This is a genomic window from Microbacterium sp. str. 'China' (assembly GCF_002993305.1).
Classification (GTDB): domain Bacteria; phylum Actinomycetota; class Actinomycetes; order Actinomycetales; family Microbacteriaceae; genus Microbacterium; species Microbacterium paraoxydans.
In genome coordinates, this window is the sequence record NZ_CP027434.1 from 2,195,282 (window position 1) to 2,641,296 (window position 446,015).

Annotated in this window: 429 protein-coding genes, 8 tRNA genes, 3 rRNA genes, 3 pseudogenes and 1 riboswitch (2 of these 444 running past the window's edge); of the genes and pseudogenes, 160 read left to right on the plus strand and 283 right to left on the minus strand. The window is 69.7% G+C overall.

Going from position 1 to position 446,015, the window contains the following annotated elements:
• The 4 genes from C6C15_RS10585 to C6C15_RS10600 all read right to left on the minus strand — a co-directional run.
• Positions 1 to 405: the 5' portion of a hypothetical protein gene (locus tag C6C15_RS10585; protein ID WP_105950048.1), read on the minus strand. 168 nt of this gene lie to the left of the window's left edge; the window shows 405 of its 573 coding nt (coding positions 1-405); the start codon lies at positions 403 to 405; its stop codon lies beyond the left edge, outside the window.
• Positions 402 to 1,340, minus strand: a complete 939-nt coding sequence (gene rsmH, locus C6C15_RS10590; protein ID WP_105950049.1) for a 16S rRNA (cytosine(1402)-N(4))-methyltransferase RsmH — start codon at positions 1,338 to 1,340, stop codon at positions 402 to 404. Before rsmH ends, C6C15_RS10585 begins: the two co-directional genes overlap by 4 nt.
• A gap of 103 nt (positions 1,341 to 1,443) precedes the next feature.
• Positions 1,444 to 1,875: a division/cell wall cluster transcriptional repressor MraZ gene (mraZ, locus tag C6C15_RS10595; protein ID WP_025105095.1), complete on the minus strand. Its 432-nt coding sequence runs from the start codon at positions 1,873 to 1,875 to the stop codon at positions 1,444 to 1,446.
• Positions 1,876 to 2,136: 261 nt separating this feature from the next.
• The gene (locus C6C15_RS10600; RefSeq protein WP_060922679.1) at positions 2,137 to 2,511 is read right to left on the minus strand and encodes a DUF3040 domain-containing protein; all 375 of its coding nucleotides are present in this window, start codon (positions 2,509 to 2,511) and stop codon (positions 2,137 to 2,139) included.
• An 84-nt stretch (positions 2,512 to 2,595) separates the two neighbouring features.
• On the opposite strand from C6C15_RS10600, the gene C6C15_RS10605 reads away from it, so the two are divergent.
• Positions 2,596 to 3,699 (plus strand): polyprenyl synthetase family protein, encoded by a 1,104-nt coding sequence (locus C6C15_RS10605; protein WP_060922680.1) that lies wholly within the window; start codon positions 2,596 to 2,598, stop codon positions 3,697 to 3,699.
• Positions 3,700 to 3,708: 9 nt separating this feature from the next.
• Here C6C15_RS10605 and C6C15_RS10610 read toward each other — a convergent pair whose 3' ends face one another.
• Positions 3,709 to 4,065 (minus strand): Rv2175c family DNA-binding protein, encoded by a 357-nt coding sequence (locus tag C6C15_RS10610; RefSeq protein ID WP_324970196.1) that lies wholly within the window; start codon positions 4,063 to 4,065, stop codon positions 3,709 to 3,711.
• Between the two features lie 130 nt (positions 4,066 to 4,195).
• On the opposite strand from C6C15_RS10610, the gene C6C15_RS10615 reads away from it, so the two are divergent.
• On the plus strand, positions 4,196 to 5,323 hold the full coding sequence (locus tag C6C15_RS10615) for a LysM peptidoglycan-binding domain-containing protein (RefSeq protein ID WP_234024124.1): 1,128 nt from the start codon (positions 4,196 to 4,198) through the stop codon (positions 5,321 to 5,323).
• A 76-nt stretch (positions 5,324 to 5,399) separates the two neighbouring features.
• Complete coding sequence (gene pknB / locus C6C15_RS10620; protein WP_105950051.1) at positions 5,400 to 7,355, plus strand: Stk1 family PASTA domain-containing Ser/Thr kinase; 1,956 nt, start codon at positions 5,400 to 5,402, stop codon at positions 7,353 to 7,355.
• A 61-nt stretch (positions 7,356 to 7,416) separates the two neighbouring features.
• Here the strand turns inward: pknB and C6C15_RS10625 are convergent, their stop codons facing one another.
• On the minus strand, positions 7,417 to 8,757 hold the full coding sequence (locus tag C6C15_RS10625; RefSeq protein ID WP_029989865.1) for a class II 3-deoxy-7-phosphoheptulonate synthase: 1,341 nt from the start codon (positions 8,755 to 8,757) through the stop codon (positions 7,417 to 7,419).
• Between the two features lie 47 nt (positions 8,758 to 8,804).
• Positions 8,805 to 9,494 carry a lysophospholipid acyltransferase family protein gene (locus C6C15_RS10630; RefSeq protein ID WP_060921165.1) on the minus strand — a complete coding sequence of 230 codons (690 nt, stop codon included), beginning with the start codon at positions 9,492 to 9,494 and terminating at the stop codon, positions 8,805 to 8,807.
• A gap of 150 nt (positions 9,495 to 9,644) precedes the next feature.
• On the opposite strand from C6C15_RS10630, the gene C6C15_RS10635 reads away from it, so the two are divergent.
• Positions 9,645 to 11,477 (plus strand): AMP-dependent synthetase/ligase, encoded by a 1,833-nt coding sequence (locus C6C15_RS10635; protein WP_105950052.1) that lies wholly within the window; start codon positions 9,645 to 9,647, stop codon positions 11,475 to 11,477.
• A gap of 90 nt (positions 11,478 to 11,567) precedes the next feature.
• Here the strand turns inward: C6C15_RS10635 and def are convergent, their stop codons facing one another.
• From def to C6C15_RS10650, 3 genes are all read right to left on the minus strand, one after another.
• Positions 11,568 to 12,059, minus strand: a complete 492-nt coding sequence (def, locus tag C6C15_RS10640; protein WP_060921158.1) for a peptide deformylase — start codon at positions 12,057 to 12,059, stop codon at positions 11,568 to 11,570.
• Positions 12,059 to 13,543, minus strand: a complete 1,485-nt coding sequence (locus tag C6C15_RS10645) for a MinD/ParA family ATP-binding protein (RefSeq protein WP_060921157.1) — start codon at positions 13,541 to 13,543, stop codon at positions 12,059 to 12,061. The genes def and C6C15_RS10645 overlap by 1 nt, the downstream gene beginning before the upstream one ends.
• 64 nt (positions 13,544 to 13,607) lie before the next feature.
• Positions 13,608 to 17,015, minus strand: a complete 3,408-nt coding sequence (locus tag C6C15_RS10650; protein WP_060921156.1) for a pyruvate carboxylase — start codon at positions 17,013 to 17,015, stop codon at positions 13,608 to 13,610.
• Between the two features lie 92 nt (positions 17,016 to 17,107).
• Between C6C15_RS10650 and C6C15_RS10655 the strand changes: the two genes are divergently transcribed.
• Positions 17,108 to 17,920 carry a ParA family protein gene (locus tag C6C15_RS10655; RefSeq protein WP_060921164.1) on the plus strand — a complete coding sequence of 271 codons (813 nt, stop codon included), beginning with the start codon at positions 17,108 to 17,110 and terminating at the stop codon, positions 17,918 to 17,920.
• Between the two features lie 64 nt (positions 17,921 to 17,984).
• Here C6C15_RS10655 and C6C15_RS10660 read toward each other — a convergent pair whose 3' ends face one another.
• From C6C15_RS10660 to C6C15_RS10670, 3 genes are all read right to left on the minus strand, one after another.
• A complete protein-coding gene (locus tag C6C15_RS10660; RefSeq protein WP_060921155.1) occupies positions 17,985 to 18,530 on the minus strand; it encodes a MerR family transcriptional regulator in 546 nt (181 codons plus the stop codon).
• A gap of 99 nt (positions 18,531 to 18,629) precedes the next feature.
• The gene (gene ftsR, locus C6C15_RS10665) at positions 18,630 to 19,316 is read right to left on the minus strand and encodes a transcriptional regulator FtsR (protein WP_060921154.1); all 687 of its coding nucleotides are present in this window, start codon (positions 19,314 to 19,316) and stop codon (positions 18,630 to 18,632) included.
• A complete protein-coding gene (locus C6C15_RS10670) occupies positions 19,316 to 19,798 on the minus strand; it encodes an FHA domain-containing protein (protein ID WP_060921153.1) in 483 nt (160 codons plus the stop codon). Before C6C15_RS10670 ends, ftsR begins: the two co-directional genes overlap by 1 nt.
• A gap of 100 nt (positions 19,799 to 19,898) precedes the next feature.
• Between C6C15_RS10670 and C6C15_RS10675 the strand changes: the two genes are divergently transcribed.
• Both C6C15_RS10675 and lpdA read left to right on the plus strand, forming a co-directional pair.
• Positions 19,899 to 20,552 (plus strand): copper resistance CopC family protein, encoded by a 654-nt coding sequence (locus tag C6C15_RS10675; protein ID WP_105950053.1) that lies wholly within the window; start codon positions 19,899 to 19,901, stop codon positions 20,550 to 20,552.
• Positions 20,553 to 20,561: 9 nt separating this feature from the next.
• Complete coding sequence (lpdA, locus tag C6C15_RS10680; protein ID WP_060921151.1) at positions 20,562 to 21,959, plus strand: dihydrolipoyl dehydrogenase; 1,398 nt, start codon at positions 20,562 to 20,564, stop codon at positions 21,957 to 21,959.
• Positions 21,960 to 22,013: 54 nt separating this feature from the next.
• Here lpdA and C6C15_RS10685 read toward each other — a convergent pair whose 3' ends face one another.
• The 6 genes from C6C15_RS10685 to C6C15_RS10710 form a co-directional block, all read right to left on the minus strand.
• The gene (locus tag C6C15_RS10685; protein WP_060921150.1) at positions 22,014 to 23,135 is read right to left on the minus strand and encodes an FAD-dependent oxidoreductase; all 1,122 of its coding nucleotides are present in this window, start codon (positions 23,133 to 23,135) and stop codon (positions 22,014 to 22,016) included.
• The gene (locus C6C15_RS10690; RefSeq protein WP_060921149.1) at positions 23,122 to 23,847 is read right to left on the minus strand and encodes a methyltransferase domain-containing protein; all 726 of its coding nucleotides are present in this window, start codon (positions 23,845 to 23,847) and stop codon (positions 23,122 to 23,124) included. The genes C6C15_RS10685 and C6C15_RS10690 overlap by 14 nt, the downstream gene beginning before the upstream one ends.
• The gene (locus C6C15_RS10695; protein WP_231919635.1) at positions 23,844 to 25,001 is read right to left on the minus strand and encodes a type III polyketide synthase; all 1,158 of its coding nucleotides are present in this window, start codon (positions 24,999 to 25,001) and stop codon (positions 23,844 to 23,846) included. The genes C6C15_RS10690 and C6C15_RS10695 overlap by 4 nt, the downstream gene beginning before the upstream one ends.
• Before the next feature lie 62 nt (positions 25,002 to 25,063).
• Entirely contained in the window at positions 25,064 to 25,675 is a 612-nt protein-coding gene (locus tag C6C15_RS10700; RefSeq protein WP_060921147.1) for a CYTH domain-containing protein, read from the minus strand.
• Entirely contained in the window at positions 25,668 to 25,883 is a 216-nt protein-coding gene (locus C6C15_RS10705; protein ID WP_025105115.1) for a hypothetical protein, read from the minus strand. Before C6C15_RS10705 ends, C6C15_RS10700 begins: the two co-directional genes overlap by 8 nt.
• Positions 25,884 to 25,930: 47 nt before the next feature.
• A complete protein-coding gene (locus tag C6C15_RS10710) occupies positions 25,931 to 26,401 on the minus strand; it encodes a prepilin peptidase (protein WP_060921146.1) in 471 nt (156 codons plus the stop codon).
• A 130-nt stretch (positions 26,402 to 26,531) separates the two neighbouring features.
• On the opposite strand from C6C15_RS10710, the gene C6C15_RS10715 reads away from it, so the two are divergent.
• Genes C6C15_RS10715 through C6C15_RS10725 form a run of 3 tightly spaced genes read left to right on the plus strand, consistent with a single transcriptional unit; the run spans position 26,532 to position 32,304 of the window.
• Entirely contained in the window at positions 26,532 to 27,317 is a 786-nt protein-coding gene (locus C6C15_RS10715; protein ID WP_060921145.1) for a hypothetical protein, read from the plus strand.
• The gene (locus C6C15_RS10720) at positions 27,314 to 28,849 is read left to right on the plus strand and encodes a DNA polymerase Y family protein (RefSeq protein WP_060921144.1); all 1,536 of its coding nucleotides are present in this window, start codon (positions 27,314 to 27,316) and stop codon (positions 28,847 to 28,849) included. The genes C6C15_RS10715 and C6C15_RS10720 overlap by 4 nt, the downstream gene beginning before the upstream one ends.
• On the plus strand, positions 28,849 to 32,304 hold the full coding sequence (locus tag C6C15_RS10725; protein WP_105950054.1) for an error-prone DNA polymerase: 3,456 nt from the start codon (positions 28,849 to 28,851) through the stop codon (positions 32,302 to 32,304). The genes C6C15_RS10720 and C6C15_RS10725 overlap by 1 nt, the downstream gene beginning before the upstream one ends.
• 47 nt (positions 32,305 to 32,351) lie before the next feature.
• Here C6C15_RS10725 and C6C15_RS10730 read toward each other — a convergent pair whose 3' ends face one another.
• Positions 32,352 to 32,732, minus strand: a complete 381-nt coding sequence (locus tag C6C15_RS10730; protein ID WP_105950055.1) for a hypothetical protein — start codon at positions 32,730 to 32,732, stop codon at positions 32,352 to 32,354.
• 389 nt (positions 32,733 to 33,121) lie between these two features.
• Positions 33,122 to 33,337, minus strand: coding sequence for a hypothetical protein (locus C6C15_RS10735; protein ID WP_060921141.1), 216 nt, complete (start codon positions 33,335 to 33,337; stop codon positions 33,122 to 33,124).
• Between the two features lie 84 nt (positions 33,338 to 33,421).
• Between C6C15_RS10735 and C6C15_RS10740 the strand changes: the two genes are divergently transcribed.
• Positions 33,422 to 34,285: a DUF72 domain-containing protein gene (locus C6C15_RS10740; RefSeq protein ID WP_234024125.1), complete on the plus strand. Its 864-nt coding sequence runs from the start codon at positions 33,422 to 33,424 to the stop codon at positions 34,283 to 34,285.
• 17 nt (positions 34,286 to 34,302) lie between these two features.
• On the opposite strand, the gene C6C15_RS10745 is transcribed toward C6C15_RS10740, so the two are convergent.
• Positions 34,303 to 34,884 (minus strand): NADPH-dependent FMN reductase, encoded by a 582-nt coding sequence (locus C6C15_RS10745; protein ID WP_105950056.1) that lies wholly within the window; start codon positions 34,882 to 34,884, stop codon positions 34,303 to 34,305.
• 128 nt (positions 34,885 to 35,012) lie between these two features.
• Here C6C15_RS10745 and helR point away from each other — a divergent pair, with 128 nt between their 5' ends.
• Positions 35,013 to 37,142 carry an RNA polymerase recycling motor ATPase HelR gene (gene helR, locus C6C15_RS10750; protein ID WP_234024126.1) on the plus strand — a complete coding sequence of 710 codons (2,130 nt, stop codon included), beginning with the start codon at positions 35,013 to 35,015 and terminating at the stop codon, positions 37,140 to 37,142.
• 14 nt (positions 37,143 to 37,156) lie between these two features.
• Here helR and C6C15_RS10755 read toward each other — a convergent pair whose 3' ends face one another.
• The 12 genes from C6C15_RS10755 to C6C15_RS10810 all read right to left on the minus strand — a co-directional run bounded on the left by C6C15_RS10755 (position 37,157) and on the right by C6C15_RS10810 (position 50,703).
• Complete coding sequence (locus C6C15_RS10755) at positions 37,157 to 37,369, minus strand: DUF2188 domain-containing protein (RefSeq protein ID WP_105950058.1); 213 nt, start codon at positions 37,367 to 37,369, stop codon at positions 37,157 to 37,159.
• On the minus strand, positions 37,369 to 37,686 hold the full coding sequence (locus tag C6C15_RS10760; protein WP_105950059.1) for a sugar ABC transporter ATPase: 318 nt from the start codon (positions 37,684 to 37,686) through the stop codon (positions 37,369 to 37,371). Before C6C15_RS10760 ends, C6C15_RS10755 begins: the two co-directional genes overlap by 1 nt.
• A 114-nt stretch (positions 37,687 to 37,800) precedes the next feature.
• On the minus strand, positions 37,801 to 38,586 hold the full coding sequence (locus C6C15_RS10765) for an SDR family NAD(P)-dependent oxidoreductase (RefSeq protein WP_060921135.1): 786 nt from the start codon (positions 38,584 to 38,586) through the stop codon (positions 37,801 to 37,803).
• Between the two features lie 108 nt (positions 38,587 to 38,694).
• Positions 38,695 to 39,600 (minus strand): LysR family transcriptional regulator, encoded by a 906-nt coding sequence (locus tag C6C15_RS10770; RefSeq protein ID WP_105950060.1) that lies wholly within the window; start codon positions 39,598 to 39,600, stop codon positions 38,695 to 38,697.
• Positions 39,601 to 39,659: 59 nt separating this feature from the next.
• Entirely contained in the window at positions 39,660 to 40,115 is a 456-nt protein-coding gene (locus C6C15_RS10775; protein WP_199787648.1) for a DUF6389 family protein, read from the minus strand.
• A complete protein-coding gene (locus tag C6C15_RS10780; RefSeq protein WP_158698545.1) occupies positions 40,112 to 43,174 on the minus strand; it encodes a hypothetical protein in 3,063 nt (1,020 codons plus the stop codon). The genes C6C15_RS10775 and C6C15_RS10780 overlap by 4 nt, the downstream gene beginning before the upstream one ends.
• Before the next feature lie 35 nt (positions 43,175 to 43,209).
• The gene (locus C6C15_RS10785) at positions 43,210 to 43,560 is read right to left on the minus strand and encodes a hypothetical protein (RefSeq protein WP_105950062.1); all 351 of its coding nucleotides are present in this window, start codon (positions 43,558 to 43,560) and stop codon (positions 43,210 to 43,212) included.
• Between the two features lie 85 nt (positions 43,561 to 43,645).
• The gene (locus tag C6C15_RS10790) at positions 43,646 to 45,109 is read right to left on the minus strand and encodes a purine-cytosine permease family protein (protein ID WP_105950063.1); all 1,464 of its coding nucleotides are present in this window, start codon (positions 45,107 to 45,109) and stop codon (positions 43,646 to 43,648) included.
• 69 nt (positions 45,110 to 45,178) lie between these two features.
• Entirely contained in the window at positions 45,179 to 46,822 is a 1,644-nt protein-coding gene (locus tag C6C15_RS10795) for an amidohydrolase (RefSeq protein WP_105950064.1), read from the minus strand.
• 19 nt (positions 46,823 to 46,841) lie between these two features.
• Entirely contained in the window at positions 46,842 to 47,945 is a 1,104-nt protein-coding gene (locus C6C15_RS10800; protein ID WP_105950065.1) for a C45 family autoproteolytic acyltransferase/hydolase, read from the minus strand.
• Positions 47,942 to 49,663 (minus strand): amidase, encoded by a 1,722-nt coding sequence (locus C6C15_RS10805; RefSeq protein WP_105950066.1) that lies wholly within the window; start codon positions 49,661 to 49,663, stop codon positions 47,942 to 47,944. Before C6C15_RS10805 ends, C6C15_RS10800 begins: the two co-directional genes overlap by 4 nt.
• On the minus strand, positions 49,660 to 50,703 hold the full coding sequence (locus tag C6C15_RS10810; RefSeq protein WP_105950067.1) for an agmatine deiminase family protein: 1,044 nt from the start codon (positions 50,701 to 50,703) through the stop codon (positions 49,660 to 49,662). Before C6C15_RS10810 ends, C6C15_RS10805 begins: the two co-directional genes overlap by 4 nt.
• 72 nt (positions 50,704 to 50,775) lie before the next feature.
• Between C6C15_RS10810 and C6C15_RS10815 the strand changes: the two genes are divergently transcribed.
• The gene (locus tag C6C15_RS10815; RefSeq protein ID WP_105950068.1) at positions 50,776 to 51,414 is read left to right on the plus strand and encodes a TetR/AcrR family transcriptional regulator; all 639 of its coding nucleotides are present in this window, start codon (positions 50,776 to 50,778) and stop codon (positions 51,412 to 51,414) included.
• Between the two features lie 212 nt (positions 51,415 to 51,626).
• Here C6C15_RS10815 and C6C15_RS10820 read toward each other — a convergent pair whose 3' ends face one another.
• Positions 51,627 to 51,902 carry a helix-turn-helix domain-containing protein gene (locus C6C15_RS10820; RefSeq protein ID WP_105950069.1) on the minus strand — a complete coding sequence of 92 codons (276 nt, stop codon included), beginning with the start codon at positions 51,900 to 51,902 and terminating at the stop codon, positions 51,627 to 51,629.
• A 173-nt stretch (positions 51,903 to 52,075) separates the two neighbouring features.
• Here C6C15_RS10820 and C6C15_RS10825 point away from each other — a divergent pair, with 173 nt between their 5' ends.
• Positions 52,076 to 52,465: a hypothetical protein gene (locus C6C15_RS10825; protein ID WP_105950070.1), complete on the plus strand. Its 390-nt coding sequence runs from the start codon at positions 52,076 to 52,078 to the stop codon at positions 52,463 to 52,465.
• Between the two features lie 1,249 nt (positions 52,466 to 53,714).
• Here C6C15_RS10825 and C6C15_RS17090 read toward each other — a convergent pair.
• From C6C15_RS17090 to C6C15_RS17095, 5 genes are all read right to left on the minus strand, one after another.
• The gene (locus C6C15_RS17090) at positions 53,715 to 54,011 is read right to left on the minus strand and encodes a hypothetical protein (RefSeq protein WP_158698546.1); all 297 of its coding nucleotides are present in this window, start codon (positions 54,009 to 54,011) and stop codon (positions 53,715 to 53,717) included.
• Between the two features lie 63 nt (positions 54,012 to 54,074).
• Complete coding sequence (locus C6C15_RS10835; RefSeq protein ID WP_105950071.1) at positions 54,075 to 55,223, minus strand: DUF262 domain-containing protein; 1,149 nt, start codon at positions 55,221 to 55,223, stop codon at positions 54,075 to 54,077.
• Positions 55,220 to 56,008 (minus strand): FRG domain-containing protein, encoded by a 789-nt coding sequence (locus C6C15_RS10840; protein WP_105950072.1) that lies wholly within the window; start codon positions 56,006 to 56,008, stop codon positions 55,220 to 55,222. Before C6C15_RS10840 ends, C6C15_RS10835 begins: the two co-directional genes overlap by 4 nt.
• 4 nt (positions 56,009 to 56,012) lie before the next feature.
• Positions 56,013 to 57,509, minus strand: a complete 1,497-nt coding sequence (locus C6C15_RS10845) for a DNA cytosine methyltransferase (RefSeq protein ID WP_105950073.1) — start codon at positions 57,507 to 57,509, stop codon at positions 56,013 to 56,015.
• Positions 57,510 to 57,680: 171 nt separating this feature from the next.
• Positions 57,681 to 57,866: a hypothetical protein gene (locus C6C15_RS17095; protein WP_158698548.1), complete on the minus strand. Its 186-nt coding sequence runs from the start codon at positions 57,864 to 57,866 to the stop codon at positions 57,681 to 57,683.
• A gap of 253 nt (positions 57,867 to 58,119) precedes the next feature.
• Here C6C15_RS17095 and C6C15_RS10850 point away from each other — a divergent pair.
• Positions 58,120 to 58,485, plus strand: a pseudogene (locus C6C15_RS10850) (hypothetical protein); the annotation flags it as partial.
• Between the two features lie 178 nt (positions 58,486 to 58,663).
• Here the strand turns inward: C6C15_RS10850 and C6C15_RS10855 are convergent.
• From C6C15_RS10855 to C6C15_RS10860, 3 genes are all read right to left on the minus strand, one after another.
• Entirely contained in the window at positions 58,664 to 59,308 is a 645-nt protein-coding gene (locus tag C6C15_RS10855) for a hypothetical protein (protein WP_149085713.1), read from the minus strand.
• Positions 59,309 to 59,310: 2 nt separating this feature from the next.
• Positions 59,311 to 60,312 carry a CFI-box-CTERM domain-containing protein gene (locus C6C15_RS17100; RefSeq protein WP_126892908.1) on the minus strand — a complete coding sequence of 334 codons (1,002 nt, stop codon included), beginning with the start codon at positions 60,310 to 60,312 and terminating at the stop codon, positions 59,311 to 59,313.
• Between the two features lie 86 nt (positions 60,313 to 60,398).
• Positions 60,399 to 65,786: a DUF3320 domain-containing protein gene (locus C6C15_RS10860; RefSeq protein WP_105950076.1), complete on the minus strand. Its 5,388-nt coding sequence runs from the start codon at positions 65,784 to 65,786 to the stop codon at positions 60,399 to 60,401.
• Positions 65,787 to 66,067: 281 nt separating this feature from the next.
• Here C6C15_RS10860 and C6C15_RS10865 point away from each other — a divergent pair, with 281 nt between their 5' ends.
• From C6C15_RS10865 to C6C15_RS10875, 3 genes are all read left to right on the plus strand, one after another.
• Entirely contained in the window at positions 66,068 to 66,577 is a 510-nt protein-coding gene (locus tag C6C15_RS10865) for a hypothetical protein (RefSeq protein WP_105950077.1), read from the plus strand.
• Entirely contained in the window at positions 66,577 to 67,059 is a 483-nt protein-coding gene (locus C6C15_RS10870; RefSeq protein WP_105950078.1) for a hypothetical protein, read from the plus strand. The genes C6C15_RS10865 and C6C15_RS10870 overlap by 1 nt, the downstream gene beginning before the upstream one ends.
• A 163-nt stretch (positions 67,060 to 67,222) precedes the next feature.
• The gene (locus C6C15_RS10875) at positions 67,223 to 67,792 is read left to right on the plus strand and encodes a hypothetical protein (protein ID WP_105950079.1); all 570 of its coding nucleotides are present in this window, start codon (positions 67,223 to 67,225) and stop codon (positions 67,790 to 67,792) included.
• A 267-nt stretch (positions 67,793 to 68,059) separates the two neighbouring features.
• Here C6C15_RS10875 and C6C15_RS10880 read toward each other — a convergent pair whose 3' ends face one another.
• Positions 68,060 to 69,238, minus strand: coding sequence for a protein kinase family protein (locus C6C15_RS10880; protein WP_158698549.1), 1,179 nt, complete (start codon positions 69,236 to 69,238; stop codon positions 68,060 to 68,062).
• 94 nt (positions 69,239 to 69,332) lie between these two features.
• On the opposite strand from C6C15_RS10880, the gene C6C15_RS10885 reads away from it, so the two are divergent.
• Positions 69,333 to 69,905, plus strand: coding sequence for a hypothetical protein (locus tag C6C15_RS10885; RefSeq protein WP_199787649.1), 573 nt, complete (start codon positions 69,333 to 69,335; stop codon positions 69,903 to 69,905).
• 79 nt (positions 69,906 to 69,984) lie between these two features.
• Entirely contained in the window at positions 69,985 to 71,133 is a 1,149-nt protein-coding gene (locus tag C6C15_RS10890; protein WP_105950081.1) for a TRAFAC clade GTPase domain-containing protein, read from the plus strand.
• A 354-nt stretch (positions 71,134 to 71,487) separates the two neighbouring features.
• Here C6C15_RS10890 and C6C15_RS17450 read toward each other — a convergent pair whose 3' ends face one another.
• The 6 genes from C6C15_RS17450 to C6C15_RS10930 form a co-directional block, all read right to left on the minus strand.
• Positions 71,488 to 72,003 carry a DUF2510 domain-containing protein gene (locus tag C6C15_RS17450; protein WP_316247132.1) on the minus strand — a complete coding sequence of 172 codons (516 nt, stop codon included), beginning with the start codon at positions 72,001 to 72,003 and terminating at the stop codon, positions 71,488 to 71,490.
• A 392-nt stretch (positions 72,004 to 72,395) separates the two neighbouring features.
• Positions 72,396 to 73,292: a hypothetical protein gene (locus tag C6C15_RS10905; protein WP_105950083.1), complete on the minus strand. Its 897-nt coding sequence runs from the start codon at positions 73,290 to 73,292 to the stop codon at positions 72,396 to 72,398.
• 565 nt (positions 73,293 to 73,857) lie between these two features.
• Positions 73,858 to 74,988 (minus strand): NAD(P)/FAD-dependent oxidoreductase, encoded by a 1,131-nt coding sequence (locus C6C15_RS10915; RefSeq protein ID WP_174235357.1) that lies wholly within the window; start codon positions 74,986 to 74,988, stop codon positions 73,858 to 73,860.
• Positions 74,989 to 75,131: 143 nt separating this feature from the next.
• Positions 75,132 to 75,434: a putative quinol monooxygenase gene (locus C6C15_RS10920; RefSeq protein WP_105950085.1), complete on the minus strand. Its 303-nt coding sequence runs from the start codon at positions 75,432 to 75,434 to the stop codon at positions 75,132 to 75,134.
• Positions 75,431 to 76,000 carry a type 1 glutamine amidotransferase domain-containing protein gene (locus tag C6C15_RS10925; RefSeq protein ID WP_105950086.1) on the minus strand — a complete coding sequence of 190 codons (570 nt, stop codon included), beginning with the start codon at positions 75,998 to 76,000 and terminating at the stop codon, positions 75,431 to 75,433. The genes C6C15_RS10920 and C6C15_RS10925 overlap by 4 nt, the downstream gene beginning before the upstream one ends.
• 1 nt (position 76,001) lies before the next feature.
• The gene (locus C6C15_RS10930) at positions 76,002 to 77,168 is read right to left on the minus strand and encodes a glutathione-independent formaldehyde dehydrogenase (RefSeq protein ID WP_105950087.1); all 1,167 of its coding nucleotides are present in this window, start codon (positions 77,166 to 77,168) and stop codon (positions 76,002 to 76,004) included.
• Between the two features lie 208 nt (positions 77,169 to 77,376).
• Here C6C15_RS10930 and C6C15_RS17105 point away from each other — a divergent pair, with 208 nt between their 5' ends.
• Both C6C15_RS17105 and C6C15_RS10935 read left to right on the plus strand, forming a co-directional pair.
• Positions 77,377 to 77,553, plus strand: coding sequence for a hypothetical protein (locus C6C15_RS17105; RefSeq protein WP_153244971.1), 177 nt, complete (start codon positions 77,377 to 77,379; stop codon positions 77,551 to 77,553).
• A 92-nt stretch (positions 77,554 to 77,645) separates the two neighbouring features.
• Positions 77,646 to 77,927: a hypothetical protein gene (locus C6C15_RS10935; RefSeq protein ID WP_199787650.1), complete on the plus strand. Its 282-nt coding sequence runs from the start codon at positions 77,646 to 77,648 to the stop codon at positions 77,925 to 77,927.
• A gap of 295 nt (positions 77,928 to 78,222) precedes the next feature.
• Here C6C15_RS10935 and C6C15_RS10940 read toward each other — a convergent pair whose 3' ends face one another.
• Positions 78,223 to 78,882: a TMEM175 family protein gene (locus C6C15_RS10940; protein ID WP_105950089.1), complete on the minus strand. Its 660-nt coding sequence runs from the start codon at positions 78,880 to 78,882 to the stop codon at positions 78,223 to 78,225.
• Positions 78,883 to 78,887: 5 nt separating this feature from the next.
• Positions 78,888 to 79,589, minus strand: coding sequence for an aldo/keto reductase (locus C6C15_RS10945; protein WP_234024129.1), 702 nt, complete (start codon positions 79,587 to 79,589; stop codon positions 78,888 to 78,890).
• Between C6C15_RS10945 and C6C15_RS17335 the strand changes: the two genes are divergently transcribed.
• From C6C15_RS17335 to C6C15_RS10970, 5 genes are all read left to right on the plus strand, one after another.
• A complete protein-coding gene (locus C6C15_RS17335) occupies positions 79,588 to 81,624 on the plus strand; it encodes a hypothetical protein (RefSeq protein WP_162604560.1) in 2,037 nt (678 codons plus the stop codon). The two genes, C6C15_RS10945 and C6C15_RS17335, sit on opposite strands and share 2 nt — an antisense overlap.
• 125 nt (positions 81,625 to 81,749) lie before the next feature.
• Positions 81,750 to 83,861 (plus strand): site-specific DNA-methyltransferase, encoded by a 2,112-nt coding sequence (locus tag C6C15_RS10955; RefSeq protein WP_105950092.1) that lies wholly within the window; start codon positions 81,750 to 81,752, stop codon positions 83,859 to 83,861.
• Positions 83,861 to 86,413, plus strand: a complete 2,553-nt coding sequence (locus tag C6C15_RS10960; protein WP_105950093.1) for a DEAD/DEAH box helicase — start codon at positions 83,861 to 83,863, stop codon at positions 86,411 to 86,413. Before C6C15_RS10955 ends, C6C15_RS10960 begins: the two co-directional genes overlap by 1 nt.
• Positions 86,414 to 86,516: 103 nt before the next feature.
• On the plus strand, positions 86,517 to 86,927 hold the full coding sequence (locus C6C15_RS10965) for a hypothetical protein (RefSeq protein ID WP_126892903.1): 411 nt from the start codon (positions 86,517 to 86,519) through the stop codon (positions 86,925 to 86,927).
• A gap of 4 nt (positions 86,928 to 86,931) precedes the next feature.
• Positions 86,932 to 87,132, plus strand: a complete 201-nt coding sequence (locus C6C15_RS10970; RefSeq protein ID WP_105950095.1) for a hypothetical protein — start codon at positions 86,932 to 86,934, stop codon at positions 87,130 to 87,132.
• An 809-nt stretch (positions 87,133 to 87,941) separates the two neighbouring features.
• On the opposite strand, the gene C6C15_RS10975 is transcribed toward C6C15_RS10970, so the two are convergent.
• The 7 genes and pseudogenes from C6C15_RS10975 to C6C15_RS11005 form a co-directional block, all read right to left on the minus strand.
• Positions 87,942 to 88,226 (minus strand): SDR family oxidoreductase, encoded by a 285-nt coding sequence (locus C6C15_RS10975; RefSeq protein ID WP_199787651.1) that lies wholly within the window; start codon positions 88,224 to 88,226, stop codon positions 87,942 to 87,944.
• Between the two features lie 49 nt (positions 88,227 to 88,275).
• Positions 88,276 to 88,824 carry a DUF488 domain-containing protein gene (locus tag C6C15_RS10980; RefSeq protein ID WP_105950096.1) on the minus strand — a complete coding sequence of 183 codons (549 nt, stop codon included), beginning with the start codon at positions 88,822 to 88,824 and terminating at the stop codon, positions 88,276 to 88,278.
• A 70-nt stretch (positions 88,825 to 88,894) separates the two neighbouring features.
• Positions 88,895 to 89,719 (minus strand): IS3 family transposase, encoded by an 825-nt coding sequence (locus C6C15_RS10985; protein WP_234024242.1) that lies wholly within the window; start codon positions 89,717 to 89,719, stop codon positions 88,895 to 88,897.
• Positions 89,720 to 89,766: 47 nt separating this feature from the next.
• A complete protein-coding gene (locus C6C15_RS10990; protein ID WP_158698552.1) occupies positions 89,767 to 90,051 on the minus strand; it encodes a transposase in 285 nt (94 codons plus the stop codon).
• 422 nt (positions 90,052 to 90,473) lie between these two features.
• Positions 90,474 to 90,551, minus strand: a pseudogene (locus C6C15_RS10995) (antibiotic biosynthesis monooxygenase); the annotation flags it as partial.
• A gap of 82 nt (positions 90,552 to 90,633) precedes the next feature.
• Positions 90,634 to 91,020, minus strand: a complete 387-nt coding sequence (locus tag C6C15_RS11000) for a GlcG/HbpS family heme-binding protein (RefSeq protein WP_234024130.1) — start codon at positions 91,018 to 91,020, stop codon at positions 90,634 to 90,636.
• A 154-nt stretch (positions 91,021 to 91,174) separates the two neighbouring features.
• A complete protein-coding gene (locus tag C6C15_RS11005; RefSeq protein ID WP_105950100.1) occupies positions 91,175 to 91,486 on the minus strand; it encodes a putative quinol monooxygenase in 312 nt (103 codons plus the stop codon).
• Positions 91,487 to 91,593: 107 nt separating this feature from the next.
• On the opposite strand from C6C15_RS11005, the gene C6C15_RS11010 reads away from it, so the two are divergent.
• On the plus strand, positions 91,594 to 92,535 hold the full coding sequence (locus C6C15_RS11010; RefSeq protein WP_105950101.1) for a GlxA family transcriptional regulator: 942 nt from the start codon (positions 91,594 to 91,596) through the stop codon (positions 92,533 to 92,535).
• Between the two features lie 557 nt (positions 92,536 to 93,092).
• Here the strand turns inward: C6C15_RS11010 and C6C15_RS17115 are convergent.
• Both C6C15_RS17115 and C6C15_RS11020 read right to left on the minus strand, forming a co-directional pair.
• Positions 93,093 to 93,353, minus strand: coding sequence for a transposase (locus C6C15_RS17115; RefSeq protein WP_126892901.1), 261 nt, complete (start codon positions 93,351 to 93,353; stop codon positions 93,093 to 93,095).
• 154 nt (positions 93,354 to 93,507) lie between these two features.
• On the minus strand, positions 93,508 to 96,174 hold the full coding sequence (locus tag C6C15_RS11020) for an excinuclease ABC subunit UvrA (RefSeq protein WP_105950103.1): 2,667 nt from the start codon (positions 96,172 to 96,174) through the stop codon (positions 93,508 to 93,510).
• A 25-nt stretch (positions 96,175 to 96,199) separates the two neighbouring features.
• On the opposite strand from C6C15_RS11020, the gene C6C15_RS17480 reads away from it, so the two are divergent.
• Complete coding sequence (locus tag C6C15_RS17480) at positions 96,200 to 96,439, plus strand: hypothetical protein (RefSeq protein ID WP_158698553.1); 240 nt, start codon at positions 96,200 to 96,202, stop codon at positions 96,437 to 96,439.
• Between the two features lie 130 nt (positions 96,440 to 96,569).
• Here C6C15_RS17480 and C6C15_RS11025 read toward each other — a convergent pair whose 3' ends face one another.
• Together C6C15_RS11025 and C6C15_RS11030 are read right to left on the minus strand one after the other, a co-directional pair.
• A complete protein-coding gene (locus C6C15_RS11025) occupies positions 96,570 to 96,869 on the minus strand; it encodes a hypothetical protein (protein ID WP_105950104.1) in 300 nt (99 codons plus the stop codon).
• Between the two features lie 246 nt (positions 96,870 to 97,115).
• The gene (locus C6C15_RS11030) at positions 97,116 to 97,715 is read right to left on the minus strand and encodes a hypothetical protein (RefSeq protein ID WP_105950105.1); all 600 of its coding nucleotides are present in this window, start codon (positions 97,713 to 97,715) and stop codon (positions 97,116 to 97,118) included.
• Between the two features lie 273 nt (positions 97,716 to 97,988).
• Here C6C15_RS11030 and C6C15_RS11035 point away from each other — a divergent pair, with 273 nt between their 5' ends.
• The 6 genes and pseudogenes from C6C15_RS11035 (at position 97,989) to C6C15_RS11055 (ending at position 103,572) form a co-directional block, all read left to right on the plus strand.
• On the plus strand, positions 97,989 to 98,960 hold the full coding sequence (locus tag C6C15_RS11035) for a metallophosphoesterase (protein ID WP_234024131.1): 972 nt from the start codon (positions 97,989 to 97,991) through the stop codon (positions 98,958 to 98,960).
• A 730-nt stretch (positions 98,961 to 99,690) separates the two neighbouring features.
• A pseudogene (locus tag C6C15_RS17340) lies at positions 99,691 to 99,842 on the plus strand (IS3 family transposase); the annotation flags it as partial.
• 249 nt (positions 99,843 to 100,091) lie between these two features.
• Positions 100,092 to 100,820, plus strand: a complete 729-nt coding sequence (locus tag C6C15_RS11040; RefSeq protein ID WP_105950107.1) for a VIT1/CCC1 transporter family protein — start codon at positions 100,092 to 100,094, stop codon at positions 100,818 to 100,820.
• A 73-nt stretch (positions 100,821 to 100,893) separates the two neighbouring features.
• A complete protein-coding gene (locus C6C15_RS11045; RefSeq protein ID WP_105950108.1) occupies positions 100,894 to 102,303 on the plus strand; it encodes a ferredoxin reductase family protein in 1,410 nt (469 codons plus the stop codon).
• Positions 102,304 to 102,322: 19 nt separating this feature from the next.
• A complete protein-coding gene (locus C6C15_RS11050; protein ID WP_105950109.1) occupies positions 102,323 to 102,778 on the plus strand; it encodes an FMN-binding protein in 456 nt (151 codons plus the stop codon).
• Positions 102,775 to 103,572 carry an FAD:protein FMN transferase gene (locus tag C6C15_RS11055; RefSeq protein ID WP_105950110.1) on the plus strand — a complete coding sequence of 266 codons (798 nt, stop codon included), beginning with the start codon at positions 102,775 to 102,777 and terminating at the stop codon, positions 103,570 to 103,572. Before C6C15_RS11050 ends, C6C15_RS11055 begins: the two co-directional genes overlap by 4 nt.
• Here C6C15_RS11055 and C6C15_RS11060 read toward each other — a convergent pair.
• The 3 genes from C6C15_RS11060 to C6C15_RS11070 form a co-directional block, all read right to left on the minus strand.
• Positions 103,544 to 104,527: a sensor histidine kinase gene (locus C6C15_RS11060; protein ID WP_105950111.1), complete on the minus strand. Its 984-nt coding sequence runs from the start codon at positions 104,525 to 104,527 to the stop codon at positions 103,544 to 103,546. The two genes, C6C15_RS11055 and C6C15_RS11060, sit on opposite strands and share 29 nt — an antisense overlap.
• On the minus strand, positions 104,524 to 105,198 hold the full coding sequence (locus tag C6C15_RS11065) for a response regulator transcription factor (RefSeq protein WP_105950112.1): 675 nt from the start codon (positions 105,196 to 105,198) through the stop codon (positions 104,524 to 104,526). The genes C6C15_RS11060 and C6C15_RS11065 overlap by 4 nt, the downstream gene beginning before the upstream one ends.
• Before the next feature lie 100 nt (positions 105,199 to 105,298).
• A complete protein-coding gene (locus tag C6C15_RS11070; protein ID WP_199787652.1) occupies positions 105,299 to 106,549 on the minus strand; it encodes a sodium:proton exchanger in 1,251 nt (416 codons plus the stop codon).
• Positions 106,550 to 107,849: 1,300 nt separating this feature from the next.
• Here C6C15_RS11070 and C6C15_RS11075 point away from each other — a divergent pair.
• From C6C15_RS11075 to C6C15_RS11090, 3 genes are all read left to right on the plus strand, one after another.
• Positions 107,850 to 108,167 carry a hypothetical protein gene (locus C6C15_RS11075; RefSeq protein ID WP_105950114.1) on the plus strand — a complete coding sequence of 106 codons (318 nt, stop codon included), beginning with the start codon at positions 107,850 to 107,852 and terminating at the stop codon, positions 108,165 to 108,167.
• Between the two features lie 1,008 nt (positions 108,168 to 109,175).
• Positions 109,176 to 110,168 carry a tyrosine-type recombinase/integrase gene (locus C6C15_RS11085; protein ID WP_105950116.1) on the plus strand — a complete coding sequence of 331 codons (993 nt, stop codon included), beginning with the start codon at positions 109,176 to 109,178 and terminating at the stop codon, positions 110,166 to 110,168.
• On the plus strand, positions 110,165 to 112,111 hold the full coding sequence (locus C6C15_RS11090) for a hypothetical protein (protein ID WP_105950117.1): 1,947 nt from the start codon (positions 110,165 to 110,167) through the stop codon (positions 112,109 to 112,111). The genes C6C15_RS11085 and C6C15_RS11090 overlap by 4 nt, the downstream gene beginning before the upstream one ends.
• A 247-nt stretch (positions 112,112 to 112,358) precedes the next feature.
• On the opposite strand, the gene C6C15_RS11095 is transcribed toward C6C15_RS11090, so the two are convergent.
• Positions 112,359 to 112,432, minus strand: a tRNA-Pro gene (locus tag C6C15_RS11095).
• Positions 112,433 to 112,540: 108 nt separating this feature from the next.
• Here C6C15_RS11095 and C6C15_RS11100 point away from each other — a divergent pair.
• From C6C15_RS11100 to C6C15_RS11120, 5 genes are all read left to right on the plus strand, one after another.
• Positions 112,541 to 113,149, plus strand: coding sequence for a GNAT family N-acetyltransferase (locus C6C15_RS11100; RefSeq protein WP_105950118.1), 609 nt, complete (start codon positions 112,541 to 112,543; stop codon positions 113,147 to 113,149).
• Positions 113,146 to 113,601 carry a hypothetical protein gene (locus C6C15_RS11105; RefSeq protein WP_105950119.1) on the plus strand — a complete coding sequence of 152 codons (456 nt, stop codon included), beginning with the start codon at positions 113,146 to 113,148 and terminating at the stop codon, positions 113,599 to 113,601. Before C6C15_RS11100 ends, C6C15_RS11105 begins: the two co-directional genes overlap by 4 nt.
• Before the next feature lie 62 nt (positions 113,602 to 113,663).
• The gene (locus tag C6C15_RS11110) at positions 113,664 to 114,332 is read left to right on the plus strand and encodes a lysoplasmalogenase family protein (RefSeq protein WP_105950120.1); all 669 of its coding nucleotides are present in this window, start codon (positions 113,664 to 113,666) and stop codon (positions 114,330 to 114,332) included.
• A complete protein-coding gene (locus tag C6C15_RS11115) occupies positions 114,332 to 114,706 on the plus strand; it encodes an RNA-binding S4 domain-containing protein (protein ID WP_105950121.1) in 375 nt (124 codons plus the stop codon). The genes C6C15_RS11110 and C6C15_RS11115 overlap by 1 nt, the downstream gene beginning before the upstream one ends.
• A 39-nt stretch (positions 114,707 to 114,745) precedes the next feature.
• Positions 114,746 to 116,227, plus strand: a complete 1,482-nt coding sequence (locus tag C6C15_RS11120; protein ID WP_105950122.1) for an HNH endonuclease signature motif containing protein — start codon at positions 114,746 to 114,748, stop codon at positions 116,225 to 116,227.
• Between the two features lie 46 nt (positions 116,228 to 116,273).
• Here C6C15_RS11120 and C6C15_RS11125 read toward each other — a convergent pair whose 3' ends face one another.
• From C6C15_RS11125 to C6C15_RS11225, 20 genes are all read right to left on the minus strand, one after another.
• Positions 116,274 to 117,221 carry an NUDIX domain-containing protein gene (locus C6C15_RS11125; protein WP_105950123.1) on the minus strand — a complete coding sequence of 316 codons (948 nt, stop codon included), beginning with the start codon at positions 117,219 to 117,221 and terminating at the stop codon, positions 116,274 to 116,276.
• A 62-nt stretch (positions 117,222 to 117,283) separates the two neighbouring features.
• Positions 117,284 to 118,804, minus strand: a complete 1,521-nt coding sequence (der, locus tag C6C15_RS11130) for a ribosome biogenesis GTPase Der (protein WP_105950124.1) — start codon at positions 118,802 to 118,804, stop codon at positions 117,284 to 117,286.
• A complete protein-coding gene (gene cmk / locus C6C15_RS11135; RefSeq protein WP_060921101.1) occupies positions 118,797 to 119,495 on the minus strand; it encodes a (d)CMP kinase in 699 nt (232 codons plus the stop codon). The genes der and cmk overlap by 8 nt, the downstream gene beginning before the upstream one ends.
• Positions 119,488 to 120,624, minus strand: coding sequence for a prephenate dehydrogenase (locus C6C15_RS11140; protein WP_105950125.1), 1,137 nt, complete (start codon positions 120,622 to 120,624; stop codon positions 119,488 to 119,490). The genes cmk and C6C15_RS11140 overlap by 8 nt, the downstream gene beginning before the upstream one ends.
• Positions 120,621 to 121,418 (minus strand): pseudouridine synthase, encoded by a 798-nt coding sequence (locus tag C6C15_RS11145; protein WP_060921099.1) that lies wholly within the window; start codon positions 121,416 to 121,418, stop codon positions 120,621 to 120,623. Before C6C15_RS11145 ends, C6C15_RS11140 begins: the two co-directional genes overlap by 4 nt.
• Entirely contained in the window at positions 121,415 to 122,038 is a 624-nt protein-coding gene (scpB, locus tag C6C15_RS11150; RefSeq protein WP_060921098.1) for an SMC-Scp complex subunit ScpB, read from the minus strand. Before scpB ends, C6C15_RS11145 begins: the two co-directional genes overlap by 4 nt.
• Positions 122,028 to 122,900 (minus strand): segregation and condensation protein A, encoded by an 873-nt coding sequence (locus C6C15_RS11155; protein ID WP_105950126.1) that lies wholly within the window; start codon positions 122,898 to 122,900, stop codon positions 122,028 to 122,030. The genes scpB and C6C15_RS11155 overlap by 11 nt, the downstream gene beginning before the upstream one ends.
• Positions 122,884 to 123,717 (minus strand): ParA family protein, encoded by an 834-nt coding sequence (locus tag C6C15_RS11160; RefSeq protein ID WP_164498181.1) that lies wholly within the window; start codon positions 123,715 to 123,717, stop codon positions 122,884 to 122,886. The genes C6C15_RS11155 and C6C15_RS11160 overlap by 17 nt, the downstream gene beginning before the upstream one ends.
• A gap of 157 nt (positions 123,718 to 123,874) precedes the next feature.
• Positions 123,875 to 124,777, minus strand: a complete 903-nt coding sequence (gene xerD / locus C6C15_RS11165) for a site-specific tyrosine recombinase XerD (protein WP_105950127.1) — start codon at positions 124,775 to 124,777, stop codon at positions 123,875 to 123,877.
• Between the two features lie 2 nt (positions 124,778 to 124,779).
• Entirely contained in the window at positions 124,780 to 125,373 is a 594-nt protein-coding gene (locus tag C6C15_RS11170) for an NUDIX domain-containing protein (protein ID WP_105950128.1), read from the minus strand.
• Complete coding sequence (locus tag C6C15_RS11175) at positions 125,366 to 127,060, minus strand: CTP synthase (RefSeq protein ID WP_105950129.1); 1,695 nt, start codon at positions 127,058 to 127,060, stop codon at positions 125,366 to 125,368. The genes C6C15_RS11170 and C6C15_RS11175 overlap by 8 nt, the downstream gene beginning before the upstream one ends.
• Positions 127,061 to 127,086: 26 nt before the next feature.
• The gene (gene recN / locus C6C15_RS11180) at positions 127,087 to 128,769 is read right to left on the minus strand and encodes a DNA repair protein RecN (protein ID WP_105950130.1); all 1,683 of its coding nucleotides are present in this window, start codon (positions 128,767 to 128,769) and stop codon (positions 127,087 to 127,089) included.
• Complete coding sequence (locus tag C6C15_RS11185; protein WP_060923487.1) at positions 128,766 to 129,683, minus strand: NAD kinase; 918 nt, start codon at positions 129,681 to 129,683, stop codon at positions 128,766 to 128,768. Before C6C15_RS11185 ends, recN begins: the two co-directional genes overlap by 4 nt.
• The gene (locus C6C15_RS11190) at positions 129,680 to 130,477 is read right to left on the minus strand and encodes a TlyA family RNA methyltransferase (RefSeq protein WP_105950131.1); all 798 of its coding nucleotides are present in this window, start codon (positions 130,475 to 130,477) and stop codon (positions 129,680 to 129,682) included. The genes C6C15_RS11185 and C6C15_RS11190 overlap by 4 nt, the downstream gene beginning before the upstream one ends.
• A complete protein-coding gene (locus C6C15_RS11195; RefSeq protein ID WP_025105152.1) occupies positions 130,474 to 130,653 on the minus strand; it encodes a hypothetical protein in 180 nt (59 codons plus the stop codon). Before C6C15_RS11195 ends, C6C15_RS11190 begins: the two co-directional genes overlap by 4 nt.
• A 49-nt stretch (positions 130,654 to 130,702) precedes the next feature.
• The gene (locus C6C15_RS11200; protein ID WP_105950132.1) at positions 130,703 to 131,752 is read right to left on the minus strand and encodes an HAD-IIA family hydrolase; all 1,050 of its coding nucleotides are present in this window, start codon (positions 131,750 to 131,752) and stop codon (positions 130,703 to 130,705) included.
• A complete protein-coding gene (locus tag C6C15_RS17345) occupies positions 131,753 to 133,732 on the minus strand; it encodes a primosomal protein (RefSeq protein ID WP_234024132.1) in 1,980 nt (659 codons plus the stop codon).
• 75 nt (positions 133,733 to 133,807) lie between these two features.
• Positions 133,808 to 133,924 (minus strand): 5S ribosomal RNA (gene rrf / locus C6C15_RS11215).
• A 112-nt stretch (positions 133,925 to 134,036) separates the two neighbouring features.
• A 23S ribosomal RNA gene (locus tag C6C15_RS11220) occupies positions 134,037 to 137,144 on the minus strand.
• Positions 137,145 to 137,557: 413 nt separating this feature from the next.
• Positions 137,558 to 139,082: ribosomal RNA gene (locus C6C15_RS11225) — 16S ribosomal RNA — on the minus strand.
• The 16S, 23S and 5S rRNA genes sit together here, the layout of an rRNA operon.
• Before the next feature lie 594 nt (positions 139,083 to 139,676).
• Here C6C15_RS11225 and C6C15_RS11230 point away from each other — a divergent pair.
• Positions 139,677 to 141,011 carry a CoA transferase gene (locus C6C15_RS11230; RefSeq protein ID WP_082750165.1) on the plus strand — a complete coding sequence of 445 codons (1,335 nt, stop codon included), beginning with the start codon at positions 139,677 to 139,679 and terminating at the stop codon, positions 141,009 to 141,011.
• Between the two features lie 39 nt (positions 141,012 to 141,050).
• Here C6C15_RS11230 and C6C15_RS11235 read toward each other — a convergent pair whose 3' ends face one another.
• From C6C15_RS11235 to C6C15_RS11250, 4 genes are read right to left on the minus strand one after another with little or no spacing between them, the layout of a single operon-like run.
• A complete protein-coding gene (locus C6C15_RS11235) occupies positions 141,051 to 141,863 on the minus strand; it encodes a DUF4184 family protein (RefSeq protein ID WP_105950135.1) in 813 nt (270 codons plus the stop codon).
• Between the two features lie 12 nt (positions 141,864 to 141,875).
• Positions 141,876 to 143,177 carry a tyrosine--tRNA ligase gene (gene tyrS, locus C6C15_RS11240; RefSeq protein ID WP_105950136.1) on the minus strand — a complete coding sequence of 434 codons (1,302 nt, stop codon included), beginning with the start codon at positions 143,175 to 143,177 and terminating at the stop codon, positions 141,876 to 141,878.
• A 52-nt stretch (positions 143,178 to 143,229) separates the two neighbouring features.
• Entirely contained in the window at positions 143,230 to 144,027 is a 798-nt protein-coding gene (locus C6C15_RS11245) for a hypothetical protein (RefSeq protein WP_105950137.1), read from the minus strand.
• Entirely contained in the window at positions 144,024 to 144,668 is a 645-nt protein-coding gene (locus tag C6C15_RS11250) for a SatD family protein (RefSeq protein WP_060923434.1), read from the minus strand. Before C6C15_RS11250 ends, C6C15_RS11245 begins: the two co-directional genes overlap by 4 nt.
• A gap of 59 nt (positions 144,669 to 144,727) precedes the next feature.
• Here C6C15_RS11250 and C6C15_RS11255 point away from each other — a divergent pair, with 59 nt between their 5' ends.
• A complete protein-coding gene (locus tag C6C15_RS11255; protein ID WP_105950138.1) occupies positions 144,728 to 145,312 on the plus strand; it encodes a DUF1349 domain-containing protein in 585 nt (194 codons plus the stop codon).
• 22 nt (positions 145,313 to 145,334) lie between these two features.
• Here the strand turns inward: C6C15_RS11255 and argH are convergent, their stop codons facing one another.
• The 22 genes from argH to infC form a co-directional block, all read right to left on the minus strand.
• Positions 145,335 to 146,762 carry an argininosuccinate lyase gene (gene argH, locus C6C15_RS11260; protein ID WP_083370882.1) on the minus strand — a complete coding sequence of 476 codons (1,428 nt, stop codon included), beginning with the start codon at positions 146,760 to 146,762 and terminating at the stop codon, positions 145,335 to 145,337.
• Complete coding sequence (argF, locus tag C6C15_RS11265; protein WP_105950139.1) at positions 146,762 to 147,691, minus strand: ornithine carbamoyltransferase; 930 nt, start codon at positions 147,689 to 147,691, stop codon at positions 146,762 to 146,764. The genes argH and argF overlap by 1 nt, the downstream gene beginning before the upstream one ends.
• Positions 147,688 to 148,893, minus strand: coding sequence for an acetylornithine transaminase (locus tag C6C15_RS11270; RefSeq protein ID WP_060923305.1), 1,206 nt, complete (start codon positions 148,891 to 148,893; stop codon positions 147,688 to 147,690). Before C6C15_RS11270 ends, argF begins: the two co-directional genes overlap by 4 nt.
• Complete coding sequence (argB, locus tag C6C15_RS11275) at positions 148,890 to 149,807, minus strand: acetylglutamate kinase (RefSeq protein ID WP_025105262.1); 918 nt, start codon at positions 149,805 to 149,807, stop codon at positions 148,890 to 148,892. The genes C6C15_RS11270 and argB overlap by 4 nt, the downstream gene beginning before the upstream one ends.
• Positions 149,804 to 150,961 (minus strand): bifunctional glutamate N-acetyltransferase/amino-acid acetyltransferase ArgJ, encoded by a 1,158-nt coding sequence (argJ, locus tag C6C15_RS11280; protein ID WP_105950140.1) that lies wholly within the window; start codon positions 150,959 to 150,961, stop codon positions 149,804 to 149,806. The genes argB and argJ overlap by 4 nt, the downstream gene beginning before the upstream one ends.
• Positions 150,958 to 152,079, minus strand: coding sequence for an N-acetyl-gamma-glutamyl-phosphate reductase (locus tag C6C15_RS11285; RefSeq protein WP_105950141.1), 1,122 nt, complete (start codon positions 152,077 to 152,079; stop codon positions 150,958 to 150,960). Before C6C15_RS11285 ends, argJ begins: the two co-directional genes overlap by 4 nt.
• A gap of 239 nt (positions 152,080 to 152,318) precedes the next feature.
• Entirely contained in the window at positions 152,319 to 154,466 is a 2,148-nt protein-coding gene (locus tag C6C15_RS11290) for a bifunctional hydroxymethylpyrimidine kinase/phosphomethylpyrimidine kinase (RefSeq protein WP_105950142.1), read from the minus strand.
• Positions 154,463 to 155,311, minus strand: a complete 849-nt coding sequence (gene thiM / locus C6C15_RS11295; protein WP_105950143.1) for a hydroxyethylthiazole kinase — start codon at positions 155,309 to 155,311, stop codon at positions 154,463 to 154,465. Before thiM ends, C6C15_RS11290 begins: the two co-directional genes overlap by 4 nt.
• A riboswitch (TPP riboswitch) is annotated at positions 155,302 to 155,395 on the minus strand. Its footprint overlaps the gene before it by 10 nt.
• Before the next feature lie 7 nt (positions 155,396 to 155,402).
• Complete coding sequence (locus tag C6C15_RS11300; RefSeq protein WP_105950144.1) at positions 155,403 to 156,374, minus strand: NAD-dependent epimerase/dehydratase family protein; 972 nt, start codon at positions 156,372 to 156,374, stop codon at positions 155,403 to 155,405.
• A 251-nt stretch (positions 156,375 to 156,625) separates the two neighbouring features.
• A complete protein-coding gene (gene pheT / locus C6C15_RS11305) occupies positions 156,626 to 159,172 on the minus strand; it encodes a phenylalanine--tRNA ligase subunit beta (protein WP_105950145.1) in 2,547 nt (848 codons plus the stop codon).
• Positions 159,172 to 160,212 carry a phenylalanine--tRNA ligase subunit alpha gene (pheS, locus tag C6C15_RS11310; protein ID WP_083370885.1) on the minus strand — a complete coding sequence of 347 codons (1,041 nt, stop codon included), beginning with the start codon at positions 160,210 to 160,212 and terminating at the stop codon, positions 159,172 to 159,174. The genes pheT and pheS overlap by 1 nt, the downstream gene beginning before the upstream one ends.
• A gap of 49 nt (positions 160,213 to 160,261) precedes the next feature.
• Complete coding sequence (locus C6C15_RS11315; RefSeq protein ID WP_105950812.1) at positions 160,262 to 161,188, minus strand: amino acid ABC transporter permease; 927 nt, start codon at positions 161,186 to 161,188, stop codon at positions 160,262 to 160,264.
• Positions 161,185 to 161,832, minus strand: a complete 648-nt coding sequence (locus tag C6C15_RS11320; protein WP_062636670.1) for an amino acid ABC transporter permease — start codon at positions 161,830 to 161,832, stop codon at positions 161,185 to 161,187. Before C6C15_RS11320 ends, C6C15_RS11315 begins: the two co-directional genes overlap by 4 nt.
• Before the next feature lie 85 nt (positions 161,833 to 161,917).
• Positions 161,918 to 162,832 (minus strand): glutamate ABC transporter substrate-binding protein, encoded by a 915-nt coding sequence (locus C6C15_RS11325; protein WP_105950146.1) that lies wholly within the window; start codon positions 162,830 to 162,832, stop codon positions 161,918 to 161,920.
• Positions 162,833 to 162,879: 47 nt separating this feature from the next.
• Positions 162,880 to 163,626 carry an amino acid ABC transporter ATP-binding protein gene (locus tag C6C15_RS11330; RefSeq protein WP_025105274.1) on the minus strand — a complete coding sequence of 249 codons (747 nt, stop codon included), beginning with the start codon at positions 163,624 to 163,626 and terminating at the stop codon, positions 162,880 to 162,882.
• 262 nt (positions 163,627 to 163,888) lie between these two features.
• Entirely contained in the window at positions 163,889 to 164,851 is a 963-nt protein-coding gene (locus C6C15_RS11335) for a TAXI family TRAP transporter solute-binding subunit (protein ID WP_234024133.1), read from the minus strand.
• Positions 164,848 to 166,221 carry a sensor histidine kinase gene (locus C6C15_RS11340; protein ID WP_105950147.1) on the minus strand — a complete coding sequence of 458 codons (1,374 nt, stop codon included), beginning with the start codon at positions 166,219 to 166,221 and terminating at the stop codon, positions 164,848 to 164,850. The genes C6C15_RS11335 and C6C15_RS11340 overlap by 4 nt, the downstream gene beginning before the upstream one ends.
• Before the next feature lie 3 nt (positions 166,222 to 166,224).
• Positions 166,225 to 166,896: a response regulator transcription factor gene (locus C6C15_RS11345; RefSeq protein WP_105950148.1), complete on the minus strand. Its 672-nt coding sequence runs from the start codon at positions 166,894 to 166,896 to the stop codon at positions 166,225 to 166,227.
• Between the two features lie 23 nt (positions 166,897 to 166,919).
• Positions 166,920 to 167,732 carry a TrmH family RNA methyltransferase gene (locus tag C6C15_RS11350; RefSeq protein ID WP_060922527.1) on the minus strand — a complete coding sequence of 271 codons (813 nt, stop codon included), beginning with the start codon at positions 167,730 to 167,732 and terminating at the stop codon, positions 166,920 to 166,922.
• A gap of 88 nt (positions 167,733 to 167,820) precedes the next feature.
• A complete protein-coding gene (gene rplT / locus C6C15_RS11355) occupies positions 167,821 to 168,207 on the minus strand; it encodes a 50S ribosomal protein L20 (protein WP_017202428.1) in 387 nt (128 codons plus the stop codon).
• Positions 168,208 to 168,239: 32 nt separating this feature from the next.
• Positions 168,240 to 168,434: a 50S ribosomal protein L35 gene (gene rpmI, locus C6C15_RS11360; protein ID WP_025105280.1), complete on the minus strand. Its 195-nt coding sequence runs from the start codon at positions 168,432 to 168,434 to the stop codon at positions 168,240 to 168,242.
• 72 nt (positions 168,435 to 168,506) lie between these two features.
• A complete protein-coding gene (gene infC / locus C6C15_RS11365) occupies positions 168,507 to 169,121 on the minus strand; it encodes a translation initiation factor IF-3 (RefSeq protein ID WP_105950149.1) in 615 nt (204 codons plus the stop codon).
• Between the two features lie 257 nt (positions 169,122 to 169,378).
• On the opposite strand from infC, the gene C6C15_RS11370 reads away from it, so the two are divergent.
• Entirely contained in the window at positions 169,379 to 169,777 is a 399-nt protein-coding gene (locus C6C15_RS11370) for a DUF1844 domain-containing protein (RefSeq protein WP_060922526.1), read from the plus strand.
• An 18-nt stretch (positions 169,778 to 169,795) separates the two neighbouring features.
• Here C6C15_RS11370 and C6C15_RS11375 read toward each other — a convergent pair whose 3' ends face one another.
• From C6C15_RS11375 to C6C15_RS11400, 6 genes are all read right to left on the minus strand, one after another.
• Complete coding sequence (locus tag C6C15_RS11375; protein ID WP_060922525.1) at positions 169,796 to 170,593, minus strand: SseB family protein; 798 nt, start codon at positions 170,591 to 170,593, stop codon at positions 169,796 to 169,798.
• Positions 170,577 to 171,323: a bifunctional 1-(5-phosphoribosyl)-5-((5-phosphoribosylamino)methylideneamino)imidazole-4-carboxamide isomerase/phosphoribosylanthranilate isomerase PriA gene (gene priA, locus C6C15_RS11380; protein ID WP_025105284.1), complete on the minus strand. Its 747-nt coding sequence runs from the start codon at positions 171,321 to 171,323 to the stop codon at positions 170,577 to 170,579. Before priA ends, C6C15_RS11375 begins: the two co-directional genes overlap by 17 nt.
• Positions 171,324 to 171,435: 112 nt before the next feature.
• The gene (gene hisH, locus C6C15_RS11385) at positions 171,436 to 172,071 is read right to left on the minus strand and encodes an imidazole glycerol phosphate synthase subunit HisH (RefSeq protein WP_060922524.1); all 636 of its coding nucleotides are present in this window, start codon (positions 172,069 to 172,071) and stop codon (positions 171,436 to 171,438) included.
• Positions 172,068 to 172,685, minus strand: coding sequence for an imidazoleglycerol-phosphate dehydratase HisB (hisB, locus tag C6C15_RS11390; protein ID WP_060922523.1), 618 nt, complete (start codon positions 172,683 to 172,685; stop codon positions 172,068 to 172,070). Before hisB ends, hisH begins: the two co-directional genes overlap by 4 nt.
• Positions 172,682 to 173,776: a histidinol-phosphate transaminase gene (locus tag C6C15_RS11395; protein ID WP_199787653.1), complete on the minus strand. Its 1,095-nt coding sequence runs from the start codon at positions 173,774 to 173,776 to the stop codon at positions 172,682 to 172,684. Before C6C15_RS11395 ends, hisB begins: the two co-directional genes overlap by 4 nt.
• 79 nt (positions 173,777 to 173,855) lie before the next feature.
• Positions 173,856 to 174,224, minus strand: coding sequence for a LysM peptidoglycan-binding domain-containing protein (locus C6C15_RS11400; protein ID WP_082750078.1), 369 nt, complete (start codon positions 174,222 to 174,224; stop codon positions 173,856 to 173,858).
• 283 nt (positions 174,225 to 174,507) lie between these two features.
• On the opposite strand from C6C15_RS11400, the gene lexA reads away from it, so the two are divergent.
• The gene (gene lexA / locus C6C15_RS11405; protein ID WP_060922521.1) at positions 174,508 to 175,194 is read left to right on the plus strand and encodes a transcriptional repressor LexA; all 687 of its coding nucleotides are present in this window, start codon (positions 174,508 to 174,510) and stop codon (positions 175,192 to 175,194) included.
• Between the two features lie 82 nt (positions 175,195 to 175,276).
• Here lexA and metE read toward each other — a convergent pair whose 3' ends face one another.
• Positions 175,277 to 177,586, minus strand: coding sequence for a 5-methyltetrahydropteroyltriglutamate--homocysteine S-methyltransferase (gene metE / locus C6C15_RS11410; RefSeq protein ID WP_105950151.1), 2,310 nt, complete (start codon positions 177,584 to 177,586; stop codon positions 175,277 to 175,279).
• A gap of 21 nt (positions 177,587 to 177,607) precedes the next feature.
• Positions 177,608 to 178,555 carry a methylenetetrahydrofolate reductase gene (locus C6C15_RS11415; RefSeq protein WP_105950152.1) on the minus strand — a complete coding sequence of 316 codons (948 nt, stop codon included), beginning with the start codon at positions 178,553 to 178,555 and terminating at the stop codon, positions 177,608 to 177,610.
• Positions 178,556 to 178,739: 184 nt separating this feature from the next.
• Between C6C15_RS11415 and C6C15_RS11420 the strand changes: the two genes are divergently transcribed.
• Positions 178,740 to 180,602 carry a S9 family peptidase gene (locus C6C15_RS11420; RefSeq protein ID WP_105950153.1) on the plus strand — a complete coding sequence of 621 codons (1,863 nt, stop codon included), beginning with the start codon at positions 178,740 to 178,742 and terminating at the stop codon, positions 180,600 to 180,602.
• 10 nt (positions 180,603 to 180,612) lie between these two features.
• On the opposite strand, the gene smpB is transcribed toward C6C15_RS11420, so the two are convergent.
• From smpB to ftsE, 3 genes are all read right to left on the minus strand, one after another.
• On the minus strand, positions 180,613 to 181,089 hold the full coding sequence (smpB, locus tag C6C15_RS11425) for an SsrA-binding protein SmpB (protein WP_050722832.1): 477 nt from the start codon (positions 181,087 to 181,089) through the stop codon (positions 180,613 to 180,615).
• 68 nt (positions 181,090 to 181,157) lie between these two features.
• Positions 181,158 to 182,072: a permease-like cell division protein FtsX gene (gene ftsX, locus C6C15_RS11430; RefSeq protein WP_105950154.1), complete on the minus strand. Its 915-nt coding sequence runs from the start codon at positions 182,070 to 182,072 to the stop codon at positions 181,158 to 181,160.
• On the minus strand, positions 182,069 to 183,163 hold the full coding sequence (ftsE, locus tag C6C15_RS11435; RefSeq protein WP_083370887.1) for a cell division ATP-binding protein FtsE: 1,095 nt from the start codon (positions 183,161 to 183,163) through the stop codon (positions 182,069 to 182,071). Before ftsE ends, ftsX begins: the two co-directional genes overlap by 4 nt.
• Positions 183,164 to 183,339: 176 nt before the next feature.
• On the opposite strand from ftsE, the gene C6C15_RS17350 reads away from it, so the two are divergent.
• The gene (locus C6C15_RS17350; RefSeq protein WP_234024134.1) at positions 183,340 to 184,641 is read left to right on the plus strand and encodes a DUF2510 domain-containing protein; all 1,302 of its coding nucleotides are present in this window, start codon (positions 183,340 to 183,342) and stop codon (positions 184,639 to 184,641) included.
• A 57-nt stretch (positions 184,642 to 184,698) separates the two neighbouring features.
• Here C6C15_RS17350 and prfB read toward each other — a convergent pair whose 3' ends face one another.
• The gene (gene prfB, locus C6C15_RS11445; RefSeq protein WP_025105296.1) at positions 184,699 to 185,808 is read right to left on the minus strand and encodes a peptide chain release factor 2; all 1,110 of its coding nucleotides are present in this window, start codon (positions 185,806 to 185,808) and stop codon (positions 184,699 to 184,701) included.
• A 122-nt stretch (positions 185,809 to 185,930) separates the two neighbouring features.
• Between prfB and C6C15_RS11450 the strand changes: the two genes are divergently transcribed.
• Positions 185,931 to 187,172, plus strand: a complete 1,242-nt coding sequence (locus tag C6C15_RS11450) for an MFS transporter (RefSeq protein ID WP_105950814.1) — start codon at positions 185,931 to 185,933, stop codon at positions 187,170 to 187,172.
• Between the two features lie 12 nt (positions 187,173 to 187,184).
• Here C6C15_RS11450 and C6C15_RS11455 read toward each other — a convergent pair whose 3' ends face one another.
• The 4 genes from C6C15_RS11455 to C6C15_RS11470 are packed head-to-tail and all read right to left on the minus strand — an operon-like array spanning position 187,185 to position 188,628.
• Entirely contained in the window at positions 187,185 to 187,604 is a 420-nt protein-coding gene (locus C6C15_RS11455; RefSeq protein WP_105950155.1) for a pilus assembly protein TadG-related protein, read from the minus strand.
• Positions 187,605 to 187,621: 17 nt separating this feature from the next.
• Positions 187,622 to 188,056, minus strand: a complete 435-nt coding sequence (locus C6C15_RS11460; RefSeq protein ID WP_234024135.1) for a TadE family protein — start codon at positions 188,054 to 188,056, stop codon at positions 187,622 to 187,624.
• Complete coding sequence (locus tag C6C15_RS11465; RefSeq protein ID WP_105950157.1) at positions 188,046 to 188,447, minus strand: TadE/TadG family type IV pilus assembly protein; 402 nt, start codon at positions 188,445 to 188,447, stop codon at positions 188,046 to 188,048. Before C6C15_RS11465 ends, C6C15_RS11460 begins: the two co-directional genes overlap by 11 nt.
• Before the next feature lies 1 nt (position 188,448).
• On the minus strand, positions 188,449 to 188,628 hold the full coding sequence (locus C6C15_RS11470; protein ID WP_060923094.1) for a hypothetical protein: 180 nt from the start codon (positions 188,626 to 188,628) through the stop codon (positions 188,449 to 188,451).
• Between the two features lie 174 nt (positions 188,629 to 188,802).
• Between C6C15_RS11470 and C6C15_RS11475 the strand changes: the two genes are divergently transcribed.
• The 3 genes from C6C15_RS11475 to C6C15_RS11485 are packed head-to-tail and all read left to right on the plus strand — an operon-like array spanning position 188,803 to position 190,239.
• Complete coding sequence (locus C6C15_RS11475; protein WP_105950158.1) at positions 188,803 to 189,765, plus strand: CPBP family intramembrane glutamic endopeptidase; 963 nt, start codon at positions 188,803 to 188,805, stop codon at positions 189,763 to 189,765.
• Between the two features lie 11 nt (positions 189,766 to 189,776).
• Complete coding sequence (locus tag C6C15_RS11480; RefSeq protein WP_060923090.1) at positions 189,777 to 189,956, plus strand: hypothetical protein; 180 nt, start codon at positions 189,777 to 189,779, stop codon at positions 189,954 to 189,956.
• Positions 189,957 to 189,966: 10 nt separating this feature from the next.
• A complete protein-coding gene (locus tag C6C15_RS11485; protein WP_144882538.1) occupies positions 189,967 to 190,239 on the plus strand; it encodes a hypothetical protein in 273 nt (90 codons plus the stop codon).
• A gap of 24 nt (positions 190,240 to 190,263) precedes the next feature.
• Here the strand turns inward: C6C15_RS11485 and C6C15_RS11490 are convergent, their stop codons facing one another.
• The 4 genes from C6C15_RS11490 to C6C15_RS11505 are packed head-to-tail and all read right to left on the minus strand — an operon-like array spanning position 190,264 to position 193,568.
• A complete protein-coding gene (locus tag C6C15_RS11490; protein WP_060923088.1) occupies positions 190,264 to 190,560 on the minus strand; it encodes a DUF7882 family protein in 297 nt (98 codons plus the stop codon).
• Positions 190,561 to 190,600: 40 nt separating this feature from the next.
• Entirely contained in the window at positions 190,601 to 191,539 is a 939-nt protein-coding gene (locus tag C6C15_RS11495) for a type II secretion system F family protein (protein ID WP_060923087.1), read from the minus strand.
• Entirely contained in the window at positions 191,536 to 192,393 is an 858-nt protein-coding gene (locus C6C15_RS11500; RefSeq protein WP_060923086.1) for a type II secretion system F family protein, read from the minus strand. The genes C6C15_RS11495 and C6C15_RS11500 overlap by 4 nt, the downstream gene beginning before the upstream one ends.
• Positions 192,390 to 193,568, minus strand: a complete 1,179-nt coding sequence (locus C6C15_RS11505; protein WP_105950159.1) for a CpaF family protein — start codon at positions 193,566 to 193,568, stop codon at positions 192,390 to 192,392. Before C6C15_RS11505 ends, C6C15_RS11500 begins: the two co-directional genes overlap by 4 nt.
• Before the next feature lie 101 nt (positions 193,569 to 193,669).
• Here C6C15_RS11505 and C6C15_RS11510 point away from each other — a divergent pair, with 101 nt between their 5' ends.
• From C6C15_RS11510 to C6C15_RS11535, 6 genes are all read left to right on the plus strand, one after another.
• On the plus strand, positions 193,670 to 194,062 hold the full coding sequence (locus C6C15_RS11510) for a hypothetical protein (RefSeq protein ID WP_060923084.1): 393 nt from the start codon (positions 193,670 to 193,672) through the stop codon (positions 194,060 to 194,062).
• A gap of 94 nt (positions 194,063 to 194,156) precedes the next feature.
• Entirely contained in the window at positions 194,157 to 194,954 is a 798-nt protein-coding gene (locus C6C15_RS11515) for a glycosyltransferase family A protein (protein ID WP_060923083.1), read from the plus strand.
• Positions 194,951 to 195,793: an endonuclease/exonuclease/phosphatase family protein gene (locus tag C6C15_RS11520; RefSeq protein WP_060923082.1), complete on the plus strand. Its 843-nt coding sequence runs from the start codon at positions 194,951 to 194,953 to the stop codon at positions 195,791 to 195,793. Before C6C15_RS11515 ends, C6C15_RS11520 begins: the two co-directional genes overlap by 4 nt.
• Positions 195,790 to 196,371 carry a hypothetical protein gene (locus tag C6C15_RS11525; protein ID WP_060923081.1) on the plus strand — a complete coding sequence of 194 codons (582 nt, stop codon included), beginning with the start codon at positions 195,790 to 195,792 and terminating at the stop codon, positions 196,369 to 196,371. Before C6C15_RS11520 ends, C6C15_RS11525 begins: the two co-directional genes overlap by 4 nt.
• A gap of 67 nt (positions 196,372 to 196,438) precedes the next feature.
• Positions 196,439 to 196,520, plus strand: a tRNA-Leu gene (locus C6C15_RS11530).
• Positions 196,521 to 196,598: 78 nt separating this feature from the next.
• Positions 196,599 to 197,363, plus strand: a complete 765-nt coding sequence (locus C6C15_RS11535; RefSeq protein ID WP_060923080.1) for a DedA family protein — start codon at positions 196,599 to 196,601, stop codon at positions 197,361 to 197,363.
• A gap of 12 nt (positions 197,364 to 197,375) precedes the next feature.
• Here the strand turns inward: C6C15_RS11535 and ku are convergent, their stop codons facing one another.
• Positions 197,376 to 198,188: a non-homologous end joining protein Ku gene (gene ku / locus C6C15_RS11540; RefSeq protein WP_060923079.1), complete on the minus strand. Its 813-nt coding sequence runs from the start codon at positions 198,186 to 198,188 to the stop codon at positions 197,376 to 197,378.
• Positions 198,189 to 198,245: 57 nt separating this feature from the next.
• Between ku and ligD the strand changes: the two genes are divergently transcribed.
• Positions 198,246 to 200,225, plus strand: coding sequence for a non-homologous end-joining DNA ligase (gene ligD, locus C6C15_RS11545; protein ID WP_105950160.1), 1,980 nt, complete (start codon positions 198,246 to 198,248; stop codon positions 200,223 to 200,225).
• Positions 200,226 to 200,237: 12 nt separating this feature from the next.
• Here the strand turns inward: ligD and C6C15_RS11550 are convergent, their stop codons facing one another.
• From C6C15_RS11550 to murI, 4 genes are all read right to left on the minus strand, one after another.
• Positions 200,238 to 201,158 (minus strand): cation diffusion facilitator family transporter, encoded by a 921-nt coding sequence (locus C6C15_RS11550; RefSeq protein WP_105950161.1) that lies wholly within the window; start codon positions 201,156 to 201,158, stop codon positions 200,238 to 200,240.
• Between the two features lie 100 nt (positions 201,159 to 201,258).
• Positions 201,259 to 201,852, minus strand: coding sequence for an RdgB/HAM1 family non-canonical purine NTP pyrophosphatase (gene rdgB / locus C6C15_RS11555; RefSeq protein ID WP_105950162.1), 594 nt, complete (start codon positions 201,850 to 201,852; stop codon positions 201,259 to 201,261).
• A 2-nt stretch (positions 201,853 to 201,854) separates the two neighbouring features.
• On the minus strand, positions 201,855 to 202,592 hold the full coding sequence (rph, locus tag C6C15_RS11560) for a ribonuclease PH (RefSeq protein WP_025105317.1): 738 nt from the start codon (positions 202,590 to 202,592) through the stop codon (positions 201,855 to 201,857).
• 33 nt (positions 202,593 to 202,625) lie between these two features.
• Positions 202,626 to 203,462: a glutamate racemase gene (gene murI / locus C6C15_RS11565; RefSeq protein ID WP_060923537.1), complete on the minus strand. Its 837-nt coding sequence runs from the start codon at positions 203,460 to 203,462 to the stop codon at positions 202,626 to 202,628.
• A gap of 62 nt (positions 203,463 to 203,524) precedes the next feature.
• Between murI and C6C15_RS11570 the strand changes: the two genes are divergently transcribed.
• Positions 203,525 to 204,850 (plus strand): nicotinate phosphoribosyltransferase, encoded by a 1,326-nt coding sequence (locus tag C6C15_RS11570; RefSeq protein ID WP_105950163.1) that lies wholly within the window; start codon positions 203,525 to 203,527, stop codon positions 204,848 to 204,850.
• Positions 204,851 to 204,864: 14 nt separating this feature from the next.
• Here C6C15_RS11570 and C6C15_RS11575 read toward each other — a convergent pair whose 3' ends face one another.
• From C6C15_RS11575 to C6C15_RS17355, 3 genes are read right to left on the minus strand one after another with little or no spacing between them, the layout of a single operon-like run.
• A complete protein-coding gene (locus C6C15_RS11575) occupies positions 204,865 to 205,131 on the minus strand; it encodes a DUF3039 domain-containing protein (protein ID WP_060923586.1) in 267 nt (88 codons plus the stop codon).
• 41 nt (positions 205,132 to 205,172) lie between these two features.
• On the minus strand, positions 205,173 to 206,738 hold the full coding sequence (locus C6C15_RS11580; protein WP_105950164.1) for a hypothetical protein: 1,566 nt from the start codon (positions 206,736 to 206,738) through the stop codon (positions 205,173 to 205,175).
• Positions 206,714 to 208,201, minus strand: a complete 1,488-nt coding sequence (locus C6C15_RS17355) for an ABC transporter ATP-binding protein (RefSeq protein WP_234024136.1) — start codon at positions 208,199 to 208,201, stop codon at positions 206,714 to 206,716. Before C6C15_RS17355 ends, C6C15_RS11580 begins: the two co-directional genes overlap by 25 nt.
• Positions 208,202 to 208,247: 46 nt before the next feature.
• On the opposite strand from C6C15_RS17355, the gene C6C15_RS17125 reads away from it, so the two are divergent.
• The 5 genes from C6C15_RS17125 (at position 208,248) to C6C15_RS11605 (ending at position 212,505) form a co-directional block, all read left to right on the plus strand.
• A complete protein-coding gene (locus C6C15_RS17125) occupies positions 208,248 to 208,757 on the plus strand; it encodes a hypothetical protein (RefSeq protein WP_158698554.1) in 510 nt (169 codons plus the stop codon).
• Positions 208,758 to 208,827: 70 nt separating this feature from the next.
• A complete protein-coding gene (locus tag C6C15_RS11590) occupies positions 208,828 to 209,520 on the plus strand; it encodes a phosphocholine cytidylyltransferase family protein (protein ID WP_060923420.1) in 693 nt (230 codons plus the stop codon).
• Positions 209,521 to 209,599: 79 nt separating this feature from the next.
• Complete coding sequence (locus tag C6C15_RS11595) at positions 209,600 to 210,589, plus strand: hypothetical protein (protein ID WP_060923419.1); 990 nt, start codon at positions 209,600 to 209,602, stop codon at positions 210,587 to 210,589.
• A gap of 87 nt (positions 210,590 to 210,676) precedes the next feature.
• A complete protein-coding gene (locus tag C6C15_RS11600) occupies positions 210,677 to 212,266 on the plus strand; it encodes an acyl-CoA carboxylase subunit beta (protein ID WP_370670667.1) in 1,590 nt (529 codons plus the stop codon).
• Positions 212,263 to 212,505, plus strand: a complete 243-nt coding sequence (locus tag C6C15_RS11605; RefSeq protein ID WP_306304915.1) for an acyl-CoA carboxylase subunit epsilon — start codon at positions 212,263 to 212,265, stop codon at positions 212,503 to 212,505. Before C6C15_RS11600 ends, C6C15_RS11605 begins: the two co-directional genes overlap by 4 nt.
• 196 nt (positions 212,506 to 212,701) lie before the next feature.
• Here the strand turns inward: C6C15_RS11605 and C6C15_RS17360 are convergent, their stop codons facing one another.
• Genes C6C15_RS17360 through C6C15_RS11625 form a run of 5 tightly spaced genes read right to left on the minus strand, consistent with a single transcriptional unit; the run spans position 212,702 to position 216,894 of the window.
• Positions 212,702 to 212,902, minus strand: a complete 201-nt coding sequence (locus C6C15_RS17360; RefSeq protein WP_234024137.1) for a hypothetical protein — start codon at positions 212,900 to 212,902, stop codon at positions 212,702 to 212,704.
• Positions 212,865 to 213,725 carry a hypothetical protein gene (locus C6C15_RS11610; protein WP_234024138.1) on the minus strand — a complete coding sequence of 287 codons (861 nt, stop codon included), beginning with the start codon at positions 213,723 to 213,725 and terminating at the stop codon, positions 212,865 to 212,867. The genes C6C15_RS17360 and C6C15_RS11610 overlap by 38 nt, the downstream gene beginning before the upstream one ends.
• A complete protein-coding gene (locus C6C15_RS11615) occupies positions 213,722 to 214,957 on the minus strand; it encodes a hypothetical protein (RefSeq protein WP_083370891.1) in 1,236 nt (411 codons plus the stop codon). The genes C6C15_RS11610 and C6C15_RS11615 overlap by 4 nt, the downstream gene beginning before the upstream one ends.
• Complete coding sequence (locus C6C15_RS11620; RefSeq protein WP_105950165.1) at positions 214,947 to 215,606, minus strand: response regulator transcription factor; 660 nt, start codon at positions 215,604 to 215,606, stop codon at positions 214,947 to 214,949. Before C6C15_RS11620 ends, C6C15_RS11615 begins: the two co-directional genes overlap by 11 nt.
• 43 nt (positions 215,607 to 215,649) lie before the next feature.
• On the minus strand, positions 215,650 to 216,894 hold the full coding sequence (locus tag C6C15_RS11625; protein ID WP_105950166.1) for a class I SAM-dependent RNA methyltransferase: 1,245 nt from the start codon (positions 216,892 to 216,894) through the stop codon (positions 215,650 to 215,652).
• A gap of 23 nt (positions 216,895 to 216,917) precedes the next feature.
• On the opposite strand from C6C15_RS11625, the gene C6C15_RS11630 reads away from it, so the two are divergent.
• Entirely contained in the window at positions 216,918 to 217,553 is a 636-nt protein-coding gene (locus C6C15_RS11630) for a Maf family protein (RefSeq protein ID WP_105950815.1), read from the plus strand.
• A gap of 78 nt (positions 217,554 to 217,631) precedes the next feature.
• Positions 217,632 to 219,398 carry an acetyl/propionyl/methylcrotonyl-CoA carboxylase subunit alpha gene (locus C6C15_RS11635; RefSeq protein ID WP_029989988.1) on the plus strand — a complete coding sequence of 589 codons (1,767 nt, stop codon included), beginning with the start codon at positions 217,632 to 217,634 and terminating at the stop codon, positions 219,396 to 219,398.
• 82 nt (positions 219,399 to 219,480) lie between these two features.
• Here C6C15_RS11635 and C6C15_RS11640 read toward each other — a convergent pair whose 3' ends face one another.
• On the minus strand, positions 219,481 to 220,929 hold the full coding sequence (locus C6C15_RS11640) for an NAD(P)H-quinone dehydrogenase (RefSeq protein WP_060923621.1): 1,449 nt from the start codon (positions 220,927 to 220,929) through the stop codon (positions 219,481 to 219,483).
• Positions 220,930 to 220,977: 48 nt separating this feature from the next.
• Here C6C15_RS11640 and C6C15_RS11645 point away from each other — a divergent pair, with 48 nt between their 5' ends.
• From C6C15_RS11645 to C6C15_RS11655, 3 genes are read left to right on the plus strand one after another with little or no spacing between them, the layout of a single operon-like run.
• Entirely contained in the window at positions 220,978 to 221,811 is an 834-nt protein-coding gene (locus C6C15_RS11645) for a purine-nucleoside phosphorylase (protein WP_060923622.1), read from the plus strand.
• On the plus strand, positions 221,808 to 223,478 hold the full coding sequence (locus C6C15_RS11650) for a phospho-sugar mutase (RefSeq protein WP_105950167.1): 1,671 nt from the start codon (positions 221,808 to 221,810) through the stop codon (positions 223,476 to 223,478). The genes C6C15_RS11645 and C6C15_RS11650 overlap by 4 nt, the downstream gene beginning before the upstream one ends.
• A gap of 2 nt (positions 223,479 to 223,480) precedes the next feature.
• Positions 223,481 to 223,744, plus strand: coding sequence for an HPr family phosphocarrier protein (locus C6C15_RS11655; protein WP_105950168.1), 264 nt, complete (start codon positions 223,481 to 223,483; stop codon positions 223,742 to 223,744).
• Between the two features lie 3 nt (positions 223,745 to 223,747).
• Here C6C15_RS11655 and C6C15_RS11660 read toward each other — a convergent pair whose 3' ends face one another.
• On the minus strand, positions 223,748 to 225,670 hold the full coding sequence (locus C6C15_RS11660; protein ID WP_105950169.1) for a BglG family transcription antiterminator: 1,923 nt from the start codon (positions 225,668 to 225,670) through the stop codon (positions 223,748 to 223,750).
• 163 nt (positions 225,671 to 225,833) lie between these two features.
• Between C6C15_RS11660 and C6C15_RS11665 the strand changes: the two genes are divergently transcribed.
• The 7 genes from C6C15_RS11665 to C6C15_RS11695 are packed head-to-tail and all read left to right on the plus strand — an operon-like array spanning position 225,834 to position 232,108.
• Positions 225,834 to 226,151: a PTS sugar transporter subunit IIB gene (locus tag C6C15_RS11665; protein ID WP_060923562.1), complete on the plus strand. Its 318-nt coding sequence runs from the start codon at positions 225,834 to 225,836 to the stop codon at positions 226,149 to 226,151.
• Positions 226,148 to 226,429, plus strand: a complete 282-nt coding sequence (locus C6C15_RS11670) for an HPr family phosphocarrier protein (RefSeq protein WP_071329668.1) — start codon at positions 226,148 to 226,150, stop codon at positions 226,427 to 226,429. The genes C6C15_RS11665 and C6C15_RS11670 overlap by 4 nt, the downstream gene beginning before the upstream one ends.
• Entirely contained in the window at positions 226,426 to 228,111 is a 1,686-nt protein-coding gene (ptsP, locus tag C6C15_RS11675) for a phosphoenolpyruvate--protein phosphotransferase (protein ID WP_105950170.1), read from the plus strand. Before C6C15_RS11670 ends, ptsP begins: the two co-directional genes overlap by 4 nt.
• Positions 228,108 to 229,742 carry a PTS mannitol transporter subunit IICB gene (locus C6C15_RS11680; RefSeq protein WP_105950171.1) on the plus strand — a complete coding sequence of 545 codons (1,635 nt, stop codon included), beginning with the start codon at positions 228,108 to 228,110 and terminating at the stop codon, positions 229,740 to 229,742. The genes ptsP and C6C15_RS11680 overlap by 4 nt, the downstream gene beginning before the upstream one ends.
• Positions 229,739 to 230,173 (plus strand): PTS sugar transporter subunit IIA, encoded by a 435-nt coding sequence (locus C6C15_RS11685; RefSeq protein ID WP_025105671.1) that lies wholly within the window; start codon positions 229,739 to 229,741, stop codon positions 230,171 to 230,173. Before C6C15_RS11680 ends, C6C15_RS11685 begins: the two co-directional genes overlap by 4 nt.
• On the plus strand, positions 230,170 to 231,324 hold the full coding sequence (locus tag C6C15_RS11690; protein WP_105950172.1) for a mannitol-1-phosphate 5-dehydrogenase: 1,155 nt from the start codon (positions 230,170 to 230,172) through the stop codon (positions 231,322 to 231,324). Before C6C15_RS11685 ends, C6C15_RS11690 begins: the two co-directional genes overlap by 4 nt.
• Before the next feature lie 37 nt (positions 231,325 to 231,361).
• Positions 231,362 to 232,108, plus strand: coding sequence for an alpha/beta hydrolase (locus tag C6C15_RS11695; protein WP_234024139.1), 747 nt, complete (start codon positions 231,362 to 231,364; stop codon positions 232,106 to 232,108).
• Here C6C15_RS11695 and C6C15_RS11700 read toward each other — a convergent pair.
• The 9 genes from C6C15_RS11700 to C6C15_RS11740 form a co-directional block, all read right to left on the minus strand.
• Positions 232,105 to 232,974, minus strand: coding sequence for a carbohydrate kinase family protein (locus C6C15_RS11700; RefSeq protein ID WP_105950174.1), 870 nt, complete (start codon positions 232,972 to 232,974; stop codon positions 232,105 to 232,107). The two genes, C6C15_RS11695 and C6C15_RS11700, sit on opposite strands and share 4 nt — an antisense overlap.
• Before the next feature lie 60 nt (positions 232,975 to 233,034).
• Positions 233,035 to 234,150, minus strand: coding sequence for an adenosine deaminase (locus tag C6C15_RS11705; protein WP_060921498.1), 1,116 nt, complete (start codon positions 234,148 to 234,150; stop codon positions 233,035 to 233,037).
• A gap of 48 nt (positions 234,151 to 234,198) precedes the next feature.
• The gene (locus tag C6C15_RS11710) at positions 234,199 to 235,512 is read right to left on the minus strand and encodes a thymidine phosphorylase (protein WP_060921497.1); all 1,314 of its coding nucleotides are present in this window, start codon (positions 235,510 to 235,512) and stop codon (positions 234,199 to 234,201) included.
• Positions 235,509 to 235,907 (minus strand): cytidine deaminase, encoded by a 399-nt coding sequence (locus C6C15_RS11715; protein ID WP_105950175.1) that lies wholly within the window; start codon positions 235,905 to 235,907, stop codon positions 235,509 to 235,511. The genes C6C15_RS11710 and C6C15_RS11715 overlap by 4 nt, the downstream gene beginning before the upstream one ends.
• 28 nt (positions 235,908 to 235,935) lie before the next feature.
• Positions 235,936 to 237,219 carry an ABC transporter permease gene (locus C6C15_RS11720; RefSeq protein ID WP_199787716.1) on the minus strand — a complete coding sequence of 428 codons (1,284 nt, stop codon included), beginning with the start codon at positions 237,217 to 237,219 and terminating at the stop codon, positions 235,936 to 235,938.
• Entirely contained in the window at positions 237,219 to 238,526 is a 1,308-nt protein-coding gene (locus tag C6C15_RS11725; protein ID WP_105950177.1) for an ABC transporter permease, read from the minus strand. The genes C6C15_RS11720 and C6C15_RS11725 overlap by 1 nt, the downstream gene beginning before the upstream one ends.
• On the minus strand, positions 238,523 to 240,037 hold the full coding sequence (locus C6C15_RS11730; protein ID WP_025105661.1) for an ABC transporter ATP-binding protein: 1,515 nt from the start codon (positions 240,035 to 240,037) through the stop codon (positions 238,523 to 238,525). The genes C6C15_RS11725 and C6C15_RS11730 overlap by 4 nt, the downstream gene beginning before the upstream one ends.
• A gap of 105 nt (positions 240,038 to 240,142) precedes the next feature.
• The gene (locus C6C15_RS11735; RefSeq protein ID WP_105950178.1) at positions 240,143 to 241,261 is read right to left on the minus strand and encodes a BMP family lipoprotein; all 1,119 of its coding nucleotides are present in this window, start codon (positions 241,259 to 241,261) and stop codon (positions 240,143 to 240,145) included.
• Positions 241,262 to 241,408: 147 nt separating this feature from the next.
• Positions 241,409 to 242,524 (minus strand): mannose-1-phosphate guanylyltransferase, encoded by a 1,116-nt coding sequence (locus tag C6C15_RS11740; protein WP_060921492.1) that lies wholly within the window; start codon positions 242,522 to 242,524, stop codon positions 241,409 to 241,411.
• A 165-nt stretch (positions 242,525 to 242,689) separates the two neighbouring features.
• Here C6C15_RS11740 and sdhC point away from each other — a divergent pair, with 165 nt between their 5' ends.
• The 6 genes from sdhC to C6C15_RS11770 all read left to right on the plus strand — a co-directional run bounded on the left by sdhC (position 242,690) and on the right by C6C15_RS11770 (position 248,365).
• Positions 242,690 to 243,124 carry a succinate dehydrogenase, cytochrome b556 subunit gene (gene sdhC, locus C6C15_RS11745; protein WP_082758508.1) on the plus strand — a complete coding sequence of 145 codons (435 nt, stop codon included), beginning with the start codon at positions 242,690 to 242,692 and terminating at the stop codon, positions 243,122 to 243,124.
• Complete coding sequence (locus tag C6C15_RS11750) at positions 243,124 to 243,564, plus strand: succinate dehydrogenase hydrophobic membrane anchor subunit (protein WP_060921490.1); 441 nt, start codon at positions 243,124 to 243,126, stop codon at positions 243,562 to 243,564. Before sdhC ends, C6C15_RS11750 begins: the two co-directional genes overlap by 1 nt.
• Positions 243,565 to 243,583: 19 nt before the next feature.
• Positions 243,584 to 245,410: a succinate dehydrogenase flavoprotein subunit gene (gene sdhA, locus C6C15_RS11755; RefSeq protein ID WP_060921489.1), complete on the plus strand. Its 1,827-nt coding sequence runs from the start codon at positions 243,584 to 243,586 to the stop codon at positions 245,408 to 245,410.
• A gap of 2 nt (positions 245,411 to 245,412) precedes the next feature.
• Positions 245,413 to 246,180 carry a succinate dehydrogenase iron-sulfur subunit gene (locus tag C6C15_RS11760; RefSeq protein WP_105950179.1) on the plus strand — a complete coding sequence of 256 codons (768 nt, stop codon included), beginning with the start codon at positions 245,413 to 245,415 and terminating at the stop codon, positions 246,178 to 246,180.
• Between the two features lie 130 nt (positions 246,181 to 246,310).
• A complete protein-coding gene (locus C6C15_RS11765; RefSeq protein WP_105950180.1) occupies positions 246,311 to 247,516 on the plus strand; it encodes a YihY/virulence factor BrkB family protein in 1,206 nt (401 codons plus the stop codon).
• 9 nt (positions 247,517 to 247,525) lie between these two features.
• Complete coding sequence (locus tag C6C15_RS11770; protein ID WP_105950181.1) at positions 247,526 to 248,365, plus strand: exodeoxyribonuclease III; 840 nt, start codon at positions 247,526 to 247,528, stop codon at positions 248,363 to 248,365.
• Here C6C15_RS11770 and C6C15_RS11775 read toward each other — a convergent pair.
• Complete coding sequence (locus C6C15_RS11775) at positions 248,359 to 249,024, minus strand: DUF4166 domain-containing protein (RefSeq protein ID WP_234024140.1); 666 nt, start codon at positions 249,022 to 249,024, stop codon at positions 248,359 to 248,361. The genes C6C15_RS11770 and C6C15_RS11775 overlap by 7 nt on opposite strands.
• A gap of 62 nt (positions 249,025 to 249,086) precedes the next feature.
• Between C6C15_RS11775 and trpS the strand changes: the two genes are divergently transcribed.
• Both trpS and C6C15_RS11785 read left to right on the plus strand, forming a co-directional pair.
• Positions 249,087 to 250,091 carry a tryptophan--tRNA ligase gene (gene trpS, locus C6C15_RS11780; RefSeq protein WP_105950183.1) on the plus strand — a complete coding sequence of 335 codons (1,005 nt, stop codon included), beginning with the start codon at positions 249,087 to 249,089 and terminating at the stop codon, positions 250,089 to 250,091.
• A gap of 26 nt (positions 250,092 to 250,117) precedes the next feature.
• Positions 250,118 to 250,759, plus strand: coding sequence for a hypothetical protein (locus C6C15_RS11785; protein WP_158698555.1), 642 nt, complete (start codon positions 250,118 to 250,120; stop codon positions 250,757 to 250,759).
• Positions 250,760 to 250,778: 19 nt separating this feature from the next.
• Here C6C15_RS11785 and pth read toward each other — a convergent pair whose 3' ends face one another.
• Together pth and C6C15_RS11795 are read right to left on the minus strand one after the other, a co-directional pair.
• The gene (gene pth / locus C6C15_RS11790) at positions 250,779 to 251,360 is read right to left on the minus strand and encodes an aminoacyl-tRNA hydrolase (protein WP_025105649.1); all 582 of its coding nucleotides are present in this window, start codon (positions 251,358 to 251,360) and stop codon (positions 250,779 to 250,781) included.
• 96 nt (positions 251,361 to 251,456) lie between these two features.
• Positions 251,457 to 252,074: a 50S ribosomal protein L25/general stress protein Ctc gene (locus C6C15_RS11795; protein WP_025105648.1), complete on the minus strand. Its 618-nt coding sequence runs from the start codon at positions 252,072 to 252,074 to the stop codon at positions 251,457 to 251,459.
• Between the two features lie 224 nt (positions 252,075 to 252,298).
• On the opposite strand from C6C15_RS11795, the gene C6C15_RS17405 reads away from it, so the two are divergent.
• On the plus strand, positions 252,299 to 252,424 hold the full coding sequence (locus C6C15_RS17405) for a hypothetical protein (RefSeq protein WP_255218687.1): 126 nt from the start codon (positions 252,299 to 252,301) through the stop codon (positions 252,422 to 252,424).
• Here the strand turns inward: C6C15_RS17405 and C6C15_RS11800 are convergent.
• On the minus strand, positions 252,409 to 252,933 hold the full coding sequence (locus tag C6C15_RS11800; RefSeq protein ID WP_105950185.1) for a gluconokinase: 525 nt from the start codon (positions 252,931 to 252,933) through the stop codon (positions 252,409 to 252,411). The genes C6C15_RS17405 and C6C15_RS11800 overlap by 16 nt on opposite strands.
• Positions 252,934 to 252,952: 19 nt before the next feature.
• Positions 252,953 to 254,011, minus strand: a complete 1,059-nt coding sequence (locus C6C15_RS11805) for a D-2-hydroxyacid dehydrogenase (RefSeq protein WP_105950186.1) — start codon at positions 254,009 to 254,011, stop codon at positions 252,953 to 252,955.
• 162 nt (positions 254,012 to 254,173) lie between these two features.
• On the opposite strand from C6C15_RS11805, the gene gndA reads away from it, so the two are divergent.
• Complete coding sequence (gene gndA / locus C6C15_RS11810) at positions 254,174 to 255,628, plus strand: NADP-dependent phosphogluconate dehydrogenase (RefSeq protein WP_105950187.1); 1,455 nt, start codon at positions 254,174 to 254,176, stop codon at positions 255,626 to 255,628.
• A 51-nt stretch (positions 255,629 to 255,679) separates the two neighbouring features.
• Here the strand turns inward: gndA and C6C15_RS11815 are convergent, their stop codons facing one another.
• From C6C15_RS11815 to C6C15_RS11825, 3 genes are all read right to left on the minus strand, one after another.
• Positions 255,680 to 256,930: an FAD-binding oxidoreductase gene (locus C6C15_RS11815; RefSeq protein WP_105950188.1), complete on the minus strand. Its 1,251-nt coding sequence runs from the start codon at positions 256,928 to 256,930 to the stop codon at positions 255,680 to 255,682.
• 76 nt (positions 256,931 to 257,006) lie between these two features.
• Positions 257,007 to 257,726, minus strand: coding sequence for an ABC transporter ATP-binding protein (locus C6C15_RS11820; protein WP_186326399.1), 720 nt, complete (start codon positions 257,724 to 257,726; stop codon positions 257,007 to 257,009).
• A gap of 47 nt (positions 257,727 to 257,773) precedes the next feature.
• A complete protein-coding gene (locus C6C15_RS11825) occupies positions 257,774 to 259,237 on the minus strand; it encodes an ABC transporter permease (RefSeq protein ID WP_105950189.1) in 1,464 nt (487 codons plus the stop codon).
• 164 nt (positions 259,238 to 259,401) lie between these two features.
• On the opposite strand from C6C15_RS11825, the gene C6C15_RS11830 reads away from it, so the two are divergent.
• Positions 259,402 to 260,130: a response regulator transcription factor gene (locus C6C15_RS11830; protein WP_025105641.1), complete on the plus strand. Its 729-nt coding sequence runs from the start codon at positions 259,402 to 259,404 to the stop codon at positions 260,128 to 260,130.
• 26 nt (positions 260,131 to 260,156) lie between these two features.
• Complete coding sequence (locus tag C6C15_RS11835) at positions 260,157 to 261,650, plus strand: sensor histidine kinase (protein ID WP_105950190.1); 1,494 nt, start codon at positions 260,157 to 260,159, stop codon at positions 261,648 to 261,650.
• Positions 261,651 to 261,683: 33 nt separating this feature from the next.
• Here C6C15_RS11835 and C6C15_RS11840 read toward each other — a convergent pair whose 3' ends face one another.
• The 6 genes from C6C15_RS11840 to C6C15_RS11865 form a co-directional block, all read right to left on the minus strand.
• Positions 261,684 to 263,258 carry an FAD-dependent oxidoreductase gene (locus C6C15_RS11840; protein WP_105950191.1) on the minus strand — a complete coding sequence of 525 codons (1,575 nt, stop codon included), beginning with the start codon at positions 263,256 to 263,258 and terminating at the stop codon, positions 261,684 to 261,686.
• Positions 263,255 to 264,148, minus strand: coding sequence for an FAD:protein FMN transferase (locus C6C15_RS11845; RefSeq protein ID WP_105950192.1), 894 nt, complete (start codon positions 264,146 to 264,148; stop codon positions 263,255 to 263,257). Before C6C15_RS11845 ends, C6C15_RS11840 begins: the two co-directional genes overlap by 4 nt.
• A gap of 15 nt (positions 264,149 to 264,163) precedes the next feature.
• Positions 264,164 to 264,640: an FMN-binding protein gene (locus C6C15_RS11850; RefSeq protein ID WP_060921478.1), complete on the minus strand. Its 477-nt coding sequence runs from the start codon at positions 264,638 to 264,640 to the stop codon at positions 264,164 to 264,166.
• A 92-nt stretch (positions 264,641 to 264,732) separates the two neighbouring features.
• Positions 264,733 to 265,767 carry a ribose-phosphate diphosphokinase gene (locus tag C6C15_RS11855; protein ID WP_025105636.1) on the minus strand — a complete coding sequence of 345 codons (1,035 nt, stop codon included), beginning with the start codon at positions 265,765 to 265,767 and terminating at the stop codon, positions 264,733 to 264,735.
• A gap of 7 nt (positions 265,768 to 265,774) precedes the next feature.
• The gene (glmU, locus tag C6C15_RS11860; RefSeq protein WP_105950193.1) at positions 265,775 to 267,205 is read right to left on the minus strand and encodes a bifunctional UDP-N-acetylglucosamine diphosphorylase/glucosamine-1-phosphate N-acetyltransferase GlmU; all 1,431 of its coding nucleotides are present in this window, start codon (positions 267,203 to 267,205) and stop codon (positions 265,775 to 265,777) included.
• 1 nt (position 267,206) lies between these two features.
• A tRNA-Gln gene (locus C6C15_RS11865) sits at positions 267,207 to 267,278 on the minus strand.
• A 123-nt stretch (positions 267,279 to 267,401) separates the two neighbouring features.
• On the opposite strand from C6C15_RS11865, the gene C6C15_RS11870 reads away from it, so the two are divergent.
• Positions 267,402 to 267,911, plus strand: a complete 510-nt coding sequence (locus tag C6C15_RS11870) for a GNAT family N-acetyltransferase (protein ID WP_105950194.1) — start codon at positions 267,402 to 267,404, stop codon at positions 267,909 to 267,911.
• Positions 267,908 to 268,402, plus strand: a complete 495-nt coding sequence (locus C6C15_RS11875; protein WP_025105633.1) for a MarR family winged helix-turn-helix transcriptional regulator — start codon at positions 267,908 to 267,910, stop codon at positions 268,400 to 268,402. The genes C6C15_RS11870 and C6C15_RS11875 overlap by 4 nt, the downstream gene beginning before the upstream one ends.
• 45 nt (positions 268,403 to 268,447) lie before the next feature.
• Here the strand turns inward: C6C15_RS11875 and C6C15_RS11880 are convergent, their stop codons facing one another.
• Positions 268,448 to 268,918: an RrF2 family transcriptional regulator gene (locus C6C15_RS11880; protein WP_105950195.1), complete on the minus strand. Its 471-nt coding sequence runs from the start codon at positions 268,916 to 268,918 to the stop codon at positions 268,448 to 268,450.
• Between the two features lie 63 nt (positions 268,919 to 268,981).
• Between C6C15_RS11880 and C6C15_RS11885 the strand changes: the two genes are divergently transcribed.
• Together C6C15_RS11885 and C6C15_RS11890 are read left to right on the plus strand one after the other, a co-directional pair.
• Complete coding sequence (locus C6C15_RS11885) at positions 268,982 to 269,731, plus strand: SDR family oxidoreductase (protein WP_105950196.1); 750 nt, start codon at positions 268,982 to 268,984, stop codon at positions 269,729 to 269,731.
• A gap of 106 nt (positions 269,732 to 269,837) precedes the next feature.
• Positions 269,838 to 270,761 (plus strand): pseudouridine synthase, encoded by a 924-nt coding sequence (locus C6C15_RS11890; protein ID WP_105950197.1) that lies wholly within the window; start codon positions 269,838 to 269,840, stop codon positions 270,759 to 270,761.
• 6 nt (positions 270,762 to 270,767) lie between these two features.
• On the opposite strand, the gene C6C15_RS11895 is transcribed toward C6C15_RS11890, so the two are convergent.
• The 6 genes from C6C15_RS11895 to C6C15_RS11925 all read right to left on the minus strand — a co-directional run bounded on the left by C6C15_RS11895 (position 270,768) and on the right by C6C15_RS11925 (position 278,162).
• Positions 270,768 to 271,427, minus strand: coding sequence for a methionine ABC transporter permease (locus tag C6C15_RS11895; protein ID WP_025105629.1), 660 nt, complete (start codon positions 271,425 to 271,427; stop codon positions 270,768 to 270,770).
• Entirely contained in the window at positions 271,427 to 272,470 is a 1,044-nt protein-coding gene (locus C6C15_RS11900; protein ID WP_105950198.1) for a methionine ABC transporter ATP-binding protein, read from the minus strand. The genes C6C15_RS11895 and C6C15_RS11900 overlap by 1 nt, the downstream gene beginning before the upstream one ends.
• Positions 272,471 to 272,576: 106 nt before the next feature.
• Positions 272,577 to 273,479 (minus strand): MetQ/NlpA family ABC transporter substrate-binding protein, encoded by a 903-nt coding sequence (locus tag C6C15_RS11905; protein WP_105950199.1) that lies wholly within the window; start codon positions 273,477 to 273,479, stop codon positions 272,577 to 272,579.
• Between the two features lie 102 nt (positions 273,480 to 273,581).
• On the minus strand, positions 273,582 to 275,357 hold the full coding sequence (locus C6C15_RS11910) for a Na+/H+ antiporter (RefSeq protein ID WP_060921470.1): 1,776 nt from the start codon (positions 275,355 to 275,357) through the stop codon (positions 273,582 to 273,584).
• A gap of 39 nt (positions 275,358 to 275,396) precedes the next feature.
• Complete coding sequence (locus tag C6C15_RS17365; protein ID WP_234024142.1) at positions 275,397 to 277,355, minus strand: ABC-F family ATP-binding cassette domain-containing protein; 1,959 nt, start codon at positions 277,353 to 277,355, stop codon at positions 275,397 to 275,399.
• 42 nt (positions 277,356 to 277,397) lie between these two features.
• A complete protein-coding gene (locus C6C15_RS11925) occupies positions 277,398 to 278,162 on the minus strand; it encodes an alpha/beta fold hydrolase (RefSeq protein ID WP_105950200.1) in 765 nt (254 codons plus the stop codon).
• A gap of 102 nt (positions 278,163 to 278,264) precedes the next feature.
• Between C6C15_RS11925 and C6C15_RS11930 the strand changes: the two genes are divergently transcribed.
• Both C6C15_RS11930 and C6C15_RS11935 read left to right on the plus strand, forming a co-directional pair.
• Positions 278,265 to 279,641, plus strand: a complete 1,377-nt coding sequence (locus tag C6C15_RS11930) for an HNH endonuclease signature motif containing protein (protein ID WP_105950201.1) — start codon at positions 278,265 to 278,267, stop codon at positions 279,639 to 279,641.
• A gap of 268 nt (positions 279,642 to 279,909) precedes the next feature.
• Entirely contained in the window at positions 279,910 to 281,091 is a 1,182-nt protein-coding gene (locus C6C15_RS11935; RefSeq protein WP_105950202.1) for a Cmx/CmrA family chloramphenicol efflux MFS transporter, read from the plus strand.
• Between the two features lie 107 nt (positions 281,092 to 281,198).
• Here C6C15_RS11935 and C6C15_RS11940 read toward each other — a convergent pair whose 3' ends face one another.
• From C6C15_RS11940 to rsmA, 7 genes are all read right to left on the minus strand, one after another.
• Complete coding sequence (locus C6C15_RS11940) at positions 281,199 to 282,317, minus strand: substrate-binding domain-containing protein (RefSeq protein WP_060922920.1); 1,119 nt, start codon at positions 282,315 to 282,317, stop codon at positions 281,199 to 281,201.
• Between the two features lie 59 nt (positions 282,318 to 282,376).
• Entirely contained in the window at positions 282,377 to 283,747 is a 1,371-nt protein-coding gene (mmsB, locus tag C6C15_RS11945; RefSeq protein ID WP_025105620.1) for a multiple monosaccharide ABC transporter permease, read from the minus strand.
• Positions 283,744 to 285,357: a multiple monosaccharide ABC transporter ATP-binding protein gene (mmsA, locus tag C6C15_RS11950; protein WP_442789448.1), complete on the minus strand. Its 1,614-nt coding sequence runs from the start codon at positions 285,355 to 285,357 to the stop codon at positions 283,744 to 283,746. Before mmsA ends, mmsB begins: the two co-directional genes overlap by 4 nt.
• A gap of 60 nt (positions 285,358 to 285,417) precedes the next feature.
• Positions 285,418 to 286,431: a LacI family DNA-binding transcriptional regulator gene (locus C6C15_RS11955; RefSeq protein WP_082750126.1), complete on the minus strand. Its 1,014-nt coding sequence runs from the start codon at positions 286,429 to 286,431 to the stop codon at positions 285,418 to 285,420.
• Positions 286,432 to 286,550: 119 nt separating this feature from the next.
• Positions 286,551 to 287,483 carry a 4-(cytidine 5'-diphospho)-2-C-methyl-D-erythritol kinase gene (locus C6C15_RS11960; protein ID WP_105950204.1) on the minus strand — a complete coding sequence of 311 codons (933 nt, stop codon included), beginning with the start codon at positions 287,481 to 287,483 and terminating at the stop codon, positions 286,551 to 286,553.
• A gap of 7 nt (positions 287,484 to 287,490) precedes the next feature.
• Positions 287,491 to 288,558: an L-glyceraldehyde 3-phosphate reductase gene (mgrA, locus tag C6C15_RS11965; protein ID WP_105950205.1), complete on the minus strand. Its 1,068-nt coding sequence runs from the start codon at positions 288,556 to 288,558 to the stop codon at positions 287,491 to 287,493.
• A gap of 9 nt (positions 288,559 to 288,567) precedes the next feature.
• Positions 288,568 to 289,437, minus strand: a complete 870-nt coding sequence (rsmA, locus tag C6C15_RS11970) for a 16S rRNA (adenine(1518)-N(6)/adenine(1519)-N(6))-dimethyltransferase RsmA (RefSeq protein WP_060922916.1) — start codon at positions 289,435 to 289,437, stop codon at positions 288,568 to 288,570.
• A 27-nt stretch (positions 289,438 to 289,464) separates the two neighbouring features.
• Between rsmA and C6C15_RS11975 the strand changes: the two genes are divergently transcribed.
• A complete protein-coding gene (locus C6C15_RS11975; protein ID WP_105950206.1) occupies positions 289,465 to 290,751 on the plus strand; it encodes an MFS transporter in 1,287 nt (428 codons plus the stop codon).
• On the opposite strand, the gene C6C15_RS11980 is transcribed toward C6C15_RS11975, so the two are convergent.
• The 10 genes from C6C15_RS11980 to rsmI form a co-directional block, all read right to left on the minus strand.
• Entirely contained in the window at positions 290,730 to 291,650 is a 921-nt protein-coding gene (locus C6C15_RS11980) for a TatD family hydrolase (RefSeq protein ID WP_105950207.1), read from the minus strand. The two genes, C6C15_RS11975 and C6C15_RS11980, sit on opposite strands and share 22 nt — an antisense overlap.
• Before the next feature lie 17 nt (positions 291,651 to 291,667).
• Complete coding sequence (gene metG, locus C6C15_RS11985; protein WP_105950208.1) at positions 291,668 to 293,245, minus strand: methionine--tRNA ligase; 1,578 nt, start codon at positions 293,243 to 293,245, stop codon at positions 291,668 to 291,670.
• Between the two features lie 49 nt (positions 293,246 to 293,294).
• Positions 293,295 to 294,464 (minus strand): glycoside hydrolase family 1 protein, encoded by a 1,170-nt coding sequence (locus tag C6C15_RS11990; RefSeq protein WP_102209046.1) that lies wholly within the window; start codon positions 294,462 to 294,464, stop codon positions 293,295 to 293,297.
• Positions 294,465 to 294,505: 41 nt separating this feature from the next.
• On the minus strand, positions 294,506 to 296,206 hold the full coding sequence (locus C6C15_RS11995; protein ID WP_105950209.1) for an ABC transporter ATP-binding protein: 1,701 nt from the start codon (positions 296,204 to 296,206) through the stop codon (positions 294,506 to 294,508).
• Positions 296,207 to 296,211: 5 nt separating this feature from the next.
• Positions 296,212 to 297,144, minus strand: coding sequence for an ABC transporter permease (locus tag C6C15_RS12000; protein WP_025105609.1), 933 nt, complete (start codon positions 297,142 to 297,144; stop codon positions 296,212 to 296,214).
• On the minus strand, positions 297,141 to 298,121 hold the full coding sequence (locus C6C15_RS12005; protein WP_025105608.1) for an ABC transporter permease: 981 nt from the start codon (positions 298,119 to 298,121) through the stop codon (positions 297,141 to 297,143). The genes C6C15_RS12000 and C6C15_RS12005 overlap by 4 nt, the downstream gene beginning before the upstream one ends.
• Positions 298,118 to 299,782: an ABC transporter substrate-binding protein gene (locus C6C15_RS12010; RefSeq protein WP_105950210.1), complete on the minus strand. Its 1,665-nt coding sequence runs from the start codon at positions 299,780 to 299,782 to the stop codon at positions 298,118 to 298,120. The genes C6C15_RS12005 and C6C15_RS12010 overlap by 4 nt, the downstream gene beginning before the upstream one ends.
• Positions 299,783 to 299,938: 156 nt before the next feature.
• A complete protein-coding gene (locus tag C6C15_RS12015; RefSeq protein ID WP_105950211.1) occupies positions 299,939 to 301,033 on the minus strand; it encodes a LacI family DNA-binding transcriptional regulator in 1,095 nt (364 codons plus the stop codon).
• Between the two features lie 238 nt (positions 301,034 to 301,271).
• On the minus strand, positions 301,272 to 301,928 hold the full coding sequence (locus C6C15_RS12020; protein WP_105950212.1) for a class I SAM-dependent methyltransferase: 657 nt from the start codon (positions 301,926 to 301,928) through the stop codon (positions 301,272 to 301,274).
• A gap of 140 nt (positions 301,929 to 302,068) precedes the next feature.
• A complete protein-coding gene (gene rsmI, locus C6C15_RS12025) occupies positions 302,069 to 302,890 on the minus strand; it encodes a 16S rRNA (cytidine(1402)-2'-O)-methyltransferase (protein WP_060922809.1) in 822 nt (273 codons plus the stop codon).
• Between the two features lie 96 nt (positions 302,891 to 302,986).
• On the opposite strand from rsmI, the gene C6C15_RS12030 reads away from it, so the two are divergent.
• A complete protein-coding gene (locus C6C15_RS12030) occupies positions 302,987 to 304,540 on the plus strand; it encodes a dolichyl-phosphate-mannose--protein mannosyltransferase (RefSeq protein ID WP_105950213.1) in 1,554 nt (517 codons plus the stop codon).
• A gap of 27 nt (positions 304,541 to 304,567) precedes the next feature.
• Here C6C15_RS12030 and C6C15_RS12035 read toward each other — a convergent pair whose 3' ends face one another.
• The 7 genes from C6C15_RS12035 to C6C15_RS12065 form a co-directional block, all read right to left on the minus strand.
• Positions 304,568 to 305,047, minus strand: a complete 480-nt coding sequence (locus C6C15_RS12035) for an Lrp/AsnC family transcriptional regulator (protein WP_105950214.1) — start codon at positions 305,045 to 305,047, stop codon at positions 304,568 to 304,570.
• Between the two features lies 1 nt (position 305,048).
• Positions 305,049 to 306,452, minus strand: coding sequence for an amino acid permease (locus C6C15_RS12040; protein WP_105950817.1), 1,404 nt, complete (start codon positions 306,450 to 306,452; stop codon positions 305,049 to 305,051).
• A gap of 11 nt (positions 306,453 to 306,463) precedes the next feature.
• A complete protein-coding gene (hisC, locus tag C6C15_RS12045) occupies positions 306,464 to 307,531 on the minus strand; it encodes a histidinol-phosphate transaminase (protein WP_105950215.1) in 1,068 nt (355 codons plus the stop codon).
• A 165-nt stretch (positions 307,532 to 307,696) separates the two neighbouring features.
• A complete protein-coding gene (locus C6C15_RS12050) occupies positions 307,697 to 309,499 on the minus strand; it encodes a thioredoxin domain-containing protein (RefSeq protein WP_105950216.1) in 1,803 nt (600 codons plus the stop codon).
• Between the two features lie 40 nt (positions 309,500 to 309,539).
• Positions 309,540 to 310,109: an FMN reductase gene (gene msuE / locus C6C15_RS12055; protein WP_105950217.1), complete on the minus strand. Its 570-nt coding sequence runs from the start codon at positions 310,107 to 310,109 to the stop codon at positions 309,540 to 309,542.
• Positions 310,110 to 310,274: 165 nt separating this feature from the next.
• On the minus strand, positions 310,275 to 311,111 hold the full coding sequence (locus C6C15_RS12060; protein WP_060923596.1) for an aldo/keto reductase: 837 nt from the start codon (positions 311,109 to 311,111) through the stop codon (positions 310,275 to 310,277).
• Positions 311,112 to 311,166: 55 nt separating this feature from the next.
• Positions 311,167 to 312,393 (minus strand): heparan-alpha-glucosaminide N-acetyltransferase domain-containing protein, encoded by a 1,227-nt coding sequence (locus C6C15_RS12065; RefSeq protein ID WP_217584163.1) that lies wholly within the window; start codon positions 312,391 to 312,393, stop codon positions 311,167 to 311,169.
• A gap of 66 nt (positions 312,394 to 312,459) precedes the next feature.
• Here C6C15_RS12065 and hrpA point away from each other — a divergent pair, with 66 nt between their 5' ends.
• Together hrpA and C6C15_RS12075 are read left to right on the plus strand one after the other, a co-directional pair.
• Positions 312,460 to 316,506: an ATP-dependent RNA helicase HrpA gene (gene hrpA / locus C6C15_RS12070; RefSeq protein ID WP_105950219.1), complete on the plus strand. Its 4,047-nt coding sequence runs from the start codon at positions 312,460 to 312,462 to the stop codon at positions 316,504 to 316,506.
• A gap of 23 nt (positions 316,507 to 316,529) precedes the next feature.
• Positions 316,530 to 317,474 (plus strand): quinone oxidoreductase family protein, encoded by a 945-nt coding sequence (locus C6C15_RS12075; protein WP_105950220.1) that lies wholly within the window; start codon positions 316,530 to 316,532, stop codon positions 317,472 to 317,474.
• Between the two features lie 81 nt (positions 317,475 to 317,555).
• Here C6C15_RS12075 and C6C15_RS12080 read toward each other — a convergent pair whose 3' ends face one another.
• The 9 genes from C6C15_RS12080 to C6C15_RS12120 form a co-directional block, all read right to left on the minus strand.
• Positions 317,556 to 318,125, minus strand: a complete 570-nt coding sequence (locus C6C15_RS12080) for a hypothetical protein (protein WP_105950221.1) — start codon at positions 318,123 to 318,125, stop codon at positions 317,556 to 317,558.
• A 58-nt stretch (positions 318,126 to 318,183) separates the two neighbouring features.
• Positions 318,184 to 318,792: an alkylhydroperoxidase domain protein gene (locus tag C6C15_RS12085; RefSeq protein WP_105950222.1), complete on the minus strand. Its 609-nt coding sequence runs from the start codon at positions 318,790 to 318,792 to the stop codon at positions 318,184 to 318,186.
• Positions 318,789 to 319,472 carry a CMD domain protein gene (locus C6C15_RS12090; RefSeq protein WP_105950223.1) on the minus strand — a complete coding sequence of 228 codons (684 nt, stop codon included), beginning with the start codon at positions 319,470 to 319,472 and terminating at the stop codon, positions 318,789 to 318,791. Before C6C15_RS12090 ends, C6C15_RS12085 begins: the two co-directional genes overlap by 4 nt.
• Positions 319,469 to 320,536, minus strand: a complete 1,068-nt coding sequence (locus C6C15_RS12095; protein WP_105950224.1) for a putative FMN-dependent luciferase-like monooxygenase — start codon at positions 320,534 to 320,536, stop codon at positions 319,469 to 319,471. Before C6C15_RS12095 ends, C6C15_RS12090 begins: the two co-directional genes overlap by 4 nt.
• Positions 320,533 to 322,161, minus strand: coding sequence for a dipeptide ABC transporter ATP-binding protein (locus tag C6C15_RS12100; RefSeq protein ID WP_105950225.1), 1,629 nt, complete (start codon positions 322,159 to 322,161; stop codon positions 320,533 to 320,535). The genes C6C15_RS12095 and C6C15_RS12100 overlap by 4 nt, the downstream gene beginning before the upstream one ends.
• Positions 322,158 to 323,051, minus strand: coding sequence for an ABC transporter permease (locus C6C15_RS12105; protein WP_105950226.1), 894 nt, complete (start codon positions 323,049 to 323,051; stop codon positions 322,158 to 322,160). The genes C6C15_RS12100 and C6C15_RS12105 overlap by 4 nt, the downstream gene beginning before the upstream one ends.
• Positions 323,048 to 324,028, minus strand: coding sequence for an ABC transporter permease (locus tag C6C15_RS12110; protein ID WP_105950227.1), 981 nt, complete (start codon positions 324,026 to 324,028; stop codon positions 323,048 to 323,050). The genes C6C15_RS12105 and C6C15_RS12110 overlap by 4 nt, the downstream gene beginning before the upstream one ends.
• Positions 324,029 to 324,044: 16 nt before the next feature.
• Positions 324,045 to 325,679 carry a TIGR04028 family ABC transporter substrate-binding protein gene (locus tag C6C15_RS12115; protein ID WP_105950228.1) on the minus strand — a complete coding sequence of 545 codons (1,635 nt, stop codon included), beginning with the start codon at positions 325,677 to 325,679 and terminating at the stop codon, positions 324,045 to 324,047.
• Positions 325,680 to 325,807: 128 nt separating this feature from the next.
• Complete coding sequence (locus C6C15_RS12120; protein WP_105950229.1) at positions 325,808 to 327,202, minus strand: NtaA/DmoA family FMN-dependent monooxygenase; 1,395 nt, start codon at positions 327,200 to 327,202, stop codon at positions 325,808 to 325,810.
• Positions 327,203 to 327,305: 103 nt separating this feature from the next.
• On the opposite strand from C6C15_RS12120, the gene C6C15_RS12125 reads away from it, so the two are divergent.
• Both C6C15_RS12125 and C6C15_RS12130 read left to right on the plus strand, forming a co-directional pair.
• Positions 327,306 to 328,301: a Gfo/Idh/MocA family protein gene (locus C6C15_RS12125; protein WP_060923158.1), complete on the plus strand. Its 996-nt coding sequence runs from the start codon at positions 327,306 to 327,308 to the stop codon at positions 328,299 to 328,301.
• A complete protein-coding gene (locus C6C15_RS12130) occupies positions 328,294 to 329,271 on the plus strand; it encodes an NYN domain-containing protein (protein WP_060923159.1) in 978 nt (325 codons plus the stop codon). Before C6C15_RS12125 ends, C6C15_RS12130 begins: the two co-directional genes overlap by 8 nt.
• A 25-nt stretch (positions 329,272 to 329,296) precedes the next feature.
• Here the strand turns inward: C6C15_RS12130 and C6C15_RS12135 are convergent, their stop codons facing one another.
• The 7 genes from C6C15_RS12135 to C6C15_RS12165 all read right to left on the minus strand — a co-directional run bounded on the left by C6C15_RS12135 (position 329,297) and on the right by C6C15_RS12165 (position 337,291).
• On the minus strand, positions 329,297 to 330,304 hold the full coding sequence (locus tag C6C15_RS12135) for a sugar phosphate isomerase/epimerase family protein (RefSeq protein WP_105950230.1): 1,008 nt from the start codon (positions 330,302 to 330,304) through the stop codon (positions 329,297 to 329,299).
• A gap of 43 nt (positions 330,305 to 330,347) precedes the next feature.
• Positions 330,348 to 331,199 (minus strand): sugar phosphate isomerase/epimerase family protein, encoded by an 852-nt coding sequence (locus tag C6C15_RS12140; RefSeq protein ID WP_060923161.1) that lies wholly within the window; start codon positions 331,197 to 331,199, stop codon positions 330,348 to 330,350.
• A 78-nt stretch (positions 331,200 to 331,277) separates the two neighbouring features.
• On the minus strand, positions 331,278 to 332,474 hold the full coding sequence (locus C6C15_RS12145; protein ID WP_370670664.1) for a substrate-binding domain-containing protein: 1,197 nt from the start codon (positions 332,472 to 332,474) through the stop codon (positions 331,278 to 331,280).
• Between the two features lie 14 nt (positions 332,475 to 332,488).
• Positions 332,489 to 333,538 carry an ABC transporter permease gene (locus C6C15_RS12150; RefSeq protein ID WP_060923163.1) on the minus strand — a complete coding sequence of 350 codons (1,050 nt, stop codon included), beginning with the start codon at positions 333,536 to 333,538 and terminating at the stop codon, positions 332,489 to 332,491.
• Complete coding sequence (locus C6C15_RS12155; RefSeq protein WP_105950231.1) at positions 333,535 to 334,671, minus strand: ABC transporter permease; 1,137 nt, start codon at positions 334,669 to 334,671, stop codon at positions 333,535 to 333,537. The genes C6C15_RS12150 and C6C15_RS12155 overlap by 4 nt, the downstream gene beginning before the upstream one ends.
• Positions 334,668 to 336,188 carry a sugar ABC transporter ATP-binding protein gene (locus tag C6C15_RS12160; RefSeq protein WP_105950232.1) on the minus strand — a complete coding sequence of 507 codons (1,521 nt, stop codon included), beginning with the start codon at positions 336,186 to 336,188 and terminating at the stop codon, positions 334,668 to 334,670. The genes C6C15_RS12155 and C6C15_RS12160 overlap by 4 nt, the downstream gene beginning before the upstream one ends.
• Positions 336,185 to 337,291, minus strand: coding sequence for a Gfo/Idh/MocA family protein (locus tag C6C15_RS12165; protein WP_105950233.1), 1,107 nt, complete (start codon positions 337,289 to 337,291; stop codon positions 336,185 to 336,187). The genes C6C15_RS12160 and C6C15_RS12165 overlap by 4 nt, the downstream gene beginning before the upstream one ends.
• Before the next feature lie 115 nt (positions 337,292 to 337,406).
• On the opposite strand from C6C15_RS12165, the gene C6C15_RS12170 reads away from it, so the two are divergent.
• Positions 337,407 to 338,624, plus strand: a complete 1,218-nt coding sequence (locus C6C15_RS12170; protein ID WP_060923559.1) for an ROK family transcriptional regulator — start codon at positions 337,407 to 337,409, stop codon at positions 338,622 to 338,624.
• On the opposite strand, the gene C6C15_RS12175 is transcribed toward C6C15_RS12170, so the two are convergent.
• Positions 338,576 to 339,712: a Gfo/Idh/MocA family protein gene (locus tag C6C15_RS12175; RefSeq protein WP_105950234.1), complete on the minus strand. Its 1,137-nt coding sequence runs from the start codon at positions 339,710 to 339,712 to the stop codon at positions 338,576 to 338,578. The two genes, C6C15_RS12170 and C6C15_RS12175, sit on opposite strands and share 49 nt — an antisense overlap.
• The gene (locus C6C15_RS12180) at positions 339,712 to 340,518 is read right to left on the minus strand and encodes a sugar phosphate isomerase/epimerase family protein (protein ID WP_105950235.1); all 807 of its coding nucleotides are present in this window, start codon (positions 340,516 to 340,518) and stop codon (positions 339,712 to 339,714) included. Before C6C15_RS12180 ends, C6C15_RS12175 begins: the two co-directional genes overlap by 1 nt.
• A 104-nt stretch (positions 340,519 to 340,622) precedes the next feature.
• Between C6C15_RS12180 and C6C15_RS12185 the strand changes: the two genes are divergently transcribed.
• Genes C6C15_RS12185 through C6C15_RS12195 form a run of 3 tightly spaced genes read left to right on the plus strand, consistent with a single transcriptional unit; the run spans position 340,623 to position 342,889 of the window.
• The gene (locus tag C6C15_RS12185) at positions 340,623 to 341,264 is read left to right on the plus strand and encodes a TetR/AcrR family transcriptional regulator (RefSeq protein WP_105950236.1); all 642 of its coding nucleotides are present in this window, start codon (positions 340,623 to 340,625) and stop codon (positions 341,262 to 341,264) included.
• A 9-nt stretch (positions 341,265 to 341,273) separates the two neighbouring features.
• Positions 341,274 to 341,906: a DUF4166 domain-containing protein gene (locus C6C15_RS12190; RefSeq protein WP_105950237.1), complete on the plus strand. Its 633-nt coding sequence runs from the start codon at positions 341,274 to 341,276 to the stop codon at positions 341,904 to 341,906.
• Positions 341,903 to 342,889, plus strand: a complete 987-nt coding sequence (locus C6C15_RS12195; RefSeq protein ID WP_105950238.1) for an epimerase — start codon at positions 341,903 to 341,905, stop codon at positions 342,887 to 342,889. The genes C6C15_RS12190 and C6C15_RS12195 overlap by 4 nt, the downstream gene beginning before the upstream one ends.
• 22 nt (positions 342,890 to 342,911) lie before the next feature.
• On the opposite strand, the gene C6C15_RS12200 is transcribed toward C6C15_RS12195, so the two are convergent.
• The 4 genes from C6C15_RS12200 to C6C15_RS12215 are packed head-to-tail and all read right to left on the minus strand — an operon-like array spanning position 342,912 to position 345,495.
• Entirely contained in the window at positions 342,912 to 343,856 is a 945-nt protein-coding gene (locus C6C15_RS12200) for a DUF1214 domain-containing protein (RefSeq protein WP_105950239.1), read from the minus strand.
• 33 nt (positions 343,857 to 343,889) lie between these two features.
• Positions 343,890 to 344,276, minus strand: coding sequence for a PLDc N-terminal domain-containing protein (locus tag C6C15_RS12205; RefSeq protein WP_105950240.1), 387 nt, complete (start codon positions 344,274 to 344,276; stop codon positions 343,890 to 343,892).
• 39 nt (positions 344,277 to 344,315) lie between these two features.
• A complete protein-coding gene (locus C6C15_RS12210) occupies positions 344,316 to 345,245 on the minus strand; it encodes an aldo/keto reductase (protein WP_105950241.1) in 930 nt (309 codons plus the stop codon).
• Between the two features lie 55 nt (positions 345,246 to 345,300).
• A complete protein-coding gene (locus C6C15_RS12215) occupies positions 345,301 to 345,495 on the minus strand; it encodes a helix-turn-helix domain-containing protein (protein WP_105950242.1) in 195 nt (64 codons plus the stop codon).
• Positions 345,496 to 345,613: 118 nt separating this feature from the next.
• On the opposite strand from C6C15_RS12215, the gene C6C15_RS12220 reads away from it, so the two are divergent.
• Genes C6C15_RS12220 through C6C15_RS12230 form a run of 3 tightly spaced genes read left to right on the plus strand, consistent with a single transcriptional unit; the run spans position 345,614 to position 347,046 of the window.
• Positions 345,614 to 345,985 carry a helix-turn-helix domain-containing protein gene (locus C6C15_RS12220; protein WP_234024145.1) on the plus strand — a complete coding sequence of 124 codons (372 nt, stop codon included), beginning with the start codon at positions 345,614 to 345,616 and terminating at the stop codon, positions 345,983 to 345,985.
• Between the two features lie 24 nt (positions 345,986 to 346,009).
• On the plus strand, positions 346,010 to 346,405 hold the full coding sequence (locus tag C6C15_RS12225; protein ID WP_105950244.1) for an ImmA/IrrE family metallo-endopeptidase: 396 nt from the start codon (positions 346,010 to 346,012) through the stop codon (positions 346,403 to 346,405).
• Between the two features lie 38 nt (positions 346,406 to 346,443).
• On the plus strand, positions 346,444 to 347,046 hold the full coding sequence (locus tag C6C15_RS12230; RefSeq protein ID WP_105950818.1) for a GNAT family N-acetyltransferase: 603 nt from the start codon (positions 346,444 to 346,446) through the stop codon (positions 347,044 to 347,046).
• 24 nt (positions 347,047 to 347,070) lie between these two features.
• Here C6C15_RS12230 and C6C15_RS12235 read toward each other — a convergent pair whose 3' ends face one another.
• Positions 347,071 to 347,277 (minus strand): hypothetical protein, encoded by a 207-nt coding sequence (locus C6C15_RS12235; RefSeq protein WP_025105563.1) that lies wholly within the window; start codon positions 347,275 to 347,277, stop codon positions 347,071 to 347,073.
• Between the two features lie 88 nt (positions 347,278 to 347,365).
• Between C6C15_RS12235 and C6C15_RS12240 the strand changes: the two genes are divergently transcribed.
• Entirely contained in the window at positions 347,366 to 347,977 is a 612-nt protein-coding gene (locus C6C15_RS12240; protein WP_105950245.1) for a flavodoxin family protein, read from the plus strand.
• Positions 347,978 to 347,986: 9 nt separating this feature from the next.
• On the opposite strand, the gene C6C15_RS12245 is transcribed toward C6C15_RS12240, so the two are convergent.
• The 4 genes from C6C15_RS12245 to galU form a co-directional block, all read right to left on the minus strand.
• Positions 347,987 to 348,298 (minus strand): DUF7882 family protein, encoded by a 312-nt coding sequence (locus C6C15_RS12245; RefSeq protein ID WP_025105561.1) that lies wholly within the window; start codon positions 348,296 to 348,298, stop codon positions 347,987 to 347,989.
• Positions 348,299 to 348,392: 94 nt separating this feature from the next.
• Complete coding sequence (locus tag C6C15_RS12250; RefSeq protein ID WP_105950246.1) at positions 348,393 to 349,256, minus strand: hypothetical protein; 864 nt, start codon at positions 349,254 to 349,256, stop codon at positions 348,393 to 348,395.
• A gap of 82 nt (positions 349,257 to 349,338) precedes the next feature.
• The gene (locus C6C15_RS12255; protein WP_060921801.1) at positions 349,339 to 349,950 is read right to left on the minus strand and encodes a GNAT family N-acetyltransferase; all 612 of its coding nucleotides are present in this window, start codon (positions 349,948 to 349,950) and stop codon (positions 349,339 to 349,341) included.
• 45 nt (positions 349,951 to 349,995) lie between these two features.
• Positions 349,996 to 350,883 carry a UTP--glucose-1-phosphate uridylyltransferase GalU gene (gene galU / locus C6C15_RS12260; RefSeq protein WP_060921777.1) on the minus strand — a complete coding sequence of 296 codons (888 nt, stop codon included), beginning with the start codon at positions 350,881 to 350,883 and terminating at the stop codon, positions 349,996 to 349,998.
• 40 nt (positions 350,884 to 350,923) lie between these two features.
• On the opposite strand from galU, the gene C6C15_RS12265 reads away from it, so the two are divergent.
• Genes C6C15_RS12265 through mscL form a run of 3 tightly spaced genes read left to right on the plus strand, consistent with a single transcriptional unit; the run spans position 350,924 to position 352,264 of the window.
• Positions 350,924 to 351,520 carry a 5-formyltetrahydrofolate cyclo-ligase gene (locus tag C6C15_RS12265; protein WP_060921778.1) on the plus strand — a complete coding sequence of 199 codons (597 nt, stop codon included), beginning with the start codon at positions 350,924 to 350,926 and terminating at the stop codon, positions 351,518 to 351,520.
• A 15-nt stretch (positions 351,521 to 351,535) separates the two neighbouring features.
• A complete protein-coding gene (locus C6C15_RS12270) occupies positions 351,536 to 351,808 on the plus strand; it encodes an FmdB family zinc ribbon protein (RefSeq protein ID WP_025105556.1) in 273 nt (90 codons plus the stop codon).
• A gap of 24 nt (positions 351,809 to 351,832) precedes the next feature.
• Positions 351,833 to 352,264: a large conductance mechanosensitive channel protein MscL gene (gene mscL / locus C6C15_RS12275; protein WP_060921779.1), complete on the plus strand. Its 432-nt coding sequence runs from the start codon at positions 351,833 to 351,835 to the stop codon at positions 352,262 to 352,264.
• Positions 352,265 to 352,335: 71 nt separating this feature from the next.
• On the opposite strand, the gene C6C15_RS12280 is transcribed toward mscL, so the two are convergent.
• Positions 352,336 to 352,533: a hypothetical protein gene (locus tag C6C15_RS12280; protein WP_060921780.1), complete on the minus strand. Its 198-nt coding sequence runs from the start codon at positions 352,531 to 352,533 to the stop codon at positions 352,336 to 352,338.
• A complete protein-coding gene (locus tag C6C15_RS12285; RefSeq protein WP_060921781.1) occupies positions 352,526 to 356,206 on the minus strand; it encodes an ATP-binding protein in 3,681 nt (1,226 codons plus the stop codon). The genes C6C15_RS12280 and C6C15_RS12285 overlap by 8 nt, the downstream gene beginning before the upstream one ends.
• Before the next feature lie 227 nt (positions 356,207 to 356,433).
• Here C6C15_RS12285 and C6C15_RS12290 point away from each other — a divergent pair, with 227 nt between their 5' ends.
• Complete coding sequence (locus C6C15_RS12290) at positions 356,434 to 356,946, plus strand: methylated-DNA--[protein]-cysteine S-methyltransferase (protein ID WP_105950248.1); 513 nt, start codon at positions 356,434 to 356,436, stop codon at positions 356,944 to 356,946.
• Between the two features lie 63 nt (positions 356,947 to 357,009).
• On the opposite strand, the gene C6C15_RS12295 is transcribed toward C6C15_RS12290, so the two are convergent.
• Together C6C15_RS12295 and C6C15_RS12300 are read right to left on the minus strand one after the other, a co-directional pair.
• Positions 357,010 to 358,647: a solute symporter family protein gene (locus tag C6C15_RS12295; protein WP_060921783.1), complete on the minus strand. Its 1,638-nt coding sequence runs from the start codon at positions 358,645 to 358,647 to the stop codon at positions 357,010 to 357,012.
• Positions 358,644 to 358,991, minus strand: a complete 348-nt coding sequence (locus C6C15_RS12300) for a DUF485 domain-containing protein (protein WP_060921784.1) — start codon at positions 358,989 to 358,991, stop codon at positions 358,644 to 358,646. Before C6C15_RS12300 ends, C6C15_RS12295 begins: the two co-directional genes overlap by 4 nt.
• Before the next feature lie 109 nt (positions 358,992 to 359,100).
• Here C6C15_RS12300 and C6C15_RS12305 point away from each other — a divergent pair, with 109 nt between their 5' ends.
• Positions 359,101 to 359,958, plus strand: coding sequence for a LuxR C-terminal-related transcriptional regulator (locus C6C15_RS12305; RefSeq protein WP_060921785.1), 858 nt, complete (start codon positions 359,101 to 359,103; stop codon positions 359,956 to 359,958).
• 89 nt (positions 359,959 to 360,047) lie between these two features.
• Positions 360,048 to 360,410 carry a histone-like nucleoid-structuring protein Lsr2 gene (locus tag C6C15_RS12310; protein ID WP_025105548.1) on the plus strand — a complete coding sequence of 121 codons (363 nt, stop codon included), beginning with the start codon at positions 360,048 to 360,050 and terminating at the stop codon, positions 360,408 to 360,410.
• Positions 360,411 to 360,427: 17 nt separating this feature from the next.
• Here the strand turns inward: C6C15_RS12310 and C6C15_RS12315 are convergent, their stop codons facing one another.
• Positions 360,428 to 361,060 (minus strand): MarR family winged helix-turn-helix transcriptional regulator, encoded by a 633-nt coding sequence (locus C6C15_RS12315; protein WP_105950249.1) that lies wholly within the window; start codon positions 361,058 to 361,060, stop codon positions 360,428 to 360,430.
• 75 nt (positions 361,061 to 361,135) lie between these two features.
• Between C6C15_RS12315 and idi the strand changes: the two genes are divergently transcribed.
• From idi to C6C15_RS12355, 8 genes are read left to right on the plus strand one after another with little or no spacing between them, the layout of a single operon-like run.
• Positions 361,136 to 361,657, plus strand: a complete 522-nt coding sequence (gene idi / locus C6C15_RS12320) for an isopentenyl-diphosphate Delta-isomerase (RefSeq protein ID WP_060921787.1) — start codon at positions 361,136 to 361,138, stop codon at positions 361,655 to 361,657.
• Positions 361,658 to 361,660: 3 nt separating this feature from the next.
• Positions 361,661 to 362,743, plus strand: coding sequence for a polyprenyl synthetase family protein (locus C6C15_RS12325; RefSeq protein WP_105950250.1), 1,083 nt, complete (start codon positions 361,661 to 361,663; stop codon positions 362,741 to 362,743).
• Positions 362,740 to 363,648 (plus strand): phytoene/squalene synthase family protein, encoded by a 909-nt coding sequence (locus C6C15_RS12330; RefSeq protein ID WP_105950251.1) that lies wholly within the window; start codon positions 362,740 to 362,742, stop codon positions 363,646 to 363,648. The genes C6C15_RS12325 and C6C15_RS12330 overlap by 4 nt, the downstream gene beginning before the upstream one ends.
• The gene (gene crtI, locus C6C15_RS12335) at positions 363,645 to 365,237 is read left to right on the plus strand and encodes a phytoene desaturase family protein (protein WP_060921790.1); all 1,593 of its coding nucleotides are present in this window, start codon (positions 363,645 to 363,647) and stop codon (positions 365,235 to 365,237) included. Before C6C15_RS12330 ends, crtI begins: the two co-directional genes overlap by 4 nt.
• Complete coding sequence (locus tag C6C15_RS12340) at positions 365,237 to 365,584, plus strand: lycopene cyclase domain-containing protein (RefSeq protein WP_060921791.1); 348 nt, start codon at positions 365,237 to 365,239, stop codon at positions 365,582 to 365,584. The genes crtI and C6C15_RS12340 overlap by 1 nt, the downstream gene beginning before the upstream one ends.
• Positions 365,581 to 365,919, plus strand: coding sequence for a lycopene cyclase domain-containing protein (locus C6C15_RS12345; RefSeq protein ID WP_060921792.1), 339 nt, complete (start codon positions 365,581 to 365,583; stop codon positions 365,917 to 365,919). Before C6C15_RS12340 ends, C6C15_RS12345 begins: the two co-directional genes overlap by 4 nt.
• Complete coding sequence (locus C6C15_RS12350) at positions 365,916 to 366,809, plus strand: prenyltransferase (RefSeq protein WP_060921793.1); 894 nt, start codon at positions 365,916 to 365,918, stop codon at positions 366,807 to 366,809. Before C6C15_RS12345 ends, C6C15_RS12350 begins: the two co-directional genes overlap by 4 nt.
• A gap of 41 nt (positions 366,810 to 366,850) precedes the next feature.
• The gene (locus C6C15_RS12355) at positions 366,851 to 369,037 is read left to right on the plus strand and encodes an MMPL family transporter (protein WP_105950252.1); all 2,187 of its coding nucleotides are present in this window, start codon (positions 366,851 to 366,853) and stop codon (positions 369,035 to 369,037) included.
• Positions 369,038 to 369,055: 18 nt separating this feature from the next.
• On the opposite strand, the gene C6C15_RS12360 is transcribed toward C6C15_RS12355, so the two are convergent.
• The 4 genes from C6C15_RS12360 to C6C15_RS12375 form a co-directional block, all read right to left on the minus strand.
• Positions 369,056 to 369,129 (minus strand) — tRNA-Arg (locus C6C15_RS12360).
• 48 nt (positions 369,130 to 369,177) lie between these two features.
• Positions 369,178 to 369,675, minus strand: coding sequence for an HNH endonuclease (locus C6C15_RS12365; RefSeq protein WP_060921795.1), 498 nt, complete (start codon positions 369,673 to 369,675; stop codon positions 369,178 to 369,180).
• 307 nt (positions 369,676 to 369,982) lie between these two features.
• On the minus strand, positions 369,983 to 370,708 hold the full coding sequence (locus C6C15_RS12370) for a M23 family metallopeptidase (RefSeq protein ID WP_231919647.1): 726 nt from the start codon (positions 370,706 to 370,708) through the stop codon (positions 369,983 to 369,985).
• 342 nt (positions 370,709 to 371,050) lie between these two features.
• Positions 371,051 to 371,752, minus strand: coding sequence for a metal-dependent transcriptional regulator (locus tag C6C15_RS12375; RefSeq protein ID WP_105950253.1), 702 nt, complete (start codon positions 371,750 to 371,752; stop codon positions 371,051 to 371,053).
• A 101-nt stretch (positions 371,753 to 371,853) separates the two neighbouring features.
• Here C6C15_RS12375 and serC point away from each other — a divergent pair, with 101 nt between their 5' ends.
• On the plus strand, positions 371,854 to 372,966 hold the full coding sequence (gene serC, locus C6C15_RS12380; protein WP_105950254.1) for a phosphoserine transaminase: 1,113 nt from the start codon (positions 371,854 to 371,856) through the stop codon (positions 372,964 to 372,966).
• 9 nt (positions 372,967 to 372,975) lie between these two features.
• Here serC and C6C15_RS12385 read toward each other — a convergent pair whose 3' ends face one another.
• Together C6C15_RS12385 and C6C15_RS12390 are read right to left on the minus strand one after the other, a co-directional pair.
• Complete coding sequence (locus C6C15_RS12385; protein ID WP_105950255.1) at positions 372,976 to 373,584, minus strand: DUF3027 domain-containing protein; 609 nt, start codon at positions 373,582 to 373,584, stop codon at positions 372,976 to 372,978.
• Entirely contained in the window at positions 373,568 to 373,948 is a 381-nt protein-coding gene (locus tag C6C15_RS12390) for a cold-shock protein (RefSeq protein ID WP_025105533.1), read from the minus strand. The genes C6C15_RS12385 and C6C15_RS12390 overlap by 17 nt, the downstream gene beginning before the upstream one ends.
• 113 nt (positions 373,949 to 374,061) lie before the next feature.
• On the opposite strand from C6C15_RS12390, the gene C6C15_RS12395 reads away from it, so the two are divergent.
• From C6C15_RS12395 to C6C15_RS12405, 3 genes are read left to right on the plus strand one after another with little or no spacing between them, the layout of a single operon-like run.
• Positions 374,062 to 374,337, plus strand: coding sequence for a hypothetical protein (locus tag C6C15_RS12395; RefSeq protein WP_060921798.1), 276 nt, complete (start codon positions 374,062 to 374,064; stop codon positions 374,335 to 374,337).
• 10 nt (positions 374,338 to 374,347) lie between these two features.
• Entirely contained in the window at positions 374,348 to 376,051 is a 1,704-nt protein-coding gene (locus C6C15_RS12400) for a helicase-associated domain-containing protein (protein ID WP_105950256.1), read from the plus strand.
• Positions 376,052 to 376,087: 36 nt separating this feature from the next.
• On the plus strand, positions 376,088 to 377,728 hold the full coding sequence (locus C6C15_RS12405; protein WP_083370903.1) for a DNA repair helicase XPB: 1,641 nt from the start codon (positions 376,088 to 376,090) through the stop codon (positions 377,726 to 377,728).
• A gap of 15 nt (positions 377,729 to 377,743) precedes the next feature.
• Here the strand turns inward: C6C15_RS12405 and C6C15_RS12410 are convergent, their stop codons facing one another.
• On the minus strand, positions 377,744 to 378,745 hold the full coding sequence (locus C6C15_RS12410; RefSeq protein ID WP_158698556.1) for a CPBP family intramembrane glutamic endopeptidase: 1,002 nt from the start codon (positions 378,743 to 378,745) through the stop codon (positions 377,744 to 377,746).
• 118 nt (positions 378,746 to 378,863) lie between these two features.
• Between C6C15_RS12410 and C6C15_RS12415 the strand changes: the two genes are divergently transcribed.
• From C6C15_RS12415 to C6C15_RS12425, 3 genes are all read left to right on the plus strand, one after another.
• Complete coding sequence (locus tag C6C15_RS12415; protein WP_025105529.1) at positions 378,864 to 379,556, plus strand: response regulator transcription factor; 693 nt, start codon at positions 378,864 to 378,866, stop codon at positions 379,554 to 379,556.
• Between the two features lie 61 nt (positions 379,557 to 379,617).
• Positions 379,618 to 381,309, plus strand: coding sequence for a sensor histidine kinase (locus C6C15_RS12420; protein ID WP_082750024.1), 1,692 nt, complete (start codon positions 379,618 to 379,620; stop codon positions 381,307 to 381,309).
• Between the two features lie 125 nt (positions 381,310 to 381,434).
• Positions 381,435 to 381,722: a WXG100 family type VII secretion target gene (locus C6C15_RS12425; protein ID WP_060921915.1), complete on the plus strand. Its 288-nt coding sequence runs from the start codon at positions 381,435 to 381,437 to the stop codon at positions 381,720 to 381,722.
• A gap of 72 nt (positions 381,723 to 381,794) precedes the next feature.
• Here C6C15_RS12425 and groL read toward each other — a convergent pair whose 3' ends face one another.
• The 4 genes from groL to C6C15_RS12445 all read right to left on the minus strand — a co-directional run bounded on the left by groL (position 381,795) and on the right by C6C15_RS12445 (position 385,434).
• The gene (gene groL, locus C6C15_RS12430; protein WP_025105526.1) at positions 381,795 to 383,414 is read right to left on the minus strand and encodes a chaperonin GroEL; all 1,620 of its coding nucleotides are present in this window, start codon (positions 383,412 to 383,414) and stop codon (positions 381,795 to 381,797) included.
• 124 nt (positions 383,415 to 383,538) lie between these two features.
• Complete coding sequence (locus tag C6C15_RS12435) at positions 383,539 to 384,105, minus strand: LytR C-terminal domain-containing protein (protein WP_231919648.1); 567 nt, start codon at positions 384,103 to 384,105, stop codon at positions 383,539 to 383,541.
• Positions 384,106 to 384,171: 66 nt separating this feature from the next.
• The gene (locus C6C15_RS12440) at positions 384,172 to 384,432 is read right to left on the minus strand and encodes a DUF3263 domain-containing protein (protein ID WP_060921917.1); all 261 of its coding nucleotides are present in this window, start codon (positions 384,430 to 384,432) and stop codon (positions 384,172 to 384,174) included.
• 9 nt (positions 384,433 to 384,441) lie between these two features.
• Complete coding sequence (locus C6C15_RS12445; RefSeq protein ID WP_105950258.1) at positions 384,442 to 385,434, minus strand: DUF2332 domain-containing protein; 993 nt, start codon at positions 385,432 to 385,434, stop codon at positions 384,442 to 384,444.
• A 72-nt stretch (positions 385,435 to 385,506) separates the two neighbouring features.
• On the opposite strand from C6C15_RS12445, the gene msrB reads away from it, so the two are divergent.
• Positions 385,507 to 385,911, plus strand: coding sequence for a peptide-methionine (R)-S-oxide reductase MsrB (msrB, locus tag C6C15_RS12450; protein ID WP_025105523.1), 405 nt, complete (start codon positions 385,507 to 385,509; stop codon positions 385,909 to 385,911).
• On the plus strand, positions 385,908 to 386,591 hold the full coding sequence (locus tag C6C15_RS12455; protein WP_082750025.1) for a nitroreductase family protein: 684 nt from the start codon (positions 385,908 to 385,910) through the stop codon (positions 386,589 to 386,591). Before msrB ends, C6C15_RS12455 begins: the two co-directional genes overlap by 4 nt.
• Here C6C15_RS12455 and C6C15_RS12460 read toward each other — a convergent pair.
• Complete coding sequence (locus C6C15_RS12460; RefSeq protein WP_060921936.1) at positions 386,588 to 387,502, minus strand: DMT family transporter; 915 nt, start codon at positions 387,500 to 387,502, stop codon at positions 386,588 to 386,590. The two genes, C6C15_RS12455 and C6C15_RS12460, sit on opposite strands and share 4 nt — an antisense overlap.
• A 164-nt stretch (positions 387,503 to 387,666) precedes the next feature.
• Between C6C15_RS12460 and C6C15_RS12465 the strand changes: the two genes are divergently transcribed.
• The 4 genes from C6C15_RS12465 to C6C15_RS12480 are packed head-to-tail and all read left to right on the plus strand — an operon-like array spanning position 387,667 to position 391,308.
• Positions 387,667 to 388,578 carry an ABC transporter ATP-binding protein gene (locus C6C15_RS12465; protein WP_025105520.1) on the plus strand — a complete coding sequence of 304 codons (912 nt, stop codon included), beginning with the start codon at positions 387,667 to 387,669 and terminating at the stop codon, positions 388,576 to 388,578.
• Positions 388,575 to 389,399, plus strand: coding sequence for an ABC transporter permease (locus C6C15_RS12470; RefSeq protein WP_105950259.1), 825 nt, complete (start codon positions 388,575 to 388,577; stop codon positions 389,397 to 389,399). The genes C6C15_RS12465 and C6C15_RS12470 overlap by 4 nt, the downstream gene beginning before the upstream one ends.
• 8 nt (positions 389,400 to 389,407) lie before the next feature.
• Positions 389,408 to 390,643: a sensor histidine kinase gene (locus tag C6C15_RS12475; protein WP_234024146.1), complete on the plus strand. Its 1,236-nt coding sequence runs from the start codon at positions 389,408 to 389,410 to the stop codon at positions 390,641 to 390,643.
• A complete protein-coding gene (locus tag C6C15_RS12480) occupies positions 390,640 to 391,308 on the plus strand; it encodes a response regulator (RefSeq protein ID WP_060921921.1) in 669 nt (222 codons plus the stop codon). Before C6C15_RS12475 ends, C6C15_RS12480 begins: the two co-directional genes overlap by 4 nt.
• 7 nt (positions 391,309 to 391,315) lie before the next feature.
• On the opposite strand, the gene C6C15_RS12485 is transcribed toward C6C15_RS12480, so the two are convergent.
• The 4 genes from C6C15_RS12485 to C6C15_RS12495 all read right to left on the minus strand — a co-directional run bounded on the left by C6C15_RS12485 (position 391,316) and on the right by C6C15_RS12495 (position 393,750).
• On the minus strand, positions 391,316 to 392,269 hold the full coding sequence (locus C6C15_RS12485) for an aldo/keto reductase (RefSeq protein ID WP_105950820.1): 954 nt from the start codon (positions 392,267 to 392,269) through the stop codon (positions 391,316 to 391,318).
• Between the two features lie 145 nt (positions 392,270 to 392,414).
• On the minus strand, positions 392,415 to 392,567 hold the full coding sequence (locus C6C15_RS17130; protein WP_158698557.1) for a hypothetical protein: 153 nt from the start codon (positions 392,565 to 392,567) through the stop codon (positions 392,415 to 392,417).
• 114 nt (positions 392,568 to 392,681) lie between these two features.
• Positions 392,682 to 392,757: transfer RNA gene (locus C6C15_RS12490), tRNA-Thr, on the minus strand.
• A gap of 42 nt (positions 392,758 to 392,799) precedes the next feature.
• Positions 392,800 to 393,750: a DsbA family protein gene (locus C6C15_RS12495; RefSeq protein WP_105950260.1), complete on the minus strand. Its 951-nt coding sequence runs from the start codon at positions 393,748 to 393,750 to the stop codon at positions 392,800 to 392,802.
• Between the two features lie 228 nt (positions 393,751 to 393,978).
• On the opposite strand from C6C15_RS12495, the gene C6C15_RS12500 reads away from it, so the two are divergent.
• On the plus strand, positions 393,979 to 395,082 hold the full coding sequence (locus C6C15_RS12500) for an ABC transporter ATP-binding protein (protein WP_060921924.1): 1,104 nt from the start codon (positions 393,979 to 393,981) through the stop codon (positions 395,080 to 395,082).
• A 77-nt stretch (positions 395,083 to 395,159) separates the two neighbouring features.
• Positions 395,160 to 396,461: a DUF4032 domain-containing protein gene (locus C6C15_RS12505; protein WP_060921925.1), complete on the plus strand. Its 1,302-nt coding sequence runs from the start codon at positions 395,160 to 395,162 to the stop codon at positions 396,459 to 396,461.
• A 36-nt stretch (positions 396,462 to 396,497) separates the two neighbouring features.
• Here the strand turns inward: C6C15_RS12505 and C6C15_RS12510 are convergent, their stop codons facing one another.
• From C6C15_RS12510 to C6C15_RS12530, 5 genes are all read right to left on the minus strand, one after another.
• On the minus strand, positions 396,498 to 397,139 hold the full coding sequence (locus C6C15_RS12510; RefSeq protein ID WP_060921926.1) for an NAD(P)-dependent oxidoreductase: 642 nt from the start codon (positions 397,137 to 397,139) through the stop codon (positions 396,498 to 396,500).
• A gap of 15 nt (positions 397,140 to 397,154) precedes the next feature.
• Complete coding sequence (gene rlmB, locus C6C15_RS12515; RefSeq protein ID WP_060921927.1) at positions 397,155 to 398,159, minus strand: 23S rRNA (guanosine(2251)-2'-O)-methyltransferase RlmB; 1,005 nt, start codon at positions 398,157 to 398,159, stop codon at positions 397,155 to 397,157.
• Entirely contained in the window at positions 398,152 to 399,558 is a 1,407-nt protein-coding gene (gene cysS, locus C6C15_RS12520) for a cysteine--tRNA ligase (RefSeq protein ID WP_105950261.1), read from the minus strand. The genes rlmB and cysS overlap by 8 nt, the downstream gene beginning before the upstream one ends.
• Positions 399,559 to 399,567: 9 nt before the next feature.
• Positions 399,568 to 400,812: a 2-C-methyl-D-erythritol 4-phosphate cytidylyltransferase gene (ispD, locus tag C6C15_RS12525; protein ID WP_105950262.1), complete on the minus strand. Its 1,245-nt coding sequence runs from the start codon at positions 400,810 to 400,812 to the stop codon at positions 399,568 to 399,570.
• 68 nt (positions 400,813 to 400,880) lie between these two features.
• Positions 400,881 to 401,363 (minus strand): CarD family transcriptional regulator, encoded by a 483-nt coding sequence (locus C6C15_RS12530; RefSeq protein ID WP_045255828.1) that lies wholly within the window; start codon positions 401,361 to 401,363, stop codon positions 400,881 to 400,883.
• Positions 401,364 to 401,496: 133 nt separating this feature from the next.
• Between C6C15_RS12530 and C6C15_RS12535 the strand changes: the two genes are divergently transcribed.
• The gene (locus tag C6C15_RS12535) at positions 401,497 to 401,967 is read left to right on the plus strand and encodes a hypothetical protein (protein ID WP_060921931.1); all 471 of its coding nucleotides are present in this window, start codon (positions 401,497 to 401,499) and stop codon (positions 401,965 to 401,967) included.
• Between the two features lie 57 nt (positions 401,968 to 402,024).
• On the opposite strand, the gene C6C15_RS12540 is transcribed toward C6C15_RS12535, so the two are convergent.
• Entirely contained in the window at positions 402,025 to 402,708 is a 684-nt protein-coding gene (locus C6C15_RS12540; protein ID WP_071328841.1) for a response regulator transcription factor, read from the minus strand.
• Positions 402,705 to 403,928: a sensor histidine kinase gene (locus tag C6C15_RS12545; protein ID WP_105950263.1), complete on the minus strand. Its 1,224-nt coding sequence runs from the start codon at positions 403,926 to 403,928 to the stop codon at positions 402,705 to 402,707. Before C6C15_RS12545 ends, C6C15_RS12540 begins: the two co-directional genes overlap by 4 nt.
• A 214-nt stretch (positions 403,929 to 404,142) precedes the next feature.
• On the opposite strand from C6C15_RS12545, the gene phoU reads away from it, so the two are divergent.
• On the plus strand, positions 404,143 to 404,841 hold the full coding sequence (gene phoU, locus C6C15_RS12550; RefSeq protein ID WP_025104304.1) for a phosphate signaling complex protein PhoU: 699 nt from the start codon (positions 404,143 to 404,145) through the stop codon (positions 404,839 to 404,841).
• Positions 404,842 to 404,921: 80 nt separating this feature from the next.
• On the opposite strand, the gene C6C15_RS12555 is transcribed toward phoU, so the two are convergent.
• Positions 404,922 to 405,671, minus strand: coding sequence for a phosphoglyceromutase (locus C6C15_RS12555; protein ID WP_105950264.1), 750 nt, complete (start codon positions 405,669 to 405,671; stop codon positions 404,922 to 404,924).
• Between the two features lie 59 nt (positions 405,672 to 405,730).
• Between C6C15_RS12555 and C6C15_RS12560 the strand changes: the two genes are divergently transcribed.
• Together C6C15_RS12560 and C6C15_RS12565 are read left to right on the plus strand one after the other, a co-directional pair.
• A complete protein-coding gene (locus C6C15_RS12560; protein WP_105950265.1) occupies positions 405,731 to 406,552 on the plus strand; it encodes a class I SAM-dependent methyltransferase in 822 nt (273 codons plus the stop codon).
• 142 nt (positions 406,553 to 406,694) lie between these two features.
• Positions 406,695 to 408,212 carry an amino acid permease gene (locus tag C6C15_RS12565; protein WP_199787654.1) on the plus strand — a complete coding sequence of 506 codons (1,518 nt, stop codon included), beginning with the start codon at positions 406,695 to 406,697 and terminating at the stop codon, positions 408,210 to 408,212.
• Between the two features lie 12 nt (positions 408,213 to 408,224).
• On the opposite strand, the gene ygfZ is transcribed toward C6C15_RS12565, so the two are convergent.
• The 3 genes from ygfZ to C6C15_RS12580 all read right to left on the minus strand — a co-directional run bounded on the left by ygfZ (position 408,225) and on the right by C6C15_RS12580 (position 410,393).
• Positions 408,225 to 409,340 (minus strand): CAF17-like 4Fe-4S cluster assembly/insertion protein YgfZ, encoded by a 1,116-nt coding sequence (gene ygfZ, locus C6C15_RS12570; protein WP_105950266.1) that lies wholly within the window; start codon positions 409,338 to 409,340, stop codon positions 408,225 to 408,227.
• 12 nt (positions 409,341 to 409,352) lie between these two features.
• The gene (locus C6C15_RS12575; protein WP_025104300.1) at positions 409,353 to 409,955 is read right to left on the minus strand and encodes an FABP family protein; all 603 of its coding nucleotides are present in this window, start codon (positions 409,953 to 409,955) and stop codon (positions 409,353 to 409,355) included.
• A gap of 147 nt (positions 409,956 to 410,102) precedes the next feature.
• Positions 410,103 to 410,393, minus strand: coding sequence for a hypothetical protein (locus tag C6C15_RS12580; RefSeq protein WP_062636289.1), 291 nt, complete (start codon positions 410,391 to 410,393; stop codon positions 410,103 to 410,105).
• A gap of 74 nt (positions 410,394 to 410,467) precedes the next feature.
• Here C6C15_RS12580 and C6C15_RS12585 point away from each other — a divergent pair, with 74 nt between their 5' ends.
• From C6C15_RS12585 to pstB, 7 genes are all read left to right on the plus strand, one after another.
• Positions 410,468 to 411,151, plus strand: coding sequence for a winged helix-turn-helix transcriptional regulator (locus tag C6C15_RS12585; RefSeq protein ID WP_060923071.1), 684 nt, complete (start codon positions 410,468 to 410,470; stop codon positions 411,149 to 411,151).
• 45 nt (positions 411,152 to 411,196) lie between these two features.
• Positions 411,197 to 413,365, plus strand: a complete 2,169-nt coding sequence (locus C6C15_RS12590) for an RNA degradosome polyphosphate kinase (RefSeq protein WP_025104296.1) — start codon at positions 411,197 to 411,199, stop codon at positions 413,363 to 413,365.
• Positions 413,362 to 414,348 (plus strand): NUDIX hydrolase, encoded by a 987-nt coding sequence (locus C6C15_RS12595; RefSeq protein WP_105950267.1) that lies wholly within the window; start codon positions 413,362 to 413,364, stop codon positions 414,346 to 414,348. The genes C6C15_RS12590 and C6C15_RS12595 overlap by 4 nt, the downstream gene beginning before the upstream one ends.
• 226 nt (positions 414,349 to 414,574) lie before the next feature.
• The gene (locus C6C15_RS12600) at positions 414,575 to 415,678 is read left to right on the plus strand and encodes a phosphate ABC transporter substrate-binding protein PstS (protein ID WP_060923074.1); all 1,104 of its coding nucleotides are present in this window, start codon (positions 414,575 to 414,577) and stop codon (positions 415,676 to 415,678) included.
• A gap of 106 nt (positions 415,679 to 415,784) precedes the next feature.
• Positions 415,785 to 416,768 (plus strand): phosphate ABC transporter permease subunit PstC, encoded by a 984-nt coding sequence (gene pstC / locus C6C15_RS12605; RefSeq protein ID WP_060923075.1) that lies wholly within the window; start codon positions 415,785 to 415,787, stop codon positions 416,766 to 416,768.
• 1 nt (position 416,769) lies between these two features.
• Complete coding sequence (gene pstA / locus C6C15_RS12610) at positions 416,770 to 417,867, plus strand: phosphate ABC transporter permease PstA (RefSeq protein ID WP_060923076.1); 1,098 nt, start codon at positions 416,770 to 416,772, stop codon at positions 417,865 to 417,867.
• 29 nt (positions 417,868 to 417,896) lie between these two features.
• The gene (gene pstB, locus C6C15_RS12615; RefSeq protein ID WP_025104291.1) at positions 417,897 to 418,676 is read left to right on the plus strand and encodes a phosphate ABC transporter ATP-binding protein PstB; all 780 of its coding nucleotides are present in this window, start codon (positions 417,897 to 417,899) and stop codon (positions 418,674 to 418,676) included.
• 78 nt (positions 418,677 to 418,754) lie between these two features.
• Here the strand turns inward: pstB and C6C15_RS12620 are convergent, their stop codons facing one another.
• The 5 genes from C6C15_RS12620 to C6C15_RS12640 form a co-directional block, all read right to left on the minus strand.
• A complete protein-coding gene (locus tag C6C15_RS12620) occupies positions 418,755 to 419,639 on the minus strand; it encodes an aminodeoxychorismate lyase (RefSeq protein WP_105950268.1) in 885 nt (294 codons plus the stop codon).
• A gap of 171 nt (positions 419,640 to 419,810) precedes the next feature.
• Positions 419,811 to 420,440, minus strand: a complete 630-nt coding sequence (locus tag C6C15_RS12625; protein WP_060923078.1) for a hypothetical protein — start codon at positions 420,438 to 420,440, stop codon at positions 419,811 to 419,813.
• A gap of 29 nt (positions 420,441 to 420,469) precedes the next feature.
• The gene (locus C6C15_RS12630) at positions 420,470 to 421,240 is read right to left on the minus strand and encodes an anti-sigma factor (protein WP_083370905.1); all 771 of its coding nucleotides are present in this window, start codon (positions 421,238 to 421,240) and stop codon (positions 420,470 to 420,472) included.
• A complete protein-coding gene (gene sigK / locus C6C15_RS12635; RefSeq protein WP_174521451.1) occupies positions 421,237 to 421,839 on the minus strand; it encodes an ECF RNA polymerase sigma factor SigK in 603 nt (200 codons plus the stop codon). Before sigK ends, C6C15_RS12630 begins: the two co-directional genes overlap by 4 nt.
• A 31-nt stretch (positions 421,840 to 421,870) precedes the next feature.
• Complete coding sequence (locus tag C6C15_RS12640; RefSeq protein ID WP_060922991.1) at positions 421,871 to 423,583, minus strand: cytochrome c biogenesis protein DipZ; 1,713 nt, start codon at positions 423,581 to 423,583, stop codon at positions 421,871 to 421,873.
• 167 nt (positions 423,584 to 423,750) lie between these two features.
• Between C6C15_RS12640 and C6C15_RS12645 the strand changes: the two genes are divergently transcribed.
• The gene (locus C6C15_RS12645; RefSeq protein WP_105950821.1) at positions 423,751 to 424,410 is read left to right on the plus strand and encodes a fasciclin domain-containing protein; all 660 of its coding nucleotides are present in this window, start codon (positions 423,751 to 423,753) and stop codon (positions 424,408 to 424,410) included.
• Positions 424,411 to 424,545: 135 nt separating this feature from the next.
• Positions 424,546 to 424,618: transfer RNA gene (locus tag C6C15_RS12650), tRNA-Lys, on the plus strand.
• Between the two features lie 8 nt (positions 424,619 to 424,626).
• On the opposite strand, the gene C6C15_RS12655 is transcribed toward C6C15_RS12650, so the two are convergent.
• A complete protein-coding gene (locus C6C15_RS12655; protein WP_105950269.1) occupies positions 424,627 to 425,091 on the minus strand; it encodes a hypothetical protein in 465 nt (154 codons plus the stop codon).
• Between the two features lie 157 nt (positions 425,092 to 425,248).
• On the opposite strand from C6C15_RS12655, the gene C6C15_RS12660 reads away from it, so the two are divergent.
• Complete coding sequence (locus tag C6C15_RS12660) at positions 425,249 to 425,794, plus strand: type 1 glutamine amidotransferase domain-containing protein (RefSeq protein ID WP_060922993.1); 546 nt, start codon at positions 425,249 to 425,251, stop codon at positions 425,792 to 425,794.
• 3 nt (positions 425,795 to 425,797) lie between these two features.
• Here the strand turns inward: C6C15_RS12660 and C6C15_RS12665 are convergent, their stop codons facing one another.
• Positions 425,798 to 426,316: a CGNR zinc finger domain-containing protein gene (locus C6C15_RS12665; protein WP_105950270.1), complete on the minus strand. Its 519-nt coding sequence runs from the start codon at positions 426,314 to 426,316 to the stop codon at positions 425,798 to 425,800.
• Between the two features lie 25 nt (positions 426,317 to 426,341).
• Here C6C15_RS12665 and C6C15_RS12670 point away from each other — a divergent pair, with 25 nt between their 5' ends.
• Positions 426,342 to 426,560, plus strand: coding sequence for a hypothetical protein (locus tag C6C15_RS12670; protein ID WP_105950271.1), 219 nt, complete (start codon positions 426,342 to 426,344; stop codon positions 426,558 to 426,560).
• Here the strand turns inward: C6C15_RS12670 and C6C15_RS12675 are convergent.
• From C6C15_RS12675 to C6C15_RS12730, 12 genes are all read right to left on the minus strand, one after another.
• Positions 426,541 to 427,074 carry a DUF1697 domain-containing protein gene (locus C6C15_RS12675; protein ID WP_105950272.1) on the minus strand — a complete coding sequence of 178 codons (534 nt, stop codon included), beginning with the start codon at positions 427,072 to 427,074 and terminating at the stop codon, positions 426,541 to 426,543. The genes C6C15_RS12670 and C6C15_RS12675 overlap by 20 nt on opposite strands.
• Positions 427,071 to 427,652: an isochorismatase family protein gene (locus tag C6C15_RS12680; protein WP_105950273.1), complete on the minus strand. Its 582-nt coding sequence runs from the start codon at positions 427,650 to 427,652 to the stop codon at positions 427,071 to 427,073. The genes C6C15_RS12675 and C6C15_RS12680 overlap by 4 nt, the downstream gene beginning before the upstream one ends.
• A 78-nt stretch (positions 427,653 to 427,730) precedes the next feature.
• Positions 427,731 to 427,803, minus strand: a tRNA-Thr gene (locus C6C15_RS12685).
• A gap of 69 nt (positions 427,804 to 427,872) precedes the next feature.
• Positions 427,873 to 429,426 carry an alpha/beta hydrolase gene (locus C6C15_RS12690; RefSeq protein ID WP_199787655.1) on the minus strand — a complete coding sequence of 518 codons (1,554 nt, stop codon included), beginning with the start codon at positions 429,424 to 429,426 and terminating at the stop codon, positions 427,873 to 427,875.
• Positions 429,423 to 430,580: a DNA polymerase III subunit delta' gene (locus C6C15_RS12695; RefSeq protein ID WP_105950274.1), complete on the minus strand. Its 1,158-nt coding sequence runs from the start codon at positions 430,578 to 430,580 to the stop codon at positions 429,423 to 429,425. Before C6C15_RS12695 ends, C6C15_RS12690 begins: the two co-directional genes overlap by 4 nt.
• A gap of 87 nt (positions 430,581 to 430,667) precedes the next feature.
• Positions 430,668 to 431,297, minus strand: a complete 630-nt coding sequence (tmk, locus tag C6C15_RS12700) for a dTMP kinase (protein WP_105950275.1) — start codon at positions 431,295 to 431,297, stop codon at positions 430,668 to 430,670.
• Positions 431,294 to 434,185 carry a type I DNA topoisomerase gene (gene topA, locus C6C15_RS12705; protein ID WP_105950276.1) on the minus strand — a complete coding sequence of 964 codons (2,892 nt, stop codon included), beginning with the start codon at positions 434,183 to 434,185 and terminating at the stop codon, positions 431,294 to 431,296. The genes tmk and topA overlap by 4 nt, the downstream gene beginning before the upstream one ends.
• A gap of 78 nt (positions 434,186 to 434,263) precedes the next feature.
• A complete protein-coding gene (locus C6C15_RS12710; protein WP_306663911.1) occupies positions 434,264 to 434,596 on the minus strand; it encodes an Rv3654c family TadE-like protein in 333 nt (110 codons plus the stop codon).
• Positions 434,593 to 434,973, minus strand: a complete 381-nt coding sequence (locus C6C15_RS12715; protein ID WP_234024147.1) for a TadE family type IV pilus minor pilin — start codon at positions 434,971 to 434,973, stop codon at positions 434,593 to 434,595. Before C6C15_RS12715 ends, C6C15_RS12710 begins: the two co-directional genes overlap by 4 nt.
• On the minus strand, positions 434,970 to 435,176 hold the full coding sequence (locus C6C15_RS12720) for a DUF4244 domain-containing protein (RefSeq protein WP_105950277.1): 207 nt from the start codon (positions 435,174 to 435,176) through the stop codon (positions 434,970 to 434,972). The genes C6C15_RS12715 and C6C15_RS12720 overlap by 4 nt, the downstream gene beginning before the upstream one ends.
• A gap of 30 nt (positions 435,177 to 435,206) precedes the next feature.
• Positions 435,207 to 436,106 (minus strand): type II secretion system F family protein, encoded by a 900-nt coding sequence (locus tag C6C15_RS12725; RefSeq protein WP_105950278.1) that lies wholly within the window; start codon positions 436,104 to 436,106, stop codon positions 435,207 to 435,209.
• Positions 436,100 to 437,104 carry a TadA family conjugal transfer-associated ATPase gene (locus C6C15_RS12730; protein WP_105950824.1) on the minus strand — a complete coding sequence of 335 codons (1,005 nt, stop codon included), beginning with the start codon at positions 437,102 to 437,104 and terminating at the stop codon, positions 436,100 to 436,102. Before C6C15_RS12730 ends, C6C15_RS12725 begins: the two co-directional genes overlap by 7 nt.
• A gap of 399 nt (positions 437,105 to 437,503) precedes the next feature.
• Here C6C15_RS12730 and acs point away from each other — a divergent pair, with 399 nt between their 5' ends.
• Positions 437,504 to 439,471 (plus strand): acetate--CoA ligase, encoded by a 1,968-nt coding sequence (acs, locus tag C6C15_RS12735; RefSeq protein WP_105950279.1) that lies wholly within the window; start codon positions 437,504 to 437,506, stop codon positions 439,469 to 439,471.
• A gap of 99 nt (positions 439,472 to 439,570) precedes the next feature.
• Here acs and C6C15_RS12740 read toward each other — a convergent pair whose 3' ends face one another.
• Both C6C15_RS12740 and C6C15_RS12745 read right to left on the minus strand, forming a co-directional pair.
• Positions 439,571 to 440,029, minus strand: a complete 459-nt coding sequence (locus C6C15_RS12740; RefSeq protein WP_105950280.1) for a RidA family protein — start codon at positions 440,027 to 440,029, stop codon at positions 439,571 to 439,573.
• Entirely contained in the window at positions 440,026 to 440,250 is a 225-nt protein-coding gene (locus C6C15_RS12745; protein ID WP_060921874.1) for a hypothetical protein, read from the minus strand. Before C6C15_RS12745 ends, C6C15_RS12740 begins: the two co-directional genes overlap by 4 nt.
• A gap of 89 nt (positions 440,251 to 440,339) precedes the next feature.
• Between C6C15_RS12745 and C6C15_RS12750 the strand changes: the two genes are divergently transcribed.
• The 5 genes from C6C15_RS12750 (at position 440,340) to C6C15_RS12770 (ending at position 445,302) form a co-directional block, all read left to right on the plus strand.
• A complete protein-coding gene (locus tag C6C15_RS12750) occupies positions 440,340 to 442,901 on the plus strand; it encodes a transglycosylase domain-containing protein (RefSeq protein WP_234024148.1) in 2,562 nt (853 codons plus the stop codon).
• Positions 442,892 to 443,833, plus strand: a complete 942-nt coding sequence (locus C6C15_RS12755) for a metallophosphoesterase (RefSeq protein WP_060921876.1) — start codon at positions 442,892 to 442,894, stop codon at positions 443,831 to 443,833. The genes C6C15_RS12750 and C6C15_RS12755 overlap by 10 nt, the downstream gene beginning before the upstream one ends.
• An 83-nt stretch (positions 443,834 to 443,916) precedes the next feature.
• Positions 443,917 to 443,993, plus strand: a tRNA-Pro gene (locus tag C6C15_RS12760).
• 68 nt (positions 443,994 to 444,061) lie between these two features.
• Entirely contained in the window at positions 444,062 to 444,535 is a 474-nt protein-coding gene (locus C6C15_RS12765; RefSeq protein WP_105950281.1) for a VanZ family protein, read from the plus strand.
• The gene (locus C6C15_RS12770; RefSeq protein WP_105950282.1) at positions 444,535 to 445,302 is read left to right on the plus strand and encodes an HAD-IIB family hydrolase; all 768 of its coding nucleotides are present in this window, start codon (positions 444,535 to 444,537) and stop codon (positions 445,300 to 445,302) included. The genes C6C15_RS12765 and C6C15_RS12770 overlap by 1 nt, the downstream gene beginning before the upstream one ends.
• An 85-nt stretch (positions 445,303 to 445,387) precedes the next feature.
• Here C6C15_RS12770 and C6C15_RS12775 read toward each other — a convergent pair whose 3' ends face one another.
• On the minus strand, positions 445,388 to 446,015 hold the final stretch of the coding sequence (locus tag C6C15_RS12775; protein WP_105950283.1) for an alpha-hydroxy acid oxidase. It continues 650 nt past the right edge of the window; the window shows 628 of its 1,278 coding nt (coding positions 651-1,278); its start codon lies beyond the right edge, outside the window; its stop codon occupies positions 445,388 to 445,390.

Below are 446,015 nucleotides of genomic sequence, written 5' to 3' on the forward strand. Positions count from 1 at the left end.
CCCCTCCGCCCCGGTACCCGCGCCGAAGACGGCACCGTCGCTGAGGCGGAGATAGGACGGGGCGCCCGCCACGACCATGCCGAGGTCGGCGGCGCTGCTGGCGAGCACCTGCGGGGAGCTCAGTCCCGTGAGCTCTTCCTGCAGCGCATCGGTCCGGAGGTCGAGTTCACGCTGCTGGGACGTGAGCCCCGCGAGGGTGAACGAGTCCTGGGTGATGGCGAGCGAGAGCCCGACCTGACCCGCGCCGATGGCCAGGGCGCCGCCCAGCGCGACGAGCGCGTAGGCGAGCTTCGGCTTGCGGCGTCGTGCCGGGGCCGTCACCGGCCGCAGGCGCCGCTCCGGCGCCGTCTCCGGGGCGGCAGGCTGCAGTGGCAGGGCTGGCTTGCGGACTGCGTTCATGCTCATGCGCTCTCCCGCACCTTCTCGGCGGCGCGCAGGCGCACCGGTATCGCACGCGGATTGCGTGCGCGCTCTTCGTCGTCGGCGAGTTCCGCCCCCTTGGTCAGGATGCGGAATCGGGGGGCGTGCTCGGGCAGTTCGACAGGCAACCCGGCGGGCGCCGTCGAGGAGGAGGCGGCGGCGAAGGCCTGCTTGACCAGCCGGTCCTCGAGGGACTGGTACGACATCACCACGATGCGTCCTCCGACCGCGAGGGCGTCCATCGCGGCGGGGATCGCGTCAGCGAGGACGTTCAGCTCGGCGTTGACCTCGATCCGGAGGGCCTGGAACACGCGCTTCGCCGGGTGCCCTGATCGCTGCGCTGCCGCGGGGGTTGCGGCCACGAGGATGTCGACGAGCTCACCCGATCGCGTGATCGGCTGCTTCTGACGGGCGTCGATGATGAAGCGCGCATACCGGCCGGCGAGCTTCTCCTCCCCGTACCGCTCGAAGATGCGCCGCAGGTTCCCCTCGCTGTAGCTGGCGATGACCTCGGCGGCGGTGATGCCCTTCGTCTGATCCATCCGCATGTCGAGCGGAGCGTCCTTGGAATACGCGAAGCCGCGTTCGGCCTCGTCCAGCTGCAGCGACGAGACACCCAGGTCGAACAGGATCCCGGCGGCGCCCTGAGCGTGCAGCCCGATCTCGTCGTAGACGGTGTGGACGAGCGTGACCCGATCCCGGAACCGGGCGAGCCGCTCCCCCGCGATCTTCAGCGCGTCGGTGTCCCGGTCCAGCCCGATGAGACGGATGCCGGGGAATCGCTCGAGCAGCGCCTCGGAATGGCCGCCCATGCCGAGGGTGGCATCGACGAGCACGGCGCCGTCCTCCTGGAGGGCGGGCGCGAGGAGCTCGACGCAGCGGTCGAGCAGGACAGGAGTGTGGATGTCGCGGAGGTTCATGATCTCTCTCGGGTCCGACCTTCGGCTCTGATCCCCCTCCGCATCTCGACCCGGCACCGGGGAAGTGTGTCGGGGCGGGAGCGGCGGGGCATCACAGCCGTGGTCAGAACAGTCCGGGAATCACCTCCTGCTCCAGCTCGGCGTAGGACTCCTCGCCGGCGGCGAGGTAGGCGTTCCAGCTCTCCGCGTCCCAGATCTCGGCGTGGGCGCCGACTCCGGTCACGATGAGCTCCTTCTGAAGACCTGCGTACTGACGCAGGTGGGCGGGGATGGTGATGCGGTTCTGGCTGTCGGGCATCTCCGCGCTGGCGCCGGAGAGGAACATGCGCATGAAGTCACGCGCCTGCTTGTTGGCGAGCGGCGCCTGACGGATCCGCTCGTGCATCGCCTCGAACTCGGCCGTGCTGAAGACGTAGAGGCAGCGCTCCTGGCCCCGGGTGACGACGATGCCGCCGCCCAGGTCCTCGCGGAACTTCGCGGGAAGGATGACCCGTCCCTTGTCGTCCAGCTTCGGTGAGTGCGTGCCCAGCAGCATCGGCCATCACCCCCTCTCCGTCCGGCCAACTCGAGGTGCGCCCCACTTTACTCCACTTTCCTCCACATTCCTACGACGAATCCAGGCTATCGCCGCCCATTCCCGGGAGGATGTTCGCTCATGCCCTGGAATTCCGCGGCACAGGGAGGTGGAGGGCCGGTGGAGGACAGTGGAGGGCTGGTGGAGGGTAGACGGCGCAGCACGCACGAAAAAGCCCGGATGCTCAGCATCCGGGCTTCGTGGTGGAGAGAAAGGGAGGGGTCAGTGGCCGTCCTGCCGCCGATCCCATCGGTCGTTCATGCGATCCATGAAGGAAGAGGAGTCCTGCCGCTTCGGGGCGGTGCGCGTGCGGGCCTCTGCCGGACCGCTGCGCCGGACCGGGGTGACGGCCAGCATCACTCCGCCGAGCATGGCCGCGAATCCGATCACCCCGACGACGATGCCCCAGACGTCCCCGAGGATGACGCCGACGACGAGTCCGCCGATGCCGGCGAGCAGGAGGAGGGCCCCGTAGACGAGGTTGCGATAGCTGAGCGTGCGATCACCCGACGGCGCGCTCACGACGTCGGCGTCATTGTGCAGGAGATGGCGTTCCATCTCGTCGAGCAGACGTTGCTCCTGTTCGGAGAGTGGCATCTCATCCCCCTCGGGTATCGTGCCCTCCAGTCTACGCGCGAGCGGCGTCCGGGGCTAGCAGTTCAGGCGTCTCATCCTTTACGTATGCTGGGAGTCGTGCCGTCCCCCTCCCCCTCAGTCCCCGACGCCGTGGCCGCGCGACTGGACCTCTTCCTCGACCGCATGCGAACGGAGTCGGCGGACTACGGCGACGACGCCGCCGCCTTCCTCGACGCGGCGTCCGACACCCTCTCCGGAGGCAAGAGGCTGCGCGCCCGCTTCTGCCACGCAGGATGGCGCGCCGTCTCCCGCTTCCGCGACCGTCTCGCCACCGAGGACGACGCCCTGTGGGACCTCTGCGCGGCGCTGGAGATCTTCCAGTCCGCCGCACTCGTGCACGACGACCTGATCGACAACTCCGATACACGCCGAGGCCGCCCCGCCGCTCACCGAGCTCTCGAGGCGTCCCACCGCTCCGCCGGCTGGTGGGGAGACGCCGCCGCCTTCGGCCGCGCCGGCTCCGTGCTGCTCGGCGATCTCCTCGTCGCGTGGAGCGATGACCTCCTCGAGTCTGCGCTCGATGGGCACGGAGAAGCACGGACCGTGCGCGCCGAGTACGCGCGCATGCGGCGCGACGTCACGATCGGACAGTTCCTCGACATCGCCGAGGAGTCGGCGTGGAGCGTCAGCGACGACCGCGAGCATGCAGAACGGGCGCTCCGTGTGGCCTCGCTGAAGTCCGCGCGGTACAGCATCGAGCAGCCCCTCATCCTGGGTGCGAGCCTCGCCGGCGCGGACGCGGAGCAGACCTCGGCGCTGCGGCGCTTCGGGCACCCGCTCGGCCTCGCCTTCCAGTTGCGTGACGACGTGCTCGGCGTCTTCGGCGATGCCGCCGTCACCGGCAAGCCCGCGGGCGATGACCTGCGCGAGGGCAAGCGCACCGTGCTCATCGCCCTCACCAGGGAGAAGCTGGACACCCCTGCGCGGCGGCTGCTCGACGAGATGCTCGGCGATCCCGATCTGACAGCAGCGCAGGTGTCGTTCCTGCAGGAGACGATCGCCGGAACCGGGGCCCTCGAACGGGTCGAGACGATGATCGCGGACTACGCCAGAGAGGCCGATCGCGCGCTTTCCGGAGCCCGGCTCGACGACGCCGCTGTCGGAGAGCTCCGCGACCTCGGCAGAGCGGCGACCGTGCGCTCCTCCTGAGCGGATCGCTCAGGCGAGCGTGCGCGCGAGCCGACGGACCTCGCTCTTGTGTCCGGCGAGCAGGGAGGCGATCGGGGAACGCCCGAGGGTCTCCTCCTCGGCGAGCAGCCAGTCGATCAGCTCGTCGTCCGAGAAGCCGGCGTCCTGCAGGACGATGATCGTCCCGCGCAGGGAGCTCAGCGGCTGCCCGTCCACGATGAACACCGACGGCACCGCGAAGACGCCGCTGCGCCGCGAGCCGACGAGGTAGTGCTCGTCGATCAGACGACGCACGCGCCCGAGCGGCTCGCCGAGAACCTCGACGAGGTCGGGCATGGTCAGCCAATCGAAGGCGGAATCACGGGTTGCAGCGACGTTCTCAGACACGTTGCCACTATCTCACCTCGGCAGCCGGAGCGCATGTTCAGCACTTCCGTCACATTCGTCACACCCGTCACTTCTGTTGACATCTCTATACATCCGTGTCAGCGTGAAGTGCTCGAAAAAGGGGGCTGACGTGATCTTCCAGACAGCCGTGGCCGGCGCTCTCGCCGCCACTCTGACGGCGGCGCCCGCCGCCGCCGCGCCTGCACCGCCGGTCGCGCCGCACGAACGGCATCGCATCGCTCCGGTGCGCGTCGCACCGACGCAGAACATCCCGCCCTCGCATGTCGTACAACCGGGCGACACGGTCGCCGGCATCGCCGGTCGCTACGGAATCCGAACGACCGACGTCCTCGGCTGGAACGGTCTGTCCTGGAGATCGGTGATCTATCCGGGGCAGAGTCTGCAGTTGCACGCCCCCGCCGGGGCTCCCGCGCCGGCCCCCGCGACGACGAAGACCCACACGGTCGTGGCGGGCGACACCGTCTTCGGCATCGCCCGGAGATACGCCACCTCGGTGAGCGCGATCCTCGCCGCCAACGGCCTTCCCGCCGGCGCCATCATCTACCCCGGGCAGAAGCTCGTCGTGTCCGGGGCTGCTGCGCCCGCAGCCGCGCCCGCCGCCGCGCCCGCGGCGGCACCGGCACCGCACGCGCAGCCGAGCGGCGCGACACACACCGTGGCGGCAGGCGAGACGCTGTTCTCGATCGCCCAGCGGTACGGGACCACCACGCAGTCCCTCTTCGCCTGGAACGGCCTCGGCGCGTCGTCGATCATCTACCCGGGTCAGCGCCTCGCCGTGCAGGCACCTGCTCCGAAGCCCGCCGCCGCACCCACCGGACAGCGCAGTGCCACCCTGACAGCCGAGCAGGCGGCCAACGCCGCGCTCATCATCCGCGTGGGCCGCGAGCTCGGAGTCTCCGACCGCGGGATCGCCATCGCCCTCGCCACCGGGATGGTGGAGTCGGATCTCCGCAACCTGGACTGGGGGGACCGCGACTCGCTCGGGATCTTCCAGCAGCGCCCGAGCACCGGCTGGGGCACCCCGGCGCAGATCATGGATGCGGAGCGGAGCACGCGCGTCTTCTACGGGGGCGCCGGCGACCCGAACGGGCATCTCACCCGCGGCCTGCTCGACATTCCCGGCTGGGAGTCGCTGGCCTTCACCGATGCGGCGCAGGCCGTGCAGATCTCCGCCTACCCGGATCGCTACGGGCAGTGGGAGGCCCAGGCATACGCATGGCTCGCCCAGCACGGGTGACGCCTGCGGAAATCCGGATGCCTCGAGGGGTGAGGCGTTCCCGGGGCTTTCAGCCAATCGTCCATAGACTTCTGTCGTGACGACCAATCATCAAGCCGACCCCCTCATCGGGCGGCTTGTCGACGGTCGGTACCGGGTGCGTGCGCGGATCGCCCGCGGCGGAATGGCCACGGTCTATGTCGCCACCGACCTCCGACTGGAGCGTCGCATCGCCCTGAAGGTCATGCACGCCCACCTCAGCGACGACTCCGCGTTCCAGAGCCGGTTCATCCAGGAGGCGCGCGCCGCGGCGCGGCTCGCCGACCCGCACGTCGTCAACGTCTTCGATCAGGGCCAGGACGGGGAGCTCGCCTACCTCGTCATGGAGTATCTGCCAGGCATCACCCTGCGGGAGCTGCTCCGCGAGCAGAAGCGCCTCACCGTCGCTCAGACGATCACCATCATGGACGCCGTTCTCGCCGGGCTCTCCGCCGCGCATCGGGCGGGCATCGTCCATCGCGACGTGAAGCCGGAGAACGTCCTGCTCGCGGAGGACGGACGCATCAAGATCGGCGACTTCGGACTCGCCAGAGCGACGACCGCGAACACCGCGACCGGGCAGCAGCTCCTCGGGACGATCGCGTACCTCGCGCCCGAGCTCGTCACCCGCGGCACCGCCGACGCCCGCAGCGACATCTACGCGCTCGGCATCATGCTCTACGAGATGCTCGTCGGCGAGCAGCCCTACAAGGGCGAGCAGCCGATGCAGATCGCGTTCCAGCACGCCACGGAGTCGGTTCCCCGGCCCAGCGTCCGCAATCCCGCAGTGCCGGAGCAGCTCGACGAGCTCGTGCTGTGGGCGACCGAGAAGTCTCCGGACGAGCGTCCGGACGATGCCCAGCAGATGCTCGAGCGCCTGCGCGAGATCGAGCGCGAGATCGGCGTCGCCCCCGCCGTGACCCGGACCACCGGCGCTTCCCGCGACCAGGCGGATTCCGGAGACCTCACCAAGGTCATGCCGGGCACCATGGTCCTCCCCGAACCGGCGACGGCCACGTCCCCGGGGATCGACAACGCCACGATCCTCCGCCGGCGCGCCGCCAAGCGCCGCGCCCGCGGTACCTTCCTCCTCTCCCTCGTGCTGCTGCTCGCCGTCCTCGCCGGCGGCGTCGGATGGTGGTTCGGCTCCGGTCCCGGTTCGCTGATCGCGGTGCCCGATGTGGCGGGCCAGACCTACGACGAGGCCGCCGCAGACCTCACCGAAGCCGGCTTCGAACCCGCCCAGCGCGACGAGTTCTCCGTCGATGTCGAGAAGGGGATCGTCATCGAGACGGACCCCGGCTCGGGCACCAGGATCGACAAGGGCACCACCATCGCCGTGGTCGTATCCGCCGGCCCGGCCTCGCACGACCTCGCCCCGGTCGCGGGGCAGTCGGCCGACGATGTGCGGGCCGCGCTGCAGGCGGCGAATCTGGAGATCACCGACGACGAGGAGTACTTCACCGACACCACGGACGGATCGGTCATCAATGTCCGCATCACCCCTCGGGACGGCGGAGATGCCTTCGCCTGCGACCAGGGATGCACGGTCCACGAGAAGGACACGGCGACCATCCAGGTGTCACGCGGCCCGGTGCCGGACGTCACGGACATGACGGTCAAGCAGGCCACCGAGACGCTCACCGGCAAGGGCCTGAAGGTGGCGGAGGAGAACATCTACCGCCCGAGCGACTCCATCGGCAAGGACCGCGTCATCGGCTACGCGGACCGCGCCGAGAGAGGATCGTGGCGCCCGGGCGAGACGATCCAGCTGATCGTCTCCCAGGGGCCGCCGCTGTTTGACGTGCCCGATGTCTCCGGGATGACGCGGGATGAGGCAACCGGCGCGCTGCGCGACGCCGGTTTCACCTGGAGCTACACGAGCAGCACCGGTCTGCCCGACTCGGTGTGGGATCTCCTCGCGAACGAGAACACGCGCGTGGAGTCGTACAGCCCGTCCGACCCGCAGCGGAAGGGCACGAGCATCACGCTCACCATGAGCTTCGCCGGCTGACGGCGATACGACGAAGGGGCCGGAACATCGTTCCGGCCCCTTCGTGCATTCCGCCCGCGGATCAGCGCTTCTCGAGCTCCTCGGCCACGAGGAAGGCCAGCTCCAGGGACTGCATGTGGTTCAAACGCGGGTCGCACAGGCTCTCGTAGCGAGTCGCGAGGGCCGCCTCGTCGATCTGCTCCGATCCGCCCAGGCACTCGGTGACGTCGTCGCCAGTCAGCTCGACGTGGATGCCGCCGGGGAACGTACCCACGGCGCGGTGGGCCTCGAAGAAGCCGCGGACCTCGTCGACGACGTCGTCGAAACGGCGCGTCTTGTATCCGGTGGGCGTGGTGATGCCGTTGCCGTGCATCGGGTCGGTGACCCACAGCGGCTGCGCACCCGACTCGCGGACCGCCTCCAGCAGAGGGGGCAGCGCGTCGCGGATGCGGCCGGCACCCATGCGCGTGATGAACGTCAGGCGGCCGGGCTCGCGCTCCGGGTCGAGCTTGTCAATGAGCGCCAGCGCCGTCTCCGGCGTCGTGGTGGGGCCCAGCTTCACGCCGATCGGGTTCCGGATCTTCGAGAAGTAGTCGACGTGCGCGCCGTCGAGCTCGCGCGTGCGCTCCCCGATCCACAGGAAGTGGGCCGAGGTGTTGTACGGCGTGTCCGTCCGGGAGTCGATTCGCGTCATCGGGCGCTCGTAGTCCATGAGCAGACCCTCGTGGCCGGTGAAGAACTCGACCCGCTTCAGCTCGTCGAAGTCCGCGCCGGCGGCCTCCATGAACTTGATCGCACGATCGATCTCGGCGGCCATGCGCTCGTAGCGCTGGTTGGCGGGGTTCTGGGCGAAGCCCTTGTTCCAGGAGTGCACCTCCCGGAGGTCGGCGAATCCACCCTGGGTGAAGGCCCGGATGAGGTTCAGCGTCGATGCCGCGGTGTGGTAGCCCTGCAGCAGACGACCGGGGTCGGCCTGACGCGAGCCCTCGGTGAAGTCGTAGCCGTTGACGATGTCGCCACGGTACGCGGGCAGCGTCACCTCGCCGCGGGTCTCGGTGTCACTGGAGCGCGGCTTGGCGAACTGCCCGGCCATGCGCCCCATCTTGACGACCGGCATGGAGGCGCCATACGTGAGCACCACGGCCATCTGCAGCACCGTCTTGATGCGGTTGCGGATCTGCTCGGCCGTCGCCCCGGCGAAGGTCTCGGCGCAGTCGCCGCCCTGGAGGAGGAAGGCCTGCCCGGAGGCCGCCCTGGCGAGACGGTCGCGAAGGTTGTCGACCTCACCCGCGAAGACCAGCGGCGGAAGGCTCGAGATCTGCCGGGAGACGTCGGCGACGCGGTCGGCGTCTGGCCACTGCGGCTGCTGCTTGATGGGAAGCGAGCGCCAGGCATCAAGGGCTTCGATGTGGTGCGGGAGCATGCGTCCAGCCTAGTGGGCGGCGACACCGCCGAGACGCGCTCCGGAGGCTATGTGACGCGCGCCGGGAGGCGGTCCTTGACGGTCGATGCGTAGACGTCCTCGTACTCCTGCTGACCGAGCCGCTGGAGCGCCACCATGATCTCATCCGTGACGGAGCGGAGGATGTAGCGGTCGTTCTCCATGCCGGCGTAGCGAGAGAAGTCGAGCGGCTCGCCGATGACGATCCCGACCCGCATGACGCGCGGGATCCGGCGGCCGATGGGCATCGCCGTGTCGGTGTCGACCATGATGACCGGGATGACGGGGACCTTCGCTTCGAGCGCCATACGGGCGATGCCGGTGCGGCCGCGGTAGAGCTTGCCGTCGGGGCTGCGGGTGCCCTCCGGATAGATGCCGAGCAGGTCGCCCCCGCCGAGGACCTGGAGGCCGGTGTTCAGGGAGGCCTCCGAGGCCTTGCCACCGGAGCGGTCGATGGGGATCTGGCCCGTCGCCTTCATGAAGAAGCGGGTGGACCACCCCTTGAGGCCGCGTCCGGTGAAGTAGTCGCTCTTCGCGAGGAACGACATCGACCGATCGATCACGAGGGGCAGGAAGATCGAGTCCGCGAAGGAGAGATGGTTGCTGGCGAGGATCGCCGCCCCGGTCGCGGGCACGTTCTTCCGCCCCACGATCCAGGGGCGGAACACGGCCTTGACCACGGGGCCGATCACGACGTACTTCATCAGCCAGTAGAACATCGAGGTGAAGTCTAGCGCCGCGATGCACATCGCCTCACGTTTCTCGTCTCTCGACCCGGGAAGCGACTGAGTTTCACCCTGACCGCGACCCGGTGCCATGCCCTAGACTCGGACCAACGCCCGTGCCCGACCGGTACCGAAGGAGCTGCCGTGGTCCAGTTTGAAGTCCCCGCGATCGTCCCCGCCGATCCCGACGCGAACGTCGCCGACCTGCTTGCGAAGCGCGTCGAGGCGACTCCCGACCGGGCGTTGTTCTCCGTCCCGCAGGGCGACGAGTGGCGCGACATCTCCGCCGCCGACTTCGAGACCGCCGTGATCGCGCTCGCGAAGGGCTTCGCCGCCGCGGGCATCCAGCCGGGCGAGAAGGTGGGCTTCCTCGCCCGCACCACCTACGAGTGGAGCCTCGTCGACTTCGCCCTCTTCTACGCCGGTGCGGTGATGGTGCCGATCTACGAGACGAGCTCGCCGTCGCAGATCCAGTGGATCCTCGAGGACTCCGGCGCGATCGCGCTCCTCGTCGAGTCACCGGAGCACTTCGCCCGCGTCGACGAGGTGCGCGGCGACCTGCCGCTGCTCCGGGAGGTCTGGCAGCTGCATCTGGGCGCCATCGACACGCTCACCGCGCAGGGAGCCTCGGTCTCCGATGACGAGATCCAGCGTCGCCGGAACCTCGCCGTCGGCTCGGACATCGCGACCCTCATCTACACCTCGGGCTCCACCGGACGACCCAAGGGCTGCGTGCTCACGCACAGCAACTTCGTCGAGCTGTCCCGCAACTCCGCGAAGGCCCTCGACGAGGTCGTGCAGACCCCCGGCTCCTCCACCCTGCTCTTCATCACGACGGCGCACGTCTTCGCGCGCTTCATCTCCATCCTCAACGTGCACGCCGGGGTGCGCACCGGCCACCAGCCCGACACGCGTCAGCTGCTGCCGGCCCTCGGCTCGTTCAAGCCCACCTTCCTCCTCGCGGTCCCCCGCGTGTTCGAGAAGGTCTACAACTCCGCCGAGCAGAAGGCCGAGGCGGGTGGCAAGGGCAAGATCTTCCGCGCCGCGGCCGACGTCGCGATCGAGCACTCCCGGCTGCTGGAGGAGGGCAAGAAGATCCCGTTCGGCACGAAGCTGAAGTTCGCGCTCTTCAACAAGCTCGTCTACTCCAAGCTCCGTGAGGCCATGGGCGGCAACGTCGTCTACGCGGTGTCGGGCTCCGCTCCCCTGGGCGCGCGCCTCGGCCACTTCTTCCACAGCCTCGGCGTGGTGATCCTCGAGGGTTACGGTCTGACCGAGACGACGGCGCCCGCGACGGTGAACCTCGCCTCGAAGTCGAAGATCGGCACGGTCGGCCCCGCCCTCCCCGGCGTCGGGGTGCGTCTCGCCGACGACGGCGAGATCGAGGTGCGGGGCATCAACGTGTTCAAGGAGTACTGGAACAACCCGGAGGCCACCGCCGAGGCGTTCAGCGACGGCGGCTGGTTCCACACCGGCGACATCGGCAGCTTCGACGCCGACGGATTCCTCACGATCACCGGGCGCAAGAAGGAGATCATCGTCACGGCGGGCGGCAAGAACGTCGCCCCGGCCGCCCTCGAGGACCCGATCCGCGCGAACCCGATCGTGGGGCAGGTCGTCGTCGTCGGCGACCAGCGTCCGTTCATCTCGGCACTCGTCACCCTCGACCCGGAGATGCTGCCGACCTGGCTCGCGAACAACGGTCTCGACGAGAAGATGACGTTGGCGGAGGCCTCGATAAACCCGCAGGTCCGCGCCGAGGTGCAGCGCGCGGTCGACGCGGCGAACGAGCGGGTGTCGCGCGCGGAGTCCATCCGCAAGTTCACGATCCTGGACTCGGAGTGGACGGAGGCCTCGGGCCACCTCACCCCGAAGCTGTCGATCAAGCGGAACATTATCATGAACGACTTCGCCGACGAGATCTCCGCGATCTACGACGAGCCGGTCGCCACGACCAACGTCGCGATCGGCGGCTGACCCACAGGTCGACCCACCCCCTTCTGACCGAACCGGCCCCTTGCGCTCGCGCGTAAGGGGCCGGTTCGTACGAGAAGGGGTGGGTCGGGGCTAGAACCAGGAGCTCTCTCGAACTTCGCGCATCGCGATCTTCCGGGTCTCGGGGTCGAGCCGGGAGAGGAAGAGCTTGCCGTCGAGGTGGTCGGTCTCGTGCTGGAGGGCCTGCGCGAGCAAGCCGTCCCCCTCGAGCACCACCGGCTGCCCGTCGAGGTCGATCCCCTCGACCCGGGCCCAGGGGTGGCGCTGCGCGTCGTGCCAGAGTCCCGGCACCGAGAGGCAGCCCTCCCCCGTCGGCTCGGGCTCGCCGCGCACCTCCGTGAGCACGGGGTTGAGGACGTACCCGATCTCGCCGTCGACGTTGTAGCTGAAGGCACGGAGCGCGACGCCGATCTGCGGGGCCGCAACGCCGGCGCGACCGGGGAGCTCGACGGTCTCCAGGAGATCGGTGACCAGGGCGCGCACGCCGTCGTCGATCTCCTCGATGGCCGCGCAGACGGTCCGCAGGACCGGGTCGCCGAAGATGCGGATCTCTCGGACCGTCATCAGGCGGCCTTCGCCCGGAGACCCTCGACGAGGAGCGCCGCGAGTTCGCGTGCCGCCTTCCGCGTCTCGGGGAGGAGGTTCGCGAAGACGATCGTCCCGCCCGCGGCGATCTGCGGGTCGTACGGCACACGCACGACGCTGCGGGCCCGCGACGCGAAGTGCGCCTGGAGCTCTCCGAGACGCACGAGCGGCGTGCCGGGCGTGGACTGGTTGAGCACCACGATCGCATCCCGCGCCTGCTGCGCGTACCCGTTGGTCTCCAGCCACGTGAGCGTCTCGGAGGCCAGTCGCGCCTCGTCGACGCTGAGGCCGGAGACGATGACGATCTGGTCGGCGAGGTCGAGGGTGGCCGACATCACGGAGTGGACGATTCCGGTGCCGGTGTCGGTGAGCACGAGCGAGTAGTAGTGCGCGGCCACATCGGCGACATCGCGGTAGTCGTCGTCGCTGAAGGCCTCGGCGACGCGGGGATCGGCGTCCGATGCGAGCACATCGAGGCGCGTCGCATCCCGAGCGACGATGGCGGAGACGTCGTGGTAGCCCCGCACGTCGTCGCGGATGCGCACCAGGTCTCGCACGGACTTGCCGTGCGCGGCGCGCTGCACCCGGTCGGCGAGAGTTCCCCGATCGGGGTTCGCGTCCACGGCGATGACACGGTCCTCCCGCGCGTCCGCGAGGGCCATGCCCAGGAGCGCCGTGACGGTGGTCTTGCCCACGCCGCCCTTGCGGGAGAGCACCGGCACGAAGCGGGCGCCGCCAGCGAGCGGGGCCGCGATGCGCGCGGTCAGCTCCTTGCGCTCGCGCGCACGGCGCCCGTCGCCGATGTTCAGCCGCCGACCGGACAGCGTGTAGAGCAGATGGCTCCACCCGCCCTCGGGTTCCGGCTTGGCCATACGATGCGGGTCGAGGAGGCGATCGGTGGTGAGGAGGTCCGCGGATTCGCGGGCGGACTCCCCCAACTCGTCGAGGCGCTTCGCGGTGAGCGTCACGTCGGTGCGCGGGCCCGGACGCGTGGGCGCGGAGGCGACGGGCTTGTCGTCGGATGCGGGCATCGTGGTCTCCTTCTGCACGGGTGGCTGCGGGGCGCGCGCCGGCTTAGCCGCCGGGCTCTCTGCACGGTCGGCACCGGCCTTCGCAAGGAAGAGAGCCGCAGCCTCCTCCTCGGCGACCCGAGCCGGGGCGGCATCTGCCATCGGCGCGGGCTCCTCCACCACGACCGCATCGATCACGTCGTCGGTGCGCGGCGGATCCAGGACGGGCTTCGGCGCGGCGGGCAGCGTGAGGTCGTCGACGACGAGGTCGATGCCGACCTCTCCCTCCACCACGCCGTCGTCGGCGAGGTCGTCGTCCTCCTCCGCCGGCAGGGTCACCCGCACCTGCGCGGTCCCGCCGAGGATGCCGATGCCGGCGGTGTCGACGGACGCAGCGTCGTCGAGCACCCCCAGCGGACTGTCCTCGGGATCGGCGTTGTTCTTCGCGGTCACGTGTCACTCCAACCTGTGCGGGCCTCGGGATGCGCCCAGGGTGCGCGGCCTCGCCCGGACAAGATTAGTGCGCCGGTCGGATCACGACCAAAAGATCACCCGCGTCCACCTGCTGCGTCTCGGCGATGGCGTGCCGCTCGACGACCCCGTCCACGGGGGCGGTGATGGCAGCCTCCATCTTCATCGCCTCGATCGACGCGACCGGCTCACCGGCCCGCACCGTCGCCCCCACCTCGGCCTTGAGGGTGACCACTCCGGAGAACGGCGCCGCCACCTGGCCGGGAACGGACGTGTCCGCCTTCTCCACCTCGTGTGCATCCACGGAGATGGAACGATCCCGCACGAACACGGGCCGGAGTTGACCGTTCAGGGTCGTCATGACGGTCCGCATGCCCTTGTCGTCCGCCTCGCCGATGGCTTCGAGACCCACGTAGAGCTGCACCCCACGGTCGATCTCGATGAGGTGCTCCTGGCCGGGGACCAGCCCGTAGAGGTAGTCGCTCGTGTCGAGCACGGACAGATCGCCGTACTGCTCGCGCCGCTCCGTGAACTCGGCCGTGGGCGCGGGGAACAGCAGCGTGTTCAGGCGGGAGCGCCGCTGCGCGCTCGTCCCCGCCAGCTCCGCCTCGTCCTGGTCCGTCAGCGCCGTGAGGCCGGTTCGCACGGAACGGCCGGCGAGCACCTTGGAGCGGAAGGGCTCGGGCCAGCCACCGGGGAGGTCGCCGAGCTCTCCGGCCATGAACCCGACCACGGAGTCCGGCACATCGTACTTCTCGGGGTTCGCCTCGAAGTCGGCGGGATCGGCCTTCACCGCGGCGAGGTGCAGGGCGAGGTCCCCCACGACCTTCGACGACGGGGTGACCTTCGGGACGCGTCCGAGGATGCGGTCGGCTGCGGCGTACATGTCCTCGATGAGTTCGAAGTCGTCCGCGAGGCCGAGAGCCTTCGCCTGCTGCCGGAGGTTCGACAGCTGTCCGCCGGGGATCTCGTGGTGGTACACACGTCCGGTGGGTCCCGGCAGCCCGGACTCGAACGGCGCGTACTGGCGACGCACCGCCTCCCAGTACGGTTCCAGGTCGGAGACCGCGGCGAGGGAGATCCCGCTGTCCCGCTCCGTGTGGGCGAGCGCGGCCACGAGCGAAGACAGCGACGGCTGACTGGTCGTGCCGGACAGCGGGGCCGACGCGGCATCCACCGCATCGACGCCGGCGGCGCTGGCCGCGAGCAGGGTCGCGAGCTGTCCGCCCGGAGTGTCGTGGGTGTGCAGGTGCACGGGCAGGTCGAAGCGCTCACGGAGCGCCGAAACGAGCTTCGCGGCGGCGGCGGGACGGAGCAGGCCCGCCATGTCCTTGATCGCGAGGATGTGCGCGCCCGCGGCGACGATCTGATCCGCGAGTCCGAGGTAGTAGTCGAGGGTGTAGAGCCCTTCCGCCGGATCCAGCAGGTCGCCGGTGTAGCAGAGCGCGACCTCCGCGACCGCGGTCCCCGTGGCGCGGACCGCCTCGATCGCCGGGCGCATCTGCTCCACGTCGTTGAGCGCGTCGAAGATGCGGAAGATGTCGACGCCGCTCGCTGCCGCCTCCGCGACGAAGGCCTCGGTCACCGCCGTCGGGTACGGCGTGTAGCCGACCGTGTTCCGGCCACGCAGCAGCATCTGGATCGCGACGTTCGGGAGGGCCGCCCGCAGCTTGTCCAGTCGCTCCCACGGGTCCTCGCCCAGGAAGCGGAGCGCGACGTCGTAGGTGGCGCCGCCCCAGGCCTCGACCGACAGCAGCTCCGGTGTCAGCCGGGCGAGGTACGGAGCGGCGGCGACGAGGTCCTTCGTGCGGACCCGGGTCGCGAGCAGCGACTGGTGCGCGTCGCGGAAGGTCGTGTCGGTGATCGCGAGGGCGCTCTGCGCACGCAGGCCGCGAGCGAACTCCTCGGGACCGACCTCGAGCAGCCGCTGCCGGGATCCGGGCACCGGTTCGACCGCCAGGTCGATCGGCGGCAGCTTGGTCGCGGGGTCGATGACGCCGGGGTGCGCGCCGTGCGGCTTGTTCACCGTCACGTCGACGAGCCAGTTGAGGATCTTCGTCCCGCGGTCCTTCGAGGCGCGTCCGCGGAGCAGCTCCGGGCGCTCGTCGATGAAGGACGTGCTGACGTCGCCCCGGATGAACGCCTCGTCGTCGAGCAGAGCCTGGAGGAAGGGGATGTTCGTGGAGACACCGCGGATGCGGAACTCGGCGAGGGCACGGCGCGCGCGGGCGACGGCGGCCGGGAAGTCGCGTCCTCGGCACGTGAGCTTCGCCAGCATCGAGTCGAAGTGCGGGCTGATCTGGGCGCCCTGGTGCACGGTGCCGCCATCGAGACGGATCCCCGCGCCGCCGGGCGAGCGGTAGGTCGTGATCTTCCCGGTGTCGGGACGGAAGCCCTGCGTCGGGTCCTCCGTGGTGATGCGGCACTGCAGTGCGGCACCGCGCAGGTGCAGATTCTCCTGCTGCAGTCCCAGCTCGGCGAGGGTCTGCCCCGCGGCGATGCGCATCTGGCTCTGCACGAGGTCGACGTCGGTCACCTCCTCGGTGACCGTGTGCTCGACCTGGATGCGCGGGTTCATCTCGATGAACACGACTTCGCCGGCACGCTCCCCCGCCGTCTCCAGCAGGAACTCGACGGTCCCCGCGTTCTCGTAGCCGATGGAGCGGGCGAAGGCCACGGCGTAGCCGTGCAGGGCCTGGCGCACGTCGTCGTCGAGGTTGGGGGCGGGAGCGATCTCGACGACCTTCTGATGCCGCCGCTGCACGGAGCAGTCCCGCTCGAACAGGTGCACCGTCTCGCCGGTCTTGTCCGCGAGGATCTGCACCTCGATGTGCCGCGGCCGGACGACGGCCTGCTCGAGGAACATCCGGGGGTCGCCGAAGGCGCTGCCGGCTTCCCGCATGGCCTCGGCGAGGGCCGGTCCGAGATCGCCGAGCGTCTCGACGCGCCGCATGCCACGGCCGCCTCCCCCGGCCACCGCCTTCGCGAAGAGGGGGAACCCGATCTCCTCCGCCTGGGCGACCAGGGCGTCGACGTCGTCCGAGGCCTCGGTGGACCGGAGCACGGGGACGCCCGCTTCGACGGCGTGGCGCTTCGCCTCCACCTTGTTGCCTGCCATCTCGAGGACCTTCGCCGGCGGCCCGATGAACACGATGCCGTTCGCCGCGGCCTTCTCCGCCAGCTCGGGGTTCTCCGAGAGGAAGCCGTAGCCGGGGTAGATGGCGTCGGCACCGGCCTCGGTGGCCACGCGGATGATCTCGTCGACATCCAGGTAGGCGCGGACCGGGTGCCCGCGCTCGCCGATCTCGTACGCCTCGTCGGCCTTGAGCCGATGGACCGAGCCGCGGTCCTCGTGCGGGAAGACGGCGACGGTGCGCGCCCCCACCTCGACCGCTGCCCGGAATGCCCGGATCGCGATCTCGCCACGATTCGCCACAAGGATCTTCTGGAACATGCACACCTCTGAGAGCTCGATGCACGGCCGAGGCACGCACATGGGGCGGGGCTGAGTGTTCCCCCAGCCTAGGGGAAGGTAACGTGGTCTCCGTGCACGTACTCAGCGTCAGCTCTCTCAAGGGGGGCGTCGGCAAGACGACCGTGACACTCGGGCTGGCCTCCGCGGCTTTCGCCCGGGGTGTCCGGACGCTCGTCGTCGACCTCGACCCGCAGTCCGACGTCTCCACCGGGATGGACATCCAGGTCGCGGGACGACTCAACATCGCCGATGTGCTGGCGAACCCGAAGGAGAAGACCGTCCGTCAGGCGATCACCTCCAGCGGCTGGGCCAAGGTCCACCCCGGCACGATCGACGTGCTGATCGGCAGTCCGTCCGCCATCAACTTCGACGGCCCGCACCCGAGCGTCCGCGATGTATGGAAGCTCGAGGAGGCGCTCGCAGCGGTCGAGGCGGACTACGACCTCGTGCTCATCGACTGCGCGCCCTCGCTGAACGCCCTCACCCGTACCGCGTGGGCGGCGAGCGACCGCGTCATGGTCGTCACCGAGCCCGGCCTCTTCTCCGTAGCGGCAGCAGACCGTGCCCTCCGTGCGATCGAGGAGATCCGCCGCGGCCTCTCCCCGCGCCTCCAGCCGCTGGGCATCGTGGTCAACCGCGTGCGCCCGCAGTCGATCGAGCACCAGTTCCGTATCAAGGAGCTGCGGGACATGTTCGGCCCTCTCGTCCTCTCGCCGCAACTGCCGGAGCGCACCTCTCTCCAGCAGGCGCAGGGCGCCGCGAAGCCGCTGCACATCTGGCCCGGCGACTCGGCGCAGGAACTCGCCGCAGACTTCGACCAGCTCCTCGACCGCATCATCCGCACGGGTCGGATCCCCGTCCCGGAGACCGGACCGCAGAGCTGAGACCCCGGAACGACGAAACGGCCATCCTCTTCGAGGGTGGCCGTTCTTCGTGGAGCGGGGGCCGTCAGGCGGAGCGCTTGGCGCGACGGGCGGAGAGCTCGTCGACGGGGTCGGGAGCGGAGGCGTCGAAGGCGACGAGCGTCGACTCCACCTCGCGCAGGACCTTGCCGACCGCGATACCGAAGACACCCTGACCGCGGCTGACCAGGTCGATGACCTCGTCGTTCGACGTGCAGAGGTAGACCGAAGCCCCGTCGCTCATGAGGGTCGTCCCCGCGAGGTCGCGGATACCGGCGCGGCGGAGCTCGTCCACCGCGGTGCGGATCTGCTGCAGGGAGATCCCGGTGTCGAGCAGGCTCTTCACGAGCTTCAGGACGAGGATGTCGCGGAACCCGTAGAGGCGCTGCGAACCGGAGCCGTTCGCGCCGCGCACCGTGGGCTCGACGAGCTCGGTGCGTGCCCAGTAGTCGAGCTGACGGTACGTGATGCCGGCCGCACGTGCCGCCACGGCGCCGCGGTAGCCGACCTCGTCGTCCATCGCGGGCAGACCGTCGGTGAAGAGGAGTTCGGTCACGAACCGCGGGTCGCCTGCGAGCTCATCCGCATTCATCTGAAATCCTCCCTGGAACGGTTATCTCCACGGTAGAGCAGGGTCCCGGCACCGGCAACGACATCCGCGCGACGCCGAAGGTGTGTCGCAATCAGTTCGTTACGAAAGGATCCGCGTGAGTGCGTCCTTCACGAACAAGGTCCGGACGTCGTCGATCCGTGTGGCCAGTTCCGGCGCGAGCTCGTTGGCGCGCGCCCGCGAGGCGGCATCGGTTCGGCGCAGCAGCGTGGAGAGCGCCGACTCGATGAGCGAGACCTCACGCTCCGCACCCTGTCGCAGGGAGCGGAGATGACGCGGCTCGATGCCGTGCCGGTCGAGGGCGACGAGCCCACGGAGCAGCGCGACGGTGGAATCCGAGTAGGTCTCCTGCGCGGTGATGACCCCGGTGCTGATGGCGTCGTTGAGCAGCTGCGGGCCCGCGCCTGCTGCAGCCAGCAGCTCGTCACGGCGATAACGACGCGGCGCCGGGGCGATCGAGGGCGGCGGCGCGAGCGCCGCCGTCTCCCCCGAGGCCTCCGCCTCGTCGAGCTGCTCGCGGATGACGCTGAGCGGAAGGTAGTGATCCCGCTGCAGCGTCAGTCCCAGACGGAGCCGTTCGATATCGGCGGAGGAGAACTTCCGGTAGCCGGACTCGGTGCGGGAGGGCCGGACGATGCCCTGCACCTCGAGGAACCGCAGCTTGCTGGAGGTCAGGTCGGGGAACTCCGGAGTGAGGCGTGCGAGCACCTGACCGATACTCAGCAGGCCCGCGGACGCCGAGCGTTCACGGGCGGGAGTTGCCGCCATCAGGCGTTCGCCGCGCGGTCGAGCGGGGACGCGAAGAAGTTCAGACGGAACTTGCCGACGCGCAGCTCGGAGCCGTCCGCCAGGGGGCTGCGGTCCACGCGCTCCCCGTTCACATAGGTGCCGTTGAGGGAGCGCTGGTCGATGATCTCGAACGTCGTCCCGGTCCGGGTGATCTCCGCGTGACGACGGGACACCGTGACGTCATCGAAGAAGATGTCGGCCTCCGGGTGGCGGCCGACGGTGGTCACGTCGGTGTCGAGGAGATACCGCGCACCGGCGAGCGCTCCGGAACGGACGAGCAGCAGAGCCGAGCCCGAGGGCAGCGCCGCGATGGCCGACTGCTCGACATCGGTCAACTCCACGCCGAACGGGACGAACGACAGATCGGAATCGTGTCCGAACGTCTGCGTCACATCGTGTCTCGGCTCGCCGGAGCGATGGATGGCGGCTTCACCGGCCGGTCGGCTGTCGCTGTCTGTCACTGTGCCCTCCTGGCTGTCCAGACTATCCGATCCAGAGGGGTGCGCGGGAGGCCGCTTTCGCACTCAGCGGTCCCATACCGGGGATTCATAGGCTGGACTCGTGAAGACCACAGCTCTGCGCCGCCCGGCGGCCCCGATCGCCCTCGCGGCCACCCTCCTCGCCGCGTTCCTCGTCCTCCTCTCCCCGCTGTCGGCTTCGGCCCACGACGCCCTCGTGTCGTCGTCGCCCGCGGCGGACAGCAGCGTGGAGACGCTGCCCGCGGAGCTGACCCTCACCTTCAGCGCCAAGCTCATCGACGGCGAAGGAGCGACGGAGCTCACCGTCACCGATCCGGCCGGCGAATCCGTGATCGACGGCGCCCCGACGGTCGACGGGGCGATCGTGACCCAGCCCCTGACCGGCTCGGGGCCCGCCGGCGAGTATCGCGTCGTCTGGAAGGTCGTCTCGAGCGACGGCCACCCCACGTCCGGCGAGTTCTCCTTCACCGTCACCGTCGGTGACGAGGGTGCCGCGACGGGCGAGCCCACCACCGCTCCCCCGACCGCGGCGCCGACGACGGAGCAGACCACCACGCCCGAGGCGACCGCGACGACGGCACCGGACGCGGGAGACGACGCCGGAGCCGCTTCGACATGGATCTGGGTCCTGGTGATCCTCGGCGTGCTCGCCGCGCTGAGTGTGGTCGTCTGGCTCATCGTGCGCCGTCCTCGGGGACCGGCTCCCACCGATTCCGACGCCCCCTCGGAGCGATAGGCTTAAGGCATGCCACATTACGACGTCGTCATCCTTGGTGCAGGTCCTGGCGGATACGTCGCTGCGGTTCGCAGCGCACAGCTCGGCCTGTCCACCGCGATCATCGAGGAGAAGTACTGGGGTGGTGTCTGCCTCAACGTCGGCTGCATCCCTTCCAAGGCGCTCCTGAAGAACGCGGAGATCGCGCACACCCTGAACCACAAGGCCGACTTCTTCGGGATCTCCGGAGAGTTCACGATCGACTACGGCAAGGCGTTCGACCGCAGCCGCGTCGTCGCGGACGGCCGGGTCAAGGGCATCCACTTCCTCATGAAGAAGAACAAGGTGACCGAGTACGACGGCCGCGGCACCTTCACCGGCCCGAAGGCCATCTCGGTCGCGAAGGCGGACGGCTCCACCGAGGAGGTCACGTTCGACAACGCGATCATCGCGACGGGATCGAAGGTCCGCCTGCTCCCCGGTGTGCAGCTCAGCGACAACGTCGTGACCTATGAGGAGCAGATCCTCTCCCGTGAGCTGCCGAAGTCCATCGTGATCGTCGGCGCCGGCGCCATCGGCATGGAGTTCGCCTACGTGATGACGAACTACGGCGTGAAGGTCACGATCATCGAGTTCCTCGACCGGGCCCTTCCCAACGAGGACGCCGACGTGTCGAAGGAGATCACGAAGCAGTACAAGAACTACGGCGTCGACATCCTCACCTCCACCAAGGTCGAGTCGGTCGTCGACAACGGTTCCTCCGTCACCGTCTCGTACACGGGCAAGGACGGCCAGCAGGCGTCGATCGAGGCCGACAAGGTGCTCATGTCGGTCGGGTTCGCCCCGAACGTCGAGGGTTTCGGACTCGACAAGACGGGTGTGAAGCTGACGGAGCGCGGTGCGATCGACATCGACGACCACATGCGCACGAACGTCGAGGGCATCTACGCCATCGGCGACGTCACCGCCAAGCTGCAGCTCGCGCACGTCGCCGAGGCGCAGGGTGTCGTCGCGGCCGAGACCATCGGCGGCGCCGAGACCATGACGCTGGGCGACTACCGCATGATGCCGCGCGCGACGTTCTGCTCGCCGCAGGTCGCCTCGTTCGGGCTCACCGAGCAGCAGGCCAAGGACGAGGGGCGTGAGATCAAGGTCGCGACCTTCCCGTTCATGGCCAACGGCAAGGCGCACGGCCTCGGCGAGCCGGTCGGCTTCGTCAAGCTCATCGCCGACGCCGAGCACCTCGAGCTCATCGGCGCGCACATGATCGGCCCCGACGTGTCGGAGCTGCTGCCCGAGCTGACCCTCGCGCAGAAGTGGGACCTCACGGCTCTCGAGCTGGCCCGCAACGTGCACACGCACCCGACGCTGTCTGAGGCGCTGCAGGAGGGCTTCCATGGCCTGGCCGGCCACATGATCAACTTCTGATCCGACGCCTCGACGAAGGCCCGGTCCGCGCAACGCGGACCGGGCCTTCTCGCGTCACAGGCCGCGCATCGTGATGAGGCCGGTCGTCCACCCGCGCAGTGCTGAGGAGCCGAGCACGCCGACCAGCCCCTCCCGGACGACGACGACCGGCGCGATAGCCGGAGCCCCCATCGCCATGAAGAACGCGGAACGACGATGCGCCTTCCGCGTGGTCCGCCATACCTCCCGGGCGAAGCCGTCCAGGACGGGGACGGCGCCCCGGTCGGTCCGGCGCAACGCGTCCCGCAGCCGGAGCGCATCCGCCCAGCCCAGGTTCATGCCCTGACCGCCGATCGGGCTCACCTCGTGCGCGGCGTCCCCGAGCAGGACGATCCGTCCGCGATGCAGCCGCCGCGCGGCGTGCTGGGCCGCGCGGAACGACGACACGGGCGCGGCGGGGTCCACGTCGAGAGCGTGCCCCGTCCGCTGCTCGACGAGGCCTGCCAGCTCAGCAGCCGATGCCACCGTCCTGCCACGGTCTTCGCGCACCACCCAGCGGTGCCGCCCGCCCGGCAAGGGGAAGGACTCGACGAGGCCGTCCGGCTCGAAGTACAGCACGGCGCGATCGTCGGCCTGCGGGGCATCGACGTCGAGCATCGCGTAGTCCGCGCTCCCCGACCGCGGGTCCCAGCCGGCACCGAACGCCGTCCGGAAAGGACTCCGCACGCCGTCGGCGACGATCACGATCGACGCCGTCTCTTGGCGGCACCCGTGCTCGTCGTCGATCCCGGCCCGCACGAAAGGCCCCTCGTCACGGAGAGACCTGACGGTGCGACCGGACTGCAGCGCATCCGGTTGCAGCGCCCGGAGGCGGCCTCGCAGCAGTTCCTCGGTGCGCGGCTGCGCGAGCGTGAGGATCGGACGTTCGGACGGGAAGGTCAGGGCGGCGAGCCGCCGCCCGCGACTGCGGACCTCACCGCCGAACAGCCGGAGCGCCTCGGAGCGCACCTCGGTGCCCACCCCGGCGGCATCGAGGGCATCGAGCCCCGGACGGTGGATCCCGATCGCGCGCGTCTGCGTACCCTGGTCCGTGCGACGCTCGTACACCCGCACCCGGCGGCCGTCCTGCGCCACGAGGCAGGCGAGGAGCAGCCCGACCGGACCGCCCCCGACCACGAGGACGTCATGGTCGACCATCTGCGCCCTCCCAGCGCAGCTCGAGTCGTGCGGGCAGGTGCGACCGCACCTCCCAGTCCGACGGGGCGACGGCCGCGAGTTCCTGGGGAGTGTACGAGCGGCGGATGCTCAGGAGACCGTCGACCCGGATGAAGGACCCGGCGAGGAGGTTCCGCGCGAACGGCCAGGTCCCGGCCGCGAACGCCCCATACGCCAGACGGCTGCGGGCGATGTCGTGGTGGGAGACGAGTCCGCGGTCGCCCACCAGCGCACGCGAGTCGGCGAGCACCGCGTGCAACGCTGCGGCGTCGAGGTGATGGAGGACGTGGTTGGAGAGGACGATGTCATAGGTCTCGCCCGCCGCCACGAGGTCGCTGGAGAATGCGTGACGATAGCGGATCCCCGCACCGTCGTCGTGTGCCGAGGCCCAGCGGATCGCGCGCTCGTCGGCGTCCAGAGCAGTGATGTCGGCCCGGAGGCCATCGCGTCGCAGTCTCCGGACGAGGTCGCGACACAGGTCTCCCCCGCCGGCGCCGATGTCGAGGATGCGCAGCGGACGCCCTGCCGCCGCCCGGGGGCGGATGTCGCGTCGATACAGCCGCCCGGGGCGTGAGACGACCGCGTTGACGGCGCTGAAGCGCCGGTACGTGCGGCCGAGCGCCTCCTCGTCCGCGTCGGGGTCGTCCATGAGCTCGACGAGGTCGGCGGCGCGCGCCGACAGATCCACGCTCACGGTGCGGGAGCGACGACTGTCAGCAGCGCGCTCTCGGCGGTGAGGCCAGGTCCGAAGGCCATCGCCGCCACGCGGTCGCCGGCCTCCGCGCCCTCCTGTTCGAGGATGCGCTTCAGCACGAACAGCACGGTCGCGCTCGACATGTTCCCGAACTCGCGGAGCGTCTCGCGCGCGGGTCGCAGCTGCCCGTCGCTCAGGGCCATCCGCTCCTGCACGCGGTCGAGGATGCTCCGCCCTCCCGGGTGGATCGCCCAGTGGCGCACCCGGTCGCCCACCCGCCCGGCGGCGAAGGCCTCCGCCAGCCCCTCCTCCCGCCCGTAGAGCGGCGCCAGTGCCCCGATGATCGACTCGCCGATGATCTGCGGGACGGCGGTCGACAGGATCATCTCGAAACCGGAGTCGCCGATCGTCCAGGCCATGTCGTCGACACCCTCCGGCACGATCGCGGTGTGGAAGCCGTCGAGCCGGAGCGCGGGGACGGCCGTGGGCAGGTCCCGTGCCGTCACGATCCCTGCGGCAGCCCCGTCGGCGAACAGGGAGGAGGCCACGATGGTGTCCGGATCCTCGGAGGAGCGCAGGTGCAGCGTGCACAGTTCGACACTGACGACGAGGACGACCGCGTTCTCATCGGCCGCGCAGAACTGTGCGGCCGCGCGGAGAGCCGGCATCGAGGCGTAGCAGCCCATGAAGCCCAGGTGGTACCGCTGGACGGCGTCGGACAGGCCGAGCCCGCGCACGATCTCGTATTCGGGTCCCGGGGCGTGGAAGCCCGTACAGGAGACCGTGATGACGTGCGTCACGTCCGCCGGGTCCAGGTCGGGGTCCGCCTCGAGGGCGCGGCGCGCTGCCTCGACGAAGAGACGGGACGCCTCGCGCGTGTAGACGTCATTGCGCGCCTTCGTGCCCGGCGCCAACAGCCGTCCCGAGCCGCGGTCATAGAACAGCGGCTCGTCCGGGGCGGCGTCTTCGGCCAGCTCCGCGATCACGGTGTGCCGTGTGTCGATGCCGGAGACGTTGAACGACGTCGCCACGATGCGCTGCGCCAGCCGTCCCAGCCCGGGCTGCGCGGCGAAGACGTCGCGCACCTGCTCCTGCACGAGGACGGTCTCGGGGACGATCGTCTGCAGCGATCGGAGCACGGGCGGTCGACTCATGTGGTCACTCAACCACCCCGCGACCGCACGCGGAAAGGGGTTGCATCCGAGGAGTCGGCGGCCTAGAAGCCGAGAGCCCGGGCGAGCTTCGAATCGGAGCCGGCCTCGCGACCGCCCGCCGCCCGCACGGCGCGCTCGATCGCCGCGAAGAACGCCGCGCGACCGGCGTCGTCGGACGGAGCCGCCGGTCCGAGTTCGACCTCCCATTCCCGCCACGCCCGACGTGTTCCGCCGCGCAGATCGGTCGCGCGCACACGGTCGTCGACGAACTCCGCCACGACGCCGTCCGGTCCGGTGAGGAGGTAGGCCGTCCGGTCGTTCTCGATGCGTGCGAGCGGCTCCAGCGGCGCGGTCGTCCAGGCGGCGATCGCTGCGCGCACCGCCGTCGGCACCTCCTCGCCACCGAGGGGCCAGCCCTGTTCGACCCGGCCGTCGCCCTGCCGCGGGCCCTTGATGTGCCAGCCCTCGTCCGGTCCGCCGGAGCGACGGCGCACCGCGACGCCGGCACGGGCCAGCGTTCCATCCGCGGTGTCCAGATAGCGGGCGTCGAGAGCGCGGTGCTCACCGGGCGAGACCGCATCGACTCCGGGGATCGCCGTCCAGTCGGGCAGGGGCGTCCCCTCGTCGACGTCGTACTTGCGCTCGACCTCGACGGTGCGAGAGGGCTCAGTCATCCTCGAGCGTGAGGTCCTCGAGGGCTTCCTCGAACCAGTAGTCGATCTCGGTGGGGCCGTCGCCCTCGCCCGTGTTCTGCGGCTCGCCGCGGCGGTTGTAGACCACCTGCGTCTCGCTGTAGGGGACGATCAGCTTGTCGTCCGCGTCGTCGTCGAGGGGGATGATCTGCCCGTCCAGCGGGCCGCCGTGAAGTCGTGCGAGTGCCATGTGCCCAGGGTAGCGCCGCCCTCCCTCATTCGGGGCGACCCGCCCGGTCAGCCGCCGAGGACGCCGAGGACCGCCCCCGCGATCATCCACGGGCCGAAGGCGATGCGGGTCCTCCGATCGGCCCGTCCCGCGGCGAGGAGCACGAGCGCGTAGACGGCTCCGAGCGCGAAGGCGGACGAGGCGCCGAGGAGGAACGCGCCCCAGCCGTGCCAGGCGAGGACGAGTCCGATCACGAGGGCGAGCTTCACATCGCCTCCGCCCATGCCCGCCCGGCTGAGCAGCCTCAGGGCCGCATAGAAGCCGCCGAGCACGAGGGCCCCGAGCAGGCCCCGCCCCAGCGCGGCCGTGTCGGCGGTGGCGACGGCGTCGGCGGCCGCCGCCAGGAGCAGCAGGAACAGGGTCGGCAGCACGATGCGGTTCGGGAGCCGGTGCGTGCGCGCATCGATCACAGCCAGCAGGATGCCGACCGCGAGGAGGCCGCCGTGCACGAGACCGACGAGGGCGAGACGGATGTCCATCCCGGCAGGTTAGGGAGATCCGGGAGGGCGCGGAGAGCCTTGTGGACAACCCGCCAGGCGATGTCGGATGTACGAACTAGCGTCAGTCGTGTCACTTGCTTTATTCGTACATATCTTCGAGGATGGACATATGGGGATCGGGCTCGATGCGATGACCGCGCTCTCTCCGACCAGCGACACCCGCGCCGGAGAGGTCCTGCGGCTGCGCCGCGAGATCAGCCGGATGCAGCGACGGCGCAGCGAGCACACGCTCCTCCCCCTCGATCCCGCCTTCGCCGCACTGCTGCCGGAGGAGGGGCTGCAGACGGGCACCTCGTACACCGTCTCCCCCTCGCCCGCCCTCGTGCTCGCGCTGCTCAGCGCCTCCTCCGACCGCGGGCACTGGTGCGCGGTGATCGGCATGCCCACCCTGGGGGTCGAAGCCGCTGCCGCCTACGGCATCGACCTGAGCCGACTGATCCTCGTCCCCGACCCGGGGGACCGCTGGCTCGCCGTCGCATCCGCGCTGGCCGAGGTGGTGCCCCTGATCGTCGTGCAGCCCACGACGAGGGCACGGGACGCCGATGTGTCCCGACTCAGCGCCCGTCTGCGCGACCGCGGGTCCACGCTGCTCGTGGCGGAGGAACCGGGCGCGGGGCGCTGGGCGCAGAGCGAGGGGACCATCCGGCTGCACGACCCGGACTGGCATGGGCTCGGCGAGGGGTGGGGGCTGCTCTCGGACTGCACGGTGACGGTCACGGCGCGGACCAGGCACAGCCCTCGCGCCTCGAGCGTGCGTGTCCGACTGCCCGGCGGGCACGGAGCCGTGGAGACCGTGGTCGCAGAGCTGACCGCCCTGCCGCCGCTCGCTCCCTCTGCGACGGACGGCGCTGAGGCCGGGTCATCCGACCTCCTCTTCTGGGCGGAGGCGGGATGAACGCCCCTCTCCGTGTCCTCGTCCTCTGGTTCCCCGACTGGCCGCTGCGAGCGGTGCTGGGCGGAGGGCCGCATCCGCCCACGGCCCTGGTGCAGGCCAACACGGTCGTCGCCTGCACCGCATCCGCTCGCGCGCACGGCGTCCGCATCGGGCAGCGTCGCCGCGTCGCCCAGGGACTCCTCTCCTCGCTGCAGGTCCTCCCCCACGACGCCGAGAAGGACGAGCGTGCCTTCGTCCCGGTGCTGCAGCTCATCGAGAAGCACGCCCCTGGCGTGACGCTGCTGCGCCCCGGCCTCGCGATCCTGCGCGCTCGCGGGATCGCCCGCTATCACGGCGGAGAGGCCGAGGCGGCGACAGCCCTGTCCGCGATCCTCGCCGCTGCCGGCTTCCCCGAAGTGCGTGTCGGCGTCGCCGACGGACCCTTCACCGCCGAGATCGCGGCCCGAGGAACGGCGTCCTGCACGGTCGTGCCCCCGGGCGGCTCCCGCGAGTTCCTGGCCCCCTACCCCGTGCAGGTGCTCCGCGACGAGCAGATCAGCGATCTCCTCCTCCGCCTCGGCGTGCGCACTCTCGGCGAGTTCACCGCGCTCGCCCCTCTCGACGTCCGCGACCGCTTCGGCGAGCACGGTGCCCGCCTGCAGGCCCTCGCCGCCGGCGCCGACTCCCGGCCACTGGCTCCCCGACCGCCCGACCCCGAACTGGCCAGGACCATCGAGTTCGAGTCCCCTCTCGGAGGCACCGACCAGGTGGCCTTCGCCGTGCGGCAGACCGCCGATGCCGTGATGCTCGCTCTGGCGGACGCGTCGCTCGTGTGCACCGAGGTGCGGATCGACCTGACCGACGACGACGGCGCCGTCCACTCCCGCACCTGGCTGCACCCGACGAGCTTCGACGCCGCCGACCTCGTGGACCGTGTGCGCTGGCAGCTGGAGGCGGTCGCCGCCCTGACCGCGAGCGCGCCCGTCGACGAGGCGAGGGCATTCGGGGGCATCGTGGCCGCCCGCCTCCTCCCCGTCGCAGTGGATGATGCGGCCCACCATCAACCTGGACTCTTCGGCTCGGGCACCGATGAGCGACTGCATCACGCGGTCTCACGGGTGCAGACCATGCTGGGGCATCAGGGCGTGGTCACCGCCGCCCTCTCCGGAGGGCGCTGGCTCGCCGATCGTCAGGTGCTCACGCCGTGGGGCGAGCGCCCGGTCCCGCCTCGTGATCCGCGGTCCCCCTGGCCGGGGAGCCTTCCCGACCCTCTCCCCTCCGAGGTGTTCCGCCCACCGCGCCCCATCGGCGTCGTCGCCGCGGACGGGAGCACGATCGACGTCGACGATCGTGGCGCCCTCACGCACGACCCCGCCCGCATCGACGGGGCGGCCGTGCAGGCCTGGGCCGGCCCGTGGCCCGTGCATGAACGGCGGTGGAGCACGGGCGGCGGCAAACGAGGACACCGGCTCCAGATCATCGACGACCGCGATCGCGCCTGGCTGGTCTTCCTGGCCGGCGAGCGCTGGTGGGCTGAGGGGAGGTACCGCTGATGGGCTGGCACAATCCGCCGTTGACCTGGGATCAGCTCGAACGCACCCTCAGCGGAGAGCCCACTCCCGAAGCGACCTCCGCACCGCGGGGGCTCCGCCCGGATCCCGGACCGGTGAGTCGTCCGCGGAAGCGCGTCCCCCCGGCCCTCCCGGAGCGTCCGGAGGAGGCGGTGCCCTATGCCGAGCTGCACGCGCACTCGTCCTACTCCTTCCTCGACGGGGCGTCCTCCCCCGAAGACCTGCTCGCGGAGGCCGAGCGTCTCGGCCTGAGCGCGCTCGCGCTCACCGACCACGACGGGTTCTACGGCGCCGCGCGCTTCGCCGAGCTGGCGGAGCTCATGGAGCTGCGGCTGCAGACCGTCTACGGCGCCGAGCTCTCCCTCGATCTGCCCTCCGCTCCGCAGGGGGCCGCCGACCCGCAGGGCACGCATCTGCTCGTGCTCGCCCGGGGCCTCGAGGGGTACCACCGCCTGTCGGGGGCGATCACCGCGGCCCAGCTCCGCGGCGGGGAGAAGGGACGCCCGGTCTACGATCTCGACGAGCTCGCGGCGACCGCCGACGGGCACTGGACGATCCTCACCGGCTGCCGCAAGGGGGCGGTACGGCAGGGGCTGGAGGCCGGGGACGCCGCCGCGCCGCTGCGCCACCTCGTCGACCTCTTCGGACGCGACAACATCGCCGTCGAGCTCTTCGACCACGGCGATCCGCTGGACACCCGGCGCAACGACGCCCTGGCCGACCTCGCCCGCCGGATGCGGCTGCCCGTCGTGGCGACCAACAACGTGCACTACGCCCGCCCGGATCAGGCCCCTCTCGCCGAGGCGGTGGCCGCGGTCCGCGCGGTCCGGAGCATGGACGAGCTCGACGGCTGGCTCCCGGCCCATGGCGGCGCGCACCTGCGCAGCGGCGCGGAGATGACGGCGCGCTTCCGGCGGTACCCCGGTGCGATCTCGCACGGCCTGGAGCTGGCCGCGGCCTCGGCCTTCCCACTCCGGATGGCGCGCCCGGCCCTCCCCCGCCAGGACGTGCCGACGCGACACACCCCGATGAGCTGGCTGCGGCACCTGGTCTGGGAGGCGGTCCCGTCGAAGTATCCGCGGCTGGACGAGGACGGCCGTCGGCGCATCGCCCGCGAGCTCGACGTGATCGAGGAGAAGGACTTCCCCGGATACTTCCTCATCGTGCACGGCATCGTGGCGGAAGCCCGGCGACGCGGCATCCTCTGCCAGGGCCGGGGTTCCGCGGCGGCGAGCGCGGTCTGCTACCTGCTGGGCATCACCGCGGTCGATCCGATCCTCTACCGTCTCCCCTTCGAGCGCTTCCTCGCCACCACCCGCACGGAGGAGCCGGACATCGACGTGGACTTCGACTCACGGCGCCGGGAGGAGATCATCCAGTGGGTCTATCGGGAGTACGGCAGGGAGCGGGCGGCCCAGGTGGCGAACGTCATCCAGTACCGTCCGAAGAACGCGGTCCGCGACATGGCCAGAGCCCTGGGGCACTCCCCGGGGCAGCAGGACTCCTGGTCGCGGCAGGTGGACGGCTGGGGATCGGGACTCGAACCCGTCGAGGGCCACGACATCCCCGAGACCGTGCTCGACTACGCAGCCGAGCTGCTGAAGGCTCCGCGGCACCTGGGGATCCACTCGGGCGGCATGGTCCTCACGGCCCGGCCGGTCGGCGAGGTGGTGCCGGTCGAGCACGCCCGCATGGAGGACCGCACCGTCATCCAGTGGGACAAGGACGACGCCGCCTTCATGGGGCTGGTGAAGTTCGACCTCCTCGGCCTGGGCATGCTCGCGGCGCTGCAGCACTGCTTCGACCTGGTCCGGGAGGCGACGGGCGAGGAGTGGACGCTGGAGACCCTGCCGAAGGAGGAGGCCGGCGTCTACGACATGCTCTGCCGGGCCGACTCGATCGGCGTCTTCCAGGTGGAGTCCCGCGCGCAGATCGGGCTGCTCCCCCGGCTGCAGCCGCGACGCTTCTACGACCTCGCCATCCAGATCGCCCTCATCCGCCCCGGCCCCATCCAGGGCGGCGCCGTGCACCCGTTCGTCCGTCGGAAGATGGCGAAGGACAAGGTGGACGAGGCGAACCGGGAACGGGAGGCCAGGGGCGAGCCCTCGGAGGAGTTCCCCATCCCCTACCCGCACAGCGACCTCGAGGACATCCTCGCGCGGACACTCGGCATCCCCATCTTCCAGGAGCAGCTCATCCAGATGGCCACGGCCGTCGGCGACTGCACGGCCGACGAGGCCGATCTGCTGCGCCGGGCGATGGGATCGAAGCGGGGTCTGGAGAAGATCGAGAAGGTCAGGGACAAGCTGTACGCCGGGATGGCCCGCCGCGGGCTCGTCGACGAGGCCGCCGACCGGATCTACGCGCAGATCCAGGCGTTCTCGAACTTCGGCTTCGCCGAGTCCCATTCCCTGTCCTTCGCCCTGCTCGTCTACGCGAGCTCGTGGTTGAAGCTGCACTATCCGGCCGCCTTCCTCGCGGGCCTGCTGCGGTCGCAGCCGATGGGCTTCTACTCCCCTGCGACCCTCACGGCGGATGCCCGTCGGCACGGCGTGGAGGTCCGTCGCCCGGATCTCCATCTCTCCTCCGCCACCGAGACCCTCGAACCCCTCACGCCGGACGCCGCAGGGACGACCGGGAGAGACGACTGCCTGGCCGACCCGCAGCCGCCCGTGCACCGCTTCGACCGGAGCGCACCGGACGAGTCCGCGGCGCACCGGCGGGACGGACGGTTCGCGGTGCGCCTGGGACTCAGCGGCATCCGCGGGATCGGCGTGCCGATGGCGGAGCGCATCGTCGCCGAGCGGGAGGCACACGGTCCCTACCGCGATCTGCACGACCTCGTGCGCCGGACCGACGCGACGGCCGCTCAGTTGGAGGCCCTCGCCACCGCCGGAGCCTTCGCGTGCCTCGGGTTGGAGCGTCGGGAGGCCATCTGGCTCGCCGGGGCCGCCGCGGAAGACCGCGCCCGTTTCCTCCCGGGGACCACGGTGGCGGTGCAGCCGCCGCTGTTCGCCGACCAGACCAGCTACGAGCGCCTCTCGGCCGACCTCTGGGCGACCGGCATCTCGACCGACGACCACCCGATGACGCACTTCCGCGACGACCTCCGGGCTCGCGGCGTCCTGACGGCCGCGGACCTGCAGCGGCATGAGACCGGACGACGCGTCGAGGTGGCCGGTCTCGTCACCCATCGACAACGACCCGCCACGGCCGCCGGCGTCACCTTCGTCAACCTCGAGGATGAGAGCGGGTTGGTGAACGTGATCTGCTCGACGGGGGTCTGGGGTCGGTTCGGTCGTATCGCCCGAGAGTCCCCCGCGCTCATCATCCGCGGCATCCTCGAGCGCTCACCGGAGGGGGTCGTCAATGTGCTCGCCGACGCCTTCGAAGACCTCCGCACGGGGGTCATGCACCGCTCGCGGGACTTCCGATGAGTCCGGTGCCCGAGGGGCCCGGTGCGCGAGGGCCCGGCTTCCGGCGGTCACCAGAAGCGTTCGGGCTCTTCCGGCGGGGGCCGGTCCGATCCACCCCAGCGATCCGCCTCCGCCTTGGCCGCGTTGACCGCCGCATCCGCGCCGCGCAGAGCGATGCCCGCGCCGCTGGCCGACGGCCCGATGGGGTCGATGAGCAGCGACGTCCGCGGAGCGACGCCCACGGCCACCGTGCAGTCGAGGACACGACCGATCCAGTGCGTCACCTCGGCTCGCGGCTCCTCGGCGCGGCGGTAGCGGATGCCGGTGTCCAGATCGAGCAGCGAGAGGACGACGGGTCCATCCGTCTGCGGGTCGACGAGTTCGGAGACCTCGACCCGGTGCCCGACCGGGAGGGCCACCTGACCGGCGAAGACGAGCATCCTGTCCATGTCCCCACCCTACGGAACGGCCCGTATCGGCGACAGAGCCGAGAGCCGCGCAGAATTTTTCGAAGAAACTTTTGTCCCCCAAATGGCGGACAAGAGGATTAAGGGATATTCTGCTCTTCGTAGCGGGGGCTACCGGCTGAATCTCTGGGGGATCGGCCGTAGAGACAGCGAGACTTCGCCGCCTCCCCAACCGTCCGGGTAGGACGGTGAGCCCTCTCGGCAGCACCGGGTTGGGGCGGTCCCGTCGAGAGGGCATACCCCGCGGCTAGCCATCGTCCTACTGGGCGTCAACCCCGGCGAGGGCACGCACCGCTCGGACTACGGTCGTTCGTCATGACGTCTCTCCCCTGTCTCGAACGCCGCGCCGGCTCACCTGCCGCCGAAGGACGTCAGTCGTCGGCGGGTTCGTCGACGCCGTCCTCATCCAGCGGCACTTCGATGCGCTGCTCCGCAGCGTCCGCCGGGTCCGCCTCGATGGGGTGCGGCTCCGGTGCCGAGGGGGTCGGCGCTTCCGGATCCTCGGGAACCTCCTCCGCAAGGCGCTCCTGCTCCTGCAGGTCGGCCTCGGGCTTCACATCGTCGATCGGATGGTCATTGAGAGACATGGCTTCTCCTCCTTCGGTGTGGGTATCTACAGCCTGCCGAGGCCGCACGACAGCGGCAAGGGGCTTGACCCGACGGAGCCGGCCGTGACGAGGAAGAGCGGGCAGGGCCGGGTACGCATCGGCGTCTCCGGGTGGCGGTACGCCCGGTGGCGCGGCGACTTCTACCCGCGCGGCCTGCCGCAGCGTCGAGAACTCGAGCACATCGGATCGCACTTCCCCACCGTCGAGCTCAACGGCTCGTTCTACTCGCTGCAGCGGCCCGAGAGCTACCGCCGGTGGGCGGCGAGCGTTCCCGACGACTTCGTGTTCGCGGTCAAGGGCTCCCGCTACGTCAGCCACATGCTGCGGCTGCGCAACGTCGAACAGGCGCTGGCCAACTTCTTCGCCTCGGGCGTCCTCGCCCTCGGTCCCCGGCTCGGCCCGATCCTCTGGCAGCTCCCCGCGCGGCAGCATTTCGACGCCGAGATCGTGGAGGCGTTCCTCGACACCCTCCCGCAGACGGCGGCGGAGGCTCTCTCCCTCGCCCGGCGGCATGACGAGCGGCTGCAGGACCGGACGTGGCTGGAGATCGATGCCGACCGCCCGCTCCGCTACGCCCTCGAACCGCGTTCCGATTCCTTCGCCGACCCGTCGAGCCTTGGCCTCCTGCAGGAGCACGGAACCTCCCTCGTCATCGCCGACACCGCCGGGAAGTGGCCGCGGTTCGACGCCCTCACCGCGGACTTCGTCTACATCCGTCTCCACGGCGCGCAGATGCTCTACCACAGCGCCTACACCGAGGAGGAGCTGCAGGAGTGGGCGAGGCTCATCCGCGGGTGGGCCGACGGGACCGGGGCCGACGACGGGAAGCCGCGCGACGTCTTCGTGTACTTCGACAACGACGCCCGCGGGCACGCACCCCACGACGCCCTGGCGTTGAGCGCGCTCGTGGCGGACGCGCCTTCCTGACGCGGCGAGCGCGGCGGCTACCGGTCGCCGACGTGACCCGGAGCGGTGAGCGACAGCACCCGCTCGACGAACGCTGCGTACTCCTCCATGTAGTGCGCGAGGAACTTCTCGGTGTCGGCGTCGTGCACCTGACCGTTGGCGCCGAAGACCTCGGGCCGGAACGTGATGTACGCCTCCGGGGCGTTCAGCTGCGGCGCGTTGAGGAAGCTCAGCACGCTCCGCATCGACGACTGCATGACCGCGGTGCCGATGGCTCCCGTCGAGGCGCCGATGATGCCGGTGGGCTTGCGTGCGAACGAGTTGTGACCCCAGGGTCGCGAGCCCCAGTCGATGGCGTTCTTCAGCGCCCCGGGGATCGAGCGGTTGTACTCCGGCGAGACGAGCAGCAGACCATCCGCCCCCTCGATCGCGCTTTTGAACGCGGTGACCGCAGCGACGGGTTCGAGCTCGTCGTCGCGGTTGTAGAGGGGGAGGTCGCGGATCGGGATCTCCACGAGTTCGAGGTCCGGCGGGGCGAGCCGTACGAGCGCCGTGGCCAGGACGCGATTGATCGAGTCCGATGCGAGGCTGCCGATGAGGTAGCCGATCCGATGGGTCATGGTGAGGTCCCCTCGTCTCCGTGCATCTCCAGGATATCGCCGGGGTGGGGGCTTGCCACAAGGTCCCCCTCGGGAGGCAGAATCGACGGCTCGCGTGCCCCCGCATGCCCTCGCGAAGGAGATGTCCCGTGCTCGACCCCTTTGATCTGTCCGACGACCACGCGGCGAAATCCGCAGACGACCTCATCGCCGCCGACCGCGCCCACCTCCGGCGCCTCGGCGCCGCTCTGTCCCGGGAACAGGACGCCCTGACCGCTCGTCTCGCCCTCGTGCGCCGGCAGGCCGCCGACGCGGGCGTCACGGCGGTCGATCGCGACCTGGAGATCCGCCGCCTCAGCGCGACGCTGCGCCTGCGGGAGCGGTACGGCATCGACATGTGCCTGGGCCGGATGACCCCGGCGGCCGGACCGCCGGTGTACATCGGTCGCGCCGGGGTGTCCGATGCGGACGGCACCCGCCTGCTGGTCGACTGGCGGGCTCCGGCAGCGGAACCGTATTTCGCCGCGACCTGGGAAGACCCCCGGGGCCTCCTCTCCCGGCGACGGTACCGGTGGAACCGAGGCAGGATCACGGACTACTGGGACGAGGCGCTATCCCCCGAGGGCCTCGACGGCGCCGCCTCCCTCGACGACCAGTCCGCTTTTCTCGCGAGCCTCGACGCACACCGGACCGGGCGCATGCGGGACGTGCTGGCGACGATCCAGGCGGATCAGGACGCCATCGTGCGCGCCCCTTCGCCCGGCGCTCTGGTCGTGGACGGCGGCCCCGGCACCGGGAAGACCGTCGTCGCGCTGCACCGGGCGGCGCACCTCCTGTACGCCGAGCCGCGGCTGACCACCGGCGCCGGGGGCATGCTGCTCGTGGGACCGAACCCGCAGTACCTCGGCTATGTGGAGGACGTGCTGCCGAGTCTCGGCGAGGACACGGTGAGGTTGTGCACCCTGCGCGACCTCGCTCCCGAGGGCGCGGGCGCGGTCGCGGAACCGGACCCCCGCGTGGCCGAGTTGAAGCAGAGTCTCGACCCGGACCAGGTGATCGGGGCGGCCGTCGCCGTCCTGACCCGGCCACCGCGGCATGCGCTCCGCATCGAGACGCCGTGGGCCGATCTCTGGATCAGCCGAGAGGACTGGGTCGAGCTGTTCGCCTCGGCGGATCCGGCTTCCCCGCACAACGAGGCCCGCGACGAGGTCTGGGAGGAGCTGCTGGAACTGCTCGTCAACCAGGTGCGCGACGAGGATGTCCCGGAGTCCTCGATCCGCCGGTGGCTGCGGCAGGACGACGAACTCACCGGGACCTTCGTACGGGCGTGGCCGCTGCTGACGCCGGACGCCGTGGTCGCCGCGCTCTGGGCGTCCCCGACGCTGCTCGCGCGGTGCGCCCCCGACCTCGCGCCCGAGGAGCTCGCCCTGCTGCACCGTGCCGAGGGGGCGCCCTGGACGGACCCGGACCTTCCCCTCCTCGATGCCGCGCACCGCCGGATCGGCGACCCCGAGGCCGTCCGCGAGCAGCACCGCCGGCAGGGCGCGGCGGCCGCGGCGCAGGAGCAGATGTCGGCGGTGGTCGACCACCTCGTCGCGAGCGACGACAGCGAGATGAAAGTGATGTCGATCCTGCGAGGTCAGGATGCGCAGAACGTTCTCGCCGGAGCGGACGTGCCTCCCCCGCTTCCGCCCGACGAGCTCGCCGGCCCCTTCGGTCACATCGTCGTCGACGAGGCGCAGGAGCTCACCGATGCGCAGTGGCGCATGCTGATCGCGCGGTGCCCCTCCCGCAGCTTCACGGTCGTGGGCGACAGGGCCCAAGCGCGGCGGGAGTTCACGGAGTCGTGGCCCGCCCGCCTCGAACGCCTCGGCCTGCGGAACGTGCGCGTCTCCTCGCTCCGGGTGAACTACCGCACTCCGGCCGAGGTCATGGCATTGGCCGCACCGACGATCCGCGAGGCATTCCCCGACGCCAACGTCCCGACGTCCGTGCGGGAGAGCGGCATCCCGATCCGGCACGGCGCGGTGCCCGAGCGAGACGCGGTGCTGGAGGCGTGGCTCGCGACGAACCCGGAGGGAGTCGCCGCCGTCATCGGCGACCCCACCTTCGTGCCGCGGCCCCGGGTCCGGGCACTGACGCCGGAGGAGGCCAAAGGACTGGAGTTCGACCTCGTGGTCCTCGTGCGCCCGGAGGCATTCGGCTCCGGGCGCACGGGGGCGGTCGACCGCTATGTGGCGATGACCCGCACGACGCGCGAACTCGTCATCTTGCGCTGAGCAGCCGCCGGGCTTCAGACGTCGTCCGGGTCGCCGCCGTCCGTGATGGTGCCGGTCGGCTCGCCCTCCTCGATCTCGTGGCGGGCACCGTGCTCGGAGGCGAGCGCTTCACCCTCCTCGATCGCCTCATCGCGGCTGGTGTAGCTGCGGGAGAGCTCCGGCGCGCCCTCCACCTCGTTGACCCACTGGCCGTTCTTCGAGCGGGTGACGATCGCCGTGATGGCCATCAGACGTCCCCCGGTCCCAGGTCGCCCTGGCCTTCTTCGCCGAGATCGGCGAGGACCGGATCCTCCCCTTGGCTCTCCGGCTGCGGCGCGGAACCCGGCAGGTCCGCCGCCGGCACCTCATCGTCGGGATCAGGGATCTCGTCGGGATCACGGCCGGTGGCGGTCGATGCCTCAAGATCCTCCGGTGCCGCACCGTCGTCGAGGGCTTCCGTGCGCTCCCATTCCGCCTGCGCGGGATCGCTGCTCGGGTCAGCCTCGGTGGTGGCGTCGCCGTCGCGCAGCGGCTGACCGCCGACGTCGTCGGGTGTCGATTCCATGTCTCCTCCTTCGATCGGGCTGGCCCCAGTCTCCCGGCTGGAACCGGAGTCGCCGAGGGGCTTGAGGAGACCTCGCCGAGCAGCTAGGTTCCGGAACTCCGCGAGGAGGCGGCGTCAGTTGCGACCGGCCATGACGCCGCCGTCGGCGTCCCAGACCGCACCGGTCACCCAGCTCGCGCGGTCGGAGAGCAGGAACGCGGCGACCTCGGCGATGTCCTCGGGGGTTCCCACACGGCCGAGCGGGTGGAAGGCGTCGAAGCTCGACACGACTCCGTCGACCTCGTCCTTCGGGATGAAGCCCTCGTAGATGGGCGTCCGTACGACGGCGGGGGCGATCGCGTTCACGCGGATGCCGTGCGACGCGAGCTCCATCCCCAGGTGCTGGGTGAGCGAGTGCAGGCCGGCCTTGGCCATCGAGTACGCCGAGGACGGCGTCGCAGCCACAGCCTGGTGCGCCCACATCGAGCCGAGGTTGACGACGGCTCCGCCCTGGCCCTTCGCGACCATGCCGGAGGCCACCGTCTGGGTGACGAAGAAGGTCGCCCGGTTGAGGTCGAGATACGCGTCGTAGTCCGCTTCGGTGTGCTCGAGGAACGGCTTCGGCGCGAACACGCCCGCGGCGTTCACGAGGAGGTCGGCATCGGCGTGCTCGGCGGCGAGCCGGGCACGGAGTGCTTCCACGCTCGCGGGGTCCGTCAGATCGGCCTGTAGGACGGTCACATCGATGCCCTGGCCGACGAGAGACGTCCGCGCAGCCCCCAGCTTCTCCTCGCGCCGTCCGACCACGACGACCGCGGCCCCCTCGCGTCCGATCCGCTCGGCGATGGCGAGGCCCATCCCGCTCGTGCCCCCGATCACGATCGCGGTGCGTCCGGTGAATTCCCTGTCGAGCTCGGCCATGGTGCGGCTCCTCTCCGTCCTGGACGGCGGGTGCCGTCTCGTCTCCACGCTACGAAGCGGCAGCCGTCGGGAGTAGACGAGCGCACGTGATCGAGTGATAACCCCTGTTTATGAGTCGGCAGTCGCCGCGTCCAGCGAGAGCGCGGCGGTGAGGTCGGCCAAGTCGTCGGCGAGCGGGGAGGAAGGGTCCCAGACCGCCTCGTAGAAGATCTCCACGTCCATGCCGCGTTCACGCAGCGGGCGATGCGGCGCGTCCGGGGAGGCGAGCTTCGAGCGTGGGATGACCGCCGCGCCGAGGCCCAGCTTCGCCCATTCCTCGAGCACCCGATAGGTCGCGGCCTCGCCGTCGTAGGCGCTCAACGGCACGTCGTTCGCGTCGAAGAGATCGGTGGTGAAGGTCGTCAGCCCGCACGTGTCCGGCATCAGGATGAGGGGCGTGTCGGTGAGGTCGCTGAGCTCGACCGCGCCGCCCTGTGACGGCTCGTGGTCCACGACGACCACCGGCTCCGCATCGACGATGCGGTGCCGGAAGCGGGGCATCGGTGCGACGGAGGGGACGAGGATGAGATCCAGCTCCCCGGCGGAGAGCTCACGCCGCAGGTCGGCGACGTTCGCCTCGCGGAGGACGAGCTGCCGCGGCGCCGGCGAGGCGGGAAGCGCGCACACGGCCGTGTAGGCGCGCGCGACGATGGCCGGATTCATGAGCGGCGAGACCCCGACCCGCACCCGCGCATCGGCCGACCGGTTCCAGCGCGCGGCCTCGGCAGCGACCTGGTCCACGGCGAGGAGCGCGCGGTCGATGACCGGGAGGAGATGCGCGCCGAAGGCTGTCGGGACGACCCCGCGGGGCGAGCGCTCGAACAGGCGCTCCCCCAGGCGGTCCTCCAGCTTGGAGATTCCGGTCGAGAGGGCCGGCTGCGTCACGCCGTAGGCACGCGCGGCGGCGCCGAAGGAGTGGGTCTCCGAGACGGCCTGGGCATAGCGGAGGGCTTCGAGGCTCACGCGGTCGCTCATAGCCCGACGTTATCACCGGACGACGGCTGGCCGGGCCGCTCGGGGCAGTCCGCGCTCCGTCAGGCGTAGCCGAGGTCGGGAGCGCCGACCCAAAAGAGGCCCTCCCTCGCGCCGGTCGGGAGCAGGCCCTCTATCCATTCGGCGACGACCACGAGGACGGCTTCCTCCAGGCGATCCCGCGTCCATCCGCGCGGGCGCGAGGGCACCGCGGGCTCCCAGCCGTCCGCGGTCCACTCCACACCGAACAGGTGGCGCTGGTCGTCGAACCGCCGGTCCAGGTCGAAGGCGTCGGCCCCGTCGAACCGCGCCCAGACGTCGAAGGGGCCCTCGCCGTCCTGGTCGACGAAGACGTCGATGAGGATCGCTTCCACACCGCTCTCCGCTTCGACGGCGGCCCGATGCAGGTCCCCCAGCGCGGCGGCGACGCGCTCGCACTCCCCGTCGAGCACGGCTCGCAGGGCGCGGGCGTAGGGCTCGGCGTCGTCCACGCGCGCTCCGGGCTCCGGAGCGCTCATCGCTCCGGCTCGGCGTCGGTGTCCACGGCGCCGCCCGCGACGAGCTCTCGGATCGCCGACGCGAGCGCATCTCGGGACCGCCCGTGCGGGAAGGCGCCGGATGCGAAGTCCAGCAAGCTGCGACCGTCGGGGAGAGCGGGCGTCGCGGGATCGACGTCACCGTGCACGAGGAGGGTCCGCACCAGCGGCGCCAGCGCGGTCTCCTCGATGTCGCGATGCAGCAGCTGCACGAACGGATGCCCCTCCGGGAGCGTCGCGACGGGTGTCGGGCCCGGGATCGCGCCCCGCTCGAGCAGGCGTCGCAGCACCGGCTCATCCTCCGCGCCCAGCGTGGGGTTGGCGAAGAGGACGTTGACCGGGCTCAGGAACGACAGGGAGGATGAGGCGTCGAGGCGCTGGTCCAAGAGCCAGAGCGCGAGCTCGCGGCGGCGCTGGGGGTGCGGGTTGCTGAGCGCGGCATCGAGGAGGAACCGGTACCCCGGAGCATCGACGACGACGTCGAGGAGGTCGTTGAGCGTGCCGGTGAGTGCGAGATCGGGGAACACCCCGAGGCCCGCGTAGACGTGCTCGATCTCCTCCCGCTCGGGCACCCGATCGAAGACGAAGCTCGCGTACGACGCATCGAGGAGAGTCGGCGGCCCCATGCGCTCCCCCATCCGCAGAGCCCACTGGAGCTGCGGCACCCCGAGGGCCTCGGAGTAGATGGTCTCCAGGGGGTTCGTCGTGTCCACATCGTCCGGGTCGAGGGCGTCACGGACCCGCTGCAGCATCCCCTCCGAGGCGCGCCAGTCGACGTCGTCCCGCCAGAACACCGCGTGCACGGCGGGCAGGGTCGCCGCGCCGGCGAGGAGGTTCTCGGTCCCAGCGGAGCCAGGAGCCGAAGGCCCGCGATGCACGACCGGGAAGAACCCTCCCGGGTCTCGGTCGACCACGAGCGACAGCAGGTCGTCGGGCACGCCGCAGAACAGGGCGACCTGTTCCTCGAAGGAGGGCTCGGGTCGGGCGGCGGCGTCGGGACCCGTCGGATGGGACAGGAGGAGGCCGCGCCCGTCGTGGGTGAAGTACCAGGTCCAGAAGTGGTCTCCGGTGCGGAAGCCGCCGCGCATCGCATCGGGGACGAGGGAGGAGCCGGCGAGCGGCGGGCCGTTCCACGGCAAGGGTCCGGGCGCGGGCGCGCCGCCCACGAGGACGGAGACGTCGGAGATGATCCGGGCGCGGATACGGAGCTCCCATGGGTTGCTCCCGCGCGCGAGGTCGAGCACGGCGTCCGGTCGCGCGATGACGATGATGACCTCGGGGTCGTCGCCGTACGAGGGGTCGGGCGTTCCGGCGACCACAGCGACCGCATGGCCGTTCACCCACCAGAGCGGCGCGGTGAGGAGTCCCGTGGCGCGCATGACGCGGGTGAGCGGGCTGCGGCGATCGATCCCGGTCTTCTCGTTGCGAGCATGGATCTCCCCGGCCGTTCCCCACCTTTCGCTCATGACGCCGATGAGGTCGTCCGCCCAGGCCTGCAGCGCATCGACCGTCCACACCTCCCCTGACGCGAGCACGACGCGGAGCGCCCGACCGTGGTCGTCGCGGAGCCCGCGTCCGCCGATCTCGAACGTCCGATCCGCCCAGTCGGCGTCCTCCGGCGAGCGCTCCCACCACGCTCTGGTGACGCGCTCGATGTCCGCCACGAGGTCGTGATAGTCGCCGCTCGTCGGCACCGCGTAGCCGAGGCGGTCCGTGTCGGACGGGCGGTCCTGCTCCGGGTACGGGCACGCGGCGAAGACCCGCTCGAACCAGGTGCGTCGTTCGTCCCCTTCCCGCGACATCTCGTCGACGGTGAGGGCGCCGCCGAGGCGATACGGCTGCCGCACCGCGGCGCCGAAGCCGAAGTCGTCCATGCCGAAGTCGTTGCGGCGGCCGATCTCCATGAGCGAGGGCGAGACGCACCAGTGCTCCCCGTCGAACCACACCGCGCCGGTGATGACCGGCACGGGTTCGTCGCCGAGCATGCGGAACTCCAGGTCGTGCTCCGCGACCTCGCCGCGGGCGTCCTCGCCTCGGGCGGCGATGAGGGCGCGGAGGTCGTCCGGAACCCTGTCGAGCATGCGCGCGGCCAGGATCAGCCAGGCCTCCGCCAGGTCCGCCTCCCGTTCGGACGGATCCGCGGTATCCGCCGCATCGCCACCGTGCTGCTGCGCCACCTCCGCGAGGAACTGCGCCGGCGCTTCGTCCGCGAACGTCGACGTCGGGTCCTGGATGAGGACGAGGATGCGGCCGTCGTCCGTGAACGTCCAGACCGTCGTCACCCCGCTGCGCGACTGCAGGCTGAAGCGGGACGCCGGGGTGTCGACGTCGCGCAGCCGCACCTCCCCGGCGCCGAACAGTGTGCTCAGCAGCCAGGCGCGGCGTCGGAGCTCGAGCGGATGCTCGCCGTTCATGAGGAGGTCGTTGTGCATGTCCTCCTCGGGAAGGAGCGCGCTGAGGCTGCCGACGGCGTACTCCCGCGGCAGCACGACCATCGCCTGGCGCAGCATGCTCTCCCGCGGTTCGGCGTCCCAGTTCGTGACCAGCACGCAGTACAAATCGCCGCGGTCCCACATCTCCGCCTCCGGGATGCCGACCGAGACGAGGACCACGTCGAGGATGCCCTCCGGATCCTGGTTCTCCCCCACGAGCGACGGCTTCCGGACCATCGGCGCACCCCACGCTTCGTGCAGCGTCCGGCGCACGCCCTCCGTCCACTCCTCCGCGTAGGCGGCGAATCCGCCCTCGGGGACCACGAGGTCCGCGGGCGGGTTCGGCTGCAGCGACTCGTCGGCGTCGGGGTCGTAGCCGCCGAGCGGGAGCAACCAGACGCCCTGCGACTCCTCGACCTCCACGCCCTCGAACGTGAAGGCCTCGCGCGTCTCTCCCGCGAGCAGGTGGGCGACGAGTCGGTCGAGGAACCCGGGGACCTCTTCCCTGCCGAACGGCGGTGTGTAGTACGGGAGGTCGTCCTCCGTCTCGCCGCTCGCGTCCGTGTCGTCCCTGCCGGTGTCATCGACCATGCCCCACCCCGTCGTCATCGAAACAGCCTTGGGACGAGCATACGGACGCGGCGTCAATCCTCGGAGTCGATGAGCTCGAGGAGCTTCCGCAACTCGTCGCGGATCTCCTCGTGGTCATACTGTCCGGCGCGGCTCTCCCCTGAGATCACTCCGGAGCGGCGCACCTTCCGGAAGTCGCCGAACGGAAAGCTGTACGCCTTCTTCGTCTCGGGGTTCTCGCTCTTGTCGATGCCGAGGTGCCAGTGGGCGAACTCCGTCCATCCGTGCTCGTCGATGAAGCGGTTCTCGTCCTCCGCGCTGGGCGCCGCCTCGGACCAGTCGTCGCGTTCGTCCCGCACGACCTTGCCGTCGCGGACGAGGGAGCGCGCGAGCTTCAGCGCCGGTCGGTTCAGTTCGATAGCCATGGGGGAACGGTACGACGCGGGACGGCGGCGCCGCGCCCCCCTTGACGCCCGAGCCCGAAGAGAGCAATCGCGGAGGCCGCCGGGCTCAGCCGCCGATCTGCGCGCGCACCGTCCGTCCTGCGAGCACGGCGTACAGGCCCACCGAGACCAGGAGTCCGACCGGCACCGAGAGGTCGAGCCCGCCCAGCGCCGCGCCGAGCGGGCCGGTCCATACCGTCGTCGACAGGAACATCGCGGTGGCGAAGCCACCGGTGACCACGGAGACGAGACCCGGGAGGCCGAAGCCGCCGGTGTACCAGAACCTGCCGCCGGGCCGTTCGTCGAACAGGTCGGTACCGGAGTAGCGGTTGCGGCGCAGGACGATGTCGGCGACGTAGACACCCATCGTGGGCACGGAGATGATCAGCAGGAACTGCAGCATCAGGTTGACGGCGCTGATCAGGTCGGATGCGACGACGAGCACGATCGTGAACGCGCAGCCGAGCGCACCGATGAGGATCGCGGAGGGGATGCGGCGGATCGGCACGCCGATCGACTGCAGCGCCATGCTCGCCGTGTACGTCGTCATGCCGTTGAGCGAGATGCAGTTCACCAGGACGCCGAGTACGAACAGCGGGGCGAGCCACACCGGCAGCTTCTCGAGCAGGGAGTACTCGATGCCGTTCGCGAGGCTGTCCGGCCCGATGGAGCCGCCCAGCACGACGCCGAAGGCGGTGATGAGCACCGCGGGGAAGAGCTGTCCCAGCGCCGTCGCGCCGATGATGCCGGACGCTTTGGTGTCGCGTGGCAGATAGCGGGCCATATCGGCGCTGTTGCTGAACGACAGCGGCGACGATGCCATCAGCGCGAACGCGATCGTGACGCTCACCCACAGCGGCAGCCCGCTGAGCGGCTCGGGCTGCGCGAACCCCCAATCCAGCGCGGGCGCGAGGAAGCCGATGACGAGTGCGAAGATCACGAACAGCCCGATCGAGATCGCCAGGTAGGCCTTCAGAATGAGGGCGTGACCGTACACGGCGACGATCACGGTGATCGTCGAGACCACGACCGCCACCAGGATCGATGCCGCGATCGGATCGGGGAAGCCCCACCGCACGAGCAGTTCGCCGCCGATGAACGACGCCGCCACCCAGTTCAGCGCGAGGAAGACGCCCGAGATGAACCAGCCGTAGAACGCGATGACGATCTTGTTGCCGTGGATACCGTAGATCGCTCGCTGGACCACGGAGCCGGAGGTGCCGGCTGCCGGTCCGGAGATGGCGACGATACCCGGCAGCAGAGCGAGCGCGCTCGATGCCAGGATCACGAGCAGCGCCTGCCAGATCTCCAGGCCGAGCACGAGCGTCATCGAGGCGCCGACCGTGATGTTCAGCACGCTGACGCCCGGAGCGCTCCAGACGAAGAACAGATCGCGCGCTCTCCCGTGCCGTTGGGCGTCGTCGATGAGTTCGATGCCCCGGGTCTCGGGGGTGCTGGCGGAGTCGACGAAATCGGACTCGGATCCGGGCGCGACGGCACCAGGAGCGGGGGTGGCGGATGTGTCGGACATGACGGTCCTTCCAGGACGGGCACCCTCCTGCGTCGGTGCAGGGGGCGTTCGGGATTCAGGAGCGGGAGCTCATGGCCGCCGGTAGGCGACCTCGCCGTGCACGAGGGTGAGCAGCACGGCACCGGTGAGCAGGTCGTCGGTCGGCGCGGACAGCGGGTCGATGTCCAGCACGGCGACGTTCGCGAAGAAGCCGGGCGCGATCCGGCCGTAGGCGTCGTCGATCGCGCCGACGTGGGCCGCGCCGGACGTCGCCGCAGCGAGTGCCTGCGCGGCGGTGAACGCACGCTCGGGGTGGTACGGCGGCAGCGCGCGGTCGATCGAGGATCGCCCGGTCATCGCGATGAACAGGTTGTGCAGAGCCTCGTGGGGTGCGGTGGGGGCGTCGGTACCCAGCGCGACGGGAACGTCGACGTCGCGGAACCAGTTCCACGGGAAGCCGTCCTCAGCGCGCTGATCGCCGAGCATCGCCATCCAGTTGTCCAGAATGGCGGGGTCGCAGTGCACCGGCTGCATGGATGCCGCGATGCCGTGCGCGCGCATCCGTGCGACCGTCTCGGGCGCGACCGACTCCAGATGCTCGATGCGCGGGCGGCGGGCGATGTCGGTGCCGTTCGCCCGCTCGCAGGCCTCGACGAGGTCGACGGCCAGTGCGCTCGCCGCGTCTCCGATCGCGTGCATCGCGAGCTGCAGGCCGGCGCGGTCGGCGGCGATCGCGACCGGCGTCGCGGCCTCGCGGCTCCAGATCGGGTCGGCGTTCGAGCCGTCGGCATACGGGCGCACCATCGCGGCGGTGCACGCGTCGATCACGCCGTCGAGGATGAACTTCACCCCGACGACCTTCAGCCACGGCGTGCCCGTGGCATCGAGCTCGTCACGCAGCTGCACCGCACGCTCGACCTGGGCGAGATCGGCTGCCGGGTCGCCGGTGGAGCTCAGCCACCAGTGCGCGGTGACCGGGAACGGCAGCCGACCGTCGCGGTCGAGCCGACGCCGCAGCGCCGCCATCGACTGCTCTGTCATGGCCATGTCGGCGGCACCGGTGACGCCGGCCGCCAGATACGCGCCGAAGGCGAGCTCGAGGTGGCCGTCGACCTCCTCCTCGGTCCGGATGCCGTCGAGATAGTCCGCGAGCAGATCCATCGCCGCGGTCTCGAGCAGGAACCCGGTCGCCTCTCCGTCGTCGTCCCGCACGACCTGGCCGCCGATCGGGTCGACGGTGTCGCGGTCTATGCCGGCGGCGCGCAGCGCGGCTGTGTTCACCCAGGTGCTGTGCAGGTCGTTCGCGTCGAGGAAGACCGGGATGTCGTCGATCACCTCGTCGATCATCGCCGCGGTCGGCTGGGTGACGCCGTCAGGCAGAGCGTCGAACAGCCAGCTGACCCCCTCGATGACCGTCGCGTCCGGGTTCATCGCCCGGGCCTCGAGCAGCCGCTGCTGGATCTGTGCCACCGAGGTGCAGTCGCGGAGTTGCACCTTGCCCTGCGCGTGGCCGAACATCGCCAGGTGCGCGTGCGCCTCGATGACACCGGGCATCACGAACGCCCCGCCGAGGTCCACGACCGCGGCACCCTCACCTGCCGCGGAGCGGACCTCCGTCTCCGTGCCGACAGCGAGGATGCGATCGCCGCACACGGCGAACGCGGACTGCACCGGAGCATCCGCGAGCCCGTCGAAGACGGTGGCGTTGCGATAGACGGTGGCGGTGTCGGTCATGGTGGTCCCTTCGATCGGGTCAGAGCGCGAGCGCCAGATGCGGGCGGGTGGCGTTTTCGGCCGGAGTGCCGTCGAGCACGTCGGCGCGACGACCGGCGGGGTCGAGCACGACGGTGGCCAGGCTGGCCCACCGCTGTCCCATCGGAAGCGCGAGGTCGGGTATGCAGGTCACCGGAGGCTCGCCGTCGCCGGTCACGAGCATCGCGCGCAGCTGCTCGGCATCCGTCGCTGCGCCCGCCGACAGCAGTCGACCCCGGAGGAAGTCCCAGCGCTGACCGGAGTCGGGCTGGTACAGCCAGGTCTTCTCGTGCGCCGCCGGTGCTTCGGTGAGGAAGTGATTCGTGCGCAGCCAGGTGCCCTCGGTGATCGCGGGCGCGGAGAACACGCCTTCGGGGCAGATGTCCAGCAGCACGGCGTCGCCCGCGGCGTCGAAGAGCGCGAACGAGCCGGAGCTCGTGACCGGCGCCTCGCGCACCAGTTCGACGGCGTGCGCGACGCTGGAGGCCTCCTCGAGCACGAGAGCGGCGAGCACGTGCATCGGGATGCCCTCTGGCCGGTCGGACCGGTGCCCCAGGATGTTGAAGTGCAGCGCGACGCCGGCGCTGTTCACGCCGATCTTGCCGAGGATGCCGCATTCGGTGAGCCCGGCGTAGTCGTGGACACCGCCGCGCGAGATGATCGTGTGCCAATACGGCGCGATCTCCATGTGCCAGTCCCACGTCTGCACGCCGAGGGTGTGCGCGCGGCCGTCCGCATCGCGGATCGAGCGCACGATGGTCGAGCACTCTCCCGGCGGTACGGCGATGCTGCGGGACAGGATCTCCGTGCGGCCGTTCAATGCGGCGACGCGCCAGATCTCGGCATCCGCACCGGCGGCGATGCCCTCGATCTGCGCGCGCAGCGCCGGACGGTGGGCATCGATCACGTCGAGCAGCCGCTCGGCGTCGTCGCGCACGGTCTTCTCGTCGACGGCGCCGAGGCGGAAGAGCCGGTCATACGCGTCGATCGCGCCGGGCAGAGTCTCACGCAGCTGCCTGCCGCGCTCGACGCCGCGCTGGAGCGGATCCGAGGCGTCGGCCGTGATCTGCAGGCGCCGCTCCGGGCGCGGAAAGGGCGACGTCACGAGAGTTCCTGTCCGGGAAGAGCGGGAGTGCGCGGCGGTGCAGTACGGCGCTCGCCGGTCGCCTCGAACGCGGCGGCGAGGCGCAGCAGGGCGGAGTCGTCCCAGCCGCGGCCCGCGATGGTCAGACCCACCGGCATCCCGATGTCTGCCGTCGTGCCCATCGGCACCGTGACGGTCGGGATGCCGAGATGTCGGATCGCGAGATTCCCGTTCGCGACCCACACACCGTTGCGCCAACCCGCGTCGGCGGATGCCGGGTTCACGTCCATGTCGGCGGGGCCGACGTCGGCGACGGCGGGGAAGATCACGGCGTCGAGGCCGAGCGCGTCCATCCACTCCTCGAGGTCGACGTGGCGGGTCTCCTCGAGCCCGCGCACGCCCTCCTCGAGATGCGGGATGTCGGTGAATGACGCGTACGGGCGCTCGCGGACGAGGGCCGGATACCCGGCGATCTCGTCATCGAAGCCGGTGTAGCGATCCGGGAGGGCACCTTCCGGATGCGGGAAGATGTGCGCGCCGTCGACGAGTTCGAGCCGATCGAGCGCGGGGTCGCCGTTCGCGCGCAGGAAGTCGTCCCACGCCCAGGCGGAGAGATCCTCGATCTCGGAGCGCAGGAACCGCTCGGACACCAGTCCCCTGGTGCGCACGGTCGGCGCCCCGGCGCGGTCACCCTCGTAGTTGGTGACGACCGGGAAGTCGACCTCGACCACGTGGGCGCCGGCGTCTTCGAGGTCTCGGCGCGCCTGCTCCCAGAGGTCGATGACGGACGCCCTGGTCACGATGCGCTGCCCGGTGGCGCCTCCGATGGTGGTGCCGGTGCCGGCATCCGGATCGGCATTGACGTACATGCGCGGCACGCCGAAGCGCCGGCCGGCGAGAGCGGAACGAGGGTCGGCCGCGGCGAGGTCGCGGTACGACGCCGGACGCACCTCGGATGCGGCAGGGATACGCACCCACGGCTGGGCGCGCCAGAAGTCGCCCCGGACGTCGGCGTCGTCGGCGACGATCACGTCGAGCACCTCGAAGAGATCGGCCATCGTGCGGGTATGCGGCACCACGACGTCCATCGTGGGCACCAGCGGCCAGTTGCCGCGCACCGAGATGACGCCGCGGCTGGGCGTGTATGCGCAGAGGGCGTTGTTCGACGCCGGTGCCCGACCGCTCGACCAGGTCTCCTCGCCGAGTCCGAAGGCAGCGAAGCTCGCGGCGGTCGCGGTGCCCGATCCGTTGGAGGAGCCGGATCCGAATGCACTCGTCAGCCAGTCGGCGCTGTACGGACTCTCCGCCCGTCCGTACACACCGCGCTGCATCCCGCCGTTCGCCATCGGCGGCATGTTGGTCAGGCCGAGGCAGATCGCCCCGCCGGCCCTGAGCCGTTCGATCGTGAACGCGTCCCGCTGCGCGATCAGATCCGCGAACGCCGGGGATCCGCATGCCGCGGTGAGCCCGGCGACGAGGTAGCTGTCCTTCGCCGTGTACGGGATGCCGTCCAGCGGGCCGAGCGAGTGCCGGGCCGCCCTGCGGGCATCGGACGCCGCGGCTTCGGCGAGGGCGTCGGGGTTGCGGACGACGACCGCGTTGAGCGCGGTCTCGGTGCCGGGTGCGTCGTAGGCGTCGATGCGGGCAAGATAGGCCTGCACCAGCGCGACGCTGGTAGCTGCACCGGTCTCGAGTGCTCGCCGCAGATCCGCGATGGACGCGTCGACCACATCGATCATGCGGGTGCCTCGCTCGTCGCCGGCTGCTGCTGGGTGATGCAGTGGATGCCGCCGCCGCGCGCGAAGATCGGGCGTGCGTCGACGGTCACGATCTGTCGCCCGGGGTACGCGGCTCCGAGGATATCCCGCGCACGGGCATCGGCAGCGTCCTCACCGAACCCGCACGCGATCACGGCGTCGTTCACGATGAGGTGGTTGATGTAGCTCCAGTCCACGAAGCCGTCGTCGTCGCGGAGGGTCTCGGGGGCCGGGACGTCGATGATCTCGAGCGGGCGGCCCGCGGCATCCGACTGGTCCTGCAGGAACGCCTTCAGCTCCCGCGTGACGACGTGGTCGGGGTGTCCCGCGTCGTTCTGGCGGTGCAGCAGCACCCGGCCCGGAGCGGCGAACGCGGCGACGATGTCGACGTGTCCGTTGGTGCCGAACTCGTCGTAGTCGCGCGTGAGGCCTCGGGGCAGCCAGATGGCTGTGGTCGCGCCGATCGTGCGTGCGAGTTCGGCTTCGACGCGGCCCCTGTCGGCGTAGGGGTTGCGGTTCGGGTCGAGCTGCACCGTCTCGGTGAGCAGCACCGTGCCCTCGCCGTCGACGTGGATACCGCCGCCCTCGTTCACGAGCACCGAACTGATGTGCTCGGCTCCGACGTGTGCGGCGACGATGCGCGCGACGCCGGCCGACACCTGCCACTCGGCCCACGCGGGCGCACCCCAGCCGTTGAAGATCCAGTCGACCGCGCCGAGGACGCCAGGCCGATCCTCGTCGAGGACGAAGGTGGGACCGAAATCGCGCATCCAGAACTCGTCCAACGGCGACTCGACGATCTCGACGGCCGAGCCGAGCATGTCCCGCGCCCGCGCCATCTCGGTCGGGTCCACGACCATCGTCACCGGTTCGAACTCGGCGATCGCCAGGGCGACGTCGGTCCACGCGCGGTACGCGGTGTCGCGCCAAGCAGCACCGTCGCCCAGGGTGACGCCCACGCGCGGAAACGCCATCCAGGTGCGTTCGTGCCGATCGCCCTCGTGCGGCATCCGCCAGCCCATGTCATCTCCTTTGCCGACAACGGCTTGTTGATCACGTGACCAATACAGGAATGTTCCTACACTGGAGGCACCATGTCAACATCCGATACGCGGCCACGGACCAGGAAGACGCCGGAGCAGCGCGCCGGCGAGATCTACGACGCCGCGATCGCGATCGCCAGGGAGAAGGGACTGTCCGCACTGACGCTGCGGGCGGTCGCCAGCAGGGCAGGGGTGGCGCCGGGGCTCGTCTCACACTACGCATCCAGCATGGATGAGTTGGTCGCGCGCACCTTCCGCGAGCTGACGGCATCCGAACTGGACGACGTCCGCACCCAGGCCGAGACCGAGAGCGAGCCGGCGGCACGGATGGCGCGGATGATCTCCACGGTTCTCAGCAGCGGTCACGACGACATCACGCTCGTGTGGGTAGACGCCTGGTCCCTCGGCCGCGGCAGCGCGGCGCTGTCGGCGGCCATCGACGAGCAGATGAGCGCCTGGCAGTCGTTCATCGCGCAGCTCATCGAGGAGGGCCGGCGCTCCGGGGCGTTCCGCACCGACGACACGGATGCCGTGGCCTGGCAGATCCTCGCCATGATCGACGGCATCGCAGCACATGCGCTGACCCGCCGCACCGACGCCGCGCTGTTCGCCGCTCGGTTGGCACAGGCCTGCGAGACGCTGGTCGGCGCGGCCCCGGGGAAGATCGCGGAGCTTCTTCCGACGCACTGACGGTCGCAGAGGGTTGCGGAGGGCGTGCCCTCTTCGTGCCTTCGGCGATCCCAGGAATGCAGAAGGGCCGGAACCTCTTACGAGATTCCGGCCCCAAAATGGTCGGGCTGACAGGATTTGAACCTGCGACCCCTTGTCGACAAGTGGCGCTCCGACAGCAGGAGACACTCAGAAAACTATGGCCCTATTTCGCTGAGCTGATCGGGCGATTCTCAATCGGGTACCGCCAGCGAAGGACCGCTGACGACACCTGCGAACTTCGCCATGTGAGTCAAATGTGAGACGTTGGGCGCCCAGTGGAAATCGCTGGCGGCCCACTTCCGAACGTCATCCGGGTAGTAGCGAACTAGAGCACCCCGTCGGGCGGATCGCGGTCCTTCGCCCTGACTCCGCCAGTTCCGAAGCGTCTGCTTCGCGATTCCGAGCATGCGCGCCGCCTCGGAGGATCTGAGCAAGACCGGCGGCACGGCCCTCCGACCTGGCGGCATCCGCGACGTCAATCCTCGCCGCGACCCTTTCCGCGATCGCTTGGACAAGGGGGCTCGATATCAATGCTGAGGTCCATAGACAAGGCTAACGACGCTCAACCACCGGCTTCAATCGCGGACGTCGACGCTTCGACGTACACTCGACTCCTCGGCCGGAGGAAGGACATCCGGCCATGCCAGCGCGAGGCCTCTCCCCTGCGGTGAAGCTCAGCGTCGCCCTCGACGCGATCTGCGCCCGCAATCGCTACGCGACCGACCCGGCGCCGGTACTCGCTGAACTGCGCGAAGTTGCTGGCGAGCAGCACGACGTTCTCGCTAAGGCGGTGGGCACCTGGGTAGGGTACTTCGAGGACAGCCGCACGGCGACGCTGTGCGCGGCCCTGCGCACGCTCCCGAACCTTGAGCCCTGGATCGAGCTTGGTCGGCACCGTCGGTCCGTCCCTGATCCGAGCACGCCCGCGCTGCTGGGCCACGGGCGGGCCGCCGCGCTCCCGCTGTACATCACCACGGACTCCACGATCCTGGACGCGGAAGGTGTGAGCGAGGCGCGAAAGGTCCGTTGACTCACGCGGAAACGAGGCGGCCCTCGATGTACGCGTTCTGACTGCGATGAAGTCGTTCTCGGCGGAGTCGCGGTAAATGGCCCGGAGGCCTTCCTGGTAGCGCACTTCCACACTCGCCATGTGGAGCCGAACACACTCCGCGGCGATGTCCCGATAGAGCATTCGCACGACGCCTTTGACTCCCGCCTTGCGGGGCTACCTGGTGTGACGCGACCTTGGTGAGCGGTAACTGTCCTCGAAGGTGAGCCAGAGTGCCTTGGCATGGAGCCGTGCGAGGTCGTCAAAGACCGGATCCGGGGACGGCAGGGGGAGGAGGTGGCCCCCGGGGGCCGTCAGCGGCGGCGGGTGCCACCTCGGGTCCACACACTGAGGACGAAGTCCCAGCGGGCGAGGCGTCGGCGGGCCTTCGTGGCATGCGCTCGGCACATCTCGGCGTGAGGATGATCGGAGTCATGCTGTCGAGCGAACCGGTCTCGGGCGAGCCATGTGGTCGCTGCGGCGTCTCAGCTACGGATCAGCCAGTCGGTGATGCGCATCAGGTCTCCTCCCCTCCCATGTGCCCTCACCAGGACACGAGGTTCGTGATGATCCGGTTCGCTGCGCTCTCGGCGGCCGCGTGCAGCTTCCTCCGGGCCTCGGCGAGAGTCATGGTGCCCTTCCACCGATCGCACTTGCGATGCATCAGGCGGGTGTTCGCGCGGCTGTACGGGGAGCCTCCCCGAGTACTGGCACGCCCTCATCGACCTCAGCTCGCATCGGGTGAGGGGCACAGCCAGCGCATCCCGCTCCCCCGCACCTCGGGCCATGAGCACCCGGAGTCGTCGTGAGCGACTTGTCTACGGCCCGGTCGCACAGTGCGCACACATGCCCGCTCGTTGGACACGGATCCGGACCTGGCGGCGACGATGGTCGTTCGCGTTCGCTGGGGCGCTTGCCGCTACCCACCCCCGAGAGTCTGGAAGCGGGCGATTCGAGCACCGAGAGCCATCCGAGGCACCCGCCTCGTCAACACCCGCAACTGATTCGCGAGTCTCCGAGCCGTCGAGGTCGCCTATCGCTCAACTGATGGGGCCGGGCTGCGGCTCGTGCATATTTGCAGACGACGTGGAGGGTTGTCCTCTGTCCGCATCGGCTGCTCCTGCAGCCGGTCACGCCCCCGGAGGACGCCATCCTTGCGGGGTCTCCCTCGCACCGCAGCCGATGGAGGACCACGACGGTCATGAACTCCCTGGAGGAGATCGCAAGTCAGCTACGGCGCCGTGGCCTCGTGCAGCGCACAATGGCGGCCGACGTTGAGGTAGTCCAGTGGCGGGACCGAGCCCAAGAAGCCGGGCGCAGCCTTGCTCGGCGGTATTCGACGCAAGGAGGCTGAGTTATCGTCGCCGTGCTGAAAAACTAGCCAGCGAACGAGCTCGAGCGGCAACTCCACACGATCCGGGTCGCCAACGCGATCAAGCGGATGCGCATAGCGATCGCGTTCGACTTTCCAGCGACTTCCGCCATGGAATGACGAAAGCCCCGCCAGATCGGCAAAGGCTTCGGTCATAGTTCAGGTGTAAGCACAGCTTAAGACGCTGCCAGGACCCATTTGACTCTTACTTTGAGTGACTCACTCCTCCGAGCCGTCTACATCAAGCGTGTCGTCGCTCATCCGCTCAAGCCCAAGCATCGGATCTTCCTCCGTCCCATCCAACACGAAGGCGCGCAAGATCTCCGCCCTTCGCGACAGCGCGGAACCGTCGTTCGTGGACTGTACGAGCAAGTTGTACTCACGCAGTCGCGCGTCTGCGCGCGTGGTGAAGAGCGTGCTGGAATCGTTGATCCGCGCGGCGCGGCGGCGTGCTTCCTCGAACGTCTGGAGCGCAGCAGGGCGAACTTCGCGGGCGAAGTCCACCTCTCGGAAGCACATGTAGTAGACCACGACAGTGCCTATCGAGCGAAGGAGAGGATCGTTCTCATCGAACGTATCGCACATCCTATTCAGCGTTTCGTTCGCCGCCTGCTCATAGCCGTCCATCGCGGCATCGCTGATCGATCGCCCCGGGTCGCGAGTGGCTCGAAAAAGGTCTAGTAGCGTCGCTGCCTTGGTATCCGACAGCCTGCCCTTAGTATCGAGCTGATGCTCGATGGCGAGGAATTTCGCAGCAAGCTCGCGATACTTATAGCGCGCGCTCCGAATCGGTGAGCGCTGGGTGAGTAGCTTGTGCTCCGCGAGGCGGTTGGCCGAATCTCGCGTAGGACTCTGGATAGAGTTGCGCTTCTCTGCGGCATTTAGCGCTGTCGCGGCGTTGAGCCGAGTGAACATTTCCTCCACGAGGTCGCCGCTGTTCGCATGGACGACTACAACTGGCAACACAAAACCCCAGAACCTCTCGGCCAGCTCCGGGTACCTCTCGTCGAGTTCTGAGAGAGTCATGCCACTCGCCTTGACGTCCTCGTCCTCGAAGAAGTAGAAGTCCTCGGCAAGTCTCAACGAGTCATCGGCGAACGCGAGAATGCTCTCTAGGCGCTGTTTGCCGTCGATCACCGCGTACTCGAAAGCAAGTCCGCTCGGAGAGACGCGCTTGTCCAGAACCTCTTCAAAATAGAGCTTAGGAAGGTCGAGTCCGTTGATGATGGAATCGATTAGGGTGGCCCGAGTGCCTGGCTTCCAGACCTCCCCCTCGCGCTGGTATGGAGGGTCGAGATCGACTACGGAGCGCATGCGGACGAACTTGGCTATCGTCAGCTCGCGCATCGGGATGGTGCGGATCCTCATGACGAGCTCCCGTAGTTCTTCTTGATTCGCTGCGAAATCCGGTCTAGGTCTCGGTAGATAGTCGATTCGTCGAAGCCGAGTGCGTCGAGTTGCGTCCGAATGTGAGGCTTAGCGTCGCCCGGGATATTGAAAGCTCGAACGGCTGCAGACTCCCGGAGTGGTTCAGGGTTCGCGCGACGAGGCTTTTGCTCGACGGTGAACGTGCCGGCCTGGAAACGGATGCGATCGAACAGCAGGGGCGCAACCACTGCCCTCGGGGTCTTCTGGATGCCACCGTCTTTGCCTGGAAGGTACTTGTCGAGGTCCTCATCAGAGCTAGACAGCAACCGCAAGTTCCCGTCGGCATCGCCGGCGTCGCGATTCAGCTTGGTGGGATTGAGGATGAACAGAGTGCCGTCGCGCGAGTCTTCGCTTCTGTGCTCCGCATCCGGTTCCTCGACGGCGAAAAACAGACCTACGAGCGGACTCTGAGACCAGTCGAGTAGGCGCGTGGGTAGCTCATGATGCTGCGCAAACGCGATCCAACCCCACTCGTCGAAGCCGTACTGTAGACCGGTCGCTGCCGCTTCGTGGCGGAAGCGCGCAAGCATGGTCTCTTCGTTCTCACGATGCGGGTCGTTGCGAAACGTCGAAGGCGACAGCTGCCAGTCCTGTCGCCGATGACCGCGGTACCAACGCTCTACACCATCGGCCGTTACCGTCGAGAGAATCGCAACGAGGTCCTCGACCGAACGTATCTCAGGTGGCTCGGATGTCGCCGTCGGCGTCGATTGTTCGTCGGTCACACGCTCAAGCTAGCAGAGCCTCCACTGCTGACCCGTCAACATCGACACCATCAGGAGCTCGCCGATCGGTTTCTCGCTCTTGGGTCATCGCAAGCGGCCGCGACTGTAGCGTTTCGATCAGCGCTTCTCCGATCGACGCAGCCACGTCAACGGCAACAGCGTTACCGATCACGCCCATCATTCGACTGCGCGATGTGGGGAACTCGTACTGGCGAGGGAATCCCTGAGCGAGCGCAGCCTCCCGAATCGTTAGGTAACGCACACTGCCGTCAAGCTGACGGATCATTGCCTCACCGCCCGCAACCCCGTGCACGCCTGCCTTGATCGTCTTGCTCGGAAGGTCGATGGGACTTCCGGTGTGGTTTGGGTACACGCGAGCGCCAGGGATGGCGATGTGATTTGGCCATCCCTTCGGCGAGGAAGCTTGGTTCGGTTCAGGAACCTGCGACAGAAGGTCGCGCAGCGTTCGCCAGGGCAACAGTTCAGGACCCTCGCTTCCCGCTGCGATTCGACGGAGCGATGCCAGGGCATGCTTCGGCTTTTCTGGTGGCGCTTTGATCCCGTGCCGCTCCCAGTACTCCCCCGTTATCCACTGATCGCGAAACAAAGCCGCGCGACTATGAGTACGTCCGATCCCGGGCCAGGCGGATCGATCTACGAGATCCGCTCGGATACCGATTAGGAAGACTCGCTTGCGGTTCTGGGCGACGCCGATGTCGGCTGCATCGATCTGATCTCGGAACACGTGGTAAAGATCGTCACCTCTGCTTCCGAGTATGCGTGAGTGGTGATCCGACCACAGCTCATCCGCGCTAGACGGCGCGATATCGGGTCGCCGCATCTGGTCTTGCACGTACTCGAGGTACGGCACGAAAGAAGCTCGTAGCAAGCCGGGAACGTTCTCGAAAACGACGAAAGGCGGCAGAAGGCGCCTGACCAGGTCCAGCGCGGCCGGGAACATGTTGCGTTCGTCAGCGTGTCCGGCGCTAGCACCCGCCAGGGAGAACGGCTGACATGGGGGGCCGCCGGCGATCAGTGTCACCGGTCCCAAGTCGGTCAGTTGCGGCAAGACCTCGCGAACATCCTGCTCGATGACTCGCGCTCGGTCCCACGTGGACTCAGATGCGTTATGCCGAAGAACAAGCGCCGCAGGCTTCCACCACTCAGCGAGCGCGAGATGACTGAACCCTGCTCGTTTCATCCCCAAAGCCATCCCGCCGCCACCAGCGAAAAGCTCGATAGAAGACAGGGCGAGAGTGCGGTCATCGCCAGACGGGGCGCCCCCAGCGGGAGCCATGTTGCGAGCCATCTGTCGCGGAACCTGCCCTCTCATGCTTGTCACGCCGGCACGGGAAATGCGCGTTCCGGCGACGCCCAGACTAATCGATCGCATGATCGGCCCGCTCAGATGTCCGACTCTGCTGTACCTTGCGAGGCCGTCCACGCCTCGGAAATGGCGAAATGGCCAGCGCGGGGCCTCAGGTCGCCAGACGCCACCCATCGACGGATGCGTCGCTCTGCGGATGCGAGCGCCGCCCCGCCCTGGATGCGCTGGGCCGCCTCGGTCAGCGTCAACCACGCTGTCATGCGGTCTCTCCCCTCTTGGGTGCCGCGACTGCGAGTACCTCGTCCTAGCGGTAGCGCCCGAGGATTCGCTCGAGGTCTCCTGCCTTCACCCAGCCGCGCACAGTGCCCGGTTCGCGTTGCACTCCACATTTTGTCCGCAGCCGCGGTCTCGATCACTCAGCGCCCGAGCGACGGCCTGCTCTTCGACATGCTCGCGCTCAGCGGCCATCGAATCGGGGAAGCGACCGCGCTCGAGATCAAGGACCTCGATCTCGACCACAAGCGCGCGCATCCACCGCACCTGGACGACCGATCGCGCCGGCCCGCGGAAGCCCGGCCCGGTGAAGGCATGGGAGAGGCGCTGACTCCCCCTCGCGGACTTCGTCGTCGAGGGGCTGCGCGCGATCGTCGTCGGATGCGACCCCGAGGACTTCCTCTTCGTGACCGTTCGCGGAGCCGCAGTGGACGGGAATACCTGGTACAACCGCGTCTGACTCAGGGCGCATCGAGTCGTCCATGCCGCTGTCGGCTACTCGGGGCACGACCGGCGACGTGTGGCGGCGACGAACGCGATCGCGGCAGGCGCGGACGTGAAGCTCGTTCAGCTCATGTTCGGGCATAAAGATGCGACGGAAACGCTGAACACCTACTCGCACCTCTGGCCGAATCGTGTCGACGAGGTGATCGGAGCTGTCGAGCGCCGCCGAGCCACAGCTCTCGCCCTCGGGCAGCTTCGCGCCATCTACCCCGCTCGCGGATTCCCATGTGAGACGCATGTGAGACGGGCGCTTCCCGGACGCAGGGCGGGCATAAAAAGCCCCGGAGGTCCGCGTGTTTCTGCGGTTCTCCGGGGCTTATCGGTGGGCTGTTGGCACAACCCGCTGTGGCAAGGCTACGTACGTCGAACGTGAGGCCACTTTCCCATGAACCCCTCACCATTTTCCTGTGGTGCCGCCAGCCTCCGCAGCATCGTCCGGGCACGGGGACCAGTCCCGCTCCTGGGCAGTCAGACTACGGCCTGGTCACAGCTCCCGCGCCGGTTGACCATAGGTCTGCCTACGCGGTCACGCAGACGACGGATGCCGCTGGCTAGGAATGCTTCGAGATCTCGTCCACACTGATGGGAGCCTCATAGCTTCGACGCTCCCAGCGCAGTCCTACGGAGTCAGTGAACCGGACAACACCTTTACTCTCGGCGGGAGCGAAGAAGTCGACGAAGGGAACCGTCGCCGCTAGCGAGAAAGTCTGGGACACGCTTCCGAGGTCCTGCATGCTCTTCACCTCTGTGACACGCTCACCGTTCTTGACAGCCCACACCTCGAGCTGGGAGATGAGCAGCCCGCTGGTGTTCTGAACTTCCACCGTCGCTCCGTGGGTCAAGCCACCGCTGAACTCACCCCGCCACGACACGACTACCGCGAGAGCCTGCCTCATGACATCTCGCTGGTGGGCTAGTTCGAAGGTCGCTCGCTCATACTCCGCGGTCTTCTGTGCTGCGTCGGCAGCGTTGGCCGCATGCTCGGCCGATTTCTCGCCGACCCGCGCTGCGTCTCGAGCGGCGGTAGCGGCACGCCACGCGGCGACAGCGGCGAAGAGGCCGACGACGGCGGCAATTACAGACACTGCCAGCCCCAGTATTGCGAGGAACTCGTCGCCCACCACCTCCACTTGAACGGGCGGCGCCGCCATCGCGAACGGAGCGCTAGTAGGAGAAGGAAAAGGGCCGAAGATCACGGTCACAGTCTGCCAACACCATTCTTCGCGAACGTCCGTTCGACGCCTGAGCGAATGCATGTTCTCCTCGGTGCTGCGAGTCCATCGGTAGCGCGGGTGACCTCATCATCCCTGCCTCCGTCATTGGAACGAAGACGGTCCACCACAAAGTCGAGCATTCCTCGAATCCGAGCACTCAGTCTCTTGTGCCTTGGCAGTCGTCTAGCTAGCGAGGGGCTAAGCGCGTAGTACGTTGCGATGAAAGTTCGGCCAAGCGCCGTGCGCCGAAGGCGTTCGTCTCGGAACTCACGAAGCACCATCACCTCAGGCGCGTCGTAGCTTCCGTAGACGGCCGTAGCGATGTAGCACCCGCCTGTCGACTTCGGGGTCGCTGCAGACGTATCAACTGTTTCTCGCACGTTGGTTGCGCGAAGGTCGGCAACGATTTGCCGATATGGCCTAGGAAGCACGTAGTTGGGGTTCCCTGAAAAGTCGCGAAGCCGCGATGCGCACGACTCCTCTGTCTGCAAAGCGCCGAGAACGTCTGCCAGATCGTCTTGCGGCGGGTATGGCAACTGCTCGTACAGCCTCGCTGCGTCGTAACGCTCGTAGACAGAAACGGCGGCCCTAATGAGGGCGACCGCCCCTCGGGCATCACCGCCGCAGAGAGTTGTTTTCCACAAGTTCCTGAGGTTGCCGAGGTCAAAGTGGCCTTCTAGCCGAAAGGACTCGATGAGCTTCTCTGCGGACGCGAGGTACTCACCTCTGCGCTTCATAGCTGTGGCTTCGAGCCGGAGAGCCGCAGGATCGGAGTAAGTGAAGAGCATGCTCGGCTCAGCGCCAGACGAAGCCGCAAGTCCCCACCCGAGCTTTCCCGATGCTCTGTCAGCATCGGACATCTGTGTGAGCGTGACCGTCTCAGTCAAGCCTTCGTTGATGTAGGGCATTGCGGCTGTATCCAGCTCAGTTGCGAATGCACTCACGAGGGCCTTGAGCTTCTCGACCTGTGTGCTGTCGTACACCATCGCCTATTCCTTTCCTACTCGCGCGAGAACTTTGCCTCGAGCTGCTGCCATCATCATCGAAGTCCGTAGGCCGATGGCCGACTGCGTCACTTAGCTGGTGGTGCCGACAAGGTATCGCCGGATTCGGCGAGAACCCCGCGGGCAACGGCGCGGTCGACAGCTGCATTCACGCGCTGGTCTACGATGGCGCCCGTCCGCGTCCAGCCGAACTGGCGCGCGATGGCGTTCACCACCTCTGAACGTGACGCTCCACCGACGTCTCGTACGAGCATCTCGGCGGCGAGCGCGAACTCGTCGAGGTGGACCTGGTCTGGCTTGCGGTTGTGGTCGCGTGACCGCACCTTGGTTACCGCGCGGTCTTTCACATCGACGAAATCGCCTTCTCGGGCGAGGCCCGCTTTGGTGATGGCTAGGTCGATGTTTTCCTTGAGTCGAGCGGTGACTCGCCCGACGGACCACCATTCTCGGATCCGCTCGCTGACGGTGTCGAGGTGCACAGGGCCTTCAACCAGGACGAGCGCCCTGAGGGGTTCAACCAGGTGGAGATGGTTGCCGGGCTCTGCTGGCTGAACCCAGTAGGGCAACGCGACCGGTTCCGCCTCGATGTAGTCGACAGCCCAGGTGAAGGGCACTTCGACTTCCGCCGCGGTCGTCTCAACCGTCGCGCGCGGAATTGTGAAGTTCCGCTTACGGGTCGCAGTTCCCGTGACCGCGGCTTCGATGGCCGCCCGGAGGCGTTCTTCTTCCTGATGACGGTCTCGGTACCATCCGGTGCCCCAGATCCGGTGGAGGGTCCACCCGAGGCCTGAGAGCACTTGGTCCCTGAGCCGATCCCGGTCACGTGCGGCGGGTGCCGAGTGGTACTGGTAGCCGTCGCACTCGACGCCGAGGGCGAAGGAGCCGGGCTTGGCGGGGTGTCGCACACCGATGTCGATGCGGAAGCCTGCGGCCCCCACTTGGGGCTCCACGACATAGCCCCAGGACTGTATCGCCCGGATTACGGATTCTTCGAACGGGGAGTCCGGCATGAGCCCCGTCACTGAGGCTTGCGTGCCGAGTACAGAGATGCCTCTGCGTGCGAAGTCTAGATACGAGCGCAGGGCTTCAACGTTCTCATTCGTGGATTGTGGGATATCGCCTGCGTCTATGGATGCGACGACCTCGATGCGTTGCCTTGCGCGTGTGACTCCCACGTTGAGGCGACGCCATCCCCTGTCTTTATTGAGGACACCGAAGTTGGTGGAGATCTTGCCCGCTTCGTCTGGGCCGTACCCGATGGAGAAGACGATGACGTCGCGTTCGTCACCTTGAACCGACTCGAGCGACCTGACGAAGAATCCATTGAGTCGGTCGCTCTTGTCGAAATGAGGATCGAGATCTCTGTGCTGCCCACGAAGCTCGTCGACCGCGGCCACGACGGCGTCGGCCTGCGCGACGGAGAAGGTGACGACGCCGAGGGAGAGCCCGGGTCTTGTCCGGTAGTGCTGAATGACTCTTTCGGCGACGGCTTTGGCTTCCTTCGGGTTGTCTGCTCCCCCGCCTCGGCGATACATCCCGTCTACGTGGAAGAACTCGACTCCGACGTCTGGTCCTTCGTCCTGCGCGGACGGGTAGGTGACGAGGTGCCCCTCGTAGAACCGGTAGTTCGAGAAGGCGATGAGGGCTTCGTGACGTGACCTGTAGTGCCATCTGAGGCCCAGGTTTCGGAAGGCACCGGAGGACTTGGCGAGTTCGAGGATCGAGGTGAAGTCTTTGACGTCCGAGTCCTCTTCGTCGGAGTCGTCGGATTCCACCGCCCGTTCGAAGAATTGCGACGGTGGAAGCTGCTTGTCGTCGCCGGCGAGGATGAAGGATCTGCCGCGGTAGATGCAGTTGATGGAGTCGCCCGGGGTGACCTGGGATGCCTCGTCGAAGATGACGACGTCGAACTTCAGGTCGTGCGGAAGGTACTGCGAGACCGCCAGTGGAGACATCATGAAAACGGGCTTGATGGCTTGAATCGCGGTGCGCGCCTGGGTGATGAGGTTGCGAACCGCCATGTGGCGTTTCTGCTTCATGCCCTCCCGCCGGATGAGGGCGGGCTCTCCCAGCGAGGTGTTCGCGGGCCGCCGCGTGTTCGCGGACTGGATGATGTCGCTGGTGGCTGCTGCGACGATCTCTCGGTCGAGCTTCTGGAACTCGGCGACGAGGGCTTCTCGGTCTGCGGCGAGTAGTGGATGCAAGCGGGTGTCAGTTCGAATGTGCTCGTCCGCCCACGCGCGCAGCAATGCACGCTCGATGACTTTCGGAACGTCCGCAGCCTGCAAGCGCTGCTCGATACAGAAGTTGACGGTCTCATCGAGGTCGAGTTCGCGAAGCTCGGCGCGGATTGCCTGATAGTCGAACCACTCCTGTTGACCGATGGTGTCGGACTGGAAGTCGATCAGAAGCTCGAAGGCAGTCACGAAGTCGCCGAAGTCCTCCCTCAGCTCGTCCGTCCGCGACGAGTCGAACGCGTTGAGGATCTCGTCGCGCGCGCTCTCCCACTTGCGGAGGACAGACTCAAGGCTGCCTACGGGAGAGGACTGGACCAGAGCAGAAACTTGGTGGGGCGATAGCGCAGCGCCCGCAAGCTCGCGAACTCTCCCCGCCCATCCCAGGGCCACGTCCACGACGGTGAGGTCGGTGCGGGCGCCTTGGTAAAGGTCTCCGAACTGGGCGCTCAGGTCGGTCGTCGCCAAGTCCAGCTCTCGCGTACAAGCGCGCACATCCTGGACTGCAGCGATGACCGCGTCAGCATCTTCAAGAGTGTGATCTCTGCCGGTGTGGGCTGACACCGACTCGATCCGCTCAGCGGCGCTCCTCATGGGGGCGACGTGCGTGGACAGCCACGCGACCGAAGTCGCCGGTTGCTCGACGAGCAGTTCCGGTCGCCCGGCCAGAGCAGGAGGCGATGCAACAGTTGCTCGCCAGTTGACGAGCTCGAGACGCACGGACTCCGCAACTGCCGCCTCAGCGGGGTCAACCGTCGCGGAAGCCAGGTAGGCGACCGTCGAGCGAGAGACCATGTCACCGCTGAGAGTTATGGCTTCCTCGGCCGCTCCGAGGTATCGGTCGACCGCTTCCCAGTCGGTGGACCGTCCCTGCCACCATCGCCCGAGCAGATGCCCGGAGGCGACGCCGGCGGCCTCGAACTTTCCGACGGCATCGGACCAGGCGATGGCATCCGAAAGGTGGGCGATGCCTGACTTCACCTCCTTCGCGTCGGCGAGGAGCGCTCCGAGCGCCTTCTTGTCGGTACGGTACGCGCCGGACAGTTTTCGGAGTCCGGTGTGGAGGTTGGCGAAGCGCTCCTGGAGATCCCGCAGCGGTGCCGTGAGAGCGCTCGGGGTGAAAAGTCCGCTCGCTTGTGATTCGCTTCGCTCGAGCGCGAGAGCTTCGAGACGAAGAGTGTTTGCGGCTTCGCGGGCTGCGTGGAGACCGGAGGCTGTGAGCCAAGCGGCTTCGATGCCGGGGAACTCGCGATGTATTTCAGTGATGCGCACGACACGGTCTGCGTCAGCGAAGGAAAGAGGGGTGCCCACCCCGACGAGGTGCGCGAGGTTGCCGACGGCGTTGATCGCGGCTGTGAGCGATACCGCCCTGGCTGCGAAGGAGTCTGCGGTGCCTCTCAGCGTCTGCGCGGTGAGCCCGGCGAGGTCAACTGCCCCGCGAACGGCGATGGCCTCCGAGTGCGCGGGGAAGTCGATGGGCAGCTGCTCGTGGCCGACACCCGCCAGTTCGAGAACGAGGTCAGCAGCGCGCTGGTACGTGGTGACCAGATCGCCTAGGCGTTGACGATCTGCGTGGATGGAAGTCTGGTCGACTGCGGTCAGCCATGCATCGTTGACGAAGCCGGGACGGTGAACGTGTTGGAGATCCAGCAACTCCATCAACGTCGTCGTTTGGCGAGGCGTGCGCAGTCCGAACGAATCGACGACATCGTCATTGAGGCGAATCGTGCCTTGGAGCTCTTCCAGGGCGCTGACTGCGGAATAGAGGCGAGATTCGAGCGAGGAGGGATCCGTGACAGCGCGCCAAAGGAAAGTCGAGCCTTGCGCAGCGGGGCGCCATGTTCGTTCAAGGCGACTGAGAGTGTCGCCGAGTGCTGCGCGCCCCTCTTCTGACAGTTGGAGAGGTGGGCGACCCGGAGCGGGAGCAACGGGCACGTGGACGAGCTCGGCGAGTTCACCAAGGACATCGTGAAGCGATGCCTGCAGTGGTGAGCGAAGCTCGTTCATCGCCAGCGCGTAGGAGTTGAGTCGGCGGCGACGGTCTTCAAGGGCTGAGCGAGATGGGGCGCTCATCGCGTGGGGCGGTTGGGCGACGTTGTCGAGGGTGCGAAGGAGTTCGGATGCGACGTCTTTGCGGTTTGTCTTGTGAGAGTGCAGCTCGAGCAGGTAACTCTCGAGACCGCTGTCTTTGAGGCGGTTCTTCACCACATCGAGTGCGGCGATTTTCTCCGAGACGAAGAGCACCGACTTGCCGGCGTGCATGAGCGCGCCGATCATGTTGGCGATGGTTTGAGACTTCCCCGTTCCTGGCGGTCCGTCCATCACGAAGCTGCGTCCGGCCAAGGCGGCTGCGACAGCGGCACGTTGAGAGGAGTCCGCGTCGAGCACGAGCGGTGTGCGCTCCGGCGGGGCGACCTCGTCGATGTCGGCGGGATCAACAGGGTCGAACTGGAACTCATCGCTCTGACTCGTGGGACCGCCGTTCGCCAGTGCACGGACCACCGGGTGTTCGAGGATGGTCGCTTCGTTGTCGAGGAGGTCCTTATACATGGCCTCCTTGGCGAAGGAGAATGTGGCGAGATGAACTTCCGGCTCCAAGCTCCAGTCCTTGAAATCCTTCGCCTTGCCGAGTTCTGCGGTGAAGCGGGACAGGATCTCCGAGACGGTCAGCCCCTCGACCTCTTCGTACGTCGGAAGAGTGATCCCGAACTCGTTGAGGCGCAGCGGAAGGGCAGGGTTGAGGACGGCGTCGTCCTCACCGCCCTTGATCCTCGGGGTAGCTCGAGGCCCTTCCGGGACCAACTCAACGGGGAGCAGGTAGAGCGGACTGGTCATGTCCGTCTTGTCTACGTCTTGCCACTTCAGCATGCCGAAAGCGACGTAGAGCACGGAGAGGCCGCGGTCGAGGAACTCTTCGTTCGCGCGGCGCATCAGAGTGCGGACCACAGGACCGATCTCCGCGTCTGCGCGAGGAACGTGAAGAAGCGGCCCGGAGCGTGCCGGGCGCGCTTCGCCGCTGTTCGCGTCGATGATGTCGCCGACGAAGCTCTGCAGCTTTCCGGAACGGAGCAGTTCGAGGATGGCGTCCGCGGAGGGAGCATCGAAGCTCAGCGAGGATGTCCTGGGAGCCTTGAACCGAAGGAGACGGCTTCGTCGATCCAGTCCGATGAGCCCCTCGCGCCATGTCTTCAACGCAGCACGAGTCTCGGTGGTAGTGCCCATGTCGCCCCTCCAGTGTGCCGTCGGCCGACGGTGAACCCTCACCCGACGCGATGCTTCCCCACATCGTATCGACGCGGCCGCCTCACCCGGAGAAGAAGCTTCTCCGCTCACCCCGTCGCCCGGCAGACGCACACTGTGTGATGCCAGATTCCACCTCCAGGCGCTGAGCTCACCCACGCACAACGCGCAACAAGCGTCGAAGCAGCGACCCCACGAAGGTTTCACACCGTATGGTGCACTGTATGTTGGTGGAGTACAGCACTTGAAGTAGGATCTGCAACATGAGCAACCTCATCACCATCGACGTACCGTCGGAAATCGCCGACGAAGTGCGAAGGTTCGCGGCTTTTCTCATCACCGACCAGCCGAACCGCCTCCCACGAACAGCCGTTCCGGACGACGGGATTCCCGACTATCCGCTATGGCCTGACGAACAAGTCGAGCGGTTCGCATCAGCCCCCACGACGACAGCGCGTGTTTACGTCAAGATCATGGATGCCGTCGTAGAGCACGGCGCGGCGGGCCAGTGGCTCAGCATCGCTGAACTGGCGGAGTGGACCGGACAGACGCCATCGGTGATCTCGACTTTCCGCACACACCTCTACCGCTACATCAACGCGCACCTGCCAGAGGGAACACTCGCGCCGTTCACGAGGGCAACCGGCCAAGACCTCCGCCCGGCCCGAGGACGCGAGGTCTACTACCGCATCAGCCCCGCATGCGCCGAGCAGTGGACGCGATTGCGCGGCGAAATCGAGAGAACGAGCCTCTTCGCTGGTAAGGAGTCCTAATGGTCCTCTTCAAAGACATGCTCATCGACACGCCCTACCCGATCCTCGACATCGAAGACCGCGGCGATGACAAGGATCCACTGACAAGCGAATGCACCTACTGTCGCCGCGAAGAGTGGGGACGGAACCACAGCACGCAGGACATCGTCGTGGTCCGTCGCTGGCGTGAACGCAGCGTCTGGGCCCCCGACCTCGACGGGCTCGCCAATGGCGGCTGGTTCGAATGGCGTTGCTCAAAGCACCCGTACAGATGGGAGAGTTCGCCGTACGCCGCGAATGCCCCCGACCGTCTCCGTCCAGCACCAAGTGCGCGGTGTGAGCACGTCAGCCTCGGGGACCGGTGTCGGACGCGGACGGGCGAGAACTTCGATGGCCAGTGGCTTTGCAGCGAGCACTCCACATCGGTCGTCGCGCGACTCCGGATCGAGGAGCGCATGCGCGAGATCGGCGAAGCAATCGCCGAGTCGGACCAGCACATGTGAAGCAGATGGTGGTGCCGCGTACGGCCCCACAGCACGCATGCATGCCCCCGGCAAATAGCGCAGCGCCGCGCTCGTCGTCGTCGTCGAACGTGGCCGTCACCTCACTGACGAGGGCGCTCCGACCCCAGTCCCGATGGAGCTCTACGACGGATAGGCTCACGGCATGACGATGGTCGAGCCGCCTCCTCTGGATCCGCTGACCGGAGACGAGAAGTTACTCGGACTTGACGCGTCGGTGTCTGACTTCTGGCGGTTCGCGTTGCCCGACGTGACGACGAACAATGTCCGTGGGTGGCTGGCCGAGTACCTTGTGTGGCGTGCCACCGGGGTCGAGCGGCCGGTGCGCGTCGAGTGGGACGCGTTCGACGTCCTGTGGGGCGACATCCGCATCGAGGTGAAGTCCAGCGCATTCGTGCAGCGGTGGGCGCAGCGCCAACCGTCCACGCTCGCATTCTCAGGTCTTCGTGGAAAGCTCCTCGACCCTGTGACGAACACATACGCCGCCGAGTCGACCTACAACGCCGACGTGTACGTTCTCGCCGCGAATCTCGCCGGGCGAGAGCAGTTCGATCAACTCGACATCGGGAATTGGCGATTCGCCGTGGTCTCGCGCGTTGCGCTAGAGGCAACTGGGCAGTCAACTCTCACCTGGGTGCGAGCGCAACAGCTCGCTACCGCGGTCGTCGGTTACGACGGCCTCGCGGCGGCGATCCAAGAGGCCGCCACGGGTTAGTGTTCGGGCCGGAGGCGTCGACGGGCGAGCTCCAACTCGTCACACCCGCTGATACCTCCAGGTTCGGGAGATCATCAAGGTTGTTCCGGGTGGCGGGCTTTCAGTCTGTTCGCCTGCCTGACGCGCGCCCTGAGCAACGCGTACTTACGTGCGCTTCTCCCGCCACTGCGCGAAGTCGAAGCGAACCCGAGATGCGATGTCACCGTTTTTCGCCGACCGGCAGAGATCATCCCTTCCGAAAGCCCACTGCACTGCGGACGGGCGATGCTAGACGCTGGCTTCGGCGGACGCAGAGAGAGGCGCCTCCAGAGCCTCAACGGCTGAGATCATGTCGGCGATGGAGCCAAACCGCGCGGACTCGTCGAGACTGGTCGCGCGGTTCACAATGTCACCGACCGGGCCGCTGGCGACACCCAGTCGGGTCTTGCCAGTGAAGATGAACGAGATGATTACCCCTGCGGCGTAGATGTCGTTTGTGGGCTTGAAGTCTCTGAAGGATTCCAGGAGCGGGTCGATGATCGATCCCTTCATCTCCGTCTCCGTCCGCGTGAACTCAGAGTCCCGATGCTTGTGCAGTCCGAAGTCTGACAGCTTCACGAGCACGGCGCCCATGTCGTACTTCTTGATGAGGATGTTGTTGCGGCTGATGTCCCGATGGAGCGTGCCGCGGAGGTGGAGGTAGTTGAGCCCGTACAGGAACTGGAGGGTCACACGCTTGCGTGTTGGCCAGGTGATAGTGGAATTCCCCTTACGTATGTACTCGCCCAAGGTCTCATCGCAGTACTCCATGGTGAATGAGTTGCGGTTCGGATCGTAGTCATAGGCCTCGACGATGTAGGGGAAACGGATTGACCGCAGCAGTTCGAATTCTGCTCGGAAGCGAGCGAGGTCTCGCTCGGAGATGTTGGCCTTGGCTCGCTTCACCGCGAACGTTTCGTTGTACAGTGCGTCGTCGTACTTGTGTACCAGCGCGAAGGAACCTTCCCCGACGAGTGTGAGGACCGGCGGGGCATCGCTCCTGCGTTGTGGAGCTGGCGCTGAGGTGAACATCACGGCCTCGTAGCGCTCGATCTCTATTCGTTCGACTGAGTCCGGGATCGGACTTCCTCCCGAGTAGACCAGGAACGATTTGCACTCTTCGATGAGCTTTCTGTAGTCCTCGCGCACCTCGAAGGTCACACCGGCACGCTTGAGCGATTTCCTCATGTCGCTGATCTGCTGGATCAGGTCCATGAGGTCACGACTGTCGCCCGCGTTGAAGTGACGCCCAATGGTCATCTTCGTGTTCATGAACCGGAAGTGGCCGTTGAGCCTCTCGTGTAGGACCGCGAAGATGCCATCGAGCGGTGGGGCCTCCGCTGAATACAACGCCAGGTATTCCGGCTCGGCATCATCGGGGTCGATATCTGTCGCCAGCCCGCGCGCGACATCGTCCAGCGTGACCATATGCTCATCCTGGCAGAACGGGAGCGGGCGCCTCGGTACCGCAGCGTTCGCTGAAGCAGCGTCAGCGCTGCCGCCGGTACGAGAGACTGGGCGGATGACCACCCTGCCTGACATCACTCTCCTGCCGGTTCGGCACCTGCTACAGCTAGAGGCGAGGGTCGTGCATGAACTTCGGCGGCGCGACCTGGTACGGACGAACAACAAGCCGTTGGGCGATATCGCAGAGCACGTTGTCTGGCTGGCCCGTGGCGGAGTACTGGAACCCAACTCGACCAAGTCGCACGACATCACCACCGCCGCTGGCTGGCGCATCCAGGTGAAGGCGATGGCCAACCGCGCAGCCGGGCCCGGCGCGCGCTTTAGCCCGTTCCGGAGCGCGGACTACGACACCGCAGTGTTCCTCGTTTTCGGTGCCGAGTTCGACATCGTTGAGGCCATTGAAGTCGAAGCGGCCCTGATCGAGGAGCGCGTGCGGTTCGTCGCGCACGTCGCGGGCCGCCAGCCCAGCCTCACCCAGGTGCGCGCGCTCGGCAACGACGTGACCGCAGAGATGCAGTCGGCGTATGAGCAAATCGATGATCAGCCGCTTGCGGGGCGCGACAGCGTCCGCTCTGGCCAGGCGGGCGACGGCGCCGGCCCTGGCGAAGTTCGTCGGCAGAGGCCTTAGGCGTCCGAGAGACAACGGATTCCCGCGCCGTTGCGGCACTGTCGGCCGGTTGTCATAGACGTGCTCTACGTTGGGACCCATGCAAGAGAAGAAATCTGCGCTTGAACAGCACATCGCCGTGTTCGGGGAAAGCGGAAGCGGCAAGACCGTGCTGGTGTCGTCCTTCTATGGCGCGGCGCAGGAAGCATCGTTCTTGAAGCAAAGCCTCTATCGCGTCGTGGCCGAGGACATCGGTCAAGGCGCCCGACTGAACCGCAACTATCTCGGTATGCGAGACGAAGCCAGAGCCCCCGACCTCACCCGCTTTGCGGCGACGTCATACGCCTTCTCGATCAAGTTGAAGGATCCGCCAAACCAGAAGACGTCCAAGGCGCAACCGTTCCACGCGTTGCGACTTGTCTGGCACGACTACCCCGGTGATTGGTTCGAGCAGGGTGCGAGTGGCGAAGAGGCACGGCGCCGCGTCGACACGTTTCGCTCACTCCTCGGGTCAGACGTTGCGTTGCTGCTCGTCGATGGTCAGCGCCTACTGGATCATGCAGGCGACGAAGAACGCTACTTGAAGTCACTCTTCAGCAACTACGCCAACGGACTCCTCGCGCTCAAGGACGATCTGCTCGAGGAGGGGACGCCACTTGCGCAGTTCCCGCGCATCTGGATCGTGGCGCTGTCGAAGGCGGACCTGCTTCCTCACATGGACGTTTTCAAGTTCCGAGACCTGCTCGACCTGAACGCCGCCGACGACCTCGACGAGCTGCGTAAGGTGCTCGCTGGCTTCGTTCAGAATCCAAGCGCGATGTCAGTCGCCGAAGACTTCCTCTTGTTGTCATCAGCGAAGTTCGAGCCGAACAAGATCGAAGTCGACAAGCGCGTCGGGATCGACCTCGTTCTGCCCGTGGCCGCATTGCTTCCGCTTGAGCGCCATGCGAAGTGGGCGAGGCTCGGGCAGCTTCCGACCAAGGTCGCTCAGAGCATCATCAGCGGCGGGTCAAAGCTTCTAGCCGCCGCGCTCCTCGGCAAGCAGAATAAGGGCAAGCTCGGTGCCGTCCTCGCGATGCTAAGCCCAGACGTCATTGATGAAGCAGCTCAGATGGCCGGCGACAAGCTCCGTGAGCTGAACGCGCAGGCGCTTGCCAAGCACAATTTCGTCACTGCGACGCTGACGCAGTTCCAGATGGACTTGGATAAGGGGGAGGAAGATGATGTTCTCCTTCGGAGCCTGACGTGATGCTTCAGCCGGGTTCATACATCTGGGCGACGCGAGGTCGAGAGTGGGGCTTCCGTTTCCTCCGCGATGGCGGGTACGACGATCCCCTCCCGGTCTACGAAGACGCGTTCGATGGGGTGGCTGAGCAACGCACGGTCATGAGACGAGTTGGTGATGTGCTGGCGATTCGCTTCTTGGATCCGGAAGGAAGGGAAGACCACGCGCGTCGGCCCATTTCTCACGACTTCGTTGTCCGCGCGACAGGCTCCTCCCGTCTGCCGGACATGACCATTGCAGCGCGAGTCGCCTGGGAGTCCGTGGCCGAGGAGTACGCCGGTATGTGGAATGCGGAGGCGCCGTAGCACTGGGCACCGCTCAGGGCATAGGTGCGACGTGACCCGTCCAGCCCGTTCCGTCCCACCACCGGATGGAACCGACCCTGTCGTCGTACCACCCTGCAGGAATCGTAGGCGCCGACTGACGGTGCTCCGTCCATGCGGCGCCGTTCCACCAACGTAGCCCGACACTTGCGCCGTCGGTGTACCAGCCTGCTGAGGGCATCATCGGCGTTGCGTCAACGACTGTCCCAGGGCTGTCTGCGTCGGCATTTTGGGAAGATTGATCCGCGGCTTCACCTTTGCCTTCGCGCCGCTTCTGGAATAGTCGTACAGTGCCGTACGCGAGGCCTCCAATGGCGGCGATAGCTGCCAGGTCTCTCAGCCTGAGGTCCGCTTCGCCCGCTCCGGACGAGTCATCGACGGCGCCTTCGACGCTCTCGCAGTCGCACTCATACTGTAGGCATTCCCACTCGTGCGAGTGCCAGCACCAATGCTCACATTCACCTTCGCACTCCCACGACCACTCGTGCGTGCAGAAGTCCGCCACCGTCATCGACACAGCGGTCTACTAGGACGAGCGCGTTCCTGAGGCACGGCCTGATCTTATCGGTCTGAGGATGTGCCGTTGGTATGTGAGCTCCTAACCCGCGAGCCTCAGCTAGCAGGGCCGACTCAGGCCTGCAGGACGTGCTCAGCGTCTTGCAGACCGGGGCGAACGACCCTTGGACCTGGGCGCAGTGGTAGAACGTGGCGCTGCCCGAAGCGGCTTCATCCCGCAACATCACGCAGCTCTGCGAAGGGCGTCTCGAGGAGTCGCTACTGGCTGCCCGACACGACGCCTGGTCGTGGAGCAGCTGAGCCCGTGGCGGACGTCACGCCTCCGCTGTCCCGAACGGTCAGCATGCATGCGCACTAACGTTGGAGCGGCAGAGAGGGCCCTCGCTGTCAGCGGAGCGTGCGGTTGCGGAACTCGTCGCCCACTTCGGTCAGCAGCAACAGACCTTCCTTGAACGGGAGGTTGAGGTTACGGATGACGCTCTCGATCTTCTTCTTCTCGACCGAAAGCTCACTCTTGTAGGTGGCGCGGTGCGCGGCGTTCAGAGCCTCTCGGATCTTCCGAGCCTTCCGGTCTTCCCCCGTAGGTGGAGCCTTCACGTACTCGAGTTCGGCGACGCCTTCGAACCAGAGTCGGGTAGCGATGCCGTCGGTGCGCTTCGGCAAGTCGCGACGCGCGACCTTCTCCTCCGGCGACATCCCGACACCTCGCCTTACTGCTTCTACGTCCTCGGCTCGGCGGTCACCCTCAAGGTCCACCGGAGCGCGAGCTGGTGCGGGAGCCGTCACGGCCTCGGGCTCCACCTCGGTCGTGGCGAGCCCGAGCTCAGATCGGAGCTTGGCTACTTCGGCGCGGAGCTTGACGACTTCAGTATCCACTCCGGCCGGGGCGGGAGTGGGAACTGGCGAAGCTAGCGTCGTGGGGGCCGCGGTGTGCCCCTTGAACGACGCGTTCAGCGCGCTCCTGTACTCGCGTGGAGACCCTGAGAAGTGCGCGATGTTCCCGTCGCGGAAGTTGATGCGGAACTGTACCGTGTCGTCTTTGAAGGCCTTGGGCACCAGTCCGCCAACCAGGGCTCCGACGGGCCCGGCGATGATGCTGCCAGCGACGATCCCGGCGCCTCCTGCGGCGTAGTTGTATTCCTTGCCGGTTCCGACGATGTCAACGGAGGAGACGGTGTTGGCGTTCAAGTCCCAGCTCCCCGAGGGGAGGCGGGTGAGCGAGCCGAACCCGATGGCGTAGACACCGATCTTCGGCAGCGTGCCACCAATGTACTTGAGGGTCATGGCATGAGCTTACTGACGATGACCCCGTCAATCAGGGCAGGGCGCATACACGTTCTCCACTGCCTTTCCCCACACCCAGCACCAGAACACCTGCTCCTCGGCCCCGAACTCGACGCCCGCGGCGAGCGGCGTGGACCTGGGTACCAACGAGGACGGCTACGCAATGGTGTTCGATGTCTTCAAGGCCGAGGATGGCTCCGAGCGAGCCTGTCTAGGCTCCGGCCTGGTGCACGAAGCGGTCTGCAGTGCCGGGGCGCGCGGCCGATAACGTCGCAAGATTCGACCTCGACTCGCTCTGACTCGCCTGCCGGGGGTCCTGACCCCTGATGAGTGGTGCCGACGCTGCGGCGCCGAGGGCGCTGCTCGGGACACGGTCATCCGTCGACTCGCGCACGAGCCGCTGGGGTGGCGACCCACCGTCCTTGAGGTCGCGGTGCGTCGTCGCGGACAAAGGTGTCGGTGCTTCCGCGGGCTACCTCACCGCCGCACTGCACGCAGCCACCAACGTGACCCCATCGCGACGAGTCCAGAGTTGCGGGCCACCCCCGCGATTGGGAGACATGCCCTAGCTCTGGGCCTCGCCGAGGCGCGCTTCGTGCGTGAGCTCGGCGCGGAGACCGCCGCCGGTCGCAGCCCGGGCAAGAGCGCGACCCAGCGCAGGTGCCTGCTTGAACAAATTGTGACCGGCCACAAAAAGGACAGAGCCTGCCTCCCACACGGCCACGCCGTCCTCACTCCACGGGAGATCGGTCACCCAGCAGTGAAGGAAGTCGCGCGGCTCCGGGTGGAGACCGGGCAGCGCCCGTGTCACGTACTCGCGTGCGCGTTCGTCCAGCGATCGAATCGCCGCCGGGTCGATGAAAGTTCCGTCGTCGCGGACGCGGACGGTGTCGCTGAGTCCGACCGAATAGCTGCTGTTGCCCGGTAGCGGCGTCGCGTAGACGCCGACTTCGCCGAAGACGCCGCTGCTGTCCTGCAGGCACGCGACTCGTTCCGGGGCGGCGGCTTTCACGTCGAAGGTCAGCCTGACGTGAGCGGCAAGGCGAACCGGCAGCGACAGGCCGACGCTGCGTGCCAGGCGGGCGGTTTCGCGGCCGGCGCACACGATCACCTTGGAGTAAACAGCCCGGTCGGTGACGCTGCGCACCTCGACCGTCCCGTCGGCGCGGGGATCGATGGAGATGACCTCACCGGTGGTGACCGCATCTGCGAGGGCACCCGTTAGTGCCGTGATCGCGGCGCGGGTGCGGATCGCGCCGCCCGACTCGTCGAGCACCGCTGGCCCCGAGTACCCAGCAAGCAGCGGCATCCGCTGGGCGACCTCGGCCGCATCGATCTCGTGCGCTACCACGCCGCCGACCTGGTCGAGCACCCGCAGCCGCGCCAGGGCGCTGTCTCCGATCGCCAGGACACCGTCTGATGAGACCAGCTCGACGTCGAAGTGTTCGGACCACTCATCCCATACGCCGCGGCTTTCGCGCGCGAAAGCGACGAGTCGCGGGTCGTCGTGGGCATGCCGGAAGATCCGCGACTCGCCTGCGGACTGACCCGTCCCGGGCACACCAGCCTCGTACAAGCGCACCGGCACGCCCTGCTCCCGCAGCGCGTACGCCGTCGAGAGACCGACGATCCCGCCCCCGATCACTGCTACCTCGGGTGAACGCGTCGTGGCAACGCCGTCGTCAGTTCCTGTCATCGCGGTTTCCCGATCTGTTGGTGATCAGCGGTAGGCCGAAAGGGAAGGGGCCGCTGCCACGATGTCAGCGGGCTGTGTAAGCCCGAAGTCACCGCGCGCCGCGACCCCCCCCCTTTCTGGGTCAGTACTCCCGGTCTGTGGTTTCAGGCGGGGAGTTTGGAGCCCAGGACGTCGAGCTTCTCGATCGTCGGCTCGCTGAACAGTTTGCCCGTCTGCTCGCCGAGAGCGGTCGCAACTGCGCCGGACAGGTGCGCGTCGCGGCCGGCGTCATCGGGGAACACGTCGAAGATCCCGAATGAGGACGGGCCGAGACGGATCGCGAACCACGCGGTGGTGGCCGGTTCCTCCTCGACGAGCCCTCGCCCGATGCCGAGAAACTCCTGGACCTCGTCTTCCTTGCCGGGCAGGGCCTCCAGCCTGACAAGCAGTCCCTTCGTGACGCTCATGACGTCACCTCTTCCTGGGTCGAACTGCTCGCAAATTTCGCCACGATCGTATCGCAGAACGCAGGCAGGTCGTCGGGTGAGCGGCTGGTGATCAGGTTCCCGTCGACCACGACATCCTGGTCAACGACCTCCGCTCCGGCGTTGCGCAGATCCGTGCGGATGCTCGGGAAGGACGTCAAGGTGCGACCTCCGACCACGCCAGCCTCGATCAACGTCCAAGGCCCGTGACAGATCGCGGCAATGGGCTTGCCAGTTTCGACGAAGTCGCGGACGAAGGAGACGGCGTCCTTGTCGACCCGGAGCCGGTCGGGGTTCACCGTGCCGCCGGGAAGCAGCAGGGCGTCGTAGTCGCCCACCGAGGCGTCGGCGACCAACCCGTCGACGGTGAACGTGCCCGCTTCATCCAGGTCGTTCTTACGGGCCTTGATCTCGCCGTCGTGGATCGAAAGGACCTCGGTCTGAGCGCCGGCCCGTTCCAGTGCTTCGCGGGGTTGCTCGAGCTCAACGCGTTCGACTCCGTCGGCGGCGAGGATCGCGACCCTCTTGCCCTGAAGTTCTGCTGCCATCTCAGTTTTCCTTCGTTCCGTTTGACATGCCGGGCTTGATGAGGACCTTAGTCCAACCCTTGGACCTGGCGTCGAAGTTCTTGTAGGCATCGGCAGCCTGGTCCAGCGAGATCTCGTGGGAGACGATCCACGAAGGGGTCGCCTTGCCGGCCGCGATCAAGTCCCGCAGCTGGCGGTTGTACCGCTTGACCGGGGCCTGACCGCTTCCCATGGTCTGCCCCTTGAACCAATGTGTGCCGAAGTCGATGGCCGCCTTGCCCTGCTTGGCCAATTCGCCCTCGGCCCCCGGGTCCTGGGGGACGAACACGCCGACGGTGCCGATCCCTCCGGTGAAGCGGACCGCGTTGATGAGCATGTTCAAGGTGGCGGCGGTGTCCTCGTTGCCCTGCGGATCGTGGGCCTGGTAGCCCACGCATTCGCAACCACGGTCAGCTCCGAGCCCCATAGTCTCGTCCAGCACAGCCTGCACGGGGTCGACCTTGGAGTCGTCGATGGCAATCGCACCGATCTGCTCGGCCAGCGCGAGCCGGTCAGGGTGGCGATCGACCACCATCACCTTTGCTGCGCCCTTGATCATCGCGGACAGGGCGGCCATCAATCCGACCGGACCCGCCCCAGCGATCACAACGCTGTCGCCGGGGATCACGCCGGCCATCTCGGTGGCGTGGTAGCCGGTGGGGAAGATGTCAGAGAGCATGACGTAGTCGTTCTCCCTATCCTCCGCATCCTCGCCCAGGCGCAGCGCGTTGTGGTCACCGAAAGGCACGCGGAGAAGCTCCGCTTGGCCACCGCCATAGGGACCCATGTCGGCGAACCCATAAGCCGCACCGGCGAGTGATGGGTCGGGCTGAGTGGTGAGGCAGTAGTTGGTCAGGCCGCGTTCGCAGTTCTTACAGAACCCGCACGAGATGTTGAACGGGAGCACAACCCGGTCTCCGACCCTGACCTTCTCCACGCCACTACCGACCTCGATGACCTCCCCCATGTTCTCGTGCCCGAACGTCCGGCCCACCTCGAAGGAGGTCCTCCCCTCGTACATGTGGAGGTCCGAGCCGCAGATGTTCGTCGTCGTCACCCTGACCAGGACATCGGTGGGCCGCTCGATCTTCGCGTCCGGGACCTCCTTCGTGCTGACCTGACGGGGTCCCTCGTACACCACTGCTTTCATGTCTACTCCGATCTGATGGTGTTGCTCGGTAGCCTTCTGGCCTTGATAGCCTCCTGGCAGAGCCTTGACAATGCAGCCCTTCGCGAGGTAGCGGACACCCTCGGGAACCACGTGTCAAGGGGCTCGCCTTGCGTTGATGTGTGTAGCGATCGAGCCGGGGTGGTGCCCGGGTCCCGCTGCGCGGAACCCTCTCCCCCAGTCTCAGGGCATGGGGTTCTCGGATCAAAAGAGCCACAGTCGACACCCGACCAGCGTCGTCGATGCCTGGGATACCGCACTCGCGGATCACAGCAAGGAGATATTGATCCGACTGCGGGCCGAGGTTGAGCAGATTCAAGCCGAGGCTGACGCCTCGGACGACCTGGCGGACGAGCACACGAAATAGAACATCTGTTCTAAAATCGATAACCTGGCGGTCCGCAAGGAGGATCGGCAGTGGGTACATCGAAGCGATACGCGTCGGCGGCCGATCGCAGGATGGATACGCGCATCCTCGAGCGGATCGCCGCGGAGGCCGGCCCCCTGCAGTCGCTCTCGAGCGCCGACCTGCGCTTAGACGTAGAACCGGTGACGATCGACCCGCGGCCGAAGCCTGCGAAAGCGTGGGTGCGCTTCGGCGCCACGCCGGCGCTCGTCGACGCGGAGGTCTGCCGGTCGACAGCGGATGCCTGCGCGATCAGGTTCCGCGTGGGCGAGACGGAGATGAAGGCATGGGTATGGGCCTCGGCTGTCACCCCGGCCTCTCCTGCAAGGCGCTGAACGTCCCCTGTGGACGGTTTCTGCAGCGCCGCCAGCATCCTGGTTGCCTGGCATCGTGGATGACGACGAATGGCCGGGCTTCTCCCCTACCTGTGAGCGCTGCCTGGTGCAGCTGCAACCGTCGTGGAACCCGCCGACTTCCCCGGTCTGGCGGTGCCCGAATTGCGGCCTGGTGCGCATGTTCTAGCCGATCTGGCGGACGGCGAGCAAAGCAAGCCCGAAAACGTCGGACGACGGTAGGTCGCTATTCACTCGCAAGGAGCGTGCAGCTCCGAGGTACTATCCGCTCCTTCAGTCAACGAGCCATCTGATCGTGTCCCGGTTCAATACCGGGTCTGAACACGGGCTTTGCGGGGGAAATGACGTAGCTCAACGTTACAATCCCCGCCGCGATCAATCCAACACGCCAATTCCAGAACGCCAAGCCGAATGCCGCCCAATAGGCAGCGGCGGTAAGACCATACTTGATGGTAAGGCGGCGAAGATAAGCCTCGGTTAGCCTTCGATCGGGAAAACCTCTGGCGGTGGCGTACACCCACCGAAGAAACCACCAGGTCGCCGGTGCCGCTGCTATGCCCAGGTACCAAAGGGCGGCGGTCGTGCTGTCCGCATCTCCACCGAAATGTTCGACCAACTGGCGCGCGGGAAATGGAGTGATACTGACCGCAGCCAAAAAGCCGATGGTCAGCAGGTTGTAGCCGTGGTCGGTCTTCTCCAGCAGCTTGCCGCTGAAATGACTGTGGGACCAATAGAGGCCGATGAGGATCACGCTGAGGACGTAGGCGGCGTAGTCCGGTGCCAGCTTCAGGTAGGCCGCGGCGAGGTCGCCATCCTCAGGCCTCGGTGCGCGCAGTTCCACCACAGGGACGGTGATCGCGATCGCAAACACCGCGTCGCTGAACACCTCGAGCCGATCCGTCTCATGTTCGGTTCCCTTGAGAGAGAAGACCGCCATTCGAGCTAGAGCATCTCGAGCGGGCGACGGTCGCGTGGCCGAGGAAATGCCGCGTCGAGTGTCGCAAGATCGGCGTCGGAAAGGACGATATCTGCGGCTGCCCGGTTCTCCCGCACATGTGCGATCGAACTCGCCTTCGGAATCGCAATGAGGCCATCGTGCCGCAACGTCCAGGAAAGTGCGACCTGCGCAGGGGTAGCACCAACCTTAGCTGCGATCTTCACAAGGGAGGGATGGCTCGAGAGTCGTCCCTGCTCGACGGGACTATAGGCCATGACAGGCATTTCATGAGCGACGAGCCACGGCAACAATTCCAACTCAGGGCCTCGACGGACGAGATTGTAGAGAACCTGATCGGTCACGCAGCCATCCCCGCCGGCAGCAACAAGCTCGTCCATGTCGTCAGTATCGAGGTTGCTGACACCCCAATACCGAATCTTCCCGGCCGATTTCAGCGCCTCCATCGCTTCTATCGTCTCAACGAGCGGCACCGATCCCCGCCAGTGGAGCAGGTAGAGGTCGAGCCGGTCGGTGCCGAGACGTCTCAAGCTCGCCTCGCATGCGCGTGAAAGGCGTGCGCGCGAGGCGTTCTGCGGATACGCCTTGCTGACGAGGAACAACCGGCCGCACCGGTCGCCTAGCGCTTCGCAGATCAGCGCTTCCGCCGCGCCGTCGCCGTACATCTCGGCAGTATCAACGAGTGTCATGCCCAGCTCGACACCGGCGATCAACGCGGCGATCGGCAAGGAGAGACGGCGCAAGGACCGAGCGCGCAACCGTCGGAACCTGGACCCAGGAACGACGATCCTCCTTGAGCAGGGCAGCCCTTGGAGCGACGCTCCGACTGCGAAGATCGAGCAACTCGTCATCGCCATCGCGCCGACGGTAATGGGAGCAGGACGCCTCGCTGCCTACCTCCGCAGCGCGCCCCCGCTCGCTTCGTCAAGGGATCAGGCCATGCCACGCGCGGCACAGCGGCTCCTCCGGAAAGCTCGCACCGCAGACCTGAAAGTCGCCCTGCCCGCCTGTGGACAGTGCGGCGAAGAGCGCTTCCTGGAACAGACAAGTCCGACCGGAGAACGGCTCGGCGGGCGCTGCACGAAACGCCGCTACGCTGCGCCCTGCTCTATATGCGACAGGCTTCTACCAATCACGCGCCGCATTGGTGAGTCACAATTCTGCGCCAACTGCTGGCGGCGCGACCCGAGGTCGCGAAGGGAATGCGCGGAGTGTGGGCGGCTACGCACGACCCACTCCATCGTCGGCGACAAGCCGTACTGCAACGACTGCGTGCCGAAACCGCGGATCGTATGTTTCATCTGTCACGAGGTCCGGCGGCTTTACTCCGCACGCATCGGTACTGGAGTCTGTGAGAGCTGCTACATCTCGACCGCCGGGTTTATGAAGCCGTGCCCTGAGTGCGGTGACAAACGTGTGATCGCCCACGACAAGGACGACAGACTGGTGTGTGCAGACTGTGCCGGGAACGCACCACTTTTCACCTGCAATGAATGCGGAGGCGAACGGGGGGCACGGCGGACGCTGTGCTCGGGCTGCGATCTGGTGAAACAAGTCGAGGAGCTATTCTCCGAAGCGTCGGATAGCGACGCGCGTGCTGCCCTCGAACCTCTACGCCACTATCTCCTTTCCTACAAGCACGACGCGGACCGGCTTCTGCGCTGGATGAGCCGCAGCACTAGCATCGCGATCCTGCGGCGGATTCTCGATGGCGAGATCCCCATCAGTCAACGCGCGTTGGAGATGCCCGAGCATCCGCATGCAGCATTGCGCGTTCGGGCTCTGCTTGAAGTCACGGGATGTCTGACAGAAGAACGCGACCCCTGGGCGTCATATGAACAATGGGCGGATCAACTCATCGCGATTTGCCCAAAGGCGAACCGAGAGCAATTTACGATCTTCACCCGTTGGATCGTTCCTGCCACCGCGCGCGTGCAGATTCGACGACGAGGCATCACCGATAGCACCCTCAGCCGGGCCAGAGAGATGAGCCGCGCGGCGCTCGAATTCCTCCAGATGCTCGAAGCGCGGAACCTGTCGTTGCAATCCGCCCCGCAGTCGATCTTCGACGAGTTCGCTGCCTCGCGCCGCAGCAGAGCAATCGCGATCCGTCCTTTCATCCGATGGGCGAAACAGACCGGCGCGATGCGCCGAATCTCCGCCCCGGTACGACCCAAGTCCGCCCCGTCGCTCGCCTACAGCGAGGCCACCCATCATTCTTGGGTGTCTCGCTTCCTCGAAGACGATCAGCTGAACGAGGGAACGAGGCTCGTCGGATTGATGGTCGGTCTCTACGCAGCGCCGATCACACGGCTCGTCAAACTCCAAGACAAGAACATCGTCTATCGAGGCGAAACGGCGACGCTTTCCCTCGGGAACGCTCCGCTCCACCTAGCGCCACGCGTCACCGAACTGCTCGGCATGCAACTGGCGCAGCGCGCTATATCCCCGGAAGGATGGTTATTCCCATCACCCGCCCTTCCTGGCCGACACATCGACCCCTCGACGCTTACCAAACGCCTGAGAGACCTCGGCTGCGAGACCATCCTGCTGCGCGGCGCTGCGATGATCAACCTGACCGCTACCGTCCCGCTCGGACCCTTGGCGGATCTCACAGGGCGATCACTATCGGCGACAGGCAGATGGATCAAGTCATCGGGTAGCACCTATCTGGTGTACCCGGCGATCCGGGATCCCTCCCGTCCTGGTGTGTCCAGCCAGTAGAACACTGCCGGGAACTCGCGGCCTTCGTGTCCTCAGATGCTGTTGAGTAGGCTGAGATCGAGTCCGTGCCACTCGCGCACACGCGAGAACGGACTCGTTCTTGTCCTGCCAGAAGGAGCCCGCCCATGTCGCGCTTGTCGGACCTGCTGCGCACCGTCAATCAACTCGATCCGCAGCTCGCTAAGGACCTCGACAGCGAGATCCAGCCACTCCAGAAGCGTCTACCGTTCGGGCTCAACTTCGAGCGTCATGCGCCGGAGGCGGTGGAGCTTCCCGCGCACAAGATTCGCAAGATGAGCAAGGTTCGAGTGCTCCCTCCGAGAGGGGTGACGGGGCACGGCGACCAGCGCATCTGGACTGTCGATGGAATCAACGGAGAGACCGCCGACATCTCGACGCCGAACGGCGCGAAGATCGAGGCCGCCTCGGTGGCATTGGATGACCTGGTTCTCGTGGCCGAATTCCGTGACCGCATCTACCCCGGCCTGCGCCCCGACGGGACCATCGAGCGCGGCGGCAATAAGCCGTTCCATACGGTCATCAATGGCGAGAACTTCCACGTCCTGGAGCAGCTCACGTTCACGCACGAGAAGTCCGTGGATGCGATCTACATCGACCCGCCCTACAACACAGGATCGCGCGACTGGAAGTACAACAACGATTACGTCGAGGGCGACGACCTGTACCGGCATTCGAAGTGGCTGGCGTTCATGGAGCGGAGGCTGAAGCTCGCCAAGCGGCTCCTGAAGCCCGCGAGCTCCGTGTTGATAGTCACGATCGACGAGAAGGAGTACTTGCGCCTTGGCCTGCTACTGGAGCAGACGTTTCCCGAAGCGCGTATCCAGATGGTGACGAGCGTCATCAGTAGTCAAGGCTCAGTGCGTGACGGAATGTTCAGTCGGTCTGACGAATACATCTTCTTCGTGTTCATGGGGCAGATGGCAGCCGCCCGCACGACTGACGACATGCTGAACGAAGGCCAATCCGAGAGCAAGTCTCAGGTGTGGTTTCAATACGTTCGGACTGGCAAGGGGAACTTGAGGGCAGACTCGCCCAACTTGTTCTTCCCGATTTTTGTAGAGGAAGCAACCGGACGCATTGTTCGGGTAGGGGCGCCGATTCCGCTTGGGACGAGTGTCGAGACGGTGCCAGTCCCAGCGGGTGAGGTCGCGGTATGGCCGAAGACCGCCACGGGCGCGGAAGCTCGCTGGCGCACAGGGGTCGAGGTCGCGCGACGGCGGGTCGAGAAAGGGCTGATCAGAGCCACCAAGTCCCAGCGACGGGGACGAGGCTACTCGATCATGACGGTGAACCAGGGCACCGAGGATCAGATCGAAAAGGGCGAACTCAGTGTGACCGGCCGCAACCCTTTGACTGGCGCAGCCATCATAGACACGTCGATGGTGTCTCGTGATCGTGCAGCAAAGACAACTTGGAACAGGGTCTCTCATAATGCGGGATGGCATGGCTCGAAGCTCGTTGCGGGCCTTCTGCCGGGTCGTTCATTCCCATACCCGAAGAGCCTCTACGCAGTGGAGGATGCCCTGAGGTTCTTTCTATCCGACAAACCAAACGCGGTCATTCTCGACTTCTTCGCTGGTTCCGGGACGACAGCTCACGCTGTCATGCGCTTGAACAAGCAGGACGGCGGCCGCCGTCAGTGCATCTCGGTGACGAACAACGAAGTCTCGGCCGACGAACAGGCCGCTCTGCGCAGGAAGGGCGTGCGGCCTGGCGATCCCGAGTGGGAGAAGCTGGGCATCTGCGACTACATCACGAAGCCGCGCATCCGCGCCGCGATCACGGGCGAGACGCCCGACGGCGCCCCGATCAAGGGCGACTACAAGTTCGTCGACGAGTTCCCGATGGCTGAGGGGTTCGAGGAGAACGCCGCCTTCTTCACTCTGACGTACGAGTCGAAGTGGCTCGTCGGCGTGGACCGCGCGTTCGCGGCGATTGCTCCGATGCTGTGGCTACGCGCCGGTGCGGTCGGCTCTCGCATCGACTGGATCGAAGGCGGATGGGCGATCGCTGACAGCTACGGCATCCTTCGCGACCTTGACCAGGCCGCCGAGTTTGTCGAGGCACTGCGCGGGAAAGGCGGCATTCGGATCGTGTACGTCGTCACGGACGACGAGGGGCGGTACCAGCAGGTCGCCGACGAGATCCGCGGCGTCGAAACCGTCCGCCTATATGAAGACTACCTCCGCAACTGCGAGATGACGGGGGACTTCTGATGCGCTTCACGCTGAAGGACTACCAAGCAGACGCGGTCGGTGACACGCTGCGCGAACTGACCTCTGCGCGGGACTTCTACCGCAGCGCGAGCAGGCGAGTCTCGTCGGTGGCGCTGACGGCTACGACGGGCGCCGGTAAGACGGTCATGGCTGCGGCCGTGATCGAGTCGCTGTTCTGGGGCAGCGACGACTTCAGCATCGCGCCGGACCCCGGCGCCGTCGTGCTGTGGTTCAGCGACGACCCGGCGCTGAACCAGCAGACCAAGCATCGGCTGGAACAAGCGTCGGACCGCCTGCGCAACCGTCTCGTCACGGTCGAGCACCCGTTCAGATACCAGAAACTCCAGTCGGGCAACGTCTACTTTCTGAACACCTCGAAGCTGTCGAAGAACAGCCTGCTCGTGCGGGGCCGCGACGACTCCAACACCCTGCCTGGCTTCGACTCGCATGCAGACACAGTGCCGTTCACGTTCTGGGACACCCTGCGGAACACGATCGAGGACAACGACCTCACGCTCTACATGGTGCTTGACGAAGCACATCGGGGCATGGGCAAACGCCCGTCGGAGACGCCGACCATCGTGAAGCGCCTCATCAACGGCCACAATGACGTGCCGCCGGTGCCGATCGTCTGGGGCATCTCGGCGACTGTGCAGCGGTTCGAGGCTGCAATGAGCGAAGCCGAGGTGCAATCGAATCGTGTGCACCTCGCGACGGTGCAGGTGGACCCTGTGCGTATCCAGGAGTCGGGTCTACTGAAGGACGACATCGTGCTCGACTTTCCCGCGGAGACGGGTGATTTCAATACAGTGCTGCTGCGCCGGGGCGTCCGGAAGGTGAAAGGAATTTCTGCGGCCTGGACGGCGTACGCGAACGATCAGAACGAGGAGCCCGTCAGGCCCCTCATGGTGCTTCAGGTGCCGAACAAGCCGTCGCCGACGGAGGTCGCCTCGGCTATCGACGTGATCCGTGACGAGTGGCCTGAACTGGAGGCGGACGCGATCGCCCACGTCTTTGGCGAGCACACTGCGCAGACGTTCGGCTCGCACAGCGTGCCTTACATCTCCCCGGAGCGCGTGCAGGACGCCTCCTACGTCCGTGTGCTGCTTGCCAAGGACGCCATCAGCACGGGCTGGGACTGCCCGCGCGCTGAGGTCATGGTCTCGTTCCGCCCAGCGAGGGACGAGACGCACATCACGCAGCTTCTCGGCCGGATGATCCGTACACCGCTCGCCAGGCGTATCGAGGGCGACGACCTGCTCAACAGCGTCGAGTGCATCCTGCCGAAATTCAACAAGGCGACGGCCAGCCTCGTGCTGGAGCGGATCATGGGCAACGACCTGACCACGGGCGGCGGGACGGGACAGCGTGTCCTCGTCGACCCACAGGTCATGACGCCGAACCAGGCCGTCCCGGACGAGGTCTGGGAATTGTTCCAAGCCTTGCCTGCCGAGACACTGCCTCGCAAGCATGCGAACCCGATCAAGCGACTCACTTCGCTGGCACACGCGCTCGCGGCTGACCGGCTGCTAGCTGACGCGGGGAAGCTCGCCCACGAGCGCCTCCACGGTGTTCTGAACGGACTCTCGGCTCAGTATGCAAACGACCTGACGAAGGCGCTCAAAGACGTTCAGACGGTTGCTGGCGGCACCGTTCGCGGACAAGCACGCCACGGGCTCCGCCAGGACGAGTCGTGGACGGAGTACGCGGACGACCGCGCCATCCAGGACGCATATCGCACAGGCGCGCGGTCGATCACGCCAGACATCGCCCGTACCTACGTCGAACATCTCGCCGCGGACGCTGAGGACGAGGACGCCTACCGCGACGCGAACGTCCGAGTCGCAGCCCTCGCTATGCTGCCGCAGACCCGTCCCGCGCTCGATACCGAGGCCGACCGCATCGCACACGAGTGGCTCGGCAAGTACCGTGTCGCGATCAAAGACCTCTCCGAGTCAAGGCAGAGCCTCTACGCAGAGATCACCGCCATGAGCACGGACCCTCAGCTCATCTCAATGGCGTTGCCGAAGAACCGCCAGGAGGAGACGAAACGCGTCACCGGCGACTCCGAACAGCTCCTTGAACGACGGGCACTGCACTTGTTGGCCGACGACGAGGGCATGTTCCCGGTCGGGAAGCTGAACCCCGACGAGATCGAGGTGCTGGACGCCGAGATGTCGAGGGGCGGGGCTCTGGCCTGGTATCGGAACCCAACAGGCGGCCGCGATTCGATGAGCATCGCCTACCAGGACCGTCACGGCGAATGGCGCACACTGCGCCCCGACTTCCTCTTCTTCGCCAACGGCGAAGACGGAGTGCGAGCGAGCATCGTGGATCCCCACGGCCACTGGCTCCCGGACGCGGCGTGGAAGCTACACGGCATGGCGAGGTTCGCCGAGGCCTACGGGGACCAGTTCCACAGGATTGAGGCAATCAGCCGGATAGACGGGAAGCTCAGAGTGCTCGACTTGAAGCTCGCCGACGTGCGCGCGAAGGTGCTGAACGAATCCGACGCGCGGTTCGCCTACGACCGCGCCGCCGTGGACTATTGAGCGCAGGATCGTCTGCCACTCGTAGTCGTTACTCACCGGCTGAGATCGCGAATCAATGTCGTTGGTAACCGAGAATCTCAACCACAGGGACGGGGCGTGAGCGATGACAGATCCTGAGGCAACGCAGATGCCGATCTACAGTCAGGCGGAGGCATTCGCGAAGCGGCCTGGAATGTACATTGGACGGCCAATCCGAATCGACCGAGTGATGATCTTTCTGCACGGCTACGAGGTCGCGATCTTCCACGTCCGCTTGGCGCGCTTCCCCGAGATCGCCAAGGTGCACCAGTCGGGCGGTCCACTGTCACAGTTCCGCGCTCAGATGCGGGATGAAGGACGGTTGCGATGGGACAGCGTGGAGCTCACTGCGGTGGCCGAAGCAATCGGCTGGACAGGTGAAGAACCGCCCGTGCTAGATGATCTGACCGAAGAACAGCACCACGCCGCGATCTGGCGTCTTGTACCCCTGCTGGAGCGAATGTTTACATTGCCTGCTGCCGTCGTTGAATCTTGATGCGATGAGCGAACCAAAAATTGAGAACGATCTCGCCCTAATCGAGAAGGCCCAGCAGCTCGCCGGACACTTCCCTGACGCCGACGCACTCGACCGCGCCCGCCGCATCCTCAACGGCAGCACCACCCCGGCCGAGGCATACGCCGAGCTGGACGAGAAGTACGGGTCGAACGTCGAGGACGGGCGAAAGAAGTACGTCCGATGACACGCCCTGCTCAGCGTCAGCGCCCTAACGCCTCCCGAGGTCGCGCGAGCACATTCTGACTGGCCCGAGCTGTTCGAGGGACTCAGCGCTGAGCAAGTAAACGCCGTGCGCACAGTGCTAAGCATCCGGCTGCGCAGCGGGCAGAACCTGGACTACGGCACAGTGCGAGAGCTTGCGGTCCACGCACAGACCTGCCCGTTAGTTCACGCGTAGCACGCCTGCCTCATCCCTTCGAAGGTGCGTCAGCCTCTTCCGGTGGAACGGAGAACTATGGGGTAACAGTTCTCGCCTGGGTATGTCACTTCCACCAGTAGACCACAATCCCCTGCTCGTTCGTCTCTTCATCCCCTTCCCTGATCAACCGTTTTTCTTCGCCTTCCGGCAGACAGAGATAAAACGGAGGCGGAGCGCGCAGCGCGCGCAATGTCGAGCGATATAAGCCCGTAGGGCGCGTTCGAGATTGTAGGAACGGAGTCGCGGGAGCCGACGTATTCTCGACAGCCGGAAAGGTCAAAGAAACAGAGCTTCTGCTGCGCCGTGTCAGCGGCTCCTTCGCGCGTTCGCGCGCTCGTCGTTTGGTTTTCCACGGGATCACCGGATGGGGAGTTCCGTGCCGTCGATCGGGGGGCGGTTGCAGGCGCCCGCGCCGCCGCACAACTCCATGCCGTAGAGGGCGTAGAACGCCTCCGGGTTGACGAAGTTCGCGTAGACGCCCGGGGCCCCTTCCGGCCTGCGAGAGAACCAGCGTGTCGAGCTGGGCGTTGGTGTTGTGCCTCCCGTCCGTCACCGGTCGCGCCGCGACCCGCGTGTCAGCCGTTCTTCGCGGCCAGTCGGTCCGTCTCGCTGTCGTTCCGCCACCCGGCGGTCGCGCCGCCGTCGACGCTGTAGTTCTGTCCGGTCACCCAAGAGGACTCGTCGGAGGCCAGGTAGAGCGCCATGTACGCGATGTCCTCGCCCGTGCCGGGGCGTTGAATGAGCGCGTTGCCGACCTGCCAGGCCTTGCCCTCCGCGTCCACCGCCTTGTCCGTCGCCGGGGTGCTGACGATCGGCGCTTCCGACCCGCCGTAGTGCAGTGTGCCCATGGTGGACGACATCCATTCTCGGAATGACAACTCGGTCACATCGGCGAGAGGCTCGCTATGCCTACGGTTGCCCTTCCAGGTTAGTGGGCGGGTACCAGACCCGCTGCCCGTCCACCGACGCGAACGACGTGAGTGTGTGGGGTTTGGTGGAGGTGGCGCTCATGATGTCCTTCACAGAAATGTGGCGAACGAGCAGCGCATCCGCGATGAGAGACCGGTGGCAGCGCCACGGGACCGCTTCCGCGCACATGATCGCCACAATCTTCTCTTTTGCTCGATCGATCAGACGGTCTATTCCACGCGCGAAGGGCTCGGTTTGCATGTAGTCGGCGTAGCTTCGGAAGCTTTTGTTGCGCCAGGCGCCGTTGATGCTCTCCACATTCACTGGGGTGTGGCGGAGACCGCCGAGTTCTTCCATCCGCGCATAGTGCAGGCCTGCGTGCGTCAGGCTTTCCTCAAGCGCCTGCGCGCCGAATTGCGGGTTATGTCGGGAGCCGGGAACCGTCCGCACATCGATGAGTTGTTGCACGCCGTTGTTTTCGAGCAGCGCTATGAACTCCTCGATCGGGTGTGTGGAGTGACCGATGGTGAACACTGTCGAGGGTTGCATCCTGCTCCTGAACGGTTGCGAGCGGTCGGTGGAGCCTGACCCGGTTTCCCGGACGGTTTCTCTGTGTTGATCATGCCGCGGTTGCGGCGGGGTTGTGAAGTCGTTCGAACTCCACGGGGCTGAGGTTGCCGAGCGCGGTGTGCGGGCGGGTGGGGTTGTAGAAGCCCTCGATCCACTCGAATATCGCCGACGACAGCTCGGTCCGGGATGTCCAGGTTGAGCGGTCGAGGAGCTCGCGTTGCATCGTGGACCAGAAGGACTCGATGAGCGCGTTATCGACCGATGAGGCGACTCGCCCCATCGAGCCGAGCAGTCCGGCTTGCCTGAGTCGGTGGCCGAAGAGCCACGACGTGTGTTGCGCTCCTCGGTCGGCGTGGACCACGGTGCCAGGCTCGGGTCGGCGGCGCCAGCGAGCCATTTCGAGCGCGTCAACGACGATCTCCGCGGTGATTCTGTCTGAGATCGACCAGCCGACGACGCGGCGGGAGAACGCGTCGATCACTGCGGCGCAGTAAACCCACCCGTCTTTCGCGCGATGCTGCGTGATGTCACAGAACCAGAGCCGGTTCGGCTCGTGCGCGCGGAACTGTCGCTTCACGAGGTCCTCGTGCGTCGCCGTGTCCGGCTTCCAGCCTCGTCGTTTGCGTCGATGAGACACCCCGGTCAGGCCATCCAGGCGCATCACCCGGGCGACGCGCTTCTTGCCCACGTGGACACCGAGCCCGAGCCGCAGCTCGGCCAGCACCCGCGGGGCACCATAGGTGCCGCGCGAATCGCGGTGAACCCGCCGGATCGTCGCCGGGGGCGCCCTATCAGCGATCGTCCGCGGCGATGGCGGACGCGACGCCCACTCGTAGTATCCCGAGGTCGACACCCTGAGGAACCGGCAGGCCACCGCGACGGGAACCCCATCCGCGGCAAGCTCCTGGACCAACCGGAACCCTATTTTGGGAGTACGTTCTCCCGAGCGAGATAGGCGCTGGCGCGCTTGAGGATCTCATTCTCCATCTCCAGCACGCGGTTGCGGCGACGCAGCTCGACCAGCTCCATATGCTCGTCGGTCGTGATCCCGGCCTTGCGGCCGGAGTCGATCGCGTCGCGGTTTATCCAGTTCCGAAGGCACGACTCGCTGATCCCCAGATCACGAGCGGTCTGACCGACAGGGTTTCCCTGGGCGACCAGATCCAGGGCTCGACGCCGGAACTCCGGCGAGTGGGCAGCAGGCATCTCACGGGCTCCTTCCGAGACGATCATCGCCTCAACTCAGGTGTCCGGGAAACCGTGTCAGGCTCCCCCCACGCTCGGCGTTTGCGCAGGTCAGCGGCTCGTTCGCCCAGTGGGCACATCAAGCGATAGACGCAAAGCCGACGTGATGAGGTCGTCGGTTCGATTCCCACAGGGGGCTCCGGCGAACAGCCCCTGACCTGCGGAAACGCAGGGCAGGGGCTGTTCGGGTCTGGTGGTCGCGCGATGCGCTGGCCTCACGGCTCTGCCCGACACCGACGTCGCTCTCCTCTGCGACGGACCCCTCGCGGCCGGCATCCTGTCCGTGTGTCGATAGGCCTCGCACCGCTCGGCAACGCAGCGTGACGTTGCGTCGCGACCTGGCTACGGCTCGGAGGGGCGCGGTTGTCTCGTGCGTTGGCGGACTACGGGAGCTTGGACGCGAGGAGGTCGGCCGCCATGATCTCGGGTGCTGCGCCGAGGAGGTGCTGGTTGGCCGTCAGGTCCGAGCCGTGACCGGCTACGTCGACGACGCACGCATCCAGCCTCGTGCCGGCCGGGGGCCGGGTTCGGTGCGGGTCGGTCTCAGAAGGCGCTGGCGGCGGCTTCGGCGACGGCCTGGTCTTGGACGCCGGTTCCTCCGCTGACGCCGACGGCGCCGACGACCTGGCCGTCGCGCTCGAGCGGGATGCCACCGGCGAAGATCATCACCCGACCGTTGTTGGAGGCGTTGATGCCGTAGAACTGCTCACCGGGTTGGGCGAGGTCGCCGAGGTCTTTGGTGGCTGTGTCGAACGCTCGGGCCGTGAAAGCTTTGTTGATCGAGATGTCGATGCTGCCCAGCCACGCTCCGTCCATCCGTACGTGAGCGACGAGATTGCCGCCGGCATCGACGACGGCGATGTTACTGGGCTGACCCTGCGTGCTGGATTCAGCTTCTGCTGCCGCGATGACACGTTTGGCGTCGTCCAACGACAATGTAGGAATAGATGGCATCAATTGCTCCTTCGAATGTGGCGTGCGCTTTGTGGCTCGAGCCGCTCCATAGCCGCCCGTTGGTTTGCCTGTTGAGTTTGTGACCGGCAGCGCTCGTGTTGTGTTCGCGTTGCGGACGTGCGTTGGCGGACTACGGGAGCTTGGACGCGAGGACGTCGGCCGCCAGGATCTCGGGTGCTGCGCCGAGGAGGTGCTGGTTGGCCATCAGGGCTGCGACGATGGCGCCGTCGGCGTGGGCGTCGCGAGCGGCCTCGTCGGGGAATGCATCGAAGATCCAGAAGGTGTCGGCGTGGGTCCTGACCGCGAACCAGACAATCGTTCCTACTTCTTCGTTGGCGAGTGCGACAGCGCCGGCGAGCAGATCGGCGACCGCGTCGTGCTGTCCATCGGCCGCGACGATCTTGGCGACGAAGGCATACGGAAGTGATGCGGGTGTGGACATGAGGGACTCTCCTTGAAATCGGGGTTCTTCGTGGGACGAGTTCAGCGTATGACGAGCGAGGGCCGGTGGGGAGTGGCGTATACGGCAGTATTGCTATTGTTTACGTCATGCGTATTGGACTGATCGCGATCGACGGCTGCTTCGGTTCGGCTATCGCGTCGATCATCGACATCGTGCGGGTGGCCGAGGGTGCCCGCGGCGATGTCGACCCGCGGATCGACCCGATCGAACTCGCCATCCTCGGACCGAAACGGCGAGTGACCACGACGGCATCGATGACCCTGTCGGTGGACCACCCGCTGTCGGAGTCCGGAGAGTTCGACGTGGTCGTTGTCCCTGCGCTTGGAACCCTTACGGCCGCCGCTACCAACGACGCCCTCCAGAGCCGAGATGCTCGTTCGGTCATCGCCTCGCTCGGGCGCCTCGACGAGGCGACCACCCGGATCGCCGCGGCGTGCACCGGCGTGTTCGCCGTCGCCGAGACCGGACGGATGCATCATCGGCGGGCGACGACCAGCTGGTTCCTGGGGCCGGAGTTCCTGAAGCGCTATCCGACCGTCGCCCTCGATCTCGACACCATGGTCGTGACCGACGGGAACCTCGTCACCGCCGGCGCCGCGTTCGCCCACATCGACCTCGCGCTCTCACTCGTGCGATCGATCAGCCCCGACCTGGCCCAACATGTCGCCAAGCTCCTCATCATCGACGAGCGCCCGTCGCAGGCGGCCTTCGTCGCTTACGAACATCTCCGGCACGAGGACTCGATCGTCGTCGAGTTCGAACGCTTCGTGCGCGCCCGCCTGGACGAACCGTTCAACGTCGCCTTCGTCGCGCAGTCACTTGGCACCAGCCGGCGCACCCTCGAAAGACGAGTCCGTGCGGCGCTCAACCTGACTCCGCTCGGCTTCGTCCAACGGCTTCGCATCGAACGAGCTCGGCACCTCTCAGCAACCACGGACCTCACCTCCGCCGAGATCGCGCTACGAGTCGGCTACGCGAACGCCGAGACTCTGCGCTCCCTCCTGCGTAGGGAGCGACACCGTTCCTGACCTATCGCCATGCCTGTAGCCGGTGTGCCAGTGCTCGACTGGAATCACCTCTCAGCACGTCGCGTCGACGCTCCTGCGTCGCCCCCTGAACGACCCACTCGACACGCCCGCAGCACAGGCCATGTGACGTGTCCCGGCTTCCCGGACGGTCGGAGTTGGGTGGCTGCGATGTCGCTGCGTTCTCGTCGAGAGCATCAGCAGACCCGATCAGAGTCGATTGGGATAGGACGCGAAGGCGGTCAGGTCAGGGCGGCCGAAGCCGGCCGGCGGGGTAGCGTCGGACACGTCGAGGTCTTTCGGATGGATGGCGTAGGAACCTCCATCGTCGGGAGACCTCGACGTCTATCCCGGGACCGCCACGCCAACGCCAACTACACCCTCATCTGGGAAGAGCCCGTTTACGGCACCTTCACCGGGCATTTTTGCGGGACAGTCTTACGGGAATCGAAGGCTTAGGTAGTTGCTGGGTTCTGGTCGTTCACCCGGATGGTCCGCACCTGTACCGGTGGACGACCGGCTATCGGGACAGCGGAAGCGGTGTGCGCGGGGCAGACCCGTCAGGAGCGGTCGAGTTCCTTCGCGAAGAACACGCTCGCGGCCTTGAAGACTTCGTTCGCCTTGCGCAGCTCAGCGTTCTCACCCCGCAGGCGCTTGTTTTCCTCGGCAACATCGGTGGGCACACCGGGACGCTGCCCGCCGTCGACTTCGCGACGGCGATGCCACACCCGCAACGTCTCCGCGCTCATACCAAGAAGCCCAGCGACATGGCGCACCGCGGTTATGAGATTCGGATGCGAGGGCTTCGCCTCGTCCAGCATCCGCAACGCCTTCTCCCGCATCTCGGGCGACTACTTCTGATTCATCAATTCCATCCTTGCTTGAAGAACGGAACGGAACGAAACCCAGAGCGATTCACCTTACCCGGCCAACGACGCACCCTCGACGTCTACACCCCCATCTGCAAAGAGCCGGTTATGCCCCTGACGTCAGCGTCGCGGCCTCGGCGAGGGCGGCGGCGAGATACGGTGCTGAAGCGCTGTTTCTCGACGCGGCGACCTCTGCTGGCGTTCCGGACGCGACCACTGTGCCGCCGTCGTCACCGGCTCCCGGCCCGAGATCGATGACGTAGTCGGCTGCGCCGACCACCCGCATGTCGAGTTCCACCATCACGACCGTGTTGCCCGCATCGACGAGAGTCTGAAGGTGGGTAACTAGACGGTCTGCGTCGGCACAGTGCAATCCGGAGGTCGGCTCATCGAGCACATACAGAGTGTCGCCGCGCTGCGCTCGTTGCAGTTCGGTGGCCAGCTTCACACGCTGCGCCTCCCCACCGGAGAGCTCTGTGGCCGGCTGTCCCAAGCGCAGATAACCGAGCCCGACATCAACCAGCGAGGTGAGTGAGCGCATCACGTCGTACTCGCCGGCGAAGAACTCGTGAGCCTCTTCGACGCTCATCGCGAGGATTTCCGCGATGTTGCGCCCTCGCCAGGTGATCTCCAGGGTGCTCGATTGATAGCGGGTGCCATGGCAGTCGGGACACACGGTGTAGACCGAGGGCAGGAAGAGCAGCTCGACCATCACGGAGCCTTCACCCTCACAGGTCGGGCAACGGCCGCCTGCGACATTGAAGGAGAACCGACCGGGCTTGTATCCGCGTGTCCGAGCTTCCGGCGTCTCGGCGAACCGGCGCCGCACATGATCGAAGAGTCCTGTGTAGGTCGCGACGTTGGAGCGGGGCGTGCGGCCGATGGGTTTCTGGTCGATGCTCACCACACGCCGGACCGTCGTGAGGTCGCCCTCGACCGACCCTCCGAGTTCATCGGACTCGTCAGTGAGGAGCAGGGTGTCGGCCTCTGCGTTGTCCTCCTCGATGCGACGGGTGTCTCCTTGCCTGGCGCCGATGAGGGCTGGCAGGACTTGACTGACAAGGCTGGACTTCCCCGACCCTGACACGCCAGTGACAGCCGTGAGCGTTCCGAGCGGTAGCGCCACAGATACGTCCCGCAGGTTGTTGCGGGTGACGTGCTCCAGCTGCAACCAGTCGTGGGCGGCACGGGGCTGGTGCGGTGGGAGGCCGCTGCCTCCGAAGATGTATCCGCGCGTCACCGACTCGTCGACCTCCGCGAGCCCGTCCGTGGGGCCGCTGTAGATCACGCGCCCGCCGCGTTCCCCGGCTCCGGGGCCGATGTCGACGAGCCAGTCCGCGTGCCGCATGACGTCGACGGAGTGTTCCACGACGAAGAGGCTGTTGCCGCGCTGCTTGAGGCCGTCGAGGATACCCAGCAGCGCGGTGACGTCGTGCGGATGGAGACCGGCTGACGGTTCGTCGAGGACGTAGACGACACCGAACAGTTCCGACGTGAGTTGCGTGGCGAGTCGAAGTCGTTGCAGTTCCCCCCCGGACAGTGTCGGCGTCGTACGGCTCAGCGAGAGGTAGCCGAGTCCGAGGTCGATGATGGGGCGCAGGCGGTCCAGCAGCTCGGCACCGAGGCGGGCTGCCGCGGCGCGCTTCTCGGCGGACCGATTCGGCGTGCGACGGACATCGGGTGCAGCGGAGTGCGCAGACCCGCCTGCAGCGACGCGTTGGGCGACGGCCTCGCGCCTGGTCTCGACGTCTATCGTTGCGCCGGAGGTCTCGTCCTCGAGGTCGGATTCGGCGACGACGGGCACGAGAAGTTCTGCCAATTCACGCAGTGGCAAGGCTGAGAAGTCGGCGATGTCCAGTCCTTCGAACGTGACCGTCAGCGCTTCGGGCTTGAGCTTCTTCCCCTGGCACACCGGGCACACCGCTGCGCTCATGAACTGGGCTACGCGGCGCTTCATCGACGCGCTCTTCGTGTTTGCGAAAGTGTCGAGCACGTATCGTCGCGCGCCGACGAACGTGCCTGAGTAGCTCGGTTCGATCCCCGCTTGGATCGCCCGTCGAGCCTCAGCGAGCGTGAGTCGCGAGTGAACCGGGACGAACGGAGTCTCGTCGGTGTAGAGGATCCAGTCCCGATCCTTCTTCGGCAGATCTTTCCACGGCACATCCACGTCATAGCCGAGCGCGACCAGCACATCGCGCAGCTGGTGGCCGTGCCAGGCGGTCGGCCACGATGCGATGGCGCGTTCCCGGATGGTGAGTGAAGGATCGGGGACCATCCGCTCCTCGGTCACCGCGTACACTCTGCCAATGCCGTGGCACTCGGGGCACGCGCCCTGCACGGTGTTCGCGGAGAAGTCCTCGGCGTAGAGCATCGGCTGACCATCTGGGTATGCACCTGCTCGCGAATAGAGCATCCGAACCACACTCGACAGCGTGGTGATGCTGCCTACAGAGGAGCGCGCGCTGCGCCCTCCGCGCTGCTGCTGCAAGGCGACTGCGGGCGGCATCCCAGTGATGGAGTCGACGTCGGGGACACCCGCCTGGTCGATCAGTCGCCGCGCGTACGGGGCAACTGACTCTAAGTAGCGCCGCTGCGACTCCGCGTACAACGTGCCGAAAGCCAAGGAGGACTTCCCGGATCCGGACACGCCCGTGAACACGACCATCGCGTCACGCGGAACCGTGAGATCGACGTCCTTGAGGTTGTGTTCCCGGGCACCACGCACCCGGACATCGGGCTGGACGTGGGGGGACGCTGAGGAAAGGTGATCCATTTCGGAACTGTACCAAGCGGCTCTCGTGGTAAGCAGGTTCATCGACCGTGGGAGGCAAGATGATGCGGCTGTCTACCGGCTCTTCAAGGTTCGTGGTGAAGGGCGCTTCGTCGGCATCGTCTTTACCAACACGTTCGAGGATTCCCTCCCCTCTACGGGAGCAGATGGGGCAACAGCGATACTCGCGCTGCTTCTTGGTCTCGGCATCCTTGGCGGGGGCGCCTGGCTGGTGACGACAAGTAGGAGGAGACGTCTCACGCGATGAAGAACCTCCCCACCGTCGCCGCCGGACGGAGATCACCGCGGTAGGTCCCTGTCGTCGATCTCACGCCAACCGCATCCGGCTCACTAGGTGGGCGTCTGTCCTGAATGCTCCTTGTAGAACCTCCGGGTTATCACTCAGTTACCGCAGCCCTACACCGAAAATCGACGACGATGGCGATCCTTGCTGGCGTCAAGAGCCACAAAACACATCGCGGATGTTCGACGTGCGGCGGACTCCTCCGCTCCTTGACTTTGTCGATGGCCACGGCACTGAGAATCAGTGCAGGCACGCCAAGCACGCTCCGCATGCTGCCCTGGAGCAGCACCACGTTCAGCTTGGGCGCGAGCTCCAGCAGCCGCAGGATTGTCTGGACACCGGCGTCCAGTTGGGCGATGTTCGGTGCCCGGTTGATGTACCAGGAACTCGGCACACTTGTGCATGCACGAGGAACCCGGGAAGTTCGTCGTCAGTCTTATGAATCTGGCGCTGCCGCACGCCGCACGCCGCACGGGCATGGTCATGGAGTTCACAGACGTACACGCTCCGAGCGTCACCCGCACACCACGAATCAACCTTTAGCAACACGCTCTAGTGGCGGTGGCTAATGGGCCCGAGATGGTCGACACGCCGGAGACGAGGCCGCGTAGAGCTGGGCGACAAGCAGCCGACTACCGGGTCAGAAGGCGACTTCGCCCGCCGGGGTAGCGCCGGCACCCTTTCCGCTCTCCTCCAGGTACCGTGCGTAATCCTCTTCGGGGTCGTACCGGTTCGGGTGGCCGTCGCCCCACAGTTCGTACTTCGTCTCGATCCTGCCGGGCGGGAATGAAGGCCAGCTCCAGTCTTCGCCGCGTGCGTGTGCCCACACCGCAGTTTCCAAGGCGGCGCGCGCGAAGTCGATGGCGGCGAGGACCGAGTCTACGAAGGCACTCCAGCGGTCTCGGTTCGAAGTGGGCCAGCCCCCGGATTCTTCGTCCCAGGAGCGATCTCGGTCTGTGTAGGAGATGCGCTGCGTCGAGAAGGTGGCGAGCTGCGACGCCCAGTCGGCCGGCAATCCCCGGGGAATGCGGAAGTGGATGGTTGCGTACTCGTCCGTCTCGTTGGTAAGTACGCGAACGCCGTAGCCGTCCCAGGTACCGATGACATAGCGAGTGCATGCGAGATGCGAGTAAAGAGGCGACGGGTCGATGTCTCGCACGTACTCGTCAGTGGTGGGGCGGGGGAAGTCCGGCAGTTCGATGTCTGACTGCGGCGTAGTCGAGGCGTGGATGTTAGTCATAAGCAGCTTTCTCTGAGTGGTTTGGACGCCTCCCTATGCGCGACAACATCGAGCCGGCAAGGCTCAGCTGTAGGTCGTCAAGCACGCGTGTTGAGACACCCGCGTTGGACAGAGCTCGCGTCGAGAATCGCCGAACGGAGGACAACACTCCATGCGAACAGACTCGACGCATGTTTGCTTGAGATGCTTGCAGGATCGCCCGGTGCACGGCCGTGGTGCTCGCCGCTGAACGGAGTCGGGATGAGATTGTCTGAACACACAGAAAGGATCTCTTTGCCCGATCGGCGCGTCGCGGTGTGCGGCGACTGGCACGGCAATGCAGATTGGGCTCGTGTGGTCGCCCGGGCACTCCCGTCGCTGGCACCCGATGTGACGACGCTGCTGCACCTAGGGGATTGGCAGATGTCGCCGCGCGAGGTCGACGCGATCTTCGCCGACACGAACATCGACCGCTTCTACGTGGTCCTCGGGAATCACGACGACTACGGTCAGATCACTCCGCTGCTCGATCGACATCCCGGGGAAGCCGTAAGGGTATCCGAGCTCACCTGGATCCTCCCACGGCCAGCCCGCCTCACCATCGGCGGACGCTCTGTTCTGGCGCTTGGCGGCGCCGCGTCCGTCGATCGCGAGTCCCGCCAAGAAGGGCGGACCTGGTGGCCAGATGAGACGATCACCGATGACCACGTCGCGACAGCTGTCGCCGGTGGGCGGGCGGATCTGATGCTTACCCACGAGTCGCCGGCCAACAACCCCGTCCGCGCCGTTCGCCAGGTCTTGCGCACAAACCCGCACCGGTTTCCGAGGATGGCACTCGAGGCTTCCGCAGCATCACGCGCGCGCGTGAGCGAAGTCTGGGACGCTGTGCACCCGGAGCTTCTCATTCACGGGCACATGCATATCGCAGGAGGCGGACAGACCGATGATGGACGGCGGGTCGCTAGCCTCGGACGCGACGGCCACGAGTGGAACCTCGGGATCCTCGACATGCAGAACCTTCGGATGGCAACGCCGAGTCTCGCCGTCCTCCGCGGACTGGCGAACGACCAAGCTCCCCGCCTCACTCGTGCGCAGCGAATCAACGGCGCCGCAGAAGCCCTGCACTCGGGTGTCTTGGACGGACTCAAGCCGACGCCTCGTGCCCTCCGTGACGCCCAGGACTACGTCGACGGTGTCCGCAGTCTCGAGGAGATACTCGAAGAGGTCCGCCGCCGCCATACTCGAACCCGCCACGATGAGCCTTGACCGAGGAGAAGCCCCTCGCTTCAGGTGCGACCCTGCGCGGGCTAGCTGCAAGCATTCAGCTAGTCGCAGTCGCCACGCGAACAGCATCGACGCTGTTTCCCTCGACGGACGGCCGCAAGTATGTCTGTCGCTGTGCCAACCGTTTTGGTCAGGCTTATACATCGCGACTGTATAAGCCTGCGCCACGGCTCCCGCCGCATCCACCCTCCCCGCTATACGGCACCGCTGGGTGAGAGGCCATCTCCTGTTGCTTCAGCGGGAGGGCGGGAGCGGCAAGGTTCGAGCAGCGTCGAGCACGCATTCGACGGACCAGCAATCCTCCCTGACGAGTCTCTCTGGAGACGAGTGAACGCCTGGGCGTGAAGGTCTGACGAAAGCTCCAGTGCACGAGCAGCCCATCGCGGGACGAAGGCTATGTTCGCCGTGCTTCAGGCGACGAGGAAGAGCGAGCCGACGCTCGCGGCCGTCGAGATGAGTAGTCCGCCCGCGGCGGTCAAAAAGTCGCGCCGAGTCGAGTTGAGCACTCGTACGCCGCAAGAAGGCTTTGTTGTCGTAGGTAGGACGTGTGAGCCCATGTTCGGCGCAAATCGCGTCCCACTTCTCGTCCCTACCGATGAAGAGAACCATTGACGAGGGGTCGCCGGGAGGTGCGAGTTGTCCTCGAACTCGGCCTTCGCGAGCTCTTCCATCTTGCCGATCCGCGCCTGGGCATGATCGAACTCCTTGCGCGCGCCGATGGGCCCCCGGCAACGACTTCCGCCTCGCCATCGTAACCTGAAGCGAACGGACCTACTACCGGCGCCGTCGACAGCGAGCCCTCGGCAAGTTGCGCCCGTCGAATTCGAAGCCATCATGACCACACAGGCCGCATCCGCGGCCTAACACGAAGAGTCACCAAGACCCTCGGCAGTCCCACGGAGCTTCGATCAGACCGGGAGCTCGTCGTACAGCACAATCCACCCGCGGCTCAACGCTTCGGGACAACGGGGGCTGGCACTGGACGCTCCCCATTGACCTGAAGCTTCAGATCACGCCAGCGTTCCAAAGCGAGCCCAGTTGCGGTTTTGTATTGGATCCGCGATCATCTTGAATCAGTCTGCGAAACCAGTCGAAGGATGCTTAGCTAACGCCATGGACGACAACGCGCCTGAGGGCGCCCACCGCAACGAGCCTCACTCTGGCGATCTCGGTGGGCGATTGAACTGGCTGCGGGCAGGCGTACTTGGCGCCAACGATGGCATCGTTTCGGTTGCGTCGCTCGTCGTGGGCGTCGCCGGGGCGACGACGGATTTCGCGCCTCTGGTGACGGCGGGTATCGCAGGGCTGGTCGGTGGGGCGGTCTCGATGGCGCTGGGCGAGTACGTCTCGGTCAGCAGTCAGAGCGATAGCCAGCGGGCGCTGATCGCGAAAGAACGCCAGGAGCTGGTCGATGATCCCGCTGCGGAGCTCGAAGAGCTCACCGGTATCTACCAGGCGAAGGGGCTCACTCCCGAGACAGCACGCAAGGTCGCGGAAGAACTGACCGCCCACGACGTCCTCACCGCGCACCTGGAAGCAGAGCTCGGAATGACCGAAGACCACGTGGTGAGCCCGTGGGCTGCCGCTGGAGCGTCGGCTCTTGCGTTCACTATCGGTGGGTTGCTCCCGTTGCTGGCGATCTTGCTGCCGCCCGTCGACCTGCGCGTCCCGATCACGTTCATCGTTGTCCTGCTCGCGCTGGCGCTGACGGGGTTCGTGAGCGCGAGGATCGGCGGGAACCCTGCGGTCCGGCCGACGGTTAGGGTCGTGGTCGGCGGGGCGCTCGCTCTCGCCGCGACGTTCGCACTCGGGTCGCTTCTCGGAACGACCGGCGTTGCCTGAGAATCACCTATGACAGCTTCAGGTGCACAGCTTTCTTAAAGCTCTCTCAGAGGGCCGCGTGGACGATGGCGTCATGAGCACCCTCCGCACCGCCTCAACGTTCACGCCGACCTTGCGTGTATCGAAGCCCCGGGTCGCCACTTCGTGGTGGCGGGTCGCCGCACTCTGCGTGATCTGGGCGACGAGCTTGTTCGTCGTCGCACTGTGGGTGGCCGGGGGCGGGGTGACCGCCGTACTCAGTTTCTCTGCGGAGAGCGTGACCACTCTGGGACGGCTCTCCGGGCTTGTCGCAGCGAACCTGTTGCTCTATCAGGTGTTGTTGATGGCGAAGGTTCCGCTGTTCGAGCGGGGGTTTGGGCGTGAGGGGATCACGCGGTTTCATCGACAGGTCGGCTTCTGGTCGTTCTGGTTGATGGGTCTGCACATCCTGCTGCTGGTCATCGGGTACGCTGCGGCGGCGGGTGTGGGACTGTGGGATCAGCTGTGGAGTTTCGTCTGGGATTACCCGGGGATGCTGCTGGCAACTGCGGGAACCGGTCTGCTCGTGATGGTCGTGGTCACCTCGATCCGCCGTGCCCGCCGTCGCCTGCGGTACGAGTCATGGCATCTGCTACACCTGTACGCGTACCTGGGCGTCTTCCTCGCTCTGCCGCACCAGTTATGGACGGGAGCCGACTTCCTCGCATCAACACCGGCCACGATCTACTGGTGGTCGCTGTGGGCTATCGCAGCGGCAGCCGTCATGGTGTTCCGCGTCGTCGCACCGCTTGTCCGTTCCCATCGACACGCTCTCCGCGTCGACACCGTCGCACTCGATGGGGCAGCCGGTGTCACCGTGCGCATGTCCGGTCGGGACCTCCGTGCGCTGAAGGCACGGGCGGGCCAGTTCTTCGTGTGGCGGTTCTTGGATGGGCCAGGATGGATGCGAGGGCACCCTTTCTCCCTCTCGGCCGCTCCGGGCGACACCTACGCGCTTACGGCGCGCCTCGTCGGCGACGGCACGACACGACTCGCGTCGCTGCGTCCGGGCACCCGAGTGTTGGTGGAGGGTCCGTTCGGGGAGATGACCGGAGATCGCCGCAGCGGCCGGAAGCTCCTCATGATCGGTGCGGGAGCCGGAGTGGCCCCGCTCGTCGCGCTTCTCGAGGCGGAGCGATACGAGCCAGGTGACGCGGCCCTGGTCGTCCGGGACAGTGCGGACTCTGACGCTCTACTGCGGGAGCCGATCTCGTCGCTGATCCGTGAGCGCGGAGTGCGCCACTTCCCGCTCACCGGCCCCCGCGCGGGCGGCAACTCCCCGTGGCTGCCGGCCACCCACACCGCCTGGAATGGCCCCGATCTGCTCCGCTACATCGCCCCTGACCCGGACGAGTACGACGTCTACCTGTGCGGCCCCGACGGGTGGATGCGCGCACTACGAGAAGACCTCCAAGGCGCCGGCTTCACCGTCGACCGCATCCACTCCGAATCCTTCACTTCCTGAGCACCGAGGGAGCAACGCCATGAAGAAGATCATCTACGCACTCCTCGCGACACTGAGCGGGATCGTCCTCCTGTTCAGCTACCGCACCTCCCTCGACGCTGTTCCCCCCTCCGACATCGCCAGCCCCGCCAGCAGCACCACCCAGGGCACCAGCGGGTCGGCATCGACCACCACCGCCGGGACTACGACGGGGCTCGCGGACGGGACGTTCACCGGCGACACCACCCACACGCGCTACGGGCCCATCCAGGTGCAGATCACCGTGTCGGGAGGGAAGATCACCGACGCGCAAGCGCTCCAGTATCCCGACAGCAACGGTCGAGACCAACAGATCAACGCACACGCGATCCCGCTGCTGGTCTCCGAGACCGTCCAGGGCCAGAGCGCACACATCCAGATGGTGTCCGGCGCGACCTACACCAGCGACGGATACACGAGCTCGCTGCAGAGCGCTATCGATCAGGCACAACAATGACCACGCCAGACATCCACGTGCACGTGGAGCACATCATGGGCACCGCCATCAGCATCCACATCGTCGACCCGCGTGACGACGCTGCGGTCCGGGATGCGGTGCGGGCGTGCGTCTCGGAGCTCCGCGACATCGACCGCGTGTTCTCGCCCTACCGGGCCGAATCCGACATCAGCCGCATCCGGGCCGGTGACCTCCGCATCCAGGACGCTGACCCGCGCGTGGCAGAGGTCGCTGCCGCGTGCGCCGACTACGAACACGAGACCGGCGGGCTCTTCTCCGCATCTTGGCGGGGCGGGTTCGACCCCACCGGGTACGTCAAGGGGTGGGCGGTGGAACACGCGAGCAGACGACACCTCGCCCCTCTCCTCGTATGGTCACGGGCCGTCGGCATCAACGCCGGAGGAGACCTGCAACTGTTCACCGCACAGGGCTCGGACTGGGTCTGGGACGTGGGAATCGCAGACCCGTGTCGCCCCGGGAGCGTTGTCGCGACGATGCAGGTGACGAATGGTGCTGTGGCCACGTCCGGTCCCGCCGAACGTGGCAGGCACATCATTGATCCACGCACCGGTCACCGCGCGCACGGCATCGCCTCCGTCACCGTCGTCGCCGACACTCTCGCTCACGCAGACGTCTGGGCTACGGCCGCCATCGCCGCAGGCTCCTCCGACACCACCTGGATCGCCGCCTCCCGCACGAGGACCGGGCTGCTCGTCACGGATACTGGAGCCACCACACGGTGGATCGGGTCGACGCCCGTCGAGGTCACCTCGGCGTCGTCGTGGGCAGCGTAAGAAGGAACACTGTCCTTCCCGGGGACGTCGATTCGACGACAACGCTCCCTCCGGCGCGCTGTGCGACATCCCGCACCAGCGAGAGCCCGATCCCGAATCCGCGTCCACGGCCGCTGTCGGGAGAGCGAGCGAACCTCTCGAACACCTGAGCGGGGTCGATACCGGAGATCCCAGCCCCGTGGTCGGTCACACGTATCTCCACCCCGCTCGCCGACCGCCGTGCTGAGAGCTCGACCGAGCCGCCTGCCGGTGAGTGCGCGACCGCGTTATCCAGGAGTGCGACCAGAGCCCGCACGAGGGTCACCGGCAGCACCGGCACGACAGCGTCCACGACGTCGACGTCGATCCTCACAGCCGTGTCGTCCGCCAGGGAGCGGATCGCGGCTGTGGCGCCGCGAGCGGCGTCGGCGAGGACCGCTGATTCTCCGGCGAACGACTGTCCTTCTGCGGCGAGGAGCATGTCGGAGAGGACGTCGCGCATGCGATCCGCGTCTTCTCGCAGCTCGCGCGCCGTCGCGGTCACGTCCTCGCCGCGGTCCAGACGGCGCTGCAGGATCTGGATACGGCTCGTCAACGCCGTCAACGGCGTACGGAGCTCATGGCTCGCATCCGCGACGAACTGTCGTTGCCGCCGCAGAGCATCGCTCAACGGGAGTGCTGCTCGCCGCGCGGCGATACTCGCAACCACGGCCAGCAACAGCACCCCCACCGCACCGAGCAGGACCACGGCGGGCACGAGAACACTGATGTCGACGACGAAATCGTCCCCACCCGCACCCGGGAACCACCCGCCCTCGTGCCTCTCGCCCTCACGGCGCGACGACGACAGCACCACCGCGAGAAGAATCAGCACACCTCCGAGGACGATCACCCCGGACGAGACGCCCACCCAGACCGCGACGACCCGAGCCGCCCGCCGCACCTTCTCCGCATCCGGGTCTCTCTGCGCACTCATGACGGGTTCCCCGCACGATACCCGCGCGCTCTGACCGTCTCGATCATCTCCGGAGTCGTCTTCTTCCGCACATAGTGCACATACGTGTCCACGGAGCTCGCGGAATCACCGGCAGGGAACACCGCCCGGAGGATCTCCTCTCGACTGAACACATGGTCCGGACTCCCGCTGAGCACCTCCAGCAACGCGCTCTCCGTCGCCGTGAGCGTGATCCGGTACCCCGACGGGTCAAAGACCGCCTGTGCTGTCGGGGCGAAACTCCACTCACCGAGCTCGCGCCGCGCCCCACCCGACTGGAAAGCCCGCTGCAATGCGCGCAACCGCGCCAGGAGTTCCTCGTAGTCGAACGGCTTGACGAGATAGTCGTTCGCCCCACCGTCGAGCCCCGTGACCTTGTCGTCCACCGCGCCCAGGGCAGTCAGCATGAGTACCGGGGTCGTGATGTGCGCCGTGCGCACCGCGCGAACAAGATCGACACCGTCCATCCCCGGCAGCCGCCGGTCCACCACCATCAGGTCATACCGGGTACCCAGCGCCAAACGCAGGGCGACCTCGCCGTCGGACGCATGATCGACCCGATACGTCTCCGACAACACCTCGACCGTCATCGCCGCGATCAGTGGATCGTCCTCGACATACAGCACAGACGCGAGCTTCGAGGATCCCACCATGAGGTGATACTGCCACGCGCCACGGGCATCACGCTATGACTCACGACAAGCGCACAACGGAATCGAGCATCTCACTCACACAGCAGATGCCGTGCTCACGTCACTGCCAGGCAGCCGTCGGAGTCTCGCTGAGACGTTCCCGAGTAGGGGTGCGGCGGAACGGTGCCGTGAGAGTGGGCAGGATGTGTGCGCGGTGCGCGATGAGCATCCCCACGGCGATCAGCACCTGGATTGCTGAGAGGATGTAGCGGCCGGTGGTGTCGGTGACGAAGAACTGCACAGCGAAGATCGCTGCGAGGGCGACGGCCGAGCGCCAGTGGAAGCGCAGCGCGATGATGATCGCGACGCCCATGAGGGTCTGTGTGCCGGTGAGGACAAACTCTTCGATCTGGCGGGAGTCGAGTGGCAGGTCGCCTCCTCCGCCTCCGAAGAAGTGCGCGATGGGGAGGGATCCGACGAGCAGGCTCCACTGGTTGACCTTCGAGGCGATGAGGGTGCCGATGGCGGCGGCGCCCATGCCGCGCAGCGCGAAGAGCACGGCGATGATGAACTCGGGAGCCTCGGAGGCGAGTGGGGCGAGCCACTGGACGAGGAAGTAGCTGTCGATGCCGAGCGACGTCCCCGAATCCACGAGCGCGGTAGCGAACGGTTCGGCGCAGGCGAGGATGATCGCGGCCGACACGACGAACATCGAGATGACGGTGACGCGGCGGGCACGCGTCGGCATTCCGGCGATGTCGGCTGCCGCTCCGACGAACTCCTCTTCGCCGTCGTCTTCGACCCGGCTCGCGCGCCATAGGTACAGCACGAATCCGGTGATCAGGACGAGGCCGAACCAGATCGGGATGTTGCCCAGCAGCGGGATCGCGAATGCCAGCACCGCGAGGATGCCGAGGAATCCGACGTCGAGGCGCGCAGTCACGGGAAGGCCCAGACTCGACACCCGGCGCGTGTCGCCACGGCCAAGACCTCGATTGGCGACGATGAGGGCGACGATCACGACCAGCGGCCAGCCGAAGCCGAGCAGCAGCCGGTTGGACCCGGTCATGTTCGCGGCGGCGTACTGGGCGTAGTCGGGGTCCGAACCCGAGCGGAACGCGTAGTACAGGTCGACGGCGTACTCGGGGAGCACGGCGATCAGGGCGAGGATCGCAATCGCGAGGGCGCCGGAGATGTCCTTCTGCGCGGCTTCGGCGGCCCAGGCGAGCAGGAAGCTCGCAGCGACCACCGCGGCACCGAACACGAACAGGTCGACTACGGGGTTCGGGTGGAATGCGAGGATGCGGAACACAACGGCCGGGGCGGCAATCGTCAGGCACAACAGGATGCGGGAGATGAGGGCGCGAGGCATCGCGCTCTCCTTTCGGTCGGGCGCGACCGAAGAGACGACACAGCGGAGCTTCGGCCACACAGAGAGGCCGAAGGTCTCGCTCATCCCGGATCGGGACGGGGCACCGGACGATCTCCGTGAACGTCAGTATGTCGATGCACCCTCAGGCGCTACGGCCCGGAGCTACTCCCCTTCGATACCCCCAGTCTTCCGGCCGGCGAGCTTCGAACATGGCCGAGAGAACGGATTCGGAGCTTTTCGGGAGACCTGAAGCGGAATCGTAAGGCCGAAGCTAAGACACTTCTTATCTTTTCGCTGCGCCGAAAGCATGAGCGAGCGTTTCTCAAGCGCCACAGCCGGCGGCGCAGCCACTCAGAGCAACGGATGGCAGCATGACATGGCCTCGCCCAGACTAGCGATTCGGGGTGCGGGGTCGCCCACGGCAATGACGCCGAGACCCGAATGATAATGCTGGCACTTGACGTTCTCGCGTCTGGTAGACAACCATCCTGCAGCCCGACCACTGCTGGATGCGATCAGGCCAGGATTGCGAAGCGTGCACGAAATTCAGCATGTGGGACCGCTCGGGTGCGGCCGGGGTTATGTTCGGCGCGCTTCTCGAATAAGTCGGAGCAACTTCTGAGTACGAGCACGTTCAAGTCGTCCGTTTCGGAGTCGCAGCAATTGACGGCCGAGCCATCGCGCGAGCACGAACTCTGCCCGATCTGCCGCGTGCAATCGAGGAAGGGTGCGATGCGCTGCGACGAATCGTTCGCATTCTTCGAACCTTTCGTTCCACGCGCGATCCAGGGGATCCCACTCGAAAGCGGGTGAGACGTCGAGTCGAGCGCGCTGGTACGCGTTCAGGCCGCCTTCGAAGCGACGCTGATACCGAGCCCACTCGCCGAGATGGCGTTCCTCGTCCATGAGGGTCGTCCTCGCGCGAGTGTTCTCGCGTGGCGCGCGACCGTGGTGTCGCCAGTGATCTTCGTAGGCATGGAGAGAACGGATCCAGGTCGCTGCGCGGCGCTGAGGTACGACTTGGTCGTCAAGAACCAACGTCACCGCCGCGGCGAACCGGTCGGCGACGGGATCGACGGGCCCCTCCGCCCGTCGTAGTTGTTCAGCTTCTTGGTGGAGTTCTGCAGGGGTCGACGCGCGCACAGGGTCCTTTCATGGGCGAGACGGCTCGCCCAATGGACCTATGCGCGGTGTGCACCCGTCGTCAGACCGCGCCGAGCACACGCGTCGCTGTCGCTGAGTCGGCGGAGTCGCCCTAGACGGCTTCGTAGGGTTGCTGACATTTAAAGGAGGCGTCATCGTGCAGATCGACGACGAGCCGCAGGTCCGGGTGCTCGACGAGATGGACGGCGTCTTCGTCGTGACCACAGATGATGGAGTCGAGTACTGCCTCGACATGAACAACCGACAGGTCACCCGCACGGTAGAAGTGCGCACAGGGGTCCGTACGGTGCTCGACCCAGAATCCGCCGCGCTGGTCGCTGTCGCGACGTGCCGAGTCGGCGTTCCGATGGTGCTCCTCATCGACCGAGACGTCCCCGGAGTGTTGTTCACTCGCCGCACGTCCGCCACGGTGTTGAGCATCAACCAGGTGTCACGAACACCACTCCCGCAGTAGGAACAGCTGGACCATGGCCGATACCAAGGTCGACGATGAGGCCGACGACGGAGCCTTCGCGCCGAAGAAGGCGGCACGGTACTGGACGACGCTGGGGCCGGTCGTGACGGCTGCGGTGAACAAGACGGCGAGTCGGACGGGTCGGGAGGCGCGTTCGCTGTATCCGGTCGCGACGGCGTTCGTGCTGTGGGCGTGGCAGACCAAAGGCCTGGAACTCGACGTCGCACAGATGTTCCGGCGTCGACTGGTCGAAGAGTACGTCCACCGAGGGATGGAATCGTTCACGCGCGGGAGCCGGGCCACGTATCGCTCCGTCCTCCTCACCATCGTCGACACCGTGACCCCACCCTCAGAGGCCCCCTTCCCTATTCCTCGGTCTGATCCCACTCCGCCATACAACTCAGCTGAGATCGCTGCCCTCCGGAGCTGGGCCGGCGCCCAGGGGTCGACTGTCCGCCGTCGTGACGCGGCCGCCCTCCTCGCGATGGGGTTCGGAGCAGGCCTCGCGACCCGTGAACTTCTGTCGGTGCGCACCGGGGACATCGACGTGCGCGGGGACGACGTTCATATCCTGGTATGGTCGGGGCGACCACGGCTCGTCCCGGTTCTCCCTGCATGGCAACCCGCACTCCGAGAAGCGATAGAAGAGCTGGGCGACGACCAGTGGGTATTCCGTATTGGACGCACGGGGGTGCGGTCGGCTCAGGTCACCGACTTTTTACATCGGGGGCACAAGACAGAGCTGGATGTTAGGCCGGCGCGGATGCGGACGACTTGGTTGCTCACCCATCTGCAGGCCCGGACACCTCCGGGGGAACTCCTTCGTATCGCAGGGCTCGAGCACCTTGCGGCGCTGGATAGGATTCGACGGTTCCTTCCGTCGCGGGCACCACTTCCGCCATCGAAGTCCGACTTCGAGCGCTCTCGGGACTAGGCCGGTGCGCTGTGCTGCGGGAAGTGCGACACGCCGTACGCACGCTTTGGCGACTGGCCGCGTACACGGTGGTCATGAACCCAAACCACCGACTCAGCGACAACCTCGACGAGACCGCAGCACTACTCGCATCCCACCCGCAGCTGCCCGAGCTGGCCGCGCCCATCATCGTCAAGTACCGGCCCAACAGCGCCGCCCTGGCTGGCGCCTGGACGGCCACACGCTCCTTCACCGTCGAGACCGCAGCCGCGATGCTGCCGCACTCGTTCGATGTGGCTCGCCGGCTGATGACGATGTCCGCGTCGTTCCACATGTGGGTGTGGGCGCGGACGGGTACAGAGCTGACGATCCGTCGGGTCTACACGCAGAGCAACATCGACCGGTTTCTCGAGACGGTCCATAAGAACCGATCCGCGGGTCACCGGTGGGGCGTATCCCGTCAGCTGGTGAAGATCGGTCGCGAGCTCGCCGACGCCGACCTCATCGCCATCACGGCACCGCACGGCAAGGTCCGCTCCCCGTTCACGACGAAGCAGATCGCGTCGATGCACAGCTGGGCGAACTCGCTCACCACCGTGAAGAAGCGCCAGAACGCTCAGGCGCTCCTCGGACTGGCCGGCGGCGCTGGACTGACCGCGGCCGAGATCGTCAACGTCCGCGTCGCCGACATCCACCGCGACGGCGACGTCGTCTTCGTCGATGTCGTCGGCAAGCGTGCCCGACGCGTACCTGTGCGACACGCCTGGGCTCGGGTGCTGCTTCGCAGCATCGACGGCCGGGCCGACGCCGACCAGCGTCTGTTTCGTGGACCGCGGATCGCCGAGTACCCGCCCCGCATCATCCAGTCCTTCCTCACTGACCACCCCGCGCCCGTCCGTCCCACCCCGGCAGCGCTTCGTGCGGCGTGGTTGCTGCACCACATCAACAACAACGTGCCGCTGCCCGTGCTCCGTGAAGTGGCCGGGTTCGAGCACTACTCGACCCTCGTTCGGTACTACGAGCACGCGAACGTGCTGGATGTCGCTGACTTCACTGCTCAGCTCGTCGGAGCGGAGGTCGCACGATGACCTCCGTCGACATCGACTACTACCGCGCCTTCGACGACAACGACGACTGCGGCATCACCGAGCGCGAGGTCCTCGGTCGCGGCCGCGACCTCCAGCAGTTCGACGACTCCACTGTGGCCTTGGCGGAAACCCGCGTCCGGCAGTCCGGCATCCTCGAGCAACTCGACCGTTGGGCCGCTGAAGATGCCAAACGCGACGGTATGGGCGGACGACCCGCGATGATCTCCTACCGCGCCCTGCTCACCGCCCTCCTTCTTCTTGCTCAGGAAGGGGCCCCGCTCCACATCCGGCGTGCCGCGTACGTTCTTCAGCACAGGCTCTCCACGAAGTCCAGCGACCTCCTCGACCTGCCCGAGACGCCCACGAGCTTTGCTACCCATGTCGCCACAACGAAGCGCTGGTACACGAACACGATTCGCGCGTTCCACCGAATGAAGACCCTGATGGACCCCTACCCGCAGGAGCTCTACACTGCCAAGACCCACACTCAGATCCAGGAGATCCTTCGCAATCACGACGCAGAGCGCGCGGAGAAGTACAAGGCGCGCCTGGACGAGTACACCCGCCTTTTTATCCGCATGACGTTCATGCTCCAGCCGCGAGAAGTGCGTCGGGCTTCGAAGCAGATGGATCTCTCCTTCGACCAGACCTACATCGGCACACCCACCACCAAGGGGTACAGCCGCAAGCATCTCGCGAGCAAGGTCAAGGCTGAAAAGGGAGCCGATTTCGGCGAGGTCTCCCCTGGCCCCGTGGACGCCTTCGCCGGGTGGCACGTCAAGAGCGGCAAAGCTGAGCGCGTCGACAACCAGAAGGGCGAGGTCGACCAGACCGCACCTGAACGCGGGAAGTCGGGAGACTACGACTGGGGATGGGTGGCGAACCTGGCCGTTCGCGTCGACGCCGAGCAGCCCAGCTCAAAGCGGTTCCCGAGTCTCGTGGTCGCCGCGTCCCTCAGCATCCCGAACATGGAGGTCGCCGAAGAAGCTGCGCACCTCCTCGAAGCCGCAGCGATGCTCGACCTCGCCCCTGGTGTCGCCGACGCTGACAAGCAGTACTGGGCCAACGCCAAGCCCTTCCGACTCCTGAAGCCGGCATTGAAAACCGGCTTCACTCCGTCCACGGACTACCGATCCGACCGCGTCGGCGTCAAGGGTGGCCAGCACGGCGCCTTGTTCGTCGAAGGCGACGCGTACTGCCCGAGCACGCCGAAGCCCCTCCTGAACGCCACTCCGGATCGTCTCGGCGACGTGATCGACGTCGCAACGCATCGAGCCCGAATCGAAGAGCGGAAGGCCTTCCAGCTGCACGTCAAAGACAAGGCGAAGACGCCTGACGGAAAAGTGATGCTGCGCTGCCCGGCCCTCGGCCCCAGTCCGACGGTCACCTGCCCACTCCGCGAGATGATGCTCAGCGCGGCTAAGAAGGCCCGCCCCGAGGTCGAGCCCGAGACCCTGGAAGAAGAGTTCCTCGACACCATCTGCAAGAAGCACTCGGCCGCGTTCGACCTCACTGAGATGCAGGCCCCGCAGCAGGCCTTCGCCTACGGCACCGAAGAGTGGGAGACCTTCCACGACCACGCCCGCAACACCGTCGAGTCCGGAAACCATCAGCTCAAGGCATCAGGCGACGCAGACATCGAAACCGCCGGTCGCCGCCGCGTCCGCGGAATCGCCGCCGCACAGATCCTCGTCACACTCCTCATCGCGGCCCACAACATCCGGAAGATCGCAGCCTTCTTCAGCGACCGAGAGATCGAACGAGCGCGCACGACTCCACGTGTCCACACCATCCGCCGCCGCGACCGCGTCTGGGCCAATCGCTACACGAAGACCACAGGCAACGGCGACCTCAGTATCCCCCGAGGCGGTCGAGCATCGTCGCTGACGAACACACCGCCCGGCCAACCGAGCGAGCTCGCGCTGACACCAATGCGCACCTGAACGGCTCCGTACACTGACGACGCCCGCCGGCGGCACGCCCGGCACGCTCCCCGCTACACCAGGACAATCGAACGCGCCCGAAAACCGGGCGCGTTCGTGTTTTCGTCCCCAGAATCGTGCGGACTCGACCATATGAACTCGAATCCGATCTCGCAGACGCAGAAAAGGGAAGGGCACCTGCTCGAAGCAGGTGCCCTTCCCTTTTCTCTAGCTGTTCTGCAATCAGTATTGCCAACAGCCCTATCGGTCGGGCTGACAGGATTTGAACCTGCGACCCCTTGACCCCCAGTCAAGTGCGCTACCAAGCTGCGCCACAGCCCGTTGTTCTGCACTCTCGCGCAGGCAACTCCCCTATCTTAGCCGCACCGGAGGCCCTCTCGCGAACCGAGGCGTTGCGGGGTGTCGGAAGCTGCTTGTACCGTCGCCTGCATGTCGACGATCACGACCGCGCTGGCGACGACCGCCCGCTGGGATGACGTGCAACACGCGCTCACCGGCGGCGGTGACGGGGCGAGCTGCCAGTGCATCTGGCCGGTGCTGCCGAACAAGGACTGGAATCAGACGACCACGCCTCAGCGCACCGAGATGTTCCGCGCCGAGATCGACGAGGGTCCCCCTCCGGGGCTGGTCGCGTGCGTCGACGGCGAGGCCGCAGGCTGGATCCGCATCGGCCCGCGCACCCGTCAGGCCCGGATCCCCCGCACCCGCATGATCGCCGCATCGAGCACCGAGCCGTTCGACGACGAATCCGTGTGGGCGGTCACCTGCTTCGTCGTCCGCAGGGAGCATCGGGGCACCGGGCTCAACGCCGAGCTGCTCGACGCCGCGATCGCCTTCGCGCGGGAGTCCGGCGCCCGCCTCATCGAGGGCTATCCGGTCGACACCCGTGGCGAGAAGCAGCGCGCGAACGATCTGTACCACGGCACGCTCGGGACGTTCCTGCGCGCGGGCTTCACGGAGAAGGCGGTGATGAAGCCGGGGCGCGTGCTCGTCGCCCTGGACATCGCACCGAACGGGACCGATAGCGTGAAGGGATGAGCGACGCGAACTCCTCCCTCGACGATCCCGACCTCGGACCGCTCCACCGGGCGACCTCCGAGCTCGACGACGGCTCCGTCCTCACCCACGACTGGTTCGTCGGCAGCGTCGAGGTCGACGGCAGCACCTACGAGCTGATGCTCGAGGGCGCATCGCCAGGCGATGTCGCTCCACTGCTCCCCCGGCTGCGTGCGGTCATCGCCTGCCTCCCGGGCCTCCGCCGCGTCGCCTCGGATGCCGTGGTGACAACGTTCAGCACCGGAGACCCCGACCCCAGCGACCTCGACGAGGCGGCGGACGACCTGGACCTCGAGACCATCGAGGCCTCCGGCGACGGCACCGTCGTCCTCCACTTCACAGACTCCTGCGGCGAGCACTTCCCGGAGGGCTACTGGCCGGCCGTGCACCTCGATGCCGAGGGCGCCGTGGCCACGGTCACCGTCGAGTCCTGAGTCGGCCCGGTCCGATCGAACACCTTCGGGACGACATGCCCCTCCGGTCATACGATGGAGGGATGCAGCGCCGCACCCGTCCTCCCGCGATCGTGTGGGCGTTCGTCCCCTACGCCGCGGTCTCCGCCCTGCACGTCGTGCTTCTCGCACTGGACCACGATCTCGCGGCTCCGACGAAGCTGCTGCTCATGCCGCTGCTCGCGGTACCGGTCCTCGTGGCGGCGCGGCGAATCCACCCACCCGTGACGGTGGCCCTGCTCCTCGTTGCCCTGCTCTTCTCCTGGCTCGGCGACGGCGCGGGCGCGCTGTTCCCCGCGGCACCCGAGCTTCCGCTCATGCTCGCCTTCTTCGGCCTCGCGCACATCGCCTACATCGTCCTCTTCGCCCGCCACCTGGCGCGCCGCCGCCTACCGTGGTGGACCGCGATCTACGCCGTCTGGTGGCTCGCGATGATCCTCGTCCTCGGCCCGCACACGGGCCCGCTCCTCATCGGCGTCGCCCTGTATGGCCTGCTCCTCGCGGGCACCGCAGCATTCGCCGCACGATGCCATCCTCTCGTCGCGACGGGCGGGGCGTTCTTCCTGGCGAGTGACACGATCCTCGCTTTCCGGCTCTTCCTGCCCGACGCGCTCCCGGCCTGGAGCAGCCCCGCCGTGATGCTCACCTACACGCTCGGCCAGGGCCTGATCATCGCCGGCGCCCTCGTCTCCCTGCAGCGGAGGGCCGCCTGATGGTCGACAGTGCGCGGGTGGATAGCTGGCTCTGGGCGGTGCGCGTCTACAAGACCCGGTCGGCGGCGACCACCGCATGCCGTGCGGGGCATGTGCGCGTCAACGACGACAAGGCGAAGGCTGCACAGGCGGTTCGCGTGGGCGATGAGCTCCGGATCCGCATCGCGGGTTTCGACCGGATCCTGATCGTGCGCCAGATCCTGGTCAAGCGCGTCGGAGCGCCGCTGGCCGCCCTCGCCTACGAAGATCGAACGCCGGAACGCGAGCCGCAGGCAGCCCTCGGCGTCCGAGACCGCGGCGCCGGACGACCGACGAAGCGGGAGCGTCGGGACATCGACCGCCTCCGCGGAAGAGGCGATATACAACACGACTGAGCCCTTCCTGGATTCGAACATACGTTCTAAAATCGAGGTATGACGAACTCGCCGACCGCACCCCTCGACCTCGAGGAGCGGAGGCGCGTGCGAGACGCCTGGACGGAGACCCGTCGACGCATCGCAGCACTGGAGGCAGAGGCTGCGGAGCTCCTGGTGGCGCAGATCGCTTTCCATGACGAAGACGTGGCCGCGGCCCCGCACCACCGTGATGCCATCCACCGCTCGATGGTCGCCGAGTTCGCGACAGCGGCGCATCTTTCCACCGGCACCATGGAGTTCGCGTTCGCCGACGCTCTCGCCCTGAGCACCGCTCTCCCCCGCGTGCGAGAGGCCTTCCGCACGGGGTCTCTGAGCTCCGGGCACGTGCGTGAGATCGCGCGGGCGAGCGCCGTCGTGGCCGAGGCCATCCGCAACCGCGTCGTCGCGCCCGAGACGATGGCGCTGTTCGAGACGGCGGTGCTCGTCGTCGCCGAAGCCGAGACCGCGGCGCGCACGCGGGTGCATGCCCGCCGCGTCGCCTCCGCGCTTGTCGGCGAGACGATCACGGAACGACACCGCCGCGCCGCGGACGAGCGCTGCGTCACGGTGCGATCGGTCGACGACGGCCTCGCGGTCCTGACGGCGGTCCTCCCGGAATGGGCGGCGGTGGCGATCGCCGACCGACTGAGCCAGCTCACCCGCACCGTCATCCGGGCCCGTGGTGCGGCTCCCACGCGTGATTCGGGGACTGCGCGTGATGCGGGGACTGCGCGTGATGCGGCGTCGGGGTCGGACGAAGCGACGCCGCGTCTGGCACCTGCGCATCACGAAGTGCTGACCGCCGACCGCTTCGCGACGGATCGCCCGTGCGGCGAGACTCGGTCGGACCCGACGATCTCCAGCGTCGACGGCGACACCTACGCACTCGACCCCGAGGCGGAATCGCTCCCTGCAGACACCCGCACCTGGAGCCAGGTGCAGGCCGACCTTCTGACCGACCTCCTCCTCACCGCCGATCCGAGCGCCGTCGAGGGCGAGGGCCTCACCGGCGTGCGCGGCCGCCTGCAGGTGACCGTGGCGGCGACGACCCTCGCGGGGCTCGACGACCGTCCAGCCGAACTGGACGGACACGGCGCTCTGCACCCGGACATCGCGCGAGCTCTGGCCGGTCGCGACGGGGGCTGGACGCGCTTGTTCCTCGATCCGCACGGGCAGGTCATCGAAACGGACGCCTACAGCCCGACCGAGAGCATGCGCCGGTTGCTCCGGGCCCGGGATCAGCACTGCCGGTTCCCCGGGTGCCGACAGCCGGTACACCGCTGCGACATCGACCACACCTGGGATCACGCGAAGGGCGGCCCGACCCGCGTCGACAACCTCGCGCATCTCTGCCGCGGACACCACGTGCTGAAACACCCCGATATCCCGGAGCCTCAGCGCTGGACGGTACGACAGCGACCCGGTGGGGTTCTCGAATGGCGAAGTCCCCTCGGCGCCGTCCATACCGATCACGCCCCACGTCGGGTCGCCTTCGTCTGAAACACGTGCCCCCTGGGGCCTGCGAGCGAAGCGCCCGCGTCTCGCGCTAGGCGTCGAGAAGACGGAGGAGCCAGCCACTCGAGCGCACCTGCGCCCCGGCGGCCTCGACGCGGGACTGCAGCTCGCGGTCACTGGTCACCGCGAGAACCGGCGACGCGCTCGCGACCCGGCGTTCGACCTCGGCGACGATCGCATCGTCACCGGCGCCTTCGGCGCGCACGACGTCCAGGGCCGAGCTCGCGACTCCGGCTTCTGCGGCCGCGGCGTCCGCGGGTGATCCCGCCGCAGCGGCCTCCGCGATGTCCCGCGCGCGACCTTCCACGACGAGCGAGACCTCCGGGAACCAGGCGTCCCCCGCGAGCCCGAGGTCGTCCGCGGGCACCGACAGCCCGGTCAGACGGTCGCGCAGTCGTGCGGCGGCTCCGGCGCGATCCTTCCACCAGCCGTCCGGGACCGAGCCCACGACGTTGGCGGCGTCCACCACGACCACTGGGTGCGCCGAGAGCTGAGCCCGCAGCATCGGCCACGCCGCACCGAAGCCGGGATGCAGGGGCAGCGCGTCCACGTCCTCGACGGGTACCCACGACAGCGCGACGCTCTCCGGATCGCTGATCACGGGGTCGAACGGCGTGCGCACATCGGCGACGACGGTGGTGTACGACCAGATGCCGAGGTCGAGCACGCTCGTGAAGCGCGGCCGCACCGCACCATCCGGCACTCCCGCCTCCTCCTGCGCCTCCCGCACGGCGCCCACGATGGCCGCTTCTCCCTCGTGCAGCGCGCCGCCGGGAAGGCCCCAGGTGCCGCCGAAGTGGCTCCACGCGACCCGATGCTGCAGCAGGATGCCGCGCTCCGGGTCGACGGCGAGGAGGCCGGCTGCACCGAAGCGCCCCCAGTACCGCTCACCGGTGTCGGCGACCACCCAGGCATCGCCGGGATCGCGAGGCCCCTCGGGGCGACGCGGTTCACCGGCGGCGGGAGGTACGACAGTCACCCCCTCAGCTTTTCACAGCATCGGGGCTCCGGCGCGACCGCCGCGACATGCGCGGCAACGAGTCAGCGCTGGCGACGCTCCCGCACGCGCATGTTGATGACGATCGGCGTGCCCTCGAACGGGTAGAGCTCGCGCAGGCGGCGCTGGATGAACCGGCGGTAGCCCGGGTCGAGGAAGCCGGTCGTGAACAGCACGAACGTCGGCGGACGGGTCGAGGCCTGCGTCCCGAAGAGGATGCGCGGCTGCTTCCCGCCGCGCACCGGATGCGGGTGCTCGGCGACGAGTTCGGCGAGGAACGCGTTGAACTTGCCTGTCGGGATGCGGCGGTCCCAGTTCTCCAGCGCCATCTCGAGCGCGGGGACGAGCTTGTCGAGGTGACGACCGGTCTTCGCCGAGATGTTCACCCGCGGGGCCCAGGCCACGTGGGCGAGGTCCTGCTCGATCTCGCGCTCCAGGTAACGGCGGCGGTCGGCGTTCTCCAGGTCGTCGTCGTTGAGGCGATCCCACTTGTTGAACGCCAGGACGAGCGCGCGACCCGACTCGAGCACGAGGTCGATGATCCGTACGTCCTGCTCGCTGATCGACTCCGACACGTCGAGGACGACGATCGCGACCTCTGCCTTCTCCAGCGCGGCGGACGTGCGCAGCGACGCGTAGAAGTCGGCGCCCTGCGCCATATGCACACGGCGACGGATACCGGCCGTGTCGACGAGGCGCCACATCTTGCCGCCCAGCTCCACGACCTCGTCCACGGGGTCGCGAGTGGTGCCGGCGAGGTCGTTGACGACGACGCGCTCCTCGCCCGCGGCCTTGTTCAGCAGCGAGGACTTGCCGACGTTCGGGCGCCCCAGGATCGCGACGCGGCGCGGACCGCCGATCTCCTGCTTCGCCACCGCGGAGATCTCCGGCAGCTTCTTCAGCACAGCGTCGAGGAGGTCGGCGACACCACGACCGTGGATCGCGGAGACCGGGTGCGGCTCCCCGAGACCCAGGTTCCACAGGGCGGCGGCCTCCGGCTCCTGACGAGCGTCGTCGATCTTGTTGGCGACGAGGAATACCGGCTTGCCGCTCTTGCGCAGCAGCTTCACGACGTGCTCGTCGGTCGACGTGGCGCCCACCATGGCGTCCACGACGAACAGCACGACATCGGAGAGGTCGATCGCGACCTCGGCCTGAGCCGCGACCGAACGGTCGATGCCGCGGGCGTCGGGCTCCCAGCCGCCGGTGTCGACGACCGTGAAGCGGCGGTCGTTCCACTCGGCCTTGTACGTGACGCGGTCGCGGGTGACGCCGGGGGTGTCCTCCACGACGGCCTCGCGACGGCCCAGGATCCGGTTCACGAGCGCGGACTTGCCCACGTTCGGCCGCCCGACGATCGCCACCACGGGCAGCGCAGGAAGGAACTCGATGCCGTCCTCGCCCAGCGCCACGCCGGCGAGGAGCGCGGCGTCCTCGTCGTCGAGCTCGTAGTCGGCCAGGCCGGCGCGCAGGGTCTCCGCGCGCTGCTCGGCCAGCTGGTCATCGATCTGCTCGAGCTTCTCGGCGAGCTGGTCGGGACCGCCTTCGTATTCGTCGTCAGCCACGGTCTGCTCCTCGGAGTCGTTCGATCACCGAGAGGACGGCGTCGATGGTCTGGGGGAAATCGAGTGCGGTCGAGTCGACGACCTCCACGCCTTCCGCGGCGTTGAGGAAGTCGACGACGGCACTGTCGGAGGCGTCGCGCTTGTGCAGCGCGTCCGCGACGGCGGCGGCGTTCTCGCCGGCGAGCTCGCCCGCGCGGCGTGCGGCCCGCACCTCGGGCGCCGCGGTCAGCAGGATGCGCACGGGCGCATCCGGTGCCACGACGGTCGTGATGTCGCGTCCTTCGACGACGACGGCCGGGTACGGCGCCTCGGCGACCAGCGCCCGGAAGAGCTCGTTGACCTGGGTGCGCACCTCCGGCACGCGGGCGACGCCGCTCACGGCACCGGACACACGCGGTTCGCGGATCGCCTCCGTCACGTCGACGTCGCCGACGCGCACCGTGCGGTCGTCGGGGTCGAGACCGAGACGGACGGGGAAGTCGGCGGCCGCGGCGCGCACGGCCTCGGCGTCGTCGGTGTCTGCACCGCGATCGAGCACATGCCAGGCGAGAGCCCGGTAGGCCGACCCGGTGTCGAGGTAGCCGAAGCCCTCGCGACGCGCGATCGCCTTGGAGACGCTCGACTTGCCGGACCCGGCGGGGCCGTCGATGGCGATGAACTTCGTGGCGGAGATGGTGGAGGTGTCAGTCATTGGTGTTCCCTGCGATGCGCCAGCCGCGTTCCTGGAGCCCGGTGATCGCGCCGTGCAGCGCCGCGGGGTCGACACTGATCTCGGCGAGGCCGAACTGCGCGCCCGGAGAGTGCTCCAGGCGCAGGTCCTCGACGTTGACGCCCAGCTCTCCGAGCTCGCCGAACAGGCGCCCCAGCTGACCGGCGGTGTCGTCGACCATGACGACCAGTGTCTCGAAGCGTCGGTTCTGTCCGTGCTTGCCGGGGAGGCGCTCGACGCCGTCGTTGCCCTGGCGGATGGTCTCCGCGAGCACGCGTCGGGCACCGGGGGCCGCGGGAGCGCGCAGCGCATCGGCGACCTCGCTCAGGTCGGTCGCGAGCGCGTCGAGGATCTCGACGACGGGACCGGCGTTGGCGCCGAGGATCTGCACCCACAGTTCGGGAGCGGACGCGGCGATGCGCGTGGTGTCCCGCACGCCCTGCCCGGCCAGACGGAGGGCGCCCTCCTCGGCCCCGGCCAGCCGACCGGCGAGGAGACTCGCGACGACCTGCGGCACATGCGACGTGAGGGCGACGGAGCGGTCGTGCTCCTCCGGGGTCATCTCCAGCGGCATCGCGCCGACGTCGAGGGCCAGTGCCTCGACCAGCGCGAGGTCCGGCGCGGTGGTGTCCTCGTCGCGGCACACGACCCACGGCCGCCCGATGAAGAGATCGGCTCTCGCCGAGATCGCCCCGCCGCGCTCCCGACCGGCGAGCGGGTGCGAGCCGATGTAGCGGGCGAGGTTGACGCCGCGCTCCCGCAGCGTGCGGAACGGCTCCAGCTTGACACTCGCGACATCGGTCACGACGGCGTCGGGGTACCGCTCGAGCTCGGCCTGGATCACGTCGGCGGTCACGTCCGGCGGCACGGCCACGACGATGAGCACCGGCGCGTCGTCGTCCTGCGGAAGCCGCCCGGCACCGTAGTCGACGGCGAGGCGCAGCTGCGCAGGGGACGCGTCGGTGAGGACGACGTCGATGCCCTTCGCTCGGAGGGCGTGGCCGACGCTGGCACCGAGCAGCCCGGCGCCGACGATGCGCACGGTGCCGGACAGACGCGGCGCCACGGCACCGGTCTTCCGCGCCGCGGGCGCACTCGTCGTCTGGGTCATTCGCTCTCCTGCTCGCCTGGCGCCTCGGCGACACCGGATTCCCGGCGCGCGAGAGTCAGCAGCGCGCCGAGTTCGATTTTACTCAGTTCCCGCGTCCGACCGGCCGGGAGGGTTCCCAGGTGCAGCGGACCGAACTGCCTCCGCACGAGTTCCGTGACCGGATGGCCGACCGCGGCCATCATCCGGCGCACGATCCGATTGCGGCCGGAGTGCAGCGTGAGCTCCACGAGGCTCGAGCCGCGCGACGTGTCCAGCAGCCGGGCCTTGTCGGCGGCGATGGGGCCGTCCTCCAGCTCGATGCCCTTCGTGAGCTTCGAGATGGTCTGCGCCGTGACCGCCCCCTCGACCTTCGCGATGTAGACCTTGGTGACACCGAAGGAAGGGTGCGCGAGCACGTGCGCGAGCTCGCCGTCGTTGGTGAGCAGTAGCAGTCCGCTGGTCTCGGCGTCCAGACGCCCGACGTTGTACAGCCGCTCCTCGTAGTCCTTCGTGAAGCGCCGGAGATCAGGGCGTCCGCTCTCGTCACGCATGCTGCTGACCACACCCGTCGGCTTGTTCAGCATCACGTAGCGCTTGGACACGTCGAGCTGCACTGCGGTGCCGTCCACGTCCACGAGGTCCCGCTCCGGGTCGATGCGGCGGCCGAGCTCGGTGACCACCTGGCCGTTCACGCGGATGCGCCCCTCGACGATGTACTGCTCGACGACCCGACGGGACGCCACACCGGCGGCCGCCAGCACCTTCTGCAGTCGCACGCCTTCGGGAGCGGCGGAATCGTGGGCGTCGGTGGTCATCGGACCGTCCCTTCGTCGAAGCCGTCGGCGCCGTCGTCGAGGAGCGGCGAGATCGGCGGAAGCTCATCCAGAGAGTTGATGCCGAGATGCTGGAGGAGCGCATCGGTCGTGCCGTAGTTGATCGCGCCGGTCTCGGAATCGGCGAACAGTTCCGTGATCAGCCCCCGCGCGAGCAGGGTGCGGACCACGGAGTCGACGTTGACCGCGCGGATCGAGGCCACCTGGCTCCGGGTCACCGGCTGTTTGTACGCGATCACCGCGAGTGTCTCCAGCGCCGCCTGGGAGAGCCGGGCCGGCGCCTGACCACCGACGAACTCCGCCACGACCGGATCGAGGTCTTCGCGGACGTAGAGCCGCCATCCACCGCCGACCTCCCGCAGCTCGAAGCCGCGCCGCGGACCCGCGCCTCGACCGTCGTAGTCCTCGACCAGCGACTCGACCGTCTGCCGGACGGCGGGCACCGGCGCGCCGACCGCTGCGGCGAGAGCCACCAGGCCGATCGGCTCGTCGACGATGAAGAGGATCGCCTCCACACGCTCGCTGAGCGGGAGCTCGGACCCCGTCACGGCGTCGGGCTCGTCCCGGAGCCCGGTCTCTGCCTCGGTCACGTCATCGGTCATAGTCGGCCCCCAGGGTCGCGAGTGTCTCGTCCGACCAGGAGTCGGCGGCCCAGCGGAGCGTGAGCTCCCCGAGCGGTTCCAATTGTTCGAAGGAGAGCGCAGCGTGCCGGTACAGCTCCAGCACCGAGATGAAGCGGGCCACGACGATACCCGGCTCGGTGACGCCGGCGACGAGCTCGCGGAAGCTCAGCGATTCGGTGCCGCGCAGCAGCGTGACGACGATGGCGGCCTGCTCGCGGATGCTGACCAGGGGTGCATGCAGATGGTCGAGGCCGACGTGCGGGATCTCCTTCGGCGCGAAGGCCAGAAGCGCCAGCGCCGCGAAGTCGTCGGGGGTGAGCGACCAGACGAGCTCGGGCGTCTGCTTCCGGTGCTTCTCCTCCAGAGGCACCGCACGCACATGACGGCGGTCCTCCCGCTGCAGGCACCGCGAGAACCAGGCGGAGACCTCTTTGAACGCGCGGTATTGCAGGAGGCGGGCGAAGAGCAGGTCGCGCGCTTCGAGCAGGGCGACGGCCTCGGCGTCGACGAGCTCGCCCTGCGGCAGCAGTCCCGCGACCTTCATATCCAGCAGGGTCGCGGCGACGACGAGGAACTCCGAGGCCTGATCCAGCTCCTCCTCGTCCTCCAGGTCGGCGAGGTACGCGATGAACTCGTTGGTGACGGCGCTCAGCGACACCTCGGTGATGTCCATCTCGTGCTTCGAGATGAGGTTCAGCAGGAGGTCGAAGGGGCCGTCGAAGTTCGACAGCGAGACGCGGAACCCCGCGGCGTCGTCGGCTGACGAAGACTCCGCCGCGTCGACGGCGTCGGCGGATGCCGTGACCTCAGCCGTTCCGAGCTCGTCAGGCGACGGCGCCACGGGCGACCAGCTCCCTGGCCAGCCGCAGGTATGCCTGTGCGGCCGCGTGCTCCGGAGCGAACTCGGTGATCGGGACCCCCGAGACCGACGCATCCGGGAACTTCACGGTGCGGCCGATCACGGTCTCCAGCACGTCGTCGCCGAACGCCTCCACGACCCGCTCGAGCACCTCGCGCGAGTGCAGCGTGCGAGGGTCGTACATGGTCGCCAGCAGCCCGTCCATCTCGATGGAGGGGTTCAGCCGGTCGCGGACCTTGTCGATGGTCTCGATGAGGAGCGCGACACCGCGGAGCGCGAAGAACTCGCACTCGAGCGGGATGATGACGCCGTGCGCCGCCGTCAGCGCGTTCACGGTCAGCAGACCGAGCGACGGCTGGCAGTCGATGAGGATGACGTCGTACTCCCCCGCCACCTGGCGCAGCACGCGGGCGAGGATCGTCTCGCGGGCGACCTCGTTGACGAGGTGCACCTCCGCGGCGGAGAGGTCGATGTTCGCGGGAAGGACGTCGAGACCGGGCACGTTCGAGTGCACGATCGCGTCGTGCGCATCGCGCTTCGTGTCGAGCAGGAGGTCGTAGACCGTCGGGACGTCGTGCGTCTGGATGCCGAGACCGGCGGACAGCGCGCCCTGCGGGTCGAAGTCCACGGCGAGCACCTTGCGGCCGTACTCCGCGAGCGCGGCGGCGAGGTTGATGGAGGTGGTCGTCTTGCCGACGCCGCCCTTCTGGTTGCAGAGCGCGATGATGCGGGCCGGGCCGTGCGACTTCAGAGGCGCCGGGATCGGGAAGCCCTGGTACGGACGGCCGGTGGGTCCCATGGGGGTGTCGTCGGCCTTCTGCGCCTTCGCCCTGGACTTCGCCACTTTCTCAGCCACCGGTTCTCCTGCTCCTTCGTGCTTGCTCGATTGTAGCCGCCCAGCGTTCCTCAGCCGGCTCGGCGCGCGGCGGTCCCGGTACCGGCCGCGGCCTGCGCGGTCAGCGCGCCCGGGGATGAGAGGTCGCGTAGATGTCACGGAGAGCATCCACCGACACATGCGTGTAGATCTGCGTCGTCGCGACCGAGGAGTGCCCCAGCAGCTCCTGCACCACCCGCACGTCGGCGCCGCCCTGCAGGAGGTGCGTCGCGAACGAGTGGCGCAGCGTGTGCGGGGAGACCTCGGTCGTGAGCTGTGCGCGCTCCGCGGCGGAACGGATCACCAGCCACGCGCTCTGTCGCGAGAGCGGGGCACCGCGTGCGCCGAGGAAGAGCCGGGCCGATGCGCGGCCCTTCGCGGCGAGCTCCGGGCGGACCCGGGTGAGGTAGGCGTCGACGGCGGCACGGGCGTACGACCCCACCGGGACGATGCGCTCCTTCGAGCCCTTGCCCCGCAGGCGCAGCACCTCGCCGTGCGCCATGTCGTCGACGTCGAGACCGACCGCCTCCGACACCCGGGCGCCCGTGGCGTAGAGGAGCTCCAGCAGCGCCCGGTCGCGGATGCCGAGCGGCTCCTCGGCCGACGGCGCGGCGAGCAGCCGCTCCACCTGGTCGATCGTGAGGGCTTTCGGCAGCCGGCGCGGGGTCTTCGGCGGGCGGAGCCGTCCGGTCGGATCGTCCGCCTCGATGCCCTCACGGGCGAGGAACCGGTGCCAGCCGCGCACCGAGGACTGCAGGCGCGCCAGACTCGTCGCGGCCGGGGGCGGCTCCGCCGAGGCGCGGTCGGCGATGAAGCGGTCGATGACGGCAGGCGTGATGTCCGCGGTGTCCTCGATCCCTTCCGCCGTGATCCAGTCCCGGTAGCCCTCGAGGTCCCGCCGGTAGGCGCCGACGGTGTGGCTGCTGAGCCCGCGCTCGATCGTCACATGACGCAGGTACGCGTCGAGGGCGCGATCGAGCAGCATGCTCAGCTCCGGTCGCGCAGCCTCTGCGCGGCGGCCAGGACGCCGATGGAGAGGATGCCGTTGTGCAGGCGTCCCTCCAGGACTCCGGCGACGGCCTCGTGCAGCGGCACCCACGCGACGCGGATGTCGGCCTCCTCGTCCTCGCGGTCATGCGCGGTCTCGGCGGTTGAGAGTCCGGTCGCGAGGAACACCCGGATGAGCTCGTCGTTACCGCCGGGCGTCGTCCACGACGACACCAGGGGCTCCCAGTGGGCGGCGACGAGGTCGGCTTCCTCCGCGAGCTCGCGACGGGCGGCCGCCAGCGGCTCCTCCCCCGCGATGTCGAGGAGGCCGGCTGGCAACTCCCAGTCGCGGTGACGGATCGGGTGACGGTACTGCTGGATGAGCAGGACCCGCTCCTCGTCGTCCAGCGCGAGGATCGCGACGGCCCCGGGGTGGGCGACGTACTGTCGCACGATCTCGCCGTCGCCGTAGCGGACCCGGTCGGAGCGGACGTCCCAGACGTACCCCTCGTAGACGAGGTCGCTGCTCAGGACCTCCGGCTCGAAGGGCTCGTCCCGCAGCGGTTCCGGCACGCCCGCCTTCGACTCACTCATCGACGGGCACGTCGAACAGCTCGCTCGCACGGTGACGCGCGATGGCGGCACCGACGAGACCGCGGAACAGCGGGTGCGGGTCGGTCGGACGCGAGCGGAGCTCCGGGTGGGCCTGCGTGGCGATGTAGTACGGGTGCACGTCGCGCGGCAGCTCGACGTACTCGACGAGGTCCAGCTCGGGGTTCAGACCCGAGAACACCAGACCGGCCTCCGACAGGCGATCGCGGTAGGCGTTGTTGACCTCGTAGCGGTGGCGGTGACGCTCGGACACCTCGGCGGCGCCGTAGACCTCACGCGCCAGCGAACCCTCCGCGAGAGCCGCCTTGTACAGGCCCAGGCGCATGGTGCCGCCCAGGTCGCCGCCGTCGAGGATCTCGATCTGCTCGGCCATGGTCGCGATGACGGGCTCCGCGGTGTCCGGATCGAACTCGCTGGACGAGGCTCCGGCGATTCCGGCGACGTCGCGGGCGTACTCGATGACCATGCACTGCAGCCCCAGGCAGAGGCCGAGGGTCGGGATGCCCTGCTCGCGGGCGAACTTCAGCGCACCCAGCTTGCCCTCGATGCCGCGGATGCCGAAGCCTCCGGGCACGCAGATGCCGTCCAGCTCCGCCAGCTGCTCCTGCGCGCCCTCCGGCGTCTCGCAGAGGTCGGACGGGATCCAGCGGATGTTGACCTTGGTCTCCTGCGCGAAGCCGCCCGCCTTGAGGGCCTCCGTCACGGACAGGTAGGCGTCCGGAAGGTCGATGTACTTGCCGACGAGGCCGATCGTGACCTCGTGCTTCGGGTTGTGCACCGCGTGCAGCACCTTGTTCCAGCGCGTCCAGTCGACGTCGTCCGCCTTCTGGTCGAGGCCGAGGCGGCGCACGATGTAGGAGTCGAGGCCCTGCTCGTTGAGGGTCGACGGGATGTCGTAGATGCTCGGCAGGTCGACGGTGTTGATGACGCCTTCGGCGTCGACGTCGCACATCAGGGCGATCTTGTTGCGGTTGCTCGCGCTCACCGGGCGGTCGCTGCGGAGCACGAGGGCATCGGGCTGGATGCCGACCTGGCGGAGGGCTGCGACGGAGTGCTGGGTCGGCTTGGTCTTCTGCTCGCCGGACGCGCCCATGAACGGCACGAGCGAGACGTGCACGAAGAACACGCTGTCGCGGCCGAGCTCGTGACGCAGCTGGCGCGCCGACTCGAGGAAGGGCTGCGACTCGATGTCGCCGACCGTACCGCCGACCTCGGTGATGATCACGTCGGGACGCGGGTCCTCGGTGGCCTGCAGCCGCATGCGGCGCTTGATCTCGTCGGTGATGTGCGGGATGACCTGCACGGTGTCGCCGAGGTACTCGCCGCGACGCTCGCGGGCGATCACCTGCGAGTAGATCTGACCGGTCGTGACGTTGGCCGCCTCGGACAGGTTGATGTCGAGGAAGCGCTCGTAGTGGCCGATGTCGAGGTCGGTCTCCGCACCGTCGTCGGTGACGAACACCTCGCCGTGCTGGAACGGGTTCATGGTGCCCGGATCGACGTTGAGATACGGGTCGAGCTTCTGCATGACCACGCGGAGTCCGCGAGCGGTCAGGAGGTTGCCCAGGCTGGCCGCGGTGAGCCCCTTGCCCAAAGACGAAACGACACCACCGGTCACGAAGATGTGCTTGGTCGTGTCGTTCTTGGGCCCCGCAGAAGAAGAGTTCATCACGGGCTTCTATCCTAACAGTTCATTCAGACGCCGAGGCTGAGAAGCTCGCGGGCGTGGGTGAGTGCGGCATCGGAATCCGCGAGTCCGGAGAGCAGCCGGGCCATCTCGGCCTCGCGCTCCTCCCCGTCGAGCCGCCGCACGCTGGAGGCGGTGACGGCGCCGTCGTGCGATTTCACGACGGTGAGGTGGTTGTTCGCGAAGGCGGCGACCTGAGCGAGATGGGTGACGGCGATCACCTGCGACTTCTCGGCGAGTCGGGCGAGTCGCCGACCCACCTCGATGGCCGCCGCGCCGCCGATGCCCGCGTCGACCTCGTCGAACACGAAGGTGGGCACCGGGTCGGTCGCCGCGATGACGACCTCGATCGCGAGCATCACCCGCGACAGCTCGCCGCCGGAGGCGCCCTTGGCGACCGAGCGGGGTTCGGCGCCGGGATGCGGCGCGAGCAGGATGGCGACGTCGTCGCGGCCGTGGGTGCTCTCAGACCCCGGGGTCACAGAGACCTCCAGGCGCGCGTCCGGCATCGCCAGCGCGTGCAGCTCGGCCGTCACGGCCTCGCCGAGTCGGCCGGCCGCCTCGTTCCGGGCCGCGGTGAGAGCGTCGGCCCGGGCGTCGAGCTCCGCCCTGGCCGCGTCGCGCTCGGCGGTGAGGCGTTCCAGGCGCTCTCCGTCGTCGTCGAGTTCGGCCAGCCGCGCGGATCCGGTCTGCCACAGCGCCAGCGCCTCCGCCAGCGAGCCGTGCTGACGGATGAGGACGCCGAGTGCGGCCCGGCGCTCCTCGACGGCGGCGAGCTCATGGGGTCCGGATTCGTCGAGGTCGGCGAGGAAGCCGGAGAGCACACCGGCGGCGTCGGCGATCCGGTAGCCGATGTCGGCCAGGGTCTCCGCGACCTCCGCGAGCTTCGGGTCCGACACGCGCTCGATCGCTCGGCGTGCTTCCGCGACCAGCGCCGACGCATCGGGCTCGCCCTCCTCGTTCGAGAGGGCCCCGTGGGCCAGGGCGGCGGCGACGCGGAGTTCCTCCGCGTTCGCGAGGCGCTCGGCACGAGCCGCCAGCTCCTCGTCCTCGCCCTCCTCGGGGGCGGTCGCCTCGATCAGGGCGAGGTCCTCCCGCAGCCGAGCGGCCTCCTCGGCACGCCGGTCGCGATTCGCGGTGATGTCGATGATCTCGGCGTCGAGGGTCCGCCAGCGCTCGAACGCGGCCTGGTAGTCCTCCAGCGCCCGGGCGATCGGTTCGCCGCCGAAGCGGTCGAGGGCGTCGCGCTGCGCGGCGGCCGACCGCAGCCGGAGCTGCTCGGACTGTCCGTGCACGACGATGAGCTCGTCTGCGAGCGAGGAGAGCACCCCCGCCGGAGCGGCGCGGCCGCCGACGCTCGCACGGCTGCGGCCCTCGGCGCTGAGGGTGCGCGACACATACAGCTCGGCGGTGCCGGCATCGGCCGGCTCCAGCTCTCCCCCGGCCTCGGCCACGATGTCGGCGACCTCGCCCTTCTCGGGCACGATCCACACCCCGGCCACCGACGCCTGGGCCGCGCCCTTGCGCACGGCCCCCGAGTCGGCGCGCTGGCCGAGGAGCAACCCGAGGCCGGTGACGACCATGGTCTTGCCCGCGCCCGTCTCTCCGGTGATCGCCGTGAAGCCCGGGCCGAGCGGCAGGACGGCGTCGGCGATCACGCCGAGCCCCTGCATGCGCATCTCCTCGATCATGCGTCGCTCCTCCGCTCCTGTCCGCGCCACCCTTCGACGGGCAGCTGGAACTTGCGGACGAGACGGTTCGTGAACGCGGTCGGGTGCAGGCGCGCGAGACGGACCGGGCGCGACGAGCGGCGCACCACGACGCGAGCGCCCGGCGGGAGGTCGTGGGAACGACGGCCGTCGCACCAGAGGATGCCGGAGCCGTCCGTCCGCTCCAGCATCTCGATGGCCACGGCCGCATCGGGGCTCACCACGAGCGGCTTCGCGAACAGGGCGTGTGCCGACAGCGGGACCACCGCGATGGCCTCGACCGTCGGCCAGATGACGGGTCCGCCGGCGGAGAAGTTGTAGGCGGTCGAGCCGGTCGGGGTGGAGATGACCATGCCGTCGCAGCCGAAGCTCGACAGGGGGCGCCCATCGATCTCGAGCACCACCTCGATCATGCGCTCGCGGCTCGCCTTCTCGACGGTCGCCTCGTTCAGGGCCCAGGTCTCGAAGACGACGTCGCCGGACCGGTCCTTGACGCGCACCGACAACGCCAGGCGCTCCTCGACCTCGTAGTCGCGGGCGATGACGCGGCGCATCGCGTCGTCCATGTCGTCCCGGTCGATCTCCGCGAGGAAGCCGACGTGTCCCATGTTGATGCCGAGCACCGGGGCGCCGCTGTCGCGGACGAGCTCCGCCGCGCGGAGGATGGTGCCGTCGCCGCCGAGGACGATCGCGAGTTCGAGGGTCGACGGCCCGGAGGCGTCCAGCACCTCGACGTCCGCGAAGAACGCATCGACCGCGGCGAGCTCGGCATGGTCGTCAGCTGCCAGGACGGGACGGACCCCCGCACCGCGGAGGGCGCCGATCACCCGACGGGCGGCCGCGACGGTGTCGACGCGGCCCGCATGGGCGACGACCAGGATCCTGCGCTCGTTCATCGTCCCCCTGCCAGCCGGTTGATGGTGTCCATCCATTCTGTCGGATTGCTGCCGCCGCCCGGCACGAGGTGCACGAGATACTCCGCATTGCCGTGAGTCCCGAGGATCGGGGAGGAGACGATCCCCGCCATCCCCAGCCCCGCGTCCCACGCGCTCCACACCACGCGGGCGACGGCGTCCGCACGGGTGGCGGGGTCGGTGACGAGGCCGCCGCGCACGGCCGTCCGCCCGACCTCGAACTGGGGTTTGACCAGCAACAGCACGTCGGCGCCCGGTGCGGCGACGGAGACCACCGCGGGAAGCACGAGCTCGAGCGAGATGAAGGAGAGGTCGCCCACCACCAGATCGGGGGACGCAGACTCCCCCGTCGCCGCGGCGAGGCTGTCACGCGTCATGTGCCGCACGTTGAAGCCCTCGACGGCGATGACGCCGGGGTCGGCAGCGACCGCGGGGGCGAGCTGGCCATGCCCGACGTCCACGGCGAGGACACAGCGCGCGCCGCGTTCCCGCAGCACCTGCGTGAATCCGCCGGTCGAGGCCCCCATGTCGAGGGCCAAGCGCCCCTGAACCGGGATACCGAAGCCGTCGAGCCCGGCGACGAGCTTGTGCGCCGCGCGGCTGACGTAGTGGTCGGCGCCGGCGACCGTGATGGTGTCGTCGTCGCTGACCGGGGTCGAGGCCTTCACGACCGGGCGGCCGTCGACGCTCACGAGGCCGTCGGCGATGAGGGTGGCGGCATGCGTGCGCGAACGGGCGAGTCCTCGGGCGGCGAGGGCGGCGTCGAGTCGCGTCATCGTGGTCCCGGGGTCTCCCGCAGGTCGTGTCGGGATCCGCTCTCGAGTCGTCGCGAGAGTTCGTCGTGCAGGGCCGAGTACGCGTCGGCGCGTGCGGCGAGCGGCTGCCCTTCGATCAGGCGCAGACGACTCCACAGGCCGTCCGTCGGCGCGCTGGTCGTCGTCTCATCGCTCACGCTTCCACTGTACGCGGCGCCACCGACGGGCGGCGGCGCCACGCGTGGCTCAGGGGCGGTGGAACGGGTCCGCGTACAGCCGCTCCGGAACCCGGAGGACGAACACCGGTGTCCCGGACGCCCAGATCGCGGCGGCACCCGCACGGAGCAGGTCGAGCTGGTCGCCGGACTCGGCGACGATCTCGACGTCTGCGCCTCGGACGCGGACGGCGGCGCCGTTCACGTCGAACACGCCGTCGGTCACGGTGGGCTCGGGGTACGGCTCGTGCAGACCGCGCAGGTCGCCGAGGATGTAGGTCGGGCGCGATCCTTCGGGCGCGGCGAGGACGTGCTTGGGACGGTCGATACCGGTCAGCACCAGGGCGGACTCGATGCCCGCACGGCTGGCACCCATGATGTCGGTGTCGAGGCGGTCCCCGATGAAGAGCGCCTTCGCCGCGCCGAAACGGGCGAGCGCCTCCTCGAAGATCGGGGTCTCCGGCTTGCCCGCCACCGTCGCCAGACGACCGATCGCGGTGTGCACGGCGGAGACAAGAGTGCCGTTCCCCGGGGCGACACCCCGCTCGCGCGGGATCGTCCAGTCGGTGTTCGTGGCGATCCACGGGATGCCGCCCTCGTCCTCGGGGACCTTGAGAGCGAACGCCGCCTCGGCGAGATCCGTCCAGGCCACCTCGGGCGCGAAGCCCTGGACCACGGCCTGCGGCGCGTCCTCGGCGCTGCGCGTGACCGTGTACCCGGCCTTCTGCACCTCGTCGACGAGGCCGTCGCCGCCCACCACGAGGATGGTCGCCGGCGCCGGCACGATCCCGGACAGCAGACGCATCGCCGCCTGCGGGCTCGTCACGACGTCCTGCGGAGCGACGTCGAGTCCGAGACTCGTGAGGTGCGCCGCCACGGAGGCGTCGGTGCGCGAGGCGTTGTTGGTGATGTAGCCGAGACGCACCGTGTGCGCCGCCGCGTTCAGGCTCTCCACCGCATGCGGCAGAGCGCCGGGACCCGCGTAGACCACGCCGTCGAGATCAGCGAGGACGGCGTCGACGCCCTCGAGGGGTGTGTGTCCCGCGGGTTGCTTCCGCGCCTTCGGTGTGAAGAGTCCCACCTACGCCTCCGGCTTTTCAGGCGCGGAGGGCGAGTCGTCCTCCGTCTCGTCGTCATCCGTCTCGTCGTCCTCGCCGAGCAGCTCGCGCACCTCGTCCTCGATCGACGGCTCGGGGGTGTCGACCGCGTCGGTGGCGTCCGTAGCGACGTCGGCTTCCGTTGCGTCGCCGGCGACGTCCTCGACAGAAGCAACGTCCTCGACGGAGAGCTCGTCGTCGGAGAACTCGTCCTCGACGAGGCCGTCCTCGACGTAGAGTTCCTCGTCGCCGGCCTCATCCACACCGAGAGCTTCCGCAGCGACCTCGGCGCGATGCGCCCAGAACTCCGCTTCGTCGGTGCGCCCGAGGTCCTCCAGCACGGCGGCCCGTGCGGCGAAGAGCGCGGGGCTCCACTCGAACGCGCGGTCCGGGTCCAGCTCCGGGATCTCGAGCTCTCCGAGGGCGAGCTCCAGATCGCCCTGGTCGAGCCGGGCACCCGACATCGCGATCGCCAGCGCGACTCGCACGGGCGTGGTCAGAGCTGACCGATCCACGGCCCGACCCGTCTCGAGGGCGCGGTCGGGACGACCGATACCGCGCTCGCTGTCGACCATGAGGGCGATCTGGTCATCCTTGCCGGAGATCCGGCGGTAGGTACGCAGCTCGCGCAGCGCCAAGGCGAAGTCGCCCGTCGCATAGGCGGTGATGCCCAGGGTCTCGCGGACGATCGCGATCCGGCCGGCACGACGCGACGCCGCCAGCGCATGCTCGTGCGCCAGAGCGGGGTCCTCGTCGATCAGCCGGGAGGCCATCGCCAGGTGACGAGCGACGAACTCGGCGTTCTCCTTGCTCAGCGTCTTCAGCTCGTTGCGCGCGGACGGATGCAGGTCGCGCGCGGTGACCTCGTCCGGGACGCGGGGCTCGTCGAAGCGCGGACGCTCGTTCGCTGCGTTGGCCGGACGCTCCCGCCCAGCCCCGCCGCGCTGCGGGAAGGACCGCGACCGGTCACTCCCCCGCTCACGCTCGAACCCGCCCTCGCGACGCGGAGCGGAGTCACGGTTGTAACCACCCTCACGGCGGGGGCCGGAGTCCCGGTTGTAGCCGCCTTCGCGACGCGGAGCGCTGTCGCGGTTGTGACCACCCTCACGACGCGGGCCGGAGTCGCGGTTGTAACCACCTTCGCGACGCGGGCCGGAGTCGCGGTTGTAACCACCCTCACGACGCGGGGCACCACCATCACGGTTGTAGCCCCCCTCACGACGAGGGCCGGAGTCACGGTTGTAACCACCCTCACGACGCGGAGCGCTGTCGCGGTTGTAACCACCCTCGCGACGCGGAGCGCTGTCGCGGTTGTTGTAGCCACCCTCACGACGAGGGGCACCACCATCGCGGTTGTAGCCGCCCTCACGACGCGGGGCACCACCGTCGCGGTTATAGCCACCCTCACGACGAGGGGCACCACCATCGCGGTTGTAGCCGCCCTCACGACGCGGGGCACCACCGTCGCGGTTATAGCCACCCTCACGACGAGGGGCATCATCACGGTTGTTGTAGCCACCGTCGCGACGGGGGGCACCACCATCGCGGTTGTAGCCGCCCTCACGACGCGGGCCGGAGTCACGGTTGTAACCACCCTCGCGACGCGGAGCGCTGTCGCGGTTGTTGTAGCCACCCTCACGACGAGGGGCACCACCGTCACGCTTGTAACCACCCTCGCGACGGGGGGCACCATCGCGGTTGTTGTAGCCGCCCTCGCGTCGGGGAGCACCACCGTCGCGGTTGTAGCCACCCTCACGACGAGGGGCACCACCATCACGGTTGTAGCCACCCTCACGACGCGGGGCACCATCACGGCTGTAGCCGCCCTCGCGACGCGGGGCGCGGTCACCCGAGCCGGCACGAGATGCGCCGTCACGGTATACGGGGCGACCTCCGGAAGGACGTTCGTTGCGCTGGTTCCTGTCGTCGTTGCGACGCGGACGGCGCTCTTCCTCTTCCGGCATGGTGCTCCCTGTTCTCTTCGTGCTGTAAACGCAAAATGGCCACCCAACGATGGGTGGCCATTTCGACTAAAAGGAGTCCGGCGGTGTCCTACTCTCCCACAGGGTCCCCCCTGCAGTACCATCGGCGCTGTGAGGCTTAGCTTCCGGGTTCGGAATGTGACCGGGCGTTTCCCTCACGCTATGGCCGCCGAAACACTATTGATGTTTCAATCAAACATAAAGCAATGATGAATCATTGTTGAAGGTAGTTCTCGACCGTCAATCTGAGAACCACTCAGTTGGACCGCAAGCCACCAACAAACGGTGTATCAAGTCATCGGTACTTATTAGTACCAGTCAGCCTGCACACGTTACCGTGCTTTCCACATCTGGCCTATCAACCCAGTAGTCTGGCTGGAGAGCCTCTCACCCGAAGGTATGGAAGTTCTCATCTTGAGGCCGGCCTTCCCCGCGAGCTCTTTCAGCGGTTATCCATCCCGAACGTAGCTAATCAGCGGTGCTCCTGGCGGAACAACTGACACACCAGAGGTTCGTCCAACCCGGTCCTCTCGTACTAGGGTCAGATCCTCTCAAACTTCCTACGCGCGCAGCGGATAGGGACCGAACTGTCTCACGACGTTCTAAACCCAGCTCGCGTACCGCTTTAATGGGCGAACAGCCCAACCCTTGGGACCTACTCCAGCCCCAGGATGCGACGAGCCGACATCGAGGTGCCAAACCATGCCGTCGATATGGACTCTTGGGCAAGATCAGCCTGTTATCCCCGAGGTACCTTTTATCCGTTGAGCGACAGCGCTTCCACAAGCCACTGCCGGATCACTAGTCCCGACTTTCGTCCCTGCTCGACCTGTCAGTCTCACAGTCAAGCTCCCTTGTGCACTTACACTCGCCACCTGATTGCCAACCAGGTTGAGAGAACCTTTGGGCGCCTCCGTTACTTTTTGGGAGGCAACCGCCCCAGTTAAACTACCCACCAGGCACTGTCCCTGAACCGGATTACGGTTCGAAGTTAGATATCCAGAGTGACCAGAGTGGTATTTCAACAATGACTCCACGGTAACTGGCGTCACCGCTTCAAAGTCTCCCACCTATCCTACACAAGCCACACCGAACACCAATACCAAGCTGTAGTAAAGGTCACGGGGTCTTTCCGTCCTGCTGCGCGTAACGAGCATCTTTACTCGTAATGCAATTTCGCCGAGTTCGCGGTTGAGACAGTTGGGAAGTCGTTACGCCATTCGTGCAGGTCGGAACTTACCCGACAAGGAATTTCGCTACCTTAGGATGGTTATAGTTACCACCGCCGTTTACTGGGGCTTAAATTCTCAGCTTCGCCTTGCGGCTAACCGGTCCTCTTAACCTTCCAGCACCGGGCAGGCGTCAGTCCGTATACATCGTCTTGCGACTTGGCACGGACCTGTGTTTTTAGTAAACAGTCGCTACCCACTAGTCTCTGCGGCCTCCAAACGCTTTCGGAGCAAGTCCTAATACGTCGAAGGCCCCCTTCTCCCGAAGTTACGGGGGCATTTTGCCGAGTTCCTTAACCACGATTCTCTCGATCTCCTTGGTATTCTCTACCTGACCACCTGAGTCGGTTTGGGGTACGGGCGGCTAGAACCTCGCGTCGATGCTTTTCTCGGCAGCATAGGATCATCCACTTTTTATCCGCATCGTGTCTCAGCCTGTATGAGTCGCGGATTTGCCTACGACTCGGCCTACGCACTTGCACCAGGACAACCATCGCCTGGCTTGGACTACCTTCCTGCGTCACACCTGTTAATACGCTAACCGCACCAGCATGGGGTCACGTGCTCCCCTCCACGGTGTCACCCGAAGGCGACGATGTGAAGGCTCGGACGTTTAGCACCACTGGATTAGCTTGGGCGGTTCTTCGCCGGTACGGGAATATCAACCCGTTGTCCATCGACTACGCCTGTCGGCCTCGCCTTAGGTCCCGACTTACCCAGGGAAGATTAGCTTGACCCTGGAACCCTTGGTCTTTCGGAGGACGTGTTTCTCACACGTCATTCGCTACTCATGCCTGCATTCTCACTCGTGTAGCCTCCACGGCTGGTTTCCACCGCCGCTTCGCTGGCCACACGACGCTCTCCTACCCATCAACACGGCTGGACCACGAAGGCCTACCAATAATGTCAATGCCACAACTTCGGTGGCGTGCTTGAGCCCCGTTACATTGTCGGCGCGGAATCACTTGACCAGTGAGCTATTACGCACTCTTTCAAGGGTGGCTGCTTCTAAGCCAACCTCCTGGTTGTCAGAGCAACTCCACATCCTTTCCCACTTAGCACGCGCTTTGGGACCTTAGTTGGTGGTCTGGGTTGTTTCCCTCTCGACTATGAAGCTTATCCCCCACAGTCTCACTGCTGCGCTCTCACTTACCGGCATTCGGAGTTTGGCTGACGTCAGTAACCTTGTAGGGCCCATCGGCCATCCAGTAGCTCTACCTCCGGCAAGAAACACGCAACGCTGCACCTAAATGCATTTCGGAGAGAACCAGCTATCACGAAGTTTGATTGGCCTTTCACCCCTATCCACAGCTCATCCCCTCAGTTTTCAACCTAAGTGGGTTCGGTCCTCCACGACGTCTTACCGTCGCTTCAACCTGGCCATGGATAGATCACTTCGCTTCGGGTCTAGGACATGCGACTGAATCGCCCTATTCAGACTCGCTTTCGCTACGGCTACCCCACACGGGTTAACCTCGCCACATATCGCTAACTCGCAGGCTCATTCTTCAAAAGGCACGCTGTCACACCTACCAGGGGTGCTCCAACGGTTTGTAAGCAAACGGTTTCAGGTACTATTTCACTCCCCTCCCGGGGTACTTTTCACCTTTCCCTCACGGTACTTGTCCGCTATCGGTCATCTGGGAGTATTTAGGCTTATCAGGTGGTCCTGACAGATTCACACGGGATTTCACGGGCCCCGTGCTACTTGGGATACTCTCCACGCCAGAACACGCATTTCGACTACGGGGTTGGCACCCTCTATGACCGGCCTTTCAAGACCGTTCGTCTATACGCTTCTGTAACGTCGCCAGCTCGGCAGAACTGACTGGTGAGTCCCACAACCCCGAATATGCAACTCCTGCCGGATATCACACACACTCGGTTTAGCCTGATCCGGTTTCGCTCGCCACTACTAACGGAATCGCGGTTGCTTTCTCTTCCTGTGGGTACTGAGATGTTTCACTTCCCCACGTTCCCTCTACCCGCCCTATATATTCAGGCGGGAGTCACTAGGTCGGCACGCCGCCCAGCGGGGTTTCCCCATTCGGACACCCTCGGATCAAAACTTGCTTATCAGTTCCCCGAGGCTTATCGCAGATTGCTACGTCCTTCTTCGGCTCCAGATGCCAAGGCATCCACCGTTTGCTCTTAAAGACTTGAAATCACATGAGTTTGAATCAAAAACCCGACCAGTCCGAAGACTGAATCAGAAATTGACTAATGATCTTTAAGATCATCTTGCGCAACTGATCAAAGACCAGTTGCAAGATGCTCGCGTCCACTGTGTAGTTCTCAAAGTACGGGCGGAACCCCCATCCACCTGCCCCCACAGGGACAAACAGAAAGAGGTCCAGAGGTTCAGACCAGATCCCGAAAGATCCGCATCCGGTCCCTCAGGACCCAACAGCGTGCAGGCACCGGTCCCCTCACCCAGAACCTTCCAACCACCGAAGCGGCGTACTAGTCCCGAGATCAGATCTCGATGCCATGTCAAATGTTCCACCCATGAGCTCCCAGCGAAGAACGTATGCCTTCGAACCGGGTTCTGGACGCCGAAGCGTCAGATGCTCCTTAGAAAGGAGGTGATCCAGCCGCACCTTCCGGTACGGCTACCTTGTTACGACTTAGTCCTAATTACCGATCCCACCTTCGACAGCTCCCTCCACAAGGGTTAGGCCACCGGCTTCAGGTGTTACCGACTTTCATGACTTGACGGGCGGTGTGTACAAGACCCGGGAACGTATTCACCGCAGCGTTGCTGATCTGCGATTACTAGCGACTCCGACTTCATGAGGTCGAGTTGCAGACCTCAATCCGAACTGGGACCGGCTTTTTGGGATTCGCTCCACCTCACGGTATTGCAGCCCTTTGTACCGGCCATTGTAGCATGCGTGAAGCCCAAGACATAAGGGGCATGATGATTTGACGTCATCCCCACCTTCCTCCGAGTTGACCCCGGCAGTATCCCATGAGTTCCCACCATTACGTGCTGGCAACATAGAACGAGGGTTGCGCTCGTTGCGGGACTTAACCCAACATCTCACGACACGAGCTGACGACAACCATGCACCACCTGTTTACGAGTGTCCAAAGAGTTGACCATTTCTGGCCCGTTCTCGTATATGTCAAGCCTTGGTAAGGTTCTTCGCGTTGCATCGAATTAATCCGCATGCTCCGCCGCTTGTGCGGGTCCCCGTCAATTCCTTTGAGTTTTAGCCTTGCGGCCGTACTCCCCAGGCGGGGAACTTAATGCGTTAGCTGCGTCACGGAATCCGTGGAATGGACCCCACAACTAGTTCCCAACGTTTACGGGGTGGACTACCAGGGTATCTAAGCCTGTTTGCTCCCCACCCTTTCGCTCCTCAGCGTCAGTTACGGCCCAGAGATCTGCCTTCGCCATCGGTGTTCCTCCTGATATCTGCGCATTCCACCGCTACACCAGGAATTCCAATCTCCCCTACCGCACTCTAGTCTGCCCGTACCCACTGCAGGCCCGAGGTTGAGCCTCGGGATTTCACAGCAGACGCGACAAACCGCCTACGAGCTCTTTACGCCCAATAATTCCGGATAACGCTTGCGCCCTACGTATTACCGCGGCTGCTGGCACGTAGTTAGCCGGCGCTTTTTCTGCAGGTACCGTCACTTTCGCTTCTTCCCTGCTAAAAGAGGTTTACAACCCGAAGGCCGTCATCCCTCACGCGGCGTTGCTGCATCAGGCTTTCGCCCATTGTGCAATATTCCCCACTGCTGCCTCCCGTAGGAGTCTGGGCCGTGTCTCAGTCCCAGTGTGGCCGGTCACCCTCTCAGGCCGGCTACCCGTCGACGCCTTGGTGAGCCATTACCTCACCAACAAGCTGATAGGCCGCGAGCCCATCCCCAACCGAAAAATCTTTCCAAACGCAGACCATGCGGTCACGTCACATATCCAGTATTAGACGCCGTTTCCAGCGCTTATCCCAGAGTCAGGGGCAGGTTGCTCACGTGTTACTCACCCGTTCGCCACTGATCCCACAGAGCAAGCTCCGTGTTCACCGTTCGACTTGCATGTGTTAAGCACGCCGCCAGCGTTCATCCTGAGCCAGGATCAAACTCTCCGTAAAAAGAAATTGCATACGAACCGGGGAAAAACCGGAACGCAGCGAGTTTGATGCTGACCAAAGAGACGAATTCATTGCTGACTTCATCCGTTGCCAACCCCACAAGGAGGTTGGTCTTTGATCCAAAGGAATTCTCACCCAGCCGAAGCTAGACGAGGATAATTTGGCATTTGACAAGTGCACGCTGTTGAGTTCTCAAGGATCGGATGCTCCCACGACCCAGCCATCACGACCAGGCCCGCAGGGCAACTTCTCTATCTTAGCCATCCCGACCCGCTTGTCAAATCGGCGCGCCGCGCGGATCTTGGATCCGCTGCGCAGCCGGTGACAGCCGCAGAAGGGGTGGATCTCCCATCCTAGGCGCAAGCGCCGGATCTCTCAAGTGAGAGTGGATCGGGAGTGGTTCTCCGCTTGAGGGGGGTGAAGCTCTGGGCTTCTCCGCTTCCCTGTGGGGCGAACAAGTAATAAGTTACGTGGATTCCGGGGGTCTGGCAAATCGGGCGCACCACCCCGGGCGTGTCGCGTCTGCTGCTCGAGCGGATTCGCCCGGGTCAGCCGTCGTTTCCGACCGCATCGGTGGGGAGTAGCATCGCGCCCATGCCCCCGCACGCTTCTCCTCACGCTGCCGACCTGCTGGGCCGTGTCCAGCGGGAGCTGGGCGCAGACTCCCTGCCTGCGCATCTGCTCGCCGCGGTCAGCGCCCTGGATGCCGTGCCGCTCCCGTCCCGCACCGCGACCGCGGAGCTCGCTCTCGCCAGCGTGGCGTCGGTCGTGCTCGCCGCAGGACTCGACCCGGCGGCCATCGATCCCCGTCGAGTCGCCGTCGCCTATCGGAGCGATCGGTATCTGCTGGTCGACGGTGCTCCGCCGCCGGTGTGGGCGCCCCTCTCCGGATTCTGGGAGAGCGCAGACGGCTGGATCCGAACGCACGGCAACTACCCGCACCATGCGCGCGCGCTTCGCCGCGCGCTCGGCCTGACCGACGCGGCGGGTCCGAAGGCGGTCGCCCGCAGGGTGGCGGCTCTGTCGAGCGACGCGGCCGTCGACCGGATCTCCGAAGCCGGTGGTCTCGCCGTCGCCGTGCGCCGTGAGGACCCGGACGTCGATCATGCCCTGCGGAGCACTCCCCTCCTCGACGTAGCATCCATCGACGCGGCGGACGGACGGCGGAGTGAGCGACGGAGCCCGTCCCCCGGCCCCTCGGCGCACCTGCCCCTCGCCGGCCTCCGTGTCCTGGACCTCACGCGAGTGATCGCGGGGCCGGTGTGCACACGGACGCTCGCTCTCCTCGGCGCCGATGTGCTGCGTCTCGACCCACCGCACCTCCCCGAGCTCCCGTGGCAGCACCTCGACACCGGCCATGGCAAGCGCACGGCTCGTCTCGACGCCCGATCCTCCGAGCTGCACGGCCTCCTGCAGTCGGCGGATGCGGTCGTGCTCGGATATCGGCCCGCCTCGCTGGACCGGCTCGGCCTCTCCCCCGACGCTCTGGTCGAGCAGCACCCGGGTCTCCTCGTCGCGCAACTGAGCGCCTGGGGCACTGATCACCCCGAGCGCGCCGGTTTCGACAGCCTCGTCCAGGCGGAGAGCGGCATCGCGATGATCGAGGGCGAGGACGGACGGCCGGGCGCCCTCCCCGCCCAGGCGCTGGATCACAGCACCGGGTATCTCCTCGCCGCCGCACTCACCCGGCTGCTCCGTTCGCGCGACGGGCGCTCGCGCATCGTGCGCACCTCGCTGCGCCGCGTCGCCGCCGAACTGCTGGGGATGCCGCGCACGACCGACGTCGTGCGCGCGCCGGAGATCGATGCCTCGGCGCATCTCTCGCGATTCGACGTGGACGGGACGCCGGTCGTGACGGCGGCACCGGCGCTCCCTGGGCTGACCTTCGCCGCCCCGCATGCCTGGGATTCGGACGCACCGCGCTGGTGAGGGGGACTCCCTGGTGCGGGAGGCCTCCGGGAAGCGGGATCAGACGGTGCGGCGCGGCCGTCGCACGGCGAGGACCACGCAGAGGACCAGGGTGAGCAGGCCCCACACCGCACAGGCGGGCGGCAGCACCCGATACGCGAGATGCTGCACGGTGAAGTCGGCGGAGAGCGGACCGAACGCCAGCAGTCCACCGACCCACGCGACCACGAGGATCACCGGAAGCGAGAGCCACCACGCGATCCGCACGAACGGCGGAAGTACCCGCGGCGCATCCGCTCGCGGGGTCGCACGCCGCAGCCACAGCGCGGCCCAGATCGCGAGACCGAGCAGACCGAGGACGCTCGAGGCGTACTGCAGCCACTTGTAGCCGTCGAACGGACCCCAGGAGTTCGCGAGCGCGGGAACCAGATCGACACCCCACCGCGACTCGTGCGTGAACGCATCCCAGAGGATGTGCGAGAGCACCCCCAGCATCGCCGAGACCACGAGCAGGAACGGATACAGCGGTCGCGCGGCGCGGTACCGCGAGCGGTCGTCACGGCTCAGGGCTTCGACCGCCGCCCGGAGTCCGCTCGCGCCCCACCCGGCGGGCAACCGCACGGTCACCCATCCCGGAAGCAGTTCGAGGGTCGCCGGGCGCAGCAGGACTCGCCACAGCAGGAACAGCACCAGCGCGAGCAACGACGTCCACACGACGTTGACGGGATCGTGCAGGAAGCCGTAGTTGAGGCCGACGTTGCGCAGGAACAGCGAGATGTCGGGTGTCATCGCCCCGATCGCGATCGCCGCGGGGACGAGCGGCGTGCGCACGAACGGCAGCGCGACGATCGCGTGACTCGGAGTGAACGGCATACGCGGCCGGGGTCAGCCGAGGAAGACGCCGGCGAGCGTCTTCTTCCCGCGACGGAGCACCGAGACGCCGCCGGGAAGTGTGCCCTGCACGATCGCGGTGTCGTCCTCCACCCGCTCGCCGTCGAGGGAGACGCCACCCTGCGCGATGGCGCGACGCGCCTCCGACAGACTCGACACCAGCCCGGTCGCGACGAGCGCGTCGACGACCGGGGTACCGGCGGCGACCGTCGCGTGCGGGAGCTCGTCCAAGGCCGTGCGCAGGGTCGCCGCGTCGAGAGTGGTCAGGTCGCCCTGACCGAACAGCGCCTCGGACGCCGCGATCACGGCCGCCGTCGCCTCCACGCCGTGCACCGTCGCGACGACCTCGAGCGCGAGGCGCTTCTGGGCGGCGCGGCGGAACGGCTCCGTGGCGACGAGCTCGGCGTACTCCTCGATCTCGGCCCTGGTCAGGAACGTGAACACCTTGAGGCGTTCGATCACATCGGCATCGGCCGTGCTGAGCCAGAACTGGTAGAACGCGTAGGGGCTCGTGAGGTCCGCGTCGATCCAGATCGCGTTGCCCTCGCTCTTGCCGAACTTCGTGCCGTCGCTGTTGGTGATCAGCGGCGTGCCGATCGCGTGGACGGACACCCCTTCGACCCGGTGGATGAGGTCGGTGCCGCTGGTGAGGTTGCCCCACTGATCGGACCCACCCGTCTGCAGGACACAGTCGTACTGGCGGTAGAGCTCGAGGAAGTCCAGGCCCTGGAGGATCTGGTAGCTGAACTCGGTGTAGCTGATCCCGGCGTCGGAGTTCAGGCGCGCAGCCACCGCGTCCTTCTTCAGCATCGTGCCGACGCGGTAGTGCTTGCCGATCTCGCGGAGGAAGTCGATCGCGGAGAGCGGTGCGGTCCAGTCGAGGTTGTTCACCATGCGGGCGGCGTTGTCGCCCTCGAAGCTGAGGTATCGCTCGACCTGTCCGCGCAGACGATCGACCCATTCCGCCACCGTCTCCCGGGTGTTGAGCGTGCGCTCCGCGGTGGGTCGCGGGTCGCCGATCAGGCCGGTGGAGCCGCCGACGAGGCCGAGCGGCTTGTGCCCGGCGAGCTGAAGACGGCGGAGCAGGAGCAGCTGGACGAGGTGGCCGAGGTGCAGGCTGGGCGCCGTCGGGTCGAAGCCGCAGTAATACGTGACGGGGGCTCCCGCGAGCAGGGCGCGCAGCGCCTCCTGGTCGGTGGACACGTGGACGAGGCCACGCCACACGATCTCGTCCCACACGTTCTCGAACGTGGGGTCGATCGCCTGCGGCGCGGTCGTCAGAGCGGGAGTTGACACGCGCTCCAGGCTAGCAGCGCGCGACCGTCCCGCTGCGTCGCCGGCGGGGGTGTCAGCTGTGCGCCGCCCACCAGACGAGGAACGCGGCGCCGAGGCCGATGACCCAGCTCACGAGGCTGCCGACGAGGAAGTACTCGGCACGCGCGCCGGTCTCCCCGTCGCGGGAGATCTCCGGGAAGCGCACGATGCCCTTGGCGGCGAGCATGGCCGCGAGCACCGGGTACGCCGCGGCGAGCGTGAGGATCATCACGAGCACACGCTCCAGCGGGCCGATGAGTCGTCCGCCCTTGAAACCGTGGCGGGGATCGGCCGGGATGACAGCGGACACCGCGGGGGTCTCGCCGACGTGCGCCGCGGCGGAGACGGGGGCCGACGACGCGTCGGACGGAGGCACCGGAACCGAGACCTCGGCCGGGCGCCAGGTGTGCTCGCCGTCGAGAGCAGCGCGGACGACGAGGTTGGCGGATTCGAGCAGGAAGACCCCGGCCCCGAGCGCGAGCACGACGAGGTCGAACGGGACCTCGCCGAAGGGTGAGCGGAGAGTCCACATCTCGCCGATGAGGCCCGCGGTGTCCCGGGCTCCGCCCCAGACCACGGCGCCGATGCTGAGCGCGGCCAGCGCGACCGCGGGCCAGAACCCGGCGCGCGTGGACCCCGCGTCCGGCATGCTCCAGATCCACAGCGCTCCGGCGCCGAGCCCCAGGAGCGCGGGCAGCAGCGCGTCTCCGCCGATGCCGAGGAGGAGGATCACGGCCGCGGCGACGACGTACCCGACCCACCGTCGCGGCACGAACTGCCGGACGAGGTCGGTCGCGCCGACGGCGAGGAGGACGAAGCCCGCGAGGATCACGCGGACTCCCCCCGGAGCGCGGCCACTCCTTCGATGAGAGCGGCGGCTCCCGCACTCCGCAGCGACTTGGACACGCTGGGCTGCGAGATGCCCTCCTGCGCGGCAAGCTCCTGCTGGGACCGGCCGACCAGACGCCCGTATGTGAGGTGACGCTCGCGCTCGCTCATCGCCCCCACGAGCTCGTCGCGCGCGAGGACGTAGGCGTTGGACGCGGCGATCACGTTCTCCATGACCTCATCCTGACCCGGGGCGCCGACAATCCAGGTGCGCGTCCTCGGCACGGCGCGCTGCTCGCGGGCATGCACGATCTCGATCGCGGCGCGCGCGGCATACCAGCCGGGGCCGTCGGCCAGGTCGCGATGCACCGAGGCGACGGATCGGACCTCGCCGACGCCGATCCCGAAGCGGAAGGCGAGCCCCTCCGGAAGCCGGAGCTGGATCATGAGAAGGGACAGGAGCGCGTCGGGCAGTGCACGGTAGACGCCTTGCTGCTCGTCCCCTACCGTGGGCGTGAGCGGCTGGACCGCCAGCGGGCGGTCCCGCTCGACCTGAGCGATGGTCTCGTCCAGCGCGCGCTGTGCGGCGCTCCGGTCTCCGAGTTCTCGGGAACCCACGATGTCGGCGATCACGGCGATGACCATGCCATAACCGTAACACGAATATTCAGAGTTTATGCCTTATAGGGCTATAGATGGGAAATATGCCTGATTCACGCATCATCGAATGGAGCGATGGCTCCTGGACGCACTCCCCCGCGCTGACCCGGATCGACGGGCATCTCGACGCCACCGCGATCGAGGGCAGCGACGCCTGGCGTCACACCGCATACGGATTCGTCCATGACTCAGAACACGCGCTGCTCGCCCCGCTCGCCGTCGGGGAGGCGATCGAGGTCGCCTTCACAGCCCCCTGGGAGGGCCAGTTCGATCAAGCGGGTCTCTTCGTGCGTGCTGACGACGAGCACTGGATCAAAGCGGGAGTCGAGTTCGCGGACGGCCACCTCGGTCTCGGCGCTGTCGTGACCGCCGGGCGGTCGGACTGGTCGGTCGGCTACGTCGACGACTGGCGCGAGAGCGAGATCACAGTCCGGGTCAGTCGTTGGGAGGACGCGATGATCGTTCGCGCCCGCGCGGACGACGGGCCGTGGCGATTGGTGAGGGTGGCCCCCTTCGCCGGCGACGCGGCCGTCTCCGCCGGACCGTTCCTCGCCGCCCCGACCCGGTCGGGTCTGACCGTCCGGTTCACCCGGTGGGAGCGGTCCGCCGCCGACGGCGACCTGCACTGAGGCGCGGCCGCCGCCGGACCGGCTACAGGCCGAGCGCGTGCGCGGCTGCCTGCGCGCGCGCGACGAGCTCCGCGCGCTGCTCGGCCACCCGCTCCGGAGCGGTGCCGCCGACGCCCGTGCGCGACGCGACGGAGCCCTCGATCGTGAGCACCTCCCGGACCTCGGGGACGAGGTGCGGAGACACCGACAGCAGCAGCTCGTCGGAAGCGTCCTCCAGCCCGATCCCCTGCTCCTCGCAGGCACGGACGAGCGCGCCGGAGATCTCATGGGCATCGCGGAACGGCACGCGCCGCTTCACCAGCCACTCGGCGACATCCGTCGCCAGGGAGAACCCCTGGGGAGCGAGCTCGGCCATCCGCTCCGTGTGGAAACGCAGCGTCGCAATCATCCCGGCGAACGCCGGCAGCACGACCTCGAGCGTCTGCACCGAGTCGAACACCGGCTCCTTGTCCTCCTGCAGATCGCGGTTGTACGCGAGGGGCAGGCCCTTGAGCGTTGCCAGGAGACCGGACAAGTTGCCGATGAGACGCCCGGACTTGCCGCGCGCGAGCTCGGCGATGTCCGGGTTCTTCTTCTGCGGCATGATGCTGGATCCCGTGGAGTAGCCGTCGTCGAGGGTGACGAAGCCGAACTCCCGCGTGTTCCAGAGGATGATCTCCTCGGACAGGCGGGAGAGGTCGACCCCCGTCATCGCCGCGATGAACGCGAACTCCGCCACGACGTCCCGCGCGGCGGTGCCGTCGAGGGAGTTCTCCGCGGGGCGGTCGAGACCCAGTTCGGTCGCGACGAGCGCGGGATCCAGGCCCAGGGTCGACCCCGCGAGCGCTCCCCCGCCGTACGGCGAGACACCAGCGCGACGACGCCAGTCGACGAGGCGTTCGAGCTCGCGCACCAGCGGCCAGGCGTGGGCCTGGAGGTGATGGGCGAGCAGCACCGGCTGTGCGTGCTGCAGGTGCGTGCGGCCGGGCAGAATCGCGTCGGGATGCGCCTCCGCCTGCGCCACGAGCGCATCGATCACGCGCAGCAGGTCGCGCGCGATCACCCGGGCGTGGTCGATCAGGTACATCCGCACGAGCGTGGCGATCTGGTCGTTCCGGCTGCGGCCGGCGCGGAGGCGTCCGCCCAGCTCCGGACCCAGCTCGGCGATCAGCGCCTGCTCGAGCGCGCCGTGCACGTCCTCGTCGGTGGGCAGCGGCTGCAGGGAGCCGTCGGCGACCTTGCGCGCGACGGCGTCGAGGCCCTCGTGCATCCGGGCGGCCTCATCCGGCTCCAGGTACCCCGCGGCGGCCAGCGCCGTGGCATGGGCGTGGGAACCCGCGATGTCGTACGGCGCCAGGATCCAGTCGAAGTGTGTCGACCGGCTCAGCTCGACGAGCTCCGGCGACGGACCGGTGGCGAACCGCGCGCCCCAGAGCGCGCCCTCGTTGGTGCCTTCGTGCGAGCCGGCCATCACGCGTACTTCTTCCCGAGGAGCCAGACCAGCAGGGCCTTCTGGGCGTGCAGGCGGTTCTCCGCCTCGTCCCAGACCACGCTCTGCGGACCGTCGATGACCGCGGAGTCCACCTCGTAGCCGCGGTCGGCGGGGAGACAGTGGATGAAGATCGCGTCGTCGTGCGCGAGCTCCATCGTCTCCGGTGTGACCTTGTAGCCGCCGAGGTCGCGGATCCGCGCGAGCTTCTCCTCCTCCTTGCCCATCGACACCCAGGTGTCGGTGACGACGACGTCGGCACCGGCGGCCGCCTCGACCGGGTCGGTGAAGAGCGTGATCGATCCGCCGGTCTCCCCGGCGCGGCGGTCGGCCGCTTCGATCACGTCGGCGCGCGGCGCGTAGTCCTCCGGCGAGGCGATGCGCACGTGCATGCCGGCCGTGACGCCCGCGAGCGCGTAGGAGTGCGCCATGTTGCTCTGGCCGTCGCCGAAGAACGTCAGCGTGAGGCCCTTGAGGTCGCCCTTGTGCTCACGGATCGTCAGCAGGTCGGCGAGGAGCTGGCAGGGGTGGAAGTCGTCGGACAGCGCATTGATCACGGGGACCCGGGTGCCGGCGGCCATCTCCTCCAGGCCCGACTGCGCGTAGGTCCGCCACACGATCGCGGCGACCTGGCGCTCGAGCACGCGGGCCGTGTCGGACGGCGTCTCCTTCCCGCCGAGCTGGCTGCTCGCCGTGGAGATGATGAGCGGCGTGCCGCCGAGGTCGGCGATACCGACGGCGAACGAGACGCGCGTCCGGGTGGACGACTTGTCGAAGATCACGGCGACGGTCTGCGGGCCGGCGAGGCTCTTGTCGGCCCAGCGATCCTTCTTGAGCTCGAGCGCGAGATCGAGGATCTCCGCCTGCTCGGCGGGCGTCAGATCGTCGTCGCGCAGCAGGTGGCGGGTCATGCGGGGACCTTTCCGGTGGCGGAGGTGTGGACGTCGGAGAGAGCGGCGGCGAACAGCTCGCGGAACTCCGCCAGCTCCGTGTCGCCGATGGTGAGAGCCGGCGCGACGCGCACGGTCTCGGGGTTGGCGGCGTTGACGATGAGACCGCGGTCCTGTGCGGCGGCGACCACCGCGCCCGCCACGGGCTGCGTGAGCGCGACGCCCACGAGGAGTCCACGGCCGCGGACGCCGCCGACCAGCGGGGAGTCGATGCCGAGGATGATGTCCCGCAGCTCGGCGCCACGGCGCGCAGCGTTGTCGACGAGGTCGGCGCGCTCGATCTCGGCCAGCACCGCGTCCGCCACGGCCGTCGCGAGCGGGTTGCCGCCGAACGTGGAGCCGTGCGAACCGGGTGTGAACAGGGCGCTCGCGGGCCCGTAGGTGACGAGGGCGCCGATCGGGAATCCGCCGCCGATGCCCTTCGCGAGCGTGATGGCGTCGGGCGTGATGCCCTCGTGGCTGAATCCGAACCAGGCGCCGGTCCGGCCCGCGCCCGTCTGGATCTCGTCGACGATGAGCAGGGCGCCGTGCGCGAGGGTCAGCGAGCGTGCCGCGGCGAGGTAGCCCTCGGGCAGCTCGACGACGCCGGCTTCACCCTGGATCGGCTCCACGATGACGGCGGCGACCCGGTCGTCCATCGCGGCCTCCAGCGCTTCGATCGTGGCCGGGATGTGCTCCACGCCTCCGGGCATCGGAGCGAACGGCGCGCGCATCGACTCCTTGGCCGTGAGCGCGAGCGAGCCCATCGTCCGGCCGTGGAAGCCGTTCTCCAGTGCGAGGATGCGCGGACGCTCCGCGCCGCCGTGCAGCCGGGCGAGCTTGAACGCGGCCTCGTTGGCCTCGGCTCCGGAGTTCGAGAAGAACACGCGACCGTCGATCCCCGCGCCGGCGAGGCGCTTGAGCCGGGCGGCGAGCGCGAGCTGCGGCGGAGTCGCGAAGTAGTTGGAGACGTGCGCGAGGGTGGCGGCCTGCCGGGACACCGCCTCGACGAATACCGGGTGCGCGTGCCCGAGGGAGGTCACCGCGATGCCGGCGAGGAAGTCGAGGTAGCGTCGGTCTTCGGCGTCCCACAGGTACGAGCCCTCACCGCGGGTCAGCAGCGCGAGGCGCTCCCCCGCGTTGAGCACGAGATCACGTGCCGCGTCGTCCTGCCAGACGGTCATGCCGTCGCCCCTTTCTCTCCCAGGACCACTTCGGTCCCGATTCCCTTGCTGGTGAACAGTTCGACGAGCACCGAGTGCGGCACCCGTCCGTCGATGATCGCCGCCGCGTCGACGCCGCCCTCGACCGCATCGAGGCATGCGCGCATCTTCGGGATCATCCCCGACTCGAGGCGCGGAAGCATCTCGACGAGCGCGTCCGACGTCAGGTGCGACACGAGCGAGTCCCGGTTGGGCCAGTCGGCGTACAGCCCCGGCACGTCGGTGAGGATGACGAGCTTGCGCGCGCCGAGGGCCACGGCGAGCGCGGCGGCCGCGGCATCCGCGTTGACGTTGAGCGACTGCCCCGGGTGGTCGAGGTCGGGCGCGATGCTCGACACGACCGGGATCCGCCCTGCGGCGAGATGGTCGAGCACCGGCGTCGGGTCGACCTGGACCACGTCGCCCACGCGGCCGAGGTCCACCTCCTCGCCGTCGATCATCACACCGCGACGGCGGCCGCCGAAGAGCCCGGCGTCCTCGCCGCTGAGCCCGGTGGCGATGGGGCCGTGCGAGTTGATCTTCGAGACGAGCTGCGGGTTCACCTGGCCGGTGAGGACCATCCGCACGACGCCGATGGCCTCGGTGTTGGTGACGCGGTACCCGCCCTTGAACTCGCTGGGGATCTCCAGCCGCTGCAGCATGTCGGAGATCTGCGGCCCGCCGCCGTGCACGACCACGGGCTGCACACCGACGTAGCGGAGGTACGCGATGTCCTGGGCGAAGGCCTCCTGCAGCTCGTCCGAGACCATGGCGTTCCCGCCGTACTTGACGACGACGATCTGGTCGCGGAACTTCTTCAGCCACGGCAGCGACTCGATGAGGGTGGTCGCCTTCTGCGCCGCGATGTCCGGCGTGGTGTCCTGGATGTCGGTCATGAGGCGTAGGCGCTGTTCTCGTGCACGTAGTCGTGGGTGAGGTCGTTCGTCAGCACCGTGGCGGTGGCCTCTCCGACCTTGAGGTCGATCATCAGGTGCGTGGCCCGCGGGGTCAGGTCGACCTCCTCGCGGGGGCGGTCCGGCCCGCCGGCGGTGCAGACGCGGACGCCGTTCATCCACACGTCGACGTCGTAGGGGTCGAACTGCGCGGCCGTCGTGCCGATCGCCGCGAGGACGCGGCCCCAGTTCGGGTCGTTGCCGAAGATGGCGGCCTTGAACAGGTTGTTGCGGGCGACCGAGCGGCCGACCTCGACGGCGTCCTGCTCGGAGACGGCGTGCTGCACCTCGATCGTGATGTCGTGGCTCGCGCCCTCCGCGTCGCCCTGCAGCTTGACCGCGAGCTCCTGGCAGAGCGCGGTGAGCGCCTCGGCGAAGTCGTCGAGGTCGGGGACGACCTCGGAGGCGCCGTTGGCGAGCAGCGTCACCTGGTCGTTGGTCGACATGCAGCCGTCGGAGTCGAGGCGGTCGAACGTGCGTCCCGTCGCCCGACGCAGCGCCTCGTCGGCCTGGAGCGGTTCGAGCACGGCGTCGGTGGTGAGCACCACGAGCATCGTCGCCAGACCAGGGGCGAGCATGCCCGCGCCCTTCGCCATGCCGCCGATCGTCCAGCCGTCGCGGGTCACCACAGCGGTCTTCGCGACGGTGTCCGTGGTCATGATGGCGTGCGCGGCGCTCTCCCCTCCGTCCGCGGTCAGCTCGGTGATCGCCTGCGCGGTGCCCGCGAGGACCTTCTCGCGGAAGACCGCATCCCCCGTCCCGATGAGTCCCGTGGAGCAGACGAGCACGTCACCCGCACTGATGCCGAGCAGCTCGGCCGCCTTCTCGGCGGTCTGATGCGTGGTCTGGAACCCGAAGCTGCCGGTGAAGCAGTTCGCACCGCCGGAGTTGAGGACGACGGCCTCGACCACGCGGTCCGCGACGGCCTGCTGCGACCAGATGATGGGGTTGGCCTTGGCGCGGTTGCTCGTGAAGACGGCGGCGCCGACCTTGCGGGGGCCGCGGTTGACCACGACGGCGACATCGGGCTTGCCGGTGGACTTGAGTCCGGCGGCGACCCCGGCCGCCTCGAATCCTGCGGGGGCGGTGACGCTCACGGGGCGACTCCGTTCACTGAGAGGGCGCGGGTCTCGGGAAGCCCCAGCGCGATGTTCATGGACTGGACGGCAGCTCCGGCGGTGCCCTTGACGAGGTTGTCGACGGCGGTGACCACGGTCACGCGGTTCGCGGCGCGGTCGATCGCGAGGCCGAGGAGGGCCGTGTTCGCGCCGAGCACGTCGGCGGTGCGCGGGAAGGTTCCCTCCGGCAGCAGCTGGACGAAGGTCTCGTCGCCGTAGGCGCTCTCCCACGCCTGACGGATCTCGGCGTCGCTCACACCCTCGGCGATCGGCGCCGTGGACGTGGCGAGGATGCCGCGCGACATCGGCACGAGCACCGGAGTGAACGAGATCCGGATGTCCTGGGTCCCTGCTCCCTGGGTCCCTGCTCCCTGGGTCCCTGCTCCCTGGGTCCGTGCTCCCTGGGTCCCTGAGCCTGTCGAAGGGCGGGCGGCAGCGAGCGCCTGTCGGATCTCCGGGATGTGGCGGTGCGTGCCGCCGACGGCATAGGGGTTCGCGGAGCCGAGGATCTCGCTGGCGAGGAGGTTCGTCTTCAGGCTCTTGCCCGCCCCGGACGGGCCGACGGCCAGGACGGAGACGATGTCGCCCGGGTCGATCACGCCGGTCGCGACACCGGGGGCGAGGCTGAGGCTCACCGTGGAGGCGTTGCAGCCCGGTGCGGCGATCCGGGTCGCGCTGCGGAGCGCGTCCCGCTGCTTGCCCCCTCCGACGAGGAGCTCGGGCACGCCGTACGTCCACGGCTCATGGAAGGACCCGCCGTAGAACGCGTCCCACTCCGCCGACGAGGTGAGCCGGTGGTCGGCTCCCGCGTCGATCACCAGCGCGGTGTCGCCGAGGGCGTCCGTGTACTGCCCGGACTGGCCGTGCGGGAGTGCCAGGAACACGATGTCGTGTCCGGCGAGGACCTCGGGTGTGGTGTCCTGCAGCGTCAGGTGGGCGAGTGAACGGAGGTGCGGCTGATGGGCGACGAGGGGCTGTCCCGCGTTCGAGTGCGCCGTGACGGTGCGGATCTCGACGTCGGGGTGAGCGGCCAGGAGGCGCAGGATCTCGCCGCCTGCGTAGCCGGAGGCGCCGGAGACGGCGACGGAATACGTCATGCTTCTACCTTAACGGTCGGGTCCTCGACGATCTCGGGACCGGGGGCGGGGCCGGAGGCGGCGACACCGGCACTCGACCGCCGCGCGGACGCAGGCAGAAGGGCGGGGTCGCCTAGAATCGGCGGCCGCGACGTCGGCGCACGGCGATGACGCTCGGGACGAGCGTCGAAGGAGCGGTGGCGACCGAAGGCATGCGGCGACGATAGCGCGGGCGTGTTCGGCACCGCAAATCCGGGGCGTCACACGACAGCGTGCGCGACCGGTGCGGCGAAGAAGGCCCGTTCGTGCGCGCTCGATGCGAGGAAGGCGCGCCGCATCCGCTCTCGGCCGGTGTGGTCGGCCCTCGCGGCCGCGGCGGCGACATGCGCGACGGCCTGCCGGGTGGCCGCCGCGAAAGCCGGATCCGCGTAGGTCGCCAGCCACGATGCGTAGGGATGCCGGGGGTCACGGGGCGCCGCGCCGAACGCTCCGGCATGGAGCCGCTCGCCCAGGTCGGTGTAGAGCCAGAAGCACGGCAGCACGGCCGCGATCACCGTGGCGTAGTCCCCGCCGAAGGCGACGGCGCGCAGGTGGTCGAGGTAGGCGACCGTGGCCGGGGCGGGTTCGGTGGCGAAGGTCGCGGCGCTCACCCCGGTCTCCGGGGTCAGCCATGCCGCGTGCAGCTCCAGCTCGCCGCGGATCGCGCCGTGCGCGGCCTCCGCCCAGAACGCCTGCTCGTCGGGGGTCGGAGCGAGACGCGACGCCTCCGCGAGCACACGCGCGTACTCGCGGAGGTAGAGGGCATCCTGCGCGAGGTAGAAGACGAAGGCGTCACGGTCGAGAGTCCCCTCGGCGAGCGCGCGCACGAAGGGCAGCGCGTCGATGTCGCGGCGGATCGCGGCGGTCTCGTCCCACCAGGCCGCGGCGACCTCCTCCGGTGTCGGCCGGGTCTCGGCTCCGCCGCGGGCCCAGAGTCCCGCCAGATGATGGATCGGGCCGTGTCCTCGCCCGACGTCCAGGTCGTCCGCCGCGCGGAGGGACTCCCGCAACCAGGCGCGCGCGGCGCGGACCGCCGTCGCCGGATCGTCGCCCCTCGCCAGTCGTGTGGCCAGAGCCGCGGACAGCGAGCAGCCGGTGCCGTGGGTGTTCTCCGTCCGGATGCGCGGCCCGGAGAACTCCGCGTGCGTACCGGCTGCCGTGTCGATCAGGGCGTCCGGCGCCTCGTCCCCGGGCAGATGCCCGCCCTTCACCAGCACCGCGGTCCCCGTATCGGCCGACAGCTCTCGCGCCGCGGCGAGCGCGTCCGCCCAGTCCGCCACCTCGCGACCGACGAGCACCGCCAGCTCCGCGAGGTTCGGGGTGACCACGGTCGCCAGGGACAGCAGATCCCGGAGCTCCCGCTCCGCGTCGGGCTGGAGCAGCCGGTCCCCCGAGGTGGCGATCATGACCGGGTCGAGCACGACGATCGGGGGCTGCGTCGCCCGGAGCCACGCGGCGACCGTCCGGATCACCTCGACGTCCGCGAGCATGCCGATCTTCACGGCGTCGATGCGGATGTCGTCGCCGACGGCGTCGAGCTGCGCCCGCAGGAAGTCCGCGGGCGGAACGTGCACGGCGCGGACGCCCTGCGTGTTCTGGGCGGTCAGGGCCGTGAGGGCGGCCATGCCGTAGCCCCCGTGCGCGGCGATCGCCTTGAGGTCGGCCTGGATGCCCGCGCCGCCGGACGGATCGCTGCCGGCGATGCTGAGCACGTGCGGCACCGCCCGCCCGAGCCACCGCCGACGGAAGGCCGCGGCGGCGGCCCGGGGATCCTCTGCCGCGCACAGCGCCGAGACCACCGCGATCCCGGCCGCACCGGCCGCGCGCAGCGCCGCCGTGTCGTCGAGGTCCACCCCGCCGATGGCGACGCACGGCAGCGCACTGCGCGCGGCGAACGCGGCGAAGCCGTCGATGCCGAGCGGGTCCGGATGGTCGGGCTTCGTGCGCGTGGGCCGGATCACGCCGACGCCGAGGTAGTCGACCGTCCCCGGCGGCAGCGCGTTCACGGCATCGAGATGGGCAGCGGTGTTCGCCGTGAGCCCGATCAGCGCCTCGGGGCCGAGAAGTTCGCGCGCGCGGAGCACCGAGGCGTCCGCCTGGCCGAGGTGTACGCCGTCGACCCTGGCGCCGCGACGACGGGCCTCGACGGCCGCATCGAGGCGATCGTTCACGACGAGCAGGGCGCGGCCGTCGATGGCCACGGACAGGGCAAGGAGCTGGTCGACCGTCTCCTCGTCCGTCGCCTCCTTGTCGCGGAGCTGCACGATGCGGACCCCACCCGCCACGGCCTCGCGGACGGTCTCGACCACCCCACGAGCACCGCACAGCGACCGATCGGTGACGAGGTAGAGGGACAGGTCGACGGTCATCGGGCCTCCTCCTCGACGCGGGCGCGGGCCTGGAGATCCGCCGGGGTCACGGCGGACAGGGCGTCGAGCAGTCCGACGGCGAAGCTGCCCGGTCCGCGGGAGGTCTCCGCCGCCTGCTCGGCCGCGACCGTGTAGACGAGGGTCGCCGCGGCCACCGCCGTCAGCGCGTCGGTCTCGGTACCGCGGGCCGCTCCGAGGAAGGCCGCCATCACCGCGCCCAGCGCGCAGCCGCCGCCGGTCACCCGCGTGAGCAGCTCGTGCCCATTCGCGATGCGGATCACGCGCTCCCCGTCGGTGAGGAGGTCGACCGGGCCGGAGACGGCGACCACGGAACCGTGCCGGACGGCGAGCTCCCGCGCCGCCGCTGCCGCCGCCTCGGTCCCGTCCGTCGCGTCGACACCGCGGCCGCCGCTGCTGTGTCCGGCCAGCGCGAGGATCTCCGACGCGTTGCCGCGGATGGCTGTCGGGCGCCGCGCGACCAGCTCGTGGGCCAGCGCCGTCCGCACCGGGAGGGTGCCGATCGCGACGGGGTCGAGCACCCACGGCGTGCCGGCGGCGCGCGCTCCGGCCACGGCCTCCCTGCTCGCCTCCCGCTGCTCCGGGGTCGGCGTCCCGAGATTGACGAGGAGCCCCGAGGCGGCAGCGGCGAACGGCTCGGTCTCGCCGACGATGTCGACCATGGCCGGCGCCGCCCCGAGCGCCAGCAGCACGTTGGCGGTGAAGCCCGTCACGACGGCGTTCGTGACGCAGTGCGTCAACGGCGGCGCAGCCCGGACCTCCTCCCGCAGCCTTCCCGCCGTGGCGGCGAGGTCGAGGACGGATTGCGGACGCACAGGATCGCTCATTGCGACATCCCTTCGCTAGTACGAACTAGATCAGGTTCGACGGGTGTGATCTCAGCCGCGGATGCGGCACCCCGTGTCACTGCCTCGCAGTCTAGCGAGCGAAGGCGTCGAGCAGCGCCCGCTCCTCCGTCCGCGTGAGTCCGGCGCGGCGCTCCCTGTCCACGCCCCGATCGCGCTCGTCCGCCACGACGCTTTCCGCCGTCTCGTCGAGGGGGCGGAGGGTGCCTCCGCTGCGGCGATACCGCGCGTTCGAGCGGGTCATGAATCCGCTCATCTCGGGTGGCAGCCACAGCGGCAGCGAGCGCGGCCCCGCCCAGTACGCGACACCCTCCGCGACGAGACGCTCCTCCGTGCCGACGACGAGCGGCCCGGTGTGTCCGGTGGCCGCGCGCACGGTCCGCAGCACGTCGTCCAGCTCGCGCACGTCGCCGATCGCGTTCACGGTACCGGTGACGGTGGCCGACACGACGAAGGCGGCGACATCCTCGACGTCGATGACCTGCGCCGTGCGCCCGTCGAGGGGCGGGAGCAGCACCGGCTCGTCCAGCGCCCGGAGGAACGCCGCCGCCCAGTAGCCGAAGCGATCGCTGGGGTCGCCGGCGCCGACGATGAGGCCGGGACGGACGAGGAGCGCGCGGTCGCCGAGGCTCGCCTGCACGGCGTCCTCCGCCGCGACCTTCTGCCGCGCGTAGTCGTCATCTTCACCGGCCTGCGCGGCTGGGTGCCGCGGGGCCGACTCGTCCGTCCCGACCGTCTCGTCGTCGCGGTAGACCGACATCGACGAGATGTACGTCCACCGGGCGGCCCGGTCGCCGAGCGCACGAACCGCCCCGGAGACATGAGCGGCGCGGGAGGAGACGTCGACGACGTGATCCCAATCGGTGCGCGAGACGACGTCGTAGGCGGCCTCCTCATCCCGGTCCGCCAGCACGAGGGTCGCTCCCGGCGGCGCCGGGCGTCCGCCGCGGGCGAGGCAGGTCACGGACGCTCCCGCTCCCAACGCGTGCGCGGCGATGCGCCCCGACAGCCATCCGGTTCCCCCGAGGATCAGCACATCCGTCATGTGCCCATGTCATCAGGATCGACGACTCGGGGGAAGGGCCTCCGCTCAGAGCGGAGCAGGACAGGCCCTCACGCGATCACAGGCCCTCACGCGATCACAGGCCCTCACGCGATCACAGGCCCTCACGCGAGCGCAGCCGACCACGCGAACCCAGGCCATCACGCGAGTACAGGCCACCGGCACTGCTGTCGCCTGATGCCGCGCGAGCGCCTGATGCCGCGCGGCCTCCAGGAAGCCGCGCGGCATCGTGATCAGTCGCGGAGGGCGGCGCCGAAGCGGTCCGCGGCGACGGCGACGCCCGCCATCTTCGCCTCGGAGGCCTCCGCGGCCGTGAGCGTGCGGTCGTCGGCGCGGAAGCGTAGCGCGAACGTCAGCGACTTCGATCCCTCGGGCACACCCTCGCCGCGGTAGTCGTCCACCAGCCGGACGGACTCCAGCAGGGCACCCGCGCCCTCGGCGAGAGCAGCGCGGACCTCGCCTGCCGGTACCTCGGCCGGGAGCGTGAGCGAGACGTCCTGCGTCGCGGCCGGGAACGTGGAGAGCGATGCCGCCACGATGCGTCCTCCGGCGAGCGTGAGCAGCCGGTCGAGGTCCAGCTCCAGCACGGTGGCGCGACCCGGCAGGTCGGCCTCCTCGGCGACGGCGGGATGCAGCTCGCCGACGTAGCCGATCTCCTCGCCGCCGGCGACCAGCGCACCGGTACGTCCGGGGTGGAGCGCGGCGCGCTGCGTCTGCACGACGTCGATCTCGATGCCCGCGGCGGCCCCGATCACGCGGACCGCGTCGAGCGCCTCGACGAGTCCGGCGGCCTCGGCCGCACGCCCCGGCTGACGCGGCGACACGTTGCCGGTCAGCAGCACCGCGACGTGGCGCTCCTGCGGGGGGATGGAGGCGTCGAGCGCGGCGAGCACCTCATCAGACGGCCGGACACCCAGCGGCGGGACCTCGGCGGTGCCGTACTGCACGCCGGGCTCAGGGACGAACACGGCGCCCGTCTCGAACAGCGCCAGATCGGTGAGCCCGCGCGAGATGTTGCGGTGCGCGGTCTGCAGCAGACCGGGGATGAGCGAGCGCCGCAGGAACGGCACCTGCCCGTCGAGCGGGTTCGCGAGGCGGATGCCGGGCAGGTGCTCACCGGACGCGGAGCCGTGCAGATCGTTCTGCGCCTCGGTCGTGAACGGGAACGCCGGGGTCTCGACGAATCCTGCGGCGGCGAGAGCGTTCACCACGCGGCGACGCCCCTGCTGGTGGGCCGTGAGGCCGCGGCCGGACGGCGGCGTCGGCAGCACCGCGGGGATGCGGTCGAGCCCGTGGATGCGGGCGACCTCCTCGGCGAGCGTCCACTTGTCGGTGAGGTCGGGGCGCCAGGTCGGCGGGATGACCGTCCACCCGGAGTCACCCTGGGTCCCTTCGCCGTCCGCCTGGGTCCCTGAGCCTGTCGAAGGGCTGACCTCCGCCCCGATCGTCGTGAGCGCCCCGGTGATCTCGTCGTCGGTGTAGTCGACGCCGATCAGTCCCTGCACGAAACCGCGCGGGAGCTCGATCTCGGCGACGAAGACCTCGGCGAAGAGCGCGCCACCCTCCTCCGTGAGCGTGCCACCGGCGAGCTCGACCATGAGGTCGGCCGCGCGTCGGGCTGCGACGAAGGGGATCAGCGGGTCGACGCCGCGCTCGAAGCGCTTGGACGCCTCGCTCGGGAGCTTGTGCCGGCGGGCCGTGCGGGCGATGGTCGTCGCGTCGAAGGTCGCCGCCTCGATGAGCACGTTCCGCGTGGTGTCGCTCATCTCGGTGGTGCCGCCGCCCATGACACCGGCGAGGCCGATCGGACCGGAATCGTCGGTGATGAGGAGGTCTTCGACGTGCAGCTTCCGCTCCACGCCGTCGAGCGTCGTCATCTTCTCCCCCGGCGTCGCGCGCCGGACGGTGATGCCGCCCGTGAGCTTGTCGAGGTCGTAGCCGTGCAGCGGCTGGCCGAGCTCGAGCATGACGTAGTTCGTGATGTCGATGAGCACACCCAGCGACCGCATGCCGGCGAGGCTCAGGCGCGCGATCATCCACGGCGGGGTGGGCCGCGACGGATCGACGTCGCGCACGACCCGGGTGACGAACTCGCTCACGCCGACCTTGCCGCGCACCGGCGCCTGGTCGTCCACCACGGCCGTGTGTCCGGAACCGGGCTGCAGCTCGGCGAAGTCGCGCTCGGCGGGGTCGCGGAAGGCCGCCCCCGTGGCGTGGGCGTACTCACGGGCGACGCCGCGCACCGAGAACGCGTAGCCGCGGTCCGGCGTGACGTTGATCTCCACCGCGACGTCGTCGAGGCCGAGGAGCGCGATCGCGTCGGTGCCCACCGGCGCATCGATCCCGAGGTCGCTCAGCACGACGATGCCGTTGTGCTCGTCGCCGAGACCCAGCTCGCGCGCGGAGGCGATCATGCCGTCCGACACGTGACCGTAGGTCTTGCGGGCGGCGATGGGGAACGGCCCGGGAAGGACGGCGCCGGGCAGGGTCACGACGACCTTGTCTCCGACGCCGAAGTTGTGCGCGCCGCAGACGATCCCACGGACGCCGCCGTGCTCGGGACCGACGTCGACCTGGCACCAGTTGATGGTCTTGCCGTTGGACTGGGGCTCCGGCTCGAGCGAGACGACCTCGCCGACGACCACGGGACCCGTGATGTCGAAGCGGTGCACGTCCTCCTCTTCGAAGCCGACGGTCACCAGCGCCGCGAGGACGTCCTCGGGCGTGGCATCCGCTGCCAGATCGACGTACTCACGCAGCCACGAAAGCGGGACGCGCATCACACCACCATCCCGTACTGCTCGCTGAAACGGACATCGCCCTCGGCCATGTCGCGCATGTCCTGCACATCGCTGCGGAACATCAGGCCCCGCTCGATGCCCATGCCGAACGCGAAGCCGCTGTACACCTCCGGGTCGATCCCGGCCGCGCGCAGCACGTTCGGGTTGACCATGCCGCAGCCGCCCCACTCGATCCAGCGCGCGCCGCCCTTGAAGGTCGGGTGCCACAGGTCGAGCTCGGCGGAGGGCTCGGTGAAGGGGAAGTAGTTCGTGCGGAAGCGCGTCTTGGCCTCCGGGCCGAAGAGCTGCTTCGCGAAGTGGTCGAGCGTGCCCTTGAGGTGCGCCATCGTGATGCCCTTGTCGACGACCAGGCCCTCGAACTGTGTGAAGACCGGGAGGTGCGTCGCGTCGAACTCGTCGGTGCGGTACACGCGGCCCGGGCACAGCACGTAGATGGGGACCTCGCGGTTCAGCATCGACCGCACCTGCACCGGGCTCGTGTGCGTACGCATGACGAGGTGGCGCGAGGTCGGGTCGACGTAGAAGGTGTCCTGCTCCTGACGGGCGGGGTGATCGACGTCGAAGTTCAGGGCGTCGAAGTTGAACCACTCGTGCTCGAGCTCCGGCCCCTCCGCGATCTCCCACCCCATGCCGACGAAGATGTCCTCGACGTGGTCCTGCAGGAGAGCGAGCGGGTGCCGGGCGCCCACGCGCGTCCGCGACGGGACGGCGGTGATGTCGACGCGCTCGGCCTCGAGCCGCGCGGCGACCTCGGCGGCGGCCAGCTCGGCCTCCTTCGCCGCGAGCGCCTGGTTGACGCGACCGCGGCCCTGACCGACGAGCTTGCCGAACGCGGCCTTGTTCTCGGGGGCGACCTGGCGCATCGAGGCGTTCAGGACCGCGAGCGGCGATCCCTCCGCGACGTGCGCCGCACGGGCGGCTTTCAGCGCGGCGGTGTCGGCGGCCGCCTCGATCGCCGCGAGGGCGTCGGCGACAGCGGCTTCGACCGCTTCGGGGGTGATTTCCGGAGACTCTGACACGGGAGTCGAGTCTACCGGCGCGGGACGGGCGTCCCGCGCCGGTAGCGGCTCAGAGGCCGTGAGCGCCAGAGCTGTTGGCGTCGAACTTGCCCAGCCCTCGCTGCGCCACGATGAGCGACGTGTTCGTCTCGCCATCGTGCTGACGAGGGTCCGCCTCGTCCGGTCCGGCCTTGGCCGAGCGCTTGGCCCGGCGCTGCAGGCGGTAGGCGATGTAGGAGAGCACCAGACAGACCGCGACGTACATCGAGCCGCCGACGATCGCGGCGGGGATCAGCGGCGACCCGTAGGGCGCCTGGTTGCCGATCTGGTTGATGACGTACAGCAGCTCCTGGTACGTGATGATGAAGCCGAGCGCGGTGTCCTTCAGGGCCACCACGAGCTGCGCGATGATCACGGGCATCATCGCCCGGACGGCCTGCGGGATGAGGATGAAGTACATGACCCCGGTCTTGCGCAGGCCGATCGCGTAGCCAGCCTCCTTCTGTCCGCGCGGCAGCGACTCGATCCCGGCACGGAGTACCTCCGCGAGCACGGAGCCGTTGTAGACGATGAGCGCGATGACCACCGCGTAGTACGGGGGCATCCGGATGCCGATGACCGGGAGGCCGTAGTACAGCAGCATCATGAGGATCAGGACGGGGATCGCCCGCATGATCTCGATGATCCACCGCACCGGTTCGCGCACCCAGGCGTGCTCGGAGAGGCGGCCGATGCCGAGGACGAAACCGAGGACCAGCGAGCCGACACCGGCGACGGCGAAGGCGGAGAGCGTGCTGAGCAGGCCCTCCCCGAACCGCACCCAGACCGCCGAGTAGGTGAAGATGTTCCACTTCTCCGCGGAGAACTGGCCGGTGGCGTACAGGCGCCAGACCACCCAGCCGAGCACGGCGAGGACGACGAGGATCGTGACGGCACCGATGATCCGGTTGCGGGCGACCGCGCGGGGGCCCGGGACGTCAAACAGGACGGAACTCATCGCGCGATCCTCCACTTGTTCTCGAGCACGCGCTGCACCCAGCTCAGGAGCAGCACGAGCACGACGAAGATGACCATCACCCAGAGCAGCACGACGAGGGCGTTCTCGCCCCGCTCGCTGAGTGCCGCCCGGATCGTGCCGAGGTTGACCACCGAGAAGCCGGCGGCCACCGTGGTGTTCTTCATGAGGGCGATCAGCACGCTCATGAGCGGCGGGACCACGGACCGCGTGGCCTGGGGCAGCACGACGAAGCGCATGACCTGGCCGAAGTTGAGGCCGATGGCGCGTGCCGCCTCCGCCTGTCCGACCGGCACCGTGTTGATGCCGGCGCGGATCGCCTCCGCGACGTACGTGGCGGTGTAGATGCCGAGCGCGATCGTGGCCAGCAGCAGGGAGTTGACCCGCTCCCCCAGCAGGATCGGAAGGCAGAACGCGAAGAAGAACATCACCAGCGTGAGCGGGGTGTTCCGGATCCAGTTCACGTACACGGCGCCCACGCCGCGCGCGATCGGGACCGGGGACACGCGGGCCGCTCCGACGATGAGTCCGAGCACCACGGCGATGAGGCCACCGCCGAGGAACAGCGCGATGGTTCCCCACAGCGCTTCACCCCAGAGGTCGAGGTGGTCCGAGATCACTCCCACTGCTGTGCCTTTCGGTTCGTTTCCGCGTCAGATCGACGCCGAGGAGGACGGGGGCGGCCGGTCGGACCGACCGCCCCCGGAGAGATCAACCGACCGGGTCGACCTCGGGCTGCTCGGCCTTCACACCGGAGGCGCCGAGGTTGTTGTCGAAGATCTGCTGCCAGATGTCGCCGCCGTCGGTGAGCTGCGTGTTGAAGTACTCGACGAGTGCGTCGTCGCCCTTCGCCACACCGATGCCGTAGCGCTCCTCGCTGAACGGCTCGCCGACGACCTTGAGGTTGTCGGGGTCCTGCGCCGCGTAGCCGATGAGGAAGGCCTCGTCAGTGGTGACCGCGTCGACCTGACCGTTCTTGAGGTCCTCGACGCACTTGGAGTACGTGTCGTACTCCTTCGTCTTCACCTCGGGGTAGTTCTCCTTGATGTTCTGAATCGGCGTCGAACCCGTCGCCGAGCAGACCGTCGTCGAGGAGTCCAGGTCGTCGACGCTCGCGATGTCACTGTCGGCGGCGACGAGGAGGCCCTGGCCGGTGACGAAGTAGGGACCGGCGAAGGCGATCTGCTCCTTGCGCTTGTCCGTGATCGAGTAGGTGCCGACGTAGTAGTCGATGTCACCGTTGACGATGGCCTGCTCGCGGTTCGCGGAGGCGATCGCCTGGAACTCGATCTTCTCGGGGTCGACACCGAGGGATGCCGCCATCCAGCGGGCGATGTCGACGTCGAAGCCGGTGCGCTCGTTCGTCACGGGGTCGAGGTAGCCGAGACCGGGCTGGTCCTCCTTGACGCCCACCTTGACGGTGCCCGACGAGGAGATGCGGTCGAACGTGGGGCTCCCCTCGATCGTGACGTCCTCCTCGACGGTCCAGGGCGTGCTGCTCGAGGCGTCGCCCTCGTCGCTGCCCGAGGTGCCGGTGCTCGACGGCGTGCCGCTGTTGCAGGCCGTGAGCGCGAGCAGCGCCACCGTGGCGATCCCGAATCCGGCCAGTGTCCGTGTACGTCGCATGTGCGTCTCCTTCATGTGCTGTGCTGTGGGTGCGGGGTCTGGGGAAGTCAGTGCGTGAGGAGCTTCGAGAGGAAGTCCTTGGCGCGGTCGCTCTTCGGGTTCGTGAAGAACTCCTCGGGCTTGGCCTCCTCGACGATCCGGCCGTCCGCCATGAAGACGACCCGGTCGGCCGCCTTGCGGGCGAAGCCCATCTCGTGGGTGACGACGATCATCGTCATGCCCTCCTGGGCGAGCTCGACCATGACGTCGAGGACCTCGTTGATCATCTCGGGGTCGAGCGCGCTGGTCGGCTCGTCGAAGAGCATGACCTTCGGCTGCATGGCCAGGGCCCGCGCGATCGCGACGCGCTGCTGCTGGCCGCCGGAGAGCTGCGCGGGGAGCTTGTTCGCCTGCTGCGCGACGCCGACGCGCTTGAGGAGCATCATGGCCTCCGCCTCGGCGTCGGACTTCTTGAGTCCGCGGACCTTGATCGGGCCGAGCGTCACGTTCTCGAGGATCGTGAGGTGCGCGAAGAGGTTGAAGGACTGGAAGACCATGCCGACGTCGGCCCGCAGGTGCGCGAGAGCCTTGCCTTCCGCGGGCAGCTCCTTGCCGTCGATGCGGATCGAGCCGCTGGTGATGGTCTCCAGGCGGTTGATCGTGCGGCAGAGCGTCGACTTGCCCGAGCCGGAGGGGCCGATCACGACGACGACCTCCCCCGCGTTGACGGTGAGGTCGATGTCGCTGAGCGCCTGGAACTCGCCGTAGTGCTTCTGGACGTTCTCGACGACGACGAGCGGGGTTTCAGAGGTCATCATTTCTCCAAACTAGCCACGCGATGCGCGCGGTTCCAGGCACCACGGTGAGGTTTACACGTTCGTAATCACCTGATCGCGGCGCCAATGCATCCTCGCAGGGGCACCCCACGGCCCGCCCCCTCGGGCCGCGGGATCGCCCTGCTGCCACGCTCCCAGCGACAGCAGGCAGCAGGTGTCCGATCGTGTGCGATCGACCTCACCCTGGCAGAGCCGGCGTACGGCTGTCAGGGATCTTGAGGATTTCTTGAGGGGGCGCCGGTCACCGGCGCAGATCGCGGTAGTACTGCTCCGCGCCGGGGTGCAGGGGCACCGGCCCGGTGAAGATCGCCGACCGGCGGTCCAGCAGCGCCGCCGCCGGTACGTCGGCCGCGAGCGAGGTACGCGCCGCGAACAGGCCCGCGACGAGATCGTGCACCACGCCGGGCGGGGTGCTGCCGGCGGTGACGAGGTAGTTCGGCACCGCCAACGTCGTCACAGAGGCATCGAGGCCGTAGGTGCCTGCAGGCACGTCGGCGGGCCGATACGCGTGGGAGTACCGCTCGTTGACCGCGTTCACCCAGTCCTGCTCGACCGGGAGCAGGCGCACGTCGATGGTCTCCGCGAGGTCCGCGATGCCAGGTGTCGGCAGCCCGCCCACCCAGAAGAAGCCGTCGATCTCGCCCCGCTCCATCGCGGCGATCGACCCGCCGAGGTCGAGCTGCGGGTCGTCGACCGCCTCGGCCGCGACGCCGGCCGCGTGGAGCACGCGCGTGGCGATCACGTTCACGCCCGAGTTCTCCGCGCCGAGGGAGATCGTCCGTCCGGCGAGGTCCGCGAGGTCTTCGACGGCCGAGTCGTCCCGCACGACGATCTGCAGGTACTCGTCGTAGAGGCGGGCGACCGCCTGCACATCCAGCGGCTCGGCGAAGGCGCCCGTCCCCGCCACGGCATCGGCGGCCGCATCGCCCTGCGCGAAGCCGAGGAGCGCCTCCCCCGCGCTCACGCGCAACAGGTTGTCCACCGATCCCGCCGTCACCTCCGCCGTGAGGTCGACGTCGAGCTCACGCGACAGCTCTGTCGCGAGGTGGCTGCCGTAGTCGTGGTACACACCGGTGGGGCTGCCCGCGGCGAGCACGGCGACGGTCTGCGTCCAGTCCTCGGAACGCGGACTGCACGCGCTCAACGCGACCGCCGCCACGAGCGCGAGCATCCCGGCGACGACACGCCGGCCCCGCCCGCTCACGCTGCCGCCTCCGCGGGGAGGACGAGGGCTACGAGGAGCCCGCCGCCGTCGGCGCCGCGCACCCGCAGCTCGCCCCCGACCGTCGCGAGGAGGTCGGTCGCGATCGCCAGCCCCAGACCGGTTCCCGGCATGTCGCCGCTGTCCGCGCTCCGCCAGAAGCGGTCCGCCGCCGACGACGCATCCTCCGGTGACAGCCCGGGACCGTGGTCGCGCACGGTGAGCTGGCATTCGTCGCCCGCGCGCTGCGCACCGACCTCGATGGACGAGCCCTCCGGCGAGTACTTCACCGCGTTGTCGATCGCGGCATCGAGCGCGCTCTCCACGATGGTGCGGTCGGTGATCGTTATGACCGACGACTCCCCCGTCCGGCGCAGCACGATGGCCCGCTGCGCCGCCACCTCCTGCCAGGCCTCGACCCGGCGGCCGGCGACGGCGGCGAGATCGACCGCCGACATCGTGGAGTCGGTGCGACCGCCGCGGGCGAGTCCGAGGAGGGTCTCCAGGATGCGGGTCATCCGCCGGCCCTCTTCCCTGGTCTCCTCCACGTCGTGGTCCCACTCGCGTCCCAGCCCCGTCGCGAGGTGCTCGACGCGCAGCAACAGCGCGTTGAGCGGATTCCGCAGCTCGTGCGAGGCGTTCAGCGCGAACTCCTGCTGTCTCGTCATGACGCGCTCGATCTCATCGGCCATGCCGTTGAACACCCGCGTCATGCGCCGCAGCTCGGGCGGGCCGGTGCCTTCGGCCACCCGGGCGTCCATCTCCCCCCGCTCGATCGCCGCCATCGCCTCGTCGAGACGGCGCACCGGCGAGAGCACCCAGCGCGCGAGCCCCGCGACCAAGAGGATGCCGAGCGCGCTGAGCAGCACGACGATGAGTGCGAGCACGAGCGTCTGCCGCAGGATGACGGTCTGCGGGGTGTCCGTGCCGCCCCTGACGAGCACCGCACCGATCACATCGCCGTCGTCGAACACGGGTTCCACCAGCGCCGCATCGGACACGACCCACGGGGAGGACGTCGGTTGCTCGGCGCGGCGACCGGAGAGCGCCAGCCGCACCCGCTGCGCATCCTCCTCCGACAGCACCGCGTCTCCGTGGTCACCGGCCGCCCAGGGGCTGCCGGTGAGATCGAACACGGTCACCTCGATTCCGTAGACCTCCTGGAAGCGACGGACCTCGGCGTCCATCACCGCCGGACTCCCGGAGCGCAGCGCCTGTCGGGCGCTCGTCGCGAAGTACCCGAGGTCGCCGAGCTGCTCGGCATAGAACGACTGCTGGACGCTGCGTGCCGCGCTCCACCCGGTCACGCCGCCGAGTGCGACGAGCACGATGATCAACGGCACGAGGAAGACGACGGTCAGGCGGCGGCGCACGCGTCAGGACCCCGCGAGCCGGTAGCCGACGCCGCGCACGGTCTCGATGAACGCGCGATCGCCGCTCTTCTTCCGGATGGCCGCCACGTGCACCTCGAGGGAGTGGCCGAAGCCACGCCAATCGGTGTTCCAGACCTCGCGGATGAGGCGCTCCTTCGGCACCGCGACACCCGGATACCGCGCGAGCACGCCCACGATGTCGAACTCCTTGCGGGTGAGCGCCAGCGGCACCCCGCCGACCTGCACCTCCCGCGCGACGAGGTCGATCTGCACCGCGCCGCCATGCAGCAGCACGCGGGTGTCCGGCTCCGTCCGCAGCGGCCGCGATCGCCGGGTGACCGCCTCGATCCGCGCCAGGAGCTCGTGCACGTCGTAGGGCTTCACCACGAAGTCGTCGGCACCGGCGCGCAGTCCCTTGATGCGCTCGGCGACCTGGTTACGCGCGGTGACGATGACGATCGGCACGTCGGAGCGCCCGCGGATGCGGCGGCAGAGGTCGATGCCGTCGACATCCGGCAGCCCGAGGTCGAGCAGCACCACCTCGGTGTCGGCATCGAGGTGCTCCAGCGCCGCGGCCCCGTCGGCCGCATGCACGGTGGCATAGCCCGAGCGCGCGAGGAAGGCCTGCAAGGCCCCCGCCACCCGCTCGTCGTCCTCGACGATCAGTATCCGCATCCCGCGTCCCGTTCTTCGCCGGGTCAGCCGGTGGAGGCCGCGCGTTGGGCGAACGCGCTCTCATACAGGCAGACACTCGCCGCGGTGGCCAGGTTGAGCGATTCGGCGCGCCCGAAGATCGGCAACCGGAGGACACGGTCGGCCTGCGTCAGCGCCTCATCCTCGAGCCCGCGCGCCTCGTTGCCGAACAGCCAGGCGGTCGGCTCGCCCAGCACGCCGTCGGCGCGTGCCGCGAGGAGGTCGTCCCCCTTCACGTCCGCCGCGAGGATCTGCAGGCCCGCATCGTGTGCCCGTCGGACGACCTCGTCGAGCTCACCGCCCACCGAGACCGGAAGGTGGAAGAGCGAGCCGGTCGTCGCCCGCACCACCTTGGGGTTGTACGGATCGACCGTGCGACCGGTGAGCACGACGGCATCGGCGCCGGCGGCGTCGGCGGCCCGGATGATGGTGCCGAGGTTGCCAGGGTCGCGCACCTCCTCGCAGATCGCGACGAGACGCGGTGCCGCATCGAAGATGTCCCGCACCGAGGTCGGCGTCTGACGGACGACCGCGACGAGCCCCTGCGGGGTCACCGTGTCGGCCATCGCGTGGAGGACGTCCTCGCTCACGTACTCGACGTCGACGTCCGCCTCCGCGGCGGCGGCGCGGATGTCCGCGTGCTTCTCCCAGCCGTGCGGGGTCGCGAAGAGCTCGACGATCGCTTCGGGGCGGTACGTCAGGGCCTCGCGGACGGACTGCGGACCTTCCAGCAGGAAAAGACCGGTCTCGGTGCGGGCGCTGCGCTTGGTCAGCTTGGCGACGGCACGGACTCGGGGGGAACGGGGGTTCTCCAGCACGAACTCAGTCTACGGTCAGCCCGACACCGCCCGGATACGCGGAACGGGCGCCTTCCCGGAGGAAGACGCCCGTTCGGAAGCGAGATGCTTACGCCGCGGACTTCGGCGCGTTGACGTCGGAGGGCAGAGCCTTCTTCGCCGTCTCGACCAGCGTCGTGAACGTCGCGGCGTCGTTCACCGCGAGGTCGGCGAGCATGCGACGGTCGACCGTGACACCCGCGAGGCCCAGACCCTGGATGAAGCGGTTGTACGTCATGCCGTTCTGGCGGGCCGCAGCGTTAATGCGCTGGATCCACAGACGACGGAAGTCGCCCTTGCGCTTGCGACGGTCCCGGTACGAGTAGACCAGGGAGTGGATGACCTGCTCCTTGGCCTTCCGGTAGAGGCGCGAACGCTGACCGCGGTAGCCGGAGGCGCGCTCGAGGATGACCCGACGCTTCTTGTGGGCGTTGACCGCCCGCTTGACTCTTGCCATTTTCCTGTGTTCCTATCCTGCGATCGGGCGCGTCAGCGACCGAGAAGCTTCTTCGCGACCTTGAAGTCCGCCTTCGCGAGCACCTGGTCCTGGTTCAGACGACGGGTGCGACGGCTCGACTTGTGCTCGAGGTTGTGGCGCATCCCGGCCTGCTGCTTCTTCAGCTTGCCGCTGCCGGTGATCTTGAAGCGCTTCTTAGCACCCGAGTGGGTCTTCTGCTTCGGCATCTTCTCTTCCTTCGTATGGCGCCTTCTCAGGCGACGGTGTCAACCCGCGGTGCGGGAGTTCTGGGGGCGGACCTACTCCGCCTTGGCGTCCGCGGAGGCGTCCGCGTCGTTCTTCGCCTCGCGCGCGGCCTGCTTGTTCGCGGCGCGCACGGCGTTCTGCTCCTGCTTCGCCTCGGACTTGCTCTTGTGCGGCGCGACGACCATCACCATGTTGCGGCCGTCGATGGTCGGGTTGGACTCGACCGTGCCGAACTCGGCGACGTCCTCGGCGAATTTGCGCAGCAGACGGACACCCTGCTCCGGGCGCGACTGCTCGCGACCGCGGAAGAGGATCATGGCCTTGACCTTGTCGCCGGCCTTGAGGAAGCCCTCGGCGCGCTTGAGCTTCGTCGTGTAGTCGTGCGCCTCGATCTTCAGACGGAAGCGGACTTCCTTGAGGATCGTGTTCGCCTGGTTGCGACGCGCTTCCTTTTCCTTCTGCGCGGCCTCGTACTTGAACTTGCCGTAGTCCATGATCTTGACGACGGGCGGCTTCGAGTTCGGGGCGACCTCGACGAGGTCGAGATCGGCTTCCTGGGCGAGACGCAGCGCTGCCTCGATGCGGACAACGCCGATCTGCTCACCCGCGGGGCCGACGAGGCGGACCTCGGGGACGCGGATGCGCTCATTGGTACGGGGATCGCTGATGCGGAGCTCCTTAGACGATGTGATTCGGCCACCGTGATGCGGTCTGCATCCCGGGCGAAATCGGAGTCGTCCCCCACCCGCCGGCGTTCAGATACCGGCTTCGCACCCTGTCTACCGGCCCTCTCGTGACGAGCGGAGCCGGCGGAGCGCAAGACCCGGTAGCCTGGAACGGCAAGCGCGGGTGGGAAGTGAATCCTCTTTCGTTCCGGAGCATGACGCTCCGGAGCCCGCCAAAGTCTAACAGAAAGCAAGGCGAAGTGACGAACCAGGCATCGGACGAGGCGGCCCGCGAGCGCGAGGAGCGATGGGCTCGGCAGGAGGAGGCAGCCTCCTCGGCCGTCCGTGACATCGCCGACGTCCCCGCCGTCGAGGTGATCACGACCGCCGCCGTGCACCTCATGAGCGCCGCGGCCGTGAAGCTCGGCCTGGCGGACGACCCCGAAGCCGCGGCCCAGCTCGACCTCGATGAGGCACGGAAGCTCATCAACGCCTTGGCAGGGCTCATCACCGCCGGCGCCCCGGAGATCAGCGACATGCACGCCCGCTCGCTGCGCGACGGCCTCCGGTCGCTGCAGCTCGCCTTCCGCGAGGCCTCGACCATCCCCGATCCGATCGGCAAGGGCCCGGGCGAGAAGTGGACCGGTCCCGTCACCTGATCCGGCCGAAGCTCCGCCTCAGATGCTGCGGCGGAGCTTGACCGTCAGCGAGTCGGCGAGGACGGCGATGCGGTCGTCCGCGGCCCAGCGCTGGGCGAGCCGTCCGAGCACGGCATCCAGGACCTCGCGCTCCAAGCCGTCGACGAGCTCCAGCACGACGATGAGCTCGGGTCCGCGGAGCCGGGCGTCCGGGTCTCCCGGCGCGACCGCGACGTCGATCACGGCGAGCTCGTGGGCGATGCTCTCCCGAAGGGCGGTGACGACCTCGGGAGAGAGGAAGCTCGGCTCCCACGCGTGTCCCTGCGCCACGGCCCAGACGGCGGGGCGGCGGATCACGAACTCGGTGTCGGACGTGGGGTCCAGCACGATGAGATCGGTGTCCTCCGACGACGCGGCCAGGGCCGCGCGGACGGCCTCGACCGGGATGGGGCGTGCCGACGGATCCCAGCGCTGCATCGTCTCGACCGACGAGAACACCGGCTGGACGCGGCGCCCGTCCGGGGCGGCCACGGTGACGATCGAGAGCTCCTGCGTCTTGTCCACCGCGAGACCGCTGGGCGCCACCCCCTCCTCGCCCTTCTCCGCGATCAGGGGCACGAGGACCCGGGCGGAGCGGAACGCGTCGACGACCTCGGCCTGGCTCCCCTCGCCCGCACGGAAACGGTGCAGCGCCGCGAGGAGAGCCGGGTCCGCCGAGCCGTCGTCCGCCGCATGCGGGTTCGACTCGAAGCTGCGGCCCTCCCAGGGGACGCCGGCGGAATCGGCCCGGTTGTGCGACTCGGGGCCGCAGGCGTGAGGGTCAGTCTCCGGCGACATCCAGGGCCTCCGCGAGCGTGAAGGCGCCCGCGTACAGAGCCTTGCCGACGATGGCCCCCTCGACGCCCAGGGGCACGAGGTCGCGCAGCGCGGCGATGTCGTCGAGGTTCGAGATGCCACCGGACGCGACGACCGGCTTCGGCGTGCGCGAGGTCACCTCGCGCAGGAGCTCGAGGTTCGGACCGCGCAGCGTGCCGTCCTTGGTCACGTCGGTGACGACGTAGCGGCTGCAGCCGGCGTCCTCGAGGCGCTCGAGCACCTCCCAGAGGTCGCCGCCCTCCTTCGTCCAGCCCCGCGCGGCGAGCGTCGTGCCACGGACGTCGAGGCCGACGGCGATCGCCTCCCCGAACCGGCTGATCACGTCGGCCGCCCACTCGGGGTTCTCCAGCGCGGCGGTGCCGAGGTTGATGCGCGCGGCACCGCTCTCCAGCGCGGCTTCCAGGCTCGCGTCGTCCCGGATGCCGCCGGAGAGCTCGACGTTGACGTTCTTGAACTGCTTGATGACCTTGCGCAGGATCGGCGCGTTGCTCCCGCGACCGAACGCCGCGTCCAGATCGACGAGGTGGATCCAGGAGGCTCCCTGCGAGACCCACTCCCCTGCCGCGTCGAGCGGGTCGCCGTAGCTCGTCTCGGTCCCGGCCTCCCCCTGGGTGAGACGGACCGCCTTCCCGCCGGCGACGTCGACCGCGGGAAGGAGCGTGAGCGAGGGGGACTGCGCGAAGTCGTTCATGGGGTCCTTGGTTCGGGTGGGTCTGCGGCCCGAGCGGGCACGAGAGACGAGGGTAGTCCGCCGCGGGGCGCGGGACAAACCGCGTGACGCCGGGCGCCGACGCGGCTCGGGGTCAGAGGCTCTGCACCCAGTTCCGGAGCAGCCGGATGCCGGCGTCCCCGGACTTCTCCGGGTGGAACTGCGTCGCCGAGAGCGGGCCGTTCTCGACGGCCGCGAGGAAGGGGCCGCCGTACTCCGCCCAGGTCAGCACGGGCTGCGGGAACGGCGGGATCACGTCGAGCTCCCAGGACTGCGCCGCATAGGAGTGCACGAAGTAGAAGCGCTCCTGCTCGATCCCGCGGAACAGGACGGTGTCCTTCCCCGGCTCGACGGTGTTCCAGCCCATGTGCGGCAGCACGGGCGCGTTGAGTTCCGTCACTGCGCCCGGCCACTCGCCGAGGCCCGCGGTGTCGTGCCCCCGCTCGACGCCGTGCTCGAAGAGCACCTGCATGCCGACGCAGATGCCGAGGACCGGTCGGCCGCCCGCGAGACGACGGCCGATGATCTCGTCGCCGCCGTGGGCGTGCAGAGCGTCCCGCACCGCCTGGAAGGCCCCGACACCGGGCACGACGAACCCGTCCGCCTCGAGCGCCTCGGCGCGGTCGCGCGTGAGGACGGCGTCGGCTCCCGCGGCGACGAGGGCCTTGACCGCGGAGTGGACGTTGCCGGACTCGTAGTCGAAGACGGCGACCCGGGGCGCGGCGCTCACAAGGCTCCCTTGGTGGATGGGATGCCGTCGACGAGGGGATCCAGCGCCTTCGCCTGACGGAACGCCCGCGCGAACGCCTTGAACTCGGCCTCGGCGATGTGGTGCGGGTCGCGCCCGCCCAGCACCCGGACGTGCACGGTCAGCGCGGCGTTGAAGGTGATGGCCTCGAAGACGTGCCGCACGAGTGATCCCGTGAAGTGCCCGCCGATCAGGTGGTGCTCGAAGCCGGCCGGCTCCCCCTCGTGCACGAGGTAGGGGCGACCGGAGATGTCGACGACGGCCTGCGCCAGGGCCTCGTCCAGCGGGACGAGGGCGTCGCCGTACCGGGAGATGCCGGACTTGTCTCCGAGGGCTGCCAGGATCGCCTGGCCGAGCACGATCGAGACGTCCTCCACGGTGTGGTGGGCGTCGATGTGGGTGTCCCCGGAGGCCCGCACGGTGAGATCCGTCAGCGAGTGCTTGGCGAACGCCGTGAGCATGTGGTCGAAGAACGGCACCGAGGTGTCGATGCGGCTCGCACCGGTGCCGTCGAGGTTCAGCTCGACCTCGACGGTGGACTCCGACGTGCTGCGCACGCGGCTCGCGGTGCGTGCGGTGGGCGCGGGGATGGTCATGATGCCGATCCTATCGAGGCCAGGGCATCCAGGAACGCCGTCGTCTCCGCCTCGGTGCCGGCGCTGACGCGCAGGTGGCCGGGGATGCCGACGTCGCGGACGAGCACGCCGCGGTCGTACAGCTGCTGCCACGTCGCCTGCGGATCCGCGACGCCGCCGAACAGCACGAAGTTGGACCACGAGAGGTGCGGGGTGTATCCGAGGGCTTCGAGCGTCGCCGTGATGCGGTCACGCTGCTCCACGATCTCCTGCACCATGCCGAGCATGACGTCGGCGTTGCGGAGGGCGGCGACCGCGGCGGCCTGCGTCAGAGCGCTCAGGTGGTACGGCAGTCGCACGAGCCGGAGCGCGTCGATGAACGCCGGATCGGCCGCGAGGTAGCCGACGCGGGCACCGGCGAAGGCAAAGGCCTTGCTCATGGTGCGGGAGACGGCGAGCCGCGGCCGTCCTTCCAGGAGGGTGAGGGCCGACGCCGCATCCCGTGGCGCGAACTCCTGGTAGGCCTCGTCGACGATCACGACGCCGCGGGCCGCCTCGTAGACGGCCTCCACCACGTCGAGCCCCAGCGGGGTGCCGGTCGGGTTGTTCGGCGAGCAGAGGATCACGATGTCGGGGTCGGCCGCGCGCACCTGCTCCGCCGCCTCCTCCGGGGTGACCGTGTAGTCGGGCTGACGGGTGCCGGCGATCCAGGACGCACCGGTCCCCTTCGCGATGAGCGGGTACATCGAGTACGTGGGGCCGAAGCCGAAGGCCGTGCGCCCCGGTCCGCCGAAGGCCTGGAAGATGTGCTGCAGCACCTCGTTGGATCCGTTGCCCGCCCAGATCTGCTCCGACGTGAGGCCGTGCCCCAGATAGTCGGCGAACGCCTCCCGCAGCGTGGTGAACTCACGGTCCGGGTACCGGTTCACGTCTCGGATCGCCACCGCGATGTCGTCGAGGATGTCGCTGGCGACCTCGTCGGGAACAGGATGCGTGTTCTCGTTGACGTTGAGGGCGACCGGCAGCGGGGCCTGAGGTGCGCCGTACGGGGTGAGTCCGCGCAGATCGTCGCGGAGCGGGAGATCGTTGAGGGAGAAGGTCACCCTTCCCATCTTAAGAGGAGCACGGAGGGCCGAGGTCATCGTGACGATCGGATCGTCAGGGACCGGACGCAGGACCTCGGACTCCGCGTCAGTCGGTGTACCGTGCCGGGAGCGCGAGCTCCTGGCCGACCTGGAGCTCACCGCCGCGCAGGAGGTTCATCCGGCTGATCTCGCCGATGACATCCCGCGGGTCGGCGGCGGGAGCGATGCTGCTCGCGATCGACCAGAGCGTGTCACCGGGCATGACCGTGACGGTCTCGACGGAGACGGCCGGTGCGTCTACACCGGAGGCGATCGCGCTGCCCCCACCGATGGCGGCGAAGGCGATACCCGCAGCGAGCGGGACGGAGGCGAGCGCGAGCAGGGTGCGGCGGCCGCGGGCCGTGATCCGCAGCCGGGTGGCCGGACGGGCCGATGCCGGAAGGGCGGTCGCGGTACTGAGGCTCATGCTGCTCATGTCTGCTCCTTACTGTCCCGGCGCCGGAGCCCGGGGAGGTTGGCGTAGCTTTCGCATCCGCGCCTCGGCCGGGAGCCGTGGATGCGAAGCTACGTTCCGAAGATATCTTCGAGTTCGAACATCTGTCAAGCTGTCTTCGAAACCATGCCCCGCGAATCGCCCGACACGCTCGAACAGATCTTCCAGATCGGCACGTTTCTCGGATACGGTTTCGACAAGGACACCCCACCACGGGCCACCGACATTCGAAGCGGCACGTCGGATCACGCAGTGAAGGAGCACCATGAGCGACACCTCAGCCCTCGAGTCCGAGGCGCCGCGCACCCGTCGTCGCAAGAACCTCAGCCCGAAGCAGATGGCGATCCTCGAGGTCATCCAGGCCTCGATCGCACAGAACGGCTATCCGCCGAGCATGCGTGAGATCGGCGACGCCGTCGGGCTCAAGTCGCTGTCCAGCGTCACCCACCAGCTCGGCCAGCTCGAGCTCAGCGGCTACCTGCGGCGCGACCCGGGCAAGACTCGCGCGATGGAGGTCCTCATCGACCTCCCCGGTACCGGCGCGGAGAACCCGGCGGATGTGGTGACTCCTGTCGGCGATGCTGCACTCGTGCCGCTGGTCGGGCGGATCGCCGCGGGCGTGCCGATCACGGCGGACCAGCAGGTCGAAGAGATCTTCCCGCTCCCCCGGCAGCTCGTCGGCAAGGGCGACCTCTTCATGCTCAAGGTGTCCGGGGAGTCGATGATCGACGCCGCCATCTGCGACGGCGACTGGGTCGTCGTGCGCTCGCAGAACACGGCGGAGAACGGCGAGATCGTGGCCGCGATGCTCGACGGCGAGGCGACCGTCAAGGTGCTCCGACGTCGCGACGGCCACACGTGGCTGCTCCCCCGCAACTCCGCGTTCGAGCCGATCCTGGGCGACGAGGCGGTCGTGCTCGGCAAGGTCGTCGCGGTCATGCGCGCCGTCTGAGGCACCGCATCGTCGGTGAGACGAGAACGAAGGCCCTCCCGGTCGCACCGGGAGGGCCTTCGTGTGTCCGGGGACGACCGCGTCAGGCGGTGACCACCACGTCTTCGCGCACGCGCCGCGTGGCCTCGACGATGTTCCGCAGCGACGCCGTGGTCTCGGCGTAGCCGCGGGTCTTCAGACCGCAGTCCGGGTTCACCCAGAGCTGACGGAGGGGGATCTCCTCCACCGCACGCCGCAGCAGGGACTCGACCTCCTCCACGGTGGGCACGCGCGGCGAGTGGATGTCGTACACGCCGGGGCCGATGCCGTGGTCGAAGCCCACCTCGGCGATGTCCGCGACGACCTCCATGCGGCTCCGGGCCGCCTCGATGGACGTGACGTCCGCGTCGAGCGCACGGATCGCGTCGATCACCACGCCGAACTCCGAGTAACAGAGGTGGGTGTGCACCTGGGTCGCCGCCGCAGCCCCGCCCGTGGCCAGACGGAACGAGGCGACAGACCAGTCGAGGTACGCCGGCTGGTCGGCCTGCTTCAACGGGAGCAGCTCCCGGAGCGCCGGCTCGTCGACCTGGATCACCTGGATGCCCGCGGCCTCCAGATCGGCGATCTCATCGCGCAGCGCCAGCGCCACCTGGTTCGCCGTCTGCTCCAGCGGCTGGTCGTCGCGGACGAAGGACCACGCGAGGATCGTGACGGGGCCCGTGAGCATCCCCTTCATGTGCTTCGCCGTGAGCGACCGGGCGTACGCCGACCAAGCGACCGTGATGGGCGCGGGACGCGAGACATCGCCCCAGAGGATCGATGGACGCGTCGCTCGCGAGCCGTACGACTGCACCCAGCCGTGCTGCGTGACCGCGAAGCCGTCGAGGTGCTCAGCGAAGTACTGCACCATGTCGTTGCGCTCCGGCTCGCCGTGCACGAGGACGTCGAGACCGAGGTCCTCCTGCAGGGAGACGACCGCGGCGACCTCACGGCGCAGGAACTCCTCGTAGTCGTCCTCGGGGATCTCGCCGCGGAGGAACTGCGCGCGGGCGCGGCGGATGTCGCCGGTCTGCGGGAAGGAGCCGATCGTCGTCAGGGGCAGCGCCGGCAGACCGAGGGCGTTCTGCGCCTCCTCCCGCTCCTGGTACGGGGCCCGGGCGAAGTCGGCGTCGCTGAGCGCGCGAGAACGCACCGCACCGTCGCGCACACCGGGAGCGGTCAGGCGGTCCTGCAGCGCAGCGGTCGCCGCGTCCAGCTCGGCCGCGATCGCCGTGCGCCCTTCGGACAGGCCGCGGGCGAGGGTCACGACCTGCTGCACCTTCTGATCCGCGAAGGCGAGCCAGGACACCAGGCGCGCGTCCAGCGCCGTCTCGTCCTCCACGTCGTGCGGCACGTGCAGCAGCGAGGTCGAAGTCGAGGCCGACACCGGGACCCCGAGCGCGCGGAGCGCCTCCAGAGAGTCGAACGCTGCGGAGAGGTCGCCGCGCCAGATGTTGTGACCGTCGATCACACCGCCGACGAGGGTCTTGCCCTCGAGGCCCGGCACCGCGTCGGGCACGGTGCCGCGCACGAGATCCACGGCGATGGCCTCGACGGGGGCGGCGGCCACGGTCGCGAACGTCGCGCCGAGGCTCGCGTACGGGGCCGCGACGAGGATCGAGGGACGCTCTTCGGCGTTCCCGAGCACCGCGAGCGCGCGCTCCGCGGCGGAGGCGAGCTGTGCGGTGGTGGCCGGCAGGGACTCGCTCACGAGGGCGGGCTCGTCGAGCTGCACCCACTCGGCGCCCGCGGCGCGCAGACGGGCGAGCAGGTCGACATAGACCGGCAGGACGTCATCCAGCCGCGAGAGCGGCTCGAAGCCCTCCGGCGCGTCGTCCGAGGCCTTCGCGAGCGCCAGCAGCGTGACCGGCCCGACGACCACGGGACGCGTGACGAAGCCGGCGGCGACCGCCTCGGCGACCTCGCGCACCAGGCGGTCGCTGGCGAGGGAGAACACCGTCTCCGGACCGATCTCCGGAACGAGGTAGTGGTAGTTCGAGTCGAACCACTTCGTCATCTCCAGCGGCGCCCGCTCGCCCTCACCGCGGGCGACGGTGAACAGGGCAGAGAGGCCGATCGACCCGTCGGCCTCGCGGAGGTCGTCGAAGCGGGCGGGGATCGCGCCGACCGTGACGGCGGCGTCGAGGACCTGGTCGTAGAAGGAGAAGGACTCGGGGATGGACGAGTCCGCGCGGCCGAGGCCGAGCCCCGCCAGGCGCTCGCGGGTCGTCGCGCGCAACTCCGCGGCCGTCCGCTCCAGCTCCTGCTCGTCGATGCGCCCGGCCCAGAACGCCTCGACGGCCTTCTTGAGCTCGCGGCGACGGCCGATGCGGGGGTAGCCGAGGATGGTGCCCTCGGGGAATGCGGTCATGGTGTTTCCTTTCGGCGGGGACTAATGCCGGAGCGCCGGGACGATGCCGGCTTCGGCGAGGACGGTCAGGACGGTCTCGTGCTGGTTGAACGCGTACAGATGCACGCCGGGGGCCCCGCCCGCGACGACGTCGGCGGCGAGGCGCGCGGCCCAGGAGATCCCGATCTCCCGGCGCCCTTCGGCGGTCGGCTCGACATCGAGGGCGATCGAGAGCTCGCTGGGCAGGTCCTCCCCGGTCAGCTCCAGCACCCGGGCCAGCCGGGTCGGCGACGTGATCGGCATGATGCCGGGGAGGATCGGGATGGTGACACCTCCGGCGCGGGCGCGCTCCACGAAGGCGAGGTAGTCATCGGGGTGGAAGAAGAGCTGCGTGATGGCGAAGGTCGCGCCCGCGGCCTGCTTGGCGAGCAGCGCCTCGACATCCTGCGTGCGGTGCGTGGCCCGGGGGTGCCCCTTCGGGAAGGCGGCGACCGCGATGTCGACCTTCTGCCGGGGGGCCACGAGCGCGGCTCCGGGGAGACCGGGGACCGGAGACTCCTGATACGGCGCGCGTTCGGCCTGGACGCGATCGATGAGCTGCACGAGCTGGGCGGCGCTCTCCAGGTCGCCCAGGAAGGGCTCGCTCTGTCCCGCGGGCGGGTCTCCGCGCAGGGCGAGGAAGCGGAGGATCCCGGCGTCGAGGAACTCCCGGATGAGCGCGGTGGCTCCGGCGTAGGTGTTGCCGACGCACGTGAGATGAGCGAGGGGTTCGACGTCGGTGTGCTCGCGGATGAAGCGCAGCACATCGAGCGACCGGCCACCGGTCGAGCCGCCGGCGCCGTAGGTCACCGACAGGAACTCCGGGCCGGCTGCGGCGAGGCGACGGACCGTCTCGTGCAGGGCCTCCTGGCTCGACTCCGAGCGCGGCGGGTAGAGCTCGAACGAGAACGGCACGCGGGAGGCGCGAGCGGTGTCGAACGTGGAAGACATCTTCTCTCCAGGGGACAGGGGCCGGGGTCCGCGCACGACGAAGAGCACGTCGTTCGCGGGCGGGTGCCGGGCTCGGCTGTCGCTCCACGCCCGGGATGGACCGGGCGTTTCCAGAAACCTAGAACACGGCCTCGGCCCGCCGCACGAGTGTGACGTCGTGTGTCACCGCCCATAGGCTCGAGGCATGTCCTCACCGTTCGGTTCCTGGTCCTCCCCCTTCACCGCCGCAGCCGTCGCAGGAGCGGCGCCGCGCATCGACGGGGCCCGCTTCGTCGGCGACGAGGTGTGGTGGGCCGAGTCCGTGCCCGCGGAAGGCGGAAGGGTGACGATACGCAGCTCGACGGGCACGGAGATCCTCCCGGCCCCCTGGAACGCCCGCTCCCGCGTGCACGAGTACGGGGGCGGCGCCTGGACCGTCGATGGCGACACCCTGTACTTCGTCTCCGGCGCCGACCAGCGCGTGCACCGGATGGATCGAGATGCCGAGCCGAGTCCCCTCACCGCCGCCGGCCCTTCGTACGGCGGACTGCGCGTGCAGAGCGGCCGGCTGTTGGCGGTCAGGGAAGACCTCTCGACCGACCCGCACCGCCGCGCGATCGTGGAGCTCCCCGTGGACGGCTCAGCCGCCGAGGACGCCTCCGCGATCCGGGTGGTCGTCGAGGGTCCCGGCTTCTTCGCCCACCCCGCGCTCTCGCCCGACGGCAGCCGCGTCGCCTGGGTCGAGTGGCAGGCGGACAGCATGCCCTGGGAGAGCGCCACGCTCGCGATCGGATCGGCGGCCGGCGGGACGATCACCCGGGTGCCCACCTCCGCCGCCCTGCAGCCGGAATGGACCGGCGACGACGCCCTCGTGTTCGCCGATGACGCCTCGGGACGCTGGCAGCTCCAGCATCTCGCGCTCGACGGCCTGCAGCCCGGCGCCTCCCACCCCCTGACCTCGTCCGACGCGGACACCGGCTACGGCCTGTGGGTGCTCGGCAACCGCTGGTTCCAGCCGCTGGCGGACGGCCGCGTCGTGGCCGTGCGCACCGACGGCCGCGACGAGGTGCAGCTCGTGTCCCCGGACGGCGAGACGCGCGCGATCACGGTCCCGGGCGACGGGCATCTCAGCGTGGATGACGTCTCGGGCTCCCGCGTCCTGCTCAGCGGCGACGGCTCACGCGTGACCTCCGGCATCTGGTGCGTCGACGTGGACAGCGGGGCCGTCGAGACCGTCACCGGCGGCGCTCCGGTCGATGAGGAGTGGATGCCGGCGGCCCAGCAGCTCGTCGTGGAAGGTGCGCACGGCCCCGTGCACGCTTTCGCGTATCCGCCCGCCGCGCCCGGAGAGCCCCGCGGCGCCGACGGCGAGCTCCCGCCCTACATCGTGCTCGTGCACGGCGGGCCGACCGCCCACGTCACGGGAGCGGCCTCCGCCTCGGTCGCGTTCTTCACGAGCCGGGGAATCGGGGTGCTCGACGTGAACTACGGCGGGTCCACCGGTTACGGCCGGGCGTACCGCGACCGCCTGCAGGGGCAGTGGGGCGTCGTCGACGTGGACGACGTGATCGCGGCCGCCCGCGGGCTCGCGGACGCCGGGCTCGCCGACCCCGCGCGCATCGCCATCCGCGGCGGCTCGGCCGGCGGCTGGACGGTGCTCTCGGCGCTCGTGCGCGGCGGGACGTTCGCCGCCGGCATCAGCCGCTACGGCGTCGCGGATCTGCGGATGCTCGCCGCCGAGACCCATGACTTCGAGGCGTCGTACCTCGACGGCCTCGTCGGTCCGCTCCCCGCTGCCGAGCACGTGTACATCGAGCGCTCACCGCTGACGCACGCCGACCGCATCGACGTGCCGGTGCTGCTGCTGCAGGGCGGGGAGGACCGCGTCGTGCCGCCGTCCCAGTCCGAGGCCATCCGCGACGCCCTGGCGGCGAACGGCATCGACCACGAGTATGTGCTGTACCCGGGCGAGGGGCATGGATTCCGCAGTGCGGAGACGATCGTCGACGCGCTGGAACGCGAACTCGCGTTCCTCGGCCGGGTGTTCGGCTTCACGCCGAGCCTCTGACCTCGGCGGGCTACTCCCCCACCCGGTTGCGCAGCCGCATCGCGCGCTCGGCCTCGCGGGTGTCCTGGCGTTCGCGGAGGGTCTGGCGCTTGTCGTACTCGCGCTTGCCCTTCGCGAGGGCGATCTCGACCTTGGCGCGGCCGTCCGAGAAGTACAGCTTGAGCGGGATCAGCGTGTATCCGCCTGCGGAGACGGCGTGGGCGAGCTTCGCGATCTCCTCCCGGTGCAGGAGGAGCTTGCGGATGCGCTTGGCCGAGTGGTTCGTCCAGTGCCCCTGCGAGTACTCCGGGATGTGCACGGCGTCGAGGAAGACCTCGTTGCCCTTCACGAACGCGTACCCGTCGCTGAGGTTCGCGCGTCCCTGACGGAGCGACTTCACCTCAGTGCCCGTGAGCACCATGCCCGCCTCGTACGACTTCTCGATGTTGTAGTCGTGACGCGCGCGACGATTGGTCGCGATGACCTTCTCCCCGCGTTCCCTGGGCATGATGATCTCCTGTGCTGTAGTGCCGTGGACGGCTCGGCAGCGGATCGGCCGAGCAGCCTTTCAGGGTATCAGGTGCGCAACCATCGTCGGATCGCGAAGCCGGCCGACAGCGCCGCGAGCACGACACCGAGCCCGACGAGGACCGGGACCACGAGGATCGCGTCCTGCATGGTCACCCACGTCGTGATGAACGGTACGCGCCCGCGCAGGTAGCCGTTCACACCGAAGTGCATGCCGGCGACGACCGCCGCGCTCGCGAGGGCCGAACCCAGGAGCGCGGCGAACACGCCCTCCAGGACGAACGGCGTCTGGATGAAGCGGTTCGAGGCGCCGACGAGGCGCATGATGCCGATCTCCTTGCGTCGCGCATAGGCGGACAGGCGGATGGTCGTGGCGATCAGCAGAGTCGCGGCGATGAGCATGAGGACGGCGATGCCGACGGCGATGTACGTCGCCACCGTCAGCGCGGAGAAGAGCGGTTCGAGGTATTGGAGCTGGTCCTGCACCTGTTCCACTCCGGCCTGGCCGCTGAACGCCTCGGCGAGCACCTGCGACTGGCCCGGGTCCTTCATCGTGACGAAGAAGACCTCGAACGCCTGGTCGGGCGAGAGCACGCTGGCCTGCTCCTCCCCCACCTGCTCGACGAGCTTGGCGTACGTCTCCTCCTTCGTGTCGAAGGTCATGGAGCTGATGAGCGGCGACAGCGCGTCGCCCTCGAGCTGGGCGCGCACGGCGGCGACCTGCTCCTCGCTCGCCGCGCCGTCCACGCAGGTGTCCGACTCCGACACCGCGGAGCACATGTAGACCGCCACCTGGGCGCGCTCGGCCCAGTAGCCGCGCATCACGCCGATCTGCGACTGCATGAGGATCGCCGCGCCGACGAACGTCAGCGACACGAAGGTGACGAGCACGACGGAGATCACCATCGAGATGTTGCGCCGCAGGCCGACGAGGGCCTCGGTCAGGATCAGGCCGATTCTCATGAGGTCGGGCCCACTTCCTCATCGTCCTGGTCGGACAGCCCGAGGCGGTCCGCGACGCCGAGCTCGGCGACGTCCACCTCCGGGATCACGATCGGGTGCGTGCGCGGACCCGCGGGCGCGGGGCGCTCGGCGGCGGGCTGCGGCGGCACGACATCCGGCGGTTCGACCACGCCCGGCTCCCGTGCCGGCTCCGGCGGCTCGACCACCTGCGGGGCCGGGTCGGCGGCGGGCTTGGTGACCGCGGGAGACGCGGCCGCGGCCCGGCGCTGGGCGTCCAGCTCCTCGGCCAGTGCGGCACGGACCACGGAAAGGTCGGCGGTCTGGCGCTGCACCTCCTGGACGGCGGTGAGAGCGGCGGCGGCCGCGGCACCGCGGACCTCCTCCGGCACCAGACGCGGGATGTTCGAGGTGTCGCCGTATCCGCCGTGCACCTCGTCGCGGACCATCTCGCCGTCGCGGAGCTCGATCACGCGGCGGCGCATCTGGTCGACGAAGCCGGCCTCGTGCGTGGCCATGAGCACCGTCGTGCCGCCCGCGTTGATCCGGGCGAGCAGCTGCATGATGTCGACGGAGGTCGCGGGGTCGAGGTTTCCGGTGGGCTCGTCGGCGAGCAGCACCTGCGGACGGTTGACGAGCGCCCTGGCGATCGCGACGCGCTGCTGCTCCCCGCCGGAGAGCTCGTGCGGCATGCGCTTCTCCTTGCCGTCGAGCCCGACGAGCGCGAGCGCCTCGGGAACGGCCTGCTGGATGAAGCCGCGGGACGATCCGGTGACCTGCAGCGTGAAGGCGACGTTCTGGTAGACCGTCTTGGACGGCAGCAGCCGGAAGTCCTGGAACACCGAGCCGATGTGGCGGCGGAAGTACGGCACCTTCCGGTTCGCCAGAGCCCGCAGATCGCGGCCGAGGACGGCGACGCGACCCGTCGTGGGCACATCCTCGCGCAGGATGAGGCGCAGACAGGAGGATTTGCCGGAGCCGGAGGCACCGACCAGGAAGACGAACTCCCCGCGCTGCACCTCGAAGTCGACACCGGACAGGGCGGGCTTCGACGTCCCGCGGTAGCGTTTCGTGACGTTCTCGAACCGAATCATGGCGATTCGAGCCTAAGCGCGCCACGGGCCCGGCCCCGGCACGACACCCCGCCGCGCAGGACGCCGCTCCGCTTCTCGGCTGTGCTCGCAGGCCCACCGAGGTCGTCGCCCGCTGCTATACATGGAGTGTCGATTCGCGTCCACCGCGCGCGAGCGCACACACGGAGGGGACCCCCATGACGACACCTGCCGGCTGGTACGACGACGGTTCCGGGCGCCTGCGCTGGTGGGACGGCCAGCAGTGGACGGAGCACTTCGCGCCGGAGACGACAGCGACGACCGACGACACCACCGCGACGGCGACCGACGACGGGGGCGCGGACAGCACCCCCGCGGCGACCGACGACGGCGCTCCCCTGGGACAGGAGCCGACGGCGACGGCGGAGACCGTCGCTCCCGAGCCCGTCGCCGCTGAGCGCGAGATCGCTCCGGACGAGCCCGCGACCGAGTTCATCGTCGCGCCAGAGCCGGCACAGGACTGGACCGCACCGACCAGCGGCGCGCACGACCTCCCCGGTGCGGCGCCGATCGTCCCACCGGCCACTCCCGATCAGAACGCATACCAGGGCCAGGGCGGATACCCGACACCGGGCGCGTACCCGGGGGCGCAGGACGCGGGCGGATACCCGGGCCAGGCGCCGGGTGGTCAGGGCGCGTATCCCGGCCAGGGCGCGTACCCCGGTCAGGGCGCGTACCCCGGTCAGGGGGCGTACCCCGGTCAGGCGCCGGCTCCCGCGGCGCCGAAGAAGGTCTCGGTGCTCGGACTCGTCGGCCTCGGGCTCGCCGCGCTCGGCCTCCTCCTCGCGTTCATCCCCGTGACGCTGCCGTTCGCCTGGTTCCTCCTGGCGGCCGGATTCATCGTCTCGCTCATCTCCCTGTTCCTGAAGGGCACCAAGTGGCCGGGGATCACCGGGCTCGGGGTGTCGGTGCTCGGCGGTATCGTCGCGATCGTCGTGAGCATCTTCTTCGTGCTGGCCGTCGCGAACACCGTGCGTCCGGTCACGCTTCCCGACTACGACGAGGGCACGACTCAGAGCCCGGCGCCGGAGACCGACGACACAGGCGACGCGGGTACGGGTGAGGTCGCCGAGGGCACGCTGGGAGAGCCGGTCACCGTGCCGCAGCTCGAGGGCACGGCCGAGGTCACCATCCGTTCCGCCACGTTCGGCCCGACCAACGGCACGGACTTCGAGCCCGCGAACGGCGGATATCTGTTGATCGACGTCGCCTGGGAGACGCTCGACGGGACGACCTACGTCAACCCGCTCTACTTCTCCGTCGAGACCGCAGACGGCACCGAGGGTGACTACGACATCTTCGGCGAGGCGACGCTGGAGTCCAGCGAGCAGGACGCCGGTTCCACGGCGGAGGGCACGGTCTCGTTCGACGTCGCCGAGAGCTCGTCCTACGTGATCGTCATCACGGACGAGATGCTGCAGGAGGTCGCGCGCGTGACCGTCGAGCCGTCGGCTCGCTGACCCGTCCGCACCGCACAACGAAGGCCCCGGGATCTCCCGGGGCCTTCGTCGTAGGGGTCAGTCCTCGTCTTTGCGCTTGCGCCAGCGGATGCCCGCCGAGATGAAGTCGTCGAGATCGCCGTCGAACACGGCGGCGGGGTTGCCGGACTCCTGGCCCGTACGGAGGTCTTTCACGAGCTGCTGACCGTAGAGGAAGTAGGAGCGCATCTGATCGCCCCAGCTCGCGGTGATGTTGCCGGCGAGTTCCTTCTTCTTGGCGGCCTCCTGCTCCTTCTGCAGCAGGAGGAGGCGGTTCTGCAGCACCCGCATGGCCGCAGCGCGGTTCTGGATCTGCGACTTCTCGTTCTGCATCGACACGACGATGCCGGTCGGGAGGTGCGTGATGCGCACGGCGGAGTCGGTCGTGTTGACGGACTGCCCACCGGGGCCGGAGGAGCGGAACACGTCGACCCGGATGTCGCTCTCGGGGATGTCGACCTCGGTCGCCTCCTCCATGAGCGGGATGACCTCGACGGCGGCGAACGACGTCTGGCGCTTGTCCGCGGAGCCGAACGGGCTGATGCGGGCGAGGCGGTGCGTGCCGGCCTCGACGGAGATCGTGCCGAAGGCGTAGGGCGCGTCGATCTCGAAGGTCGCCGACTTGATGCCCGCGCCCTCCGCGTATGAGGTGTCCATGACCTTCACGGGGTACTTGTGACGCTCCGCCCAGCGCAGGTACATGCGCATGAGCATCTCGGCGAAGTCGGTGGCGTCGTCGCCGCCGGCGCCGGAGCGGATGGTGACGATGGCGCTGCGCTCGTCGTACTCGCCATCGAGCAGCGTCTGCACCTCGAGCTGGTTGATGAGGTCGGTGAGCGTCTGCAGCTCCTTGCGCGCCTCGATCGCCGACTCCTCGTCTCCCATCTCGTTCGCGAGGTCGACGAGGACCTCGAGGTCGTCGAGGCGCTGGGCGATGCCGGTGATGCGGGCGAGCTCCGACTGGCGGTGGCTCAGGGCACTGGTGACCTTCTGGGCGTTCTCGGTGTCGTCCCAGAGGTCGGGCGCGCCGGCCTCCTCGCTGAGACGCGCGATGTCCTCGCGGAGACGGTTGACATCGACGACCTCGCTGATGTCGCCGAAGGTGTGCCTGAGCGCCTGGATTTCGGCGGAGAGATCTAGTTCGAGCATGACACCTCAGCCTAACGTGCCGCCCGCGCGCGCGGGAACGGTGGTGTCCGGTCGTCCGCGCCGACGGGAGTAGCGTGAAGGGCGTGAGCAGTGCATCCACGGTCCTCCGCCAGTTCGGGCCGATGGTGTACTTGCCGACCGTCCTCTTCTCCCTCGGCGAGGGCGCGGTCATCCCGCTCATCCCGGTCATCGCCGCGTCCATGGGGGCCGACGTCGCCTTCGCGGCCCTCGTCGCCTCGGCGCTCGTGGTCGGTCAGCTGTGCGGCAACCTCCCGGCCGGCTGGGCCGTGGGCCGCATCGGCGAGCGCTTCACGATGGTGATCGCGGGCGTCATCGCCATCCTCGCCGCCGTCGGCATGGTGTTCGCGCCGTCGCTCGGGGTCCTCGCGGCATCGGTGTTCCTTCTCGGCCTGTGCGCCGCGGCGTTCGGGCTCGCCCGGCACGCGTTCATGACCACGCGGGTGCCGCTGGCGTTCCGCGCCCGCTCGCTCTCCCTGCTCGGCGGCAGCTTCCGTCTGGGCATCTTCATCGGCCCGTTCGTCTCCGCCGGTCTGCTGCAGCTCTTCGGTACCGAGGCCGCGGCGATCTGGTTCTTCCTCGCCTGCCTCGTGGTCATGGTCGCGCTCGTGCTCTTCGGACCGGATCCGGAGAAGACCGTCGCCCCGCTGCGGACGACGATCCGGTTCGCGGAGGACAGCGGAGAGGCGGTGACCGGGTCGATCCCCACCGTCGAGCGGGCCGGGATCTTCCAGACCATGTGGCGGCAGCGCGGAGTGCTCGGTCGGCTCGGACTCGCTGCGGCCTCGCTGTCCGCGGTGCGGTCGGCACGGCAGGTCGTCCTCCCGCTGTGGGGGCTCTCCCTGGGCCTCGACGCATCGACCATCGCGCTCGTCGTCGGGGTCTCCGGCGCCATCGACTTCGCCCTCTTCTACGCCAGCGGTCAGGTGATGGACCGCTTCGGCCGGCTCTGGGCGGCGATGCCCGCGATGGTGCTGATGGGCGCCGGGTTCCTCGCCCTGTCGGTCACGCACGACCTCGACTCCGCGGTGCTCTGGTTCGGCATGTTCGCCGCGGTCCTCGGCGTCGGCAACGGCCTGTCGAGCGGCATCCTCCTCACTCTCGGCGCGGACGTCGCCCCGAAGCACGACCCCGCCGCGTTCCTCGGGTCGTGGCGCACGCTGACCGATGCCGGCGGCGCGGTCGCTCCGCTCCTCGTCTCGGGCATCACCGCGGTCGCGTCCCTGTCGTTCGCGGCGGGAGCCATGGGCCTGATCGGACTCGTCGGCGCCGCGGGGTTCCTGCGCTGGATCCCGCGGTTCGTCCCCCGGACGCCCCCGCCCACGCCGGACCCGGATGACGACTGAGCGCCCGGTCGCTCAGCGCAGCGCCGTCCGGCTCGTGGCCGTCGCCTGCAGCGGCACCCCGTCCGGCACGAACGGCGAGAGCAGCGGCGGGTGCCAGGTCGCTGCAACGGTGACGCGCGCGCTCACGCCGTCCGGGGTGCCCGCGTCGACGACGGTCGCCTCGAACCCCGCTCCGAGGACGAGCGGCACCGCCTGCTCGGCCACCCCCGCGTCGGTGAGCGTCGCGCGCGGCACCTCCCCCTCCACCTGCAGCGTGAAGCCGTCCGCTCCGGCGAGCGCCGCCGCATCCGCAAGCCCGTCCAGCCGCTTCTGGGAGATGTAGAGGTCGGTGGCGCAGATGCACACGAACAGCACCGCGAGCGCGAGGAGGAGGTAGCCGAGCACGAGCAGCAGCACGCTCCCCTCGTCGTCGTCCTCTCCGTGCTGCTTCATGGCCCGCACGCGTCCCCTCATCCCGCGCCCCATCGCCGCGACACCTTCTGCACCGACACGGCCTCCACGGGGACGGACGTCGCCTGGTCGAGTCCGAGCACGCCCGGCACGAGCGGCAGCGGCACCCGCGTCGAGACCGTGACGACCACCGTCGCTCCCGCCGCCGGACAGGCCGATGCCCGGGGGCGGCACGACACCGCGACGTCGACCGCACCGGGATCGATGCCGTACTCCGCGACGACCCCGTCCAGCACCTCCTCCCCTCGGTCGGCCGCCGCCGCGATGTCGGGTGCCGAGGCGACGGCACGTGCGGCCTGCCGCGCCGCGGCCTCGACGCCCAGCGTCTGCTCCTGCACCGAGCCCACGGCGATCACGAGGTACAGCAGCGGCACGAGCATGATCACGCCGACAGCGATGAACTCCAGCGAGCTCGACCCCGCGTCATCGCGCATCGAATGACTCCGCCGGTGCATGGGCCTCCACCTGCAAGGCCGCAGGGACGCCGACCAGGCCGAACACCGGGAGCGTCGTCCGGATCCGGACCTCGACGGTCTCCTGTCCCTCCCGCCATGCTGAGGCCACCGTGATGTCGTCTGCATAGGAGGGGCCGACCGCCCGACGGATGACCTCACGCGCCCGCTCTTCCCCCTCCGCGGCCGTCGTGTCGGCGAGAGCCGCGTAGTACGCTCCCTCCACAGCGGCGTCGTGGACGACGTTGCGCACGTAGATCGCGAACGCGAACTGCAGCACCGCGAGGGTGAGTGCGGTGAGCAGGGTGCCGACGAGCACGAACTCCACCGGGTTCGATCCGCGGTCGTCGGTCACCCCCGCAGGCGCGCGCATGTCAGAGCCCCGAGACCCGCTGAATGGCCTGCTCGAACAGGGAGGTGAGTGCGGGCCCGGCGACCGCCCAGATGAGTACGACGAGCCCCGCGGTCATCAGGGTGACGAGCACCCAACCGGGCACGTCTCCCCGTTCGTCGTCGTAGAAGGCACAGAGCATCGAGCGCGCACGAGAGATCATGCCGCCAGTGTGCATGGGAGACCTGCCACGGCGCGGACGTTATCCACAGGAGCTCGGTGTTCCGGGCATCGCCGGATCCTCCCGACGGTTCATCCGGGTGAGAACGATGGACGCCGCGTCGACACCGTTGCTACGTTCGACGAACTAAGCCCCCTTGCGACGTGACAGGACCCCATGACCTCCACGAGTTCCCCCGCACGAGCCTCCCTTCACGAGTCCCCCTTCATCGCGGACGCGCGGTCAGGTGCCAGGGTCACGAGCTGGTGGCTGGCGATCATCCTCTTCCTCGCGCTCTGGATCGTCCAGATCGGCCTGCTCGCGGCTCTCACGATCGCGGCCCCCGTTCCTGCGGGCTCCGTCGCGTCGCAGTTCCAGGAGGCGTTCGCCAACCTCGTCGTCATCGGCCTCGTCTTCGCCTGGGTCGGCCTCTATGAGCGGCGACACGTGCGCACTCTCGGCTTCCGGCAACCCGGGCGCGGCGTGCTCGCTCTCCTGCTCGGCGTCGTCGTCGGGCTCGTCTTGATCTCCGTACCCATACTGTTCCTTCTGCTGACGGGCCAGTACGAGGCGGTCGCCGGCCCCGCGGGCGGCACCTCCGGGTTTCCCGCCCTACCTCTGATCCTGGCTCTCGCCGTCACCGTGATCGTCCAGGGCGGCAACGAGGAAGTCGTGACACGCGGGTTCCTCCTCCAGAGCGTGGGGCAACGATTCCCGACGTGGCTCGCAGTCCTCGTCCCCTCGCTGCTGTTCACGGTGGTGCATGGCGTCGGCGGCCATCCGGTGGCCTTCGCCACCATCTTCCTGTACGCGATCTTCGCCACCTTCGTCACACTCTGGCAGCGGTCGCTGTGGCTCATCTGCGGTATTCATGCCGGCTGGAACTTCGGCATGGGCAACGTCTACGGCATCCCGGTGAGCGGGTTGGACCCGCACTCCACGTCGCTCCTGTTCCTCGCCCCTTCCGATTCCTCGGCACCGTTGCTCACCGGTGGCGATTTCGGGACCGAGGGTGGGCTTCCCGCCGCCTTCACCATGCTGGCGGCGGCCGCCGTCGCGTTCGTGTGCTGGCGACGTTCCGCGCGGGAGCACCGTCAAGGAGGTCCGCGGGTCTCCCCGGAGCCGACCCGGGCGCAATAGGCTCCTGCCTCATGGAACCCAACCCTCTGCTGCCGTCGATTCCGGTGCTGATCGCGATCGTCGGCGGCGTGGTGATCCTCGTCTCCGTCATCGTCATCGTCGTCGGTGCCCGGAGAGCGAAGCGGCGCGGTTCTGTACCCCCGTCGCGCGAATCGCACAACCCCGGGTCCGGACACCACGACGAGGGATAGCCTGTCACGCATGCGCCCCGGACCTGACGATGAGATGCGGGCGCGGGTCGAGATCGACGGGCTCACCTATCCCCTGCCTCGCGGCACGGATGTCGTCGCCCTCCGGGAGCGGATCGAAGCCGCCGCGCGCGCCGAGCCCACATTCGTCTCGTTCGCCACGTCGGACGGCCTCGCGAGCGTCCTCGTCCACCCGACGTCGCGGGTGTTCCTCTTCCAGGTCAAGGCGTCGAACGACGGGAGCCTTGCTGCAGACCTCGGGGGGCTGCCGGACTGGGACGTCTGAGCGCCGCGGGAAGCCGCCGCAGCGTCAGGAGGTGAACTCGTCGATGACGAGCTCACCTCGGGCGTTCAGCCGCTCCATCATGTGGCTGACCCGAGCCGGGTCGATCGCCGGCGTCGGCTCGGCATCGAACTCGAGGACCAGCGGGATGGCCGGGTGCATCCACGCCGAGAGCCGGCCCGGGCTCTTCTTCCCCGAGGGCCACGTCATCATGAAGCTCTCCTGGCGACGGAGCTTGGTGGAGATCACGATCTTCAGATGCGCCAGCAGGGTGTCCTCGACGTCGATCGGTGGACGAGAGCTGTTGTACTCAAGACTTCCCATAGTCAAAAGGTAAGCCCCCGGGACGCCCTCGGCCGACCACTCACCCGATGCCGAGGCGCAGGATGAACAGACCAGGGTAGATCGCGAACACGACGGACAGCGGCAGGATGAGGAACACCAGCGGCAGGAGCATGAAGATCTCCTTCCGTCCGGCCTGCTCGATGAGCGTGCGCTTGGCCTCCTCCCTCGTGTCGTCGGCCTGCGCGCGCAGGACGGCGGCGAGCGGCGCTCCATGTTCGAGCGCGGCGACGATCTGGTCCACGGCCCGCGTGAGCCCCGGCAGCTCCAGCCGCGCTGCCATCGCCGTCAGTGCGTCCGCCAGCGGCGACCCCGTCCCGACCTCCAGTACCGCGCGGCGCAGCTCGACCGTGAGCTCCCCTGACCCCACACCGGCCACGCGCTTCACGGCATCGAGGAACCCCTCGCCCGCCGAGAGACAGAGCGCCAGGAACTCCAGCGTCGTCGGCAGCTCCTCGGTCAGACGCACCTTTCGCGCACGCACCCGCGCCGACAGCCGCATGTCGTACCCCACACCGGCCGCCGCTCCCGCGAGGAGCGGGATCGACCCGACCGGAAGCGACCACCGACCGATCACGACGAGAACGATGACGGCGAGCGCTCCGGCAGCGATTCCGCCCACGATCACCGCGAGCTGACGACCGCGGAAGGCGACGGGATCGAATGCCGACCCCGCCTGAGCGAGCCGCCGTCGGAGAGCTTCCGTCCCGCCGAGCAGACGGTCGAGCGTCTTCGCACCGCGCGCACCGAGGCGGAACCCTCCGGCAGGCAGGGTGCCGGGCCGGGTGAAGGCGTCGCGCGGCAACACCTCGTCGTCCACGACGTCCCGCACGTACGGCGCGATCCGCGACGCGAGCGACGCCGCCCGCCACCGCGGGAGGCCCGCTAGAAGCGAGAGGACACCCGTGGCGAATCCCCCGCCGAGCAGCACGGCCACGGCGAGCGCGGAGAGCCCGCTCACCCGAACCACCGACGCGGCTCGGGCAGCCGACCGATCCGGATCATGAGGCGGAATGCCACGACGGACACGACCGCGCCCACGACGATCACGACGATCCCTTCCGGCGTGCCATAGGCCTTGGCCCCCTCCGGGCGCAGGATCAGGAGGGTGAGGATCACCCACGGCGCCACGGCTCCGAGGACGGCCGCTCCGCGGATCCACGACTGCCGCGCCTCGACCTCGCCACGCAGCGCCGCGTCGGCACGCACGGACGAGGAGAGCGCCCGCAGCACGCCGATGAGCTCGGTGCCACCGACCTGCCGCGCCATCCGCAGGGTCTCGATGATCCGGTCGCCGAGTGGATCGGCGAGGACGGCCTTCAGCCGGTCCAGACTGGAGTCGAACCGTCCGCTGCTCCGCAGGTCTCGGGCGAATACCTCGAACGCGGGCCGGAGCGGCGGTGGAGCCGATTCCGCGAGGGTGGCTACCGCATCGGGAAGCGACAGGCCGACGCGGATCGCGGCGATCAGCAGGTCGCAGACGTCGGGCCAGAGCTGGCGCCGCAGACGCCGCAGCCGCAGACGTCGGCCACGCAGGTAGGCGATCGGCGCCGCGCCCCCGGCCAGCCCGGCGAGAATCGCGAGCGCGGCGCTTCCCGTGACGAGCCAGGCGAGGGAGGCGGCGCCGAGCGCGGCACCGGCGATGCCGATCACGAGAGAGCGGGTCTGCACCGCCGGGAACCCCGCCTCGCCCGCGAGACGAGCCAGACGACCGCGATGCGGAGCAGTCGCGGAGCGCTCCCCGGCCGGCCACAGCCACGGTGCCAGGATCAGGAGCACGCCGGCCGCGAGCGTCGCGCCGAGGAGGATCGTCATGCGAGAACCCCCGTCCCGACCGGTGCCGATCGGCCGCGGGGGCGCGCGGCTCCGAATACCGGCGTGCTGAGCACCCGCCCCTGGATCACCTCACCCGTCAAGGCGACGATCTCCTCGACGTATCGACGCCCGGCCGCATCGCGCGCGCAGTGCACGACGAGATCGACGGACGACGCGAGCGCCGGAGCGACGAAGTCGCGGTCGATGTTCCGGCCGGCGAGGAGGGGCAGCAGGCACAGCTTGTCGAGCGCCTCCGCGGCGGAGTTGGCGTGCACCGTGCAGGCCCCGGGCACGCCCGTGTTCAGCGCGAGCACGAGGTCAAGGGCCTCCGCGTCGCGCACCTCCCCCACCACGAGCCGGTCCGGTCGCATTCGCAAGGCCTCCTTCACCAATCGCCTCAGCGTGATCTCGCCGGTGCCCTCGAGGCTCGGCTGACGCCCCTGCAGCGCGACCACATCCGGGCCGTCCACCGCGAGCTCGAAAGTCTCCTCCACCGTGATGATCCGCTGGTCCGCCGCGCAGGCGGCGAGCAGCGCCCGGAGCATCGTCGTCTTCCCCGCGTGGGTCGCCCCCGACACGATCACGGACGCGCCCGTCCGCATCGCCTCACCGAGAGCCCGCGCGGCCTCGGGGGTCAGCGCGCCCTGCATCACGAGCGCATCGAGCGAGCGGTACCCGGGAAGGAACTTGCGGATGTTGACCGCCCACGACCCGCGCACGACATCGGCGATCGCGACATGCAGCCGCGAGCCGTCCGGCAGCGAGGCATCGACGAAGGGCTGCCCGATGTCCACGCGCCGTCCCGTCGCCTGCAGCATCCTCTCCACCAGGTCCCGCACCGTCGCCTCGTCCAACCACAGCGCCGTCCGCTCCGCCACCCCACCCCGCGCCGTGTGCACGGCCCCGTCGCCGTTGACCCACACCTCCTCGATGCCGGGGTCGTCGAGCAGCGGCTGCAGAGCACCGAAGCCGCTCACCGCCGCCAGCACGTCCCGCACGCACGCCGCCTCGTCCTCGACCAGCACGCCGCCCCGCGCGAGCGCCCGATCATCGTGACGCCGCACCTCCGCCCGGGCGACCTCCCGCGCCCGCTCCGGGTCGGTCGCCGGATCCACCCCCTCGGACCGCAGCCGACGCCGCACAAGGTCGGCGATGATCGACGCGGGCTGCTCCATCCCTGCATCCTCGCAACGATCCGCTCCCGGCCCGCGGAGTTATCCACACCCCGTGCGCGGCCTCCGAACGGGAACGCTCTGGCACCGGGTAGCGTGCAGGCATGAAGCGGTTCACTGTCTCGTGCGGCCTCCTCGGGGTTCTCCTCCTGTCCGGCTGCACCAGTGGCGCCGATCTCCTGCAGTGCCAGAGTGTGGCCGCCGTCGACACGGAGCTCGAGGCCTTCTTCGCCCAGGACACGGTCGGCGGCACGCCGAGCCCGGAGCAGACCGAGCGCCTGAAGGAGCTCGCGGACGAGTACGCCGATCTCGACGTCGACGGCGAGGTGCAGGAGGCTGCGACCGCAGTGAGCGACGATCTGCGCGCGCTCCACGACTACCGCGTCGGCGTCCAGAACGGCGACGACGCGGACCCCGACCGCGAACAGGAACTCCGCCGGACCGCGATCGATACGTTCGTCGAGGGGCAGGCCGTCTGCATCCAAGGCTCCTCCTGACGCCTCCGTATCGACCCGCCCGCCCCGGTGTCAACCGGTACGTCCCCCGTCGTCGCGCTCCCTAGGCTGAGGAGCAGACCTGCGAGGAGACGACGTGCACCGCGCCACACCAGCCGCCCCCGAACCGACCCTGAGCGTGGTCATCCCGGTCAAGGACGACGCGACGGAACTGCAGCGGTGTCTTCGCGCCCTCGCCCGACAGACGCTTCCGCCGGACGAGATCATCGTCGTGGACAACGCCTCGACCGATGAGTCGGCCGCCGTGGCCGTCCGGCACGGTGCACGGGTCGTGCGGTGCGACACCCCGGGCATACCCGCGGCGAGCGCGACCGGGTACGACGCGGCGACGGGCGACGTGATCCTGCGACTCGACGCGGACGGCGTGCCGGGGCCGCGGTGGATCGAGACGATGGCGACCGCGTGTACGCGGGATCCGCGGGTCGGCGCCTGGACCGGCGGTGCGCATTTCGTCGACGGCCCCCGGTTCCTGCGGCGGCCCCTCGCGGTGGCCTACCTGTTGTCCTACGTCATCGTGTGCGGCTCCGCCCTGGGCCACGCGCCGCTGTTCGGGTCGAATCTCGCCCTCCGCCGCTCGGCCTGGTTTGCGGTCCGAGACCGCGTGCACCGCGACGACGCCGACCTCCACGACGACCTCGACCTCGCCTTCCACGTCGGCGAGCGCCACCGCATCCGCTGGCTCGTGCACACCGACATGGGCATCTCCATGCGCCCGTTCGGCAGCGGCCGCTCGTTCGCGCGCCGGGCCTGGATCGGCGCCCGCACCGTCCTCGTGCACTGGCCGGAGGACTTCCCGCCCGTGCGCTGGGTGCGGCTCACCCTGCGCCGGGTACTGCACCGGCTCGGCGTCCCCGCGCCCGGAGCCCGCCGATGACCGCCCCGCTCCTCGGAACAGCGTCTGCCACCGAGCTGCACGTCATGACCCTCAACATCCGCCGCGATCTCGGCGCGCTCGCCTGGCCACCCGCCGACCGCTGGTCGGTTCGACGTCCCCGGCTCACCGCGCTCCTGCGCACGGAGCGGCCGGACGTCCTCGGTGTGCAGGAAGCCCTCCCCGAGCAGGCTGCCGCCGTCTCCGCCGCGCTCGGCCCGTCGTTCCGCCGTATCGGCCACGGCCGCCTCCCGGGACCCCGCGGCGAGGGCTGTCCGCTCTTCTACGACGCCGACCGGCTGGAGCTGCGCACCTGGCGACAGGTCGCGCTCTCCCGCACCCCCGATCGCCCCGGTTCGCGCTCCTGGTCGAGTGTCGTGCCGCGGGTGGCGGTGGAGGCGTCCTTCCGCGATCACCGCACGGGGGCCACGGTCACCGTGCTCAACACCCACCTCGACGCGTTCTCACCCTGGGCGCGGCTCCGCCAGGCGCAGGCAGTGCACGACGTCGCTGCCGCAGCGTTGACACCCGTCATCCTCCTCGGCGACTTCAACGCCGCCGCGGGCTCGGCACCGTGGCGTGCCCTGGAGACCGACGACGTCCTCCGCGATTCGTGGACGGCCGCTGTGACCCGCCGCACACCCGCCTGGAGCACGTTCGCCGGCTACCGGTCGCCGCGCCGCGGACGCCGCATCGACGGCGTCCTCGCCTCCCCCGCGCTACCCGTGCGCCGGGTGGGCATCGACGCCCGCCAGTATGGAGGGGGCTGGCCGTCCGATCATCTCCCCGTGCACGCCCTGTTCGATCTCGCCCCCGCCGTCGCACCCGAGGAGCCCGCATGAAGGAGGACTTCCTCCGCCCACCGCAGTCCGTGGCGGAGTACGGCGCCGACGCCGTCCGCGTGATCGGCATCCTCAGCGTCCTCGTCGCGGCGATCTGGTCCACCCCGACCGACGCCGGCATCCTCGCGCTCGCCCTCCCCGCCCTCATGCTCCCCCGTGTCCTCGGGATGCGCGGCGGCATCGACCTCGCGATCGGCCTGATCGTACTCATCGCCGCCGCGAGCAACGTGTTCGACGTGTACCGCACGCTCACCGGGTGGGACCTCGTCGTGCACTTCGTCTGCACAGGCGCCCTCGCCGCCACCGGCTACCTCGTGCTCTCCCGCCTCGGCATCGTCACCGCGCAGGAGTCGCCGGCGTTCCGCCCCCGCATCCCGATCATCCTCTGCACCGTGATCGGGCTCGCTGCCAGCGCCGTGTGGGAGATGATCGAGTGGGCGGGACGCACCTTCGTCACCGACGAGATCTTCGTCACCTACGAGGACACGATCGGCGACATGGCGATGGGCGGCCTCGGTGCGCTCGCGGCGGGAATCCTCGTCGCCGTCGTCCGGCTGGAGCGTCATCGCCCCGCGTGACGGCGCGGAACTGCGGGACGATCCCCAGGGTCGAACAGCGCGCGGGTCAGTAGACTGAAGCCACCGCGCGGGAGTGGTGGAATTGGCAGACACGCAGGATTTAGGTTCCTGTGCCCCAGGGCGTGTGGGTTCAAGTCCCACCTTCCGCACGACGGGTGCTTCGGCGCCCGCATCGCTCCACCGCCGACACCTCACGACCGACGGGAATCCCGCCAGTGCTCGAAAGCATGCTGCACGCCCCCACCGCGCTCATCCCGTGGCTCGATCCGCAGACGATCATCGGGGCGGCGGGTCCGTGGGCGCTCCTCGTGGTCTGCTTCATCATCTTCGCCGAGACCGGTCTGCTGGTCGGCTTCCTCCTGCCCGGTGACACGCTGCTCATCATCGCGGGCCTGCTGACCCACACGAGCAACGTCTTCGGCGTGAACATCTGGGTCGTCTCGCTGCTCATCGCGCTCTCGGCGTTCATCGGCGGCGAGGTCGGCTACGTCATCGGACACAAGGGCGGTCCCGCGGTGTTCGAACGCAAGGAATCCGGCCTGTTCAGCAAGAAGAACGTCGAGCGCACCAACGCGTTCTTCGAGCGCTTCGGCGGCCTCACCGTGATCCTGGCCCGCTTCGTGCCGATCGTGCGCACGTTCGCTCCGGTCGCGGCCGGGGTGGGCCACATGCCGTGGCGGCGCTACTCGCTCTACAACTTCATCGGAGCGATGATCTGGGGCTTCGGGCTCACGATGGTCGGGTACCTCATCGCCTACATCCCCTGGATCCGGCACCTCGTCGTCGAGTACATCGACATCATCCTGCTCATCGCCGTCGGCGGTACGGCGATCGTCACCCTGTGGCACTACCTCACCGAGCGTCACAAGGCGAAGAAGGCCGCGGCCGCGGGCGAAGACGTCGTGACCGACCATGCGGAGGCGGAGGAGCTCGTCCTCGACGCCGACGTGTTCGACCGGGCCCCCGACCTCGACGGCGACGGAAAGCACTGACCTCGTCGCGGATCAGCCCGCGTTCTTCGAGCGCTTCTCCTTGGAGCGGGCCACGCTCGCGCGCAGCGCCTCCATCAGGTCGATGACCTCGCCGCCGTCGGCCGCCTTCTCGGCGTCGCCACCGAACGTCTCGGCCACATCGAAGGTCTCGCCGGCCTCGATCTTCGCGTCGATGAGGGTGCGGAGCTCCTTCTGGTACTCGTCGACGAACTCCTCGGGATCGAAGTCGGCCGAGTAGCTGTCCACGAGGGAGGACGACAGCTCCAGCTCCTTCTTCGAGATCCGCACGTCCTCGTCGAGGGACGGGAACTCCGCCTCCCGGACCTCGTCCGACCACAGCAGCGTCTGGAGCACGAGCACCTTGCCCCGCACACGCAGCGCGGCGAGCCGGGTCTTCTGGCGCAGCGTGAACCGCACGATCGCGGTGCGATCGGTCTGCTCCAGGGTCTTGCGCAGCAGCACGTACGCCTTGGGCGACTTCGAGTCGGGCTCCAGGTAGTACGGCTTGTCGAGGGTGAGCGGATCGACCTGGTCGGAGGGCACGAACTCCACGACGTCGATCTCGCGGCTCTTCTCCGCCGGCAGCGCGGCGAGGTCGTCCTTGGTGAGCACGACCGTCTGGCCGTCGTCGACGTAGGCGCGGTCGATGTCAGAGTACGCGACCGTCTCGCCGCACACCTCGCACGTCCGCTGGTAGCGGATGCGGCCGCCGTCCTTGTCGTGCACCTGATGCAGCGGCACGTCGTGATCCTCGGTCGCGGAGTACACCTTGACCGGCACGTTCACCAGCCCGAACGTCAGGGCGCCCTTCCAGATCGTCCTCATCACACCAGTAGACACCAGCCCCACCCGTCACGACCACCCCTTGACTACGCTGGCTCCATGGTGGGAGAGGCGCAGGTCGTACAGGTCGACGGCCGACGACTGCGCGTGACCAACCTCGACAAGGTCGTCTATCCGGAGACGGGCACGACCAAGGGCGAGGTCATCGCCTACTACACCGCCATCGCGCCCCTGCTCCTGCCACTCCTCGACGGCCGCCCGGTCACCCGCAAGCGCTGGGTCGAGGGCGTCGGCACCGCCGCGGCTCCCGAGGACTCCTTCTTCACGAAGCAGCTCGAGCCCGGGGCTCCGGACTGGATCCCGCGGCAGGACATCCAGCACTCCGACGGCCCCAAGGCGTATCCGCTGGTGGAGGACGTGCCCACATTGGTCTGGCTCGCGCAGGTCGCGGCGATCGAGCTGCACGTGCCGCAGTGGCGGTTCACCCCGGAGGGTCTGCCCGGTCGCCCCGACCGTCTCGTGCTCGACCTGGACCCCGGACCCGGCGCCGACCTCGCGCAGTGCGCCGAGGTCGCCCGGATCGCCAGGACGCTCCTCACCGGCATGGGCCTCGACCCCCTGCCCGTGACGAGCGGCAGCAAGGGCATCCATCTCTACGCGTCCCTGCCCGGCGAGCAGACCAGCGCCGAGGTCTCCGCCGTCGTCAAAGAGCTGGCGCGCATCATCGAGAACGACCACCCGGACCTCGCGACGAGCGTCATGTCCAAGGCCGTGCGCGGAGGCAAGGTGTTCCTCGACTGGAGCCAGAACAACGGCAAGAAGACGACGATCTCCCCGTACTCCCTGCGGGGGCGCGCCCGCCCCGGCGTCGCGGCGCCGCGCACGTGGGAGGAGCTCGACGACCCGGGGCTCGCACACCTCGAGCTGGACGACGTGCTCGCACGCGCGGCTGCCGGATTCGACCCCCTCTCGTCGCTCCGCCCCGACGCTCCGGCACTGGCCGCGAACGCGCCCGCCTCGACCCCGGCTCCCGCGATCCGGGCGGCGGCCGTCGCCCCCGCCCGCCGCGGACGGCCGCTCGCCGCACCCGCACCGTCCCCCGCCGCGACCACCCTCCCCTCCCTCTCCCCGATGCTCGCCGAGAACGGCACCCCCGCGATCGCTCGAAACCTCAGCACCCCGTCCTGGGTGGAGGTGAAGTGGGACGGCATCCGTGCGATCGGCACCTGGCGCGACGGGCACATGTCGCTGCACGCCCGTCGCGGCACCGACATCACCGCGCGCTATCCCGAGCTGACGGCCGACGGCGCCCCGTTCCTCCCGGTCGACGAGGCGATCGTCGACGGGGAGATCGTCGCCTTCGACAGCGCAGCCCGGCCGAGCTTCTCCCTGCTGCAGAATCGCATGCGCCTCACCCGGCCCCGGGAGATCGAGCGCGAGGTGGTGCGCACACCGGTCGTGTACATGCTGTTCGACCTGCTCCGCCTCGACGGGCATGATCTCACCGGGATGCCGCTCCGCGAGCGCCGCACGCTCCTGGACGACATCGTGGCGGGGGTCGACGCGCCCATCCAGGTCCCACCCGTCTTCGACGACGTGGACGCGGCGCTGGCCGCGAGCGAGGAGTTCGGGCTGGAAGGCGTCGTCGTCAAGGATCCGGCGTCACGGTATCGCGCCGGCCAGCGCTCGCCCTCCTGGCTCAAGCTCAAGAACACCCGCATGCAGGAGGCGGTGATCGTCGGCATCCGCCCGGGGAAGGGCGAGCGGGAGGGCACTCTCGGCTCTCTCCTCCTCGCGGTCCCGGAGGGCGGCGACCTCCGCTACATCGGCCGCGTGGGCACCGGATTCACCGACCGGATCCTCCGCGACCTCCTCGCCCGCCTGGAGCCGCTGCGGGTGCCGCGCGCACCGCTCGACGGCGTCCCCCGACCCGATGCCTCCGACGCCCTGTGGGTGCGTCCAGAACTCGTGGGCGAGGTGGAGTTCGCGAACTGGACGCCGGACGGCATCCTCCGTCACGCCCGCTGGCGTGGTCTGCGTCCCGACAAGACCGTCGACGAGATCACCGTCGAGGCGTGACGCACACGCCGCTCAGGCGTGGTGCGGTTCGCAGTCGCTCTGCTCGGCCGGCTCGATCTGGAACGTGGAGTGCGCGACGTCGAAGTGGTCCGCGAGGCACGCCTGCATCTCCGAGAGCAGCGCCGCCGAGCGGCCGTCCGCCAGCAGATCCGGCCGGACGCTGACGTGGGCGGTGAAGACCGGAGCACCGCGGGTGAGCTGCCACACGTGCACGTCATGGACCCCGACGACGCCGTCGTAGCCGAGCAGGTGGGTGCGGATCTCGCCGACCGCCATGCCCTTCGGCGCCGACTCGGCGAGCACGGAGAACACCTCCTTGAGGAGGACGAACGCCCGCGGGATGATCATCGCCGCGATGAACAGCGAGGCGAGGGCGTCGGCCGGCATCCAGCCCGTCACGAGGATCACGCCCGCCGCGATGATGACCATGAGCGAGCCGAGCAGGTCGCCCATCACTTCGAGGTAGGCGCCCCGCACGTTCAGGTTCGTGCGCTGGGCACGGCTGAGCAGCCACATCGACACCGCGTTCGCGAGCAGGCCGACGACCGCGACGACGAGCATGAGCCCACCGGCGACCTCGATCTCGGAGGGGTTCAGCAGCCGCTGCACCCCCTGCACGGCGACGACCGTGGCGAGGGCGATGAGGATGACCGCGTTGATGAGCGCGCCGAAGACCTCCGCGCGCTGATAACCGAACGTCCGCCGGTCGTCCGCAGGATGCGCCGCCACGGTCGCGGCGATGAGGGCGATCACGAGCGCCGAGGCGTCCGTGAACATGTGCGCGGCGTCCGCGAGCAGCGCCAGCGAGCCCGTGAGGAGGGCTCCGACGACCTGCACGATCATCACGGTGGCCGTGAGGGTCAGGGAGATCGCGAGCAGGCGACGGCTGCTCGCCGAACGGAGACCGCCGGGCGCGGGCGCGTGATCGTGCATGCCCCCAGGCTAGCCCGGGGGCGGGTGCCCCGAGGCCGTTTCCCCCTAGTCGGGAACAGTAACGATTCTCACCGTCAGCAGGGGTTCTTCTCTTCGACGCTCAGAGCGCGGCGAGCAGCGGCACGAGCGCCGTGAAGGCGCGGGCGCGATGCGACTGCGACTGCTTCTCCTCCGCCGTGAGCTCCCCCACGGTGCGCTCCGCACCGTCCGGCTGACCGTCCGGGATGAAGATCGGGTCGTAGCCGAAGCCGCCGCTCCCGGAGGCTTCGTGGGCGAGGCGTCCGGGCCAGATCCCCTCCACGACGTGCTCGCGACCGTCCGGGAGGACGAGCGCGATGGTCGACGTGAAGTGCGCGGCGCGGTGCGGGTCGGCGATGTCGCGCAGCTGGTCGAGCAGCAGCTGCAGGTTCGCCGTGGCGTCCTTCTTCTGCCCTGCCCAGTACGCCGAGAACACCCCGGGTGAACCGCCGAGCACGTCCACGCAGATGCCGGAGTCGTCGGCGAGCGCCGCGAGGCCGGTGTGCGCGGCAGCCGCACGCGCCTTGAGGAGCGCGTTCTCGGCGAACGTCACGCCGTCCTCGACCGGCTCGGGACCGTCGTAGCCGACGACCTCCAGGTCGGGCCGCGTCTGCTGCACGATCTGCTGGAACTCCGCCACCTTGTGCGGGTTGTGGGTCGCGAGGACGACGCGCATGCTCAGGCTCCCGCCAGGGCGGCGAGCTGCCGGTCCTTCAGCTCCGCGCAGCCGGCGACGCCGAGGTCGAGGAGCGCGTCGAGCTCGCGCTTGTCGAACGGCGCCCCCTCGGCCGTGCCCTGCACCTCGACGAACAGGCCGCGGCCGGTCACCACGACGTTCATGTCGGTCTCGGCCCGCACGTCCTCGACGTAGGCGAGGTCGAGCATCGGCTCCCCGTCGACGATGCCGACCGACACCGCGGAGACGGAGTCGAGCAGCGGCGTCGAGTTCTTGCCGATGAACTTCTTGTCCCGCCCCCACTCGATCGCGTCGGCCAGGGCGACGTAGGCGCCGGTGATCGCCGCCGTGCGGGTGCCACCGTCAGCCTGGAGGACGTCGCAGTCGATGACGATGGTGTTCTCGCCCAGCGCCTTGGTGTCGACGACGGCGCGGAGAGCGCGTCCGATGAGCCGGGAGATCTCGTGCGTCCGGCCGCCGATGCGCCCCTTCACGCTCTCCCGGTCGTTGCGGCTGTTCGTCGCGCGCGGGAGCATCGCGTACTCCGCCGTGACCCAGCCTTTGCCCTTGCCGGTGAGCCAGCGCGGCACACCGTTCGTGAACGAGGCGGTGCACAGCACCTTCGTCCCGCCGAAGCTGATGAGAGCCGAGCCCTCGGCCTGCGCGCTCCAGCCGCGCTCGATGGTGATCTCGCGGAGCTGCGAGGTGGAACGGCCGTCGGCGCGGACGATGTCGGTCATGTGCTTCTCTCGGTCGGGGATGGAGCGACGGGCTCAGCGCGCGTCGAGGGCGGAATCGGGAAGCGTGATGACGCCGGTCTGGACGAGCTGCACGTCGCGCACCTCGCGGCCCATGAGCCGGTTCGCGAGCGCCGTGAAGTCATCGGCGGAGTCGCCCGTGGCCTCGTAGACATAGGTCGCGGTGGCGTCGGGCGGCGCCAGCAGATCGCCGCGCACGAGCTGGCGGTACACGTCGCCCGCGGTCTCGTCGTCGCTGGAGACCAGAGTCACGCCCTCCCCCATGACGTAGCTGATGGCACCACGGAGGAACGGGTAGTGCGTGCAGCCGAGGACGAGCGTGTCCACGTCGGCCTCCCGCAGCGGCGCGAGGTACTCCTCGGCCACGGCGAGCACCTCGGGAGTTCCGGTCACCCCGGCCTCGACGAACTCGACGAACCGGGGGCAGGCCGCCGTGAACACCTGCAGGCGCTCGTTCACCTCGAGCATGTCCTGGTACGCCCGGGAGCCGATGGTGCCGACCGTGCCGATCACACCGACTCGGCCGTTCCTCGTCGTGGACACCGCGCGTCGCACGGCCGGACCGATCACCTCGACGACGGGCACATCGTAGCGCTCGCGCGCATCGCGCAGCATGGCCGCGGAGGCCGTGTTGCAGGCGATCACGAGCATCTTCACGCCCTGGTCCACGAGCGTGTCGAGCACTTCGAGCGCGTAGCGGCGCACGTCGGCGATGGGCTTGGGGCCGTACGGCGAGTGGGCGGTGTCGCCGATGTAGACGAACGATTCGCGGGGCAGCTGGGCCCGGATGGCCCTGGCCACCGTGAGCCCGCCGACACCGGAGTCGAAGATCCCGATGGGCGCGTCGTTCATGACTCCCCAGCCTACCCGCGTGCGCGGCGCCTCGTGCATCCTGGCCTCACTAAGCTGAGCGCATGACCACGTCGACGGCGCTGCTCACCGACCGTTACGAGCTCACGATGCTCGCCGCCTCGCTCCGGGACGGCACCGCCTCCCGTCCGAGTGTCTTCGAGCTGTTCTCCCGTCGGCTGTCCGGCGGACGTCGCTTCGGCGTCGTGGCCGGCACCGGGCGATTGCTCGAGCTGCTGCGCGATTTCCGCTTCGGTGACGACGAGTTGCGCTTCCTCCGCGACGAGCGCGTCGTCGACGCCGAGACCCTCGCCTACCTCGAGCACTACCGCTTCACCGGGACCATCCGCGGATACCGCGAGGGTGAGCTCTACTTCCCCGGGTCGCCCATCCTCACGGTGGAGGGCTCGTTCGCGGACGCGGTGGTCCTGGAGACCTTGGCGCTGAGCGTGCTCAACCACGACTCCGCCGTCGCGACGGCCGCCGCGCGCATGAGCATCGCCGCCGGAGAGCGGCCCCTCGCCGAGATGGGCTCCCGCCGCGCGGCGGAGCGCTCGGCGGTCGCTGCCGCGCGAGCCGCCTACATCGCCGGCTTCGGCGCCACGAGCAACCTCGAGGCCGGGCGCGCCTGGGGCATCCCGACCATGGGCACTGCCGCCCATTCCTGGACGCTGCTGCACGACAGCGAGGAGGACGCCTTCCGCGCGCAGGTCGAGAGCATGGGCGTGGACACCACGCTCCTCGTGGACACCTACGACATCCGCACCGGCGTCGAGACCGCGATCCGCGTGGCCGGGACCGGGCTGGGCGGCGTCCGCATCGACTCCGGCGACCTCCCGATCGTCGCGGCGGAGGTCCGCGCACAACTCGACGAGCTCGGCGCCACCGATACCCGCATCACGGTCACCAGCGACCTGGACGAATACGCGATCGCAGCCCTCGCCGCCTCCCCCGTGGACGCCTACGGGGTCGGCACCTCGGTCGTCACCGGCTCCGGATATCCGACCGCGAGCATGGTCTACAAGCTCGTCGCCCGGCAGGACGCCGACGGGGCGTGGATCGGCGTCGCCAAGGCCTCGGCCGACAAGGCGTCTTTCGGCGGGCGCAAGGCGGCGTTCCGCACCCTCGACGACGGCGTCGCCGCAGCAGAGACGGTCGTCGTCTCCGACGGCTTCGAAGCGCTGGACACGCCTGCCGAGCACCCGGACGGACGCCCGCTCCAGGTCACCCTCGTCGAGGCCGGCGAGATCGACACCGCAGCCGAGGGCGCGACGGGGACGGCTGCCGCCCGCGCGCATCACCTGCGTGTGCGCGAAGAGCTGCCGGTGCGCGCGCTCGCACTCAGCAAGTCGGATCCGGCGATCCCGACGGTCTACGTCGAGGCGGACTGACGCGCGGTCGGCGGTCAGCCGACCATCGACTCGTAGATCTCCTTGCAGGTCGGGCAGATCGGGAACTTCTCCGGATCACGACCGGGCGTCCATTTCTTGCCGCAGAGCGCGCGGACGGGCTTGCCCGTGATCGCCGACTCGAGGATCTTGTCCTTCTTGACGTAGTGCGAGAAGCGCTCGTGGTCGCCCGGTTCGATGTTCTCCTCGCGGAGGAGCTCTTCCAGTTCGCGATCAAGCGTTGCCACGCCGCCCTGATCGGGGCTGTCCAGCGGAGTACTCATCCCGTGATTCTAGCCGCGTCCGAGCCTCGGCGGGGCGGGTCTCAGGCCGTCTCGACGAACTCCATCAGACGCTCGCCGCTGTGCTCGAAGATGCGTCCGCCGATCACGGCTCCTCCGATGAACGCGGCCGCCCCGGTGACGATGCCGACCCAGAACGCCGCAGGTGCGAATCCGGGATCGGCGACGATGCTCGCGCCGAACAGCCACATGGTCGGCACGCTCAGGAGGATCGCACCGAGGAATGCCGCCGCCGGGCCGTAGATCCCCCTGGAGGTCGGTCGCTGCGGCTGCTGGAACGGGCTGTCCCCGGGGCGGGAGACCGCGTACGGCGCCACCACCGACACCACGCTGGAGATCCCGAGGGCGCTGAACAGCAGGCTCGCTCCGACACCGACGAGCGGCAGGAGCAGGCTCCACCGACCGGCGAGGAGCAGCGAGAGCGGCACCGCGATCGCGAGCACGGGGACGGCGACGAGCAGCACGGGCACGAGGCGCCCGAGACGGTCGGGGAGACCGCGGACGCCGCTCGCGACGTGGGTCCACAGGGCCGTGGAATCGTAGGCGACGTCGTTGTGGGGCAGCCAGCCGAAGAACAGGGCCATGACGGGCACGGGGACGAGCGCGGCGATCTCGACCGGCACGCCCGCGACGATCAGTGGGAACACGGTCAGCACGCCCGCCACGGGCACCACGATGATGTTCATGATGTACCGACGGTCGCGGAGCCAGTACACGAGGCTTCGCGAGGCGATGGCGCCGAAGGCGTTCGAGGGCAGCAGGGCGAACCAGCCGAGTCCGGTGCGCTCGCGTGCCGCCACCGGACGCTCCGTCGTCGTCAGCAGGCGGCGCACGAACCAGGTCCAGGCGAGCCACAGCAACGCCAGGGTGGCCACGGCGATCAGTCCGCTGACCCAGGCCACAGCCGTCTCACCGGCGGCCGCCGCGAACATCGCCGCCGGCGAAGCGGCGAGCGGGGTGAAACCGATCACCGAGGTCAGGGTCGCCAACGATGCCGGAACCTCGCCATCCCAGCGGAGCGAGCCGAGGAACACCGCGACAGGGAAGGCGATGACGATCAAAGCGAGGGCGAACAGCGCGGTCAGCTCGCGGGATCGACGCTCCGGCAGCAGCAGCGCGTTGAGCGCCATCCCGACCCGGGAGAGGAGGATCGTCGACAGCAGCCCCGTCAGCGCCAGGAGGACGGCCGGCACCCACGGCGCACCGGCGCGGACGGCGACGATCGTCACGCTGACGTAGACCGCGAGGAGCGCGAGACTCGGCACGCTGACCAGTGAGGCGATCGCAAGGACTCCGGGCATCTTCCGCTCGTCGACGCCGAACACCGCGAAACGCCGGGGATCGAGCTGATCGACGGCCCCCACGAGCAGGGGCCCCACGAGGAAGCCGAGCAGGACGGCCGCACCGCCGAGCACTGTCACCGCCTGGGAGACCGGAACGGGCGCGTCGCCGAGACTGAACACCGCCACGCAGACGACCACCGTGACCGCGATCACCGCGCCGAAGGAGAGCAGGGTGCGCACCCGGTGTTCTCCGCGCAGGGCGCCCAGGAGGAGCGCGAACCTCAGTCGGAGAACGTGTGCAGCCACTCGAGCCCCTCCACCTCGCCGCTGGAGCCAGCGAGCTCCACGAATCGGGACTCGAGCGTCTGGCCCGCGCGTACCTCGTCGATCGTGCCCTCGGCGAGCACCTCGCCGTTGACGATGATGGCCACCCGGGAGCACACGCGCTCGACGAGGTCCATTCCGTGGCTCGACAGGATCACGGTGCCGCCGTGCGAGACGTAGGCGCGCAGGATGTCGAGGATCACGGCGGAAGAGACCGGGTCGACGGACTCGAACGGCTCGTCGAGCACCAGGACGCGCGGCGAGTGGATCATCGCGCCCGCGAGCATGATCTTCTTGGTCATACCCGCCGAATAGTCGGACACCACCCGGTTCAGGGCGTCGCCGAGATCGAACGCCCGGGCGAGGTCGCCGGTGCGCTTCTCGATGACGTCGGCGGCGAGGCCGCGGAGCAGCCCGTAGTAATACAGCAGCTGCCGGCCGGTGAGGCGGTCGAACGTGCGCAGGCGGTCCGGCAGGACGCCCATCACGCGCTTCGCCGCGAGCGGCTCGCTCGCCTGGTCGATGCCGCAGATGAGGACACTGCCCTCGTCCGCACGCAGGAGGCCGGCGACGATCGACAGGGTCGTCGTCTTGCCGGCACCGTTGGGGCCGACGATGCCATAGAACGAGGCGGCGGGCACGGTGAGATCGATGCCGTCGACAGCGCGGTTCTCGCCGAACTGCTTCACGAGACCGCGGATCCGGATGGCTTCGGTGGCGGGCTCCGCCGCCTCCTCCTCGTCGACCTCGGCCGGCGGCTCCGCGGCGATCACGGCTTCGACCACTTCGACGACCTCGACGTCCGCGACGCGGCTTTCCTCGAGCGCGGGCTCCTTCGTCACCGGCAGAGCGGTGTCCGACACCTCGACCGCGGGCTCCGCGGCGGACTCCTCGATGGCGGCCGCGTCGGCGACGCGCGTCGCCGACTCGGAGGTGCCGTCGTCCGACGCCACCACCGCGGCGGACTCCTCGGGCTGCGTCTCCGCAGCGGCCAGTGCTTCCGCGGCCTGTGCGTCCGCGGCCGCGGCTTCCGCCGCCTGCGCCTCCGCGGCCTCGGCTTCCGCGGCCTTCGCGGCAGCCGCCTTGGCCGCAGCCGCCTTCGCCGCAGCGGTCTTGGCGGCGGTGGTCTTGGCCGTCGTCCTGGCCGCCGATGCCTTCGCGGCGGCCGTCTTCGCCGCGGCGGCCTTGGCCGCAGCCGTCTTGGCAGCCGTCGTCTTGGCGGCAGCAGTGCTCGGCTTCGTGGTCGTCGCGGACGGGCGTTTCGGGCTCGTGGTCCGCGCGGCGGTGTTCTTCACCGCGGCCGCTCGGGCGGCCGACGCGGTGCGAGCGGCCGCGGGATCCACACTCGCTGCGGGCGTGGGCTCGACCACGACCTCGGAGGTGGGGGCCGCCTTCTCGGCTGCGGCCTTGGTCGGTGCGGGCCGCGCAGCGGTCGGCTTCTTCACCGCGGGAGTCTTCGCCGCGGGCCTCTTCGCCGCGGGAGTCTTCGCCGTGGCCGCCTTCGTCGCCGTCGAGGACTTCGCTGCGGTGGACTTCGCCGGAGCGGCCTTCGCGCCCGCGGCCTTCGCCGCCGTGGTCTTCTGGCTCGTGGACTTCGTGCCGGCAGTCTTCGCCGACGTGGACTTCGCAGTGGTGGTCTTCGAGGCTGCGGTCTTCGCCGCCGCCGCCTTCGTCGCGGAGGACTTCGCTCCGGTCGCTTTCTTCGCGCCGGCGGAGGACGAGGCAGTTTTCTTGGCGGCCGGTTTCCGAGCGGGCGCGGAGGCCTCGGTCGGAGTCTCGGCTCCCTCTGCCTGGGGGGTGGGGTCATCAGGGGAGGAAGTCACCGTCCTACGGTATCAACGGGTAGCTGAGAGCCAAGGCCCCACGCGACATTCCGACATCAGAACCCCTTCTCCGCGGAATTTGCAAGGGGGTTGTCGTGCCTGTGCGTTGCGTGTGTACTCGGTCACGAAATGGCAACGGGGCCTGCCTGGCCCCGGGGTTCCCTGGGGGAATCGCTAGCATGATTCCCGGCACGACGAAGTGTCTGGTCGGTGAACCGACCGTGAACACAACTTCCTTAGGAGTATTCGTGACTCTTCAGACCGTCATCCTCGCAGCCGGAATGGGCTCCCGCCTCGGCCGTGCGCTGCCCAAGCCGCTCACCGAGCTCAACGACGGCCGCACGATCATGGGCCAGCAGCACGACAACATCCGGGCCGCTTTCGGATCCGACGCGCGCATCACGACGGTCGTGGGCTACCGCGCGGAGACCATCATCGAGGCCTTCCCCTCCGTGAACTACGTCCACAACGACCGCTACGACGAGACCAACACCTCGAAGAGCCTGCTGCGCGCCCTGAGCGCCACCGGCAAGAGCGGCGTGCTGTGGATGAACGGCGACGTCGTCTTCGACCCGATGATCCTCGGTCGCGCCGCCGCGTACATCGAGCGTGACCAGTCGTTCGTCACCGTCAACACCGCCAAGGTCAGCGACGAAGAGGTGAAGTACACCGTCACCGCGGAAGGCTTCATCAAGGAGCTGTCGAAGTCCGTCAAGGGCGGTCTCGGCGAGGCCGTCGGCATCAACTACATCTCCTCCGGCTTCAAGAAGGCGTTCATGCGCCAGCTGCAGCGGGTTGAGGATCAGGACTACTTCGAGCGGGGTCTCGAGCTGGCGATCGCCGAGGACGGCCTGCTGCTCGAGCCGATGGATGTCTCCGACCTGTACGCGGTCGAAGTCGACTTCGCGGAAGACCTGGAGCGCGCGAACCTCTTCGTGTGACGATCCCCTCCGAGAGCCCCGTTCCGCCACGGACCGGGGCTCTCGGTGTTTTCGCGGTCGCGCTTCATAGGATCGGCACATGGCCCCCAAGGTGCACAAGATCCACTCCCTGCCGGACGACGCCCCGTGGGACAAGGGCGTGCCGCCGGTCGGCTCCCCCGAACACCCGATGATGGTCCGCGGGCTCGATCGGGTGCTGTCGATCCAGCGCCCGCTGGTGCTCGCCCACATCCGCAGCATCCGGCTCCGCAACCCGCACGCGACCCCCGACGAGATCATCCGGATCCTGGAGCGCCGCTATCTCGCAGCCGTCACGACGGGCGGGGCCGCGGTGGGGGCGACCGCGGTGGTCCCCGGTATCGGCACAGGCATCACGCTCGCCCTCTCCGGGGTCGAGACGGTGGGATTCGTGGAATCCACGGCCCTCTTCGCGCAGTCGGTCGCCGAGGTGCACGGCATCGCGGTGGGAAACCCCGACCGCGCTCGCGCACTGGTCATGACCCTCATGCTCGGCAAGGAGGGCGTCGACCTCGTCGGGCAGCTCGCGCGGCAGGTCACCGGTCGCGGCAGCAGCCGGTCCGCGTACTGGGGCGAGCTGGTGACGAAGTCGCTGCCGCGCGCCGCCGTGGGGCCGCTCGTGGACCAGCTCAAGGGGATGTTCGTGAAGCAGTTCGCGGCCAAGGGCGGGGCTTCCTTCATCGGCAAGGCGATGCCGTTCGGGATCGGCGCGGCGATCGGCGGCGCGGGCAACCACATCCTCGGACGCCGCGTGCTCACCACTTCCCACCGGGCCTTCGGAGCCGCACCGCTCACCCTCCCCGCGGAGCTGGAACCCGTGCCGGGCGCCGAGAAGGTGGAGCTGCGGATGCTGCGCGGAGCGCGCTACGCCGGCAACGCGGTCGCGGGAGCCGCGGGCACCGTGGCACGCGGCGCAGGCTGGGTCGGGCACCGCGTCGGCGAGATCGCCGGTCGCCGACGCGAGCACCCAGCGGAGGAACTCGACGCCGGTCCCGCCGATGGCGATCATGGGTTGCCGCCGCGACCGGGTTCGGACACGACCGCGGGGTGAGCGAGCGCGCACCTCGCCAAAGGATCCGCCGCCCCGTTGTGCCGATCATCCAACGGACGGCGCGAAGCCGACGCTAGGGTGGAATCCGTGACGGACAAGCCCGACCCCTTTACCACCGCCGGAAAGATCGCGGACCTGCGCGCTCGCTACACCGAGGCCGTCGTCGACGCCGAGGCGAAGGCGAAGGAGAAGCAGCACGCCAAGGGCAAGATGACCGCCCGCGAGCGCATCGAGCTCCTCGTCGACCCCGGCAGCTTCGTCGAGTTCGACGAGTACGTGCGCCACCGCACCACCGCGTTCGGCATGGACCGCTCGCGTCCGTACGGCGACTCCGTGGTGACCGGCGTCGGCACCATCCACGGCCGCACCGTCGCCGTGTACTCGCAGGACTTCTCCACCTTCGGCGGGTCGCTGGGCGAGGTCGCCGGCGAGAAGATCGTGAAGATCATGGAGTTCGCCCTGGCCGGCGGGATGCCGTGCATCGGCATCCTCGACTCCGGCGGCGCCCGCATCCAGGAGGGTGTCGTCGCGCTCGGCAAGTACGGCGAGATCTTCCGCCTGAACACCCGTGCCTCCGGCGTGATCCCGCAGATCTCGATCATCATGGGCCCGGCGGCCGGTGGCGCGGTGTACTCCCCCGCCCTCACCGACTTCGTCATCATGGTCGACAAGACCAGCCAGATGTTCGTCACCGGACCCGACGTGATCAAGACCGTCACCGGCGAGGACGTCGGCATGGAGGAGCTCGGCGGCGCCTACACGCACAACACCCGCTCCGGCGTCGCGCACTACCTCGCCGAGGACGAGGACGACGCGATCGACTACGCGCGCACGCTCCTCGGCTTCCTGCCCGACAACAACATGGCGGAGCTGCCCTCCTACGAGAGCGCGTTCGAGTTCGAGACCACGGACGCGGACCGCACGCTCAACACGCTCATCCCGGACTCCCCGAACCAGCCGTACGACATCCACACCGTGATCGAGCACGTCGTGGACGACGGCGACTTCCTCGAGGTGCAGCCGCTGTTCGCGCCGAACATCGTCATCGGCTTCGGACGCATCGAGGGCCGCTCGGTCGGCATCATCGCCAACCAGCCCTCGCAGATGGCGGGCACGCTCAACATCGAGGCGGGCGAGAAGGCGAGTCGGTTCGTGCGCTTCTGCGACGCGTTCTCGCTGCCGATCGTGACCCTCGTCGACGTCCCCGGCTACCTGCCGGGAACCGACCAGGAGTGGACCGGCGTCATCCGCCGCGGTGCCAAACTCCTGTACGCCTATGCCGAGGCCACCGTGCCGCTCGTGACGGTGATCCTGCGCAAGGCCTACGGCGGCGCGTACATCGTCATGGGCTCGAAGCAGCTCGGCGCCGACGTGAACCTCGCCTGGCCCACCGCGGAGATCGCCGTGATGGGCGGCCAGGGCGCCGTCAACATCCTCTACCGCGGGGAGATCCGCAAGGCGGAGGAAGCGGGCGAAGACGTGGCGGCGGTCCGCACGCGCCTCGCGAACGAGTACACCTACAACGTGGCCTCGCCCTTCCTCGCGGCCGAGCGCGGCGAGCTCGACGGGATCATCGAGCCGGCGAACACGCGGGTGGCCATCGCGAAGGCCCTGCGGGCGTTGCGGGGCAAGCGTGCCGAACTGCCCCCGAAGAAGCACGGGAACATCCCGCTGTGAGCGGCCAGGAACCTGCCGTCGACGGGGCGGCGCCCGCGCCCGTGATGCTGGAGGTCACCCGCGGCACCGCGACCGAGGAGGAGCTCGCTGCCCTCATCGCGGTTCTGGGGGACGCCTATGCGAACGAGCAGGCGGAGGCGACGGTCGAGGAGCCGCGGGTCTCCGCGTGGACCCGCACGCAGCGTCCGCTGCGTCGGCCGCTGCGCCGGGACATCCCCTGGGGACGTTTCGCCGGCTGAGGCCGGTGGCGGACTTTGTCCCCCAAAATACCTACAGACAACCGTTGCACGGGACCGCAGACTAGAGGAGACGCTTCGCGTTCGGCTGGTCTCTCTGTCCCAGGGTAGACAGACGCTGATCGGCCACCAGCGGACGGTTTTCGGGTAACTGTCCGCACGGCGAGGGGCAGGCGGATTCGCCGCCCCTCGCCCACTCTCAGCTCCGCGCGTCGGACGTCGTCCCGCGCCGCTCCCTCGTGATCTCGTGCCACAGGTCCACGGAATCGTCGTCCGATGCCCGCAGACCCGCGCGACCGACGACGGTGACGGCGACGAGCGGGTCTCGTGCGGAGCGGATGATGATGCGCCCGGTCCCGGCGCTACGGAGCACCGACGCGAGCTCGTCGCGGATCTCCATGCGTCGGCCCTCGTCGACGCCGTCGAGACCCCCCCTCGTCGAACACCGTCACGGAGGCGCCGTGGCGGCGCGCGGCGTCGATCGCGTTACGGACGTCGTCGTTCAGGAGGTCCGCACCACGCAGCTCGTCGCGTAGACGCCCCTCCGCGAGCCGGGCCTCCAGCCGCTCATCGTCGTCGAGCTGGCCGCGTGACGCCACCACCCGGCTGAGCACGGGGCCCGCGACGGCGAGGGCGAACTGGGTGCGGAGGCGACGCTCGCGCTGGCGCACCCGTTGCGTCGCGTGCCAGGCCGAGACCGCCTGCTGGATCTCCGACAGGCGCTCCGTGTCGCTCACGGCGCGGTCCCAGAACATCACCAGGAGCTGGGCGACCGCGACCCACATGATCGACCCCACCACTCCGAGATTCATCGCCACCCCCAGGCCCAGGGCGAGGGATGCCGCGACCACGAGCACAGCGAGCGCCGCCCAGCCCGCCCACGCGCGGCGACGGACCACGCAGACGATGCCGAGCAGACCGAGGGCGCCGATGTACCAGGTGGCGAAGGGCGCCGTCCGATCGTCGGGGTCCAACGAGAGGGTGACCAGCACCGGGATGATCGTGCTCGCTCCGAGGGCGAGGAGCGCCGACCACAGCGGCATGCGTACCGTGGCCGGACTCCCGAGGATCGCGATGTTCACCACCACGAGGTACACGGCGATGGCGAGGACCATGAGCAGCGGAGCCGTCGGCTGCTCGATCCACCAGATCCCGCGTGCGACGAAGTACAGCGCGAAGCCGACGGCGAGCGTGGTGGCGACGCTGCGGACGGTCCGGTTCATGAGCGCTCCCACCCCAGGGTCACGACGGTGCCTTCCGCATCCGAGGAGATGTGCGCGGTCCCGGCCACACCGGCCATGCGGGCGAGGATCGAGGCGCGGATGCCGAGCCGGTCGGGACCGATGGCGTCGACGTCGAAGCCGCCGCCCGTGTCCGAGATCGTCACGGCGATGCCCTCGTCACCGTGACCGACGACGAGGATGTGCAGACCTCGACCGTGGGCGTGCGCGACCGCGTTCCCGATCGCCTGGCGGGCGGCGAGCACGAGCGCTCGCGCGGCACGCCCCGGGATGAGGCCGCTGCCGCCGCGCTCCTCCACGATGGCGTCCGCGCCCAGTTCGGAGAGCGCTCGTCGCAGCTCCACGACGATCTGCGCGGCCCCCACCGGCTCGTCGCTGCCCTCCTCCGCGACCGCGGCCTCGGTGTTCGCGAGCCGCGTGAGGGCCTCCCTGGCCATCGCCACGGCGAGCTCCCGTGCGCGCTCGCCCTCCGCGCGCTCGGCGGCGATGAGAGCGGCCAGGACGCTGTCGTGCATGAGCGCCGACATGGCGACCCTCTCCTCCTCCGCAGCCGCGGTCGCGGCCGCCGTCGCGTACGAGGCCACGGCGGTCCCCCGCGCCTCGTCGACGCCCGCGGCGACCGAGCGGAACATCCAGCCGAGCGAGACGATCACGACACCGAGGATCAGGGTGAAGGAGACGTCGAACGCCGTCGTCACCCAGAACTCCCGGGAGAACTCCCCCTGCACCAGACGCACGTATCCGTACACGAAGGGCACGCCGACGGCCCACGCGAACTGCAGCCGCACGGGGAAGGCGAGCATCGCCGCCACCACGCCCACGTTCACGAGGAAGAAGATCCACGGCTGGTCGCCCGCCACCTTGTCCGTGGGGTCGACGACGATGGGCCACGCTGCGAGCGCGAGCAGATACACGACGGCGAACACCCCCGCGGCCAGGCGCACGCCGCGTCCGATCAGACAGGCGACGAGCATCGCCGTCAGCGGTACGAAGACGCCAACGAGCATCGAGATGTGCGGCGCGTCTGCGCGGGACATCGTCTGCACGGCCGCGATCAGGGCCTGCGCCCCGAGCACGGCCGACCCCAGGGCGACGACGATCGCGAGGATGCGTTCCATCCGCTTGCCGGTGAACCGCTCGAAGCCGTTCTCCGCGCTGCCGGGAGAAGGGATCTTGCTCCAGGCGTCGCGGACGCTCAGCGGCTCAGCGGGCACTCGGCGCCCCGTCGGCCGTCACGATGCCGTCCTCCATCGCGCGCCGCAGCAGATCGACCTTGGTGGGCGCCGGCCGACCGACCTCGACGTACTTCACCCGGATCCGGGTGATGTTCTCCTTCGCCGTGGAGTATGCGACGCCGAGACGTTCGGCCACGGCCTTCAGCGGCAGGCCCGTCGCGTACAGACGCAGCACCTCCCGCTCGCGGCTGGACAGCTGCGCGTCGGCGAACGCGCGGTCGCCGTCGACCGCACTCGCCCATTCGACGTTGTTCAGCGCCTCGCCCTGCGCCACGGTGCGGATCGCGTCCAGCACGTCGTCGAGGGCCGACGACTTGCTGACGACACCGGCCGCCCCCGCCGCCAGGGCCTCTCGCACTGCTGCGGGCCGGTCGGCGACACTGTGGATCACGACGCTGGCGCCGTCGGCGACGAGGGACACGACGTTCTCCGTCACCGTCGTCCCGTCCCCCAGCGTCAGGTCGAGCACGACGACGTCGGCCGGCGGGGCGCCCGTGGAGGACCGCCACACGAGGTAGGAGCCGACCGTTCTCCCGGTGAACACGACGGTCTGCCCGTCCCTGGCGCACGCGGCCTCGAGGCCGAGGCGGACGGACTCGTGGTCGTCGATGAGGGCGACGGTGCTCATGCCCACAGCCTAGTGAGTCGCGGACCGGGGACCGGGAATGCGCTCACCGGGTGAGCAGGGCGACGACCTCGAAGTGGTGCGAGTGCGGGAACAGGTCGAACCCGCGGAGCGCGTCGATCCGCCACCCCAGGCCCCGGAAGGTACCGAGGTCGCGCGCGAGGGCGACGGGGTCGCAGGCGACGTAGGCGATCGCGGACGGAGCAAGCGCATGCACGCCCTCCACGACCGCGCGTCCGGCGCCGGACCGGGGCGGGTCGAGCACCACCGCCCCCGTCGAGCCCCCGCGTCGCGGCTGCTGCAGGAAGCGGTCGACCCGGGCCGTGACGGCGGTCACCTCGAGCGGGGCCAGGTTCGCGGCGGCGTGCTGCGTCGCGCGGCGGCTGGATTCGACGGTCACGACGTCGGTGCCGCCGAGATCCGCGAGAGTCCGCGCGAACAGACCCACACCGCCGTACAGGTCGTAGTGCGTCGCGTCCGGCTCCACGTGTCCGTCGAGCAGCCCGTACACGGCGCCGTCGAGGACGGAGGCGGCGCGGGGGTGCACCTGCCAGAATCCGCCGGCGTCGACGTCGAACGTGCGGTCGCCGACGCGCTCCTGCACCACCTCGGGCTTCGGCCGGGGGCGGCGGTCCCTGGGATCCCGGCGCTCGGCCTCGGGGTGCCGGAGGATGCGCACGCGGCCGTCCGCGGGCTCCACGAGCTCGATGCGCCCGGGCTTCTCGCCCCGCAGGGCCAGGGCAGCCTCGGCGATCGCGGGGCGGGCGAGCGGGTAGGTCGAGACAGGCACGACGCGGTGGCTGCGGGCGGCGAAGGGACCGATCCTCCCGGCATCGTCGACGTGCAGGGTCACCCGCGTGCGCCACCCCGTCCCGTCGCCGGACTCCACGGCCTCGATCTCCGGGGCCTCGAGCCCGGGACCGGCGAAGCGGTCGAACGCCTCTGCCAGCACCTGTCGCTTGAGCGCGCGCTGGTGGTCGAGCTCGATGTGCCCGAGGTCCGCGCCGCCGGGTCGCTGGGCGGGGTCGTGCGCGACGTCCGCCTCCGGCCAGATGTGCGGCCGGCGATGCGGGGAGGCGTCGAGGACCTCGAGCGTCTCGGCGCGCCAGAAGCTCCGTGTGTCCGGCTCCCCGGCGGCGGGGGACGGATCCAGCAGGCGGGCACGGACGCGCTCGCCCGGGATCGCGTCCGAGACGAAGACCACGCGTCCCTCGTGACGGGCGATGAAGGTGCCTCCGTGGGCGATGCCGGTGATGTCGAGATCGAGCACGTCGGCTGCGGAGGAAGTCATCCTTCGAGGATACGGTGGTCTCCATGCGCGTCTGCCTCGCCTCCACCTCCCCCGCCCGGCTCATGCTGCTGCGTCAGGCCGGCGTCGAACCGCTCACGCTGTCGCCGGAGGTGGACGAGGACGCCCTGGCCGCCGCCGCAGAGGAGCGCATGGGTCCCCTCGCACCCGCCGACCTCGTGCTGCTGCTCGCCCGCGCCAAGGCCGCCGCCGTCGCCGAACGGCTGGCCGCCGAGGGCGTGTTCGACGGCATCGTCATCGGCGGGGACTCGATGTTCGCCCTCGGGGACCGGGTGTACGGCAAGCCCTACACGCCGGAGGAGGCCACGCGCCGGTGGCAGGAGATGCGCGGCGCGACCGGAGTGCTGCACTCCGGGCACTCCGTGTTCCGCGTCTCCCCCGGCGCGGCTCTCGTCGAGGCGACGGCCGTCGCGGAGGCCGCCGTGACGTTCGCCGATGACATCAGCGATGAGGAGATCGCCGCGTACGTGGCATCAGGGGAGCCGCTGCACGTCGCGGGAGCCTTCACCGTGGACAGCCTCGGCGGCGCCTTCATCACCCGGGTCGAGGGCGATCCCTCCACCGTGGTGGGCATGTCGCTGTCCACCGTGCGCGCCCTCGCTGCCGACCTCGGGGTCCGGTGGACGGATCTGTGGTCGTAGACTCCCCTCCACGTTTTTCCCTCTTTCTTGTCGAGAGTCGTCAAAAGTATCGGGATGCTACTCGCTAGGCTGGCAACCATGCCTGAAATCGCGAAGGTGCTCGTCGCCAACCGCGGCGAGATCGCCGTCCGCATCGTCCGTGCCGCTCGTGACTCCGGGATCGCCTCGGTCGCCGTCTACGCCGACCAGGACAGGGACGCACTGCATGTGCGCCTGGCCGACGAGGCGTACGCGCTCGGTGGCGCGACCAGCGCCGAGACGTACCTCCAGATCGAGAAGATCCTCTCCGTCGCCCGCCGCGCCGGTGCCGACGCCGTGCACCCCGGCTACGGCTTCCTCGCGGAGAACGCCGAGTTCGCGCGCGCGGTGATCGACGCCGGGATGATCTGGATCGGCCCCTCCCCGGAGGCGATCGAGGCGCTCGGCGACAAGGTCACCGCCCGCCACGTGGCCGAGAAGGTCGGCGCGCCCCTCGCGCCCGGCACCCCCGGCCCCGTCTCCGGTGCCGACGAGGTCGTCGCCTTCGCGCAGGAGTACGGTCTGCCGATCGCCATCAAGGCGGCCTACGGCGGCGGCGGACGCGGGCTCAAGGTCGCCCGCGAGCTCGACGAGGTCGAGGAGCTGTTCGAATCCGCCACCCGCGAGGCCGTCGCCGCGTTCGGCCGCGGCGAGTGCTTCGTGGAGAAGTACCTCGACAAGCCCCGCCACGTCGAGACCCAGTGCCTCGCCGACGCCGAGGGCAACGTCGTCATCATCTCGACCCGCGACTGCTCGCTGCAGCGCCGGCACCAGAAGCTCGTGGAGGAGGCGCCGGCCCCGTTCCTCACGCCCGAGCAGAACGAGAAGCTCTACTCGGCGTCCAAGGCCATCCTCAAGGAGGTCGGCTACGTCGGCGCGGGCACGTGCGAGTTCCTCATCGGCGCCGACGGCACGGTCTCCTTCCTCGAGGTGAACACCCGCCTCCAGGTCGAGCACCCCGTGTCCGAGGAGGTCACCGGGATCGACCTCGTCCGCGAGCAGTTCCGCATCGCCGCCGGCGGCACGATCGACTACGACGACCCCCAGCCGCAGGGTCACTCCATCGAGTTCCGCATAAACGGCGAGGACCCGGGTCGCGGATTCCTCCCCCAACCCGGCCCCATCCACGTCTTCAAGACCTTCGGCGGCCCCGGCATCCGCCTCGACTCCGGCGTCACCGCCGGGGACGCGGTGTCCGGCGCGTTCGACTCGCTGCTCGCCAAGATCATCGTCACCGGCAAGGACCGCGCCGAGGCCCTGGAGCGCGCGCGGCGGGCTCTGGACGAGTTCGAGGTCGCGGGTCTGCCCACCGTCATCCCGTTCCACCGCAAGGTCGTCCGCGATCCCGCCTTCACGGCGGAGGACGGGACGTTCGGGGTGTATACGCGCTGGATCGAGACCGAGTTCGACAACGACATCCCCGCGTGGGACGGCGAGCTGGAGGCTCCGGCTCCGACGAACGCCCGGCACACCGTGGTCGTCGAGGTCGGCGGCAAGCGCCTGGAGGTCAGCCTGCCCGATCGCGTCGCGGTCGCGCCCGGCACCACCGGCCGCCCGGCGGCCGTCCCGCCGTCGCGCCGCAGCCACGCCACGGTCGCCAACGCCGGGGCCTCCGGCGATGCGGTGAAGTCGCCGATGCAGGCCACGGTCGTCAAGGTCGCGGTCGAGGAGGGGCAGCAGGTCGTCAAGGGCGACCTCGTCGTCGTCCTCGAGGCGATGAAGATGGAGCAGCCGCTGCAGGCGCACAAGGACGGCGTCGTCGGCAACATCGACGCCGCCGCGGGCACCACGGTCTCCGCCGGTCACCAGCTCCTCACGATCTCCTGACCCGAGACCCCGCTTTCACGCCGAGACCCCGGGCTGCAGATGTCTGCAGCCCGGGGTCTCGGCGATTGCGGGGGGTCTCGGGTCAGGAGATGTTCACGAGGTGCATCGCGCGGCTCGCGTCGGTGATGCTGCTCGAGAGCGAGGGGTACGCGGCGAAGACCCGCGAGACCTGGTCGACGGTGAGACGGCGCTCGACCGCGATCGCGATGGGGTAGATGAGCTCCGACGCCTTCGGGGCCACGATCACGCCGCCGATGACGGTGCCGGACCCCTTGCGGGCGATGAGCTTGACGAAGCCGTCCTTGATGCCCATCATCTTCGCGCGCGGGTTGGCGGCGAGCGGGAGCTTGTAGACCATGCCGTCGGCGAGGCCGTCCTCCACGTCCTTGACGCCGTAGCCGACGGTCGCGATCTCCGGCGCCGTGAAGATGTTGGAGGTGATCTTGATGAGCTCGAGCGGGATGACGATGTCGCCCAGCGCGTGGAACACCGCCGTCCGCCCCTGCATCGAGGCCACCGAGGCCAGCGGGAAGAAGTTCGTGCAGTCCCCCACCGCGTACACGTTCGGCACCGAGGTGCGCGCGACGCGGTTCACCCGGACGTGACCGGAGTCGTCGAGCTCGACGCCGGCCTCCTCCAGGCCGATGCCCGCAGTGTTCGGGATGGAGCCGACCGCCATGAGGCAGTGGCTGCCCTCGACCGTGCGGCCGTCCGACAGGGTCACGGTGACGCCGTCCCCGACGACCTCGACCTTCTCGGCCCGCGACTTGGACAGCACCTGCATGCCGCCGCGCTTGAACACCTTCTCCAGCACGCGCGCCGCATCCTGGTCCTCGCCGGGGAGCACCTGCTCGCGGCTGGAGACGAGCGTGACCTTCGCACCGAGGTTCATGTAGGCGGAGGCGAACTCCGCACCGGTCACGCCGGAGCCGACGACGATGAGGTGCTCGGGCAGCGCCTTCATGTCGTAGAGCTGAGTCCACGTGAGGATGCGCTTGCCGTCGGGCTTGGCGGAGTCGAGCTCGCGCGGCGAGGCGCCGACCGCGACGACGATGGTGTCGGCCTCGACGCGGTCGAAGTCCGTGCCGCGCTCGCCGGTGGAGACGACGATGGCGTTCGGACCCTCCAGCCGGCCGTGACCGGAGAGGATCCGCACGCCCGCATCGAGGAGGGTGGTGCGCATGTCCTCGGACTGCTGACCGGCCAGCGCCACGAGGCGCTTGTTCACGGCGGCGAGGTTGATGGCGATCTCCGGCTTGAGCGGCTTGCCGTTCTCGCCCTTGGCGTAGAAGTTCACGCCGAGGTCGCTGGCCTCGGAGATGGCGACCGCGGCGTCCGCCGTGGCGATGAGGCTCTTCGACGGCACGACGTCGGTGAGCACGGCCGAACCGCCGACACCGACGCGCTCGACGAGGGTGACCTCCGCTCCGAGCTGGGCGGCTGCCAGGGCCGCCTCGTAACCGCCGGGTCCGCCGCCGAGGACGGCGACGCGCTGAGTGCGCTCGAAAGTGGTGGAAGACATGCTCTCCATTCTTCCGCAATCCTGGCACCGGAGCCTGCCACTTCCTAGAGTGGATCCATGCCTGAAACCCACAGCAACCCCCTCGATGACCCCGCTGCGAACCCGTTCGAGGTCGCAGCCGAAGCCGCCGCCGACATCGCGCGGCTGACCGGCGTCGAGAAGCACGACATCGCCCTCACGCTCGGCAGCGGCTGGGGCAAGGCGGCCGACCTCATCGGCGAGACCGTGGCGACGATCCCCGCGACCGAGGTCACCGGATTCTCGAAGCCCGCTCTCGAGGGCCACGTCGGCACGCTGCGCAGCATCCGGACCCCGGGCGGGAAGAACGTCCTCGTCATCGGCGCCCGCACGCACTACTACGAGAACCACGGCGTGCGCCGGGTCGTGCACAGCGTCCGTACCGCCGCAGCTGCCGGCGCGAAGATCATGGTCCTCACCAACGGCGCGGGTGGCATCCGCGAGACGTGGAAGCCCGGTCAGCCGGTGCTGATCAGCGACCACATCAACCTCACCGCCGACTCGCCCCTGGAGGGCGCGACGTTCATCGACCTCACCGACCTGTACGCGAAGCGCCTGCGCGACATCGCCCGGACGGTCGACCCCACGCTCGACGAGGGCGTCTACACGCAGTTCCGCGGCCCGCACTACGAGACCCCGGCTGAGGTGCAGATGGCGAAGCACATCGGCGGCCACATCGTCGGCATGTCCACCGCGCTCGAGGCGATCGCCGCGCGCGAGGCCGGCATGGAGATCCTCGGGTTCTCACTCATCACGAACCTCGCCGCCGGCATCCAGCAGACGCCGCTCAGCCACGCCGAGGTCATCGAAGCCGGTCGCGAGGCGGAGCCGGTGATCTCCGCCCTGCTGGCCCGGGTGGTCGAGGCCCTGTGAGCGAGGAGCGGCTCGCCCAGGCCCGCGCCTGGTTGCGCCAGGACCCCGACCCGCAGACCCGCGACGAGCTCGCCGGCATCGTCACACGGGCCGCCTCCGGGGACGAGGCCGCCGCGGCGGAGCTCGACGACCGCTTCGGCAGTCGTCTCGCGTTCGGCACGGCGGGGCTCCGCGGCGCGCTCGGAGCGGGAAGCAACCGGATGAACCGGGTGCTCGTCTCCCAGGCCGCCGCGGGCTTCGCGGCGTACCTGCGCGAGCGGGCCGCCGGGGCGACGCCGACGGTCGTGATCGGCTACGACGGACGCCGGAACTCCCGGGTGTTCGCCCAGGACTCCGCGGAGCTGTTCGCCGGGGCCGGCCTGCGCGCGATCCTGCTCCCCCGCCTGCTGCCGACACCCGTGCTGGCCTTCGCCGTGCGTCACCTCGGCGCCGATGCCGGCGTGATGGTGACCGCAAGCCACAACCCGCCCGACGACAACGGCTACAAGGTGTACCTCGGCGGGGCGGATGCCGGCTCGCAGATCGTCGCTCCCGCCGACGCCGAGATCGCCGCCCACATCCAGCGGGTCGCGGACAGCGGCGACGTGCGGGCTCTACCGCGGTCCACCGCCTACGAGACCGCGGGCGAGGACCTCATCGAGGCCTACGTCGCCGCCACCGCCGCCGTCGCCCCGGCGCCCGCGGGGGCCCGCCGCCTGCGCTGGGTCTACACCGCGATGCACGGCGTCGGCTGGGAGACGGTCGCCCGCATCCTCGACGCCGCCGGCTACCCGCGGCCCGTCGTGGTCGACGAGCAGCTGCATCCGGACGCGACGTTCCGCACGGTGTCCTTCCCGAACCCGGAGGAGCCGGGGGCCATGGATCTCGCGTTCGCCACGGCCAGGAGGGCGAAGGCGGACTTCATCCTCGCCAATGACCCGGACGCCGACCGCCTCGCCGTGGCCATCCCGGACGAGACCGCCGCGGACGGCTGGCGCCGTCTCACGGGGAACGAGGTCGGCCTGCTGCTCGGTGCCCGCGCCGCGCGCGCCGCGGACGGCACCCCGGGCGCCTCGCTCGCCTGCTCGCTCGTCTCCTCCCCCGGGCTCGGCGCCATCGCCGCGCAGCACGGGCTGGACTTCCACGAGACGCTCACCGGGTTCAAGTGGATCTCCCGGGCCCCTGGCATCGTCTTCGGCTTCGAGGAGGCCCTGGGCTACCTCGTCAACCCCGAGACCGTGCGCGACAAGGACGGCATCTCCGCCGCGGTCGCCGTGCTCGGGCTGGCCGCCGAAGCCCAGGAGCGCGGGGTCACCCTCGCCGATCTCGTCCGCGAGGTCGGCGACACGTACGGGCACTTCGCGAGCGCGCAGGTGTCGGTGCGGGTGGCGGACCTGTCGCTCATCGGCACGGTGATGCTGTCGCTGCGCTCGCTTCCGCCCACGCAGATCGCGGGGCGTTCGATCGCGTCGGCCGAGGACCTGCTGCAGAGCGCTCCCGGGCAGCCCTCCGGCGACGTGCTGCGGTACCGGCTCTCGGACGGATCCCGGGTGATCGTCCGGCCGAGCGGCACGGAGCCAAAGCTCAAGGTGTACATCGACGCCACGGGTGATTCCGCCGAGGCGGCCGCGGCGGCCGTCGCCGAGCTGGAGGCGGGCGTCCGGGTCCTCCTGGACGAGCGCTCCTGACCATGCCCGTCCGCCATGTCGTCGTCAGCGCTCACAACGGCGTGCACGCACGACCGGTCGCGGAGCTCGTGCGCCTCGCGCAGGCGCACGAGCTCCCCGTCACGCTGCGCACCGCGGACGGCACGTCCGTGGATCTGCGCAGCGTCCTCGCGGTGATGGACCTCGCCCTCGCATCCGGCGACGCCGTGACCCTGGAGACGCCGGCCGGCCCGGCCTCGGAGAGCGTCCTCGACCAGCTCGCCCTCGTGCTCGCCCCCGACGCCTGAGCCTCAGCCGTCGATCACGGCGACGAGTTCGTCGAGGAAACCCTCGAAGGTCGCGCTGCGCCGGACGATCCGCTGCACGCTCTCGCGCTCGCTGAACACCTCCACGAGCTGCTCGAAGACGGTCTGGAAGGCGGCGCGGTCGCTCTCGCTGAAGGCGGCCAGCGCGACGACCTGCACCCTTCCGTCGCCCCAGGCCGCCGACCCCTCCGCCACGCCGAGCGCGATCGCCGTGCGAGCCGCGGTCATCTGCAGCGCGTGCGGCACGGCCAGCGCGTCGGTGAACGCCGTGGAGGACATGCGCTCCCGGACGATCGTGTTCTCCACGTAGTCGTCACCGATCAGGCCGGCCCGCACGAGGGGCGCGCCGAGCCGCCGGATGATGGCCTCCTCCCCTTCGTCCGGGAGGGGATGCACGAAGGCGTCGGGGTGGAAGTAGCGCGCGAGCTCCTCCCGGAGCCGGGCGAGCCGCCGCCCCCGGCGCAGGCGCCCTGCGGCCTGCTGGATGCGGTCGACGTCCGCGTCGGTGAGGAACGGCTGGATGCGCACGAAGCGGTCGCCCGCGGCCCCGGGCTCGATCGTGCTCAGCACGAGGTCGGTGTCGAACGACGCCCAGTCCGGGTCGACGTTCGTGACGACGCTGGTGACCTCGATCGCGGAGCCCAGCGAGCGGTCCACACTCGAGCGCAGGAGTTCGTGGAGCTCGTAGTAGCCCGGGCAGACGATGGTCGCGGTGAGGATGGACTCCGCCTTGCGGCTCCGTTCCAGCCGGCCACCGACGTGCATGGCGATGTAGGCGATCTCGTCATCGTGGATGGGCGTGCCAAGCCGGTCGTGCAGACCGCTCGCGATCGACACCGCGACCTCGAAGATCATCGGGTACGTCGTCTTCAGCGAGCGGGTGAGCGGATTCCGGGTGAGCGCACTCTCCTCGGCACGACGCAGGAGGTTCTGCACGTGCAGCGCGAGACGGAGCACGAAGGTCTCGTCGACGAGGTCGACGCGGTAGTCCTCCGCGGCCCGCGCGATCTCCGCTCGGACCGCCGCCTCCACGTCCGGGGCCACGCCGCTGCGGGCGAGCTCCTGCGCCGCCTCGCCACCGGGGGCGACGATCCGGGTGAGGACCAGGGAGGCGAGGTGACCGCTGTCCCCCTCGCCAAGGACCACGGCGAAGTGCTCGGCCGCGAGGCGGGCGATCACCGCTCCCACCCGCGGGATCTCCGGTCGGGCTCCCACCGGCGGCGCGTCGAGGGCGCGCCCGGCGGCCACTCGCTCGGCGGCGATCGCGATATGCAGCAGGACGTCGGCGATCGCGAGCTCGTTGACGTAGTAGCCGAGCTCGCCGAGCTCGCCCACCAGGGCGGACTTGAAGGGTCCGACTGCCTGCGCATCGACTGCGGTCCCGGAGAGGGCTCGCCGGAAGATCTCGGGGTGGAACGAGGCGTCGTCCATCTCGTCGTGCGCGAGGCGGCTGAGCAGCCGGCGCTGGGCAGCCTCGTCTCCGCGGAGCCGCACCCGCTCCCGTGCACGTTCGAGCGTCAGGTCGGTGCCGTCGAGGAGCCCGCGGACGCGCACGAGGTCCGCCTCCAGCGTCGCCTCGCTCACGTGCAGGGCGTCCGCCGTGTCGAAGACGTCGATCCCCTCCTCCTCGTCCAGCAGCAGCCGGACCAGGGCGTGCAGCCGTTCGCGGGGCGCGGAGTCGCCGCCCTGCCGCACCCGGAGCGCACCGCGGGCGCCGGGGCCCGCCCGATAGCCCGCCGGGCCGGACTCGACGACAGCGGCGCCGGGCGTGCGGGCGTTCAGGGCCGCGACGTAGGAACGGATGCTCCGGGGCGTCACACCGAGGAGGTCGGCCAGCGTGCCCGCGGTCGCCCAGCCCTCCTCGCGCAGCAGGGCGGCGAGGAGCTGGTCCTGACGCTGGCGCGACATGATCCCTCCGAGTTCCCGTGCTGACGGCACTGTCCGACTGCTCTCCATGATGACAGCCTCCGGCGACACGGGCGCGGCGAGCAGGGTTCCGCAGGGGCGGAAGAGAACGTGTTGGTGCCACCGCGGCCTGATTTCCCAGACTGTTCTCAGGAAGGTGACATCGATGAGGATTCTCGTGGTCTGCGGCGCCGGCGCGTCGAGCACATTCGTCGCACAGCGCCTGCGCACCGCCGCCGCCGCGGCGGGACTGGACTGGGACGCGGACGCCGGTGTCGAGAGCACCGTCCCCGTCGGCGGACACGACCTCGTCCTCGTGGGTCCGCACCTTCGTGAGCGCCTCGGCGCCATCCGCGACCTGACCCGCGCGCCCGTCGCGGTCCTGCCGGACGACGTGTTCGCCGATCGCGACGGCGGCCGCACGCTTCTCCTCGCCCAGTCGACCCTCGCCGCCGCCGGCGGGGCCCCGAAAGGAACACCATGACCGCCACCCGCACCGTCCGCATCGGCTCTTCGCACGGACTGCACGCCCGGCCCGCCAAGATCTTCGCCCAGGCCGCGAAGGACTCCGGCCTCGCGGTCACGATCGCCAAGGATTCCGGCAAGCCGGTCAACGCCGCGAGCATCCTCGGGGTGATCGCCCTGGCCATCGAGCACGGCGACTACGTGACGCTCACGGCCGAGGGCGACGGCGCGGAGGGCGTCCTGGACACGCTCACCGAGCTGCTGACCACCGACCACGACCAGGACGCCGCCGGATGAGCGCGCTGCGAGGGGTGGGGATCGGTCTCGGCGTCGCGCAGGGACCGGTCGTCCGCATGACCGAGGCGCTGCCCGCGCCCGAGAACACACCGAGCACCGCGGGGGCGGATGCCGAGCGCGCGCGGGTCCGCGAGGCCGTCGCCGTCGTGGCGCAGGAGCTGACCCAGCGCGGCGAGGCCGCCGGTGGTGCGGCGCAGGAGGTGCTCGAGGCGCAGGCGATGATCGCCGAGGACCCCACCCTGCAGGACGAGGTCGACAGCAGGATCGACGCCGGCGCCACCGCGGAATGGGCCGTGCACGACGCCTTCGCCGGCTTCCGGGCCACGCTCGAAGCCGTCGGCGGCTACCTCGGCGAGCGCGCCGCTGATCTCGACGACATCGCCCAGCGGGTGCTCGCCCGGCTGCGCGGCGTGGAGGCCCCCGGCGTCCCCGATCCTGGGCACCCGTTCGTCCTCGTGGCGCGTGACCTCGCGCCCGCCGACACTGCGCTGCTGAACCTCGACCAGGTGCTCGCCCTCGTCACCACCGACGGCGGCCCGACCTCCCACACGGCGATCCTCGCCAGGGAGAAGGGCATCGTGGCCGTGGTCGGCGTCGGCGACGGGCACGCCCTGACGACCGGGGAGACCGTGATCGTCGACGCGGCCGCGGGTGTCATCACCCGCGAGCCGACCGACGACGAGCGCGCCCGAGCCGCCGAGCGCGCCGCCGCCCGCCGCGCCGCCGACGACGCCCCGCTCACCCCCGGTGCGCTCGCCGACGGCACACCGGTCGCGCTGCTCGCGAACCTGGGGAAGCCTGCCGATGCCGCCGACGCGGTCGCTCGGGGGGCCGAGGGCGTCGGCCTGTTCCGGACGGAGTTCCTGTTCCTCTCGGCGTCGCAGGCGCCGACGGTCGCCCAGCAGCGGGACGCCTATCGCGAGCTGCTGGAGGCGTTCCCCGGCAAGAAGGTCGTCGTGCGGATGCTCGACGCGGGGGCCGACAAGCCGCTGGCCTTCCTCAACGACGCACACGAGGAGAATCCGGCCCTGGGACTGCGCGGCCTGCGGGCACTCCGCGCGAGCGAGGACATCCTCCGCGAGCAGCTGACCGCGCTGGCCGAGGCCGACGCGGTGACCGACGCCGACCTGTGGGTCATGGCACCCATGGTGGCCACCGTCGAGGAGACCGTGTACTTCACCGGCCTCGCCCGCGAGTACGGGCTGAAGACGGCCGGCGTCATGGTCGAGGTGCCCTCCAGCGCCCTGCTCGCCGACCGGGTGCTCGGGCACGCGGACTTCGCGTCGATCGGCACCAACGACCTCACCCAGTACACGATGGCCGCGGACCGGCTGCTCGGTTCCGTCGCGTCGTTCCAGGATCCCTGGCACCCCGCGGTGCTGCGCCTGGTGCGCGAGGTCGGCGCGGCCGGCGCCCGTCTCGGCAAGCCGGTCGGCATCTGCGGCGAGGCCGCGGCCGATCCGCTGCTCGCCGTCGTCCTCGTGGGCCTCGGCGCGACGAGCCTCTCCATGGCGCCGTCCGCCCTCGCCGACGTCCGCCAGGCGCTCGCCGCCCGGACTCGCGAGGACGCCGTCCGCCTCGCGGAAGCCGCGCTCGGCGCGGACGACGCCCCCTCCGCCCGCACCGCTGCGGCGACCCTCGCCGTGGCACTCCCCCCTCATCAGAAAGAGACCACATCATGACGACGACGTCACCCGCCGCCACCGCCCCCGGTGGCCTCCGCGTGGGCGTGCAGCGTTTCGGCACGTTCCTCTCCGGCATGATCATGCCGAACATCGCGGCCTTCATCGCCTGGGGCTTCATCACGATGCTCTTCATCCCGAAGGGCTTCTTCGGGGCCGAGAGCCCGTTCGGCTGGCACTGGGCCGGCGTCGCCGAGATCATCGGCGGCGGCGGCGACTCCGCCGTCCTCGGCTGGCAGGGCGCGATGACCGCGGTCGCTGAGGGCGCGGACGGCAACATCCTGGCCTACGTCGGCCTGGTCGGGCCGATGGTCACCTACCTGCTGCCCCTCCTGATCGCGAACACGGCCGGACGCATGGTCTACGGCGAGCGCGGTGGCGTGGTCGCCACGATCGCGACCGTCGGGGTGATCGTCGGGACGAACATCCCGATGTTCCTCGGCGCCATGATCATGGGCCCGATCGCCGCGTGGATCATGAAGCAGGTCGACAAGCTGTGGGACGGCAAGATCCGCCCCGGCTTCGAGATGCTCGTCAACAACTTCTCCGCCGGCATCCTGGGCATGATCCTCGCCATCGTCGGGTTCTTCGCCTTCGGCCCGGTCATGCTCGGCATCAGCGCCGCGCTGGGGGCTGCCGTCGACTGGCTCGTCTCGCTCAACCTGCTGCCGCTCGTGTCGATCATCGTCGAGCCGGCCAAGGTGCTGTTCCTCAACAACGCCATCAACCACGGCGTGTTCACGCCGCTGGGGATCGAGCAGGCCGCCGAGACGGGCAAGTCGATCCTCTTCCTCATCGAGGCGAACCCCGGCCCCGGCCTCGGTCTGCTGCTCGCGTTCACCTTCTTCGGGGTCGGCGCGGCGAAGGCCTCCGCTCCCGGTGCCGCCATCATCCAGTTCTTCGGCGGCATCCACGAGATCTACTTCCCGTACGCGCTCAGCAAGCCGACCACGATCCTCGCGCTCATCGCGGGTGGAGCGGCCGGTGTGACGACCAACATGGTCCTCGGCGGCGGACTCGCCTTCCCGGCGGCCCCGGGCAGCATCATCGCCGTGACCGCCGCGGCCATCGGCCCCGGCGTCGCCAACCTCCTCGTCGTCTACCTGTCGGTCATCATCGCGGCGACCGTGACGTTCCTCATCACCGGCGTCATCCTGCGGGCCTCGCGCAAGCGCGACCTCGCTGCCGAGGGCGACGCGTTCGGCGCGGCCATCGCGCAGACCGAGGCGAACAAGGGCAAGTCGTCCGCGGCGATGGACGCCCTGCGCACCTCGACCGCGACGACGGCTCCGGAGACCACGCCGGCTCCCGCCACCACCGCGGTCTCGGCGGCCCCCATCGAGACCATCGTGTTCGCGTGCGATGCCGGCATGGGCTCGTCCGCCATGGGTGCCAGCGTGCTCCGCAACAAGCTGAAGAAGGCCGGCATCGAGGGCGTCACCGTCACGAACGCCGCCATCGCCAACCTCGACGGCGCCGCCGACGTGGTCATCACGCAGCAGCAGCTCACCGACCGGGCCACGGCGAAGTCGCCCGACTCCCTGCACGTCTCGGTGGACAACTTCATGAACTCGCCGAAGTACGACGAGGTCGTCGAGATGGTCAAGGAACAGCGAAAGGACGAAGAATGAGCGTTCTCACTGCCGAGCAGGTCCGCATCCACCCGGGAGGCGCGTCGCGCGACGACGCGCTCCAGGAGGCGACGGACATCCTCGTCGCCGCTGGCGCGGTGACCCCGGCGTACGTCGACGCGATGCGCCAGCGCGAGGAGACCGTGTCGACGTACATGGGCAACGGGCTGGCCATCCCGCACGGCACGAACGAGGCGAAGGACGCCATCCTCGCCTCCGCCCTCTCCGTCGTCCGCTACGACGGCGGCGTCGACTGGGACGGCGAGCAGGCGCGGTTCGTGATCGGCATCGCCGGCGTCGGCGACGAGCACCTCGACATCCTGTCGCGCATCGCGATCCTCTTCTCCGAGGAGGACGACGTCGCGCGGCTGGAAGCGGCGGCGACGCCGGACGAGCTGTTCGCTCTCCTCTCGGAGGTGAACGAGGGATGAAGGCGGTCCACTTCGGGGCGGGCAACATCGGGCGTGGTTTCGTCGGCCTGCTCCTGCACGAGGGCGGCTACGAGGTCGTGTTCAGCGACGTCGCCGACGCGCTCGTGGAGGCGATCGACCGGGCGGACTCGTACACCGTGCACGAAGCCGGCCCCGGAGGGACCGACCACGTCGTCTCCGGGTTCCGTGCGGTGAACAGCCGCACGGACCCCGCCGTGGTGGCGGAGGAGGTGGCGACGGCCGACGTCGTCACGACCGCCGTCGGCCCCACGGTGCTGCGGTTCGTCGCCCCGTCGATCGTCGCCGGGCTCGCGCTGCGCTCCCCCGAGGCCGCGCCGCTGCAGGTGATGGCCTGTGAGAACGCCATCGGCGCCACCGATCAGCTGCGGCAGGAGATCGTCGCCGCGGCAGGGCCGGACGCCGATACGCTGCTCGGCCGCGCCGTGTTCGCGAACACCGCCGTCGACCGGATCGTGCCCGCGCAGCCGGAGGGCGGCGGCATCGACGTCACGGTGGAGCCGTACTTCGAGTGGGCGATCGAGGCCCGGCCGTTCGGCGACACCCCGCCGCGCATTCCCGGCGCCCATTTCGTCGACGACCTCGCGCCGTACATCGAGCGCAAGCTCTTCACGGTGAACACCGGTCATGCCGCCACCGCGTACTTCGGTGCGCGGGCGGGCATCGAGCGGATCTCGGACGCCCTCGCGGACGAGGCGATCGCCGCGCAGGTCTCCGCCGCGCTGGAGGAGACCTCGGCGGTGCTGGTCGTCGAACACGGTCTCGACCCCGCGGAGCTGGCGCAGTACCGCGCCACCATCCTCGAGCGGTTCCGCAATCCCGCGCTCGTGGACACCGTGCAGCGCGTCGGCCGTCAGCCGCTGCGGAAGATCTCCCGGCACGAGCGCTTCATCGGTCCCGCCGCGATGGCGGCCGAGCACGGACTGTCGACGGACGCCCTGGTGGCGGCCGTCGCCGCCGCACTGGAGTTCGACGACCCCGCCGACGAGCAGGCGGTCGAGCTGCAGACCCTGCTGCGCACCGAGGATGCCGGCGGATTCACCGTCCGCACCACGGGCCTCGATCCGGAGCACCCGCTCTTCCCCGGCGTCCGCGACGCGGTGGCGCTCCGGCAGGCGGCCCTCGCCGGCTGAGAGGACGCGGCGTCCGGGCGGGAGTAGCGTTGCTGCTGTGCACAACAAGCCCGGGCGCCGCGTCCTGAAGAGAATCCTGTGGGGTGTGGCGATCGTCCTCCTCCTCGCCGTCGGCGGCATCCTCGTCTGGAGCCAGGTCGGCGTCATGGCCGCGGAGCCCGAACCGCTCGCCGCCGTCCGTGAGAACCCCGCGATCACGGTGACCGATGCCGAGGAGGGGATCGTCCTGGAGCCCGCGGACGGCGCGTCAGACCGCGGACTGGTCTTCATCCCGGGAGCGAAGGTCGACCCCTGGGCCTATGCGTCGATCCTGCAGGGACTCGCGGAGGAGGGCACCACGGTCGTCATCACCCGGCCCTGGCTCAATCTGGCCTTCTTCGATCCGCGTGGCCTCGACTCGTTCACGAGCGCCGCGCCCGACGTGGACACCTGGGCCGTGGGCGGCCACTCCCTCGGCGGGGTGCGCGCCTGTCAGCTCGCGACGGACGCCGACGCCCTCGTCCTCTTCGCCTCCTACTGCGCGACCGACCTCGCCGGAACCGACCTCCCTGTACTGAGCGTCTCCGGCAGCGAGGACGGCCTCTCCACGCCGGAGAAGATCGCGGACGCGCGCTCCGAACTCCCCGCTGACGCCGAGTTCGTCGAGATCGACGGCGCCTCCCACGCCTCCTTCGGCGACTACGGACCCCAGTCCGGTGACGGCACCCCGACCATCGACGGCGACGAGATGCACGCCGAGATCACCGAGGTCGTCGGCGGCTTCCTGGAGCAGGTCGCGCCCTAAGCCGCCCGCGGATCCCCGAGGATGGGATCGAGCAGCGGATGCAGGTGCCGGGTGGTCAGCACGCCGGCGGCCGAGCGCGCACCTGCCGAGAGCGCCGACGCCAGGTCCGCACCGGCCAGCCGCGCGTCGAGGACTCCGGCCAGGAACGCGTCGCCCGCGCCGTTGGTGTCGACGACGGTGGTCGGCAGCGCGGGCACCCGCAGCTCGGCCCCGTCCTCCCCCACCGCGACCGCTCCCTCGGCGCCAAGGGTGCACACGGCGAACTCCGCTCCGTCCGCGACGGCGGCACGGAGGAACTCCACCGGCGCGGCCAGCCGATCCGCGTTGCAGAACACCGCCGCGGCCGCCTCCAGGAACGGCCGGTGGTACGCGTCGATGCCGTCGTAGTCGTGCACGTCGACCCAGAGCGGCGTGCCGCTGGCCGCCGCGAGCGGGAGCAACCGCCGTGGCTCCGCGGCCAGATCGAGCACGACGGCGTCGGCGGCGGTCATCGCCGTGGCGTACGCGGCGTCCTCCGTCCCCGTCGTCTCCGCCGGTGTGGAGAGGTACAGCGACACCCGGTCACCCTGCGAAGTCATCAGGTTGAGGTGCCGCTCCGTGGTTCCGTCCGTCCACTGCGCGACCACCCCGGCCTCCTCCAGCGCCGCACGCACCCGGAGCCCATCCTCGTCCTCCCCGGCGATGGCATGCAGCACGACGGATCGGCCGAGCGCCGTCAGGCTCAGCGCCTTGCCCGCACTCGTGCCGCCGATCGTCTCCCAGCTCGCCTGCGCGAACTGCATGTGCGGCACCGGCTCGGGGAGCCGGTCGAGAAGGACCATGCGGTTCCAGGACGCGGGACCGGCGAGGAAGACGGAGGCGGGCATGTGTCCATCCTCGCGCGCCGCCTCCCGTTCCGGCGCGCGGATCGGTCGTGTCGCCCCGGCTCAGGCGTCGAAGCCCTCGGCGATCATCTCGACGAGCTCTTCCCTCTCCTCGACGGGGAGGAAGGCGGCTGCGGCGGCGTTGAACTGGAAGGCCTCGAGGTCGTCGAGGTCGTACTCGAAGGTCTGCACGAGCAGGGCAAGTTCCCTGGTGAGCGAGGTGGCGCTCATGGTGCGGTTGTCCACGTTCACGGTCACCGCGAAGCCGAGCTGGTAGAGCAGGTCGAACGGGTGATCGGCGAGCGTCTTGCCCCACGCGGCGACGGCACCCGTCTGCAGGTTCGACGACGGGGAGAGCTCCAGCGGGATCTCCCGGTCGCGCACCCAGCGCGCGAGGTCGCCGAAGCGCACCTGCACCTCGTCGCCCTCCTGCGTGACGACCTCGAGGTCCTCGGCGATCCGGACGCCGTGTCCGAGGCGGAGCGCACGACCGTCCAGCAGGGCCGAGCGGATCGAGGCGAGCCCGGCCGCCTCCCCCGCATGCACGGTCACCGGGAAGAAGTTCTCGGCGAGGTAGTCGAAAGCCGCGCGGTGGTCCGACGGCGGGAAGCCGTCCTCGGGACCGGCGATGTCGAAGCCGACGGCGCCGCGTCCGCGGAAGTCCACCGCGAGCTCGGCGATCTCCCTGGCACGGTCGGTGTGCCGCATGGCGGTGAGGAGCTGTCCGACGCGGATGCTGCGACCGTCCCGGTCCGCCGCGTCCTCGCCCTCCTCGATCCCCTGCTGCACGGCCTCGACGGCATCCTCCAGCGAGAGACCGCCGGCCTGGTGCTGTTCCGGTGCCCAGCGCACCTCGCCGTAGATGACGCCGTCGGCCGCGAGGTCCTGGACGAACTCGCGCGCGACACGGGTCAGCCCCTCCCGGGTCTGCATGACCGCGGTGGTGAGCTCGAAGGTCTTCAGGTACTCCACCAGCGATCCGGAGTCGCTCTTCTTCGCGAACCAGGAGCCGAGCGCCGCCGGGTCGGAGGCGGGGAGGTCGAGACCGATCGCGTCGGCGAGCTCGATGATCGTGGCCGGGCGCACGGCGCCGTCCAGGTGGTCGTGCAGCGACACCTTCGGCAGGCTCCGCAAGGAGACGCCCTGGATGGCGACGTCGCCGCTCGCATCGATCGACATGGGGATCCTCTCGGTCGCGGGGTGTTCGTCCAGGCTAGCGCCCGGGCCTCACGCCGTGATGCGCTCGCGGACGATCGGCCCCACGGTCGGCGCTTCGTCGCCGAGCTCCCAGGCCCCTTCGAGCGCCTCGATGGCTCGCGGGAAGCGCGCCTCGTCCGCCGCCGACAGCGTGAACAGCGGCTGCCCGGCGGCCACCCGGTCACCGGGCTTCGCATGCAGGTCGATGCCCGCCTCGAAGATCACCGGGTCCTCGGCCCGCGCACGGCCCGCGCCGAGACGCCAGGCGGCGATGCCGAAGGGGAGCGCGTCCATCCGGGTGACGATGCCGTCCGCGGGCGCCGTGACGACGTGCGTCTCCCGCGCGACCGGGAGGGCCGCATCGGGGTCGCCGTCCTGGGCGCGGATCATCGCCTTCCAGGCGTCCATGGCGCGGCCGTCGTCCAGCGCTGCCTCCACGTCCGCGTCGGGCTGCCCGGCGAGGGCGAGCATCTCCCTGGCGAGCGCGACGGTCAGCTCCCGGACGTCGGCGGGTCCTCCGCCGGCGAGGATCTCGACCGACTCGCGGACCTCGTTCGCGTTGCCGATCGCGCGTCCCAGAGGGACGTTCATGTCGGTCAGAAGTGCAGTGGTGGCGACGCCGGAGTCGGTGCCGAGCGCGACCATCGTGCGGGCGAGCTCGCGGGCGCGGTCGATGTCCTGCATGAAGGCGCCGGAGCCGAACTTCACGTCCAGGACGAGAGCGTCGGTCCCCTCGGCGATCTTCTTCGACATGATGCTGGAGGCGATCAGCGGGATGGCCTCCACGGTGCCGGTCACGTCGCGGAGCGCGTAGAGCTTCTTGTCGGCGGGAGCGAGACCGGAGCCCGCGGCGCAGATCACGGCCCCGACGTCGCCCTGCATCTGCGCGAACATCTCCTCGTTGCTGAGCGCCGCGCGCCAGCCGGGGATCGACTCCAGCTTGTCGAGCGTGCCACCGGTGTGGCCGAGGCCGCGACCGCTGAGCTGCGGGACCGCCACGCCGAACGAGGCGACCAGCGGGGCCAGCGGCAGGGTGATCTTGTCGCCGACGCCGCCGGTGGAGTGCTTGTCCACGGTCTTCTTGCCGAGCGTCGCGAAGCTCATCCGCTCGCCGGAGGCGATCATCGCGTCGGTGAGCACGCGGATCTCGTCGCGCTCCATGCCGCGCTGGAAGATCGCCATCGCGAAGGACGCCATCTGCGCGTCGGACACGTAGCCGCGCGTGTAGGCGTCCACCATCCAGCGCAGCGCCGGCTCCGGCACCGCCCCGCCGTCCCGCTTGGCGCGGATCACGTCGATCGCGTCGAACTGCTCGATGGCTCCCTGAGCCTGTCCAGCGGTCATCGTGCTTCCTCCAGGTCGCGCGGCCCGAACGCATCGGGCAGCACCTCGTCGATCGTGCGGATGCCGGAGACCGTCTCCAGCAGCATGCCGGGTACGGCGTGCTCGAACAGCAGCTGCCGGCACCGGCCGCAGGGCATGATCGTCTCGCCGTCGTTGTTCACGCACACGAAGGCGACGAGCTGCCCGCCGCCGGACATGAACAGGTCGCCCACGAGCGCACACTCCGCGCACAGCGTGACGCCGTACGAGGCGTTCTCGACATTGCAGCCGGCGACGATCCGCCCGTCGCTGACGAGAGCCGCCGCCCCCACGCGGTAACGCGAGTACGGCGCGTACGCCTTGGCCATGGCTTCCGCGGCGACCTGGCGCAGCTCGTCCCAGTCGATGTCCGTCATGGTGATGGTTCCTTCTTCCCTGCGGGTTCTACGACTTGATGTACGGCTTGCCGCTGGCGGCAGGACCCCGGATCTGTCCGGCGAACCCGGCGACCGCGAGGAGCGTGACCACGTACGGCAGCATGAGCATGAACTCGCCGGGGATGGGCGTCTTCAGGATCGAGAGCAGGTTCTGCAGGTTCGTCGCGAAGCCGAAGAGCAGGGCCGCGAGCGTCGCGCGGATCGGGTCCCAGCGTCCGAAGATCACCGCGGCGAGGGCGATGAAGCCGAGCCCGGCCGTCATCTCCTTGCCGAACTGCGGGACCGAGACGAGGGTGAAGTACGCGCCGCCGATGCCGGCGATCGCGCCCGCGAGCAGCACGTTCCAGAACCGCGTCGGGTTCACCCGGATGCCGACCGTGTCGGCCGCCTGCGGGTGCTCGCCCACTGCGCGGAGGCGCAGGCCCCACTTGGTGCGGTACAGGCCCCACGCGACGACGGCCACAGTGATGAACATGAGGTACACGATGAAGGTCTGGTTGAACAGCACCGGACCGATGATCGGGATGTCGCTCAGCACCGGGATCTCGATGCGGGAGAAGCGCACCGGGGTGTTCAGCTCGGCCTCGTTCGGGGCGAGGAGCGCGCCGTAGAGGAAGCCGGTGAGGCCGGTGACGAGGACGTTGAGCACGACACCGACGATGACCTGCTCGACGAGGTACTTGATCGCGAACGCCGCCAGCACGCTCGCGACGAGAACGCCGCCGATCATGGCGCCGATGAGGCCCACGAAGGCGTTGCCGGTGATGCTGGACAGCAGCGCCGCCGAGAAGGCGCCGAGGAGCAGCTGTCCCTCGATGGCCACATTGACGACACCGGCCCGCTCGCCGATGACACCGCCGAGCGCGCCGAACACGAGCGGCACCGACAGCGACACGGCACCGAAGAGGAGGCTCGTGACGGGGACGAGGCCCCCGGCCGCGGCCCAGACGAGGAACGCGAACACCGCGAGTACGCCGTACGCCACGATGAGCCAGATCGACGGCGCACGGTACGTCCATGCCCGGAGGAACGCCCCGACCGTGAGGACGACGAGCACGGCGAAGACCAACCAGAAGGTCGGCGCGGTGGGAAGCTCCACGTCGGGGAGCTCGAAGGCCGACGTGCGGTCGCCGAGCCGGAAGGTGCTGATACCGCTGCGCGGCACGGCGAGGAAGAGCACCGCCAGCAGCGCGGTGACGACCGCGAGGCTGATCGGCGCCTTGAGGTGGCGCTCCCGGACGGTGGCGAGCTGCACCGTGCCGTCGGCGGCTTCGGTCTGCACGAGCGACATCATGCCGTCACCGCCTTCTTCGCGGCCTTGGCTCTCGCCTTGGCCGCCTTCTCTGCGTCGGACTTGGGGAGGAAGAACACCGTGCGCAGCAGCGGCGGCGCGGCGATGAACAGCACGACGAGCGACTGCACGACGAGCACGATGTCGACGGGGATGTCCTGCGCCTGCATGGAGAACGAGCCCGCCTTGAGGGCACCGAACAGGATTCCGGCTGCGAAGGTCCCCCACGCGCGGCTGCGCCCGAGGAGGGCGACCGTGATGGCGTCGAAGCCGATGCCGGCGTCGATGGTCTCGGTGACGCCGGTGGTGACGGCGCCCTGGAGCTGGTTCATCCCGGCGAGGCCGGCGAGGGCACCCGCGAAGAGCATCGCGTAGACGTAGACGCGCTTGACGCTGATGCCCGCGGCGCGAGCGGCGTGCGGGTTCTCCCCCACCGCGCGCATGCGCATACCCAGCGAGGAGCGCTCGATGAGCCACCATACGAACACCGTCGCGATGACCACGATGACGAAGCCGAGGTCGAGCAGCGGGAACTGCGAGCCGAGCAGGGTCGGGAACTGCGCGCTCTCCGGCGTGGCCGAGCCGAGCGCCTGGTTGGTCCCCGGCTTCTGCAGGAGCCCGGGCGTGCGGATCATCCACAGCAGCAGGTAGTACGCGATGTAGTTGAGCATGATCGTGAGGATCACCTCGTGCGCGCCCGTGCGTGCCTTGATGAGACCCGCGATGCCGCCCCAGAGCGCCCCGCCGGCGATACCGGCCAGCAGCGTGACGGGGAGGTGGAACCAGATCGGCAGGTCGAGGTTGAAGGTCAGCAGGGCCGCGACCGCGACACCGACGAGCATCTGACCCCGGGCGCCGATGTTGAACAGACCGACGCGGAAGGCGAGCGCGACGCCCAGACCGGCGGCGATCAGCGGAGCCGCGAAGCCCAGCGTGTTCGTCAGCGGACGGATCTGCGCGGCGAAGTCGGCGCCGCGGGCGTTGAAGATCGCTCCGCGGAACAGCGCCTCGTAGCCGTTGTAGACCGCGTTCCAGGCCGCGACGAACGTGTCGCTCGGCTTGGCGAAGAAGTACCCGGAGGCCTTCTGCACGTCTTCGTTGGTGAACGCGATGAGGATGCCGCCGACGATGAGCGCGAGGACGATCGCCAGGATCGTCGTGACGGCGCTGCCGCGGAGGATCTCCTTGAGGACGACGTTGCCGCGCGGGGGCGGGGGCACCTCCTCCGCGAGGCCCGTGCTGGGCGGGAGCTGCTCGGGAGGCAGACCCTTCGTGACGTCTCCTGCACCGGGTGTCGCGCCGCTCACGCGGTCACCTCCGCATCGGCCGCTCCGGCCATCATGAGTCCGAGTGTCTCCCGGGGCGTGTCACCGGGGACGATGCCGACGATGGTGCCGCGGTACATGACCGCGATCCGGTCGGCGAGGGCGGCGACCTCGTCGAGCTCGGTCGAGACGACGATCACGGGGATGCCCGCGTCCCGCGTCTCGATGATGCGCTTGTGGATGAACTCGATCGAGCCCACGTCCACCCCGCGGGTCGGCTGCGCGGCGACGAAGAGCCGCAGTTCGCGGCTCATCTCGCGCGCGATCACGACCTTCTGCTGGTTGCCTCCGGAGAGGGTGCCCGCGGGGGTGTCTGGGCCCTGCGTGCGGATGTCGTACTCCGCGATGCGCTCCTTGGCGAAGTCCTCCAGGGCGCCGCGGCGCAGCGTCCCGGCCCGGCTGAACGCGGGATCGTCTGAGCGGTCGAGGATGAGGTTCTCGGCGACCGAGAATCCGGCGACGAGGCCGTCCTCGGTGCGGTCCTCCGGGACGAACCCGACACCGGCGTCGAGGATGCCGCGGACGCTCTTGCCCACGAGCTCGGTGCCGTCGAGGATGATGTTCCCCTCGACGCGTGCGGCGAGGCCGACGATGGCCTCGACGAGCTCGGTCTGGCCGTTGCCCTGCACACCGGCGACGGCGAGGACCTCGCCGGGTCGCACGGTGAAGTCGACGTCGTCGACGACGATGGCTCCGGTGGCGGTGAGCACGCGGAGGTTGCGGACCTCCAGGCCGCCCTCGCCCAGCCGCGGAGCCTCCTTGTGCACGGTCAGCTCGACCGCGCGGCCGACCATCAGCGATGCCAGTTCGGCGTTGGTGGCGGTCGGCGAGGCCTCCCCCACCACCCGACCGAGCCGGACGATCGTGATGCGGTCGGCGACCTCGCGCACCTCGCGCAGCTTGTGCGTGATGAAGACGATCGCGGTGCCCTCGTCCCGGAGCTGGCGCATGATCGCCATGAGCTCGTCGGTCTCCTGCGGCGTCAGCACGGCGGTCGGCTCGTCGAAGACGAGGACCTTGGCGTCGCGGGACAGCGCCTTGATGATCTCGACGCGCTGCTGCACACCCACCGGCAGGTCGCCGACGACGGCGTCCGGATCGATGTCGAACCCGAACCGTGCGGCGACCGCGCGCACGTGCTCGCGGGCCTTCGCGATGTCCAGCGTGCCGAGGCCCTTGGTCTGCTCGTGACCGAGCATGACGTTCTCGGCCACCGTGAACACCGGCACGAGCATGAAGTGCTGGTGCACCATGCCGATGCCGGCGGCCATCGCGTCGCCCGGGCCGCGGAAGTGCTGCACGACGTCGTCGAGGAGGATCTCGCCCTCGTCGGCCTGATACAGGCCGTAGAGCACGTTCATCAGCGTCGACTTGCCTGCGCCGTTCTCGCCGAGGAGAGCGTGGATCTGACCGGGTTCGACCACGAGATCGATGTGGTCGTTCGCCACGAGGCTGCCGAATCGCTTGGTGATGCCGCGAAGTTCGAGCTTCATATCTGCACCTTATCCAGAAGAGTCACCGAGGAGAATCGTCGCCGCCCACAGTGCGGGGCGAGTGGCAGCCTGCGCCACTCGCCCCGTGCTGGGTACGGCTCCGACTCAGCGGGTGGGAGAGTTCTCGGACTCCACCGTGATGTCACCGGAGATGATCTGCTCCTGCAGAGCGGCCAGCTCGTCCGTCAGGCCCTCGGGCAGGTCCGCCTCGAAGTCGCCGAAGCCGGAGAGCTTGACGCCCTCGTTCTCGAGCGTGCCGATGTAGGGCTCCGGGTCGAACTCGCCGGCGGCGGCCGCGAGCGTCGCGTCGCGGACGGCCACGTCGATGGCCTTCATGATGGAGACGAGCGTGATGTCGGCGACGCTGGGGTCGGCGACGGCGAGGTCGCTGTCGACACCGAGCATCAGCGTGTCCTTGCCGCTGTCGTTGATCGCCGCTGCGGCGCTCTGGTAGACCGGGCCGCCGACGGGGAGGATGACGTCGACACCCTGGTCGAGCACGCCTTGGGCGGTCTGCTTGGCGGTGTCGTTGGCGTCGAAGCCGCCCGTGAAGGAGCCCTTCTGGGTGGCGGCGTCCCAACCGAAGACCTGGACGTCGGCCGACTTGTCCTCGTTGTACTTCTCGACACCGAGCTGGTAGCCGTCCATGAAGACCGCGACCGACGGGATCTGCATGCCACCGAAGGTGCCGACCTTGTTCACGCCGGCCTCTGCGGACCAGGCCGCCGCGGCGTAGCCGCCGAGGTAGGCGGCCTGGGCGGTGTCGAAGACGAGGGGCTTGATGTTCGGCGCGTCGGTGGTGCCGTCGAAGTCGTTGTCGGCCCAGTCGTCGATGATCGCGTAGTCGATGTCGGGGTTCGCGAGCGCGGACTCGACCGTGGCGGCGGACAGCTTGAAGCCGACGGAGACGATGAGCGAGCAGCCCTCGGAGACGGCGGTCTCGAGGTTCGGCGCGTAGTCGTTGTCGTTCGCGGACTCGAACTCCAGCGGCTTGATGCCGAGCTCGTCGGCGGCGCTGTCCATGCCCTCCTTGGCCGACTGGTTGAACGACTTGTCGTTCCAGCCGCCGGCGTCGGAGATGAGGCAGGGCTTGAAGTCGGAGTCGACGGGGGCGGATCCGCCCTCGGACTCGTCGGTCGGCGCCTGACCGCAGCCGGCAAGAGCGAAGACGACACCGGCGGCGACCGTCGCGCCGAGCAGCTTCTTGGTGGTGGAGATGGTCACGGATGCCTCCCTCAACGAACCCGCGGCCATCGCGGATCGATCAAAGTTACCTAGTGTTTCGACGTTCGTGCACGTCGGCCCCGGGCGGCCGGGCCAATGGTTACAAAGCTGAAATCAACCCTGCCGATGAGCACGCGCTGATGCTCATCAGAGCACGTCGCCCTGTCCGTTGAGTTTCAACGACTCCACCACGCCCTTCACCCGCTGCGCGTTCTCGACCGTCGTGACCAGGAGCGCGTCGGGGGTGTCGACCACGACGATGTCCTGCACGCCGACGAGGCTGATCACGCGGGTGGTCTGGCTGACGAGGATGCCGCTGGCCGCGTCGGTGAGTACCCGGGCACGGGGCCCGAGGACGGCGAGGTCGTTCTTGCGGCCGTTCGTGATGAGCTTCGTCAGCGACGCGAAGTCCCCCACGTCGTCCCAGTCGAAGTGCCCGGGGACCACGGCGAGGCGCCCCCGCCGCGCCGCCGGCTCCGCGACGGCGTAGTCGATCGCGATCTTCTTCAGCCGCGGCCAGATGCGGTCGACGGCGGGCCCGCGGAGCTCGCGGTCGTCCCAGGCCTCGGCGAGCTCGAGCAGACCGGCGTGCAGCGCGGGCTCGTTGGCGGCGAGCTCGTCCAGCAGGACGCTCGCCTTCGCGATGAACATGCCCGCGTTCCACAGGTAGGTGCGCTCGGCGAGGTAGGCCTTGGCCGTCTCCAGATCCGGCTTCTCGACGAAGCTCTCGACGAGGGCCGCCTCCCTGGCGCGCTCGACGACCAGCTCCGGCCCCTTCTTGATGTAGCCGAAGCCGACCGCCGGCTCGGTCGGCGCGATGCCGATCGTGCAGATGTAGCCCTCCCTCGCCACCTCGACCGCGTCGCGGACGGCGAACTCGAAGACCCGCGTGCCCCGGATGACGTGGTCGGCACTGAACGAGCCGATGATCACGTCCGGGTTGCGCCGGTGCAGCACGGCCGCCGCCAACCCGATCGCCGCCGCGGACTCGCGGGGCTCGGATTCCAGGAAGACGTTGAGGTCGGCGATGCCCGGCAGCTCCGCCTCCACCGCCGCCCGGTGCGCACGCCCGGTGACCACGGCGATCCGGTCCGGACCGGCGAGCGGCTCCAGACGGTCCCACGTGTCGCGAAGCAGCGAATGCCCGGACCCGGTGAGGTCGTGCAGGAACTTCGGGGCGTCCGCACGGGACAGCGGCCACAGCCGACTGCCGATGCCGCCGGCAGGGATGACCGCGTAGAAGTCTTCGATCGGCTCGCTCATGCAGGCCAGCGTAGCGGCGGGTCCGACTTAGGCTCCCCTTCGTCGCCCGGGGCGTCCGCGCGGGAATAGGATGGACACCGATCGGGCGTGCCTGACCCTCCTCCAGGCCAGATGTGGACGAAGCAGCGCACGCGACCGAAACACATCGATCCAGGGAGGACGACCGTGTCCACAAGCGCTCGCTTGACACCGTCGATTTCGGAAACCACGTCCAAGACCCCCCGCGGCACCCTCTACCGGGGTCGCGAAGGCATGTGGTCGTGGGTGCTTCACCGCATCACCGGAGTCGCCATCTTCTTCTTCCTGTTGGTGCACGTGCTCGACACGGCGCTGATCAGGGTGTCGCCGGAGGCGTACGACGCGGTCATCGGCACATACAAGAACCCGGTCATGGCGATCGGTGAGGTCGTGCTCGTGGCGGGCATCGTGTTCCACGCCATGAACGGCCTGCGCATCATCGCCGTCGACTTCTGGTCGAAGGGCGCCAAGTACCAGCGCCAGCTCTTCTGGGGCGTGCTGCTCGTGTGGGGCATCATCATGGCCGGCTTCGTGCCGCGCCACCTGATGCTCGCGTTCGCCGGCTTCGGAGGAGGACACTGATGACCGCCCAGACCGTCGCCGCCCCCGCCCGCCGCCAGCGCGGGATCAACCTCGAGAAGTGGGGCTGGGTCTTCATGCGCGTCTCGGGCGTCGTGCTCGTCGTGCTGATCTTCGGCCACCTCTTCGTCAACCTCATGGTCGGCGAAGGCATCCACGCCCTCGACTTCGCCTTCATCGCCGGCAAGTTCGCCACGCCGTTCTGGCAGTGGTGGGACGTGCTGATGCTCTGGCTCGCGCTCATCCACGGTGCCAACGGCATGCGGACGATCGTGAACGACTACGTGACCAACCCGACCGCGCGCAAGGCGCTCGTCTGGGCCCTCGGCCTGGCCGCGGGCCTGCTCATCCTCCTCGGCACCCTGGTCGTCTTCACGTTCGACCCGTGCCTGGGTGTGACCGAGTCGAGCACGCTGTGGGAGACCTGCCAGGCGCAGGGCTAGAAGAAGAGGCAAACGAGAAGTGACTACCCAGACGCAGGATTCCGTCGTCCGTGACGGCGTGCACTACCACCAGTTCGACATCGTCATCGTGGGCGCCGGCGGCGCCGGCATGCGGGCGGCCATCGAGGCCGGCCCCGGCGCGAAGACGGCCGTGATCTCCAAGCTGTACCCGACGCGCTCGCACACCGGTGCCGCGCAGGGCGGTATGGCGGCGGCCCTCGCGAACGTCGAGGAGGACTCCTGGGAGTGGCACACCTTCGACACCGTGAAGGGCGGCGACTACCTCGTCGACCAGGACGCGGCGGAGATCCTCGCGAAGGAGGCCATCGACGCGGTCATCGACCTCGAGAACATGGGTCTCCCCTTCAACCGCACCCCCGAGGGCAAGATCGACCAGCGTCGCTTCGGCGGTCACACGGCCGAGCACGGCAAGACCCCGGTCCGCCGCGCCTGCTACGCCGCCGACCGCACCGGTCACATGATCCTGCAGACGCTGTTCCAGAACTGCGTCAAGCTCGGCATCAACTTCTTCAACGAGTTCTACGTGCTCGACCTCATCACCGTGAAGGACGCGGCGGGCGCGACCCAGATCGCCGGCGTGGTGGCCTACGACCTCGCCACGGGCGAGCTGCACGTCTTCCAGTCCAAGGCCGTGATCTTCGCGACCGGCGGTTTCGGCAAGATCTTCAAGACGACCTCCAACGCGCACACCCTCACGGGCGACGGCGTCGGCATCGTCTGGCGCAAGGGCCTCCCCCTCGAGGACCTCGAGTTCTTCCAGTTCCACCCGACCGGCCTCGCCGGCCTCGGAATCCTCCTCACCGAGGGCGCCCGCGGCGAGGGTGCGATCCTGCGCAACGCCTCGGGTGAGCGCTTCATGGAGCGGTACGCCCCCACCATCAAGGACCTGGCGCCCCGAGACATCGTCGCGCGCTGCATGGTCCAGGAGGTCGCGGAGGGCCGCGGCGCCGGTCCCCACAAGGACTACGTGCTGCTGGACTGCACGCACCTCGGCGCCGAGGTGCTGGAGACCAAGCTCCCCGACATCACCGAGTTCGCCCGCACCTACCTGGGCGTCGACCCGGTCGTCGAGCCGGTGCCCGTCATGCCGACCGCGCACTACGCCATGGGCGGCATCCCCACGAACAACAACGGAGAGGTGCTCGCGGACAACGACACCGTCGTCCCCGGCCTCTACGCCGCCGGCGAGTGCGCCTGCGTCTCGGTGCACGGCGCCAACCGCCTCGGCACGAACTCGCTGCTCGACATCAACGTGTTCGGCAAGCGGTCCGGCCGCAACGCCGTCGAGTACGTCAAGACGGCCGAGTTCGTCCCGCTGCCGGAGAACCCCGCCGCCTTCGTCTCCGACATGCTCGAGGGCCTGCGCAACAACCAGGGCACCGAGCGGATCGCGGTCCTCCGCAAGACGCTGCAGGACGAGATGGACAAGGGCGCGCAGGTGTTCCGCACGCACGAGTCGCTGCAGCACGTCCTCGGCGTGATCGCGGAGCTCCGCGAGCGCTACAAGAACGTGCACGTCGACGACAAGGGCCACCGGTTCAACACCGACCTGCTCGAGGCCGTCGAACTGGGCTTCCTGCTCGACATCGCCGAGGTCGTCGTCTACGCCGCGCAGAACCGCGAGGAGAGCCGCGGCGGCCACATGCGCGACGACTTCCCGAAGCGCGACGACGAGAACTACATGAAGCACACCATGGCGTACCTCACGGGCGACCCGCACTCCTCCGACCCGAGCGACCACATCAAGCTCGACTGGAAGCCGGTCGTCTTCACCAAGAACGACAAGGGCGAGTTGAACTACCCGCCGATGGAGAGGAAGTACTGAGCATGTCGAACGCCATCGCCGAAGCGCCGGCCGAGACGACCGAAGACACCGGGATCCAGTCCTTCATCGTCACCTTCAACATCCGTCGGTTCGACCCCGAGGTCGACGCCGAGCCGCACTGGGTCGACTACGACGTGGAGCTCTACTCCACCGAGCGCGTCCTCGACGCCCTGCACAAGATCAAGTGGGAGGTCGACGGCTCGCTGACCTTCCGCCGCTCCTGCGCGCACGGCATCTGCGGCTCCGACGCCATGCGCATCAACGGCCGCAACCGCCTGGCCTGCAAGACGCTGATCAAGGACCTCGACATCTCGAAGCCGATCTACGTCGAGGCCATCAAGGGCCTGCCGCTGGAGAAGGACCTCGTCGTCGACATGGAGCCGTTCTTCGCGTCGTACCGCGAGGTGCAGCCGTTCCTCGTCGCGAACTCCGTGCCGGAGAAGGGCAAGGAGCGCACGCAGTCCATCGCCGACCGCGAGATCTTCGACGACACCACCAAGTGCATCCTCTGCGCCGCGTGCACCTCGTCGTGCCCCGTGTTCTGGACCGACGGGCAGTACTTCGGCCCGGCCGCGATCGTCAACGCGCACCGCTTCATCTTCGACTCGCGCGACGACAACGCCGCGGTGCGTCTCGACATCCTCAACGACAAGGAGGGCGTCTGGCGCTGCCGCACGACCTTCAACTGCTCCGAGGCCTGCCCCCGTGGCATCGAGGTCACCAAGGCCATCGCCGAGGTCAAGCAGGCGGTCCTCCGCGGCCGTCCCTGACGCCGACACAGGCATTCACGCGAGAACAGGCGGTCCCGGACGGGGCCGCCTGTTCTCGTGTCTGCGCCTGTTCTCGCGGAGGCAGGCAGGGCGCGCGAAGGCGGGGCCCGCGCTTGGGTAGGGTGGGGGCGTGTCCGAGCCCGGTTCGGCGACCGACGGTCGCCTCGATGCCGCGGTCGAGCGCGCGACCGCGCTGACCCGGCGTACGCTCGGCCTCTTCCCGGTGCGGGTGTGGCGGCACTTCCTGCAGCACAACGGCTTCCTGCTCGCCGCCGGGGTGAGCTACCAGGCGCTGTTCGCCATCTTCGCCGCGATCTACCTCGCGTTCGCCATCGCGGGCCTCTGGCTCGGCGGCAGCGAGGAGGCGGTGAACGGCCTCATCGACATCATCAACAACTACATCCCGAACCTCATCCTCGACGAGGGCGGCGTCTTCACCCCCGCGCAGGTGCAGGAGATCGCGTCGAACACCAGCGGGTTCCTCGGCATCACCGGTCTCATCGCCCTCGGCACGGTGATCTGGACCGCGATCGGGTGGGTGACCTTCTCCCGGCGGGCCGTGCGAGACATCTTCGGCCTCGAGCCCGACCGGCGCAGCTACCTCCTCCTCAAGGCGCGCGACCTGCTCGCCGCTCTCATCTTCGGAGTCGCTCTCATCGTCGGCTCCGCACTGAGCTCGGCCAGCGCCGCGGTCCTCAGCTGGGTGCTGTCGCTGCTGGGCTGGGATGCCGGCTCCGACGGCCTCAACATCAGCATCCGGATCGGCACCGTCCTGGTGTCGTTCGTCCTGCTGACGGGAGCGCTGGCGGCGATGGTGCGCTTCCTCACCGGCACCTCGCTGCACTGGGGCACCATCTGGCCCGGCGCCCTCCTCGGCGGCGCGGCCATGACGGTGCTGCAGTTCGGGGTCGGGTTCCTGTTGAGCTACACGCCGTCGAACCCGCTGCTGGCGACCTTCGCGATCTTCGTCGGACTGCTGCTGTGGTTCCGGGTGAACGGGGTGGTCATGCTCGTCGCCGCCTCGTGGATCGCCGTCGCCGCCCAGGACCGCGACCTCCCGCTCCTGCTGCCGACGGAGGCCGAGCGGCGGGTGGCCGAACACGCCACGCTGCTCTCCGCGGCACGGATCCGCTTGCGCGACGCCCGGGCCGCGCGCGACGAGGCCCCGTGGTACCGGAGCTGGGCCGCCGGGCACGCCGTCCGCGCGGCGGAGGACGAGGTCGCGCGACTGGAGGCCTCCGCTCCCCCGCCCGCACCCCCGACCTCCCCTCTCGCGCAGCGCCTGCTCTCCGAGCTCGACCACCGTCAGAACCGCGATGTCGGCGGTGCTCGTTAGGCTGGAGGAATGCCTCACCTGCGTATCGCCTCGGTCAATGTCAACGGGATCCGGGCGGCCGCCCGCAACGGGATGAGCACGTGGCTGGACGCCGCGGACATCGACATCCTCACCCTTCAGGAGGTGCGCGGGCAGGACGAGCACATCGAGGCCGCCCTCCCCGGCTGGACCTTCGTTCACGATGAGGCCACGGCCAAGGGGCGAGCGGGCGTCGCGATCGCCAGCCGCCTCCCCGCGCTCGCCTCCCGGGTGGACTTCGGCCCGGAGGACTTCGACTCCAAGGGCCGCTGGATCGAGGCCGACTTCCTGATCGGCGACCGTCCGCTCACCGTCGTCAGCGCCTACGTGCACTCCGGCGAGGCCGACACCCCGAAGCAGGACGAGAAGTGGAAGTTCCTCGATGCGTTCGAGGCTCGACTGGCGAGTCTGAACACCGACGGCGCCCTCGCGCTCGTCACCGGAGACCTCAATGTGGGGCACCGCGAGCTCGACATCAAGAACTGGCGCGGCAACCGCACCAAGGCCGGCTTCCTGCCGCGCGAACGCGCCTACTTCGATCGCTTCCTCGGTGAGGCCGGGGCCTCGGTCACCGGCGTCGACGGCTCGGTCGGCACCGGTCTGGGCTGGGTGGACGTCGGCCGCCGCTTCCATGGCGAGGTGGACGGGCCGTACACCTGGTGGTCCATGCGCGGGAAGGCCTTCGACAACGACTCGGGATGGCGCATCGACTACCACCTGGCCACGCCCGCTCTCGCCGGGCGCGTCCAGGCGTATCACGTGGCCCGTGCGGCCGCGTACGACCAGCGCTGGAGCGACCACGCGCCGGTCGTCGTCGACTACACCTACTGACCCGGTTCCGGCCGCTCGGAGGGCGACGGCGGCGACTCGCGATACCATCCGCGGTACTCCAGAACGGTGCCGAGCAGGGGGTTCACGGCGCGCATGTCGATGGTGCGACGGCGGTGCTCGGCGTCCCAGCCGTCGACGAGGTCCACGTGCACCCCGAGCGGACCGGGCAGAGCGAACCGCCGACCGAACAGCCGCAGGGCGACCCGGACGGTGCGCATCCGCAGGAAGCCCTCCGCCGTCACACTGCACTCCTCGATGAGCTCCACGCGGCCGCGGGCGCCGAGGAGATTCCGGACCAGTCCCGGCCGCACGCTCACCGTCAGCCGGTCCACGATCCGTGCGGTCCGCCCGGGGAAGAGGAACTCGCGGGTGGAGTCCAGTGTCGCGCGGCCCGTCTCCGCGCGTCCGGTCGTCGTGCGGAGGACGAACCGGACGTCTCGTCCCGATGTCGGCACCAGCAGCCCCGGTCCGACGATCGGACGCGCGAGAGCCGCCCAGCGGCCGAACCGGCTCCCCGCGACCGCGAACATCCCCTCCGCATGCCCCGCCGGTGCCGGAGCGCGGTACTGCGCGAGGATCTCCGGATGGAGACGCTCCGCTTCCGCGCCCAGCGCATCGAGGAACACCTGTCCGCGCCTCAGCGGCATGCCGTCCGTCATGACGTCAGCGTAGAGGATGCGGCGACGCCGGGCTTCGCCGCGCGGACGCATAGGATTGACGGGTGAACAAGCCTCGTCTCTACTCCGGAATGCAGCCCTCCGCCGACTCCCTCCAGATCGGCAACTACATCGGCGCGCTCCTGCAGTGGCGGGAGCTCCAGACCTCGTACGACGCGTTCTTCTCCGTCGTCGACCTGCACGCCCTCACGGTCGCCCAGAACCCGGCCGAGCTGCGCGAGAAGACCCGCCGTACCGCCGCGCAGTACATCGCCGCGGGCATCGAGCCGTCGCAGTCGACGCTGTACGTGCAGTCGCACGTCCGTGCGCACGCCGAGCTCGCCTGGATCCTCAGCACGATCACCGGCTTCGGCGAGGCCGGACGCATGACCCAGTTCAAGGACAAGTCGGCCCGCTACGGCGCCGATGCGACCAGCGTCGGCCTCTTCACCTATCCGGTGCTCATGGCCGCCGACATCCTGCTCTACCAGACCGACGTCGTGCCGGTCGGCGACGACCAGAAGCAGCACGTAGAGCTCACCCGCGACCTCGCGGAGCGCTTCAACTCGCGGTTCGGCGAGACCTTCACGGTGCCGGTCCCGGTCATCCAGAAGGAGACGGCGAGGATCTACGACCTGCAGAACCCGACGGCGAAGATGTCGAAGTCGGCCGAGAGCGACGCCGGTGTGCTGTGGATGCTCGACGACCCGGCGAAGTCGGCGAAGAAGATCATGCGCGCGGTGACCGACAACGAGGGCACCGTGCGGTTCGATCGGGAGGCCAAGCCCGGCGTCTCGAACCTGCTGACCATCTACGCCGCCCTGACCGGCCGTCAGATCCCGGCGATCGAGGACGAGTACGCGGGCCGCGGCTACGGCGACTTCAAGAAGGGCCTCGCCGAGATCGTCGTGGAGGAGTTCGCCCCGGTGCGCGACCGTGCCCTCGAGCTCCTCGACGACCCGGCGGAGCTCGACCGGATCCTCGCCGAGAACGCCGCCCGTGCCGACGCCGTCGCCGACCGCACGCTGTCCGACGTGTACGACCGCGTCGGACTGCTGCGCCGGGTGTGAGCCGCAGCCGACCCTAGGATGACATCGTGACCGATCCGCAGCTGCCCCCTCCGCCCGGCGCCGTGCCACCCCTGCCCCCGGCGACCTCGGTCCCGCAGGAGCCGGCATCCGGTGCGGTCCCGCCGCCCGCGTATCCGTCGGCGCCGCCTGCTCCTCCGGCAACGTACCCGCCCGCCGGCGGATACGGCCAGCCGGCACCCCCTGCCGCGCCTCCCGGGGCGTATCAGGTGCCCGTGGGCGGCTACGCGGCACCGTCCGGCACGTACACCGCGCCGGACGCCGCGCCGAAGCCCTCGGGATTCCTCGGCCTGCTCGCTCTCGGCCTCTCGATCCTCGCGGCCGTCGTCATGCCGATCATCGGCGGCGTCAGCGCGTTCGAGGTCGGCCGCCGCATCCCGCAGGGCTTCAGCGGCTCCACGGGCAATCTCGGGTTCCTGTTCCCCGCGCGCGACCAGGTGCTGTGGACGGAGCTGTCCTTCTGGGCCGGGACGGTGCTCGGCATCGCCGCGATCGTGCTGGGGATCATCGCGATCCGCCGGAAGCAGGGGCGCGGAGCGGGCATTGCCGCGCTCATCGTCGCCGTCCTCGGCGCGATCATCTTCTTCGTCGCCGTCTTCACCGCTTTCGCCGTCGGCGGGGCGGCGGGGTACGCCACCTTCACCACCTGACACGCGGCGCGCCGCGTCCTCAGCGAGGGGCGTGGTGCTTCTGCTGCGCGGCGAGCAGCCCCTCGTCGACGAGGAGCTCGACGGCGTCGGCCGCGTCGCCCACGAGGAGGGGCAGGTTCGCGCGCTCGTCCTTGCCGAACGGGGAGAGCACCCAGTCGGCGGGGTCCTGACGCCCCACCGGCCGGCCGATGCCCACGCGCACCCGGGGGAAGTCCGGGCTCGTGAGCGCTCGCGCGATGTCGCGGACGCCGTTGTGCCCGCCGTGGCCTCCCCCGGTCTTGAGCTTGACCGTGTCGAACGGGATGTCGAGCTCATCATGCACGACGACCACGTGATCGAGGGGGACGGAGTAGAACCGGGCGAGCGCCGCGACGGGCGTACCCGAGACGTTCATGAACGTGTTCGGCTTCGCGAGCACGAGCTTGTCGGCGCCGGGGCGGAGCCAGGTCTCCACGACGCGCGCGCCGCCCTTGTGCTCCCGGAAGCTCTCGCCGCGCCGGGCCGCGAGCTCGTCGACGACCATCTGGCCGATGTTGTGGCGGGTCGCCTCATAGCGGGGTCCGGGGTTGCCGAGACCGACCACGAGCCAGGTCGCTGCCATTCCTCGTCCTCTCTCGCCGGAGCCGTCACCCCGGTCAGGATACGACGGAGGGGACGCGATCCGATCGCGTCCCCTCCGTGATGAAGCAGGCGGAGATCACTCCGCGGCGGCCTCCTCGGACGCCTCGGCGGCGCCCTCGGCGGACTCGCCCTCGGTCTCCTCGTCCTCGACCGGAGCGGCCGGGACGGAGATGGCGACCACGAGGACCTCGGCGTCGGTGAGGAGCGTCGAGCCCTTCGGGAGGGTGACGTCGGCGGCGGTGATGTGCGCGCCCTCCTCGAGACCCTCGACCGAGACCTCGATGTTCTCGGGGATGTGCGTGGCCTCGGCCTCGACCTGGATGGTCGTGGCGTCGAGGTTGACGATGGTGCCGGGAGCCGGCTCGCCGGTCACGACGACGGGGACGTCGATGGCGACCTTCTCGCCCTTCTTCACGACCAGGAGGTCGATGTGCTCGATGATCTGGTGCACCGGGTCCTTCTGCACGTCCTTGACGAGCGCGAGCTGCGAGGTGCCCTCGATGTCGAGGTCGAGCAGCGCGTTGGCGCGACGGATGATCAGGGAGACCTGGTGACCCGGCAGGGCGACGTGCACAGGCTCGGTGCCGTGGCCGTAGATGACCGCGGGGATCTTGCCGGCGGCGCGCAGACGACGGGCGAAGCCCTTGCCGAAGCTGCTGCGCAGCTCGGCGTGGACCGTGGTGTCTTCAGACATGAGGTTCTCCTTCGGGCACGCAGCGAAGGCGCCGCGCGGTGGTCTTGGAATTGTGGACTCGAACGCGGACGCGTGAGGAAAGCCACCGGGCTTGCTTCGCCGCGTCGATCACGGACGTCCGCGCACGCGCAGAAGCGTCCCTCGCCGAGGTACGACTCCATGGTACCGGATGACCCGATAGGCTGAGGACACCGGTCCCCTCTGCAGAAATTCGGAGTACCTCCATGCTCGACGCCGCGTTCCTCTCTCACGTCCTCCTCTGGGTGATCGGCGCCATGTCGCTGTGCGCCGCCGTCGCAACGGGCGCCGCCCTGTTCTCCCTCGGCCGCTCGGGCTACCGCAAGGACTGAGCGCCCCCTGGCGCTCCCGTCACCGCGGTGAGCGCCTTCCGGATCGCCGCCACCTCGCGCCTCAGCGGAAGCGCGGCATCGACCCGGAGCCCCGACTCGTCGTCCGTCAGCGGTTCCCACGCGTCGAGCTGAGAATCGAGCAGCGAGGCCGGCATGAAGTGGTCGGAGCGACCGCCGACCCGCCGTGCGAGCGTCTCCCGTGCCACGCCGAGCTCGACGAAAACGGCGTCCGGCGCTTCCGCCCTGATGGCATCCCGGTAGCGCCGCCGCAGCGCGGAGCACGCGACCACGATGTGCGCCTCCGCGGCGAGCGTCCGTCCGACCACCCGCAGCCACGGCATCCGGTCCTCGTCGTCGAGGGCGATACCCGCCGCCATCTTCTCGACGTTGGTGAGCGGATGCAGGTCGTCCCCGTCCACGAAGCGCGCCCCGAGATCCTCGGCCAGCGCCGCACCCACCGTCGACTTGCCGGAGCCGCTGGGCCCCATCACGACGATGCGCACGCTCATGCCGGCCTGCCGTCGATCCTCAGTAGAACTCGACCGTGTCGACCACTGCACGCAGCTCGCGTCCGTCGAGCAGCCGGGTGGCGTTCTCGGCGAATCGCCGCGCGATGCGCTCCTCTTCCTTCGAGCTGAGCGCCGCGGTGTGCGGACTGACGAGGACGCGGGGGTGCGCCCACAGCGGGGACTCGGCGGGCAGCGGCTCCTGCTCGAAGACGTCCAGCCCGGCGAAGCCGACGCGGCCGTCGTCGAGCGCGGCGAGAAGCGCCGTCTCATCGACGACGCTGCCGCGTCCGACGTTGGTGAGGATGACCCCGGGCTTCACCGCCTGCAGGACCTCCTCGCCGATGAGATGCCTGGTCTGCTCGGTGCCCGGCAGCGTGACGACGATCGCGTCGACCTCGCCCACCGCGCCCACGAGCTCGTCGGGCGCGATGAGACGGTCGACACCCTCGACCGCACGGCCGGAGCGACTGGTCCCCCACACCCGCGCGCCGAGCGCGTGGAACCGGCGGGCGCACTCCGCGCCGATGCCGCCGAGCCCCACCACCAGCACGGTCATCTCGTCGACCTGACGCATCTCCCAGCGGTCGGGCCAGACGCGGCGATCCTGATCCGTCCGCAGGCGTGGAAGGTCCTTCGCGCCGGCGAGCACCGCGAAGACGGCGAACTCGGCGAGCGTGCCGCCGTGGACGCCCGCGCTGGTGGTGAAGACGATGCGGTCGAGATCCGCCCGGTCGAGCCCCGCGGCCTTCACGGTGCTCCCGCCGCCGGCCGCCGTGGTCATGACCCACCGCAGCCGCGGGTTCGCGGACACCGTTCGCGCCAGCGCGTCGGGGTCGACGTCGGGGATGCCGAAGAGGACGTCGGCCGAGTCGACGAGGTCGTCGAACGCCCGCTGCTGCTCCGGCGTGCGAGTGAAGTCAGGATCGCCCGACCAGTCTGCAGGGCCGCGCATAGGAGGCACGAGCGCCGCATTGTGGGCGACCTCGAGCCGCGGCTCGAGCTCCTCGATGAGCCCGCACAGCTCCTCCGCCAACGGCACCGCGACGACAGCGCGGACCTTCTTCTCGGACTCCGTCACGACCGACTCCCTCCAGCTCCTGTGCTCTCCTCAGCGTAGAGGTCCCGAGCGTCCGGCCGCCCGGCACCGCGGACGATGACAGGGCCGCGTCACGGGTGCGCCTCGATCCGCCCTACAGCGATACGCTGAACTCAACCCTTCTTCACGACCGAGGAGCCTTCCGTGCCCGAAGCATCAGCGAACATCGGAGTCGTCGGACTCGCCGTCATGGGGTCGAACCTCGCCCGCAACCTCGCGAGCCGCGAGGGCAACACCGTGGCGATCTTCAACCGCAGCTACGAGAAGACGCAGACCCTCCTCGACGAGCATCCCGAGGCGGGCTTCATCCCGGCGAAGACCTACCAGGAGTTCGCCGATTCGCTGCAGAAGCCGCGTACCGCGATCATCATGGTCAAGGCCGGAGCTCCGACCGACGCCGTGATCGACTCCCTCGTCGAGGTCTTCGAGCCGGGCGACATCATCGTCGACGGCGGCAACGCCTACTTCCCGGACACCATCCGCCGCGAGAAGGCCGTCCGCGAGACCGGCATCAACTTCGTCGGCGCCGGCATCTCCGGCGGCGAGGAGGGGGCCCTCACCGGTCCCTCGATCATGCCGGGCGGCTCCGACGAGTCCTGGGTCACGCTCGGACCCATCCTGAAGTCCATCGCCGCGATCGCCGAGGGCGAGCCCTGCGTGACGCACGTCGGCCACGACGGCGCCGGCCACTTCGTCAAGATGGTGCACAACGGCATCGAGTACGCCGACATGCAGCTCATCGCCGAGGCCTACGACCTCATCCGTCGTGGCACCGGCAAGACGCCCGCGGAGATCGCCGAGATCTTCGCCGAGTGGAACCGCGGCGAGCTGGAGTCGTACCTCATCGAGATCACCGCCGAGGTGCTGCGGCAGATCGACGCGTCCACCGGCAAGCCGCTCGTCGACGTCATCCTGGACCAGGCCGGCGCGAAGGGCACCGGTGCCTGGACCGTGCAGACCGCGCTCTCGCTCGGCGTTCCGGTCTCGGGTATTGCCGAGGCGACGTTCGCCCGCTCCCTCTCCTCGCACCCCGAGCAGCGCGCGGTCGCCGCGGCGCTTCCCGGCCCGGACGAGGAGTTCACGGTCCCGGCCGACGAGGTCGACGCCTTCGTCGAGGACGTCCGCCTGGCGCTCTACGCCTCCAAGATCGTCGCCTACTCGCAGGGCTTCGACGAGATCCGCGCCGGTGCCGCCGAGTACGGCTGGAACATCGATCTCGGTGCGATCTCCAAGATCTGGCGCGGCGGCTGCATCATCCGTGCCCAGTTCCTGAACCGGATCGCGGACGCCTACGCCGAGACGCCCGACCTGCCCGTGCTGATGACGGCTCCGTACTTCGCCGAGGCGCTCACCCGCGGCCAGGCGGCATGGCGCCGCGTGGTGGTCACGGCGGCGCAGTCCGGCATCCCGGCTCCGGCGTTCTCGTCGTCGTTGTCGTACTACGACGGCATCCGCGCCGACCGCCTTCCGGCTGCTCTCGTGCAGGGCCAGCGCGACTTCTTCGGCGCGCACACCTACAAGCGCATCGACAAGGAGGGCACCTTCCACACGCTGTGGTCGGGCGACCGCTCCGAGATCGAGGCCGAAGACACGCACTGACCTCGGGTCTGCGAAGGGCCGGGCACCGTACGGTGCCCGGCCCTTCGTGCGTCAGACGAGGATGTTGTGGTTGCGGCGGAACACGTTCTGCGGGTCCCACTGCGCCTTCACCGCCCGCAGACGCGCGTAGCCGTCACGGCCGTACATCCCGGACACCGCGTCCGGTCGCTCGCGGTCGACGAAGTTGCTGTACTCGGCGAGGCGGCCCTCGACGATCCGCTGCGCGTCGGCGGCGGCTTTCTCACGCCCCTGCTCGTCGAGCAGTCCGGGGACGTCGAAGGCACCGGCCATGACGAACCAGGTCGCGCTGCGCGCCGGGAAGGCCGTCTCCTCCTGCGGCACGTCGCCGAACGCCCCGCCGAGGGACCGGAGGAAGACGACCGAGGCGGGGTACTCCCGCCGATAGGCCACCAGCCGATCGATCGTCTCATCGTCGAGGTCGGCGACGAGCCCGTTCCCGCCGAGGAACCCGGGAGGGGCGGGAGCCTCGCCGCCCTCGGGCTGCGGCATCTCCATCAGGATGTCCCGGTAGGCGGGCTCGGTGATCTCCGTCGTGACACCGTCGAGGGCGGTGATCGGCGCGAGCTCCACACGCAGCGCCTCCGGGTCGGGCCCTGCCCACACGGCGGTCAGCCGGGCACCGGCCGGAGCACTCGGGTCCATGGGCGGCACGTCCATGTACGTGACGGTCAGTTCGCGCGGGGCGTCGCGGAGGAGTTCGCGCGCGGCCCGGAGCACGGCCGTCGCGTCACCTTCGACGACGGACTCGGCCAGCGCGATCCCCGGCAGACGATGCGCCTCGAAATCGAAACGGGTGACGATGCCGAAGTTGCCGCCACCGCCGCGCAGCGCCCAGAACAGGTCGGGATGCTGCGTGGCCGACACCTCCACCACGTCTCCGCTCGCGGTGACGACCTGGGCGCCGACGAGCTGATCGACGGCGAGGCCCCAGGCGCGCACCATCCAGCCGATGCCGCCGCCGAGCGTGAGGCCGCCGACACCGACGCTGGCCGTGTCGCCGGAGCTCAGGGCGAGGCCGTGGGCGGCGAGGGCTGTCGCGACATCGCCCCAGACAGCACCGCCACCGATGCGTACGGCGGTGCCGTCGACCTCGATCGAGGAGAGCTCCCCGAGTTCGAGCCGCAGACCGCGGGCGGAGGCGTGGGACCAGGGCCCGTGGCCGCCGGAGACGACGGTCAGGGGGACCGCCTCCTGCGCGGCGGCGCGGACGAGCGCGGCGACCTCGGAGACGGTGGAGGGACGGTGGACGGTGGGCTGTGCGGATTCGACGTGGTCGACCATGAGCACACGGTAGACCCGGGGTCGGACATCGCGGAAGAGGGGCGGCTCGCCGTCCGCCCCTCCCCCGCGCCGCCGGCTATCGGGTGATGTCTTTCACCGTCCCCTGCGTCAGACGCAGCCGCTTCGTCGCGCGTCGCGCCACCGCGGAGTCGTGCGTGACCACGACCATGGTGATGCCCTCCGCGCACAGCCGCTCGAGGAGGTCGAGGATCTCGTCGCGCATCCTCTCGTCGAGGTTGCCCGTCGGCTCGTCCGCGAGCAGCACCCGCGGGCGCTTGACGATCGCCCGCGCGATCGCGACACGCTGCTGCTGTCCACCGGACAACTCTGCGGGACGATGGTCTCCGCGGTCCGCCAGGCCGACGTGGGCGAGGGCGGCGGCGACCCGCGTGCGTCGTTCCGCCGGGTCGATGCCGAGCGGCTCCAGGGCCATGTCGACGTTCTCCGCCGCCGTCAGCGTCGGGATCAGGTTGAACCCCTGGAAGACGAATCCGATCTCCTGCGCGCGGATCCGTCCCAGCTCCGACGGCGAGGCCGACGACAGTTCACGGCCGTCCAGCTGCAGCGTCCCGGAGGTCGGGGTGTCGAGCGCCCCCAGCAGCTGCAGCAGTGTCGACTTGCCCCCTCCGGTCGGCCCCTGGATCGTGACGAAGGCGCCGGGCATGATCTCCAGGTCGACGCCCGTGAGCGCCGTCACCGTCCGTCCCCTCCGCGTATAGGTGCGGGTGACGCCCGTCGCCCGGTACAGCGGGGTCGCCGCCGACGAGGCCGGAACGCGGGCCTCGGAATCCGTCATCGTGGTCATCTCGGTCTCCTTCTCTCCTGTGTGGTTCGCGACGTCGCTCATGCGACGGACCGCAGGGCCTCGGCCGGGCTCAGTCGCGCCGCCCGCCAGCCTCCGAAGGCGCCGGCGACGAGTCCGCCCAGCACCGCGAGACCCACGGCGGCGACGAGCACCCAGGGGGTCAGCGGTGCCTGCAGCACGATGTCGGCGGTCTCCGCGCCCGGGGCCATGCCGCCGGGGCCGCCGAAGCCTCCTCCTCCGTCCGGGCCTCCGCCGACGGCCGTGGATCCGGCGGCCACGGTCGGCTGCATGACGGTGATGATCAGGATCCCGGCGAGGCCGAGCACGAGACCAGCTGCGCCTCCGAGGAGTCCCTGCACCATCGACTCCCCGGCGACCTGGCGCACGACGCGGCCGTTCGACCACCCCATCGCCTTCAGGGTGCCGAACTCGCGGGTGCGGCGGCCGACGCCGGAGAGGGTGAGGAGCACCGAGAGCAGCACGGCGACGGCGAGGACGATGATCGACAGCCAGGTGCCGAGATTCGTGACGAGCGCCGTCGCGTTCGATAGCGAGCCGGACACGGTCGCAGCGAGCTCGGACTGCGAGGAGACGGTGGCGTCGGGAAGCTCCTCCGCCAGGGCCGTCTGCACCTCGTCGATGGACGACGCCGAATCCGCCTGCACGTACACCGTGGAGATCTCGTCCTCGACGCCGGCCAGCTCCTGTGCGGTGTCGAGCGGGAGGTAGACGTCCGCCGCGGTGTCTGCGGCATCGGACGCCGACGTGAGGAGGCCGACGACCTCGACGTCGGAGCCCGCGACGTCCAGGGTGTCGCCGACGGCGATGTCCTCCGTCGCCGCGTACGTGCTGTCCACCAGCGCGACGAGGGCTCCGCTGTCGTCGGCGTCCAGCCCACGCCCCTCGCCGATCTCGGCGGAGGCCAGCGGGCCGACCTCCGACGCGGACGGGTCGATGCCGAGGACGGTGAACGAGTCGATGCCGAACGCACCGCCTCCGCCCCCGCCGCCACCCTGCGGAGGCGCCTGGCCCTCCGCAGGCGCCTCGCCGCCCTCCGCACCGTCCTGCCCGCCGAAGCCGCCACTCGGCAGCTCACCGGAGAAGGTCGAGTTCGTCAGGCTCAGCGCACCGGTCGCGGCGGCGACGCCATCGGTACCGGCCACCGTGTCCAGCACCGCGGCGTCGAGCGTCGTCCGGCCGAAGTCCGTGCGCAGGGTCGACTGCTCCAGGGTCGTGGTCTCGCCGTCGCTCTCCCCCGCGTCCTCGTCGAACTCGAACCGCGGTCCTGTCCCGTCGCCCGGTTCCGCGGCGGCACCCGTGACGGTCAGATCCGTCCCCACTCCGTAGACCGCTGCCAACGACTGCGCCTGGGCGTCGCGCACACCGGTCGTCAGGGCGTTCACCACGATCACGAGTCCGATCGCGATCGCGAGCCCGATGGCCACGATCGCCGTCTGCTTCTTGCGGCCCGCGAGTTCGCGCCGCAGATATCGTCCGTACATGTCTCTCCTCCCGCCGCGACGATCGCGGCGCGGAACCGACGCTAGGGACAACCGTTATGCGGATTCGAGGGACGGATGATGAGGGTTCTATGAGGCGGACATCTCCCAGAGAACCCATAGCCCGCTCCATAGAAATCACATAGGAAATTCCGCAGAATAGAGGCATGACCAGCGACCTGCCCGAACTGCGCCGCCCCGACGGCTCCCCTCTGCGCATCCTCGCCGTGGACGACGAGCAGATGCTCACCGATCTGCTCGCCATGGCCCTGCGCATGGAGGGCTGGGAGGTGCGCACCGCCTCCTCCGGCCTCGAGGCGATCCAGGTCGCGAAGGAGTTCGAACCGGACGCCCTCGTGCTCGACATCATGATGCCCGACCTCGACGGGATGGCCGTGCTGAAGCGCCTCCGCGAAGCAGGCAACCTCGTCCCGGTCCTCTTCCTCACGGCGAAGGATGCCGTGGGCGACCGCGTCGCCGGGCTCACCGCCGGGGGCGACGATTACGTGACCAAGCCGTTCAGCCTGGAAGAGGTGATCGCCCGGCTCCGCGCGATCATCCGGCGCACCGGACACGCCAGCGCCGACGACGGGCAGTCGATCCTCCGCGTCGCCGATCTCACGCTCAACGAGGACAGCCACGAGGTCGTCCGGGACGGCGTGGAGATCGAGCTGACCGCGACCGAGTTCGAGTTGCTGCGCTACCTCATGCGCAACGAGCGCCGGGTGCTGTCCAAGGCGCAGATCCTGGACCGCGTCTGGAGCTACGACTTCGGTGGCAAGTCGTCGGTCGTGGAGCTCTACATCTCGTACCTCCGGAAGAAGATCGACGCCGGCCGCACGCCCCTCCTGCACACCGTGCGCGGCGTCGGCTACATGATCAAGGCCCCGCAGTGAGCGGAGCGACGGTGACGCGGCGGCCCATGAGCCTGCAGACGCGGCTGATGACCGCGGTGATCGGGTTCGTGTCGCTGATCCTCGTCATCGTCGCCGTCATCACCAGCGCCACCCTGGGCAGCACGCTCGAGGACCAGCTCGACAACAAGGTGAAGACCTACGCTGCGACGATCCGGGACGGGATCGTGGAGCGGGTCGCGCCCTCCGAGGCGACCGTCGACAACATCCTCCCCCTCCTCAACACCCGCGTCCCCGGGCTGCTGCTCTCGCTCGGGAGCCCCGTGGCCGGACCGAGCGGCGTCACGTTCCAGGAGAGCCGTGGGGCGTTGAACAGCACGCCGCAGTCGCTCACTCCCGAGCAGTTGCAGAGGTTGTACGGCACGGTCGCGCTCGGCACCCCTGCCACGGTCTCGTTCGACGGCCTCGGCTCGTATCGGGTCGTCGCGACCACCGCGAGCAACGGCGTCGTCGTCGTCACGGGGCTCCCCCGCGACGACGTCCAGAATCAGCTCACGCAGCTCCTCACCGTGATCCTGCTCGCGACGGCGGGCGGCCTGATCCTCCTCGCCCTGACGACGGCGGTCACGATCCGGGTCGGGCTTCGGCCGCTGCGGGCGGTCGCAGCGACCGCGACGAGAGTCGCCAATCAGCAGCTCGACCGCGGCGAGGTCAGCATCACCGAGCGCGTACCGGCGAGCGAGGCCGATCCGCGGACGGAGACCGGGCTCGTCGGCGCCGCGCTCAACAAGCTCCTCGACCACGTGGACACGTCCCTCGCGGCGCGCCAGAAGAACGAGGAGCAGATGCGCCGGTTCGTCGCCGACGCGAGCCATGAGCTGCGCACGCCGCTGGCCTCGATCCGCGGCTACTCGGAGCTCTCGTTGCGAGCGCTGCGTCAGGCACCGGAGGCGACGAAGGAAGACGCGGTCATCGAGGGCACGACCTCCTCCTTGGAGCGCATCCAGGCGCAGTCGCTGCGCATGACACGGCTCGTGGAGGACCTCCTGCTCCTCGCCCGTCTCGACGAGGGACGCGAACTCGTGTACGGCACGGTCGACCTCGCCCAGCTCGCCCTCGAGGGCCTCTCGGATGCGCGGCCGACGGCGGTCGATCATCACTGGAACATCGAGGTGCCGGATGAGCCGGTCACCGTCGTCGGTGATGCAGGGCGGCTGCATCAGGTCGTCGCGAACCTGCTGGCCAATGCCAGGACCCACACCCCCGCGGGGACCACGGTGACGCTGAGCGTGGCCCGGGAGGGCGACGAGGCCGTGCTCCGCGTGCACGACGACGGCCCGGGGATCGATCCCGCCCTCCGCGACGAGCTCTTCGCCCGGTTCGCCCGCGGAGACAGCTCCCGCGCCCGGCAGACCGGAGGGACCGGACTCGGTCTCGCGATCGTCAAGGCCATCGTGGAGGGCCACCACGGCCGCATCGCGGTCGACAGCGAGCCCGGCGACACGACCTTCACGGTCCGGATCCCGATGACTCCTCCCGGCGAGACTCCGCCCGACGCCTGACCCGGGGCCCCGAAAGGGAGGAAGAGGGTCAGGTCAGTAGCCGGCGAAGGCGTCGGTGGTGAGCGAACGGGCCTTCTGCAGCGCGGGCGCGAGGTCGGCGATGAGCCGCGGCGGCCCGGAGATGAAGGCGTGCCGCGCCGAGAGGTCCCCCACCGCGTGCTCCAGGGTCTCCGTGTCCAGACGGGCCCCCTGCGCCCAGGTCCAGTGCGCGGGGAGGTCGTCCGGCTCGTCGCGGGTGAACACGACCGTGCGCACACCCGTCGCGGCGAGCTCGTCGCGGAAGGCGAGCTCCTCCGCCGAGGACGCCACGTAGACGAGGACGATGTCGCGCCGCTCCCCCGTCGCCTGGAGCTGCCGGAGCTGCGACACGAACGGGGTCACGCCGATGCCGGCCGCGACCATAAGCACCGGCTGCTCACCGCGCGGGAGGATGAAGTCGCCCCAGGTTCCGGTCACCGCGAACGTCGCACCGGGCTCGGCTGCCGCGAGAGCCCGCTTGTAGCTCGACGGGTGCTGCTGGTCGCCGTTCTTGTACGCGATGCGGAGGATCGGCAGGTCGGCCGGAGCGGACACGATGCTGAACTCGCGGCGGGTCCCCCGCGCGTCCGGCCGTCGGTGCGGCACGTCGAGCTCGAGATACTGCCCGGGGAGGAACCGCACGCGGCCCTTCGCCCGGAAGGTGAGCTCCTGGGCAGTCGGCGTCACGGAGGCGCGGCTCTCCAGGACGAGACGCACGGACCCGCGGAGCGCGAACGCGAAGGCCACGAGGTTCCCGATGAGCAGAGCGCGCTCCTGTCCGAGCGTGAACAGACCGGCCACGGAGATCGGCCACCCCGCGAGCACGCCCACCACGACGGCGACGACGAGCTGCTGCCGACGACGCGGCGGGAGCGTCAAGGGCTCCGACAGCATGAACGCGCCGAGGAAGAGGAACGGCGACTGGAGCACCGCGAACGACAGCGCCGTCACGACGTCGAAGGAGACGTCGAACTGCACGGCCTGCACCGCCTGCCGCACGATCGAGGTGGCGACGGCGACGACGAGGAAGAGCAGGACGACCCCGACCTTCTCCGTACGCCACAGCACGGCCAGCCCGAGGAGGACGACGGGGATCACGAGAACCGGCGTGCCGACCCACCACGACGACGAGGTGCCGAGCCAGCTGAAGGCGTCGAACACCCCCAGGATCGATACGACCGCCGCACCGAACGCCGCCGGGTTGAAGATGTGGCGTCCTCGCCAGGCGATGAGGTACTTGGACGCGCTGGCCACCGCACCGGCGATCCCGAGACCGAGCAGCGCCGACGGCTCGATGCCGGGACGCAGCACGAACAGCAGGATGAGGGCAGTGACGAGGGAGGACTCCACGCGCCAGGGCAGGCGGAGCAGGCGCTGCGCGACCGCGTCCACGGCCGAGATCACGACCGCGAGCACGAGGAAGGACGCCACCAGCTCCCCCGGCGTCGGAGACACGATCACCCCGAACAGGGACAGCACGAGGGCGATGATGGCCAGTGCCGTCAGCGCGAACAGCACGAGGCGGTACATCGACAGCGCGCCGAGGACGGCGAGGACGCGCTGGCGGGCGGCGGCGAAGGCGGTGGTCATGGGTTCCTGTCTCCCCGGGTTCCGGCAGCAGCGGCGGGTGCCGCGGTGAAGAGCTCGGCGTGGCAACCGGGCGAGCGCTGCGCACGGCCGTCGGTGGTCATGCGCACCCACTCGACGCCCCAGCGGGCGGCCAGCTCCGGGCCGCCGTCGAAGAACAGCGCGGTGGCCACGGCATCCGCCGTCATCGCCTCCGGGGCGAGAGCCCACGTCGCGGCCCAGGTGCGGACGGGCCGTCCCGTCCGCGCATCGAGCACGTGGTGGAGGCCCTCGCCCCAGGCCCGTCGATTGACGGCCGAGGCGCACAGCGCGCCGTCTGTGATCTCGACCACGCCGATCGCCTTCCGCGCATCGAACGGGTGCTCGAGAGCGACGCGCACGCCGGCGCCGCGCACCCGGATGTCTCCGCCGGCATCCACGACCACGTCCCCGGGAACGTCGGCCAGCACCGCCATCACGCGATCGACGAGACGCCCCTTGCCGAGGGCGCCCACGTCGAGGAGGGCGGGCTCGTGCGCCTCGGCCGTGTCCGCCGCCCAGGTCAGCCGGGACGTCCAGGAGGCGGGAGCGGGGCGGGGCTGCCCCGCCCGCAGCGAGTAGGCGGCGTCATAGCCCAGGGCCTCCAGGCTGTCGGCGACCAGGGGGTTCACCGCACCGGCCGTCGCGGCATCGAGCTCGCGATAGGCATCGAGCATCGGCCCCGCGTCCGGAGCGGTCAGCGAGCCGCCCGACCGGCCGAGACGCACCACGTCGGAGTCGTCGCGGAAGCGGGACCAGAGGCGATCGAAGCGCTCGATCTCGGCGGTCACGGCCGCGCGGACGTCATCCGTGAGCGGGGCACCGGTCTCGATCTCCCACCCGGTGCCGATCGCCTCGAATCGCCACTCCCCCATGAGGACGCCTCGCGCCTAGGCGGCGGCCTGCTCCTTGATGGAGGCCACGGCGTCGTTGAAGCCGCCGCTCGTGAGCGAGGACCCGGCGACGCGGCTGACGTTCAGCTCGTCGATCGGCTTCCCCACGACCTCGTCGGCGATCCCGTCGATGAACTCGCCCTGGTACCGCTCGGTCTCCGGAGCCTTCGGGTCGCCGGTCACCTCGACCTCCGTCACGACGCCGTCGGCGAGGGTGAGCGTGACGGTGATCTCCTCCACCGTCTCCGGGGTCTGGTACGAGCCGTCGGCGGTGTACGTGCCGTCGGTGTAGGTGCCGGAGGCGTCACCCCCGCTCGACGAGGACGAGGAGCTCGACCCCGCGGTCTCGTCGGTGCCGGTCGAGGTGTCTGCGGCGTCGCCGGTCGACGAGCATCCCGCGAGGACGAACAGCCCTGCGACCCCGAGGAGGGCAGTGCCGGTGCGGACAGAGGTCGGAACGGTCGTGCGGATCATGGGGTCCTCCGTGGTCGTCGTCGGTCGACTCTTCCGTCGATGACTCGACCGTAAGCAGCCCGGCTATGCACGGGCTGTGCCGTCCCGATGAGTTACGCGTCTCCGCCGAACATGCTCGTGACGGAGCCGTCTTCGAAGACCTCATGGATCGCCCGCGCGAGCAGCGGCGCGATCGGCAGCACCGTGAGGTTCTCCCAACGACGCGACGCGGAGAGCGGGATGGTGTCCGTGACGACGACCTCGTCGATCGCCGCATCCTGCAGCCGCTCGGAGGCCGGGTCGCTGAAGATCGCGTGGGTCGCCGCGACGATCACGCGGTGCGCGCCGTTCGCCTTGAGCGCCTGCGCCGCCTTGACGATCGTGCCGCCGGTGTCGATCATGTCGTCGACGAGGAGACAGGTGCGTCCCTCCACGGTGCCGACGATCTCGTGCACGGAGACCTGGTTGGCGACCTTCGGGTCGCGGCGCTTGTGGATGATCGCGAGCGGCGCGCCGAGGCTGTCCGACCAGGTGTCGGCGACGCGAACGCGCCCCATATCCGGGGAGACGACCGTGAGGATCTCGCGGTCCTCCGGCGTGAGCGTGCGCTCGAAGTGGTCCAGGAGCACCGGCTTGGCGAACAGGTGGTCGACGGGGCCGTCGAAGAAGCCCTGGATCTGGGCGGCGTGCAGGTCGACGCTCATCACGCGGTCGGCGCCTGCCGTCTTCAGCAGATCGGCGACGAGGCGGGCGCTGATGGGCTCACGGCCACGGCCCTTCTTGTCCTGACGCGAATACGGATAGTACGGCGCGACGACGGTGATGCGCTTGGCCGAGGCGCGCTTGGCGGCGTCGATCATGATGAGCGTCTCCATGAGCCACTCGTTGACCGGCTCCCCGAAGGTCTGCACGAGGAAGAGGTCGCAGCCGCGGATCGAGACCTCGAAGCGCGCGTAGATCTCGCCGGAGGCGAAGGTACGGTGCTCGACCGGAGCGATCTCGGTGCCGAGCGAAGCGGCGACGGCCGCCGTCAGCTCGGGATGCGATCGACCACCAGCGATGACCAGACGCTTCTTCGTCTTGGCGACGAGGCCGGGGGCCACGCCGTTGTCGCGATCCAGGTCGACCGTCTTCTTCTTCCGGGCCATGCTCCGCCTATTCCGCCGAATTCTCCCGGGCCGCGGCATCCGCCGCGCCCGTCCCTGCTCTGTTCTTCTCGACCCACCCCTCGATGTTGCGCTGGGGGGCCACGCTCATGGCCAGGGCACCGGCCGGGACGTCCTTGCGGACGACGGCGCCGGCGCCGGTCTTCGCACCAGGACCAAGCCTAACGGGCGCGACCAGCACCGTGTGCGAGCCGGTGTGCACCTCGTCGCCGATCTCCGTGCGGTGCTTGTTGACGTCGTCGTAGTTCGCCGTGATGGTGCTCGCGCCGAGGTTGACGCCACGGCCGATCGTCGCATCGCCCACGTACGACAGGTGCGGCACCTTGCTCCCCTCGCCGATCTCGGCGTTCTTCGTCTCGACGTAGGCGCCGATCTTGCCCTTCGGGCCGAGCACGGTGCCGGCGCGGAGGTAGGAGAACGGGCCCACGGTCGCCTCGGCGCCGATCACGGCCAGAGTGGCGTCGGTGCGACGGACGACCGCATCCTCTCCCACTTCGCAGTCGACGAGAGTCGTGTCCGGTCCGATCGTCGCGCCCGCGGCGATCGTCGTCGCGCGCAGGATCTGCGTGTTCGGCAGGATCGTGACGTCGGGGGCGAGCGTGGCGTCGTCGTCGATCCACGTCGTGGCCGGGTCGACGATGGTGACGCCCTCGAGCTGCCAGCGACGGACGATGCGGGCATTCAGACGACGGCCGACCTCGGCGAGCTGGGCGCGGTCGTTGACCCCGAACGTGACCTCGACGTCCGACACGATCGACGCCGCGACCCGGTCGCCGTCCCGGCGCACGAGGCCGGGCACGTCGGTCAGGTACATCTCCCCCTGGGCGTTGTCCACGCCGATCCGGGGCAGGTAGGTGCGCAGTGTGGCAGCACGGAAGACGTACATGCCGGCGTTGATCTCGCTGACCGCCGCCTCCTCCGCCGTCGCGTCCTTCTGCTCGACGATGCGGTCCACGGTGCCGTCGGCATCGCGGATGACCCGCCCGTAGCCGGTGGGGTCGTCGACGAGGGCGGTCATGAGGGTCGCCGGCGCTCCGGAGGCGCGGTGCTCGGCGAGGAACGTCGAGAGCGTCTCGGCATCGGCCAGCGGGCAGTCGCCGGAGAGCACGAGCACGTCGCCGTCGAAGTCTGCGGGGAGCGCGTCGACGGCGACCTGGACGGCGCGGCCCGTGCCCGGAACCTCGTCCTGGTCGATGAAGACGGCGTCCGGGTAGTCCTCACGCAGCGCGGAGACGACCTGATCGCGCTCGTGCCGCACGACGACCTCGATGTGCGACGGGTGCAGCCGAGTCGCCGTCGTCAGCACGTGTCCGACCAGAGGCCGCCCGCTGATCCGGTGCAGCACCTTCGGCAGGCGCGACTTCATGCGCGTGCCTTGGCCCGCGGCGAGGACGACGACGGCGAGGTTGTTCTCAGTCATGCTCCGCCGCCAGGACTCGAACCTAGACCTCACAGCTCCAAAGGCTGTCGTGCTGCCATTACACCACGGCGGACCGCGCTGCCCCCGGGGCACCGCCCGATAAGTCTGCCACGTCCTCGCCCGTCTTCCTGTGCGTGAGGCGCACGCCGAGTGGGCTCGTCATCCGCTCGAAACACGGCTCTGCGATGCTGGGACGATGAGCCTCGTGATCGACCGTGTCACCGTCGCCACCCCCGAGATCGCGGCCTTCATCGCCGCACACCACGCGGAGATGGACGGCACTGCTCCGCCCGAGAGCCAGCATGCGCTTCCGCTCGACCGGCTGCTGACTCCACGCGTCCGGTTTTTCACGGGACGGGTCGACGGACGGATCGCCGCGACGGGCGCCCTCGCGGTCGTCGAGGACGGACATGAGGAGCTGAAGTCGATGCGCACCGATCCCGCCTTCCGCGGACGCGGGTTCGGGCGGACGATGCTCGGTCATCTGCTCGACGACGCCGGCGCGCGCGGCATCGGTCGCGTGTCGCTCGAAACCGGCCGGGACCCCTTCTTCGATCCGGCCCGGGCGATGTACGCCGCCGCCGGCTTCCGGGAGGGTCCGCCGTTCGGCTCCTACCTCCCCGACCCGCACAGCGCGTTCCTCACGATGCTGCTCCCCGCGTCCTCCGCGGTCGCGATGCCGCCGGGAGCGATAATGAACGGATGAGCGAGGCGGATGAGGTCGATCGGATCGTCGGCGCGTGGAACACGCAGCGGCCCGACCTCGACTTCTCCCCGCTCGAGGTGCTGTCCCGCATGGACCGCCTCTCCCGGCACCTCGACCGCGCGCGCCGCGAGGTGTTCCGCAGGAGCGACCTCGAGCCCTGGGAGTGGGACGTGCTGTCGGCGCTGCGCCGGGCGGGGTCGCCGTTCCAGCTCTCGCCCAAGCAGCTCCTGCAGCAGACCCTCGTGTCGAGCGGCACCATGACCAACCGCATCGACCGTCTGGTCGGCCGTCGCTTCGTGCGCCGTGAAGCCGACCCCGCGGACGGCCGCAGCGTGCTCGTGACCCTGACCGACGACGGCCGGGTCCGCGTGGACGCCGCGATCACCCGGCTCGTCGACGCCGAGGCCGACCTCCTGCGCGCCCTCTCGCGCGCCGACCGCGACCGGCTGGCCGCCCTGCTGCGGAAGCTGAGTCTCAGCTTCGACACCTGACCCGGGCTCGGTCCTCTTCGGTACGGTCCGTCCTGTTCAGGCAGGTCAGGGTCCGAGGAGGAGGCGCCGGTTCTTGGCCGGGACGGTGTCCGGGAGCGTGGCGACGACCTCGGCGATCGACACCGCCTCCAGAGTCCCTCGCCAGGCCTCGTGGGCACGGCGCATCACGACGGCGAGTGCGCACGGCGCGGTGCAGTCCTCCGGACGGGCGGCTCCTCTCCCCTGCTGACGGAGCTCACGGCAGACGTAGGGGTCGGCGGCGCCGTCGACCGCGGTGACGAGATCGAGGACGCTGATGTTCTCGGGCTCCCTGGCCAGGCGGAAGCCGCCGCGGGGCCCCGTGCTTCCGGTGAGGATGCCGGCGCGGACGAGCTTCGCGAGCTGCTTCGAGAGGTACGGCCCCGGCACGCCGAAGTGCTCGGCGAGCTGCGCACCCGACACCGTCGACCCGCCGGGGAGCTGGGCGATCACCGCGACGGTGTGCAGCACCCATTCGGAGGTCTCGGGGAGTTTCACTTGCCCATCGTACCGGGACCGCCCTATTGTGGACACACAATATCCATGATTCAAGGAGCGGGCATGCGCATAGCGGTCGCAGGAGGCACGGGACGGATCGGGCGGCTGGTCGTCGAGGAGGCCCGGCGTCGGGGGCACGATCCGCTGTCGCTCAGCCGCAGCGAGGGCGTCGATCTGACCACGGGCGAAGGCCTCCCCGCCCTGCTGCGCGGGGTGGATGCGGTCGTCGATGCGACGAATCCCCCGGTATCCGACGTCGCCGAGGCCGAGCGGGTGTTCACCACGCTCAGCCGCACGCTGCTCACCGCCGAGGGCGAAGCCGGGGTCGGCCACCACGTGGCCCTCTCGATCGCGGCGCTCGATCGCGTGCGCGGCAACCCCCACTACGCAGGCAAACGCGCCCAGGAGCGAGAGGTCACTCGTGGCCCCGTCCCGTTCACCATCGTGCGGGCGACGCAGTTCCACGACTTCCCCGCGATGATCGCCGAGTGGAGCATCGAGGACGGTGAGGGCGTCGTGCCCCCGCTGCTCCTGCAGCCCATCGCGCCCGCGGACGTGGCCGCCGCCCTCGTCGACGCGGCGGAGTCGCCGGCGCTCGGTGGTTCCTTCGACATCGCCGGACCCCGCACGGAGGACGCCGTCGACATGGCGCGCCGCACTCTCGCGGCGTGGGGCCGCGACCTTCCGCTGCGCGCCGCGTGGAAGGGTGCCGCGCTCGGCGTCGAGTTCGCGGGCGAGGTGCTGCTTCCCGGGGGCCACGCCCGAACGGCGGCGACGACCTTCGACGACTGGCTAGCTGCCGAAACCCGCTGACACCCCGACCGGTTCCGGGGCGCGGGGCCCCGGGCAGGCCTGGCCGGTCGCCTAGGCTGGGAGCACCCGGTCGCAGCCCCGCGACCCCTGCTCCGAAGGCCGAGACATGGGCATGCCCTCCCCGCTTCCCGTGCGCGACGGGGTCGGCGCGACCCGGCTGCACGTGCCGATGACGGGTGCGTGGCCCACCGTCGCCGCCTACATGGTCGAGCGATTCTTCCACCTCGATCCGGAGCGGCTGCTCGTGCGCTTCGACCGCGGGGAGATCGTCGCGCGCGACGGCCGGCCGCTCTCCCGGGACACGCCTCTCGGCGCCGAGGAGTTCGTCTGGTACTACCGGGAGCCTCCGGTCGAGAAGCAGATCCCGTTCACCGAGGAGATCCTGCACCAGGACGAGAATCTGGTGGTGGTGGACAAGCCGCACTTCCTCCCCACCACGCCGGGCGGCAAGTACCTGCAGAACTCCGCCCTCGTCCGGCTGCGCAATCGCCTCGGCAACCCGGATCTCACGCCCATCCACCGCCTCGACCGGGCCACGGCGGGGCTGCTGATGTTCTCCGCCCGTCCAGCCACCCGCGGCGCCTACCAGCTGCTGTTCGAGGACCGCCGTGTGGAGAAGGTGTACGAGGCGGTCTCGGCACGCCCGGCGGACTGGGATCCGTCGCGGTTCCCCCTCGTCTACCGCAACCGGATCGAGAAGCTCCGCGGTCAGGTGTGCGTGCAGGTGGATGAGGACGGCGAGCCGAACTCCGAGACGCTCATCGAGGTCATCGCCGCCGACGATCGCGTCGTGCACACGCTTCTCCGTCCGCACAGCGGGAAGATGCACCAGCTCCGTGTGCACCTCGCCGCCCTCGAGCTCGGTATCCTCCACGACGGCTTCTACCCCGTGCTGCAGCCGGAGCGTCCGGACGACTTCACCCGCCCGCTCCAGCTCCTCGCACGCGAGCTCCGGTTCACCGATCCGCTGAGCGGGCAGGAGCGCACGTTCACCACGCGCCGGAGCCTGCAGGAGGCCCCGGCACGCTGATCGACCTCAGCGGCGCATGACCTTCCGCGCGAGCCGGGTGCCGAGAAGCTGCACGAGGTGCACGAACACCACGATGAGGATGATCGCCGCCCACATCACGAGCGGCTCGAACTGCCGGAAGCCGTAGATCTGCGCGAAGGCCCCGAGCCCGCCGCCGCCGATGAGTCCGGCCATCGCGGTCATGTCGATGAGCGCGACGACGATGAAGGTGTAACCGAGGATGAGCGGGCCGAGCGACTCGGGGATCGCGACGGTGAAGAGGATCCGCCACGGCCCGGCCCCCATCGCCCGCGCCGCCTCGATCACGCCCGGCGATACGGAGACGAGATGCTGCTCGACGATACGGCCGATCGCGAACGCCGCCGCGAGACCGATGATGAACGCTCCGGCGGTGGTGCCGATGCCGCTGCCGACGACCAGCCGCGCGAACGGCTGCGCCACCGCCATGAAGATGACGAACGGGATCGGTCGGAAGAAGTTCACCACGAAGTTGATGAGCCCGGAGACGACGCGGTTCGGCATCAGTCCGCCGGGGCGCGTCACGTACAGCAGGACGCCCACGGCAAGGCCGAGGATCCCGCCGAGCACGAGCGCGAACGACGTCATGTACAGGGTCTCGAGCGCGGCCTGCCAGAACTCCGGCCACAGTTCGTTCAGACGGTCCATCAGCGTCCCTCCTCTCCGGCGATGACGGTGACTTCGACCCGCTCCGCGATACGCGCCAGTGCCGTGTCGATCGCCGCGCGGTCACCCCGGATGGCGAGCGTGAGGTGGCCGAACGCACGACCCCGGATGTCGTTGATCCCGCCGTAGACGAGCTCGAAGTCGAGACCCGCCGAAGCGAGGTCGAGGAACACCTGAGCCTGCGACGAGTCGCCGTCGCGGAACGACAGGGTCACCAGGCGTCCGGTGTGCCGGTCCCGCAGCACCGCGAGTTCCGACGGCGAGGGCACCCCCTTCACCACCGTGCCGACGAACCGCTGGGACGCCGGATTCCGCGGGGCGGAGAAGACATCGAAGACGTCGCCCTGCTCGATGACCCGTCCGTTCTCCATGACGGCGACGCGGGTGGCGATGGTCTGGATCACATCCATCTCGTGGGTGATGACGACGATCGTGACGCCCTGCTCCTCGTTGACGCGCTTGAGCAGGTCGAGGACCTCGTGCGTGGTCTGCGGATCGAGCGCGCTCGTCGCTTCGTCAGCGAGGAGGATGGCGGGCTTGGTGGCGAGCGCGCGGGCGATCCCGACGCGCTGCTTCTGTCCACCGGAGAGCTGCTCGGGGTACGCCTTCGCCTTGTCGGAGAGCCCCACGAACGACAGCAGCTCGGCGACGCGCTCTTCGATATCCGGCTTCGACCAGCCGGCGAGCTTGAGCGGATACGCGATGTTGGCCTTGACGCTGCGCGACGAGAACAGGTTGAACTGCTGGAAGATCATCCCGATGCCGCCGCGCACGGCGCGCAGCTCGCTCTCCTTGAGCGCCGTGATGTCGACGCCGTCGACCGTGATGGTGCCGCGGGTGGCCGGCTCGAGCGCGTTGATGAGACGGACGAGCGTCGACTTCCCCGCACCGGAGTATCCGATGATGCCGAAGACGTCGCCCTTGTCGATGGAGAGGGTGACGTCGTCGACGGCGACGATCTCGCGATCGCCCTGGCTGCGGGAGGGGTATGTCTTGGAGACGTTCGTCAGGGTGACGATCGGCATGTGGTGCTCCGGTCTGGTTCTCGGGAAACGGAGAATCGGGCAGCGCACGAAGCGCCACCCGATTCTCCCTCATCGAACAGGGGGCGGATCACACCCCGGCGTCCGGTTACTTCTCTTCGGCGTCCTTCTGAACCTTCTCCAGCGAGGCCACGAGGTCCTCGACCGGAGTACGCAGCGCCACCGCGGTGTCGCCGGAGGACTCGAGCAGCCCCGCCTGCACTTCCTCGTTCGTCTGGAAGATCTCCACGAGCTTCTGGTACGTCTCGTTGTCCGCGTCCTCCGCACGCGCGGCGAAGATGTTGACGTACGGGAGGGCGTTCGGGTCCTCCGGGTCGTCCTGCGCGATCGCGTCGTCGAACGTCAGTCCGGCGTCCTCGACGAAGTCGTTGTTGATGATCGCGGCGGCGACATCCGGGAGCGAGGTCGGGATGAGCGCACCCTCGAGGGCCGTCACCTTCACCTTCGACTTGTCCGCGTCGATGTCGGCGAGGTCGGAGTACGGCGTGCCGCCGCTCTTGAGCTCGAGCAGACCCGCCTGCTGCAGGACGTTGAGCGCCCGTGCCTGGTTCGACGCGTCGTCGGGAACCGCGACCGTGTCGCCCTTCTTGATGTCGTCGACGTCGTCGTACTTCGTCGAGTACAAGCCGAGCGGGTAGATGGCGGTCGAGCCGATGGGCGTGAGATCGGAGCCCGAGGCGTTGTTGTACTCCGCGAGGTACACGATGTGCTGGAACTGGTTGAGGTCGATCTCCCCCTCGGTCAGCGCCGGGTTCGGCTGCTCGTAGGACCCGAAGTCGACGAGCTCGACCGTGATGCCCTCGTCGGCGGCGGCCTCGACGAAGGGCGCCCACTGCGCGTCGCCCTTCCCGACGACACCGATCTTGACGGTCTCGTTCTCGGAGCCGCCGTCGCCGGAGCCCGCGTCGGACGAGGTGGCGCACCCGGCGAGGGCGACGAACAGCGGGACCACGGCGAGCGCGGCGAGGGCGGAGGTGGTGCGGCGGGACATGATGAGGGGTTCCTTCCTGGCGGGACTCGACAACGTTAGGCAGGAGGGCGCGCTGTCGCGGAATCGGTATGTCACACGGCGTCACAGCCGTGCGGGATCGGGTCAGTCGAACTCTTCGATGCCCTGCAGACGCACCTGCTCCAGGTCGAGACGGGCGGAGATCCGGCGGACCACCATGTCGTCCACGGTGCCGGCGCCGCGGAGCCCGAGCAGGACCTCGCGCTTGCGGTCGAGCAGCGCGAGCTTGAGCCGGGTGTGTTCCTCGTGCCGCACGAGCGGCGAGCGCTGGGCGAGGTCGACGTCGGCGGAGGTCGCGATCATCTGCAGCGTCGTGCCGTCCGTGGCCTCGGGGTCGGGGGCGGTCCCGGCCGAGACCGCGACGTCGCCTGCTTCCTCCTCCGCCGGGCGCGCCTCTCCCCCGGTGCCGTAGGGATCGGGCTGGCCGAGCATCTCGTCCAGCGCGTCGGCCTCGGCATCGATGAGCGCCTGCTCGCGCGCGAGTGTTCGGGCGTTCGCGAACTCCAGCGCCTGGTACCCCTCAGCACGCACCCGGTCGCGCACCTCCTGGCCGATGCCGTGCTCCGCGGCGAGGTCGTCGAGCGCGGCGAGGGCTGCTCCGGAGATCGCCCGCTCGGCGAGCTCGTACTCCTCGTCCTCGGCATGGTCGACCGGGAACCGCGCCCACCGCACGAGCGCGGGAAGCAGCGGCGCCTGCACGAGGAGGCTGAGCAGGATCACCCCGGCTGTCACGAAGACGATCTCGTCACGCCCGCCCACCATGCTCCCTTCTGGGACACCGGTCGGCACCGACAGCGCGATCGCCAGCGACACCGCGCCGCGCATGCCGGCGACCGTGGACACGAGCCGGGCACGGGAGCGGGCTCCGCGGGGCGGTCGTTCGGACGGCCGCCGCTGGAACAGGGCGTTGAGGAGCTGGAACACGTACCGGACGGCGAACAGCGTCACCCACACGGCGAGCGTCACGAGCACCAGACGGCCGATGGCGGCGGCGGAGATCTCGTGCGCGACGAACTGCACCTCGAGGCCGATGAGGACGAACAGCGCCCCGTTGAGGAGGAAGACGCCGAACGGCCACGCGGCGTCGGCCTGCCGTCGCGAAGCCGCGGTCGTCACGCGCGGCGACACCCAGGCGACGATGAGTCCGGCGACGACCACGGCGAGCACCCCGGACGCGTGGACGAGCTCGGCGAGCAGGAACGCGGAGAACGGCACGAGCAGCAGCGTGACGTTGATGACGATGGTGGACGAGATGCGGCGCAGCAGCAGCGTGGCCAGGGCCGCGACCGCGATCCCCGCGGCGATTCCACCCACGTACGACACCAGCACGTCCCAGGTGACCGAGAGCGGCGTGACCTGGCCGCCCAGCGCTAGGGACACGGCGATGGCGTAGAGCACGAGCGCGGTGCCGTCGTTGGTCAGGCTCTCGGCCTTGAGCTTCATGAACATCCGACGCGGCAGCAGCCGGCCGAGCGCGGCGACGGCCGTGGCGTCGGGCGGCGCGACCGCGGCCCCGAGGATGAGGGCGATCTCCCAGGGCATGCCGAACAGCACGCCGATGCCGGCCACCGCGAACGCAGAGGCGACGACGAGGAGGGTGCTCATCGGCACGATGTAGCGGAAGTCGCGGCGGATCGACCGCAGCGATGTCGTGAGGCTCTCCCAGAACAGCATCACCGGCAGGAACAGCAGCAGCACGGTCTCCGGCGGCAGCTGGACCTCACGCAGCGGCGGGATGAATCCCAGCGCCAGACCGAGGATGACGAGGACGAGCGGCAGCGCGAGACGCACGCGCGGGGCGATCAGGGTTCCGACGAGGATCGTGAGTCCGAGCAGGACGGTTACTTCGAGGCCTTCCATCGCTACTCCCAACAGTCGTGGGAGAAGGATATTCCTCCGTCAGCCGATCTGCTCCGTGAGTTCGAACCAGCGCAGCTCCAGCTCTTCGATCTCGGCCTCCTGCGCGGTGATCGCCTTCATCCGCTCGCCGAGGCCCGCGTAGTCGGACTGGTCATGGTCGGCGAGGGCGTGCTTGGCCGCGTCGACCTGCTGCGTGAGCTTCTGGATGCGACGCTCGAGGGCGGCCGCTTCCTTCTGCGCCGCCCGGAGAGCCGCGCCGTCGAGACCGCTCGCTGCGGGGGCCGACGCCGCCGTCGAGGTCGCCGGGGCGCTCTCGACGCGCTGCCGCAGGCGCAGGTACTCGTCGACGCCGCCCGGGAGATGCCGCAGGCGCCCTGCGCCGTCCGGACCGGGAAGGATCGCGTACTGCTGATCCGTCACCCGCTCCAGGAAGTACCGGTCGTGGCTCACGACGAGGAGCGTGCCCGACCAAGAGTCGAGGAGGTCCTCGATCGCGGCGAGCATGTCGGTGTCCATGTCGTTCGTGGGCTCGTCGAGGATGAGCACGTTCGGCTGGTCGAGCAGCACCAGCAGCAGCTGCAACCGACGCTGCTGGCCACCGGAGAGATCCTTCACCGGCGTCGAGAGCTGGGCGGAGGAGAACCCGAGTCGCTCCAGGAGCTGTCCTGGCGTGAGGTCCTGCGCCTTCGACCCGGCGCCGAGCGTGTACGAGGTGCGCAGACCCGAGATGACCACGCGCACGGGGTCGTTCCAGTGCGGCAGGAGTTCGTCGAGGCGCTGCGTGAGCGTACGGACCTGTACGGTCTTCCCCCGCTTGATCCGCCCCTCGGTGGGCTCGACCGTGCCGGAGATGAGCCCCAGGAGTGTGGACTTCCCGGCGCCGTTCACGCCGAGGATGCCCGTGCGCTCGCCCGGGGCGATCCGCCACTCGACGTCCTTGAGCACGGTCTTCCCGCCGGTCCCTGATCCCGCCTGGGTCCCTGAGCCCGCCTGGGTCCCTGAGCCTGTCGAAGTCTGGGTCCCTGAGCCTGTCGAAGTCTGGGTCCCTGAGCCTGTCGAAGTCTGGGTCCCTGAGCCTGTCGAAGTCTGGGTCCCTGAGCCTGTCGAAGGGTAGGTCACCCCCACATCGAGCAGGTCGACGACGTCCTTGCCCAGCCGCGAGACGGCGAGCGACTGCAGCGAGACCTTGTCACGGATCTCGGGCACGTCGGCGATGAGCTCGTTGGCCGCATCGATGCGGAACTTGGGCTTGCTGGTGCGGGCCGGGGCACCGCGACGCAGCCAGGCGAGCTCCTTGCGGGCGAGATTCTGCCGCTTCGCCTCGGTCGCCGCCGCCATGCGGTCGCGCTCGACCCGCTGCAGGATGTACGCCGCATAGCCGCCCTCGAAGGGCTCGACGATGCGATCGTGCACCTCCCACGTCTCGGTACAGATCTCGTCGAGGAACCACCGGTCGTGGGTCACGACGAGGAGGGCTCCGGCGTTCGCGGGCCAGCGCTTCTTGAGGTGACCGGCGAGCCAGGTGATCGCCTCGACGTCGAGGTGGTTCGTCGGCTCGTCGAGAGCGATGACGTCCCAGTCTCCGGTGAGCAGCTTCGCGAGCGACACGCGGCGGCGCTGACCGCCGGAGAGGGAGCCGATCTGCGCGTCCCAGGGAAGGTCGGTCAGCAGCCCCTCGATCACGTCGCGGACGCGGGCGTCTCCGGCCCATTCGTGCTCGGCCATGTCGCCGACGACGGCGGCGCCGATCGTGATGTCGTCGGGGAGGGTGTCGGCCTGGTCCAGCACGCCGATGCGGGTGCCGCCGCGGACGGTCACCCGGCCGGAGTCCGGCTCCTTCGTGCCGGCGAGCATGCCGAGAAGGCTCGACTTGCCGTCGCCGTTCCGGCCGACGATGCCGATGCGGTCGCCCTCCTCGATGCCGAGGGTCACGGCGTCGAAGACGACGCGGGTCGGGTATTCGAGGTGCAGGGCTTCGGCCCCGAGAAGATGTGCCATGTCCTCTCCAGGGTAGTCGCGCCGCGTCGGACGGTCTCCCGGTCAGACCAGCGACGGGGCAAAGAGCTCCGGCAGCGCGGCGGTGAAGACCTCGAAGTGGCTGTACCAGACCGTGTGGGCGGCCCCGGGGATGCTGCGCACCGTCACCCCACCGTGCTCGAACCGCCGCGCGTCCTCGTCGGTGACCCAGGCACTGGGTTCTGCGCGGACGACGATGGAGCCGGGCGCGGCGGTCCAATGGCCGTCCTCCCCGCAGGAGACGGAGGCCGCGGTCGGCGGATCGAAGCGCTCGGCCGCCCGCGCCTCGACCGAGGCGTCGTCCACGGAGTAGAAGGGCCGGAGCTTGCGGAGCTCGGCGGGCGACATACGCGCGCGGCGGTCGTGCTCGTACTGCGAGATGAGAGAGGCGCGGTCCTGCCCGCCCTGAAGGGCGAGCGGCGCGTCGACGTAGACAGCGAGGCCCGGTTCGAGGCGCGGCGCGGCGGCGGCGAGCACAGTAGCGCCGAAGGAGTGCCCGACGGCGACGGCGGGCGGGGCGGTGGCCCTGTCCCCCGCGGCGGACCCTGCCCCCGGAAGGAGAGCCGTATGCGCCAGAGTCTCGACGACGGCATCGGCCGCCGTCTCTATCGTGAGCTCCGGGTCACGCGGAGAGAGGCCGTGGCCCGGCAGATCGAGCGCAAGCACGCGGAAGCCGCGTTCCACGAGCAGCGGGACCACGCGGTGCCAGCTCTCGGCGGACCCCATCATGCCGTGCAGCAGCACGGCGACACGGTCGCCCTCCCCGGCTTCGATGACGTTCAGGAGCACGGAGCCAGTCAACCACGGTCGTTATCCTTTCGTGATACGACTTTCGGCCAGATTCCTTCGAATCTTCGTTCGAATGTCGGTGGTCGATGATGGACTGACGCCATGCCCGCACTGCTCGACGCGACCGACTCCCAGATGGCGATTCTCGCCGATCTGGTGGAGGGGCTGGAAGCGGCGGAGAAGACGCTGAGCAGCATGCAGGCGGCCCGCGACGGACTGCTCGCGATGGCCGGCCGACTGGCGGTCGACATCGCCCGACAGGCGCGTCACCCAGACGGCGCAGACATGGCGATCCGCACGGTCGCCGCGGAGATCGGGGCCGCACAGCGCGTCAGCGACCGCACGATCGAGCGGCGGATGTCCGATGCGTCCTGGCTGGTCGAACGGTTCCCCGCCGTCTGGGAGGCTCAGGGCGCCGGCCGGATCAGCGCCGCGCATGCACGCGTGATCGTGGAGGCGGGGGCTCACCTCGATGACCCGGACGACCGTTCGCGTTTCGCGACGGAGGCGATCGAGGTGGCCGCTGCAGAGTCTCCGAACCGGATACGCCGACTCGTGCGCCGACTGGCCGACCGGTTCCAGGAGCGGACGCTCGTCGAGCGACATCGTGACGCCCGGGAGCTGCGCCGCGTCTGGGTGACAGACCTCGAAGACGGCATGGCCGAGCTCGGCGCCCGCGGCCCCGCGGCCCTCGTGCACGGGATGTACGACCGGCTCTCCCAGATGGCGCATGCCGTGCGGGAGGAGAACGCACAGGCACGGCGTCGAGAGTCGGAAGAGAGCATCCTCGACGACAGGACCGTGGATCAGCTGCGCGCGGATCTGCTCGCCGACCTCGTCCTGACCGGCGCTCCGGCGGGCCATGACTCGGAAGAGGGGCTGCTCTCGGAGCTTCGAGCTCGCGTCGAGGTCACCGTGCCGGTGCTGACGCTGATGCACGGCGAGCAGGAACGGACGACGGACGGTACTCCGATCCTCGCCGCCGAGCTGGACGGGGTCGTTCCGATCGATCCAGCCACGGCCCGCCGACTGGCCGGCGCGGCGAGCGGCTGGGACCGGGTGCTGACCCACCCGATCAGCGGGGCGCTGCTGGCCGTCGACCGGTATCGCCCGAGCGAAGACCTCCGCCGGCACCTGCGGGCCCGCGATCAACGCTGCCGCTTCCCCGGCTGCGGCCTCGCGCCGCGGAAGTGCGACCTCGATCACAATCACGATGCGGCGCTCGGCGGCGAGACCGTGCACGACAACCTCGCGACCTTCTGCCGACGACATCACATGCTCAAACACCACTCTCCGTGGCACGTCGAGCAGGGGCCGGGCGGTGTTCTGGAGTGGACGAGCCCCACCGGCCGGACCTACATCGACCGACCGCCGCCTCCGCACACCGTGACCTTCGCCGAGGAACCCCGTGGTCTTCGCCCGACGCCAGGACCACCACCGGCTGAACACGCGAGCGCACCGATCACGCCTGCACACTGATCACGCAGGTACACCGATCACGCCTGCACACCGATCACGCAGGTACACCGATCACGCCTGCACACCGATCACGCCTGCACACCGATCAGCCCTATGGTGGAGGGCATGTCGAGTCCCGAATCAGACAGGTCGGGGGCTGCCGGTCACACCGTCAGCCCCGTGAACCGCTGATCCCTTCGTCCGCCCTCTCAGCGGGCGCGCGCCGGTGACCCGGGCGCTGACCGTGGTGACGAGAAGCTACCCCTTCCCTCTCACCTCGGAGCACTCGATGCCTTTCCCCCTCTATGCCCTTGCCCTGGCGGTCTTCGTCATGGGCACCTCCGAATTCATGCTCGCGGGACTCCTCCCCGCGATCGCGCACGAGCTCGACGTCCCGGTCGGCACGGCGGGCCTCCTCACCTCCGCCTTCGCGGTCGGCATGGTCATCGGCGCACCCGCCATGGCCGCGTTCGCGCGCGGCTGGACCCCACGCCGCACGCTCGTCGCCTGCCTCGCGCTCTTCGCCGCGTGCCATGCCGTCGGCGCGGTGACGTCCCTGTTCGAGCTTCTGCTCGTCACGCGCGTACTCAGCGCCCTCGCGAACGCGGGCTTCCTCGCCGTCGCGCTGCGTACGGTGGCTCTCCTCGTCCCCCGCGAACGCACGGGACGAGCGCTCGCGGTGCTACTCTCCGGGACGACCGTCGCCACCATCGTCGGCGTCCCTGTCGGCGCCATCCTCGGCACCGGGCTGAGCTGGCGCGCCACCTTCGCCGCTGTCGCGCTCCTCTGCCTCCCCGCACTGCTCGGAATCCTCCACGGCGTGCCGACGACGATCCGGGGCACGGAGTCCGACCCTGCTCCGGCACCGCTCCCCCGGAAGGAACCGGCCCTCCGTGCGGAGCTCGCGCTCCTGCGGACACCGCGCCTGGCCCTCGCGATGACCGTGGCGGCCCTGGTGAACGCGGGGACCTTCGCGGTCTTCACGTTCCTCGCGCCGATCGTCACCGAGGTCGCGGGCCTGCCCGACGCTGCGGTCCCCCTCGCGCTGGTCCTGTTCGGCATCGGCTCGTTCCTCGGGGTGACCATCGCGGGTCGGTTCGCCGATCGACACGCCGGCGCGCTCCTCACGGTCGGTGGCCCGCTGCTCCTCGGCGGCTGGATCGTCCTGGCGGCGGTCGCGACGCAGCCGATACCGCTGCTGTTCCTCGTCTTCGTGCAGGGGATGGCCTCGTTCGGCGTCGGAAGCACACTGATCACCCGGGTGCTGTACGCCGCCTCCGGCGCCCCGACCATGGGTGGGTCCTACGCCACGGCGGCCTTGAACCTCGGCGCCGTGATCGGACCGGCGTCGGGAGCGTGGACCCTCGCGAGCGGGGCGGGTCCGCTCTCCCCCGTCACTCTCGCGGCCACGCTGACGATGGCGGCGCTCCTCCTCGCCCTGGCGACGCGGCGATGGCGGCCCGTCGGCTGAGGGCAGACGGTGACGCGCCGCAACGGCGACGAGCCGCCCGGACCCGAGGGTCCGGACGGCTCGTCGTGTCCGGTGTTCTCTGGGAACCCGGATGTTCGCGCTACGGCTTACTCGTACGACTTCACGATCTCGAGGAGGCTCGGGACGTTGGCGTAGGCCTCGGCCGCGTTCTCCTTGGTGACGATGACCGGCGGGAGCAGGTAGGCCGGGACGACCTTCTTGCCGTTGTCGTACTGGTCGGTGTCGTTGACGTCGACCTCGTCGCCCTTCTGGAGCTGACCGACCATCTTGATGGCCTGCTCCACGAGCAGCGCGGTGTCCTTGTTGATCGTGGAGTACTGCACGCCCTCCATGATCGACTTCACCGACTCGACCTCGGAGTCCTGACCGGTGACGACCGGGACGGGCTTGCCGGCCTGCTGCGCCGAGGTGATGATGGCGCGGGCGAGGGTGTCGTTCGGGGACAGGACGCCGTCGAGCGTCTCCGAGCCGTAGCTCGACGTGAGGATCGAGTCCATGCGGCGCTGGGCGTTCTCCGGCTTCCAGCCCTCGGTCGCCGTCTGGGAGATCTCGGTCTGCCCGGAGACGACGTTCAGCGTGCCGTCGTCGATCTTCGGCTGCAGCACCTCCATCGCCCCGTTGAAGAACACCGCCGAGTTGGCGTCGTCCGGCGAGCCCGAGAACAGCTCGATGTTGTACGGCGCCTCGTGATCCGCGCGCTCGGCGAGCCCGTCGAGCAACGCCTGGCCCTGGAGCTTGCCGACCTCGAAGTTGTCGAAGGCGACGTAGTAGTCCACGGCGTCGGTGTTCTCGATGAGACGGTCGTAGGCGATGACCGCGACACCGGCGTCGCGCGCGGCCTCCACCTGCGTGGTGAGCTGCTTGCCGTCCTTGGCGCCGATGATGATGACCTTGGCGCCACCGGTGACCATCGCCTGGATCTGGTTCTGCTGCTCGGCGACCGTGTTGCTGGCGGGCGCGTACTGCACGTCCGCCTTGAAGCCGGCCTTTTCGAGGCCGTCGGTGAACAGCTGACCGGCCAGGACCCAGTTCTCCGAGGTCTTGTCCGGCAGAGCGACACCGATCGTGGAGCCGGCGTCGAAGCCCGAGGCGGTCTCCTCGCCCGACCCCGAACCCGAGTCACCGCCGCGCTCCGAGGAGCAGCCGGTGAGGGCGAATGCGCCCGCGACGACAAGCGCTGTCGCCGACAGAAGGATCTTCTTCATGTGATCTCTTTCTCTGGTGTGTGCAGGTCCCGTCGCGCCTGCGTTGCGCGACGCGGCCCTTACTTTCCGCGCGTCTCCTCGACGGCGGGGGCTTCGTACTTCTGACTGGTGGGGTAGTTCGTCTTCGTGGGATCGAACGTGTCGGTGGCCGGATCCTGCTTGCGGCCGAGACGGCGCGTGAGGAAGCCGATGATCGACGGACGGCCCTGCTGCTTGTTCCACACGTCGACGCCGACGGCGAAGAGGAGCACGAGGCCCTTGATCATGGAGACGACGTCGGCACCGGCGCCGAGCAGCGCGAGGCCGTTGTTCAGGAACGCCATCACCAGACCACCGATGATCGAGCCGATCACCGTGCCGATGCCACCGGAGACGGCCGCGCCGCCGATGAAGACGGAGGCGATCGCGTCGAGCTCCCACCCGTTGCCGTCCTGCGGGCCCGAGGCGGTCGCCCTGGCGACGTAGATCATGCCGGCGAGCGAGGCCAGGACCGACATGTTCATCATCACGAAGAAGTCGACCCAGCGGTCCTTCACGCCCGAGAGGCGCGCGGCCTGCCGGTTGCCGCCGACCGCGTAGATGTGGCGGCCGAAGACGGTGTTGTTCGTGATGAACGAGTAGAGGATGACGAGAGCGAGGAGGATGACGCCCGAGATCGGGAAGCTCGTGCCCTCGCGCCCCGTGGCGAACAGCCAGCCGGCGACGAGGATGACGGCCGAGATGAGGACGACCTTCGTCACGCTCACCCAGAGCGGCGCCATGTCGGAGCCCATCTTGCGCTGGATGCGCCGGGTGCGGATCTCCCAGAACACGATCCATGCGACGCCGGCGAGCGCCAGCAGCATGGTCGGGATGTTGAACGGCAGCGGCAGGGCGATCTCCGGCAGATAGCCGGCGCCGATGATCTTGAAGCCCTCCGGCACGGGTACCGACTGCGAGTCGCCCACCGCCTGGTTCGCGCCGCGGAAGAACAGCATGCCGGCCAGCGTCACGATGAACGCCGGCACCCCGACGTAGGCGACCCAGAACCCCTGCCAGGCGCCGACGAGCACGCCGACACCGAGACCGAGGAGGATGCCCAGCGGCCAGGGGAGGTTCCAGTCCTGCATGGCCTTCGCCACGACGATTCCGGTGAACGCCGCCACCGAGCCGACCGAGAGGTCGATGTGCCCCATGATGATGACCATCACCATGCCGATCGCCAGGATCAGGATGTACGAGTACTGGTTGACGACGTTGATGAGGTTGCCGGAGGACAGCGTGAGGCCGGTGCCCTTGAAGATCCACGTCAGCACCTGGAAGACGACGAGGATGACGACGAGGCTGCCGAGGATGCCGAACTGACGGAGGGTCGACTGCCCTCCCCCGAACATCTTCGTGATGTCCTTGAAGTGGAAGCCGCGCTTCGCGGTGGTCGAGTCGGTGGTCATGCGGATGCTTTCTGGGTCGCGGACGTCATGCTGCGCATGAGGTCTTCGGGGGTCGCCTGGTCGGCCGGGATGCAGTCGGTGACCCGGCCTTCGAACACGGTGTAGATGCGGTCGGAGATGCCGAGCAGCTCGGGCAGCTCGCTGGAGATCACGATCACGCCCTTGCCCTGGGCGGCGAGCTCGTTGATGATCGCGTAGATCTCGTACTTGGCTCCGACGTCGATGCCACGGGTGGGCTCGTCGAGGATCAGCAGGTCGGGGTCAGTGAACATCCACTTCGCCAGCACGACCTTCTGCTGATTGCCGCCGGAGAGCTTGCCGACGCCCTCCTCCACCGACGGGGTCTTGATGCGCAGCGTCTTGCGGTAGCGCTCCGCCACCGCGAACTCCTCGCGGGAGTCGACGACGCCGTTGTGCGCGATCTTGGAGAGCTTCGCCGCGACGATCGACCGCTTGATGGTGTCGAGCAGGTTGAGCCCGAGCACCTTGCGGTCCTCGCTCACGTAGGCGAGGCCGTGCTTGATCGCGGGGGCGACGTCGGGGAGCTCGATCTCCTGGCCGTCCTTGACGAGCGTGCCGGAGAGGAACGTGCCGTAGGAGCGGCCGAAGATGCTCATCGCCAGCTCGGTGCGGCCGGCGCCCATGAGGCCGGCGATGCCGACGACCTCGCCGCGACGGACATTGATGCTCGACCCCTTCACGACCATGCGCTCGGGCACGGTGGGGTGCTGGACCCACCAGTCCTTGACCTCGAAGAACACCTCGCCGATCTCCGGCGTGCGGTCCGGGTAGCGGCTCTCCAGCGATCGGCCGACCATGCCGCGGATGATGCGGTCCTCGTTGATCTCGCCGCGGGAGATGTCCAGCGTCTCCACCGTGCGGCCGTCGCGGATGATCGTGATCTCGTCGGCGATCTGCTCGATCTCGTTGAGCTTGTGGCTGATCATGATCGACGCGATGCCCTTGGCCTTGAGCCCGAGGATCAGGTCGAGGAGGTGCTGCGAGTCGTTCTCGTTGAGAGCGGCGGTGGGCTCGTCGAGGATGAGCAGCTTGACGTCCTTGTTCAGCGCCTTGGCGATCTCGATGAGCTGCTGCTTGCCGACGCCGAGGGTCTTGATCGGCACGTCCGGGTCCTCGTCCAGACCGACGCGGGCGAGGAGCTCGATGGTGCGCTCCTTCTGTGCCTGCCAGTCGATGCGGCCGAAGCGACGGATCTCGTTGCCGAGGAAGATGTTCTCGGTGACCGAGAGCTCCGGGATGAGCGCGAGCTCCTGGTGGATGATGACGATGCCGGCCTGCTCGCTGGCCGCGATGTCCTTGAAGCGCTGCTCCTGGCCGTACAGGAGGATCTCGCCGTCGTACGTGCCGTACGGGTACACCCCCGAGAGGACCTTCATCAGCGTCGACTTCCCGGCGCCGTTCTCGCCGCAGATCGCATGGATCTCGCCGGCGCGGACGGTGATCGAGACGTCGGCGAGCGCCTTGACTCCCGGGAACTCCTTGGTGATGCGGCGCATCTCCAGGATCGGGCCTGACACGGTCGGCAACGTTGCTGTGGTGCTCACGGATCTTCCTCGCGACGTGCGGTCACCTTCGATGTGACCGTTCACATCGGTATATCGTCGTCTTCCGCGGGAGCGGTGTCAAGTCCGCGGCGTGTTTTCGTGTCGCTACCGTGATGCAGCGGATTCGCGCGCCCGCAAGAGGGTCTGCAGCGGGCCGAACGCGGGGGCCTTCTCGCCCCGGATCTCGGCGAGGAGGATACGCACGGCACGCCGCCCGAGCTCGGGGAAGTCCTGGTGCACCGTGCTCAGCGTCGGCGCCACGTGCGCGGCGACGGGGATGTCGTCGAACCCGATCACGCTCACGTCGTGCGGCACGCGCACCCCGGCGTCGCGGAACCCGTGCAGCAGCCCGATGGCCATGAGGTCGTTGGCCGCGAACACCGCCGTGAAGTCGCGCCGCAGCGAGAGCTCCTTGCCGGCGAAGTACCCGAAGTCGGCCGTCCAGTCCCCGCGGATCGGCGGGAACGTGGGCAGGTCGGCGTCCCGGAGCGCATCCAGATACCCGCGCATCCGGGACTCCGCCTCGATCCAGTCCTGCGGCCCGGCGAGATGGAGGATGTCGCTGTGGCCCAGCGCGATCAGGTGCTCGGTCGCCGCCTTCGCCCCCGCCACCTGGTCGGCGGAGAGGCTGACGCCGTCCGACCCCGAGGCGGTCTGCAGGGTCACGAAGGGCATGGTGACGTTCATGCCGCGCAGGACATGGAAGACCCGCACCTGCGGCGCGAGCACCACGATGCCGTCGACCTGCTCACGTTCGAGCTGGCGGACCGCGTTGCCGATCGCCTCCGGCGTGGTCGCGGGAAGGTTGAGCGTGGAGACCGAGTAGCCCTCCTCGCGCGCCGCGTCCTCGATGCCGGCGATGGACGACGTCGGCCCGAACTCGCCGATCGTCGCGGAGAGGATGCCGAGCATGTTCGACTTGCTCGTCACCAGCGCGCGCGCCGCGAGATTGGGACGGTAGTCGAGCACGGCGATCGCGTCGAGCACCTTCGCCTTGGTTTCCGGGCGGATGCTGGGATGGTCGTTGAGCACCCGGGAGACGGTCTGATGCGAGACGCCGGCGAGGCGGGCGACGTCGCGGATGCTCGGCATGCGGGCACGCTCGGAGGAGGTGGACATCCAGCCTCCTCGCGTGTGCACGGTCACATGACTACTTCATTATGTCTGTGATGACCCGCCGGGTGCACCTCGACCGCGATACGCTCCTCGCGGCTCGGACGCGCGGGAATGGGGCAGGTTCAGCCGACGATGCGGGCTCCCGGCACGGCGCCGTGCACATGCAGCGGATCGAGACCGCCCTCGCGGAGAGCCGTCTGGACCGCCTGCGCGGACTCGGGATCGGCGCAGAGGAGGGCCACGGTCGGCCCCGAGCCAGACACGAGACCGTGCAGCGCACCGGCCGCGACCCCGCGTTCGATGGTCCGCGCCAGATCCGGTCGCAGGTCGAGCGCGGCCGCCTGGAGATCGTTGTGGAGTGCGTCGGCGAGCTGCCAGGCGTCTCCGGTCCGCAGCGCCTGCAGCACCGGGATCGGCACGTCGAGCGAGAGCGGCGGATCGTCGGCGAGAGCCCCCTCCTCCTCGCGCAGCTCGTCGAGCCGGGTGTACACGGCGGGGGTGGACAGCCCGTCGTCACTGGTCACGAGCAGCCAGTCGAAGCGCCCGCGGGCGAGCGCCGGTTCAGCTGATTCGCCGCGACCGGTGCCGACGGCAGTGCCGCCATGCAACGCGAAGGGGACATCGGCACCGAGCCGCGCGGCGAGGTCGTGCAGCCGCGCAGCGGAGAGTCCCGTGCCCCACAGAGCGTCGCAGGCGACCAGAGCGGCCGCGGCATCCGCGGAGCCCCCGCCCATGCCACCGGCGACCGGGACGCTCTTCCGGATCTGCAACGCCACCCCGCCCGGATGATCCGTCGCCATCGCCAGCAGCTTGGCGGCCCGCATCGCGAGGTTCCGGTCGTCGAGCGGAACCGAGCCGTCGTCCTCCACCCCGGTCACCGTGATCGAGAAGTCGTCGGCGGCCCTGGCGATCACGTCCTCGTACAGCGACACCGCCTGGAAGACCGTCGCGAGGGCGTGATAGCCGTCGTCGTGGCGCCCGCCGACGCCGAGGTAGACGTTGATCTTCCCCGGCGCGCGCACGTGCACGGACCCGGAGGACGCGGCGAGGCTCATGAGCGGGTCACAGGTCCGACGAGGTCGCCCACAGGTTGACGTCGATGGCGCCGGCGAGCTCGTCGATGCGGCGGAGCTCCTCGTCGGTGAACGCAGGACCGTCGAGGGCGGCGAGGTTCTCGTCGAGCTGCTCCGTCCGGGAGGCGCCGATGAGCGCCGAGGCGACCACCGGAGTGCGCAGCGTCCACTGCAGCGCGAGCTGCGCGAGCGACTGCCCCCGGCCCTGCGCGACCTCGTTCAGCGCCCGGAGCGTCTCGACGGCCTCGTCGGTCAGCTTGCCCTTCGGCAGCGAACCCCGCTGCTGCGCGCGCTCGGCCGTGCCGTCGCCGAGGTACTTGTCGGTGAGGAGGCCCTGGGCGAGCGGGGTGAAGGCGATGGCGCCGAGGCCCGACTCCTCCAGGGTCTGCGTGAGGCCGTCCTCGATCCAGCGGTTGAGGATCGAGTACGCGGGCTGGTGGATGACGAGCGGCGTGCCCAGCTCCTTCGCCACGGCGACGGCCTCGGCCGTGCGCTCCGCGCTGTACGAGGAGATGCCGACGTAGAGGGCCTTGCCCTGGCGGACCAGGGTGTCCAGCGCCCCGACGGTCTCGGCGATCGGGGTGACCGGGTCGACACGGTGCGAGTAGAAGATGTCGACGTAGTCCAGCCCCATGCGGGTGAGCGACTGCTCTGCGCTCGCGAGGATGTACTTCCGGCTCGCGTAGTCGCCGTACGGTCCGGGCCACATGTCCCAGCCGGCCTTCGATGAGATGATCAGCTCGTCGCGGTAGGGACGCAGGTCCTCCGCGAAGATGCGGCCGAGGTTCTTCTCGGCCGAGCCGTACGGCGGGCCGTAGTTGTTCGCCAGGTCGAAGTGCGTGATCCCGTTGTCGAACGCGTGACGCAGGAGCGCCCGCTGGTTGTCGAGGGGGATGTTGTCGCCGAAGTTCCACCAGAGGCCCAGCGAGATCGGGGGCAGGTAGAGGCCGGAGGCGCCCACCTGACGGTAGGCGAACCGTCCGTAGCGGCCCTCGTCGGCGGCGTACGGACGGTGCAGTTCGGGGACGTCGGGGCGGAAGCGGGGGGAGTCGGTCACCGTGCCAGATTAGCCGCTGACGCCGGAACCCTCGATCGCCGTTGCGTGCTGGGCGATCCGCTGGTAGTCGTCGACCGTGAGGTCCTCCCCGCGGGCGGTCGGGGCGACGCCGGCGGCGGTGAGCACCTCGGTCGCCGCGGCCGAGCTGCCGAAGAGGCCGGAGAGGGCCTGCCGGAGCATCTTGCGCCGCTGGTTGAAGGCCGCGTCGACGATGGCGAAGGTGCGCCGGCGCTCCTCCACCGAGCCGCGCTCGCCCTCGGAGCGGTCGAAGCCGACGAGGAGGCTGTCGACGTTCGGCACCGGCCAGAACACCTGGCGGGAGACGTTCCCGGTGAGCTTCCACTCGCCGTACCAGGCGGCCTTGACGCTGGGCGAGCCGTAGATCTTCGACCCCGGCTTCGCAGCGAGCCGCTCGGCCACCTCCGCCTGCACCATCACGACGCCCCGCTGCAGGTACGGGAACGTCTCCAGGAAGTGCAGCAGGACGGGCACCGACACGTTGTACGGCAGGTTCGCGACGAGGACGGTCGGCTCCCCCGGCAGTTCCGTCACGCGGAGCGCGTCCGCGTCGACCACCGTCAGCATCCCCTCCGGCACGCCGTGCTCGGCCGCGGTCTGCGGCAGGCGGGCGGCCAGGCGGTGGTCGATCTCCACGGCGGTGACCGCGGCCCCCGCCTCCAGGATCGCGAGGGTCAGGGATCCGAGTCCCGGTCCGACCTCGACCACCCGCTCCCCCGGCTGCACGCGGGCGGCCTGGACGATCTTGCGGACGGTGTTCGCGTCGACGACGAAGTTCTGTCCGAGCTTCTTCGTGGGGGTGACATCGAGCTCGGCGGCCAGACGGCGGATCTCGGTGGCCCCGAGCAACGTGACGGTCATGCACCCATTCTCCCGTATCCTTCGGGGGTGCCCTCCCTCGGTGAACTGATCGCTCCGCGGCGCCTGGGCAGGGACTTCCGCTGGCTGCTCGCATCGTCGTGGACGAGCAACATCGGAGACGGCGTGGCGCTGGCCGCCGCTCCCCTGCTCATCGCGTCGATGACGTCGTCGCCGATCCTCGTGGCCTCCGGCGCCATCCTGCAGTTCCTGCCGTGGCTGCTCTTCGGCCTGCACGCGGGGGCCATCGCCGACCGCTTCGATCGGCGCCGCCTGGTGATGACCGCCAACGCCGTGCGCGCCGTCGTGCTCGCGGCGCTCTGCGTGTTCCTCGTGACGGGAACCGCGAACATCGGGATCGTCCTCGCCGTCGCGTTCCTCTACGGCACCGCCGAGGTCTTCGTCGACACCGCGGGGAGCACATTGCTGCCGATGCTCGTGAAGCCGGCCGATCTCGGCATCGGGAACGCCCGCCTGCAGGCCGGGTATCTCGTCGCCAACCAGTTCGCCGGACCGCCGCTGGGCGCGTTCCTCTTCGCTGCCGGGAGCGCGTGGCCGTTCCTCGTCGAGGTGCTGTGCGTGACGCTCGCGATCGTCCTCATCTCCCGCATGGCGCGCACGCCCGTCCCACCCCGGGAGACCGAGACCCACCCGCCGGTGCACACCGACATCGCGGAGGGACTGCGCTGGCTGTGGCACAACCCGCCGGTGCGGATGCTCGTGCTCATCATCCTCGTCTTCAACGTGACCTGGGCCGCGCCCTGGGGCGTGCTCGTGCTCTACGCCACCGAGCACCTGCAGATGGGCCCCGTGGGCTACGGCGCGCTCACCACGGCGTCCGCGGCGGGCGGCATCCTCGCGACGCTGAGCTTCGGCTGGCTGGAGCGGCACGTGTCGTTCGCGAGCCTGATGCGTATCGTCCTGTCGCTCGAGGTGCTCATGCACCTCGCGTTCGCCCTCACCACCACGGGCATGGTGGCCCTCGTCATCATGTTCTTCTTCGGGGCGTACGCCTTCGTGTGGGGCACGATCTCCACGACCGTCCGGCAGCGGCTCGTCCCCGCTTCCCTGCAGGGGCGCGTCGCCTCGGTCAACATGGTCGGCGTCTTCGGCGGCATGATCGTCGGCCAGGCCCTCGGCGGCGTCATCGCGCAGACCTGGGGCCTGACCGCGCCCTGGTGGTTCGCCTTCGGCGGGGCGGCGATCACCCTGGTGCTGGTGTGGAAGCCCATCTCGCACATCGTCAGTGCGAAGCCGGTCGCCGAGACGGGGCCGGAGGACGTCGAGCCGGAGGGTCAGTCGGCGAACGAGCCGTAGACGCGGAGGGTGTTCTCGGCGAGCTGCGCGGCGAGCTCGTCCACATCCAGGTCGAGCTCCGCGGCCAGGAAGCGCACCGTGAGCGGCACGAGGTACGGCGCGTTCGGGCGGCCCCGCAGCGGGACCGGCGTGAGGAACGGCGCGTCCGTCTCGACGAGGAGGCGGTCCCGCCAGGTGACCTTCAGCGCGTCGCGCAGGTTCTGCGCGTTCTTGAACGTCACGTTCCCGGCGAACGACAGGTAGTAGCCCGCGTCGGCGCACACGCGGGCCATCGCCTCGTCCCCGGAGAAGCAGTGGAACACGGTGCGCTCGGGGGCCCCGACCCGCGTCAGCGTCTCCAGCACGGCCTCGTGCGCATCCCGGTCGTGGATCTGCATCGCGATGCCGTGCTTCTTCGCGAGCGCGATGTGCGCCTCGAAGGAGGCGAACTGCGGCGCACGGCGCTCCGGTTCGGTGCGGAAGAAGTCGAGCCCGGTCTCGCCGATCGCGCGCGTGCGCGGATGCGCAGCGAGCTCGTCGATCACGGCGAGCGCCTCGTCGAGGCGACCCTCCTCCGCGTACGTCGGGGCGTCGTTCGGGTGGATGGCGACCGCGGCGAGGACCCGCGGATCGGACGCGGCGGCCTCGACCGCCCAGCGGGACGACTCGATGTCTCCGGATGCCTGCACGACGCCGATGACGCCGACCGCCTCCGCCCGGTCGAGCTGCTCGGAGAGAGACAGCCCCTGGGTCCCTGAGCCTGTCGAAGCCTGGGTCCCTGAGCCTGTCGAAGGGCCATCGGCGATCTCGAGGTGCGCGTGGTTGTCGTACACGGGCACCGCGAGGGGTTCCGGGGCCGCCGGATAGGTCCGGTCCTTGCGCCCGTCTCCCGAGCGCTCGCGCACGTAGGTCTCCGCCATGGTGTCCTGCCCGGTCGTCAGGCCGTGGACTCCACGCGCGGGAAGAGCGGCGCGAGGCCGTTGACGCTCGTGCCCGGCTTCAGCACGCCCCAGGAGCCCGCCTCGCGGATCGGCTGGTCCTGCAACCGGCCCAGGGTCTCCGCGGCGCCGAGCGCGATCCACAGCTTCTCGGTCGACTGCGGCATCACCGGCGACAGCAGCACGGCGAGCGCCCGCAGCCCCTCGGCGCAGGTGTAGAGCACGGTGCCCAGACGCTCCCGCTGGTCCTCGTCGCGGGCGAGCGCCCACGGCTCGTTCTCGGTGATGTACCCGTTGAGCGCGTCGACGATGGTCCAGATCGCGGAGATCGCCTCGTCGATGCGGAACTGGCCGATCGCGGCGTCCGCCTTCGTCGCGGCGTCCGCCACGATCTTCTGGATCGCGAGATCCGCCTCGGTGTACTCGGCCGCCGGCGGCACGATGCCTTCGAAGTACTTCTCGATCATCGCGGTCGTGCGCGAGGCGAGGTTGCCGAAGCCGTTCGCGAGCTCGGCCTGGTACCGGGCGGAGAGGTCCTCCCAGGAGAACGAGCCGTCCTGCCCGAACGCGATGGCCGACAGGAAGTAGAAGCGGTAGGCGTCGGAGCCGAAGACGTCGGTGATCTCGGTCGGCGCGATGCCGGTGAGCTTCGACTTCGACATCTTCTCGCCGCCGACGAGCAGCCAGCCGTGCGCGAACACGCCCTTCGGCACGTCGAGCCCCGCCGCCATCAGCAGCGCCGGCCAGATCACGGCGTGGAAGCGCAGGATGTCCTTGCCGACCACGTGGTAGGCGGGCCAGCGGCGCGCGAAGGTCTCCTCGTCGGAGCCGTAGCCGACGGCCGTGGCGTAGTTGAGCAGCGCATCGACCCACACGTAGATGACGTGCGACTCGTCCCACGGCAGCGGGATGCCCCAGTCGAAGGTCGAGCGGGAGATCGAGAGGTCCTTGAGGCCCTGGCTCACGAACGAAACGACCTCGTTGCGCGCCGAATCGGGCCGCACGAAGTCGGGCTCGGTCTTGTAGAGCTCGAGCAGGCGGTCCTGGAACTCGCTGAGCTTGAAGAAGTAGTTCTTCTCCTGCAGCAGCTCCAGCGGCTTGGAGTGGATGGCGCAGACCTTCAGCCCCTCGAAGGGACCGGTGCCGTCGACGATCTCCGACTCCGGCTTGAACTCCTCGCAACCCACACAGTAGAGCGCCTCGTACTCGCCCGCATAGATGTACCCGCGGTCGTAGAGCCGCTGGAAGAACGTCTGCACGTTGGTCTCGTGCCGCTCCTGCGTGGTGCGGATGAAGTCGTCGTTCGCGACGTCGAGGGTCTTCAGCAGCGGGAACCAGCTCTCGCTGACGAGCTTGTCGACCCACTCCTGCGGGGTGACGCCGTTGGCGGCTGCGGCCCGCAGCATCTTCTGACCGTGCTCGTCGGTGCCCGTCAGCATCCAGGTGTCGTCGCCCGCCTGACGGTGCCACCGTGCGAGCGTGTCGACGGCCACCGTCGTGTACCCGTGACCGATGTGCGGCACATCGGAGGGGTAGTAGATGGGCGTGGTGATGTAGAAGGAGTCGCCAGCGGGCATGGGGACAATTCTAGGTGCCCCCATGCCCGTGGTTACGCCGTGCGGCTCGTCAGAGCCCATTGCGGCGGGCGACCTCGCCGAGCCAGGCCAGCGAGGGCTTCGGGAACCGCTCGAAGGTCTCGTGGTCGAAGCCGATGAGACCGAACGTCGGCCGGAATCCGCTCGCCCATTCGTAGTTGTCCAGCGCGCTCCAGTGCTGGTAGGCGCGGACCTCGATGCCGTCGCTGATGGCACGGTGCAGCCCCTCCAGCGCGCCCTGCGTGTAGGCGATGCGGCGGGTGTCGTCGGCCGTCGCGATGCCGTTCTCCGTGACGAGCACGGGGACACCGCCGCTGCGCTCCCACGCGCTGCGCACGCCCAGCTCGAGGGCTTCGGGGAAGAACTCCCAGCCCGTGAGCGTCGTCTCCACGTCCGGCGACACCGGCAGTGGCCCCTCCGGACCGATGAACGTGCGGGTGTAGGCCTGCACGCCCACGAAGTCGTCTCCGGCGGACTGCTCCAGGTACCAGTGGTCGCGCGGGTCGCCGTACGTCGCGAGCATCTCGTCGGCGCCGGGCTCACCGGTGGAGTGGAAGGCCTGGGTGGCGATCGTCCAGCCCGCCTGCACCCCGGGAACCGTGTGCAGGATCTCGGACGCGCGCCGGTGGGCCGTCAGCAGCGTGTCCGCGACGCCGAGGTCGGGATTCGGCAGGCCGTAGGCGACGAGGTTCGCCGCATCCTCGCCTCCGGCCAGCATCGCCGCGATATTCGGCTCGTTGATGGTGCACACGTAGCGCACGCCGTCGAGGATCGGCAGCACGGTCTCCACGTAGCGGGAGAACAGGTCCACCGCGTCGTCGGCACGCCAGAAGCCGTCCTTCTGGAACCACTGCGGCACCGTGAAGTGCATGAGGGTGACCGTCGGGTCCAGCCCGTTCTCCCTGGCGGTGTCGATCATGCGGCGGTAGTGGTCGAGCATCGCCCGCGAGACGAACCCGCGCTCCGGCTCGATCCGCGCCCACTCGACCGAGAACCGGTAGGAGTTCAGCCCGGCCTCGGCGAGCAGCCGCATGTCCTCCGGGTAGCGGTGGAAATGGTCGGCGGCGTCACCGGAGGGCTCGACCATGGGCGAGTCGGGGGCGTGTTCCATCGCCCACCAGTTGCTCGTGGTGTTGTTGCCCTCCACCTGATGGGCGGCGGTCGCGGCGCCCCAGAGGAAGCCGTCGGGGAATGCGAGCACGGATGCGCTCCTCTCTCTTTCTTGCAGTCGTCCGGCGCGCGTCAGCGGGCGCGGGCGGGGTTCGGCACGGCGTCGAGCAGTTCGACCGTGTACGGGTCCTCCGGGTGCTGCAGCACCTGCGAGGTCTCGCCCCGCTCGACGACGCGGCCGCTGTTGAGCACGAGGATGTTCTCGGTGACGAGCCGCGCGCTCAGCAGATCGTGGGTGATGTAGAGCATGCTGATGCCCCACCGTTCACGGAGGTCCTCCAGCAGCGCGAGCACGCCGGCGCGGAGCGACACGTCGAGCATCGACACCGGCTCGTCCGCGATGAGCACCTGCGGGTCGCTCGCGAGCGCCCTGGCGATCACCACGCGCTGCCGCTGCCCGCCGGAGAGCTGGTGCGGCAGCTTGGCGGCGAACTGCTCGACGGGCGTCAGGCCCACCGTCTCCAGCAGTTCGAGCACACGGAGCCTGGCCTCCGCCCCGCGCAGCCTCGTGTAGTTCAGGACCGGGCGGGTCAGGGCGTACTCGACGGTGTGCAGCGGGTTCAGGGCCGCGTACGGATCCTGGAACACCATCTGCACGTCCTTGCGGAGGTCGCGGAGTCCGCGGCGCTTCAGGGACGCGACATCGGTGTCGCCGAAGCGGATGCGGCCGGAGGTCGGCTTCTCGACCCCGGTGAGCATCTTCGCGATCGTCGACTTGCCGGAGCCGGAGGCACCGACCAAGGCCAGCGCCTCCCCCGGCTCCAGCCGGAAGGACACGTCGTCGACCGCGACGACCGGATCCTGGCCGCGGCGCGGTGCCGGATAGCGCTTGGTCACGCCCTCCACGACGATCGCGGCATCGGCCCGCCGGGCGTCCCGCGGCGACACGGTCGGCAGGGTCTCGGTGACGTCCGTACGGCTGCGTCCCTCCCGGCGACGGGTGCCGAGATCGACGAACCCGGGGATCTCGATCTTCTCGGCGCGCGGGTCGGCGTAGTGGCTCAGCAGCATCCGGGTGTACTCGTCCTGCGGGCGGTGCAGGATGTCCTGGCTGCGGGCGTCCTCCACGATGCGGCCCTCGTGCATGACCATCACCCGGTCGGTCGCCTCGAGGACGATGCCGAGGTCGTGGCTGATGAGGATCGCCGTGAAGCGCTCGGACCGCTGCAGCTCCTGGATCGTGTCCATGACCGCGTGCTGGACGAGCACGTCGAGTGCCGTGGTGGGCTCGTCGAACACCATCAGCTGGGGTTCGAGCGAGAGGGCGAGGGCGATCGAGGCGCGCTGCCGCATGCCGCCGGAGAGCTCCCCGGGATACCGGTCGAGCACCTCCGGCTTGAGCCCCACCTTGCCGACGAGCTCCCGCGCCCTGGCCTGGCGCTGCTCGGCGGGCACATGACCGTGCGCGGCGAAGATGTCGCGGAAGTGGTTGCCCACGGTCCGCACGGGGTTCAGCGCGTTCATGCCGGACTGCAGCACCATCGCGAAGCCGCCCTGCCGCTGACGCCGCAGTTCTTCGGCGTCGAGCTCGCGGATGTCGCGGCCGTCGAACAGGATGCGTCCGCCGCTGATGCGCGCCGGCGGCTTCTGCAGCCGCGTGAGCGCGAAGCCGAGCGTGGACTTGCCCGACCCCGACTCGCCGACGAGCCCCACGAACTCGCCGCGCCGGAGCGCGAACGACACGTCGCGCACGGCAGGCACCGGCTCCTGCCCCGGGGAGGCGTACTCCACGGACAGCGACTGGACGTCGAGGAGGATGTCGTCGTGCTCCATGGCGCTCATCGGCCCTTCCCTTCGCGGAGGCGCGGATTGGAGATGCCGTCCACGCCGAAGTTGATGAGTGTGAGACTGAGGGCGAGCAGTGCGATGCACAGACCGGGCGCGAACAGCAGCAGCCACTGGCCGGTGAGCAGGGAGTTCGAGTTCTGCGCCCAGTAGAGCATCGTGCCCCAGCTGACGATGCTGGAGTCGCCCAGGCCGAGGAACTCTAGCCCCGCCTCCGCGAGGATCGCCGCCGTCGCCGCTCCGAAGAGGGTGCCGGCGATGATCGACGTCATGTTCGGCAGGATCTCGCGGAAGACGATCCGCGCCCTGCTGTCGCCGGAGAACTGCGCCGAGGTGACGAAGTCGTTGCCGCGGAGGGACTGGGTCTGGCTGCGCAGTACACGGGCGCCCCAGGCCCAGCCGGTCACGACGATCACGGCGATGATCATGAGGATGCCGCCGTTCTGCAGGTAGGCCGCGATCACGATCATCAGCGGCAGGCCCGGGATCACGAGGAAGAGGTTCACGATGAACCCGACGACCTCGCCCGCGAAGCCGCGCATGTAGCCCCAGCTCAGACCGATCAGCACGGCCACGATCGTGGAGAGGAGCCCGGCCGCGAAGCCCACGAGGAGGCTGACCTGGGCGCCGTAGATGAGCTGGCTGAGCACGTCCTCCCCGGCCGCGGTCGTGCCGAGCCAGTGCTCCCACGAGGCATCCGCATTGCGCGGGAACCCGTTCTCCTTCGGCCCGTAGGGAGCCAGGAGCGGGGCGAACACGGCGACGAGCACGAAGAACGCGAGGAGGCAGAGTCCGATACGCGCCTTGCCGTTGGACCACAGGGTGCCGACCATGCGGCCGAAGGCGCGCCAGGGGCTGGGCGCCGCGATGCGGGCGGTGGGGACCTTGACGGTCACGGTGCTGGGGGTGGGGTTCGGGGTCGTCATCGGCGAGTCCTCGGGTCGAGAACCCCGTAGAGGATGTCCACGAGGAAGTTGGCGATGAGCACGCTCACGGTGATCATCAGGAAGAGCGCCTGCATGAGCGGGTAGTCCTGCCCGATCACGGCGTTGAAGAGCAGGTAGCCGATGCCCGGGTAGCCGAACACCTGCTCGACGAGGATCGAGCCGCCCACCACGCCGCCGAGCGTGAGCCCGAAGCCGGTGAGGTTCGGCAGGATCGCGTTGCGGGCCGCGTACCGGAGGGCGATCGTGCGGCCGCGGAGGCCGTTCGCCTCGCCGAAGGTGATGTAGTCCTCGCCGAGCGTGTTGATCATCGCGTTGCGCATGCCGATGATCCAGCCGCCGAGCGACGTGAGCAGGATCGTCAGCGCCGGAAGGAACGCGTGCCGGACGAGGTCGACGATGAAGTCCCAGGTGAATCCCGGGGTGGTCGTCGCCGAGTAGGCGCCGGTGGTCGGGAACCAGTGCAGCACGTAGCCGAGGAAGAACAGCAGCAGCAGCGCCGTCCAGAAGTACGGGAACGTGCTGAGGAACGACCCGGTCAGCGTCGGCAGGGAGTCCAGCCAGGTGCCGCGCCGCCAGGCGGCCATCACGCCGATGAGGGTGCCGATCACGAAGGCGAGGATCGTGACGATGCCGACGAGGCCGAGCGTGTAGGGCAGCGCGGTGGAGACCATGCTCGACACGGTCTGCGGGTAGAACGTGTACGAGACGCCGAAGTCGAGCCGGACGACCTGGCCGAGGTAGGCCACGTACTGGTCCCACATCGAACCGGTCGGCACTCCGAGCTGCGCCTCGATCGCGGCGCGCGTGGCGTCCGAGACCGGACCGTTCTGGGAGAGCTTCGCGATCGCGGCGTCGGCGGGAGAGCCGGGCATGAGTCGCGGGAGGAAGAAGTTCAGGGTGATCGCGGCCCACAGGGTGAGCAGGAACAGGCCGATCTTCTGGAGGACGTACTTCACTGGTCCCCTCCGTCCGTGCGCTTCAGGTGGGTGAAGATGCCCAGCGGCGCCGAATCGTAGTTCTGCGGGATCATGTACGGATCGTCCGCGGAGGGCCAGCCGGTGAACTTCGCGTCGTTGAACAGGCCCCAGATCCCGCCGTAGTACAGGCCGATCACGGGGACCTGCTCGTACACGATGCTCTGCAGCTCGTGCACGATCTCGGTCTGGCGGTCGGGGTCGATCGTGGCGCGGTACTCCTCCAGCAGGGCGTCGGCCTCCGGCGAACGGTAGCGCTCGAAGTTGTTGGTCGTGACCTCGCCGGCCGGCACGTAGAAGTCGCTGGAGAGCAGGCTGTTGTAGGCCTGGTACACGTCGCCGTTACCCATGCCGCCGATCGCCATCTCGAAATCGCCGGTGCCGATCGCGCTCTGATACCCGGCGGGCTGCGGGAGCTTGAGCGAGACCTTGACGCCGACGTCCGCGAGCTGGCGCTGCACGGTCTGGGCGGCGCGCGTCCAGTCGGAGAATCCGTTGGCGGTGGTCAGCGAGAACGCGAGCTGCTCGCCGTCCGGGCCGACGAGCTGATCGCCCTGGAGGGTGTACCCGGACTCGGCGAACGCCGCCAGCGCGGCGTCGCGGTCCTGGGCGAGCATGCCCTGGTCCGGGATCTCCGGGTCGAGGTACTTCTCCTGGTTGGGCAGGATGAGGCCGGTCTGTCCGGCGGGCTGCATGTAGCCCTCGGAGGCGGTCTCGGCGATCTCCTCCCGGTCGAGCGCCAGCGCGATGCCGCGACGGACGTTCACGTCGTCGAACGGGGCGACCTCGAGGTTGGGCACGAGCGAGATGACGCCGCCCGGCGGGAACCACCAGGTGTTGTCGGGACTCGCCGCTCCCCAGGTGCCCTCGACATCGGAGATGAAGGAGTAGGCCCAGTCGTAGCCGCGGGTCACGGTGTCGAGCTGGGTGTTCGTGGCCGGCAGGATGATGTGCTCGATCTCGATCTTGTCCGCCTGCCAGTAGTCCGGGTTGCGGTCCATCGAGTACTGCTGGTCGTTGTAGTTGCCGAGCACGAACGGGCCGGTGCCGACCGGCTCCTCGTTGCGCCAGGTGGCCGGGTCCTCCACGTCGGCCCACAGGTGCTCGGGCACGATCATGGTCTGCCCGAGGATCGAGAGCGACGGCGCGTCCTCGCCCTGGAGGTGGAACACCACGTCGTCGCCGTCGACCTCGATGCGGTCGATGTGCTGCCATGCGCCCTTGATGTCGAGCGAAGGCTCGTCCTTGATGAGCTGGAACGTGAAGGCCACATCCTCCGGGGTGAGGGGCTCGCCGTCGCTCCACTCCACGCCGTCGCGGACCGTCATCACGATCGTGCGGGCGTCGGGCTGGGTCCACTCGGACGCGAGCCACGGGGTGAGCTCGCCGTCGAGCGGGTTCACGAGGATGAGCGGCTCGTAGATCCACCGCGACGCCGTCCGGGTGTTCGTGAGGTAGGGGTTGAAGTTCTGCGTGAAGAACGGGTTGCCCTTGTCGGCGTTGATGAGCATCGTGTCGTCGCCGATCGAGGGGTCGGGCTGCGAGCTGATCTGGATGCTGCAGCCGCTGAGCGCGACCGCTGCGGCCGCGAGCCCCACGACGGCGGCGCGGCGCCAGCGTCGGAAGGTGTGCGTCTCTGCCACTGGATGACCTCATGTCGTCTCTGTCATGAAGGGCGCCCCGGGGGGTGGGGAGTCCTGCCGGCCGAAGCCGTACACCAGATTGTAAGCGCATACATTTTGAATCGGCAACCCCGTGGTGAGCCAGGGGGTCCTCCGGGGCGGCGCGGTCGCGGCGACTCAGGCCGGGCGCGTGGAGCTCTCGCGGAGGAGGATCTGGAGGGGCAGACGCGTCGTGAGCGGCGGGGCGTCCGGCTGCTCCAGCCGTCGCGCGAGCACCTGCACCGCCGCACGCCCGAGCTCGATCATCGGCTGCCGAATCGTGGTCAGTGGCGGCGACACCAGGGTCGCCGCCTCGATGCCATCGAACCCCGTGACGAGGACGTCGTCCGGCACCCGCACGCCCGCGGTTCGGAACACGTCCATCGCCCCGAGGGCCATCTGGTCGTTGGCGGCGATGAGAGCGGCGGGCACGCCATCACGCAGGAGGTCCTCCCCGGCCCTGCGACCGGAGGCCCGGGTGAAATCGCCCCGGAGCACGCGCACCGCTGCCGGGTCGCGCCCCGCCGCGGCGAGCGCGGTCGACACGCCCTCCCACCGCTGCTCGGCGTCGGGCGAGTCGGCCGGGCCGGCGAGGAACGCGATCTCCCCCTCCCCGACCTGGGACAGCACGTGGCGGGTCAGCTCCCCCATCGCCTCGACGTTGCTCACCGTGACGTGGTCGTAGGCATCGCCGCGCGGCGGGCCGGACAGCACGACCACCGGGATACGACGGGCCAGTCGGGCGAGCACGTCGTCCGGCACACTGCGGGCGAGCACCATGAGCCCGTCCACGCGGCCGGCCATGTCGCGGACGGTGGAGCGGTCGGGATCATCGCGGCCGACGCCCACCATGAGCACGAACCCCTGCTTCCACGCCTCCAGCTCGGCGCCGCGGAGGACCTCGTCGAGGAACAGCATCGAGGAGTGCGGCGGGTCCTGTTCGTCCGACACGACCGTGAACGGCGGGCGGGCGGCGGCGGACAGCACGTCGAGGGGCGGGGCGTCCTCGGCGGCGTCGAATCCGGGGAAGTACAGCCCCAGCACCCCGGTCCGGCGTTCCGCGAGTCCCCGCGCGCTCCCACTGGGGACGTACCCCAGCGCGGCGACCGCGTCGAGCACCCGCTCCCGGGTCACCGGACGGACGGCCTCCGGCGAGCGCAACACCCGCGACACGGTCGCGATCGACACTCCGGCGCGATCGGCGACGTCGTACACCGTCGCGGCCTTGCTCACGCGGACTCCTCTCGTCGCGGTCCTGGTCCTGGTCCTGTCAGCGTAGGACAGTCTCCCCCGGTGCCCCCTCCCGCGCGCGGGCGCAGATTCCCGTCGGTGTCGCAGGGATGGGGCCAGAACCTGCGACACGATGCGTATGTCCGACACAGTGCAAATGTCCGACACAATGCAAATGTCCGACACAGTGCAGACCTGCGACGGGGTGCGGATCTGCGAGAGTGTGCCTGGACGCGGCGGGTCACGAGCGGAGGGCGCGGAGGGCTCCGTGGGGGCGAGAGCTGATCTCGCCGGGTTCGCGCTCGCGGGTCTCGGACCACTGCAGCTCGAGACCGGCCGCGGCGAGCAGCGGGGCCAGGGCCTCGGCGGTCCAGAAGAACGCGGGTGCGACGGCATGAGGGAAGACCGCCCGGGGTTCGCCGACGAAGTAGCCGAGGAGCAGTCCTCCGCCGGAGGCGAGCACCCGAGCGAACTCGGCGAATGCGTCCGGGAGCTCGGCCGGAGGGGTGTGGATCACGGAATACCACGCGAGGACGCCGCCGACGGTGCCCGATGCCTGCGGCAGCGTCCGGAACGACCCGTGATGGAACGAGAGGTGCGGATACTGCACCCTCGCCCCGCGGATGAAGGCCGTGGAGAGATCGATCCCCTCGACGTCCCGCCCGGTTCCGAACTCTGCGCCGTCATCCCCGTGCAGGAAGGCCGTCCAGTGGCCGGGGCCGCACCCCGCGTCGAGCAGCCGTCCCGGGGTCTCGTCGCGCCACTTCCGGATGAGCTCTCGGTCACGGGGATCCATCAGCCCCAGGTCTCCCGCGACCTCCCGGTACTCCTCAGCCCTCGCGTCGTAGGCGCGCGCGACCGAGTCCGCTCCCGCGGGAGGTCGCAGATCCGGGCTCATGTCGCAGCCGTCCCCCGCATCCCTGCGACCGGAGTGCGAATCTGCGACCGAGTCCGCTCCCGCGGGAGGTCGCAGATCCGGGCTTATGTCGCAGCCGTCCCGCGGGTCACTGCGACCCCGGTGCGAATCTGCGACGGGGGTCACCGCGACCGGGCGGCGAGGGCCGCCTGATACAGATCCCGGGAGGACAAGCCCGTCAGGGCCGCGACCTCGGAGGCCGCCTCCTTCAGGCGGGTGCCGTCCGCGACCAGGGCCTGCACCTGGGCGAGGGCGTCCTCCGGGGAGGCGTCCCGCCGCGGCGCCCCCTCGACGACCACCACGATCTCGCCCTTCACCCCGTCGGCGGCCCAGGCGGCGAGCTCGGACGCGGTGCCACGACGGACCTCCTCGTATAGCTTCGTCAGCTCCCGGCACACGGCGATCCGGCGGTCCGCGCCGAAGGCGGCCCCCATGTCGGTGAGGGTCGTCGCCAGGCGCGAGGGCGACTCGAAGAACACCATCGTTCGCGGCTCGGCGGCGAGGGCGGAGAGGGTCGCCCGGCGCTCCCCCGGCTTCCGCGGCAGGAACCCCTCGAAGGTGAAGCGATCCGTCGGCAGCCCCGAGATCGCCAGGGCCATGAGCACTGCGCTCGGCCCCGGGATCGCGGTCACCGTGACCCCCTGCGCCACCGCCTCGGCGACGAGGCCGTATCCCGGATCGCTCACGGTCGGCATGCCCGCATCGCTCAGCACCACGAGGTCGGTCTCCGCGGCGAGCGCGGCCAGCTCCGCGGCCTTCTGCTTCTCGTTGTGGTCGTGCAGCGCGATCAGCCGGGGCCGGTTGTCGATCTTGAGGGCCTGCAAAAGCCGCTGCGTCGTGCGGGTGTCCTCCGCGACGACGATCTCCGCGTTCTCCAGCACCTCCACGAGGCGCCGCGACGCATCGCCCAGGTTTCCGATCGGGGTCGCGGCGAGGATGATCACCCGCCCAGCTTAGGCGCGGCCCCTTGGTGGACCCTCGAGACGGGACCGGAGCCGGCAGACCGGGAGCACAGAGCGGAGTGTGTCTAGGCTGGACCGGTGACCGCGCCCGAGCCCCTCCTGCCCCTCCCCGAGGAGCGCCTCACGCGTTACGAGCGGCTCCGCGACCGTGTGCTGCACGCGCCGGACTGGGGCCGGGCGATCGGCTGGCTGGCCCCGCTGCTGGTCACCGCTCTCGCGGCGGTCCTGCGCCTGGCGAACGTCGGCCACCCGCACCAGCTCGCCTTCGACGAGACCTACTACGTCAAGGACGCCTGGTCGCTGTGGAGTCTCGGCTACGAGGGGGTGTGGGGCGAGAACGCGAACGACGCCTTCGTCACCCTGCAGGAGCTCCCGCTGACGAACAAGGGCGCGTTCATCGTGCACCCGCCGCTCGGGAAGTGGCTCATCGCGCTCGGCATGGCCATCGGCGGCCCGGACAACAGCGCCGGCTGGCGTCTGGCGACCGCCCTCCTCGGTGCGGGATCGGTGCTGCTGGTGTTCCTCATCGCCCGGCGCCTGACCGGCTCGCTCGTGGCGGCGACCGTGGCCGGCACCCTCCTCGCGATCGACGGCCTCAGCATCGTGATGAGCCGGATCGCGCTGCTCGACGGCATCCTCACCTTCTTCGTGCTGCTGGGCGTGCTGTTCGTGCTCATCGACCGCCAGCGCACGATCCCGCTGCTCGAACGCCGGAACCCCGACGACGAGCACCCGCTGTGGGGACCGATCCTCTGGCGCCGTCCCTGGCTCGTCGCCGCGGGCCTCGCGCTCGGCGCCGCCTCGGCGGTGAAGTGGTCGGGGCTGTACGTGCTCGCGGGCTTCGGACTCTACGTCGTCATCACCGATGCCCTCGCCCGGCGCCGCGGCGGGGTCGTCGTGTGGCCGGCGTCCGCGGTCTTCCGCCAGGGGCCGGTGTCGTTCGTCCTCCTCGTCTTCCCCGCTCTCGCGGTGTACCTCGCGAGCTGGACCGGGTGGCTGGTGACGGCGAACGGCTACGACCGCGGCAGCGACCCGAACCCGCTCGTCGCCCTGTGGAACTACCACGAGGCGATGCTCGGCTTCCACGTGGGCCTCACCCGCGGGCACCCCTACGCGAGCCCGGCCTGGGAGTGGCCGTTCCTGCTCCGCCCGACCGCGGTGTGGGTGGACAGCGATCCGACCGGCTGCGGCGTCGACCGCTGCATCGGCGTGATCTCGGCGATCCCCAACCCGCTCATCTGGTACGGCGGCGTCGCGGCCAGCGTGTACCTGCTCTACCGCCTCATCCGCGGCTGGATCACGCGGCAGCCGGTCGGCCCGGCGCTCAGCCTGCCGCTCGTGGGGCTCGCGGTGACGTATCTGCCCTGGCTGATGTTCCCCGACCGGACGATCTTCCAGTTCTACACGGTCGTGATGATGCCGTTCCTCGTGCTCGCGCTCACCGTCACGCTGCGGATCATCGCCGGGCGCCAGGAGGATCCGCTCCCGCGCCGCCAGTCGGGAGAGCGCACCGTCCTGATCTACCTCGGCGTCGTCGTCCTGGTCTCGGCGTTCTTCCTGCCGCTGTGGACGGGGATGAGCGTTCCCTACGACTTCTGGCGCCTGCACAACTGGCTGCCCGGCTGGGTCTGACGGACGGGCTGGCGGCCCCGCGCCCTGTCAGGGGGTCTCGTCGGCCACGTGCTCCACGAGCGGGAGCACGCGACCGGAGAGGTGCGTGCGCATCGCGATGGAGGACGCGGTCCGCGCGACGCCCGGCACGAGGGCCACCCGGTCCAGCACCTCCTGGAGCCGCGTCGCATCGCGGGCGACGAGCCGGAGCTGCATGTCGCTCGCGCCCGTGACGGTGTGCATGTCGACGATCTCCGGCACCGCGTCCGCGAGGGCGGTGGCGACGTCGTCGTGTCCGACCTTCTGATCGATCTCGACGAGGCAGAACGCCACGACGCCGTACCCGAAGCCGGCGGGGTCGATGCGCGGCACGATCGCCTCGATCACCCCGCCCTCGTGCAGGCGCGCGAGACGGCTGGTGGCCGTCCCCCGCGCGATGCCCAGCCGGCGTGCGCACTCCAGCAGGGGCAGCTGCGGCGATTCCGTCAGCAGCCGGATCAACGCGGCGTCGAGGCGATCGATCCGCACGTCACTCCTTAACGATCCCGGGGCGGGACACACCCCGCGTCAGGCGGGCGACGACGAGCAGCACGGCGGTGAGCCCGAGCGTGAGCAGCAGCTGGATGCGCGCGGCCGGGTCGATCATCGCCAGCGCGATCACCGCTGCGAGCAGCGCCAGGCAGAGCCACGAGACCCAGGGGAAGCCCCAGAGCCGCATCGGCATCGCCTCGCCGGCGCGGTCGGCCCGCCGGCGCAGCACGATCTGCGAGATCGCCGTCGCCGTCCAGATCACCAGCAGGGTGGATCCCACGACGTTCAGCAGCGCCGGAAGCACGACGTCGGGGAACGCCCAGTTCAGCCCGACGGTGACGAAGCCGAAGGCGACCGAGGCGAGGACGGCGACGAACGGCACGCCCTTGAGGCTCGTCCGGGTGACGGACAGCGGCGCCAGCCCCCGCTCCCCCAGCGAGTACGCCATCCGGGAGGCGCCGTAGATGTTGGCGTTCATGGCCGAGAGCAGCGCGATCACCACGATGAGGTCCATCACGAGGCCGACGCCCGGGATGTTCAGCGTGTCCAGCACGGCCGAGAACGGACCGGCCTGGACAGCGGGGTCGTCCCACGGGAGTACCGCGACGATGACGAAGATCGAGCCGACGTAGAAGATGAGGATGCGCACGAGCACCTCGCGCACGATCCGGCGGATGTTGCGGGACGGATCGTCCGACTCGGCGGCCGCGATCGCGACGACCTCGGTGCCTCCGAACGCGAAGACCACGATGAGGAGCGCCGCGGCGATGCCGGTGATGCCGTGCGGCGCGAAGCCGCCCTGGTCCACGAGGTTCGAGATGCCGGTCGCCGGCACGCCGGGGATGAGTCCGACGATCGCGCACACGCCGACGACGAGGAAGGCGATGATCGCGGCGACCTTGATCGCCGCGAACCAGAACTCGAAGCGGCCGTAGTTGCGCACGCCGAAGAGGTTCACCGCGGTGAGGGCCACGACGAACACGAGCACCCAGACCCACGCCGGGATCCCGGGTACCCAGTTCGCCACGATCCCGGCCGCGCCGGTCGCCTCGGCGGCGATCACGACGACGAGCTGGATCCAGTACAACCAGCCCACCGCGCTGCCGGCGCTGCGCCCCATGGCCTTCTGGGCGTAGGAGCTGAAGGCGCCGGAGCTCGGGCGGGCCGCGACCATCTCGGCGAGCATCGCCATCACGAGCACGACGATGCCGCCCGCGACGAGGTAGGAGATGAGCACGGCTGGTCCGGCGATGCTGATCGCCTGCCCGGAGCCGACGAACAGCCCCGCGCCGATCGCGCCGCCGAGCCCCATCATGGAGATCTGGCGACGGGTGAGGCCCGGGTGCAGGCCCTTCGTGGTCGTCGTGGTGACGGGGACCTCGGTCACGGGATCGTTGGTCATGCGTCCATTGGTCATGCGTTCACCTCGGCGAGCTCGGTCTCGAGGGCGGCTTCCACCCGGTCGATGTCGGCGGCGGAGCCGGACGAGATGCGGATGCCCTCGCCGGGGAAGGCGCGGGCGACCACGCCGCCGGCGTGCAGGAGGGCGTCGAGTTCGGCGGTGCGCTCCCCCGCGGGTACCCAGACGAAGTTGGCCTGCGAGCGCACGGCGGGCCAGCCGGCGGCGGTGAGCACGGTGTACAGCCGATCGCGCTGTGCCACGACCTCGTCGATGCGGACGGCGAGCTCGTCCTCCGCGGCGAGCGAGGCGAGGGCCGCGGCCTGGGCGAGGTCGGTGACCCCGAACGGCACGGCCACCTTGCGCTGCGCCTCGGCGATCACGGTGGGGGCGATCGCGTAGCCGATGCGGAGCCCGGCCAGGCCGTAGGCCTTGGAGAACGTGTGCAGCACCGCGACGTGCGGGTGGCGACGGAACAGCTCGATGCCGGCGCCGCGACTGTCCGTGCGGTCGAAGTGCACGTAGGCCTCGTCGATGACGACGAGGACGTCGTGCGGCACCGCGGCGACGAACCGCTCCAGGGCCTCGGCGTCGACGACGGTGCCGGTCGGGTTGTTGGGGTTGCACACGAAGACGAGACGGGTGCGCGGGGTGATCGCGGCACGCATCGCGTCGAGGTCGTGGCCGTGATCGGCGTCCAGCGGCACGGCGACGGGCGTCGCGCCCGCGATCCTGACGAGCGAGGGGTAGGCCTCGAAGGACCGCCAGGCGAAGACGACCTCGTCCCCCTCGCCGGCCACCGCGTGGATGAGCTGGGCGGCGATCTCCACCGACCCCGCCCCGACGGTCACCTGCGCCGGGTCCACGGCGTATCGGGCGGCGAGCGCCTCCCGGACCGCGGAGGCGCTCATGTCGGGGTAGCGGTGGATACCGGCCACCCGGTCCTGCACGGCGCGCACGACGGAGGGCAGCGGTGGATGCGGCGACTCGTTCGAGGAGAGCTTGGAGGCACCGGCCGGGGCGGAGCGCCCCTGTCGGTAGGCGGGCACGGCGTCGAGACCGGTGCGGGCGGAGAGGGTCATCGTCAGAGCATCCTTGCTGTGATCCGAGAGGGGTCGCGTCACCCTAGAACGGATCGCGGGCGCTGGGCAAACCGTGCACTCGAAGCTGCGCATCGCGCGCACTCGACGGGCAGACGGAGGCCGCGCGGTAGGCAGAATGCACAGCGCTGCGCCGGGGAAGGGCGCTCACCGTGCGCGCGAGACCGCGGCCGGATCGCTCACCGGCAGGCGGCACACGAAGGCGCGGCAGTCGTAGGCGCGCTCGGCGGTCGCCTCCTTGCCGTCGAACAGTTCGAACCCCGCGGCGGCGAACCCCGCGGCCTGCGCCGGCGTGACGATCGCGACGACATCGGCATCGGACCCGCGGGCGGCGGCGGCGAGCGCCCCACCCGGCTCCTCCGTCACCACGACGAGCTGCCGCGGTGCCGCGGCGAGTCCGGCGGCGACCCGCAGCAGACTGCCGTGGGCGAAGGGCTGGGCGAGGGCCCGGGAGGCGAGGGCCTCCACCCGCTCGGCCGCCGCCGCGCGATAGCGGTCCCCCGCCCCGAGCCGCCAGGCGGTGAGCGCAGCCTGCGCGACCGCGGCCGTGTCCGAGGGAAGGTCGCCGTCGGTGTGGTCGGGCGAGGCGGCGATGCCCTGCGCGCGGAGCAACGGGTCGTCCCCCGCGGCGCCGTCCAGCACCTCGTCGAGGAGGCCCAGGGCCGTGACCGCCGGAGCGACGTCGCCGGCGGCCGCCGCGAGGGCGAACAGCCCCTCGGCGAGCAGCGCGACGTCGGCGGCCGTGGCGACCGCGGCGGAGGCCCGGCCGTCCAGCGATGCCCGCACGAGCGCGCCGTCGGCCCCGCGATTGGTGCCGAGCACGGCGGCGGCGGCCTCCGCAGCGGCGGCGATCCACGCGTCCTCGCCGAGTGCCGCGCCCGCGCGGGCGAGTGCCGCGATCGCGAGGCCGTTCCATCCCGTGATGACCTTGCCGTCCACCGCCGGCGGCTCCAAGGCGGTGCGCTCCGCAACCGGACGGAGGTAGTACCCACCCTCGTTGCGAACGCCGTCGATCCACGACTCGGAGTCCTGTGCGGCCCCGAAGCCCCCGTCCGCGCGCCGCAGAGTGCCGAGCAGGAAGCGGGCGATGCCGCGGGCGGTCTCCTCGTCGCCGGCGTCGAGCGCGACCTCGAGCAGCTGGGCGTTGTCGGTCAGCATGCGCTCGTAGTGCGGCACCGTCCAGTCACGCCGGGTCGCGTAGCGGAAGAACCCGCCGTCGGCGTCACGCAGGTCCGAGTTCGCCATCGCCGCGAGGGCGCGTTCGGCCGCAGCCGCCGCCTCCGGTACGGCCGCGCGGATGAGGGGCTCCTGGAGGAACCGCAGGGTCGTGGCCACCGGGAACTTCGGAGCTCCGCCGAAGCCGCCGAACTCCGCGTCCTCCCTGGCAGCGAGGCCGCGGGCGGCTTCCGCGAGGGCGGCGGTGTCCGGCAGGGTCGATGCCGTGGCCTGCGAGGCCTCGGCGAGCGCCGCGGTCACTGCGTCCGCGGATTCCTCGGCCTGCGCCCGTCGCGTCGTCCACGCCTCGCGGACGGCCACCAGCACATCGCGGAACGCGGGCATCGGCGGTCGCGCCTCCGGCGGCCAGTACGTCCCCGCGTAGAAGGCGCGACCGGCGGGCGTGGTGAACACCGTGAGCGGCCAGCCGAGATTCTGCGTGAACGCCGACGCGGCGGCCATGTAGGCCCCGTCGACGTGCGGATGCTCCTCGCGGTCGACCTTCACCGCGACGAACCCCTCGTTGATGCGGGCGGCGGTCTCCGGGTCGGCGAACGACTCGCGCGCCATCACATGGCACCAGTGGCAGGTGGAGTAGCCGATCGAGATCAGCATCGGCACATCCCGGCGGCGGGCCTCGGCGAAGGCCTCCTCCCCCCAGGGGTACCAGTCGACGGGATTGTCGGCGTGGGCCCGCAGGTAAGGGCTGAGGGTGTCGGCGAGACGGTTCGTCATGCTTCCACGCTACGCCGGGGTCACCGGCTCCGGACCCGGGTCAGCCGACGAGCAGCTCCGCGGGGCGGGACAGGGTGTAGCCGACGAGCGGGAGGGCCCGCTCGGCCGCGAGCGCGATCCGCGCACGCAGCACGTCGGTCGCCACCTCGTAGCCGTCGAAGTCGGTCGTGCTCGCGTACACGCCGAGCGGCAGCGTCAGGGCCTGGAAGAACGCGAACAGGGGGCGCAGCTGGTGCTCGATCATGAGGGCGTGCCGCTCGCCCCCGCCGGTCGCGGCGAGGAGCACCGGCGTGCCGACCAGGGCGTACTGGTCTACGAAGTCGAACAGGTGCTTGAACAGCCCCGTGAACGAGGCGCGGTACACCGGGCTGCCCACGATGAGGAGGTCGGCGGTCTCGATCGCCCGCAGGTTCGCCTCCACCTCCGGCGGGAGCTGGTCACGGGTGAGAGCACCCGCGAGGGAGGGGCCGACCTGCGTGAGCTCGATCAGCTGCGCCTCGACCGGGGCGCGCTCGGCGACCGCGGCGGTGATCGCACGGAGGAGGGCGGTGGTCTTGCTCGGCTCGTGGAGGGAGCCCGAGACGGCGACGACGCGGAGCGGAGCTGTCATGGGCTCGACGGTACCCACGCGGACGCCCCGTGTCGCGCGAAGCGACACGGGGCGTCATGTGGAACGGAGACGAGCCGCGGGCCGCGGGCTCGGGAGCAAGGCTCCGGTCAGTGCTGGCTCGGTGACGGCGTCAGTGCCGAGCCCGCGGCCGGTATGAGGGCGGGATCAGTTGACCTCGTCGGGGTGCGAGCCCACGCGGCCGGAGCCGTCGAGCGGGTCGAGCGCGTCGATCGCGGCGATCTCGGCGTCGGTCAGCTCGAAGCCGAACACGTCGAGGTTCTCGCGCAGGCGCTCGGGACGCACCGACTTCGGGAAGACGATGATGCCCTTCTGCAGGTGCCAGCGCAGGACGGCCTGTGCGGGGGTCACGCCGTGGGCGGCGGCCGCCTCCGCGATCGCCGGGGTGCCGAAGAGGTCGTACTTGCCCTGGCCGAGCGGACCCCAGGCCTCGATGCGGACGCCGTTGGCCTCGGCCCACGCGACCTCCTCGCGGCGCTGGTAGGCCGGGTGCAGCTCGATCTGGTTCACAGCCGGGACGACGCCGGTCTCCTTCACCGTGCGCTCCAGGTGCGGCACGAGGAAATTCGAGACGCCGATGCTGCGGGTCAGGCCCGCGTCGCGCAGCTCGACGAGCTTCGCGAACGCGTGGACGTAGTCGTCCTTCGCCGGGGTGGGCCAGTGCACGAGGTAGAGGTCCACCTGCTCCAGGCCGAGCTTCTCGAGGCTCTCGCCGATGGCGGCGCGGGGCTCGTCGTCGTGGTGGCGGTCGTTCCACAGCTTCGTGGTGACGAAGAGCTCCTCGCGGGGGATGCCGGAGGACGCGATGGCCGCGCCGACGCCCTCCTCGTTGCCGTAGATCGCGGCGGTGTCGATGTGGCGGTACCCGATCTCGAGGGCCTCGCTCACCGCCTTCTCGGTCTCTGCCGGCGGCACCTTGAAGACGCCGTAGCCCAGCTGGGGGATGGAGTTGCCGTCGTTCAGTTCGAGTGCAGGAATGGTCATCCCCCCAGCCTAGGACCTGTGATGACAGGTGCGCCCGTGTGGATGACGAAAAGCGTCAGCGGCGAGGGACGGCCGCCATCGCGGCGGCGCCCTTTCCGACGAGGCGTTCCAGGGGACCACGTCCGACGAACATCGCCCACAGCGTCGTGACCAGCAGGAGTCCTACGGCGGTGAGCGCCCAGAAGGCGTTGTCCGCGATGAAGCCGCCGGGACCCGCGACGAGGACGACGGAGACGACGTGCAGGCTGTATGCCGTGAGCGGCATGGACCCCAGCGCACCGAGGGGCAGCAGCGGCCAGCGCAGCGGACGGCTCAGCAGCAGGCACAGCGCGACCACCGCGAGGGCGAAGCCACCGGAGCCCAGGATCTCGGCGGTGCCACCGCTGTGCGGGTCGACAGCGAAGACCGCGCGGACCATGGAGCCGAGCGGATCCGTCGCGGCGAGCGCCTCGGGATAGCTCTCCCAGCCGGACGGCGGCATCACATCGTCGGGGATGAACGACGACGACAGGCTCTCGTCGGGAAGGATCTCGATGCTCTCGCTCCCGGAGGAGGCGCTGGTCGAGGAGACGATCGATCCCGTCTCTCCCCCCAGCCCCGCGCCCGCGCCGAGGGCGCCCAGGCCGTAGCCGATCGCGGCGAGGACCACGCCGACGACGAGGGCGACGACGGCCGTGCGCACCTCCTGCACCCGGAGCCGCCCCAGAGCCATGCCGCCGAGCACGAGCGCCAGCCACACGGTGATCGGATAGGTGCCGTAGAGCACGAACCCGATGCCCGCGCCGAACGGCTGCAGCGCCACCGCACTGAGCAGAGCGAGCAGCGCCGGACCGGCGAGGGCGAGGACGGCGGCGCCGAGGAGCAGCTGCCGCGGTCGCCACCGCAGCACGGGGATGACGGCGACGTAGAGCAGGCCGTACAGGGTGAGGATCACGGCGATCGGCGTGTTGAGGAGCTCCAGGGCGAGACCGATCACGAAGATCACCGCGCCGCGGCCCACGAGGTTGAGGCGGATGCTCGGCAGGCGCTCCCGCTCCGGCAGCACGTCGCGCCCGGTCATGAGGGCGATGGAGACGCCGGCGAGCAGCGCGAAGAGGATCGAGGAGCGGCCGTGCACGAGGTCGGTCCAGGTGGTCGGGTCGCCCCACTCGAACGCCTCCGTCACCCCGACGTGGGCACCGGCCATGCCGAGGATCGCCAGACCCCGCGCGACGTCGAGACCGAGGATGCGCGGCGGCCGCCCGAAATCACGGAACCAGCGCACGGGGCGGAGAGCAGTCATCACCCGATGATCGTATGCGGCGATCGCGGCGACCCCGGTGCGCATCCCGGCATACGATGGAGGGCTATGTCCTCCCCCGTGATCTCCTACCCTCCGGAGCTGCCCGTCAGCGCGGCCAGGGACGAGATCACCGACGCCATCCGCGACCACCAGGTCGTCATCGTCGCCGGTGCGACCGGATCGGGGAAGACCACCCAGCTCCCGAAGATCGCGCTGGAACTGGGCCGCGAGCGCATCGCCCACACCCAGCCCCGCCGCCTGGCCGCCCGCACGATCGCGGAGCGCGTGGCCGAGGAGCTGCGGGTCGAGCTCGGCACCCTCGTCGGCTACAAGGTGCGCTTCACCGACAAGGTCTCCGATGAGACGCGGATCGCGCTGATGACCGACGGGATCCTCCTCAACGAGATCCACCGCGACCGGCTGCTGACGCGCTACGACACGATCATCATCGACGAGGCGCACGAACGATCCCTCAACGTCGACTTCCTGCTGGGCTACCTCGCCCGCATCCTTCCGGAGCGTCCTGACCTGAAGGTGATCATCACCTCCGCCACGATCGATCCGGAGAGCTTCGCCCGGCACTTCGCCGCCGCCGACGGCACCCCCGCGCCCGTCATCGAGGTGTCGGGGCGCACGTATCCCGTCGAGATCCGCTATCGCCCGCTCGTCGACGAGGACGCGGAGCAGGACGCCGTCGGCGAGCCGGAGGACGAGGTGAGCGCGATCGTCGCGGCACTCCGCGAGCTCGACCGGGAGGCGCCCGGCGACGTGCTCGTGTTCCTGCCGGGCGAGGCGGAGATCCGGGACGCGGCCGACGCCGTGCGCGCCGCCTACGCGAAGGACCGTTCGCCCACCGAGGTGCTCCCCCTGTTCGGCCGGCTCTCCGCCGCCGAGCAGCACCGGGTGTTCGAGCGCAGCACCGTGGCCGGCGTCCGTCGCCGCGTGGTGCTCGCGACCAATGTCGCCGAGACGAGCCTCACGGTCCCCGGCATCAAGTACGTCATCGACACCGGCACCGCACGCATCTCCCGGTACAGCAACCGCTCGAAGGTGCAGCGGCTGCCCATCGAGGCCATCTCGCAGGCCTCGGCGAACCAGCGCTCCGGCCGCGCCGGCCGCACGAGCGACGGCATCGCCATCCGCCTGTACTCCGAGGAGGACTACGCGCGGCGTCCCGAGTTCACCGAACCCGAGATCCTGCGCACCTCCCTCGCCTCCGTCATCCTGCAGATGCTCGCGCTCGGCTTCGGCGACATCACCGCGTTCCCCTTCCTCACCCCGCCCGACTCCCGGGGCGTGAAGGCGGCGTTCGACCTGCTCACCGAGCTCGGCGCCCTCCGCCCGGCGCGGGGGCCGGACGACGGCCCCCGGCTCACCCGGATCGGACGCGACATCGCCCGGATGCCGATGGACCCGCGGTTCGCGCGCATGCTCATCGAGGCAAGCCCTTCGACAGGCTCAGGGACCCAGAGGGGGGCAGGCCCTTCGACAGGCTCAGGGACCCAGAGGGGGGCAAGCCCTTCGACAGGCTCAGGGACCCAGCGGGGCTCAGGCCCTTCGACAGGCTCAGGGACCCCGTCGGTGCTGCGGGACGTGCTCGCGATCGTGGCGGGGCTGTCCATCCAGGACGTCCGGGAGCGACCCGAGGAGCGCCGCGAGGAAGCGGACCGCCTGCACGCGCGCTTCGTGGATCCGACGAGCGACTTCCTCACTCTCCTGAACCTCTGGAACCACCTGCGCGAACAGCAGCGCGAGCTCGGCTCCAGCGCATTCCGCCGGCTGTGCCGCAGCGAGCACCTCAACTACGTGCGGGTCCGCGAGTGGTTCGACGTGCACCGCCAGCTCCGCACGCTCGTGAAGAACCCCGACCGCGGGGCGGAGCCGGGCGGCGCGGGCGATCCGGACGCCATCCACCGCGCGCTGCTGTCCGGCCTGCTGTCGCAGATCGGCATCCTCGACGAGCGCACCGCCCCCGCGGGGAAGGCTCACTCCCCTGCGAAGGACGCGCGCCGCCGGATCACGGAGTACCGGGGCGCGCGGGGCATCCGGTTCTCGATCTTCCCGGGCTCAGGGCTGCGCAAGAAGAGCCCCCGGGCGGTCATGGCGGCCGAGATCGTGGAGACCTCCCGCACCTTCGCCCGCACCGTCGCCGCCATCGACCCCGCCTGGGCCGAGCCCCTCGCCGGCGACCTCGCGAAACGCCAGGTCACCGAGCCGCACTGGTCCAAGGACGCCGGAGCCGCCGTGGCTTTCGAGAAGGTCACCCTGTTCGGGGTCGAGATCATCCCGCGCCGGCGGGTGCAGTTCGCCCGCATCGACCGGGCCGCCTCGCGCGAGCTCTTCGTCCGTCATGCGCTCGTCGAGGGCGAATGGGACCCGTCCCGCATCGACAAGCGGGTCAGTGCGTTCTGGCGCAGCAACGCCGAGCTCCGTCGCCGCCTGGAGAAGCTCGAGGAGCGCGAGCGGCGCCGCGACATCCTGGCCGGCGATGAGGCCGTCTTCCGCTTCTACGACGAGCGCATCCCCGCCGACGTGTTCGACGTGCGGTCGTTCGAGAAGTGGTGGCGCGAGGCGCTGACGACGACGCCGAAGCTGCTCGTGATGCGCGAGAGCGACCTCATCGACGACGAGGACCGCGCCGACCAGCGCGAGTTCCCGACCCGGTGGACGCAGGGCGACCAGGTGCTCGGCCTCGCGTACCGGTTCGAGCCGGGCGCGCCTGACGACGGCGTGAGCGTCGTGCTGCCTCTGCCGCTGCTCGCCCAGATCGAGGACCGCGGCTTCGACTGGCAGGTGCCAGGGCTGCGCGCCGAGCTCGTCACCGGACTGCTGCGTGCGCTGCCCAAGGCCATCCGGCGCCACGTCGTCCCTGCCGCCGACTGGGCGGAGAAGTTCGGGGCGGCGCTGGCCGACGAGGGTCCTGAGGTGCACGGCGGCCTCCCCCCGCGCACTCTCAAGGAGGCGCTCGCGCGGCTCGTGCAGCCGCTCGCGAACCAGGTGGTCACGGCCGCCGACTTCGACGACGAACGGGTGCCGGCGCATCTGCGCATGAACTTCCGCGCCGTGGACGAGCGGGGACGCGTGGTCGGGTCCGGCCGCGATCTCCGATCGCTGCAGGCTCAGCTCTCCGACCGCGCGCGCAGCAGCGTCGCCCGCTCCATCGCGCGCCCCGGGCGTGCGGAGACACCGGGACCGCGCGGGGCGGAGCGCGTGGCCGCCGCTCCGGTCGAACAGACCGGGCTGACGGCGTGGACGTTCGGCGACCTCCCGGCGGTCATCGACACCAAGGTCGCGGGCGGAGTCGTCCGGGGGTATCCGGCGATCGTCGATGCCGGCACGAGCGTGTCGGTGCGGGTCGAGGCGACTCCCGACGCCGCGGCCGCCGCCACGCGCGACGGCGTGCTCCGTCTCGTCCTGCTCGCGGTGCCGTCGCCGTCCTCGTACGTGCAGCAGCACCTCACCAGCCAGGAGAAGCTCGCACTCGCCGCCTCGCCGTATCCGTCGGCGGCCGCGCTCATCGAGGACTGCCGGGCCGCCGTCGCCCGTCGCGTGATCGACGCGTCGACCGGCGGCGCCGACGGCCGGGACCGCGGCGTCGTGCGCACCGAGGCCGAGTTCGCGCGGGTGCGCGACGCCGTGTCCGCCGTGCTCGTCGACGAGCTCTTCGCCTGCGTCTCCCTCGTCGCGCGCATCCTGACGAAGGCGCGGGAGGTGGAGCGCAGCATCAAGTCCCAGAACGCGCTGGCGCTGCTCGGCCCGCTGAACGACATCCGCAGCCAGCTCTCCGGACTGCTCCACTCCGGCTTCGTCGCGGCGACCGGGGTCGACCGGCTCGCCCACTTCCCCCGGTACCTCGACGGCATGATCGACCGGCTGAAGACCCTCGCGAACGAGCCGGGCAAGGACCGCGCGCGGATGACGGAGTTCGAGCGGATGGCCGTGCTGTTCGCGGACGCCGGGGGCACGATCCCCCTCGCGCCCGACGCTCCGCCCGCGATCGTCGAGGTGCGCTGGCTGCTGGAGGAGTACCGGGTCAGCGTCTTCGCCCAGCGTCTCGGCACCGCGCAGCCGGTGTCGCCGCAGCGGATCACCAAGGCGCTCGCGGGGAAGTGACCCCCGCCGGGTAGCCTGAGGGCATGGCCCGCGCGATCGTCTACACCGAGTTCGGATCCCCCGCTGTCCTCCACCTGATGGAGGTGCCTGACCCCGTGCCCGTCCGCGGCGAGGCGCTGGTGCGCATCGAGGCGGCCGGCGCCAACCCCATCGACGCCAAGCTCCGCGGCGGCAAGCGCCCCTCCGCGCCGATCACCGAGCCGCGTCCGGTCGGGTTCGACGGCGCCGGGGTGATCGAGGTGCTGGGCGAGGGCGTGGACGGGTTCGAGGTCGGCGACCGCGTCGCGATCCGCGACACGCTCGGGACCTACGCCTCCGCCCTCGCGGTCGAGGCCGACAAGCTCGTGAAGCTCCCGGACGCCGTCACCGCGGCCGAGGGGGCGGCGATCGGCATCCCGGCCGGCACCGCCTACCAGTCCCTCCGCTCGCTCGCCGTGACGGCTGACGATGTGCTCCTCATACACGCGGGCTCCGGCTCGGTCGGCCAGGCCGCCGTGCAGTTCGCGGTCGCCTGGGGCGCGACCGTGATCGCCACCGCGAGCCCCGCCCGGCACGACCAGCTCCGCGAGCTCGGCGCGATCCCCGTGGCCTACGGAGACGGGCTGCTCGACCGCGTCCGCGCGGCGGCCCCCTCCCCCGTGACCGTCGTCCTGGACTGTGCGGGCACCGACGAGGCGATCGAGACCTCCCTCGCCCTGGTCGCCGACCGCGACCGCATCGCGACCATCGTCCGCGGCCCCGACGCGGCCGACTTCGGTATCCGGGCGTTCTCCGGCGGCTCGCCCGAGCCGCTCACGCCGCAGGAGCTGGAGTGGCGCGCCGAGGCGCTGCAGAAGACGGTCGACCTGCTGGCCGCGGGCGACTTCACCATTGAACTCGGCCCGGAGCTGCCCCTCGACCAGGCGGCACGGGCCCATGAGCTCATGGAGACCGGCGCTGCCTCGGGGAAGATCATCCTCGTCCCCTGAACTCGACCCTGACAGAGCGTCGGGCGGCACCCCGCACGCGGCGTTGGGCGGGTCCTGCCGCGCCCAGGAGACACTGATCGGTCAGGCGGCTTTCGGCTTCCGGCGCGGTGGAAGGCGAAGATGCATGGTCGCGAACGCCAGCACAGCAAGGGATGGCACGAAGAGTCGCGCGTCCGGTACATAACCGTCACTCACAGGCCATCCACTCTGGGCATAGCGAACCGGTCCCGCTTCGCCGACGACGTAGGACAGAAGCAGACCGCCCGCAGCGACTCCGAACAAGGCGAAGAACCACCCTGCGTGTCGAAACCACCACCGACGTGCCCGCGGCACGATACGCAGAGGCAGCCCGGCCAGGAACGCCAGGATCGTGAGCGGAGTGGAGAAGACCGCGAATCCGATGATCTGCAAGCCCTCCGTGTACCCGGCCGCGGTGGTCGACCAGATCGCTATCGCGACATACGTGGTCAAGCCGGTGAGGAAGACTTGCGCCGCCACCAGGAGCCGATCCCGTTCGGTCTCGGCCGCGGCCCCCTGGTGTGGTGAACCAGGCACACTGGTGTCGAGCTGGTTCTGAGACGTCATGTTCGGATCGTAGTGCTCCTGCTCGGAGCACCAGACCTGCCCCTCGCCGAGGCGGCCCAGGTCCATGAGCTCATGGAGACCGGCGCCGCCTCGGGGAAGATCATCTTGGTCCCATGACCCGCGGTCAGGCGGGAGCGACGGGGCGGCCGAGCGAGAGCATCAGCCGGTTCGCCCAGTTGAAGAAGGCCGCGCCGTGCACGACGTCGGCGATCTCGAGGTCGTCCAGTCCGGCCGCACGGAGGCGCGCGATGTGCGCGGGACCGAACGCGCGGGGCGTGTCGGTCAGCGCGACCGCGGCGGCGACGATCGCGTTCCAGCGCTCCCCCAGATCCGTGTCCACGCCCTCGGCGAGGAGCGCGTCGACGTCCCCCGGCCGCTTGCCGTGATGCGCCGCGAACCGGGAGTGCACGGAGACGCAGAACACGCAGCCGTTCCGACGGGAGGCGGCCGTCGCGGCGAGCTCCCGCTCGGCGCGGGGAAGCCCCTCCGCGGTGTTGTAGAAGATGTCCTTGTCGACGAGGGTGCGCGCGCGGAGCACCTCGGGGTCGCGCGCGAGCAGCCGGAAGTACTCGTTCTTCGCGCGGGCGGCGTCGACGAGGCCGTCGAGGTGTCGCGGGGTGAGATCCTCCTCCGCCAGCGGCGCGAGGTGCGGCGTCCAGCCGACCTCGGCGCGGGTGAAGGCGTCGGGATACGGGGCGTCGTCGTGGCGGAGCACGGTGTCGGCGGCGGTCATGCGGCCTCCTCGTCGGTGTCGGTGTCGGTGACGGTGTCGGTGTCGGTGTCCGTGTCCGTGTCGGGGTCGGTGGAGGCATCTGTGGCGGTGGCGGTGAGTCCGGCGTCCTGGAGCACCCGCAGGCCGGTGACGACCCGCTGCTGGAAGGCGAGGAACGACACGAGCTGCGACAGTGTCACGATGCCGTCCGTCGACCAGCCGGCGTCGTGCAGGCGGCCGAGATCGGCGCCCGATGCCTCGCGGGGACGGAACACCAGCAGGTGCGTGTGCGCGAGAGCCGCCGCGAGGCGCTCCCCCAGGGCGGCCGACGCCGCCTCGTCCGGCACGTACCGCGCGCCGTCGGTGCTCTCGGCCTCCAGCCCGCGTTCGGTGTAGGCGCCGAACGGTCCCGTGGTCGCGGCGGCGTCGGCCACTCGGGCGACGATCGCGGCGCGCTCCGGGTCGATCTCGCGGGCCCTCTCGGCGTAGAACTCCGCCGTGTGGTCGTCGGCACCGGCGAGCGCGGTCGCGAACGCCGCGATGAGCGCGCGCTCCGCGAGCGACACGTGCTCCGCGGAGACCGGGTGGAACAGCGCGTCGAAGCTCGCCTGGAGCTGCTCCCTGGTCACGGGACGGCGACGACGCAGCGCATCCAGCTCCGGCGTCACCCCCGTCAGCTGGTCGACGATGTCGGCGGTCATGCGTTCTCCTTCACGGTGGGGGTGTTCTCGGTCGTGCGGGTGCTCTCGGGATCCGGCGGACTCAGCGCGTAGCCGAGGGCCGGGGCGACCTCCGTCGCGAACAGCTCGATCGAGCGCAGGACGTGGGCGTGCGGCGCGTCGACCGAGTGCACCTGGAACGCCACCTCGGTCGCGCGGTGCAACGTGGCGTCGGCGGCGAGCGAGGCGGCGACCTCCTCGGGCGTGCCGAGATGCGTGTCGAGAGCGGCGATGAGGTCGTCGAGGTCGTCTCCGGGGATCGTCTGGCCCTGCCGACGGAAGCCCTCGGCCGCGCGCCGCAACCCGACCTCGGCGAACCGGAGCGCCTCGGCGCGGTCGTCCGCCACGAACACGGTGCGGGAGGCGGTGATGCGCGGGGTCGCCTCGGCGGGGAGCGCGTCGAGGTACGCGTCGATGATGGGGTCCTGCAGCGCGGACAGCGGCGCGTGCAGCCGGTCGTGGGGGCGGGGCTGTGTGCGGGACAGGAGCAGTCCGTGACCGTGGACGCCCGCCCGATGACCGCCGGGGGCCGAGAACGTCGCCTGCCAGATGCGCGCGGCCAGCGACCCTGCGTCCGGATACAGCGTGTTCCCCGCACCGATGTCCCGGCCGGCGAGAGCGTCGAGCAGGAGACTGAGCTTGCGGTCGTAGGTGGGCCCCTTGTCGCGCACGTCCTCCCCGAAGGGCGCGAAGGATGACGGGGTACCGCCGCTGCCGAGCCCGAGGTCGATCCGCCCGTCGGCGAGCAGGTCGGCCACCACGGCGTCCTCGGCCACGCGGACCGGGTCTTCGAGGGGCAGGGTGATGATCCCGGTGCCGAGGCGGATCCGCGAGGTGCGTGCCGCCGCGTGCGCGAGGAAGACGAGCGGCGAGGGCAGCCCGCCTTCCGCAGCCCGGAAGTGGTGCTGCGCCACCCACGCCCTCCCCACGCCGTGCTCCTCGGCGTGCTGGATCTGCGTCAGGGCGAGGCGGTAGCGGTCGGCCGGGGACGCGTCGTCGAGGAGCCGCGTGAAGAACGCGACGGTGGGACGAGGGGTGGTGCTCATGCGAGGATCTCCGTTCGTCCGGGGACCGCGGCCAGCAGCTCCCGGGTGTTCTCGTGCTGCGGGTCGTGGAACAGCTCTTCGGTCGGCCCGTCCTCCACCACGCGCCCGCGGTGCATGACGGAGACGGTGTGGCTGATGCGGCGCACCACGGCGAGGTCGTGCGAGATGAAGAGGTAGGTGAGTCCGAGCTCGGCCTGGAGCGCGGAGAGCAGTTCGAGGATGCGTGCCTGCACCGTCACGTCGAGCGCCGACACCGCCTCGTCGAGCACGAGGATCTCCGGGTCGACGGCGAGCGCCCGCGCGATCGCGACCCGCTGGCGCTGCCCGCCGGACAGCTCGCTCGGGGTGCGGCGTGCCGCATCCGCCGGCAGCGCCACGCGTTCGAGCAGCGCGACCGCCCGATCCCGACGCTCGGAGCGGGTGCCGACGCGGAAGTTGTGCAGCGGCTCGGCCACGATGTCGGCGATCTGCTGCCGCGGGTCGAGGGAGGCGAACGGGTTCTGGTACACGAGCTGGATCCGCCGGCGCAGCGCACGCAGTCGCGCCCCCTCGACGGCCGTCGCGTCCTCCCCCGCGAGCTCCACGGTCCCGGCGTCCGGACGGAGGAAGCGCGTGACCAGGCGCGCGGTCGTGGACTTGCCCGATCCGGACTCGCCGACCAGGGCATGGGTCGTCCCGCGCCGTACCCGGAAGGAGACGTCGTCGACCGCCCGGAAGCGCTCACGACCCGCGACCCGGAACTCCTTCACGAGGCCCGCGGCCACGATCTCGTAGGGCTTCTCGGCCGCCACCGCCGCGGCATCCCGGAGGAACGGCGGCGCGTCCGGACGCCGGAAGCCGGTCGTGAAGGCCGGCGCGTCGGTGAGCAGCTGCCGCGTGTACGGGTCTTCCGGATCGGCGAGCACCTGCGCACTCGGCCCCTGCTCCACGATCCGGCCGTCCTTCAGCACCGCGATCCGCGCCGCCCGGTCCGCGGCGACGCCGAGGTCGTGCGTCACGAGCAGGATGCTCGTGCCGTCCTCGCGCTGCAGTTCGTCCAGCAGGTCCAGCACGCGGCGCTGGACCGTGGCGTCGAGGGCGCTGGTGGGCTCGTCCGCGATGAGCAGCCGAGGGCGGAGGGCGATCGCGGCCGCGATGAGCACGCGCTGCCGCATGCCGCCGGAGAGCTCGTGCGGATACTGGCGCGCCCGCAGCTCGGGGTCGTCCAGCCCGACGCGCTCGAGCAGCTCGAGCACGCGGGCGTTCCGGGAGCGACGGTCGCGATGCCCGTGCAGGCGCAGCACCTCGGCGACCTGCACGCCCACGGGGCGCACCGGGTCGAGCGACGTCGTCGGATCCTGCGGCACCAGCCCGATCTCCGACCCGCGGATGCCGCGGAACGCCCGATCCGACCATCCGGAGATGTCGAGGTCGCCGAGCCGGACGCGGCCGCCCTCGACCCGTCCACCCTCCGGCAGCAGGCCGAGGAGGGCGTGCGCCGTGGTGGACTTGCCGGAGCCCGACTCGCCGACCAGGGCGAGCGTCTCCCCCTCGGCGATGGCGAACGAGAGGCCGTGCACGACCTCGCGGCCGGCGTACGAGACCCGCAGGTCCGTCGCCGTGAGGACGGGGGTTGGCGCGCTCATCGGGCGCTCCTTCCGAGCCGGTGGCTGATGCGGTTGGCGCTGAGCACGACGGCGACCACCACGAGGCCGGGCAACGCCGTGAGCCACCAGGCGGTCGCGATGTAGTTGCGTCCCTCGGCGATCAGCAGCCCCCACTCGGGGGTGGGCGGCGGAGCGCCGTAGCCGAGGAAGCCGAGGGTGGAGATGGCGAGGATGGCCGTGCCGAACTGCAAGGCGGCGAGCGCGACGATCGGGGTGAGGGCGTTCGGGAGCACATGCCGGCGCAGCACGGCGACGAAGGTGCCGCCGCTGCCGAAGGCCGCCTCGACGTACTCGGTGCGGCGCACCCGTGCCACCTCGGCGCGCATGAGCCGGGCGAAGGCGGCGACGCTGCCGAGTCCCACGGCGATCGCCGCGTTGACGGTGCCGAAGCCGAGCAGGATGATGACGGAGAGCGACAGCAGCAGCCCCGGGATGGCCAGCAGCACGTCGACGATCCGCATCAGCACGTCGTCCACGATGCCGCCGGTCGCACCGGCGACGGCCCCGAGGAGCGTGCCGAGCGCGAGGCCGACCGTCACGGCGATGAGCGCACCCGACAGCGAGTGCACCGCGCCGTGGACGACCCGGCCGAACAGGTCGCGGCCCAGCGCATCGGTCCCGAACCAGTGCGCGGCGCTCGGGGGCAGGAGCTTGTCGGCGGGCACGCCGGTCAGCGGATCGCCCGGCGCGAAGACCCCCGGGATCACCGCCCACAGCACCGCCACGGCGACGACCGCGAACGCGAGGTACAGCCCCCAGGCGCGCGACCGCCGTCGCGGATGGGATGCGGAGACGGGCGCCGGGGCGGACGGCGCGGGCGGGGCATCCGACGTCTCGACCGACGTCTCGGCGATGACGGGAGCGGTCATGCGGGCACCTCCTGGGCGGCGGGACGGACGGGGCGGGAACGGGCCGCGCGCGCCGATCGCCGCTGCCGCGGGTCGATCAGGGGCGTGGCGAGGTCGACGGCGAAGCTGATCACCACGAACCCCAGGGCCGACAGCAGCACCACCCCCTGCAGCACCGGGATGTCCTGGTTCGCGACCGCCTGCTCCGTGAGGCGTCCGATGCCGGTGCGGCCGAAGACCGTCTCGGTGACCACCGCACCCCCGACGAGCTCTCCGAACAGCACCCCCGCGATGGTGAGCGTCGGGACGGCGGCGTTGCGTGCGACCGCGCGGGTGAGCACCCAGGCCGGCGGCGCGCCCTTCGCCCGGACCACGGTCACGAACGGCTGTGCCTGCACCCGGTCGATCGACCGGACCAGCACCTGGGCGAGGGGCGCCGAGATCGGCACGGCGAGCGTGAGGACGGGGAGGATCAGGCCGCTGACGGGATCGGCTCCCACGATCGGCACCCAGCCGAGCCCGAACGAGAACACCTGGATGAGGAGGATGCCGAGCCAGAACACCGGCACCGCGACGAACAGCCCCGGCACCTGCCGCAGACCGTCCCGCAGCCAGGCGAAGGGCGCGAGCGCGGAGAGCGCCGCGATGAGGACCGCGATGAGGACGGCGACCACCAGTCCGAGCGCCGCGAGCAGCAGCGTGGCGGGCAGCGCTTCGGCGAGCATCGTCCGCACCGGCGTGCCGTACTGGGTCGAGTAGCCGAAGTCGCCGGCGAGGAAGCCGAGACCGGCGTGCAGGTACTGCTCCCCCCACGGCACGTCGGCACCGTAGGTCGCGCGGATGTCGTCGAGCTGCTCCGGCGAGAGCCCCAGGCTCGGGTCGGAGAACTTGATGAGGATGGCGTCTCCCGGCAGCAGCTGCAGCAGGAAGAACGTGGCCGTGAAGGCCGCGATCAGCACGATCGCGGCCTGCCCGGCCCGTCGGAGGACGAAGGTCATGGGGTCACCGTGGTCCTCAGTGCTCCGCGAGCCACACGCCGGAGAACGTGGGGCGGCCGACCGACTCGAAGGCGACGCCGTGCACATAGGTGGCCGCACCGTAGACCTGCGGCTCCTCGAAGAGCGGGATCACGTACGCCTGCTCCGCGATGTAGTCCTGCACGGCCTGCGAGGCGGCCACCCGCTTCTCGGCGTCCGGCTCGGAGGCCACGGCGAGCAGCAGCTCGTCCAGCGTCGCGTCCTGGGAGATGAGCACGTCGCGGTTCTTCGTGAAGTACTGGCTCTTGATCACGTCGAGGTCCGCACGGCCGACCATCGAGTGGTAGAACCCCGTCTTCAGCGGATCACGGGTGTCCTCCGCGTAGCTGCCCGCGTCGCCGGGCTTGACGGTGAGCTCCACCCCGACCGCCGCGAGCTGCTGCGCCACGAGCTCCAGGGTCTGCTTCGACAGGGGCTGCGGCTTGGCCTCGTAGACCGTGATCGACAGCCGCTCGCCGTCCTTCTCCCTGATGCCGTCGGCGCCGGGCTCCCAGCCGGCCTCGTCGAGCAGCGCCTCCGCTTTCTCCGGATCGTGGGCGTAGTGCGCGGACTCGTCCTTGTATCCCGCGGCCTGGGAGGACAGCACCGACGTGGCCACCGGGTAGTTCTCGGTGAACAGGGTGTCGACGACCTCCTGCGCGTCGACCGCGGCGATGATCGCCTGGCGCACGCGGATGTCGGACAGCAGCGGGTTCTCCGGGCGGAGGGCGATCGAGTTGTTCACGCCGCGGGTCTGCGGGGCGTACAGCGTGAATCCGGCGCCCTCGACGCGGTCCTCGTCGAACGCCTGCACGTAGCGGACATAGTCGGCCTGGCCCGCGAGCAGCGACCCGATGCGCACGGAGTCCTCGGGCGTGACCAGCACGTGCACAGCGTCGAGGTAGGGCCGACCGTCGTTCTCGGCGCTGTCCGGGCCCCAGGCGTAGTCGTCGCGGGCGGTGAGGGTGTACTCGGTACCGAGCTTCTCGTCGGTGACGGTGAAGGGCCCGGAGCCGATGATCTCCTCCGCATTGCCCGCGCCGAAGTCCTCGATCGTGCCGTCCAGGGTCTCCGGGGACAGCAGTCCCGAGTTGATGGTCGACGTCGCCTGCAGGAAGCCGGGCGACGGCGCGCTGAAGCGGAACGTCACGGTGTCCTCGTCCACCACCTCGCTGCCGGCGTAGTTGTTGATGGCCTCGGAGACGGTGAGCCCGCGCTCGGCGTCGCCCAGCCCGTAGGTGTCGAAATTCTTCGCCACGGCAGCGGCGTCCACGGGCGTGCCGTCCGAGAACGTCACGTCCGGGTTGAGGTCGAAGGTGTACTCCGTGGCGTCGTCGTTCACGGTCCACTCCGCGGCGATCCACGGCTCGATCTCGAGCGTCTCCGGGTTCTGCCAGGTGAGCCGGGCGGCGATGTTGTTGACGATGCCGCCGTTCGGGTAGAAGCCGGCCTGCGGCGGATACAGGTTCGTGTAGGCCTGGTGCTCGAGGTAGGTGAGCGTGCCGCCGGTGACGGGGTCTCCCGCCGCGGCCGGGGTGTTCCCCGGCGCGGGCGAGGTGGCGCAGGCGGCGAGGCTGCCGATCAGGACGAGCGGGACCGCGACGGCGGCGGTGCGGATGAGGCGGCGGTTCATGCGGAGGGCTCCTCGAGTTCGGAAGGCAGGGTGTGTGCGGAAGGGGTGCGAGTGGTGTTCACGGTAGGAAGCGGCGGGGTGCAGCGGCGAGGCCGCGGACTCCGGGTGTCGCGAGACGACACGCGTGGTCACGCGCCGACACGCGACGTCACACGGAGGCGGTCGCGCAGCGTCTCCGCGCGGGACCCCTGGCCGGTCTCGTCCGGGGCGCGGAGGAGACCGCGACGACGGAGCTCGGGGGCTGCGAGGCGGGTGAAGGCCTCGAACTGCCCGGGCTGGAACGCCGAGAGGACGTTGAAGCCGTCGGCGGCGCCCTCGTCGCGCCAGTGCGCGAAGTGGTCGGCGATCGTGCCGGCGTCGCCGACGACGAAGGCCGCAGGGACGGCGTGCGCGGCGACGAGATGCCGCCAGGTCGGGGCGTCCGGCGTCCCGACCCGGAGTCCGGCGATCCCCGCGAGCCGTTCGACGAGCGCGGCGCCCCGCTCCCCCAGGCGTGCGGCCTCGGCGACCGTCACCGGGGTGTCGAAGGCTGCGGCCCGCAGCGGGTCGTCGGCGGCCACCTCCAGCGCGTCGGCCAGAGCCTCCACCGTGCGGTTCGCCGGGAACCCGACGCGCTCCCGCTGCCCGCCCTCCGCGAGCGGGACGAGTTCCAGCAGCCGCCGGACGATCCGGTGGGCGGCTGCGTCGGACTCCGCGACGACGGGGAGCACCGGGGCGATGACCTTCAGCTCCTCCGCGGGACGGCCCGCCTCCGCCGCGATCTCCCGCAGCAGACGCCGCGTGGCCACGGCGTCGGCGAGGGTGGGGGCGGCGATCAGGGCGAGGTCGGCGGCGGTCGCCGCGAGCGCCCGCGACCGCGGCGAGGTCCCCGCGTGCACGATCGGGATGCGCCCCTGCGGCGGGCGGGCGACGTTGAGCGGGCCGGCGACCCGCACGTGTGCACCCTGGACGTCGGCGGCGCGCAGCCCCCGGGGGTCGATGAGCACACCGCGCTCGGCGTCGGCGATCCAGGCGTCCTCGGCCCAGGAGTCCCAGAGTCGGCGCAGGGCGACGACGAACTCCTCCGCACGGTCGTAGCGCGTCTCGGTGTCGGCGTGCGCGTCCCGACCGTGGTTGCCGGCGGCCCGCGGCTCCGCGCCGGTCACGAGGTTGATCCCGGCGCGCCCGTGCGTGAGGACGTCGAGCGATGCCAGCGCCCGCGCCGTGGCGTAGGGGTCGGCATAGGTGGTGTTCACCGTCGCGATGAGCCCGATCCGCGAGGTCACCCCGGCGAGGAACAGCACCGCGCTCAGCGGGTCGATACGGGCCAGGAGGTACGGATCGCGGAACTCCAGGTCGGGCCCGGTCGCGAGCCAGTCGCCGAAGAAGAGGTAGTCCAGGCCGGCGTCCTCCCCCGCCCGCGCGATACGGCGGAGGATGTCGGCGTCGCCTGCGGGGTCACGGTGGGCGCCGGGATACCGCCATCCGGAGGGGTAGGCGCCGAGGGTGCGCACCATGGCGCCGATCACGAGGGGTTCCGTCATGCCGACACGGTAGGAGCGCGACGGCGGCCCCGGCCACGACGGCGATGCCGGAGGTCACCGGACGTCACAGACGGTCACATGCGCCACCCTCTACGCTGAGAGGATGACTGGACTTCGTTGGGGAATCCTCGCGACCGGCGGCATCGCCGGCGCCTTCGCATCCGATCTGCGCACGGCCGGCCTCGACCTCGTCGCGGTGGGCTCGCGCTCGCAGGAGTCGGCCGACGCCTTCGCCGCACGCTTCGACATCGCGCACGCGCATCCGTCGTACGAGGCGCTGGTCTCCGATCCCGACGTCGACATCGTCTACGTCTCCACGCCGCACCCGATGCACCACGAGAACGCCCGGCTCGCCCTGGAGCACGGCAAGCACGTGCTCGTGGAGAAGGCGTTCACCCTCAACCGCGCCCAGGCCGAAGACCTCCAGCGGCTCGCCGCCGAGCGCGGGCTGCTCGTGATGGAGGCGATGTGGACGCGCTACCTGCCGCACATGGTCCGCATCCGCGAGCTCCTCGCCGACGGCGCCCTGGGGGAGATCCGCGCCGTGAGCGCCGACCACACGCAGCAGCTGCCCACCGACCCCGCACACCGTCTGAATGCGCTCGAGCTCGGCGGCGGCGCGCTGCTCGACCTCGGCATCTACCCGATCTCCTTCATCTGGGACATCCTCGGGGCACCGACCACCATCCGCGCCGTGGGGCGTCTGGTCGAGACCGGGGCCGATTCCGAGGTCGCCACCGTCATGATCCACGAGAGCGGGGCGGTCTCCACGAGTCTCTCCTCCTCGCGCGGTGCCGGCCCCAACGCCGCGAGCATCGTCGGCACCGAGGCCCGCATCGACATCGATCGGGTCTGGTACACCCCCACCTCCTTCCGCGTCGTGCGGCCGGACGGCACCGTGCAGGAGGAGTACGTCTCGGAGGTCGAGGGCCGCGGCATGCAGTACCAGGCGCTCGCGGCCGAGCGTCTGGTCCGCGACGGTCTCCTCGAGGGCGACATCCTCCCCATCGCGGAGAGCGTCGCCATCATGGGCGCCCTCGACGAGATCCGCGCGCAGATCGGCGTCCGGTACCCCGGTGAGGAGGACGACCGTGGCTGAGACGACCGACGCCCGCGTGGCGGTGTACCTGGACTTCGACAACATCGTCATCTCCTGGTACGACCGCGTCCACGGCCGCAACTCCTACGGCAAGGATCGCCAGCGCATCACGGAGCACCCGAACGACCCCGAGGTCGCCGAGCGGCTGAACCGGGCGATGATCGAGGTCGGCGCCATCATCGACTACGCGGCGTCCTTCGGCACGCTCGTGCTGACGAGGGCGTATGCGGACTGGTCGTCGCCGGTCAACGCCGAGTACCGCTCGCAGCTCGTGGCGCGCGCGGTGGACCTCGTGCAGCTCTTCCCCGCCGCGGCGTACGCGAAGAACGGCGCGGACATCCGGCTGGCGGTCGACGCAGTCGAGGACATGTTCCGCCTGCCGGACCTGACCCACGTCGTCATCGTGGCGGGCGACAGCGACTATGTGCCGCTCGCCCAGCGCTGCAAGCGCCTCGGCCGGTACGTGATCGGGGTGGGCGTGGCCGGGTCCACGGCGAAATCCCTCGCGGCCGCGTGCGACGAGTTCGAGTCGTACGACTCGCTCCCCGGCGTGGCGCGTCCGACGAAGGCGGCACCGGCCGCCGCCCCCGCGGTCGAGGTTCCGGCGGAGCCGTCCGCCCCGGCCACCGCGGACACGGGTGCCCCGAAGCCCAAGACGGCGTCGAAGTCGCGCACGAAGGCCAAGAGCAAGCCCACCGCCGAGGAGCCCAAGGTCGAGGAGAAGATCGACGACCAGGGCGAGGCCACACGCCTCCTGGAGCGGGCGCTGCGTCTGGGCCACGACAAGGCGGACGCCGACGAATGGCTGCACAGCTCCGCGGTCAAGACGCACATGCGCCGCATGGACCCGTCCTTCAGCGAGAAGGCCCTCGGCTACCGGTCGTTCTCCGACTTCCTCAAGTCGCGCGACGACATCGCCGAGCTCGAGGAGACCGGGCACGAGCGCCTGGTCCGCCTGCGGGAGCCCTGAGCACGGCCGGTCGTCCGCCCTGCCGTCACTGATGGCGGAACGCGGCGTCGAAGGCGGCTTCGGGCTGCGGCCACAGCAGGGAGCGCACGAAAGCCAGAGCCTCAGGGGCTCCGTGCAGGCGGTCCATACCGGCGTCCTCCCACTCGATCGAGATCGGTCCGTCGTAGCCGACCGCGTCCAGCGCACGGAAGGCGTCCTCCCACGGCACGTCGCCGTGGCCGGTGGAGACGAAGTCCCAGCCGCGCCGGGGGTCGCCCCACGGCAGGTGCGAGCCGAGCACCCCGGCCCGCCCGTTCCGCGGGCGCAGACGGGTGTCCTTGCAGTCGACGTGGTAGATCCGGTCGGCGAAGTCGACGATGAAGCCGACGGGGTCGATGTTCTGCCACATCATGTGCGAGGGGTCCCAGTTGAAGCCGAACGCGTCGCGGTGGTCGATCGCGTCGAGGGTGCGGACGCTCGACCAGTAGTCGTACGCGATCTCCCCCGGGTGGACCTCGTGGGCGAAGCGCACGCCCTCCCCGTCGAACACGTCGAGGATCGGATTCCACCGGTCAGCGAAGTCCTGGAAGCCCTGGGCGATCACCGCCTCCGGCACCGGCGGGAACATCGCGACATAGGGCCAGATCGACGAACCGGTGAAGCCGACGACGGTGTCGACGCCGAGCTTCCCGGCCACCCTTGCCGCCCGCTTCATGTCCTCCGCCGCCCGCTGCCGCACACCCTCGGCCTCGCCGTCGCCCCAGACGTACGGGCGCAGGATGCCCTGGTGCCGGAAGTCGATCGGGTCGTCGCACACCGCCTGCCCGGCCAGGTGGTTGGAGATCGCGAACACCTGCAGCCCGTGCCGGTCGAGGATCTCGCGGCGGGACGCGACGTAGGCGTCGTCCTCGTCCGCCCGACGGAGGTCGAGGTGGTCGCCGGACGCGGCGATCTCCAGCCCGTCGTAGCCCCACTCCGCCGCGAGCCGGGCCACCTCCTCGAACGGGAGGTCGGCCCACTGGCCGGTGAACAGGGTGACCGGGTGACTGCTCATGGATACTCCTTCGTATCGCGGGGGCTTCGTGTCGCGGGCGGGTTCAGGCACCGAGGGCGCGCAGGTGGGCGATGCTGCGGGCGGCGAGGTCGTCCTGGCTCGCGGCGAGCGGTCTCCAGACGGAGGCGGCGACGGCGATCGTCGCGTTCTCCCCCGTGAAGCTCTCCAGTCCCAGGGCGCCGCGGTAGCCGGCGTCGTCGAGCGCGCGGAGCATCTCCGGCCAGTCGGTGTGGTCGTCGCCCACGGCACCGCGGTCGCTGCCGCACACCTGCACGTGCGCGATGGCGGCGCCGGCCGCGCGGACCGCATCGGCCGGCCGCTTCTCCTCGATGTTGAGGTGGTAGGTGTCGAGGGCCAGCCCCACCCCGGCACCGAGCAGCGGCGCCAGCGCGTCCAGACTCTGCGCCACGGTGTTCAGCACGCTGGTCTCGTAGCGGTTGAGCGGCTCGACGGCCAGCGTCACGCCGATCGCCGCGGCCTCCCTGGCGAGCGGAGCGAGGTTCTCCCGGAGCTCGCCGACGACCTCCGCCCGCTCCCTCTCGTCCATGCGCCAGGTGACGCCGGTCGGCGCGTAGAACGGTCCGGCGACGACCGAGGCCCCGAGCACGGCCGCGGCGTCCAGGCACGCGCGGAGGTAGTCCTGCGTCGCGGCGACGTCTCCGGCGCGTGCGAGCAGCGAGCGGCCGGGACCCATCGCGCCGACCACGACCGCGCCCATGCCGAGGCCGTCCAACACGGCGCGGGCCCGCAGCGGGTCCCAGTCGCCGACGCTCTCCAGCGGCAGCTCCAGGGCGTCGTAGCCCATCCGCGCTGCCGTGCGGGCGAGCGGCTCCAGGGTGTCGTCCGTCAGCGGAGACGTCCAGACCCAGGTGTTGACGGCGATCGTGCGGGGCATCGTTGTCCTTGTGATCGTGCGGGTGCTCCCACCCTCCCACTCGGCGCGGGCCGAGCGGAAGGGCGGGAGCACACGGGGTTACGGGATCTGACGCTCCTGCCAGACCGTCGGGTAACCGGGGAGGTCCTCGCCGCCGAACTTGGCGTAGTGGCCGTCGGGCATCCCCTCGTTCGCCGCGAGATAGTCGTCCAGCTCGGCCTCGGTGATCGGCTTCTGCGGGAGCACCCACTCCTTCGGCACCTCTTCACCCGCGAAGATCATCTGCGCCGCGAGCAGCGGGGTGCGCCACTGGAAGTTCGAGTACACCGGAGCGAGGCCGGTGAGACCCGTGTCCTTCCACTTCCGCAGGAAGCTCATCTCGTCCTCGCCGGTCATCACCGGGTAGTCGGCTCCGGCGTCCTCGAAGGCCTCGATGGCGGCGACGGCACCGTCACCGGCGTCCATCCAGATGCCCTGCACGTCGCCCTTGGCGAGCTCGTCGCTGATGATGCTCTTGATCTCGGCGGGGTCCGCTCCGGTGAAGTGGTCGACGGCCTCGATCCCGGCCTCCTCGAACAGCTTCTCGGCTCCGGCCCAGCGGTGCTCCAGCACGTCGACGCCGGGGAGGATCCGGAGAGCCACGACCTTGTCGCCCTCGTCGAGGTTGTCGATGAGGAACTCCGCGGTGTCGATGCCCCAGGCGAAGCCGCCGATCGGGTGGATGAACGTGACAGGGCAGTCGGTGTTCACGCCGCGGTCGAACACGACCACCGGCTTGCCCGTCTCGCACGCCCGCTCGACCGCGGGGGTCATCGCCGCCGTGCTGTTCGGCGAGATGAGGAAGACGTCGCAGTTCCCCTCGGAGATGAAGTAGTCGATGTCGGCGATCTGGGTGTCGTCGGAGTCCTGCGCGTCGCGGGTCTCCATCTCGCTGATCGCGCCCGACTCCTGCAGCACCTTCAGCTGCTCGTTCATCGTGATCCAGCCCGTCTGCCGCCACGGGTTCGAGATCGAGGCGTTCGCGAAGCAGGCCTTCTTGGCGCCGGTGCTGGCGAACTCCGACGTGTCGACCATCTCGGCGTTGATGTGCTGCAGGTAGGGCTGGTCGGCGGGGCCCTGGGGGTCGACGCCGCGCTCCTCGTCCTGCTTGTCGAAGAGCTCCTGGTCGAACCACTCGGTGGTCTCGGCCGACTCCTCGGGGTTCTCCGACTCCGCCGGCGCCACGGACGGGTCGGTCGTGCACCCGGCGAGCGCGATGAGGCCGAAGAGGGCCACCCCTGCGGTGGCGATCTTCATCGATCGTCGCATTGCTAATCTCCTCTGGTTGTAGGGCTTGATGCGGTGGTGCGGTTCTGGGGGTTCTCGGTCCCCGCGGTCGGGACGTCCGTCGGCTGGGGACCGCGCCGGCGGCGGGCTCGGAAGGCGACCCCCGCATAGGCGACGGCCGCGATGATGATGACGCCCTGCACGGCGTCGCGGAGCGTGGAGGGGACGCCCGCGATGTTCAGGAGCAGGAACAGCGCCTCCAGCGCGAAGGCTCCGGCCACGGCGCCCACGATCCACCCTCGGCCTCCGCCGAGCACGACGCCGCCGAGCACCACCGCGGTGATCGCGGTGAACTCGTAGCCGCGGCCGACGGACGGGTGCACCCCCGCGTACCCGACGAGCAGGACGGCGGAGAGAGTGGCCGAGAGGGAGGACAGCACGAACGCGCGGGTCGTGACCCAGGCCCGGCGGGCACCGGCGTAGTCCACCGCGCGGGCGTTGTCGCCGATCGCGATGAGGGTCTTGCCCAGCGGGCGCTTGGTGATGACGATGCCGAGGGCGAGCCAGGCGGCGAGCAGCAGCACGGCCCAGGGCAGGAACTCCAGCACGGGGAGGTCGCGGATCCCGCCGCGACCGATCTCCCGGAAGCTGTCGGCCGGGTTCCCCGTGGCCGCGCCGCCCGTCCACCACATCACGCCGCCGAGCAGGGCGAGCATCATGCCCAGCGTCACGATGAACGACGGCACCTTGAGCAGCGTCGTGAGGACGCCGTTCACGAGCCCCACCACGACGCCGAACACGATCATGAGCAGCAGGACAGGGAGGGTGCGCGCGTCGTCCTGGCCGACGAGGTTGCCGGCGATGATGACCTGCGCCGTGATGAGCGACCCCTGGGAGAGGTCGAACTCCCCCGCGATGATCACGAAGTACTGCCCGATCGCGACGATCGCGATGGGGGCGACGCGCTGCAGGTACCGCATGAACTGCCCGGGCTCGGCGAAGCTCGGGTTGAGCACGGCGACCGCGACGAGCAGGATCACGAGCAGCAGGAAGACCGCCCCGCGGGGGCTGACGAGCGTGCGCAGCGCGTTCATGAGCGCCCTCCTTCCCGCACGGAGGCGGTATCCGCGGCGCTGTCGACGGCGGCGACCTCGGTGGTCGGGTCGGCGAGCTCGGCGGCCGCGACCGCCATGTCGGCTTCGGCCGCCTTCGCGGCATCATCTCCCCCGGTGCGCGTGCCGCCGGCGCCGAAGCGAGGACGGCGCCGCACGATGGCACGCCGGCTGTAGACGGCGACCGCGGCGACGATGACGATGCCGCGCACCACGTCCTTGAGGAAGGGGTTCACCTGCAGCACGCTCATGACGTTGTCGACGACGGCGAGGATGGCGACGCCGCCGATGGTGCCCCAGATCGAGCCGCGCCCGCCGAGGAGCAGGGTGCCGCCGAGCACGACCGCGGCGATGGAGAGCAGCGCGTAGCCGCCCTGCTGCCCGACCGTCGGGCTGCCCACGCCGAGACGGCTGGCGAGCAGGAGTCCGGCGAGGCCTGCGAACACGGAGCACAGCACGTGCGCCCAGATCAGCGGGAGGCGGGTGCGCACGCCGCTGAGCCGCGCGATCTCGGGGTCGCCGCCGACGGCGTAGAGATGGGCGCCGGTGCGGGTGCGGTTGAGCAGCACCCAGACCAGCACGGCGAGCGCGATCATGATGAGCGTGGACACCGGGATCGGTCCGACCCCGGTCGCGCCGATGAGCTGGAACGCCCACGGGACCTCGCCTGCCGAGCCTTCGAAGTTCGTGTTGAGGATGCCCTGGAGGATCAGCCCGACGCCGAGCGTCGCGATGAAGCCGTTGACCTTGAGCACCGTCACGATGAGCCCGTTCACGAGCCCGATCCCTGCGCACACGAGGAGCGTCACGATCACCGCGAGCGGGATGTTGCCGGCGCTCCCGGCCATCATCGTCGCCGCGAGCAGGCTCGACAGGCTGATGACGTAGGTGACCGACAGGTCGAGCGAGGCGCCGAGCACCACGAGCGTCTGCCCGATGGCCACGAGGCCGAGCACGCTCATCCCGGTCAGGATGTCGCGGATGTTCCCCGGGCTGAGGAAGTTGCGACCGACCGTGGCGACGAGGATCGCGCCGACGACGAGCGCGAGCAGCAGGATGCCGAGCACGATCACGGTCGAGTCGATGCGGAGACGGGCTCCGGAGCGGCGGCTCATCGCGCACCCCCGTTCGTCGAAGGACCGCGGTCGGCGCCGGTGGCCGCCGCGAGGATCTCGTGCTCGGCCGCACCGGCCGGCAGCTCGGCGACGAGTTCGCCGTCGTGCATGACGAGGATGCGGTCGCTCATGCCGATGACCTCCGGCAGCTCGCTCGAGACCATGAGCACGGCCTTCCCCTGTGCCGCCAGCTCGCGCATGAGCTGGTAGACGGCGTACTTGGCGCCCACGTCGATGCCCCGCGTCGGCTCGTCGAAGAGCACGATCTGCGGCTGGGTGAGCAGCCATTTCGCCAGCACCACCTTCTGCTGGTTGCCGCCGGACAGGAAGCGCACCTCCTGATCGAGGCCGCGCGAGGACACCTCCAGCGTGCGGAGCACCCCCGGCACCTCCCGGCGCGACGCCGCGGTGCGTCCCGCGAACACGTTCCGCACCACGAGCAGGGCGTTGTCGAGGATCGACTGCCCCAGCGCGAGCCCCTGCGCCTTGCGGTCCTCGGAGACGAGGGCGAGTCCGGCGCGCACAGCCGCGCGTGGGCCGCCGATCCGCACCGGCTTCCCGTCGATCCGCACGGCGCCGCGGGTGAAGGCCTGGATGCCGAACACGCCCTCCACCAGCTCGGTGCGCCCCGACCCCTGGAGCCCGGCCACCCCGACGATCTCCCCCGCACGGAGCGTCAGCGACACCCCGTCCACGTAGGCGTTCCCGCAGCCGTCGAGCTCGAGTCGGGGCGCGCCGACCGCGGTGCCGGCCACCGGGTCGGGGAAGTACGACTGGATCGACCGCCCCACCATCCGGCGCACGAGCTCGTCGGTGGTCAGCGCCGCGGTCTCGTCCGTGGAGACGAGGGCGCCGTCCTTGAGGATCGTGATCCGGTCGCAGAGGTCGAAGATCTCCTTCAGCCGGTGCGAGACGTAGATGACGGCGACCCCTCGCGACGTGAGCCGGCGGATGATCGCGTACAGCAGCTCCACCTCGCGGTCGCTGAGGGCGGCAGTCGGCTCGTCCATCGAGATCACCTGCGCGTCGAACGACAGCGCCTTCACGATCTCGACGATCTGCTGCTCGGCCACCGTCAGCGAGCCCACCCGGGACTGCGGATCGATGAAGGAGACGCCGAGGTCGCTCAGCAGCTCCCCGGTACGCACGTTCATGGCCCGGACGTCGACGAGCCCCGCGCGCCGCGGCTCCCGGCCGAGGTAGACGTTCTGCGCGACCGTGCGCTCCGGGAGCAGGGTGAACTCCTGGAACACCGTGACGATGCCGGCGTCCATCGCCTGCCGCGGGTGCGCGTGGCGTACCTCCGCGCCCCGGTACGTGATCGTCCCCTCGTCGGCCGGCTGCACGCCCGCGATGATCTTCATGAGCGTGGACTTGCCTGCGCCGTTCTCGCCGACGAGGCCGTGCACCTCCCCCGGCCGCACGTCGAAGTCGATGCCCTTCAGCACCTCCACGCCGAAGAACGCCTTGCGGATCCCGGCCACCCGCAGCACCGGCTGCGTCGTCGTCGCGGTCATGCCCGCACCTCCGTCCAGCGGCCCTCGTGGGCGGCGGAATCGAGCACGGCCTCGGTCAGCACGGCCGCGCGGTGGCCGTCGGCGAACGTCGGCAGTCCGTCGGGGACGTCGCCCGCGATCGCGGCGTAGACGTCGGCGACGAAGCCGTTGAAGGCGTCCTGATATCCCATGGCGTGCCCGGCCGGGACACGCTGCAGCCGGGCGGACTCCGGGTCGGCCGCGACGGGGTCGCGCAGCAGCAGCCGCGACTCCTCCCGCATGCCGACCCAGAGCTCCTCCGGCCGTTCCTGCTCGAACCGCATACTCTGCCGCGTCCCGTGCAGCTCCAGGGTGAGGGCGTTCTTCCGGCCCGCCGCCATCTGCGAGATGAGCAGCGTGCCGAGCGCCCCCGCCGAGGTCTCGACGAGCACGGCGACGATGTCCTCCGTGTCGACGGCTTGCCCTGCCCGCTCGGCGAAGACGCGGCGGGTACGGGCGCTCAGGGTGCGGATCCGGTCGCCCGTGACGAACTCGAGGAGGTCGCACAGATGCGAGCCGATGTCGGCGAAGGCGCGGGAGGCGCCGCCGGACGAGGAGCGCACCCGCCAGTCGTCGTCGGTGGGCCGCAGCATCCAGTCCTGCAGGTACGAGCAGTCCAGCGTGAGCAGCTCCCCGGCCTCACCACGGGCGATGCGTGCCCTGGCCTCGCGCACCATGGGGTGGTAGCGGTACACGAAGGGGACGGCCGCGACGAGCCCCGCCTCGGCGGCGGCCTCGGCGAGGGCGGCCGCATCGGCGGCGGTCGTCGCGAGCGGCTTCTCGCACACGACATGCTTGCCCGCCCGCAGCGCGCGGAGAGCGAGGTCGGCATGTGTGGCATTGGGGGTGCAGATGTGGACGACGTCGATGTCGTCGGCGTCCAGCAGGGCCGCCACGTCGTCGGCCCGTGCGGCGCCGAGCAGCTGCGCGGCCTCCCTGGCGCCCTGCGCGGAACGGGTGGCGACGGCGCGCAGGGCGCCGCCCGCGTCTCGGGCGGCCGTGCGGTGCACGCGGGCCATGAAGCCCCCGCCGAGGATCCCGGTTCGGATCGTCCCGAGACCGGTGTCAGTGACATCCGTTGTCATGGCGGCGAGTCTGACACAGCGACGAGGACTTTTGCTAGTCCTTCGTCAAAAGTTGTTTGTAACGAATCCGAAGTCGCACAGCCGACTGCGAGAAGTGCTGTGCTTTACTGACGCCATGGTTGACGTGCTGAGGCCGCTCGCGACGCCCTCCCCCGGGACCGGCGAGATCTTCCAGATCCTCCGCGACGGGCACGCGCGCACCAAGGCGGAGCTCGCCGCCCTCACCGGCCTCGCCCGCTCCACCGTCGCCTCCCGGGTCGACGCACTGCTCGCCGCCGATCTCCTCCGCCCCGCCGGTGAAGCGGTCTCGACGGGCGGCCGCCCTCCGGCCCGCGTCGCCTTCAACCCGCGCGCCGGCCTCGTCCTCGCCGTCGACCTCGGAGCCACGCACGCGACCGTCGCCGTGGCCGACCTCGCCGGCGTGATCCTCGACGCGCACACCCGCGCGATCGACATCGGCGACGGACCGGAGGCCCTCCTCGACGCGATCCTCGCGGAGGGGACGGCCCTGCTCGCCGCGACCGCCGACGGCCTGCCCCTCGTGGGCGTCGGCATCGGCGTCCCCGGCCCTGTCGAGCACTCCACGGGGCGCCCGACCAACCCGCCGATCATGCCGGGGTGGGACCGCTTCGACGTCCCCGGCTACGTGCAGCGCACGTTCGACGTCCCGGTCCTCGTCGACAACGATGTGAACATCCTCGCCCTCGGCGAGCAGGCCACGAGCTGGCCGCGGGTGGACGACCTGGTGTTCGTGAAGGTCTCGACCGGCATCGGCGCCGGCATCATCGCCGGCGGTCAGCTGCAGCGCGGGGCGCAAGGATCGGCGGGCGACATGGGTCACGTCCAGGTGCCGATGAGCGCCGGCTCGGGGCGGGAGCCGGGCGACGAACGGGATCTCGAGGCCCTCGCGAGCGGTTCGGCCCTCGCCGTCGCGCTGCGCGCCGAAGGTCACGACGTGCACAGCGCCTCCGACGTCGTCGACCTCGTCCGCGCCGGCAACGCCGCGGCCATCGAGGCCACCCGCCAGGCGGGTCGCGATGTCGGCGAGGTGCTCGCGACGGTCGTGAACCTGCTCAACCCGTCGATCATCGTGCTCGGGGGCAGCATCGCCCGCGCGGGAGAGCACCTGCTCGCCGGTGTCCGCGAGGTCGTCTACCGCCGCTCGATCCCGCTCGCCACCCAGCACCTCGCGATCGTGCAGTCGCAGGCGGGCGACCGCGCGGCGGTGCTGGGGGCGGCGATCATGGTCGCTCGCGAGGTGCTCTCCCCCGCGAACGTGGACCGCTACGTCGCCGCGAAGGGATCGAAGTCGGCGGGCAGCGCGCCCACCTGATCCAGCGTGCTCGCGACCTCCACGAACGTGCGCCGCGCTGCAGCCTCCTCGATCGAGAGGAGCGTGTCGAGCACGTGGTACCCGAACTCGCCGGTGGCGACGTGCGGTCGGTCCTCCGCGATCGCGCGCACCATGTCGAGCAGCCCGAGCCCGCGCCCCGCGAGCACCCCCTCGGGCGCGACATCGACGACCTCCTGCACCACCGGCTCCGGTGGCACGAAGTGCCGGGACAGCGGCCGGGTGATCGTGATCGGCCCGCCGAACGTGTTCGGGTCGGGGATGACGAGGGTGCCCTCGGTTCCCGTGATCTCCACGATGCCCTGCCGAACCAGCGGCGAGTCCGTGCTGTAGAGGCTCTGGGCCTGACCGCCGCCTTCGAAGTCCATCAGGACGCTGAGCGTGGACGGGATCTCGACCGGGAACTCCTCCCCGGCACGGTCGCCGACCTGCACGCGGCGGGTCGGCGACCCCTGCAGCCCGAGGGCGGCCACGGCGGCCACCGGCCCGAAGACGTGGACCAGGGTCGAGACGTAGTACGGCCCCATGTCGAGGAGCGGCCCCGCCCCCTTCGCATAGAGGAACGCGGGGTTCGGGTGGAAGATCTCCGGTCCCTGCCACTGGAAGGTCGTCTGGCCGAACAGCGGACGGCCGATGTCGCCGCGGGCGATCGCGCGCTTCGCGGTCTGCACACCGGGACCGAGGACGGTGTCGGGCGCGACGCCGACACGGAGTCCGGCCGCTGCGGCCGTCTCGAGAAGGCGTCGTGCCTCCTCGCGGTCCACGCCGAGCGGCTTCTCGGTCCACACGTGCTTCCCGGCGGCGACGATGGCCTCCGAGACGGCGACGTGCGCGGCGGGGATCGTGAGATTCACGACGATGTCGATGTCGGGATCGTCGAGCACGACCTCGACACCCCCGCCCCGCGGCACCCCGTACGCCGCGGCCTGCGCGCGCGCCCGCTCCTCGACGAGGTCGCCGACCGCGCGCACCTCCACGTCCGGGAAGTGCGTGAGGTTCTGCAGATACTGGTCGCTGATGTTCCCGGCGCCGATGAGGCCGACGCCGACGACACCACCCCCGCGCACCATCAGCGCGCCACCTCGGCGTCCAGGAAGACCCGGCTGCGCTCGATGGCGTCGAACAGGTCGCCGTCGTAGTGGTCGAACTCCACGATGGCGAGTTCGAGCGCGGGCGCGGCGGCGATGGCCTCCCGGAGCGGCACCGTCCCGTCGCCCGCGGGCACCTGATCGGCCGGCGGGTACGCATCCAGCAGCGCGGGGTCGAGGGTGCCGTCCTTCGCGTGCACCGCGATCACGCGCTCGCCGAGACGCTCCACGAGGGCCACCGGATCGACGCCGCCCCGAGCGACCCAGTAGAGGTCGACCTCCAGCACGACGCGCTCATCGAGGTGCTCCGCGAGGACCTCCAGCCCGGTCACCCCGTCGAACACCGCCTCCAGCTCATGCGCGTGGTTGTGGTAGCCGACCCGGACGCCGGCCTCGGCGCCGATCTCCGCCGCCTCGTTGAGCAGCCGGGCCGTCTCGACGATCTGATCGATGCGTTCCCAGCGCGCCGGCTCGGTGTAGGGATCGATCACCGTGCCCATGCCGAGCGCCTTCGCGGCCGCGAAGACCTCCGCGGGCGAAGGCACGGGGGTCGTGGTGCCGGAGCCGTCAGGGCGTACGAAGGTCGGCGTGGCCAGGAAAGCGTGCCCGGAGGGGGCGGTCAGTCCCGCGGCCGACACGGCGGCGGCCATGGCGTCCGCCCGGCGCACGAAGTCGTAGGGCTCGACCGCGGTGAACCCGCGCGCCGCCACCGCGGCGAGCGTGCCCTCGAGGTCGGCCTCCAGCTGCTCGCGGATCGTGAACAGCTGGAGAGAGGTCTGGATCGTCATCGGTCGTGCTCCTCGGTCGTCGGTGACAGGTGGGCATCGCGCCCCGGAGGCACGCTAGCACCGAATACCTCCACATGGAAGTTTTCTGTCGATAGACTCGCGACATGCCCGCCGCACCCTCCGACGACTCCGAACGCCCGCGTCCCCGCGGGACGTATGCCAAGGGCATCGCCCGCCGCCAGGAGATCCTGGACCGCGCGATCGAGGTGTTCGCGGCCCGCGGCGCCGACCGCACGAGTCTGCGGGCGATCGCGAAGGAGGTGGGGGTGACGCATGCCGCCCTCACCCACTACTTCGGGTCGCTGGAGGAGCTGCTCGTCGCGGTCTACGTCGAGAGCAACGCCCCGGGACGCAAGACCGAGCCGGAACCCGCGAACCCCGTCGAGGGGATGATCCGGTCGGCCAGGGCCAACCGCGAGGTCCCCGGTCTGGTGCAGCTGTACTCCACGCTCGTCGCCAGCGCGCTCGAGGAGGGCCATCCCGCCGCCCGCGCCTTCGCGACCGAGCGCTTCGCCCGCCTGCGGGCCGACATCGCCGAGACGGTCCGGGAGCAGCAGACGGACGGGCGCATCCGGGCGGACGTCGATCCTCTCGCGGTCGCCGCCCTCGTCGTCGCGGCCTCGGACGGCCTGCAGACGCAGTGGCTGCTGGACGACGCGGCTCCGCAGCACGAGGCCCTCGCCCTCCTCGACCGTCTGCTCCGCCCGGCGGACGACGCGGGCCGGGGCGACGTCCCCGAGGGCTAGGCTCGAACCGTGACGCCCGTGCCGCAGTCCCCGTACGCGAGGGCCCTCGGCGAGCGCCTCGCCGAGCTGCACCCCCGGCTCCGGACCTACTTCCAGGCGGTCCCGGACGGGATGGTCGGCGTCGGCGAAGGCACGTTCCAGCGCGTCGGCACGCCGCGCCGCGCGCTCTGGCCGCTCCTCCGCCGCCTCGAACGGCGCGGGGTGATCGCCGCCCGCTGGGAGCGCGACGTGCCCTTCCGCATCGAGAACCGCACCATCGCCTCCCGGGCGATCGCCGAGCGCACCTTCCGGTTCGCGACCGGGCCGTGGGTCATGCGCGACGCCGTCGCCCCGACGCGGCACGGCCGCATCGTCGACGAAATCGGCGAGCCCGGCCTCATCGCGGCCTGCTTCGATGTCGAGCCCCGCGCGGGCGCTCTGCACCTGACCAGTCGCGCGGTGGGCATCCGCCTCGGGCGCTTCCGGCTCCGCATCCCGCGGATCGTGGCTCCCGTGGTCCGGCTCGTCGAGCGCTGGGACGACGAGGCCGGTCGCCAGCGGGTGCGCCTGACGGTCGACGCACCGCTCCTCGGCCGCCTCTACGAGTACCGGGGCGACTTCGACTACGCCCTCGAACCCGATCGGAAGGACGACAGCGCATGAGCACGGACCGGGCGGTCATCGGCGGGGCCACAGGGTTCATGGGGCGATTCCTCACGGCACGACTCCGGGATGCCGGGCGCGAGGTCGTCACGATCTCCCGCTCGGGAAGCGACCTCACCTGGAGCGATCAGGACGGCATCGACGCCGCTGTCGACGGGGCCTCGCTCGTGGTCGGCCTCGCGGGAAAGAGCGTGAACTGCCGCTACACGCCACGCAACCGTGCCGAGATCTTCCGCTCCCGCCTGGACACGACCGCGGCCCTGAGCCGCGCCATCTCCCGCGCGGCCACCCCGCCGCCGCTGTGGATCAACTCCTCGACGGCCACGATCTACCGGCACGCGGAAGACCGGCCGATGACGGAGTCCTCCGGCGAGATCGGCACGGGCTTCTCGGTCGAGGTCGCCAAGGCGTGGGAGCGTGCCCTCTTCGCCGACGCGCTCCCCGGCACCCGCCGCGTGGCCCTCCGCACCGCCATCGTCCTCAGCGACGGCGGTGTGCTGGAACCGCTGCGCACGCTCGCGCGGCGGGGGCTCGGCGGCCCGCAGTACGACGGGTTCTGGCCGGTCGGTCCCGCGCGCCGCGCCGCCGGCACCGCGCACCTTCCCGGCGCCCGTCGTGGGCGACAGCGCTTCAGCTGGATCCACATCGAGGATGTGGCGCGCATCATCGAGTTCCTCGAGCAGACCCCGGCCCTGGACGGGCCGGTCAACGCCGCCTCACCGCACCCTGTCGACAACGTCACCTTCATGGCCACCGTGCGCAGCGTGCTGGGAACGAAGATCGGCCCGCCGATGCCGCGCTGGATGCTCGAGCTCGGCGCCATCGGCATCCGCACCGAGACCGAGCTCGTCCTCAAGAGCCGCTGGGTCCTCCCCGAGAAGCTCACCGCCGCCGGCTTCACCTTCCGCTACCCGGACCTCGAGGAGGCCGTCTGTGCCTCGTTCGCCGCGGCGGACGCGAACGCCCGGACGCACGTGGCCTGACCGCGGTCGCGCGAAGAGCCCGTCATGCCGACTCCGGGAGCGCCGGGAACGTCCAGCTGCCGTCGAGCACCTCGGGGCGGGGGCGGTAGAGGCGGACGAGGTAGTTCCAGCCCTCCGTGATCGGCAGCACGTTCGGCACGCCCTCCGGATGGTCGCCGAAGCGGACGGTGATCGTGCCGTCGTCGTTGCGGACGCCGGTGATGTCGTTGATCGTGTAGGCGTCGCGATCGTTCGGCTCGAAGAAGCCGTCCGCGTTGTACACCGAGATCGACCAGAAGCCGTCGACCGGCACCTCGCCGACCGTGAGCTCGTACCGGCCCACCGGCAGACGGGGGTCGACGCCGATGTAGCTCGCTTCGGATGACGGCAGCCCGCCCCAGCCCGCCGCCGTGCCGATGAGGTGCCGCACCGGGTCGACCTCGCCCTCGCTGCCGAACATGCGGTCGAAGCCTCGCAGGTTCCGCGCCAGCGCGAGCAGCGCCTGGCGGGTCTCGTCGAAGCTGACGGTGTCGTAGTCCGGCATCGTGAACGGCGTAGCCGACCCGCTGTGCAGCGCGATGCGGTCCTGCAGCGCCCCCACCTCCGCCACATCCGCCGGGTCCGCGGGGTCCACGAGGATGCGGACGGCCAGCACGACGTACGGAGTCCCGAACTGCGCCACCGTCAGCGTGTGCTCGCCCGCCTCGTGGAAGATCGCATCGACGTAGTGGTGCTCGTTGACGACCATCGCCGAGAGGTAGCGGTCGCCGTGCTCCGGGATGGTGAACGTCGCGCCCTCGCTGATGTCGAGGACCGCGAAGCTGTACAGGGTGTCCCGGTTCAGCCGGATCACGGTCTGCCGGTCGATCGCGGCCGGAGCCCTGTTGTGCAGGAACCGATCCACACCCCCGGCCTCCTTCTGGAGGTCGCGCATCATGCGGTGGGTCTCGGCGAGGGCGAAGTTGTCGACGTTCACGAGGATGCTCATGACGGCATCCTGGCAGGCTGGACCGCTCGACGGCTAGGACGAAGGAAGAGCGTCGTCTCCCCGCTCCCGACGCCGCTTCTCGATCTCCTCGCGGAGCCGCCACTCCTCGATCTCGCGGTCGAGGTCCGCGATCTGCTGCTCGGTGGAGCGGACGTCGACCGGCGGCGCGGGGCGTGCGACCGTGGTCGTCGGGGAGGTCGGGCGCTCGGCGCGTCGCATCCGCGGGAGCGGGACCCCGGCCTCCCCGTACTCGCGGCCGATCGCGAACCACAGCGCGCTGCCGATCAGCGGCAGGAGGATCACGATGATGATCCAGACCATCTTCGGCAGGTACTTCACCTGCGAGTCGTCGCGCGTGATGATGTCGATCAGGGCACCGATCATCAGCGCGATGACCAGGAGCGAGAACAGGAACGGCATGGGTTCAGGGTAGACGACGCACGGACCGGAGCCGAGGGTTCACGGCAGCAGGTGTCCGGCGGCGCGGAAGAGCTCGTACCACTCCGAGCGGGTGAGCACGACGTCCACCCCCGCCGCCGCCTCCTGCACGCGGTGCGGTGTCGTCGTCCCGAGCACGACCTGCATCCCGGCGGGGTGCCGGGTGATCCAGGCGGTGGCGATCGCGGTCGGTGTCACTCCATGGACGCCGGCCAGACGCTCGATCACCGCGTTGAGTTCGGGGTAGTCCGGGTGCCCGAGGAAGACGCCGCCGCCGAAACCGCTCTGGTAGGGCGACCAGGCCTGCACGGTGATGCCATGGATCCGGCAGTAGTCCACGACGCCGCCGCCGTCGCGCCCGATGCTCTGATCGTGCCCGGCCATGTTCGCGGCCACCGGCTGCGCGATGATCGGCGCGTGCGTGAGGGACAGCTGCAGCTGGTTCGCGACCAGGGGCTGCCGCACTGCGGTCTTCAGCAGCTCGATCTGCGAGGGCGTGTGGTTGGACACCCCGAACGCCCGGACCTTGCCCGAGGACTCGAGGTGGTCGAAGGCGCGGGCCACCTCTTCCGGCTCGACCAGAGCGTCCGGCCGGTGCAGCAGGAGCACATCGATGCGGTCGGTACGGAGGGCCGCGAGCGAGCCCTCCACCTGCCCGACGATGTGGTCGTAGGAGAAATCGAACATGCCCTGCGCCGGCACGATGCCGCACTTGGTCTGCAGCACGATCTCGTCGCGCTCCGCGCCGCCGAGCTGGAGGGCATCCGCGAATCGTTCCTCGCAGTGATGCATCTGGCCGCCGTAGATGTCCGCGTGGTCGAAGAAGTCGATCCCGGCGTCGCGTGCGGTCGTGTACAGCGCGCGGATCTGCTCGTCGTCGAGGCTGTCGATGCGCATCATCCCGGCGATCAGGGCCGGAGCGGTCGTCGATCCGAAGGAAACGGTCTTCATGCGCCCACGCTACTTCATCGCGTCCCGCCCGCCCGTGGCACGAGCGGGCCCCGCCTCAGGGCGCGCCGGGAAGCAGGCACGTGACGGGGACGCCGAGGACCATCGCGATCCCCGCGACATCCTCCATCGTGAAGTCCGCGCGCTCCTCGAGGAGGTCTGCCAGGGCGGGAGGTGCGATCCCCGCCTGCTCCGAGAGGTCCATGAATGACACTCCGGCGTGCAATCGCGCCGCCTCCACCGCTGATGCCATCAGATGACGCAATTCTGTCCCCATACGCCTACGGTACCGCCACGCACGGACACCCACACTCGCATAACCCACCAATATGACGGCATCCTGCTGTCGGCCCGCTGCTAAGGTGAGCCGGATGAAGACACCAGCCGAGCAGTTCAACGAGGCGATCGGTCGTCAGATGCGGGCGGAGATCGCGGCGGCACGCAGCAGCATCGCCGCCATGGCGCGCGACGTGGGCATCGCCCGGAGCGCGCTGGACAACTACGTGACGGGCAAGCGCGCCATTCCCGTCCCCGTGGTCTACGCGGTGTGCGCCACGCTCGGGATCGAGCCGCACGTCCTCGTCGCCCGGGCCGAGGAGCGCCTGGCCGCCGACGGCATGTCGGCGATCATCACACCCTTCCGGCGCCGCACGGATGTCGCCGCCCCGCGCGACAATACCCGCGAGGTCGCCTTCGAATCCGGATCCGCCCGCGAGACGGACACCGACGACCTCTACGAGTAGACGACACCGACCGGACGGAGGCCCATGCAGCATCTCCTCCGTCTGGCCGACGAGCTCGGTCTCCGCGTGATCGAACGCACAGGTCCCACCCCCGGAGGCTTCCAACCCGTCACCCGGACCATCCGGCTCGCTCCGGGGATGAGCCGGCGTACCGCGCGCAGCGTGCTCGCCCACGAACTCGGCCACGCCCACCTCGGCCATCAGCCCACACGGCAAGCCACCTTCCGCGCGCGACAGGAGCGGCAGGCCGATGAGTGGGCCGCGCGATGTCTGATCACGCCCGCGGCGTACGCAACGGCGGAGCAGCTCCGCGGCACCCACCTGGCCAGCCTGGCGTTCGAACTCGACGTGACGATCGAGATCGTCCTCGCGTTCCAGCGTGTGCTCCTCCGGAAGAACCCGTCCGAGTCCGCCGCCTGATGACCGGGGACGGCGGGGGACGCTGGTTGAATGACCTCATGGCCTTCCTCGTCGCCCCCGCCCCCGTCACTCTCACCGGCGAGCTCGTCGAGCTCCGCCCTCTCGACCGGTCGCACGTCGACGGACTCGTCGAAGCGGTCACCGAGGGCGACCTGTGGAAGACGGCCTGGTACACCTCGGTTCCGGCGCCCGACGGCGTCGTGGCTGAGGTCGACCGCCGCCTGGGGCTCGTCGCCACCGGCGAGATGGTGCCCTTCACGGCCTTCGACACCGCCGGCCGTGTGCTGGGCCTCACGTCGTACTACGACATCGTCGCCGACGTCCCCCGGCTGCACATCGGATACACCTGGAATCGCCCGTCCGCGCACGGCACGGGCACCAATGCGGAATCGAAGCTGCTGCTCCTCCGCCACGCCTTCGAGACGCTGGGGGTGTTCCGGGTCGGGCTGACGACCCAGTGGGTGAACTTCCAGTCCCGCGCCGCGATCGAACGGCTGGGAGCGAAGCAGGACGGCGTGATGCGGGCCATGAGCCGCTACCGCAACGGCGCACTCCGCGACAGCGTGGAGTACTCCATCATCGAGCCGGAATGGCCCGCGGTGCGGGCGAACCTCGAAGCGAGGCTCGCCCGGCGACGGTGAGCGTGGGGCGCCGCCCCGCGCTGGTCACTCGGTCGGGCTGCCGGTCCAGTTCTTGGAGCGACGCGTGGCAGAACCGCGCTGACGCATCGCGAACCCGAGAGCCAGCGAGACGAGCAGGATGCCGCCGACGAAGGTGAGCGCGGCGAGCGTGTCCGGCATCTCGTGGGCGATCCCCAGCAGCCAGAAGCCTCCGAGGAACATGATCATGAAGAAGAGGAAGCTGAGGATCACGGGATCTCCTGTCGTCGGTGCTCTACCAGGATAGCCCGGCCCCGGGAAGGCCCTGTGCCGCCGCCCGGATCTCTGGTGGAGTCGGAGCATGGACACCTCCCTCACCGCCCTCGCGATCTCCTGCACCCTCAAGCCCTCCCCCGCGTCGTCGAGCTCCGATCTGCTCGCGCGTCAGCTGCTCGATGCCCTTGCCGAGCACGGGGTGACGGGTGAGCTCGTCCGTGCCGTCGACCTCGACATCCGTCCCGGCGTCGAGAAGGACATGGGCGACGGCGACCAGTGGCCGGGCCTGCGTCAGCGCGTCCTCGATGCCGACATCCTCGTCTTCGTCACGCCGACGTGGATGGGACAGCACTCGAGCGTCGCCCAGCGCGTGCTGGAGCGCCTGGACGCCGAGCTCGGCGAGACGGACGAGCAGGGCCGCCCGATCCTCTTCGACAAGGTCGCGATCGCCGGTGTCCTCGGGAACGAGGACGGCGCGCACCACATCTCCGCGATCCTCTTCCAGGCGCTGAACGACATCGGCTACACGATCCCGGCCCAGACGTCGGTGTACTGGAACGGCGAGGCCATGCAGACCGTGGACTACAAGGACCTCGACGAGACCCCGGAGGCCGTGAGCTCCGCGATCGCGACCGCGACCCGCAACGCCGCGCACCTCGCCCGGCAGCTCACTGCGCAGGCGTACCCCGCCGAGTAGCGGAGGCGCTCAGTCGGCGGGACCGTCGACGACCTCGTCCACGAGGCTGATGCCTCCCGACGAGCTCGCCTCGACCATGAGGGCCTGGATCCACTTCACGTTCAGCTCCGGCGTCTCCGGCTCCGAGAAGGTGAAGCGCAGCGGGATCGACGGATGCAGCCAGATCGTCGAACGTCCCGGCACGTCGCCGTCGGGGTGCTTCCAGGACAGTGTGAAGCTCTCGTTCCGGCGGAGCTTGGTCGCGATCGCGACCTTCAGATGGGCCAGGGCGCGGTCCTCGATCTGGATCTCGCTGCCGGAGCCGTACTGCATGGTTCCCATCCCACGACTCTACGGCCCCGAGCGGGCGGGACGCGAGGAGCGACACTCGCGCGCGTCTGGTGTCAGCGGTGGAGAACCGCGCTCACCGCTGCCGTCAACCCGCGGCCCGACGCTGGAGGAGCTGGCGGACATGCGCCTCGATCTCCGCGTCGTCGACGAAGCCCATGCGGGCGTACGGGGATTCCGCCGATGCCGCCGGAGCTGCCGGGAGGCTGACGGGCGCTGCCGGCGCCATCTCCTCGGCGCGGGCACGGAGCGCGGCGACCCGAGCGGCCTTGCGGCGCTCCTCCTGTGCATCGATCTCGGCGCGAGCCGCCTGGGCGCGCGATCCCGACACCGACACCATCGGCTCCGGGAGCGGACGCGGGGTCCAGGTGGCGGGCCCCTGGTCATGCAGGGTCGGAGCGACCCTCTCCGCGACGGTCTCGACGGCCGCGGGCTGCGGACGTCGGGCAGCGCGCACAGCGACCGCGGCCATCCGCTGCAGGACGATGGTGGCGATGAGGGCTGCCACCCCACCGCTCCAGAGGAGCACGGCTCCCCCGGTGGCCAGGAGCTGCCAGATGCCGAGCCCGACGGCGGCGAGGCCGATGACGAGCGCGCCGGTCGCCGTCAGCCGCACGCGTCGGCGGGCACGGGCGCGACGGATCACGGGATCGGCGCGCGTGGCGGCGAGTTCCTGGCGGAGGGCCTCGAGTTCCGCGGCTTCCCGCTGGGCCTGCAGCCGCTTCGCGAGCTTCTGCTGGGCCACGACGGTACGGGCGTTGAGCTCCATGTGCACCTCGCTGGGCGTCTCGCTCGTCTCGGCGAGGATCCGCAGCGCCTGATTGAGCCGCACGGCGTTCCGCTCGGCCGCGTTGTACTGGAAGCGCCCGCGCCAAGAGGGCAGCAGGTACAGCATCCACAGGAGCACGGCGACGAGCACGATCACTCCCCCGCTCAGCACCGGCCCGTCCATAGGACAACGGTAACGGCGGCGGACCGGCCGCGCCGTGCAGTAGGGGCGCGTGTCGCGGCGTGTCCTTCCGCAACGGGCGATGTCAGAGGCTGATGCGGTCCGCCGGCGGGATCGTCGCCGCGTGCGGCGGCACCTGTCCGTGGATCCACCGGGCGAGTACGCCCTGAGGGACCTCCTCCTGCGTGAGGGCGAAGGCATAGTGGTCGCGCCAGTCCCCGTCGATGTGGATGTATCGCCGGCGCAGCCCCTCGTACCGGAAGCCGAGCTTCTGGACCACGCGAAGGCTCGCGGCGTTCTCGGGCCGGATGCAGATCTCCATCCGATGCAGCCCGTACTCCGTGAAGCAGGCGTCCGTGGCGAGCGCGACCGCGGTCGGGGTGATCCCCCGCCCCGCGAAGCGCTCACTCACCCAGTACCCGATCGTCGCCGAGCACAGCGAGCCCCGGGCGACACCCCAGACGTTCAGCTGCCCGGCGACCTCACCGTCGTACTCCATGACGAACGGGTAGCCGCCGCCGTCCCGGTACTGCTGGAGCAGCCGACGGATGCTGACCCGCATGTCGAAGGAGACCGCCCCGTGCGGGATCGTCGCCTCCCACGGCTGCAGCCACGCGCGGTTCGCGAGCAGCTCCTGCTGCAGAGGCCGCGCGTCCTTCGTCCGGATCAGACGCAGCTCGACCGGTCCGTGCCGCATCCCCGTCGACAGCTCCACGCCGCACCTCCGACGACCGCGAGGCGCCTAGAGGCGCTCCGCGAAGTCCTTGAGCCAGGGGCGCAGCTCCGAGCCCAGGTCGTCGCGGTCGGCCGCGAGCTGCACGATCGCCTTGATGTAGTCCACGCGGTCGCCGGTGTCGTAGCGGCGGCCTCCGAAGACGACGCCGACCACGCCGGGACCGCCGTCCGCCGTCGCGAGCTCCTGCAGCGCGTCGGTGAGCTGGATCTCTCCGCCCTTGCCGGGCTCGGTCCGCTCGAGGATCTCGAAGACCGATGCGGGGAGCACGTAGCGTCCGATGATCGCGAGGTTGGACGGGGCGTCCTCCTTCGCGGGCTTCTCGACGAGGCCCGTGACACGAACGGCGTCCGACCCCTCGATCGGCTCGACGGCGGCGGCCCCGTACATGTGGATGCTGTCCGGGTCGACCTCCATGAGGGCGATGACGGCGGCGCCCGTGCGCTCGTGCTCCGCGATCATCTCCGTGAGCAGCGGGTCGCGCTCATCGATGAGGTCGTCGCCGAGCAGCACCGCGAACGAGCTGTCGCCGACGTGCGTCCGAGCGCGGAGCACGGCGTGGCCGAGACCCTTGGGCTCGCCCTGGCGGACGAAGTGGATGTCGGCGAGGTCGCTCGACTTCATCACGCGCTCCAGGCGACCCGTGTCGCCCTTCTCCATGAGCTTCACCTCGAGCTCCGGCACGGAGTCGAAGTGGTTGGAGATCGCGTTCTTGTTGCGCCCGATGATCACGAGGATGTCCTCGATCCCGGCGTTCGCCGCCTCCTCGACGACGTACTGGATCGCCGGCTTGTCGACGACGGGGAGCATCTCCTTCGGCATCGCCTTCGTCGCGGGCAGGAATCGTGTCCCCAACCCGGCAGCGGGAATGACAGCCTTGATCTTCTCGTGAGCCATTCCCACAGCCTACCGGTGGGGGCCGCCCTAGACTCGGACCATGGCTAACGACGTCGAGCACGCCAAGCGAGCCCTCCGCGCGGAGCTGCGCGAGCGGCGTCAGCTTCTGTCCGATCCGCAGCGCGAAGCCGCTGCCACGGCGATCGGCGAACGGCTGGACGCCCTCGTCGACGAGCTCGGCGCCCGCTCCGTCTCCTGCTTCCTCTCCACCACCACGGAGCCGGGCACCAGGGAGTTCGTCACCCGCGCGGTCCGCCGCGGGATCCGGGTCCTCCTCCCGGTCACCCGCTCCGACGGACTGCTGGACTGGGCGGTCGCCGACGACACCGACGAGATCGCGGAAGGCCTCCACGGGCTGCCCGAGCCCACCGGCGAGGTGCTCGGGCCGATCGCGGTGAACGACGTCGATCTGATGATCGTCCCCGCCGCCGCCGTCGACCTTTCGGGGATGCGCATGGGCTGGGGCCGCGGCTACTTCGACAAGACCATCGGCTCCATGGAGAAATGCCCTCCGGTGTACGCGGTGATCTATGATTCCGAGGTACTCGACGAACTGCCGCGCGAGGTGCACGACCAACCGGTCGACGGCATCGTGACCCCGTCGCAGACGCTGCATCTGTCGCCTCGGCGACGCTGACCCGCAAGGACCGCCATGCCCACCTACGCCTATGCCTGCACCGCGTGCGGGCACCAGTTCGACGCCGTCCAGAGCTTCTCCGACGACGCGCTCACGGTCTGCCCCGAGTGCGGTGGCGCGCTGCGCAAGCAGTACGGCTCGATCGGCGTGACCTTCAACGGCTCCGGCTTCTATCGCACGGACTCGCGCGCCAAATCCGGGGGTTCGAAGGATGCTTCGGCATCATCGAAGTCGGATTCGACGACGAGCGCCAAACCGGCTGCTGCGTCGACTCCCGCCTCGAACTGAGGCCCAGTCGACTTGGGGGTTTCCATGCTCAAAGGATTCAAGGACTTCCTGCTCCGCGGGAACGTCATCGATCTGGCCGTCGCGGTCGTCATCGGCACCGCCTTCACGGCCGTCGTGACGGCCGTGGTGAACAGCATCATCAACCCGCTCATCGCGCTCTTCCTCAAGGCCGATGCGGCCGGGAACTTCGGCATCCCTGTCACCAACATCTACGGCGAAGAGGTCGTCTTCCCGATCGGCGACCTGATCTCGGCGATCATCAGCTTCCTCGCGGTCGCCGCGGTCGTCTATTTCGTCTTCGTGCTGCCGATGAACACCTTCAAGGCGCACGTCGAGGCACGCAAGGGCACGCCCGCCGAGGAGCCGGAGGAAGAGCCGGCCGCCGCGACCGAGGCGGAGCTGCTCGTCGAGATCCGCGATCTGCTCAAGACCCAGCAGGGTCCGCGCGGCGTCTGACCGCACCGCGCTCACGACCCACGGCTCTCCTCGGAGGGCCGTGGGTCTTTCTCGTTCCGGGTGCGGCCGCCTCAGTAGTGCGGAGGCACGTCGCGGAGGAGCTGGTCGTCATTGGGCCCCTTCGGGTCACCCGGGGCCGACCGGCGCGGCGCCTGGCCCTCCGGGACCTCCGGCGCCGGGTCGCTGCCCTCGACCGGCGTCAGGCGCGCCCGCCGGGAGCCCGGCACCCGGACGACCCGCTGACGCGGCTCGTCACGGCCGTCAGTCATTCCGGTGGTCGCCGAGGTCGAGGGGCTGCGTGTCGTTCTCCGCGCGCGGGGCCGACTCCGAGATGCCGAGCACCGTCGCGATCCGGGACGCCACGGTGCGCGGGTCGCTGTAGAGGTCGAACGCGTGGACGCGGACGTAGTGCCAGCCGAGGCGGCGGAGCACATGCGGGCGCAGCCGGAGCGTCTCGCGCAGGGACTCCCCCCGGGACTCCGGATCGGACTCGATCACGACGGCCTTGCCATTGTGCTGCGCCACGAGCGGCAGGAGCCCTCGGTAGTCGACGTCGACGGAGGCCCCGAGACGCCGGAGCTCCCTGGCCAGCGCGAGCGTGAGCGGGTCGGCCAGATCCTCCAGGCGCGCGTCGCGGGCGCGGGCCGCGAGACCGCCGAGGATCGACATGAGCGTAGCCGCGCCGTGCTCGAGACGCCCGTCGTCGAAGGCCGAGGGGCGGATGGACGAGACGATCACCATGGAACGCCGCGCCCGGGTCATCCCGACGGTCAGCAGCCGCTCGCCGTCCGGCGTGGACAGGTCGCCGAAGTCGCTGAGGACGCGGCCGTGCTTGGTGAGCCCGAAGCCGAGCGAGAAGATGACACGGTCGCGGCTCTCGGCGACGGACTCCTCGAGCGTGAGCACGGCGAACGGCTCCGCGGTGTCGCGGGCGACGAAGTCGGCGACGTCGGAACGGCCGGCGAAGGCGGCGGTCACGGCGGCCCGCACGCGCTCCGCGTGACGCGTGCTGGCGGTGACCACCATGAGCGACTCCGTCGGGCGGTGCACGGCGTGCTCGACGACGAGCGTGACGACGCGGGCGACCTCGGCGTCCGGGCTCTCGACGGCGCCGGACACGGGATCGGGCGTCCCGGTGCCGCCTTCGACGTAGTCGACGGTGAGGCTGCCGCGGCCGAGGTACGACCCCGCCCACGGAAGGGAGACGATCTCGCCGCCGTAGAACGCGTCGTTGATGAGCTCCGCGAGATCCTCGCCGCCGGCACGGTAGCTCCGGGTCAGCGTCATCACGGGGAACAGCTCGGACAGCCGCTCGAAGACGGAGACCTCGTCGAACGGGACCTCCTCCTCCCAGTCCTCCGCGGGGTCGACCGCGATGCGGAAGGGAGAGGGCCGCTGCGTGACCGGGTCTCCGAAGGCGACGACCTGCCGGGCACGGCGGATCGCCGGGGCCGCCTCGGCGAGGTTGATGGCCGCGGCGTCGACGAGGAGCACGGTGTCGAACTCCACCGCGTCCGGGATCTCCGGGACGAGGTAGGGCGACGAGATCCAGACCGGAGCCAGGACGTCGACGAGCGTCGGTGCGGCGCTGACGACCTCGGCGGCCGTCGTCGCGGACTGGGTCAGGGCCCGGCGCAGGTTCTGCGACTGCTCGGGCTCGTCGACGATGGCGATGCGCCACTGGTTCGCGAGTTGCCAGGCGAGCAGCGGTCCCGCCATCGCCGCGTGCGCCTCGTCCACCAGCCGGAAGTCGCGCTCGAGGCGGTCGACCACGGCCGTGTTCGCTCCGAGCAGCGCCCGGTTGTCCTGCAGCGCGCGCTCGAGAAGGGACTGCCACCAGGCGAACTCGAGCTCGTCCCCCACCCGGGCTTCGGAGACGTGGCGCACCGAGAGCTCGGTCAGCAGCGGCTCCAGGCCGAGGAGGGCGAGCTTGTCACGCAGCTGCGCGCGCTCGACGAGGTTCTCGAAGACGTCGGACTTCGCCGCGAGGCCCGCGAGCATGCGCACGAGTCGCGCGACCGGCAGCGAGGACAGCGGCTCGCGGCGGCCGAGAGCGGCATCCAGCTCGGCCAGCTCGGCCTCCACCCGCTGCCAGGAGGCGAACACGTCGGCGAGGCCGAGCGGGATCTCCGGCGCGACGCCCGCGTCGACGTAGCGCTGCCACTGCGTGCGCTGGGTCTGGATGCGCAGCAGCGCCTCGTGCATCTCCGTCACGTGCACGCCGGGGCGGACGTACTCCTTGGCGAGACGGCGGAGGCGGCGACGGTTGGCTCCGGACATCCCGGGCGCGTCCCGGCGCGAGCCGTGCGCCTGGATGAGCTCCCCGAGCGGACGCTCGAACACCGTCGGGCTGAACCGGTCCAGGGTGTCGCGGATGCCCTGCAGCAGCTCGAGGTAGTCGCCGAGCTCGTCGATCGTCGAGAACGGTCGCATGTGCGTCTGCGCGATGAGCTCGTAGCCGCGCTCCAGCAGGGCGGGCACGCTGACGGCATGGAGGCGCCCGGCGAGCTCGTGGGCGGCGCGGGCGGCTTCGGTGCTGCCGAAGGTCACGCCGTACCAGGGCGAATCGTTCGGGCCGACGCGGAACTCGCCGAGCCGCGCGGCGTGCGCCAGGGCGGCGGCCGCGTCCCTGCGGTCCTTCGCGAGCCGGCGCAGGGCGTCCACACTCAGGCGGGCCGTGGTCGACGGCGGGACCGGCAGCGACGCGAGGCGGGTGAGGTGCCTGGTCGCGTCCAGGACGGAGGCGTCGAGGCCGGGGATCGGGACGGTCAGAGCGTCGCGGTAGTCGCGGAGCACCGTGCGCAGCCGCACGAGCGCGTCGTCGACCTCGCTCACCTTGGGCGCGGTCGCCTTCTCGTTCCTGCCGATCGCCCGGACGAGGTCGCGGCGCAGGCTCGCCGGGGACACCGCGAGGCTGTCGAGGCCGATGCCGGCGAGGCGGTGGCGCACGCCGTCGAGCGTCGACCGGCGCGCCGAGACGACGAGCACCTTCTTGCCGGCACGGACGAGCTCGCCCAGCGCGTTGATGACGGTCTGCGTGCCGCCGGTGCCCGGCAGCGTCGCCACGGTGAGGGAGTGACCGGCGGTGATGCGGGCCAGCACCGCCTCCTGTTCGGCATCGGCGTCGAGGAGGAGCGTGTCCGAGGCGGGCGCGCGGTCGTCGGGGCCGATGTGGTGAGGAACTGCCCGGGGTGCCGTGACCTGCTCCCGATCGCCGACGTGGCCGCCGAGGGCGTTGAGGACCGGGTGGTCGAGGGTGCCGCCGTCCTGGGCCATGGCACCCGCGACGTCGGCGAAGGTGGAGACGACGAGTCGAGGCTCGACGGAGAACGTCTCGATCGATCGGGTGAGACCGCGAAGGCTGTCGATCACCGGCTGCGGCTTGAAGATGCCGCCGTCGTAAGCGAGCGCCGCGAGGGCTGTGGCGTCGAGCGACAGCCCGAAGTGCTCGCGGGCGACCCGGACGAGCTCCGGATTCACCTCGAAGGCGCCCTGCAGCTTGAGTTCGAAGTCGGTGTGATGGCGGCGGATCGCGAGGGGTCGCAGCAGGACAGGGGCGGCGAAGGTCGCCCCGCCGATGCGCCACCGCGCGACACCGACGGCGAGGTGCACGGCTTCGATCCCCCGGACCGTGCGCAGCTCGGTGTTCTTGGCCGTGATCCGCTCGGCGGCCAGCCGCGCGGTACGCAGGCCCACCTCGTCGCGGAAGAGGTTGGACAGGAGCGTCGACTTGCCGGTGATGAACTGCGGGAGGCTACCCGGGTGCGCCTTGGAGATGTCGATGCCGGATTCCGGCCCGTCGCGGAAGCTGCTCAGCGGCGAAGGACCGCCCAGATCGGCGGCTTCGGCCCGCAGGCGCGTGCGCTCGGCCTCGGCGGCGTGCGCGATGCCGACTCCGGTGGACGAGTCGTGCAGGTCGCCGAGGGACACAGCGTTGTCCACCGCTGTGCTGTTCGCAGACCTGCTTTCCCGTCGCCACACACTCACACCCTAGGCGCGACACCGCCGGAGATCGGTATCCACGGCGGGTTTCCGGTGAAAAACAGCCGGTACGACGCCCGCTCGGACTGCTCCTCCCCGGACGGTCGTGCGCTCACGTTGTCCACGGAACGCGCGACCGGGCCGGCGACCGGTTCTCTCGTGTCGAGCGGGCCGGTCAGGATGGGGACATGACTTTCCGCTATGACTTCGCTCCGACGCCCTTCGGCGATGCCCTCGCGGTCTTCTCCGACGAGGGCATCGTGCGCTTCGACCTCTCCGAGTCCGCAGACCCGCAGGTGCCGTGGCTGCTCGAGAGCGTGTCGCGGCAGCTCGGTGCCGTCCCGGAGCCCGAGCCCGGCGCCGCCGACGAGCTCGTCCCGCTCCTCGATGCCTACTTCGACGGCGAGCCCGTGCGCTTCGACGAGCGCGTCCGCCTCGACTGGCGCCTCGTGGACGGTTTCCACCGGGCGGCGCTGCACACCGTGTGCGACATCCCCTGGGGCCAGACCCTGAGCTACGGGGAGGTCGCGGTGCTCGCCGGCCGCCCGGGGGCCGCGCGCGCCGTCGGGACGGCGTGCCGCCTCACGCCGTTCTCGATCATCGTGCCCGTGCACCGGGTCGTGCGATCCGACGGCTCCGCGGGGCACTACGGCGGCCATCCGGAACGGAAGCGCTTCCTTCTGGACCTCGAGTCCCGATGAATCCCGCTCCTGGGGCGCGGGCCCGGCGAGTAGGCCGCCGGGCCCGCACCCGAGGAGGTCGCGTCAGTGGTCGACGGCCTTCTCCGCGCCGAAGCCGGTGAGCGAGCGCACCTCCATCTCGGCCGCCAGCTCGGGAGACTCGCGCCGCGTGCTGGTGACGGTCCCGAGCCAGCCGAGCGCGAACCCGAGCGGTATGGACACGATGCCCGGGTTGTTCAAGGGCCAGACGGCGATGTCGATCCCCGGGATCATCGACGTCGGCGTGCCGGAGAACACGGGCGACAGGATGATGAGGATGATCGCCGAACCGAGCCCGCCGTACATGCTCCACACCGCGCCCCGCGTCGTGAACCGGCGCCAGAACAGCGAGTAGAGGATCGTCGGCAGATTGGCCGATGCCGCGACCGCGAAGGCGAGCGCGACGAGGAACGCGATGTTCTGCCCCTGCGCCCCGATGCCGCCGACGATCGCGAGGATGCCGATGACGATCACGGTCCGGCGAGCGACCCGCACCTCGCCGTTGGGATCAGCCTCGACCGGCTTCCCCGAGGCGTCCTTGCGCCCCTTCTGGATGACGTTCGCGTAGATGTCGTGGGCGAACGACGCCGCCGCGGTGATGGTGAGTCCGGCGACGACCGCGAGGATCGTGGCGAACGCCACCGCGGAGATGAACCCGAGGAGCACCGGACCGCCGAGCTTCAACGCCAGCAGCGGCGCAGCGGAGTTCACTCCCCCGGGTGCCGCGGCGATCACATCGGCCCCGACGAGCGCACCGGCTCCGTAACCGAGCACCAGCGTGAGCAGGTAGAACCCGCCGATCAGCCAGATCGCCCACACCACCGAACGCCGTGCCTCCTTGGCCGTCGGCACGGTGTAGAAACGCATGAGCACGTGCGGCAGACCCGCAGTGCCGAGCACGAGGGCCATGCCCAGCGACAGGAAGTCCCACGGGTTGGCGCCGTACTGCAGACCGGGCGCCAGGACCGCCTCACCCTTGTCGGAGTTGGCCACCGCGGCCTCCAGGAGGGTGTTCAGGCTGAAGCCGTTGATCGCGAGGACCCAGATGGTCATCGCCAGGGCACCGCCGATGAGGAGCACCGCCTTGACGATCTGCACCCAGGTGGTGCCCTTCATGCCGCCGATGAGCACGTAGACGATCATGAGGATGCCGACGACGGCGATGACGACCGACTGCCCGACGCGCCCGTCGATCCCGAGCAGCAGGGACACGAGGCCGCCCGCCCCCGCCATCTGCGCGAGGAGATAGAAGAAGCAGACCGCGAGCGTGGTGATCGCCGCAGCCATCCGCACCGGGCGCTGCTTCAAGCGGAACGAGAGCACGTCCGCCATCGTGAACTTGCCCGTGTTGCGCATGAGCTCCGCCACGAGCAGCAGCGCCACCAGCCAGGCGACGAGGAATCCGATGGAGTAGAGGAATCCGTCGTACCCGTTGATCGCGATGGCGCCGCAGATGCCGAGGAACGACGCGGCGGAGAGATAGTCGCCGGCGATCGCGAATCCGTTCTGGGGCCCGGTGAAGGAACGACCGGCTGCGTAGTAGTCAGCGGCCGTCTTGTTGTTCCGACTGGCGCGGATGACGATGAACAACGTCACCGCGACGAAAGCGAGGAAGATCGAGATGTTGAATACCGGATTGATGTCGAGTGCCACATCCTCGGTGGCCGTGCGGATGATGGTCATGCGTCCGCCTGCGCCTTCTCGAGTTCTTCGCGGATCTCCGATGCCAGCGGGTCGAGCTTCCTATTCGCGAAGGCGACATACGCCATCGTGATGGCGAATGTCGTCACGAACTGTCCGAGCCCGAACAGCAGCCCCACGGTGATATCCCCCCAGACGCGCTGCGCCATGAAATCGCGGGCGAATGCCGCCAGCAGCACGTAGACGAAATACCACACGAGGAAGAACGCGGCGAGGGGGAAGATGAAAGAGCGCTGCGTCCGTTTCAATCGCAGGAATCGAGGGGATTGCTCGACGGCGACGTAATCGATCGCACCGTTCTGAGGGGTCGGAACCTGTTCGCTCATGGGGCCTCCTTGCCACATGTCCGCTGCACGCGCGGCTGTCGCCGCCCGAGTGGTAGGGTCGACGCTACGAAACGGGGAACGGTGCCGTCACCCCCGAAAGTAGGTATTCGTGAGCTCTCCGATCACCGTCGAATCCGAGGCGGAGCTCGTCGCCAACGCGGTGCGCGAGCTCGCGCGGCGCACGCGCTTCCCCGTCGCGTTCGGCGGGCTGATCGAAGAGGGCGTCGTGAGCGTCACGAGCATCGTCGGTGCCCGCACGCGTGCTCTCGACGGGCTCCGCGTGCGCCCCGAGCGCGGCCTCGGCGGGCGGGCGATGATGGAGCTGCGCCCGCGGATGACGAGCGACTACGGCTCCTCCCGCCAGATCACCCACGACTACGACGTCTTCGTGCTCGGCGAAGGCCTGCGGACGCTGCTCGCCCTGCCGATCGTCGTCCAGGGGCGCCCGCGCGGCGTGCTCTATGCCGGCGCCTGGGCCGAGGAGAGGATCGGCGGCGTGACGACGGCACCGGCGATGCAGGTCGCCCAATCCGTCGCCGATGAGCTGCGCATCCGGGACGAGGTGCAGCGCCGTCTGCGGGCCGCGTCCCCGTCGCCCGCAACGGTCGCGCCGGCCCAGCGCGAGGAGTTGCGGGAGAGCTTCGCCGAGCTGCGCAGCATCGCCGCCACCGTGGACGACGCCGGCATCCGCGCGCGGCTGGCGCAGGTCGAGCGCCGACTGCTGACCCTCGCCGGTGACGACCTCCCGACGACGACCGGTCCCGTCCCCGTCATCCACCTCTCCCCGCGCGAGACCGACGTCCTCGCGTGCGCCGCCCTGGGATCGACGAATGCGGAGATCGCCGCGCACCTCGGTCTGCGGGAAGGCACCGTCAAGGCCTATCTCGGCACCGCGATGTCGAAATTGGACGCGTCGACGCGGCATGCCGCCGTGACCAAAGCACGTCGCGCGGGCCTGCTTCCCTGAATCGGAATTCTCCACGACCGCGTCATACGGGGCCATGAAGGAGCGGCCTTTGTTGTGCGCATTCCCGCCGCCGCGATAAAGTCGCCGTCATGGCGAGACGAATTGTGCACCAGCTGGTCGACGATATCGACGGCACCGTCCTGGAGGTCGGAGAAGGCGAGACCGTGCATTTCTCGCTGAACGGCACCTCCTACGAGATCGATCTGAATTCCGCGCACGCCGAGGAATTGCGTCAGGCCCTCGAGCCGTACATCACGGCCGGGCGTCGGGCGGGATCCGGTGCGTCCACCGGCGGAGGGCGCTCCTCGTCCTCCTCCTCGTCGCGGAAGCGGCCCTCACGCAACCCCGAGGTCGCGGCGATCCGCGCCTGGGCGAAGGAGAACGGGTACACGCTCTCGGAGCGGGGACGAGTTCCGGCCCCCATCCTGGACGCGTACCGCGCCGCTCATTGATCCGGTCCCGCCCCACCTCACGGTCGGGCGGGATCTTCGTGTACGCCCTGCGTGGCCCACGGCTCGTCACGCAGGGTGATCTCCTCCGTCATGTCCTGGAGGAACCGGATCACCACATCGCGCTCCGCCGCCGACAACCGCGCGGCCGCGTAGAAGCGCTTGGCCTGCTGCCGCCCGACCGTCTCCATCGCGGCGTGCCTGGTCTCCGGAGTGATCGTGATCGCGAGGGCTCGTCGGTCGGTGGGATGCGGCGAGCGCCGGATGTGCCCGCCCTTCTCGAGCCGGTCGAGCAGCTTCGTCGTCGCCGCGGTCGAGACCCCGAGGTGATGGGCGATCCCGCTGGGGGTCGCCACCAGCGACCGATTCGCGCACACGATCAGATAGTGCAGCGCCCGCATGTCGGTCTCGTTCAGCTGCATGTACCGGCGCGACGCCTGCGACAGCCGCTGCTCGGCGTCGCGCAATCCGCCGAGCGCCTCCATGACGCGAGCGATCTGCCGCAGATCCTCCGGCGCGACGCCAGAGCGGTCGATGAGCGTGCTGCGCGGATCGCTGGCCTCGACGTCGTAGATCGCGCCATGGGTCAGGTCGTCCGGCCCCGCGGTCGCCGGCGCCTCGGCGACCGGGGTGGTGCGGGGCTCGGAGTGCATGCGATCATGTTACACACCAACAGCTTCATGCTAAGTTGATATTTCGCCAGGTTAGCTAAAAGACGAGAGGGCGCCATGGACAACGTCACACTCCTCGCCGAAGACGGGACTGCCGTCGGCATCCTGCCGAAGAGCGAAGTCCACACGACCGACACGCCCCTCCACCTCGCCTTCTCCTGCTACGTGCAGGATCGGGAGGGACGCCTGCTCGTCACCCGTCGCGCCCTCGGCAAGCGCACGTGGCCGGGTGTCTGGACCAACAGCTTCTGCGGTCACCCGCAGCCCGGCGAGGACATGATCGAGGCGGTGCGCCGACGCGGCTCCGAGGAGCTGGGGGTCCAGGTCAGCGACGTCCGGCTCGCGCTCCCCGACTACCGCTACCGCGCCGTGGACGCGAGCGGCATCGTGGAGAACGAGATCTGCCCGGTGCACGTCGCCGTGATCGACGGGCAGCCCGCCGCGAATCCCGACGAGGTGGCGGAATGGGAATGGGTCGATGTGGACGACCTGCTCGCCGCGGTCATCCGCACCCCCTTCGCCTTCAGCCCCTGGCTCGCGGAGCAGCTCCCGCTCCTCCGACGACACGGAGAGGTCTGAGCCATGGCCGTCACCGTGACAGAGGAAGACCTCGGCACCCGCATCGAGGCGGTGCTGCGACGACGCTTCGCTGAGCGCACGGTCGCCGCCGAGCACTACGGGGCGGAGTTCGCCGCGCTGTGGCACACGGCGGCAGAGCACGCCCTCGGCGGGAAGCTCCTGCGTCCGCGCATGCTCATGGACCTGCTGTCCGCACTCACCGCGGCTCCCCTCACGGCGAAGGACACCGCGCGGGCGATCGACGTGGCCGCTCATGTCGAGCTCCTGCACTTCGCGTTCCTCCTGCACGACGACGTGATCGACGGCGACCTCACGCGCCGCCGCCGCCCCAACCTCATCGGCTCCCTCGTCTCCCGTCGCCCCGACGCCGGTGGCGAGGCGGCCCTGCACTGGGGCCGGTCGAGCGCCATCCTCCTCGGAGACCTCCTCCTGTCCAGTGCCGTGCTCGGGTTCGCCCGCGCCGACATCCCCGCCGCGCGACGGGAGCGGCTCCTCGCCCTCCTCGAGACGACGGTGTTCGAGACCGTCGCGGGCGAGTACTCGGACGTGGCCCTCAGCGACGGCATCATCGCGGCCGACCTCCGCACCATCCTCTCCACGAGCGCGTCGAAGACGGCCGCCTATTCGTTCGTCCTCCCCCTCCGCGCGGCGGCCATCCTGTCGGGGGCGTCGACGGCAGCCGAGGAGCAGCTGACCGAGATCGGCGGCCACCTCGGGCTCGCCTACCAGCTCCAGGACGACCTGCTGTCCGTGTTCGGAGACCCGGACACGCACGGCAAGGACCCCTACTCCGACCTCCGCGAGGGCAAGGAGACCGCGATCATCGCCTACGCGCGGATGACCAGCCACTGGCCCGGCATCGAACTGCGATTCGGGGCCACCGACCTCAGCATCGACGACGCGGCGGAGATGCGCGACCGCCTCCGCGAGTGCGGTGCGGAGGGCTTCGTCCGCGGACTCGTGGAGGAGCAGCTGACCGCCGTCTCGACAGTCCTCGCGGAAGCCGAGGAGGCGGGCACGCTCTCCGCCGACGCGGGGCGCGTCGTCCTCGCGCTCGCCGACCGGATCGAGGGCCGCAGCCGATGACCGCGACCCCCGCCGAGCATCGCGACGACGCGGCGCTGCGCCGCTTCAGCCGCACCGCCGAGATCGCGACCTCCGACGTGATCCGCACCTATTCGACATCATTCGGCCTGGCCACTCGCCTCCTCGGTCGACGCCACCGTCAGCACGTCCGCAACATCTACGCCATGGTGCGCATCGCCGACGAGATCGTCGACGGTGTCGCCGCGGAGGCCGGGCTCGACGCGGGCGCCCAGGCGACCGCCCTGGACTCGTACATCGCGGAGACCCATCGGGCGATGCGGACCGGCTACAGCAGCGACCTCATCCTGCACGCGTTCGCGCGGACGGCGCGCGCGTGCGGGATCGGCGAGGAGCTCACGCGGCCGTTCTTCGACTCGATGCGCGCCGACATCGCCGGTGACTCCGGCTTCACGGCCTACGACGCCGACGCGCACGCCGCCTACGTCTACGGGTCGGCGGAGGTCGTGGGCCTCATGTGCCTGCGGGTCTTCCTCCGCGACGCCACGCGGACGCCGGCCGAGCTCGACATCCTCGAGCGCGGGGCTCGGCGGCTGGGAGCCGCCTTCCAGAACGTGAACTTCCTCCGCGATCTGGCCGACGACACCGACCGCCTGCAGCGCGGCTACCTCGGCGGCTCAGCTCGTCTCACCGATGCCGACCGCGACGCCTGGGTCGACACGGTCCACCGTCAGCTCGCCGACGCGAGAGCAGCGATCCCGCTGCTCCCGAAGGACGCGCGTGCCGCGGTGCGCAGCGCCCTCGCCCTCTTCGCCGCCCTGACCCGGAAGGTCGCGCGGACGCCGTCCGCGGAGCTGTACCGCCGGCGGGTCCGCGTGCCGGATCCGATCAAGGCGCTGCTCGCCGCGCGTGCCGTCGTCGTCACGAGCCTGGAGCGGGACCGATGAGCCGCGTCGTCATCATCGGCGCGGGGGTGGCCGGCCTGGCCACGGCCGGGCTGCTCGCACGCGACGGCCACGACGTCGTGGTGCTGGAGAAGAACGACCGCGTCGGCGGACGGGCGGGCACCATCGAGCGCGATGGCTTCCGATTCGACTCCGGCCCCTCGTGGTACCTCATGCCCGAGGTGTTCGACCACTACTTCGCGATGATGGGCACGAGCACCGAGGAGCAGCTCGATCTGACCCTGCTCGACCCGGGGTACCGCGTCTTCCGCTCCCCCGAGTCCGGCGACGCTCCGGTCACGGTGCCCGCCGGACGGGACGCCGTCTCGGCGCTCTTCGAGTCGATGGAACCCGGCTCCGCTGCCGCGCTCGGCACCTACCTCGCCTCCGCCCACGATGCCGGGGCGATGGCGAGGAGGTACTTCCTCTACAACCCGTTCACCAGGACCAGGACGCTGGCCGCGCCCGAGGTGGTGCGCGCGCTCCCTCGGCTCTTCTCGCTGCTCGGCACGCGCCTCCAGGCCTTCGCCGCCCGCCGCTTCCGGAACCCGGTGCTGCGCCAGATCCTGGGCTACCCCGCGGTCTTCCTCGGCACCGATCCCCGGACGGCCCCGGCGATGTACCACCTGATGAGCGCGCTCGACCTCGACCAGGGCGTGCTGTATCCGCAGGGCGGCTTCTGGCGCGTCGTCGAACGGTTGGCGGCGCTGGCCCAAGATGCCGGCGCCCGGATCGTCACCGGCGCGGAGGTCACCGGGATCCGCACCCAGGATGCCGACGGCGCGACCCATGCGACCGGGGTCGGCTGGACGGACCGCGACGGCCACCACCATGTGGAGGACGCGGACATCGTCGTCTCCGGCGCCGATCTGCACCACACGGAGACGGCGCTGCTGCCCCCGACGCTGCAGTCCTACCCGGAGTCCTGGTGGGCGCGGCGCACGAGCGGGCCCGGCGGCGTGCTCGTGATGCTCGGCGTCCGCGGCGCCCTGCCCGAGCTCCCCCATCACTCGCTCTTCTTCACCGACGACTGGGATGCGAACTTCGACGCGATCTTCGGTCGCACCCCTGCCGTCCCCAGCCCGGCGTCCACCTACGTCTGCCGCCCCAGCGCCACCGATGCCGAGGTTGCGCCGGACGGATACGAGAACCTCTTCGTGCTGGTGCCGGTGCCGGCCGACGTCGATCTCGGGCACGGGGGAAGCGACGGCGCCGGCTCCGCGGCTGTCGAGAAGGCCGCGGACGCCGCGATCGACATGATCGAGACGTGGGCGGGGATCCCCGACCTTCGGGAGCGGATCGTCGTCCGGGAGACCGTGGGGCCTGCCGACTTCCGCGACGACTACCACTCCTGGCGGGGCGGGATGCTCGGGCCCGCGCACATCCTCTCGCAGAGTGCCATGTTCCGCGCGCAGAACGCCTCCCGCCGCGTGCAGGGGCTGTACTACGCCGGAGCGACCACTGCCCCCGGTGTGGGCGTGCCGATGTGCCTCATCAGCGCCGAGATCGTGCTCAAGCGCATCCGGGGCGACCACTCCCCCGGTCCGCTGCCGGAGCCCGCCCCACGGCCGACGAGCGCGGAGCGGGCATGATGGGCGCGATCTATCTGGCCGCCCTGCTCGTCTCCCTCGGCTGCATGCTCCTGCTGGACTGGCGGTTCCGCCTGTTCTTCTGGCGCGACGCCGTGGCGGCGGCCGTCGTCACCGCCGTCGGCCTCGCCTTCTTCCTCGTCTGGGATGTGGCCGGTATCGCGGCGGGGATCTTCTTCCGCGGCGAGGCGGCGATCGCCACGGGCATCGTCCTGGCTCCCGAACTCCCTCTCGAAGAGCCGATCTTCCTCGTCTTCCTCGTCGTGTGCACGATGGTGCTCTACGGCGGCGCGGTGCGCCTCCTGGAGCGCCGCCATGGCACTTCCCAGGCGCAAGGAGCGGCGCGATGACCTACCTGCAGCTGTCCGCCGTGTTCCTCGCCGTCGCCGCCCTCGCCGCGGTCGCCCTCGGCGTCGCCGCACGCCGTACCCCGCACCTCGGCGCGCTCGCGCTGACAGCCCTCGCCCTCCTCGTGCTGACCGCCGTGTTCGACACCGTCATGATCGCCACCGGCCTCTTCCACTACGCGCCCGGCCCGCTCGCCGGCCTGCACATCGGGCTCGCCCCGATCGAGGACTTCGCCTACCCGCTGGCCGGGGTGCTGCTGCTCCCCGCGCTGTGGACCGCCCTCCGCGGGCGCCGCTCCCGGACGCGCGCCGCCGCCCGGATGGAGGAGCAGGCATGACCGATCAGACGTCCCGCACCGGGGACCTCGGCCGCGACATCGCCCAGATCGTGCTCTCCTCCCGACCGATCAGCTGGATCAACACCGCCTTCCCCTTCGCCGCCGCCTACCTGCTGAGCACCAGGGAGATCGACGCGACGTTCGTGATCGGCACGCTGTACTTCCTCGTCCCGTACAACCTCGCCATGTACGGCATCAACGACGTCTTCGACTACGCCTCCGATCTGGCCAACCCCCGCAAGGGCGGGATCGAGGGCGCCCTGCTGTCCCCGCGGATCCACCGCGCGACGCTGTGGGCGGCGGCGGTCACGAACGTGCCGTTCCTCGTGTACCTGTTCGCGGTCGGTACCCCGGCATCCTGGCTGTGGCTCGCCGTCAGCGTCTTCGCCGTCCTCGCCTACTCGGCACCGGCGCTGCGCTTCAAAGAGCGTCCCTTCCTGGACTCCGTGACCTCGAGCACCCACTTCGTCAGCCCCGCCCTCGTCGGCCTCTCCCTCGCCGGAGCCCCCGTCACGACGACCGCCGTCCTCGTCCTCGTCGCCTTCTTCCTCTGGGGCATGGCGGCCCACGCCTTCGGCGCCGTGCAGGACATCGGACCCGATCGCGAGGGCGGCATCTCGTCCATCGCGACCGTGATCGGAGCCAGGGCCACCGTCCGGCTCTCCCTCGTGCTCTGGACGATCGCCGGCGCCGCGATGCTGCTGACCCCCTGGCCCGGACCGCTCGCCGCCGTGCTGGCGCTGCCCTACATCGTCAACGCCGCGCCGTGGTGGAACGTCACCGACGAGACCTCGGCCGGCACGAACCGCGCCTGGCGCCGGTTCATCGCGCTCAACTACATCGCCGGCTTCCTCGCCACGATGATCCTCATCCTCGCCTGGGTCTCCTGACCCGTCGCACCCTCCCCGACCGCCCGCCTGAAAGGACCCCGATGTCCCGCCCCGCCCCCGCACCGACGCCGCCGACCCGCGAGCGCACCCGCCGCCATTCCTGGCTGCGGGTGTTCCTGCCCGTCGCCCTCATCCTGGTGTGGCTCGCGGGTGCGTCCTTCGGCGGTCCGCTGTTCGGGAAGGTCGACGAGGTGTCGTCGAACGACCAGACCACCTACCTCCCGGAGTCCGCGGACGCCACGACCGTGCAGCAGCTCCTCGGCGAGTTCACCGACAGCGACGCCATCCCGGCGATCGCGGTGTTCACCTCGGAGGAGGAGCTGACGCCGTCCGAGCTCGAAGCGATCTCCGACGCGGTGGCCGACGCGCCGGACGTGGAGGGCGTCGCGGACGACGTCTCCCCGGCGCTGCCGTCCGAGGACGGCCGCGCCGTGCAGGCCTTCATCCCGATCGACGGCGACGCCGAGCTCAGCGATGCCACCACCGCTCTCGGCGATGAGCTGCGCGCCGCGGTGCCGGACGGCATCACGGTCTACATCACCGGTCCTGCGGGCTTCACGGCCGACCTCGCCGCGGGGTTCGCCGGCATCGACGGCCTCCTCCTCGGCGTCGCCCTGCTCGCCGTGCTCGTGATCCTCGTGCTCGTCTACCGCTCGTTCCTGCTGCCGCTCGTCGTGCTCTCCACGAGCCTGTTCGCCCTGTGCGTCGCGCTCCTCGTCGTCTGGTGGCTGGCCAAGTGGGAGATCCTGCTGCTCAGCGGGCAGACCCAGGGCATCCTCTTCATCCTCGTGATCGGCGCCGCCACCGACTACGCGCTGCTCTTCGTCGCGCGGTTCCGGGAGGAGCTGCGGGTCTCGCAGGACAAGGGCGTCGCGCTCCTCGCCGCGTGGAAGGGGTCCGTCGAGCCGATCGTCGCCTCCGGGGGCACCGTGATCGCGGGACTCCTGTGCCTGCTGCTCAGCGATCTGAAGTCGAACAGCACCCTCGGCCCGGTCGCGGCGATCGGCATCGTGTTCGCGATGCTGTCCGCGCTCACGCTCCTGCCCTCGCTGCTGCTGCTGTTCGGGCGCGCGGTCTTCTGGCCGCGGCGTCCCCGCTTCGAACCCGCGGTCGTTGCCGAGGAGCACGGCATGCGCACCACCGGCCTCTGGGCACGACTGTCCGGCCTCATCAAGAAGCGCCCGCGCGTGATCTGGATCGCGACCACGCTCGTCCTCCTCGCGGGCGCGGCCGGGGTCACCCAGCTGGACGCTCAGGGGGTGCCGCAGTCCGACCTCGTGCTCGGGGCCTCCGAGGCGCGCGACGGCCAGGTCGCGCTCGGCGAGCACTTCCCCGGCGGCTCGGGGAGCCCGGTCTCCGTGATCGTCGACGAGGACAACCTGCAGGATGCCGCCGACGTGCTCCTCGCGAACGACGGGATCGACGGGGTGACCGTCACCGCGGCCGACTCGCCGAGCGGATCCGCGCCGGTGACGGCAGACGGGATCACAGCCGTCGGCCCTCCCGGGACCCCGGCTCCCGAGCCCACGACGGTCGACGGTCAGGTGCTCCTGCAGGCGACGCTGACGGACGCCGCTGACTCTGCGGCCGCGGCCTCCACCGTGCGCGAGCTGCGGGGAGAGCTCGATGACCTCGGCGCCGTGGTGGGCGGGGTGACGGCCACCTCGATCGATACGAACGACGCGTCCATCCACGACCGCAACCTCATCATCCCGGTGATCCTCGTCGTGATCATGATCATCCTCATGCTGCTGCTGCGCTCGATCCTCGCGCCGGTGCTGCTGATCCTTACGACGGTGCTGTCCTTCGGTACGGCCATGGGGGTCTCGGCACTCGTGTTCAACGGCATCTTCGACTTCCCCGGCGCCGATCCCGCCGTCCCGCTCTACGGGTTCGTGTTCCTCGTCGCCCTGGGCATCGACTACAACATCTTCCTCATGACGCGGGTGCGGGAGGAGTCGAAGCAGCACGGGACGAGGGAGGGCATCCTGCGCGGGCTCTCGATCACCGGAGGCGTCATCACCTCCGCGGGCCTGGTGCTGGCGGCGACCTTCGCGGCGCTGTCGGTGATCCCGATCCTCTTCCTCGTGCAGCTCGCGTTCATCGTCGCGTTCGGAGTGCTGCTGGACACCTTCGTGGTGCGCTCGCTGCTCGTGCCGGCGCTCGCGTACGACATCGGCAAGGCCATCTGGTGGCCGTCGAAGCTCTGGCGGCGCGGGCGCCCCTGACGCGTGCGGAAGCGGGAGTGCCCTCGACAGGATTCGAACCTGCGACCTGCCCTTTAGGAGAGGGCTGCTCTATCCTGCTGAGCTACGAGGGCGCGCAACCCAGTCTACGGGACCAGGGTTGCGCGCCCTCGCGCCGTCCGTCACGCGGCGAGGGCGAGGTAGGGTTCCCACCGAGGATCGCTGCGCTCCACCCCGCGTACCGTCCATGCCGTTCCGTGCGGCGGTCGCGGCGTGAACCGCAGCTGCCACCGCATCTCCTGCGGGGTGCGGTTGCTCTTGAGGTTGTTGCAGCGCAGGCAGCACGCGACGAGGTTCTCCCAGGAGTCCGCGCCGCCACGCGACCGTGGCAGGACGTGGTCGATGGTCGCAGCGGCCTTGCCGCAGTATCCGCAGCGATGCCCGTCACGCCGCAGCACGCCACGTCGCGTGACCGGCACGCGACGGCTGAGGGGGACGCGCACGTAGCGGGAGAGGATGATCACCGCCGGGCGATCGTAGACGCCGTGGGTACCCCAGACAGGGTCGTCCTCGACTCTCTCGATGACCGTCGCCTTGTCGTTCATCACCAGGACGAGGGCTCTCTTGAAGGACACGATCGCCAGCGGCTCGTATCCGGCGTTCAGGACCAGTGTGCGCATTCGTCATCCTCTCGATCCGCCGGGACGGCTTCCCGGCACTCTCGACTCACACGACGTCGTGCAGGAGGAAGAGTGTTCGCAGGGACGAAAAAAAGCGCCGTCTACAGACGGCGCCTCTCGCGCGCGGCAGCACCGCGGCATCCCTGCGGGCAATGCCGAAGGACGTGACGACCGAGAGCGTCCATGGTTCGGATGCTCGGTGTTCGCTCCATCAGCCTCTCCCGTCTGTATGACGACGGGTTCAGGCTAACCCATCCCGCGAGGACCGAGGCGAAACGGGAGATGAATGCTCGAGAACGTGTCCCGCTCAGCCGGCGTTGACGGAGAGCCAGGACATCGGCTCGACCAGACCGCCGTTGATCCAGACCTCGAAGTGGAGGTGGTTCGCGGTCGACCGGCCCGTGCTGCCGACGTAGCCGATCAGCTGCCCGGCGGCGACGGTCTGGCCGGCCTGCACCTGGCGCGACCCGTAGAGCATGTGGCCGTACGTGGTCTGGACCTGCTGTCCGCCCACGACGCTGTCCAGCATGACGGCGACGCCGTAGCCGCCGATGCTCTCGGCCGAGGCGCGCACGACGCCTGCGGCGGCGGCATAGATCGGCGTACCGGCCGGCGCGAGCATGTCGGCGCCGTTGTGGCCGCCGCCGACGGTACGGCTGACGTTCCACGAGCCGAGCGGCAAGGGGTAGCGGACCTGGCCGGAGCCGGGGGCGACGAGCGCGTAGCCGGACGTGTTGAAGGTGCCTGAGGACGGCGCGGACGCTGAGGCGGACGCGGTGGCAGCAGCGGCACGGGCCGCGGCGGCGGCCGCTTCTTCTGCCTTCTTCTTCTCGATCTCCTCCGGCGTGGTCGCGCTGAAGGCGCCACGGACGAGCGGAGCCGCCGTGGCCTCCGATGCGACGACGAGCGACTGAGCGTCGACCGCGGCGAGCTGCTGCACGGTCTGCGCCGTGGCGTCCGTCGGCTTCGAGGCCGCGTAGGCGGGGAGCGCGACGGCGGCGACGAGAGCACCGACGGCACCGAAGATCGCCACCGACCGGAGAGGGGCTGCGATCTTCCGAGCACTGACCCTGGCACCGGTGCGCCGGGCGGGTACTCGATCTTCAGATGTCTTCGCGGTCGGTTCGATGTCTGCGGCCAAAACGTGGTCCTCCTGAGCCTTCGCACCTCGGGTGGCGCTGGCTCGTCGGCCTCTGCCCGAGGGCAGAGATGCACTGCTCGGGTTCGAGCGCATCCCTCTCGGGAAGACGACGAGCCGGAAGGCGGATCTTCGCGGTTCGCCCCCAGCGGGCTTCTTCGCTGAGGACCTGACCGAGGTTACCGGAAGATAACGATCATGTCACCCTGGGAAACTGACAATCCTCGGTGAGGGTTCTCAGGCCGGTTCGCCGACGAGGAAGATGTGCGAGGCCAGCTCCACCGGAAGCTCCAGGCCCTCCTCCTTGCCGTCCATCTGGATGAGCACGTAGCCCTCGTTGAAGCGGAAGTCTCCGTGCGCACCCGGGACGACGCCCGCGTCACGCAGCTGCTCCAGGAGCTCGGGGTCGACCTGGGCCGGCTCGGCGAGACGGCGGACGGTCCCCTCGACCGGCTCGCCCGCGGCATTCAGCCGCTGCACGAGGCCGATGACACCCTCGTCGAAGGTGCGGGCGGGAAGGTCGCCGAGCTGGTCGAGGCCCGGGATCGGGTTGCCGTACGGCGACTCGGTGGGGTGACCGAGCAGCTCGACGAGACGGCGCTCGACCTGCTCGCTCATGACGTGCTCCCAGCGACAGGCCTCCTCGTGGACGAACGCCCAGTCCAGCCCGATCACGTCGGACAGCAGGCGCTCGGCGAGGCGGTGCTTGCGCATGACGTCGACGGCCTTGCGACGTCCGGCGTCGGTGAGCTCGAGCGTGCGGTCTTCGGACACCACGACGAGGCCGTCCCGTTCCATGCGTCCGACGGTCTGCGAGACGGTGGGACCGGAGTGGCCGAGGCGCTCCGAGATGCGCGCCCGCAGCGGCACGATGTTCTCCTCCTCGAGCTCGAGGATGGTGCGGAGATACATCTCCGTGGTGTCGATCAGATCCGTCATGTGGCCCTCCGAAAGTTCTTAGGCAAGCCTACATTCCTCCGGCGACATCGGACGGGGCGGGGGCGGGAGGGACGGCGGCGCGATCCCCCTAGAATCTAGCCATGGCGATCGAGATTCCCCGTGACCTCCTGCCCACCGACGGCCGCTTCGGCTGCGGACCCTCGAAGGTGCGCGGCGCGCAGCTCGAGGCGCTCGTCACGACGGGAGCCTCGATCCTGGGCACATCGCATCGCCAAGCGCCCGTGAAGAACCTCGTCGGCAGCGTGCGCGAGCAGCTGGCCGCTCTCTTCCGCCTCCCGGAGGGGTACGAGATCATCCTCGGCAACGGCGGCTCGACGGCGTTCTGGGACGCCGCGGCCTTCGGTCTCATCGAGCGTCGCAGCCAGAACCTCGTGTTCGGCGAGTTCGGAGGCAAGTTCGCCAAGGCCGCCGCCGCTCCCTGGCTGGAGGCTCCCGACGTCCGCTCCGCCGAGCCCGGGTCGCGCAGCGCCGCCGAGCTCGTCGAGGGTGTGGACGTGTACGCCTGGCCGCACAACGAGACCTCCACCGGCGTGGCCGCGCCGATCCAGCGCGTCCACGCGGAAGGAGCGCTCACCGTGATCGACGCGACGAGCGCCGCGGGCGGCATCGACCTCGACATGGCGCAGGCCGACGTCTACTACTTCGCCCCGCAGAAGAACCTCGGCTCCGACGGCGGACTCTGGTTCGCCGCGGTCTCCCCCGCCGCGATCGACCGCATCGAGCGGATCGCCGCCTCGGGGCGGTACATCCCGGAGTTCCTGAGCCTGAAGCATGCGGTGGACAACTCGCGGCTCAACCAGACGCTCAACACACCCGCTCTGACGACGCTGCTGCTCCTCGACGACCAGTTGCGGTGGATCCTCGACAACGGCGGGCTCTCGCGGGCTGCGGCACGGACGGCGGAGTCGTCGTCGGTGCTCTACGACTGGGCGGAGGCGTCCGCCGTGGCGACGCCCTTCGTCAGCGACCCGGCGCACCGCTCGCCCGTGGTGGCGACCATCGACTTCGACGAGAGCGTCGACGCCGCAGCGATCGCGAAAACGCTGCGCGCCAACGGCATCGTCGACACCGAGCCGTACCGCAAGCTCGGCCGCAACCAGCTGCGGGTGGCGACCTTCGTCTCGATCGAGCCGGACGACGTGCGTCAGCTCATCCGGGCCATCGACTTCGTGCAGGAGAACATGGGCGGCTGACCGCCCGGCTCACTCCTCTTCGTCGCCGGCGTCCGCATCGCGGGCGTCGGCGTCGTCGTCTTCGGAGTGCTCTGCCTCGTCGTCCTCGTCGTCCTCGTCGCCGGACGCGTCCTCCTCGTCGGAGTCGTCGAGCTCGTCGATGTCCACGCCGTCGAGATCGCCGGCGTGGAGGATGTCCGAGCCATCCTCATCGAGCTCGTGATCGTCGATGCCGTCGTCGAGGTCGCCGTCCTCGTCGTCCCCGTCGGCGTCCTCGTCCTCGTCCTCGCCGCCGGCTGCTGCGGCCTCGGCCAGCTCGGCCTGGTGCGCACGGTACTCGGCGAGGCGCTCCGCCCACGGGACCCATTCCGGGGCCAGGAGCGCTCCGTCGCCGGGGAGCAGCTCGACCTCGAGGACGGTCGGCTCCTCGTCGTCGACCCGAGCGACCGTCACGGTCCAGTACCAGCCCGGGTAGCCGGGGAGACGGTTCTCGAACCGCAGCGAGACGGATCCGTCGTCCTCCGGCGTGAAACCCGCAGCCGGCCCGATCGTGGCGGCGGGAGTGATCTCACGCAGTGCGGAGAGCGCAAGGTCATGCGCCTCGATGAGACGCGCGTCGGCGTCAGGCTTCGAGGTCATCGGCGACCTTGCGCAGGACGGCCGCGATCTTGCGACCATGGCTGGAGGAAGGGTAGCGGCCGCGGCGCAGATCGCCGCCGATGCCATCGAGGAGCTTCACGAGGTCCTCGATGATGATCGCCATGTCGTCGGCGGGCTTGCGCTTCGCCTTCGCCAGGCTGGGCGGCGCTTCGAGCACGCGCACCGACAGTGCCTGGAGGCCGCGCTTGCCGTCGGCCACGCCGAACTCCACGCGTGCACCGGCCTTCACGGCGGTGCCTGCCGGCATCGCGGAGGCGTGCAGGAAGACGTCCTGGCCGTCATCGCTGGCGATGAAGCCGAAACCCTTGTCTTCGTCGTAGAACCTGACCTTGCCGGTGGGCATGGGAGAACCTCGCTGGATCGAATGCTGACGGAGCGCGCTCGTGCGCGTGCCCCCAGCCTACCGGTCACGCGCGGAACGGAACCGCTCCCGCGCGTGCGAGTAGGCTGGGGCCGATGAGTACGCAGAGTCCCGGACCGGAGGTCCCCATCCGTCGGATCGACCGCATCCTGGCGTTCACCGCGCTCGGCATCGCGGCCGCCTCGGTGATCTGCTTCTTCGTCATCATCATCGGCACGGCGCTCGGCATGGATCGGGCCGCGTTCGGCGAAGGCCTCTGGCCGGTGATCGCGGCGATCCCGTACTGGGGCCTGCCTCTCGCCTTCATCATGATCATCGTGCTGCTGGTGATGAGCTTCGTGCGGAAGGGCCGCGCCGAGTCGCGTCGTTGAGGCCGCATCGATGAGCACGCACGCACGCCCGTTGGCCGACGACCTGGCTGCGGCGAGCGATGACGAGCTGACGGCGCTGCTGTCCGCGCGCGGCGTGCGTCCCGACGCCACCTGGCAGGATCTCTTCGACGCCGCGGAGGCCCTGCTGGAGCCCTCGTCGATCGGCCGCGTGCTCCCGACCCTCACCGCCGCGGAGGCCGCCGCGCTCGTCGATGCTGCGAAGGGAGGCGACGCCGGCGCCGGGCGTGAGCGCCTGACCGCACTCGCCCTGCTCCGCCCCGACGGCACGCCGCATCCGCCGGTCGCCGACGCCGTCGCCGGAAGACCACGACCTGCTCCGCTCGATGAGACGCCCGCACCGGCCGCGGAGGAATCCGCGGCCGCGCACGCCGCCGAGCGGGCGTTCACCACTGTCGGCGTGCTCGCCGACATCCTCCTGCTCGCCAGAGAGCAGCCGTTCGCGCTTCTCATGGGCGGGGCGGTGAGCGCAGGTCAGAAGCGCCAGCTCGCCGAGGCGGGTCTCGCCGTCGAGAGCGTGGACCCGCTGGTTGCTCTCGCCGTGCGAGCCGGCCTGGCCACCCCGGTCGAGCGACTGCTGCGCACCACACCCGCAGCAGAGGAATGGCTCCGCTCCCCCGCTCCCGCCCGCTGGGGCCTCCTGGCCACGACCTTCCGCGACACCCTCCCTCATGGGATCCGCACCGCGACGGGCGGCTGGCTGCCACCCGGCCAATGGCCTCTGGCCCACCCGTGGGACCCGGCCTGGCCGGAAGAGGCAGCGCGGCAGCTCGAGGCCGCTCGTCTGCTCGGCCTCATCGCCGAGGACGGCTCCGAGCCCCCGTGGTCTGCGCCGTTGCGAAGCGGTGCGGCTGCGGACCCTTCGCCCTTGTCGATACTCCTGCCCGCGGAGGTCGATCGGATCTTCCTGCAGAACGACCTCACGGCGATCGCCCCCGGTCCGCTGCAACCCGCACTGGACGTGCGCCTACGCACCATGGCCCGTCGGGAGTCCGCCTCCCAGGCCTCGTCGTACCGGTTCACGGCGGAGTCCGTCGCGCACGCCTTCGCCGCGGGAGAGGACGAGGCTTCGATCCTGGAGTTCCTCGGGGGGATCTCGCTCACGGGCATCCCGCAACCCCTGGGCTACCTCGTCGCGCAGACCGCGCAGCGTCACGGGCTCGTACGGGTCTCGGTGGACGACGAGACCGGACGCACACGGGTGGAGAGCGCTGATGCGCACCTCCTCGAGGCCATGGCGGTCGACCAGTCGCTGCGCCCTCTCGGGCTCGCCGTGCACGGGGGATCGCTGACGACCAAAGTCGGGCAGGACACCGTCTACTGGGCGCTGACCGACGCCCGGTATCCGGCGACGCTCGTCGATCGCGACGGGACCGTCGCGGTGCGCACACGCCATCCGGCCGCCGTGCCGGATCCCCCCTCCGACCCCGACTACGGACCGCTGATCGCCCGACTGCGCGAACGCCAGGGTCCTGACGCGGACGCCGCGTGGCTGGACAGGGAACTGGAGGCGGCCGTGCGCGCGAAGGCCGTGCTGCGGGTGACGGTCGGCATGCCGGACGGTTCCACCAGGGACCTCCTCCTCGAAGCCACCGGGATCGGCGGTGGGCGACTGCGGGGGAGGGACAGGGCAGCTGACGTCGAGCGCACCCTGCCCGTGTCGAGCATCCGTGCCGCCACCGTCGTCCCGACCTAGGCCCCGGGCAGCCAGGGGCCGGTAGACTGGTCAGCTATGTCTGATGGCCCCCTGATCGTCCAGAGCGACCGCACCGTGCTCCTCGAGGTCGCCCACGCCGACGCCGAGAGCGCCCGCCACGAGCTCGCGATCTTCGCCGAGCTGGAGCGCGCGCCCGAGCACATCCACACGTACCGGATCACGCGGCTCGGTCTGTGGAACGCCCGCGCGGCCGGGCACACCGCTGAGGACATGCTGGAGACGCTCGACCGCTGGTCGCGCTTCCCCGTGCCGCCCTCGGTCGCGGTCGACCTGCGCGAGACGGTCAACCGGTACGGGCGCCTGGTCATCGAGCGCGACGACGAGGGCGTGCTCATCCTGCGTTCGACCGATCCCGCCGTGCTGGCCCAGGTCGCGAACAACAAGCGCATCCAGCCGCTGCTCATCGGGCACCCCACGCCGGAGACCTTCGTCGTCGACGCGTGGGCCCGCGGACAGATCAAGCAGGAGCTGCTGAAGATCGGCTGGCCGGCCGAAGACCTGGCCGGCTACACCCCCGGCACGCCACACGAGATCGAGCTGGCCGAGGACGGCTGGACCATCCGCCCGTACCAGCAGGACGCCGTCGACGCCTTCTCGAAGGACGGCTCGGGTGTGGTCGTGCTCCCCTGTGGCGCAGGCAAGACGATCGTGGGCGCCGGGGCCATGGCGGCGACCAAGACGACGACGCTCATCCTCGTGACGAACACGGTGTCCGCACGGCAGTGGCGGGACGAGCTGCTCAAGCGCACCAGCCTCACACCCGAGGAGATCGGCGAGTACTCCGGGCAGGCCAAGGAGGTCAAGCCCGTCACGATCGCGACGTACCAGATCCTCACGGCGAAGCGGAAGGGCGAGTACGCGCACCTCGCACTCCTCGACGCCCTGGACTGGGGCCTCATCGTGTACGACGAGGTGCACCTGCTGCCCGCCCCGGTGTTCAAGCTCACCGCCGACCTGCAGGCGCGGCGCCGGATCGGCCTCACCGCGACCCTGGTCCGCGAGGACGGCCGCGAGGGTGACGTGTTCAGTCTCATCGGCCCCAAGCGCTTCGACGCCCCCTGGAAGCAGATCGAGGCGCAGGGGTTCATCTCCCCCGCTGCCTGCTTCGAGGTGCGGGTCGACCTCCCCCCGGCGGACCGCCTGGAGTACGCGGCGGCGACAGACGATGAGCGCTACCGGCTCGCGGCCTCCGCCCCGGCGAAGATCGATGCGGTGCGCGAGTTGATCGCGGCCCACCAGGGCGAGCAGATCCTCGTCATCGGCCAGTATCTCGACCAGCTCGACGCGCTCTCGCAGGCGCTCGACGCCCCGCAGATCACCGGGTCCACCCCGGTCGAGGAGCGCGAGGAGCTGTACCGGGCGTTCCGCGAGGGCGACATCTCGCTGCTCGTGGTCTCGAAGGTCGCGAACTTCTCCATCGACCTCCCCGAGGCATCGGTGGCCATCCAGGTGTCCGGCTCGTTCGGCTCGCGGCAGGAGGAGGCCCAGCGACTCGGGCGGCTGCTCCGCCCCAAGCAGTCCGGCCACACCGCGAGCTTCTACACGCTCGTGGCCCGCGACACGATCGACCAGGACTACGCGCAGAACCGGCAGCGGTTCCTCGCGGAGCAGGGGTACAGCTACACGATCATGGACGCCGAGGCGATCGCCGCCTGAACAGGGTCGCGGCGCTCAGCCGTGCATCCTCGGCGGCAGGAGGTGCGTCCCGCGGGCGACGGCTGACGCGGTCCGGGTGATCCCTCTCCGGCGCGCCCAGCGGTCTGCGACGACGGCGAAGACGAGCATCGCCGCGGCCGAGCCCAGGAGATCCACCGGCGTCCCCGAAGTGGCGTTCGCGTCGACCACGGCGACGGAGCCGAGCAGGAAGATCATCAGGTTGTTCACGATGTGCAGCGCGATCGCCGCCTCCAGCCCGCCCGTCCGCCACGTGAGCCAGGCGGCGACGACGGCGAAGAGGCCGACGCTCGCCGCACCCCAGATGTCGTAGCCGTGCCCCAGCACGAACAGCGGCACCGGCAGCAGGATCGCGAAGGCGGGGTGCCGGAGCCAGGTCCCGACGAGCTGCATGAGATAGCCGCGGAAGACGTACTCCTCCGCGGCGGCCTGGAACGGGATCAGCACGAGCAGCAGCACCACCATGAGCAGGAGCCCCGGGTGCGAGAAGTCCGGCGTCACCGCATCGCCGAGGGCCGCCGACCAGCCGAGCACCACGGCGAAGTAGACGACGAACACCGCGAACGCCAGCCCGAGGGTCCGACCGAGCCAGTCCATCCGCAGCCGCCCGGCGACCGAGGACAGCAGGCCGACGCCTCGTCCCTGGACGACCCGCGAGGCCAGCAGCAGAGCCGGGATCATGAGGATGAGCGGCAGCACGAGCGCCACCAGGAGCCATGGACGATCGAGCTGGAAGTAGGCGGTGGTGCGGAAGAGCATCTGCAGCTCCGCTCCCCATTCCGGGACGAGGGCCGCCACGATCACGAGCGGCACGATCACCAGGACGAGGATCGCGAGGTAGAACGCGATGCCCAGGAGTCCGGTGAGCAGCGGCTTCCACCAGCGGGGACGCGGACGGAGGAGCGCCAGACGGTGGTACTCGACCCCGCGAGCGGGCACCTCCGACGAGAGGGCGGACGGGGAGACGGGGGCGACGGTGGCGTCCTCGATCGAACTCATGCCTCGATCCTCCCCCGGACGGCTGTGCAGCACATCCACCCTCCGACGGATGGACCGCATCCACGCCGTTCCGCAGGATAATCAGCCCGCGCATGGCCGAAGTCACCATAATGGGGTCATGACTGCTGCGCGCATCCTGGTCGTCGACGACGAGCCCAACATCCGCGACCTGCTTTCCACGGGTCTCAGCTTCGCCGGGTTCCAGGTGAAGACGGTGGCCAACGGCGCCGCCACGATCTCCGCCGTCCTCGAGGAGGAGCCGGACCTCATCATCCTCGACGTCATGCTCCCCGACATGAACGGGTTCAGCGTGACCAAGCGCCTCCGCGGCGCCGGATTCACCGCCCCCATCCTCTTCCTCACGGCCAAGGACGGCACGGAGGACAAGATCGAGGGCCTGAACGCCGGCGGCGACGACTACGTCACCAAGCCGTTCAGCCTGGACGAGATCGTCGCCAGGGCCCAGGCCATCCTCCGCCGCACGATGCAGGCCGACGAGGAGTCGATCATCCGCGCCGGCGAGCTCTCCATGGACCAGGACACGCACGACGTGCACGTCGGCAAGGAGCCGATCGACCTGAGCCCGACCGAGTTCAAGCTCCTCCGCTACCTCATGCTGAACCCGAACCGGGTGCTGTCGAAGGCGCAGATCCTCGACCACGTCTGGGAGTACGACTTCAACGGCGACGCCGGCATCGTCGAGAGCTACATCTCGTACCTGCGTCGCAAGATCGATCCGCACACGGAGGAGTCGCTGATCCAGACGAAGCGCGGCTTCGGGTACATGCTCAAGGTGGGCAAGACGGTCTGAGACCGTCGAGCCCGCACCCGCCGTCCCCGGACGGCATCGCCGCCGCACGAGGGAGGACCGCATGGCGCACAAGCCGGATGCGGTCACCGCGTGGTGGCGGCGGATCAGCCTCCGCGCCAAGGTCACCGGCGTCACGGTCGCCGTGCTCGCCCTCGGTCTCCTCGTCGCGGGGATCGGCACGGTGCCGCTGCTGCGCAACGCCCTCGTGGAGAACATCAATGCGCAGCTCCCTGCACTGGTGACCAGCGACCTCGTCGACCGCTATTTCGACACGACGACGATCGACGGCGTCACCACCTATACGCCGAGAGACGAGAAGCCCCGTGACTTCTCCTTCGCGATCTACGATGCGGAGGGCGCTCTACGCGCGACCGCACCCAGTGCCTCCGGCCGGGCTCCGGTCTTCCCCGCGGAGTACTCCCTGTCCGACGCCCAGGCGAACGAGGACCAGGTGCTCGCCCTCGAGGACACGGACGGCCGGGTCTACCACGCCGCCGCGGCCGTCGTGCAGCAGGAGGGCGACCCGCTGAGCATCCAGATGGTGGCGCTCCCCCTCGCCGAAGCCGACCGCATCATCAGCCAGTACTTCGGGATCTACATCACCATCGCCCTCATCACGATCCTCGTCGCGGCGCTGCTCACCCGTGGCCTCGTGACGCTGACGTTCCGCCGGCTCGGTCAGGTCGAGCAGACCGCCATGTCGATCGCCGCCGGCGACTTCCGACAGCGGCTCACGGATCTGGAGCCGACCACCGAGGTCGGGCGCCTGAACGCGGCCATCAACACGATGCTCGACCGGGTGGATCGCTCCCTGGCTCAGCGCGATCGCACCGTGCAGCACATGCGACGCTTCATCGGCGACGCCAGCCACGAGCTGCGCACTCCGCTCGTCAGCGTCCGCGGGTACGCGGAGCTGTACCGCATGGGCGCGATCAAGGGCGAGGAGGACACCGCCCGGGCGATGGAGCGCATCGAGAAGGAGGCGATCCGCATGGGCGTCCTCGTGGAGGACCTGCTGGCGCTCGCTCGTCTGGATGAGGAGCGGGAGCCGCAGATCGTTCCTCTCGACCTGCGTCCCATCGCCCGCGACGCCGCCTTGGACGTGCGCGCCGCCGCCCCCGGCCGGGTGATCTCCGTGATCGACCGCACGGTCGAGAACGTGCCCACGGCCCCCATCCGCACGCCTGTGGTGCCCATCACCCCGGAGCCCGCCCCCAAGACGCGCCCCCGGGCCACCCTGTCACGGCTGCGCCGTCGTCCGCGGACGCCGGCGCAGCCTCCGGCCATCGATTTCACCGAGGTGGCGGACATCCCGGTCCGGACGCCGCCGATCGTGCTCGGCGAGGAGAACAAGGTCCGACAGGTCGTCACGAACCTCCTGGGCAACGCCCGCCGCTTCTCCCCCGAGGACAGCCCGATCGAGATCGTCGTGGACTCCGACCGCACGGCGGGCACCGCGAGCATCTCGATCGTCGACCATGGCGAGGGCGTGCCACCGCAGATCCGCGAGCAGATCTTCGAGCGGTTCTGGCGCGCCGACACGTCGCGGGCGCGCGAGACCGGCGGGTCCGGTCTGGGGCTCGCCATCGTCGCCTCGATCCTCAAGGCGCTCAATGGTGACATCGCGGTGTCGGAGAGCCCGGGAGGCGGCGCCACCTTCACCGTCACGCTCCCGCTCGCCCCCGCGCGCTCGACCCCGGAGCATCTCCTCGAGGACACGCAGCCGCTGGAGCGGCTCGACGACCTCCCGTAGGCACTCGCTCCTGCACCATCCACGGGCGAGGCGGGCTTCTCCCGGCTTCCGGAGCGGATGCGGGCTCGCCTCTTCGACGACGCTGCAGCCCCCGTAGCGTCGGAGCTTCTTCGAAGGGAGTTCCCATGACCGTCTTCACCGTCGACACCGACGCGGTCCACGCGGCGGAAGCCGCGACCCGCGCCACCATCGAGCGCCTGCGCACCGAATCCGCCACCCTCATGTCTCAGCTCAGGCAGCTGCAGACCGCATGGGTCGGCACCGCCGCGACGGCGTTCCAAGGCTGCGCCGAAGAGTGGCAGGGCGCTCAGCAGCACGTCGAGCTCGTCCTGGACGGGATCGGGACGTCGCTCGGCGCCGTGGCCACCCAGTACGCCGAAGCGGATCAGTACTCGGCGAGCCTCTTCCGCTGAGGGACGCAGAAAGCCCCCGGCCGGAGCCGGGGGCTTTCTGTGTGAGACGGGGTCTCTGAACCTCTCAGAGGATCAGAAGTCCATGCCGCCCGTGGGGTCACCCGCGGGAGCAGCAGCCTTCTCGGGCTTGTCAGCGACGACGGCCTCGGTCGTGAGGAACAGGCCGGCGATCGACGCGGCGTTCTGCAGCGCGGAACGCGTGACCTTCGCCGGGTCGATGATGCCCTGTGCGAACATGTCGCCGTACTCGCCGCTGGCGGCGTTCAGGCCCTGGCCCGCGGGGAGCTCGGAGACCTTGTTGGCGACGACACCCGGCTCGAGACCGGCGTTCAGCGCGATCTGCTTCAGCGGAGCCTCGATCGCGACGCGCACGATGTTCGCACCGGTCGCCTCGTCGCCCTCGAGCGAGAGCGCGTCGAGCGCCTTCGTGCCGGACTGGATGAGCGCGACGCCACCACCGGGGACGATGCCCTCCTCGACGGCGGCCTTCGCGTTGCGGACGGCGTCCTCGATGCGGTGCTTGCGCTCCTTGAGCTCGACCTCGGTCGCAGCGCCCGCCTTGATGACGGCCACGCCACCGGCGAGCTTCGCCAGACGCTCCTGCAGCTTCTCGCGGTCGTAGTCGCTGTCGGTGTTCTCGATCTCGCGACGGATCTGCGTGACGCGACCCTCGATCTGGTCGGCCTCACCGGCACCCTCGACGATCGTGGTCTCGTCCTTGGTGACGATGACCTTGCGCGCACGACCCAGCAGGTCGAGCGTGGCGTTCTCGAGCTTCAGGCCCACCTCTTCGGTGATGACCTGGCCACCCGTGAGGATCGCGATGTCCTGCAGCTGCGCCTTGCGACGGTCGCCGAAGCCGGGAGCCTTGACGGCGACCGACTTGAAGATGCCCTTGAGCTTGTTCAGCACGAGGGTAGCGAGGGCCTCACCCTCGACGTCCTCGGCGATGATGACGAGTTCCTTGCCGTCCTGGATCACCTTGTCGACGATCGGCAGGAGGTCCTTGATGTTGGAGACCTTCTGGTTCGCGATGAGGATGTACGGGTCTTCGAAGACGGCTTCCTGGCGCTCCGGGTCCGTGACGAAGTACGGGTTCAGGTAGCCCTTGTCGAAGCGCATGCCCTCGGTGAGCTCGAGCTCGGTGCCGAAGGTCTGCGACTCCTCGACGGTGACGACACCCTCCTTGCCGACCTTGTCGATGGCCTCGGCGATGAGCTCGCCGATCGCGGGGTCGGCGGCGGAGATGGAGGCGGTCGCGGCGATCTGCTCCTTGGAGTCGATCTCCTTCGCCGTGCTCAGCAGCTCCTCGGTGATGGCGGCGACGGCCTTCTCGATGCCGCGCTTGAGGGAGATGGGGTCGGCACCGGCCGCGACGTTGCGCAGGCCTTCGCGGACCAGGGCCTGGGCGAGGACCGTGGCGGTCGTCGTGCCGTCACCGGCGACGTCGTCGGTCTTCTTGGCGACCTCCTTGACGAGCTCCGCGCCGATCTTCTCGTACGGGTCGTCCAGCTCGATCTCCTTGGCGATGGAGACACCGTCGTTCGTGATCGTGGGGGCGCCCCACTTCTTCTCGAGCACGACGTTGCGACCACGCGGGCCGAGGGTCACCTTGACCGCGTCGGCGAGGATGTTGAGGCCACGCTCGAGGCCGCGGCGGGCCTCCTCATCGAAGGCGATGATCTTTGCCATGAGTTTTGTCGTCCCTCCTGGACGTAGACGGTGGGTTTAGCACTCAGAGTGAGAGAGTGCTAACGCCATTCTGGCACTCGACACCATCGAGTGCAAGCCGCGTCGTCCGGGAGTCGGGCGACGGTCAGGGCGCGGGAGTCTCGGGCACCGATGCCGCCCGGTCGACGCCGATCACGATGGTGAGCTGCTTCTGCCCGTCCTCCGTCTGGCCGGCGTAGTAGTCGCTCTGCTGTACCTCGGCGCCGCCGATGACGCCGGCGAGGCCCTTCGCCGCCTCCTCGTCCTCGGCGCTGACGTAGTAGACGGTCGTGGTCTCGAAGTCGTCGCTGGCGCTGTCGCTGGCGAGCACGGTCGCCGCCGCCCACCCGGCGTTGATGAGGGTGTCGCGCATCTGTTCGTCCAGCCCGCTGTCGGGGGTCGCGTTGAGGATGAGCACCGAGTAGGTCGGGTCGATCACCCCGGTCTGCTCAGGCGTGGGAGCCGCGGACGACGTCGGCTCCGGAAAGAGGTCGATCCGTCCCATGACGACCAGAGCGCCGAAGATACCGGCGATGATGAGCACGAGAGCGGCGACGAACGACCACAGGAGCACGACCCAGCCGTTCATCCCCGGAGCTTCGGCGCGGTGTGCTCCCACACGTCCGGTGGAACGGGGAACCTCGTCGAAACGGTCACGGGGGGGCTTGGACACCCCTCGATGCTAGCGGCACGTCGCTGGCAAACCGTTCCACGACGAGCCCGACCCCGCAGGATCAGGTCATCCGGTGAACCCGGGGATCCGGGACGTGCGCCGGGCGCTTCTGGCGTCCCGCAGTCGACGCAGTCGGCGGACGAGGATCGGATCGAAGGCGAGGGCCGCCTCGGAGTCGATGAGACGGGCGAGCAGCTGATAGTAGCGCGCCGCGCTCATGCCCAGTCGCGCACGGATCGCCTCCTCCTTCATACCGCCGTGGCGCGGCCAGGCGGCCTCCAGGGCGAGGATCGCGCGATCGCGCTCCGTGAGGTGGTCAGCGGACATGCCCTCAGATTAGGTCGTGGTCGACGGATCGCCCGCGCGCCACTCCCACCGAGCGCCGAGCGGGTCGGCAGCGGCCCGCACCCGCCCGTCGAGCGCGACGACGAAGCCGGGCCAGGCCTCCGCGACGATGGGTGGGTCCCAGACCCCGAGGAGAGCGGGCGGGTCGATCGTGACCCAGCGCGCGGGCAGCGCCGCGATCGTCTCGATCAGCGCCTCCCGCTGCTCCCGGGGGATGTGCACGAGAACCCCGGGGGTCGTGATCACCAGCGTGGCATCCGCCGGAGCGGCTCCTGCCAGCTCCTCCAGATGGGCGGCTGCGTCTCCGGCGACGAGAAGCGGCGGCTCGGCGGCCGCGATGTCGAGGGCGGCGGTGATGCGCTGCTCCCTCCCCACCTCTCCCGGCCACACGAGGGCCCGCAGCCAGCGCCGATCCTCTTCGTCGGCGGCGTCCAGCGGGGCGAGGTCGATCCCGGCGCGCCACACCACCTCTGGCATGCGCAGAGGGGGGAGGTCGCCGGTGACGGTGCTCTCCAGCACCACGGGGGAGGGACCGTCGAGGGGGTCGAGCGCGCGACGAACGGACCCGCCGTCGTCGATGAAACGGTACGAGTAGCGATCGGGATAGAGGCAGAGGCCGGCGGAGGCGCCGACCTCCAGCAGCGCGATCGGGCCCTCGATCTCGGAGAGCACCGGAAGCAGTGCCGCGGTGCGGAGGGGCTCGTTGGTCTGCAGAGCCCGCCTCGTGCATTCCTCGACGAGTCGAGTGGCATTGGTCAGGACGAAACGACGCCACTCCCGGTACGGACCGTGACCGGCGCCGAGCAGGCGGGACACGGCGAACACGAGCGGAGGCTGGCGACGGGTCGCGGGGATCCGCAGCAGCACCTCGCTGATCTCGTCGTCGGCGGCGACCCCGGCCGCCCACTCCGCGTACAGCGCGCTGCGCCCAGGAGCCTCCGTCGCCGCGAATCGGGCATAGCGCTCCTGCACGGCGTCGGTCATGCGTCCATTCTGACGCGAAGCGCCATCGACGCCCCCGCACGAGGGAGAATGGAGGGGACTCAGGAGGACACGATGCCCTACAGCGTGAACAAGACCGAAGACGAATGGCGCGACGAGCTCGGCGAAGAGCAGTACGCCGTGCTGCGCCAGGCGGCGACCGAGCGGGCGTGGACCGGTGAGCTGCTCGATGAGGAGCGCGCCGGCCTCTACACCTGCGGCGCCTGCGGAGCCGAGCTGTTCAAGAGCGGCACGAAGTTCGATTCCGGCTGCGGCTGGCCGAGCTTCTACGAGTCGGTCCGGCCGGATGCGGTCGAGCTGCTCGAGGACGACAGTCTCGGCATGGTGCGCACGGAGGTCCGCTGCGCGACCTGCGGTTCGCACCTCGGCCACGTCTTCCCGGACGGCTTCGGCACCCCCACCGGTGACCGCTACTGCATGAACTCGATCGCGCTGAACTTCACGCCCGACGAGTCGTGAGCGCCCTCGACGCCGTCCGCGCACGGCAGTCCTGGTCGAAGGTCGGCGACACCGCTCCGGGGCGCGAGGAGCTGGTGACGCTCGTCGGCGCCGCCGGCCGCGTCGCCGACCATTCCTCGCTGCGTCCCTGGCGTCTGATCGAGCTCCGCGGCGCGGACCGCGAGGCGCTCGGTGCCGCGATCGCCGAGGCTCAGGGGGACGCGGAGCCGTCGACCAAGCCGCTGCGGGCTCCGCTCCTCATCGCGGTGGTCGCGAGCTACCGTCCGAGCGAGAAGGTCCCGCGCTGGGAGCAGGAGGCGGTGGCCTCCGGGGTCGCGCATGTGCTGAGCCTGCTGCTCGATGAGGCGGGGTGGGGCGTCATCTGGCGCACCGGACACTACACGCGCTCGGAGCCGGTCGCGCGCATGCACGGGCTGGGGCCGCACGAGGAGCTCCTCGGTTGGCTCTATGTCGGGGCGAAACCCGAGGGCAAGAGCCCGGGCCGCCGCAAGACCGTCGACGCCCGCGCGCTCCTGACCCGACCGCCGAAACTCTCTCCGGAGGCGCGGGCGGCTGCTGAGGCGGCCGCACAGGAGGCCGAGAAGCAGAAGGCCGAGAAGGCCGAGAAGAAGGCGCGCAAGAAGGCGAAGAAGAGGGAAAAGAAGAAAGCCAAGAAGGCCGCCAAGAAGAGCGGCTCCTAGAGCCGGCGGCGACGCCAGGGCACCGCGACGAGGACCGAGCCGACCGCGACGACCACCATCGCGACCACCTGCCACAGCGCCGGTCCCGCCTGCGCCGGCCAGAGCAGGTCGATCACGACCGACGTCACGAGCTGCCCGAGCACCGATCCCAGCCCCATGAGCAGCACGCCCGTGTGCGCGACGATGAACGCGCCGAGCAGGATGTAGCCCGCACCGAGGAAGCCGCCGAGGTAGAGCCAGGGCTCGGTCGGCAGCGCGGCCGGCCATCCCCGCACGGCGACGCTGGTGCCGGCGGCGACCGCGAGCACCAGCGTCCCGGCGATGAAGCTCATGAGTGTCGCGGCGATCGGCGACTGCACGCGCTGTGCCAGCCGCCCGTTGGTCGCCGCCTGCCAGGCGATACCGACGCCGGCGGCGAAGGGCAGCAGCAGCATCCACAGCGGGGCGGTCGCCAGCACGTCGCCCGAGAGGGAGATCCCCACCGCGGCGAGCGCGAGCACCCCGCCCATCACCCGACCGGGGGTCACGGCCACGACGCCGGCCGGCCCGAAGCCGATGCGGTCGAGGACGAGGCCGTGCAGCGTCTGCCCTGCCACGACACCCACCGTGAAGAGGGAGACGCCGAGGATGCCCGCCGTCAGCCCCTGGGTGGAGACGGTGAGAGCGCCGCAGGCGCCCCCGAGGAGCATCCAGAACGGGATGCTCCGATCGCGGATGCCGCGGCCGAGGCGCATGGCACCACGGCGCGCCGAAGGCAGGAAGGAGATGACCACGGCGAGTGCCACCAATCCCACCGCGAAGGACAGGAAGCCGGCGACGATGCCGTTGTCGACGCGCACGCCCAGGACCCCGTTGATGCGCGCCTGGATCGCGGTCATGACTCCGATCGCGACGGCTCCCCCGAGCGCCAGAGGGGCGGGGAGGCGGCGTGCGGGGGTCACCTCTCGACACTATCGGAGCCTCCGCGCGCACCTGTCCTCCACGGCACCGTCCTCCCGGAGGACGAGCGCACCGCACCAGGGAATCGTCCTGCAGGAGGACGCGCCGCGGCGCGGCGGTCCGTAGCGTGGGGACCATGATCACCGCAGAAGGCCTCACCAAGAGATTCGGGGACAAGACCGCCGTCGACGGCGTGTCCTTCACCGTGCAGCCCGGGACCGTCACCGGCTTCCTCGGACCGAACGGCGCAGGGAAGTCGACGACCATGCGCATGATCGTCGGGCTGGACCGTCCGTCGGCGGGCCGGGCGACCGTCGCCGGCCAGGAGTATCGCAAGCTCCGGGCACCCCTCACCGAGGTCGGCGTGCTCCTCGATGCCAAGGCCGTGCACACCGGTCGGACCGCGCGCGACCACCTCCGGGCCATGGCCGCCACGCACGGCATCCCGACGTCGCGCGTCGACGAGGTCATCGAGCTCGCCGGCATCGGCGCGGTCGCCCGCAAGCGCGCCGGGAAGTTCTCCCTCGGCATGGGGCAGCGCCTCGGGATCGCCTCCGCACTGCTCGGCGACCCGCACACCCTCATCCTCGACGAGCCGGTCAACGGCCTCGACCCGGAGGGCGTCCGCTGGGTGCGGCAGTTCGTCCGGCATGCCGCCTCCGAGGGCCGGACGGTCCTGCTCTCCAGTCACCTCATGAGCGAGATGGCGCAGACCGCGGACCACGTCATCGTGATGGGACGGGGTAAGGTCCTCGCCGACGCTCCGCTGGCCGAGCTGGTGCGCTCCTGGACGACCAACCGCGTGCGCGTGCGGACACCCCGCCCCACCGACCTCGTGGCCGCGGTGGGCGGTCCGGACGTGGAGATCGTCAGCGCCGCTCCCGATCTGCTCGACATCGCGGGGCTCCCGGCAGCGCGCATCGGCGACCTCGCCGCGGAGCGCGGGATCCCGCTGCACGAACTCACCCCGACCACCGGATCCCTCGAAGAGGCCTACCTCGCCCTCACCGGCGACGCCGTCGAGTACCGCACGAAGGAGCTCTCATGACCGCCGCCCCCGCCGTGACGACCCCGGCCGTCGCGCCGCCCGCCGTCGACTCGGGTCGCCGCCTCACCTTCGCACGAGCCGTGCGCGGCGAGGCGATCAAGCTCATCACCCTCCGGTCGACGTGGTGGTCCATCGCGATCGCCGCCGTGCTCACGATCGGCATCGCCGTCCTCATCGCCCAGGCGATCGATACCCCCGGGTTCGACCCGATCCAGGCCGTCGTCATGCCGATCCAGTTCACGATGCTGCTCGCCGGCATCATCGGAGCGATCTCGGTGACCGGCGAGTACTCCACGGGCATGATCCGCTCGACGCTGACCGCCGACCCGATCCGCGGGTCCGTGCTGCTGGCGAAGTCGCTCGTGCTCGCGGGCTTCCTCTTCCTGTCGTCGCTGGTCATCTTCGGCGTCGCCGCGGTCGCCGTGTCCGCCGTGGTCGCGGGACGGGAGCAGGGCATCGACTGGTCGGACCCCGCGACCTCCGTCCTGCCGATCGTGGTCGCCTCCCTCGCCATGGCCGTCTTCGCGCTGATCGGCGTGGCGTTCGGCTTCATCCTGCGCTCGGGTGCCGGAGCGATCGCGGCGACGGTCGGTCTGCTGTTCGTCCTGCCGATCGTCGCGAGCTTCTTCGCGATGGCGGGAGAGGCCTGGGCCTGGGTGATCGACGCCTCCGCCTACCTGCCGGTCGCCGCCGCGCAGAGCGCGATCCTGCCCGGTGACGCGGCGACACTGGATGCGCCGGTCGCCTTCTTCACCCTCGGCTGCTGGGTGGTCGGCGGTCTGCTGGCCGCGTGGGCCGTCCTCCGCACGCGCGACGCGTAGGAGACCGGGTGCCGGCGAAGCGACGCGGAACGGACACCGTCCGGGAGGACGAGGGGCTGCGGCTCCCTCGTCCTCCCGGCGTGTTCCGGCGTTTCTGGGCGCGCCATCCCGTCCTCGCCGACGTCCTGCTCACCCTGCTCTGCATCGTCCTCACGATCACACCCGCCGCGCGCCTCGACGATGCCGACCGCGGCCCCGTCGGGCTCGTGCTCGCCGCCCTGCTGCCGCTCTGCGTGGTCGCCGCCTCCGCCACCCTGCTCTGGCGCCGACGGAAGCCGTGGCTCCCCGCGATCGCCGCGATCCTGCTCGAGGTCTTCCTGCTTTTCACCGCGCTGCCGGGAAGCAGCCCGCTGCTGCTTTTCGCCGGCTACTCCCTCGCCGTCTACCGCTCCACCCGTGCCGCGTGGACCGCTTTCGGCATCGGCGTCGCAGCCAGCGCCTCGGGAGCCGGGCTTCTCCTCTGGGCCGGCGTCTTCACACTCCAAGAGGCGGTCAACGCCCTGCTCGGCACGGTCGTGCTCGGCCTCATCGGCACTCTGATCGGCGCGAACGTCGGCAACCGGAAGCGCTACCTGGACGCCGTCATCGACCGCTCCCGGCAGCTCCTCGTGGAGCGCGACCAGCAGGCGCAGCTCGCCGCAGCGGCGGAGCGGGCGCGGATCGCACGCGAGATGCACGACATCGTGTCGCACTCCCTGACCGTGGTCGTGGCGCTGTCCGAGGGTGCGGCCGCCACCCCGGACCGCGAACAGGCGCGGGCGGCGGCCACCTCTGCGGCGGACACCGCCCGCAGCGCGCTCACGCAGATGCGGGCGATGCTCGGCGTGCTCCGGGACGACGACGCCCCGCTCCTCCTCGCGCCGGTCTCGCCCGCCTCTCCACAGGAGACCGTCGCGGCGGCGCAGCGGACCGGTTATCCGGTCACCCTCGCCACGACGGGGCAGGCGGATGTCTCGTCCGACGTCGCCCATGCGCTCGGACGGATCGTGCAGGAGGGGGTGACGAACGCGATGCGGCACGCACCGACCGCGACGGCCGCGGCCGTGCGTCTGGAGTACGCGCCCGCTACCGTGGTCGTCGAGATCGTCAACGACGGCGTCGCGGGCTCTCCGGGCGAGGGAGGCTTCGGTCTCCGAGGTCTCCAAGAACGCGCTGCCCACGTGCACGGCACACTGGAGTCGCGGCCGGACGGTGCGGGCCGATGGATCCTTCGCGCCGTGCTGCCGACAGAGGGGAAGACATGACATCGCCCATCCGTGTGCTCCTGGTCGACGACCAGGAGCTGATCCGCCTGGGGTTCCGCATGGTCCTGGAGGCGGAGCCCGACATCGTCGTGATCGGCGAAGCCGCCGACGGGAAGGCGGCGATCGCGCAGAGCGCCGCGCTCGCCCCGGACCTCGTGCTGATGGACATCCGTATGCCCGAGCTCGACGGGATCGCGGCGACGACGGCCATCGTCGGCGCCCACCCCGAGACGAAGGTGCTCGTCCTCACCACCTTCGACCTCGACGAGTACGCCTTCGGCGCGATCCGGGCCGGTGCCAGCGGGTTCCTCCTGAAAGACGCCCAGCGCCACGAGATGCTCTCCGCCGTCCGTGCCGTCCATCGCGGAGACGCCGCGCTGGCGCCGCGGGTGACCCGCGTGCTGCTGGAGCACGTCGGCTCGCAGCTCGGAACCAGCGCCCTCGACGAGGTCGACGACGCCGGGTACCGCTCCCTGACCGAGCGCGAGCGCGAGGTGTTCGTCGCGATCGGCCGCGGGCTCACCAACGCCGAGATCGCGGCGTCCCTCTACGTCGGCGAGTCCACCGTCAAGACGCATGTCGGGCGGATCCTGGCGAAGCTCGGGGCGCGGGATCGGATCCATGCTGTGATCCTCGCCCACCGGCTCGGCCTCGTCGGGCGGTGAGAGCGGGTCAGTCCTGTGGCGGCGTCCAGGCCGACACGCGGTTCAGGCGCTCGACCTCCGCTGTCGACAGCTCCAGCCGCGCTCCGGCGAGCAGATCCGGAACCTGATCCACCGTCCGGGCACTCGCGATGGGCGCCACCACGGTCGGCTGCGCCCGCAGCCAGGCCAGGGCCGTCGCGGCGACGGATGCGTCGTGCGCGGCGCCGATCTCATCCAGCGCGTCGATGATCCGAAGTCCAGCCGCGGTGGCGTACTTCGCGGCGCCGGCGGCCCGCGGAGACCCCTCTCCCCCGGCATCCGTCGAACGGTACTTGCCGGTGAGGAAGCCGCTCGCCAGCGCGTAGTACGGCACGAGGCTCAGCCCGAACTCCTCAGCGACGGGGATGATGGTGTCCTCGACGTCGTTGCGGTGCACGAGGTTGTAGTGCGGCTGGACGGCGACCGGTCGCGCGACGCCGAGGCGGTCCGCGATGTCGATCCACTGCCGGATGCGGTCGGCCGTGTAGTTCGACACCGCCACGTGCCGCACGAGCCCGTCCGTGACGAGGGCGCCGAACGCCTCGACGGTCTCCTCCAGCGGCACGGACTCGTCGTCGAAGTGCGCGTAGTAGAGGTCGATCTCGTCCACGCCGAGGCGAGCGAGAGACGCCTCCGCCGCGCGGCGGACGTTCCCGGCCGACAGACCGCGGAAGGCGGGATGCTGGCTGACCTTGGTCGCGACGACGACGCCCTGGGGCCGCCGCGACGCGAGCCATGCCCCGATGATCGTCTCGCTCTCGCCGCCCTCGTTGCCGGGAACCCAGGCACTGTAGGAGTCCGCCGTGTCGATGAAGTCGCCACCCCCGTCGACGAAGGCGTCGAGGACGGCGAAGGCGGCGTCACGGTCGGCGGTCCAGCCGAACACGTTGCCGCCGAGGGCGAGGGGGAAGACGTCGAGGTCACTGGAGCCGATGCGGGTCATGTCCGAGACAACCGCTGTGAGCGGCACGAACATTCCCGTGGCGGGGCGGAAAGATGCGCAGGTGGCCGGGGCGGGGTGCCGACCACCTGCACCCCAGTAACATAACACCCTCCGACGTGCTACGCGATATGCGGGCGCCCTGACATCACGGCGCACCTGTCAGAAGACCAGAGCTCAGCCACCAGGCGGCGCTCACCGTCCAGAACACGGCGAGCACGATCGCCCACGTTCTCCGTCGCTGCAGTGCGAGCCGCTGCGGGATCAGCGACGGGCCGGGCTCGTCCGCGGGTTCGCTCATGCGCAGAGCCTAGCGCTGGGGCCGTGGGTGCCGGTGAAGTGGGCAGCACTCCTCGCCGAGATGCGCGAAAGGCCCGCATCCCCGTGTCTCCCGGGGGATGCGGGCCTTCCCGTATGGAGCCGACTACGGGACTCGAACCCGTAACCCCCGTATTACAAGTACGGTGCGCTACCAATTGCGCCAAGTCGGCGGATGCCATCACAGCTTAGCGATGGCGCGGACGCGCGGCGGACTACTTCGCCGGCGCCGACGTGGCCGTGGGGCTCGGCGTCGGAGTCGCCGACTCGTAGTAGGCCTCGCTGGCGACCGACATGACGAACGTCGACAGCTCCTGCGGGTCGTCCAGCGCGCCGACGTAGGCCTCGCCGTTCACGACGATCATCGGTGCGGCCGTGAGCACGAGGTCGTCGGAGCCGGGGAGCGGCCCCTCGAGCGCGCGGGTCGTCGCCTCCTTCGCCCAGCTGACGTAGTCGCCGTCCTGGATGCAGGAGCGCACGGTCTTGCCGTTGTCCACGCCGACAGCCCCCGCGAGGTTGGCGAGCTCTTCGTCCGACATCCCGTCGCTGCCCACATCGGGCTGGTCATCGAGCAGGTCGTGGTTGAACGCGTAGAACTGGTCCGGCGAGTGCGTCGCCACACAGGCGGCCGCGGCGGCGGAACGCAGCGAGTACTTGGTGCCGTTGGAGCTGGCGGTGAGCAGAGCGACCGGGTGGTAGCTGACGGTCGCGGCGCCGTCCTCGATCCACTGCGCGAGCAGCCGGGCGTTGGCGCGCTCGAACTTGCCCGCGTCGGGCGAGAGGTAGTCGACGTAGATGTGCACCTCGACAGCACCCGCCGCGGACGGCTCGGGCGACGGCGTCTCGCTGGCGCCGGCATCGCTGGGCTCGGGCTCCGGCGTGGCGGAAGGAGTACCGGCGATCGCGGCGGAGGCGATGTCCGTCACCACGACGCCATCCGCCTCCATGCCGCTCGGGCTGAGCTGCGGCTTGGACGTCTGCGAGGTCACGGCGAGCGTCACGGCGGTCCCGATCGCACCGACCGCGATGATCGCGACCGCACCGATGATGATCCGTCGCATGAGACGCGCCCGCGACTGCTGGGCGTGCACCTTCTGTGCCTTCTCCCGCACGGCCTCGCGCGAATTGCGAGGGGCGGGGACGTTCGGCGTTTCGTCGCTCGACATCGTTCCTCTTGAGTCTCAGGGGGTCCGGGTTGGCCCCGACCACCGTCGGGCGGTGATCGCCGCTGCGCACGGCCGGGTTCGATGCTAACCAGTGAGGCTGAGAAATACCCAGGTGCGGGCGTTCGTGCCATACTGATCCCGACCCGATGAAGGGTCACGGCGGGTCGCTCCGCCGCTTCATTCACTACGGATCGTCCGGCACGTACCTGCCGGTGAAGGAGAAACACGATGGCATCTGTGACTTTCGACGAGGCCACCCGCCTGTACCCCGGCGGCACCCGTCCGGCTGTCGACAAGCTCAACCTCGAGGTGGGAGACGGCGAGTTCCTCGTCCTGGTCGGTCCCTCCGGTTGCGGTAAGTCCACCTCCCTCCGCATGCTCGCCGGCCTCGAAGAGGTCAACTCCGGCCGCATCCTCATCGGTGACCGCGACGTCACCGACGTGCCGCCGAAGGACCGCGACATCGCGATGGTGTTCCAGAACTACGCGCTGTACCCGCACATGACCGTCGCCGAGAACATGGGCTTCGCGCTCAAGATCGCCGGCGTCGGCAAGGAGGAGCGCGCCGCGCGCGTGCTCGAGGCCGCGAAGCTCCTCGACCTGGAGCAGTACCTCACCCGCAAGCCGAAGGCCCTCTCCGGTGGTCAGCGTCAGCGTGTCGCCATGGGTCGCGCGATCGTCCGTCAGCCCCAGGTCTTCCTCATGGACGAGCCGCTGTCGAACCTCGACGCCAAGCTCCGTGTCCAGACCCGTACGCAGATCGCGTCGCTGCAGCGTCGTCTCGGCGTCACCACGGTCTACGTCACGCACGACCAGACCGAGGCACTCACCATGGGTGACCGCATCGCCGTGCTGAAGGACGGCCTGCTCCAGCAGGTCGGCTCGCCGCGCGACCTGTACGAGAAGCCGGAGAACGTCTTCGTCGCCGGCTTCATCGGCTCCCCCGCGATGAACCTGTTCTCGGCCGACCTGGCCGACGGCGGCGTGCGCTTCGGCACCGAGATCGTCCCGCTCGACCGCGACACCGTGGGCCGCGCCAACGGCTCGCAGGTCACGGTGGGCGTCCGCCCCGAGGACATCACCGTCGGCCCGGCCGACGGCCAGGGCCTGTCGGTCGTCGTCGACCTCGTCGAGGAGCTCGGCGCCGACGGCTACCTCTACGGCCACACGGAGATCAACGGCAAGCGCACCGACCTCGTCGCCCGCGTCGACGGCCGCAACCACCCGAACGCCGGCGAGACCGTCACCCTCGCCGCGAACCCGGGTCACGTACACGCGTTCGACCTCGAGTCGGGCGACCGCCTGAACGACAAGCCGGTCGTCTCGGCCTGATCGGACACTCCACCGCGGCGCGGGCTGACTTCGGTCGCCCGCGCCGCGTCGTTTCCCCGGCACCCTCAGGAGCCCCCATGCAGGAATCCCTCCGGATCACCGCCAAGACGGTCGACCCCGGTCTGCTCGCTCTGCCCTGGTCGACGCCTCTGGAGAAGTGGCCGTCCGAGCACATCGTCTCGCTGCCCAAGGGCCTCTCCCGCCACCTCGTGCGCTTCGCGGACCTCTCCGGGCGGGTGGTGGCGGTCAAGGAGACGACGACGGAGATGGCGCGCCGGGAGTACGAGATGCTCGGAAACCTGTCGCGACTCGACGTGCCGTGCGTGGAACGCGTCGCGGTCATCGCGGGGCGCACCGACGCGGCGGGGGCGCCGCTCCCCGCGGCACTTGTCACCTCGCATCTGCGCTTCTCGATGCCGTACCGGGCGCTCTTCACCCGGGTGCTCCGTCCGGACACGGCCACGCGCCTCGTCGACGCGCTGGCGCTCCTGCTCGTGCGCCTGCACAACGTCGGCTTCTACTGGGGCGACGTCTCCCTCTCGAACACGCTCTTCCGCCGGGATGCCGGAGCCTTCGCGGCGTACCTCGTGGACGCGGAGACCGGCGAGCTGCACGAAGAGGGCCTCACCGACGGTCAGCGCGCCTACGACCTGGACCTCGCGCGCACGAACATCGCCGGCGAGATCATGGACCTCGCCGCGGGCGGCCGCCTGGAGCACGGGGTCGACGCCGTCGCCATCGCGGACGGCATCGTGTCGTCCTACCGCTCCCTCTGGGCCGAGCTCACCGCGCAGGAGTCCTTCTCCGCCGCCGAGACGTGGCGCATCACGGAACGCGTCGAGCGGCTCAACGCCCTCGGCTTCGACATCGACGAGATGTCGATGTCGACGACCGCCGACGGCACGGTCGTGGAGATCCAGCCCAAGGTCGTCGATGCCGGGCACCACCAGCGCCGGCTCATCCGCCTCACCGGTCTCGACGTCGAGGAGAACCAGGCCCGGCGGCTCCTCAACGACCTCGACGAGTTCCGTGCCCGCTCCACCAAGCAGTGGGCGGACGAGGAGATGTACGCGCACGAGTGGCTCACCCGCGTCTTCGAGCCCGTCGTCCGCGCGATCCCCTACGACCTGCGCGCCAAGCTGGAGCCGGCCGAGGTGTTCCACCAGGTGCTGGAGCACCGCTGGTACCTGTCCCAGGCACAGGGCCGCTCGGTCGCCCTCGCGGAGGTGCTGACGAGCTACATCAACGACGTGCTCCGCCACCGGCGCGACGAGGCCACCATCATGGGGCCGCCGACCGAGACGATGGGCCTCCCCGTCGTCACCGGTACGCTGGCGCTCGGCGACGACGACGAGGTGGACTGGCGCGACCTCGTCTGAGACCGTGCCCGCCCGTCGGCGCCGCGCCGGACGGCGTCAGTAGCCGACGGTGAACCGCTCGCGGTGGTGGTTGCCCTGCTCGATCTCGTCGACGATCGCGACGGCGAAGTCCGCCCCGGAGATGTACGACTTCCCGTCCTCGTCGCGGACGAGCACGTCACCGCCGTCCCGGTAGTGTCCGGTGCGCTCCCCCTCGGCCCACGGCCCGAAGACCTCGGCCGGGTGCACGAAGAACCAGTCCAGGCTCTCGGCCGTGCGCTCCAGGAGCGCGAGAGAGTCGATGCCGACCTGCGCCTCGTGCTTGTACTCCTCGGGGAACCCCTGATCGAACAGTCGGGGGCCACCGGGCGCGACGAGGCTGCCGCCCGCGCCGCCCACGACCCCGAGCCGGGTCTCGGTGCCGTCGAGCAGCGCGACCACGTTCGTCAGCGCCTCGAGGACACGGTCCTCCATGTCGCCACGCGGCGAGAGCGCGGAGACCACGGCATCGGCACCCGCGAACGCCTCGGTCAGCGTCGCGGGGTCGAGCGCGGACCCCTGCACGTACGCCGCACCCGCGACCGGATCCGCGGGGGTCGAGCGCGAGATGGCGACGACCGCGTGATCGCGGCTCACCGCCTCCGCGACGATGTGGCGTCCGGCGTAGCCGGTTCCTCCCAGGACGATGATGCGGGCCATGCGTGTTCCTCTCGGTCAGTCCGCGGCGCGGACGGTCGCGACCTGGTACAGCGCGACCGAGGCCGCGATGCCGGCGTTCAGCGACTCGGTCGCCGCGGAGATGGGGATGGAGACGATCTGGTCGCAGGTCTCGGTCACGAGGCGGGACAGGCCCTTGCCCTCCGAGCCCACGACGATGACGACGGGACGGTCCGCCAGCTCCAGCGCGGGCAGCGAGACGTCGCCGTCGCCGTCGAGCCCGAGCACGAACACGCCCTGCTTCTTGAACTCCTTGAGCTGCGTGGTGAGGTTCGACGCCAGCGCCACCGGGATGCGGGCGGCCGCGCCCGCACTGGTCTTCCACGCCGCGGAGTTCACACCGGCGGAACGACGCTGCGGCAGGATGATGCCGTGGCCGCCGAACGCCGCCGTCGAGCGGATGATCGCTCCGAGGTTGCGAGGGTCGGTGATCCCGTCGAGGGCGACGAACAGGGGCGTCTCGCCGCGATCGATGACCTCTTCCAGGAGGTCCTGCGGGTGGGCGTACTCGTACGGCGGCACCTTGAGGGCGACTCCCTGATGCACGCCGTCGAAGCCGGCCATGCGGTCGAGCTCCTGGCGGGTGACCTCGAGCACGGGGATGTCGCGGTGGGTCGCGATCGACAGCATCTCCTTGACGCGGTCGTCCATCTCGACGCGCTGCGCGATGTACATCGCGGTCGCCGGGATCTTTGCCCGCAGCGCCTCGAGCACCGAGTTGCGGCCGGTGACCGTCTCGGTGTCGTTGGTGTTGTCCTTCGACCTGGCGTTGCGGTTCGGGTTGCCCCCGGAGGCGGGACGCCCTCCGGGCTTGCCCTTGCCGCCCGCAGCCGCGTAGCGCTCAGCCGCAGCCTTGCGCTTGCCGGCGGGGTGCCACGCGCGGTCCTCCGCCTTCGGCGTGGGGCCACGCCCTTCGAGCGCCTTGCGCCCGAGACCGCCCGTGCCCTTGGTCGGGCCCTTCTTGTTTCCCTTGCTCGCGCCGGGGCGCCCTGGCTTAGCCATCGATACTCCAATGAGTTCCGGCCGGAGTGTCCTCCAGCGTGATTCCTGCGGCGGTGATCGCGTCTCGGATGCGATCCGCCGCCGCCCAGTCCTTCTCCGCGCGCGCGGTGGCGCGCTGCGCGATCATCTCCTGCACCAGCGCGTCCAGCGCCGCTGCCTGCGCATCCCCGGCGGCGCCGGATCCCGTGCGCGGGTTCAGACCGAGGATCCCGGTCATGGCGAGCACCGCCCGCGCCGCGTCCAGGGCCGTGTCGGTGTCGCCCGCGTCCAGCGCCGAGTTCCCGGCCCGCACGCTCTCGTGCACGACGGCCAGCGCCTGCGGCACGCCGAGGTCGTCGTCCATCGCCTCGACGAAGGCGTCGGGCATGCTCCGCGCGTCCTCGGCACCGATCTCCTCGCCGGCCGCGCGGACTGCGCGATCGAGGAAGGAGCGGATACGGCCGAGCGCCGCGTCCGCCTCCGCCCAGGACGATTCCGAGAGGTCGAGGCTCGATCGGTAGTGCGCGGCGGCGAGGGCATAGCGCACGACCAGCGGGTCCCGCTCCGCGAGAACGTCCCGCGCGAGGGTGAAGTTGCCGAGGGATTTCGACATCTTCTGGCCGTCGACGGTCACGAGACCGTTGTGCACCCAGTAGCGGGCGAAGCCGTCACCCGCGGCCGTCGACTGCGCGAGCTCGTTCTCGTGATGAGGGAACCGCAGGTCGAGGCCGCCGCCGTGGATGTCGAACTCCGCACCGAGGTACCGCTTCGCCATGGCCGAGCACTCGATGTGCCAGCCAGGACGCCCCGGACCCCACGGCGACGCCCAGGTCGCATCGGCGGGCTCGTCGGGCTTGGCTCCCTTCCACAGGGCGAAGTCCTGGGGGTTGCGCTTGCCCCGCGGGTCGGCGTCCTGCGCCGCCTCCATCGCGTCCACCGACTGATGGGTGAGATCGCCGTAGGACGGCCAGGAGCGCACATCGAAGTACACGTCGCCCGACCCGTCGGGAGCGGGATACGCATGGCCCCGGTCGATGAGCAGCGCGATGAGCTCCTGCATCTGCGGGACGGAGGCCGTCGCCCGCGGCTCGTACGTGGGCGGCAGGATGCCGATGCCGGCGTAGGCCGCGGCGAACTCCTGCTCCATCCGGTAGGCGAGCGCCCACCACGGCTCGGCGTCCGTGGCGTTGGCGAGCACCTTGTCGTCGATGTCGGTGACGTTGCGCACGAAGGTCACTCGGCCGTGGCGGTGCGTCAGCCAGCGGCGCAGGAGATCGAAGCTCAGGGCCGCCCGGACATGGCCGATGTGCGGGCCGGACTGCACGGTGGGTCCGCACACGTACATCGTGATGTTCTCGGGATCGAGAGGCACGAAGTCGCGCAGCAGCTGTGCGCGGGTGTCGTAGAGGCGGAGAGTCACCGCTCAAGCCTACTCGGCGGGCGCTGAGAGACCCTGATCCGCTCGCGGGATGACGATCGCGACGGCCGTGACCGCGATCCCCTCGCCCCGTCCGGGGAAGCCGAGGCCGTCGGTCGTCGTGGCCGTCACGGCCACCGGAGCACCCCCGAGCGCCGCCGACAGCACCGCCTCGGCCTCCCCGCGTCGTCCGCTGAACCGCGGACGATTGCCCTGGAACTGGACGGAAACGTTGCCGATCATGAACCCCGCCGCCGCCAGGAGCTCCGCGGTGCGGGAGAGGAAGACGTCGGCGTGCGCACCCGCATACTCCGGGTGAGCTGTACCGAAGTGCTCGCCGATGTCACCGAGCCCGGCGGCGCCGAGCAGGGCGTCGACGATCGCGTGGGCGACCGCGTCCCCGTCCGAATGCCCGGAGAGCGCGGGCTCCCCCGGCCATTCCAGCCCGGCCAGCCACAGCGCCCCGTCGCCGCCGAACCCATGCACGTCCGTGCCGATGCCCACGCGCGGCCCGAGCTCGGCGACAGCCGACGCGCGAGGCGCGGGAGACGAGTCGGGCGCGGTCGCGACGAGGAGGCGGGCGCGCTCCAGATCGGCAGGGGTGGTGATCTTGAACGAACGCTCGGAGCCGGGCACCAGCCGCACCGCGTGCCCCGCCGCGGCGAAGAGCGCCGCGTCATCCGTGTACTCGACACCCTGGGCCGTCGCCTCCGCGTAAGCCGCTTCCAGCGGGCCACGCGGGAAACCCTGCGGCGTCTGCGCGGCTGCGAGTTCCGCACGATCCACGGTGCCTACGACGAGACCGTCCGCGACCCGCTTGAGCGTGTCCACGACCGGCAGGCTCGGTACGGCACCGGCGTCGCCGATCACGGCCGCCGCCACGGCGTCGATCACCTCGGGCGGGGTCAGCGCGCGCGCGGCGTCGTGCACGAGCACCGTGCTCACGTCCCCCCACAGCGCCGCGAGTCCCGCCGCGACGGATTCCTGCCGTGTCGCCCCTCCGGTGACCACGCGGCCCAGGTCGGCACGATCGCCGGCAGCCGCGAGCAGCTCGGTCTGCGCGTCGCCCTCGTATCCCGCGGGGGCGACGACGATGACCTGCATGGGAGCCGCAGCGAATACGCCGTCGAGGGCGTGCCGCAGGATGGTCCGTCCGTCGATGCCGACGAAGGCCTTGGGCGCCCCCGCCTCGAGACGGGTGCCGGAACCGGCGGCGACGACGATGATCGCGGTGTGCGGGACGGGGAGGATGCTCACAGCTTCACGTTACCCGCGGGAACGACGAAAGGCGGGTGCCGAAGCACCCGCCTTCCGTGAAGGACGTCTCAGGACGCGAGGACCTCGTCGAGCAGCGCGCCCGCCTTGTCCTCGTCGATCTTCTCGGCCAGTGCCAGCTCCGAGATGAGGATCTGCCGGGCCTTGGCCAGCATTCGCTTCTCGCCCGCGGACAGGCCGCGGTCCTGGTCGCGACGCCAGAGGTCGCGCACGACCTCGCTCACCTTGATGACGTCGCCGGACGCGAGCTTCTCCAGGTTCGCCTTGTACCGGCGCGACCAGTTGGTGGGCTCCTCGGTGAACGGCGCACGCAGCACCTCGAACACGTGATCGAGGCCCTCCTTGCCGATCACGTCCCGAACGCCGACGAGGTCGACGTTCTCGGCCGGAACCTCGATGATGAGATCACCCTGCGTGACGTTGAGCTTCAGGTACTTCTTCGCCTCGCCCTTGATGATGCGCTCCTTGACCTCGATGATGGTCGCAGCGCCATGGTGCGGATAGACGACGGTCTCGCCAACCTCAAAAAGCATAAAAACATGTCCTTTCGGCAACCTCAAGGATACCACAGGGGATATGCGCTAAGGTTCGCGCTCCCTGTTCCCTGCGCGCTCCCGACTTACCCATAGAATGGGAGGGATATCCCGTCGGACCTCAGGAGGACCCGTGAAATCGCGCCTTGTCGCGTCTGCCGCCATCAGCGCCCTCGTTCTGCTCGGCGCGACCGGGTGCACGTTCATCACGCCGCAGTCGACGAAGATCGAGTACGCGGCCTCCGACGGCGTGAACGTCTCCGATCAGGACGGCCCCATCGCCGTGCGTAACGCCCTGATCATCGCGAACGAGGACGGCACGGTCGGCAACTTCGTCGGCGCCGTGGTCAACCCGTCGCAGGACCGCGCCACCCTGACGGTGTCGCTGGAGGGCGGCGATCCCTTCAAGATCACGGTGCCCGCCGGCGGAAGGATCAGCTTCGGCGCCGACGAGGAGCCCGTGGAGATCACGGGACTCGACACCATGCCCGGCGCGACCGTCGCGATGCACTTCCAGTCCGGCGACTCCGCCGGTGTGACGACCGAGATCCCGGTCCTCGACGGCACCCTGCCGTACTACTCGGACCTCGCTCCCCAGGACTGAGTCCCCAGAGACGAGGAGAGGCCGGCACCCGTGGGTGCCGGCCTCTCCTGTCTGTCATCAGCCCTCGAAGCGATACCCCAGGCCGCGGACGGTCACGAGCATCACCGGCTCGCTGGGGTTCTCCTCGATCCGCGAGCGGATGCGCTTGATGTGCACGTCGAGCGTCTTGGTGTCGCCGAAGTAGTCGCTCCCCCACACCCGGTCGATGAGCTGGCCCCGCGTGAGCACCCGGCCGGAGTTGCGCATCAGCACCTCCAGGAGCTCGAACTCCTTCAAGGGCATGTTGATCTGCTCGCCGGCGACCGACACCGTGTGCCGATCGATGTCGAGCGAGACGCGCCCGCCCTCCAGCACCCGTTCGTCCAACTCGCCCTCGGCCTGCACGACGCGTCGCAGCACCGCCCGCATCCGGGCGAGGAGCTCCCGCGACGAGTAGGGCTTGGTGATGTAGTCGTCCGCTCCGAGTTCGAGTCCCACGACGATGTCGACCTCGGAGTCCTTGGCGGTCAGCATGATGATCGGCACGGCGGACGTCGAGCGGATCTGACGGCACACCTCGGTCCCCGGCATCCCCGGCAGCATGAGGTCGAGGAGCACGATGTCGGCGCCGCGCTCCCGGAACGCCGTCAGCGCACCGGGACCGTCCTCGGCGATCTCGACCTCGTAGCCCTCGCGGCGCAGCAGGTACGCGAGGGGGTCGGCGAGGTCGGGCTCGTCTTCGACGAGAAGGATGCGGGTCATGCGGTCTCTCCGTTTCGGACGCGCGTCGCCCCGGTCGCGGGGGCGCCCTTGCGTGCGCGCTTCTTCTTGCTCTTCTTGCCCTGCCCGCTGTTCGCGGGGGCGTCGATGCGAGGCAGGCGGATGGTGAACGTCGATCCTCGGCCGGGGCGCGACCACAGCCGCACCTCTCCCCCGTGCCGCTGAGTGGCATGCTTGACGATGGACAGCCCGAGGCCGGTGCCGCCGGTGCGCCGCGAGCGGGCTTCGTCGGCACGGTAGAACCGCTCGAAGATGCGCTCGCGATCGGCCTCGGCGATCCCGATGCCCTGGTCGGACACGGCGATCTCCACGACCTCGTCGTCGGCCTTCACCCCGACGCCCACCCGGGAGCCGCGGGGCGAGTAGACGATCGCGTTGGCGATGAGGTTGCCGACGGCCTCGATGAGGATCTGCGCGTCGCCGCGGACCCAGACGCCGCGGTCTCCACCGCGGGCGAGCTCCACACCGGCGGAGTCGGCCTGCACGACGTGGGCTTCGATCGAGGAGGCGATGACCTCGTCGATCGAGACGGGGGCGACCTCGGTCAGCCCGTCCTCCGCCTGCAGCCGGGACAGGCTCATGATGCGTCCGGTGAGCTGACCGAGGCGGCCCGCCTCCGCCGAGATCCGGGACGCGAACGCCCGCACCTGGGCGGGATCGTCGGCGGCGGACTCGATGGCCTCGGCGAGCAGGCTCACGGCCCCGACGGGCGTCTTGAGCTCGTGGCTCGTGTTGGCCACGAAGTCACGGCGCATCTGGTCGAGGCGCTCCTGCTCGGTCACGTCGCGGATGATGAGGAGCACGAGGCGCGTTCCGATCGCGCTCGCCCTGGCCGACACGAGGCGCGGGTCGAGGCTGAGACCGCCGCGGGTGATGCGCAGCGACTCGGTCGCCGTCTCCCCCGTCGAGCGGACGCCCCGCACGAGCTGCCGGAGCTCCGGGTTCTCGAGCGTCGATCCGACCTCGATCCCGAACCGTGCGGCGGCTTTCGACGTGGCGAGCACGAGGCCGGAGACGTCGACGACGCACGCGGCGTCGTCCATGCTGCGCAGCACGTCGGTGATCCCGGGCGGGATCGTCATCGACGTCTCCTCCTCCGCCCGCGCCCGCGCCCGATAGGCCCAGACGACGAGGAGGGAGAGGCCCACCCCGATCGCCAACCCGATGGCGAGGGAGGACAGCGCGAGCTGCGGCAGGGTCATGACTCCAGCGTAGAGCGCGTTCACCGTTGATCCGGCGGGTTTCCGCGCCATCCCGGGGAGCGGAGACGTACTATTCACTCGCCGGGCACCGTTCGTTAACCTTCGGAGCAGACAATCGCTTCAGGCCTGCGCGCGCGCAGTCCTCACCCCTGCGGACGCCCCGCCGCCCCGCGCTGGACCGTCAGCCGGATCCGAACGAAAGGTTGCGCCCACCATGCGCGAAGTCTTCCACCAGTCCCTCGAGGACCTGCAGTCCCGCCTCGTCGAGATCGCCGAGCTCGTCACCGTCTCCATTGACAAGGCCACCCGCGCGTTCGCCACGAGCGACGTCGCCCTGGCCGAGGAGGTCATCGCCGACGACGCCAAGATCGACGAGCTCGCGGTCGCGCTGGACGAGCAGGCCATCGAGATCCTCGCCCGACAGCAGCCGGTCGCGCGCGACCTCCGGATCGTCGTCACGGCGCTCCGCGTCAGCGCGTCCCTGGAGCGGATGGGCGACATGTCCGAGCACATCGCCCAGCTCGCCCGCCTGCGCTTCCCGGAGCGCGCGATCCCGAAGGGCCTCAAGGGCACGTTCGTGAAGATGGGCGAGCTCGACGTGGAGATCTCCCGCACGCTCACGGAGCTCCTCCGTACCCAGGACCTGAAGTTCGCGGATGCCATCCGCAACGCCGATGACGACGTCGATGAGCTGCACGCCAGCGTCTTCGAGAAGGTGCTCAGCGACAACTGGAAGGGCGAGGCCGTCGCCACGGTCGATGCGACGCTCGCGAGCCGGTACCACGAGCGCTTCGCGGACCACGCGGTCGCCGTCGCCAAGAAGGTCGTCTACCTCGCGACGGGCGACTGGCACGTCGAAGAGGAGGACATCGCCCTCGCGGTGGAGCAGCAGGAGCAGCTCGGCCACGCCTGACCGAGCCCCCGCCTTATCGCCGAGACCCCCTGCTGCAGTCGCCTGCAGCAGGGGGTCTCGGCGTGAAACCGGGGTCTCGGTTACTTCTTGCCCTGAGCGGCGACGGCCGCGGCACCGGCGGCGGCGGCCTCCGGGTCGAGGTAGCGGCCGGGGCCCGTCGGCGCGTTGTGCTCGTCGAGCTCGTACACGAGCGGGATGCCGGTGGGGATGTTGAGGCCGGCGATGTCGTCGTCGCTGATGCCCTCGAGGTGCTTGACGAGGCCGCGCAGCGAATTGCCGTGCGCCGTCACGAGGACGGTCTTACCGGCTTCCAGGTCGGGGACGATCTCCGCGTCCCAGTACGGCAGGAGACGGTCGATGACGAGCTTGAGCGACTCCGTGCGCGGCACCTCGCCGTCGATGCCCTCGTAGCGGGCGTCACCCACCTGGCTGAACTCGCTCGCGTCGTCCAGCGGGGGCGGCGGCACGTCGAACGAGCGGCGCCACAGCTGGAACTGCTCCGGACCGAACTCCTCGAGCGTCTGCGCCTTGTCCTTGCCCTGCAGCGCCCCGTAGTGGCGCTCGTTGAGCCGCCAGGAGCGCTTCACCGGGATCCACAGCCGGTCGGCCGCATCCAGCGCGATGTCGGCAGTCTGGATCGCCCGGCTCAGCAGCGACGTGTGCAGCACGTCGGGCAGGATGCCGGACTCGGCGAGCAGCTCACCGCCGCGACGGGCCTCGCCCTTGCCCTGCGCGGTCAGGCGGACGTCCACCCAGCCGGTGAAGAGGTTCAGTTCGTTCCACTCGCTCTGGCCGTGGCGGAGCAGGATCAGGGTGCGCTTCGCAGTCATGTCGCCAGTTTATCCGGGGCGCGGAGCGGGCACAGCGGCGGAGGAGGGAGGATGGACGCATGGCGTCATCTCCCCTCGGTCGGCCGACCCGCGGCACGACAGGGACGAACCGGCTGCGACGGAACGACCGGTGGATCGCCGCCTCCCCCGCCTTCCGACGCGCGGCCGACCCCCTCGTCGTCGACCTCGGGTTCGGGGCGAGCGGGGTGACCGCGTTCGAGCTGGCCGCCCGGCTGCGACGCGTGCGGCCGGATGCGGAGGTGCGCGGCCTGGAGCTCGACCCGGACCGGGTGGCCACCGCGGAGCAGCAGCTCGCCGAGGTCCGGGCCGGCCGGACCCCCTTTCCCGCCGATCTCCGCGTCTCCTTCGCCCGCGGCGGGTTCGAGGTACCGCTCCCCGGCGGTCGGCGCCCCGCCGTCATCCGGGCGATGAACGTCCTGCGGCAGTATGACGAGGCCGAGGTGGCCGCCGCCTGGCGGACGATGGCGCACCGCCTCGCGCCGGATGGGCTCCTGGTGGAGGGCACCTGCGACGAGATCGGGCGCGTGGCGAGCTGGGTCGACGTCGATCCCGGCGGCACGCCGCTCCGCTTCACCGTCTCCCTCCGCCTCCGCGGGCTCGAGGTCCCGAGCATCGTGGCGGAGCGGCTGCCCAAGGCCCTCATCCATCGCAACGTCCCCGGCGAGCGCATCCACGCGCTGCTCGTCGAGCTGGACCGGGAGTGGGAGCGCGCCGCTCCCCTGTCGACCTTCGGCGCCACGCAGCGCTTCCTCGCCGCGGTGACGGCGCTGCGCGCGCAGGGCTGGCCTGTGCAGGGCGGGCGGAGCCGGTGGCGGCTGGGAGAGCTCACCCTGCCGTGGGGCGCCGTCGAACCGGCCTGACGGCGCCCCGCGAGGACACACCCCTGCTGTATTCCGGTGCGCACCTCCTCGCGGGCCTGCGCACCGCTAGCGTCGTACGCGGCGGGCCGTACCGACGCGTGCGCCGACTCGATCGCCATGCGTTCCCAGGGCAGGAGAGGCGATGGCGACCGAGAACGCGAAGGCGGAAGGATCCGCGGAGGCACAGGAGAACGACCGCGAGCGACTCGGCGACGTCCTGACGTCGGCGCAGGACTTCGCCCACGAGCAGTCCGGCTACCGCACCGCGTTGAAGGCGCGGCACCTGCAGATGATCGCCCTCGGCGGCGCGATCGGGACTGGACTGTTCATGGGGGCGGGCGGACGCCTGAACGCGGCAGGACCCCTGCTGGCCGTCTCCTATCTGGTGTGCGGGGTGTTCGCCTTCTTCATCCTCCGCGCCCTCGGAGAGCTCGTCATCCACCGCCCCTCCTCCGGATCGTTCATCTCGTACGCGCGGGAGTTCTTCGGCGAGAGACTGGCCTTCGCCGCGGGCTGGCTGTATCTGCTGAACTGGGGCATGACGGCGATCGTCGACTCCACGGCCGTGGCGCTCTACGCCCACTACTGGTCGGCGTTCCGCGTCGTGCCGCAGTGGCTGCTCGCGCTGATCGCCCTGGTCGTCGTCGTCGGCCTCAACCTCGTCTCGGTCCGGCTGTTCGGCGAGATGGAGTTCTGGTTCGCGCTCGTGAAGGTCGCCGCGCTGGCGCTGTTCCTCGTGATCGGCGTGGTGTTCCTCGCGGCCGGCTGGCAGACCGACGAGGGACCGACGGGGATCCCCATGCTCGCAGCGCACGGAGGCTTCGCACCGGAGGGGGTGCTCCCCGCCGTGATCGTGATGCAAGGGGTCGTCTTCGCGTACGCCTCCATCGAGCTGGTCGGCACCGCCGCCGGCGAGACCGCGGACCCGGAGAAGGTGATGCCCCGGGCCGTCAACTCGGTGATCCTGCGCATCGCGGTGTTCTATGTCGGATCGGTGCTGCTCCTCGCCCTGCTGCTCCCGTACACGGTGTACCGCGCCGGGGAGAGCCCGTTCGTGACGTTCTTCTCGCACGTGGGAGGGCCGGACGTGGGGGCGGTGGCCGGCAGCGCCATGGACTTCATCGTGATCACCGCCGCGGTCTCCGGGCTGAACGCCGGGCTCTACTCGACGGGCCGGGTCTTCCGCTCGCTCGCGAGTTCGGGCGCCGCACCCCGCGCGACCGGGCGGATGAGCCGTCGCGGCGTGCCCGTCGTGGGGATCCTCGTCACCGCCGTGTTCGCCCTCGCTGGTGTCCTGCTGAACGCGGTGGTGCCGGGACAGGCCTTCGAGATCGTGCTCAACATGTCCGCGCTGGGGATCATCGCGGCCTGGGCGACCATCATCCTCTGCCAGCTCCGGCTGTACCGGCTGTCGCGGCGCGGCCTCGTCGAGCGCCCGTCGTTCCGCCTCTTCGGTGCACCGTACACCTCGTATCTGACGCTGGCGTTCCTCGCGTCCGTCGTCGTGCTCATGGCCTTCGACTATCCGACGGGCACCTGGACGGTCGCCAGCCTCGACGTGCTGATCCCCGCGCTCATCGGCGGCTGGTTCCTGGCCCGAGCACGGATCCGGGAACTCGCCGCGCAGCGCTCGACGGCCGGACCGGGAGTCGAGATCTGACGGACGTCCCGCTCAAACGCCGCCGTCGCGGGGATCGGGCGCCGTCGGGCGGCGGGACAGCCGGGTCAGGCGCGGGACGTCCGCGGTGGCGCCGGCATCGGCCGGGACGATGATCTGCTGGGACGCGGCGATGTCGATCCCTTCGGCCCGGACGACGAGATCACCGATCGGCGCGCGACGGGACAGGAGGGCGAGGGCGATCGGCCCGTCTTCATGATGCCGCGCGGAGGAGGTGATGTGCCCGACCTCGTCGTCGCCCGCGAACACGGGGGCTCCGGGTTCCGGAAGCACGGCGTCGCTGCCGTCGAGCTGGAGCAGAGCGAGCCGCCGCGGCGGATGGCCGAGGTTGTGCACCTTCGCGACCGTCTCCTGGCCGCGATAGCAGCCCTTGTTCAGGTGCACAGCGCTGCGGAGCCAGTCCGACTCGTGCGGCAGCGATCGCTCGTCCACCTCGGCCGCCCACCGCGGGCGCCAGGCGGCGATGCGCAGAGCCTCGGCGGCGAGGAGACCGGCGGCGTCCTCCCGATCGAGCTCCGCGGCGAGCGCCCGCGCCGCCGCCTCGGGCACGATGCCGACCCGCCAGGCGAGGTCGGCCCCGGGGTGCGCGGCCACGTCGGCATACTGATGGCCGCCGACGGCGACCTGCTGCCACGGGTCGACCCAGATCGGCGCGTCGTCGAGGCCGCGCACGCGCTCGGCCGCGGGACCGCCGTCGACGAAGCCGAGCAGCGCGAGGTCGGGGCGCAGCTCGACCGTGGCTTGGGTGCGGAACTTCATCCGCGCCAGCCAGGTCGCCAGACCCTCGGCATCGCCGGCGTCCGCCAGGAGCCAGGTCGAGGTGCCGTCGTCGAGGACCCCGGCCGCGTGCTCCACCCGTCCCTGCGGATCGAGGACGAGGAGCTCGGTGCTCTCCCCCGCGCGCAGATGACCCACCGCCTGCGACGTGATGGAGTCGAGCCAGGGGAGGCGTTCGGGGCCGGACACCTCGATGACCGCCCGGTCGTCGAGGGGCGCGATCGCCGTTCCGGCCGCGAGGCGGCGCTGCTCCCGGAACGGATCGCCGAAGTGGGCGATCCCGCGCTCCCCTGCTGTCGCGCCGGGGACGCCGTCGAAGACGCTGGTGCTCACGGTGTGCTCCGTTCAGACGCGAGCGAGACGTGCCGAGGCGTGCGCCCGCAGAGGTGTGCCGAGGGCGGCGATGTCCCACGCCCACAGCAGGTGCCCGTCGACGAGCCCGTACATCCGCGAGGCGGAGCCGTAGTCCTTGGCACCGGCGCCGCGCACGATCGCGTCCGACGCGAGGTCGACCCGCGGTCCGTTGATCTCGCCGAGGTAGTACTCGAGCATGCCGTCCGAGCGCGCCAGCGACACCTCGAGCGGGAACGCGCCGTTGTCGGACCGCAGCGCCTCCACGTCGTCGACCGTGCGGGTGACGGGTGTCGCCGTCGGCGGCAGCAGCGCCGGTCCCGCGTCGGTCGCCGCGGCCGGACGCGCCAGGCGCCAGAAACCGGACTCGGCGGTCAGCGGGACGGCGGGCGCACCCTCGTCACCGACGAAGGTCGCCGTGGCCGCGTAGTTGAGGAACGGTCCCCCGTCGTGGCTGAAGCTGACGCGATGGGTGAACTCGCCCTGCAGACGCTCCTCGCCGACCGGGTAGTCGATCACCCCGGACCCCTCCCACACGCCGATCAGCCACGCCAGCGGGGCGAGGTCGGCGGGAAGGTCCGTGGGGAGTTCGATCATGTCGTCAGCGCTGGCCGCGGAAGAGGTTGCGCAGCACCACGGCCGACACGAAAACGATCGCGAGGCTCGCCAGGCCGAGCAGGCCGATGAAGAAGATTTCGAGCGCCATGATGTCCATGACCTCCACCTTACCCCCGGCGATCCGGGTCAGGAGGGGATGAGGGCGGCCAGGCCGAAGCCGACCGAGATAATCCCCATCAGCAGCAGCGCACCGGTCACGCTGCTCGCGACGCGGAAGATGAAGCCCTGCGTGCGCCCGTACCAGAGCTGCACGGCGAAGGAGAGCAGCACCACCGCGCCGAAGCCGACCAGCATCCAGGGGATGCGCCACTCCTCCGGAGCGAAGATCCCGATGACGATGCTGCCGACGAACGCGGTCGCCCAGACCGCGATGACGCCGGTGAAGGCGTTGCGGGGCGCGAGTGCCGGTTCTGACATGTCTCCATTCTTGCGCATCGGTGGCCGCTATCATGGCGGCACGGCGTCGATCCCCCCGCCGGTGAGGAGTGCGCGTGGCCCTGGTGCTGGTTCTGACCAATGCTCCGCTCTCGGAGCAGGTGCTGCCCGCCCTCGAGCTGCTGAGCCATCGCACGCGGCAGATCCCGGCGGAGCCGGCGCAGCTGATCAATGCCCCGGAGTACGACATCGTCATCGTCGACGGCCGTCACGACCTGGTCGGGGCGAAATCGCTGTGCCGTCTGCTGCGGGCCACCGGCCAGGATGCGCCGCTGCTGCTCGTGGTGACCGAGGGCGGCATGAGCGCCCTGTCCGGCGAATGGGGCATCGACGACGTGCTCCTGTCCACCGCCGGCCCCGCGGAGATCGACGCGCGCGTGCGTCTGGCGCTCGCGCGACGGGACGAGGTCGCCGAACCGGCGCGCGTGCAGGCCTCCGGCGTCACGATCGACGAGCAGTCCTACTCGGCCAAGCTCCACGGGCGGCCGCTGGACCTCACCTACAAGGAGTTCCAGCTCCTGCACTTCCTCGCCACCCACCCGTCCCGGGTGTTCACCCGCGAGCAGCTGCTCAGCGAGGTGTGGGGGTACGACTACTTCGGCGGCACCAGGACCGTCGACGTGCACGTGCGACGGCTCCGCGCCAAGCTCGGCGATCAGGAGCAGATCATCGGCACCGTGCGCAACGTCGGGTACCGCTTCAACGTCTACGAGGACGACAGCCTGGTCGGCTCGCGCTGACCGCCGTTCACACGCCCGACACCTGCCGGTGCTTAGATGTACCCCATGATCGATCCCGCACTCGCCGACGCCGGACTCGGTGACGCCGAAGACGACGACTTCGACGACGCCGTCGAGGCGCCGGACTCGCAGCTCCCCGACCACCGCTATCTGGACCGCGAGCTGAGCTGGCTCGCGTTCAACCAGCGCGTGCTCGAACTCGCGGAGGATCCGTCGCTGCCCGAGCTGGAGCGGGCGAACTTCCTGGCCATCTTCGCGAGCAACCTCGACGAGTTCTTCATGGTGCGCGTGGCCGGTCTCAAGCGGCGCATCATGACCGGTCTCGCCGTGCCGACCAACATCGGACGCTCCCCCGTCGATGCCCTCGCCGACATCTCTCGGGAAGCGCACGCCCTCCAGCTCCGCCACGCGGACGCCTGGACGAAGCTCGTCCGCCCCGCCCTCGCCGACTCCGGCATCGAGATCACGGAGTGGTCGGATCTCACCGACGACGAGCGCAGCGCGCTGTCCGACTACTTCGGCGCGCAGGTCTTCCCGGTGCTGATGCCGCTGGCGGTCGACCCGGCGCACCCGTTCCCCTACATCTCCGGACTCTCCCTGAACCTCGCCATCCGCATCCGCAATGCACGGACCGGCCGCCAGGAGTTCGCGCGCCTCAAGGTGCCGCCCATGCTGCCGCGCTTCGTCGAGGTGCCGTCCACGGGCGAGATCAAGCGCTTCCTCCGTCTCGAGGAGCTCATCGCCAACCACCTCGGCGATCTCTTCCCCGGCATGGAGGTGCTCGACCACCACGCGTTCCGCCTCACCCGCAACGAGGACGTGGAGATCGAGGAGGACGAGAGCGAGAACCTCATCCAGGCGCTGGAGGCCGAGCTGCTGCGCCGCCGGTTCGGGCCGCCGATCCGGCTCGAGATCACCGACGACATGGACGAGGTCACGATGGACCTCCTCGTGCGCGAGCTCGACATCACCGACCAGGAGGTCTACCGCCTCCCCGGGCCGCTCGATCTGCGGGGCCTCTTCGACCTGTCGCGCATCGATCGCCCCGATCTGCGGTACCCGCCGCACCTCCCCACGACCGCGGTGGCCTTCCAGCCGACGGGCTCCAACACCCGTGCCGACATCTTCAAGGCGATCCGGAAGTCCGACGTGCTCGTGCACCACCCGTACGAGTCCTTCACCACGAGCGTCCAGGCGTTCCTCGAGCAGGCCGCCCGCGATCCGCACGTGCTCGCCATCAAGCAGACGCTGTACCGGACGTCCGGGGACAGCCCCGTCGTGCAGGCCCTCATCGATGCGGCCGAGGCCGGCAAGCAGGTGCTCGCGCTCGTCGAGGTGAAGGCCCGCTTCGACGAGGCCAACAACATCGTGTGGGCGCGCAAGCTCGAGAAGGCCGGCGTGCACGTGGTGTACGGCCTCGTCGGGCTCAAGACCCACTGCAAGCTCGCCCTCGTGATCCGCGAGGAAGAGGGCAGACTCCAGCACTACTCGCACGTCGGCACCGGCAACTACAACCCGAAGACGAGCCGCATCTACGAGGACTTCGGTCTGTTCACCGCCGATGCCCAGGTCGGCAAGGACCTCACCCGGCTGTTCAACGAGCTCAGCGGCTACGCGATCGAGAAGAAGTTCAAGCGTCTGCTCGTCGCCCCGCTCCACCTCCGCAAGGGCCTCGTGCGGCTGATCGACGCCGAGCGCCGGATCGCCGAGTCGGGCAAGCCCGCGCACATCCGCATCAAGGTCAACTCGATGGTCGACGAGGAGATCATCGACGCGCTCTACCGCGCCAGCGCCGCGGGGGTGAAGGTCGACGTGTGGGTGCGTGGAATCTGCAGCCTGCGGCCCGACCTCGACGGGATCAGCGACAACATCACCGTGCGCAGCATCCTCGGCCGCTACCTCGAGCACTCGCGCATCTTCACGTTCGAGAACGATGGCGACCCGCAGGTGTACATCGGCAGCGCCGACATGATGCACCGCAACCTCGATCGGCGCGTCGAGGCCCTGGTGCGGGTCACCGACCCCGCGCATCTCAAGGAGCTCACCGCCTTCTTCGACCTGGCGATGGACGACCGGACCTCGTCGTGGCACCTCGGCCGCGACGGCGTGTGGGAGCGCCACGCCGTGGATGCCGACGGCAAGCCGCTCACCGACCTGCAGGATAAGACCATGGGGATGATCCAGCGACGTCGTCGGGCGCGGGCGGTTCGATGACGGCGCGGCAGGTCCAGCTCCCGCCGTCCGCGGCCGACGCGAAGTGGGCGGACAAGGCCGTGTACGCGGCCGGCGCCGTCGTGTGGCGTCTGGTCGACGGCAAGCTGCGGATCCTGCTCATCCACCGCACGAAGTACCGCGACGTCACCCTCCCGAAGGGCAAGGTCGACCCGGGCGAGATGCTCGCGGAGACCGCCGTCCGTGAGGTGCACGAGGAGACCGGCATCCGCGTGGCCCTCGGCGCGCCGGTCGGGATCAGCCGCTATCACCTCGCGTCCCGCAAGCAGAAGGTCGTGCACTACTGGGCTGCCGAGGCGACGGACGCCGCGATCCGCGCGTCGACCTTCGTGCCCAACCGCGAGATCGCCGCCCTCGAGTGGGTCAGCGTGAAGAAGGCCCGTGCCGCGCTGAGCTACCCCGTCGACCTCGAGATCCTCGATGCGTTCGCGGCCCTCGTCGACGACGGCGTGCTGCGGACCTTCCCGGTGATCGCCCTCCGGCACGCGAAGGCCCTGCCCCGTTCGGAGTGGGACAAGGCGGACGCGGCCCGGCCGCTCACCGACCGCGGGAAGCGCCAGGCCAAGGCCATCGTCGGACCGCTCCGCGCTTTCGGCGTGCGCAAGATCGTCACCAGCGACGCGGTGCGCTGCGTGCAGACCGTCACGCCGCTCGCCAAGGCCCTGGACCGCAAGCCGGTCCTCACCGAGAAGATCAGCCAGGACGCCTGGGAGGACGGCGTCGCCGATCTCCGCTCCGTCGTCGGCCGCCGCATCCGCGCCGGCAAGCCCGCCGTGCTCTGCAGCCACGGCCCGGTGCTGCCTGCGCTCCTCTCGGAGATCGCCCTCGCGACCGGCACGGTGCACGGCTCGTACGTCGGCAGCGCCGCCGATCTGGAGACCGGCGCGTTCTCCGTGGTGCACGTCTCTGCGACCAATCCCGGCTCCGGCATCATCTCGATCGAGACCCACGCCCCGAAGGTCTGACCCCTCCCCCCGTTCGAATCGCGCACTTCGCTGCATCTGGGCCGGGGATGCCGCAAAGTGGGCGATTCGAAACGGCGGGGCCGCGCCGTGACGGGGATCGGTGACAGAGAGTCGCCGGCCGTTCACCTGCCGTTCACCTGCGCGGGAGAGTCTCGTTAACCGTCGCCCCTAGCGTCACTGTGTGCCCTGCACCGGGCCCCACCCCTCCAAGATCGAAGGATCCACAGTGAAGATCTCCCGAATCGCACGAATCGGCGCCATCGGCGCCGTCGCCGCTCTCGCCCTCGCCGGCTGTGCCGCGAACGAAGGCGGAGCCGGCGGCTCCAGCGAAGAGCCCTCGGAGTCCACGCTCTCCGGCACGATCGACGCGACCGGCGCGTCGTCGCAGACCGCAGCCCAGGAGGCCTGGGTCGCCGCCTTCCAGACGGCCAACCCCGATGTGACGGTCAACTACGAGCCCACCGGCTCGGGCACCGGCCGCGAGAACTTCCTCGAGGGCGGCAGCAACTTCATCGGCTCCGACCGCGCGTTCAACGACGAGGAGATCGCCGCCGGCGGCTTCGGCGCCTGCACCACCGACGACATCGTCGAGGTCCCCCTCTACATCTCCCCCGTCGCCGTCGCCTTCAACCTCGAGGGCATCGACACGCTGAACCTCGACGCCGCCACGATCGCGGGCATCTTCGCCGGCACGATCACCAACTGGAACGACGAGGCCATCGCCGCCCTGAACGACGGCGTCGAGCTCCCCGACCTGGCGATCTCGCCGGTGCACCGCTCCGACCCCTCGGGCACGCAGGAGACCTTCGCCAAGTACCTCAGCGCGACGGCCCCCGACGTCTGGACCTACGAGGTCTCCGACGAGTGGCCGATCCAGGGTGGCGAGGCCGCTCAGGGCACCTCGGGCGTGAAGCAGGCGCTCACCGCCGGCAACGGTGCGATCGGCTTCCTCGACGCCTCGCAGGCGGACGGCCTCGGCCAGGTCGCCGTGGGCGTCGGCGAGGACTTCGTCTCCTACTCGGCCGAGGCCGCCGCGAAGCTCGTCGAGGGCTCGCCGCTCGCCGAGGGCCGTGGTGAGGGCGACCTCGTCTTCGACGTCGACCCGGCCGCTGCTGCGGACGGCGCCTACCCGATCGCCCTGGTGAGCTACCTCATCGGCTGCGAGCAGTACGAGGACAGCAACGTCGCGGAGCTCGTGAAGGAGTACTTCACGTATGTCGCGAGCGCCGAGGGCCAGGACGCCGCTGCGGAGAACGCCGGCAGCGCCCCGATCTCGGACGGCCTGCGCGAGCAGGTCCAGGCCGCGATCGACCTCATCCAGGTCGGCTGATCCTGCCGATCCACTGACGACGGTGCCCCCGCGTCCCCGAGCGGGCGCGGGGGCTCCGCCAGGTCAGCACCCGATCCATCTCCACCCGGCCCGAAACAGGGAGATCATGAGCACGACCGCGCAGGAGCCGACAACGGCACCGGCACCGACACCGGCGCCGCCCACACCGATCAAGGCCAAGCAGCGCCTCGGCGACCGGGTCTTCTCCGGCACCGCGCTGGCGGCCGGCATCATCATCCTGATCGTGCTGGCGCTCGTCGCTGCCTTCCTCATCATCCAGAGCCTGCCGGCGTTCCAGCTCGACACCACCGACAACCACATCCTCCGGGGCGAGTCGTTCTGGGTGTACGTCTGGCCGCTCGTCTTCGGCACCCTCTGGGCCTCGTTCATCGCCCTGCTGATCGCCGCCCCCATCGCCATCGGCATCGCGCTCTTCATCTCGCACTACGCCCACCGGCGGCTGGCGTCGTTCCTCGGCTACATCATCGACCTGCTCGCCGCGGTGCCCTCCGTGGTGTTCGGCCTCTGGGGCGGCCTCGTGCTCGCCCCCATGCTCCAGCCGATCTACGTGTGGCTCAACGAGAACGCCTCGTGGGTGCCGTTCTTCGGCGGTCAGGTCTCCGCGACGGGCAAGACCATCCTCACCGCCGCCCTCGTCCTCGCCGTGATGTGCATCCCGATCATGACCGCCATCTGCCGCGAGGTCTTCCTGCAGACCCCCAAGCTCCACGAGGAGGCGGCCCTCGCCCTCGGCTCCACGCGCTGGGAGATGGTCCGCATGGCCGTCCTCCCCTTCGCCCGCGGCGGCATGGTGTCGGCGGCGATGCTCGCCCTCGGCCGCGCGCTCGGCGAGACGATGGCCGTGACGATGGTGCTCTCCCCCTCGGCGGTCGTCAGCTTCCTCGTGCTCACCGCCACCAACCCCACGCCGATCCCCGCGAACATCGCGCTCGCCTTCCCGGAGGCGCACGGCACCGGCGTGAACACGCTGATCGCGACCGGCCTCATCCTCTTCGTCGTGACCTTCGCGGTCAACGCGCTGGCGCGCTGGATCGTCGCCCGCCGCGCCGAGTTCTCGGGAGCGAACTGACATGACCGCCCTCACCAGCGCTCCGCCCGCCGCGAGCACCACCGCCCTCACCTCCGGCCGCCTGCCGAAGTGGGCTCCGTGGGCCCTCCTCGGCGTCTCGTTCGTCGTGTCCGCCGCCGTCTTCGGTGTCGCCGCCGCCGGCTCCGACACCCCGCTCGCGGACTTCAACATCGCGGGCACCGTCATCGTCGGCATCCTGCTCTACATGGTGATCATCACGGTGATCTCCTCCATCGCCGAGAGTCGCCGCAAGGCCGTCGACCGCCTGATGACGGCCCTCGTCGCCACGGCCTTCCTCATCGCCCTGCTGCCGCTGATATCGCTGCTGTGGACCGTGGTGGCGAACGGCCTCGAGCGCTTCGACGCCGAGTTCTTCACCTACTCGATGCGCAACGTCGTCGGTGACGGCGGCGGCATCGTGCACGCGATCTGGGGCACCGTCCTCATCACGCTCACGGCCACGATCATCTCGGTGCCGGTCGGTCTGATGACCTCGATCTACCTCGTCGAGTACGGCCGCGGCAAGATCGCCAAGGCCATCACGTTCTTCGTCGACGTGATGACGGGCATCCCCTCGATCGTCGCGGGTCTGTTCATCTACGCGGTGTTCGCCCTCCTGATCCGTCCCGGGATCTCGATGGGCTTCATGGGCGCGCTCGCCCTCGCCGTGCTGATGACCCCTGTCGTCGTGCGCGGCAGCGAGGAGCTGCTCCGGATCGTCCCGAACGAGCTGCGCGAGGCCTCCTACGCCCTGGGCGTGCCGAAGTGGCTCACGATCCTCAAGGTCGTCCTGCCCACCTCGATCGCCGGCATCATGACCTCGGTCATGCTCGCCATCTCCCGCGTGATCGGCGAGACCGCCCCGCTGCTGCTCACCGCCGGCTTCACGCAGAGCCTCAACACGAACATCTTCGACGGTCAGATGATGACCCTCCCGGTGTTCGCCTACAACCAGTACATGAACCAGGGCACGAGCCCGGACGCCGCCGTCGCGCGCGCCTGGGCCGCCGCCCTCACCCTCATCCTCATCGTCATGGTGCTGAACCTGCTCGCCCGCCTGATCGCGAAGCTGTTCGCCCCGAAGGTCAACGGCCGCTGAGCGCCCGACCACTCAGAATAGGAATCCACGTGTCCAAGAGCATCGAAGTCAACGACCTCAACGTCTACTACGGCAACTTCCTCGCGGTCGAAGGCGTCTCCCTCGACATCCAGCCGCGCAGCGTCACGGCCTTCATCGGCCCGTCGGGCTGCGGCAAGTCCACCTTCCTCCGCACCCTCAACCGCATGCACGAGGTGATCCCCGGCGCCCGCGTGGAGGGTGAGGTGCTGCTCGACGGCAAGGACCTCTACGGTGCCGGCGTGGACCCGGTGCTCGTGCGTCGCCAGGTCGGCATGGTGTTCCAGCGGCCGAACCCGTTCCCCACGATGTCGATCAAGGAGAACGTGCTCGCCGGTGTGAAGCTCAACAACAAGCGCATGTCGAAGAGCGAGCAGGACGACCTCGTCGAGAAGTCCCTCACCGGCGCGAACCTGTGGAACGAGGTCAAGGACCGCCTCGACCGCCCGGGTTCCGGGCTCTCGGGCGGCCAGCAGCAGCGTCTCTGCATCGCCCGCGCGATCGCCGTCTCCCCGGAGGTGCTGCTGATGGACGAGCCGTGCTCCGCCCTCGACCCCATCTCGACCTACGCGATCGAGGAGCTGATCGGCGAGCTCAAGAACGAGTTCACCATCGTGATCGTGACGCACAACATGCAGCAGGCGAGCCGGGTCTCCGACAAGACCGCGTTCTTCAACATCGCCGGCACCGGCAAGCCCGGCAAGCTCATCGAGTACGACGACACCACGAGCATCTTCACGACCCCGTCGGTGCAGGCCACCGAGGACTACGTCTCCGGCCGCTTCGGCTGACCCGCACCCTTTCGACCTTCGGGCCCGGACGCCTCGCGTCCGGGCCCGTTCTCGTCTCCGTCCGTCCCGCCGGAGGGCTCAGTCTCGCGGGGAGAGGAGGTAGGCGTTGAGGTCGTCCGTGAGGGCGGTGTCGACGGGGACCGGCGTGCCGTCGATCCCGGTGATGGCGGTCGCGAGACGCACGCTCGACACGAGCCATGCGGCGTCAGCCTGCGTCAGATCGGTGGCGGGGATGCGGTCGTACCCGACCTCGAAGCCCCGCGCGAGAAGGTGGTCGTAGACGCTGAGCTGCGTGGTGCCGTGCAGGATCCCGCCGTTCGGGGCCGGCGTCGTGAAGCGGTCGCCGAAGCGCAGGATGAGGGAGGCCGTCGGAGCCTCCAGCACGAAGCCGTCGCTCGACAGGAAGATCGCGTCGTCGGCTCCGCGGCGCTTGGCCTCGCGCAGGGCCGCCATGTTCACCGCGTAGGACAGCGTCTTGGCTCCGAGCAGCAGCCAGGGCGCCCGTTCCGCGGCGCCGAGGTCGTATCCGCGGTCGAGGGTGACGACCTTGACGCCGTTCCGCCGTACCGCGGCGAAGTCCGCCGCCGGAGCCGCCGTGACCCACGCGGTCGGCGTCGGCCCGTGCTCGACGCCGCGGCTGAGGATCAGCTTGATGACCGACTCCCCCGCGCCGAGCTCTGCTGCGGCCTGCTGGATCGCCTGCCGCCACTGCTCCTGGTTCGGCACCGGGAGGTCGCAGAGTCGCGCCGAGTGCGCAAGACGTTCCAGATGCGGGACGACCTCCTGCGCATGTCCGTCGATCACGCCGATGGACTCGAACACGCCATCGCCCCGTTGCGTGCTCAGCTCGCCGACGCTGAGGGCGGGGGCCGCGGCGTCCACCTGCGTGAACGTGTCGGCGTAGTCGGCACGCTGCTCGTCGGCGGCGACGGGATCGATCATGAGGGCGAAGCGACGGGTCATGTCACCGAGCCTAGGCCGCCGGGAATACCCACCGCGTCCTCGCGTTACACTGGAGTGGCCGGGCCGCATAACCCCGGGCTCCAATTTTCGCCGCTGCGAGCGGCCTTCCGCCGAGAGGCGTTCTTGCGGCCCGGTCTTTCTCTGTCCGGATGATGTCCCGCCCGCTCGGACTCAGGCCAGGGCGCCCGTGCGCCACAGGGCCGCCGACGCCGCGAGGTCCTGGGCATAGCTGCTCAGTCGCAGCGCCCGCGTGGTGAGTTCGCTGGCACGCGCGGGCTCCGTGGGCTCGTAGTCGTCGGCGGTGTGCGTCGCCCCCGAGGCCTGGACGCGGCAGAACGCCGCCGCGCGCTCCAGCGCCACGGCGAAGTCGCCGCGGAAGGCGCCGCGCAGGATCGTGTCGATGAGCGCGACGAGCTCGTCCGGGCTCGCCGGCACCGGCGCCCCGGCGACCACGGCGTCGGCCGACGGCAGCTCGACCCGGCCCCGGTCGTAGAGCAGGGCCGCGGTGCGCGGATCGCCGTGGATCGCGAGCTGGAGGACGTACAGCCGCCACAGCGACCCCGGGAGGGTGCGCGACGGCGCCTTCGACCACAGTTCCGCGATCTCGTCGATGCCGTGCTCGCTCGTGAAGGCGATCAGCCGCTCGACGCTCGCCCCGCTCTCGTCCTCACGGACGCGGGTCAGCAACGCGGAGGCGGTGGCGTGCGCGACGCGTGTCTCCTCGGCGGGATCATGGGCGCCGACGATGTTGTCGAAGGCGCTCGTCGGACGACGCACGGGGCGATGGTGCTGCTCGGGCATCCCTCCAGGGTACGCCCCGCCTCCCACGCTCAGGCCGTCGGGATGACGATCACCGGGTCGGTCGTGGGCAGCCCGGACGGCGATCCGCCCTCCTGCTCGACCGTCACCGCGATGGCGTCGCCGGCCTGCATCTCGCCCTCGAGGAGCGCGGTGGCCTCCCCGCCGTCGACATCGAACACGCCGGCGGCGATCGGGTCCTCCCCGCGCACGAACCACAGCTCGTACGTCTTGCCGTCCGCGACCTCGGGCAGCCCGTCCGTGACGAGCACGGCCTTGCCGACCGAGCCCGACCAGTGCGCGGTGGCCGTCGCGCCGTCGTCGAGCTCGACCGTCGCCTTCTGCGCGTCGCCCGCGGATTCGATCTCCTGCAGCGCGACGACACTCGCCGGGCGGTTCAACTGGTCGTTCAGCGCGACCGCACCGATGCCGACGCCCACCAGGAGCGCGAGACACGCGGCGAGCGCGAACGCGAGCCGGGTCCAGCGGCGAGCCGGGCCGGGAGAGGCGGCGCCGGAGGCGGGGCTCTCGTCCGCGGAGCCGTCGGGCTCGGAGGCGGATGCGGATGCGGAGCCCTGCGGAGTCTGGGCGATCTGCGCGAGCAGGGCCGCACGGATGCCGGCGGGTGGGGCGACCGGGGCCACGCCGTCCGCGAGAAGAGCGGCCGTATCGGCGTCGGCGTCGTCCTGCGCCGCCCACTCCGGGTGCTCGGCGAGGGCACGGCGGTACCGACGCTCGTCGTCCGCCGAGAGCGCGTGGAGTGCGGCACCTGCCGCGAGCTCCGTGAAGTCCTTCTCGTTCATGCCGTCACCCCCATCGCCGTGCGGAGCCGGGTCAGCCCGTCTCTCATCCGTGTCTTGATCGTGCCCAGCGGTGCTCCCACGAGCGCCGCGATCTCGTTCTGACTGTAACCGCCGTAGTAGGCGAGGACGAGCGCCTCCCGCTGCGCCTCCGGAAGCCCGGTCAGCGCCGCGACGACCCGCTCTCCTTCGATCCCCAGCTCGACCCGTTCCGCCACGCTGTCGTGCGCGACGCCGAGGTCCTTGAATCCCGCGCGCACGTCCCGGTCCGCACTCGACTGCGAAGCCCGCACCCGATCCACGGCCCGGCGATGCGCGATTGTCATCACCCAGGTTCGTCCCTGTCCCTTGTTCGGAGCGAACCGGGAAGCGGATTGCCAGATCTCGAGGAAGACCTCCTGCAGCACTTCCTCGCTCTGCGCGCGGTTCACGAGCACGCGGAGGATGAGACCGAAGACGCGGGAGGAGAGGGAGTCGTACAGAGCCGCGAAGGCAGCCTGATCACCGGAGGCGACGCGGACGAGGAGGTCGGCGACAGCATCCTGCGGCGCCGTCCCGTCCTCGGGGACGTCCATCCCATCGATGACCATCTCCATAAGCATGCCGTATCTCCTCCCTCTTCCCGTGCAGACGTCACCCGAATGTGAACGAATACACCTCGACGCCGGTGGGGACCTCGAGCGTGAACGTGCCCTTCGCGATGTCGTCCTGCTCGAGCAGCCCGTAGGAGCGTGGCGTCCCGTCGATCCGGATCGTCTGCGCGTTCCCGTCGGCGTCGGTGACCACCACCTCCCCCGACCCCGCGACGACCATGCGCACCTCAGCCGCCCGATACTGCAACCGGATCCGCGCGTCGTCAGCGGTCGGCGTCACATACTGGGTCTCCACCGTCCAGTCGCCGTCCAGGGCGAAGCTGTCGTCGGGCTGGTCGTCCGGGAAGCGGAAGCTGCCGTCTCCGCGACGGTACTCGTCGCCGCCGCCGTAGTTGACGTCCTTCGAGGAGCCGAGGAAGGTCTCCCGGGTCGTGGCTCCCACGTCCGGGGTCTCGTCCTTCACGTCCGTGGCGGCGGGGAGATCGACGTCGGGGTCGGCGTCCTGCAGCAGCTCCCGGATCATCGCCTCCGTCGCGGCGTAGTTGCCCTCGCCGAAGGAGATGTGGCGCACGGTCCCCTCCGCGTCGATGAGGTAGTGCGCGGGCCAGTAGCGGTTGCGGTAGTTGGTCCAGGTGGAGAGGGTGTTGTCGAGAGCGACGGGGTACTCGATGCCGAAGTCACGCGCGCCCGCCGAGACGTTCCCCGGATCCTTCTCGAACGCGTACTCGGGCGAGTGGATGCCGATCACCTGCAGTCCCGCGTCCCGGTAGGCCTCGTCCCAGGCCACGACGTGCGGGATGGAGCGCTGGCAGTTGATGCAGGAGTACGCCCAGAAGTCGATGAGGACCACCTGGCCGCGCAGGTCCTTCAGGTCGATCGCCTCCCCGTCCGGGGTGTTGAGCCACTGCTGGATCCCCTTGATGGAGGGCGCCGTCCCGCAGGACTCCAGCTCGGTCGCGCCGTTCGTGCACTTGTCGAGGTCCTTGTTCTCCTCGTTCACCAGGCCGCCGAGGTCGAGGGCGTCCTGCACCTGCTCGGAGTCGGCGATCTGCTCCTGCAGGGGCGCGGTGTAGTCCGGGAGCAGACGCTGCAGCGCCTGCGGCACGTTGAACACGAGACCAACGGCGAGGCCGATCATCGCCACGCCGGCGGCGATCCGGAGCGCCCGCTCCTTCGTCCGGAAGGCCCGGATGCGCTCGATGACACTGCGCCCCGCGAGCGCGAATACCAGCAGGGGCACCGCGACGCCGATCGCGAAGGAGACGGTGAGGAGCACGGTGCCCACGCCGATCTGCCCCGTGGAGCCGGCGACGATGATGGCCGCGAGGACCGGGCCCGCGCACGGGACGAACACGGCCCCGAGGGCGAGGCCGACGCCGAAGCCGTTGCCGCGGTTCTTCACCTCGCGCTGTCCGAAGCGCTGGAACGGCCGCTCCAGGATGTGCTGGAACCGCGGCACGATGAGTCCCACCCCAATGACGACCAGTACCGCGATGCCGACCCAGCGGATGATGTCCTGCGGCAGGTTCAGCAGGCCCAGCAGGAGCGAGCCGGCGAGCGTCACGAGCGTGAAGCTCAGCACGAGGCCGGCGATGACGAAGTAGGGGCGGCTGCGCTTCGCCGGCACCGCCTCCCCCTCGTAGGACGCCGACTGGGCACCGCCGGTGAGGAAGATCACCGGGAGCACGGGCAGGATGCACGGCGAGATGCCGGTGATGAGCCCGCCGAGCAGGCCGATGATGATCAGGTCCATGAGGTCCTCGTCTCTGTCGGGTGCTGTTCGCGCCGACCCCCCGCAGCGGATTGGATCGGATCCGATTTCGGAGAATCTCGAAATTCCTCCCATCCGATCCGGGGAGGCTTCCGAACAGCCCTCGACGCCACGGAGAGGCCGTGGCCGGAGTTTCGAAGGAGCTCGACATGTTCAGCACCAAGAAGAAGGTCACCGCAGCAGTCACCCTGGGTCTGGCGAGCGCATTCCTGCTCTCGGCATGTTCCATGGGCAGCGGAACGAGCACGGAGGAGTCGTCGGAGCCGACGACCCCGGAGTCGTCGGAGTCGACGCCGATGGAGATGGATCCCGCCGCGAACCTCGTCGGCCCCGGCTGCGAGGCCTACGCGGAAGAGGTCCCGGACGGCGCCGGTTCCATCCAGGGCATGTCCCAGGACCCGGTGGCGGTCGCCGCCTCGAACAACCCCATGCTGACGACGCTCGTGTCGGCGGTCAGCGGTGAGCTGAACCCCGACGTGAACCTCGTCGACACGCTCAACGGCGACGAGTTCACCGTGTTCGCCCCGGTCGACGACGCCTTCGCGAAGATCGACGCCGCGACCATCGAGACGCTGAAGACCGACAGCGACCTGCTGACCTCGATCCTCACGTACCACGTGGTCCCCGGCCAGATCGAGCCGTCCGACATCGAGGGCATGCACACCACCGTCCAGGGCGCCGACCTCGAGGTGACCGGCAGCGGTGACGAGTGGATGGTCAACGACGCCAACGTCATCTGCGGCGGCGTGCAGACCGCGAACGCGACCGTGTACCTCATCGACTCGGTCCTGATGCCCCCGGCTGAGTAAGCCAGGGATGGTGCCGGCGACCCGACCGGCACACGGCCTCCCCTGTTGTCAGGAGGGACACGGGGCAGGTGAAGGGGCCGTCGGCGGCTGTGGCGCCGACGGCCCCTCGTCGTGCGCCCCCTAGACTGGGAGCACGGGCCTCTAGCTCAGTTGGCAGAGCATCGGACTTTTAATCCGCGGGTCGTGGGTTCGAGCCCCACGGGGCCCACCGCATCCTCAGTCGTCGCCGCCGGCGTTCCCGGCGAGCAGGTCGTCGCGGATCCCGGCGACGCCGTCCGGCAGCGTCTCGCCGTGCATCACGAAGTCCGGGGCCTCGGGGCTCCCCCCGATGCCGCAGACGGCGACGTTGTCCTGACCGTCGATCGTCTCCGGGACGGCCACGAACCACACCGCCGACTCTCCCAGCCACTCCGTGGTCGCCATGTCGGCGAAGAACGTCGCATCCGGCGAGATCGAGCGGATCTTCTCGGTGCAGAGAGAGACGAGCTGCCCCTTCGCGAAGGCGCCGGCAGCCGGCGGCGCGGACGTCTCCGTGGGCGTCGGCGCCGTGGTCGGGACGGGCGAGGACGACGGCGTCTCCGAGGGGGTGGAGGTCACGGTCGGTGTCGGCTCCGGAGCCGGCGTGCAGCCGGCGAGGACGACCAGCACCGGCAGGAGGAGGAGAGCAGGGCGGAGGCGCATGTCTGGATCGTATCGAGTCGCCGATGCCATTCCCGCCAGCGCGGCCGCTCTGTATCACCGTCGTCCGCGGCTGGCCACCCCCTGGCGACGCCCGGAGCCCTGCGAGAGGGTCGAGGAGTCCCCGGAACAGGGCGACTTCCTACCGAAAGGACGGACCATGACTCTCACCGGAAACCGCGTGGCATTCCTGGCGACGGACGGCTTCGAGGACAGCGAGCTCACGAGCCCCTGGGAGGCGGTGACGACGGAGGGCGCGAGCGCCACACTCATCGCCCCGGACGGAGCAGCGATCACCGGGAAGAACGGCCACGAACAGGCCGTCGACCTGAAGGCCGCGGACGCCAGCGCCGACCAGTTCGACGCGCTCGTGCTGCCCGGCGGCGTGGTGAACGCGGATCACCTCCGGATGGATCACGCCTCCATCGACCTGGCACGTGCGTTCTTCGAGCAGCACAAGCCGGTGGGCGTCATCTGCCACGGCGCCTGGATCCTCATCGAGGCCGGCGTCGTCGACGGCCGGACGATCACGAGCTACCCGAGCCTGAAGACCGATCTCCGCAATGCCGGCGCGAGCTGGGTGGACGAGGAGGTCGTGGTCGACGAGGGGCTCGTGTCGAGCCGCACCCCCGATGACCTCCCGGCGTTCAACGCCAAGCTGGTCGAGGAGATCGGCGAGGGCAAGCACGCGGGACAGACCGCCTGACCATCAGCTCACGCGCGCCCGATGGCGCCGCACGGCCGCCCGGTTCGCGCACCTCACGGAGCAGAACCGCTGGCGGCCGTTGCGCGTCACGTCCGCGACGACGTTGGTGCACGGCGGCGCGTCGCAGCGCCCGAGTCGGTTCATCCCCCGGGTCACGAGGTGCAGCGCCGTGCCGAGGTTGATGATCGCGCGCAGCACGAAGGGCAGCGAGCGCACGTCGTCCCGGTAGTGCAGGTGCCAGCCCTCGTCATCGTGATTGGTGAGCCGCGGATAGGCGCCCGCGGTGGCGAGCTGATCGTTGAGCAGGGCGGCCCGCGCATCGGGGTCCGGTTCATCCACGATGGCCAGCCAGTCGTCGATCACGGCGCGCACCTGCGCGTGGTCGTCGGGGGCCGGCGGAAACGTCTGCGTCATCCCCAGCGCGAGCGCGCGTTCCTCGATCCCCGCGCGGTCCTCCGGCCAGTCGTTCGCGAGGGAGGCGGCGAGGAGCACCGCATACTCCCCGTAAGGGTTGAGATGCATAAGACCATTACATCACGCTGGTCCCATGGCCTCCTCCGACACCCTCCCGATCCCCCGTCTCACCTCCCCCGACGACACCCACGAGCACGCCTGGCTCGTGGAGTCGCGCCATCCCACGAGCGAGGGCGTCGTGCTGTACGTCCGGTGCCCGGACTGCGATTCTCGTCGGGTGGACCTCGCCCCGCATGCCCAGATGCCGCCGACCGCGCTGAGCCGGGCCGTGGTCACGCCGTCAGCGCGATGAGCTTCCGCACCGTGCGCAGGTTGCGCGCCGTGCCGGGAACCCCGAGCGCCCGGTCGAGCACGGCTTTCGAGAGCTTCGTCGTGTGCACCCCGCCGGGGGCGTAGTCGATCCACAGATCGTGTCCGACCAGGGCGAGGCGCTCCCCCGGCATCAGGCGCTCGTGCAGAGCCTCGAGAGCCCCGGGGGCGGGCTCACCCTCGAGGAACATCGCGTGCACGAGCTTCAGCTCCCCCTCCGGGAAGGGCTGGGCCGCTTCGGACTCGGCGAGCTCGGCGTGCGTGCGATGGATGACCGGAGTGTCGACACCGAACTCCGCCGCGATGAGCGCCCGGACCGTCGCGCAGGCCGCCGCGGGTTCTCGCGGCGTCGCGCAGAGGATGTTGCCGCTCGCGATGTAGGTGGAGACGTCCCCCAGGTCGGTCTCGGCGGCGAGCAGCTCGCGCAGCCGCATCATCGGCACACTGTTGCGTCCGCTGACGTTGACCGCGCGGAGGAGGAGGACGCTGCGACTCACGTCTCCGCGCTCTCCAGCAGTTCGGCACCGGCGTGTGCAAGCTCGGCGAGAGCAGCGGCACTGGGTTCGGGGGCGACCCCGGCGATCAGGTCGGTGAGCACACGGACGTGGACGCCGTGGGCGATCGCGTCGAGCGCAGAAGCCCGGACGCAGTGGTCCGTGGCGATGCCGACGACATCGGCCGTCACGACGCCGGCCGCACTCAGCACCGCGGCGACCGTCGCACCGTCGTCGGTCACCCCCTCGAACATCGAGTAGGCCGGGCGGCCCTGGCCCTTGCGCACGTGGTGGGTGACGCGGTCGGTCACGAGCAACGGATCATACTCGGCTCCGGCCATGCCGGCGACGCAATGCACGGGCCAGGAGTCGGTGTAGTCCGGGGTCGTGGAGAAGTGGCCGCCGTTGTCGCCGTCGGCATCGTGCCAGTCCCGGGAGGCCACGATCACCTCGTAGTCGTCGGCGTGGGAGGAGAGGTAGGCGGAGACGGCGGCGGCCACCGCGTCACCGCCCGGAACCGCGAGGGCACCACCCTCGGTGAAGTCGTTCTGCACATCGACGATGAGAAGCGCTCTGCTCATGCTCTGAGAGTACGCCCCGCGGCCGGGCCCGGAGACGAGGAAACCCCCGGGACCACGAGGGTTCCGGGGGTTTTCCTGAGCCGCTTGTCAGAATCGAACTGACGACCTTTTCATTACGAGTGAAATGCTCTGCCGACTGAGCTAAAGCGGCGTGCGACGCGTGAGCGGCGCGATCACCGATATTACCCTGTCTCGCGCTCACTCGCGAATCGAGGCGCGATCACTCGCAGCGCAGGCCGTCTTCCGGCACCACGCCTTCGAGGAGGAAGGCCTCCACCGCCTCGTCCACGCAGACGTTGCCCTTGTTGTAACCGGTGTGGCCCTCGCCCACGCGGGTGATGAGGACGCCCTCGGAGAGCTGATCGGCGAGCGACTCCGACCACTCGTACGGGGTCGCGGGATCGTTGGTCGTGCCGACGACGACGATGGGCCCCGCGCCTTCCGCGGTGATCTTCTCGCGGGTCCCGGTGGGCGGATACGGCCACACCTCGCACGGGTCCGGTCCGGACCAGTACGGGGCGATGGTCGGCGCCCCCTCCGCGATCTTCTTCTCGGTGGCCGCCTCGGCGGCAGGGTCGTCCTCGACCGGGTAGTCCATGCAGTTGTACGCGCGGAACGCCTCGGTCGAGTTGTCGATGTAGGTGCCGTTCTCCCGACCGTTGTAGAAGTCGGCGAGGCGGAAGGCCGTCGACGGGTCGCCCTGCAGCGCCTCGTCCAGGGCCTGGGTGAGGATCTCCCAGCTGTCCTCCGAGTACAGCGCCGCGATGATCGCCGTCATCAGGGCGTCGGCGCCCATGAGGCGGCCGTCCCCGTTCTTCAACGGCGTGCGGTCCGCGCTCGCCAGGAGCGCGCCGAGATCGGCCATCGCCTCATCGACCGTGCCGTTGAAGGGGCACGAGCCGGAGTCGAGGCAGTTCTGCATGTACGCCCGCAGCGCCGACTCGAAGCCGAGTGCCTGCGTGGCACCGACCTCGAGGCCGGGGACGGAGGGATCGATCGCCCCGTCGAGCACGAGCCGCCCGGCCTTCTCCGGGTAGAGCTTGGCGTAGGTCGCGCCCAGGAACGTGCCGTACGAGTACCCGAGGTAGTTGAGCTCCTTGTCGCCCAGGACGGCACGGAGGAGGTCCATGTCGCGGGCGGCGTTCACCGTCGTGATGTACGGGAGGATGCCCCCGCTGTTGGCGTCGCACGCCTCGCCGAAGGCGCGGGCTGAGTCGAGCAGTTCGGCCTCCCACTCCGGGGTGCCCCGCGACGCCGAGGGGATGCCGTAGAGATACTCGTCCATCTCCTTCGCGTCGTAGCAGGTGACGGCGGTGGAGGCGCCGACCCCGCGCGGGTCGAAGCCGATGACGTCGTAGTTCTCGATGAGCGCCGGACCCACCGCGTAGTCGAGGCTGCTCTGGATGAGGTCGACGCCGCTGGAACCGGGGCCACCGGGGTTCGTGAGCAGCGAGCCGATCGCCTCGCCCTCGGCGCGATGCCGCACGACGGCGAGCTCGATCTCTCCCGCTCCGGGGTCTTCCCAGTCGAGCGGCGCGGTGACGGTCGTGCAGTCGAAGCCTGGCCCGCAGTCGGTCCAGTCCAGCCCCTGGGAGTAGAACGGCAGCAGATCTTCCGCGACACCCTCGGTGTCCGGGGTCTTCTCCACGGCCGGCTTCGAGGACTGCTCCGGGATCATGGCGTAGAGGCATCCGGAGAGCGCGACCGAGGCGGCAGCCAGGCCGGCGACGATGGCCGCGGTGCGACGGAGGCGGGACAGGGATCGAGTCTTCACGGTTTCCTCCCGCTCGTGACGGTCACGAGCAAACTCTCGAGTGCGAGCAGCGGGGCGACGTTGCGCTCCAGCGCCTCACGGGTCTCGGCCAGGTGGTCGAGCACGACGAGCGTACGCTCCACGCTCCAGGCGCCGGCGAGGCCGGCCAGCTCGGGGCGCAGTTCGCGGTTGATGAGGTCGTCGCCGCGACCGTACTGCAGCATCGCCACATCGCGGAAGAGCGACTGCAGGTCGGTGAGGACCCGGTCGATGCCGTCCCGCAGACTCCGCGTCGCCCGCTTCTTCTGGTCGTCCTCCAGCGCGGACACCTGGGCTCGCAGCGCCGGAGGCACCGCCTGCCCCTCGGCGACCCCGACGGTGCGCAGGAGAGCGGCACGTTCCGCTGCGTCCCGCTCGGCGGTGAGCGCCTTGGCGTCCTCCGTCGCCGCCTGGATGATGCGGCCGGCGACCTCGACGGCGTCATTGACTCCGCGCACCCCGATCACGGCGCGGAGTGTCTCGTCGCGGCGGCGACGTGCGGAATCGTCGGTGGCGAGACGCTGGGCCATGCCGATGTGACGCTGCGCGTGTCGGGCGGCCTGCTCGGCGACCGCCTCGTCCACTCCCGTGCGGAGACTGATGAGGCGGGACACGTCCGCCACGTCGGGTTCGCGAAGCCGGAGCGACCGCACGCGCGACCGGATCGTGGGGAGGAGGTCGGCCTCGCTGGGCGCACAGAGGATCCAGACGGTCTGCTCCGGCGGCTCCTCCAGCGCCTTGAGCAGCACGTTCGAGGTGCGCTCCACCATCCGGTCGGCATCTTCGACGACGATGACCCGATAGCGGCCGGCGGACGGGGCGAAGTAGGAGCGCTCGACGAGGGCGCGCGCTTCGGCGATGGTGATGATCACCTTGTCGGTGCGGAGCGCGGTCACGTCGGGGTGGGTACCGGCGAGGACCTGCCGCATCGTGGCCTCGTCGTCCGGCCCCTCGGCGATGAGCGCGGCGGCGAAGGCGTAGGCGAGGGTCGAGCGTCCGGAGCCCGGAGGGCCCGTGATCAGCCAGGCGTGCGAGAGCGCGGCGGGATCGGACGCGGCGGCGCGCAGCGTCTCGACGGCGGCCTCCTGCCCCCAGACGTCGGCCCAGGGAAAAGGCGGGGCGAGGGTCGAGGGCATGCACTCAGCCTAATCGCGACCGCCGACGCTCCCACCACCCGCCGGTGGACCGGGCATCCCGTCGGACGAGGCCTTCTCTGTGGAGGATCAGTCGAACAGTGCGGAGACGCGGGCGCGGATGCGATCAGCGATGTGCTCGGGCGACGCCGCAGCGTCGATCACGAGGAACCGAGCGGGCTCCGCGCGGGCCAGTTCGAGATAGGCGTCGCGCACACGGGCGTGGAAGGCCTCCTTCTCGGCCTCCAGCCGGTCGAACGGCTTGTCGGCCGAGTCGAGGCGCGTGCGCGCCGTGGCCGGATCGAGATCGAGGAGCACGGTGAGGTCCGGAAGAGCCCCTTCCGCGGCCCACAGCGACAGATCGCGGATCTCCGTGGCGTCGAGGACGCGTCCGGCGCCTTGATATGCCACCGAGGAGTCGAGGTAGCGGTCCTGCAGCACGATCTCGCCGCGAGCGAGCGCGGGTCGGACGACCGTGGCGACGTGGTGTGCACGGTCAGCGGCGTAGAGCAGCGCCTCCGCACGCGGGGCGATGTCGCCGCGATGGTGGAGCACGATGTCGCGGATGAGCTGCCCGACCTCGGAACCACCCGGCTCCCGGGTGCGCACGACCGTCCGACCGCTCTGCTCCAGCCACGTGGCCAGGAGGTTCGACTGGGTGGTCTTCCCGGACCCGTCCCCGCCCTCCAGCGTGATCCAGAGGCCCGGGCCTGCGGTCACGAGTCCGCCTTCTCTGCGGCCTTCGCCGCCGCGTTCGCGGCCCGGGTCGCCGCCGCCTTCTTGGCCGCCGCCGAGCGGGCCGCCGAGGTGGTCGACGTCTTCGCCGCCGTGGACTTCTTCGCGGTGGAGGCCTTCGCCGGGGCCTTCTTCGCCGGTGCCTTCTTGGCGGGAGCCTTCTTGGCGGGAGCCTTCTTGGCCGGAGCCTTCTTCGCCGCTCCGCGCTTGGGCGCCGGACCCTTCGCGCGCTTGTCCGCGAGCATCTGCACGGCGATCTCGAACGTGATGTCGTCCGGGGTCTGTCCGCGCGGGATGGTGACGTTCGTCTCGCCGTCGGTGACGTACGGTCCGAAGCGGCCGTCGCGCACGCGGATGGGCTTACCGCTCACCGGGTCGGCCTCGAACTCGGCCAGCGCGCTCGACGCCCGCCGGGCGCCGTACTTGGGCTGCTGGTAGATCTCCAGCGCCTGTTCCAGCGTGACGTCGAAGATCTGCGACTCGCTCTCCAGCGACCGGGAGTCGGCGCCCTTCTTCAGGTAGGGACCGAAGCGGCCGTTCTGCGCGGTGATCTCGTCCCCCGTCTCCGGGTCGACGCCGACCACGCGCGGCAGGCTCAGCAGCTGCAGCGCGGTGTCGAGATCGATCGTGTCCACCGACATCGAGCGGAACAGCGAGGCGGTGCGGGGCTTGGGCGCCGCTTCCTTCTTCGCGCCGCGCTTCCCCTTCGCGCTGGGTGCCTGAGCCTGCCGAAGGTCGACGACCTCACCGGTGGCCTCGTCGACGACGGCATCGTCGGAGACCGGATCGTTCTCCTGCACGTAGGGACCGAAGCGTCCGTCCTTGACGACGACGACCTTGCCGTTCTCCGGGTTCACCCCGAGGACGCGGTCGCCGGCGACCGGCGCATCGATCAGCTCCTGGGCCTTCTCCGCCGTGAGCTCGTCAGGCGCGAGATCTTCGGGGACGTTGACGATCCGCGGCTTGGCCTCCGGATCCTTCGGGTCCGTCACCTCGAGGTAGGGGCCGTACTTGCCGAACCGGAGGGTCGCGGTGTCGGTGATCCGCGTCGAGTTCAGCGCCCGGGCGTCGATCTCCCCGAGGTTGTCGACGACCTGGCGAAGACCCACGTGCGAGTCGGAGCCGAAGTAGAACGACTTCAGCCATTCCACGCGGTTCTGCTCGCCGCGTGCGATGGTGTCGAGGTCGTCCTCGAGCGCCGCGGTGAAGTCGTAGTCGACGAGCTCGGCGAAGTGCTCTTCGAGCAGACGCACCACGCTGAACGCGAGCCACGTCGGAACGAGGGCCTGTCCGCGCTTGACCGCGTACCCGCGATCGAGGATGGTCTCCGGGATCGTGGCGAAGGTCGACGGACGGCCGATGCCCTTCTCCTCGAGCACCTTCACCAGCGAGGCCTCGGTGTAGCGCGGCTTCGGCGTGGTGCGGTGCCCCTTCGCCTCCGCGGCGGACACCGCCAGCTCATCGCCGACGGAGACTGCGGGCAGGGACTGGTTCTCCGCGGCGTCGGCATCGCTGCGCTTCTCGTCGCGGCCCTCTTCGTAGGCCTCGAGGAAGCCCTTGAACGTGTAGACCGTACCGGAGGCGGTGAACTCCGCCGTCTGGCCGTCCGCCTCGACCGCGATGGTGACGGTCGTCGTCTCGTACTTGGCGTCCGACATCTGGCTCGCGACGGTGCGCTTCCAGATCAGGTCGTACAGCCGCTGCTCCTCGCGGTCGAGCTCGCCGGACAGCGAGGACGGCGTGCGGAAGTTCTCCCCCGAGGGGCGGATCGCCTCGTGCGCCTCCTGCGCGTTCTTGCTCTTCGACTTGTAGACGCGCGGCTTGAGGGGCACCGCGTCGTCGCCGTAGAGAGCCACGGCCTGACTCCGGGCCGCCTGCACCGCCTGGGTGCTCAGCGCCGTGGAGTCGGTACGCATATAGGTGATGTACCCCTTCTCGTAGAGGCGCTGGGCGACGCTCATCGCCTGCTTCGCGCTCATCGAGAGTTTGCGGCCCGCCTCCTGCTGCATGGTGGAGGTCGTGAAGGGCGCGTAGGGGCTGCGGGTTCCCGGCTTGGCCTCGACCTTGGTGACGGTTCCCGCCCCTGCGGCGTCGACGGCGCGCGCAAGGGCTGCCGCCTTCGCCTCGTCGAGGACCACGACCGCCTTCTTGAGCTTCCCGGTGTCGTCGAAGTCGGAGCCTCGGGCGAGCTGGCCGCCGTCCACGCGCACCAGGCGGATGCGGAAGGACGTGCCGGTCGCGGCCGCGTCGGCATCGACGTCCCAGTACTCCGCAGAGACGAACGCCATGCGCTCACGCTCGCGGTCGACGATCAGGCGGGTCGCGGCGGACTGCACCCGGCCGGCCGAGATCCCGGTCTTGACCTTGTACCAGAGCACGGGCGAGACATCCCACCCGTAGAGGCGGTCGAGGATGCGCCGGGTCTCCTGCGCGTCGACGAGGGCGTGGTCGAGTTCACGGGTGTTGCCGACGGCGGCCTGGATCGCGTCCTTGGTGATCTCGTGGAAGACCATGCGCTTGACCGGCACCTTGGGCTTGAGCGTCTCCAGCAGGTGCCAGGCGATCGCCTCGCCCTCGCGGTCCTCATCAGTGGCGAGCAGGACCTCATCGGCGTGCTTGAGCGCGCGCTTGAGCTCGGCGACCGTCTTGGTCTTGCGGTCCGAGACCACGTAGTAGGGGTCGAAACCGTTGTCGATGTCGATGGAGTACTTGCCGTACGCCTTCTTGTCCTCGGCCGGGATGTCCTTCTTGTCGGCGAGATCGCGGATGTGCCCGACGGAGCTGAGCACCTCGTAGCCGTCGCCGAGGTATCCCTGAATAGACCGCATCTTCGTCGGGGACTCGACGATGACGAGCTTCTTGCCTTCAGCCAAGGGGCGTCCTTTCTTCGAAGCACACCATACACACCGCTATCAGGGGTCGTTCACAGCGGGCGAGGGGTAGAGCCGCCGTCATGGTTCCTCGGGTGGCCCGGCACGAGCGCGGGAGACGGCAGCGAGTCCAGCGTACGCCGCCTCCACGGACACGGTCGCCACATACCCTTCCAGCGAACAGCTCATCAGGGCCGCCCCGCCCGCCGCGGCGACCCTGGCGGCCAACGCACAAGGCTCGTCGGCCGTCGGCACCGCGCCGCTCGCGGCATCCGCGGCGGCGAGCGCGGCGGCGTCGGCGGCGCCCGCCGCACGCTGTGCTGTGACCGCCGCACCGCCCACCGCCGCAAGACCGACGGACAGCGTGGCGCTCACCACGAGGAGCGCGGCCGCCAGCGCCGAGCCCGCCATCATCGGCCCCCGTCCAGCGCACAGCTCGAGGCGCGCAGCGGGACGCTGATGACCGCTCCGAAGGCGACCCGGAGCGTCGCCGTGGCGCACACGAGGTCGCCCGCAGGGGCGAACGAGGCACCGGCGCCCGGGATCGCCTCGTGGACGACCCGGGCTGCCGCCGCCGGGTCCTCGCCGCGGCCGAGCAGCCGTGCGGCGTCGGCGGCCGCATCCTGCAGCGCAACCTGCCTCGACGCCGCCACGAGAGCACCCGCCCCGAGCAGCAGCACCAGCACGATGGCCGGTAGCGCCAGGGCGAGCTCCGCCGCGACGGCGCCACGGTCACCCCGCCACCGCCGGTGTGCCGGGGTCGCATCGGCATCGGGTACGCCGCCCGTCATGAGACGGTCAGAGCTCGACGCACGAGGCCGGTGAGGATTCCCCGCACCTCGTCCGAGCGCATGATCGCCACGAGCAGACCGGCGAAGGCGACCGCGGCCATGGTGGTGATGGCGTACTCGGCGGTCGCTGCGCCGGTGTCGTCTCCGAAGAGAGCCCGGGCGCGGCGCCGGTCCAGGGTGGGCAGGGTGTCGTTCATCTTCATACCTCTTTTCTTTGGGTGATCACGGAAGGGTCAAGTCGGCAGGGGCGTGGAGGCGAGCACACTGAGCAGGAGGGGCGCCACACCGAGCAGGAGGAACGCAGGCAGCGTGCAGACGCCGAGCGGAAGCAGCAGCCGCGTGGAGAGGCGCGCGGCGCGAAGACGCCCCTGGACCCTCGCACGATGCCGGTCCTGTGCCGCCGCCGCGCGCAGCAGCTCCACGGCGGGGACGCCGGCTGCACGGGAGAGCTCGAGCACCTGGCCGACGCGGTCGCGCTCGGCGGGATCGACGACTCCGGTCTCGGTGACGAGCGCGACGGCGCGGTCGATCGGTGCACCACCCGTGAGCGCGACCGCGACGAGCTCCGCCGTCATGCCCGGCGTCCCCGACTCGGGACGCGCACGGCGCAGTAGTCGTCTCGTCCACAGTCGGGCGATCACGACCAGCAGGAGGCCGGCGACGACGCACGCACCCCCGAGGGGGTTACCGATGATCGCGCCCAGGGTGTCGAAGCCCAGCGCCACGCCGAGCAGCAGGCCGGCCAGCGGCATCCAGAGCAGCAGTCGCGCCGTGCCCGCCGGCTCGGCCAGGGCCACCCGGACGTCGTCCGCCGCCGACGCGGCATCGCGCAGCGCCTCGGCGATGGTGCGGAGCACGTCGGCCAGCGGCGCTCCCACCGTCGTGGCGACCTCCCACGCCGCCGCCAGCTCCGTCCACATGCCACCCTGCGCCTCGATCGCCGCGACCAGGGGCACCCCCTCATCCGTTCGTTCCAGCACCGCCGTCGCGGACGGGTCTCCTGTGCCCGCGAGATGCCGCCAGGCGACGAGGGGGATCGCCCCGGCCTGCAGGAGCACCGCGAGCGTCTGGACGGAATCGGCGACATGCGGACCGGCCGCCGACGCCGGACGCGGCACACGGAGCGTCACCACGGCTCGACCTCCTCGATCGCCAGACGGTCGCCTGCGAGCACGAGACGACCGGCCTTCGCGATGCGTCGCGCCCCGGCCGAGGTGCGCTCCAGGTGCAGCACGATGGTGAAGGCGCTCACCGCCTGACGCGCGAGGGCCACCGCATCCATGCCGGCGAGCGCGCCCAGGGCCTCCAAGCGCGCGGGCACGTCCGCCAGACCGCTGGCGTGCAGGGTGCCCGCACCGCCGTCGTGCCCGGTGTTGAGCGCGGTGAGCAGCTCGCGCACCTCCTCCCCTCGGCACTCGCCCACCACCAGACGGTCGGGCCGCATGCGCAGGGACTCCCGCACCAATCGCGCCAGATCGATCTCCCCGGCGCCTTCGAGATTGGCCTGGCGAGCCTCCAGAGCCACATGGTGCGGGTGCCGGGGCCTCAGCTCCGCGACGTCTTCGATGGTGACGATGCGCTCATCGGGCGCGACCTCCGACAGCAGAGCCGACAGCAGCGTCGTCTTGCCGGAGCCCGTTCCCCCGGTGAGCAGGAGGTTCGCCCGGTCGCGGACGAGCGAGCCGAGCCAGCGCCTCTGCCGCGCATCGAAGGCCCCGCGCGCCGCGAGCGCATCGAGGTCGGCCGCGTGCACGCGAGGGACGCGGATCGACACGGCTGTGCCCAATGCCGACACCGGAGCCAAGGCGGCGTGCACCCTGACGCCGGAGCCGAGCCGCACATCGACGCACGGCGTCTGATCGTCGAGGTGTCGCCCTCCGATCGCGACGAGCGCCACGGCGAGCTCGCGGACCTCGCGTTCCGTGGCCCGCCAGTCCGGCACGCGTTCCGCCCCGCTCCCTCTATCCACGAACAGCGCGTCCGCGCCGTTCAGGAACACGTCCGTCACCTCGTCGTCGACGAACGGCGCGAGCGGGGCGAACGCCGGCTCACTCCGGAGCGCCTCCTGCGGAGCGCGCGATGCGGCACGAGTCCCGGAAGGGCGAGGGCGGATGACGAATCGATCAGGCATACGGCGAAGGTAGGCCGCGGCTGTGCGCGACGACCGCGCGGGGCACATGTTCCGTCGGACCCTGTGCACAACCAGACGCCACCCGCGGCGGTGCAGGAGCCGGCCGCGGCGGACGAGGAGGCGGGAGCGCTCCCATGAGAAAGGGCGGCACCTCACGGGGGGAATGAGATGCCGCCCACGGCGGCTCTCGATCCGGGGGAATCGGGCACGCCAAGGCCGGAATGAGATTTCGGCTGTCGTCGAGTGTACGCAAGGCGACCGTCCTGACAAAACCCACTCGACTACCGACTTTCGGCAGTATTCGAGGGTCAGGGGCGGGGATAGATTCACCCTGACCTGGTCGCACTCCCCCTGCGGCCATGCCTGCACGACCCGAACGCCGCAAAGGAGCGCCTGCCGATGAGCAGTCAGATCGATCACCTTCTCGACGAGACCCGGCGCTTCGCGCCGTCGGAGGAGTTCGCCGCCCAATCCGTCGCCTCGCAGGAGCTCTACGAGCGCGCCGCCGCGGACCGCGAGGGCTTCTGGGCCGACCAGTCGCGCGAGCTCGTCCACTGGCACAAGCCCTTCACGCAGGTCCTCGACTGGAGCAATCCGCCCTTCGCCAAGTGGTTCGACGACGGAGAGCTCAACGTGGCGTACAACTGCCTCGACCGGCACGTCGAGGCCGGCAACGGCGACCGCGTCGCACTCTTCTGGGAGGGTGAGCCCGGCGACAGCCGCCGCATCACCTATGCCGAGCTGACGGACGAGGTCAAGCGCGTCGCGAACGTGCTCGACGAGCTCGGCATCGGTCAGGGCGACCGCGTCGCGATCTACCTGCCGATGATCCCCGAGGCGATCGCCGCGATGCTCGCCGTGGCGCGCGTCGGCGCCATCCACTCGGTCGTCTTCGGTGGTTTCAGCGCGGACAGCCTCCGCTCCCGGATCGACGACGCCGGCGCCAAGCTCGTCATCACGGCGGACGGCGGGTACCGCAAGGGCCGTGTCTCCGCGCTGAAGCCCGCCGTCGACCAGGCGCTGGCCGACCGCGGCGAGGGCGAGCAGCAGACCGTCGAGCACGTGCTCGTCGTCAAGCGCGGCGAGAACGAGGTGGAGTGGACCGAGGGCCGTGACCTGTGGTGGCACGACGTCGTCCCCGCCGCCTCCTCCGACCACACCGCCCAGGCGTTCCCCGCCGAGAACCCCCTCTTCATCCTGTACACCTCGGGCACGACGGGGAAGCCGAAGGGCATCCTGCACACCTCCGGCGGCTACCTCACCCAGGCGGCGTACTCGCACAAGAACGTCTTCGACCTGAAGCCGGAGACCGACGTCTACTGGTGCACCGCCGACATCGGCTGGATCACCGGACACAGCTACGTCACCTACGGACCGCTGGCGAACGGCGCCACCCAGGTGCTGTACGAGGGCACCCCCGACACTCCGCACCCCGGCCGCTGGTGGGAGCTCATCGAGAAGTACAAGGTCTCGATCTTCTACACGGCCCCGACCGCGATCCGCTCCTTCATGAAGATCGGTCGGAGCGTCCCGCAGAAGTTCGACCTGTCGTCGCTGCGGGTGCTCGGATCGGTGGGCGAGCCCATCAACCCGGAGGCCTGGATGTGGTACCGCGAGGTGATCGGCGCCGGCAAGACCCCGATCGTCGACACCTGGTGGCAGACCGAGACCGGGGCGATCATGGTGTCGGCGCTCCCCGGCATCACCGCCACGAAGCCCGGCTCGGCGCAGGTGCCCCTGCCCGGCATCTCGATCGATGTGGTCGATGAACAGGGCGTCGAGGTCGGCAACGGCAACGGCGGCCTCCTCGTGATCACCGAACCCTGGCCGAGCATGCTGCGTGGCATCTGGGGCGACCCGGAGCGTTTCCGCGAGACGTACTGGGAGAAGTTCGAGAAGCAGGGCTACTACTTCGCCGGCGACGGGGCCCGCCTCGACGAGGACGGCGACCTGTGGCTGCTCGGCCGGGTCGACGACGTCATGAACGTCTCCGGCCACCGGCTGTCGACCGCGGAGATTGAATCCTCCCTCGTCGCGCACGAGGCCACGGCGGAAGCCGCCGTCGTCGGCGCCTCGGACGAGACGACTGGTCAGGCGGTCGTCGCGTTCGTGATCATCAAGGAGAGCTACCTCTCGGCGCACGACCCGGCGGGACTCGCCCAGCAGCTGCGGCTCTGGGTGGGCGAGCAGATCGGCGCGATCGCCCGTCCGCGCGACGTCTACATCGTCGGCGAGCTGCCGAAGACCCGTTCCGGCAAGATCATGCGGCGTCTGCTCCGCGACGTGGCCGAGGGTCGCGAGGTCGGCGACACGACGACGCTCGCCGACACCGCCGTGATGAGCATCATCTCCGCCCAGGTCAAGTAACGCGAGACCCCGGGTTCACGTCGAGACCCCCTGCTGCAGGCGTCTGCAACAGGGGGTCTCGGCGCGTACCCGGGGTCTCGGCGAGCCGGGGCACGGGAACTATGCGAGGCGGAACGTGACCTCGACCTCGACGGGGCTGCCGAGCGGGAGCTCCGCGACGCCGACCGCGGCGCGGGCGTGCCGGCCCTCCTCGCCGAAGATCTCGCCGAGCACCTCGCTCGCGCCGTTGATGACGGCGGGCTGTCCTGTGAAGCCCTCCGCCGAGCCGACGAACCCGCCGACGCGGACCACACCGGCGATCCGATCGACACCGCCTGCGACATCGGCAGCCGCAGCGAGCGCGTTCAGGGCGCAGGTCCGGGCGAACGCCTTGGCGTCCTCCGCAGAGACCTCCGCACCGACCTTGCCGGTCGCCGGGAGGGCACCGTCGACGAACGGGAGCTGGCCAGACGTGTAGACGAGGCCACCGTGCACGACGGCCGGCACGTAGGCGGCGACCGGAGCGGCGACGGCGGGAAGCTCGATACCGAGCTCGGAGAGTCGGGCGGCGACACTCATGCCTGGCCCCCTTCGAACTGGCGGGAGGCTTCGGCGGCGGCGGCGAGCCCGGCGTTGGCCGAGCCGTCCGTGGTCACCGGGCGCTTGAAGTAGGCGACCAGACCGCCTTCGGGGCCCTGCACCACCTGCACGAGCTCCCAGCCCTGCTTGCCCCAGTTGTTGAGGATGGCCGCGGTGTTGTGGATCAGCAGCGGCGTGGTGAGGTACTCCCACGTGGTCATGGCACTCCTGTCGATCAGGGCGCGTCCAGGGCAGACCGGGCCGCGCTCGTCAAAGCGGGTATTCAGGGAACTCCCCTACGATCAAGCGTATGCCCCAAAAGAACCGCACGGTGAAGGGCGTGCTCGGCGGTCTCGTCGGGCTCGTCGGATTGAGCGCCATCGCCGGTCTGCTGGTCACCGCCAGCGTCACCCCCGTCCTCGCGATGACCGGCGTCGCCGGCTCCACGGCGCTGACCATCTTCGATGAGCTGCCCGAGGTCCTCAAGGTCGACACCCCGATGGAGCAGTCGACCATCTACGCGACCAACCCCGAGGGCAAGCCGGTCGTGCTGGCGTCGTTCTACGAGCAGAACCGGGTCCCGGTCACCTACGAGCAGGTCGCCCCCGTCCTCTACGACGCGATCCTCTCCAGTGAGGACAAGAACTTCTACACCCACGGCGGCGTCAACCTCGGCGCGACCGTGAAGGCCCTCGTCGACAACGTGCGGGGCACGTCCAGCCGCGGCGCTTCGACGATCAGCCAGCAGTTCGTGAAGAACGTCCGCATCCAGCAGTGCGAGCAGAACGTCAACACGGCCTCCGAGACCTACGCGGACGAGCTGCAGCAGTGCTGGCAGGACGCCACCAACGCCTCCGGCGTCGACGGCATCGAGCGCAAGCTCCAGGAGATGCGCTACGCCATCCAGATCGAGAAGGACTACTCGAAGAACGACATCCTCCTCGGATACCTCAACATCGCGAACTTCGGCGGCACGGTCTACGGCATCGAGGCCGCCGCGCGGTACTACTTCTCCACGACCGCCGCGAAGCTCACCGTCGGCCAGGCGGCGACGCTCGCCGGCATCGTGCAGAACCCGAACACATACCGCATCGACAAGCCCGGCGGCACCTACACGACCGACGACGGCGTCGCGCACAACTCCGCCGAGGACGGGTACAAGGACGCCAAGGACCGCCGCGACTACGTTCTCGGCCGTATGCTCACGGACGGCAAGATCACCCAGGCGCAGCACGACGAGGCGAAGGCCGCCGCGATCACTCCCGCCATCAAGGTCCCGACCCAGGGCTGTGCCGCCGCCGGACGCAACGCCTACTTCTGCCAGTACGTGAAGTCGATCGTCGAGAACGACGAGGCGTTCGGTGCGGACATCCAGGAGCGTCGCGACCTGCTGCGCCGCGGTGGTCTGAAGATCTACACCACCCTCGACTTCCGCGTGCAGGACCCGGCGGCCGAGGAGATGGCCAACGTCGTCCCGGCGAACTTCGACAACAAGTACTTCGGTGCTGCCGGTGTCTCGATCGAGGTCGGCACGGGCCGCATTCTCTCGATCACGCAGAACACGAAGTTCTCGGAGACTCCGACCAGCGACCAGCAGTACTCATCGCTCGTCTTCGCCGGTGACCAGAAGTACGGCAACTCCGGCGGCTTCCAGGTGGGCTCGACCTACAAGCTCTTCACCCTCATCGACTGGCTCGAGAAGGGCCACTCCGTGCGGGAGAACCTGAACGGGACCGTGCAGACGAACCTGCAGATCCCGGTCTGCGGCAGCCCCCAGCCCACCGACACTGCAAAGATCGGCAACTTCGGCCGCAGCCGCGGCTATCCGGGGACGCCGATGACCTTCACGGCGCAGTCGCTCAACAGCGGCTACTTCGCGATGGCCGCCAAGCTCGACGTCTGCGACATCAACAAGGTCGCCGACAAGATGGGCGTCACGCTCGCCAGCGGCGAGAAGGTCACCGAGGAGAACGTGCCGTACGACGTGCTCGGGCCGAAGAACATCTCCCCCATCGCGATGGCCAACGCCTATGCGACGGTCGCCAGCGGCGGCACGTACTGCACGCCCCGGGCGATCGACAAGGTGATCGACCCCGAGGGCAAGGAGCGTCCGCTCCCCAAGGCCTCCTGCACCGAGGGCGTGCTCTCGAAGGAGGTCGCGGCGACCGCGGCCTATGCACTGCAGGGCGTCATGGCCGGCGGTGGCACCGGCGCGCGAGCCAACCCCTTCGACGGCACCCCGCTGATCGGCAAGACCGGTACGCACGACCTGTGGTCGACCATGATGATCGAGTCCAGCACCAAGGTCGCGACCGCGGTCTGGGCCGGCCGCTCGAACGGCAACCACGACAACGTGTTCAACGTCTGGACCGGCAGCCACCTCCTCAACGAGGTGCGGTACCCGCTGGCCCGCGCCGCGCAGCACGCCGCGAACCAGGCCTACGGTGGCGATCGGTTCCCGGAGCCGGACGGCAACCTCATCCGACAGATCCGTGTCGACGTGCCGGATGTCGTCGGGCAGACCGTCGAGGAAGCGACTGCGACTCTCGAGCGGGCCGGTTTCCAGGTCTCCGTGGGCGATCCGGTGGACAGCGACAAGGCGACGAACATCGTCGTCGAACAGAGCCCGTCCGGTCAGGCCGCTGCCGGGGCCACCATCACGATCTCGCCCAGCAACGGCAACGGCGCGACCGTCCCCGATGTGACAGGGCAGAGTCCGACCGAGGCCAACGCCGCGCTCGTCGCCGCCGGCTTCACGACGGTCGAACGAGAAGGCTCCTGTAACGCGGAAGACGCGACGGTGACGGCGACGACCCCGGCCGCGAACTCTGCGGCGACGAAGGCCACGCCGATCCGAGTGTCGTGCAAGTAGGCACGTCCCGCGCGGCGCACCCGGCCCTCATCGCGCTCGGCGCGGTGGGGGCCGTCGGTGCAGCCACCGCGATCTGGGGTATCGGCATCGAGCGGTACCTGTTCACGGTGCGGGAGGTCTCGGCGGAGGCACTTCCGGCGGGCGCGGCGCCGCTGCGCATCCTGCACCTCTCTGACGCGCATATGGCGCCCTGGCAGCACCGGAAGCAGGACTGGCTCGCGTCCCTGGCCGATCTGAAGCCCGACCTCATCGTCAACACGGGCGACAACCTCGGGCACGAGGAGGGCTTGCAGGGCATCCGCCGAGCGTTCGCCCCCTTCGCCGGAGTTCCCGGGGTGTTCGTGCACGGCTCCAACGACGTCAACGGCCCCTCCCCCCGGAATCCGCTGCGGTATTTCGCCGGACCATCGCAGAAGCACCGCGAGCCCACTCTGCTCGACACCGCCGCGATGGACCGCTACTTCACGGACGAGCTCGGCTGGGCCGACCTGAACAACACCGCGACGCGACTCACGGTGCGCGGCGAGGCGGTCGACCTGTTCGGCGTCGACGACGCCCATCGCGACTGGGAGCGCCTCGACGTGCTGCCCGCGGCGCTCGAACAACTCGGGTCGCGGTCGGACGCCACTCCCGTGCTCGGCGTCACGCATGCGCCGTATCAACGCGTGCTCAACGGCTTCGTCGACCTCGGCGCGGACGCCATCCTCGGCGGCCACACTCACGGCGGACAGGTCTGTCTCCCCGGTTTCGGCGCCATCGTGGCCAACTGCGACATCCCCCTGAAGCAGGCCAAGGGACTCAGTACCTGGACGCATGGCGACCGTTCGGTGCCTCTGAACGTCAGCGCAGGCTGCGGGCACTCCATCTACGCGCCCGTCCGCTTCGCGTGCCGCCCCGAGGCGACACTGCTCACGCTGACCCCCCACGCTTGACCCCGCGAACGGTTCCGCCACGCGGGTGGAGTGCTCGATTCGGTGCTGGAGGCATTTCGCTGTAGACTCGGAGGGTTGCAAAACGGGGTGTGGCGCAGCTTGGTAGCGCGCTTCGTTCGGGACGAAGAGGTCGCAGGTTCAAATCCTGTCACCCCGACCAGTGACACGAGAAGGCCGCCCGCAGGGGCGGCCTTCTCTGTATCGGGATGTCGTGCGAGAGGGGAACGCATGGGGAGGCTCCTGCCACCGCCGCGGCGTTCGACGCGCGTGTGGGCCGTCGCCCTCGGGCTCCCCTTCCTCTTCGGCGTCGCCCTCCTCACGCTCACGCCCGCGCGCGTGGAGCAGACGATGCCCAACCTGCTCGACCTCCTCCTTCGCGCGATTCAGCGGCTCGGCTGGACGAGCCTGGACTTCACGCGACTCGAGGTTCTGGCGAACGTCGCCGTCTTCATCCCGGTCGGGGTGCTCGCGTTCCTGCTCGTGCCCCGGCGCGCGTGGCTGCTATCGCTGCTCGTGGGTCCGGCCCTTTCGCTGGGGATCGAGACGGCGCAGTACCTGGCCCTCCCCCACCGCGCCGCGACCGTGAGCGACGTGCTGGCCAACGCCACCGGGGCGAGCATCGGCGTCGTCCTCGCGATATTCTGCACGCTGCTCGCCGCCACACCGTCCTCCCGGCCGCGAACACCTACAGTGGAGGCATAATGACATCGCCCTCTCTCATCGCCTTCGACCTCGATGACACCCTTGCCCCTTCCAAGGGCACGATCGACCCGCAGATCGCCGCGCTCCTGGGTGAGCTGCTGCGTTCCGTCGATGTCGCGATCATCTCCGGGGGCAACGAGGCGCAGTTCCGCACGCAGGTGGTGGCGCAGCTCGCCGACGCCGACCCGGCGGCCCTCGCCCGACTGCATCTGCTCCCGACGTGCGGCACGCGATACCTGCGGCATGACGGCAGCGATTTCGTCGCGGTGTACGCCCATGACCTGAGCGACGAGGAGAAGACCGCCGCCCTCACCGCGCTGCGCGAGGAGGCGGAGCGTCTCGGGCTCTGGGAGGCCGAGCCCTGGGGCGAGATCCTCGAGGACCGCGGCTCGCAGATCACGTTCTCCGCGCTCGGCCAGCAGGCCCCACGCGACGCGAAGCATGCGTGGGATCCGACGGGTTCGAAGCGCGGCGCGCTGCGCGATGCCGTCGCCGCGCGGCTCCCGGGCCTCGAGGTGCGCTCGGGCGGCTCGACCTCGATCGACATCACCCGCGCCGGGATCGACAAGGCGTTCGGCATGCAGCAGCTCGCCACCCACACCGGCATCGATCTGACCGCGATGCTGTTCTACGGCGACCGTCTCGACGAGGGCGGCAACGACTACCCCGTCCTGGCCCTGGGTGTGCCGTCGGTGGCCGTCGAGGGTTGGGAGGACACGGCCGCGCGTCTGCGGGAGCTGCTGCCGGCCCTCTCCACCCGGGTCTGACGGGCACAGCCGCACGACCTCGGTCCGCCTGCACGACGGGAGGAGCGAATCCGTCGTGCAGGCGTGGTCTGGTCGTGCAGGTGGGTCAGTGCACCTCGACGCCGGCCGCGCGGGAGACGGGCACCAGACGAGTGAGCTGAGTCACGTGCCCGGGCTCGAGCTCCGCCAGGGACGCGACGCCCAGCAGCCGCATCGTGCGCTCGATCTCGCCGCGCAGGATGGCGATGGTGCGGTCGACGCCCTGGCGACCTCCCGCCATCAGGCCGTACAGGTACGCGCGCCCGATCAGCGTGAAGTCGGCACCGAGCGCGACGGCCGCCACGATATCGGCGCCGTTCATGATGCCGGTGTCGATCATGACCGTGAAGTCGTCGCCGACCGCCCGACGGACTTCGGGCAGGAGGTGGAACGGGATCGGGGCGCGGTCGAGCTGGCGGCCACCGTGGTTCGACAGCACGATGCCGTCCACGCCCGCGTCGCGCAGGCGCACGGAGTCCTCGACGTTCTGCACGCCCTTGATGACGATCTTGCCGGGCCAGATGTCGCGGATGACCGCGAGGTCGTCGTAGCTGATCGTCGGATCCATCGCCGCGTCGAGGAGCTCGCCGACGGTGCCGCCGGTCGTGCTCAGCGAAGCGAACTCGAGCTTCGGGGTGGTCAGGAAGTCGAACCACCACCAGGGCCGCGGGATGGCGTTGATGATCGTGCCGAGG

What these genes read in the sequence shown, in the direction of transcription:
- rsmH (WP_105950049.1), bottom strand. Translation starts at nt 1,340, where the DNA reads ATGAACCTCCGCGACATCCACACTCCTGTCCTGCTCGACCGCTGCGTC.
- mraZ (WP_025105095.1), bottom strand. Translation starts at nt 1,875, where the DNA reads ATGCTGCTGGGCACGCACTCACCGAAGCTGGACGACAAGGGACGGGTC.
- C6C15_RS10600 (WP_060922679.1), bottom strand. Translation starts at nt 2,511, where the DNA reads ATGCCACTCTCCGAACAGGAGCAACGTCTGCTCGACGAGATGGAACGC.
- C6C15_RS10605 (WP_060922680.1), top strand. Translation starts at nt 2,596, where the DNA reads ATGCTGGGAGTCGTGCCGTCCCCCTCCCCCTCAGTCCCCGACGCCGTG.
- C6C15_RS10625 (WP_029989865.1), bottom strand. Translation starts at nt 8,757, where the DNA reads ATGCTCCCGCACCACATCGAAGCCCTTGATGCCTGGCGCTCGCTTCCC.
- C6C15_RS10630 (WP_060921165.1), bottom strand. Translation starts at nt 9,494, where the DNA reads ATGTTCTACTGGCTGATGAAGTACGTCGTGATCGGCCCCGTGGTCAAG.
- def (WP_060921158.1), bottom strand. Translation starts at nt 12,059, where the DNA reads ATGACGGTCCGAGAGATCCGCATCTTCGGCGACCCGGTCCTGCGGACC.
- C6C15_RS10650 (WP_060921156.1), bottom strand. Translation starts at nt 17,015, where the DNA reads ATGTTCCAGAAGATCCTTGTGGCGAATCGTGGCGAGATCGCGATCCGG.
- C6C15_RS10660 (WP_060921155.1), bottom strand. Translation starts at nt 18,530, where the DNA reads ATGAATGCGGATGAGCTCGCAGGCGACCCGCGGTTCGTGACCGAACTC.
- ftsR (WP_060921154.1), bottom strand. Translation starts at nt 19,316, where the DNA reads ATGGCGGCAACTCCCGCCCGTGAACGCTCGGCGTCCGCGGGCCTGCTG.
- lpdA (WP_060921151.1), top strand. Translation starts at nt 20,562, where the DNA reads ATGCCACATTACGACGTCGTCATCCTTGGTGCAGGTCCTGGCGGATAC.
- C6C15_RS10685 (WP_060921150.1), bottom strand. Translation starts at nt 23,135, where the DNA reads ATGGTCGACCATGACGTCCTCGTGGTCGGGGGCGGTCCGGTCGGGCTG.
- C6C15_RS10695 (WP_231919635.1), bottom strand. Translation starts at nt 25,001, where the DNA reads ATGAGTCGACCGCCCGTGCTCCGATCGCTGCAGACGATCGTCCCCGAG.
- C6C15_RS10700 (WP_060921147.1), bottom strand. Translation starts at nt 25,675, where the DNA reads ATGACTGAGCCCTCTCGCACCGTCGAGGTCGAGCGCAAGTACGACGTC.
- C6C15_RS10705 (WP_025105115.1), bottom strand. Translation starts at nt 25,883, where the DNA reads ATGGCACTCGCACGACTTCACGGCGGCCCGCTGGACGGGCAGATCATC.
- C6C15_RS10710 (WP_060921146.1), bottom strand. Translation starts at nt 26,401, where the DNA reads ATGGACATCCGTCTCGCCCTCGTCGGTCTCGTGCACGGCGGCCTCCTC.
- C6C15_RS10715 (WP_060921145.1), top strand. Translation starts at nt 26,532, where the DNA reads ATGGGGATCGGGCTCGATGCGATGACCGCGCTCTCTCCGACCAGCGAC.
- C6C15_RS10720 (WP_060921144.1), top strand. Translation starts at nt 27,314, where the DNA reads ATGAACGCCCCTCTCCGTGTCCTCGTCCTCTGGTTCCCCGACTGGCCG.
- C6C15_RS10725 (WP_105950054.1), top strand. Translation starts at nt 28,849, where the DNA reads ATGGGCTGGCACAATCCGCCGTTGACCTGGGATCAGCTCGAACGCACC.
- C6C15_RS10730 (WP_105950055.1), bottom strand. Translation starts at nt 32,732, where the DNA reads ATGGACAGGATGCTCGTCTTCGCCGGTCAGGTGGCCCTCCCGGTCGGG.
- C6C15_RS10735 (WP_060921141.1), bottom strand. Translation starts at nt 33,337, where the DNA reads ATGTCTCTCAATGACCATCCGATCGACGATGTGAAGCCCGAGGCCGAC.
- C6C15_RS10745 (WP_105950056.1), bottom strand. Translation starts at nt 34,884, where the DNA reads ATGACCCATCGGATCGGCTACCTCATCGGCAGCCTCGCATCGGACTCG.
- C6C15_RS10755 (WP_105950058.1), bottom strand. Translation starts at nt 37,369, where the DNA reads ATGGCCATCACGGCGATCGTCACCCGCTCGAAGAACGGCCAGTGGGTC.
- C6C15_RS10760 (WP_105950059.1), bottom strand. Translation starts at nt 37,686, where the DNA reads ATGGAATCGACACCCGACGACGTCGGCGGTCAGCCGCTGCGCGACGGC.
- C6C15_RS10765 (WP_060921135.1), bottom strand. Translation starts at nt 38,586, where the DNA reads ATGGCCGAGCTCGACAGGGAATTCACCGGACGCACCGCGATCGTGATC.
- C6C15_RS10770 (WP_105950060.1), bottom strand. Translation starts at nt 39,600, where the DNA reads ATGAGCGACCGCGTGAGCCTCGAAGCCCTCCGCTATGCCCAGGCCGTC.
- C6C15_RS10775 (WP_199787648.1), bottom strand. Translation starts at nt 40,115, where the DNA reads ATGAGCGCTCCGGAGCCCGGAGCGCGCGTGGACGACGCCGAGCCCTAC.
- C6C15_RS10780 (WP_158698545.1), bottom strand. Translation starts at nt 43,174, where the DNA reads ATGACGACGGGGTGGGGCATGGTCGATGACACCGGCAGGGACGACACG.
- C6C15_RS10785 (WP_105950062.1), bottom strand. Translation starts at nt 43,560, where the DNA reads ATGGCTATCGAACTGAACCGACCGGCGCTGAAGCTCGCGCGCTCCCTC.
- C6C15_RS10790 (WP_105950063.1), bottom strand. Translation starts at nt 45,109, where the DNA reads ATGTCCGACACATCCGCCACCCCCGCTCCTGGTGCCGTCGCGCCCGGA.
- C6C15_RS10795 (WP_105950064.1), bottom strand. Translation starts at nt 46,822, where the DNA reads ATGACCGACACCGCCACCGTCTATCGCAACGCCACCGTCTTCGACGGG.
- C6C15_RS10805 (WP_105950066.1), bottom strand. Translation starts at nt 49,663, where the DNA reads ATGATCGATGTGGTCGACGCGTCCATCGCGGATCTGCGGCGAGCACTC.
- C6C15_RS10810 (WP_105950067.1), bottom strand. Translation starts at nt 50,703, where the DNA reads ATGGGCTGGCGGATGCCGCACGAGGGCGATCGGCACGAACGCACCTGG.
- C6C15_RS10815 (WP_105950068.1), top strand. Translation starts at nt 50,776, where the DNA reads ATGTCAACATCCGATACGCGGCCACGGACCAGGAAGACGCCGGAGCAG.
- C6C15_RS10820 (WP_105950069.1), bottom strand. Translation starts at nt 51,902, where the DNA reads ATGCCGCCAGGTCGGAGGGCCGTGCCGCCGGTCTTGCTCAGATCCTCC.
- C6C15_RS10825 (WP_105950070.1), top strand. Translation starts at nt 52,076, where the DNA reads ATGCCAGCGCGAGGCCTCTCCCCTGCGGTGAAGCTCAGCGTCGCCCTC.
- C6C15_RS17090 (WP_158698546.1), bottom strand. Translation starts at nt 54,011, where the DNA reads ATGACCGAAGCCTTTGCCGATCTGGCGGGGCTTTCGTCATTCCATGGC.
- C6C15_RS10835 (WP_105950071.1), bottom strand. Translation starts at nt 55,223, where the DNA reads ATGAGGATCCGCACCATCCCGATGCGCGAGCTGACGATAGCCAAGTTC.
- C6C15_RS10845 (WP_105950073.1), bottom strand. Translation starts at nt 57,509, where the DNA reads ATGGGTGGCGTCTGGCGACCTGAGGCCCCGCGCTGGCCATTTCGCCAT.
- C6C15_RS17095 (WP_158698548.1), bottom strand. Translation starts at nt 57,866, where the DNA reads ATGCGCGCGCTTGTGGTCGAGATCGAGGTCCTTGATCTCGAGCGCGGT.
- C6C15_RS17100 (WP_126892908.1), bottom strand. Translation starts at nt 60,312, where the DNA reads ATGGTGTACGACAGCACACAGGTCGAGAAGCTCAAGGCCCTCGTGAGT.
- C6C15_RS10860 (WP_105950076.1), bottom strand. Translation starts at nt 65,786, where the DNA reads ATGGGCACTACCACCGAGACTCGTGCTGCGTTGAAGACATGGCGCGAG.
- C6C15_RS10865 (WP_105950077.1), top strand. Translation starts at nt 66,068, where the DNA reads ATGAGCAACCTCATCACCATCGACGTACCGTCGGAAATCGCCGACGAA.
- C6C15_RS10870 (WP_105950078.1), top strand. Translation starts at nt 66,577, where the DNA reads ATGGTCCTCTTCAAAGACATGCTCATCGACACGCCCTACCCGATCCTC.
- C6C15_RS10875 (WP_105950079.1), top strand. Translation starts at nt 67,223, where the DNA reads ATGACGATGGTCGAGCCGCCTCCTCTGGATCCGCTGACCGGAGACGAG.
- C6C15_RS10880 (WP_158698549.1), bottom strand. Translation starts at nt 69,238, where the DNA reads ATGGTCACGCTGGACGATGTCGCGCGCGGGCTGGCGACAGATATCGAC.
- C6C15_RS10885 (WP_199787649.1), top strand. Translation starts at nt 69,333, where the DNA reads ATGACCACCCTGCCTGACATCACTCTCCTGCCGGTTCGGCACCTGCTA.
- C6C15_RS10890 (WP_105950081.1), top strand. Translation starts at nt 69,985, where the DNA reads ATGCAAGAGAAGAAATCTGCGCTTGAACAGCACATCGCCGTGTTCGGG.
- C6C15_RS17450 (WP_316247132.1), bottom strand. Translation starts at nt 72,003, where the DNA reads ATGACGGTGGCGGACTTCTGCACGCACGAGTGGTCGTGGGAGTGCGAA.
- C6C15_RS10905 (WP_105950083.1), bottom strand. Translation starts at nt 73,292, where the DNA reads ATGACCCTCAAGTACATTGGTGGCACGCTGCCGAAGATCGGTGTCTAC.
- C6C15_RS10915 (WP_174235357.1), bottom strand. Translation starts at nt 74,988, where the DNA reads ATGACAGGAACTGACGACGGCGTTGCCACGACGCGTTCACCCGAGGTA.
- C6C15_RS10920 (WP_105950085.1), bottom strand. Translation starts at nt 75,434, where the DNA reads ATGAGCGTCACGAAGGGACTGCTTGTCAGGCTGGAGGCCCTGCCCGGC.
- C6C15_RS10925 (WP_105950086.1), bottom strand. Translation starts at nt 76,000, where the DNA reads ATGGCAGCAGAACTTCAGGGCAAGAGGGTCGCGATCCTCGCCGCCGAC.
- C6C15_RS10930 (WP_105950087.1), bottom strand. Translation starts at nt 77,168, where the DNA reads ATGAAAGCAGTGGTGTACGAGGGACCCCGTCAGGTCAGCACGAAGGAG.
- C6C15_RS17105 (WP_153244971.1), top strand. Translation starts at nt 77,377, where the DNA reads ATGGGGTTCTCGGATCAAAAGAGCCACAGTCGACACCCGACCAGCGTC.
- C6C15_RS10935 (WP_199787650.1), top strand. Translation starts at nt 77,646, where the DNA reads ATGGATACGCGCATCCTCGAGCGGATCGCCGCGGAGGCCGGCCCCCTG.
- C6C15_RS10940 (WP_105950089.1), bottom strand. Translation starts at nt 78,882, where the DNA reads ATGGCGGTCTTCTCTCTCAAGGGAACCGAACATGAGACGGATCGGCTC.
- C6C15_RS17335 (WP_162604560.1), top strand. Translation starts at nt 79,588, where the DNA reads ATGCCCAGCTCGACACCGGCGATCAACGCGGCGATCGGCAAGGAGAGA.
- C6C15_RS10945 (WP_234024129.1), bottom strand. Translation starts at nt 79,589, where the DNA reads ATGACACTCGTTGATACTGCCGAGATGTACGGCGACGGCGCGGCGGAA.
- C6C15_RS10955 (WP_105950092.1), top strand. Translation starts at nt 81,750, where the DNA reads ATGTCGCGCTTGTCGGACCTGCTGCGCACCGTCAATCAACTCGATCCG.
- C6C15_RS10960 (WP_105950093.1), top strand. Translation starts at nt 83,861, where the DNA reads ATGCGCTTCACGCTGAAGGACTACCAAGCAGACGCGGTCGGTGACACG.
- C6C15_RS10965 (WP_126892903.1), top strand. Translation starts at nt 86,517, where the DNA reads ATGACAGATCCTGAGGCAACGCAGATGCCGATCTACAGTCAGGCGGAG.
- C6C15_RS10970 (WP_105950095.1), top strand. Translation starts at nt 86,932, where the DNA reads ATGAGCGAACCAAAAATTGAGAACGATCTCGCCCTAATCGAGAAGGCC.
- C6C15_RS10975 (WP_199787651.1), bottom strand. Translation starts at nt 88,226, where the DNA reads ATGTCGTCCACCATGGGCACACTGCACTACGGCGGGTCGGAAGCGCCG.
- C6C15_RS10980 (WP_105950096.1), bottom strand. Translation starts at nt 88,824, where the DNA reads ATGCAACCCTCGACAGTGTTCACCATCGGTCACTCCACACACCCGATC.
- C6C15_RS10990 (WP_158698552.1), bottom strand. Translation starts at nt 90,051, where the DNA reads ATGCCTGCTGCCCACTCGCCGGAGTTCCGGCGTCGAGCCCTGGATCTG.
- C6C15_RS11005 (WP_105950100.1), bottom strand. Translation starts at nt 91,486, where the DNA reads ATGTCCACACCCGCATCACTTCCGTATGCCTTCGTCGCCAAGATCGTC.
- C6C15_RS11010 (WP_105950101.1), top strand. Translation starts at nt 91,594, where the DNA reads ATGCGTATTGGACTGATCGCGATCGACGGCTGCTTCGGTTCGGCTATC.
- C6C15_RS17115 (WP_126892901.1), bottom strand. Translation starts at nt 93,353, where the DNA reads ATGCTGGACGAGGCGAAGCCCTCGCATCCGAATCTCATAACCGCGGTG.
- C6C15_RS11020 (WP_105950103.1), bottom strand. Translation starts at nt 96,174, where the DNA reads ATGGATCACCTTTCCTCAGCGTCCCCCCACGTCCAGCCCGATGTCCGG.
- C6C15_RS11030 (WP_105950105.1), bottom strand. Translation starts at nt 97,715, where the DNA reads ATGACTAACATCCACGCCTCGACTACGCCGCAGTCAGACATCGAACTG.
- C6C15_RS11040 (WP_105950107.1), top strand. Translation starts at nt 100,092, where the DNA reads ATGGACGACAACGCGCCTGAGGGCGCCCACCGCAACGAGCCTCACTCT.
- C6C15_RS11045 (WP_105950108.1), top strand. Translation starts at nt 100,894, where the DNA reads ATGAGCACCCTCCGCACCGCCTCAACGTTCACGCCGACCTTGCGTGTA.
- C6C15_RS11050 (WP_105950109.1), top strand. Translation starts at nt 102,323, where the DNA reads ATGAAGAAGATCATCTACGCACTCCTCGCGACACTGAGCGGGATCGTC.
- C6C15_RS11055 (WP_105950110.1), top strand. Translation starts at nt 102,775, where the DNA reads ATGACCACGCCAGACATCCACGTGCACGTGGAGCACATCATGGGCACC.
- C6C15_RS11060 (WP_105950111.1), bottom strand. Translation starts at nt 104,527, where the DNA reads ATGAGTGCGCAGAGAGACCCGGATGCGGAGAAGGTGCGGCGGGCGGCT.
- C6C15_RS11065 (WP_105950112.1), bottom strand. Translation starts at nt 105,198, where the DNA reads ATGGTGGGATCCTCGAAGCTCGCGTCTGTGCTGTATGTCGAGGACGAT.
- C6C15_RS11070 (WP_199787652.1), bottom strand. Translation starts at nt 106,549, where the DNA reads ATGCCTCGCGCCCTCATCTCCCGCATCCTGTTGTGCCTGACGATTGCC.
- C6C15_RS11085 (WP_105950116.1), top strand. Translation starts at nt 109,176, where the DNA reads ATGAACCCAAACCACCGACTCAGCGACAACCTCGACGAGACCGCAGCA.
- C6C15_RS11090 (WP_105950117.1), top strand. Translation starts at nt 110,165, where the DNA reads ATGACCTCCGTCGACATCGACTACTACCGCGCCTTCGACGACAACGAC.
- C6C15_RS11100 (WP_105950118.1), top strand. Translation starts at nt 112,541, where the DNA reads ATGTCGACGATCACGACCGCGCTGGCGACGACCGCCCGCTGGGATGAC.
- C6C15_RS11105 (WP_105950119.1), top strand. Translation starts at nt 113,146, where the DNA reads ATGAGCGACGCGAACTCCTCCCTCGACGATCCCGACCTCGGACCGCTC.
- C6C15_RS11110 (WP_105950120.1), top strand. Translation starts at nt 113,664, where the DNA reads ATGCAGCGCCGCACCCGTCCTCCCGCGATCGTGTGGGCGTTCGTCCCC.
- C6C15_RS11115 (WP_105950121.1), top strand. Translation starts at nt 114,332, where the DNA reads ATGGTCGACAGTGCGCGGGTGGATAGCTGGCTCTGGGCGGTGCGCGTC.
- C6C15_RS11120 (WP_105950122.1), top strand. Translation starts at nt 114,746, where the DNA reads ATGACGAACTCGCCGACCGCACCCCTCGACCTCGAGGAGCGGAGGCGC.
- cmk (WP_060921101.1), bottom strand. Translation starts at nt 119,495, where the DNA reads ATGACTGACACCTCCACCATCTCCGCCACGAAGTTCATCGCCATCGAC.
- C6C15_RS11140 (WP_105950125.1), bottom strand. Translation starts at nt 120,624, where the DNA reads ATGACCCAGACGACGAGTGCGCCCGCGGCGCGGAAGACCGGTGCCGTG.
- C6C15_RS11145 (WP_060921099.1), bottom strand. Translation starts at nt 121,418, where the DNA reads ATGACCACCGACGCCCACGATTCCGCCGCTCCCGAAGGCGTGCGACTG.
- scpB (WP_060921098.1), bottom strand. Translation starts at nt 122,038, where the DNA reads ATGACCGATGACGTGACCGAGGCAGAGACCGGGCTCCGGGACGAGCCC.
- C6C15_RS11160 (WP_164498181.1), bottom strand. Translation starts at nt 123,717, where the DNA reads ATGGGACCCACCGGCCGTCCGTACCAGGGCTTCCCGATCCCGGCGCCT.
- xerD (WP_105950127.1), bottom strand. Translation starts at nt 124,777, where the DNA reads ATGCTGCTCGATCGCGCCCTCGACGCGTACCTGCGTCATGTGACGATC.
- C6C15_RS11170 (WP_105950128.1), bottom strand. Translation starts at nt 125,373, where the DNA reads ATGAGTGAGTCGAAGGCGGGCGTGCCGGAACCGCTGCGGGACGAGCCC.
- C6C15_RS11175 (WP_105950129.1), bottom strand. Translation starts at nt 127,060, where the DNA reads ATGAACTCTTCTTCTGCGGGGCCCAAGAACGACACGACCAAGCACATC.
- recN (WP_105950130.1), bottom strand. Translation starts at nt 128,769, where the DNA reads ATGATCGAGGAGATGCGCATGCAGGGGCTCGGCGTGATCGCCGACGCC.
- C6C15_RS11185 (WP_060923487.1), bottom strand. Translation starts at nt 129,683, where the DNA reads ATGAACGAGCGCAGGATCCTGGTCGTCGCCCATGCGGGCCGCGTCGAC.
- C6C15_RS11190 (WP_105950131.1), bottom strand. Translation starts at nt 130,477, where the DNA reads ATGACGCGACTCGACGCCGCCCTCGCCGCCCGAGGACTCGCCCGTTCG.
- C6C15_RS17345 (WP_234024132.1), bottom strand. Translation starts at nt 133,732, where the DNA reads ATGCCGGAAGAGGAAGAGCGCCGTCCGCGTCGCAACGACGACAGGAAC.
- C6C15_RS11230 (WP_082750165.1), top strand. Translation starts at nt 139,677, where the DNA reads ATGCCCCCGCACGCTTCTCCTCACGCTGCCGACCTGCTGGGCCGTGTC.
- C6C15_RS11235 (WP_105950135.1), bottom strand. Translation starts at nt 141,863, where the DNA reads ATGCCGTTCACTCCGAGTCACGCGATCGTCGCGCTGCCGTTCGTGCGC.
- C6C15_RS11250 (WP_060923434.1), bottom strand. Translation starts at nt 144,668, where the DNA reads ATGGTCATCGCCGTGATCGCCGACATCGTGGGTTCCCGAGAACTCGGA.
- C6C15_RS11255 (WP_105950138.1), top strand. Translation starts at nt 144,728, where the DNA reads ATGCCTGATTCACGCATCATCGAATGGAGCGATGGCTCCTGGACGCAC.
- argH (WP_083370882.1), bottom strand. Translation starts at nt 146,762, where the DNA reads ATGGCCGGCTCGCACGAAGGCACCAACGAGGGCGCGCTCTGGGGCGCG.
- argF (WP_105950139.1), bottom strand. Translation starts at nt 147,691, where the DNA reads ATGACCCGCCACCTGCTGCGCGACGACGATCTGACGCCCGCCGAGCAG.
- C6C15_RS11270 (WP_060923305.1), bottom strand. Translation starts at nt 148,893, where the DNA reads ATGACCGTCTGGCAGGACGACGCGGCACGTGATCTCGTGCTCAACGCG.
- argB (WP_025105262.1), bottom strand. Translation starts at nt 149,807, where the DNA reads ATGACCGACATCCAGGACACCACGCCGGACATCGCGGCGCAGAAGGCG.
- C6C15_RS11285 (WP_105950141.1), bottom strand. Translation starts at nt 152,079, where the DNA reads ATGACGTATTCCGTCGCCGTCTCCGGCGCCTCCGGCTACGCAGGCGGC.
- C6C15_RS11290 (WP_105950142.1), bottom strand. Translation starts at nt 154,466, where the DNA reads ATGACCGTCGACCTGTCCCTCTACCTCGTCACCGATCGGTCGCTGTGC.
- thiM (WP_105950143.1), bottom strand. Translation starts at nt 155,311, where the DNA reads ATGAGCGATCCTGTGCGTCCGCAATCCGTCCTCGACCTCGCCGCCACG.
- C6C15_RS11300 (WP_105950144.1), bottom strand. Translation starts at nt 156,374, where the DNA reads ATGACGGATGTGCTGATCCTCGGGGGAACCGGATGGCTGTCGGGGCGC.
- pheT (WP_105950145.1), bottom strand. Translation starts at nt 159,172, where the DNA reads ATGCGCGTCCCGCTTTCGTGGCTGCGTGAGTACGTCGATCTGGCAGCG.
- C6C15_RS11315 (WP_105950812.1), bottom strand. Translation starts at nt 161,188, where the DNA reads ATGAGTTCCGTCCTGTTTGACGTCCCGGGCCCCCGCGCGGTCGCCCGC.
- C6C15_RS11325 (WP_105950146.1), bottom strand. Translation starts at nt 162,832, where the DNA reads ATGCGACGTACACGGACACTGGCCGGATTCGGGATCGCCACGGTGGCG.
- C6C15_RS11330 (WP_025105274.1), bottom strand. Translation starts at nt 163,626, where the DNA reads ATGACCTCTGAAACCCCGCTCGTCGTCGTCGAGAACGTCCAGAAGCAC.
- C6C15_RS11345 (WP_105950148.1), bottom strand. Translation starts at nt 166,896, where the DNA reads ATGCGGATACTGATCGTCGAGGACGACGAGCGGGTGGCGGGGGCCTTG.
- rplT (WP_017202428.1), bottom strand. Translation starts at nt 168,207, where the DNA reads ATGGCAAGAGTCAAGCGGGCGGTCAACGCCCACAAGAAGCGTCGGGTC.
- rpmI (WP_025105280.1), bottom strand. Translation starts at nt 168,434, where the DNA reads ATGCCGAAGCAGAAGACCCACTCGGGTGCTAAGAAGCGCTTCAAGATC.
- C6C15_RS11375 (WP_060922525.1), bottom strand. Translation starts at nt 170,593, where the DNA reads ATGTCGCCGGAGACTGACCCTCACGCCTGCGGCCCCGAGTCGCACAAC.
- priA (WP_025105284.1), bottom strand. Translation starts at nt 171,323, where the DNA reads ATGAACGACTTCGCGCAGTCCCCCTCGCTCACGCTCCTTCCCGCGGTC.
- hisB (WP_060922523.1), bottom strand. Translation starts at nt 172,685, where the DNA reads ATGACCATCCCCGCGCCCACCGCACGCACCGCGAGCCGCGTGCGCAGC.
- C6C15_RS11395 (WP_199787653.1), bottom strand. Translation starts at nt 173,776, where the DNA reads ATGGGAAGGGTGACCTTCTCCCTCAACGATCTCCCGCTCCGCGACGAT.
- C6C15_RS11400 (WP_082750078.1), bottom strand. Translation starts at nt 174,224, where the DNA reads ATGAGCAGCATGAGCCTCAGTACCGCGACCGCCCTTCCGGCATCGGCC.
- lexA (WP_060922521.1), top strand. Translation starts at nt 174,508, where the DNA reads ATGAGCGACACCTCAGCCCTCGAGTCCGAGGCGCCGCGCACCCGTCGT.
- metE (WP_105950151.1), bottom strand. Translation starts at nt 177,586, where the DNA reads ATGACCGCATTCCCCGAGGGCACCATCCTCGGCTACCCCCGCATCGGC.
- C6C15_RS11415 (WP_105950152.1), bottom strand. Translation starts at nt 178,555, where the DNA reads ATGTCTTCCACGTTCGACACCGCTCGCGCCTCCCGCGTGCCGTTCTCG.
- C6C15_RS11420 (WP_105950153.1), top strand. Translation starts at nt 178,740, where the DNA reads ATGTCCTCACCGTTCGGTTCCTGGTCCTCCCCCTTCACCGCCGCAGCC.
- smpB (WP_050722832.1), bottom strand. Translation starts at nt 181,089, where the DNA reads ATGCCCAGGGAACGCGGGGAGAAGGTCATCGCGACCAATCGTCGCGCG.
- ftsX (WP_105950154.1), bottom strand. Translation starts at nt 182,072, where the DNA reads ATGAGAATCGGCCTGATCCTGACCGAGGCCCTCGTCGGCCTGCGGCGC.
- ftsE (WP_083370887.1), bottom strand. Translation starts at nt 183,163, where the DNA reads ATGATTCGGTTCGAGAACGTCACGAAACGCTACCGCGGGACGTCGAAG.
- C6C15_RS17350 (WP_234024134.1), top strand. Translation starts at nt 183,340, where the DNA reads ATGACGACACCTGCCGGCTGGTACGACGACGGTTCCGGGCGCCTGCGC.
- prfB (WP_025105296.1), bottom strand. Translation starts at nt 185,808, where the DNA reads ATGCTCGAACTAGATCTCTCCGCCGAAATCCAGGCGCTCAGGCACACC.
- C6C15_RS11450 (WP_105950814.1), top strand. Translation starts at nt 185,931, where the DNA reads ATGGTGTACTTGCCGACCGTCCTCTTCTCCCTCGGCGAGGGCGCGGTC.
- C6C15_RS11455 (WP_105950155.1), bottom strand. Translation starts at nt 187,604, where the DNA reads ATGAAGCAGCACGGAGAGGACGACGACGAGGGGAGCGTGCTGCTGCTC.
- C6C15_RS11460 (WP_234024135.1), bottom strand. Translation starts at nt 188,056, where the DNA reads ATGCGCGATGACGCGGGGTCGAGCTCGCTGGAGTTCATCGCTGTCGGC.
- C6C15_RS11465 (WP_105950157.1), bottom strand. Translation starts at nt 188,447, where the DNA reads ATGCGCGCGCCTGCGGGGGTGACCGACGACCGCGGATCGAACCCGGTG.
- C6C15_RS11470 (WP_060923094.1), bottom strand. Translation starts at nt 188,628, where the DNA reads ATGATCTCTCGTGCGCGCTCGATGCTCTGTGCCTTCTACGACGACGAA.
- C6C15_RS11475 (WP_105950158.1), top strand. Translation starts at nt 188,803, where the DNA reads ATGACCTCCACGAGTTCCCCCGCACGAGCCTCCCTTCACGAGTCCCCC.
- C6C15_RS11480 (WP_060923090.1), top strand. Translation starts at nt 189,777, where the DNA reads ATGGAACCCAACCCTCTGCTGCCGTCGATTCCGGTGCTGATCGCGATC.
- C6C15_RS11485 (WP_144882538.1), top strand. Translation starts at nt 189,967, where the DNA reads ATGCGCCCCGGACCTGACGATGAGATGCGGGCGCGGGTCGAGATCGAC.
- C6C15_RS11490 (WP_060923088.1), bottom strand. Translation starts at nt 190,560, where the DNA reads ATGGGAAGTCTTGAGTACAACAGCTCTCGTCCACCGATCGACGTCGAG.
- C6C15_RS11500 (WP_060923086.1), bottom strand. Translation starts at nt 192,393, where the DNA reads ATGACGATCCTCCTCGGCGCGACGCTCGCGGCCGGCGTGCTCCTGATC.
- C6C15_RS11505 (WP_105950159.1), bottom strand. Translation starts at nt 193,568, where the DNA reads ATGGAGCAGCCCGCGTCGATCATCGCCGACCTTGTGCGGCGTCGGCTG.
- C6C15_RS11510 (WP_060923084.1), top strand. Translation starts at nt 193,670, where the DNA reads ATGAAGCGGTTCACTGTCTCGTGCGGCCTCCTCGGGGTTCTCCTCCTG.
- C6C15_RS11520 (WP_060923082.1), top strand. Translation starts at nt 194,951, where the DNA reads ATGACCGCCCCGCTCCTCGGAACAGCGTCTGCCACCGAGCTGCACGTC.
- C6C15_RS11525 (WP_060923081.1), top strand. Translation starts at nt 195,790, where the DNA reads ATGAAGGAGGACTTCCTCCGCCCACCGCAGTCCGTGGCGGAGTACGGC.
- C6C15_RS11535 (WP_060923080.1), top strand. Translation starts at nt 196,599, where the DNA reads ATGCTGCACGCCCCCACCGCGCTCATCCCGTGGCTCGATCCGCAGACG.
- ku (WP_060923079.1), bottom strand. Translation starts at nt 198,188, where the DNA reads ATGAGGACGATCTGGAAGGGCGCCCTGACGTTCGGGCTGGTGAACGTG.
- ligD (WP_105950160.1), top strand. Translation starts at nt 198,246, where the DNA reads ATGGTGGGAGAGGCGCAGGTCGTACAGGTCGACGGCCGACGACTGCGC.
- C6C15_RS11550 (WP_105950161.1), bottom strand. Translation starts at nt 201,158, where the DNA reads ATGCACGATCACGCGCCCGCGCCCGGCGGTCTCCGTTCGGCGAGCAGC.
- rdgB (WP_105950162.1), bottom strand. Translation starts at nt 201,852, where the DNA reads ATGCGCGTCGTCCTCGCGACCCACAACCCGCACAAGGTGGCGGAGTTC.
- rph (WP_025105317.1), bottom strand. Translation starts at nt 202,592, where the DNA reads ATGACCGACATCGTCCGCGCCGACGGCCGTTCCACCTCGCAGCTCCGC.
- murI (WP_060923537.1), bottom strand. Translation starts at nt 203,462, where the DNA reads ATGAACGACGCGCCCATCGGGATCTTCGACTCCGGTGTCGGCGGGCTC.
- C6C15_RS11570 (WP_105950163.1), top strand. Translation starts at nt 203,525, where the DNA reads ATGACCACGTCGACGGCGCTGCTCACCGACCGTTACGAGCTCACGATG.
- C6C15_RS11575 (WP_060923586.1), bottom strand. Translation starts at nt 205,131, where the DNA reads ATGAGTACTCCGCTGGACAGCCCCGATCAGGGCGGCGTGGCAACGCTT.
- C6C15_RS11595 (WP_060923419.1), top strand. Translation starts at nt 209,600, where the DNA reads ATGGCCCCCAAGGTGCACAAGATCCACTCCCTGCCGGACGACGCCCCG.
- C6C15_RS17360 (WP_234024137.1), bottom strand. Translation starts at nt 212,902, where the DNA reads ATGGAGATCCGCGACGAGCTCGCGTCGGTGCTCCGTAGCGCCGGGACC.
- C6C15_RS11610 (WP_234024138.1), bottom strand. Translation starts at nt 213,725, where the DNA reads ATGAACCGGACCGTCCGCAGCGTCGCCACCACGCTCGCCGTCGGCTTC.
- C6C15_RS11620 (WP_105950165.1), bottom strand. Translation starts at nt 215,606, where the DNA reads ATGAGCACCGTCGCCCTCATCGACGACCACGAGTCCGTCCGCCTCGGC.
- C6C15_RS11625 (WP_105950166.1), bottom strand. Translation starts at nt 216,894, where the DNA reads ATGACTTCCTCCGCAGCCGACGTGCTCGATCTCGACATCACCGGCATC.
- C6C15_RS11630 (WP_105950815.1), top strand. Translation starts at nt 216,918, where the DNA reads ATGCGCGTCTGCCTCGCCTCCACCTCCCCCGCCCGGCTCATGCTGCTG.
- C6C15_RS11635 (WP_029989988.1), top strand. Translation starts at nt 217,632, where the DNA reads ATGCCTGAAATCGCGAAGGTGCTCGTCGCCAACCGCGGCGAGATCGCC.
- C6C15_RS11640 (WP_060923621.1), bottom strand. Translation starts at nt 220,929, where the DNA reads ATGGAGAGCATGTCTTCCACCACTTTCGAGCGCACTCAGCGCGTCGCC.
- C6C15_RS11645 (WP_060923622.1), top strand. Translation starts at nt 220,978, where the DNA reads ATGCCTGAAACCCACAGCAACCCCCTCGATGACCCCGCTGCGAACCCG.
- C6C15_RS11655 (WP_105950168.1), top strand. Translation starts at nt 223,481, where the DNA reads ATGCCCGTCCGCCATGTCGTCGTCAGCGCTCACAACGGCGTGCACGCA.
- C6C15_RS11660 (WP_105950169.1), bottom strand. Translation starts at nt 225,670, where the DNA reads ATGTCGCGCCAGCGTCAGGACCAGCTCCTCGCCGCCCTGCTGCGCGAG.
- C6C15_RS11665 (WP_060923562.1), top strand. Translation starts at nt 225,834, where the DNA reads ATGAGGATTCTCGTGGTCTGCGGCGCCGGCGCGTCGAGCACATTCGTC.
- C6C15_RS11670 (WP_071329668.1), top strand. Translation starts at nt 226,148, where the DNA reads ATGACCGCCACCCGCACCGTCCGCATCGGCTCTTCGCACGGACTGCAC.
- ptsP (WP_105950170.1), top strand. Translation starts at nt 226,426, where the DNA reads ATGAGCGCGCTGCGAGGGGTGGGGATCGGTCTCGGCGTCGCGCAGGGA.
- C6C15_RS11680 (WP_105950171.1), top strand. Translation starts at nt 228,108, where the DNA reads ATGACGACGACGTCACCCGCCGCCACCGCCCCCGGTGGCCTCCGCGTG.
- C6C15_RS11685 (WP_025105671.1), top strand. Translation starts at nt 229,739, where the DNA reads ATGAGCGTTCTCACTGCCGAGCAGGTCCGCATCCACCCGGGAGGCGCG.
- C6C15_RS11690 (WP_105950172.1), top strand. Translation starts at nt 230,170, where the DNA reads ATGAAGGCGGTCCACTTCGGGGCGGGCAACATCGGGCGTGGTTTCGTC.
- C6C15_RS11700 (WP_105950174.1), bottom strand. Translation starts at nt 232,974, where the DNA reads ATGCCCGCCTCCGTCTTCCTCGCCGGTCCCGCGTCCTGGAACCGCATG.
- C6C15_RS11705 (WP_060921498.1), bottom strand. Translation starts at nt 234,150, where the DNA reads ATGTCGATCGATGCGAGCGGCGACGTCGCCATCCAGGGCGTCTCCTTG.
- C6C15_RS11710 (WP_060921497.1), bottom strand. Translation starts at nt 235,512, where the DNA reads ATGACCGCTGGACAGGCTCAGGGAGCCATCGAGCAGTTCGACGCGATC.
- C6C15_RS11715 (WP_105950175.1), bottom strand. Translation starts at nt 235,907, where the DNA reads ATGACGGACATCGACTGGGACGAGCTGCGCCAGGTCGCCGCGGAAGCC.
- C6C15_RS11720 (WP_199787716.1), bottom strand. Translation starts at nt 237,219, where the DNA reads ATGTCGCTCGTGCAGACCGAAGCCGCCGACGGCACGGTGCAGCTCGCC.
- C6C15_RS11730 (WP_025105661.1), bottom strand. Translation starts at nt 240,037, where the DNA reads ATGAAGCTCGAACTTCGCGGCATCACCAAGCGATTCGGCAGCCTCGTG.
- C6C15_RS11740 (WP_060921492.1), bottom strand. Translation starts at nt 242,524, where the DNA reads ATGAGCGAGCCGATCGAAGACTTCTACGCGGTCATCCCTGCCGGCGGC.
- C6C15_RS11750 (WP_060921490.1), top strand. Translation starts at nt 243,124, where the DNA reads ATGACCGCCCAGACCGTCGCCGCCCCCGCCCGCCGCCAGCGCGGGATC.
- C6C15_RS11760 (WP_105950179.1), top strand. Translation starts at nt 245,413, where the DNA reads ATGTCGAACGCCATCGCCGAAGCGCCGGCCGAGACGACCGAAGACACC.
- C6C15_RS11770 (WP_105950181.1), top strand. Translation starts at nt 247,526, where the DNA reads ATGCCTCACCTGCGTATCGCCTCGGTCAATGTCAACGGGATCCGGGCG.
- C6C15_RS11775 (WP_234024140.1), bottom strand. Translation starts at nt 249,024, where the DNA reads ATGACGGACGGCATGCCGCTGAGGCGCGGACAGGTGTTCCTCGATGCG.
- pth (WP_025105649.1), bottom strand. Translation starts at nt 251,360, where the DNA reads ATGGCAGCGACCTGGCTCGTGGTCGGTCTCGGCAACCCCGGACCCCGC.
- C6C15_RS11795 (WP_025105648.1), bottom strand. Translation starts at nt 252,074, where the DNA reads ATGTCTGAAGACACCACGGTCCACGCCGAGCTGCGCAGCAGCTTCGGC.
- C6C15_RS17405 (WP_255218687.1), top strand. Translation starts at nt 252,299, where the DNA reads ATGCTCGACGCCGCGTTCCTCTCTCACGTCCTCCTCTGGGTGATCGGC.
- C6C15_RS11800 (WP_105950185.1), bottom strand. Translation starts at nt 252,933, where the DNA reads ATGAGCGTGCGCATCGTCGTGATGGGGCCCAGCGGCTCCGGCAAGTCG.
- C6C15_RS11815 (WP_105950188.1), bottom strand. Translation starts at nt 256,930, where the DNA reads ATGGTCGACCACGTCGAATCCGCACAGCCCACCGTCCACCGTCCCTCC.
- C6C15_RS11820 (WP_186326399.1), bottom strand. Translation starts at nt 257,726, where the DNA reads ATGACGGATTCCGAGGCCCGCGTTCCGGCCTCGTCGGCGGCGACCCCG.
- C6C15_RS11825 (WP_105950189.1), bottom strand. Translation starts at nt 259,237, where the DNA reads ATGTACGGACGATATCTGCGGCGCGAACTCGCGGGCCGCAAGAAGCAG.
- C6C15_RS11830 (WP_025105641.1), top strand. Translation starts at nt 259,402, where the DNA reads ATGACCAGCGACCTGCCCGAACTGCGCCGCCCCGACGGCTCCCCTCTG.
- C6C15_RS11835 (WP_105950190.1), top strand. Translation starts at nt 260,157, where the DNA reads ATGAGCCTGCAGACGCGGCTGATGACCGCGGTGATCGGGTTCGTGTCG.
- C6C15_RS11840 (WP_105950191.1), bottom strand. Translation starts at nt 263,258, where the DNA reads ATGACCACCGCCTTCGCCGCCGCCCGCCAGCGCGTCCTCGCCGTCCTC.
- C6C15_RS11845 (WP_105950192.1), bottom strand. Translation starts at nt 264,148, where the DNA reads ATGGGGGAGTGGCGATTCGAGGCGATCGGCACCGGGTGGGAGATCGAG.
- C6C15_RS11850 (WP_060921478.1), bottom strand. Translation starts at nt 264,640, where the DNA reads ATGATCCGCACGACCGTTCCGACCTCTGTCCGCACCGGCACTGCCCTC.
- C6C15_RS11855 (WP_025105636.1), bottom strand. Translation starts at nt 265,767, where the DNA reads ATGGCCCGGAAGAAGAAGACGGTCGACCTGGATCGCGACAACGGCGTG.
- glmU (WP_105950193.1), bottom strand. Translation starts at nt 267,205, where the DNA reads ATGACTGAGAACAACCTCGCCGTCGTCGTCCTCGCCGCGGGCCAAGGC.
- C6C15_RS11870 (WP_105950194.1), top strand. Translation starts at nt 267,402, where the DNA reads ATGAGCCTCGTGATCGACCGTGTCACCGTCGCCACCCCCGAGATCGCG.
- C6C15_RS11875 (WP_025105633.1), top strand. Translation starts at nt 267,908, where the DNA reads ATGAGCGAGGCGGATGAGGTCGATCGGATCGTCGGCGCGTGGAACACG.
- C6C15_RS11885 (WP_105950196.1), top strand. Translation starts at nt 268,982, where the DNA reads ATGCGCATAGCGGTCGCAGGAGGCACGGGACGGATCGGGCGGCTGGTC.
- C6C15_RS11890 (WP_105950197.1), top strand. Translation starts at nt 269,838, where the DNA reads ATGGGCATGCCCTCCCCGCTTCCCGTGCGCGACGGGGTCGGCGCGACC.
- C6C15_RS11895 (WP_025105629.1), bottom strand. Translation starts at nt 271,427, where the DNA reads ATGGACCGTCTGAACGAACTGTGGCCGGAGTTCTGGCAGGCCGCGCTC.
- C6C15_RS11900 (WP_105950198.1), bottom strand. Translation starts at nt 272,470, where the DNA reads ATGCCGATCGTCACCCTGACGAACGTCTCCAAGACATACCCCTCCCGC.
- C6C15_RS11905 (WP_105950199.1), bottom strand. Translation starts at nt 273,479, where the DNA reads ATGTCCCGCCGCACCACCTCCGCCCTCGCCGCGCTCGCCGTGGTCCCG.
- C6C15_RS11910 (WP_060921470.1), bottom strand. Translation starts at nt 275,357, where the DNA reads ATGGAAGGCCTCGAAGTAACCGTCCTGCTCGGACTCACGATCCTCGTC.
- C6C15_RS17365 (WP_234024142.1), bottom strand. Translation starts at nt 277,355, where the DNA reads ATGGCACATCTTCTCGGGGCCGAAGCCCTGCACCTCGAATACCCGACC.
- C6C15_RS11930 (WP_105950201.1), top strand. Translation starts at nt 278,265, where the DNA reads ATGCCCGCACTGCTCGACGCGACCGACTCCCAGATGGCGATTCTCGCC.
- C6C15_RS11935 (WP_105950202.1), top strand. Translation starts at nt 279,910, where the DNA reads ATGCCTTTCCCCCTCTATGCCCTTGCCCTGGCGGTCTTCGTCATGGGC.
- C6C15_RS11940 (WP_060922920.1), bottom strand. Translation starts at nt 282,317, where the DNA reads ATGAAGAAGATCCTTCTGTCGGCGACAGCGCTTGTCGTCGCGGGCGCA.
- mmsB (WP_025105620.1), bottom strand. Translation starts at nt 283,747, where the DNA reads ATGACCACCGACTCGACCACCGCGAAGCGCGGCTTCCACTTCAAGGAC.
- C6C15_RS11955 (WP_082750126.1), bottom strand. Translation starts at nt 286,431, where the DNA reads ATGTCCACCTCCTCCGAGCGTGCCCGCATGCCGAGCATCCGCGACGTC.
- C6C15_RS11960 (WP_105950204.1), bottom strand. Translation starts at nt 287,483, where the DNA reads ATGAGCCTCGCCGCGTCCTCCGGGTCCGTGCACGTGCGCGCGCCGGGG.
- rsmA (WP_060922916.1), bottom strand. Translation starts at nt 289,437, where the DNA reads ATGACCGTCACGTTGCTCGGGGCCACCGAGATCCGCCGTCTGGCCGCC.
- C6C15_RS11980 (WP_105950207.1), bottom strand. Translation starts at nt 291,650, where the DNA reads ATGGCGGAGACCTACGTGCGCGAGCGCTCGGGAGACGGGCGCAAGGAC.
- metG (WP_105950208.1), bottom strand. Translation starts at nt 293,245, where the DNA reads ATGCCCGCTGGCGACTCCTTCTACATCACCACGCCCATCTACTACCCC.
- C6C15_RS11995 (WP_105950209.1), bottom strand. Translation starts at nt 296,206, where the DNA reads ATGGAGCACGACGACATCCTCCTCGACGTCCAGTCGCTGTCCGTGGAG.
- C6C15_RS12000 (WP_025105609.1), bottom strand. Translation starts at nt 297,144, where the DNA reads ATGACGACCCCGAACCCCACCCCCAGCACCGTGACCGTCAAGGTCCCC.
- C6C15_RS12020 (WP_105950212.1), bottom strand. Translation starts at nt 301,928, where the DNA reads ATGAGCCCGGATCTGCGACCTCCCGCGGGAGCGGACTCGGTCGCGCGC.
- C6C15_RS12040 (WP_105950817.1), bottom strand. Translation starts at nt 306,452, where the DNA reads ATGACCAACGATCCCGTGACCGAGGTCCCCGTCACCACGACGACCACG.
- hisC (WP_105950215.1), bottom strand. Translation starts at nt 307,531, where the DNA reads ATGACCCTCTCCGCCCGCACCGGTCTCGACGCCGTGCCCGCCTACCGA.
- C6C15_RS12050 (WP_105950216.1), bottom strand. Translation starts at nt 309,499, where the DNA reads ATGACGAACCGTCTCGCCGACACCCTCAGCCCTTACCTGCGGGCCCAC.
- msuE (WP_105950217.1), bottom strand. Translation starts at nt 310,109, where the DNA reads ATGACAGCTCCGCTCCGCGTCGTCGCCGTCTCGGGCTCCCTCCACGAG.
- C6C15_RS12060 (WP_060923596.1), bottom strand. Translation starts at nt 311,111, where the DNA reads ATGACCATTCCTGCACTCGAACTGAACGACGGCAACTCCATCCCCCAG.
- C6C15_RS12065 (WP_217584163.1), bottom strand. Translation starts at nt 312,393, where the DNA reads ATGACTGCTCTCCGCCCCGTGCGCTGGTTCCGTGATTTCGGGCGGCCG.
- hrpA (WP_105950219.1), top strand. Translation starts at nt 312,460, where the DNA reads ATGTCCTCCCCCGTGATCTCCTACCCTCCGGAGCTGCCCGTCAGCGCG.
- C6C15_RS12075 (WP_105950220.1), top strand. Translation starts at nt 316,530, where the DNA reads ATGGCCCGCGCGATCGTCTACACCGAGTTCGGATCCCCCGCTGTCCTC.
- C6C15_RS12080 (WP_105950221.1), bottom strand. Translation starts at nt 318,125, where the DNA reads ATGGACCTGGGCCGCCTCGGCGAGGGGCAGGTCTGGTGCTCCGAGCAG.
- C6C15_RS12085 (WP_105950222.1), bottom strand. Translation starts at nt 318,792, where the DNA reads ATGACCGCCGCCGACACCGTGCTCCGCCACGACGACGCCCCGTATCCC.
- C6C15_RS12090 (WP_105950223.1), bottom strand. Translation starts at nt 319,472, where the DNA reads ATGACCGCCGACATCGTCGACCAGCTGACGGGGGTGACGCCGGAGCTG.
- C6C15_RS12095 (WP_105950224.1), bottom strand. Translation starts at nt 320,536, where the DNA reads ATGAGCACCACCCCTCGTCCCACCGTCGCGTTCTTCACGCGGCTCCTC.
- C6C15_RS12100 (WP_105950225.1), bottom strand. Translation starts at nt 322,161, where the DNA reads ATGAGCGCGCCAACCCCCGTCCTCACGGCGACGGACCTGCGGGTCTCG.
- C6C15_RS12105 (WP_105950226.1), bottom strand. Translation starts at nt 323,051, where the DNA reads ATGACCGCTCCCGTCATCGCCGAGACGTCGGTCGAGACGTCGGATGCC.
- C6C15_RS12110 (WP_105950227.1), bottom strand. Translation starts at nt 324,028, where the DNA reads ATGACCTTCGTCCTCCGACGGGCCGGGCAGGCCGCGATCGTGCTGATC.
- C6C15_RS12115 (WP_105950228.1), bottom strand. Translation starts at nt 325,679, where the DNA reads ATGAACCGCCGCCTCATCCGCACCGCCGCCGTCGCGGTCCCGCTCGTC.
- C6C15_RS12120 (WP_105950229.1), bottom strand. Translation starts at nt 327,202, where the DNA reads ATGACGGAACCCCTCGTGATCGGCGCCATGGTGCGCACCCTCGGCGCC.
- C6C15_RS12125 (WP_060923158.1), top strand. Translation starts at nt 327,306, where the DNA reads ATGACTGGACTTCGTTGGGGAATCCTCGCGACCGGCGGCATCGCCGGC.
- C6C15_RS12135 (WP_105950230.1), bottom strand. Translation starts at nt 330,304, where the DNA reads ATGAGCAGTCACCCGGTCACCCTGTTCACCGGCCAGTGGGCCGACCTC.
- C6C15_RS12140 (WP_060923161.1), bottom strand. Translation starts at nt 331,199, where the DNA reads ATGCCCCGCACGATCGCCGTCAACACCTGGGTCTGGACGTCTCCGCTG.
- C6C15_RS12145 (WP_370670664.1), bottom strand. Translation starts at nt 332,474, where the DNA reads ATGAAGATCGCCACCGCAGGGGTGGCCCTCTTCGGCCTCATCGCGCTC.
- C6C15_RS12150 (WP_060923163.1), bottom strand. Translation starts at nt 333,538, where the DNA reads ATGAACGCGCTGCGCACGCTCGTCAGCCCCCGCGGGGCGGTCTTCCTG.
- C6C15_RS12155 (WP_105950231.1), bottom strand. Translation starts at nt 334,671, where the DNA reads ATGAGCCGCCGCTCCGGAGCCCGTCTCCGCATCGACTCGACCGTGATC.
- C6C15_RS12160 (WP_105950232.1), bottom strand. Translation starts at nt 336,188, where the DNA reads ATGACCGCGACGACGACGCAGCCGGTGCTGCGGGTGGCCGGGATCCGC.
- C6C15_RS12165 (WP_105950233.1), bottom strand. Translation starts at nt 337,291, where the DNA reads ATGACAACGGATGTCACTGACACCGGTCTCGGGACGATCCGAACCGGG.
- C6C15_RS12170 (WP_060923559.1), top strand. Translation starts at nt 337,407, where the DNA reads ATGGTTGACGTGCTGAGGCCGCTCGCGACGCCCTCCCCCGGGACCGGC.
- C6C15_RS12175 (WP_105950234.1), bottom strand. Translation starts at nt 339,712, where the DNA reads ATGGTGCGCGGGGGTGGTGTCGTCGGCGTCGGCCTCATCGGCGCCGGG.
- C6C15_RS12180 (WP_105950235.1), bottom strand. Translation starts at nt 340,518, where the DNA reads ATGACGATCCAGACCTCTCTCCAGCTGTTCACGATCCGCGAGCAGCTG.
- C6C15_RS12185 (WP_105950236.1), top strand. Translation starts at nt 340,623, where the DNA reads ATGCCCGCCGCACCCTCCGACGACTCCGAACGCCCGCGTCCCCGCGGG.
- C6C15_RS12195 (WP_105950238.1), top strand. Translation starts at nt 341,903, where the DNA reads ATGAGCACGGACCGGGCGGTCATCGGCGGGGCCACAGGGTTCATGGGG.
- C6C15_RS12200 (WP_105950239.1), bottom strand. Translation starts at nt 343,856, where the DNA reads ATGAGCATCCTCGTGAACGTCGACAACTTCGCCCTCGCCGAGACCCAC.
- C6C15_RS12205 (WP_105950240.1), bottom strand. Translation starts at nt 344,276, where the DNA reads ATGCCGTTCCTGTTCTCGCTCCTGGTCATCGCGCTGATGATCGGTGCC.
- C6C15_RS12210 (WP_105950241.1), bottom strand. Translation starts at nt 345,245, where the DNA reads ATGAAGACCGTTTCCTTCGGATCGACGACCGCTCCGGCCCTGATCGCC.
- C6C15_RS12215 (WP_105950242.1), bottom strand. Translation starts at nt 345,495, where the DNA reads ATGGCATCAGCGGTGGAGGCGGCGCGATTGCACGCCGGAGTGTCATTC.
- C6C15_RS12220 (WP_234024145.1), top strand. Translation starts at nt 345,614, where the DNA reads ATGAAGACACCAGCCGAGCAGTTCAACGAGGCGATCGGTCGTCAGATG.
- C6C15_RS12225 (WP_105950244.1), top strand. Translation starts at nt 346,010, where the DNA reads ATGCAGCATCTCCTCCGTCTGGCCGACGAGCTCGGTCTCCGCGTGATC.
- C6C15_RS12230 (WP_105950818.1), top strand. Translation starts at nt 346,444, where the DNA reads ATGGCCTTCCTCGTCGCCCCCGCCCCCGTCACTCTCACCGGCGAGCTC.
- C6C15_RS12240 (WP_105950245.1), top strand. Translation starts at nt 347,366, where the DNA reads ATGGACACCTCCCTCACCGCCCTCGCGATCTCCTGCACCCTCAAGCCC.
- C6C15_RS12245 (WP_025105561.1), bottom strand. Translation starts at nt 348,298, where the DNA reads ATGGGAACCATGCAGTACGGCTCCGGCAGCGAGATCCAGATCGAGGAC.
- C6C15_RS12250 (WP_105950246.1), bottom strand. Translation starts at nt 349,256, where the DNA reads ATGGACGGGCCGGTGCTGAGCGGGGGAGTGATCGTGCTCGTCGCCGTG.
- C6C15_RS12255 (WP_060921801.1), bottom strand. Translation starts at nt 349,950, where the DNA reads ATGCGGCACGGACCGGTCGAGCTGCGTCTGATCCGGACGAAGGACGCG.
- galU (WP_060921777.1), bottom strand. Translation starts at nt 350,883, where the DNA reads ATGGCTCACGAGAAGATCAAGGCTGTCATTCCCGCTGCCGGGTTGGGG.
- C6C15_RS12265 (WP_060921778.1), top strand. Translation starts at nt 350,924, where the DNA reads ATGGCTAACGACGTCGAGCACGCCAAGCGAGCCCTCCGCGCGGAGCTG.
- C6C15_RS12270 (WP_025105556.1), top strand. Translation starts at nt 351,536, where the DNA reads ATGCCCACCTACGCCTATGCCTGCACCGCGTGCGGGCACCAGTTCGAC.
- mscL (WP_060921779.1), top strand. Translation starts at nt 351,833, where the DNA reads ATGCTCAAAGGATTCAAGGACTTCCTGCTCCGCGGGAACGTCATCGAT.
- C6C15_RS12280 (WP_060921780.1), bottom strand. Translation starts at nt 352,533, where the DNA reads ATGACTGACGGCCGTGACGAGCCGCGTCAGCGGGTCGTCCGGGTGCCG.
- C6C15_RS12290 (WP_105950248.1), top strand. Translation starts at nt 356,434, where the DNA reads ATGACTTTCCGCTATGACTTCGCTCCGACGCCCTTCGGCGATGCCCTC.
- C6C15_RS12295 (WP_060921783.1), bottom strand. Translation starts at nt 358,647, where the DNA reads ATGACCATCATCCGCACGGCCACCGAGGATGTGGCACTCGACATCAAT.
- C6C15_RS12300 (WP_060921784.1), bottom strand. Translation starts at nt 358,991, where the DNA reads ATGAGCGAACAGGTTCCGACCCCTCAGAACGGTGCGATCGATTACGTC.
- C6C15_RS12310 (WP_025105548.1), top strand. Translation starts at nt 360,048, where the DNA reads ATGGCGAGACGAATTGTGCACCAGCTGGTCGACGATATCGACGGCACC.
- C6C15_RS12315 (WP_105950249.1), bottom strand. Translation starts at nt 361,060, where the DNA reads ATGCACTCCGAGCCCCGCACCACCCCGGTCGCCGAGGCGCCGGCGACC.
- idi (WP_060921787.1), top strand. Translation starts at nt 361,136, where the DNA reads ATGGACAACGTCACACTCCTCGCCGAAGACGGGACTGCCGTCGGCATC.
- C6C15_RS12325 (WP_105950250.1), top strand. Translation starts at nt 361,661, where the DNA reads ATGGCCGTCACCGTGACAGAGGAAGACCTCGGCACCCGCATCGAGGCG.
- C6C15_RS12330 (WP_105950251.1), top strand. Translation starts at nt 362,740, where the DNA reads ATGACCGCGACCCCCGCCGAGCATCGCGACGACGCGGCGCTGCGCCGC.
- crtI (WP_060921790.1), top strand. Translation starts at nt 363,645, where the DNA reads ATGAGCCGCGTCGTCATCATCGGCGCGGGGGTGGCCGGCCTGGCCACG.
- C6C15_RS12340 (WP_060921791.1), top strand. Translation starts at nt 365,237, where the DNA reads ATGGGCGCGATCTATCTGGCCGCCCTGCTCGTCTCCCTCGGCTGCATG.
- C6C15_RS12345 (WP_060921792.1), top strand. Translation starts at nt 365,581, where the DNA reads ATGACCTACCTGCAGCTGTCCGCCGTGTTCCTCGCCGTCGCCGCCCTC.
- C6C15_RS12350 (WP_060921793.1), top strand. Translation starts at nt 365,916, where the DNA reads ATGACCGATCAGACGTCCCGCACCGGGGACCTCGGCCGCGACATCGCC.
- C6C15_RS12355 (WP_105950252.1), top strand. Translation starts at nt 366,851, where the DNA reads ATGTCCCGCCCCGCCCCCGCACCGACGCCGCCGACCCGCGAGCGCACC.
- C6C15_RS12365 (WP_060921795.1), bottom strand. Translation starts at nt 369,675, where the DNA reads ATGCGCACACTGGTCCTGAACGCCGGATACGAGCCGCTGGCGATCGTG.
- C6C15_RS12375 (WP_105950253.1), bottom strand. Translation starts at nt 371,752, where the DNA reads ATGACGGATCTGATCGACACCACGGAGATGTATCTCCGCACCATCCTC.
- serC (WP_105950254.1), top strand. Translation starts at nt 371,854, where the DNA reads ATGGCGATCGAGATTCCCCGTGACCTCCTGCCCACCGACGGCCGCTTC.
- C6C15_RS12385 (WP_105950255.1), bottom strand. Translation starts at nt 373,584, where the DNA reads ATGACCTCGAAGCCTGACGCCGACGCGCGTCTCATCGAGGCGCATGAC.
- C6C15_RS12390 (WP_025105533.1), bottom strand. Translation starts at nt 373,948, where the DNA reads ATGCCCACCGGCAAGGTCAGGTTCTACGACGAAGACAAGGGTTTCGGC.
- C6C15_RS12395 (WP_060921798.1), top strand. Translation starts at nt 374,062, where the DNA reads ATGAGTACGCAGAGTCCCGGACCGGAGGTCCCCATCCGTCGGATCGAC.
- C6C15_RS12400 (WP_105950256.1), top strand. Translation starts at nt 374,348, where the DNA reads ATGAGCACGCACGCACGCCCGTTGGCCGACGACCTGGCTGCGGCGAGC.
- C6C15_RS12405 (WP_083370903.1), top strand. Translation starts at nt 376,088, where the DNA reads ATGTCTGATGGCCCCCTGATCGTCCAGAGCGACCGCACCGTGCTCCTC.
- C6C15_RS12410 (WP_158698556.1), bottom strand. Translation starts at nt 378,745, where the DNA reads ATGAGTTCGATCGAGGACGCCACCGTCGCCCCCGTCTCCCCGTCCGCC.
- C6C15_RS12415 (WP_025105529.1), top strand. Translation starts at nt 378,864, where the DNA reads ATGACTGCTGCGCGCATCCTGGTCGTCGACGACGAGCCCAACATCCGC.
- C6C15_RS12420 (WP_082750024.1), top strand. Translation starts at nt 379,618, where the DNA reads ATGGCGCACAAGCCGGATGCGGTCACCGCGTGGTGGCGGCGGATCAGC.
- C6C15_RS12425 (WP_060921915.1), top strand. Translation starts at nt 381,435, where the DNA reads ATGACCGTCTTCACCGTCGACACCGACGCGGTCCACGCGGCGGAAGCC.
- groL (WP_025105526.1), bottom strand. Translation starts at nt 383,414, where the DNA reads ATGGCAAAGATCATCGCCTTCGATGAGGAGGCCCGCCGCGGCCTCGAG.
- C6C15_RS12440 (WP_060921917.1), bottom strand. Translation starts at nt 384,432, where the DNA reads ATGTCCGCTGACCACCTCACGGAGCGCGATCGCGCGATCCTCGCCCTG.
- C6C15_RS12445 (WP_105950258.1), bottom strand. Translation starts at nt 385,434, where the DNA reads ATGACCGACGCCGTGCAGGAGCGCTATGCCCGATTCGCGGCGACGGAG.
- msrB (WP_025105523.1), top strand. Translation starts at nt 385,507, where the DNA reads ATGCCCTACAGCGTGAACAAGACCGAAGACGAATGGCGCGACGAGCTC.
- C6C15_RS12465 (WP_025105520.1), top strand. Translation starts at nt 387,667, where the DNA reads ATGATCACCGCAGAAGGCCTCACCAAGAGATTCGGGGACAAGACCGCC.
- C6C15_RS12470 (WP_105950259.1), top strand. Translation starts at nt 388,575, where the DNA reads ATGACCGCCGCCCCCGCCGTGACGACCCCGGCCGTCGCGCCGCCCGCC.
- C6C15_RS12480 (WP_060921921.1), top strand. Translation starts at nt 390,640, where the DNA reads ATGACATCGCCCATCCGTGTGCTCCTGGTCGACGACCAGGAGCTGATC.
- C6C15_RS12485 (WP_105950820.1), bottom strand. Translation starts at nt 392,269, where the DNA reads ATGACCCGCATCGGCTCCAGTGACCTCGACGTCTTCCCCCTCGCCCTC.
- C6C15_RS17130 (WP_158698557.1), bottom strand. Translation starts at nt 392,567, where the DNA reads ATGAGCGAACCCGCGGACGAGCCCGGCCCGTCGCTGATCCCGCAGCGG.
- C6C15_RS12495 (WP_105950260.1), bottom strand. Translation starts at nt 393,750, where the DNA reads ATGTCGAGCGACGAAACGCCGAACGTCCCCGCCCCTCGCAATTCGCGC.
- C6C15_RS12500 (WP_060921924.1), top strand. Translation starts at nt 393,979, where the DNA reads ATGGCATCTGTGACTTTCGACGAGGCCACCCGCCTGTACCCCGGCGGC.
- C6C15_RS12505 (WP_060921925.1), top strand. Translation starts at nt 395,160, where the DNA reads ATGCAGGAATCCCTCCGGATCACCGCCAAGACGGTCGACCCCGGTCTG.
- C6C15_RS12510 (WP_060921926.1), bottom strand. Translation starts at nt 397,139, where the DNA reads ATGGCCCGCATCATCGTCCTGGGAGGAACCGGCTACGCCGGACGCCAC.
- rlmB (WP_060921927.1), bottom strand. Translation starts at nt 398,159, where the DNA reads ATGGCTAAGCCAGGGCGCCCCGGCGCGAGCAAGGGAAACAAGAAGGGC.
- C6C15_RS12530 (WP_045255828.1), bottom strand. Translation starts at nt 401,363, where the DNA reads ATGCTTTTTGAGGTTGGCGAGACCGTCGTCTATCCGCACCATGGCGCT.
- C6C15_RS12540 (WP_071328841.1), bottom strand. Translation starts at nt 402,708, where the DNA reads ATGACCCGCATCCTTCTCGTCGAAGACGAGCCCGACCTCGCCGACCCC.
- C6C15_RS12545 (WP_105950263.1), bottom strand. Translation starts at nt 403,928, where the DNA reads ATGACCCTGCCGCAGCTCGCGCTGTCCTCCCTCGCCATCGGGTTGGCG.
- phoU (WP_025104304.1), top strand. Translation starts at nt 404,143, where the DNA reads ATGCGCGAAGTCTTCCACCAGTCCCTCGAGGACCTGCAGTCCCGCCTC.
- C6C15_RS12555 (WP_105950264.1), bottom strand. Translation starts at nt 405,671, where the DNA reads ATGACTGCGAAGCGCACCCTGATCCTGCTCCGCCACGGCCAGAGCGAG.
- C6C15_RS12560 (WP_105950265.1), top strand. Translation starts at nt 405,731, where the DNA reads ATGGCGTCATCTCCCCTCGGTCGGCCGACCCGCGGCACGACAGGGACG.
- C6C15_RS12565 (WP_199787654.1), top strand. Translation starts at nt 406,695, where the DNA reads ATGGCGACCGAGAACGCGAAGGCGGAAGGATCCGCGGAGGCACAGGAG.
- C6C15_RS12575 (WP_025104300.1), bottom strand. Translation starts at nt 409,955, where the DNA reads ATGATCGAACTCCCCACGGACCTTCCCGCCGACCTCGCCCCGCTGGCG.
- C6C15_RS12580 (WP_062636289.1), bottom strand. Translation starts at nt 410,393, where the DNA reads ATGTCAGAACCGGCACTCGCGCCCCGCAACGCCTTCACCGGCGTCATC.
- C6C15_RS12590 (WP_025104296.1), top strand. Translation starts at nt 411,197, where the DNA reads ATGATCGATCCCGCACTCGCCGACGCCGGACTCGGTGACGCCGAAGAC.
- C6C15_RS12595 (WP_105950267.1), top strand. Translation starts at nt 413,362, where the DNA reads ATGACGGCGCGGCAGGTCCAGCTCCCGCCGTCCGCGGCCGACGCGAAG.
- pstC (WP_060923075.1), top strand. Translation starts at nt 415,785, where the DNA reads ATGAGCACGACCGCGCAGGAGCCGACAACGGCACCGGCACCGACACCG.
- pstA (WP_060923076.1), top strand. Translation starts at nt 416,770, where the DNA reads ATGACCGCCCTCACCAGCGCTCCGCCCGCCGCGAGCACCACCGCCCTC.
- C6C15_RS12620 (WP_105950268.1), bottom strand. Translation starts at nt 419,639, where the DNA reads ATGACCCGTCGCTTCGCCCTCATGATCGATCCCGTCGCCGCCGACGAG.
- C6C15_RS12625 (WP_060923078.1), bottom strand. Translation starts at nt 420,440, where the DNA reads ATGCCCGAGCAGCACCATCGCCCCGTGCGTCGTCCGACGAGCGCCTTC.
- C6C15_RS12630 (WP_083370905.1), bottom strand. Translation starts at nt 421,240, where the DNA reads ATGAACGAGAAGGACTTCACGGAGCTCGCGGCAGGTGCCGCACTCCAC.
- sigK (WP_174521451.1), bottom strand. Translation starts at nt 421,839, where the DNA reads ATGCTTATGGAGATGGTCATCGATGGGATGGACGTCCCCGAGGACGGG.
- C6C15_RS12640 (WP_060922991.1), bottom strand. Translation starts at nt 423,583, where the DNA reads ATGGACCTGATCATCATCGGCCTGCTCGGCGGGCTCATCACCGGCATC.
- C6C15_RS12645 (WP_105950821.1), top strand. Translation starts at nt 423,751, where the DNA reads ATGTTCAGCACCAAGAAGAAGGTCACCGCAGCAGTCACCCTGGGTCTG.
- C6C15_RS12655 (WP_105950269.1), bottom strand. Translation starts at nt 425,091, where the DNA reads ATGCGCCTCCGCCCTGCTCTCCTCCTCCTGCCGGTGCTGGTCGTCCTC.
- C6C15_RS12660 (WP_060922993.1), top strand. Translation starts at nt 425,249, where the DNA reads ATGACTCTCACCGGAAACCGCGTGGCATTCCTGGCGACGGACGGCTTC.
- C6C15_RS12665 (WP_105950270.1), bottom strand. Translation starts at nt 426,316, where the DNA reads ATGCATCTCAACCCTTACGGGGAGTATGCGGTGCTCCTCGCCGCCTCC.
- C6C15_RS12670 (WP_105950271.1), top strand. Translation starts at nt 426,342, where the DNA reads ATGGCCTCCTCCGACACCCTCCCGATCCCCCGTCTCACCTCCCCCGAC.
- C6C15_RS12680 (WP_105950273.1), bottom strand. Translation starts at nt 427,652, where the DNA reads ATGAGCAGAGCGCTTCTCATCGTCGATGTGCAGAACGACTTCACCGAG.
- C6C15_RS12695 (WP_105950274.1), bottom strand. Translation starts at nt 430,580, where the DNA reads ATGCCCTCGACCCTCGCCCCGCCTTTTCCCTGGGCCGACGTCTGGGGG.
- C6C15_RS12710 (WP_306663911.1), bottom strand. Translation starts at nt 434,596, where the DNA reads ATGATGGCGGGCTCGGCGCTGGCGGCCGCGCTCCTCGTGGTGAGCGCC.
- C6C15_RS12715 (WP_234024147.1), bottom strand. Translation starts at nt 434,973, where the DNA reads ATGACGGGCGGCGTACCCGATGCCGATGCGACCCCGGCACACCGGCGG.
- C6C15_RS12720 (WP_105950277.1), bottom strand. Translation starts at nt 435,176, where the DNA reads ATGAAGATGAACGACACCCTGCCCACCCTGGACCGGCGCCGCGCCCGG.
- C6C15_RS12730 (WP_105950824.1), bottom strand. Translation starts at nt 437,104, where the DNA reads ATGCCTGATCGATTCGTCATCCGCCCTCGCCCTTCCGGGACTCGTGCC.
- acs (WP_105950279.1), top strand. Translation starts at nt 437,504, where the DNA reads ATGAGCAGTCAGATCGATCACCTTCTCGACGAGACCCGGCGCTTCGCG.
- C6C15_RS12740 (WP_105950280.1), bottom strand. Translation starts at nt 440,029, where the DNA reads ATGAGTGTCGCCGCCCGACTCTCCGAGCTCGGTATCGAGCTTCCCGCC.
- C6C15_RS12745 (WP_060921874.1), bottom strand. Translation starts at nt 440,250, where the DNA reads ATGACCACGTGGGAGTACCTCACCACGCCGCTGCTGATCCACAACACC.
- C6C15_RS12750 (WP_234024148.1), top strand. Translation starts at nt 440,340, where the DNA reads ATGCCCCAAAAGAACCGCACGGTGAAGGGCGTGCTCGGCGGTCTCGTC.
- C6C15_RS12765 (WP_105950281.1), top strand. Translation starts at nt 444,062, where the DNA reads ATGGGGAGGCTCCTGCCACCGCCGCGGCGTTCGACGCGCGTGTGGGCC.
- C6C15_RS12770 (WP_105950282.1), top strand. Translation starts at nt 444,535, where the DNA reads ATGACATCGCCCTCTCTCATCGCCTTCGACCTCGATGACACCCTTGCC.